The sequence below is a fragment of the Herbidospora sp. NBRC 101105 genome (assembly GCF_030269205.1).
In the GTDB taxonomy this organism is placed as follows: Bacteria; Actinomycetota; Actinomycetes; order Streptosporangiales; family Streptosporangiaceae; genus Herbidospora; species Herbidospora solisilvae.
On the sequence record NZ_BSSX01000006.1, the window covers coordinates 171325 to 622731 of the forward strand.

Consider the following 451407-nt stretch of genomic DNA (forward strand, 5'->3'; position numbering starts at 1 on the left):
AGCGGTACGACGCGAGCGCCGTCAACAGCAAGTGGTACCTGACCAGGCCGGTCCCCGGCGTGATGGGCTGCACCCAGGCCTCGCCGTGCAGCTTCGCCCTGCTGAAGGCCCAGCTGCCCGACGCGGCGATCTCCTTCGGCGTGGCCTTCAACAAGGGCAGCCAGGACGGCCCCTTCTTCGGCGCCGTCGACGGTCTCCAGATCAACGACGCGCTCTACGACTTCGAACCCCTCGGCGTTCGCAGGTACCAGCCCGTTCTCTGACACGTCAGGCGGCCAGCAGGGGCGCGAGGTCGGCCCGGTTGTTCACGCCCAGCTTCGTGTAGACCCGGCACAGGTGGTTGGCGACCGTACGCGGCGACAGCACCAGCCAGTCGGCGATCTCGCGGTTGGTCAGGTTCCAGGAGGCCAGCCGGGCCACCTCGGCCTCCCGGGCGCTCAGCCCTTCGACGCGGGGCGTGGCCCCGCCGAGCAGCGCCAGCCCGTCGCGCACGCCCAGCGTCGTGGCCCGCTCGCGCACGACGTGGGCGTGCAGCGGGCAGGCCAGCCGGACCCGCGGGGGAGAGGTGTCCCGCACCACGGCGACCAGGCCGCGGCGCTCCAGCCCGGCGACGGCGGCGTGGTCGGCCAGGTCGAGTAACACGTCCAGGTCGACCGGCTCGGTCAGGGCGACCAGTTCGATCGCCGTGGTCTCGGCCGGGGTCAGCCCGGCCAGCTCGGCCTCCAGGAGCCGGCGCAGCCGGGGCGGCATGGTCAGCTCGCCGTCCCACCGCCAGACGCCGCCCGTCAGGGTCATGCCGGTGCCCGGCAGCAGTTCGGTGATCAGGCGCGGGTTGCCGCCGGTGGTGTGGTGGAAGCGGCGGACCGTCGCGATGTCGGCGGTGCCGCCCAGCGCGGCGGCCAGCAGGCGGCCGGTCTCGCGGACCGTCAGCGGGTCGAGGTCGATCCGGGTCAGCGCGCCGTCGCGCCACAGGGCCGCGACCGGCTCCGGCAGCACCGCCCCGGCCCTGGCCGTGAGGACCGGCGTGGTTCCGTGGTGCTCGGCCAGGTGCGCGACCAGGGCGGCCGAGCCGGGGTCCAGCAGATGGGCGTCGTCGACCGCCAGCACCGGCGGGACCGCCCCGAGGGCCCCGGCCGCCCAGACCACCGGGTTGACCGGGGTGTGCCCCGGGCCGGGCAGCAGGTGGGCGAAGGCCCCGAACGGCACGTCGGCCGCGCGGGCCCGGACAAGAAGAAAGGAGAAGGGCGCCAGCGCCTCGGCGAGCAGCCGGCTCCGCCCCGACCCGGCCGGGCCCGCCACCAGCACCCCGCCCCCGTCGCGGGCCGCCGCCCTGATCTGATCACGTTCGGCCGTACGCCCCATGAATGGCCACATGCCTCCGACGGTAGGAAAAGGCCGGTCCGGGCGGATCAGAGTGAACCCCACGGTCCCCCAGGGGTAACCCGGGGGAGTGCCTAGGGGTCGCGCCCTCCTCAGGGAGGAGCCCACGTCGGAGACCCACGTGACAGGATGGAAATCAGGCCAAACCAAGCGAGCCGCGGACGGCCGAACACCGGCCGTGGCTCGCGCACCGAATCTGCCCGATCAAACACGAGACGCGGACGGCCGAAAACTGGCCGTGGCGCGCGCTCTGGATTTGCCCGATCAAGCACGAGACTGACGGCCGGAGGCCGGCCGTGGCTCGCACTGTGAACCCGAGGGGGCCGGCATGACTTTTGAGCAGATCGCGTGGTTGCCGCTGTGTGCGGGGCTGACCGCCGTGGGAGTGGTGCTCGCTTTTCTCGCGTTCCGGCGCCGGGGGGCGGCGGCGGGGCTGCGCGCCACCGCCTGGGCGCTGCTGCCGCTGGCGGCCTACCTGACGAACGCGCTGAAGACCCTCTGGAACATCGTCAGCTCGATCGTCGGATTCGTGACCGGGCTGGTGTTGTCGCCCACAGTGTGGGCGGGGGTTGCGCTGGCGGGGCTTTCGGTGGTCTTGTTCCTGGTGTCGGGGGTCATGCGGGGCCGCACCCTCCGGATGGGACGCAGGTCCCGGAACGAGAGGAAGGGCGCCGAGCCCACTCCGGCCGCTCAGCCGGGCCGGCCGGCGGACGTGACCAAGCCGATGGCCCGTCCGGTCGAGTCGAAGAACGATGACTTCTCCGACATCGAGGACATCTTGAAGAAGCGCGGCATCAGCTGAGCCCGACTCGGGAAATCTCGCATGGCGAGACTCAAGTTACCGGCCAGTGCAATGTCACAGATCCGCGACAGAACCGGAAAGGGACCGCGACATTCTCTTCAAGATCAACACGAATGAGTTTCGCGTGAATCACAGTTGGGCCACATAGCGCCTACTGGGTCTTGTTTACGCAGATCAGCACATAGATTCTGCCTCCGAGACCCGCTCACCATGTGGGTCTGGATCCACATGGGAGCGCTCCGGACGTGTCGTGCTCCCGTCGGCACAACGTCGTCTGGAACCCAGGGGGCCCAACGCATGACCGCACCACTTGACGTCTCCGGCGATGAGCTGAAAGCCACGCCGGAGGCCGTTGCCGAGGGAGCGGGCGCGAAGGCGATCCAGGGGCGGTCGCTCGGACAGATCGCCTGGATGCGCCTGAAGCGGGACAAGGTAGCCCTCACCGGTGCCGGTGTCATCGTCTTCCTGATCCTGGTCGCCGTCTTCGCGCCATTGATCGTGAGCTGGTTCGGCCATCCGCCCAACCAGTTCAACCAAGACCAGATCGACACGCTCACGATGATCCCCAAGGGCGGCTCCGGCATCAGCTGGGACTACCTGTTCGGGGTCGAACCCGTCAACGGCCGCGACCTGTTCAGCCGCGTCGTGTACGGCGCCCGGATCTCCCTGCTGATCGCCGGCCTCGCCACCCTCCTCTCGGTCCTCATCGGGACCGTCATGGGCATCATCGCCGGCTACTTCGGCGGCTGGGTCGACATGATCATCAGCCGGCTCATGGACATCTTCCTCGCCTTCCCCGTCCTGGTCTTCGCCATGGCGCTGGTGGGCGTGCTCGGCCAGTTCGAGACCCAGTTGCAAGTGAAGGGCGACACCCTCCGCATCCTGCTGCTGATCTTCGTCATCGGCTTCTTCAACTGGGGTTACATCGCCCGCATCATCCGCGGCCAGACGCTGTCACTGCGGGAACGCGAGTTCGTCGACGCGGCGCGGAGCCTGGGCGCGCGGGGGCCGTACATCCTGTTCAGGGAGATCCTGCCGAACCTGATCGCGCCGATCCTGATCTACGCCACGCTGCTCATCCCGACCAACGTGCTGTTCGAGGCGGCGCTGTCGTTCCTCGGGGTCGGCATCCAGCCGCCCACCGCGACCTGGGGCGGCATGCTCGCCGCGGCCACGAAGTACTACACCGTGCCGCACTTCATGTTCTTCCCCGGTATGGCGATCTTCATCACCGTGCTGGCCTTCAACCTCTTCGGCGACGGCCTGCGCGACGCGCTCGACCCCAAGTCGGGTCGCTGAGCTTCCACCCTGTCTCCCCGGCTCCTACCAACAAGGGGTTTACGAATGAAGAAGAAAGCACTGGTCGTCTCGGCCGCCGGTGCCGTTCTCGCCCTGGCCCTGTCGGCCTGTGGCGGCGGCGGCACGCCGGCGAACGAGGGCGGTGGCACCTCGGCGCCGGCCGCGTCGGCGGGTGGCGCGGCGGGCTTCAACGCCGGTCTTGAGAACGTGACCAACCCTTCCGACGCGAAGGGCGGCACCCTCAAGATGGCCGTCACCGAGGACTGGGACTCCATCGACCCCGGTGACACCTACTACGGCATGTCGTGGAACCTGCTGCGCATCTACGGCCGCCCGCTGGTGACCTACAACCCGGCGCCGGGCGCCAAGGGCCGCGAGCTCGTGCCCGACCTGGCCGAGAGCCTGGGTGAGAGCAGCGACGACGGCAAGACCTGGACCTACAAGCTGCGCGCCGGTGTGAAGTTCGAGGACGGCACCCCGATCACGTCCAAGGACGTGAAGTACGCGGTGCTCCGTCAGCTCGACAAGGAGACCTTCGTCAACGGCCCGACGTACTTCAACGACTGGCTGGACCTGCCGAAGGACTTCAAGTCGGTCTACAAGACGCCCGACGTCAACACCGACTCGGCGATCGAGACCCCCGACGACCAGACGATCGTCTTCCACCTGAACAAGCCCTACTCCGGCTTCGACAACTTCGCCGCGCTCCCGGCCACCGTGCCGGTCCCGCAGGCCAAGGACACCGGCATCAAGTACCGCGACCACGTCGTGGCCTCCGGTCCGTACATGTTCGAGACCGTCGAGCAGGGCAGCCGCTACGTGCTGGTCCGCAACCCCAACTGGGACCCGGCGACCGACCCGGTCCGCAAGGCGCTCCCGGACAAGTACGAGATCAGCCTCGGCGTCGAGGCCAACGACCTCGACAACCGGATCATCGCCGGCGACCTGCACGTCGACATCGCGGGCACCGGCGTCCAGCCGGCCGCCCTCGGCTCCATCCAGAGCGACCCGGCCCTGCGCGAGCGCGCCGACAACCCGGTCTCGGCCCGCACCTGGTACATCTCGATCCTCAACGACAACCCGCCGCTCGACAACATCGAGTGCCGCAAGGCGGTCATCTACGCCGCCGACCGCGTCGGCCTGCAGAACGCCTACGGCGGCCAGCTCGCGGGTGACATCGCCACCTCGCTGATGCCCTCCAACATCGGCGGCTGGAAGAAGCTCGACCTCTACCCGACCGCCAACGGCGACGAGGCCAAGGCCAAGGAGGCCCTCACGGCCTGCGGCCAGCCCAACGGCTTCGAGACCACGATGACCTTCCGCTCCGACCGTCCGAAGGAGCAGGCGGCCGCCGAGTCGATGCAGCAGGCGCTCGCCAAGGTCGGCATCAAGCTGACCCTGAAGGGCTTCCCGACCTCGGAGTACTTCACCGCCTACGCCGGCAAGCCCGAGTACACCAAGGCCAACGGCATCGGCCTGGCCACCAACGGCTGGGGCGCCGACTGGAACGACGGCTTCGGCTTCCTGTCCCAGATCGTCGACAGCCGCACCATCCGCGCGGCCGGCAACTACAACCTGTCGGTGAAGGACCCGGCCATCGACGCGCTCGTCGACAAGGCCTTCGCCACCGCCGACACGGCCGGCCGTGACGCGGTCTGGGGCGAGATCGACCAGAAGGTCATGGAGGGCGCCTACGTCCTCCCGGCCGTCTACGCCAAGGGTCTGCTGCTCCGGGGCAAGGGCGTGACGAACCAGTTCGTCACCGGCGCCTTCGACATGTACGACTACCTGGCGCTCGGCGTCCAGCAGTAGCAAACCGGCCTTAGGTTCGGCAGGCAGGGGGCCGGTCCCACCGGACCGGCCCCCTATCGCCGAGGGGGGACAGTGGTCACCTATATCATCAGGCGCCTGATCGGCGCCCTGGCCATGCTGTTCATCGTCAGCGCGGTCACATTCTCGATCTTCTTCGTGGTGCCCCGCCTGGCGGGGGTCACGCCCGACGACATCGCCAACCGCTATGTCGGCCGGGCCGCCACCGCCGAGACGGTCCAGGCCGTCGCGCAGAAGCTCGGGCTGCACGACCCCGTCGTCGTCCAGTACGGCCGATGGGTGAAGGGCGTCTTCGTCGGTTCCGAGTACGACTACGGCACCGGTGTCGAGCAGTGCCCCGCCCCCTGCCTCGGGTACTCCTTCGTCACCAAGCAACCGGTCTGGCCCGACCTGGTCGACCGGCTCCCCGTGACGCTCTCGCTCGCCGCGGGCGCCTCGGTCATCTGGCTGGTGATCGGAGTCTCCGTCGGTGTGCTGTCCGCGCTGAAGAGACGCTCCGTCTTCGACCGGGGAGCGATGATCATCGCCTTGGCGGGCGTGTCGCTGCCCCCGTTCTTCACGGGCCTGGTGGCGCTCTCGCTGCTCTCGTACGGTCTGGGCATCACCGCCCCAGGAGGCGCGTACACCCCGTTGACGGAGAATCCGGGGATGTGGGCGTACAACCTGATCCTGCCCTGGCTCACCCTGGCGTTCCTGAACGCCGCGGCCTACGCCCGCCTCACCCGGGCCGGCATGCTCGACACGATGGGTGAGGACTACATCCGCACCGCCAGAGCGAAGGGCCTCAAGGAGAGCAAGGTCATCGGCAAGCACGGCCTGCGCGCCGCGCTGACCCCGATCGTCACGATCTTCGGCCTCGACGTCGGCATCCTGGTCGGCGGCGCCATCCTGACCGAGAACGCCTTCTCCCTCCAGGGCCTCGGCAAGTACGCCACGACGGCCATCGCCGCCAACGACCTGCCCAAAATCATGGGCTTCACCATGCTGGCCGCGTTCTTCATCGTCGTGGCCAACCTGATCGTCGACCTGCTCTACGCGGTCGTGGACCCGAGGGTGCGGCTGTCATGACCTTCCTCCAGCTCAACGACCTGAAGGTCCACTTCCCGACCGACGACGGCCTGGTCAAATCGGTCGACGGCCTGTCGTTCCAGCTCGAACGCGGCAAGACGCTGGGCATCGTGGGCGAGTCGGGCTCCGGCAAGAGCGTCACCTCGCTCAGCATCCTGGGCCTGCACAAGGGCGGCCGGGCCAAGATCTCCGGCGAGATCTGGCTCGACGGCGAGGAGCTCGTCTCGGCCTCGCAGGAGCACGTGCGCTCGCTGCGCGGCAAGAAGATGGCGATGATCTTCCAGGACCCGCTGTCGGCGATGCACCCCTACTACACGGTGGGCGACCAGATCATCGAGGCCTACCGGATCCACAACGACGTGCCGAAGAAGGTCGCCAAGAAGCACGCGATCGACATGCTCGGCCGGGTCGGCATCCCGCAGCCCGACCGCCGCGTCGACAGCTACCCGCACGAGTTCTCCGGCGGCATGCGCCAGCGCGCGATGATCGCCATGGCCCTGTCGTGCGACCCCGAGCTGCTGATCGCCGACGAGCCGACCACCGCGCTCGACGTGACCGTGCAGGCGCAGATCCTCGACCTGATGCGCGACCTGCAGCGCGACTTCAACGCCGCGCTGATCATCATCACCCACGACCTGGGCGTGGTCGCCGAACTGTCCGACGACATCCTGGTGATGTACGGCGGCAAGTGCATCGAGTACGGCTCCGCCGACGACATCTTCGAACGGCCCGAGCACCCCTACACCTGGGGTCTACTGGGGTCCATGCCCCGCCTCGACCGCGAGGTGACCGAGCGGCTGCTGCCGATCAAGGGCAGCCCGCCCTCGCTCATCAACGTGCCGTCCGGCTGCGCCTTCCACCCCCGCTGCGCCTTCGAGCCGCGTACCGGCGGCAAGGGCGGCACGGTCGTGCCCGACCTGGTCGAGACCGAGGGAGGCCACCTGGTGCGCTGCCACCTCTCCCGTGAGGAGCGGCGGGACATCTGGGCCACCGAGATCAAGCCGAAGCTGGAGTCCTGATGACCGAAACCATCCTGTCCGTCGAGGGACTGGAGAAGCACTTCCCGGTCACCAAGGGCCTGTTCAAGAGCCAGGTCGGCGCGGTCAAGGCGGTCGACGGCATCAGCTTCGACGTGCGCAAGGGCGAGACGCTGGGCCTGGTGGGCGAGTCGGGCTGCGGCAAGACCACCACCGGCCGCCTGATCACCCGCCTGATCGAGCCGACCGGCGGCAAGATCACCTTCGAGGGTCACGACATCACGCACATGAAGCAGGGCAAGCTCCGCCCGCTCCGGCGTGACATGCAGATGATCTTCCAGGACCCGTACAGCAGCCTGAACCCCCGGCACACCGTCGGGGCCATCGTGGGCGCGCCGTTCCGGATCCAGGGCATCGAGACCGAGCAGGGCACGAAGAAGGCCGTCCAGGACATCCTGGAACTGGTCGGGCTGAACCCCGAACACTACAACCGCTACCCGCACGAGTTCTCCGGCGGCCAGCGGCAGCGCATCGGCATCGCCCGCACCCTCGCCCTGAAGCCCAAGCTGATCATCGCCGACGAGCCGGTCTCCGCGCTCGACGTGTCGATCCAGGCCCAGGTCGTCAACCTGCTGGAAGACCTGCAGAACGAGCTCGACCTGACCTACGTGGTGATCGCCCACGACCTGTCGGTCGTGCGGCACATCTCCGACCGGGTCGCGGTCATGTACCTCGGCAAGATCGTCGAGGTGGGCGAGCGGGCCGGCCTCTACGGCTCACCGATGCACCCCTACACCAACGCCCTGCTGTCGGCGGTCCCGATCCCCGACCCGAAGCAGCGCGAGGGCCGCGAGCGCATCCGCCTCACCGGCGACGTGCCCTCGCCGCTCAACCCCCCGCCGGCCTGCCGCTTCCACACGCGCTGCTGGAAGGCCCAGGAGATCTGCAAGACCCAGGAACCGCCCCTGGCGGAGCTCGCCCCGGGCCACGCGGTCGCCTGCCACTTCCCGGAGAACGCCCCGTCGAAGACGGAGACCCCGGCCACGGTGGCCTAGCCTCGTCCCCTCCGGGCCGCCCGCTCACCGAGTGGGCGGCCCGCGGCATGCACTCGGGCGATATGCGCGGATTTACCTTGAAGCAGGTCAAGGGCTCGCTATCGGACGAAAAGTCTGGAAACATCCGATCATCTAGCTTGGTAAGTGATCGGAAGTCGTAAATGAGTCGAATCGGGTTAAGGGCAGCACTCGAACTGGTGCGTGCCCCGGCCACCCTCTCCGTCCCCGGCGACACCATGGCGGGCGCCGCGCTCGCCGGGCGCAGCGGAACCCCCGGCCTGGCCGCCGCCTCGGTGCTGCTCTACTGGGCCGGGATGGCCCTGAACGACTGGGCCGACCGTGACATCGACGCGGTCGAGCGGCCCGAGCGGCCCATCCCCTCGGGGCGCATCTCGGCCAACCAGGCCCTCGGCATCGCCGCCGGGCTCACCGGGGCCGGGATCGCCGCGGCCACGCTCGCGGGCGGCAAGAAGGGCTTCGCCATCTCCGCGCTGCTGGCGGGGGCGGTGTGGGCGTACGACATGGGCCTGAAGCACACCCCGGCCGGTCCCGCCTCGATGGCGGCCTGCCGCACGCTCGACGTGATGCTGGGCGCCGGCCGCGCCACGCCCATGGCCTTCGCGGTCGGGGCGCACACCTACGGCATCAGCATCCTCGGCCGCGCGGAGGTGTCCGGGGCGAGCCCGGCCACCGTCCGCGGAGCCCTGGCCTGTACGGCCGCCGCCACCGGTCTCGCGGCCGTCTCGGTGGCCAGGGGCGCGGGCTCGGCGGCCGACAAGGCCACCGCGGCCGCCCTCATCGCCGGGTACGCCGCCAGCGGCGGCAGGGCGACGCTGGCGCTGCGCGGCAAGCCCGACCCCGAGCAGGTGCGCCAGGCGGTCCGGGCCTCGATCATGGGCTTCGTGCCGCTCCAGTCGGCCGCCGTGGCCGGGGGCGGCAAGACGCTCTCCGGGCTCGGCCTGCTGGCCGCGCTCCCGGTGGGGCGCTGGCTCTCGTCGAAGATGTCGACGGCATGAACTTCGGCTACTGCTCCAACGGGTTCCGCGACCACTCCCTCGACGACGCGCTCAGCGTGCTCGCCGATCTGGGCTACACCGGCGTCGCGCTCACCCTCGACCACGGCCACCTCGGCCCCGACCCCACGTTCGACGAGGTCAGCCGGGTGGCGACCAGACTCGGCCGCCTCGGGCTGAGCGTCGTCGTGGAGACCGGCGGCCGCTACACCCTCGACCGGTTCCGCAAGCACTACCCGACGCTGCTGCACGAGGACGCGCGGGCGCGGGTGGCGTACACGAAGAGGGCCATCGAGGTCGCCGCCGACCTCGGGGCGCCGGTCGTCCACCTCTGGAGCGGCATCCGCCCCGACGAGGTGCCCGACGACCTGGCGTGGGACCGGCTGACCGCGCACTGCGAGACCCTGCTGGCCGACGCCGAGGAGCACGACGTGGTGCTCGGGTTCGAACCCGAGCCCGGCATGCTCGTCGACGACCTGGCCTCCTACGAGCGGCTGCGCAAGCGGCTGGGGGAGCCCGACCGGTTCGGGCTGACCCTCGACATCGGGCACTGCCAGTGCCTGGAACCCTGGCCGGTCGCCGAGTGCGTCCGGCGGGCGTCGCCCTACCTGGTGCACGTCCAGATCGAGGACATGCGGCGAGATGTCCACGAACATCTGGAGTTCGGCGACGGAGAGATCGAGTTCGCGCCCGTCATGGCGGAGTTGCGCGGATTCGACGGGATGATCGCGGTCGAGCTGGCCCGGCACAGCCACGCCGCCCCGGCGGTCGCCCAGAGATCCATCGAATTCCTGCGACGTCATTCCTGAGGACATAACCATGCTCGTTATCAACGTGGTCGGGCTCACCCCGCGCCTGCTCGCCCACATGCCCAACGTGTCGAAACTGGGCAACGCCGCCGCGCTCACGCCGGTGCTGCCCGCGGTGACCTGCTCGGTGCAGGCCTCCATCGTGACCGGCGCGATGCCCCGCGACCACGGCATCGTCGGCAACGGATGGTACTTCCGCGACCTCGGCGAGGTCTTCCTGTGGCGCCAGCACAACGCCCTCATCCAGGGCGAGCAGATCTGGGACGTCACCCGGGACCTGAAGACCGCCAACGTCTGCTGGTGGTACGCCATGGGCACCAACTCCGACTTCGTGGTGACCCCGCGCCCGATCTACCACGCCGACGGCGCCAAGTCGCCCGACGCCTACGTGCGCCCCCCGGAGTGGCACGACAAACTGGTGAACGACCTGGGCGAGTTCCCCCTGTTCACCTACTGGGGCCCGAACGCCGGCATCACCTCGTCGAACTGGATCGTGGGCGCCACCCGCAAGATCATCAACGAGGAGAAGCCCGACCTCACGATGGTCTACATCCCGCACCTCGACTACGACCTCCAGCGCTTCGGCCCCGACTCCCAGCAGGCGATCGACGCCGCCAAGGCCGTCGACCAGGCGCTGGTGCCGCTGCTCGACCAGAACCCGGTCATCCTGTCGGAGTACGGCATCACCAACGCCTCCAAGGCCGTCGACATCAACCGCGCCCTGCGCCGGGAAGGCCTCCTGGAGGTCTACACCCAGGTCGGCATGGAGTATCTGGACCCGTGGACCAGCCGCGCCTTCGCGGTCTCCGACCACCAGATCTCGCACGTCTACGTGCGCGACTCCGCCGACATCCCGCGCGTCCGCGACCTGATCGCCGGCCTCGACGGCGTCGATGAGGTCCTCGACCAGGCCGGCAAGGAGAAGTACGGCCTCGACCACGAACGCGCCGGGGAACTGGTCGCCGTGGCCGAGCCCGACGCCTGGTTCACCTACTACTACTGGCTCGACGACGACCGCGCCCCCGACTTCGCCAAGCTGGTCGAGATCCACCGCAAGCCCGGCTACGACCCCGCCGAGCTGTTCATGACCAGCAAGGCCATCGCCGCCAAGGCGCTGCTGCGCAAGAAGATGGGCTTCCGTTACGAGATGTCGGTCGTGCCCCTCGACCCGAAGCAGGTGTCGGGCAGCCACGGTCGTCTCCCGGACTCCCCGGAGGACGGCCCGGTGCTGATCGGCCCGTGGGACGGCGACAAGTACCACGCGACCGAGGTGAAGGACCTGCTGCTCAAGGAACTGCGAAAGTCCTGACGGCCACCGCCGACGGGTCGCCGCGACCGCCTGCCCGGTCGCGCGGCCCGATTCGGGGAAACCCGGTCAGGGGTGCGCCCCGGGGGTGATCAGCCCCGTCTCGTAGGCCAGCACGACCGCCTGCACCCGGTCGCGCAGCCCCAGCTTCGTCAGCACGTTGCCCACGTGGGTCTTCACGGTCGTCTCGCTGACCACCAGCTCACGCGCGATCTCGGCGTTGGACAGGCCCTTGGCGATCAGCTTGAGGACCTCCAGCTCCCGCTCGGTCAGCCGGGCCAGCCGCGTCGGCGAGGCCTGCTGCTGCGCCGACGGCAGGCGGGTGGAGAACTTGTCGAGCAGCCGCCGCGTCACGCTGGGCGCCACGATCGCGTCGCCGCTGGCCACCACCCGGATCGCCTGCACCAGCTCGGCGGGCGGCACGTCCTTCAGCAGGAACCCGCTCGCCCCGGCCCGCAGCGCCTCCACGATGTACTCGTCGAGGTCGAAGGTGGTCAGCACCAGCACCCGGGGCACGTGGGCCGACGGCGCGGCGTCGCGGACGATCCGGCGGGTCGCCTCGATGCCGTCCATGCCGGGCATCCGGATGTCCATGAGGACCACGTCGGGCAGCAGCGCCCGTGACTGGTCCATCGCGGTCGACCCGTCGCCCGCCTCGCCGACCACGGTCACGTCGGTCTCGGCCTCCAGGATGAACCTGAACCCCGTGCGCAGCAGCGGCTGGTCGTCGACCAACAACACCCTGATCGGCATTTATCTGTCCTTGAGGGGAAAGCGGGCCCGGACCTCGAATCCGCCCCCCGGACGCGGGCCGATCCGCAGAACTCCACCATAGAGGGCAACTCGCTCCTTGATGCCCACCAGACCGTGCCCCTTGCCGCCGTTCTCGCGTTTGAGCACGAGCCCGCGGCCGTCGTCCTCGACGTGCACCATCAACTCACTCGGCTCGTGGCGGACGGTCACCCACGCGCGGGCGGCCGGCCCGGCGTGCCGCAGGCTGTTGGTCAGCGCCTCCTGGACCAGCCGGTAGGCGGCCAGGTCGACGCCCGGGGGCAGCTGCCGCGTCTCGCCCTCCAGCCACAGCTGCGTGGTCAGCCCCGCCTCGCGCATCTGGTCGACGAGGCCGGGCAGGTCGTCCATGCCGGGCTGCGGGCCGCGCTCGGCCGGCCCGTCGGTGCGCAGCACGCCGACGATGTTGCGCATCTCGGCCATCGCCGTGCGTCCCATCTCCTCGATGGAGACCAGCGCGTCGCGGGCCACCGCGGGGTCCTTCTCCAGCATCGTGCGCGCGGCGGCGGCCTGCACCGTCATCACCGACACGTGGTGGGCGACGACGTCGTGGAGCTCCCGGGCGATGCGCGACCGCTCCTCGGCGCGGGCCGCCCGGGTGTCGGCCTCACGGGCGCGTTCGAGCCGGTCGGCCCGGTCGACCAGCTCACCGAGATAGGCCCGCCGGAGCCGGATCGTGCGCCCGACCACCCATACCAGCGCGGTCACCACCACGACGACCGCGTGGTCGGCCCACCCGAGCTCGTGGGTGTCGGGCAGCGCCCCGGCGAGGTATCCGGCCATGACCACGACCGCCGCCAGCACGCTCAGCGCCAGCCCCCGCAGCGTCGCGACGGTGTAGAGCAGGATGACGGCCGCGAAGTCGGCCAGCCCGGGGTGGTAGCCCATCCCGTTGAGCACCAGCGCGGGCACGGTGGTCGCCAGCAGGATCAGGAACGGCCACCGCCGCCGGAACACCAGCGGCAGCGTGCACGAGACGACCAGCAGCAGACTGAACCAGTCGGCCGGCCGCGTCCCGAAGGCGGACGGCGGCTCCCAGCCGCCGCTGCCCGGCCCGGTCGACAGGACGAAGAGCAGCGAGGACGCGGTCACCACGACCGCGAGGACTGAGTCGCTGATCAGCTGCCGACGGGGGGAGGTGCGCACGCAATCAATTTAGGCGTCCTCCGGCCCGCGGACCTCATCCGTGAGGACGAGCCCGCCGCTCAGAGCTCGTCGGTCGCCGCGCGGGCCGTCAGCCGCCGCGTCGGCCGGGGCCTCTCCTCGGGTACGGGCGGGGGAGTGCCCCCGAACTCGGGGCAGAGCGCCTGGTGGTCGCACCAGCCGCACAACCGGGACGGCCGGTGGTGCCACTCGCGGGTCGTCAGCGACCGTTCGATCGCCTGCCACAACGCCTCGACCTTGCGCTCGGTCGCCCGCAGGTCGGCCTCGTCGGGCTGGTAACGCAGCACCTCGCCCTGGCCGCTCAGGTACATGAGCTGGAGCAGCCGGGGGATCTCACCGCGCTGCCGCCACAACACCAGGGCGTAGAACTTCATCTGGAACAGCGCCTTGGCCTCGAACTGCGGCCCGGGGGCGGCGCCGGTCTTGTAGTCGACCACCCGGATCTCCCCGGTCGGCGCGACGTCGAGCCGGTCGACGTAACCCCGCAGCATCAGGCCGCTGTCGAGCACCGCCTCGACGTAGAGCTCCCGCTCGGCCGGTTCGAGCACCGTCGGGTCTTCGAGCACGAAGTAGCGCTCGACCATGCCGCGCGCCTGCTCCAGCCACTCGTCGCGCTCGGCGTCGGTCGCGAACAGCCCCTCGTAGGCGGGCTCCTCCTCAAGCAGCCGCCGCCACTGCGGTTCGAGCAGGTCGCGGGCGGCCGCGACGGTGCGCGCCCCGGGCGGCAGGTCGTAGAGGCGTTCGAGCACGGCGTGGACGAGCGTGCCCCGCACGGCCGCCGCCGACGGTTTCTCGGGGAGCTGGTCGATCACCCTGAACCGGTAGAGCAACGGGCAGGTCATGAAGTCACCGGCACGGGAGGGGGACAACGCGCCGATGACGGCGCGCTCCTCGGTCAGGGTCATGCCCAGACGATAGGCCATGGCCCCGACACTTCCGGGCCCCGCGCGGCTTCCCGCCAGCCGCCGGGCCGGGGGACGGCGCGTAGGATCCATGCCAAGGAAGGGGAACCAGACCGTTATGAGCACACCGTCCCCAGGGCTGCGGATGGGCCGCCCGTTCGGGATCCCGGTCTACGTGTCACCGACGTGGCTGATCGTCGCCGCGTTCATCACGATCACGTACGAACCGGTGGCCGCCGGGCAACTGCCGGATTTCTCATCGTTCGTGCACTACTCAGTCGCCCTGCTCTTCGCGGTGCTGCTCTACATATCGGTGCTCGTCCACGAGCTGGCCCACTGCGTGGTCGCCAAAGCCTATGGTCTCCCGGTCAAGCGCATCACCCTCTACCTGCTGGGCGGGGTCTCCGAGATCGAGCAGGAGCCCGACACCCCCGGCAAGGAGTTCCTGATCTCCTTTGCCGGTCCCGTCGCCTCGCTCGGCCTCGCCGGCGTCTTCTACGGCGTCGAGCAGTTCCTCCAAGAGGGCACCATCCCCCACGTCCTGCTCTACATCCTGTGGATCTCGAACCTGATCGTGGGCGTCTTCAACCTGCTGCCCGGCCTGCCGCTCGACGGCGGCCGGATGCTCAGGGCCGGGGTGTGGCGGTTCACCCGCAACGCCAACTCCGGCACCGTCGCCGCCGCCTGGGTCGGCCGGGGCGTCGCCGTGATCGTGGTGCTCTACCAGCTCGTGCTGCCGCTGATGGCGGGCCAGGAGCCCGACTTCACCGCCATCGTGTGGTCGATGATCCTGGCGTCGTTCATCTGGATGGGCGCCACGCAGTCGCTGCGCGTCGCCAAGGTCCGCTCCCGGCTGCCTCAGGTCCGGGCCCGCGCGCTGGCCCGGCGGGCCCTTCCGGTCGCCTCCGACGTGCCGCTCGCCGAGGCCCTCCGGCGGGCCCGTGAGGGCGGCGCGGGGGCGCTGGTGATCGTCGACCACGAGGGCCGCCCGACCGGGATCGTGAACGAGGCCGCCGTCAACGCCACCCCCGAGCCGCGCCGCCCGTGGATCACCGTGGGGTCGCTGGCACGCTCCCTCGAACCGGCCCTGGTCCTGGGCGCCGACCTGGAGGGGGAGTCGTTGATCGACGCGATGCGCGACCACCCCGCGGGTGAATATCTGCTCGTCGAACGGGGCGGCGAAATCTACGGCGTGCTCGCCACCGCCGACGTCAACCGGGTCTTCACCGGCGTCTGACCAGATCGGGAGGGATCACCCCCACTCGTCATCTGGCGCGCGCACCACTAATGTTCTGGTCAAACGATCAGAAGTTAGGTATGGCCGGAGGAGAGTTCTGTGACGGAGCAGGGCGCGGGGGTGGTCCGTCCGCTTCCGGGTGACGGTGTGGTCGCTCACCTGAACGGGCTGGCGCTGGTGTGCGGGCCGGGCTCGGCGCAGGTGGAGGAGTTGCTCGACGCGGTGCGGGAGACCGCCGAGAACGGTGGCGACGGACGGACCCTGGTCCGCAAGGTCGCGCAGGTTCTGGCGCGCTCCATGAACGACGACCCGCCGACGATCGCGGTCGCCGGTCCCACCGGCGGCGGCGTGGCGGTGCTGGTGTCGGGCGCGGCCTCGGCCCACCTGTTCGGCGCCCCCGACGGCGACTTCGTGGTCTCGGGGCAGGACGCCCTCACCTGGGCCGACCGCCTGGTGGCGGGCCCCGTGGGCCGGGTCGAGCTGCGCCTGCCGGGCTCGGGCCCGTCCAGCCCCTACTCGCGCCTCGACGGCGGCGTGGTCGCGGGCGGCGGCGCCGAGATCGACTACACGGCGACCGGCCACACGATGCACCGGCCCCACCCGATCCCGCAGCCCTCCCCGCCGCCCCAGCCGGGTCACCCCTACGCCTCGCAGCCCTCGGGCCCGCAGCAGCCGATGATCCCCCACCAGCCGCCGCCCCCGCCGGGCGTGCCGCCGTACGGCCAGCCGTCCTACGACCCGCCGGCGCCCTACGACCCGCCGCCCGTGGGCGGCCCGATGCAGCCCCCGCCGCACCCCGGACCGGGCCCGTTCGGACCGCCGCCCGGCCTGCCGATGGGCCCGCCGCCGATGAGCGCCCCGCAGCCTCCGGTCGCCGAGCCGCTGCCGCCCCAGCACGACGAGCGCCGCCACGACAGCGGCCACTTCGAGCCCCAGCCCCAGCCCGAACCGCCCGCCGACGACCCGAGCGACTCCACCCAGATGGACGCCGCCCCGGAGCGCCTCGGCCCCATGGTCCACGGCGTCGACTGCAAGAACGACCACTTCAACGACCCGCGCGCGCCCTACTGCGCGGTCTGCGGCGTGCCCCTGTCGACCCGTGACCTCGTGCCCTACAAGGGCCCGCGTCCGGCGCTCGGCGTCCTGCTCCTCGACGACGGCATGGCGCTGACCCTCGACAGCGACTACATCCTCGGCCGCGACCCCGAGCGCGCCCCCGAGGTCCAGTCGGGCGACGCCCGCCCGGCCAGGGTCACCAGCCCCGACGGCTCGGTCTCCCGCCGCCACCTGAGGGTCACCCTGGAGAACTGGGACGTGAACCTGATCGACCTCGGCTCGGTCAACGGCACCCAGATCCAGCCCCCGGGCGACCCGAACTTCTACGACATCCCCCCGAACGAGTCGGTCACGATCATGCCCGGCACGACGGTCCGGGTGGGCGTCTCCCGCACGATGCGCTTCGAGCCCCACCGCAGCGCCTGAGAACACGACGGCCCTCGGCGCGAGGCATCCGCCCCGCGCCGAGGGCCGCTTCTTCCCTGCTGACCGACCGTCGTCGCCGGAGACCGGGACCTGTTCCCGCGCGGGATGCCCGGCCTTTCTAGGGCAGGCGGAGCCGGTCGAGTTCGGCGAGCATGATCTCCTCGATCCTCGACGCCCGGTCGGGGTAGAGGAGGCGGTGCAGGCTCAGCCCGTCCACGAGGGCGAGCAGGCGTTCCGCCGTGTCGTCGAGCCCCTCGCCGGCGATCTCCCCGGCGTCGGCCGCGCTCTGCAGCAGGGTCCGCAGCAGCAGATGGAGGTCGGCTGCCTCCTCGCGCTGCGTGCGCAGCAGCTCCGGCGAGGTCAGGCTGCGGGCCCAGAAGCCGATCTCCAGGCCGGTCTCCTGCACGCGCTCCTCGTCCATGGGCAGGTTGTCGAGGAGGAGTTCCCGCAGCGCCGCCAGGCCCGTCAGGCCGGTCAGCTTCTCGGCCAGGCGCTCGGTGATCCGGCGGTGGCTGGACCGCAGGGCCGACAGGAGGATCTCGTCCTTGTCGGCGAAGTAGTGGGTCAGGACGCCGTTGGAGTAGCCGGCCTCCTTCGCGATCGCGCGTGTGGTCGCGGCATCGATTCCCGCACGCAGGATGATGCGGCGGGCCGCGGCGACGACCTCTTCCCTGCGCTCGTCGTGGTTCACGATCTTCGGCATGTTGACATTTTAGTCGGGCGCCCGTCTATCATCCAGGCCATGTCGGTTGTCACGCTCGGCGTCCACATCGTGGACGTGCTCGCCCGGCCCGTCGAGTCGATCCCGGCCGGCCAGGACACCCATCTGGTCGAGCAGGTGCGCATCACCGCAGCCGGGGCCGCAGCCGGGACGGCGGTCGTGCTGGCGAGACTCGGTCTCCCCGTCACCTCGCTGGGGGCCGTCGGCGACGACGAGCTCGGCGACTTCCTCCTCATGGTCATGAACCGGCACGGCGTCGACGTCTCCAGGGTGACGCGCAAGCCGGGGGAGCAGACCGCCGCCTCGATCCTGCCGATCAGGCCCGACGGCGGGCGGCCCTCGTTCCACGTCCCGGGCGCCAACCTGGGGCTCTCACCGGCCGACGTCGACGTCGAGGCCATCAGGGGCGCGAAGGTCCTCCACCTGGGCGGCATGGACGCCACCTGGGGCCTCCACGACCCCGCCTTCCACGCCCTGCTCGACGAGGTGCGGGGCCGGGGCACGCAGGTCACCCTCGACCTGCTGTCGAACATGCCCGACCTGATGCCCGCCGCGAAGACCTTCCTGCCCCACGTCGACCACTTCCTGCCCAACGAGGAGCAGGCCCTCATGATGACCCGCGCCCCGACGGTCGAGGAGGCCGCCAAGAGCCTTCTCGGTGAGGGGCCACGAAGCGTGATCATCACGCTCGGCGGCGAGGGCAGCCTCGTCGCCACGGCCGACGGGCTCACCCGGGTGCCCGCCGAAGACGTCCAGGTGGTCGACACCACCGGTTGCGGCGACGCCTACTGCGCCGGGTTCGCCGCCGGGCTGCTCACCGGCCGTCCGGTGCTCGAATCGGCCCGTCTCGGCACCGCCGTCGCCGCCCGCGTGGCCGGCGGCCTGGGTTCCGACGCGAACCTCGACGGCGCCGCCGCCCTGCTGTCCTGAGAGGAAGATTCCCCCCATGTCCCTGGACGCCGATCTGCGCGCCCGAGCCGCCAAGGTCATCCCCGGCGGCATGTACGGTCACCTCAACGCCGCCCTCCACGGCGACACCTACCCCCAGTTCTTCGTCAGGGGCGAGGGCGCCCGCCAGTGGGACGCCGACGGGAGGGAGTACGTCGACCTGATGTGCTCCTGGGGCCCCATGATCGTCGGCCACCGCAACCCCCGGGTGGAGGAGGCCGCCGCCCGCCTGCAGGCCCAGGGCGACTGCCTCAACGGCCCCGGCCCGATCATGGTCGAGCTGGCCGAACTGCTCGTCGACCTCGTCCCGGCCGCCGACTGGGCCATGTTCTCCAAGAACGGCACCGACGCCACCACCCAGGCCCTCATGGTCGCCCGCGCCGCCACCGGCCGCACGAAGGTCCTGATCGCCCACGGCGCCTACCACGGCGCCGACCCGTGGTGCACCCCCGGCCTGTCGGGCGTCACGCCCAACCAGCGCGCCGACACCATCGAGTTCGCCTACAACGACCTCCAGGACGCCGAGCGCGCCGCCGCCGAGGCCGGCGACGACGTCGCGGCCATCCTGGTGACCCCCTTCAAGCACGACTCCTTCGAAGACCAGGCGCTCGCCGAGGCCGGCTTCGCCCGCGGGGTCAGGGCGCTGGCCGACCGCCTGGGCGCGGCCCTGGTGATCGACGAGGTCCGGGCCGGCTTCCGGCTCGACCTGCGGGGCACCTGGGAGCCCTTCGGTGTACGTCCCGACCTGTCGGCCTGGTCCAAGGCCATGGGCAACGGCCACGCGATCGCCGCCGTCACCGGCGCCGACGCGCTCAAGAACGCGGCCCAGACCCTCTACTCGACCGGTTCGTTCTGGTTCTCCTCGGCCGCCATGGGCGCGGCCAAGGCCACGATCGAGATCCTCCGGGAGTCCGACGGGCCGGCGCTGATCGAACGCGCGGGGGCGAGGCTGCGTACCGGACTGTATGAGCAGGCCAAGAGCCACGGCTTCACGATCAACCAGACGGGCCCGGTGCAGATCCCGTGGCTCTCGTTCGACGGCGACGCCACTCTGGAGCGGGGGGTCTTCTGGGCGGCCGCCTGCCTGGCCGAGGGCGTCTACGTGCACCCCTGGCACAACTGGTTCCTGTCGACCGCCCACACCGACGCCGAGATCGACCGCGCCCTGGAGGGCACCGACGCCGCGTTCGCCGCGACCGCCCGGCGCTTCAGCGGAGTCTGAGCCACTCCACGTTGTCGGTCCAGGTCCCGTCGGGGCCGGGCAGATACTCCTTCTGCGTCTGACCCCGGGTGAACCCGGCCCGTTCCAGCACCGCCTGGGAGGCCAGGTTCCCCGGGTCGGTGCCGGAGATCAGCCGCCGCAGGCCCGCCTGCGTGAACGCCCATTCGGCCAGCAGGTTCACCGCCCGGGTGACGAAGCCCCGGCCCCGGAAGTCGGGGTGCAGGCTGTAGCCGACCATGGCCTCCCGCATGGGCGGGGTCAGGTGCGAGAGCTGGATGTCCCCGGCGAAGGCGCCCGTCTCCGCGTCGCGGATGGCCATCTCGGCCTGGACGCCGGTCAGCCAGCGATATCCGGCCCCGGTGCACCGGTAGAGCGTCTCGGCGAACGGCGGCGCCTCCGGCGGCACGCGATACTTCACCACGTCGGGCAGCGACGCCAGCGCCTGGTAGGCCGGCGCGTCGGCGGTCGTCAGCATGGTGATCGTGACGACGCCGTCGGTCAGCCCGCCCTCGGGCAGGAACGGCAGGAACGGCCTGATCGGCTCTCCCGAGTCGCCGGGCAGCCGGCCGAACAGGGCCATGTCGGCCCTGCCTCCACCGGGCAGCGGCCCGCCGCCGCGCTGGAGCCCCTCGTGGCGGAACCCGGCCGCCAGCGCGACCTTCTGCGAGCCCACGTTCTCCATCTCGGCGACCAGGTGCACCCGGGGCACCCCCTGCTCGAAGGCCCACGTGGTGACGGCCCTCAGGGCCGCGGAGGCCACGCCCTTGTTGCGGGCCCACGGGGCCACCCAATAGCCCACCTCGACGTTGCCGAACCGGTCGGGCAGGTGCAGCCCGATCGCCCCGTTCAGCTCGCCGGTCTCGGCGTCGGTCACGGAGAACTCGGCGCCGCCCGTCCGCCACCGCTCCTCGGCGATCTCCATGAGCCAGTGGCGGGCGTCCGCCTCGGTGTACGGGCTGGGCAGGGTCGGGATGAAGCGCTGGGTCTGGGGGTCGGAGCAGGCGCGCGCGACGGCCGGGATGTCGGCCTCGACGGCCGGCCGAAGAATGATCGGTCCGGCTGAGATGGATTCGCGGGGGTACATGGCACCTTGCTACCAGTCGTCCGAGTCGGGGGACAATCGTTTTGCCATTAGCCTTGCCGCCATGGGTTTTCGCAGGCACGGCCCGTTCCAGGCCGGAGATCAGGTTCAGCTCACCGATCCGAAGAACAAGCGCCACACCGTGACGCTCAAAGAGGACGGTGTCTTCCACACCCACAAGGGGTGGATCGCCCACGCCGACCTGATCGGGCAGCCTGAGGGGTCCGTGGTGCGCTCGTCGGGCGGCATCCAGTATCTGGCGTTCCGCCACCTGCTGTCCGACTACACGCTGTCGATGCCGCGCGGCGCGGCGGTGATCTACCCGAAGGACTCGGCGCAGATCGTCGCCATGGCCGACGTCTTCCCCGGCGCCAAGGTCGTGGAGGCCGGCGTCGGCTCCGGTGCGCTGTCCTGCTTCCTGCTGCGCGCCGTCGGCACCGAGGGCTCCTTGACCTCGTACGAACGGCGTGCCGACTTCGCCGAGGTCGCGACCAAGAACGTGGAGAAGTTCTTCGGCGGCGAGCTCAAGCAGTGGCGTCTGGTGGTCGGCGACTTCAACGAGGCGCTCGACGAGACCGACGTCGACCGGATCATCCTCGACATGCTCGCCCCGTGGGAGTGCGTCGACGCCGCGAGCAGAGCCCTGACCCCCGGCGGCGTGATCTGCTGTTACGTGGCCACCACGACCCAGATGTCAAGAACCGTCGAGACACTTCGCGATCACGGGAGTTTCACGGAGCCCCACGCGTGGGAGACCCTGATTCGCGACTGGCATGTCGAAGGTCTCGCCGTCCGTCCCGATCACCGCATGGTCGGGCACACCGGCTTCCTCGTCACCGCCCGCCGCATGGCGGACGGCGTCACGCCGCCGCCCAGGCGCCGTCGCCCGGCAAAGGGGGCGTATGGGGAGGGTACGGAAGACCAGTGACGATTTAGCGGCGAAACGGGAAACTTGAGTGACAGCGGGAACAAACACCCTGTTCCATGTGCTCATCGAGATAAACCCTCCGAAAAGGCATCAACCATCAAACACTCCACGTAACTAGACGAACACCAGTGGGCTACGTTTTTCAAGGCCGTCAGATTGGTAGGGACTTGAGTAGTCTTTCCTCTACTGGGAAGGAGGTGACGGGGCGTGGCAGCTCGCGATGACGCAGAGGCTCGGGCCGCGCAGCGCGAACGGGAGGTCGCCGACCTCACAACACAGGTCTCCTTCCTTCAGGAGGAGATCACCGCGTTGCGCCGGAAGCTGGCGGAATCCCCCCGCCAGGCACGGGTGCTGGAGGAGCGTCTCCACGACGTTCAAGCTCAGGTGGTCGCCCTCACAGGCCAGAACGAACGGCTCGTGGCCACCCTCAAGGAGGCCAGAGACCAGATCGTCGCCCTCAAGGAGGAGGTCGACCGGCTGGCGCAACCGCCATCCGGCTTCGGCGTTTTCCTGGAGGCCAGAGAAGACGGCACGATCGAGGTGTTCACCGGCGGGCGCAAGCTCCGGGTGAACGTCAGCCCCGCCGTCGACGTCGACTCGTTGAAGCGCGGCCAGGAGGTCATGCTCAACGAGGCGTTGAACGTCGTCGAAGCCCTCGGCTTCGAAGACGTGGGCGAGATCGTGATGTTGAAGGAGCTGCTCGAAGACGGGCAGCGCGCGCTCGTGATATCGCACGCCGACGAAGAGCGCGTCGTGAAGCTCGCCGAGTCGCTGCTCAGCCAGCCGATAAGGTCGGGCGACTCACTCCTGCTCGAACCGCGTTCGGGTTACGTCTACGAGCGCATCCCCAAGTCGGAGGTCGAGGAGCTCGTCCTCGAAGAGGTGCCCGACATCTCTTACGACGAGATCGGCGGCCTGCGCGGCCAGATCGAGCAGATCAGGGACGCCATCGAGCTGCCCTACCTGCACGCCGACCTGTTCCGGGAGCACAAGCTCCGCCCGCCGAAGGGTGTGCTGCTCTACGGCCCTCCCGGTTGCGGCAAGACGCTCATCGCCAAGGCGGTCGCCAACTCCCTGGCCAAGCAGGTCGCGGAGAAGACCGGCCAGTCGGGCAAGAGCTTCTTCCTCAACATCAAGGGCCCGGAGCTCCTGAACAAGTACGTCGGCGAGACCGAGCGGCACATCCGCCTGGTCTTCCAGCGGGCGCGCGAGAAGGCGTCCGAGGGCACCCCGGTGATCGTGTTCTTCGACGAGATGGACTCGATCTTCCGCACACGTGGCTCGGGTGTGTCGTCCGACGTCGAGAACACCATCGTCCCTCAGCTGCTGTCGGAGATCGACGGCGTCGAGGGCCTGGAGAACGTCATCGTCATCGGCGCCTCCAACCGCGAAGACATGATCGACCCGGCGATCCTGCGGCCCGGCCGCCTCGACGTGAAGATCAAGATCGAGCGGCCCGACGCCGAGGCGGCGAAGGACATCTTCTCGAAGTACCTGATCTCCGACCTCCCGCTCCACCCCGACGACCTCGCGGAGCACGGCAGCAGCCGTGAGTCCACGATCGCCGAGATGATCCAGCGGGTCGTCGAGCGCATGTACAACGAGATCGAGGAGAACCGCTTCCTCGAGGTGACCTACGCCAACGGTGACAAGGAAGTCCTCTACTTCAAGGACTTCAACTCCGGCGCGATGATCCAGAACATCGTCGACCGGGGCAAGAAGATGGCGATCAAGCAGTTCCTGGAGACGGGCCAGAAGGGCCTGCGCATCCAGCACCTGATGGCCGCCTGCGTCGACGAGTTCCGGGAGAACGAAGACCTCCCGAACACCACCAACCCCGACGACTGGGCCCGCATCTCTGGCAAGAAGGGCGAGCGGATCGTCTACATCCGCACCCTCGTGCAGGGCAAGCAGGGCACGGAGGCCGGCAGGTCAATAGACACGGTGGCCAACACGGGGCAGTACCTGTAGGGAATTACGAAAACGGCACGTCCTCCCGTTACGGGAGACGTGCCGTTTTTCGTTTGTGCCGCCGTGATTGTCCGTGGGACGCTGTAGCGTTGCCCGTTGTGCGGTATTGGTGCGGAAATAAGCAGGGCGGACTGAAGTGACCGGCGGGGCGTGGAACGGGGACCAGCCCCGACGACCCGATCCGGGACCCGGCGGCGCGTGGCCGGGACACCCCCGGCAGCCGGGCGACGCCCGCGTATGGCCCCACGCGCCCGAACCGCCACAGAACGCCCCTGAGTGGCCTACGGGCGCACCTCAGGGAACGCAGACGCCTTCTTTGGACGGCTGGGGTGCGCCTCAGCCGGGACACGGGCTTGGCGGGCCTGGGCCGGGTGCGGCTCCCACCCAGGGGATGACGTGGCCGCACGGGCCCGAGGGCCCGGCCGTAGACGCCCGGGTGTGGCCCAACGGTTCCGGGGTGGGTGTGTCTCCGCCGGTCGATGGGCGGTCCGGGCCGGGAACGTGGGCCGGGGGCGCGGAGGCGCCGGTGACCGGGCAGTGGCTCGGGTTGGGGGCCGACTCTTCCGTGGCGGCGCCCGAGCGGGAGGCGCCCGCCGGGCGTGGTGGCCGGCGGGGCCGGGGTGCGCCGCCGCCCGCCGTGCCGGGGGCCGAACCGGCGACCGGGCTCGCGCCGCCCGTGCGGCAGCCTCGGCTGGTGGAGCTCGACCTGCTGCGGTTCATCGCCGCGTTCACGGTCATGGCGTTCCACTACATGGCGGCGTCGCGGTCGTTGTGGGACGAGTCGCCCGTCGTGCTGTTCGAGCCGGTCAAGTACGTCACGACGCTCGGCATCCTCGGGGTCGAGCTGTTCTTCCTCATCAGCGGGTTCGTCATCCTGATGAGCGCCTGGGGCCACAGCCTGCGCCGGTTCGCGGTGTCACGGTTCGCGCGGCTCTACCCCGCCTACTGGTTCACCGTGATCGCCCTGTACGTGCTCTACACGTACACGAGCGTCGAGTACTTCAGACCCAACCTGGACACCGTCGGCTACGTGATCAACCTCACGATGCTGCAGGAGGCGTTCGGCGTCATCCCGGCCGGGGGAGTGTTCTGGTCGCTCTGGGTGGAGCTGAAGTTCTACCTCCTGATCTCCATCGTGGTGATCATGGGCGTCAACCTGCGGCGGGCCATGGGGTTCATGTGGGTGTGGCTGGCCGCCGCGATCTTCGCCGAGTGGCTGCAGAACGACCTGGTCACCGAGATCGTCATGCCCCGGCAGGCGCCCTACTTCATCGCCGGCATGGCCTTCTACCTGATCTACCGCGAGGGCTCCACCGTCACCCGGTGGGGGTTCGTCCTGGTCGGCTACGCCTGCTCCCTGTACGTGGCCCTGGAGCGCATCCAGAGCCGGATCGACCTCGTGGGGATCAAGAACTTCCCGGCGCCGCCGCCGGCCGTCATCGCCTGGATCACGGTCATCTACGTGCTCATGGCGGCCGTCGCCCTCGGGTGGCTGCGCTGGGTGCGGTGGCGGGCGCTGACGACGGTGGGGGCCCTCACCTACCCGCTCTACCTGGTACATCAGAACGTCTCGGCGGTACTTATCCCGGGATTCCGGGAATCTATAAATCCGTGGGTGCTCGCCGGGGGCACGATGCTGGCATCGATTCTTCTGTCGTATGCTGTATACCGGCTTGTTGATCGCCCAGGTCAGCGGTTGCTGCGCCGTCTGATGGGCAGGAGCCCAATGGAACAACGCCAGGCATCGGTGCCGTAACTGTCTGGTGGCCGGGCATAGTGAAGGGGCTAGGCTCGGGATATAAACGGCGGAACGACAGGCCATGGGGTGCGCATGACAGTCCGGCGGGTGATGGGCATCGAGACCGAGTACGGAATTTCCGTGCCCGGTCAACCAGGTGCGAATGCGATGGTGACCTCGTCACAGGTCGTCAACGCATACCTGGCGGCCTCGGCCGCGCGCGCCCGCCGCGCCCGGTGGGACTTCGAGGAGGAGAACCCCCTCCGCGACGCCCGGGGTTTCGACCTCGCCCGTGAGGCGGCCGACTCCAGCCAGCTCACCGACGAGGACCTCGGCCTCGCCAACGTCATCCTCACCAACGGCGCCCGGCTCTACGTCGACCACGCCCACCCCGAATACTCCACGCCCGAGTGCACCAACCCCCGGGCCGCGGTCATCTGGGACAAGGCGGGCGAGCGGGTCATGCACGACGCGGCCGTCCGGGCCTCGGGCATGCCGGGCAACGCGCCCATCCAGCTCTACAAGAACAACACCGACTCCAAGGGCGCCAGCTACGGCTGCCACGAGAACTACCTGATGCGCCGGGCGACCCCGTTCGCCGACATCGTGCGCCACCTGACCCCGTTCTTCGTCTCCCGCCAGGTCTTCGCGGGGGCGGGCAAGGTCGGCATCGGGCAGGACTCGCGCGGCGACGGCTACCAGATCTCCCAGCGGGCCGACTTCTTCGAGGTCGAGGTCGGCCTTGAGACGACGCTCAAGCGGCCGATCATCAACACCCGCGACGAGCCCCACGCCGACCCGGAGAAGTACCGCCGGCTCCACGTGATCATCGGCGACGCGAACATGTCCGAGATCTCGACCTACCTGAAGCTCGGCACCACCTCGCTCGTCCTGGCGATGATCGAAGACGGCTTCCTGACGGTCGACCTGTCGGTCGAGTCGCCGGTCGCCGCGCTGCGCGCGATCTCCCACGACCCGTCCTGCAAGCACGTCGTGACGCTGCGGTCGGGCCGGAAGATGACGGCGGTGCAGCTCCAGATGGAATACCTAGAGCAGGCCCGCAAATACGTCGAAGACCGCTACGGCTCCAACGCCGACGAGATGACCAAAGACGTGCTCAACCGGTGGGAGTCGGTGCTGACCCGCCTGGCCGAAGACCCGATGCAGCTCTCGCGGGAGCTCGACTGGGTGGCCAAGCTGGAGCTCCTCGAGGGCTACCGCACCCGCGACAAGCTTCCCTGGTCCCACCCCCGGCTGCAGCTGGTCGACCTCCAGTACGCCGACATCCGGCCCGAGCGGGGGCTCTACAACCGGCTCGTCGAGCGCGGCCGGATGCAGCGCCTGGTTACGGAAGACGACGTGGAGCGTGCTATCGAAACGCCGCCCACCGACACCCGGGCCTACTTCCGGGGCCGCTGCCTGCGGCAGTACAGCGAGTCGGTGGCGGCCGCGTCGTGGGACTCGGTGATATTCGACATCCCTGGCCGCGAGTCGCTGCAGCGCGTTCCGACGCTGGAGCCGCTGCGCGGGACCAAGGCCCACGTGGGCGACCTGCTCGACCGCTGCCGCACGGCGGCCGAACTGGTCGCGGCCCTGACGGGCGACTCGTGAGCTGAGGTCACCTCCAGGCGACGGCGGCTGAGGCCGCGTCCACGCGACACCCACATTTCTGGAAAGCCCGGGGCCATTCGGCACCGGGCTTTCTCGCGTCCGGCTTGGCATGCGGGGGCTGGGGGTGCCTGGCTGTGCTGCGAGGGCTGGGGTGTGGCTGGGCTGCGAGGTTGGGGGTGCCGGGTGGCGGGGTGCGTGGCTGGTTGTCCCGCTTGGGCCGGGGCCTATGCGGGGCTGGCGTTCCGGTTGGGTCTGAGGGATTGGGCGTGCCGGGTGGCGACTCCGTACATCCGGGCTTAAATGCGTCGGCGGTAACCGTTGCCTGGCGGGTGGGGAGGTGGCCACAAGCGGCGCAGCTCTGGCTCGTGGCCGCTCGATGGGTCTCGTTGGAGGCCGGCCTCTGTCCTGTTAAGATGATCTACTTTGTAAAGGGGTCGGGATCATGCCGTCTTGACGGGTTTTGGCATATCGGGGTACGTTCGCCGGGAATTGTGGCGGCGTGAGGGAAACCGGTGAGAGTCCGGTACGGTCGCGCCACTGTGATCCATCGCCGATGGAGAGTCAGGTCACCACCCGCCACGTTGATCTACGACAGGGACGCGCAATCCCGGAGGAGGATCGTGGCGTGAGCCAGATGTCCAGCTCCCCAGTCATTCCCGTTCGCACCTTACTGCCCTGGTCGGCGGCGGTGCCCGTACTGCTGATCGTCGCCTATCTGGTGACGATGGACTCGGCGGGGCTGCTCGCGCAGACCGGTGACTTCCTGCATGAGCTCATGCACGACGGTCGTCACCTGCTCGGCGTGCCCTGCCACTGATGATCAAGGACTTCTTCCTCCGGGGCCTCGGCGCCGGAGCCGTCGCCGGGCTGCTCGCGGGACTCTTCGGGTTCCTCGTCGGGGAGCCCTCCATCGACCAGGCCATCGCGATCGAGGAGGCCGCCGCCGGTGCGGGGCACTCGCACGCCGACGAACTGGTCGGCCGCGGGGGGCAGGTCTTCGGGTTGTTCCTCGCCACCACCCTCTACGGGCTCGTCATCGGCGGGCTGTTCGCGCTCGCCTACGCCTTCGTCAGAGGCAGGTTCGGGCCCGCGAACGAGCAGGCGCTGGCCGTCACGCTGGCGGCCGGGGGGTTCCTGGCCGTCGTGCTCGTCCCGTTCCTCAAGTATCCGGGCAATCCGCCCGCCGTCGGCGACCCGGACACCATCGGGCAGCGGACCGTGCTCTACCTGGTCATGCTCGCCATCGGGCTGCTGGCCCTCGGCGCGGGGGCGGTGATCCACCGGCGGTTCGGGTGGGTCGCGGCCGTCCCGGCGTTCCTGGTGATCGTCGGGGTCGCGTACGCGGTGCTGCCGGGCGTCCAGGAGGTGCCGGCAGGGTTCCCGGCGGTGTTGTTGTGGAACTTCCGGGTGTCGTCGCTGGGCCTGCAGGTCGTGCTCTGGGGCGTGCTCGGATCGGTGTTCGCCCTGTTGTCCGCCCGGCAGCGGGTGCGGGTCTGACCGCGGGCGGGGACGGCGGCCACGCGACCGGCCGCCGCTCCCGCACCGGTTCCACCCTCGCCATGCACGGAGGCGGAGAACCAGAGCCGGTCGGCTCGTGGCGGCTACGGGAACGAGCGGTCATCCGGCGGGCAACCCCTCAGAAGGCCAAGCGGGCGAGTGGTCCAGCGCCACTGATCGAGCAGGAGGCGCTTCGTGAAGGCCGTGCGGGTGACGTTGGTGGCGCATCCCCTGACCGCGAGCCAGCGGGACGGGGCGTTTCCAGTGGCCGATGAGCCTGCCGAGGTCGTCTCGTTCAGCGCGCCGGCCGGGGCCACCCGCGTCGTGCGGGGGCCCGAGGCGCGGTGTGATCTGGTTCCCGGGGCCGAGGTCGTGCCCGAGTTGCGGGACCTCGACATGGGGAGCTGGGCCGGCGTGCGGCTGGCCGACGTCGATCCCTCAGAGCTGGCCCGGTGGGTCGGGGATCCCGGGGCCGTGCCGCACGGTGGCGAGTCGGTGAACGAACTGCTCGTCAGGGTGCGGGGGTGGCTGGGGCGGCTCGACGGCGGGGCGGTGCTGGCCCTCACCCATCCGGCCGTCGTCCGGGCCGCCGTGTCCGTGGCGACGGGGGCGGACCATCGGCGGGTCGACGTGCCGCCGCTCGGGCGGGCGTCGCTCACCGGCGCGGGTGGCCGGTGGAATCTGCGGTTGCAGTGAAAGGAAGTCGGGAGTGACCTATCCGTTCAGCGCGGTCGTCGGGATGGACGACCTCAAACTGGCGCTCGTCCTGAACGCCGTGTCGCCGCAGGTGGGCGGGGTGCTCGTGCGCGGGGAGAAGGGCACGGCGAAGTCGACGATCGTGCGGGCGCTGGCCGAGCTGCTCCCGGCCGTCGACGTCGTGCCGGGGTGCCGGTTCGCCTGTGACCCGGCGGCGCCGTACGGCCAATGCCCCGACGGACCCCACGACGGCGGGAGGGAGACGCGCCGGGCGCGGCTCGTCGAACTGCCCGTCGGGGCGTCGGAGGATCGCCTCGCCGGGTCGCTCGACCTGGAGAAGGCCCTCGCGCACGGGGTCGCGGCCTTCGAGCCGGGGCTGCTGGCCGCGGCGCATCGCGGGGTGCTCTACGTCGACGAGGTCAACCTGCTGCACGACCACCTGGTCGACCTGCTGCTCGACGCCGCCGCGCTCGGCACCTGCTACGTCGAGCGCGAGGGCGTGTCGGTGCGGCACGCCGCGCGTTTCCTGCTGGCCGGGACGATGAACCCCGAGGAGGGGGAGCTGCGGCCGCAGCTGCTCGACCGGTTCGGGCTGACGGTCGAGGTCCGGGCGTCGCGTGACCCGGGGGAGCGGGCCGAGGTGATCCGCCGCCGGATGGCCTACGAGCGCGACCCCGACGGGTTCGCCGCCGACTGGGCCGCCCGCGAGGGGGAACTCGCGGCGCGGATCGCCGAGGCGCGCGAGCGGGTGGAGTCGGTACGTCTGCCCGACGCCGCCCTCAAGCAGATCGCGACCGTGTGCGCGGGCTTCGAGGTCGACGGGATGCGCGCCGACCTGGTCACCGCCCACGCGGCGGTCGCACACGCCGCCTGGGCCGGCCGGGACAGGGTCACCACGCGGGACGTCCGGGAAGCGGCCCGCCTCGCCCTGCCCCACCGCCGGCGGCGCGACCCCTTCGACGCCCCCGGCCTGGACGAGAACAAGCTGGACGAACTCCTCGGCCAGTTCCCGGACGACCCCGACGACACGGACCCGCCCAACGGTCCACAGGGCGAACCTGAGGACAGCACGAACGAGGGCGACCAGCAGCCGCAGGGCGACACGACGGACCAGAGCCGAGCCGACCAGCCCGAGCCGAACCCGGCGGAACAGAGCCAAGCCCATCAAAGCAAGGCAGACCGAAACGCAGCCGATCAAGGCGAGACGCATCCGAGCCAGGCCGATCAGCGCCAGGCCCATCAGCGCCAAGACGATCACCGCCAAGACGAGCCAGGCCAAGCGCGACAGGACCAAACAGACCCGACTCAGGCCGACGCGTTCCAGGTCGCGGGCACCCCCTACAAGGCCCGCCTCTTCTCCGTCCCCGGCGTCGGCGGCGGCGCCCCCGGCCGTCGGTCCCGGGGCCGGTCCGCCAAGGGCCGCACCGTGGGCTCCCGCACCCCGAAGGCCAAGGTCACCCACGTCCACCTCATGGCCACCCTCCGCGCCGCCGCCCACCGCGGCTGGCGGCAGGGCCCCGTGCGCGCCGCCGACCTGCGGGAGGCCGTCAGGGAAGGCAGGGAGGGCAACCTCGTCCTGTTCGTCGTCGACGCCAGCGGCTCCATGGGCGCCCGCAGGCGCATGGGCGAGGTCAAGACCGCCGTCCTGAGCCTGCTGCTCGACGCCTACCAGCGCCGCGACAAGATCGGCCTGATCACCTTCCGGGGCGACTCCGCCGAACTGGTGCTCCCGCCCACGTCCTCCGTGGAGGCGGGCGCCGCCCGGATGCGCCTGCTGAAGACGGGGGGCCGCACCCCGATCGCCGCCGGTCTGGTGAAGGCCGCCGAGGTCCTGGCGGTGGAGCGGCTCAGGGACCCGGCGCGGCGGCCGCTCGTGGTCGTCGTCACCGACGGCCGGGCCACCTCCGGGGACGCCGACCGTGCCGCCGCCCTGCTCACCGACACCGCCTGCGTCGTCGTCGACTGCGAGTCGGGGCCGGTCCGCCTGGGGCTGGCCGCCCGGCTGGCGGTCCGGCTGGCCGCGCCGGTCGTGGACCTGTCCGATGTCGCCCACGTCATGAAAGCCGCGTGAGATGCCGCAAGGTCAGCCGGAGAACGTCCCGAACGACGGCCTCACCACCCGCCAGCGCCGGACCCGGCCGCTGGTCATCGTGCACACCGGGCCGGGCAAGGGGAAGTCGACCGCCGCCTTCGGCCTGGCGCTGCGCGCCTGGAACCAGGGGTGGCCGATCGGGGTCTTCCAGTTCGTCAAGTCCGCCAAGTGGCGGGTGGGCGAGGAGGCCGCGTTGAAGGCGCTGGGCGAGATCGGGCCGCCGGTCGCCTGGCACAAGATGGGCGACGGCTGGTCGTGGATCCGCAAGTCCGACGACGACCACGCCGCCAACGCCCGTGAGGGCTGGGCGCAGATCAAGCGGGATCTCGCCGCCGAGACGTACCGGCTGCTGGTGCTGGACGAGTTCACGTACCCCATCAAATGGGGGTGGATCCCCGTCGAGGACGTCATCGCGACCCTGCGCGACCGGCCGGGCTCGCAACACGTCGTCATCACCGGCCGGGACGCCCACCCCGACCTGGTCGCCTTCGCCGACCTCGTCACCGAGATGACCAAGGTCCGTCACCCGATGGACGCCGGGCAGAAGGGCCAGAGGGGCATCGAATGGTAGCCCGGCTGGTCGTCGCGGCGCCGTCGTCGGGAGCGGGCAAGACGACGATCGCGACCGGACTGATGGCCGCCCTGGTCCAGGCCGGCCTGACCGTCTCGCCGCACAAGGCGGGGCCCGACTACATCGACCCGGGCTACCACGCCCTGGCGACCGGACGGCCCGGCCGCAACCTCGACCCGTTCCTGACCAGCGAGGATCTGGTCGCGCCGCTCTTCCTCCACGGCGCGCGCGGCGCCGACATCGCGATCGTCGAAGGCGTCATGGGCCTGTTCGACGGGCTGCCCGACGGCTACGCCTCCACCGCCCACGTGGCGCGGCTGATCGACGCCCCGGTGGTCCTGGTCGTCGACGCCACCGGGCAGGGACAGTCGGTCGCCGCGCTGGTGCACGGCTTCGCCGGGTTCGACACGCGGGTGCGGATCGGCGGCGTGATCCTCAACCGGGTCGGCTCCGACCGCCACGAGGAGGTGTGCCGGGCCGCGCTCGACCACAGCGGCGTGCCGGTCCTCGGCGTCATCAGGCGCACGCCGGGCATCGAGACCCCGTCGCGCCACCTCGGGCTGATCCCGGTCGCCGAACGCCGCCGCGAGGCCGTGGAGGCGGTGGCCCGCCTGGGCGACCTGGTCACGGAGGGCTGCGACCTGAAGGCGCTGGTCCGGCTCGCCCACACCGCCCCCATGCCGGCCGGAGAAGCGTGGAGCCCCGAGGCGGCCCTTGCGGGCTGTTCGGGCGATGCCGCGCACCGTTCGGAGCGCCGCACGACGACGAAGGTCGCCGTCGCCGGAGGGCCCGCGTTCACCTTCGGCTACGCCGAGCAGACGGAACTCCTCCAAGCGGCGGGCGCCGAGGTCGTACCCTTCGACCCGCTGCGCGACGAACGACTGCCCGAGGGCGCCGGCGGCCTGATCCTCCCCGGCGGCTTCCCCGAGATGCACGTCCAGGATCTCGCCGCCAACGAGCCGCTCAAGCGGGAGATCGCCGCGTTCGGCGGCCCGATCCTGGCCGAGTGCGGCGGCCTGCTCTACCTGGCCCGCGAGCTCGACGGCCACCCCATGGTCGGCCGGATCGACGCAAAGTCGGAGATGTCGCCCAGGCTCACCCTCGGCTACCGCGACGCCGTCGTCACCCGCGACACGATCATCGGCCGGACCGGGGAACGCGTCCGGGGGCACGAGTTCCACCGGACCGTCACCGACCTGCCCGGTGAGCGGGTCTACCGCTGGCGCGGCGGCGCCGACGGGTACGCTGCCGGGCGGATCCTGGCGTCCTACCTGCACCTTCACTGGGCGGGCACGCCGGAGGCAGCGACCCGTTTCGTCAAGGAGTGCGGATGAGCTTCGAGGAGTTCTGGACCGAGCGGCACCTGTGCACGCTCACGACCCTGCGGGCCGACGGCACGCCCCACGTGGTGCCCGTCGGGGTGACCCTCGACGGCGACACCGCCCGGGTCATCACCAGCGCGACCTCGCAGAAGGTGCGCAACGTCAGGAACGGCGGGAACCACGTGGCGGTCTGCCAGGTCGACGGGGCCCGCTGGTCGACCCTGGAGGGCGTCGCGACCGTCAGCGACGACCCCGGGGCGGTCGCGCACGCGGTGCGGCTCTACACGGCCCGCTACCGCGCGCCGAGGCCCAATCCGCTGCGGGTCGTCATCGAGATCAAGATCACTCGTGAGCTGGGGAACGTGCGGCGTGACTGACGTGGTGGTCGTCGGCGTCGGGGCCGACGGCTGGGCGGGCCTGGGGGAACCGGCCCGGGAGGCCGTCGCGAAGGCGGAGGTCGTGGCCGGCTCGGCGCGCCAGCTCGCCCTGCTCCCGGAGGTGCCGGGGGAGCTGCGGCCCTGGCCCTCCCCGCTGCTGCCGGCCCTGCGGGAGCTGCTCGGCAGCGGCCGGCGGGTCTGCGTGCTGGCCAGCGGCGACCCCATGCACTTCGGCATCGGCGCGACCATCGCCCGCCTGGGCGTGCCCGGGGTGCGGGTGATCCCGCACCCGTCGTCGGTGTCGCTGGCGTGCGCGCGGCTCGGCTGGCCCGTCGAGTCGGTCACGGTCGTCAGCATGGTCGGCCGCCCGCTCGCCGCCGTCTTCGCGCCCGGCCGCCGCTTCATCGTGCTCAGTGAGGGAAGCGGCTCTCCCGCCGCCGTGGCCCGCGCCCTCGAAGCCGGGGGGTACGACCAGAGCGCGCTCACCGTCCTGGAACGACTCGGCGGGCCGGGGGAGCGGGTCGGTCCCCTCCGCGACGACGTCGACCCGCTGAACGTGGTGGCGGTGGAGTGCCGGTCGGCCGACCCCCTGCCGATCGTGCCCGGCCTGCCCGACGACGCCTACGACCACGACGGCCAGCTCACCAAACGCGAGGTCAGGGCCGTGGTCATGGCCTTCCTGCGGCCGAACGGCCTGTTGTGGGACGTCGGCGGCGGCGCGGGCAGCGTCGCGATCGAGTGGATGCGCGCCGACCGCGCCTGCCGCGCGGTGAGCGTCGAACGCGACCCCGTCAGGGCGGCCCGCATCGCGGGGAACGCCGCGCGGCTGGGCGTACCGGACCTGAAGGTCGTCACCGGGACGGCCCCGCACGCCCTCGCCGGGCTCGACCGGCCCGACGCCGTCTTCATCGGCGGCGGCCTGACCGCCGAGGGCGTCCCGGAGACGTGCTGGCGGGCGCTCGGGCCGGGCGGCCGCCTGGTGGCGACGGCTGTCACCGTGGAGTCGGAGGCCCTCCTGGCGGCCTGGCACCGCGAGCACGGCGGCGAGCTCACCCGCCTGTCGGTCAGCCGGGCCGCGCCGGTCGGCGGGTTCACCGGCTGGCGTCCGGCCATGCCGGTGACGATCTGGTCAGCGAGAAAGGACCTCACGTGATCCGCTTCGTCGGCGCCGGACCCGGCGCGGCCGACCTCATCACCGTGCGCGGGCAGCGGGTGATCGAGACCTCCCCGGTCTGCCTGTACGCCGGTTCGCTCGTCCCCGCCGAACTGCTGGACCGGTGCCCCGAGGGGGCCAGGATCGTGGACACGGCGAATCTGAACCTCGGGCAGATCCTGGCCGAGATGACCCGCGCCCACGAGCAGGGCCTCGACGTGGCCCGGCTGCACTCGGGCGACCCGTCGGTCTTCAGCGCCATGGCCGAGCAGATGCGGCGGCTCGACGCGGCCGGTGTGCCCTACGAGGTGGTGCCGGGAGTCCCGGCCTTCGCCGCCGCCGCGGCGTCGCTCAGACGCGAGCTGACGGTCCCCGGGGTGGCCCAGACGATCATCCTGACGCGGACCTCCGAGCGGGCCACCCCCATGCCGCCGGGGGAGGACCTGACCACGCTCGGCCGATCCGGGGCGACGATGGTGCTCCACCTGGCCGTCCAGCGCATCGAGCCGGTGACGGCCGAACTCGCCGGAAGCTACGGGAGCGACTGCCCGGTGGCGGTGGTGGCCTACGCCTCCCGCGCTGATGAAGTCATCATCAGGGGGACGCTGGGCGATATTTCGGGCATGGTGCGTGCGGCAGGCGTGAAGCGAACGGCGGTCATCATCGTCGGCCGGGTCCTGACGGCGGCTCAGTTCCCCGACAGCCACCTGTACTCGGTGGCACGCGCCCGTTAGTCCGCATCAAGGCCGCGCCGGGCGACATTTTCGAAATGTCGCCCTACGCCACTCCATCGACCCAGTCGGCCGCCTCGGCCACCGTCTCGACATAGGGCACCTCCGGGGGGACCGGCGGGCGGCGCACCATCACGACCGGGACGCCCAGTTCGCGGGCGGCCCGCAGTTTGGCGCGGGTCAGCTCGCCGCCGCTGTCCTTGGTCACCAGGGTGTCGATCCGGTGCTCGCGCATGAGGGCCAGCTCGCCGTCGAGGGTGTAGGGCCCCCGCGAGAGCACGACCTCCATCGACACCGGGTCGTCGGGCGGGTCGACCGACCGCGCCAGGAACCACACGCCGGGAACGCCGTCGAAGACCGGCAGGCTCCGGCGCCCGGTGGTCAGGAACACCCGCTTCCCGGGCAGCGACCGGGCCGCCTCCTCCAGCGAGGAGACCCACCGCCAGTCGTCGCCGGGCTCCTGCGTCCAGCCCGGCCGCCGCAGCCCCAGCAGCGGGATGCCGGTCATGCCCGCCGCCTCGGCCGCCGCCTCGGACATCCGCGCCGCGAACGGATGGGTCGCGTCGACGACCACGTCGACCGGATGCTCCCAGAGCCAGCGGGCCAGCCCGAGCGACCCGCCGAACCCCCCGATGACGACCGCCCCCACGGGCAGCCGGGGCGCCTTGACCCGGCCCGCCAGCGAGGTCACCACGACGTGTTCGGGGTGCAGCCGGGCCGCCAGTTCGCGGGCCTCGGCCGTGCCCCCGAGGATGAAGACGCGTTTCATGCCGGATAGCGGCGCGGCGTGAACACCACGTCGCCGGCCGCGCGCGTGGTCGAGGAACCGATGATGAGCAGGCAGCGCATGTCCACCTCCGCCGGGTCGAGGTCGCCGAGGGTCGTCACCACGATTCTCTCCTGAGGCGTGCCCACCGCGCGCCCGACGACGACGGGCGTGTGCGCCGGGCGGTGTTCGAGCAGCAGGTCGCGGGCCACCCCGACCTGCCAGGTGCGGGTCTTGGACGCCGGATTGTAGATCGCCAGGACCAGGTCGGCGGCGGCCGCGGCGGAGATCCGCCGGGCGACCACGTCCCACGGCTTGAGCTGGTCGGACAGGGAGATCACGCAGTAGTCGTGGCCGAGCGGCGCGCCGACCCGGGCGGCCACCGCGTGCGCGGCCGTCAGCCCCGGCACGACCCTGACCGGCACGCCCGCGAACCGCTCCTGCGTGGCCGCCTCCAGCACGGCCGAGGCCATCGCGAACACGCCCGGGTCGCCCGACGACACCACCGCGACCCGCGCTCCGGCCAGGGCCAGCGAGAGGGCGTGCTCGGCCCGTTCGGCCTCGACCCGGTTGTCGGTGGCGTGCCGCTTCTGGCGCGGGTTCGGCGGGACGCGGTCGAGGTAGGGGCCGTAGCCGACGAGTTCGTCGGCGGTGGCCAGGGCGTCCTGGGCCTCGGGGGTCAGCCAGGGGCGTCCGGCCGGGCCGAGGCCGACCACGGCCACCTCGCCGGGGCCCTCGTGTCGCGGGTGCTCGGGCAGCGGGAGCGGGGCGCCGACGGGGGAGGGCAGCAGCGCGAGGGAGAAGTAGGGCACCGAGTCGGGGTCGACGTCGCGCAGCGGCGCCAGGCGCTGGGCGCCGGTGGTGGCGCGTTCGACGTACCAGGCGTCGTCGAGGCGGCCCGCCTCCTCCAGGGCGGCGCGGACCTTGGTGAACGTCCTGCCCAGCTTCATGATCGCGACCGGGCCGCCGCCGATCCGGGCGGCCAGCTCCTCGGCCGGGAGGGTGCCGGGCAGCACCGTCAGCGTCTCGTCGCGCTCGACCAGGGGGCGGCCCAGCGCCGCCGCAGCGCCGCTGATCGAGGTCACGCCCGGGACGACCTCGGTCGGGTATCGGCCCGCCAGACGTTTGTGCATGTGCATGTACGACCCGTAGAACAGCGGGTCGCCCTCGCACAGCACCACCACGTCGCGGCCCGCGTCGAGGTGGACGGCCAGGCGGGCGGCGCAGGCGGCGTAGAACTCGTCGAGGGCGCCCTGGTAGCCGCCCGGGTGGTCGGTCGTCTCCGTGGTCACCGGGTAGACCAGGGCCTCCTCGATCTGGCCCTCGCGCAGGTAGGGGGCGGCGACCGAGCGGGCGATGCTGCGGCCGTGCCGGGCGCTGTGGTAGGCGATCACCCCCGCCTCGCCGAGCAGCCGGGCCGCCTTCACGGTCACCAGTTCGGGGTCGCCGGGGCCGAGGCCCACGCCATAGAGCGTTCCGGTCATCATTCCTCGTCACTGGCGAGGGCGTTCAGGGCCGCCGCCGTCATCGCGCTGCCGCCTCGGCGGCCGCGTACCACCAGAAACTCCAGGTCGGACGCCGCCAGGGCGTCCTTCGACTCGGCCGCGCCGATGAAGCCCACGGGGATGCCGACCACCGCCGCCGGTGCGGGCGCCCCCTCGGCCACCATCTCCAGCAGCCGGAACAGGGCCGTCGGCGCGTTGCCGACCGCGACCACCGCGCCGCCGAGACGCTCGCGCCAGAGCTCCAGCGCCGCCGCGCTGCGGGTGGTGCCCAGTTCCGCCGCCAGGGCGGGCACCCGCGGGTCGGCGAGGGTGCAGATCACCTCGTTCGCGGCCGGGAGCCGCCTGCGGGTGACCCCCGCCGCGACCATGTTCGCGTCGCAGAGGATGGGCGCGCCCGCCTCCAGCGCCGTGCGGGCCGCCGCGACGACCCCGCCGGACCAGGCCATGTCGCCCGGCAGGTCGACCATGCCGCAGGCGTGGATCATGCGGACCGCGACCCGCGCCACGTCGGGTGGGAGGGCCGACAGGTCGGCCTCGGCGCGGATGGTGGCGAAGGACCGGCGGTAGATCTCCGCCCCGTCCTTGATGTAGGTCACGGTGTGCTCCGCTGGTAGCCGGACGGGGTGGCGATCATGTCCACGACCTCGCCCCGGGGCCGGCCGCACCGCCGCGCGCAGCCGGACCAGTGGACGGGCACGCCGATGGGCGTGGCGTCGTGCTGGACGTCGCTCAGCGACTTCGCGCAGCCGGGTCTGCCGGTGCAGGCGGTGACGTGGAGCCGGGGATCGTGGGGGTCGGTGACCAGCCCGCCGGGCAACCGGGTGCCCTTGGGGACCAGGACGGTGCGCCACGGGGTGACCCGCAGCCATTCGGCCTCGGCCAGGACGTCCGCCTGCCGCGTGGTCAACCGGCCCAGGGGGACCAGCACGCCGGTCGTGTCGCCGAAGTCGCCGACGTATCCGCTGGTCCGGGGCGTGGGGAGGGTCGCGGGGACGCCGGGGAAGGCGCCGTCGGGGATGCGCCACGCGCCGTCGGAGACCTTCAGGAAGTTCTGTGCCACTTTGACCGCTTCGTGGACGGCCTCGGCGGGCGGGAGCCGTAACCGGAGATCGGTCGTCCCCGCGACGACGGCGAAGCGGTCGCCGCGGGACATCAGCAGCACGTCGGCGCCCAGCCCCGCCACGTCGCCCGAGCCGTCGTCGACCGCGAACAGGAACCGGCCCGACAAATCCGCCAGTTCCGGCGTCGCGCAGACCGCCTCGTCGAGCGCCCGGACCACCCCGCGGAAGGCGGCCGAACCGTTCAGCGGCGAGGCCACGATGTTGCGCACCCGCTCGTGCGACGGCGAGGGCAGCAGCCCCGCCGCCGCGACCGCCTCGGCGAAGGCCGTCGGGTCCCGCACGCCTCTGACCTGGATGTTCGCCCGCGACGTCAGCTCCAGCACGCCCCCTCCGGAGGCCGCGAGCACGCCGAGCTGGGCCCCCGTCAGGTCGCCCCCGGGCAGCCGGACCCGGGCCAGCGGCCCGTCGGCGGCGGGGTGGACCTGCAGCGCGCCGGGGCAGGCGTCGCGCGAGGATTGTCCGGTAATGGCCACGTCGAGGATGGTAAAGCCCACCGTGGGTCTTGCAAGCCGGGGGAGTCCCGTAGTCTCATCGGGCGACGGCACAAACGAGGAAGCCGGTGTGAATCCGGCGCGGTCCCGCCACTGTCACCGGGGAGCGAACCCCACCGACGGCCACTGTCACAGGGAAGGCCGGGGTGAGCCCTGATCCGGGAGCCAGGAGACTCGGCCGTCACCTGGACAGACGACCCGGGGCGCGGACCCCGAGGGAGGGCTTCGCCATGATCGTTTTGCTGTCGACCTCGGACACCGACCTGCTGAGCGCCCGCGCGAGCGGCGCCCCCTACCGTCTGGCGAACCCCTCCCGGACCCCCGACCCGGCCGCGTTGCTCGACGGCGCCGACGTTGTGGTGGTGCGCCTGCTGGGCGGCCGGCGGGCCTACGAAGAGGGCCTGGACGCCGTGCTGGCCAGCGGCAAGCCCGTCGTGGTGCTGGGCGGCGAGCAGGCCCCCGACGCCGAGCTGATGGAACTCTCCACCGTGCCCAGCGGGGTGTGCGCGGAGGCCCACGCCTACCTGGCCCACGGCGGCCCGTCGAACCTCGCCGAGCTGCACCACTTCCTCAGCGACACCCTGCTCCTGACCGGCAACGGCTTCGCCCCGCCGGCGGCCCTGCCCTCCTGGGGCCTCGGCGACGCCATCGACGGCGAGGGGCCGGTCGTGGGGATCCTCTACTACCGCGCCCACCACGTCGCCGGAAACACCGCCTTCATCCGGACCCTGTCCGAAGCCGTCCGGGACAAGGGCGGCCGCCCGCTCCCGGTCTTCTGCGCCTCCCTGCGCACCGCCGAGCCCGGCCTGATCGACACCCTGCGGCAGTGCGACGCCCTGATCGTCACCGTCCTGGCCGCGGGCGGCACCCGCCCCGCCACCGCGCAGGCGGGCGGCGAGGACGAGGCCTGGGACGTCGGCGCCCTCGCCGACCTCGACATCCCGATCCTCCAGGGCCTGTGCCTCACCACCGACCGGGCTGCCTGGGAGGCCGCCGACGACGGGCTGTCCCCGCTCGACGCCGCCTCGCAGATCGCCATCCCCGAGTTCGACGGCCGCATCATCACGGTCCCGTTCTCGTTCAAGGAGATCGACCCCGACGGGCTCACCGTCTACGCCGCCGACCCCGAGCGCGCCGCCCGGGTGGCCGGCGTGGCGGTCCGGCACGCCCGCCTGCGCCACATCCCCGTCGGCGAGCGCCGGGTGGCGATCATGTTGTCGGCCTACCCGACCAAGCACTCCCGCATCGGCAACGCCGTCGGCCTCGACACGCCGCGCAGCGTCGTCCGGCTGCTGAAGGCCATGGGCGAGGCCGGATACGCGATCGGCGACCTCCCGGGCGTGGCCGCCCAGGACGGCGACGCCCTCATCCACGCCCTGATCGCCGCCGGGGGACAGGACCCCGACTGGCTCACCGACGAGCAGCTCGCCGGCAACCCGGTCCGCATCCACAAGGACGACTACCGGGCCCACTTCGACACCCTCCCGGCCGACCTCCGCGAGGCGATGGAACACCACTGGGGCCCGCCCCCGGGCGAACTGTTCGTCGACGGCGACGACATCGTCCTGGCCGCCCTCCAGGACGGCAACCTCGTCGTCATGGTCCAGCCGCCGCGCGGCTTCGGCGAGAACCCCATCGCCATCTACCACGACCCCGACCTGCCGCCGAGCCACCACTTCCTGGCCGCCTACCACTGGCTCTCGTCCCGGTACGACGCCGTCGTGCACGTCGGCAAACACGGCAACCTCGAATGGCTGCCCGGGAAGTCGGCCGGCCTGTCGGCCGCCTGCGGCCCCGACGCCGCGCTGGGCGACCTCCCGCTGGTCTACCCCTTCCTCGTGAACGACCCGGGCGAGGGCACCCAGGCCAAACGCCGCGCCCACGCCACCCTGGTCGACCACCTGGTGCCGCCGATGGCCCGCGCCGACACCTACGGCGACATGGCCCGCCTGGAGCAGCTCCTCGACGAGCACGCCTCCATCGCCGCCATGGACCCGGCCAAGCTGCCCGCGATCCGCGCCCAGATCTGGACGCTCATCCAGGCCGCCCGCCTCGACCACGACCTCGGCCTCGACGACCGCCCCCACGACGCCGAGTTCGACGACTTCCTGCTGCACGTCGACGGCTGGTTGTGCGAGGTCAAGGACGTCCAGATCCGCGACGGCCTGCACGTCCTGGGCCAGGTCCCCTCCGGGGAAGCGAGGGTCGACCTGGTGCTGGCGATCCTGCGCGCCCGCCAGATGTGGGCCGGCGACCAGGCCCTCCCGGGCCTGCGCGAGGCCCTGGGCCTGACCGAGAACGGCGACGCCCGGACCGACGTCGACGTCGCCGAGGCCAAGGCCCGCGAGCTGGTCGTCGCGATGGAGGCGGCCGGCTGGGACCCCGCCGCGGTCACCGCCGAGGGCGCCGTCGGCGACATCCTGCGCTTCGCCGCGACCGAGATCGTCCCCCGCCTGAACGGCACCGCCGACGAGATCACCAACGTCCTGCACGCCCTGGACGGCGGCTACGTCCCCGCCGGTCCCAGCGGTTCGCCGCTGCGCGGCCTGGTCAACGTGCTGCCGACCGGCCGCAACTTCTACTCCGTCGACCCCAAGGCGGTGCCCAGCCGCCTGGCCTGGGAGACCGGCCAGGCGATGGCGGAGTCCCTCGTCGAGCGCTACCGGGCCGACACGGGGGAGTGGCCCCGCTCGGTCGGCCTGTCGATCTGGGGCACCAGCGCCATGCGCACCTCCGGTGACGACGTCGCCGAGGTCCTCGCCCTGCTGGGCGTGCGCCCGGTCTGGGACGACGCCTCCCGCCGCGTCACCGGCCTGGAGATCGTCCCGGCTGGGGAGCTGGGCCGCCCTCGCGTGGACGTCACCGTCCGCATCAGCGGCTTCTTCCGCGACGCCTTCCCCCACGTGGTCGCCCTGATGGACGACGCGGTCAAGCTGGTGGCCGACCTGGACGAGGCGGACAACTACGTCCGCGACCACGTCAGGGCCGACGGGTCGACGCTGCGCGTCTTCGGCTCGGCCCCCGGCGCCTACGGAGCCGGTCTGCTGCCGCTGATCGACAGCCGCACGTGGCGCGACGACCGCGACCTCGCCGAGGTCTACGCCGTGTGGGGCGGCTTCGCCTACGGCCGGGGGGTGGACGGCGTGCCGGCGCGGGAGGCGATGGAGGCGGCGTACAGGAGGATCAACGTCGCGGCCAAGAACGTCGACACCCGCGAGCACGACATCGCCGACTCCGACGACTACTTCCAGTACCACGGCGGCATGATCGCCACCGTCCGCGCCCTCACCGGACGCGACCCGAAGGCCTACATCGGCGACTCGACCCGGCCCGACGCGGTCCGCACCCGCAGCCTCACCGAGGAGACCAGCCGCGTCTTCCGCGCCCGGGTGGTCAACCCGCGCTGGCTGGCCGCCATGCGCCGCCACGGCTACAAGGGCGCCTTCGAACTGGCCGCCACCGTCGACTACCTGTTCGGCTACGACGCCACCACCGGCGTGGTCGCCGACTGGATGTACGACAAGATCGCCGCCACCTACGTCCTCGACGAGGAGAACCGCCGGTTCCTCAGCGAGTCGAACCCCTGGGCCCTGCACGGCATCGCCGAGCGCCTGCTGGAGGCGGCCGGACGCGGCATGTGGGCCGAGCCCGACCCCGAGATCATCGCCGCGCTCCGGCAGGCCTTCCTGGAGACCGAGGGCGACCTGGAAGCTACATCGTGAAGGCGTCGGGCGGCAGGTAGTCGGCCCGCCGCCCCGGCGTCGCCGCCGCGATGCCCTCACGGTGTAACAGGCCCGCCAGCAGCAACGACACGTCCTTGCCGGGCAGCCGGTCGCGGGCCCGCCGCCGCAGCAGCCCGTCGAGCACGGGCACGAGCGGCCCCGCCTTCGAGGGCGGGTCGGGGTCGCGCGTGGTGGCCAGGCCGAGCACCGACATGGCCGTGCCGAGGAAGGGCGGCCGCCCCTCGACGGCGGTGTAGATGGTCGCGCCCAGCGACCACAGGTCGGCCGCCGGGGTGGCCGGGCCGCCGCTCATGCGTTCGGGCGCGATGAAGTCGACCGTGCGGGTGACCGGGACGGTCGTCGGCGCCGCCGCCTCGTGTTCGAGGGCCGCGATGCCGAAGTCGGTCAGCACCACCCGGTCGCCGGTCAGCAGCACGTTGGCCGGCTTGATGTCGCCGTGGACGACCCCGGCGTCGTGGGCGTGCCGGACGCCGGCGAGGAGCTGGTAGCCGATCCACGCCGACCAGTGGACCGGCAGCGAGCCCAGGTGCTCGATGGTCTGCTGGAGGGTCAGCCCTTCGAGGAATTCGGTCACGATGTAGAGGCGGCCGTTCTCCTCCAGCAGGTCGTGGACCGTGATGATGGCCGGATGGCTGAGCCGGGCCGCCGACCGGGCCTCGTTGAGCGCCTTGCGGCGGGCCAGCTCCATGTCGGGACGGTCGGTGCGGTAGGGCGGCTGGACTTCCTTGATCGCGACGTCGCGCTTCAGCAGCAGGTCGTGGGCCTGCCACATGATGCCCGAGCCGTCACGGCGGATCGGGATGGTGAGCTGGTAGCGGCCACCCAGCAGCGTCTGCTTCGCGCGCTCGGGTTTCACCGGCGGACCCGGCGTGGCCGATGTGGAGCTCCCATGGTGAGCCTGCGCCGTGTGCTTACCGATCTGAACCAACCACCTGTCTGACCCGAATCCAAGCTCCCCATGCGCTCAATATTCTGGTGGGCCGACGGCGGTTTCGCTCCGTATCCGGGAGATCTAGAGCAACCCGATTCCCAAGATGATCGTACCGGCCGCCAGCGACGCCCCGCCCAGCCCGGTGAGCCAGATCAGGCGGTTGGGGCGGGTGTCCTTCGGCCGTACGACCGACAGGAAGAACCCCAGCGGCATCAGGACCGGCGCGGCCACGATGAGCCACTGCGCCAGCGACCGGAACCCGGGGGAGAGGTCGGCCTGGTCGAGGTAGATCAGGGCCACGAGCGAGAAGAGCACGAGCACCCCGGCGTGGGCATGTCCGGCACGCCACAGTCCCCGTCTGACTGGATTGTCCAGATAACCGGGTATACGTCCGAGTATATGAGCGAGCAGACTGGCCCCACCGAAGGCGACGCCGGACACGGTGATCAGGAGGATCCCGGCGGTGGTAAGGGTGGAGGGAGACATTCGAAGGCACCCCGATCTGATTGGATAGTCGTGCTGTCTGATAATTATTGGATAGCGGAACTATCTGGTCAACCCGTTTGAAGATCGCATGGCGATTCAGGCGAGTTGTCGGTCGGTTCGGGGAAGATATGAAGCAGACACGTCCCCCGAGTGGAGGTATCACCGATGGCGAGCAGGGACACCGGCGGTCAGAAGCAGACGGGCAGGCAGGAGACCGAGACCGAGCAGGTCGAGGAGCAGTCGGGAAGCGACGTCCAGGAGCGCCACGAGAAGCTCAGCGACGACGTCGACTCGATCCTCGACGAGATCGACGAGGTCCTCGAGGAGAACGCCGAGGAGTTCGTCCGGTCCTACGTGCAGAAGGGTGGCGAGTAAAGGGGCCAACGCCCACCTCGCCCACGTCCCTCGTCGCGGCCGCGGAACCCTCCGCCGGCCGCGACGAGTCGTTTGCGGGGAAAATTTCCGATCATGAACCCGGTTCGCGGTGAGCTGATCGGGAAGAGTGCAACCAGCGCTGTCACATGAGTAGGGTCGGCGTAAACAACACGACCTAGGAGGGAGTCGCGTGGCATCTCAGCAGGCCTGGATGAACAACCTCTTCACCAATACGGGTTCCTCGTCCTTCACCGAGTTCCTGCGTGGCTACGCCCCGGAGATGCTCCCGGGCAACCGCGACGCGCTGCCCGCCCCCGTCGGTGAGCAGATCCCCCACGCGACCACGATCGTGGCGGTCACCTGCGCCGGCGGCGTGGTGATGGCCGGCGACCGGCGCGCCACCTCGGGAAACATGATCTCCAACCGGGACATGGAGAAGGTCTTCCGGACCGACGAATACTCCTGCATGGGCATCGCCGGCACCGCCTCGACCGGCATCGAGATGGCCCGCCTCTACCAGGTCGAGCTGGAGCACTACGAGAAGCTCGAGGGCCGCTCCCTGTCGACCGAGGGCAAGGCCAACCGGCTGGCGACCTTCGTCCGGCAGAACCTGGGCGCCGCCATGCAGGGCCTCGTCGTGGTCCCGATCTTCGCGGCCTACGACGAGAAGATCGACGGCGGCCGCATCTTCGGCTACGACGTCGGCGGCGGCCCCTACGAGCACCACCTCTACCACTCGATCGGCTCCGGTTCGATCTTCGCCCGCGGCTCGCTGAAGAAGCTCTACCGCGAGAACGCCTCACCCGACGAGGTCGTCCTCACGGTCCTGCAGGCGCTCTACGACGCGGCCGACGACGACTCCGCGACGGGCGGTCCCGACGTCACCCGAAGGATCTGGCCGGTCGTGGCGGTCATCACCGCCGACGGCTACCGCCGCCTGCCCGAAGAGGAGGTCTCCGCCGCGGTCGAGACCATCCTGTCGGGCCGGATGATCGATCCCGACGGGCCGACCGCGCCGCTGCGCTAGAAAGGAACCCCACAGGTGTCCATGCCGTTCCCTTACGCGTCGCCTGAACAGATCATGCGCGACCGCGCGGAATACGCGCGGAAGGGCATCGCCCGAGGCCGCAGCGTGGTCGTGGTCCAGTACGCCGACGGCATCCTGCTGGTCGCCCCGAACCCGTCCAAGGCGCTCCACAAGATCAGCGAGATCTACGACCGCATCGGCTTCGCCGCCGTCGGCCGCTACAACGAGTTCGAGACCCTCCGCCAGGCCGGCATCCGCTACGCCGACGTCAACGGCTACAACTACAACCGCAACGACGTCACCGCCCGCGCGCTCGCCAACGTCTACGCCAGCCAGCTCGGCATGATCTTCACCGACTCGATCAAGGCCCTCGAGGTCGAGATCGTCGTCGCCGAGGTCGGCGAGACCTCCGACCAGGACCAGATCTACCGCCTCACCTTTGACGGCTCGGTCTTCGACGAGCAGGGCATGGCCGTCATCGGCGGCCAGTCCGACACGGTGGCGACCCGCCTGAAGGAGCGCTACCGTCCGGGCGCCCCCCTGGCCGACGCCCTCGACGCCGCCCTGAGCGCGCTGACCGAACCGGGCGGCGAACGCCCGTCGGCCGCCCAGCTCGAGGTCGCCGTCCTCGACCGCAACCGCGAACACCGCAAGTTCCTGCGCCTCAGCGGCCCCCGTCTGGAGCGCCTCATCACACCTCCCCCGCCCGAGACCCCGCCCACCCCGCCCGCCCCCGCGACCCCCGAAGGCGGCCCCAAGCCCCCGCCCACGGCCCCCGAGGGCGACATCGACACGGGCTCCGAACCGCCGCTGTAGTCCAACCGAAGACGCTTCAACGGGGCGGCCCCGCCGACGTCGGCGGGGCCGCCCCGTTTCCATCGCCCGCCCGCGGAAGACGAGGAGCTGTCCCGATGGAAGCGGCCGGACCGATGACCGACGAGGAACTCGCCGCGATCGAGGAGCTGGCCGACGCCGCGACCCCCGGGCCCTGGCACGTGCGCAACCTCGACGACACGTACGCGATGTGCCTGGTCGCCGTCGCCACCACCCCCGACACCGGGCGCGGTGAACGCTGGCCCGGCTTCGACCATCACGAGATCGTGGCCTGCACCCTCATTCAGGAGCCCCGCTACGCCGACGTCGCCGACGGGCGCTGGGACGAGAACGCCCGGTTCATCGCCGAGGCCCGGCAGCACGTGCCCCGGCTGATCGCCGAGGTCCGGCGGCTGCGCGGTCTCCTCGCCGAAGCACGTCACGGTCACGCGGAGCCCGCCGCATCACCGGTCGGCGGTCACACTGCCGCTCAGGTGAAGCCGGAGGTCTGATCATCGGGTGGCCCGACCCGGTCGGGTGGCCGGCCGGGCGGAGCCGTAACGGAAAGAGGCTCTTCACTACGGACGGCGGGGTCGATTTTTTCGGTTTCCCCCATACCTCTCAACTTGCACGGACTTAACACGGGTTTCGCTAGGCTGCTGCGCGCTATGACGATCACATTCCGGCGGGCCCTGCTGGCCCTGGCCGTCCTCCCGATTGCCGCCTGTTCCTCTCCGGCCGAGACGGCGGCCCCCGCTCCCACGGTCACCGCGACGGTGACCGAGACGGTGACGCCCCCCGCGCCGCAGCCGACGGAGACCGTCGCCGAGCCGACGGAGAGCGCCGCGCCGGCCCAGACGCCCCAGGTGAGCGCCGACGTCGACAAGGAGGACCCGATCTCGGCCCGGATCCCGAAGATCAAGTCGGCCAAGTTCCAGTACGACGAAGGGCACGACTTCAACCAGATGTCCCCGAGCGCCGACGGCGTGCTGCGCGGCCGGATCGTCTCCCTCGACGGCGACGAGGCCCGCTACGTCCCGGTCCGCTACGCGGGCGGGGACTTCGTCGGGCCTGAGGGCGGGATGACCTACGCCGCCCCGATCGCGTCTGACGTGGTGTTCCTCAGCGCGGTCGGCTGCAAGGGAGACGACCAGACGATCAACTCCGCCGCCCTCGGCACCGAGAAGTGCCCGCGCGAGCGTCTGCTGGAGCTCGCGGCCCAGGGTGAGCCCACGTCGCTGATCACCGTGAAGAGTGGCCAGATCGTGAAGGTCGTCGAGATCTATTACTGAGGCTCGCGGGGAATGTAGACGACCATGAGTTTCCTACCGCACACGACGGATCTGGGAATAGGGTGAGGTGATGGATCGTCGCATCTTCGGGCTGGAGAACGAGTACGGCGTCACCTGCACGTTCCGGGGTCAGCGCAGACTGTCCCCCGACGAGGTGGCCCGCTACCTGTTCCGGCGAGTGGTGTCCTGGGGCCGATCGAGCAACGTCTTCCTCCGCAACGGCGCCCGTCTCTACCTCGACGTCGGCAGCCATCCTGAGTACGCCACCCCTGAATGCGACAACGTCGTGGAGCTGGTCACCCATGACAAGGCGGGCGAGCGCATTCTCGAGGGCCTGCTCGTCGACGCCGAGAAGCGCCTCCGCGAGGAGGGCATCGCCGGCGACATCTACCTCTTCAAGAACAACACCGACTCGGCCGGCAACTCCTACGGCTGCCACGAGAACTACCTCGTCGGCCGCCACGGCGAGTTCGGCCGCCTGGCCGACGTCCTGATCCCCTACCTGGTCACCCGGCAGATCATCTGCGGGGCCGGCAAGGTGCTGCAGACCCCGCGCGGCGCCGTCTACTGCGTCTCCCAGCGCGCCGAGCACATCTGGGAGGGCGTGTCGTCGGCGACGACGCGGAGCCGTCCCATCATCAACACCCGCGACGAACCCCACGCAGACGCCGAGCGCTTCCGCCGGCTCCACGTCATCGTGGGCGACTCCAACATGAGCGAGACGACCATGCTGCTCAAGGTCGGCGCCACCGACCTGGTGCTGCGCATGATCGAGGCGGGCGTGGTGATGCGCGACCTGTCGCTGGAGAACCCGATCAGGGCGATCCGCGAGGTCTCCCACGACATGACCGGCCGCCGCCGGGTGCGGCTGGCCAACGGCCGCGAGGCCTCCTCGCTGGAGATCCAGCAGGAATACCTCGGCAAGGCGAAGGACTTCGTCGACCGCCGCGGCGGCGACGAGACCAGCAAGCGGGTCCTCGAACTCTGGGAGCGCACCCTGCGCGCCGTGGAGACCGGCGACCTCGACCTGGTCTCGCGGGAGATCGACTGGGTCACCAAATACCAGCTGATTGAACGTTACAGAAAGAAGTACGACCTCCCGCTCTCCTCGCCCCGGGTGGCCCAGCTCGATCTGGCCTACCACGACGTGCACCGCAAGCGCGGGCTGTTCTACCTGCTGCAGAAGCGGGGGTCGGTCGAGCGGGTCGCGTCCGACATCAAGATCTTCGAGGCGAAGTCGGTTCCGCCGCAGACCACGCGGGCCCGGCTGCGCGGCGAGTTCATCCGCAAGGCCCAGGAGAAGCGGCGCGACTTCACCGTCGACTGGGTGCACCTGAAGCTCAACGACCAGGCCCAGCGGACCGTCCTGTGCAAAGACCCATTCCGAAGTGTTGACGAACGGGTCGACAAGCTGATCGCCGGAATGTGATCTCCTTACGACGGGCTGACGGCGGGTTCGGGTAGTGTGACCCGGACCCGCTGTCATATTCCTGAGGACTTTCACATGCGCCGCCGCACGGCCATAACCGCCGCCGCACTTCCTTTGCTGCTGTCCGCCGTCGCGTGCGGCACCGCGCAGAAGACGGCCACCGGAGCCAGCCCTTCCGCCGCCGCCACGAGCGCCGCGCCCAGCGCCGCCGCCTCGTCCGGCGCCGCCGCGGCCGCCCCGGTCGGCCCCGCCGCCGACCCGAAGGACATCAAGGTCTCCGGCGCCCTGGGCAAGAAGCCCAGCGTCACCTTCCCGAAGGGGGGTCCGGCGCTGACCTCGTCCACCCGGGTCATCTCCGAGGGCAGCGGCACCGCCGCGGCCGAGGGTGACACGCTGGTCGCCAAGGTGAGCGTCTGGACGTGGGACGGCAAGGAGAACAAGGCCACCGGCTCCGCCTACGACACCGGCCAGGCCGAGTTCGTGCCGATCAGCCAGCAGCAGATGCCCAAGGCGCTCTACGACGGCCTGCTGGGCAGCAAGCCCGGCGGCCGCGTGCTCGTCGTGGTCGGCAAGGACTCGATCGACCCCGCCGTGGTCGAGCAGGCCAAGAGCCAGGGCACCGACTTCACCACCAGCTCGCAGGTGCTGGTCATCGACGTCGTGTCGGCGACCGCCAAGGCCGCCAAGGGCAAGGCCAGCGACCCCGGCATCGAGGGTGTCAAGCTTGTCAACCCGGGTGGCGACACGGCCCCGACGCTGACCACCACGACCACCGCGCAGCCGCCGAAGGACCTGACGGTCAAGACCGTCATCCAGGGCGACGGCCCGAAGGTGACCGAGAACCAGACGGTGATGGTCCACTACACCGGCAAGATCTGGGGCACCGACAAGCAGTTCGACAGCTCCTGGGAGCGCAAGCAGCCGACCTCGTTCGCGCTCAACCAGGTCGTGCCCGGCTGGAAGCAGGGCCTGACCGGCGTCAACGTCGGCAGCCGCGTCCTGATCACCATCCCGCCGGCCCTCGGCTACGGCGAGGCCGGCCAGCCCGACGCCGGCATCAAGGGCACCGACACCCTGGTGTTCGTCGTCGACGTGCTCGGCGCTCTGTAAAGCAGGCAGAAGATGGACGACCTCGCGGCGGTCGCGGCCCTCAACGATCCCGTTCGCCGTGAGCTCTACCGATACGTCACCTCGAAAGGCCGCCCGGTCGGGCGCAACGAGGCCGCGGAGGCGGCCGGCGTCGCGCGCCCCCTGGCGGCCTTTCATCTTGACAAGCTTGTCGAGGCGGGCCTGCTGGAGGCGGGTTTCGCCCGCCTGACCGACCGGACGGGTCCGGGCAGCGGCCGTCCCGCGAAGGTCTACCAGCGTGCGCCGGGGGAGCACGTCGTGAGCGTGCCGCCGCGCGACTACCGCACCCTGGCGCTCGTCCTGGCCGAGGTGGTCGACCTGCTGGGCGGCGACGAGGTGGCCGAGAAGGCCGCCCACCGCATCGGCGCCCGCCTCGGCGCCGAGAGCGCCGCCGCCTCGCTTCCCGGCCTCCTCGCCGAACGGGGCTACGAGCCCTACGACGACGGCGGCGTGCTGCGCCTGCGCAACTGCCCCTTCCACGTGCTCGCCCAGGAGCAGCCGCTGCTGGTGTGCTCGATGAACCTCTCCCTCTGCCAGGGCCTGCTCGAAGGCCGGGGCGAGCCCGGCGCCCCTCGGCTCGATCCCCGTCCAGGGGAGTGCTGCGTCGTCTTCCCTCAAGAGAACTCTAAAACAAATCAAAGTTGACATAGAAGACCCGGCACTGCGACGGTGAGGTCATGCATCTGGCCCAGTTCAACGTCGCCCACATGCGCGCGTCCGTCGACGACCCTCTCCTGGCCGAGTTCGTCGCCGCCCTCGAACCCGTGAACGCGCTGGCCGACCAGGCCCCCGGCTTCGTGTGGCGCGCCATCGCCAACGAGGACGACCCCGAAGAGACCATCACCCACGAGTTCGGCGACCATTTGCTGATCAACTACTCGATCTGGGAGTCCCGCGAGTCGTTGTGGAACTTCGTCTACCGCTCACCCCACCTGGCGGTCCTCCAGCGGCGGCGCGAGTGGTTCCACCGCGTGGCCGAGCCCTACACGGTGATGTGGTGGGTGGAGGAGGGCGAGATCCCCTCGCTCAAGGAGGCGTGGCACCGCCTGACCCTGCTGCGGGAGCAGGGCCCGACCCCCGACGCCTTCACCTTCAAGGAGTTCTACGACCCCGACGGCGACAGGGGATAGTTTCCGGCCGCCGGGTGTCTCTCGCGCCGTCCGGGATCTTTTCTCCCGCTCCGTTACGGCTCCGCCCGCCCGGCGCCGACCGCCGTCTCCGGCCCGCACCGTGACCGGCGCCGACCGGCCGCGCCCGGTCCGCCCCGCCACGGCACATGCGGGGACCATGAGTCGGGGAGCCGACGTGCCGGCGATCGGGAACAGGGGCCCTGATCGCCGGGGCCCCGGTCAGGCGGTCACTCGGCCAGGAGGGTGGCGGCGTGGCGGCCGGCCGCCGCCGAGGTCAGGAAGTAGGCCAGGTCCTCGTCGAGTTTGCGGCCCATGGTCGACAGACCGACGGGGGAGGCCTTGAGGGCGTCGTACAGGCCGTCGACCTGGACTTTCACCAGGTTGTGGCGCTCTCCCAAGGGTGCGGCCTGGCGCTCGACCCGGGCGCCGAACGCGCCGCCCAGTTCCGGCACGACGACGTCGGCGCGGGTCAGGGCGACGCGGCCGTAGGCGGTGAGGCTGTGGTGGGAGACGCCGATGTGGCGCTCGCGCAGGTCGCCCTCGCTGACGCGCAGGGCGGCCACCGGGCGGCCGTTCAGCACCCCGGCCGCGTTGACCGCCTCGCCCGACGAGACGCCCGAGAAGCCCCACTTCGTTCCGGTGCCGAGGTTCCCCGGGCCCTGGGCCACGACGGTCACGTCGGCGCCGAGGACGTGGCGGGCGGCCAGCAATCCCGTGTGGGTCGTCACCGCCTCCAGGTCGCCACCGAACGACTGGCCGACCGTGACAACGCCTGTCAACCAGCCGATCTCGCGCAACTTCGCGCACGCCATCGAGAACCACGCCGGGAGCGCGCCGCCGTCGAGCATCACGTAGGCCACCCGCGCCGCCGGGCGCTCCAGATAGAGGCCGCAGAGGATCGCGGGCAGCGCGGAGTGCAGGTCGGCGACCACGACGGGCATCCCGTCGAGGGAGTCGGCCTTCCGCAGAAGGTCGTGGTGCGGGGAGTCCTGCTCGTCGGCGCCCAGGACCGTGGCCTGCAAGGGGGTGTAGCGGGCCTTGACCAGATGCCCCGGCCCGGCGGGATCTTGTGGCAAACGGTCGGGAACCGCCACCACCATGGCGTAACCTCCCGTACCGAGGCCCATGGCGAGGGCGGTCGTGTTCAGCAGCACCGTGTCGCCGGGCTCGGGGCGGCCCACCAGTGGCGGATAGGCCAGCGCCCGGCATCGGGAGCCGTCGTCGACGGCGACCTCGATCTCGAGCGCGCCGGGCCATTCGCGCCTGATCTCACGGACCTCGCCCCTGCGCCATCTGATCACCGGAAAAGGGTAGCGTTCGAGTCAGGAAGGAGGGCCGATGTCGCGGCGGAAGACGGAACGGTTGCTGAATCTGGTGATCTGCCTGCTGTCGACCCGGCGTCCGCTGAGTGCGGAGCAGATCCGCTTCGCGGTGCCCGGGTACGACCCGGTCAACGACGAGGCCTTCCAGCGGATGTTCGAGCGGGACAAGAACGAGCTCCGCGAGATCGGCATCCCCATCGAGGTCCAGAAGGACCCGTGGGAAGACGACCCCGGCTATCGCATCGTCAAGCAGTCCTACGAACTGCCCGAGATCACCCTGGAGCCCGACGAGGCCGCCGTGCTCGGCCTGGCCGCGCAGGTCTGGCAGCGGGCCAGCCTCGCCGAGGCGGCCGGGGGCGCGATGCTCAAGCTGAAGGCCGGCGGTGTCGAGACCGACCTGGCGGAAGGCCCCCTGGAGCTGCGGGTCGACACCCGCGACGCGGCCTTCACGCCGCTGTGGGAGGCCGTCCGCGACCGCCGCGCCGTCACCTTCAACTACCGCTCGGCGGGCAGCGAGACGGTGCTGAAGCGTGTGGTCGAGCCGTGGGGCGTGCTCTCGCGCCGCGGCCGCTGGTACGTCGTCGGCCACGACCGCACCCGGAACGGCACCCGCGTCTTCCGGCTCAGCCGGATCGCCGGCGACGTCACGCCCACCGGGCGGCCGGGATCGGTCGAGGTGCCCGAGGGCGCCGACCTGCGGGCGCTGGTGGCGTACGCGGGCGACGACCCGGGCCCCGAGCGGACCGCCACGGTGCGCGTCCGCCCCGGCACCTGCCAGGGCCTGCGTCACCTGGCCCGCGAGGTGCGGCCCGGCGCCGACTGGGACGAGGCCGACATCGTCTTCACCGACCCCGAGAGGCTCGCGGGCTGGCTGGCCAGCCTCGGCCCCGACGCGGTGATCGACGGTCCGCCCGACGCCCGTGAGGCCGTGATCCGCCGTCTGAAGGGCGCCCTCCATTGAACGACCGGCTTCCGCGGCTGCTCGCCCTCGTGCCCTACCTGATGTCCCACCCGGGCGCCTCGGTGCCCGAGGTCGCCAAGGTCTTCGGGCTCAACGAGAAGCAGCTCATCGACGACCTCCAGCTCGTCTGGATGTGCGGCCTGCCCGGCCACACCCCCGGCGACCTGATCGACGTCTCCTGGGACGGCGGCGAGATCCTCATCGACAACGCCGACACCATCGCCCGGCCGCTGAAGCTCGGCGTCGACGAGGCCAGCGCGCTCCTGGTGGCGCTCCGCATGCTCGGCGAGCTGCCCGAGTTCGCCGGCGGCGAGGTCCTGGGCCGGGTCGTGGCCAAGCTGGAGCAGGCCGCCGGCGACGGCGCCGCCGCCGTCAGCACCCAGGTCACCGTCGAGGTCGAGGCGGCCCCGGGCGCGCTGGCGACCGTCACCGACGCCGCCCGGCGCAAGCGCCGCCTCTCGCTCGTCTACTACACCCCCGGCCGCGACGAGGTCACCCCCCGCGAGGTCGACCCGCTGCGGGTGGTGCTGGTCGACGGGCGCCACTACCTGGAGGGCTGGTGCTACCGGGCCGAGGCGATGCGGATGTTCCGCGTCGACCGGATCCAGGAGGTCGCCGTCCTCGACGTGGCCGCCGATCCGCCCGCCGAGGCCGAGCCGATGGACGTCACCCAGGGCGTCTTCCGCCCCTCCGACACCGACGAGCTGGTCGAGCTGGAGGTCACCCCGTCGGGGCGGTGGATCTCCGAGTACTACCCGGTCGAAGAGGTCGAGGAGCTCGGCGAGGGCCGCCAGCGGGTGGCCCTGCGCGCCCGCGACCAGGGCTGGCTGGTGCGCCTGGCCCTGCGGCTGGGCGACTCCGGCCGGGTCGTCCGCCCCGAGAGCCTGGCCGAACGGGTCGCCGAGACGGCCAAACGCACCCTGGCCAACTACGAGGGCAGCCTGTAGGCCGCTCATGGGGGTAGCCGGGACCGGGTCGGCGGTGAAGGAATCATGTCCGCCGGGTGACGCGGTTTTCGGCTGAAGAAGAGGGATGTTCGTGATCTGGTTATTCGTCGGCCTGGGCGCGGCAGGGCTGCTTCTGGTGGGGTTTCTGGCCGTCCGGGTCTTCGTTGCGGCCCGGGGACTGGGGGCCGAAATCGAGCGGGCCAAGAGCCGAATGGACCCGATTCGTCCCCCTGAAGGGTGATGAGCACTGCGATCGCAGCGTACGATCGGGCAAGGACGTGCATCACCCGCCCCTTAAGGACGTGTCATGGGAAGCCTGGGACCCACTGAGCTGATCATCATCGGGCTCATCGTCATTCTGCTGTTCGGCGCCAAGAAGCTCCCCGACACGGCTCGTGCCCTGGGCCAGTCGCTGCGCCTGTTCAAGAAGGAGACGCAGAAGCTCCGCGAAGACGACGACGACAAGGCCACCGTGGTGCAGGCCGAGACCGTGACGCCGCAGCCGGCCCCCGTGCCGCCGGCGCAGATCCCGCCCGCCACGCCGACGCCCTCGGTCGAAGACCGGCTCCGCCAGCTCGAAGAGGAGAACGCGAAGCTCCGCGCCACCTCGCAGCCGGCCGCGCAGCCGTCCGACAAGAAGAACTGACCCCCGCCGCACCTTCTTTCGAGACAGGATCATGGGATGGCCCTGTTGAAGAGGTCGTCGACGCCGAAGCCCTCGGCCGTGGCGGACGATCCCGATGGGCGCATGTCGCTCATGGACCACCTTCGCGAGCTGCGCAACCGCCTGTTCAAGATGATCATCGGCGTGGTGCTCGCGACGATCGTGGGTCTGGTCTTCTTCGACCCGATCTGGGATTTCATGACCGGGCCGTTCTGCCGGCTGCCCGACGCCTACCGGCTCGGCGGCGGCACCGAGTGCAGCCTCGTGGTCAACAGCGTCACCGGCGGCCTCTTCATCAACCTGAAGGTGGCCTTCATCTTCGGCGTCGTGGTGGCCTCGCCCCTGTGGATCTACCAGATCTGGGCGTTCGTGACGCCCGGTCTCTACCGGAACGAGAAGCGCTACAGCTACACCTTCCTCGGCCTGGCGCTGCCGCTGTTCCTGGCCGGCGCGACCCTGGCCTACCTGACGATGGACAAGGGCCTGTCGCTGCTGCTGGGGTTCGTGCCCGACAACTCCGTGCCGCTCATCGACGTGAACGACTACCTCACGTTCCTGATGATGATGCTGCTGATCTTCGGCGTGTCGTTCCTGCTGCCGCTGCTGCTGGTCTTCCTGAACCTGATCGGCGTGGTCCGCTACGAGGTCGTGGCCAAGCACCAGCGCATGGTGGTCTTCGGGTTCTTCGTCTTCTCGGCCGTCGCGACCCCGAGCCAAGACCCGTTCACGATGCTCGCGCTCGCGCTGCCGATGATCGCCCTGTTCTTCGTGGCCGAGGCGTTCATGTACTTCCACGACAAACGTGCCGACGCCGCCGCGGCCCTCAAGGCCCGGCAGATCGAAGAGGAGCTCGACGGAACCCCGGCCGAGTGAGCCGGCCCGTCGTCCTGGTGAACCCGGCCGCCCGTGGCGGCCGGGCGGCCCGCCGCCTCGGCCCGGTCCTGGCGCGGCTGCGCGACCCCGAGGTGATCACCGGCGCGTCGGCGGGCGACACGCTCGAACGGGCCCGCGCCGCCGTGCGGAGACGGCCGCCGGTCGTGGTCGCGTGCGGGGGCGACGGCCTGGTGCACCTGGCGGTGCAGGCGGTGGCCGGCACGGGCGTCCCGCTGGCGATCGTCCCCATGGGCACCGGCAACGACATAGCCGCCGACCTCGGCCTCCCGCGTGACCCGTTGGCCGCCGCCGACCTGGTCACCGGGGGAGTGCCCCGCGTCATCGACGCCGCCACCGTGGGCGACCGCTGGTTCGCCGGGGTGCTGGCCTGCGGGTTCGACTCCCGCGTCAACGAGCGCGCCAACGCGATGACCGGCCCGGCCCGCTACGTCACCGCCGTGCTCCGGGAGCTGCGGGAGTTCCGGCCGATCCCCTTCCGGGTCACCCTCGACCACCACCCCGCCGTGGAGGTCGACGCGATGCTGGTGGCCGTGGGGAACACCCGGTCGTACGGGAACGGGATGAAGATCTGCCCGACCGCCCGGCCCGACGACGGGCTGCTCGACGTGGTGATCCTCAAGGCGCTGCCGACGGCCGCCTTCCTGCGGGCCTTTCCCAAGGTCTTCCTGGGCACTCACGGCAGTCACCCGGCCGTGGAGATCCATCGTGCCGCTTCCGTGACCCTGGAGGCACCCGGCGTGATCGCCTACGCCGACGGGGAACGCGCCGGACCGACCCCGCTGACCTGCACGGCCCGTGCCGGTGCGCTGACGGTGATGACACGGCCGTAACAGGAATATCGGTAGGGTTGACGGCATGAGCACGCCTGCGGAACGCTACGCCGCCTTCCGTGACCAGCAGACCGAGTCGGGCCCGGCGCTCACCTCGTTCCGCGGGTTGTACGACTTCGAGCTCGACGAGTTCCAGCTCGACGCCTGCCAGGCGCTTGAGGCCGGAGACGGCGTGCTGGTGGCGGCCCCCACGGGGTCCGGAAAGACCGTGGTCGGCGAGTTCGCCGTCCACCTGGCCCTGGAGCAGGGCCGCAAGTGCTTCTACACGACGCCCATCAAGGCGCTGTCGAACCAGAAGTTCAACGACCTGGTGCGGCGCTACGGCGCCGCCAACGTGGGTCTGCTGACCGGCGACAACAGCGTCAACGGCGACGCCCCGATCGTCATCATGACGACCGAGGTGCTGCGCAACATGCTCTACGCGGGCTCCCAGACCCTCAGCGGGCTCGGCTACGTGGTCATGGACGAGGTCCACTACCTCGCCGACCGGTTCCGGGGCGCCGTCTGGGAAGAGGTGATCATCCACCTGCCCGAGTCGGTGCGCGTGGTCGCCCTGTCGGCCACGGTCTCCAACGCCGAGGAGTTCGGCGAGTGGCTGGGGGCGGTCCGGGGCGACACGACGGTGATCGTCGACGAGCACCGCCCGGTGCCGCTGTGGCAGCACATGCTGGTCGGCAACCGCCTCTACGACCTGTTCGCCAGCGAAGACGGCGCGACCCGCATCAACGCCAGCCTGATGCGCATCTCCCGCGACGAGCAGCGCCTCAACCAGGCGCGCGGCAAACGGGGCTACAACCGCCCCCGGCGCACCCCCCACGACCGCGCCCAGGTGATCGAGCGTCTCGACGCCGAGGGCCTGCTGCCGGCGATCACGTTCATCTTCTCCCGCGCGGGCTGCGACGCGGCCGTCAAGCAGTGCCTCTACGCCGGCCTGCGGCTCACCACCGACGAGGAGCGCCACGAGATCCGGCAGCTGGTCGACGAGCGCACCGCCCACCTGCCCGACGAAGACCTCGCGGTGCTGGGCTACCTCGACTTCCGCGACTGCCTGGAACGCGGCCTGGCCGCCCACCACGCGGGCATGCTCCCGGCCTTCAAGGAGGTCGTCGAGGAGCTGTTCACCAAGGGCCTGGTCAAGGCGGTCTTCGCGACCGAGACGCTGGCCCTGGGCATCAACATGCCGGCCCGCTCGGTCGTCATCGAGAAGCTCGACAAGTGGAACGGCGAGACCCACGCCGACCTGACCCCGGGCGAGTACACCCAGCTCACCGGCCGGGCCGGCCGCCGCGGCATCGACGTCGAGGGCCACGCGGTGGTCGTCTACCAGCCCGGCATGGACCCGATCGGCGTCGCGGGCCTGGCCAGCACCCGCACCTACCCGCTGCGGTCGAGCTTCCGGCCCTCCTACAACATGGCCGTGAACCTGGTCGGCCAGGTCGGCCGCGAGCGGGCGCGAGCCCTGCTGGAAGACTCCTTCGCCCAGTTCCAGGCCGACCGCGCGGTCGTCGGGCTGGCCCGCCAGCTGCGCAAGCACGAAGACGCGCTGCGGGGCTACAAGGAGGCGATGACCTGCCATCTGGGCGACTTCCCCGAATACGCCGCGCTGCGGCGCGCGCTGTCCGACCGTGAGGCCGAGTTGTCCAAGCAGCGCGGCGCGGCCCGGCGGGCGCAGGCGGTGCAGAGCCTGGAGGTGCTGAAGGTCGGCGACGTGATCCGCATCCCGGGCGGGCGCCGGGCCGGGCTGGCCGTCGTCCTCGACCCCGGGGTGAGCGTGCGCGGCGAGGGGCCGTCGCTGCTGGTGCTGACGGTCGGCAAGCAGGTCAAGAAGCTGACCCCGGCCGACTTCCCGGTGCCGGTCGAGCCGGTCGAGCGCATCCGGGTGCCGCGCAACTTCAACGCCCGCAGCCCCAAGGAGCGGGCCAACCTGGTCGCCACCATGCACGCCAAGCTGGGCGACGTCGACCTGGGCAAGCCGGTGCGCGCCCGCGACCACGCGGCCGAGGACGACGAGATCCTGCGGCTGCGCCGCGAGCTGCGCCAGCATCCCTGCCACGGCTGCGACGAACGCGAAGACCACGCCCGCTGGGCCGAGCGCTACTACAAGCTGCTGCGCGAGACCGAGGGCCTGCGCCGCCGCGTCGAGGGCCGCTCCCACGTCATCGCCCGCACCTTCGACCGGGTCTGCGGCATCCTCGACGAGCTCGGCTACCTCGACGGCGAGACCGTCACCGACGAGGGCCGCCGCCTCGCCAAGCTCTACACCGAGCTCGACCTGCTGACCGCCGAGTGCCTGCGCGGCGGCATCTGGGAGAAGCTCGACCCCGCCGAGCTGGCCGCCTGCGTCTCGTCCCTGGTCTACGAGTCACGCCAGACCGACGACAACCGCAGCCCCCGCGTCCCGGCCGGGGCCGCGAAAGAGGCCCTGGCGTCGATGGTGAAGTTGTGGGCCGACCTGGAGGCCGTCGAGCAGGACCACGACCTGTCGTTCACCCGCGAGCCCGACATGAGCTTCGCGTGGGCGGCCTGGCGCTGGGCCAAGGGGCACACCCTCGACGCGGTGCTGACCGACAACGACCTGGCGGCGGGTGACTTCGTCCGGTGGATCAAGCAGCTGCTCGACCTGCTGGGCCAGTTGCGCGACGCGGCGCCCAAGGGCAGCAAGGTGCGCGAGACCTCGGGGAAGGCGATCGACGCCATGCGGCGCGGGGTGGTGGCCTACTCGTCGCTGACGTGATCGGGCCGAACTGACCGCCCGGTCAGGCGCGGGTAGTGGTTCGTTCGCCCACCGTATCCCCATGGGGAGATTCCGGGTGTTACACGGCGGAAATCCGCTATGTAACACCCCACGCCCCTGGAGGTCCGGATGTTCGCTCTCCTCGCCGCTGTCCTGTTCCTCGTCGCCCTCGTCTTCGCGATCGGCGGCTACGCCGTCGGCGCGGTCCTGACCGTGACCACGCTGACCATCGCCGGCGCCGTGTTCCTGGCCCTGCACCTGGGCGGCTACGGCACCACGTGGAGCCTCAAGAAGTGACCTGACTTTGTAAAGGGCCGCTCCGTGATCGCGCGGGGCGGCCCTTCGCATATTCCCGGCGCATTTTCCGGCCGTGAACCGGACGCTGACGCATTCGGTTACAATCGCTTTGGCCGACGCCAATTGAGCACATTAGCGGTACGACATCTCCGGACGATTGAGGAGTGTAATCCCCGATGAGCGCAACGGCCCCATCCGCATTGCTGCGCGTGTCCGGTCTGCACAAATCCTATTCCCGCCTGCCGGTGCTGCACGACGTCGGCTTCTCGATCGGCTCCGGTGAGGCGGTGGCCGTGGTCGGGGCGAACGGGTCCGGGAAGACGACCCTGCTGCGGTGCGTCGCCGGGGTGGAGGACGCCGACGAGGGGCTGGTGGAGTTCGACGGCGTGCCGCTGCGCGAGTCCGACCCCGCGGTCCGGGCGGCGATGGCCTGCCTGCTCGACGACGTCGACTACTTCCCCGACATGTCGGTCGTCGACCACCTGGCCCTCTACGCCTGGGCCCACGGCGCCGACGACCCCGACGCCCTGGTGGCGGCCACGCTGCGCGACCTCGACCTCGAAGGGGCCGCCGACCAGCTGCCGATCACCCTGTCCAGCGGCCAGCGCCACCGGCTCGGGCTGGCCTCCTGCCTGGTCAGGCCGCGCCGGCTGCTGCTGCTCGACGAACCCGAGCAGCGGCTCGACGTGAAGGGGCGGGCCTGGCTCGCCGACCGGCTGCAGAAGGAGAAGGCGGCGGGTGTGGCCGTGTTGTTCACCTCCCACGACCGTGACCTGATCGACGCGGTCGCCGACCGCACGATCGAGGTGGCCGGATGACGGTCATCGGGGTCCGGGCGCTGCCGGGGGCCGCCGAGCTCCGCCACCGCCGGCGGGCCCGCCGCCCGCGCCGCCCCCTGGGCTTCCTGCTCTCGATGCTCATCGAGCGCCTCATCTACCTGGGCGTTCTGGGCGGGCTCGTGGTCGAGGTCACCCAGGCCGGGGTGGCGCGCATCGAGGCCGGCGGCGGCGTGCCCGACCTGGTGCGCACGTCCGTCACCCAGCTCACGGCGGCGGTCCTGGCCCTGGCCTGCCTGGTGCTGCTGGCCAAGGCGCTGCTGGCGTTCGGCCCGCTCTACGCCGGGTCGCCGGCCCGCACGTGGCTGCTCAGCACCCCCGTCGACCGGGGCGCCCTGCTGCGCGGGCATCTGGCGGCGGCGGTGACGGTGGGCGCGGCGGTGTGCGCGGTCGTCGGGTTCGTCTTCCTCGCGGTGACCCGGTTGTCGGTGCCGGTCGTCGCGTGGGTGGTGTGCTGGGCGGCGGCCGGAGTGGTGCTGACCTGCCTGTGCTTGCTGGCGCAGGCGGGGGAGCGGCCGGTCGCGGCCGTCCAGCGGTGGCTGAGCGGGGCGGCCTACACGCTGGTCGGGGTCGCGGTGGCGGTGCTCGCGCTGCGCCCCGACCTGACGCTGACCGGGCTGGAGTCGGCGGGGCCGGTTCCGTTCACCGTGGCGGCGGTGGTCGCGCTGGCGGCGGCGGTGGCCGCGGCCGAGTGGGCGCGGCGCAGCCTCGGGGCGATGACACGCGGGAAGGTGTCGTCCGGGGCCGAGCTGGCCACCGCGACGCACGTGTCGGTGCTCTCCCTCGACGTGACGATGTTCTGGTCCATCGTGCTCGAACGGCGGGCGCGGGCGGTGGCGCGGGTGCGTCCGGCGGCGATTCGCGGAAATCGATTCACCGCATTGGTGAAAAGCGATCTGGCCCGAATCCGGCGCATGCCGACGGGATTCTTCATGTGGGCGGCGCTGATTTCCGTTCCTTATGGCGCCCATGTCGTCGGGCTCGACGCATTTCTGCCCGCGCTGCACACCGTGACGGCATTCGCGGCGGTCGACAGATTGGCGGCCGGATTGCGCGTCGTTTCGCGTTCTCCGTCGATTCGGCGGGCGCTGGGCGGCTCCGATCTGATGCTGACGCTCACGTTCCTGACCGTCCCGGCCGCCGGGGCGGTGGTCTGGTCGGCCGTCACCTGGGCGCTGGTTCCGGGGTTGTCGCTGCTGACGGCGGCGGTGTCGGCGGCGGGCGCGCTGGCGGTGACCTACCGGGTGGCGACCCGGCCGCCGCTCGACTACTCCAGCCCTCTCGTGGACGTCGGGCTGTTCGGCCCGACGCCCCTCGGGCTGATCCTGCAACTGGTGCGCGGCCCGGCGCTGCTGGCGGGGCTGGCCCTCCTGCAGACCGTGATCGCCGGGTGACTAGCAACAGGCGTACGAGCACGAGAGCACTTCGGTGCACGTCGTGAACGTCAGCAGCACGATCGGCACGCCGCCGGCGCGTTTGCGCATGTTCTGGGCGAGCAGCACGAGCCGCTGGCGTTCGGTGGAGTAGCCGCCGATCTCGCCGTTGAAGAACGACATCATGCGGTCGACGGTCTTCTCCAGGTCGGGTTCCTCGCCCTTGACGAAGGCCGCGCCGGAGCCGACGAAGTCGTCGATGCCGGGCACCGTCGCCCACGACCGCTGGAGCTCCACGAGCAGGGCGGTCACGTCGTACGGCGGCTTCGGCTGTTCAGCGTCGTCCACGGAGGCCTCCTCGGGGGTGCGGCAGATGCAGGGGTGACACGATCGCGGGGTCGTCGCGGCGCAGGGCGGCCAGCGCGACCCCGGCGGCGCCGAGCATGAGGCCGTGGCCCCGGGGCCAGGCCAGGTCGTCGTGGTGGGCGGCCAGGGCGCGGCGGGTCATCTCGCGGGCGAGGCCGGCGTCGCCGTCCTCGGCGTGTTCGGCCGGGGCGAGGGAGAGGATCTCGGCGAGGCCGGCCGCGCCGTGGCACAGGCACATGTCGTAGACGAGGGCGGGGTGGCTCGTGGCGGCCCGGCGGGCGGCGGCGAACCCGATGCGGGCCTCGTGCGGGTCCAGCCGGCCCCGGGTGAGGGCGATGCCGGGCGCGCCGTAACACCAGTCGTAGCGGTTGATGTCGGGTTCGAGGGTCAGGTCGCCGCCGGGGCCGCGCTCGTGGGCGGTGCGGGCGTCGCGCCAGTTGCCGTCGTGGAACCACGTGCGTTCGTAGGCGACCGCCCGCTCGGCGGCCGCCAGGAAGGCGGCCTCGCCGGTCGCCTCGGCGAGTTCGGCCAGCGCGAGGGCGCATCCGGCCGCGCCGTGGGCGTACCCGACGAAGCCGGGTGTCCACGACAGGACGCCGCCGGTGTCCTCGCCCCTGCCGATCAGCGCGGCGCCCAGGTCGGCGGCGCGGCCGAGGCCGGTCGGGTTGCCGAGGTCGCGGGCGGTCAGGACGGCCAGCAGCGCCCCGGCCGTCCCGTCGATCACGTCGGCGGGGCCCTCGCCGGTCAGCGCGTCGCGGGCGGCGGCGTCCACGAGGGCGAAACCGCGCTCGACCAGTTCGGCGTCGCCGATGGCGCGTCCGGCCAGGGCCACCGCGAGGCCGGTGCCGGAGGTGCCGCTGTAGAGGCCGGGGCCGGGCAGGTCGGCGGCGGTGGCGAGGGCCTGCCGGGCCGCCTTCGCGGCGAGGCGGGTGAAGGCGGGGTCGCCGAGCTGGGAGAGGAACAGGGCCATCCCGGCGGTGCCGTCGTAGACGTCGGCGCTCATCGGGACCCATCCGGCCCGGCCGCCGATGTCGGGGTGGGGTTTGAGCCAGGTGCAGCGGTCGCCGTGGACCAGGGCGTCGGCGGCCATCCGCCGGGCGAGCCGTTCGGCCTCGCCGGTCAGGCCGCCGGGGGCGACCGGTCCGGGCGCGGGGGCGGCGCCGGTGAGCCCGTCGAGGAGGCGGGCGACCTCGGGGGTGGCGTGGGGGGTGGTCAGGGACCGTCCCGCCTTCTCGAACGCCTCGGCGACGTGGGCGAGCTGGACGTCCCGGTCGGCGGTGCCCTCGGCGTGCGCCCGCATGAGGCCTTCGGCGATGCGCTCGCAGACGAACATGCCGTAGCTCTCGCCGCCGCCCGGGTCCTCGGCGACGCCCAGCCCGAGCCCGGCCCGGTGGGTCAGCGCGGGGACGTACGGGCGCATCATCGGCAGCAGCCGCCGGTGGAGGTCGCGCAGGGCCGGCCAGACGCGGGCGAGGTCGTCGTGGCCGATGTAGAGCACGGCGCTGTCGGCCCGTTCGGGCCAGTCGGCGTCGGCGTGCACGACCTTGAAGTGGAAGGGCAGGTCGCCGACGATCCGGGTGAGGGGTTCGATCAGGGCGACGGCGCCGGTGGCGGCCAGGTTCCAGTAGAGGCGCACCAGCCGCTGTCCGTCGGCGGAGGGTTGCCCGTGGGGGCTGCGGAAGAGCACGAACCCCGGAGACTTGGTCACCGAGACGCCGGGGATGTGCACCTCGACGTGGTCGGCCGGGCCGGGGAGGCTGAGCCTGACCCGGACCCCTTCCAGGTCGACCAGCGGTTCGGCGTCGCCGGTGATCAGGGGCAGCCGTCTGCGGGCAGGGGCGACGTGGGCGCCGGCGTACACGGCGGCGTTGACGAACCGGGCCGACCGGGTCGAGGGGAGGCCCTCCATGATCGACTCGCGGAAGGCGGCCACCTCGCGGCGCGGGCGGCCGAACAGGTAGCAGCCCCGGTAGAGCAGGCGGCCGACGAAGGAGCCGGCCGCCTCCCGCATCATGGCGTCGTCGGGCAGGGGCCGGATCGTGTCGACGACCTCGCCGAACCAGGCCAGGTCGTAGGTCGCGGAGACGGTCACCGCGGCCAGCGCGGCGGCGACGGTCTCCCGGTTGTCATCGGTCGCCATCGTCGATCGCCAATCCGAAGAAGGTCCGGGCGGCCACGCCGGGGGTGGTGTGGAAGTTCGCCGCCATCTGCAGGAGTTGCCGGGAGGTCGCCAGCGGCACGCTGCGCTGGTGGGTCTGCTCGACGGCGAACTGCACCAGCCGCGCGCCGCACCAGCGCATCAGGTCGGTCAGGCCGGCCTTGGCGAGGTCGAGCTCGCCGGCGTAGGTGAGGACGTAGCTGCCGAGGAAGGCGTGCGCGAACCCGCGGATCTCGCGCAGCCCTTCGGCCGCCGCCGCGTTCGCGGTCACCTGCCCCTCCATGGGCACCCACGCGTCGGGGTCGGTGAGCCACCACACGATGCGTTCGGTGAGCAGCCCGGCGATGTCCCAGCGGCGGTCGCCGGGCCCGCCCATCTCCCAGTCGATGAAGACGGGCTCGCCCGAGGGCCGGATGAGGATGTTGTCGCCGCGCAGGTCGCCGTGTCCCATGGCGTCGGCGGTCCACTGGTCGTGTACGCCGTCCAGCAGCTCCGACAGCGCCGGGCTGGACTGGATGGTGCGGACCACCTCCAGCGAGGCGGGGCTGTGGAACTCGATGGAGTCGAGCGTGGGGTGCCCGCAGCGCAGGATGGGCGGCGGCTGCTGCGCCGGCAGGCCGCCGTCGCCGTCGACGGTGTGGAGACGGGCCAGGGCGGCGCCGATCCCGACCGCCGTCGCCGGCCGCCGGGCGGGGTCGGCGATGTGGGCGTCGCGGGGGGCCTGCCCGTCGACGAACTCGGTGACCAGCAGGCCGGTGCGGTCGTCGAAGGCGGAGAAACGCGGCAGGTAGGGCGCGAAGGAGGAGCCCCGCAGCACACGGTAGACCTCCGCCTCGCGGTCGAGCGTCTCCTGGGTCTCGGCCGAGGTGCCCTGTTTGACCACCCAGCCGGCCTCGGCGAGCCGCACGATCAGGCAGCGGCAGCGGCGTGACTCGTCCACGACCGTCAGCCGGGGGTCCAGCACCTGTTCCGGGCCCAGCACGCCGTGCGCGGCGAGGACGCGGACGGCGGTCACCTCGTCGAGCACGGGCCGGCCGGCGGTGAAGACCGACTTCTCGGCGGTGAGCCGGTCGGCCCGCACGACGACGTCGGGGGAATCGGCGTTCACAGGATCTCCGATCGGTCAGCAGCATCCCATCGAGCAACTGAACGCGGCCGTGCAGCCCGCGATGCTCACCGTGATCGTGATGAATCCGCACCGCTCCTCGGCGGTCTGCGCGAGTTCGATGATGCGCCTGCGGTGCTCGGCGTTGCCGTAGCCGTCGCCGTGCAGGACCCGTGTCATCGCCTCGATCGCGTCGTCGAGTTCGAGGTCGCCCTTGATGAATCCGAGCGCGGCGGCCCGGTAATCGGCGGCGCCGTCGATGCTCTTCAGTTCGAGATTGATCTGCTCAAGAATGTCGTAGCCCTCGGGCACCGAATTTCCTTCGACGTTTTCGGGCATGCTCGGGAATCCGCCCAGGAAATCCCAGGCGGATTCCGGCGTACCGATTGCTGTTTGAGCCTGTCATCTACGTTCACTCGCAGAATTGCGCCGCCGACACGAAAGGGCGGTCTTTCTTCTGTGCGACTCGCGGCGCCGGGCCGAGGAGAAGGGCCCGTGATCACGGTGGAAAGGCGGATCTCGCACAGGTGGAGCGGGTGGAGCGGGTGGAGCCGGTGGAGCGTCGGGTCAGCAGCAGAAGCCGGAGCAGCTGAAGGCGGCCGTGCAGGCGGTGAGCGTGGCCAGGACGGACGCCCAGCCGCACTTCGCCTCGATGGTCTGGCCGAGCTGGATCATGCGTTCGCGGTCGGCCTCGTCACGGCAGATCTCGCCGCGGAGGAACGGGGCCATCGCCTCGAGCGCCTGCTCGACGTCGATGTCGCCCTTGAGGAATCCGTTGGTCGCGGCGCTGAACTCCGCGAATCCCGAAATTCCCATCAGGGCGTCGTTGACGTCCTTCATGACCTGCGGATCGGCTGTCTTCTCCTCTACTGCGGGTAGCGTCGCTGTAACAGATGTCATACCTGACTCACCTTCCTATTAGGGGTGGGCTAGAGGCAGAACACCACATCTGTCCGGAACATGTCAACGAAGAAGTAAGTCCGTTTCTGCCAGTTTCTGTGTTATCAATATTGGGTCGGGGGCCACGGAGAACGCGAGATTACGGACGTACATATCGTCCGTCACGGCTGCCCGGAAACGATCGTCTCTCGACTCGCCGAGGTCGCCCGTGGAAACGCCCAACCTGACCAGAGACCAGGCCCGCCTGCGGGCCGAGCTGATCGCCGTGGAGTCCTACCACGTCGCCCTCGACCTGACCGGCGACGACGGCTTCACCTCGGTGACCACCGTGCGCTTCACCTGCCGGCGGCCGGGCGAGGCCACGTGGATCGACCTGGTGGCCCGGTCGGCCGACGAGGCGGTCCTCAACGGGCACCCGCTCGACCTGCGCCGGTACGACCCGTCGGAGGGCGTCGTGCTGCCCGATCCGGCCGCCCGCAACGAGCTGACCGTGCGGGCGCGCTGCGCCTACGGCAGCACCGGCCAGGGCCTGCACCGCTTCACCGACCCCGCCGACGGCGCGGTCTACCTGTACACCCACTTCCAGCCGGCCGACGCCAAACGGGTCTTCGCCTGCTTCGACCAGCCCGACCTCAAGGCGCCGTTCACGCTGACCGTGACCGCCCCCGCGTCGTGGACGGTCCGGACCAACAGCCCGGCGCGCCACGTCGAACCGGCCGGCGACGGGACGCGCCGCCATCACTTCGCCCCCACCCCGCCGCTGCCCACCTACCTTGTGGCGGTCGTGGCCGGGCCGTGGGCGCAGTGGCACGCCGACGAGGACGGCGAGATCCCGCTGGCCCTCTACTGCCGGGCCTCCCTGGCCTCCCACATGGACGCCGAGCGCCTGTTCGCCCAGACGCGGCGGGGGCTGGCCTACTACCGCGACACCTTCGGCGTCCCCTACCCCTTCGCCAAGTACGACCAGTGCTTCGTCCCGGAGTTCAACGCCGGGGCCATGGAGAACGCCGCCTGCGTCACCTACCAGGAGGACATGATCTTCCGCGGCCACGTCACCGCCCACGAGCTGCGGGCCCGTGAGGAGACCGTGCTCCACGAGATGGCCCACATGTGGTTCGGCGACCTCGTCACCATGAGGTGGTGGGACGACCTGTGGCTCAACGAGGCGTTCGCGACGTACATGAGCGTGCTGGCCCAGGCCGAGGCGACCGGGCACACCCAGGCCTGGACGACCTTCGCCAACATCCAGAAGGCGTGGGCCTACCAGCAGGACCAGCTCCCCACCACCCATCCGGTCGTGGCCGACGTCCAGGACGTCGAGATGGCGGGCGTGCACTTCGACGGCATCACCTACGCCAAGGGGGCGAGCCTGCTGCGGCAGCTGGCCGCCCACGTGGGCGCGGACGACTTCTTCACCGGCCTGCGGGGCTACTTCGCCGCCCACGCGTGGGGCAACGCGACGCTGCGCGACCTGCTGGCGGCGCTGGAGAAGGCGTCCGGACGCGACCTGTCCCGCTGGAGCGGCCAATGGCTGGAGACGACCGGCCTCGCCACCCTGCGCCCGGTCTGGTCGGCCGACGCCGACGGCCGGTTCACCGCCTTCGCCGTCGAGCAGTCGGCCGACCTGCTCCGTGACCAGCGCGTGGCGGTCGGCGTCTACGCCGACGACGGCCACGGGCGGCTGGTGCGCGTCCACCGGCAGGAGATCGACGTCAGCGGCGCGCGCACCGACGTGCCCGAGCTGATCGGCCGCCACCGGGGCGACCTCGTGCTGGTCAACGACGACGACCTCGGCTACTGCAAGATCCGCCTCGACCCCGCCTCACGGGCCGTCCTGTCGTGCCGCATCGGCGACCTGGCCGACCCGCTCGCGCGGGCGCTGGCCTGGTCGGCGGTCTGGGAGACGACGCGGGACGCCGAGTTCCGCGCCCGCGACTACGTGGCCCTGATCCACCGCGGCCTGGCCGCCGAGACCGACACCGGCGTGCTGCGGCGGCTGCTCCAGCAGGCGCACGCCGCGCTCGACACCTACGCCGACCCGGACTGGTCACCCGGCGGCTGGCGCGCGCACGCCACCTGGCTGATCGAGCAGGCGGAGGCCGCCGAACCGGGATCCGACCGCCACCACGTGCTGATCAACGCGCTTCTGGTCGGCGTCCTGGACGAGTCCCACCTGACGCGCGTCCGCCGCCTGCTGGAGGACCCCGTCGACCCGCTGACGCGCTGGCGCGTCGTTCAGGCGCTGGTCGCCCACGGCGTCGCCGGAGACGCCGAGATCGACGCCGAACTCGCCCGGGGCCCGGCCTTCCTCGGCCCCTCCCAGGCCGAACGGGCCCGCGCGCTGCGCCCCGGCCGCAAGGAGGAGGCGTGGCGGCGGGCGATGCACGACGAGAGCCTCCCGGCCGCCACCGTCGAGGCGGTGATCGGCGGTTTCGCCCATCCCGCGCAGAAGCACCTGCTGCGGCCGTACGCCGCCCGCTACCTGGAGGAGATCGGCGACGTGTGGCGGCGGCGGGGCGAACGCGCCCAGGGCCCGGCGATGGTGCTGTTCCCCTCGTGGGCCGTCGACCAGGCCACGGTCGACGCCGTCGGGGAGTGGCTCACCCGGACCGCCCCGCCCCCGGCCCTGGCCCGGCTGGTGGGCGAGGGGCGGGCCCGGCTGGCACGGGCGCTGGCCGCCCGTGCCTTCGACCGTTCGTCATGAGCCGCCGAGCCAGCGGCACGCGGCCTCCTCCAGCCCGGCCATGTCGTCGGGAGCGGTGCCCGCCCAGGCCACGTAGCCGTCGGGACGGACCAGCACCGGCGTGTCCGACTCCAGGTGGACCAGCCGCCCGGCCCGCGTCCCCACGGCCCCGGCCAGGTGGGCCGGGCCAGTGAGGACGGCCCGGCCGCTCCGCAGGGCCTCGGCGACGCGGCCGTCCGGGTCGGGCACGCTGCGGCCCACCAGCGGATGGTCGCCGGGCAGGTCGTACTTCTGGAGCACCCCCGACAACTTCTTCGCCATGTAGGTCGCGCCGCCCGGGGTGGCGACGAGATCGCCGACGATGCGGCGCAGCGACTCGGTGAGCGGGTCGAGCCGCATCAGCGCGATCTGCGCCCGCGTCCAGTCGAGCACCCACGCCCCGACCGGGTGCCGTTCCCGCGTGTAGGTGTCGAGCAGCCCGTCCGGAGCCCACCCCCGCACCGTGGCGGCGAGCTTCCAGCCCAGGTTCAGCGCGTCGCCGAGCCCCAGGTTGAGCCCCTGCCCGCCGAACGGGGAGTGGACGTGGGCGGCGTCGCCGGCGAGCACGACCCGGCCCCGCACGTAGGTGCTCGCCTGCCGCGCGTGGTCGGTGAACCGGGTCGCCGACCGCACCGAGGTGATCGTGACCTCGGTCTTCGACACCCGCCGGACGCTGTCCTGCAGCTCCGCGTGGGTGACGGGCGCGTGCCGGTCGGGCGGCGGGCCGTCCATCTCGACGGTGAGGATGCGGCCCGGCAGCGGCGTGTAGACGTAGATGCCGTTCTCGGTGCGGTTCCAGCCCGGGTTCAGCACCTCCGGGTCGGCGAACTCCACCACGGCCTGGTGCCCGGTGATCTCGGGGTCGGTGCCGGGGAAGTCGAACCCCGCGCCCCGCCGGACCGCGCTGCGCCCGCCGTCGGCGCCCACCAGCCACACGCACCGCAGCCGTTCGCCCGAATCGAGCTCGACGTCGACCCCCTCGCCGTCGTCGGCGAACTTCACCATCTCGGCGCCCTGCCGCAGCTCGGCCCCCAGCGCGACGGCCCGTTCGGCGAGGATCGCCTCCAGGGCCTGCTGGCTGACCGGCATCATGTCCCGCGACCACGCCGCGCCGAAGTCGGGATCGGCGTAGTCGACCAGAGCACGCGGGACGGTGATCCCGGCGAAGTGCCCCGCGATGTCGGACGACATGGGCACCCGGCCCAGGTCCATCCGCCGGGGAAGGGCGGCCAGCAGTTCGCTCGCCTGCCGCCGCTGCGCGTCGAGCAGCGCGGGCAGCAGCCCCCGCCGCTGGAAGGCCTCCACCGAGGGGATGTGCAGCCCGATCGCCTTGATGGTCGGATCGACGTCGGTACGCCGCTCGACCACCACCACCCGCACCCCGGCCAGCGCCAGCTCGCACGCGGTCATCAACCCCACGGGGCCGCCGCCGACCACCACGACGTCGTGGTCCACCGGCTCAGCCATGGAGTTCCAGCACGATCCGGGTGCCCGCCTGCTCGACCGCCGCCACCTTCAGCCCCGCCTCGGCCGCCAGCGCCGCGAGGTCGTCGGGGGAGCGGTCGGGGTTGTCCATGACGGCCTCGAACCACAACGTCATCCCGGTGTCGACGTGGCGCAGCCGCTCGGTCAGGCTCACCTCCGAGACCAGGATCCGGCCGGTGTCGCCCGCGGCGAGCGCGCAGTTGCGCAGCAGCCGGACCGCGGTCTCGTCGTCCCAGTCGGCCAGCACCGCCGACAGGACGTACACGTCGGCGCCCGCCGGAAGGGGCTGGAAGAAGTCCTGGGCGAGGGCGGCGGCCCGGCCGTCGAGCCCGGCGGCGGCGAACCGCTGCCCGGCGGCCCCGGCGAAACTCGGCAGGTCGATCAGGGTGGCCGACAGGTCCGGATGTCTGGTGAGCAGGGCCTCGACGAGGGCGCCGGTGTTCCCGCCGACGTCGACGACCGTCCGGGCCCGCGCGAGCACGGGGTGGTCGAGCAGGACGTCGATGTCGAACCCCGGCGGAAGCGCGAGCTGGGCCTTGAGGTCGTCGGGGGTGCCCGGCGCCCGGTCGACGTGGGTCCACAGGTCGGTGCCGTACATGCCGTGGTAGACCGACCGGCCGGTGCGCACCTTGTGGAGCAGGTGGACGGCCGACAACTCGGTCCGGCCGAGCACCGTGTCGAGGTCGAGCTGGTCGAACGGCCCCATCGGCGCCTCGCCCCGGCGTAACAGCCGGCCCAGGTCGGTCAGGCCGTACCGCCCCTCGGCGGCGCGCAGGAGGCCGAGGTGGACGAGGTGGTCGAGCAGCTTGCGGAGCGGCCGGGGGACGGCGCCGGTTCGGGCGGCGAGGTCGTCGGCGGTGAGGTCGCCCGCGTCCAGGTGGTCGGCGAGGCGGAGGGTGACCGCGGTCCGGACGCTCATCGGGGTGACCAGGTCGGCCAGTGTCATGATCCGGGCGTGACCTGCGAGATCAGGTGTCAATCGAGCCTCCCGTACTGTCAGTGGTACGCGATGCTTTCCTGACCCGAGACGATATCAGCCGACAAATCCGGGAGTAAGGATCTTCGTCCGGGTTCAGTCGGCCGCGGGCACCCACGCGAAGCGGATCTCCCGCGTCGCCGTGTCGGCCCGGAGCAGGCGGGCCGGGATCCGGTGGCCCAGCGGCAGGTCGGCCCCGTCGCAACGGGCGATCACGGCAGGGTCGGCGAGCTGGATCTGGCCGCTCCTGCCGTTCTCGGCCACGTCGACGACGACCGCCTCGAAGGTCTCGCCGATCCGGTCGCGGAGCAGGAACGCCTCGACCAGGTCGACGCAGGCCCGGTCGACCCCCGACGATCGGCGGGTGGCCACGGCCATCTCGCGCGGCAGCGCCGCCAGCGCCTCGCTGATCTCCTCGGGCACCGGTTCGCCGCTCGCCACGGCCAGGCAGACCTCGGTGGCGTAACGGTCGACCAGCCGCCGCAGGGGAGCGGTCACGTGGGCGTAGGGGGCGGCGACGGCGGCGTGCAGGGCGTCGGGCGGCGGCTCGCCGTCGAAGGCGACGTAGGCGGCGCCGCGCAGCAGGACCGTCGACTCGTGGAGGAAGGCGGCGTGGCCGGGGATCTTGGGGTCGAGGCCGTGGACGACCTCGCCGTACCCGGCCCCCTCGGGCCAGGGCACCCCGAGCGCCAGCGCCATCCGCCGCACCTTGCCGACGTCGGCCGGCCCGGCGGCGGGCAGCACCCGCAGCACGCCGACCTCGGCGTCGAGCATCAGCTGGGCCGCGCACATCCCGGTGAGCAGCGAGATCTGCGCGTTCCACTCCTCGCACGGCTGCGGCGAGCGGAACTCCACCCGGTAGCCGTCACCCGCCCGGACGACCTCCTGGTCGGGCGTCGGCAGCGTCACCCCGCCCCGGGCCCGCTCGATCTCCATGCGCAGCGGCCCGACCTCGGCCAGCAGCCGCAGCGTGCCGTCGGCGCGGCCGGTGTCGACGAGGGTCTGCACGTAGTCGTAGTCGAGCCGCTCCCGGCTGCGCACCAGCGCGGGCTGGACGTCGAACCCGACGACCTCGCCCTCGGCGTCGAGGTCGATGCACCACAGGGCGACCGGCCGGATCTCGCCGGGCAGCAGGCTGGCCGCGCCCTCCGACAACACCGGCGGGTGGAGGGGCACCCGCCCGTCGGGCAGGTAGACGGTCTCGCCCCGCCGCCGGGCCTCCAGGTCGATCGCGCCGCCGGGACGGACGAAGGAGCCCACGTCGGCGATGGCGTACCAGACGCGGTAGCCGCCGCCCTGGCGTTCCTCCAGGCAGAGGGCCTGGTCGAGGTCCATCGAGCCGGGCGGGTCGATGGTCAGGAACGGCAGGTCGGTGCGGTCGTCGCCGACGAAGCGCCGCGCGGCGGTGGCCGTGGCCTCTTCGAGGACCGCCGGGGGGAACTCGTCGGGCAGGTCGAACTCCCGGCGGACCCGGTCGAATCCCTCGCTCAGCCGCGGTGTCCCGGCCTCCGGTATCCGGATTTTTCGGTGTGGCACGCCCCTCAACGTAGCGGCTCAGCTCTTCCCGAGCACCGCGAGCAGCCGGTTGAGCGGGCTGTCGAGCCCGTAGCGGTCGGCCAGCGCGATGAGCGCCTCGGGGTCGTGGGGCTTGGCCGGGACCTCGAACGACCCCCGGGGGATCGGCACGTCGTGGGCCACCTTCACCACGGCGGGCGCGACCGCGAGGTAGTCGCGGGCGGCCTCCAGCTTGTTGCGGGCCCCGGCCGGGAATCCCTCGTCGCCGACGGCGGCGAGCAGCGCGTCGAGGGAGCCGAACCGGGTGATCAGCGAGGCGGCCGTCTTCTCGCCGATCCCGGCCACGCCGGGCAGCCCGTCGGAGGGGTCGCCCCGCAGCGTCGCGAAGTCGGCGTAGGCGCGGCCGGGGATGCCGTACTTGGCGGTGACCCAGGCCTCGTCGACCGTCTGCAGGTTCCGAATCCCCCTTACTGTGTAAAGGACCCGGCGCCCCTTCTCGTCGTCGACGAGCTGGAACAGGTCGCGGTCGCCGGTGACGATCTCGACCGGCTGCGTGGCGGCCGTCGCGAGGGTGCCGATGACGTCGTCGGCCTCGTACCCCTCGACGCCGAAGGAGGCGATGCCCACGGCGGCGAGCACCTTCTCGATGACCGGCACCTGCGGGGCCAGCGTGTCGGGGATCTCCTCCTCGTCGCCCGAGGCCACCCGGTGGGCCTTGTACGAGGGGATCGCCGCCACCCGGAACGCGGGCCGCCAGTCGGCGTCCATCGCCGCGACCAGATGCGTGGGGGAGTGGGTCTTCACCAGCGTGGCGATCATGTCGATCAGGCCCCGGACGGCGTTGACGGGCATGCCGTCAGGGGCGGTCATCGACTCCGGTACGCCGTAGAAGGCGCGGAAGTAGAGCGACGGGGTGTCGAGAAGCATCAGCACCCGTCTATGCTCCCAGCACCCCCACCGCGAGCAGGCACGTGTCGTCGCGCGGATTCGGCCCGCCGACGGTCTTCAGCATCGCGTCGACCCCGTCGGGCAGGTCGGCCACGGTCAGCGAACCGGCCGCCGCCAGCACCTGGGCCTGGCCCTCGTCGATGTCGCGGTCGCGCCGCTCGATCAGCCCGTCGGTGAACATCACCAGCACGTCGCCGGGCCGCAGCTGCACCTTGGCCACGCCGTAGGCGGGCTTGCGGGTGGCGCCGAGCAGCACGCCCGGCGGGGCGACCATCGGCCGGGCGATGCCGCCGCGCACCAGCACCGGCACCGGGTGGCCGGCGCCGGCCCAGGTGAACCGCAGCGTCTTGGGGTCGAACAGGCCGACCACGGCGGTGGCGGTGGTGTCGTCGAGCCGGGTCATGGTGAGCGTGTTGAGCCAGCCGAGCATCGCGCCGGGGCCCTGGCCGGTCATCGCCAGGGCGGCCAGGCCGTGGCGGAGCTGGGCCATGTGGGCGATCGCGGGGACGCCGTGGCCGGACACGTCGCCGACGGCGAGCAGAACGCGCCCGTCGGGCAGCCCGCTGGCCTCCCACCAGTCGCCGCCGAGCACGTTGAGCAGCTGCTCGGGCTCACCCGTGACCTGCCGGTGGTGGCTGCCGACCGGGCGTTCCTCCATCGGCACGCAGCGCACGGCGATCCGGGCGCTGGGCAGGACCAGGTCGGCGCCGGGATCGGGCATGATCGCGTCGCGCAGCAGGTAGGTGAGCTGCTGTTGTTCCGCGAGCCGCGCCTCGGTGCGGTCGAGCCGCTCTCGCATCGAGGCCACCATGTCGGCCGCGGTGTGGGCCCCGGCCAGGGACGGTTCCTCGACGGAGGGGTGGGGCGGCTGCTCGCCACCGGCGGTGCCGGTCATGGTGAGGCTCGCTCTCGGGAAACGCATGGTCCAAAGGGATGAGAAGGGACGGATGGGGGACGAGCCGTGAACGGCCCTGTGCGGAGCGTAGCATTGGTCTAGACAAGTCGCCGTGGTTTTTCGCCGATCCACGCCACTTCTAGTATGACGCTGTGACAACGGAGTCCCTTGACGTGTTTTCGGCCGACCGCCTCGACCTGGTGCGATCGGCGACCGCGGCCTCCGGGGTGGGCGCCCTGCTGCTGACCCCCGGCCCCGATCTGCGCTACGTGTCCGGTTACGACGCCCACGCGCTCGAACGGCTGACCTGCCTGGTCGTGCCGGGCGACGGCGGCGACCCCTTCATGATGGTGCCGCGCCTGGAGCTGCCCGCCGCGCAGAGCTCGCCGGCCGGCCGCCTGGGCGTGGAGTTCGTGCCGTGGGACGAGACCGACGACCCCTACGCGGTCGTCGCCCGCCGGCTGGGCGAGGTCGGCAGCGTCGCGCTGGCCGACCGCATGTGGGCGATGCAGTCGTTGCGGTTCCGCGACGCCCTGCCGGGGGCCGAGCAGCGGCTCGCCTCCTCGGTGCTGCGCGACCTGCGGATGCGCAAGTCGGCCGCCGAGGCGGCGGCGCTGGCCGAGGCCGGGGCGGCGATCGACGCGGTCCACGCGCTGGTGCCCTCGCTGCTGAAGGCCGGCCGCACCGAGCGCGAGGTCGGCCGCGACATCGCCGACGCGATCCTCAGTGCGGGCCACGTCACGATCGACTTCGTCATCGTCGCCTCGGGCCCCAACGGCGCCTCGCCCCACCACGACGTGTCCGACCGGGTGATCCGGGCCGGCGAGCCGGTGGTGGTCGACATCGGCGGCACGATGGCCAGCGGCTACTGCTCCGACTCCACCCGCAACTACTGCGTGGGCGAGCCCCCGGCCGACTACGCCCGCTACTTCGAGGTGCTGCGCGCGGCCCAGGACGCCGCCTGCGCGGCCGTCCGTCCCGGCGTGACCTGCGAGTCGATCGACGCGGCGGCCCGCGAGGTGATCGCGGAGGCCGGTTACGGCGACCTGTTCGTCCACCGGACCGGCCACGGCATCGGCCTGGAGTCCCACGAGGACCCCTACATCGTGGCGGGAAACGACGAGGTGCTCGCGCCCGGCATGGCGTTCTCGGTGGAACCCGGCATCTACCTGCCGGGCGCCCACGGCGCCCGCATCGAGGACATCGTCATCTGCACCGACGACGGGGTCTCCCGGCTGAACAACACGACGCGGGATCTGGTGATCGTCTGATTGCCGTACCGTTTGCGGGATGGAGGAGATCGACAGGCGGATTGTCGCGTTGCTGGCGGCCGACGGGCGGATGAGTTTCACCGATCTGGCCAAGGAGACCGGGCTCTCGGTGTCGGCGGTCCATCAACGGGTGCGACGGCTGGAGAAACGCGGCGTGATCAAGGGATACGCCGCGCTGGTCGACTTCGACGAGGTCGGGCTGCCGCTGACCGCCTTCGTGTCGATCAAGCCGATCGACCCGGCCGCCGCCGACGACGCGCCCGACCGGCTGCGCCATCTGGCCGCCATCGAGTCGTGCCACAGCGTGGCCGGTGACGAGAGCTACATCCTCAAGGTCCGGGTCGGCTCGCCGCTCGACCTCGAGGAGCTGCTCAACCAGATCCGGGCCGCCGCCAACGTGTCGACCCGGACCACGGTCGTGCTCTCCACCCCCTTCGACTACCGGCCTCCCGCCGTCTAGAACGCGGTCTAGAACGCCGTCTCGAAGGCCGTCCTGACCCGGTCGTAGGCCTCGGGGTCCGCGCCGAGGGCGTCCAGGCCCTTGAAGGCCGCGCCGACGATCGGGGGGACGTCGGCGACGACGAGCTTGGCGTGCGGGGCCTGGGCGGCGTACCGCTCCTCGACCAGCGTGGTCAGCAGCGGGTCGCGGGCGGTCAGCACGCCGCCGCCGAGCACCACCTCACACGGCACGTCGAGCAGGCCGATGCGGCGCATGGCGACCACGCCGAGCACGGCGACCTCGTCGGCCAGCCGGACCACCACCGAGCGGGCGACCGGGTCGCCGCCGCGCGCGGTCTCCAGCAGCGGGGCGACCAGGTCGTGCAGGCGCTCGTAGGGGAGTTCGCCGAAGTGCAGGGCGATCACCACCTCCTCGACCGTCGCGGCGCCGAAGACGCGGCAGACCGTCGCGGCCAGCTCGCTGGCGGGTCCCCGGCCGTCCTCGGCCCTGGCCGCGTGCCACAACGCCTCCTCGGCCAGGCCTCCGCCGCCGCCCCAGTCGCCGGAGATGCGGCCGAGCGCGGGGAAGCGGGCCACCCGGCCGTCGGGGGCGACCGCCACCGCGTTGATCCCGGCGCCGCACACCACCGCCGCGCCCCACGGGCCGCTCGCGCCCGCTCGGAGCAGGGCGAAGGTGTCGTTGCCGACGACGATCTGCGGGGCGAGGCCGCGGCGGGCCATCTCGTCGCGCAGCCGGACCTCCTCGATGGGCAGGTCGGCTCCGGCGACGTAGGCGAAGACGTGGTCGGCGCGCGGGCCGGGCCCGCCGAGGGCGTTCTCGATCACGTCGACCGCCGGGACGACGCCGCTGCTCTGCGGGGTGAACGGGCCGCCCCGCCAGGTGCCGAGCACGGCGCCGTCCTCGCCGACCAGCACGATGTCGGTCTTGCTGTTGCCGCCGTCGATCGCCAGGATGGTCCGCATCAAACGGCCCAGGGCAGGTGCGCGCGGTTGGCCGCGATGAGCCGGGTCGCCAGGCCCGTCGCCAGGTCGGCCTGGCCGACGAGCGGGTGGGCGAGCAGCGCGTCCCGCACGCGGCGTTCCCCGCCGTTCCTGGCCGCGTCCAGGGCCAGTTCCTCGTACGCCGACACGTTCGCGATCAGCCCCCGGTAGAGCGGCTCGACGGCGGGCACCGGCAGCGGCGCGGCGCCGGACGCGCCGATCACGGCGGGCACCTCGATGACCGCCTCGGGCGGCAGGAACGGCAGGGTGCCTCCGTTGCGGGCGTTCACCACCTGCACGTCGCCCCGGTCGCCGGCCAGCGAGGCGATCAGCGCGACCGCGGCCTCGGAGTAGTAGGCGCCGCCCCGCTTGCCGAGCAGTTCGGGCTTGGTGTCGCTGGCGGGGTCGGCGTAGATGCCGAGCAGGGTCTGCTCCATCGCGGCCACCTCGGCCGCCCGCGACGGTTTGACCCGCTGCTCCTCGACCACGTTGTCGTGCTCGTAGAAGTAGCGCAGGTAGTAGGACGGCACGACGCCCAGGTCGCGCAGGATCCACTCGGGCAGCCCGACCTCGGCCGCGATCGAGGAGGCGTGCTCCTCCAGCAGCGCGGGCAGCACCTCCCGCCCGTCGACGGTCACCGACCGTTCCCACGTCAGGTGGTTCAGCCCGACGTGGCCGAGCCCGATCGACTGCCACGGCACGTCGAGGAGCGCGGCGAAGCGGCGCTGCATGCCGATGGCCACGTTGCACAGGCCGATGGCCCGGTGGCCCTCGTCGAGCAGGGCCCGCGTCACGATGCCGACCGGGTTGGTGAAGTCGACGATCCACGCGCCGGGCGCGCGGCGGCGCACCTTCTCGGCGATCTCCAGCACCACCGGAACGGTCCGCAGCGCCTTGGCCAGGCCGCCCGCGCCGGTGGTCTCCTGGCCGACGCAGCCGCACTCCAACGGCAGCGTCTCGTCGACGTCGCGCGCCGCCTGGCCGCCCACGCGCAGCTGCAGGAGCACCGCGCCGGCCCCCTCGACGCCCGGCCCGACCGACGCGTGCTCGGTCACCGCGGCCGGGTGCCCGGCGCGGGCCAGCATGCGGCGGGCCATCCCGGCGACCAGGGACAACCGGTGGGCGTCCGGGTCGACCAGGGCGATCTCACTCAGCGGCAGCTCCTCGCGCAGCCGCGCGAAGCCGTCGATCAGCTCTGGTGTGTACGTCGAGCCGCCCCCGACAACGGCGAGTTTCACTCATCCTCCTTGTAGTTTCGATCCGAAGACCTCGTCCCGGACCACGTCGAGCCCCAGGTGCAGCGCCCCGGCCAGCACCGGGTTGCCCTCGACGGCCGACAGCCGCAGCGGCGGCCGGGGCAGCGTGAGGGCGTGCAGTTCGCGTTCGGTCAGCGCCCGCAGCGTCTCGCCGCCGGCCATCGGCATCCCGCCGGCCAGCACGATGACCTCGGGGTCGAGCACGCTGGTGATGGCGGCCAGCCCCGTGGCGAGCCGCCGGGCGATCTCCCGCAGCCCCTCGGCCGCCTCCCCGGCCCGCCTGCCGCCCTCCTCGGCGAGCCGTACGGCACGCTCCACCGCCTCGGCCGCGGACGTTCCACGGATCCCGCGCGCCCGCAGCAGCCGCAGCACCGCCTGGCCTCCGGCCAGCGCCTGGAAACCGTGGTCGACCCGCTTGCCGACGTCACGCGCGGTCGGCGCGCCGACGGCCGGCATGTAGCCCACCTCGCCCGCGCCGCCGGTGGCGCCCCGGTGCAGCCGGTCGCCCAGCACGATCGCCGAGCCGATGCCCGAGTCGACCCACAGCAGCACGAAGTCGCGGTGCCCGCCGTGAGCGCGTTCGGCCAGCGCGACGAGGTTGACGTCGTTCTCCACGTCGACGGGCGTGCCGACGCCGCCGGACAGGGTCGGGACGAGGTCGGGGATGTGCCAGCCCGGGATGTGGGCGGCGTACCCGAGGCGGCCCGTGGACGGGTCGACGGCGCCCTGGATGCCGATCACCACGCGGTTGACCGGGTGGGGCCAGGCCTCGGCCAGGGCGGTGCGCACCCGCTCCACCACGTCGCCCCCGGCCCGGCCGGGCGTCGGGAGCACGGACGTGCCGACGACCGTGCCGGTCAGGTCGGCCACGGCGACCTCGATCCGGTCGCGGGTCACGTCGAGGGCCGCGACGTGGGCCGCCCCGGCGTTGATGCGGTAGAGCTCGGCGGTCCGGCCCGGCAGGCCCTCGCGGATGCCGTCGAGCACGACCAGACCGGCCTCCTGGAGGCGCAGCAGCAGCTGGGAGGCGGTCGGCTTGGACAGGCCCGTCAGGGCGCCCAGTTCGGGCCGGGTCAGCGGACCCCGGTCGAGGAGGACCCGCAGCGCCGCGCGGTCGTTGATGGCCCGCAGCAGGCTGGGGGTTCCGGGAGTCGGCTGGCTCACTTTGGAGAAAGTAAAGAAACCTTCCAAACGAGTCAAGGGGCCGACACCGCATCGTGACCGGCAGGCTCGGGGGGACGCGTAGAATCTATCGGCCTATGCCACAGTCATCCGCGCCCGAGCTGACCCGTGAACGCGACTACGTCGCCGGCCTCTACGACCGGCTCGACCAGTTGCGGGTGCGCACCCGCGCGCAGCTCGACGGCGTGCTCGCCCAGGGCGCGTTCGGCACCCACCAGAACCGGTCGGAACGCGACAACTTCGCCGTCATGTACTCCCAGCGCCTGGCCCGGTTGTGGGCCGTCGAGCGCGGGCTCTGCTTCGGCCGGCTCGACCTGGCGCCCGGTGGTGAGGACGGGAGCGCCGAGGAGACCCGCTTCTACATCGGCCGCATCGGGCTGACCGACGACGAGCAGCACCGGCTGCTGATCGACTGGCGGGCCCCGGTCGCCCAGCCGTTCTACCGCGCCACCCCGGCCGCGCCGATGGGCGTGACCCGCCGCCGCCACCTGCACATCAAGGGCCGCGAGGTCGTCTCGGTCGACGACGACCTGCTCGACCTCGACGGCCTCAGCGCCGACGACCGCGCCACCCTCAACGGCGAGGCCGCCCTGCTGGCCGCGCTCTCGGAGACCCGGACCGGCCGCATGCGCGACATCGTGGCCACCATCCAGGCCGAACAGGACCGCATCATCCGGGGCGACCTGTCGGGCGTGCTGGTCGTGCAGGGCGGGCCCGGCACCGGCAAGACCGTGGTCGCGCTGCACCGGGCGGCCTACCTGCTCTACACGTACAGGGAGAGGCTCGAACGCCGCGGGGTGCTCATCGTCGGGCCGAACCTCACGTTCCTGCGCTACATCGAGCAGGTCCTGCCGTCGCTGGGCGAGACCGACGTGCTGCTGTCGACCGTGGGGGAGCTGTTCCCCGGGGTGACCGCCACCCGGCCCGAACCGGCGGCCGCGGCGGCGCTCAAGGGCGGGCTGCGGATGGCCGACGTGCTGGCCCGCGCCATCGCCGACCGCCAGCGCATGCCGGCCAAGCCGGTCGACATCCGGCTCGACCGCTACACGCTGCGGCTCGACCGGCAGAGCTTCGAGGCGGCCCGCAACCGGGCGGCCAAGTCGCGCCGCCCGCACAACCAGGCCCGCTCGGTGTTCGTGCGCCACCTGCTGAACACGCTGACCAAGCAGGCCGCCCGCCACCTGGGCCGCGGCGTGTTGTCCGACGAGGACTTCGCCGACCTGCGGGAGGATCTGCGCACCGAGGAGCCGGTGAAGGCAGCGCTCAACCGGCTGTGGCCCTACCTGACGCCCCAGCAGCTCCTCATCGGCCTGTTCACCTCGGCCGACCGCATGACCGCCGCCGGGTTCACCCCGGCCGAGGCCGCGCTGCTGCTGCGCGAGCCGCCGCGCAAGGGCGAGCGCTGGTGGAGCGAGGCCGACGTGCCGCTGCTCGACGAGGCCGCCGAACTGCTCGGCGACATCGACGAGGGCGTGCTGCGGGCCGCCCGCCGCGCCGAGGAGGAGCGCGAGCAGCAGCTCGCCTACGCCCGCGAGGTCCTGGAGATGACCGGCCTGGCCGACATCATGGACGCCGAGCGCTTCGCCGAGCGGCAGCAGGAAGAAGAGGGATATCTCACAACGGCCGAGCGCGCCGCCCGCGACCGCACCTGGGCCTTCGGCCACGTGATCGTCGACGAGGCCCAGGAGCTGTCGGCGATGGCCTGGCGCACGCTGATGCGCCGCTGCCCGTCGCGGTCGATGACGATTGTGGGCGACATCGCCCAGACCGGTTCGGCGGCCGGCGCGCCGAGCTGGAAGAGCGTGCTCGACCCCTACGTCCAGGGCCGCTGGCGCGAGTCGCGGCTGACCGTCAACTACCGCACCCCGGCCGAGCTGATGGCCGTCGCGGCCGACGTGCTCACCCTCGTCGACCCCTCGCTGAAGGCCCCCGAATCGGTCCGCGAGAGCGGCGAGAAGCCCACCGCGGTGCAGACCGACGACCTGGTCGGAGACCTGCCGGAGATCATCGAGCGGCAGAAGGTGGCCGACGGCCGGCTGGTCGTGATCGTCCCCGACGGCCTCGACGTCGGCCTGTCCCGGATGACCGGCCCCGAGGCGCTCGACGCCGAGGTGGCGGTGCTGTCGGTGACCGAGGCCAAGGGCCTGGAGTTCGACGCCGTCGTCGTGGTCGAGCCGGCCCGGATCCTGGCCGAGTCGCCGCGCGGCGCGAGCGACCTTTACGTGGCCCTGACCAGGGCGACCCGGCGGCTTTGCGTGGTCCACACCGGCCCGTTGCCCGAGGTGCTGGCCGGCCTCCGATAGCGGCGCTTGTACCATCCTGTCCCACCTGCGAAAACTTGGCGTTCCCGCTGCTGGGGAGCTGGTTGACATCTGCGCTCAGGTCGGTAGTTTGCTGCGGAGTCCAGCACGGGACTGACCGGTTGGCCGTCTTCAGACATCGTCGGATTCCGCGTCCGTGACGGAGCGTCGCCCCACATTCGGGACGCTCCGTAGCTCAGCCAGGCGCGGCGCCGGCGCTTTTGTCGGGCCGGGGCACCACAACCGGGTGGGGGGTTGGACCCGGGAGGGGTCCCGGCGCCCAGTAGACAACGGAACTCCGCGCCCGCCGCCGACGGGACGGAACCGGTCCGAAGGGCGCTCAGGGCTCCGAACCGTCTCGTGAGATGGGCCTGGGCACGTGGCACCCGTGCCCTGTGCGTAGCCGGATGGTCCTTGAGTTCTCCTGTGGCCACAGGAGAACTCAAGGACCATTGCTGTGAGTTCCCTGGGATCTTCAAGTGCCTGTTTTGGGGCCTGCCGTCCGGCGCGGTACCGTTCCGACCAGCCCTTCATTCGGTCTGGTCAAAGGAGACGCGTGCTCGCAACGGCGACCCCGCGGTCGACCGCCCCGGCGTTCGCCCCGCCCGTGTGGGCCCGCGCCGGTCTCGCCGTCGCCGGCGGCCTGCTGATCTTCCTGGCCTTCCCGCCGCTCGGCTGGTGGTTCTGCGCCCCCGTCGGCGTCGCCCCCGTGGTCCTCTCCGTGTACGGCGTCCGCCCCCGCCGCGCCCTGTGGCTCGGGTTCCTGGGCGGGCTGGCGTTCCTGTTCCCCGCCATGGCGTGGGTGCGGCCCATCGGCGACGACGCCTGGGTGGCCCTGGTCGCCATTGAGAGCGCTTTCTGGGCCGCCCAGGGCCTGCTGGTGGCCCTGGTGGTCCGGTTGCGCCTGTGGCCCCTCTGGGCGGCGTGCCTGTGGGTGCTCCAGGAGTGGGCCCGCAGCACCTTCCCGATGGGCGGCTTCCCGTGGGCCCGCCTGGTCTTCAGCCAGGGCACCGCGCCCTACCTGAAGTACGCCTCCCTCTTCGGCGCCCCGTTTGTAAGTTTCACCGTCGCCCTGACCGGTTGCCTGCTCGCCTACCTGGCCGTTCACCTGTTCACCCGCGACTACCGCGAGCGTGTGGTCGCGTGGACGGCGGCCGGGGTGGTAGCCCTACCGGTGGTGGGGATGCTCGTCCCCCTCCACGGCGACGAGGGCAAGACGGTGAACATCGGGGTGATCCAGGGCAGTGTGCCCCGCAGCGACAAGCTGGGGTTCCACGGAGGCGAGCCCGCCGTCGTGCTGAAGAACCACGCCGAGGAGACCCACCGGCTGGCCGAGGCCGTCCGGGCCGGGAAGTACCCCAGGCCCGACGTGGTGGTCTGGCCCGAGAACTCCACCGACATCGACCCCTTCCGCGACCCCGCCGCCTACGCGATCATCGACGCCGCGGTGAAGGACGTCGGCGTGCCGGTGCTCGTGGGGGCCGTGGTGATCCTCGGCGACGACGCCCGGGCCACCCGCAGCATCGTGTGGGACCCGGTCACCGGGCCGGGCGTCTACTACGACAAGCAGAAGCTGGTGCCGTTCGGGGAGTTCACCCCGTACAAGGACCTGGTCCTGGCCCTGTTCGAGCGGGCCGGCCTGGTCGGGCGGCAGTCCGTCCCCGGTGAGAAGCCGGGCGACCTGAAGGCCGGCCCTGTCACCCTCGGCGCGGTGAGCTGCTACGAGGTCGCCTTCGACACGATCGTCAACGGCACCGTCCGCGCGGGCGGCTCGCCCCTGGTGGTGCAGACCAACAACGCCACCTACGAGCAGTCGAACCTGCCGCCCCAGCAGCTCGCCATGTCGCGCGTCCGGGCGGTGGAGCACAACCGCGCGGTCATCCCGGTCGCGACGACCGGCGTCTCGGCCCACGTCGCCCCCGACGGGCGCATCCTGTGGGAGACACCCGAACTGGTGGCGGCGAGCGCCGTGGTGACCGCGCAGGTGCGCACGCGTGACACCCTGGCGACCCGGGTAGGTGTTCTGCCCGAGATCATTTTGATGGTGGCGGGATCGGGTGCGGCCGTCGTCGCGGCGGTCGCCGCGCGGCGGGCCCGGCGGGACTTCGAAGATCACTAGGAGGAGCCGATGGACCGGATGCTTGGGCGCGTGCTCGTGATCGTTCCCACCTACAACGAGCGTGACAACCTGCCGCGCATCGTCGAGCGGCTCCGCTCGGCGCTGCCCGACGTCGACCTGCTGGTCGCCGACGACAACAGCCCCGACGGCACCGGCAAGATCGCCGACGAGCTGGCCGAGCGCGACGACCACGTCCACGTCCTCCACCGGCCCGGCAAGCAGGGCCTGGGCGCCGCCTACATCGCCGGCTTCCAGTGGGGCCTCGAACGCGGCTACGACGTGCTCGTGGAGATCGACGCCGACGGGTCCCACCAGCCCGAGGAGCTGCACAAGCTGCTCGCCGCCGTGGAGGCCGGCGCCGACCTGGCGATCGGGTCGCGGTGGGTGCCGGGCGGGAAGGTCATCAACTGGCCGACCTCCCGGGAGTTCCTGTCGCGGGGCGCCAACACGTACACGCGGATCATGCTCGGCATGCCGGTCCGCGACGCGACCGCGGGCTTCCGCGCCTACCGGGCCACCACCCTGCGCAAGATCGGCATCGAGGGCGTGCAGTCCCAGGGCTACTGCTTCCAGGTCGACCTGACCCTGCGCACGGTCCGCGAAGGGCTGCGCATCACCGAGGTGCCGATCACCTTCGTCGACCGGGCCGTCGGGCAGAGCAAGATGAGCCGCGACGTCATGACCGAGGCGTTGTGGCGCATCAGCGTGTGGGGCGTGACCGGAATCCCCGAGCGGTTTCGCCGTCGGCGTTAACGGGAACCCGCCCCGCGCGCGCAGGCGTTCCAACCCTCGTAGGCTCGCGTGTGGAGGTGTGGCGGATGCTGCGAATCGGGCTGTTCCTGGCGTTTCTCGTGGTGCCGGTGCTGGAGATCTGGCTGCTGATCCAGATCGGTGAGGTCATCGGCGGCTGGACCACGGTCGCGCTGCTGATCGCCGACAGCCTGCTCGGCGGCTGGCTGGTGCGGCGGGAGGGCCGCCGGGCCTGGGCCGCGCTGCAGAAGGCGATCGAGTCGGGCCGCATGCCCGACAGGGAACTCGCCGACGGCGCCCTGATCGTGGCGGGCGGCGCGCTGCTGCTGACCCCCGGCTTCATCACCGACGTCTTCGGCTTCGCCATGATCCTGCCCTTCACCCGCCCGTTCGCCCGCCGGCTGGCGACCTGGTTCCTGGGCCGCCGGGTCAAGTCGATGGCCGCCCGGTCCCCCTACGCCCCCTTCATCTCCGCCATGCCCCGGCACGACTCCCACCACGACCAGCCCCGGCCGAAGGAGAACGTGGTGCGCGGCGAGGTCGTGGACGACTGAATGACCTGGCGTTCCCTGTACGAGTCCCTCCACGACTCGCCCGAGGTCCTGCGGCCGTGGCTCGCCGCGCACCCCGACCTGGTGGCCGAGATTCGGGAGCTCGGCCGGCCGGGCGCCCATCGGACCCGGCCGGGACACGATCCCCTGCAGCGGCTCTACGCCCTGGGACGCGTCCTCGACCTGCTCATCGCCGACCACCCCGAGGCCTATCCCGCGTTCTGCGCCGCCCTGGGCGCCGACCGCGTCGACCGCAAGGCCTTCCACCCGTTCTTCCACGAGGTCGCCGAGGTCCGGCAGGCCCATGACCCCGGCGAACCGCCGTCGATCGTCGCGGAACGCTGGCCCGGCTTCATGGTCGGGACGTTGCTGCTGGCCCGCGCCGGAGTGGTCGTCACCGCCGGGGAGCGGCACCTGGTCGCCGGGGTCGCCGACCGGTCGGCCGTCTACTGGACCCATCACCGCCGCCACCGGCCCGCCTGCGACCTCTCCCACGGCTGGGGACACAACTCGCAGTGGCGGACCGACGCGCGCCGCGACTACCTGGCCGACGGGCGGTTCCACTACAACGTCGACGGGACCGAACGACCCGCCGACCAGGCGGAGGTCGAGCTCGTCCGCCATCGGTGCGGCACCGTGACCGATCCGGGTGACGACCTGTTTCCCTACGACCTGCGGCACGTCGAACCGGCCATGCTGGAGACATGAAGATCGTCGTACTGTCCGACACGCACGCCCCCCGGTTCTGGAAGGCGTGCCCGCCGCGTGTGGCCGACCAGCTGCGGGGCGCCGACCTCATCCTGCACGCCGGTGACGTGTGCGTCGGCGGGGTCCTGGACGAGCTCGCCGCCTACGCGCCCGTCCACGCCGTCAAGGGCAACAACGACGGGCCCGACGTCCACGCCCCCGAGACGCTGGAGCTGGACCTCGGCGGCCTCCGTGTGGCGATGATCCACGACAGCGGGCCGGCCAAGGGGCGGCTGGCCCGGATGCGGGCCCGGTTCCCCGACGCCGACCTGGTCGTGTTCGGCCACTCCCACATTCCCCTGGACGAGTCCTCCGGCGGGTTCCGCATCTTCAACCCCGGCTCGCCCACCGACAAGCGCCGCCAGCCCCACGGCACCCTCGGGCTGCTGCGCGTCGAAGACGGAACCCTGGTGGAGGCGGCGATCGTCGCCGTGACCTGACCCGCTTCCGGTCCTCCGGCACCTACGATGTCGCAGGTGACCGCCTACGACGACGACCTGTTCGAGCACCTCGACACCTCGGCCCTGCCGCCGCGGCAGCAGCGGATCCTGGCCGTGATCCACGACTGGGTGGTCCGGCACGGATATCCGCCGAGCACCCGGGAGATCGGCGACGCGGTCGGCCTGCGTTCGGCGTCCGCCGTGTCGCGGCACCTGCGGAGCCTGGAGGAGCTGGGGTTCCTGCGCCGGGGCACCGCGATGAGCCGGCCGATGGACGTGCGGGCGTTCCTGCGCGGACCAGCGGCTCGACCGGCCGCCGACCTGGTCAGCGTGCCCGTCGTGGGTGACATCGCCGCGGGGGTGCCCATCCCGGCCGAGCAGTACGTCGACGACGCGCTGACCCTGCCGCGCGACCTGACCGGCCGGGGCACCGTCTTCGGGCTGCGCGTGCGGGGCGACTCGATGGTCGACGCGGCCATCTGCGACGGCGACATCGTCGTGGTGCGGCAGCAGCCCGAGGCCCATTCGGGGCAGATCGTCGCCGCGATGATCGACGGCGAGGCGACCGTCAAGGTGTTCCGGCGGCGCGGCGGGCACGTCGTGCTCGAACCGCGCAACCCCGCCTACGCCGACATCGACGGCGACGACGCGGTGGTGCTGGGCATCGTCGTGTCGGTGTTGCGGAGCGTCTGAGAAAAATCTCCGCGCCCGATGTCGAGAACGCGGCGGCGGCTCCGTCCCCGGTTCACCAGAGACGAAGGAGAACCACCGTGACGATCACACGCATGGACAACGTCGCCATCGTCGTCGAGGACCTGGAGGCCGCCGTCGCGTTCTTCGTGGAGCTCGGCATGGACGTGGAGGGGCGGGCGCGCATCGAAGGGGGGTTCGCCGACCGTACCGTCGGGCTTGAGGGTGTCCGCAGCGACATCGCGATGATGCGGACCCCCGACGGCCACGGCAGGCTGGAGCTGACGAAGTACCACGCCCCCGCGGCGGTCGGCCCCGATCCGGGCACCGTGCCGCCCAACACCCGGGGCCTGCACCGCGTCATGTTCGCCGTCGAGGGCATCGACGACGTCGTCGCCCGGCTGGGCGCGCACGGCGCCACGCTCGTCGGCGACGTGGTGCGCTACGAGGACAGTTACCGGCTCTGCTACCTCCGGGGGCCCGAGGGCATCATCGTCGCCCTGGCCGAGCGGCTCGGCTGACCGGGAAGGAGAGGAAAGATGGCCAAGTATCTGCTGCTGAAGCACTACCGGGGCGCGCCCGCGCCGGTCAACGACGTGCCGATGGACCAGTGGACGCCCGAGGAGGTCGCCGCCCACGTCCGTTACATGGCCGACTTCGCCGCCCGGCTGGAGGGCACCGGCGAGTTCGTCGACAGCCAGGGCATCGCACCCGAGGGGGCGTTCGTCCGCTACGACGGCGAGGGGCGGCCGCCGGTCGTCGACGGCCCGTTCGCCGAGACCAAAGACCTCATCGCCGGGTGGATGGTGATCGACGTCGAGTCGCGCGAACGCGCCTACGAACTGGCCGCCGAACTGTCCGCCGCCCCCGGCGCGGGCGGCCGGCCGATCCACGAGTGGCTGGAGGTGCGCCCGTTCCTCACCCTGCACTCCACGATGTTCGATTGAACGAGACGCTGCTGAGGGAGCTGGTGCCCGCGGTGATCGGCGTGCTCGTCCGCCGCGGGGCCGACTTCGCGGCGGCCGAGGACGCCGTCCAGGACGCCCTGGTCGAGGCCGTGCGCGCGCCGCAGGAGGTGCGCGACCCCAAGGGGTGGCTGATCACGGTGGCGTGGCGCAAGTTCCTCGACGCCGCCCGCGCCGAGACCTCCCGGCGCGACCGGGAGCTGCGCGCCGAGAGCGAACCGGAGCCCGGCCCGGCCGAGTCGGCCGACGACACGCTGCGCCTGTACTTCCTGTGCGCGCACCCCTCGCTGACCCCCGCGTCGGCCGTCGCGCTGACGCTGCGCGCGGTCGGCGGGCTGACCACCCGGCAGATCGCGCAGGCCTACCTCGTGCCCGAGTCGACCATGGCGCAGCGCATCAGCCGGGCCAAACGCACCGTGGCCGGCGTGCGGTTCACCCGGCCCGGCGACGTCGCCACGGTGCTGCGGGTGCTCTACCTGGTGTTCAACGAGGGCTACTCGGGCGACGTCGACCTGGCCGCCGAGGCGATCCGGCTCACCCGCCAGCTCGCCGCCATGACGAAGGACGAGGAGGTCGCCGGGCTGCTCGCGCTCATGCTGCTGCACCACGCCCGCCGCCCGGCCCGCACCACCCCCGACGGCCGGCTGGTGCCGCTGGCCGAGCAGGACCGCGGCCGGTGGGACACCCGCATGATCGCCGAAGGCGTCGACATCCTCCAGGCGGCCCTGGCCCGCGACCGGCTCGGCGAGTTCCAGGCCCAGGCCGCCATCGCCGCCCTGCACGCCGACGCCCCGACGGCCGCCGAGACCGACTGGGTGCAGATCGTCGAGTGGTACGACGAACTGGTGCGCCTCACCGGCAACCCGGTGGCCCGCCTCAACCGCGCCGTCGCGGTCGGCGAGGCCGACGGCGCGCGGGCCGGCCTGGCCGCCCTCGCCGAGCTCGACCCCGGCCTGCCCCGCCACACCGCCGCCGCGGCCTACCTGCACGAACGCGCCGGCGACCCCGCCACCGCCGCCCGCATGTACGCCGAAGCCGCCCGCAAGGCCCCCAGCCTCCCCGAACGCGACCACCTCACCCGCCAGGCCGCCCGCCTCAACGCCCGCCCGCGCGAATGATCAAGGAGTCCGGCGGCGTCGGTAGGGTGGGCACCGATCTCCCGGACGATTCGTGAGGAACCGCACCATGGAACTCTTCCGCCACGGCCCCGCCGGGTCCGAGCGCCCCGCCGTCCGCGAGGGGGGCCGCGCCTACGACCTGACGCCGCTCACCGCCGACATCGACGGCCCCTTCCTGGCCGACGACGGCATCGAGCGCACCGCCGCCGCGCTGGCCGCCGGAGAGCTGCCCGAGATCGACACCACCGGACGCCGGATCGGCCCGCCCGTCGCGCGCCCGCCGGCCGTGGTGTGCATCGGCATGAACTACGCCGCCCACGCGGCCGAGTCGGGCGCGGCGCCGCCGCCCTACCCGATCGTGTTCCTGAAGCACCCGGGCTGCGTCGTCGGCCCGGACGACGACGTGATCCTGCCGCCGAACTCGGCCAAGACCGACTGGGAGGTCGAGCTGGCCGTCGTCATGAAGGGCACCCCGCGCTACCTGAACGACCCCTCAGAGGCGCTCGGCTACGTCGCCGGGTACGCCCTGTCGAACGACCTGTCGGAGCGCGCCTTCCAGCTGGAGGAGTCGGGCGGCCAGTGGTCGAAGGGCAAGTGCGCCGAGACCTTCAACCCGCTCGGGCCGGTGCTGCGGCCCGCCTCCGAGATCGACCCGACCGCGCTGCGGTTGCGGTCGTGGGTCAACGGCGAGGTCCGGCAGGACTCCAGCACCGCCGACATGGTGTTCTCCGTCGCCGAGATCATCCACCACCTGAGCCACTACATGCTGCTGATGCCGGGCGACGTGATCAGCACCGGCACCCCCGAGGGCGTGGCGCTGTCGGGCCGCTTCCCCTATCTGAAGGTCGGCGACGTCGTCACGATGGAGATCGACGGCCTCGGACGCCAGGAGCAGGTGATCGTCGCCTACTGAGTCGCCTGCCGAGTCGGCGCGCCGGGCCGCCGACGACGGCGGCCCGGCGGGTGGCGGTCAGCACACGATGAAGACGCTCTTCCAGCCGACCGGCGTGATCTGCTCGGCGTTGCGGTTGCTGTCGAGCGTGAAGTGGGCCACGCCCTGGGCGTTCGGCAGGTTGTACATCCGGCCGCTCTGGCCGGTGCCGTACCACTTGTAGGAGCCGCCGAAGGGGATGTTGTTGATGCCGCACGCGCTGAGGGCGACGCTCCGGCCCGAGAAGCCGGGGCCCTCGTAGGCGACGTACACCGAGGCGTGGGCCATCCCGGCGGTGCCGGCGATGACGGCGGCGAGCGCGGAGGTGAGGAGGATCCTCTTCACGGGTGTCCTTCCGTTGAGTGACATTGCGTGATCATCGTGGAACGGTCCGCGTCCGTGATCGAGTGCGCCGCGCGTACGGTGACCACATCAAGATCGTCTTTTTGGACGGTGCGGGCGGTGCACGGCCGACTCCCTGAACTACGGTGCGGGGAGTACCGCACGACACCTCTCGGCGCCGATGAGCGGGGCCGGGGCCGGTCCGTAGAGTCCGGCCCCATGATCTCCTCATTCGCGCCGCCGGCGCTCGTGTTGTCCTTGGTCCTCGCGACGGGCGTGCCGGCGCAGACGCCCGCCCCCCGGCCCCACGACTACCTCGGCACCTGGAACTACGACCAGCCCGACCGCGCCACCATGCGCAACGTCGCCGTCATCGGGGCCACCCCGCCGATCCACGTCCCGCAGATCGGCGACATCGTCTTCACCCGCACCGGCGACGGGGTCACCGGCCGCACCGACCAGGGCTGCACCTGGACGTTCGCGGTCCGGCCCGCCTCGCTGGAGCTCGACCCGCCGACGCAGAACTGCTTCAACCGGGTCATCGGCTCGGCGTACACGATCACGAGGTGGTCGGTCACCGTGTCGGGCGACCGCGAGCGCGAGACCATCGAGGCCGTCAGCCACCAGCCCACCGGCGACTACTCCTTCCGCCTCGACGACGGCCGCCGGACCAGGGCGAGGGCGGGCGCGGCGGCGCGGTTCACAGGCGCGTGGCGGTACGACCCGGCCGACCCGGCGACCCGGGTGAACATCGTCACCACCCGCTACACCGCGCCGGACCGGGTGGTGCAGGCGCCGCGGCAGGGGGTTGTGACGTTCACCCGGCGGCGGGACGTCCTGACGGCCCGCACCGGCGACGGCTGCGCGTGGCGGCTGACCGCGCGCGGCAACACCGCCAAGCTCGACCCGGCCGGGCAGACCTGCGGCGGCACCACACTCTCGTTCTGGACGGTCGCGAGCGACGGCCGCCGCCAGGCGTCGGTCCAGGCGGGCACCGGCCCCGACGGCGGGGCGTTCCTGCTCAGCGTCGGCGCGCTGACCAGGGGGTGAGGGACGCGTAGCAGGATGGGGCCATGACCTCAGCCCGCGCCTTCTGGGAACAGCACACCTGCCTGCCCCTCACCCTCGACGCCGACGTGGCCGACCTGCTGCGCTACCGCCGCCCCGGCGGGGCCTACGTGTCGGTCAACGTCGGCTACGCGCCGCACTCCCGGGACGACGCGCTGTCCTACATCGGCCACTTCACCCGGGCGATCGAGGCCCACCCCGACCTGGAGCTGGCCACGACCGTCGGGGAGATCGACGCGGCGATGCCCGCCGACCGGATCGTGGTGGCCTTCGACCTGGAGGACTCCGCGCCGCTGGCCGGGGACCTCGACATGGTGGAGGTCTTCTACGGCCTGGGGGTGAAGTCGCTGCTGCCGAGCTACAACAACGGCAACGCCGCCGGGGGCGGCTGCCTCGACGCCGTCGACTCCGGGCTGACCGCCTACGGGCGCGACCTGGTGCGGCGGATGAACGAGGTCGGCATGCTGGTCGACGGGTCGCACTGCGGCACCCGTACCGGACTGGACCTGTCGGAGGTCTCCGAGCAGCCGATGATCTACTCCCATTCGGCCATGCGCGGGGTCTGGGACCACGCCCGCAACATCACCGACGAGCAGGCCCGCGCGTGCGCCGCGACCGGGGGCGTCATCGGCATCCCGGGCGTGGGCATCTTCCTCGGGCCCAACACCGCCACCCTCGACGCCTTCGTCGCCCACATCGACTACGCCGTCGAGCTGGTGGGGCCCGAGCACGTCGGCATCGGCAGCGACTACTCCTTCGACGCCGACACCATCATGGAGGACCTGGCGGCCAACCCCGAGCTGTTCCCCGAGGAGTACACCCGCTGGGGGACGATCCGGTTCGTCGAGCCGGAGACGACGCTGCTCATCGAGCGGGAGCTGGTCGGGCGCGGCTATCCGGAGGAGACGGTGCGCGGCATCCTGGGCGGCAACTTCCGGCGGGTGGCCGCCCAGGTCTGGAAATAACGTGTTGTCCGATCGCACAACCGACGACCGTTCGGGTTGTGCGATCGGCTGAGTACGGCGGCCGGTCGGCGATCTAGCCTCGGCACATGACGACGCCGGAACGCTGGCTGGACGAGCATCTCGCCCGGATCCTGGCCGAACGCGGAGTGCCGGGCGCCTCGGTCGCCGTGCTGACCGAGGGCCGGGTGGTCACCGCCGCCGCCGGGGTGCTGAGCACCGCCACCGGCGTCGAGGCGACCCCCGACGCGGTCTTCCAGATCGGGTCGATCACCAAGTTGTGGACGAGCGCGCTGGTGCTGCAGCTCGTCGACGACGGCCTGGTCGACCTGGACGCCCCGGTGCGCGGCTACCTGCCCGGGTTCCAGACGGGCGACCCGGCGATCACCGTCCGCCAGCTGCTCTGCCACGTCGCCGGGTTCGAGGGCGACGTCTTCACCGACACCGGGCGGGGCGACGACGCCGTCGAGCGCTACGTCGCCGCCATCCGGGACATCCCGCAGCTGTTCCCGCCCGGCGAGGTGTTCTCGTACAACAACGCCGGGTTCGTCGTCCTCGGCCGCCTGGTCGAGGTCATGCGCGGCGAGCCGTTCGACCGGGTGCTGGTCGACCGGCTCGCCGCGCCCCTCGGGCTCACCCACGTCGCGCCGAGCCCCTACGAGGCGATCCTGCACCGGGCCGCCGTCGGGCACCTGCCCGGCGAGGGCGGCGGCCCGGTGCCGACGCCGACGTGGGCGCTGGCCCGGTCGAACGCGCCCGCCGGGTCGATGCTCGCGATGACCGCCCGCGACCTGGTCGGCTTCGCCGCCATGCACCTGGACGGCGGCGCGGGCCTGCTCAAGCCCGGCACGGTGGCGGCCATGTGGCGGCCGCAGGTGACGCTGCCCCGGCTCGGCACCATGCCCGGCGCCTGGGGCCTCGGCTGGGAGCTGGAGGAGTGGGGCGGGCGGGCCGTGGTCGGCCATGACGGCGGGACCATCGGCCAGGCCGCCTTCCTGCGGATCGTGCCCGACCGGAACGTCGCGGTGGCGCTGCTGACCAACGGCGGCGACGTGCTGGGCGCGTACGCCGACGTCGTCGGGCACCTGCTGAAGGAGCTGGCCGGCGTCACCCTGCCGGACCGCCCGGCGCCCCCGGCCGAGCCGGAGCCGATCGACCCGGCGCCCTACCTGGGCCGCTACTCCGACACGATCTACGACATCACCGTCAGCCAGGACGCCGACGGCGTGATCTGGCTCGACCGGGTGCCCAAGGACGTCATCGCGGAGATCGGCGAGAAGCCCTTGCGGACCCGGCTGGTGCACCTGGAGGGCGACTCGCTGATCGCGGTGGAGCCGATCCGCGGCGTCCATCCCGTCTTCGCCTTCGTCGGACGCGACGAATCGGGGCTCGCGAAGCACATCCACTACGGCCGTGCCGTCTCGAGAAAAGGAACGCCATGACGCGCATGAGGGCACTCGCGGCACTCGCCCTGACGGGTTCGGTCACCCTGACCGCCTGCGGCGGTGGCGGCGGTGAGACACCCGGCCCCGCCGCCGCCCCCGCGAGCGGCAAGACCTTCACCCTGAACGTCGCCGCCGACCCGGGCGCCCTCGACCCGCAGGCGGCGGCGGGCAGCACCCTGTTCGCCCTGACCCAGTACGCCTACGACAACCTGGTCTCGGTCGCCGAGGACGGCACCATCCAGCCCCAGCTCGCCGGCGCGTGGACGGCCGAGGGCACCACCCTCACCTTCGACATCAAGAGCGGGATCACCTGCGCCGACGGCGCCCCGTTCACCGCCCAGACGGTGGCCGACAACATCGCCTGGGTGACCGACCCGGACAACAAGAGCCCGTTCCTGGGCCCGTTCGTGCCGGCCGGCACCACCGCCTCGGCGTCGGGCTCGAAGGTCACCGTCACGCTGCCCGCGCCCGCGCCGTTCGCGCTGAACGCGTTCTCGAACCTGCCGATGGTGTGCGACGCCGGGCTGAAGAACCGGGCGAGCCTCAAGTCCGCCACCAACGGCACCGGGCCCTACACGCTCACCGAGGCGGTGCCGTCCGACCACTACACCTACCAGCTCCGCGAGGGCTACACCTGGGGCCCCGGCGGCGCGACCACGGCCGAGCCGGGCATGCCGGCCACGGTCGTCGTCAAGATCGTCGCCAACGAGACCACCGCCGCCAACCAGCTGCTCGCCGGGACCGCCAACGCCGTCCAGATCACCGGGGCCGACGCCGCCCGGCTCACCGGGGCGGGCCTGAAGTCGGTCGGCACGCAGGCGCTGATCGGCGAGCAGTGGTACAACCACGCCGACGGGCACGTCACCGCCGACCCGGCCGTGCGGATGGCGCTCACCCGGGCGGTCGACTTCAACCAGCTCCAGGCGGCCATCACCGCCGGCAAGGGCGCCCCCGCCACCCAGCTCGCCGTGCTGGAACCGACCGGCTGCACCGGCGACGCCGTGACCGGCAGCGTGCCCTCCTTCGACGCCGCCGCCGCGGGGGCCGCCCTCGACGCGGCCGGATGGGTGAAGGGCGCCGACGGCGTCCGCGCCAAGGGCGGGGAGCGGCTGACGGTCACCCTGCTGTACGACGGCGCGCTCGGCAGCGCGGGCAGCGGCGCGGCCGAACTGGCCGTGGCGGCCTGGAAGGCGGTCGGCGTCGAGGCCAAGGCCGTCCAGCAGAACCAGACCCAGCTCACCGGCGCGGTCTTCGGCACCGGCGCCTGGGACGTCGCCTGGGTGCCGCTCAACGTCAGCACCCCCGACCAGGTCATGCCGTTCGTGTCCGGCCCGGCCGCGCCCAAGGGCACCAACTTCGCCGCCATCGACAACGCCGACTACCTCGCCGCCGCCACCCGCGCGATGGCCGCGACCGGCAGCGAGGGCTGCGCCGACTGGTTCGCCGCCGAGCAGGCGCTCTACAAGGCCGCCGACATGGTGCCCTTCGCCAACAACGTCGTCCCGACCTTCCTCAAGGGCGCGGAGCTCTCCATCGTGGGCAGCATCGTCCCGACCAGCATCCGGATGCTCGGCTGACCATGAAGAAGCCGGCAGCGGGAAGGTGGCCGCGCTTCGCGCTCCGGCGCGCGGCGCGGCTGCTGGTGTCGCTCTGGGTGCTGGTGACCGCCTCGTTCCTGATGATCCATCTGGTGCCCGGCGACCCGGTGCGCGCGGCGCTCGGCCCGACCGCGCCCGCCGACCTGGTGCTCGCCCACAAGGAGGAGCTCGGCCTGCTCGACCCGCTCTGGCAGCAGTACGCGAGCTTCCTCGGCCGCCTCGTCCAGGGCGACCTGGGCGTCTCGATCGCCAGCCGGCTCCCGGTCGGGGAGACGATCGCCCAGCAGCTGCCCGCCACGGCCGAGCTCGCCGTGCTGGCCTTCCTGCTGTCGGTGGCGGTCGCGGTGCCCGTCGGCGTGGGGATGGCGGTGCTCACCCGCCGGGGGCGCGGCCGGCGCGCGGAGCTGGCGTTCACCGGCACGAACGTCGTGGTGAGCGCGATCCCCGACTTCCTGCTCGGCGTCGGGCTGGTCTACCTGCTGGCCGTGCAGACGCACGTGTTCCCGGTGGCCGGACGCGCCGGGCCCGACTCCTACGTGCTGCCGGTGCTGGCCCTGGCGGTCGGCCCGGCGGCGGTGCTGTCGCGCATCGTCCGGGTGGAGATGCTCGCGGTCATGGAGGCCGACTACATCCGCACCGCGCGGGCCAAGAGGCTCACCCCGGTGCGGCTGCACCTCGTGCACGCGCTGCCGAACGCGGTGACCGCGACCCTGACGATCGGCGGGCTGGCGCTGAGCGCGCTCGTGGCCGGGACGGTGCTGGTGGAGAACGTGTTCGCCTGGCCGGGGCTCGGCTCCTCCATCGTCTCCTCGATCGTCGCGAAGGACTATCCGCTGGTCCAGGGCACGGTCCTGGTCTACGGCGTCGGCGTTCTGCTGATCAACACGCTCGTCGACGTGGTGCTCGCGCTGCTCGACCCCCGTTCGGCGATCGGAGAAGCCTGATGAGGGCGGCGCTGCGCAGGCCCGTCGGCCTGGCCGGGGTCGTGCTGCTGGTCCTCGTGCTCGCGGCCGCCGTGTTCGGGCCGGTGGTGTGGGGCGACCGGGCCACGGCCGTCGACACCGCCGACCTGCTGGCCGGGCCGTCGGCCGAGCACTGGATCGGCACCGACAACCTCGGCCGCGACCTGTTCGCCCGGGTGCTGGTGGCCGCGCGGCTGTCCATCCTGCTGGCGCTGGCCGCGACCGCGATCAGCATGGTGCTGGGCTTCCTCCTCGGGGCCGCGCCGATGCTGGCCGGGCGGCGGCTCGGCCGGTTGATCACCGCGGCCGTCAACGTCCTGGTCGCCTTCCCCGGGCTGCTGCTGGTGCTGTTCTTCGCCGTCGTCTTCGGCGTCGGCGCGCGCGGGGCCGCGCTCGCGGTCGGGCTGGCCGGGGCGCCCGCGTTCGCCCGGTTGTGCCACACGCTCATCGCCGGGATCTCCGAGCGCGACTACGTCGCCGCCGCCCGCATCGCCGGGGTCGGCCGGGTGCGGATGCTGCTGCGGCACGTGCTGCCGAACATCGCCGAACCGGTCATCGTGTACGCGACCATGGCCGCCGGCGGGGTGCTGCTCACCTTCGCCGGGTTGTCGTTCCTGGGCCTCGGCGTGCAGGCGCCGGACTACGACTGGGGCCGGCTCATGCAGGACGGGCTCAACGGGATCTACATCCACCCGCTGGCCGCTCTCGGCCCGGGGATCGCCGTCGTGCTCGCCGGGCTGGCCTTCAACCTCACGGGCGAGGCCTTCGCCTCGGCGCCGCGCCGCGCCCACGTCCTGCCGGAGGCCGGTCAGCCGGCGCCCGCCACCGCCCCCGCCGCCGGCTCCGTCCTGTCGGCCGACGACCTGCGGGTGACGATCCCCGGCCCCAACGGCCCGATCCACGCCGTGCGGGGCGTCACTTTCGCCGTCGGCGACGGCGAGGCCGTCGGGGTCGTCGGCGAGTCGGGGTCGGGCAAGTCCGTGACCGCGCTGGCGGTGGCCGGGCTCCTGGAGCCGCCGGTCCGGGTCGAGGCCGCCCACCTGGTGGTCGCGGGGGAGGACCTGCTGGCCCCCGGAGCCCACCGGCGGCTGGGCACCGCGCTGGCGGTCGTGTTCCAGGACCCCATGACCTCGTTCAACCCGGCCCACCGCGTCGGGCCGCAACTGGCCGAGGTGAGCCGCTTCCACCAGGGCATGGGCCGCAAGGCGGCCTTCGCGCGGGCGGTCGACCGGCTGAACGCGGTGCGGATCGGCGACCCGGCGCGGCGGGCCCGGCAGTACCCGTTCGAGTTCTCCGGCGGCATGCGGCAGCGGGCCATGATCGGCATGGGCCTCATGGGCGACCCCCGGCTCATCGTCGCCGACGAGCCGACCACCGCCCTCGACGTCACCGTGCAGCGGCAGGTGCTCGAACTGCTCGCCGACGTGCGCCGCGAGACCGGCGCGGCGCTCCTGCTGATCAGCCACGACGTGTCGGTCGTGACCGACGTGTGCGACCGCGTCCTGGTCATGTACGCCGGCCGCGTCGTCGAGGAACTGCCCGCCAAGGACCTGCGCACGCTGGCCCGGCACCCCTACACGCGGGCGCTGGTCGCGGCCGTGCCCGACATGGAGACCGACCTCGACCGGCCGCTCGCCGTGATCCCCGGGCTGCCCGTCGACCCCGTCGAGACGCCGGCCGGATGCGCCTTCGCGCCCCGCTGCCCGCTCGCCGACGACCACTGCCGCACCGTCGCGCCGCCGCTGCTGGACGGCGTGGCCTGCCACAAGGCCGGGGAGGCCCCGTGAGCACGCTCACCTTCCACGAGGTCTCCGTCCGCTACGGCGCGCACACCGTGCTGCACGAGGTCAGCCTGGAGGTCGGCGCGGGGCAGACCGTCGGCCTGGTCGGCGAGTCGGGCTGCGGCAAGTCGACCCTGGCCCGCGCCGCCGTCGGCCTCGCCCCGGTGACCTCCGGCACGATCCTGCTCGACGGCCGTCCGGTGCCCAGCCGGGGCCGCCGGCCGGTGCAGATGGTCTTCCAGGATCCGTACTCCTCCCTCGACCCCCGCATGACCGTGGGGGACAGCATCGCCGAGGCCATGCCCGGCCGGCCCGGCCGCACGGAGCGCCAGGCCGAGATCGCCCGGCTCCTCGGCCTCGTCCACCTCGACGCCGCCAGAGCCGGCGACCTGCCCGGCCAACTCTCCGGGGGGCAGCGGCAGCGGGTCGCGCTGGCCCGCGCGCTCGCCGCCCGGCCGAGGGTGATCCTCGCCGACGAGATCACCTCCGCGCTCGACGTGTCGGTGCAGGGCGCGGTGCTCAACCTCATCCGCGACATGCGCCGCGACCTCGGCCTGTCGATGTTGTTCATCTCGCACAACCTGGCCGTCGTGCGGTACGTCGCCGACCACGTGGCGGTGCTGCACGCCGGGCGGATCGTCGAACACGGCCCCACGGCGCGGGTGCTCGGCGACCCCCGCCACGACTACACCCGCCACCTCCTCGCCTCCGCCCACCCTTTGAAGGAGCACACGTGAACCAGGCCCACTGGCAGCACCGCCTCGACGAACTCGCCGCCAAGCACGGTGTGCCCGGCGCCCAGCTGGGCATCCTGCGCGGCGACGACCTGCTGACCCTCGCCACCGGCGTGCTGCACGCCGGGACCGGCCAGCCCGCCGCCACCGACTCCGTCTGGCAGATCGGCTCGATCTCCAAGGTGTGGACGGCCACCGTCATCATGCAGCTGATCGACGAGGGCCGGTTCACCCTGGAGACCCCGGTCGCGGAGGTGCTGCCGGAGTTCCGGCTGCGCGACCCCGAGACCACCGCCGCCGTCACCGTCTGGCACCTGCTCACCCACACCAGCGGCATCGACGGCGACCTGTTCACCGACACCGGCCGCGGCGACGACGCCCTGGAGAAGTACGTCGCCCTGCTGGCCGACTCGCCGCACAACCACCCGATCGGCGCGACCTGGTCGTACTGCAACGCGGGCTACTCGGTGCTCGGCCGGATCATCGAGGTCGCCACCGGGCAGACGTGGGACCAGGCGATCAAGGAGAAGCTCTTCACGCCGCTCGGCCTGACCCACACCACGACCCTGCCCGAGGACGCCATGGTCTTCGGCCACGCCATGGGCCACGTCAAGGGCGGCGACGAGCCCGTGGTCGCGCCCGTGTGGGGGCTGCCGCGCGCGGTCGGCCCGGCCGGGCTCATCACCGCGACCGTCGCCGACGTGCTCGCCTTCGCCCGCATGCACCTGCGGGGCGGGGTCGCCGCCGACGGCACCCGGGTGCTCTCGGAGGAGAGCACGGCGGCGATGTCGGCGTACCAGACCGACTGCCCCGAGAAGCGGCTGCTCGGCGACTCGTGGGGGCTCGGCTGGTTCCGCTGCGACTGGCACGGCCACCGCGCCTACGGCCACGACGGCAACACCATCGGCCAGGCGGCGTTCCTGCGCGTGCTGCCCGAGGCCGGGGTCGCCGTCGCGCTGCTCACCAACGGCGGCCACACCCACGACCTGTACGCCGACCTGTACGACGAGATCTTCACCGAGCTCACCGGCGTCCGGCTGCCCGAGCCGTTCGAACCCCCGGCCGAGCCGGCCGCCGCCGACCTCACCCCCTACGCCGGCACCTACGAGCGCGAGTCGGTCCGCATGGAGGTGTTCGACGACGACGGCAAGCCGACCCTGCGCACCACCGTCACGGGCCCGCTCGCCGGGCTGGAGGACGACCCCGTGCAGACGTACGAGATGACCCCGGTCGAGCCCGGCCTGTACGCGGTCCGCCCCGAAGGCATGGAGACGTGGGTGCCCGTGACCTTCTACTCCCTGCCCACCGGCGAGGAGTACGTCCACTACGGCGCCCGCGCGACCCCGAAGAAGCTCGGCTGACCGTGCTGCGCGACCACCTCGGGGCGGCCCGGGACGCGACCGACCGGGCCCGCAAGGCCGGCGTGGAGATCCGGGAACTCCACGACCTGCCCGAAACCCACGCCATGATCGACCTCCTCATGGAGATCTGGGGCCGCCCGCTGATCACCGTGGAGTTCCTCCGCGCCCTGACCCGCGCCGGCAACTACGCCGCGAGCGCCTACGACGGAGACCGCCTCGTCGGCGTCTGCATCGGCTTCCACGAGGAACCGGCGGCCCGCACCCTGCACAGCCACGTCGCCGGGGTCGCGCCGGGCCTGGCGGGCCGCGGCGTCGGCGCCGCGCTCAAGCTGCACCAGCGGGCCTGGGCCCTGGCCCGGGGCATCCCGACGATCGAGTGGACCTTCGACCCGCTGGTCAGCCGCAACGCCTACTTCAACATCGTCAAGCTGGGGGCGCTCCCGGTGGAGTACCTCCCGAACTTCTACGGCCCGATGCACGACGCGATCAACGGCGCCGACGACACCGACCGGCTGCTGGTGCGCTGGAACCTGCTGTCCCCGAGGGTCGTCGCGGCCTGCTCGGGCGAGCCGTTCGACCGCCCGGCGGGCGGCCCGTCGAGCCGCCGCGTCGCCACCCCCGACGACATCGAGGCGCTGCGCGCCGCCGACCCGGCCGCCGCCGTGGCGTGGCGGCGGCGGCTGCGCGACGAACTGGCGCCGCTGATGACCTCCGGTGGCCGCGTCGTCGACTTCGACCGCGACCTCGGCTATCTCGTCGACTTGGAGACCCCATGAAGCTGCGCGGAATCGAACTGCGCCGTGTCTCGATGCCGCTCGTGGCACCGTTCCGCACCTCGTTCGGCACCCAGACCGAACGCGACATCCTGCTGCTGAGGGCGGTGACCGACGACGCCGAGGGCTGGGGCGAGTGCGTCGCGCTGACCGACCCGCTCTACTCGCCCGAGTACGTCGACTCCCAGCAGGACGTGCTGCGCCGCTTCCTGCTGCCCCGGCTCGCCTCGCCCGAGGGGGCCGCCGCGCTCGGGCGGTCGGGCGCGGCCGCCGTCGCGGGGGCGCTGCACGCGTACAAGGGACACCGCATGGCCAAGGCCGCCGTGGAGATGGCGATCCTGGACGCCGAACTGCGCGCCCTCGGCCGCTCCTTCGGCCGCGAACTCGGCGCCGTCGCCGACCGTGTGCCCAGCGGCGTCTCGGTCGGCATCCACGACTCGATCCCGGCGCTGCTGTCGGCCGTCGAGGGCTACCTGGACGAGGGGTACGCCCGCATCAAGCTGAAGATCGAACCCGGCTGGGACGTGGCGCCGGTGGCCGCCGTCCGCGAGCGGTTCGGCGGCGACGTGCTCCTCCAGGTGGACGCCAACACCGCCTACACCCTCCGCGACGCCCGCCACCTGGCCAAACTCGACGCGTTCGACCTGCTGCTGATCGAACAGCCGCTGGAGGAGGAGGACGTTCTGGGTCACGCCGCGCTGGCCCGGCAGCTCGCCACGCCGATCTGCCTCGACGAGTCGGTCGTGTCGGCGCAGACCGCCGCCGCCGCGATCACGCTGGGGGCGTGCCAGATCATCAACATCAAGCCCGGCCGGGTCGGCGGCTACCTGGAGGCCAGGAAGATCCACGACCTGGCCGCCGCCCACGGGGTCGCGGTCTGGTGCGGCGGCATGGTGGAGACCGGCCTCGGCCGCGCCGCCAACATCGCCCTGGCCGCGCTGCCCGGCTTCACCCTGCCCGGCGACGTGTCGGCCTCCGGCCGCTTCTACCGGACCGACATCACCGAGCCGATCGTCCTCGTGGACGGCCACGTCGAGGTCCCGACCGGCCCCGGCCTGGGCGTCGCGCCGATCCCCGAGCTGCTGGAGCGGGTGACGACGTCGGTGGAGTGGATCCCGTTCTGAGGTGCGCGCCTATACTCCGGGCGTGAGTCAGCGACCGCGTGCGAGCCTCGGCCGCGTCCTCGACGACCTGGGCTCCACCCTCCTCGAACTCGTCGCGGGCGACGTCGACCACCCGGAGGGCATCAGCGCCCTGGTCATCTTCGACCCGCTCGACGAACCCGTGCTCGCGCCCCGATCGCTGGTGCTGGGCGTCGGTGTCGACCCCGCCGCCGGCGGGCTGCCCGCGCTGCTGCGCTCCCTCGGCGGCCACGACACGGTCGCCCTGGTGGTCCGGGCCCCGGTCGCGCTCACCCCGGAGGTGCGGGCGGCCGTCCAGGAGAGCGGCGTCGCCCTGATCGGCCTGCGCCGGGGCGCGACGTGGGCGCAGCTCACCGCCCTCATCCGCGCCATGCTCGCCGAGGGCGACATCGGCGTCACCGGCCACGAGTCGCTGGGCGGCCTGCCGTCGGGCGACCTGTTCGCCGTCGCCAACGCCGTGGCCGCCCTCCTCGACGCCCCCATCACCATCGAGGACCGCAGCTCCCGCGTGCTCGCCTTCTCCGGCCGCCAGGACGAGGCCGACCCCTCCCGCGTGGAGACCGTCATCGGCCGCCAGGTCCCGGAACGCTACGCCAACCGCCTCACCGAACTGGGCGTCTTCCGCGACCTCTACCGCTACCAGGCCCCCGTCGTCGTCAAACCCCAGGACCTCGGCTACGACGAGACGACCGTGCAGCGCGTCGCCATAGCCGTCCGCGCCGGCGACGAGGTCCTCGGCTCGATCTGGGCCGCCATGGACGGCGAGGTCGACCGCGAACGCACCCAGGCGCTCCTGGACGCCTCGAAACTGGTCGCCCTCCACCTGCTGCGCCTGCGCGCCGGCGCCGACGTCCAGCGCAGGCTGCGCACCGACCTGATCGGCACCGTCCTGGAAGGCGGCGCCGGAGCCCGCGACGCCCTCGGCCGCCTGGGCCTGTCGGCCCGCCGCCTGGTCATCGTGAGCGCCGGCCTGCTGCCCGGCCATCCCCAGACCGACCTCGAACGCCTGGCCGACGCCCTGTCGGTCCACCTGTCGGCCACGGTCCCGTCCTCGGCGGTCGCCGCCGTCGGCGGCACCGTCTACGGTCTGCTCCCGGTGGTCGTCACGACCGGCAGCCCCGAACAGCGCGCCGCCCGGCTGGCCGCCGACTTCGTCGACCGCGTCGACGGCAACCTGCACGCGATCGTCGCCGTCGCCCCCGCCGGCTCCGACATCAGCGGCATCGTGCACGGGAAGGCCCAGGCCGACCGGGTGCTGCGGGTCATGCGCGAAGGCCACACGGGCCTGCGCGTGGCCCAGCTCGACGACGTCCAGACCCTGGCCCTGGTCCTCGAACTGCGCGACCTGGCCGCCGCCCGCGACGAACGCCCGGGAGGCGCGATCGCCCGGCTGATGGAGTACGACGAACGCAACAACGCGGGCCTGGTCGAGACGCTGGAGGCGTGGCTCGACGCGCTGGGCGACGTGGGCAGGGCGGCCAACGCCCTGTTCATCCACCCGAACACGTTGCGCTATCGGCTCAAGCGGGTCACCGAGGTGGGCGAGATCGACCTCACGGACCCGGAACAGCGGTTCGCGGCGATGCTCCAGCTCCGCATCCTGGCCCCCCGCTGAGTCAGACGGTGTCCCAGTTGAGCAGCGCGATGCCCCGGAAGCCTTCTCTCGGGTTCTCGAACCGGGGGAGGGCGCCACGCTTCAGCAGCCCCAAAGCCTCGTGAGCTGCCTGAAGACGGTGTTGGAATCGGCGGGGATCGGTATAGGTCAACGCCTGCCACAGACTGATCGCCTCGCGTTGGGCATCGACGGCCTCTTCGGCGCGGCCCACTCTCGCCAAACTCGCGGCCAAATTGCCGAGGGCGATTCCGAGTGTCTTCTCGTAGACGTCGTCTTCATCGGCGAGCGATCGCGCGACGGCCACCATTTTCTCGTGGGCGTTCAGCGCCTCTTCATCGACTCCGCTCCGTACGGCGCAGGCCGCATATATCGCGAGGGAAACGGCCTGCTCATGCCGGAGAATCGTATGGTCGGCGGTGTTCTTCTTCAGTAGCTTCCGCCAGGTTCGACAACTCCGTCGGTGATGGTCCCACGCCGCCGGAAGGTCGTCGTCGCTGTTCGACAAGAGGATTCCGGTGAAGGTGTGCGCCCGGGCGAGGTGTGATCCGAAGCGTGCCGGATCCTCTCGCGCCAAACTCTTCCAGATGCGAACCGCCTCGACGTGGGTCAACGAAGCCAGCCGGAAGCGAAGGAGTTCGGCGTCGGCCAGCTGCAGGTACATGCCCATTGTTCGCAGTGAGGCGGACAATCTGCCCTTCGGCTCCCGGTGTCCTTCCACTACCAGACCATGCCAGAAGGCGATCGCGGCCTGGTGGCGTCGCCTGGCCCCGGCGATGTCGAACGTGGGCCAGACCGCATCTCCGAGGCCGATAAGTTCCGTCGCGAGAAAGTGCTGCGCGACGAGTGGATCGGCGGTCGTCCTGATCTCCATAATGGCCGTCCTCGCGTAGCCGTCTTTCCGGCCTCATTATCAATGTATGAACAGCTGGTTCGGCCTCTACTATCCGCATGTGCACGTCCGCGATGTCGGATGGCTGAAGACCGTTTCCCTGTATTTGGATGGCCTCTATCGCTTTGAAGACGCCTCGGCACTTGATTCGCTGCCAAGAATCGACCGTACCGAGCTCGCGCTGGTTCGTGAGGGGTTCCTCAAGTCGGTCAGACCGCCACGCGCCGCCGTGGAACAGGCGGCGAACCGGTTCGCGACGGCCCTGGCCGACATCGACCTGACCCGGTTCGAGGTACCACCCGAAATGGAACACCGAGCGGTGATCAGGCCTTGGGAGCTCGACCGCACGCTCGCGCGGTGGAAGATCGCGCCGTCGCTCACCGAGTTGCTCCTCGAGACGTCGACCGCCCGAGAGGCCGGAGAGGGGCGACTGACGATCGATCCCGTGCTGGCGCACGCTTACCTGCTCATCCTGGGCGCGGAGCTGGCCCCGCAGCTGGGCGCCGTCCCTCTCGCCGACGACGCTTTCGGGCAGGCGACGATCGGTATCAGCGCGAGAAGGCTCCTCGCCGGGCTGACCGGGCAGGCACCGCCGCCGGCCAGGGACGAGGAGGTGCGGACCTTGCTATTCGATCTCGCCATCACCGCCGCGTATCCGCGAGACCTGCGGGATCTGCCTGTTCACCGGATCATCGACTTCAGGGAGCGTTACGTCGGCGAGCGGGTGAGATTCCGGTTGGCGCTGGACAAACTGATCGAGGAATCGCGGCATCTCGACGGGATCTCCGAACCGGGGATTCTGGCCGACCACCTCAGGGCCTGTTACGAGACCCAGGTGGCGCCGGCCGTCAGAGAACTGGACAAGGCCATGCGAGGACTCCGGATCGACACCGTTCTCGGCACGATCAACGTCCAGGCGGCCGCGCCCGCCGCCGTCACCGGTTCGCTGGCGCTGATGGCGCTGCAGCCCTCCGCGACCGCGGCCGTCGTCCTCGGCGCGGGCGGGCTCGCCATCGGGGTGTGGGCCTCGGCGAGATCCGTTCGCAGGCAGCGCGGCGCCACCCTCGCGGCATCGCCCTACAGCTATCTCTTCCACCTGCACCACGACCTCGCGCCGAGCGCCGTCGTGAGGCTGGCCCATCGAAGTGCCGCCAGATTCTCCGACGGCGATTCGCGGCGGTGAGGTCGGCTGGAGGACGTGACAGATCCGCCCACCGCGCAGAGCACGGCCCTGGCCGCATCGAGACCCCGGTCGAGCCGTCCCGGATTCACGCCCTCTTCGTATTCGGCCGGCCACCACCAGGAGATCTCGGCGAGGAGCGGCCCGCGACGGGCGACGAGGAATACCCGTTCGGCGACTTCTGCCAGTGAGGTCGGGGTATCGGGGGAGGAAGCGGGGCCGCCGTCGACGTCCACTGGTAGTTCGCCGCGAGGAGCAGGACCGCCGGCAACGGGATCCACTTCAGCGATGCCGCGTGCACCATTGCACGTGCAGTTCCGCCAACGAAAGGCGGCGGTCGGTGTAGCGGAACCGGCCGACCCCGAGCTCGGCGCAGCAGTGGGCGCCGGGGTCCTCCGCGCGGTGTGCCGGGCACTCCTCGACCAGGCCGCGCAGCTGCTCCATCTCCAGTTCGAAGGCGCGGCGGCTGCCGGTCAGGAACAGGGTGTCCGCCGCGACGTCCGAGTGGAGATGGTCGCGGAAGCCGCGATGGCGCTGCCGGCCGTCGTCGCCGGGCGGCCGCCACGCCGTCGGCGGGAGCGCCACCCGATGCGGACGCCCCGCGCCCAGCCGGGCCCTGACCTGCTTCCAGCGTGAGGCCGGGAAGCCCAGCCGGTGGTGCAGCAGCACCAGATCGAGCAGCCGCTCCTCGTTGGCCGAACCGGCCGGGCGGGCCTTGCGGAGCGGCAGGTAGACCAGGGTGTTCGGCGACCGGGCGGCCAGCCCCCAGGCCATCGCGACCGTCAGGGCCGTCGCGCGGTCGACGTTCAGTTCCGCGCTCCAGGTGCGTTCGAAGAGCATCCCGTGCCGGGCGGGCCGCGCCGGCCGGATCACGCGGTAGGTGTCCCGGCCCAGGCGGACCTCGCTGATCAGTGTCGGCCAGGTCTGGTCGGCCAGTCGCATCCGCACCCCGTTCTCGTGTCCAGGAGAGCAGGGTAGAAGGCGGTGTGTCCGCGTGCCGACCGGTTTTTCCCCGTATGAGACGATGCCCCGGACAAGGCGACGGCGGACGAGGAAACCGGTGTGAATCCGGTGCGGTCCCGCCACTGTGATCGGTGAGCGACTCCCGAACGCGCCACCGCCCCCTGCGGGCGGGAAGGCCGGGACGAGCGTCGACCCGAGAGCCAGGAGACTCACGCGGTCGCCTCCTCACGAGCCGGGGCGGATCTCCCCGAGAGAGGACGGCGCCGGTGCGGGTCACCGTGTGCCGGGACTGCTGCTGCGGCAGCGCCCGGAAGGTTCCCCATCTCGACCACGACGAGCAGATCCGGCTGCTCGGCGAGGTCGCCGAGGTGCGGGTGACCGAGTGTCTCGACGTGTGCGACCAGGCCAACGTCATCGTCGTCCAGCCGACCCCCGAAGGGCGGGCCGCCGGGGGCCGGCCGGTGTGGCTCGCGTTCGTCAACGACGGCCACGCCACCGCCGACGTGGCCGACTGGATCCGCGCGGGTGGTCCGGGGCTGGCGCCGCTGCCGCCGATCCTCGAACTGCACCGCTTCAGCGGGCCGCGCCGCTGACGCGGGCCACGGCCGCCACGACCGGCGCCGCGCCGTCTTCGGCCGCCACCCCGGCCGCGAGGGACTGGGCGCGGCGCCGGTAGACGGGGTCGGTGACCGCGGTGGTGAGCGCGGCGGCCAGGCGTGCGGAGGTCAGGCGGCGGAAGGGGAGCGCGGCCGGGGCCACGCCGAGCGCCGTCAGGCGGGCGGCCCAGAAGGGCTGGTCGTGCTTGACCGGCACGGCCACCGCGGGGACCCCCGTCAGCAGCCCGATCCCGGTGGTGCCGGCGCCGCAGTGGTGGGCGACGGCGGCGACCTGGGGGAACAACCAGTCGTGCGGCACGTCGCCGACCGCCAGCACGTCGTCGGAGAGTTGCCCGTGCACGCCGGTCTGCAGCACGCCGCGCAGCCCGGCCGCTCGCAGCGCGCCGACGGCCAGTTCGGTGTACCGCTCCGCCCGGGTGCCGGCCAGGCTGCCGAAGCCGACGAAGACCGGCTTCGGGCCCGACGCCAGGAAGTCGCGCAACCGAGGATCGGGCCGCCACCCCGGCGGCCGGAACGGCCACCAGTATCCCGTCACCTCCAGTCCCGTCCGCCAGTCGGCCGGACGCGGCACCACCAGCGGGCTGAACCCGTGGAAGACCGGCCAGCGCGTGGTCTCCCGGCGCAGGTAGAGGGCGCGCGGGGGCATCGGGGGCAGCCCGAGACGGGCGCGGATGCTCGTGCTCAACCCGGCGACCAGCGGCCCGGCGGCCGGCACCTCGAACGCGAGCCGGGCCGCCCTGCGGTTCCCCCAGCGGCCGAGCGAGCGGTGCACGACGCTCATGACGGGCGGGAAGTCACCCGTGGGGTCGATCGGCTGCAGGTGCACCCCCATGCTCGGCACGCCCATGGCCTCGGCGACGTGACACGCCGGCGTGCCCGCGACACCGGTCAGGAGGAGGTCGGCCCGCTGTCCGGCGAGCCCGGCCAGGCCCTCGACGAGCTGCTCGCCGTAGTGCCTGAAAGCGCTGATGGAGAGCAGGGAGAGCGGGTCTCCCGGAAGCGGCAGGTAGTCGAGGCCCGCCTCGGTCACCAGGTCCCGGTACGGCTCGTGCGCGGCGATGGCCACCTCGTGCCCGGCCTCGCGTAACCGTGCCCCGAGCCCCGTGTACGGCGCCACGTCCCCGCGTGTGCCGACGCCGACGATCAGAATTCGCATGCGACCCTCCTCTTTTGTCATACAGTCGCATGACAAAACAGTTTTTACCATGCACTCGCATGAGAAAAATGGCGGGCAATGCCGAAGATCGTCGACCACCACGCCCGGCGGCGGCACATCGCCGACGCCGTGCACCGCATCGTCCACGACAAGGGGATGGAGAGCGTCAGCCTGAGAGAGGTCGCCGCCGAGGCCGGGATGTCGATGGGGGCGGTGCAGTACTACGTCACCACGAAGGAGCAGATGCTGCTGCTGGCGCTGGAGCGCATCGGCATGTGGATCGGGGAGCGCGTCGCGGCCGTGACCGCCCGCCAGCCGACGCCCCTCGACGTGCTCCGCACGACCGTGCTGGAGCTGCTGCCCCTCGACGAGGAGCGCCGCTTCCTCAACCGCGTCGGGCTGGCCTTCCAGGCGAGCTCGGTGGTGAACGAGAACCAGGCCGCCGCGATGCGGCTGGGATACGCGCACCTGCTGGCCTTCCTCGCCGAGCAGATCAGGGCCGCCCAGGCCGCCGGTCAGCTCGACGCCGGCCTGGACGCGGGCAAGGAGGCGAGCATCCTGTACGCCTTCGCCCAAGGCGTCGTGAACGCCGCCCTCGTCGGCCACTACACGCCGCAGGAGGTCACCGCGCTGCTCGACGAGCACCTGGGGCGTATGTCCGCAGGCCCGGTTCCTATGATTTGAACATGTTCAAAATCGTGATGCCCGGCGGAACCGGTCAGGTCGGCACGATCCTGCGGCGCGCCTTACGCGCGGCGGGGCATGACGTCGTCGTCCTCACCAGGCGGCCGTCGCGCGACGGCGAGGTCGGCTGGGACGGCGCGACGCCCGGCCCCTGGGTGCAGGAGATCGACGGCAGCGACGTCGTGGTGAACCTGGCCGGGCGCAGCGTCGACTGCCGGTACACCCCGGCCAACCTGCGGGCGATGATGGACTCCCGGGTGGACTCCACCCGGGCGGTCGGCGCGGCGATCGCGGCCGCCGCCCGGCCTCCCCGGGTCTGGTTGCAGATGAGCACCGCCACCGTCTACGCCCACCGCCTCGACGCGCCCAACGACGAGGCGACCGGCGTGATCGGCGGCGGCGAGCCCGGCGTCCCCCGCTACTGGGCTTACAGCGTCGAGATCGCCAAGGCGTGGGAGGCGGCGCAGGAGCGGGCCGAGACCCCCGGCACGCGCAAGGTCGCCCTGCGGTCGGCCATGGTGATGGGCCCCGATCGCGGCGGCGTCTTCGACGTCCTGTCGCGGCTGACGCGGATCGGTCTCGGCGGCCCGGTGGGCGGGGGTGCGCAGTACGTGTCGTGGATCCACGACGCCGACTTCGTCCGGGCCGTGGAGTTCCTCGTCGATCGCGACGACCTCACGGGGCCGGTCAACCTGGCCGCGCCCGGGCCGCTGCCGCAGCGGGCGTTCATGCGCGTCCTGCGGAGGGCGTGGGGCGTGCCGGTCGGGCTGCCGGCCACCCGGTGGATGGCGGAGGCCGGCGCGTTCGTGCTGCGTACCGACACCGAGTTGCTCTTGAAGAGCCGCCGGGTGGTGCCCGGCCGGCTGCTCGGCGCGGGCTTCACGTTCGAGTACCCCGACTGGGAGCACGCCGCCGGCGACCTCGTGCGGCGACGGCGGCTTACCTAAAGATCGCCGCCTTCTGAACATTCCGGGCGCCGGGGCCGGGCACGGCTGACAGCGTGAGAGTGGTCGTCGATCTGACCCGGTGCCAGGGCTACGGCCAGTGTGTCTTCCTCGCGCCCGAGGTGTTCGGCATGGGGGAGGAGGTCCTCCGGTACGACCTCGACCCGCCCGACGGCCAGCGCGACCACATCCTCCGGGCGGCGGCCGCCTGCCCCGTGCAGGCCATCCACCTCGACTGGACGGCCATGCGCGCCATGCCCGAGTCGAGGCCGTGCGGGATCCGGTTCGAGGGCCGGATCGTCATCGTCGGCGGCTCGCTGGCGGGGGCGCGGGCGGCCGCGGCGCTGCGGCGCGACGGGTTCACCGGCCCGCTGACCGTCGTCGGCGAGGAGGACGGCGAGCCCTACGACCGGCCGCCCCTGTCGAAGCAGGTGCTCACCGGGCACGTCGCGCCCGAGCACACCAAGCTGCCGAGGGTGCGCCCGGTCGAGGCCGAGTGGCTGACCGGCACCCCGGCCGCCGGTCTCGACGTGGCCGCGAAGAAGGTGCTCCTGGCCGACGGCCGCGAGGTCCCGTTCGACCGGGTCCTGCTGGCGACCGGCACTCGCGCCCGCCCGTGGCCCGACGCGGCCGAGGCCGCGCTGACCGGCGTGCACACGCTGCGCTCCGCGAAGGACGCCGCCGGGCTGCGCGCGGCGCTGGCGGCGGGGCCGCGGCGGGTGCTGATCCTGGGCGCGGGGTTCACCGGCAGCGAGATCGCCTCGGTCTGCCGGGAGCTCGGCCTGCCGGTGACCGTCGTGGAACGCGGGCCGGCCCCGCTGGTGAGCGCGCTGGGCGGCGTGATCGGCGACGTCGCGGCCGAGCTGCAGCGCGAGCACGGCGTCGACCTGCGCTGCGACACCACCGTCACCGCACTGGAGGGCGACGCCGGCGGCCGGTTCCGCCGGGCCCACCTGTCCGACGGCGGCACCGTCGAGGCCGACGTCGCCGTGGTGGCGCTCGGCTCGATCCGCAACGTCGAATGGCTGCGCGGATCGGGGCTGGCCGCCGGGGTGTGGGGCGTGGCCTGCGACGCGGGCTGCCGCGCCGTCGACCTCAACGGGCTGGTCCTGGACGACGTCTTCGTGGCCGGCGACATCGCGCGGTTCCCGCACCCGCTCTACCAGTACCAGTTCATGACGCTGGAGCACTGGGGGAACGCCGTCGCGCAGGCCGAGATCGCCGCCCACAACATGATCAGCGACCAGGCCCACCGCTGGCCGCACCTGGCCGTCCCGGTGTTCTGGTCGAGCCAGTTCGGGGTCAACATCAAGTCGGTCGGCGTGCCGACCTTCGCCGACCAGGTCGTCGTCACGCAGGGCTCGACGGCCGAGCGCCGGTTCGTCGCCGCCTACGGCTACCAGGGCCGGATGACCGCCGCGGTCACCTTCGACCAGGGCATGTGGCTGGAGTACTACCAGAGCCGGATCGAGCAGGCCGCGCCCCTCCCGCCCGGCGACGTGCAGTCCGCCCGGGTGCCCGAACGGCTGTCGCCCTCCGCCGAGGCGACCGTGGTGGTGACCGGCCACGACCCGGCCGAACGGCGGGTCTCGCTGCTGCACACACCCGGGGGTGTCACGTCGTGACCTGTCCGTTCCAGCGTGTCCTCGCCCCGTCGGGGCGCCCCGACCCCTATCCGCTGTACGCCGAACTGCGCGCGACCCCGGTGGCGCGCCAGGACGACGGCACCTACGTGGTCAGCACCTACCAGGAGATCGTCTCCCTGCTGCACGACCCCCGCGTCAGCTCCCGCCGCCGCGACCTCGACCGCACCCCGGCCTTCATCGGCCTCGACCCGCCCGAGCACGACCGGCTGCGCCGCCTGGCCATGCGCCACTTCGGCCCGCCCAGCTCGCCCGGCCGGATCGACGCGCTGCGCCCCGAGATGCAGGCCGTCACGACCGGACTGGTCGACGCCCTCGCCGGGAGGAACCGCGCCGACCTGGTCGAGGAGGTCGCCTACCCGCTGCCGGTCGCGATGATCTGCCGCCTGCTGGGAGTGCCCCGCGAGGACGAGGGACGGTTCCACGCGTGGGCCGACGAGCTGATCGACACGCTCGGGCCGGGCGAGGAGGACCGCGCCGAGCGCGAGCAGGCCCGCCGGGAGGTGACCGGCAGGTTCGACCGCTACCTCGGCGACCTGGTCGACGCCCGCCGCCACGAGCCCGGCGACGACATGCTCTCGGGGATGATCGCCGACGGCGAGATGACCCGCGACGAGATCGTCCGGACCGGCGTGCTGCTGCTGATCGCAGGGCACGAGACCACGATCAACCTGATCGCCAACGGCATGCTCACCTTTCTGCGGAACCCCGATGTGCTGGCCCGCGTCCAGGCCGACCCGGGCCTGATCGTTCCAGCGGTGGAGGAGCTGCTGCGCTTCGAGCCGCCGGTGCAGCTCATCTCCTCGCGGGTGGCGCTGGAGGACCTCACCGTCGGCGGGGTGACCATCCCGGCGGGGTCGCCGATCACGCTGGCCCTGGCGGCGGGCAGCCGCGACCCGGCGCACGTGCCGGACCCGGACCGGTTCTCGCTCGACCGGCCGCGCAACGAGCACCTGGGATTCGGCGGCGGCGTCCACTACTGCTTCGGGGCGCCGCTGGCCCGGCTGGAGGCGCAGATCGTGCTGACCGAGCTGGTCGGCCGCCTGCGCGGCCCCCGGCTGGTGGACGACCCGCCGCCCTACCGTCCGAGCCCGATCCTGCGCGGCCCGCGCCACCTCGTCGTCGACTACGACGGCGTGACCCCACGCTGAGGGTCAGGCGGTGAGGGCGCGCAGGGCGACGTCGACGGAGGCGTGGAGGTCCTCGCGGCTCGCGCCGGCCGCGGCGTGCACGGCGTGGCCCTCGCTGAGCGTCATCACGAACCGGGCCAGCGCCCGGACGTCCACACCGTCCGGAAGGTCTCCCTCGGCGGCCGCGCGGGACAACCGTTCTTCGAGGGCGGCCTCGGTGGCGGCCCGGCCCGCGGCCAGGATCTCGGAGATGCCGACGTTCTCCGGCGAGCAGGCCAGGCCGCCCTGGATGGACAGGCAGCCCGGGGGATGGTCTCCGGTGGTGAGGGCGTCGGCGCTGGAGCGCAGGAAGGCCTCGACGGCGGCGTGCGCGGTGGGCTGTTCGAGCGCGGTGCGGGCGGCGGCCACCTTGGTCTCGTGGTAGCGGGCGAAGGCACGCCGGAACAGCTGCTCCTTGCTGCCGAAGGCGGCGTACAGGCTCGGGCGGTTGATGCCCATCGCGCTGGTGAGGGCGCTCAGTGACGCGCCCTCGTAGCCGTGCCGCCAGAAGACCTCGGCGGCCCGGTCCAGGACCGCCTCCTCGTCGAAGGCCCGTGGACGGCCGATCGTGGGCACCTCAGAGCTCATGGACGTCACTCTACCGCTCGGTACAAAACCTGCTACGGTGAATCTCCAACCGATCGGTACAAAAAGAGGGACTGAGGCGCATGATCGTCACCCTGATCACCGGAGCGAACAAGGGCATCGGTTTCGAGACGGCCAGGCAGCTGCTCGACCTGGGCCACACCGTCTACATCGGCGCCCGCGACGTCGAGCGCGGCGAGAAGGCCGCGGCGGCGCTCGGCGCCCGGTTCGTGCGACTCGACGTGACCGACGACGCCTCGGTCACCGCCGCCCTGGCGGTCATCGACGCGGACGAGGGCCGCCTCGACGTCCTGGTGCACAACGCGGGCATCCTCGGCGACGGGCCCCTCGACGGCCCGACGGCCCTGCGCGTGTTCGACACCAACGCGGTGGGGATCGTCCGCGTCACCGAGGCGGCGCTGCCGCTGCTGCGGAGGTCCGCGAACCCCACGGTGGTCACCGTGTCGAGCAGCGCCGGGTCCTTCTGGGCGGTGAACAACCCCGACCGGCCGGAGTTCCATCTGCCGGTGGCGCTCTACTCGGCGTCCAAGGCGGCGGCCACCATGCTCACCGTCCAGTACGCCAAGGCCCACCCGGGCATCAGATTCAACGCGATCGAGCCCGGCCCCACCGCCACCGACATGACCGCCGCCTTCGGCATCGGCAGGCCACCGGCGGAGAGCGCCGCGACCGTCGTGCGCCTGGCCACCCTCGGCCCCGACGGCCCGACCGGCACCTTCCAGGACGAATCCGGCACGTTGCCGTGGTAACCGCCGGATGACCCACGAAGGGGAGAGCTCCGATGGAAGACTTCCGGTCGTGTCTCCCGCCAAGCACCGCCGTCCCTCACGAGGCGGCTGGAAGCTCACCGCCGAACAACTCTCGGTTCTCACCCTCGCCGGCGTCCTCGTCGCCACCGGCTCGTTCGTGACCGACGTGATCGGGGCCTTCGAACCGTCCGCCCCCGTCGTGGTGAGCCTGCCGGGACCGACCGTGACGGTGACGGAACCGGCCGGCGACGCGTCCTCCCCGGTGGGCGCCCCTTCCATCTGGGCGGCGCTGGCCAGTCCCGATCAGTACAGGGTCTCGGCCGACGACGGGTTCGGTTACTCGATCGCGGTGGGGGACATGCGGCTCCCGGTCGGGATCACCAGCATCGCCTGAGCGGGGCCGCCGCTCAGACGGCGTCGCAGGTCGTGTACGTGCGCACGGGCGAGACCACGTCGCCGTCGGTGAACGAGTTGGAGCAGTTCTCTAACTCGGCAGGAGCGGCGCGAACGGGTCGTCGTACCGCGCCCAGGCCGACGAGCCCGCCACCGTCTCCTCCGGCGTGAGCAGGCACGCGTCGAGCAGGGCGTGGATCCGGTCGCGCTCCAGGTCGGGGCCGACGAAGACCAGGTGCTGGACGCGGTCGCCGAGAGGGTCGGTCCAGTCGAGGGCGGCGGCCGCGCGGCGGGCGGGGGAGACCAGGTCCCAGGCGGCCTCGGGCAGCGCGGCCAGCCACGGCCCGGCGTCCTCGACCGCCATGCCGCCCGCCACGGCGTCCCAGCCGAGCAGGCGGTCGGGCCGGGTGGCCAGCCAGAACCGGCCGCGTGAGCGCACCGACTCGGTGACCAGGTCGTCGAGGGCCGTGAACAGGCGGCCGGGGTGCAGCGGGCGCAGGCGGTGCCACACGACGGTGGTGACCTCGCCGTCCCGCGCGTCGCAGGGCAGCACGGCGGTGGCCGGGTCGACGCGCTCGGCCAGCGTCGGGACGTGCAGCGCCGGGCCGGTCACCTCGGGCAGGCCGGACGCGAACACGGGGGTGGCGGGCGCGAGGTGGGCCAGGAGGGCCCGCGAGAGGTCGTGGTCCTCCTCGTCGCCGCCGTCCAGGACCAGAGCGGTGGCGTACTCCGCCTGCCGGGCCAGCACCTCGGCCAGGTGGCGCCGGTCGCCGGCCGTGCCGTGGGCGGTCTCCGACAACCGCTCGCCCCGGGCGATGTCGACCGGCAGGTGCGCGGCGTGCAGCGCGGTCGCCACGCAGGTCAGGCGCAGCACGTCGGCCGCCTCCTCGGTGTCGAGCGCCTCGGCGACCGCGCGTGGTTCGACCGCGTCCCACAGGTCCACGACCAGCAGCGGCGCGGTGGACGCGCGCCGGATCAGCTCGGGCAGCAGGTCCTCCCTGACCGTGCAGGTCACGCATCCGTGCGCCAGCCGCACCTCGGCCCGCTCCAGCACGCCGGAGACGTCGCGCACGGTGCGCTCGACCCGGCCGGAGGCGACCTCGCGCAGGTCGTGGTGGACGGCCACCGCGCCGGGGTGGGCGGCCAGCAGGCGATGGACGACGGCGACGCGGGCACTGCGGTGCAGGCCGGCGACCAGGACGACGGGGGTGGTCATGGCGGACCTCTCGGGTAGCGAGTGAAAACAATTATCATTATCATCGCACGGACACGCCTCAGGGAAGGAACCCCGGCCTTGGCCAGGAACGAACTGCGCCCGGTGATCAAACTCCGCTCCACGGCGGGCACCGGCTACACCTACGTGACCCGCAAGAACCGCCGCAACGACCCCGACCGGCTCACCCTCAGCAAGTACGACCCGATCGTGCGCCGGCACGTCGAGTTCCGGGAGGAACGATGAGCGCCCACTGTCAGCTCACCGGCGTGAAGCCGGTCTTCGGCAACACGGTCTCCCACTCCCACCGGCGCACCCGCCGCCGCTGGGATCCCAACATCCAGAGCCGCCGCTACTGGCTCCCCAGCGAGAACCGGTACGTCCGGCTCACGCTCAGCACCCGCGCGATCAAGACCGTGGACAAGATCGGCATCGAGGCGGCGGTGGCCCGCGTCCGCGCCCGAGGAGAGAGGATCTGATGGCCAAGAAGAGCAAGATCGCGGCCAACGACCGGCGCAGAGCCGTCGTCGCCCGCTACGCCGCCCGCCGCGCCGAGCTCAAGGAGCTCATCCGGGTGGGCACGCCGGGGGAGAAGGCCGCCGCCGCCCGTGAACTGGCCCGCCAGCCCCGCGACGCGAGCGCCACCCGCGTGCGCAACCGCGACTCCGTCGACGGCCGCCCGCGCGGGCACCTGAGCAGGTTCGGCCTGTCCCGGATCCGGTTCCGCGAGATGGCCCACCGGGGCGAGCTCCCGGGCGTCACGAAGGCGAGCTGGTGACGATGGCCGTGCCGAAACGGAGAACCTCCCGCAGCAACACCCGCCACCGCCGCGCCCAGTGGAAGGCGGCCGCCCCCGACCTGGTCCCGATCGTGGTCGACGGCGAACGCCTCCTGGTGCCCCGCCGGCTGGTGGCCGGCTACCGGCGCGGCCTCATCGCCGTGCGGTAGGCGACTCCGCCTGTTCGAGGAACTCCCGCAGGGAGCGCGGCGGGCGGCCCACGACGTCGGCGACGGTCGTCGTCGTGGTCGCCCAGCGGCCGTCGCCGACCTGGGCCATCAGCAGGGCCAGGTCACGGGCCGCCGGGGCGGGCAGGCCCCGCTTCTCGAAGTGTTCGGCGCCCTCTTCGACCGGCAGATCCACATAGCGCACCGGCCGCCCGAGCGCTCCGGCGAGTTCGGCGGCGATCTCGTCGTGCGTCGGCGCGCTCGGGCCGGTGAGCTCGTAGGTGGCGTCGTCGCCCACGGGACGGGTGAGCAGCGCGGCCGCGACCGCCGCGACGTCGCGCGCGTCGATGTAACCGACCGGGCCCGGGCCGTACGAGCCGAAGATCCGCCCTTCTTCGTCGACGTCGCCCGGGAGGTTCTGCATGAAGCCGACCGGCGCCAGGATCGACCACGGCACGCCCGACGCCCGGAGATGGTCGTCGACCTGCCCGTGCAGGCCGGACGCGAGCAGCCCGTCCGGCGTCGCGCCGCGCACCGACACCGTCACCACCTGCGCCGCGCCCCGGGCCGCCGCGTGGTCGATGACCGCCCGGTGGGCCGCCACGAAGCCGGGCCAGATCGAGCTGTTGAGGAACAGCCGGTCGCCCGGCTCGATCGGGACGCTCTCCGGGCGCTCCAGATCGCCGACCACATATGCGCAGCCCAGGTCCGCGCCCTGTTCCGGCCGCCGCACCACCGCCAGCGCCGCGCCGCCGAGTTCGGCGATCAGCGCCCGCCCGATGGTGCCCGTCGCGCCCGTCACCACGATCGTCATGACGCCTCCTCTACAGTAAGCGGAAGACAGTCGTCCACTTAGATCGAGGATCTCACATGCGCGCCGACGCCCGCCGCAATCGGGACAAGATCCTTGAGGCGGCCCGGGACGTGGTGGCCGAGCGCGGCACCGACGCGCCGATGGAGCTGATCGCCCGCCGGGCCGGTGTCGGGGTCGGCACCCTCTACCGCCGCTTCCCCGACCGCGCCGTGCTGCTCGCGGCGCTCGCCGAGCAGTACGTCCACGAGCTCATGGACGCCCTCGACCACGCCGCGTCGGCCGGTCCCGACGCGTGGACGGCCGTGCGCGCCTTCGTCGTGCACGCCGTCGAGGAGAGCCGGGGCGCCGTCGCGGCCGCGCTGGCCGGGACCTCCGCGCCCGAGGCGAGAGGGGCGCTGGTGGAACGGCTCGGTGTGCTGGTCGGTCAGGCGCAGGCCGACGGCGCGATGCGGCCCGACGCGGACACCGGCGACATCATGGACCTGCTCAACGTCTTCGCCTGCAACCCGGGCGTCATCCCGGAGCGGTTCCTGCCGCTCATGCTCGACGGTCTCGGCCGGCGTTCTCCTGGAAGGTGACGATCGCGTCGCCGTTCGCCCGCGCCCAGTCGGTCAGCACCTCGATCGGCTCGACGAGGGTCAGCCCCAGGTCGGTGAGGGCGTATTCGACGCGCGGGGGAGCCTCGGCGTAGGCGTGGCGTTCGACCAGGCCGTAGCCCTGGAGACGGCGCAGCGTCTGGGTGAGCACCTTGCGCGAGACGCCGCCGACGAGGTCGACGAGCTCGCCGTGCCGGTACGGCCCCCGGCTGAGCGCGAACAGCACGACGGCCGCCCACTTGTCGCTGATGATCTCGATGGCCAGCCGGGCGGGGCAGTCGGCGAGGAAGACGCCCCCCGCGGAATCACGCACGAGCCGAAGGTTACCAATCGGTACCCAACGGCTCACTAGCGTCCCTCCCATGAAGACCTTCCTGCTCATCCACGGGGCCTGGCACGACGGCCGCGTCTGGGACCGCGTCGTCCCCCTGCTGACCGAGGCCGGGCACCGCGTGCTCGCCCCCTCCCTGACCGGCCACGGCGACCGCGCCCACCTGCTCGGCCCCGACGTGGGCCTCGACACCCACATCGCCGACGTCCTGGCCGTGCTCACCGAAGAGGACCTGACCGACGTGATCCTGGTCGGGCACAGCTACGCCGGGATGATCGTCCCGGCGGTGGCCGGCCGCGCTCCGGACCGCGTCTCCGGGCTCGTGTACGTCGACGCGATGGTCCCCGCCGACGGCGAGAGCGTGCTCGACGTCATGCCCTTCACCCAGCACCTGATCGACGCCGCCGGAAGCTGGCGCATCCCGCCCATGGACGGCTTCTTCGGGGTGACCGACCCGGCCGACGTGGAATGGCTGCGCCCGATGCTCTCGGACGAGCCGGTCCGCTGCTTCCAGCAGCCCGTCCGGTTCGACGAGGCGGTGGTGGCCGCCATCCCGCAGACCCACGTCCACTGCGTCGGCGACGCGCCCGGCGCCGCCCGCCGCCCGGTCCCGCCGGGGGCGCGGGTCTGGGAGCTGCGCACCGGGCACGACTGCATGGTCACCGCGCCGGGGGAGCTCGCCGAACTGCTCCTGAAGGCCTCCTAGGCCCTGTGTCGAAAGTGGATCCCGGGCTTTGAATGATCATGGTTCACGGATCGGGGAGATCTCCCGGACGAGCAGTGGGCGGTGCTGGAGCCGTTGTTGGCTGTGATCAGCGCCTCCACAGGGGTCCTACGCGACCCTGACCACGTACTTGCCCTGGACGCCGCCCGCCTCCAGCGCCCGGTGTGCCGCTGCCGTCTCCTCGAGGGGGAAGACCGTGTCCACCGCGGGGCTCAGCTTGCCCTCGACCACATGGCGGGCGAGGTCGTCGAAGTCCGCCCGCGTGGGGTTGCCGCTGAAGAAGCGCACCCGGCCGCGTCCGTGGACCGTGCCGGCCGCGAGGTAGCCGAGCGACGCAGCGGGCCGTTTCAGGTCGAAGGCGATGGTGACCATGCGCCCGCCGGAGTTCAGTAGGCGCCGGAAGGCCCGCAGGTCGGTCCCCACGGTGTCCAGGACCACGTCGAAGCGGCCCAGCTCGGCCGGCCGCGCAGTCCGGTGGTCGACGGCCTCGTGCGCGCCGAGCCCGCGGACGAAGTCGAGGTTGGCTGCGCGGGCGAGGGCCGTGACCTCGGCGCCGTAGGCCCGTCCGAGCTGGACGGCGGCGTTGCCGACACCGCCCGCCGCGCCCCGGACGAGGAGTCGTTCGCCGGGGCGCAGCCCGGCTTTGTCCCGCAGCGCGGTGATGGCCGTGGTGGCCACCGGCAGCGCGGCGGCGTCCACCGGGTCAAGGCCGTCGGGGAGCCGGCCGACCCGCTCGGCGGGCACGGTCACGTACTCGGCGGCGCTGCCGAACCCGGAGGTGCGGCCCAGGACCCCCCATACGCGGTCGCCGGTCGCGAACCGGGTGACTCCGGCACCCAGCGCGGCGACCTCGCCGGTGAAGTCCAAGCCGACGCGCTTGGGGAATCTCCGGCCGGTCAGGAGGCGGAGACGGCCGGCACGGGCTGCCAGTTCGCCGCCGTTGACGCTGAACGCGCGCACCCGCACAAGGACCTCGCCGTGGGCCGGTTCGGGGCGTGGCACGCGGCCCGTGTAGAGCACATCGGGGCCACCGTAGCGGTCGTAGAGCACTGCCTTCATCATGCGGTCGTTCATCGTTCCGCCTTTGCCGCCGGGGGCCGTAGAGGGGTCTGGCATCGACCGTAAGCTGTTAAGTGGACGCAATCGTCCGTTTAGACCGGAAGCGAGAGACAGTGATGGCGGAATCCTCTCGGATCACAGCCCGGGACGGGGTGCGGGCGGACGCCCGGCGCAACCGGGAACGTATCCTCGTCGCCGCCCGTGCCGTCTTCGCTGAGCACGGGATCGACGCCCCGATGGCGACGGTGGCCCGTCGGTCCGGGGTCGGCGTGGCGACGCTGTACCGGCATTTCCCGACCCGGGACGCTCTGGTGCGGGGCGCGTTCGCGCAGCAGATGGAGACCTGCGCGCGGGCGCTCACCGAGGCCCTGGCCGCCCCTGACCCGTGGCAGGGCTTCCAGCAGCTGGTCGAGACGGTCTGCGCTCTGCAACGGGAGGAACGCGGGTTCCCGGCCGCGTTCGTCGCGGCCTTCCCGGAAAGCACGTCGAAACACGCGCAGTCCCGGCGACGAGCCGAGCGGGACTTCACGACCCTGGTACGCAGGGCCCAGGCGTCGGGCGCGCTGCGGGCCGATTTCCACCCTTCCGACCTCGCCGTGGTCCTGTTGGCACACTGCGGTCTGGTGACCGCCCTACCGGATGACGGTGCGGCGTCCCGGCGCCTGGTGGCCTATCTGCTCCAGTCGTTCCGGACCGACACGGCCAACGAACCGCTGCCTCCGCCGACTGCGCTGACACTGCGCAGCCTCCCGATCGCACCTGACGGTTCTCAGGGGCAGCGGCCCTCCAGAGCGTGACTGAAACGGTATCCGCCGCAGGGCACGTCCAGTCTTTCAGGCGTCGGCGACCTGGAGGAGGCGCAGGCTGTTAGCCCACAGCTGGTCGAGCTGGCCCGGGTCGTTGAAGAGCTTGGCGAACAGGACCGTGCCCTCGATCTGGGCGACGATCGACTTCGCCGCCCCCGGCGCGTCGATCACGCTCAGCTCGCCCTGCGCCTGCGCCTTCTCGATCGCCCGGCGGATCAGGTCGACCTGCTCGTCGAAGATGGTGCGCAGCCTCTGCCGCATCGGGTCGTCGCCGGTGCTCAGCTCCAGGCTGAGGTTGCCGAACAGGCAGCCGGAGACCACGCCGGCGTCGTTCAGCGACGCGGTCTGCACCTCCACCGTGAACGCGAACAGGTCTTTGAGCCGGTGGACGAGCGGGCCGTCGCCGTCGAGGATGGCCTGCCAGCGGCCGCGCTGCGAGTTCCACTGCAGGTCGATGATCTCCAGGGCAAGCGCCTGCTTCGACTCGAAGAAGTGGTAGAAACTGCCCTTCGGCGTGCCCGCCTGCGCACAGATCTCCGCGACGCCGATGGAGCCGTAGGAGCGGCGGGAGAACAGATCGGTGGCGGCGGCGAGGATCCGCTGGCGAGCGTCTGACGTTCGACCCATCTTGCAATTATACGACCGGTCGGCTAAAACGGAAATGTCAGTAGTAGACCGACCGTCTAGGAGCATGTCATGTCAGATCAGCGCGTCGCCATCATCACCGGGGCATCGCAGGGCATCGGGGAGGCCCTGGTGGCCGCGTACCGCGAGATCGGCTACGCGGTGGTGGCCACCTCCCGTTCCGTCCAGGGCGGCGACGACCCCGACGTCGTCGCGGTGCCCGGCGACATCGCCGAGCCCGCCACCGCCGAGACGGTCGTGAAGACGGCGCTGCACCGTTTCGGGCGCGTCGACACCCTGGTCAACAACGCGGGCGTCTTCGTCGCCAAGCCGTTCACCGACTACACGCACGACGACTACAGGAAGGTCATGGACATCAACGTCGGGGGCTTCTTCTTCCTGACCCAGCAGGTCATCGACCCCATGCTCCAGCAGGGCGGCGGCCACATCGTGAGCATCACCACCACGCTGGTCGAGCAGGCCAACTCGGCCGTCCCCTCGGTGCTGGCCTCGCTGAGCAAGGGCGGCGTCGCGTCGGCCACCAAGTCGCTGGCCATCGAGTACGCCGACCGCGGCATCCGGGTCAACGCCGTCTCGCCCGGCCTGATCGACACCCCGCTGCACAGCGGCGGCGACGCCGGGCAGCTCGCCCAGCTCCACCCGATGAAGAAGATCGGGCACATCTCCGACGTCGTCCACGGCGTGCTCTACCTGGAGCGGGCCCCGCTGGTGACCGGGGAGTTCCTGCACATCGACGGCGGACAGAGCGCGGGCCGATGAGCGAGCGCGTCTTCGAGGGCGTGCTGGCCGTCTGGAAGCACGGCATCGACGTCCACGACCCCGTCGAGGTCGGCACGGTGTTCGCCGAGGACACCCTGTTCCAGGGCGCCCACCCCGAACCCACAAGGGGCCGGGCCTCGGTCGTCGAGTACTACGACGGCCAGCCCGCGGGGCTGCGGGTCGACTACGAGATCATCGACGCCCGCCGGTCGGCGGACGACGTCATCACGGGCTACGCCGCCGCCGACTTCACCTACGCCGACGGCGAGGTCGCCCGCCGTCACGTGACGATGGTCCTCGAACGCCAGGGCGACCGGTGGCTCGTCGGCCACTATCACGTCTCCCTGAAGCCGGAGTGACCTGACCGTCACCGAAGCCTGTCACGATCCAGGACATGAAGGTCATCTTCCGCCGGGCGGCGGCCGGGGCGGCAGCCGGAGTGCTCGCTTATGGCCTGGTCGTGGTGGCGATCGTGCTGATCTTTCAGACCGGGCTCGTGACCCTGTACGGGCTGTTCATGATGATCTACGCCGCGGTGCCCGCGGGAGGGATCCTGGCCTGGCCCTTCCTCTGGGTGTTCCGGGTGCGGCCCGCCTGGACCGCCGCCGGGCTGGGGCTGCTCTTCGCGATGTCGGCGGCCTATCTGCTCACCAGCTTCTTCCAACCGGAACCGTGGGCGCCGGTCCTCGCCGTCGTGATCGTCTACGCCCTGGTGGCGACGGTCACCACTCCGGGCCTCGCCGAGCGGCTGGCCTGGTGGCGCACCGGCCCCGCCGTGGCGCGGGTGCCGCTGCTCGCGCCCGACCTGGCCGGCTACCGGATAGAGATGGTGGACGCCTCACCGGGCTTCCTGCACTATCGGCTGGTCCCGGCGACCGGCCCCGCGGTCGGGGTGACGATCTGGCCTCCGGGCTTCGGCGGACTGGCGGGCCGGGTGGTGGAACGCCGCGACGCCACCGTGGCGATCACCGCCGGTCCGGACGTCCAGCCGGAGCTGGTGGAGGTGATCGCCTGGACCCTGGCCCCCCGCCCCCATCTCTTCCAGGGCGTTCCTGTCGGAGGCGGCCGATAGGGTTCCGGCGTGAACGCGTGGGAGCAGGTCAGGAAGTGCGTGGAGGCCGGTGACGACGCCGGGCTGGCCGCCCACGTCGGCTCGCTCACCGGGGCCGACCGCAGGGCCGTCGCTGAGTGGTTGCCCCGTCATCTGGCCGGCCTGTCGCGCGGCGAGGCCGCCGGCCAGGCGTCCGGGTTGCGGGTCGCCGGGGCGGCGTGCTTCTCCGGCGCGGCGCAGGTCGCCGCGTGGCTCGACCGGCGCGACCTCCGGCTCCCCCAGTGGCCGAGGGACGACGCCGAGCGGGTCGCCGAGGTGCTCCGGGCCAGAGACGAGGCGTGGCGGCGCGACCTGGCCCACCGGCTCGTCACCGGCCTGCGGCCGGGCGACCGCAGGGGGTGGCAGAACGTCGACGGGCAGCCCGGCTACGACCTGGCCGCGCGGCTCGCGATCGAGACCGGCATCGAGCCGCCCGAGAACGACGCCTTCGTCGTGGGCTGGTTGTGGGACGTGTGCCACCGGTTCTGGCGGGGCGGCCGGCTCGACGTGCTCCGCGACGACCCGTTCCTCGACGTCCTGACGCCCCGGCTGTTCACCGCCGAGGGCGCCGCCGCGCCGCTGATCCACGACTGGAAGTGGAACCGCGCCCACAACGAGAACACCGCCATCGGCGCGCTGGCCGACCTCGCCGCCGAGGGGCGGCTCGACCGGCGGGCGCTGCTCGACGGGTGCGTGGCGCGGTTCCTGACCCACGGCCACGACCGCGACATCGAACCGTTCACCCTCCTGTGGGAGCGGCTGCGGCCCGAACCCGCCGAGGTCCCCGTGGTCGACCTGATCAGGGTGCTGCCGGTGGCCGCGAACCCGCTCGTGCTGCTGGCCGTCGGCGAACTGGGCCGGGTCCCACTCGACGCCGGCCTGTTCGGCGAGGCCGTCGGGGCGCTGGCGTTCCGGCCGGAGAAGAAACACGTCACGACCGCGCTTCAGTGGATCGCCCTCGCCCGGCCCGAAGAGGCCGACGGCGCGCTCGCGGCGCTGGCGGTCGTCTTCGCACAGGAGACGCCGTCGCTCCGCGACCGTGCGGTGCGGCTGGCGCTCAAGCTGGCCCCCCACGCGTCCCCGGAGGCGGTCGGCGCGATCCGCGCATCCGCCGCGGGGTTGCCCGCGGAACTCCGCGACCAGATCGCGGGCGCGTTCGGCGGGGTCGAGGCGGTCGAGGCGGAGCCGTCGGAGGTGCTGACGCCCGGCGAGTTGCGGGTGACCCTGGGGCTGCCCCCACTGCCGCCGGAGATCGGCTCCCCGGCCGAGCTCGCGGGCCGGGTGGGGTGGGGATGGCGGTCCTACGACCCCGTCGAGGTCGAGCAGATCATGGCCGCGCTGGTGGCGTTCACCCACGTCGACCGCGAGGCGACACTCGACGCCGTGCGGCCGTGGTGCGAAAAGGTCTGGGGGCGGGACCGCTACGTCGACCACTCCTCCCTGGCCCGTCACGTCGGCGTGCTGCTGACCCAGTGCGCGCTCGCGCTGGTGAACCCGGCCGAGAGCGCCGAGCTCTCCGGGCTGATCGACGAGGTCGTGGCCCGCGACCCCCGCCACGGCACGCCGTTCGACCGTTTCACCCGCGACCGGGTGCGCGAGGTGATCGCGCTGCTGGAGTCGGGCCGCACCGTCCCCGTCCTGCTGGCCACCCCGACCGAGCCCTCCGGGCACGTCGCCGCCGCGACGCTGGTCGACCGGGTGGCGCGGCTGGGCGACGCCGAGCCGCTGCCCCTCGACTTCTGGCAGGCGCTGCTCCGGCTGCCCCGGACCGCCGACCCCGAGGTGGTGGCCCGCGCCGGGCGGCTGACCTCGCCGGCGGGACGGCGGCTGGCCGCGTGGTTGCGCGACGGCGGCCTGGCCGACCCCGAGGTGAGCTGCGCGGTCGCGACCACGCCCGACCCCGACTCCTACGACGACCGGGAGACGTCGGCCGCGCACGCCGTCATGAGACCGGCCGTGCCCGGCCTGCCCGAGCCGATCGCCGCGTTGTGCACGCTGGAGCCCGAGGCCTGGAACCGCCACTCCGACGAGATCCGGTGGTGGCCGACGGTGCTGCCGTCGCACCGCGAGGTGGTCGCCGCCCACGTGCTCGAATGTTTCGTCGTGGGCGTTCCGGCGGGCCGCGCCCGGGTGTCGGTGTTGCGGGCGCTCGTCCAGGGAGGCGGACCGGTCGGGCGCGCGACGGCGAGCGCCGTCACGATGGCGCTCGGCCACAAGAACCCCGCGCAACGCGACCTCGCCGTCGAGGCGATCACGATCCTGGCCGTGCGCGGGGAGCTCGCCGCCGCTGATTTCGGGTGGGCCCTCGCACAGTCGGTCAGGTCGGGCGCCGTGACCCTGAAAAGGGCGACGCCTGCCCTGGAGGAACTCGTGTTCTCAGGAGCCCACCGCGAGACCTGGGCGATCCTGGCCGAGGCGCTGCCGCCGCTGCTGGGCCGTTCCGGCGGGCGTCCCGTCCACGGGATGGCCGACCTGCTCGGCGTGGCGGTCAAGGCGGCGGTGCTCGCCGGGGCACGGGGCGAGGTGCCCGGCCTGGCGGAGGCGGCGGCCCGCAAGGCCACCAGCCGGGTGACCGACATGGCCCGCGTTCTTCTTGACACGATCGGCGGGCCGGAATAGGCGAATTCCCGCTTTATCACGAGGGCATCGATTCGGGAAGCGCTCGAATACGAGGCCGGTTTCGCGCGGGGCGGCGGAAACCCCGGAAAGGGCGGGCCTTTCCGCTTGACCGACAAATTCCGGGTGGCCTTTTCCGCGTGAGAGTTTCACGGGCGACCTGCGCGTCCTCTGCGGGGGAGTGCGCTTCGCTGGCCTGCCGACCGGGAGCGGCGGAGCATCCGGGCATGAAACTGCGCATCGCCCTGATCGCCGGAGCCCTGCTCGCGATCGTCACCCCGCTCCCGGCCCTCGCGGCCGACACGACGCCGCCGTCCCGTCCCGGCGGCCTGATGTCCTGCCCGCCGCCGAGCTCGCAGGGAGGCATGGTCGGCATCTGCTGGACGCCGTCGACCGACGACAGCGGCTCGGTGGCCGGCTACGACGTGTACATGCTGACCTCGACGGGGTTCACGAAGACCTCCTCGCCCACGAGCAGCCCCACCATCGTCGGCGGTCTGGTGCGCGGACGGGCCTACTCCTTCTACCTCGTCGCCCGCGACCAGGCGGGCAACGTGAGCGCGCCCTCGTCGTTCATCACGCTCACGGCCACCACCGGCATGCAGCTGCCCTCGCCGTCGCCCGAGCCCGGCGACACGCAGCCGCCGAGCCAGCCGCAGAACGTGCGCGACGGCTGCCTGGCCGACGCCGAGGGCACCGCGTTCTGCTGGAACGCCTCGACCGACAACGTCGGCGTGACCGGCTACGACGTCTACCGTGAGACGGCCGGCGGCTGGATCAAGGTCGGCAGCGTCGGCACGACGTTCCCGATGTTCCACGAGGGCGGCCTGGTCATCGGCCAGTACTACACCTACTCCGTGGTGGCCAGGGACGCCGCCGGAAACGTCAGCCCGCCGTCCAGCCCCACCAGGGTGCTGGCCCGGCAGGGCCTCCCCGTGCCGCCGAGCCCGAGCCCGAGTCCCAGCCCGAGCCCGACGCCGACCACCGGCGCGTGCGAGGTCGGGTACGACGGCGTGACGTGGTCGACCGGCATGAGCGTCTGGATGACACTGAAGAACACCGGCACGTCCGCCGTGAACGTCTGGAGCCTGGAGTTCGACTTCCCCGACGCCGGCCAGCGGCTCACCTCGGCCCACAGCGCGGTGTGGTCGCAGACGGGGCGGCACGTGACGGCGCGCAACGCCGCCTGGAACGCCGTGATCGCGCCGGGCGCGACGGTCAACCTCGGCTTCAACGCCGCCCACACGGGGCAGAATCCGGAGCCGACCGCTTTCACGCTCAACGGCCTGGCCTGCACGGTCAAGGCCTGACCGCCGGGGTGCCGGGGGTCCACTCCGGCACCCCTCACACCGTGTGCCTCACACCGTGTGCCGCTGACGCAGCCGCCGGACGACGACGATCAGGTCGGCGATCGCGATCACCGCGAGGACGGCCATGATCACGCCCAGGAACACGATGCCGACCAGGAAGGCCAGCACGGCCACGGCGCCGCAGATCAGCACACCGAAGATCGCCAGCACCAGCCGGAGGCCGAGCGCGCTCTCCGGGCGCTCGGACGTCGGCGAGAAGGTCTCCCAGAACCTGTCGCCGAACCTCTTCGCACGTCCCCCGTCGATGGCCTTCTCCCTCCGGTGCCTCCCACGCTAACGGGGCGGGCCGGGCCTGTCGCCATGGCCGGGTAAGGTCCTGCCCCCACCTGCGCAAACGGCGACAGCCGTGGAAGCCCTACACGGTCGTCGACCACAACCTGCTGACCGGGCAGAACCCCGCGTCGGCCGCGGTGCTGGGCGAGCAGTTGCTCAAGGTGCTCAACCAGGCGCGGGCGCGTCGTCGTGGGCGATGTGCCTGAGCTGCCGCCACAGGACGACCAGGAACACCGCCGAACCGGCGAACGCGAACCAGAACGGGGCCGCGACCCCGAAGCGGGTGGCCAGGACGCCGCCGATCAGTGAGCCGACCACCAGGCCGGCGTACACGCAGACGGTGTTGACGCTGCCCACGCGGCCCTGCAGCTCGGCGGGGACCGCGCGCTGGCGGACGGTGAGCGAGGTGGTGCCCCAGATGAACGCGTGCGCGCCGAAGACCAGGAAGATCGCTCCCGCGACCCACGGGGAGTGGGTCAGGGCCAGGCCCAGGTGGGTGAGGGTCTCGATGACGAGCCCGATCCGCATCAGCGCGCCGAGGCTGACCTTTCGGGTGATGGCTCCGTAGAGGCCGGTGCCGATCAGGCCGCCGACGCCGCCGATGGTGGTCATCAGGCCGAAGCCCAGGGCGCCGAGGCCGAGCTGCTCCTGGGTGTAGAGGACGAGCACCGACCAGGCCGCGCCGAACGTGAAATTGAAGATCAGGATGGTCAGGACGAGCGTGCGGACGGCCGCGTGGCGGGCGGTCCAGCGGAAGCCCTCGACCAGCTCGCGCACGGCGTTCGGCTTCGCCCCGTCGGCCTGGCGGGGGTGCGGCGGCAGGGTGATCCGCGCGACCAGCACGATCGCCGCCGCCACCAGGAGGAGCTGGCCGGCGAACGGCCAGGCCAGGCCGAGGCCGAACAGCGCCGCGCCGACGGGCGGCCCGGCGAGCTGGTTGAGCGTGATGAACCCGGTGCCCAGGCGGGCGTTGGCGACGACGAGGTCGTCGCGGCCGACCATCATCGGCGTGAGCGTCGCGGTGGCGTTGTCGGCGAAGACCTCGGCGACGGCGCGCAGCGCGAGCAGCACCAGCGCCGACTCGACCGTCACCCGGCCGGTCGCCATCAGCACGACGAGCAGGACCAGCACCAGCGCCCGCGCCGCGTTCGCGGCCAGCACGATCCTGCGCCGGTCGTGCCGGTCGGACAACACGCCCGCGTACAGGCCGAACAGCAGGGGAGGCGCCCAGCTCACCAGCGCCGACAACGAGATCATCAGCGGGTCGCTCGTCAGCGACGCGACCAGCAGCGGCCCCGCCGCGGCGGCGATCCCGTCACCCAGGTTCGACAACCAGCTCGACGCCAGCAACCACCGGAAACCCCGCCCGAGGCGCGCGGGCAGCACTCGCTCCACAACTGTGACCACGGGCGCAAGACCATACGTCCCGGAGAAGAGGGCGGGCAACGCGTTTTCCGGCGATGCGGCGGGTTCCGGCGCGGCCGGTCGGCGCCGGTCGCGGCGGGTGCGGGGGGCGGCGGTCGGCGCCGGGCGGGCGGAGCCGTAACGGAGCATCTCAGTGTTCGTAGCGGGCGGCGAGCGCGGCGGCGCGGTCGCGCAGGGCGGTGCGCAACCACGGCGGCGCGAGGGCCTCCGCGCCCGCGCCCAGCCGCCACAACGCCCACACGGCGTGCCGGGAGTCCTGGAAGGTGACCTCCAGCCGCAGCCGGCCGTCGGGTTCCTCCTTTTCGGTCAGCACGGCCACGGCGGTGGTGACGAGTTCCTCCCGGCGCGCCGCGTCGATCAGGACCGGCACGGTGACCTGGTCGCCGCCCGCCCGGAACCGGGTGCCGCGCTCCTGCCAGGCCCGGTCGAGGTCGACCCGCTCGGGCCGCTCGGCCGGTTCGGCCAGCTCCTCGACCGCCGTGATGCGCGACAACCGGTAGGTGCGGTCGGCGCCTGAGCGCGTGGCCAGCAGGTATCCCCGGTCGCGCACGGTCACCAGGCCGATCGGGTCGACCGTGCGCCACTCCGGGTCCTGGTCGGCGGCGGCGTAGTGGATGCGCAGCTTGCGCCCGGCCAGCACCGCGCGCAGCACCCCGGCCACGACGGCGTCGGGCGTCTCGTCGTGCACCAGCCGCCGTGACAGCAGGTCGGTCTCCGGATCGATGAGCAGCCGCTCGGCCGCCCCCACAGCGGTGTCGCGATAACGGTCGGGCAGCGCGTCGACCACCTTGAGCATCGCCGACGCCAGCGCCGAACCGAGCCCGAACGCCTGCGCGCCGCGCCGCGACCCCGCGATCAGCAGGGCGAGGGCCTCGTCGGGGGTCAGCCCGGTCAGCTCGGTGCGGAACCCGGGCAGCAGCACGAACCCGCCGTGCCGGCCGCGTTCGGCGTAGACCGGCACACCCGCCGCCGACAGCGCCTCGATGTCGCGCAGGACGGTCCGGGCCGACACCTCCAGCTCCCGGGCCAGCGCCGGGGCGGACATCCGGCCGTGCCGGCGGAGCAGCAGGACGAGGGAGACCAGCCGGTCGGCACGCATGGGGAAACCCTAGAAGCAATACACGACAGAGGATGTCGTGATTCACCGGAAGGCTCCTGTCCCGTACGACGAACGCAGACGAAACGAACGGAGCCTCTCGTGGCGATGCGGCGAACGGCCGTCAACCCGGTGACGTGGTCGGCAGAACTCGGCTTCAACCAGGGCGAACTCGTGTCGGGACAGACCCGGACCCTCTACGTCTCGGGTCAGACCGCGACGAACGCCGAGGGCGGGCCGGAGCACCTCGGCGACATGGCGGGACAGGTGGCGCTGAGCCTGGGCAACCTGGAGGCGGTGCTCGCGGAGGCGGGCATGTCGCTGGAGAACCTGGTGCGGCTGAACGTCTACACGACCGACGTCGACCTGCTGCTCCGGCACTACGGCGGGCTGGCGGCGCGGCTGGGCGCGGCCGGGGTGGCGCCGGCCATGACGATGCTGGGGGTGACGCGGCTGGCCGTCCCGGGGCTGATGGTCGAACTGGAGGGCACCGCCGTGGCGTGAGGCAGGGGAATCATCGGTGAAACTCGTCCGTTGACCGTAATGCGACCCGATGACGGGATTCGCCCGGACGAGACGCGCCGTACCCGGACTGCCAAGACGACGCTCCGAAAGGAGCCGTCATGGCCTGGGTCCTCCTCATCGCCGCCGGTCTGTTCGAGGTCGCGATGGCCTACTCCCTCAAGCTGAGCGACGGGTTCTCCGTCCCGCTGCCCGCCGTCGCCTTCGTCGGCTTCGCCGTACTGAGCTTCGGCCTGCTGGCCGCCGCGCTCAAGAGCCTCGACGTCGGCACCGCCTACGCCGTATGGACCGGCATCGGCGCCGTGGGCACGGCCACGCTCGGCATGGTGGTGCTGGGCGACGAGGTGAGCGTGCTGAAGATCGTGTCGATCGTCCTCATCCTCGCGGGGGTGGTCGGCCTCAACCTGGCGGGCGCCGCCCACTAGCACGCGGGGGCGGGGCGAGGCCCCGCCCCCGCCACCTCTTACTGGGTCGAGGTGTACGACACGAACGACGCGCGGTCGGCCCGGGTCACCCCGGTCCAGCACTGCACGTTCCGCACCGTGGCGACGGCGCCCGAGGTGTTCCACAGGGTCTGCAGGTTGCAGTGGTCAGGGTTGTTCCCGTACGCCGTGACCTGCACGTGGTCGATCGGGAAGCCGACCCGGGGGAAGGTGACCATACGCAGGCCCACCCCCGACGACCGCACGGTGTTGACCACGCCCTGCGAGTTGTAGTTGACCCCCGCGGGCGCCGGCGCGTAGGGCCCGGGGTTGGCCGGCGTGTGGTCGAAGGTGTACGCGAACGCCTTCGGCGGCACCCAGCGCCCGTTGATGTTGCGCTCCCGCTGGTAGGTCAGGCTCCAGCCGGAGTTCATCGGGGTGTTCACCGCGTTGAAGCACCGCACCTCGATCTGCTGCACCGCCACCCCGGGGGCCCAGTTGACGACCTTGCACCTGGCCTGGGTCAGGTCGTTCTGCGCCGTCACCTGGATGTTCCCGGCCGGGGTCGCGAAGCCGAGGCCGTTCAGGTCGACCTTGTACCAGCCCACCCCCAGCACGCTGACGACGTTGGCGCCGCCCGCGGAGTTGAAGGAGGCGACGGTCCCGCCGTTGTAGTGCACGTATCCGAAGCCCTGCCCGGCGGGCCCGACCATCGGGGGTGTGCTCTCCGACCAGGTGACCGTGAACGGCGTGGTGACCGGCGCGCCGCCGAACTGGTGACACCTGACCACGACGATCTGGTCGGGGCCGACCGGTGTCCACTTGGCGACCTGGCAGATGTAGGGGGCGTTGGCCACCGCGGTGGCGTGGGCGACGCCGCCGGGGCCCGCGATCTGCGGGAACCGGACGATCGTCTCGCCGGGCACGCCCGGGGTCACGCTGACGTTGAAGCCGCCCGGCCAGCTTCCAGCCTGGTGGGCAAGGCTGGGGATTCCGGCGGGGACGTCGACGTAGGCGTAGCCCCAGCGGTTGGGGACGGCGGCCTGCGCGGGGCTCGCGGCGACCTGCACGAGCCCGAGGGCGATCGCGACCGCCATCAGGACCCTCGATAATCGCGTCACGTTTTTCCTTCCGGTGGGAAATGTCGTCACGCCGTTCATAAACCGGAAACGCGATTGTGAGAAGCGGGGATCCCGCTAAGTGAGACGGTTCACCGCGCGTCTGCTGAACCGTTCAATCCGCCGGCCATTTCCGCCTGTTGGGTGATGTCGTGGTCGGAAATCCACGTGCAGCCACTGGCCGGAAGTCCGGACATCACGATGACCGCGTCGAGACGGTCGCGGGTGCGGGTCAGCGCGGCGATCTGGGCGTCGATGCGGTCACGCTCGGCGGCCAGCCGGGCCCGTGACTCGGGGGTGCTGACCCTGGACTCGACACAGGGCAGCAACTCGGCGATGGTCCGGCTCGACAGGCCGGCCGCGTAGAGCATCTGGATCAGCTGGACCCGCTCGGCCGCCGACGCGGGATAGCGGCGCTGCCCCGAGCCGCTCCGGTCGGCCTCCAGCAGCCCCTGCTCCTCGTAGTAGCGCAGCGCCCGCACGCTGACGCCCGACTGTGCCGCCAACTCGCCGATACGCATCGTGACCTCCGTCACAAGACTTGCCTCTGACGTCAACGTCAGGTTTTAGCGTATCGGCATGCAGATCAACGGAGCACACGTGCTGGTCACCGGCGCCAACCGGGGCCTGGGCCGGCAGTTCGTCCTCTCCCTTCTCGACCGCGGGGCCGCCAAGGTGTACGCGACCGCCCGCCGCCCCGAGCTCGTCGACGTGCCGGGGGCCGTCCCGCTGCGGCTCGACGTCACCGACCGGGCGTCGATCGCCGACGCGGTGGCGGCGGCGCCCGACGTCGACATCCTCGTCAACAACGCGGGCATCTCGACCGGGGCGAATCTGGTCGGCGGGGACCGGGACCTGATCCGCCGCGAGATGGACACCCACTTCTTCGGCACGCTCGACGTGATCCGCGCCTTCGCGCCGCAGCTGGCCGACGGCGCGATCGTGAACGTGCTGTCCGCGATCTCGTGGCTCGCCTTCGACGGCGCGGGCGCCTACCACGCCGCCAAGGCCGCCGAATGGGCGCTCACCAACAGCGTCCGCCTGGAGCTGGCCGCCCAGCGCACCCTGGTGACGGGGGTGCACCTGGGCGCCGCCGACACCGACATGATGGCCTGGTACGAGGGTGACAAGGCCGCCCCCGAAGTGATCGTCGCGGCGGCCCTCGACGGCGTCGAGCAGCACCGGTCCGAGGTGCTCGCCGACGAGTGGAGCCGCCAGGTGAAGGCGTGGCTGGCGGAGGCCCCGGAGGTCATCTACCGCGAAGCGGCCGCCGCCCTCGCGGGCTGAAGGCGTCACAACCACAGGCGCCGGGTGAGGCCGGTCAGGATCCTGGTGGCGGGCTCGGCCGGGGCGTTGTGGTAGCCGGTGCCGGCCCAGAGGTTGATCCGCTCGGGGTCGCCCGCGGCGGCGGCCGCCTTGCGGATCGGGCTGGTCAGATGGTGGAGGGCCGGGTAGCCCGCCGGGGCATCGGCGGTGTACCGGTCGGTGAACGTGTTGCGCAGGCCGCGCGCCGGGCGGCCGGTGAACGCGCGGGTGACCACCGTGCACCTGCGGCGGGGGTCGGCGAGCGCCTCCCGGTGCGGGGCCGACGCGCCGCTCTCGTCGGAGCGCAGCAGCACGGTGCCGACGCTCACCGCGTCGGCGCCCGCGGCCAGCGCCGCGCCGACGGCGGTCGGGGTCGCGATGCCGCCCGCCGCGATCAGCGGCAGCCGCACGGCCGCCCCGACCTCGCCGAGCAGCTGGGGCAGGGGGACGTCCGGCGGGATCCGCTCCGGGGTGAGCGTGCCCGAGTGGCCTCCGGCGGCGGACGCCTGGACCGCCAGGACGTCGACGCCCCGGTCGGCGGCGGCCCGCGCCTCCTCGGCCGAGGTGACGGTCTGCACGACGAGGGAGCCCGCGGCCCGCAGCGCCGCGACGGTCGCGGCGTCGGGCAGGCCGAAGGTGAAGCTCACCACCGGGACCGGGTCGGCCAGCAGCAGGTCGATCTTGTCCGCCCAGTGGTCGTCGTCCTCGGTCGGCCCGATGCCGCCGACGTCGACGCCGAAGCGGTCGGCCTCGGCGCGCAGCAGGTCGGCGTACTGGCGGTAGCGCCGGGGGTCGACCGGCACGGGGTTGGGGGCGAAGAGGTTCACCCCGAAGGGCACACCCGCCGCGCGTACCCGGCCGATCTGCTCGGCCAGCGCGGCCGGGGTCTGGTATCCCGCGGGGACGAACCCGAGGCCGCCCGCCTCCGCCGCCGCGATCACCAGCGCCGGCGTGCTGCCCCCGCCGGCCATGGGAGCCGCCAGGACGGGGGAGGTCAGGCCCAGGCCGGTGAGCGAACTGTGCACGATCGGTCCTTTCGTCGACATCGGCGGACGAGGCACACCTCTTTCGACGCTAGGCCGACCTCAGGGGTGTCCGGAAATGCCTATTGTCGTGCATCTATGCTTGTTGGTCATGGATGTGGAGCTCCGGCACCTGAGGGCGTTCGCCACAGTGGCCCGGCTCGGCTCCTTCACCGGGGCGGCCGAGGAGCTGGCGATCACCCAGCCCGCGCTGAGCCGGACCGTCCGCCAGTTGGAGGACACGCTCCAGGTGCGGCTGCTCGACCGTACCTCCCGGCACGTCGAGCTCACGAACGAGGGCCGGGAGTTCCTGGACGACGTCGAGCGGGTGCTCGGCGACCTCGACCGCGCGGTGGCCGCGGCCCGGCGGCAGAGCCGCCTGCGGCTGGGGTTCAGCTGGCTGCTGCCCGATCCGTGGGCTCAGGACCTGGTCGGCAGGTTCGAGGCGGCGACCTCGAGCACGGTCGTGATGGTCCGCGCCGACGACACGATCGCGGCCCTGGAGCACGGCGCCGTCGACGTCGCGCTCGTGCGGGGCGAACCGAAGACGGCGGCGGGGGAGCTGCGGGTGGTGCACCTCTTCGACGAGACGCGGGTGGCCGTCTGCGCCCTGAACTCGCCCCTGGCCACGCGCGAGCACGTCGACTGGGCGGAGATCCCCGACTGGCCCCTGGTCGTCAACGTCCTGAGCGGGACGACCGGGCCGTGGTCGTGGCCCGACCGTCGGCCGTGCGCCGTCGTCGAGACCGGGAACTTCGACGAGTGGATCGAGTCGGTCGCGGCCGGGCGCGGCATCGGGGTGGTGCCGGAGGTCGCCCGGCGGCGCTCCGTCCATCCCGCGGTCACGTTCGTGCCGGTGCGGAACGCCCCGCCGATCCCCGTCTCGCTGGCCTTCGTGCCGGGCCGGCAGGAGCGGCTGGTACGCAGGTTCGTCGAGGCCGCGCTCCAGGCGTGACGGCTCACGGCACCAGGCCCGTCTCGTAGGCGATGATGACGAGCTGCACCCGGTCGCGGGCGGCCAGCTTCACCAGCAGGCGGGTCACGTGGGCCTTGACCGTCGCCGGGCTGATGAACAACTCCGCGGCGATCTCGGCGTTCGACCGGCCGCGCCCGATCAGCGTGAGGACCTCCCGCTCGCGATCGGTGATCCCGGTCAGTGCGCGCGGCTCCGGGCGGGTGTTCGGGCGGGGACCCGGCCGGGCGGCGAAGGCGGCGATCAACCGGCGGGTCACCCCGGGCGCGATCAGGGCGTCCCCGGCCGCGACCACCCGCACCGCGCTCAGGATGTCGTCGAGCGCCATGTCCTTCACCAGGAAGCCGGCGGCCCCGGCGCGGAGGGCGCCGTAGACGTTCTCGTCGTCGTCGAAGGTCGTCAGCACCACCACCCGTGTGCTCCCGCCCGCCTCGGTGATCCGCCGGGTCGCCTCGATGCCGTCCATGCCGGGCATGCGGATGTCCATCACGACCACGTCGGGGCCGAGCTCCCGGGTGAGGCGGACCGCTTCGGCGCCCGTGCCGGCCTCGCCGGCGACCTCCAGGCCCGGCGCGTCGGCGATCACCATGCGGAGCGCGGTCCGGATCAGCGGCTGGTCGTCGGCCAGCAGCACGCGCACGCTCACCGCGCCTCCACCGGCAGCCGGGCCGCCACCCGGAACCCGCCCCCGGGCGCGGGACCGGCGGCGAACTCGCCGCCCAGCAGCGCGGCCCGCTCCCGCATGCCGGCCAGCCCGAACCCCGGCGTGACCGGCCCCCGGCCGCCCCGCCCGCCGTCGACGATCTCGACGGCCACCTCGGTCTCCCGGTAGTCGATCGTCACCGTGCACGAGCCGGTCGCGGCGTGCCTGGCCACGTTGGTGACGGCCTCCTGGATGATCCGGTACGCCGCCGTGTCGACCTCCGGCGGCAGGTCCCGCCGCCCGCCGAGCTCCCGGATCTCCACGCTCAGCCCGGCCCCGCCGAGCCGCGACAGGTCGGCCAGCCCGCCGGCGGGGGCCGGGTCGCCGTCGCGCAGCGCGACCAGCATGCGGCGCAGCCCCGTGAGCACCTCCCGCCCGGCCGTCTCGATCTCGCCGAGCGCCCGGGCCGCCTCGTCGGGGCGGGTCCCGATCACCCGCCGCGCGGCCCCGGCCTGGAAGGCGATGACGCCGATGGAGTGGGCGACCGTGTCGTGGAGCTCGCGGGAGATGCGCAGGCGCTCGTCGGTGACGGCCTTGGCGGCGGTCCAGCTCACCCGGGCCGCGCCGTGCTCCCTGGCCTGCCCGACGGCCCGGCCGAGCAGCCACGCGATCACGGCGAACAGCACCAGCACGGAGTAGACGGGCGGGGCGGAGACCAGACAGAGGATCTCCACGGCGGCCGTGGCCGCCAGCGCGATCGAGGAGACGCGCGGGGTCGCGGTGGCGGCGATCCGGTAGAGGCCGAAGGCGACCACCGCGAACTGGGCGAACGGCAGGATCCCGATCGAGAGCCACCCACCGGCCGGAAGCGTGGCCAGCAGGAGGCCGAGCCCGGCCAGGGGCAGCCGGTCGAGCAGCGAGCCGCCCGCCACGACCAGCACGGTCGTGACCGCCATCACGGCCAGGTCGCGACCGCTCGGGGAGCCGCCCCGCGACAGGACCATGACGAGCACGCCGACCGCCCACGGCGGAACCGTCCACCACATGAGGCGATCGTAGGTTCGCCGACGGTGCGAGGGGATCGGACCGTGGTCGTACACCTTCGCTCCGATGTGTCCCTCCGCCGGGCTCCGGCATCGTCCCCGGCATGAGACGTGTGTTGTGGTCCCTCGTGCTCGCCGCGTCGGTCGCGGTGCCGGTCGCCGGCCAGGGCGTCGCCGCGCCGCCGGAGACCCCGGTCGCGTTCGGCCCGGCGCAGTACACCCTGACCAGGGAGGCGATCGGCCGCGCCGCCCGGCTCGCCGCCGAACGCGGGGACACGACCAGGGCCGCGTCGCTGCGCGCGATGGCCGAGCCGTCGCGCACCTTCCTGGCCTTCGACGGCCGTGACGGCGGCACGGCGGTCGAGGTCGTCGGCACGCTCCCCGCCCGGACCGTGGCGGTCGTCGTCCCGGGCGCGGGCACCACCCTCGACGCCTACGGCCGTCTCCGCGGCGGCACGACCCGCCTGCGGGCCGCGCTCGGGCCCGGTTCGGCGGTCGTCGCCTGGCTCGGCTACCCGGCCCCCCGCCTGCTCAGCCTCGCCTCGGTGACCACCGCTCGGGCCGACGCGGCGGCCCCGCGCCTGCGCGGCTTCGTCACCCGGCTCGCCGCGGCGTACCCGGGCGCGCGGATCTCCCTGCTCTGCCACTCCTACGGCGCCGTCGTGTGCGCCCGCGCCGCGCCGGGCCTACCGGTCGAGAATCTGGTCCTGTACGGCGCCGCGGGCGTCCCGGCCCCGTCGGCCGCCGCCCTGGGAGGCCGGGCCGTCTGGGCCGGCCGGGGGAGCGGCGACTGGATCGGCGACGTGCCGGCCGTGTTCGGCCCCGATCCCACGGCCCCCGGCTTCGGCGCGCGGCGGTTCGACGCCGGGGACGCCGGCCACGGCGACTACCTGTCGGGCCGGTCGCTGGCGAGCATCGCGCGGATCGTGGCCCATGCGTGACCGGGGCGTCGACGCGCTGCGTGCCCTCGCCGTCGCCGGGGTGGTCTGCGGCCACTGGCTCGTCACCGCGCTCGTCGCCGACAGCGGCACGATCAGGGTGACGAGCCCGCTGAAGCACCTGCCCGAGCTGGCCCCGGCGTCCTGGCTCCTCCAGACGATGGCGCTGTTCTTCCTGGTCGGCGGCATGGTCGCGGCCCGGAGCACGACCCCGCCGCGGCTGCGCCTGATCCGGCTGCTGCGCCCGCTGCCCGCGCTCGCCGGGGTGTGGGCCGTGGTGGTGGTCGTCCTGCTGGCGTGCGGCGCCGACCCCGCGACGGTCGCGGCACTGGCCAAGCTGGTGTGGTCGCCGCTCTGGTTCCTGCCCGTGTACGCCGCCCTGATCGCCGCGACGCCGCTGGTCGCCCGCCTGCACCCCGGCTGGCCGGTGGCCGTGGTCGCGGCCGTCGACCTGGCCCGGTTCGGCTTCGACGCGCCGGGATGGGTGGGCTGGATCAACGTGGGGGCGGCCTGGCTGGTGCCCTTCTGCGTGGGCTTGTCCTGGCGGCGGTTCGACGGGCGGACGTTGCTGGTGGCCGGGGCCGTCGCGACCGGCGTCCTGATCACGGTGGGGGGCTATCCGGCGGCCATGGTCGGCGTGCCGGGAGCGGCGGTGTCGAACCAGTCGCCGCCGACGCTGGCGGCGGTGACGTTCGGGCTCGCCCAGACGGGCGCGGCCCTGCTGCTGCTCGGCCCGCTGCGGAGGCTGATGCGCCGCCCGGCCCTGTGGGGAGTGGTGGCGGCGGTGAACGTGGCGGCGATGACCGTCTACGTGTGGCACCAGACGGCGCTCGTCGTGGTGACGGCGCTCGCGCTGCCCGCCGGGCCGCTGGCCGGGCTGCACACCGTGCCGGGGGATCCCGGCTGGGTGGCGGCCCGGCTGGGCTGGTTGCCGCTGTTCGCGCTCGCCCTCGTCGTGGGCTTGCGCCGCAGAAATCTACTTTGTAAAGGCGTCGGACCGTGACAGGCCCTCACCGAACCAGCGGGTCAGGTGGCCCTCCAGGTCCCGCTGGTCGTCGCCGATCCAGGCCACGTGGCCGTCCGGGCGCAGCAGCACGGCTGGGACGTCCAGCTCGGCCGTCGGGTCCGCCAGGTGGTCGACCCGGTCCGACCAGCCGCCGGTGGTCAGGCGTTCGGTGCGGTCGAGGAGCAGGCCCCGGCCGTGCCGCAGCAGGCCGTAGAGGTTGCCGTGCTTGACGGCGATGTCGGGCAGGCGGCGGCCGAGCAGGTCGGGGCCCGCGCCGAAGTCGTAGCGGATGTCGATGGCGGTGATCTTCTCGATGAGGCGGCGGTTGACCGCGTCGATGTCCATGAGTTCGGTGAGCAGCCTGCGCACGGCCCGGGGGCCGGGTTCGGCGGCGGAGAGTTCCATCTGGGCGCGGGTGTTGTCGAGGACGGCGGCGGCGACGGGGTGGCGTTCGGCGTGGTAGGTGTCGAGGAGGTCCGCGAGGGCCCGTCCGCGGATGTGGGCGGCGAGTTTCCAGCCGAGGTTGACGGCGTCCTGGACGCCGAGGTTGAGGCCCTGTCCGCCGATGGGCGGGTGGATGTGCGCGGCGTCGCCGGCGAGGAGGACGCGTCCGAGGCGGTAGTGGTCGGCGAGGCGGGTGGCGTCGCCGAAGCGGGAGAGCCAGCGGGGGGAGTGCACGCCGAAGTCGGTTCCGATGAGGGCGCGGAGCCGCCCCCGGACGTCGTCGATGGTGGGGGGCTGGCTGCGGTCGGCGACGTCGGCGGCGGGGACGACGACGGTGTAGAGGCCGGGGCCGGCGGGGCGGAGCCAGAGGCGTTGGTGGTGGTCGCCGAGCCGGGCCATGACGGCGGCGATCTCTTCGGGGGGTGTGCCGGTTTCGACCTCGGTCATGAGGGTGTCGTTGCGTGAGGGTTCGCCGGGGAAGGCGACGCCGAGGAGTTTGCGGACGGTGCTGTGGGCGCCGTCGCAGCCGACGAGGTAACGGGCGCGGAGTCGTTCTCCGTGGGCGAGTTCGACGGTGACGCCGTCGTCGTCCTGGCGGAGGCCGGTGACGGGGTGGCCGTGCCGGATGTCGGCGCCGTGTCCGGTGGCGTGGTCGGCGAGGATGCGGTTGATGACCGGCAGGGGGATGCCGACCATGTAGGCGTAGGGCGTGCCGAGGTCGTCCGGCGCGGGTTTGGGGATGGCGGCGAAGAACCCGGCGGCGGGGCGTCGTCTGCCGTGTTCGAGGACGCGGTCGAGGAGTCCGCGCATGGCCATGAGTTCGAGGGTGCGGATGTGGAGTCCGACGACGCGGGAGGCGGGCGCGGGCTCGGTGTCCTTGTCGAGGACGATGACGTGGATGTCGTGGAGGCGGAGTTCGGCGGCGAGCATGGCGCCGGTGGGTCCGCAGCCGGCGATGACGACGTCGGCGTCTGGGTGGGGCATTGGTGTCGCCTTTCGGGAGTGCCGTGGTGGCGGCGCTCCCGGCGGCGTTTCGTCAGCCGCCCGGCCGTGACGGGATGGGGAGCACCCATGGTGTTCTCGCGTTCATGGGTCTCACCTCCTGTGGTGGGGTCACGGTCGACGGCACGTTACAAGGGCGGGTTTCCGCTCGTCCACTCCTTTTAGGTCATGTGCGGGTCGCCGAGGTAGGGGAACCGGTCGAGGGTGTCGGTGTGCGGGCTGAGCCCGGTGGGCGGCGCCTCGTTCTTGGTGAGGAAGGCGACGCGGATGTCGATGACGTCCTCGGTGAAGGTCCGGCCGTTGGGATAGAAGGCGGGTTTGGCCGGGTCGAAGTGGAGGACGTCGGGCAGGATGCCGTGGTCGTCGAGCGCGGCGCGGGCCTCTTCGGGGCTGTAGCCGCCGGTGTGCCCGAGGAGGTGGACGAACTGGTCGGTCCAGCGGTCGCGGTCGTTGACGGGCTCGCCGGCGTTGTACTCCTCCTTGGTGTCGTCGGTGTTGAAGAAGCTGCTGACGGAAGGGTGTCCGGCGCGGTCGGCGTGGACGAGCCGGCCGTCGCGGCGGACGCTGCAGCGGCCCCAGATGCGGAGTGTGGGATTGGGTCGCAGGGCGGCGGTGGGCAGTTCGACGGCCATGGAGAAGACGTTGGCGGTGGTGTTGGAGTCGACGCCCGTCCATGGTGATCGGTCGCCGAGGTGGGGGGCGGTGAAGTTGCGGTTGCCGCTGGTGTCGAAGAGGTTCTTGATCCCGTCGAAGTCGAAGAAGAAGGCGTCGCTGCGGCTGCCCGCGGCGACGGTGTAGGCGCCGCTGTCGATGACGTTGGCGTGGGGGCCGAAGGAGACGGCGGCGTCGGTGACGATCTCGGTGCCGGCCGGTTCGGGGTCGCGGGCGTCGTCGCCGGTGGCCATGTAGAGGGTGTAGGTCTGGGAGCCGTCGGGTGCGGGCGGGCTGTAGACCCAGCTGAAGGCGATGTCGGTGAGCAGGTCGCCGTCGTTGTCGATGTTGATGCGGTAGACGGCGTCGGGGTGGAGCGCGTCGGCGTTGGGGTTGGCGTTGAGGATGACGACGGTGCGGCTCGGATCGTTGGGCGCGGTGAAGGCGTAGAGGTCGCAGAGGTCGAGGCGCTGGTCGCCGAGGGGCGGGCCGAGGCTGAGGCCGGTGAAGTGGTTGGACATGTTTCCGCAGGTTAAGCGGCAGATGGTCGGTTGGCGTGTCGCCTCGCGGTGTCTTGCCCAAGGCCGGGCGACGGCGTCGGGGAAGCATGACGGCGGCGCAGCCACGACCGTCGTCAGGGCGCTCCACGACCCCGGAAGAGCCCTGGTCAGGAACCGGAGCTGAGCCGGAACGCCGTCGGAGTCCGGCCCGTGTGCCGGCGGAAGAACTTCGTGAACACCGTCGCCTCGGGGAACCCCAGCCGCAACCCGATCACGCCGGCGGGCAGGTCGGTGTGGACGAGCAGGCGCTTGGCCTCCAGCAGCACGCGGTCGTCGATGTAGCCCTTGGCCCCGACGCCCGCCCCCGCCCGGCTGGCCCTGGTCAGGGTGCGCACGCTGTAGCCGAGCCCGGCGGCGTAGTCCTCCACGCGGTGGCTGCGGGTGAAGTCACGCTCGACGGCCGACCGGAAGCGCAGGAACGCCTCCCCTCCCGCGACCGGCCCGCCGTCGGCGCCGTGTACGTCCGCCAGACGCACCACGAGCGCGGCAAGCAGGTGCCGCAGCACCGCCACGTGGCCGTCCCGGCCGTCCCAGGCCGTGTACTCGTGTTCCAGCAGGTCGAGCAGCCGCCGCAGGCTGCCGCGCTCTGCGTCCGCCGGAACCGAGGCCGGCCGCCACACGCCGAGGTCCGCGCCGGCCCGCTCGGCCGTGGCCCGGTCGAGGAAACCGGGCAGGAACAGCACGATCCGCCCTTCGGCGTCCAGCGGGGAGTCGTACCGCTGGACCTGTCCCGGCCGCACCCACAACCAGTCGCCGGGGCCCAGCACGTGGTCGGCGAAGTCGAGCGAACACCGCAGCGTCCCCGACCGCAACGCGATCAGCACGTGGAAGCCGGGGCGCCTGAGCGAGTAGGGGTCGACGCCGTGCCCGTGCGCCCTGGCCAGCAGCCCGGGGAAGTCGAGCACCTCCACGCCCGGCGGCACGCCCACCCCGGCGCGGTAGGGCAGCGTGACGATCGGAGCGTGTCCGGTTCTGACCATCGGCTGTCTCCAACCCTCCAGCTACCAGGCGACGAACCACCCTAACGTCGACGACGGCAGACCGAAAATGGCGAGGAGTGGTGATCGTGCGGCTGATCGTCGGCATCACCGGGGCGACGGGCGCGGTGTTCGGCGGCCGCCTGCTCCGGATGGCGGCCGAGATGCCCTGGATCCCGCTCGACCTCGGCCCGGAAAGGGACCAGGATTCATGAACCGAACCTCGCTGGTGCTGGGAGGCGGCGGGCCGGTCGGCGCGTCGTGGACCGCGACGCTGCTGACCGAGCTGATCTCCGCCGGGGTGCCGCTGGCCGAAGCCCAGGTGGTGCTGGGCACCTCGGCCGGAGCGGTCGTGGGCTCCTGGTTGACGATGTCTCCCGGAGGGCTGACCGAGGTCCCCGGCAGGATGCGCGAACGGGCCGCCTGGCACGCCAGAGCCGCCCAGACCGGACAGGGCGACCGGACGCTGCTGCGGCGCATGGCCGCCACCCAGGACCCGCAGGCCGTCGGCCGGGCCGCGCTCGCCGCGCTGCCGCCGATCACTGCCGAGCAGGCGGAGAAGTCGTGGCAGTCCGCCCTGCCCGAGGGCCCGTGGCCCGGCCGCCTCGGCGTCGTCGCCGTCGACGCGAACACGGGAACCGCACGCCGCTGGACGGCCCACGACGGCATCCCGCTGCCCGTCGCGGTGGCGTGTTCCACCGCCGCCCCCGGCGTCGCGCCCCCGGTCGTGGTCGGCGGCTCCGTGTGGGTGGACGGGGGCGTCCGGTCGGGCACCAACGCCGACCTGCTCGCCGGTGACGCCCCCGGCCGGGTGCTGGTCGTGGCTCCCCTCAGGTCCCCGGCCCTCGCGCGTGAGGAGGCGATCCTCACCGGACACGGCCACGACGTCCGTCTCGTCGTCTCCGACCGCGTCATCACCAGACCCGCCGACGCGCTCGACCCGAACCTCATCGACGCCGCGCTCGCGGCGGGCACGAAGCAGGCGGCCGAACTCGCCGGTGAGCTGGCGCGGTGGTGGCGGAACTGACGCGTCAGCCGGAGTCCCGTCTCCAAGGCCGACAATCGACGTGCTCGGGATCGCGATGGGTGAGTCGCATCTGATGCGCCGAGCGGAATGCCTGGCGGCTCGCGGCGCGGGTCAAGCTACCACCACTTGTGTTCCTGCGCCTTGGCGGTGCCGTGGGTGCGGTCCAGGGCGTCGAGGCGGGCCATCGCCTCGTCGGACAGTTCGATGTCGAAGATGCGCAGGTTCTGCTCGATCCGCTCGCGGTGGACCGACTTCGGGATCACCGGGATGCGCTTCTGCACGGCCCAGCGGAGCAGGACCTGGGCGGGCGTCCATCCCGTCTCGTCGGCGATGGCCTTGACGGTTTCGTCGCCGAGGAGACGCCCCGTGCCCAGCGGGCTGTAGGCCTCCAGGACGACGCCGGCGCGCTCGCACGCCTCCCACAGCTCGCGCCGGAAGGTGACGGGGCTGAAGCTGACCTGGTTCACCGTGGGCGGCCGGTCGGCGATCGCGGTCACCTCGGCCAGCTCGGCCACGTCGAAGTTCGAAACCCCGATCGAGCGGGTGTAACCCAGCTCCGCCGCGCGTTCCATGCCCGGCCACGCCCGGGTGGGGCCGCCCTGCGGCCAGTGGACCAGGTAGAGGTCGACATAGTCGGTGCCAAGCCGGCGCAGGCTCTGCTCAGCGGCGCGCACCGGATCAGAGCCACCCGGATGGAACTTGGTCGTGATGAACACCTCCGCGCGGTCCAGTCCGCTCTCCCGCAGCGCTTTCCCGACGCTCGCCTCATTCCCGTACGCCTGAGCCGTGTCGATGTGGCGATAACCCGCATCGAGCGCCCATCGGACGGCGTCGACGCAGGCCCGCCCGTCGGGGACCTGCCACACCCCCAGCCCCACCAGCGGCAGGCTGCCGCCGTCCGCCAACGTCCTGGTCGTTCCGTCCTGCGGCCTCGCGTCATTCGTCATGCGGCCCAGCCTGGCACCCTTGCGCCGGCGACGCATCCACCGCCCCCGAGCGGCGGAGGTGAGCTCATGGCGCATCCGCGCCAGGAACGGACCGAGCCGCCGACAGGGCCCGGATCCGGCGGATCATCGGGACGCCTCTGCGGCAGGCCGAGCAGACGCAGACGGCCCGGATTCCAGCCGCGGTCGTCCTGCGGCTGCTCGCGCCGGACGAGGACGACGGTGCTCCGTTCGGCGCCGCCGAGAAGTCGGCGCCACAACGTGGTGCTCCGATTCATGAAGCCGGGTGAAGTGCAGCGGGCATTACGGTCCGACGCCTTCTCTGCCCTGAGATCGAGAGGTCACCCGCGCCTATCCCGGCTCAAGACCGGATCTCGTCGCTATCGGCCTTTCAGGACGGCCAGCCAGAGTTCTGCCTCCTCCCGGAGCCTGGAGTCCTTGAGGTGGGGCGAGACCGTGGGCAGGGCGGCCAGAACCCGTTCCGTGTCGGTGAGGTCCGAATAGGGTGAATCGCCGCGGAGGGGATACTTGCCCTCGCCTGGAGCGGGAGCGTTCGCATCGTCGTCGTCCTGGCGTCTCCGGATCTCGGCGAGGGTGGCCTGGCGAGACAGTGGCAGTCGTGCCAGCGCCCATTCGACCGCGCGGTCCGGTGTGAGGATGTCCGGCACGCCCACCGGCGGCGGCAGGTAGTCGCGGACGATGCTCGCGAAGCGGAGCAGCCAGTAGGCCCTTTCGGCAGGGGTGATGTCTCTGACCTTCACCCCTGGATCGACGACGGCCGCGGCACGCGCGAGAACCGCTCCCCTCTCCGTGGGGCTCAACCCGTAGAAGGGGATCGCCATCGTCTCCAGCGACTCCAGCACCCCCCACCAGGAATAGAGGGACATGCCTTTGGGATAACGGTCGGCCACCCAGCCGGAGATCTGGTCGACGGGAATCGTCTCCAGCTCGCGAGGGTCGGAATCCATGCTCATCCATGCCCCCCATAAGCCGTCGTATCCGCCACGACCTGCGCGATCACCGCTTTATGGCGAGAGGCGGCGCAGGCCGCGCGGGGCATCCTGCCCGGCAACGATTGTGCAGGCGGGTCGGACGGCACCGGTCCGCTGGGCGCGACCACGGCCACCCGGTCGCCCGGCCGCGGTTTCGGGGTCATGTCATGTGACATTATTCTCGAATCAGGCGTCTCACCTGGCGGAACGCCTCCTTTCCCGGCTCGTGTTTCCGGTTTATGAACGGCGTGACAACGCGTCGCACCGGAAGGAAGCACATGTCGCGATTATCGAGGATTCTGCTGTGCGTGGCCGTCGCCCTGGGCGTCGTCCAGGTCGCCGCGCCCGCCGCGCAGGCCGCCGTCCCCAACCGCTGGGGGTACGCCTACGTGAACGTCCCGTCCGGAGTCCCCAGCCTTGCCCACCAGGCTGGAAGCTGGACGGCGGGCTTCAACGTCAGCGTGACCCCGGGCGTGCCCGGGGAGACGATCGTCCGGTTCCCGCAGCTCGCCGGGCCCGGCGGGGTCGTGCACGTCACGGCCGTCCACGACGGGCCGGTCGTCTGCCAGGCCGCCAAGTGGATGCCGGTCGGGCCGGACATGATCGTGTTCGTGCGGTGCCACCAGTTCGGCGGCAGCCCGCTCACGGTGCCGTTCACGGTCACCTACTCCGAGAGCACCGGCGTCATGGGCGGCCCGGCCACGGCGGCGTTCGGGTACGTCCACTACAACTCCGGCATCGTCACCCAGTACAACTCGGCCGGCGCGGGCAACATCGTCGCCGTGCTCGGCGTCGGCTGGTACAAGGTCACGCTGCCGGGGCTCGGCTCTGCGGCCCCGGCGGGCAACCTGCAGGTGACGGCGGTGAACGACCTGGCGCCGGCCCGGTGCAAGGTGTCCATGTGGGCGCCGGGGGCCGGGGCGCAGCAGGCCGAGGTGCGCTGCTTCAACGCGGCCAACACGCCGCAGAACTCCGGTTTCTCGCTCACCTACCAGCGGGAGCGCAACATCAACGGGCGGTGGGTGCCGCCGAAGGCGTTCGCGTACACCTTCGACCACACCCCGTCGAACCCGGGTCCGTACGCGCCCACGCCGGTGGGGGTCAACTACAACTCGCAGGGCGCGGTCAACACCGTGCAGAGCTCCGGGGTGGGGCTGCGCATGATCACCTTCCCGAAGGTCGGATATCCGATCGACCACGTGCAGGTGACGGCGTTCGGCAACTCGCCGGAGTACTGCAACCTGCAGATGCCGTGGAACACCTTCGGCGGGATCGCCACGGTGCGCAACGTGGTCTGCTGGAACGCCACGACGAGGCTCGACCGGGCCTCGTTCGTGTCGTACACCTCGACGGCGTGACCTAGGGGGCGGGGCGAGCCGGGCTCGTCCCGCCCTCCGAACGCCGTCGACCCGTCGAGGTGGGCGGCCATGAGATCGGCGTCGGGGGCGTCCTCGCGCCGGGCGTGCGCGGCGAGGATCGCCAGGGCGCGCGCCGGATCGTCCAGGCCGCCACGCACCCGCGCAGCGCGGTGAGCAGGCCGGGCACGCGCCTGCGGGTGAGCGTGTCGCCCGGCCCGCAGGCGCTGGTCGGGGGAGGCGAGCAGGGCGAGGCGGACGGCGTCGCCGCCGGGTCCGTCCAGGCCGAGCAGCACGGTTCGGGCCACGTCGGCGGGGTCGTCGGCGGCGAAGGTGCTGTGCGGAAGCGCGACGGGCCCAGCGGCGAGCCCCGCGAGGATCGGAGCGGGGCCGATCGGGCGGCCGGGGAGCGCTTTGGCCAGGGCGAGCGCCGCGTACATCGCGTGGTGGACGTCGGCGCCGTCCGCCTGCTCGCGGAGGAAGAGCAGGGTCTCGGGCAGTACCGCCGCCGAGAGGCGCTTGGCGAGGTGGCCCAGGGCGAGCAGCGTGTCGGTCCGGACCGACACGTCGGGGTCGGGCCATTCGGCGAGCAGCGCGCGGGCTACCTCGTCGGGGTCGTCGACGTCGTCGCCGAGTGTCCGGATCGCCGCCGTGCGGACGGCCGGGTTCCCGTCGGCGAGCAGGGCGAGCAGGCCCGGGCGGGCCCGCGTCCAGGCCCGGGGCCACTCGAGGGCCAGCCAGCGGGGAGCGACCTCCGCCGCCGTGCCCGCCAGGAGCACGATGATCTCCAGCACCGCCGGACGGCAAACGACGCGCGGCGACCCCGCGGCCTCCACGAGGAACGGCAGGATCGCCGGGGCGGCCGTGCAGACGAAATCGCCCTGGTGGAAGAGCTCGTTGAGGAGCTCGTCGGCCGCGGCGAACGCCTCTTCTTCGACGAGCAGGGAGCGCACGAGGGCGGGCACGTCGCAGTCGCCTCTGTGGGCGTAGGTGAGCTCGCCCCACGGGATGTCGTCGAGGCCGTCGAAGATCACCTCAGGATGATATATTACGGATTGATTCTGGCAGATTTGCGCAATCTTGTTAGTGAATTGCATGTATATGCTGCCGACATGATGATCACACCTGTTCGAGGCCGCCGGCCCCGGAAGACCGCGTACCTGCTGTTACTCGGTCTGCTGGGCTGGACGGTCACGACCGGCCCGGCGGACGCCGAACCGGCCCCCTCGCCGAAGATCGCGGCCGAGGTCCGGGCGGAGGCGGCGGACGGAGGCGAGACCTCCTTCTGGGTCCGGTTCGCGCGAAAGGCCGATCTCAGCGCCGCGACCGGACCCGTGGACGTCATCGACGCCCGCAAGGCCGTCGCCACCTCCTCCCAGAAGGACGTCCTGGCGTTGGCGGAGGCCGCCGGCGCCGACCACACCGCGTTCTGGATCTCCAACACCGTCCTGGTCACGGGCGACCGGGCCCTCATCGACCGGATCGCCGCCCGCCCCGAGGTGACCGCGATCGAGCCCGACGAGCCGATCGAGCTGCACACCGCCGTCGCCCGGCGGGCCGGGGCCATGGCGGGCGTCGAGTGGAACGTCGAGAAGATCCGCGCCGACGACGTCTGGAGCGGCTACGGCACCAAGGGCGAGGGCATCGTCGTCGCCGGCATCGACACCGGCGTGCAGTGGAACCACCCCGCGCTGGTCGGCTCCTACCGGGGCGGCGCGGCCGGGAACCACGACTACAACTGGTACAACCCGGAGGGCGGCTGCCCGTCGGCCGCGCCGTGCGACGTCAACGGGCACGGCACCCACACGATGGGCACCATGGTCGGCGACGACGGCGTCAACCAGGTCGGCGTCGCGCCGGGCGTGAAGTGGATCGCCGCCAAGGCCTGCCCGTCGACCACCTGCACCGCCGCCTCGCTGCTGCTGGCCGGGCAGTGGATGCTCGCGCCGACCGACGCCTCGGGCGACAACCCCCGGCCCGACCTGGCGCCCGACGTGATCAACAACTCATGGGGCGGCATGGGCTACTCGGAGTGGTACTCCGACGTCGTCCACTCGTGGACGCAGGCCGGCATCTTCCCCGCGTTCTCCATCGGCAACGACGGCCCCGGGTGCGAGACCGGCAGTTCGCCCGGCGCCCAACTCGGCGCGTACGCGACCGGCGCGTTCGACGCGAACGACGTCATCGCGCCCTTCTCCAGCCGGGGGTCGGGCATGTCGTGGTTCAAGCCCGACCTCGCCGCGCCCGGCGTCGACGTGCGCTCCTCGGTGCCCGGCGGCGGCTACGGCGTGGCCAGCGGCACGTCGATGGCCTCCCCGCACACGGCGGCCACGGTCGCGCTCATCTGGTCGGAGGTGCCCAGGCTGCGCGGCATGGTCGACCTGACCCGGACCGTCCTGAACGACAGCGCGGTGCCGATGCCCGACACCTCGTGCGCCTCGGCCGGCGACGTGAACGCCGCCTGGGGCAACGGGAAGCTGGACGCGTACGCGGCGGTCCAGCTCGCGCTGGCAAATCCGGTCGCGCCGGGCACGGAGCTGCCGCTGGCCGTGGGCTACAACGTGGGCCTGCCCGGCACACCCGACCACTGGGGCTACATGACGGTCGACGGCGACCCGGCGACGTACTGGGAGGTGCCCTCCGACCGGGTGTTCGCCAACATCAACCTGGCCTTCACCGGCGGGCGGCGCACCTTCGACAAGGTGACCGTCACCCTCCCGGCGGGCGAACCGGCCCGCACGCTGCGGTTCGCGGTCCGCGCCGCCTACGAGGGGTTCAGCGACTACTCCACCGTCGTCCCCGAGGCGGACCACTCCTTCAACCCCGCCACTGGCAACAAGGTGACCGTCACCCTGCCGCCCGTCCACGGGTGCTGCGTGGCGCTCCAGTTCCCGGCCGGCCCGTGGTCGCCCACGCTCAAGATCGCCGAGATCGAGGCGTTCTCGGCCACCGGCAAGAACGCCGCCCAGGGCCGCCCGGTCACCGCCTCCCACGTGCAGGGCTACGTGCCCGGCAACGCCGTCGACGGCAACACCGCGACGTACTGGGAGAGCGGCAACAACGCCTTTCCGCAGACCTACACCGTCGACCTGGGCGCACCGGTCAAGATCCACCAGGCCGAGCTGACCCTGCCGCCGGGCTGGCCGGCCCGTACCCAGACGATCGCCGTCTCGGGCGGCAACGACGGGAGCACCTTCGTCCCGATCGTCGCCTCCCGCGCCTACACGTTCGGCGCGTCACCGGTGACGGTCGGGTTCAACATGACGAACGTCCGGTACGTGCGCCTGACGTTCACCGGCAACACGGCCTGGCCGGCCGCCCAGCTCTCCGAACTGCGCCTGCTCGCGTCCTGACTCCGGGGGCCCGCCCGTGCCGCGGCGGGCGGGCCTCAGGCGATCAGCTCGTCAGGGAGCGCCAGAAGCCGAGGTGGTGGGCGCGGGCGAAGTCGGTGCGCCCGACGCCCTCCGGCCCGGTGGCCAGGCGCTGCACGTGCCCCGCCCGGGTGTCGAACCGCGGCCAGGACGGCAGCCCGCGGCGGTTGGGGTCGCCGTCGTGCGCGAAGCTCGTCCAGTAGCCGACCATGGTGTCGGAGAGGTCCTCCTGCGCGGCCGTGGGAGGCTGCGCGTAGCCGACGTCGAACAGGTAGGGCAGCTCGGCCGTGTGGTAGGCCCCGGTCGCGAAGGTCACCCGGGCCGCCTCGGTGAAGAAGGGGGCGTCCCGGTCGGCGAACTCGTACATGTAGGTCGGGACGTACCGGCTGAGGGCGCGCGCCGTGTCCAGGATCGGCAGGGCGTACTGGACGTCGGTCATGGCGGCCGACAGCGCTTCGGACGGGGTGTCGTGGTCGTCCAGCGGGTAGCGGGCGAGGACCTTGCCGGCGTCCGCGCCGAAGGCGGCCCTGATCTGCTCCCGGTACTGGTCGGCGGTGAGAGCGCAGGGACGCTTGCGGCCGGGCGCGCACAGCATGTGGGTGCGCTCCATGCCCCACACGTGGGCGCGGTACTCGTCACGGGTGGCGCCGATGAGGACGGGCACCCGGTGGAACCGCCCCGTCGCCACCGCCTCGGCGGGGTCGACCGGGAGCACGGGGCCGCCGGCCACCGGCCCGGGTTCCCAGGCGGACTCGCCCGGGAAGCCGGCGGCCTCGATCAGCTTCCGGGCCGGCAGTTCGCGCATGCACGCGGCCACACCGGCCGGGTCCTCGTCACACCCGGTCCTTTCCACGAGGGCCTCGGCACCCGCCCCCGCTTCCTCGCGGGTGCGCAGAGTTGTGGCGCAGGAGTTGCTCTGCAGGACCGCTCGGTGGAACAGTCCCTTGGACCCCGGCGCCGCGAGATGGGCGCAGACGCTGGTCGCACCGGCCGACTGCCCGGCGAGCGTCACGTTGCCCGGGTCGCCGCCGAACGCCGCCGCGTTGGCCCGCACCCAGCGCAGCGCGGCCTGCTGGTCCTCGATGCCGAGGTTCCCGGGAGCGGCGGGTGACCGCTCCAGGCCGGGATGGGTCAGGAACCCCAGCGGGCCCAGGCGGTAGTTCACCGTGACCACCACGACGTCGCCCTCCACGGCCATCGTGCGGCCGCCCCAGGTGTCCCCCTGCCCGAGGAAGAAGTGCCCGCCGTGGAGCCACACCACCACCGGCTTCAGCGGCCCGTCCGGATGCCGCGCCGGGGTGGTGACGTTCAGGTAGAGGCAGTCCTCGGCGTCGCTGGGCCGGTCCATCGGCAGCCCCAGCGGCTGGGCACACCCGCGAGCGGGCTTTCTGGCGTCACGCACGCCCTGCCACGGTTCCATCGGCTGCGGTGACCGCCAGCGCAGCGTCCTGTCCACCGGTTCGGCGTAGGGAATGCCCCGGAAGGAGCGGTGGTCGGCGGCGACCGTGCCCCGCACCGCACCCTGGGCCGTGCGGACCACGGCCGGATCGCCGCCCCGGTCCGTCGTGCCCGCCGCCGCGCCCGAGGGGATGGACGCCAGCCCGGCCACGATCGCGCCGACACCCGCCCAGTACCGCTTCGTGTTGCCCATCCGTGCCTCCTGCGTCGTGTGAACCTGGTACGCGCTCGGCCGCCAGCTTGCTGGCCACATGAGAATGCGGCCAAGAAGGGCACTAGTGCACCGCACGCGGGTTAGGCTGCACGGCGTTCCGGTGCACTAGGACGGTCGGGAGATCTCGTGGTGAACGACGGCGGCGCGGTACGGGAGCACGCGGAGCCCGCGTCCGCGCGGATCACCGCGGAGCTGCGCCGCCGGATCATCACCGGCGTGCTCGCACCCGGCGACCGTGTCCCGTCCACCCGGCAGATCGTCCGGGAATGGGGCGTCGCGATGGCCACCGCCTCCAAGGTGCTCGCCGCGCTGCGGAACGAGGGCCTGGTCGAACCCGTGCCCGGCGTCGGCACGGTGGTCACGCCCGGTCGACCGCGCCGGACGGCCCGCCCGGAGGAGCGCCGGATCGCCGGACGGAGCGACGCCGACGTCTTCACCGAGCGCATCGTGCGCACCGCCACCACGATCGCCGACGCCGAAGGCCTGGCCGCCGCGACGATGCGTCGCATCGCCACCGGCCTCGACGTGGCGACGATGGCGCTCTATCGCCGCGTCCGCGGCAAGAACCATCTCGTGACGCTGATGGCCGACGCCGCGTTCGCCGAAGACCGGCTACCGGCCCGGCCGGGCGGCGACTGGCGCGCCCAGCTGGAACTGGTGTGCCGCGTCCAGTGGGCGATGTACCGGCGGCATCCGTGGCTGGCCCACGTGGTGTCGCTGACGCGGCCGCTGCTGGCGCCGAACGCGATCGCGCACACCGAATGGACGATGCGCGCGGTCTCCGATCAGGGACTCGACCCGCTCACGATGATCCACGTCGCCGCCACGGTGGCCGGATTCGTCCGGGGCACGGCCGTCAGCCTGGAGCGGGAGGCCGAGGCCGAGCAGGACACCGGCCTGACCGACGACGAGTGGCTGCGCACCCAGGGGAACGCGCTGGCCGTGGCCATGCGCGCCGGATCCTTCCCGTTCATGGCCGGGCTGCTGGCCCGGGACGACGTGGACCTGTCCCTCGACACCCTCTTCGAGTTCGGGCTCCAGCGCATGCTCGACGGCATCGCACCGCTCTGCTCCGGCAGGCGCCGATGAGGTGGTGCGTGCTCCACCACCAGTGGGCGGCGGGCAGGCCGGCCGCTCGCGCCACCTGGGCCGGCCACCCTCGGTGGCCTGCTGGTTCGCCTCTCTTGAGCAGGGCGGGGGAAGACCGGCCGGTCTTCCCCCGACGGGGTCAGTAGGGGTAGTGGACGGGCAGGTCGGTCGTGGTCAGCCAGCGCCGGGTGGTGAACTCCTCCAGGTTGTCGTCGCCGCCCGATCGGCCGCCCAGGCCCGACTGGCCGATCCCGCCGAACGGGACGCCCGCCTCGTCCTGCGGGGTGGCGTCGTTGACGTGGACCATGCCGCCGCGCAGCCGGCGGGCCACCGACAGGCCGCGCCGCAGGTCGGCCGTCACGACCGAGTTGACCAGGCCGTATTCGGTGTCGTTGACGACCCGGATCGCCTCCTCCTCGTCGGCCACGACCAGCACGGGCGCGACCGGGGCGAAGATCTCCTCGCGCCAGAGCCGCATGCCCGTGTCGACCGAGGTGACCACGGCGGGCCGGAAGAACGGGGGCTCGCCCGGCCCGCCGGTGAGCACCGACGCGCCGCCCGCCACGGCCTCCGACAGCATCTCCGCCGCGCGGGTGAACTGGCGCTCGTTGATCATCGGGCCGAGGCCGACCGCCTCGGTGAACGGGTCGCCGACCTTGATGGCCGCCGCCCGCCGCGTCAGCTCGGCGACGTAGGCCTCGGCGATGCCGGCCTGGACGATGTGGCGTCCGGCCGTGATGCAGGTCTGCCCCTGGTAGTGGAAGCTCGACCAGGCGCCGATCATCGCGGCCTGCTCCAGGTCGGCGTCGTCCAGCACGACCAGGGCGTTGTTGCCGCCCAGTTCCAGCGACACCTTCTTCAGCAGGCCGCCCGCCTGGGCGGCGATGGCACGGCCGACCGTGGTGGAGCCGGTGAAGTGCACCATCGCGGTGTCCGGGTGGGTGACCAGGCGTTCGCCCACCTCCGGGCCGCCCTGCACGATCTGGAGCACGTCGCCGTCGAACAGGTCGGCGAACAACGAGCCGCCGCTCAGCGGGGTCTCCGGCGACGGCTTGAGCACGACCGTGTTGCCCAGGGCGAGCGCCGGCGCGACCACCCGCATGCCCAGGACCAGCGGGAAGTTCCACGGCGTGATCGCGGCGACCACGCCGAGGGGGAGGCGTTCGGCCAGGCTGAAGCGGCCCGCGTGGTTGGAGGGCAGCACCTCGCCGACGGGCCGGGCGGCCAGCGCTGCGGCGGCGTGCAGCTCGCCGACGGCGGCGCCGATCTCGTAGTCGGCCTTGCCGGGGATGCACCCCGTCTCGCGCACGATCAGGTCGCGCACCTCCGCCGCCCTGGCCTCCAGCCGGGCGGCGGCCGTGCGCAGCGCGGCGGCGCGGTCGGTGTAGGGGAGCGCGGCCCAGGCGGGCTGGGCGGCGGCGGCGCGGCCGACCGCGGCGTCGACGTCGGAGACCGTCGACTCGGTCACCGCACCGAGCGTCTCGCCGGTCGATTTGTCCCTTGAATTCATGTCTGCTCCTCAGGTTGGAGACGCCGGGCGAGCGCGACCGCGCCGGTGACAGGGGGTTCGCTCAGCAGATGGACGGTCAGCTCCGGATGGTCCCGGGTGACCGCGTCGCGGAAGGCCGAGAACAGGTCGGGCTGGCCCGTCATGACCCCGCCCGCCGCGACGACGTCGGTGCCGCCCGCGCCCCGGGCGGCCAGCACGCCGACCAGGTGGGCCAGGCTCTCCGCGCCCGCCCGGATGACGGCGCGCGCGTCGGCCGAACCCCGGGCGGCGGCGGCGAAGACGGCCGGGGCCTTCGGCGCCCAGTGCTCGGCCGTCGGGACGTCGTTGACGCTGCGGGCCAGCCCGACCGCGTCGGGCACCCCGAACGCCTCGATCAGCAGCGCCAGCAGCACGTCGCCGCCGTCGCCGGTGTCGTTCCTGGTCAGCGCGGCCCGCACGGCCTCGCGGACGAGGGCGGGCGCGCTGCCCTCGTCGCCGATGACCCAGCCCCAGCCGCCGGCGAACATCAGCCCGCCGCCGGGCCGGACCGCCACGGCGATCGAGCCGGTGCCGGCGATGACGCCGATGCCCGAGGTCAGCCCGGCCGCCGGGACCAGCAGCGCGGCGTCGTTGGTGACCTCGGCCGGGACCCCGGCCGCCGCCGACAACGCGTGCGACAGTTCGGCGCAGTGGTGCTCGTCGTCGCACCCCTGCGCGCCCACGGCGACCGCCGCCAGCACGGTCCCCGCCGGGCGGTGCCGCTCGACCAGGCCGGCGATCCACCGGGCCGCCTGGTCGACGGGCGTGGCCGACCACGTGTCGGTCGGGTCGACCACGTCGGCCAGCACCCGGCCCCCGGGGGTCTCGAACCGCAGGTGGGTCTTGGTGCCGCCGATGTCCAGACCGGCCAGTACCGTCACAGCGCGGCTCCGACCTTCGTGTCGGCGTTGTCGAACACGAACTCCTCGATGTCGACGCCGGCGTCCTCGGCCGTCCGGGCGACGAGCGCCTGGAGCACGAACGCCTCCAGCACCGCCCGCTGGTTCGGCGACACGCCGGGCAGCCGGACCACCTGGAGCGAGGGTCCGGGCTCGACGTCGGCGGAGGTCACCAGGATCACCGGGTGGTTCGCGGCGGCCAGCGTGCGGGCCAGGCTCAGCTCGCGGTCGTCGCCGAACAGCACGTGCACGGTGTCGCCCGCCGACTCCATCGCGCCGTGCAGGTACTGGCGGGTGCTCATCGCGGCGGCCGGCAGCCGGACCGTCTCGCGGAACAGCAGCGCCCCGGCCTCGGCCGACCCGGCCGACGGCCCGCCGCCCACGAAGTCACCGGCCCGCGAGGCGGCGAACGGCGCCGCCAGCTCCCCGGCCCGTGCGGCCAGGCCGCTCTCCAGGGCGTCGAGGTGGCCGGGCAGCAGTGACCACGTCGGGTCGACGGTCCCGCCGTCCCACACTTCGGCGATCATTCCGAGGGCGACGACGGTCGCGGTGTAGCCGATCGTCGAGGCGTAGCTGTCGGGGATGCCGCCCAGCGACACGCCGCGCCCGGCCAGGTCGGCGATCGGCGAGGGGGCGGCGTTGGTGACCGCGTACCGCAGATCGGGGTCGACGGTGCCGAGCACGGCCAGCGTCTCGCTGCTGCGCCCGCTCTGCGACACCGCGACCAGCGGGTGCCCGCTGCGCGGGAACGGCAGCGGGTGGTCGCCCGCGCTCAGCCGCCAGGAGTGCACGCCCCGGCTGCGCAGCGTCCAGACCGGCGCGCAGGCGGCGGCGTGGCTGGCCCCGATGGCGACGAAGATCGGGCCGTCTCCCCGGAACCAGCCCTCGGCCTGCCGGACCGTGACGTCCCTGCTCAGCCGCTCGATCGCGGTCCGCAGCGCGGCGACCTGACCGGCCCGCGCGGACGCGAAGGAGATGTGGCCTTCTTTCGGCGTTGACATGCTTTCCCCAGATGTCGATGAGTCACGAATGGCAGTGCGTGGCGCCGCCGGACGCCGGGATGTCCAGCGTCGGGTTGCGGCCGAAGAAGCCGGATGGCTTGAGCTTGAAACCGGTGGTGTCCACCGGCATGACCGGCCAGTCCTCCGGGCGCGGGAAGTGCGTCATGCCGAAGGTGTGCCAGAGCACGATCGGCGCGCCGTCGATGTCGCGGTCGGCGGCGACCCAGGCGGGCATGCCCGCCCCGCCGGGATGCTGGTTGACCAGGTCACCGGCCGGATAGAGCTCGGCGGGGTCGTAGGCGGTGACCCACAGGTGGCCCGAGGCGAACACGGCCCGGCCGTACAGGTCCGACTCGGTGTCGGCGAGCAGGACCGGCATGCCCTCCGGGTGCAGCACGTAGGCGACGTCCTTGCCGAGGCGGTTGCGCACCTCGGGGTTGCCCACGCGCCAGACCCGGCCGCGCCGGCCGTCGGCCAGGCGGGGGGCGTCGCTCTCCCTGCGCAGGCGGGTGACCCGCTGGGTGATGCCGGTGCCGGTCGGGTTCTCCGGGCCGCGCGGCACCGCGACGGCGTCGATCTCCTCGACGTAGTTGGCGGGGCCGTCGACGGCCATCTCCAGGCGGGCGCTGAACAGGTGCTGGTGGTGCGGGGCGCCCAGGCCGGGGGCGACCTCGGTGGCGTAGGCGTAGTCGCCGCCGGGGTTCGGGTGGCCCGAGGTGAACACGACGCCGGTGGCCTTGACCTCCAGCTCGATCGTGCCGTCGAGGTAGAGGTACCAGTAGAAGCCGTAGTCGTAGTTGCCGACGGTGACGAAGAACGAGATCACCAGGCGGCGGTTGCGGCGCACCTCGCTGGAGTTGGTGAAGTGGCTGGTGTGCTTCCAGAGCACCCCGGCGTCCTCTTCGTGGATGCAGATCGCCTGGGGGATCACGCGCGGGTGGCCGGCGTTGTCGGCGACCACGGCGTCCAGGTAGGTGATCTCGCCGAGGCAGTCGCAGCCGAGCTTGAGGGAGTTGGCGAAGTTGCCGAGCAGGTACTCGCCGCCGTCGAAGAAGGTCTGGAACCAGCGCTGGGGGCTGGGGTCGGCGTACGGGACGACCATCTCGGCGATCGAGGCGCGGTCGACGACCCTGCGGTCGTCGATCGAGATGTCGCGCAGCACCAGGCCCTCGCGGGAGTCGAAGCAGACCTGGACCTTCCAGCCGAGCCAGTCGAGCACGTGGTCGTCGTCGATGGTGAAGCTGGGGCCGTGCGGCTGGGTGATCTCGATGGGCTTCAGGCCCTCGCGCGCCGGCCCGGTGAACGAGGGGAGGTGGAAGTTGCCGTCCTCCTGCGGGACGTCCAGGACGGTGTTGTCGAGCACCTCGACGACGGTCTTCTCGATGACGTCCACGTAGGCGACGACGCCGTCGACCGGATGGGCCCAGGGCAGGTCGTGCTCGTCCTTCTGCAGGAAGGTCAGGGTGCGCTGGAGGCGGCGGCCCTGCTCGTCCTCGGTCATCGCCCGGCCCGCCGACAACGGTTGCACGCGCAGCTTGGACAGGTCGGTCAGGCCACGGCGGCGCATGGCCGCGAGCCAGCGCTCGTCGGCGTGCACGATCGCCTCGACCATCGCGAACTCCAGCATGACGACCGGCACCTGGCCGTCGACGGCCGGGTCGAGCTCGGTCACCGACACCAGGGCGTCCTCCGACGGGCGGACCACCACGTCGTGGGAGCGGCCGTCGGCCATGTCGACGAGCATCGCCCGCAACTCGCGCGCCCCCGCCGGCCTGCGCTTGTCCTGCTCCTTCAGGCCCAGGTACGACACGTGGGTCGTCTCGTTCAGCAGGCCCTCGCGGACGAGGATCTCGCGCGCCGCCGATATCTCCTCGGCGCGGAGTGTGCTGTGTTCCCTCACGATGACTCCTCTCATGACCAGATTAGTACCAAAGTGTGTACCACGCCATACCAATAGAGGCGCAGAGGTACCGAATTGCTTGATTCGGGTGACCGTAACGGCAGACGGATCTGCCTGTTCATGCCGTTGGCTACAGGTTTGTCGGGATATCCGGCCGAGTTAAACCAGGACTCATCTGGTCTTCTGTGGTTTGCGTACCGGAGGGTGGTTCCGCGATAATGCGAGCGTGAACGCCCCGACGTCGCCGTCGATCCACGCCGATCACCCCGAGCCGCTGTGGATCCAGGCGGTGAACCTCATCAAGGAACAGCTGGGCACCGGCGTGCTCAAGCCCGGCGGCCGGCTGCCCCCCGAGCGCGAGTTGTGCGAACGGCTCGGCATCAGCCGGGTCACCCTGCGCAAGGCGCTGCGCACCCTGGTCGAAGAGGGCATCCTCAGCCCCTCCCACGGCCGGGGCTGGTACGTCGCGCCGAGCGCCGGAGCACCCGCCCGCGAGTGGCCCAACAGCCTGGAGTCGTTCACCGAGACCGCCCGCCAGATGGGCCTGACGCCCAGCTCGACCGTGCTGCGCCACGAGGTGGTGCCGGCCGACCTCGACGAGGCCGAGCAGCTGTCCATCGCGCCGGGCACCCCGCTGTTCGTGCTGGAGCGGGTGCGCCTGCTCAACGGCGTGCCGACCGCGCTCGACCTGACCCGCATCCCGGCCGGGCTGGTGCCCGGCTTCGCCGAGCTCGACTTCACCGCCGGCTCCCTCTACGAGCAGATCGCCTCCGTCGGCCTTCACCCGGCCCGCGCCAACGCCACCATCGAGGCCCGCGAGTCCGACGACCACCTCGCCGGTCACCTGCAGCTGGAGGTCGGCAAGCCGGTGCTGGTGATGCGCCAGCTCGTCTACGGCGCCAACGACACCCCGCTGTTCTCCTCGATGGTCTGCTACCGGGGCGACCGCTACCGGCTGCGCACCAGCTTCCAGCGCTGAGCTTTTCCCCACTGAGCCTTCCACCACGGGCCCGTTCACTTGCCGATGCCCGCGCTCAGACCCTGGATGAACTGCCGCGAGAAGACCACGAACAGCACGATCAGCGGCACCGCGCCCAGCGTGAGGGCGCCGAGCAGCGCCGGGTAGTCGTTGAGGAACTGCCCCACGAACTGCTGCACGCCGAGCGTCACCGTCTGGTTCTCCTTGCTCGGCGCGAGGATGAGCGGGAACCACAGGTCGTTCCAGATCGGCAACATCGTCACCGACGCCACCGCCGCCAGGCCCGGCCGCACCATCGGCAGCGTGATCGACAGGGTGCGCAGCTCACCCGCGCCGTCGATGCGCGCGGCCTCCTTCACCGCCGCCGGCACCGCCTTGAAATAGGTCATCAGCAGCGCGATCGCCAGCGGCAGGCTCATCGCCGTGTAGACCAGCACCAGTGCGACCAGCGTGTCCATGAGCTGCCAGGAGATCATCGTCTTGATGATCGGCACGGTGCCCAGGCGGATCGGCAACATGATGCCCAGCACGAAGAACCCGCCCACGAGCGGCGCGAACCGCACCTTGTACTCCGTCAGCGCGAAGGCCGCCAGCGTCGCCAGCACCAGCGTGGCCACCGTGGCCCCCACCGTGACGATGAGGCTGTTGCCGTAGTTGGTGACGAACTGCCCGCGCGTGAACACCCGCTCGTAGCCGCCGAGGCTGAAGGTCTCGGCGTTCGGCAGCGCGAACGGCTGGCCGAAGATGCCCGGCGTGGTCTTGAACGAGTTGACCACGATCACCAGGATGGGCGCGACCGCGAGCAGCGCGAAGAGGATCAGCAGCGCGTGCGTCACGAGCGACCCGGCGCGGTCTCGGTTGATTCTCACAGTTCGTAACTCCTGAGACGGCGGTGCAGCAGCCCGAAGTAGGCCGCGGTGACGACCAGGATGATCAGGAAGATCACGCTGGCCACGGTCGCGCCCAGGTCGAGGTCGGAGAGTTGCCCGCTCGATCCGAAGAAGGTGCGGTAGAACAGCGTGCCGAGGATGTCGGTGCTGTAGTTGGGCCCGGGGGCCGAGCCGTTCAGGGCGAAGACCAGGTCGAACCCGTTGAAGGTCCAGATGTACGTCAGGATCGCGATCAGCCCGAACTGCGGCGCGATCAGCGGGAACTTCACCCGCCAGAACGTCGACCAGGCCCCCGACCCCTCGACCCGGGCGGCCTCCAGCACGTCGTTCGGCACGGCCAGCAGGGCGGCGTACAGGAAGATCATGGGGATGCCGACGTACTGCCAGACCGACATCAGCGAGATGGTCGGCAGCGCGGTGCGCTCGTCGCCGAGCAGCGGGAAGTCGACCAGGCCCCACAGCGGGTTGATGATGAGCCGCCACACGAAGCCGACGATCACCACCGACAACGTGGTCGGGATGAACAGCAGCGTCCGGTAGAGGCCCGTCGACCGGCGCAGCCTGCCGGAGGTGAGCAGCGCGGCCAGCAGCAGGCCGAGCGGCACCTCCACGACCAGGTGGATGGCGAAGAACTCCAGGTTGTTGGTCAGCGCGTTCCAGAAGCGCTCGCTGGTCGTCGGGTTGGTGAACAGGTAGACGTAGTTCTCCAGGCCGACGAACCTGGCGACGCCCGAGTCGGTGTCGTACAGGCTGTACCAGATGGAGTTCACCAGGGGGAGCGCCGCGAACACCACGTAGACCGCGAGGGCGGGCAGGGTGAAGGCGAGGAAGTAGCGGTAGTGGGCCCGGTTCAAGACGTGCCTTTCGGATCGCAGAAGGGTGCCGGGCCCCGAGGGAGGGGGCCCGGCACGGGTCTCACTGCTGTGGCGTGTACCAGCTGGCCAGGCCCTTCTGGAGTTCCTCGGTCGCCTTCTGCGTGCTGAGGTCCTCGTTGAGCATGAGCTGGAGCACCCGCCACACCTCGTCGTCGAACGGGGGAGTGCCGGCGCTGAGCCGGTCGAGGCCGAGGCGCGGGGTGAGCTTGGCGCCGTTCTTCAGGTCGGCGAAGGCCTGCGCGAGCGGGTTGGTGTACGTCACGGGCTGCTTGGCCATCGAGAAGAAGCCGGGCAGCTTGTTGACGTACAGCTCCAGGAACTCGGGGGTGGCCGTCCAGGCCAGGAACTCCTCGGCGGCGGCCTTGTTCTTGCTGGCCGCGCTGATGCCGATGGCCATGTCGGGCATCTCCTGGAGGTAGCGGTCACCGCCGGGCACGTCGGTCGGCGGGCCGAAGACGCCGACGTTGAGCCCGTCGACGGCGACCTGGTTGATGTTCCAGGAGCCGTCGGGCAGGATCGCGGCCTTGCCGAGCGTGAACAGCTGCGTCATGTCCGGGTACTTCAGGCTCTCGAAGCCCTTGGGCAGGTAGGGCTTCCACGCGGCGAACGCGTCGAAGGCCTTCTGGAAGTCGGGGTCGGTGACCTTCTTGGTGCCCTTGATCAGGCCCTGCCGGCCCTCCTCGCCCTTCCAGTAGACCGGGCCGATGCTGTAGAGGCCGTTGTAGGCGAGCTGCCACGACTCCGACGAGCCGACCGCGAGCGGTGTGTACTTGCCGTTGTCCTTGATCTTCTTGAGCACGGCCAGGAACTCGTCCTGGGTGGTCGGCACCTGCAGGCCCAGCTCGGCGAAGATGTCCTTGTTGTAGTAGAAGCCGGCCAGCACGGCGGCGGTCGGCAGGCAGTAGCGGCTGCCCGCGTCGTCCGACCACGGGTCGAGAGCCAGCGGCTCGAACGCCTCCAGCATCGGCTTGCCGTCGAGCTTCTCGAAGTAGCCCTTCTTGATCCACGAGCGGTTCACGTCGTAGGGCCGGCAGGTGATGAGGTCGGGGCCGGTGCCGCCGTCCACCTGCGACTGGATCGCCGCGTTGTACTCGTTGGTGTTGGTGGCGGCGAACTTCACGTCGATGTTCGGGTGGGACTTCTCGAAGGCGGGGAGGATCTCGTCCTCCCACATCGCCAGGTCCTCGGTACGCCAGCTTCCCAGTGTCAGCACGGTCTTCTCGCCGGCGGCGGCCGGGGCGGAAGTGCCGCCGCCGGTGGTCACGGGTGTCGCCGACGGCGCGCACGCCGAGGTCAGGACGGCAGCTGCTGCCGCGACCAACGCAACGGATGCACGTATTGCATGCATGGGGTTGCCTCTCGCTTCGTTGTCATCGCTTGCTCCCCCGGAGGCCAGCGCCTGATGCGGCAGCGTACACAGACGACCTGCGTGGTAACAAGAGGTATTGCTTTGGTTTACGGTGATGCTACCTTTCGAACCACGGCGTGCCCTTTGCCGCCTGGAACCGCGTCCGGAGGACCAGATGATCGGTGTCGGCCTGCTCGGTGCAGGGTTTATCGGTGAGTGTTATGCCGACGCACTCGACGACGTGAAGGGTGCGGAGCTCGTCGCGCACTACTCCCGATCCCCCGAGAGGGCCGCCGCTTTCGCCGCCCGACCGGGACGCAACACGAGACCACACGAGACCATGAAGGCGCTGTGCGAGGACCCGGCCGTGGACCTCGTCGTCGTCGCCTTGCCGAACGAGGTGCATTTGGAGGCGGTGCGCCACGTGGCCGCCGCCGGCAAGGGCGTGGTGTGCACCAAGCCGCTCGCGCGCACCGGCCCCGAGGCCGAGGAGATCCTCAAGGTGGTGACCGACGCCGGCATCTGGCACGGCTACGCCGAGAGCTCGGTCTTCTCACCCAACATCGCCAAGGCCCACGAGATCGTCGAGGCCGGGGGCATCGGCGACGTGCTCTGGATGCGCGCCCGCGAGGGCCACTCCGGCCCGCACGCCCCCCACTTCTGGGACGCCGAGACGGCCGGCGGCGGCGCGCTGCTGGACATGGGCTGCCACACCGTCGAGTCGGCCCGGCACTTCTTCGGCAAGGACAACCCGGTCGTCGAGGTCTTCGCGTGGGGCGCGACGCTGGCCCACAAGGACAAGACCACCGGCGAGGACACCGCCATCGCGCTGCTGAAGTTCGCCGGCGGCCAGGTCGCCTCGATCGAGTCGTCGTGGGTGGAGAAGGGCGGCATGCAGCTGCGCCACGAGTTCGTCGGCAGCGCCGGCCGCCTGGTCACCGACACCGCCTCGACGCCCGTGTGGGGCTTCATCACCCAGCCCGTCGGCTACCTGGTGGAGAAGGCCGACGCGGACACCGGCTGGGTCTACCCGGTGCCGGAGGAGACCAGGGCCTACGGCTTCTCCCAGCAGATGCGGCACTTCGTCGACTGCTTCGCGGCGGGCCAGACGCCGCTGGAGACCTTCGACGACGGCGTGGTGGTCAACCGGATCATCGACGCCTGCTACCGGTCGATGAAGACGGGCCGCTGGGAGCCGGTTCAGCACAGGGCCTAAGGTTCGGTGCATGTCCGAAACGCCGTCACGGGTGGAGCTCTCCCCGTTCACCGTCGCCGACCAGGACGAGTTCTGCTCCCTCGTCGCGGCCAGCGCCGGCCTCCACACCCCGTGGATGCAGCTGCCCGCGACCCCCGAGGCGTTCCAGGACTGGATGCGCCGCTTCGACGGCGGCGCCAACCTGGGCTTCCTGATCCGGGTCAGGGAGACCGGCGCCGCCGCCGGCATGGTCAACATCAACTCGATCATCCGCGGGCGGTACCAGGGCGCGTCCCTCGGCTACGCGGCGTTCGCGCCGTCGGCGGGGCGGGGGTACATGACCGAGGGCCTCACCCTCGTCCTGCGGCACGCCTTCGAGGAGCTGAGACTGCACCGGCTGGAGGCCAACGTCCAGCCGGGCAACACGGCGTCGCTGGCGATGGTCCGGCGTCTGGGCTTCCGGTACGAGGGCCTGTCGCCCGACTACCTGTACATCGACGGCGCCTGGCGCGACCACGAACGCTGGGCCGTCACCGCGCCGTCCCCCTGGACCCCCGACCCTTCTCTCCCGGCCGTCTAAATGTTATATGGCCGGACCTCACAGCGCTTTCTGTGTGATGTTAACTCCCTTGTGCGACGGTCCGGAAATGGTATGTCAAAAAAAGTGGCGAGGGTAAATTGAAAGTGCGTCGACCGCGGCTCACACTCATGGTCAAGGAGGCCTGACCCCTCAATTTTGGAGCCGCAATGGACCGAGCCGTAATCGGAATCCACAAGCGCCGGAAAACGACGCTCCGCCGCGTCGCGTCCGTCACCGTCGCCCTGCTCTCCGTGGCGTTCCTGTGCGCCCCGCCCGCCACCGCCGTCGCGCTGCCGACGCCGAAGGACCTGACGGCGTACCTGGACCTGGAATGCTTCAAGACCAGCCAGTACCAGCCGCCGGCCACCACGCTCACGCTGCGGCACATCAACCCGGTGCTCGCCAACCTGCCGATCGAGACCGTCACGCTCGGCCCGCGCGAGCAGCTGTGCGTCCCGGTCGCCAAGAACAACCAGGCGCCGCCGTCGCCCGCGCTCGACTTCATCCGCTTCATCGATCTGGCGTGCTACCGGATCTCCGGCACCACCGTGAACACCGGGTTGGTCCTCAGCCACCTCAACCCGTTGTTCCAGGGCTTCCCGCGCACGCAGATCAGCATGAACTCCCCGCAGCAGCTCTGCGTGCCGGTCATCAAGAACAACGCGATCCCGCCGGACGACGTGCTGAAACTGGTCCGGCACATCGACCTGAAGTGCTACGGCATCCAGCCGAACGCCGCGCTCGGCACGCAGCTCGGCCTGCGCCAGCTCAACCCCGTCCTGGTTCCGGTGATCCCCAACCACGCCGCCCAGGTCACCTACGCCCGCCAGTTGTGCGTGCCGGTGCAGAAGGCCGGTGACAACATCCCCGCCGAGATCTTCAACATCGTGCGGTGGATCGACCTGGAGAAGTTCGACCTGAACGTCGCCGCCACGCCCCAGGTCGGCCTGACCCTGCGGCACATCAACCCCGTGCTCGCCAATCTCCCGCCGGAGCAGGCCGTGCTGACCGGCGCCAACCAGTTGGCCCTGCCGGTCGCCAAGAACGGCGCCTTCCCGCCGGGCTGACCATACAGATAAACGCGGAGCCCTTTTCCCGTGAAAGGGCTCCGCTGTTTCTCCGGCATTTGCGGGCGATGAATTACCGTGCCCGGGCGAGCAGCAGGAGAAGGAATCCGGCGACGGCCATCGCCGTGCGGACGAGATGGAGGTTCCACCATTCCGCCCGCGCCCGCGCCCAATCGACCGGCAGCAGGTCGGGATTCCACGAGTCGGCGAGCCGGTTCAGCGCGTCGAGGCGCGTCACCGTGAGCACGATCACCGCGACGACCAGCACCACCGCGCCCACGCTGAGCCAGAACCCCGGCCCGCCGCGGGAGTAAGCCATGACGCACGTCGCCACCATGAGCGCCAGGCACGTCAGCAGCAGCACCGGCATGGCCCGGCCGTAGTCGGCGTTCAAGGTCTGCCAGTAACGCACGTAGGCGGGGCCCGGCAGCGCGCGCAGCGACGGCGCGAGCGCGGTGAACACCAGGCCCCCGGCGAACACCCCGAGCAGGGCCGTCGCCCCGGTCCGGACGGCTTCGAACATCGGCACCCCCATAATCGACTGGAAGCGCACCATTTCATTTGAATCGATTAAAGTCAATGTGTGGGTGACCGTCATGAACCAGAAGCGCCGGTACGTCAGCGGCGTCCGCCAGGAGAACGCGCGCGCCACCCGCGAGCGCATCGCCGCGGCGGCCCGGACCCTCATGCTCGAACGCGGGTACGCCGCCACGACCATGGCCGACGTCGCGCGGGCGGCGGGCGTGGTGGTGCAGACGCTCTACACGTCCAGCCCCGGCGGCAAGCCCGGCCTGGCCAAGCTGGTCTGGGACGTCACCCTCGCCGGTGACGCCGAGCCCGTGCCCCAGAGCGAGCGTCCCCAGGTGCGGGCGATCATCGCCGAACCCGACCCGGAGAAGAAGCTCGCCGCCTACGCCGCCATGGCCGTCGAGATCTACGAGCGGGTCGGGCCCGTCCACCGCGTCCTGCGCGCGGCGGCGGCCACCGACGCCGGCCTGGCCGACCTGCTGGCCACCACCGAACGCCAGCGGCTGACCGGCGGCCACGGCCCGGCGGCCCATCTGAAGGAGGTCGGCGCGCTGCGCGACGGCCTGACCGTCGAGGAGGCCGCCGCCCACATCTACGCGGTGACCTCCCTGGAGGTGTTCGAGCACCTGACGGAGATCGCCGGCTGGACCCCGGAGCGGTGCCGCGACTGGTTGTCCCGCGTGCTCCGCGACACCCTCCTGGCCTGACGCCTAGACTGCGGCCGTGATCACGACTCCCACCGTCCGGCTGGCACACGGCGCCGACATGCCGCGGCTCGGCCTGGGCACCTGGCCCATGAACGACGCGCAGGCCGAACGCGCCGTCGCCACCGCGATCGAGGCCGGCTACCGGCTCATCGACACGGCCGAGGCCTACGGCAACGAGGCCGGCGTCGGCCGCGGCATCAAGGCCTCGGGCATCGCCCGCGAAGAGCTGTTCGTCACCACCAAGTTCGACCGCCACTGGCACGGCCGCGACCTGGTCCCGCAGGCCTACCAGGCCAGTCTCGACCGGCTCGGCCTCGACTACGCCGACCTGTTGCTCATCCACTGGCCCAACCCGGGCCACGACCGCTACGTCGCGGCCTTCGAGGGGCTGGTCGACCTGCTGCAGGACGGCCGCCTCCCGGCGATCGGCACCTCGAACTTCAAGCCGGCCCACCTCGACCGCGTCATCACCGAGACCGGCGTGGTGCCCGACGTCAACCAGATCCAGCTCAGCCCGGCGGTCACCCGCGACGAGGCGCGCGCCTACCACCAGTCCCGCGGCATCGTGACCGAGTCGTGGTCACCCCTGGGCGGCCAGGGCGCCGACGTGCTGAACCGGCCGGAGATCGCGGCCGTCGCCGAGGAGGTCGGCCGGACGCCCGCGCAGGTGATCCTCCGCTGGAACGTCGAGCTCGGCCTGGTGACCATCCCGAAGTCGTCGGACCCCGAGCGGCTCCGCGAGAACCTCGCGGTCTTCGACTTCAGCCTCACCCCGCAGCAGATCGCCGCGATCAGCGCCCTCGACCAGGGCGAGTCGGCGGCCGTCGACTCCGACGCGTTCGGCCACTGACCGCAGGCCGCTATCCCGCCGGCTGTTCCGTCGGCGGGAGGGCCGCGGCGACGCAGTCGAGGACCCGGCGCAGGCCGTGCCGGAACTGGTCGTCGCGGCTGAGGTGGGGCCGGCGCGCCTCCATCACGATCTTGGTGAAGATCGGGTGGTCCCCGCTCTTCACCAACCGGTCGACGTGCGCGTGGCCGCGCGCCATCCACTCCGCCTCGCTGAGCCCGCTGCGGCGCAGCTCCTCGGCCGCGCTGATCTCCTCGCGGACGGCGCCCTCGACGTAGCCGTTCAGCAGGGCCATGAGGCCGAGGTTCTCGTCGATGGGGACCAGCGGATCGAGCACCCCCATCAGGCGTTCGATCAGCAGCAGCTGGTTGGGGCCCAGGCCGGGGAGTGAGCGCTGCACGGCGGCGATCCACGGGTGCCGACGCCACATGGCCCGCAACCCGTCGGCGTAGCGGGTCAGGTCGGCCCGCCAGTCGCCCGAGGGCACACCCGTGAGGTCGATCTCGCCCGTCAGCCGGTCGGCCATGAGCTCGATCAGGTTGTCGCGGCTCGGGACGTACCGGTAGAGGGACATCGCGCCCGCGCCGATCTCGGCGGCGATGCGCCGCATGGTGGCGGCCTCCAGCCCTTCGGCGTCGGCGATCCGGATCGCGGCCTCGGTGATCTGGGCGCGGCTGTAGACGGGTTTCGGCCCCCGGGCGGGGCGCTCGGGCAGCGTCCAGATGTTCACGTACTCGGCGTCGGCCACCGTCTCCTCCTCGCCAATTGCGTACATGGTACCCAGTGACCTAGCCTGGCCCGCAATTGCGTACAACGTACTCAGTGGAGGGGTCATGACGGATGCGATCGTGGTCGCCGAAGGGCTGCGCAAGTCCTTCGGCGGGGTCGAGGCGCTGCGGGGCCTGGATCTGCGGGTCCGGAGGGGAACGGTCTGCGCGGTGCTCGGGCCCAACGGCGCCGGGAAGACGACCGCCGTGCGGGTCCTGGCGACGCTGTCCGCCCCCGACGCCGGGCACGCCCGCGTCGCCGGGCACGACGTCGTCCGGCAGGCGGGGGAGGTCCGCGCCCGGATCGGGCTGGCGGGCCAGTACGCCGCCGTGGACGAGAAGCTCACCGGCCGCGCCAACCTGCGCATGTTCGGGCGCCTGTCCCACCTGCCGCGGCGCGAGGCGCACCGGCGGGCCGACGAGCTGCTCGACCGCTTCGGCCTGACCGAGGCCGCCGACCGGCGGGTCGGCGGCTACTCCGGCGGCATGCGCCGCCGCCTCGATCTGATCGCCAGCCTCGTCCGGCGTCCCGAGGTGCTCTTCCTGGACGAACCCACCACCGGCCTCGACCCGCGCGGGCGGGGCGAGATCTGGGACGCGGTCCGCGAACTCGTGGCCGACGGCACCACGGTGCTGCTCACCACGCAGTACCTCGACGAGGCCGACCGGCTGGCCGACGACGTCGCCGTCGTCGACCACGGCCGGGTGATCGCCACGGGCACCCCCGACGAGCTGAAGGCCACGATCGGCGACCGCCTCGACGTCGTCGTCGAAGACCCCGCCGCCCTGCGCCCGGCGGCGGCCGTGCTCCGGGGCCTGGCCGGGACCGACCCCACCACCACCGGCGACGACCGGCTCAGCGTCGCCCTGCCCGGCGGTGGCCTCCGGCTGGCCGGCGTCGTGCGCGAACTCGACCGCGCCGGGGTGGCCGCCGCCGACGTGCGGCTGCGCCGTCCCACCCTCGACGAGGTGTTCCTGCGTCTCACCGAGGAGCCGGTCCGATGACCCGCCTGCGGTGGGCCTTGACCGCCGGGCTGACCCTGGTCGGCCGCGAGCTGGGGCGGCTGCGGCACGACCCCGGCGAGCTCGTCGCGGCGCTGATGTTCCCGGCCGTCATGGTGGTGCTGTTCGGGTACGTCTTCGGCAGCGCCATCCAGGTGCCGGGCGGCGGCGACTACCGCGAGTACCTGATGCCCGGCCTGTTCGCGATGGTGACCTTCTCCTCGGTGATGGGGGTCATGACGCGCACGGCCGCCGACGCCTCCCGCGGGGTGATGGACCGCTTCCGCTCCCTGCCGATGGCGCGTTCGGCGGTGCCGTTCGGGCAGACCGGCGCCGACCTGCTGGTCGGCCTGCTGATGCTGGCCGTCATGGTGGCCGCGGGCCTGCTGGTGGGGTGGCGGGCGCACCTCGGGCCCGGCCCGGCGGCCCAGGCGGTGCTGCTGATGGTCGTGCTGCGGTACGCGCTGGCGTGGGCGGGCGTCTACGCGGGCCTGGCGGTGCGCGACGACCGGGTCGCCGACGCGCTGGTGCCGCTGTTCCTGCCGTTCACGATGGTGTCGAACGCGTTCGTGCCGACCGGCGGCATGCCGGGCTGGTTGCGGTTCCTGGCCGACTGGAACCCGGTGAGCGCGCTCACCGCCGCCGCGCGGCAGCTGTTCGGCAACCCGGGCGCGCCGGCCGGAGACCCGGCGTGGCCGCTCGCGCATCCCGTGGCCGCCGTCCTGCTCTGGTCGGCCGCGCTGCTGGCGATCTTCGTGCCGCTGTCGCTGCGTGCCCACCGGCGCTGAGAGCGCTCTCGCCCTGACCTGCATCGGAGAGATTAACGTCTCGGTAATCGGTCAGAAACATTGACGGGCGGCGTTTCGGGCACTAGTTTCCGCGCAGAGAGCGCTCTCTGCGAGAAGCGGTCCCACAGACCTCACCCCCCAACGCACACCGCCAGGTCGTCCCCCACGGAGGAAGAATGCACCAGCCCATCGGGGCTCAGTCACCCGGCACCTCGCCGCCCGGCCGCCGCCCCGCGTCGCGGTCGCTCGTGGTCAGCGTCGTGCTGGCGATGATCGCGGCGACGCTCGCGTTCGTGGCCAGCACCCCCGCCGCCCAGGCGGGCACGGTCGGCGCCGGGTCGTACGCCGACACGCTGCCCGCCGGTCGCGCCCTGCCGTCCGGTTGCGGATCCTTGTCGACCAACCCGCGTCTCTACGTCACCGCCAACGCCCCGGCCGGCGCGGTCCCCACCAACGACTGGTGGTCGTCGCTGCTCTGGAAGCGGTTCGACTGCGCCTACAGCGAGCCGCTGCACGCCCACCCGACCTCCTACGACACCTTCGCCGGCGGCCTCGGCTTCTCCTACAACACCACCCCCACGATCACCGGCTCCGCGACCGGCGTGGGCGAGTTCCACTACCCGTACGTGCAGAACATCCTGGTCGGCGTCACCGGCCTGAACTCACCGGACACGAAGGTGGACGGCTGGACCGACTGGACGGTCTCCCCGTACTGGAGCGACGGCACCCGGACCCTTCGTGCCACCATCGGTCACGGCCTGCCCTTCGCCTACTTCACCAAGACCGGCGGCAACGCCCAGATCACCACGAGCGGCACGCCGACCGTGTGGTCCAACAGCGGCGGCACCATCGGGTTCACCGTCAACGGCAAGGACTACCTCGGCTTCGCCCCCAGCGGCTCGACCTGGACGGTCAGCGGCACCAGCATCACCTCGACGCTGAACGGCCAGAACTACTTCTCGGTCGCCGTCCTGCCGACCACGCCGTCGACCCCGGCCGCCACCCGCACCAGCCTGGCCGGCACCTACGCGCAGTACGCCCACGCGCACGTCACCGGCACCCGGGTGTCCTACTCGTACAACCCGGCCACCGCGAACGTCAGCACCACCTACACCTTCACCACGACGGCCCGTGAGGGAAGCGCGAGCGGCACCGTCATCGCGCTCTACCCGCACCAGTGGAACCACCTGACCGGTTCCACCCCGCTGGCCGAGACCTACGTGTCGGCGCGTGGCCAGATGAAGGTCGTCACCGGCACCTCGTTCAGCACCACGATGAAGTTCCAGGGTGTGCTGCCCGAGATCCCGGCCGTCGCCGACAACGCCGGCGGCGACCTGACCACCATCACGAACTACCTGAACGCGGAGCTGGGCGACCCCACGGCGGGCCTCGGCGACGACACCTACTGGACCGGCAAGGGCCTGGGCCGGGCGGCGCGCATCGCCGAGATCGCCGACCAGCTCAACCTGACCGCCGTCCGCGACTCGGCGCTCAACCGGATCAGGACCCGGCTCACCGACTGGTTCACCGCCACCCCGGGCAAGACCAGCCGGGTCTTCTACTACAACCAGCCCTGGGGCACCCTGCTCGGCTACCCGGCCTCCTACGGCTCCGACCAGGAGCTCAACGACCACCACTTCCACTACGGCTACTACATCGCCGCCGCGGCGACGCTGGCCAAGTTCGACCCGACCTGGGCGACCAACGCCCAGTACGGCGGCATGGTGGACCTGCTGATCCGGGACGCCAACAACTACGACCGCAACGACACCCGCTTCCCCTACCTGCGTGACTTCGACATCTACGCGGGCCACGACTGGGCGGCCGGGCACGGCGCGTTCGGCTCCGGCAACAACCAGGAGTCGTCGTCGGAGGGCATGAACTTCGCCAACGCCCTCATCCAGTGGGGTCAGGCGACCGGCAACACCGCCGTCCGCGACGCGGGCGTGTTCATCTACGCCACCCAGAGCGCGGCGATCCAGGAGTACTGGTTCGACGTGCGCAACCAGAACTTCCCGGCGGCCTTCGGCCACAACACGGTCGGCATGGTCTGGGGTTCCGGCGGCGCCTACGCCACCTGGTTCAGCGGCGAGCCCGAGATGATCCAGGGCATCAACATGCTGCCGATCACCGGCGGCCACTTCTACCTCGGCGAGTGGCCGGCCAACGTGCTGATCAACTACAACGAGCTGGTCACCAACAACGGCGGCCCGCCGACGGTCTGGCAGGACATCATCCAGGAGTTCCGGGCCCTCGCCGACGGACCGGCCGCGCTGGCGGCCTTCCAGGCCAACCCGAACTTCACCTCCGAGGAGGGCGAGAGCAAGGCGCACACCTTCCACTGGCTGCGCAACCTGGCCGCGCTCGGCACGGTGGACACCACGGTCACCGCCAGCCACCCGCTGGCGAAGGTGTTCGTCAAGAACGGCGTGCGCACCTACGTCGCGTCCAACATCACCGGCAGCCCGCTCACGGTGACCTTCTCCAACGGCACGACGCTGACCGCGCCGGCCGGCAAGACCGTCACCTCGGGCCTGTTCACCTGGAGCGGCGGCAACGCGTCCGGCGGCGGCACCTCCTCGCCCAGCCCGTCGCCGTCCCCGTCGCCTTCGCCGAGTCCGTGCGCGACCACGCTGCTGTCGCAGGGCCGCCCGGCCACCTCGTCGAGCGTCGAGGCCGCCTACACCGCCGGCCTGGCGGTCGACGGCAACGCGGCCACCCGGTGGGCCAGCGCGTTCAGCGACCCGCAGTGGATCCAGGTCGACCTGGGCTCGACGCAGACCATCTCGTCGGTGCAGCTGACCTGGGAGGCCGCGTACGGGCGGTCGTACCAGATCCAGACCTCGACCAACGGGACCACCTGGACCGACGTCTACAGCACCACCACCGGCGACGGCGGCACCGACAACCTGACGGTGTCCGGCTCGGGCCGCTACGTGCGGGTCTACGGCACGGCGCGCGGCACCGCGTGGGGCTACTCGTTGTGGGAGTTCAAGGTGTACGGCGGCGGCGCCGCGTGCCCCAGCTCCTCGCCCAGCCCCTCGCCCAGCCCTTCGCCCTCGCCCGGCGGCCCCTTCTCCGCCAACCGCTACCCGCAGTCGAACGGCACCCTGCCCGGGACGACGGGCTCGGCCGGCACGGTCACGCTGGCCGCGGCCAACGGCAACCGTGACGGCACCCCGACCAACGCCGCCGTCTACAACGCCACCGGCCTGACCGCGGCCTACAGCGGCGCGGCCACCACGTTCGACCTGTTCGTGGACGCCGGGACCAACGTCGGCAACGCCACCCAGGTCAGGGTCTCCTACGACCTGACCGGCAACGGCAGCTGGGACCGGGTGGAGACCTACACCTACTTCGCCACCGACCCGGTGGCCGGGTGGGAGCACTACACCCAGGCGGCCGGGGTGAAGTCGGCCACCGGCACGCTCGGCAACCTGGCGAACGGCTCGGTGCGGGTCGAGGTCTGGAGCGCGATCGGCTCCACCACGACCAACCTCGGGATCGGCAACCAGAGCGTCATCCGCCTGCCCTTCGCGTAATCGCCTGACGGCGGCGGTCCGCACGTGCGGACCGCCGCCGTCACTCTTGCCAGACTTGGTCTCGTCGGCTTATCTCTTAGGAAAGTTTCTTTTTATTTTCGGAGAGGAAGCCTCGTGAGAAGACGTGCTCTTCGGATGGGGATCGTCGCGCTCGGCCTGACCGCCGTCACCCTCACCGCCACCCCCGCCCACGCCGGCGTCGTCGGCTACTACCCCAGCAGCGTTTCGTGCGAGGCCGCCGGGCAGCGCGGCCTCGGCGCGGTCTGGCCCTGGTACAGCTGCTATCCGTCGGGCAGCGTCTGGGCCCTCTGGGCGCCCGGCTTCTGACGCCCGGAACCGGGGGCCGTCTCTCCGGGGGAGAGGCGGCCTTCGGGAACCTTTGCCTTCGGCACCGGGAAAGCGGACATTTCGGTGGGAATCTCTCTCCTCGTTCGGAGAAACCCACACCGGGAGACCGCTGATGCTGAGTAAGGCCCGTTTGCCGCTGGTTGTCCCGCTGGGTGTGGGAGTCGTCATGGTCGGCATCACGGCGCTCGGAGCGCTGAAACCGGGACGGGGCGGCGTGCCGGCCAGTGCCGTGATCAAGAACACCCAGGGCCAGACGGTCGGCTCGCTCCAGATCGAGGACGCCGGGAACGGCAAGTCCAAGGTCACGGTCAGCGTGACGAGCCTGCCGGCCGGCTACCACGGCTTCCACGTGCACGCCAAGGGCGTCTGCGACCCGCAGTCGAAGGACCCCGCCACGGGCAGCCCCTTCTTCAGCGCGGGCGGCCACTTCGACCTCGGCTCCCACTCCCACGACCACCACACCGGCGACCTGCCCAACCTGCTGGTCGGCGCGGACGGCACCGGCACCGCCTCGGCGGTGACCGACCGGTTCCAGGTGGCGCAGCTCTTCGACGACGACGGCAGCTCCATCATGATCCACGCGCTGGCCGACAACCACGCCAACATCCCCGACCGCTACCGGAACGAGGCGGGCCAGAAGGGCCCCGACGCGGAGACGCTGAAGGCCGGCGACTCCGGCGGGCGCATCGCCTGCGGCGTGATCACCCGAAGCTGATCAAGCGGGGCCCGGTCTTTTCGTTACGCGAAAAAAGCCCTTCCGAATGGCGTCGGAAGGGCTTTTTATGCGGACGGGTCAGACGCAGATGGCGTAGACCTTGAGCTTGACGGTCCTGTTGTTCTCGACCGCGACACGAACCGCCCAGCTGTTGCTGTTGCCGTTGACGGTCGGCTTGCTCATGGCCACGTACTTGACGTAGTCGCTGCCGGAGGTGATGTCGTAGCCGCCGCCGACGACCTTCTTGCCCGGGTCGCAGGTGGTCAGGGCGTAATCCGAGCTGCTGTTGACCGAGGTCTCGGTGCCGGTCTTGATGACCGGCGTGACGCCGCCGGCGGGGCCGGCCTCGCCCTTGGGGCCCTGCGGTCCGGCGGGGCCGGTCTCACCCTTCGGACCCTGGGGACCCGCGGGGCCGGCCTTGCCGTCCTCGCCGTTGGCGCCCTTCGGACCGGCGGGGCCGGCCTCGCCCTTGGGGCCCTGCGGTCCGGCGGGGCCGGCCTCGCCCTTCGGACCCTGGGGACCGGCGGGGCCGGTGTCGCCCTTCGCGCCCTGCGGGCCGGTGGCGCCGGTCTGACCCTTGGGACCCTGCGGACCGGTCTGGCCCTTCGGGCCCTGAGGGCCGGTGTTGCCGGTCATGCCCTGGAGGCCCATCGGGCCCTGCTCGCCCTGGCCGCCCCACGTGATCTTCGTCTCGGTGGCGCGGCACTTGGTGGTCGCGTTCACGATGCGTGCGTACCGGGTCTTCTTGTTGACACAGGCGTGGATGACGGTGTCAGCAGCCGAAGAAGCGGTCGCCATGCTTCCGACGGCGAAAATCGAACCCGCGAGCGCGCCGACGGTCAAAATCCCGATCGTGCGTCCGCCCGGCAACCTGATAGCCACTGAATTTCCTTCCGATGAAAACAGCGTGTCCTCTGTTGCTGAAGAGGATCCCGTGGTTGACGGTCCACGGGCGCACACGGTTCACCGGGCTCACATCACAACTCGATCTCGGTGCGCATTTATGTAGGTGTTCACTTACAAACGCCGAGACGAATTGTCAGTCAACGAATTAAGTAAACCTGGTTGGACGTTCCGTCCACATTGGACGTAGAGTCCAGCCATGGACGACGACCCCCGGGTGCGCACATGGGCGCCCGTCTGCCGGGCCGTGGCGGCGCTGCTCGGCCCCTACGCCGAGGTGGTCCTGCACGATCCCGGCACCGACCGGATCCTGGCCGTGTGGAACCCGATGAGCGCACGCGGGCCGGGAGACCCGTCGCTGCTGGGCGAGCTCGACGCCCTCGACCCCGCCGCCCCCGACGTCTTCGGGCCCTACGAGAAGCTGCTCGCCGACGGCCGGCGGTTGTCGTCGGTCAGCGCCATCCTGCGCGACGCCGACGGCAGGGCGTCGGTCGTGTTGTGCGTCAACCTCGACCGGACCCCGCTGGAGCAGGCCGCGGCCGTGCTGTCCGCCTTCGGCGCCGCGGCCGCCTCCCGGCCGGAGCCGCTGTTCGAGCACGACTGGAGCGACCGGGTGCAGCACGTCGTCGGCTCCTACGTGCGCGAGTGCGGCCGCCCGGTGGAGCGGCTGACCCGCGCCGACCGCCTCGCCGTCCTGGCCCGGCTGGAGGAGGCCAGGGTGTTCGCCGTGCGCCGTGCCACCCCGGTCGTCGCCCGCGCGCTGGGGGTCTCCCGATCCACCCTCTACGGCCTGCTGGCCGAGCTCAGAGCACCGAACACGAAGGACCACGCACGATGACCCGGCTGCCCGACTTCCGCCTCGAAACCTACTTCTCCCGGTGGGAGTTCACCGCGCGTCACCACCTGACCGCCTCCGACGCCCAGAGCATGTCGCTCGGCGAACTGCTGGCTCTGGCCGACGACGACGACCGGGCCGCGTTCGAGAACCTGTCCCTCGGCTACACCACCACCCACGGCGACCCGGCCCTGCGCGAGGCGATCGCCGCCACCTACGACCACCTGGACGCCGCCGACGTCCTCTGCTTCGCGGGCGCGGAGGAGGCCCTCTACCTGGCGATGAACGTGCTGCTCGACGCCGGGGACCACGCGGTCGTGGTGACGCCCAACTACCAGGCGGCCGAGACCGTGCCGCTGGCGTTGTGCGAGGTCACCGGCGTCGCCCTCGACCCCGGCGACGACTGGGCCCTCGACCTCGACCGGATCAGGGCCGCGATCAGGCCGAACACCCGGGTCGTGTCGGTCAACTTCCCCAACAACCCGACCGGCAAGGTCATCGGCGCCGCCGACTTCGCCGAACTGGCCCGGATCTGCGACGAGCACGACGTCCACCTGTTCAGCGACGAGGTCTACCGCGGCCTCGAACGCGACCCGGCCCGCACCCTGCCGCAGGCCGCCGACCTGTCCGAGCGCGCCCTGTCGCTGAACGTGACATCCAAGTCGCTGGGCCTGCCGGGCCTGCGGATCGGCTGGCTCGCCTGCCGCGACCGCGCCCTGCTGTCCCGGCTGGAGCGGGCCAAGCACTACACCACCATCTGCAACTCGGCCCCCAGCGAGGTGCTGGCCCGGATCGCGATCAAGGCCCGCACCACGATCCTGGCCCGCAACCGCGCCCTGATCGCCCGCAACGTGCCGGTCTTCGACGCCTTCTTCGGCGGCTTCCCCGACCTGTTCGAGTGGCGCGCGCCCGACGGCGGCTGCGTCGCCTACCCCCGCTACCTCGGCCCCGACGGCGTGGAGGACTTCTGCGCCCGCCTGGTCGAGGAGGCCGGCGTCCTGCTGCTGCCGGCGAGCATCTACCGGTCCGAACTGACGCCCACCCCCGCCGACCGGTTCCGCGTCGGCGTCGGCCGCGCCGACCCCGAAGAGGGCCTCGCGGCCTTCGGGGCCTGGCTCAGGCGAGGTCTTCGGCCAGCCGGTGGAGAGCCTCGGTGAGCTCGGTCCGGCAGGTGACGGTCCGGTCGCCCCGGGCGCCGTAGAGGCCGCGCCGCTCGGCGTCGTACAGCTCGGCCAGCTCCGCCGCCATCCGCGGCGGCAGGCCCCCGTCCACCAGCGCCCGGGTCCACCCGGGCCGGGGGATGGCGTCGGCCAGCGCCTCACGGGCCGCCTTCGCCCGCCCGTTCGCCGTCCTCGTGGGCGAGCCGCCGCTCACCTACCTGACCGGCTGGCGCATCGCCCTGGCCGCCGACCTGCTGCGCGCGTCCGACACGACGATCGACGCGGTGGCCCGCCGCGTCGGCTACGCCAACGCGTTCGCGCTGAGCGGCGCCTTCAAGCGGGTTCGGGGTGTGTCCCCGAGCGGCCACCGGGCCGGTGTGCGATCAGCGGCCGGTGCGCGTGGGTGAGTTCGGGCCCGTCCGGATCGGTGTGCACGGTGGCCGCGCCCAGCCGGGGCAGCCGGTGGATCAGCCGGTGCTCGACGTCGACGGCGACCTGGTGGGCCTCGACCACCGACATCTCCTGGTCCACCAGCACGTCGACCTCGGCGCGCAGGGTGTGCCCGATCCAGCGCAGCCGGATCGACCCGGCCCGTGACACCCCCGGCGTCGCGGCGATGATCTCCTCGGCCAGCGTCACCAGTGCGGGGTCGACCGCGTCCATGAGGCGGTGGTAGATCTCGCGGGCGGCGTCGCGCAGCACGAACAGGATCGCCACCGTGATGAGCAGGCCGATGATCGGATCGGCGAGGGGAAAGCCGAGGGCCACACCCCCGGCCCCGAGGAGCACGGCCAGCGAGGTGAACCCGTCGGCGCGCGCGTGCAGCCCGTCGGCCACCAGCGCGGCCGAGCCGATCCGCCGGCCGACGCGGATGCGATAACGCGCCACCCACTCGTTGCCCAGGAACCCGATCACCGCCGCGCCCGCCACCCACCCGAGGGCCCCGACCTCCTGCGGGTCGAACAGCCGCCGGACGGACTCGTACCCCGCGAACAGGGCGGACGCGGCGATGAGCAGCACGATGACGATCCCGGCCAGGTCTTCGGCCCGGCCGTACCCGTAGGTGAAGCGGCGCGTGGCGGCGCGGCGGCCGACCGAGAACGCGATGGCCAGCGGGACGGCGGTCAGGGCGTCGGCGAAGTTGTGCAGCGTGTCGCCGAGCAGCGCGACCGACCCGGAGAGGGCGACGACGACCGCCTGCGCCGACGCGGTGACCACCAGGATCACGAACGAGATGCCCAGCACCCGCAGCCCGAGCCTGCTGGACTCCAGCGCGGCGTCGGTCTTGTCGGCCGAGTCGTGGTTGTGCGGAGTGATCAGATGGCGGACGGCGGCCAGGAACCGCCGGCCCCTTCCCTGCTGGCCGTGTCCATGCCCATGGCCGTGCCCGTGTTCGATGTCGGAGCCCATGTCTGCCAGGATATGTAGTCATGTACGCACGCGACAACGAAGCAGGTGCGACACCGCCGCAGGAGCCACCCACGGGCGCCCAGGTGGAGACGGCCGTGGAGGCCTTCCGCATGCTCGGCGACGCCACCCGCCTCCGGCTGATGTGGCTGCTCTCGGCCGGCGAGTACGACGTGACCTCCCTCACCGAGGCGATCGCCGCCCCCCGACCGTCGGTCTCCCAGCACCTGGCGAAACTACGCCTGGCGGGCCTGGTCAGGACCCGCAGGGACGGCCGGCGGGTGCTCTACCGCGCCCGCGACGCCCACGTGCGAAGGATCATCAGCGAGGCGCTGTTCCACGCGGACCACGAGGTCTCCGGAATGCCCCGCCACGACGACTGAGCCCCTCAGCAGTTGAGGGAGACCGTGGTCTGAGGTCGCCCCGAAGCGGGGTGGAGGGCGATGGGGAAGGTCCGCCCGTCGCCCACCCGGATCTCGATCGAGTTCGGCCCCGTCCACGTGACCGAATGGAACCCGTCATCGGGGGCGTCGTCGTTGAAGCAGCCGAGATCCCACTTTCTGCCGAGCAACCCGTCACGGGCACAGAACGTGCCGGGTGGGGCCGGTGGCGGGGACCTCGTCAGGACAAAGTCTTCGGCGGCGTCTCGACGCTGGCGAACAGCTCGACCAGGGCGCGGACGGGGGCGTGGGCCTCGGTGTGGTGACGGAAGTGCTGGTCGAGGTTGAGCTGGTAGTGGTTGCGGCGCCCGACTCGGTCGCGGGTGAGGTAGCCGGCCTCGTGCAGGTCGGCCACGATGCCCTGGACGGCTCGCTCGGTGATGCCGATGACCTCGGCGACCTCGCGCAGCCGGACCTCGGGATTGCGTGCGATCTCCAGCAGCACCCGGGCGTGATGGGTCAGGAACGTCCAGGACGAGCGGTCTTTGGCAGTGGTCATCGGAGTCACGCCTTCGCCCTCGGATGGGTGTTCGCAAGGTCGCCGTCACCGGCTGTTCCAGCCTTGCACAGCGAACAGCCTTTCACGAAATCTTCTTCAGGTTTATGGTGGATGGACGACTCCCGCCGTTGGAGGCTCCATGCCCGCCCCTCTCCCGCGCAGCGGCGGCTCCTCCTCGAACGAAGGAGAAGGCCGCCGGTGGCGACTTCCGTGACGTTCACCGTGGATGAGCTGCCGGACTGTACCGTCGTCCATGCAGCCGGGGACATCGACGCCGGCAACCGCGATGAACTGGCCGAGGCGATCACCCGCGGCCGGCGGCGAGGTAAGCCGCTCATCCTGGACTTCAGCGCCGTGACCTTCCTGGACAGCAGTGGCCTGCACGTCCTGCTGAACGCCCACGCCCGTGCCGCGCGCGGTGAGCGTGACTTCCACCTGGCGGCACTCCATCCGCGTGTCGCCCGCCTTTTCCGGATCACCGGAGTTCTGCACCTCCTCCAGGTGCACGCCGGCGTCGAGCAGGCCCGTACGGCCGCGGTGACGAGTGGTCAGCACATGGTGGAGAGCTGAAGGGAAGCCCGTGGCTCATCGGCGCGACCGGCGGCGGAGGGCGTACACGATCGCCGATCCGGCGAAGAGGGCGCAGGAGATGAGCACCCACCGGAGGAGGTAGGGCTCGGTGCTCAGCCCGGTCGCCGCCCGGTAGTAGTACTCGGAGGAGCGCAGGATGAGCGGGAACCAGATGAGCAGGAGCAGCACCGACAGCGCGGCCGGCACCCGCACGTAGTTCACCGGCGGACGCCGTCGCAGTCCGCGCTGCAGCCTGGTGTCGGCCAGCGAGTAGAGCGGCAGGACGATGAAGTCGTGCAGGATCACGGCTCCGACGAACCACACCACGAACCCGAGCACGATGCCGGCGGAGATGATCCGGGTGAACACGTAAAGCGCCACCGCGTAGCAGACGATCAGCGCGGCCAGGTGCCAGGCGGGCGCGCCGTAGCGGTTCACGACGGCACCCGGAAGTCGAGCTCGCGGACCCATTTGGTGTTGTGCACGCCCGGCGCGTTCGGCACCATGATCCGGGCCGGGAAGCCGTGGTCCAGCGACAGGTCGGCGCCGTTGACCCGCAGGGCCAGCAGGGAACGGTGATCGGCGACCTGCCCGGCGCTCAGCGACACCTGGTTGAAGAACCCGGCCTGCTGCATGGAGCGGGCCTGAACGCCGCCGGGCTCCGTGACCCCGCACAACCGGGCCAGATCGGCCAGCCGCACGCCGGTCCACTCCTGTTCGGTCGACCACCCCTCCACGCAGGCGATCGGCAACCGGTAGGTGTGCAGCGGCAGGTCCAGCAGCTCCTGGCGTGTGAGCAGGACCTGGCGGGCTCCCAGCAGCGTCAACCGCCAGTCCGGGCCGGCCTGCGCGGCGGTGACGCCGACACTCGCCGCCGTCTTGTTCACCTGGAAGTCGTTGGGGCCGGGACCGTAGTCACGGCCGTGCGGGGCCAGCAGCGCCGTGGAGCGGATCGGGCCGTCCATGGTCTGTCCGACCGACAGGCCGAGCACGGTCAGCGACCCTCCGCCGACGAAGGCGAGCAGCCCGCGTCGCGACATCGACGCAGGCCCGGGCGCGGCGGCGACCAGGCCGTCGGGATCGGGCGGCTCCGGGCGCGTGTCACGCAGACCGGTACGCATCTCCCGGCGGAAGCCCCGCGACCGCAACGCGGTGACCAGCCGGGGAAGCTTGAGGGCGACGTGGACCACCAGCGCGGCCAGGAAGACCCAGGCGCCGTACAGATGCGCCGGATAGAACGAGAACGGGAAGACGTAGAAGAGCTGGATGTTGAGGATGCCGGTGACGAACTCGAACACCGCGCCGCCGACCAGCAGCACCAGGCTGACTCGCTCCAGCAGCTGGGCGGGGGAGCGGAACGGCGGCCACGCGAACAGCTTCGGGATCACCGACCACAACTTGGCCAGCAGAATCGGCACCAGGGTCAGCCCGAGGATGACATGCGTGCCCTGGGTGAGACGGTAGAGCCAGACCGGGCTGGTGGGCCAGTCGAACAGGTAGAACCCCAGCAGTCCCTTGCTCGGGGTCATGTCGTTGCCCGGCAGCCCGGGATTGTAGGCGGCGTACGACACCAGCCCGGTGAGGGCCACGATCGGCAGGCCCACCAGCAGCACCAGTCCGAACACGGAGGTCAGCCACGGCCCGCGCAGCGGGCTGCGCCAGAACTCGGGCCGGAACGGACCGGGCGGACGCCCCCGCCCGCTTAGCCATTCCCGTACGCCTGCCATCTGTGCCTTCCGGCGCGCGCGTGACGCGTCTGACACCGATCACCCCCGGTTTCCGTGCCCATACGGACGCTGTTCGCTGTTTGTCTTCACCGCGAACGCCGATCTCAAAGGCCGGTTGTCTCCGCATACGATGTCCCGCTGGCAAAGGTTTCGGGGAAAGCCTGGGTCGACCGGCGGTCCGGAACTTCTTGCGGTTGGAGCAGCCGATCGTTTCGTCGGCTTCCGGCCGGTCAGCGCACCCCACGTACGCGCAGCACGCCGAGTCCCCCAAGCAGGGTGAAGGCCGCACCGGTGGGAAACAGCAGGGCGTACGAGCCGGTCCCCACCACGATCGCTCCCGACATGGCGGGGTGAGGATCTGCGGGGCGATCGAGGCGATGTCGAGCACGCCGATGTCCTGGGCGTAGGAGCCGGATCGGGGCAGGACCTGGGTGATGAGCGCGGTGTCGACGGATTCGAAACAGCCGAAGGCCAGCGCGACGACGACGGTCATCACCAGGTAGCCCGCCAGGGTCGGCATGGCCGTCGCGGCGGCGCAGATGGCGCGGTCGGCCAGGCCGATGTGGTCGTCCAGCAGGTAGAGGCCATAACCCTGGATCACGAAGAAGCCGGTGTAGACGAGCATCCGGCTGCCCAGGACCCACCAGAAGTCGGGGTGTCGCCTGGGGGAGACGAGCCATGCCGCGCGGATGTCAGGTAGAGGATCGCGAGGGTGGTCGGCGATTGTGTCCAGCCCATCGCCCACAGGACCGGGGCGGCCAATACGCCGCCGCCCAGGATGCAGGGGGCGCGGCCGCCTCCCCGGGTGCGGGTCCGGTCGAACATTGGCCGGTGGATCAGCGCGGCCAGTCGATCCAGTCGGCCAGGCCCCCGCCCATGACCAGTTCGAGGTCGTGCCCTCTGAGCCAGGGCAGCTCCTCGGTGAACATGCGCACGCACTGTGCCCAGGTACAGCGCAGGCGGGTGATGTCGGTGCCCCAGAACATCCGGTGCGCGCCGTAGGCGTCGTACACCCGTCTCAGCAGTTCGTGCGTGCCGGCGAACGGGTAGTCGTCGGTGGCGAGGGCCGGCACGGCGGTCGCCTTGACGGCGATGTTGGGCCGGCGGGCGAGCGTGAGCAGGGCGTCGATGCGCGCGGACGCGTCCTGCTGGGTGTCGAAGGGGCTGATGGCCAGGTGGTCCATCAGCACTCGCATGCGCGGGTGGCGGGCGGCGATGTCGCCGATCAGGGGCAGGTGTTCGGGCAGGACCATGAGGCCGACGGGCATGTCGCGCTGGTGGGCGGCGTCCCACAACCAGTCGAGTGCGCCGGAGGCCAGGCGGTCGCCGATGCCCGGCTCCATCAGCACGAAGCGCAGGCCCAGCATCCCCGGCTTGGCGAGCCAGGTGTCGACGAGCGACTCGTCCGCTGACGCGTCGAGCGGAAACCAGCCCAGGGTGGCGAACCGGTCCGGGTGGCGCACGGCCGCCTCGACGGCGTAGTCGTTGGCCGCGGCGTCCCAGATGGCGGGGCAGTTGACGGCGCGGTCGACGCCTGCCTCGTCCATGTCCCGCAGGGCGGTTTCGACGGTGTAGGGCGCCCGCCAGTGGTGGGATGGCGCCCAGCCGCCGGCCCAGAGGTGGATCTGCGCGTCGATGATCCGCATGGGGTGCTTCCTTTCAGTGCAGGCGGGTGGTCAGCCAGTCGGCGATCAGGACGTCGCGGTCGTGCCGGTGGTTGTAGACGCAGTGCTGGCCGTCGGAGAAGACCACCATCTGCTTGTCGTCGGTGGGCGCCTGGTCCAACAGCATGTGCGCCAGGTCCGTCGACACCATCGGGTCGTGGCCGCCCTGCACGATCAGCAGCGGGTAGCCGGCGTTGGGGCCGTCGGCGGCCGGGGTGACGCTCGCCCAGGCCTTCATCGCCAGGCCGGCGTCGTCGGTGCCGCAGAAGGCGACCATCTTGGAGTAGAAGGTGCCGACGCTGGGCGGCACCATCCAGGGGGCGATGACGCCGCCGTTGTCGCAGCAGGCCCTGATCCGGGGATCGTCCACGGCCATGGCCATGGCGAAGCTGCCGCCCATGCTGTTGCCGACAACCCCGATCGGGCGGCCCGGCGCGCGCTCGTCGAGGAAGTCGACGGCACGGCTGTAGGCGTGCCGCCACGACGGCGACAGGTAGTGCCGGTGCCGGAACCGTGTCTCTCCCTGCCCCGGCCCGTCGAGCATCAGCGCGTCGACGCCCCGCCCGGCCAGTTCCCGCCCGATGCTGTCGAAGTCCATGGCCCAGCCCTCGACGCCACCGATCACGATGGCCGCGGGAGCCGCGGGCCGGCCTGAGGGGATGAGCCAGCCCGCCAGTCGTCCCGTGTCGGTGTCGATGGAGACGGGCTCGCGGTCGGCGCGCAGTTCGGCGGCCCGTGCGTACAGCGCGGCGGCCTCGGCGAAGATGTCCCGGCGTTCGTCGGTGTCGGTCAGCATCATCATCTGGCCCATGCGCAGCAGGGCCGAGGCCCGCCGCAGGTAGGCCACGCGGGTCAGGACGCCGGCGATCGCCGGAGCCTCCTCGACCCGGCGCAGGCACTCATGGGCGAGCGAGGTGGCGGCCGACCGCCAGTCCTGCCCGTCCAGGACGCGTGCGCGCATCTCGACGGCGTCGGCGTGGTCCAGGCCGTACCCGATCATCCGTTCCGGCGAGAACTGGCGCAGCCCGGCCCGCGACTCGGCGGGCAGACTCTCCACGAGGTCGTCGGTCTCGGCGCGGTGGCCGACGAACTGGCGAGTCACGATCATCTGGGCTCCTGTGGACGGAGAGGGCGCAGCGGTCATCGGGGCGCGGGCAGCATTGCCTGGGCGCCGTCGCGCAGGACGGCGTTCCAGTCGCGGTGGGCGATGGAGGCGATGTGGCCGTCGGGGCGGACCAGGATCTGAGCCGATCCCCGGATGCCGTAACCGCGGGTGAGTGCGGGGGTGGGTGAGGGGATCGCCACGGTCACCAGCGGTGCTCCGGCGTCGGGCCAGTCGATCTTCCTCAGGCCCTCGACGGCGGCGGCGCCCAGCGCGATCAGGGTGAAGTGGGGTCCCCGGAACACGTCGAAGAGCCGTCCAGCCCGGCCGTGAACATCGGTATAGGGGGCGTCGGCAGCGCGGTCGCCGACGGCACCGCCACTCTTCGCGGAGCCGCCGCCCTGGGCGGGGGCCAGCGGACCGCCGCGATAGGTGAGCGTGAGTTGCCGCTCCTCGTCGCCGCGCCTGGTGGCGGCGAGCGGCCGGCTGCTCATGCCCGCGTAGATCTCACTGGACAGTCCGAGCACCCGGGCGGCGACCGGCTGCCGTTCGGCCTCGTAGGTGTCGAGCAGCGCCTCGGGTGCTCCGGCCAGCACCTGGCCCAGCTTCCAGCCGAGGTTGTAGGCGTCCTGGACTCCGGTGTTGAGGCCCTGCGCGCCCGTGGGCGGGTGGACGTGGGCGGCGTCGCCCGCCACGAAGACGTGGCCCGACCGGTAACGCTCGGCCAGCCGGGTGTTGGGCCGCCACACCGACGCCCAGTGGACCTCCCGCACCCGGACCCCGGCCGCGAAGGTCCGCACGCTCCGGTCCACCGCCTCGCGGTCCAGGTCGGCGTCCTCGCCGGGACGGAGTTTGAGCATGAGCTGGAAGGTGTCTCCGCCGGGCAGCGGGCACAGGGCCATGAACCGGCCCTTCCCGCGTGGCCAGACGTGCCAGCGGTCACGGGACAGCCCGCTGACCGTCACGTCGGCGACGATCATCCGGTCGGATTCGTCCGTCGTCCCGGCGAAGCCGATTCCCGCGCCGGCCCGCACGGTGCTCCCGCCGCCGTCGGCGCCGACCAGGAACCGGGAGCGGACGCGTTCGGTGCCGCGTGGTCCTTCCACCGTGGCGGTGACGCCATCGGCGTCCTGCTCGAAGGAGACCAACCGGGTGCCGTCCTCCACGGTGCCGCCGAGCTCCCCGAGGCGCTGCCGGAGGATCGCGTCGGTCGCGTACTGCGGCACCAGCAGGGTGTTGGGATGTGGCACGTCTTCCGTCGGCCGGTGGCGCCGGTACATCACCCACGGGAGGGTCAGCGGTCCGGCGTGCAGGCCGAGCGGCGGGTAGGTCGTGGCGCGGGCCCGAAGGCCGGGCAGGACACCCAGGTCGTCGAAGACCTCCAGGCTTCTGGGCTGCACTCCCTTGGCGCGTGAACCCTCGAAGCCGTGCTCGGCCGCGTTGACGACGCGGTGGCGGACGCCGCGCCGCCGCAGGTCGCAGGCCAAGGTCAGGCCGGTCGGCCCGGCGCCCACCACCAGGACCTGCACGCGGTCGGTCATCTTCGCCACCCCATTTTCGGATACACTGTAGCTATAACATGGTCGGCACTCCCGCCGGCGACGTCCAATACCACTTGTGACTAGCCCCTATAGGTGCGGCCTATGGAGGGAGGCGCTATGCGGCTTCGCCAGATCGAATACTTCGTGGCCATCTGCCGGCACGGCTCCTTCAGCGCGGCGGCCGCCGCGCTCCTGGTCGCCCAGCCGTCCCTGTCCCAGCAGATCAAGGCGCTCGAACGAGAACTGAGCGCCGAACTCCTCGAACGCGGACGGCAGGGCGTCGCCCTCACCACCGCCGGGCGGGTGTTCCTGCCCAAGGCACAGGAGGTCCTCAGGGCGGTCGAATCGGCCCGCAAGTCGGTGGACGACCTGGTCAACGGCGAGCAGGGGGATCTGCACCTGCTGACCGTCCGGTCGGTGGCGTCCGGGGTGCTGCCCCCGGCCATGGCGCGCTGGCACGACCGGCATCCCGCGACGGTCCTGCACCTGCACGACTACTCCCACCGCAAGGACCTGGAGGCGGCGATGCGCGCGGGCGACGGCGATCTGGCGATCGGTCCCCGGCCCGCCGGCTGGGAGGGCGAGGTGACGTCGCTCGGCTTCGAGGGCATGGTGGTCGCCGGGCGCGGCCCGTACTCCACCGAGCGGGTGACGGCGGCCGAACTGGCCGCCGCGAAGTGGGTGCACTACGAACCCGAGCAGGGCATGGCGGAGATCCTCGACTGGACCGCCCGCTCGTTGTCCTTCACCCCGCGCGTGGTCGCCCGCGTGGGGCAGGTGGCCGCGGCGCTGCGGCTGGCCGTCGAGGGCGTGGGACTCGTGGTCATCCCCGCCAACGCCGTGCCGCACGGGTGGAGCCATCACGTACGGGTGGTCGACCCGCCGCTGTTCCGGGAGCTGACCGCCTACAGCCGGGGCCGCATGGTCCACCTGACCCGCCGCTTCGCCGAACTGCTGACCTCGGTGCGGTTGCCGCTGGCCGGCGCCCCGGAGTTGCCGCCGGACGCGCTGATCCGCTGACGGATCACCCCTGGCCGCGATGCGCCGACAGGGGATCCAGGCCGAAGTCGCCGACGGGATCGCGCCACACCGAGTGGGCGTCGGTGCCGGTGCCGGCGCGCATCGCCCGGGAGGTGCTGACCCGGCTGAGCCACCATGACGAGCGGGCGAGGCTGCCATGAGAGGTCACCGGCCTTGCAGGAGCCGCTCCAGCCCGCCGATGACCAGGTCGAGACCGAACTGGAACTCCGCGTCAAGCGTGATGGTGGTGAGCGCCTCGGCCGCCTGAAGGGTCGCCGGGTACCTCGCGGGGTCGAGACGCCGGTAGAACTCCAGCAACCGCCGGCTGTCTTCGGGCCCCGGCGATGTCGGACCGAGCTGCTGGACGGCGAAACCGACCACATAGTGGCCGACGGCGCCGAAGGCACGAGCGGCCAGGCCGACGGGGAAACCGCGCGCGAGAAGGAGACTCAGCACGCGTTCACGGTGAACCAGCGCGTTGGGTCCGACCGGCACCTGGGCGATCAGCAGCGGCAGCACCTGAGGATGGCGGCGCAGCGTCTCGTACAGGGCTCTCGCCATGGCGGTCAGCGCCTCCTGCCACCCCGGGGCGTCCTCCAGGCCGGTGGTCTCCACCTCGCCGAGAACCCGGTCGACGACATGGACCATGAGCTCGTCCTTGCCCGCGAAGTGCCGGTAGAGCGTCGCGGTCCCCGACCCCAGGGCGGTGGCGAGCATCCGCAGTGAGAACGCCTCGGCACCCACCTCGTCCACAAGCCGCAGCGCGACCGCGACGACGCGGTTCACATCCACAGGTGGACGCCCCCGCCGGGGGGCCGCCGGGGCTCCGCGAGCGGGGCCGTCCGATGACCCGGACAGGGCAGGGTTCATGGCGCCTCCTTTCAGAGTCACCGTATCCATAAATGGAGGGCTCTCTTTGGGCATGTGGGCGCCTGATCTCCATTGATCTCCGTCGCCCCGGCGGCCGGTGCCCAGGTTCTCCCGCGCCAGGGGGCTCCACCGAGAAACCGACCACGCGATGCCGGCTGGTCGGTTCGTTTTTCTGACCTTGCCTGCTAGGTTGGCCTCACATCCGTCTGTGCGATCAGGTGCGGCAGGAGCCTCAAGATGACCACGTTGCCCGATTTCGCGGATCTGGCCCGCCGGGAGCAGGGCCTTGGCGTGGTCTCGACGTTGCGCGCCGACCAGAGCATCCATTCTTCGGTGGTCAACGTCGCAGTGATGAGCCACCCGCTCACGGGTGCGGACGTCGTGGCGTTCGTGACGTACGGCAAGGTCAAGCTCGCCAACCTCAGGACGCGTCCGCGGCTCGCCGTGTCCGTGCGCTCCGGATGGCGATGGGCGACGCTGGAGGGGACGGCCGAGATCGTCGGCCCCGACGATCCACATCCGGCATTCGACGCCGACGGCACGCGCATGCTGCTTCGCGAGATCTACGTCGCGGCGGGCGGCACCCACGACGACTGGACCGAATACGACACCGTCATGGCCGCCGAGCGCCGTGCGGCCGTCCTGGTGCGGCCCGAACGCATCTACGGAAACACCTGAGCGCCACCGGCGGTGGGTGCCTGGACGTCGGCCTGAGCGTCCGCCTGGCAGGCGGGGGTCGCATGGCGCTCGCCCCACTCGCGCAGTGCGGCGAGGACGGGGAACAGGTCGCGGCCGGCGGCGGTGAGCAGGTACTCGTCCCGTGGCGGGCGGTCGCAGTACTGCCGGCGTTCGATGAGCCCGGCCTCTTCGAGCGTGCGTAGCCGCAGCGCGAGCGTCTCTCGCGGGGCGCCCGTGTTGACCCGGATGTCCTTGAACCGGTGGACGCCGAACCCCAGCTCCCGGACGACGAGCAGGCTCCAGCGCTCGCCGACGATCTCGAGCGCGTCGGCGATGGAGCAGACCCGGGGTGCGCCGAGATTGGTCGGTTCGTTTTTCTGACTCACGGTGCTAGTGTAACGCGCATCGGTCGGTTCGGAAATCGAACCGACCATGCGTGGCCGATGCCCCGCACCCGAACCCCCAGCCAGCAAGGAGCTGTAACAGCCATGGCTTCCATCCTGATCACCGGCGCTTCCAAGGGCCTCGGCCGCGCCACCGCCGTCGAGCTGGCCAAGCGCGGCCACCGCGTGGTCGCCACCGCGCGGGACCCGCGCACCCTGGACGGTCTGGACGTCGACCGGCGGCTGCGCCTGGACGTGACCGACCAGGCCGGCGTCGACACCGCCGTCGAGCAGGCCGGTGAGATCGACATCCTCATCTCCAACGCCGGCGTCATCTTCGCCGCGTCGGTCGAGGCCAGCCCGGCCGCCGAGATCGAACGCCTCTACGCCCAGAACACCGTCGGGGCGATCCGCGTCACCCAGGCACTCCTGCCTCAGATGCGCCGGCGCCGGAAGGGCCGGCTGCTGTTCGTCTCCAGCGTCGCCGGTCGGACCGTACTGCCGGGCAACGCCGCCTACGCGGCCACGAAATGGGCCCTGGAGTGCTTCGCCGAAACCCTGGCCGTCGAGCTCGGCGGCTTCGGCGTCGACGTCGGCATCGCCGAACCGGGCCCGATCAGCTCCGGCGCCCTGGACGACATGCTCACCTACACCCTCCCCGGCGACCCGTACGCGGCCCTGTTCGCAGGAGGCGGCATCCCCGCCGAGATGATGATCAGCCCCGAGCAGGCCGCCACGAGTCTCGCGGACCTCGCGGAGCAGCCCGCCATTCCGCTGCGTGTGCCGCTCGGACCCGTGGCCGAACACGTCATCGCCGCCCGCGACAGCGCCCCCTACGACCGGCCCTTCCTTCCCGCCTGAAGGACGCGACGCCACCAGGTCGCTTCGGCGCGTCTGACAACGTGGGGGTCACTTCTCGCTGTGTCGCCGGCGGTACGCCCTGACCTTGGCGCGGTTGCCGCATTCGGACATGCCGCACCACTGCCGGTTCTCGGCCCGCGAGGTGTCGACGTACAGGCGGGTGCACTCGGTGTTGGCGCAGCGCTTGACACGCGCCGGGGCGGCGAGCAGGTCGAGCAGGTCGGCGGCGAGGGTGGCCAGCAGTTCGCCGGTGCTGCCCGACCGGCGTGTGCTCCCGTCGGGCAGCAGGGTGGGGACGAGCCCCGGGCGGCTGGCGTGGTCGTTCAGGAGGGTCACGTCGCCCTGCTCGGGGCGACGGTCGTCGAGGCGGGCCGAGGCGGTGCGGTAGACGGCCTCGCGCAGGTCGATCGCGGCGCGGAGGTCGGACTCGCCGAACGCGGGCGCGGCGTCGAGCAGCCCGGCGGCCTCCACCCATGCGGACAGGTCGGCGGGGGAGAGCAGCTGCTCCTCCGGAGCGTCGCTGCGCCGCCACTTGCGGGTGCCGGCGAAATCGAGGGAGCGGCGGCCGCTCACGAACACGAACCCCATGTAACCATCTTGACAGGTTACGGAACCGGCGTGCAATGGTGTAACCATGCAAGACGGTTACATGGCGATCACCGGTGACGACTTCCTCTTCTTCGCCGAACGCGCGGTCGGCGGGATGAGCACGATCCTCGGCGAGCTCGGCGACGAACTGGCCAACACCCGGCCCGCCCTGCCCGGCGCCAACACCCCGTTCGCGCTGCTCACGCACTGTCTCGGCGTGATGGAGTACTGGGGCGGCCACCTCGTGGCCGGACGGCCCGTGCGGCGCGACCGGCAGGCCGAGTTCCACGCGTCCGGGCCGGTCGCGCCCCTGCGGGCCAGGGCCGAACGTGCGCTGGAGACGCTCCGCGCCGACGTCCGGGACTCCCGGCCGGGGGCGCCCCTGCACGACGAACCCGACCCCGAGGCGCTCGGCCCGCGCCGGGAGCTCACCCGCGACTCCGCGCTCCAGCACCTCTACGAGGAGCTGGCCCAGCACCACGGCCAGATGGAGATCATGCGCGACTGCCTGCTCGCGGCGCGCCGCCCGGTCGATCCGGTCGACGCGCCGATGGCCTGGTTGCGGGCGAAACAGGGGGTCAAGTGGCACCGTCCCGGGCCCGCGCTGCTGCCCGCCTGGGTGGCCGACATGGACTTCCCCCTCGCGCCGGTGATCGCCGAGGCCGTCGGCGCCGCCCTCGGCCGGGGCGATCTCGGTTACCCCGACTGGGACGGCCACCCGCTGGCCGGCGCGTTCGCCGACCGCATGCGCCGACGTCACGGCTGGCAGCCGGACCCCGCTCACGTCCGGGGCATCACCGACCTCATCCAGGGGCTCCAGCTGACCCTGACGCTGCTCACCGAACCCGGTGACGGCGTGGTGGCGTTCACGCCGAACTACCCGCCGTTCCTGCGCACCCTGGAGACGATGCGCCGTCCCCTGGTCGCCGCGCCCCTGGAGCCCGCTGAGGGTTGGACCTGGGACCACGACCTGCTGGAGCAGCGGGTACGCACCGGGAACGCCAGGGTCCTGCTGCTGGTCAACCCCCACAACCCCACCGGCAAGGTCTTCACCGCCGACGAGCTGCGGCGCGTCGCCGACCTGGCCGAACGTCACGACCTCATCGTGATCAGCGACGAGATCCACGCCGACCTCGTCCACGCCCCGCACCGCCACCTCCCCTTCGCCGCCCTCGACGCGGGCACGGCCGCCCGCACCGTGACCGTGACGTCGGCGTCCAAGGCGTTCAACATCGCGGGCCTGCGCACCGCGCTCGCCCACGTCGGCCCGGCCGTGCTGCGTGCCGCCTGGGACGCGCAGCCGCCCGACCTCTACGGCGCCGTCAACGTGCTCGGCGTGGAGGCCACCCGCGCGGCCTGGGCGCACGGCGACGCGTGGCTGGCCGCCGTCACCGCCCACCTGACCCGGCAGCGCGACCACCTCGCCCGGCGGATCGCCGTCATGCCGAGTGTCGGCCTGCTCACCCCCGAGGCCGGCTATCTGGCCTGGCTCGACTGCCGCGCCGCCGGGCTCGGCGAGGAGGCCGCCGACTGGTTCCGCCGGAACGCGGGCGTCGAGCTCAGCGCCGGAAGCGAGTTCGGCTCCGGCGTGGTGGGCTCCGTCGCGGAGTCGCGGGCCCGGTTGAACTTCGCCACCACCCGCGAGGTCCTCGACCTGATCCTCGACCGGATGGAGGACGCCTTGACCCGGGCCGAGAAAACCGGATTCCGACCCCCAGAAGCCCATCTTTCGGCCAGCGGGTGACCGCCAGCGGAAGGGTCGGTGAATTGGCGCGGCGCGTGTTGCCGGGCGTGGAACGACCGCTCCAAGGTTGGGAAACGACCGCCATCCCCCCATGACGGAAGTGCTCCCCGTGCGCCTGCCCGCCCTTCTCGCCGCCCTCGTCGTCACGTTCCTCGCCGCGGCTCCGGCGCAGGCGCACGTCCGCGCCACCTCGGTCGCGGTCGACCTGCGCGGGCAGGGCGACGACGTCACGGCCGTCGTCGACGTCGACTACGACGTCCTGGGCCGGCTGCTGAGCCTCGACGGGGTCGTGAGCCCGGACGCCGACGGCCGCGTCGAGGAGGTGCCCGCCGGGGTGCGGCGGCGTTCGCTCGACGCCCATGCAGGCGAGGTGGCCGCCTACGTCGGCGCGGGGCTGCGGCTCAGCCGCAGTTCGATCAGGTGCGACGCCCGGGACGGCGGACGCGTCGAGCTCACCGACTCCGCCGCGGTCCGGGTCGCGCTCGCCTACACGTGCGCGGCGTCCGGCGCGCTCACCGTGCGCAGTGACGTTTTCAACGCCACCGAGGGGCTCGTCGACGACGTGCGCACGACGGTCGCCTACGACGTCGACGGGCTGCGCGGTTCGGCCCTGCTCGACGCCGCCCGCACGAGCGTCACGGTCGGGCACACCGACCTGCTCGGCGAGATCCCGGGGTTCGTCCTGCTCGGCGCGGAGCACCTGCTCTTCGGGCTCGACCACGTGTTGTTCCTGCTGGCCCTGCTGCTGGGCGCCCGACGGCTGCGCGACGTCGTCGAGGTCGCCACGGCGTTCACGGTCGCCCACTCGGTGACCCTCGTGCTGGCCGCCGTCGGCTGGGTCAGCGTGCCCGGGTGGATCGTCGAACCGCTCATCGCGTTGTCGATCGCCTTCGTCGCCCTCGACAACCTGCTCTCGCCCCGCACGGGCCACCGCCTCCCCGTCGTCTTCGCCTTCGGGCTGCTGCACGGGCTCGGCTTCGCGGGCGCGCTCGGCGTGGACGGGGCGGCGTCGGTCTCCACGCTGGTCAATCTGGTCTCCTTCAACGTCGGCATCGAGCTCGCCCAGCTCGTGATCATCGCCGTCGCCTTCCCGGCGTTGTCGTTCCTGCGCCGCGCCGCGACCGGGCCGGTCGCCGCCCGCGCTCTCATGCTCGGCACCGTCGGGGCGGCCGTGGCCGTCGCGGGTGCCGGTCTCGTCTGGTTCGTCGAGCGTTCCCCGCTCCTCACCTGAAGGATCCTGAATTGTCCGCGTTAACCGGGGCACGCGCGCGCATGCGCGTCGTCCTGTACACCGTCACGCTGGGGCTCGCCGTCAGCGTCGTGGCGGGTCCGCTCACCACATATGCCGCCAACGCCATCGACCCGCCGGAGGCGGTCGTCCGGGGTGTCGTGTACGTCGACGCCAACGGCGACGGCCGCCGCGACGCCGGCGAGGCCGGGCTGGCCCGCGTGCGGGTCTCCGACGGCACGGTCTCCACCACGACCGCCGTCGACGGCTCCTACTCGCTGACCATCTCCACCGACCGCCGCAAGACCGACATCGTGTGGGCCACCCAGCCGCGCGGCTACCGGTTCGGCCTCGACCAGTACAAGGAGCCGAGGTTCTGGGCGAACCTCGGCGAGCTCGCCGACGACGCCACGCCGACCGCCGACTTCGCGCTCACGCGCGACGAGCTCTCCGACGGCGACACCTTCTCCTGGGCCAACATCGCCGACCCGCACGTCAACGCGCAGCTGCCCGACCAGATCCGCGAGATCAACTCCACCGGCACCGACCTGCGCTTCATCGCGGTCAGCGGCGACCTCACCAACGACGCCAGCCAGGGGCAGTTCGACACCTACCGCCGGGGTACCCAGCAGTCGGCCGTCGGCGTGTGGCCGGCCGTCGGCAACCACGAGTACGCCTCCGGTTCGGCGTACGCGGACCGGATCGACAACTACCGCAGGAACGTCGGTCCGGAGTGGTACTCGTTCACCTACGGCAACCGGCACTTCGTCGTGCTGGAGAACAACGGTTCGGCGCCGTTCGAGGAGGAGCTGAACTGGCTCAAGGACGACCTCGCCGCCAACGTGCACGACGGCGTCGAGGTGGTCGTGTTGACCCACCAGCCGATGAACGTGCCGTTCGGCTCGCCGTCGACCTACGACGCCTTCGGCGACGTGCTGGAGCAGTACAAGGCGCAGCTCATCCTGGTCGGCCACGAACACTCCAACCACGTCGAGAACACGTCGGCGTTCGCCTCGACCGCCAAGCACATCCAGACGGTGTCGAGCTCGTACACGATCGACAACGCGCCCCGCGGCTTCCGCTACATCCACATGGCCGGCCCGGGCTTCGAGAACCCCTTCCGCATGTACGGGGAGAACGAGCGCATCACGATCGTCAACCCCGCCCCCGGGTCGAGGGTCCCGGCCGCCGGGATGCCCGACGTGCAGATCAACGCCTACGACACCGGCGACGAGGTCGTCTCGGCGCGCTTCCAGATCGCGGGCGACAAGAACTGGCGCCCGCTCTACCGCAGCGGCGAGTTCACCTGGCACGGCAACCTGCCCAACAGCCGGCAGACGCCCGGCCCGCACCGCATCGACGTGCAGGTCACCGACGCCACGGGCAAGGTATGGACGAAGTCGGCCGACTTCACCCTCACCGACGAGCCCGAGCTCAAGACCGTCGCCGGTGACGACTGGACCCAGCACCACGGCGACCAGGGCCACACCGGCGTCGCCCCGGCGCAGGAACCGGGCCGCCGCCTGGCCTGGAGCTTCCGCACCGAGGGCACCTTCCTGACCGGCTCGCCGGTCATCCACGACGGCGTCGTGTACGCCGGCACCCGCGACGAGAACGGCGACGGCAACAGCCGCATCCACGCCATCCGGCTCAGGAACGGCCGCGAGTTGTGGAACGTCGAGGTGCCCCAGTCGATCCACGGCAGCCTCGCCTTCGGCGACGGCCTGGTCTTCGCGCCGACCCTCGGCTCGGAGCTGTACGCCGTCGACGCCGAGACCGGCGAGCTGCGCTGGAAGGCCGTGCCCGAGCAGGCCCCGGCCCCGAACAACCAGCGCACCTACGGCTACTACTCGCCGGCCGTGTCCGGCCACACGGTGCTCTGGCCCTACCAGACCCGCTTCGGCATCGGCAGCCAGGGCGTGCTGAAGGCGCTCGACACCCGTACCGGAAAGCAGATCTGGGCCTCACCGATGTCCGGCGCGACCATGAGCGACGGCACGCCCGCCGTCATGGACGGCACCGTGTTCGTCGGCAACGAGACCGCCGACCGCGTGCTCGCCTACGACCTCGCCACCGGCGCCCGCAAGTGGACCGGCGCCGAGGCGCTCGGCAGCTGGCAGGACGGCGTGCCGACCGCGGCCGAGGGCAAGGTGTTCATCGGCGCCAACAACGGCATGGTCGCGCGCGACGCCAAGACCGGCACGACGCTCTGGACCTACCAGAGCCCGCGCTCCTCCCTCGTCTCCAGCGGCTCCACCCCGAGCGCCGCGGCCGTGAAGGACGGCGTCGTCTACATGGGCTTCCCGAGCGGCGCGGTCGTCGCCCTCGACGCCCAGACCGGCAACGTCTTCTGGGAGCGGGTGCTGCCCGGCGACATCTACCACGGCGGCGTCATGTCCAGCCCGGTCGTCGCCGGTGACACCCTGTTCGTCGGCGCGAACAACGGCCGGTTCTACGCCCTGGCCACCGACACCGGCCAGATCCTGTGGAACCACGAGATCGGCACCTGGGTCGGCGCCGGCCCGGCCGTCAGCGGCAACACGGTCGTCGCGGGCGCCTGGGACGGCAACCTGTACGCCTACGTGCCGGGCGGCGAGTCCGCGCCGCGCTGGGCGACGGTGACCGGCACGGTGACCGACGAGGAGACCGGCGACCCGATCCCCGGCGCGAAGGTCACCGCCGTCGCCGCCGGTCAGGACACCGCCGTGACCAGCACCGACGCCAAGGGCCGCTACACGCTGGGCCTGGCGGCGGCGACCTGGAACGTCACCGCGGCCAAGCGCGGCCTCATCGCCGACGACCGCTCGGCCGTCAGCGTCACCGTCGGCACGACCGGTGAGCAGAAGGCCGACCTGAAGCTGATCAAGGTCACCCACCCGGTGGCCGGCCGGTCCACCTACCCGCCCGACTACGGCAACGGCAGCACCCGCACCGACTTCGTCGCGGGCAAGGAGTACTACTACCTGGCCAACGACAGGATCCGGGCGTCGATCACGCCGTACACCGCCGCCAACAACGGCGCGGGCGGCCTGGGCCAGGGCCACCTGTCGGACCTCATGCTCAACGACGCCAACGGCGCCGAGACCCTCGACTGGGGCGAGATGCTGCTGCGCCCGAGCCTCACCCCGCCCGACTCGTGGGACCGGCCGAACGACCTGATCGACCTGCCCGACCTCAAGGTCGACGGCGCGGCCGTGGTCGGCGACGGCCAGTACAGGGCCAACCCGGCGATCAAGGCCCAGGTCCGGTACGAGACCCTGCCGGACGCCCCGATCGTGAAGATGACGGTCAAGCTGACCAACACCGGCACGACCGGCTACCAGGGCTACTTCAACTACATGATCGACCCCGACAGCTCGGTCGACAACGGCCGCATCCCCGGCTTCGCCGGCACCAACCCCGGCCTGAAGACCACGGGCTGGACCGGCAGGTACGTCTACGTCGGCGCCGACGCGGCCACCACGAACGGCCAGGCGGCGCACGGTCTGGCGTGGGCGCTCGACACCCCGGCCGCCGTCGGCGCGTACGGCTACGTCGAGGGCCTCTACTACGACGCCACGCTGGCCCCCGGCGCGACGAGGCAGTTCAGCTTCTACCACCTGACCGACTACGCGACCAGCGGCGGCGACCCCGCCCGGAACATCGCGAAGTGGGCCGGCGAGATCGACCTGCACGACGACACGGTCCCGGACGCCGCCCGCGCGGCCGGCACGGTGACCTCGGGCGGCGACCCCGTCCCGGGCGCCCGCGTCACCCTGGAGAAGGCCGGCGCGGTGGTCGCCACCACCGCCACCGACGCCCAGGGCAGGTACCTCGTGGACGCCCCCGCCGGTCCGTACGACGTCCGGGTCGCCAAGCTCGGCTACCAGACCGCCGCCGCCACGGTCACCGTGCCGGCGGAGGGCAACGGCGTCGCCGACGTCACGCTGAGCCCGGTCACGGTCGAGGCCGGCTACGGCAAGCAGATCGGCTCCGGCCTGGTCGAGGCGGGCGCCGGCGACGTCGTGATCGAGAACGACAAGCTCTCGGTCGCCATCGCCGACGCCTACAACGACGCGCAGCTCTCCGGCGGCACGCGTGGCAAGCCGGTCGACATCGCCGTGCGCGGCATGGCCGACCAGTTCGACTGGATCAACCTGCCCTACGTCTCGGCGACCCAGCCGACCGGCGGCAGCGCGTGGGACATCCGGACGGTGGCGGCCACCGACGTCAAGATCGTCCAGGCGACCGGCGACAAGGCCGTCGTCCGGGTGTCCGGCCCGGTCACCGGCTTCGCGGGGCTGACGGCGACGACGACGTACACGCTGAAGCCGGGCGACGACTTCGCCACGGTCGCGACGGAGCTGACCAACTCCGGCGCGGCCCCGCTCAACGTGTGGACCGGCGACGCCATGGACCACGACGCGGCCGGCCAGGCCGGCGTCATCCCGGGCGCCGGCGTCGTGCCGCCGGGCACGGCGACGGTCTACACCCCGACCAGGCCGTACATCGGCATGACCGGCACCGACCCGCAGGTCTTCGGCCTCGTCTACGGCACCCCGGCGTCGGCCTTCGACGTCTTCGCCGCGGGCAACTGGGTGATGAGCCGGTTCAACGTCGAGGTTCCCGCGGGCGGGTCGTACACCCTCACCCGCAAGCTCGTCGTCACGCCGGGCACCGACGCGGTGGGCATCCTCGACGGGGTCGCCGCGCCGTAGTCCGGTTCACGAGGGCCGGTCCGGAATCCGTCCGGGCCGGCCCTCGATGATCTGCCCGGCCAGGGAGGGCAGGTCCGGCGCCACGAAGTCGGGCCGGGGCAGCGCGGCCACCGGCAGCGGCGCGTTGCCCCGCCGGGTGACCAGCCCCGCCGAGAAGCCGGCGCTCTGCGCGCCCACGCTGTCCCAGACGTGACAGGTGACCATGAGACACGCCGACGGCGGCACGCCGAGACCGTCGCTCACCAGGCGGTAGACCTGCGGGGCTGGCTTGTACGCGCGGGCGGCCTCGACCGTGAACCTCCGCTCGAAGTAGGACGCCAGCCCCGCGTTCTCCAGCGGGCTCGGCGCGCCGGGACCGGCCGGCGAGTTGGTCAGCGTGACCAGCCGGAAGCCCGCCTCCAGCAGCCTGGTCAGGCCGGGCTCGACGTCCGGGTGGGCGGGCATGGTCCGCATCGCCGCCTTGACGTCGGCGACGTCGTCCGGGGTGATCTCGACGCCGTGGACGTCGGCCAGCATCCCGAGCACCCCCTGGCCGAGGGTGAAGAAGTCCGTCCACCGGCCGGACAACGTGGCCGTCATCGAGTACGTGATCAGCTGCCCGAACCATTCGCGCACGACCCGGGCGTCGCCGAAGATCCGCTCGAAGAGCGGGTTCATCGACTCGATGTCGATCAGGGTCTCGTTGACGTCGAACACCAGCACACGGTTCATGCCCGGGACCTCCCCGCTAACCGGGCGGGCCAGACGTCTCCAGGGCCCGGCGCAGGGCGGCGGCGAGTTCGGCGTTCTGCCGCTGGGACACCTGGGCCGACAGGATCGCCTGCGACCCGTGGAAGGTGCCCGGCCACTGGTGCAGCTCGACCGAGACGCCCGACTGGAGGAGGCGCACCGCGTAGGCGATGCCCTCGTCCCGCAGCGGGTCGAACTCGGCGGTGGCGATGTAGGCGGGCGGCAGGTTCGACAGGTCGGTGGCACGGGCCGGGGCGGCGTACGGGGTGGCGGGGGTGGCGCCGAGGTTGGCTCCCCAGATGACGGCGAGGTTCTCGGCGTCCAGCCGCGGGGTGCGCGTGAAGGCGCGCGCCGACCACGTGTGCCGCCGGTCGTCGAGCATGGGCTGGTTGAGCAGCTGGCAGCGGATCGGCGGTCCGTCCTCGTCGCGGGCCCGCAGCGTCATGGCCGCCGCGAGGCCGCCGCCGGCGCTCATGCCGCCGACCGCGATCCTCCCCGGGTCGACGCCGAGTTCGTCGGCGCTGTCGGCGAGCCAGCACAGCACGGCGTAGGCGTCGTCGAGGGCGGCGGGGAACACGTGCTCGGGCGCGAGGCGGAAGCCGACCGAGACCACCATCGCGCCGGACGCCTCGGCGAGCCGCGCCGCCGAGGGGTGCTCGGTGTCGAGGTCGCCCACGATGCCGCCGCCGCCGTGCAACCAGACGATCGCGCCGCGCGCCTCCTGCGGCCGGTAGATCCGCACCGGCACGTCCGGGACGGCGGCCACCAGCCGATCGGTCACCCGCATCGCCGAGGTGTCGGGGGCGGGCAGGGAGGCGACCAGCCGGGCGGTCGTCGCACGTTCGGCGACCGGGTCGGCGTAGTCCGGGCGGGGGATCAGCGGGACGAACGGTTCGAGTTCGGGATCCATGGCGGCCATCCTCCCGGCCGCCGCTCCCGGGATCATCCGCCGTCCGTCGGGTCTCCGCGCCCGGATGAGCGCCGTCCTGCGGGCCGGGGCCGACCTATCCTCCTGTCATGGAGGCACTCGCCGTACGGCTGTCGCAGCTCGATTCGCAGGCCGAGGGGGCCATTCGGGTCGTCATGTTCTACGACACCCTGATGCGCCGGCGGGTGGACCTCCCGGCCCTGGCCCGCGCCTCGGCGGGCCTGGCCGAGTGCGTGGCCGGAATCCGGCTCCACGAGGCCGGCCAGGTGATCCGGTTCGCCCCCGACGGCGGCCGGGCGACCGCCCCGGCCCCTCCCGCGTCCACGGTCACGCCGATCTCGCTGGACGACGAGGAGATCGGCGAGGTGTGGCTGGAACGCCCCGGGCCTCCCGGTCCCCTCGACGAGCTCCTGCTCGACCGGCTCGCCATCGCCGCCGCGTCGGTCGTGGAACGCTACGGCCCGGCCCGCACCACCATGGCCGATCCCGCCCTCGTCGAACTCGTGATCAGCCAGGACGCCGAGGAGGCGGCCCGGGCCCGGGCGCTCCGCCTGCTGGGCTTCGCCCCCGGTTCGCCGGTCGCCGTGGCGGCGGTCGTCTCACCGGTTCCGCTCGACCGGGTCGCACGTCTCGTCTGCGCGGCGGGCCTGGTGAAGGCGGCGGCGCTCGGGGACGTGGGCGTGCTCCTGGCCGCCTCTGTCGACGTGGCCCGGTTCCCGGCCGGTTCGCGCGCGGGCGCCGGCCGATCCTGGCGGGAGGCCCGCACCGCCCTGCGCTTCACCACGACGGAGGAACCCGTCATCCGGTACGACGACCTCGGCGCGCTGGCGTTGCTGGCCGAGATACCACCGGAGACCGCCCGCGCCAACGCCGACGTGGCCGCACTCGCCCTGGTGGACCCCGACGACCTGAAGACACTGGACGCCTACTGCGCCACCGGCTCCCTGCGCGGGGCCGCCGACGTCCTCCACCTGCACCACAGCAGCGTCGCCCGCCGTCTTGCCCAGCTCGGCGGGGTGCTCGGCGTCGACCTGACCGAACCGGGGGGACGGACCAGGGTCAAGATCGCGCTGACGATGCGGCGGTTGCTCGACGACGAGCGCGGGCGAGCCTCACCCCGCGGGTCGGGTCACGGCCGGTGAGGTCTCCATGCGCCAGGCCAGCCGCACGATGACGGCCAGGCACACCAGTTCGACGGCGGCCAGAACCAGGTAGTGCGGCTTCACCGACCCGCCGCCGATGACGAACGCCGCCGTGAGCGGGGCCGCCACCAAGGTGACCCGCCGCATCACCGCCGGTTTCAGCACCCGCGACGACACCACCATCACGATCGGGATCTCGACCATCACCGCCGATCCCACCAGCAGCGCCGAGGTGACGGGAACGCCGCCGGCATGCCCCGCCATGAGCCCCCGCAGGAACTCGGCGTCCAGGAAACTGAGCACATCCGCGTAGAGCATGGTGAACAGGACGACGATCCACAGGGTGGAGAGTCTCGCTCGCATGTCGCCTTCGATGCCTTGCCGGTTACCGGTCATGGGGACAGGCTGGCGCGACGAGCAGACCCGTCGCGACGGCCGAAGGTCGGCGTCATGGGACCTACTTTGGTCGGATTCCGCCGGATCGAGGGCCGCCGTACCCTGTTGATCGTGACGACCCCAGGACGCACCAGGCGCGACCGGGCGGCCGACGCGGCGTTGTTCCTGCTGGCCATCGCCCTGACAACGCTTGGCGTGATCGACAATCTCGACCAGCGGCCCGCGCCGGTGCCGTTCACGGTCGATGCCGTCCTCGGCGCGACGAGCTGTCTCGGGGTGTGGCTGCGCCGGCGGCGGCCGGTCGGGTTCGCGGTGGTCACGGTGGCGTTGAGCGTCTATTCGATGTCGGCCGCCGGGGTCGCGCTGATCGCGTTGTGCACCGCCGCGGCCCACCGACGACCGAAAGTGGTCGGCCCGATCGTGGCCGGGGCGTTGCTGGTGCCGTTCCTGACGCCGTTGGTGCGGCCCGACGTCCAGGCGCCGCCCTGGTGGCAGGTTCTGCTCGGCTTCGCCTGCGTGGCCGCGGTCCTCGCCTGGGGCATGTTCATCAGGGCCAGGCGAGAGTCCCTGCGCGAACGGGCCCGGCGGGTCGAATCGGAGCGGGAACTGCATCTCGCCCAGGTCCGCCAGGCCGAACGCGACCAGATCGCCCGCGAGATGCACGACGTCCTCGCCCACCGGCTGTCCCTGCTCAGCCTCCACGCGGGGGCGCTGGAGCTCCGCCCCGACGCCGCGCCCGAGGAGGTCGCCCTGGCCGCCGGGGTGATCCGCGACGGCGCGCACCGGGCGCTGGAGGAGTTGCGCGAGGTCATCGGCATGCTCCGGGCCGGCCTCGACCGGTCCGGGGAGGGGCCGGAGCAGCCCCAGCCCACCCTTGCCGACCTCTCCGACCTGGTCGACCAGTCACGGCGCGCGGGCATGCGGGTGCTGCTCGACTGCCAGGTGGGGGAACCGGCCGCCGCGCCTGCGGCGATCGGGAGGGGCGCGTACCGGATCGTGCAGGAAGGGCTCACCAACGCACGCAAGCACGGCCGCGACGGCGAGGTGTCGGTGGCCGTCGGCGGGGCGGCGGGGGAGGGGCTGACGGTAGAGGTGCGCAACCCGGCCGGAGCCGCGGGGGCCGGGATCCCGGGCGGCGGTAGCGGGCTGATCGGCCTCGCCGAGCGGGCCGGTCTGGCCGGTGGACGGCTGGAGTACGGCCCGACCGCCACAGGTGAGTTCCGGCTGCGGGCGTGGTTGCCGTGGCCGAGGTGAACACCCCGATCCGGGTTCTCATCGTCGATGACGACCCGCTGGTCAGGGCGGGGCTGAAAATGATCATCGCGGCCGCACCCGAGCTGAGCGTGGTGGGCGAGGCGGCCTCCGGGGCCGAGGTGCCCGCCGCCGTGGACGAATGCGCCCCCGACGTCGTGCTGATGGACATCCGCATGCCCGTGCTCGACGGGCTGGCCGCCACCGAGCTGCTGCGGGCCCGGCCCGATCCGCCCGAGGTCGTCGTGCTGACGACCTTCGACGCCGACGAGTACGTGCTGCGTGCCCTGCGCGCCGGAGCGGGCGGGTTCCTGCTCAAGCACACGCCGCCCGCCGAGATCCTGCGTGCGATCGTCCGGGTGGCGGCGGGGGAGCCGATCCTGTCGCCGACGGTGACCCGTCAGCTGATCGCCCACGTCGCCGACTCCGGCGCGGCCGGCCGGCGGCAGCACGCCACGCGGGTGCTGAGCAGGCTCAGCGCACGGGAACGGGAGGTCGCCGTCGCGGTGGGCCGGGGCAGGTCCAACGCCGAGATCGGCGGCGAGTTGTTCATGAGCGTTGCGACCGTGAAGGCCCACATCTCACACATTCTCGACAAGCTCGACCTCAACAACCGCACCCAGATCGCCCTGCTGGCCCACGACGCGGGCCTGACCGGCTAAGACCCGATCGGGATGTCCAGCACCACCGCGTGGCCGCCTTCTTCGTCGAAAAGGTGCTCCTCCAGCGCGGGCCCGGCCACGTTCAGGCCGTGGCGGCCGATCCAGGTGAACAGGTCATGGCCCGCCCGCACCACGCCCTCGGGCGTGGGCAGCACCGCCCTGACCACCTCGCGGGCCGGAAGCACAAAAGGTTCGCCGCCCTCGTCGGCCACAGCCGCGGAGAAGGGGCCGCCGAGCCAGGTCAGCAGGGTTCCCGAACACTGTCCGGCCAGTTCGGAGGGGTGGGTGGCGGTCAGCCGGCGTATCTTCAGGCGGCGGGCCCCGGCGGTGGCGGTGCGCGGGACGACGGTCAGGGGTTCGGCGAGGTAGTGCTCCGCCTCGGCGGCCGTGGCCGTCAGGGCGGCGAGGTCGGCGCGGAGACGGGCGAGGGTCTCGGCGACGGCCCGGCGGGTCTCGCTCTCCGGGGCGTCGAGCAGGTCGGCGATGTCGCGCAGCGGCAGGCCCAGGCGTTGCAGGGCGCGGATGCGTTCGAGGCGGGACAGTTCGGCGACGCCGTACCAGCGGTAGCCGGTGAGGTGGTCGACGGCGGCGGGCCGCAGCAGACCGGTTCTGTCGTAGTGGCGCAGGGTGCGTTCCGACACCCCCGCCATGCGGGCCAGCCGTCCGATTCGCCACATGCTTGACCTTGTCCGTGCGTCAGGGTTCTACGGTCCCGGCATGACCGACCTGTCCAGGCTCGCCGGAGTCCTGCTGCTGTCCTCGTTCACCGCCATGGTCGCCGGAGTCGCGGTGGCGGTGCCATCGGGGTTGACCCTGAATCCGTCCGATCTCGACGCCACGCTGCGCGCCGTGCACGACCAGACCGGCCCGCACCTGCTCTCCCTGGGCCTCGACGTGGTCGGCTGGCTGGCGCTGACCGCCGCCGGGCTCGCGCTGGCCGGGCTGCCGGGCGGGCTGCTCGCGGCCGCCGGGCTGGCCGGGCTGCTGCACGACGCGGGCAACCTCGCGGTCACCCAGCTCACCGATGATCCCGGCGCGGCGCTGCCGGTGCTGCTCACCGCCAAGTGGGCGGTCAACCTGGCCGGGCTGGTGTGGACCGCCGCGACCGCCGCCGGAGCGGCCCTGCTGCCGCTGCCCCGGTGGCTTCGGCGGGCGGGCGGCCTCGCGGCCCTGTCGGGTCTGGCGGCCGTCGCGCTTCCCTGGCCGTCCGGTCTCGCGGGCCCGTCGGCGGCGCTGGAGCAGGCGGGCTACGCCCTGCACCTTCCCGTCATGATCTGGTACGTCGCCCTCGGCCTGCGCCTGGTGAAATAGTCGGATTGTCCAGCCCGACACACAATTCCACCATTCCAGCCACGCTCAGGGCACCCGTAGTTTCTTCCTCACCCGCGTTCATCTGTCTAGTGAGGCGGCCCGCCCCGACGGACGGCCCGCCGTTGACCTGGACTTATGCTCGGCCGTGGCCTGAGGCGAAGCAGCGATGGAGAAGGTGTGAGCGACGAGACGAATGGCACCCGCGCCCTGATCGGGATCACCGGCGAGGGCGTGCGGCTGACCGTGAGCCGCGATGCGGCGACGGTCGTGGACGGGGTCGCGCTCGGCTTCTCCCTCGGCGGCCTGCGGCTGGGCGTGGCCCCCGAACAGGTGAGCGTCACCGAGCGGGTGGTCCGCGACCGGTTCACCCTGCACTCGGGCAAGGCGGCCGGCCCGCACGACTACGAGCACCGCGAGACCGTGCACACCTTCCGCGAGGAGGGCGTGGTCTGGCAGGCGATCGTGCGCACCGGCCCGCACGGGGCCGCCGTGCGCTACGCGCTGCCCCTCCTGGACGGCACCGCCGAGATCACCGCCGACCACACCGCCGTGCCGCTGCCCGCCGGGTCGCGCAACTGGGTGCTCGACTACCAGACCTGGTACGAGACCCCGCGCTACGGCGTCGACACCGCCGACCTGGAAGAAGGCGCCTACGGCCTGCCCTTCCTCACCCGCCTCGACCCGGCCGTCCACCTGCTGATCACCGAGTCGGGCATCGACGGCCGGTTCGCCGGGGCGCACCTGCGCTGGGACGGCGCCCTGCGCTTCACCCTCGCCGACGCGGGCGTCGAGGTCACCCGGGGCGTCGTGACCCCGTGGCGGGTGCTGCTCGTCGGGAGCCTGGCCGAACTGGTCTCCTCGTTGTTCGTCGAGGAGCTGGCCCCGGCCGCCGCGCCCGAGCTGGAGGCGGCCGACTGGGTGCGGCCGGGCCGGGCGGCCTGGTCGTGGTGGTCGGACTTCTACTCCGGCGCCCAGCTCGGCAAGCAGAAGCACTTCGTGGACGTCGCCGCCGACCTCGGCTGGGAGCACCTGCTGATCGACTGCGGCTGGGAGGAGACCTGGGTCCCGGAGATCGTCGCGTACGCGAGCCTGCGGGGGATCCAGGTGCACCTCTGGACCATCTGGCGTGACCTCAACAGCCCCGAGGACCTGCGCAGGCTCGCGTTGTGGCGGTCGTGGGGGGTGGCCGGGATCAAGGTCGACTTCATGGAGTCGGAGTCGAAGGACCGCTACCGCTGGTACGACACGATCCTCACCGAGTCGGCCCGGCTCGGCCTCATGGTCAACTTCCACGGCTCGGTCGTCCCGCGCGGCTGGGCCCGCACCTTCCCCCAGGTCGTCGGCTACGAGGCCGTCAGGGGCGCCGAATACTACGTGTTCTTCGAGAACCAGGCGCTCACCGCCTCCCACAACGTCATCCAGCCGTTCACCCGCAACGTCGTCGGCGCGATGGACGCCACCCCGGTGGCCTTCGGGGCGGCCGGCCGGACCACCGGCGACGGCCACGAACTCGGCCTCGCGGTGGCCTTCGAGTGCGGCATCACCCACTTCGCCGACCACGTCGACGCCTACGCCTCCCGTCCCGCCGCCGCCCGGTTCCTGGCGGAGCTGGCCCCCGCCTGGGACGAGACCGTGCTGCTGGCGGGCGACCCCGACACCCACGCCGTCATCGCCCGCCGGTCCGGCGACCGCTGGTTCGTCGGCGGCATCGCCACCGGCGAGGCCCGCACGATCCACGTGCCCCTCGACGCCGTCGCCGGACCCGACGCGCAGGTGTGGATCGTCGGCGACGACCTCACCGAGACCAAGGCGACGGGGAGCTTCGACGTCCCGGTCGCCCGCGACGGCGGGTTCGCCGCCATCGTCGCCCCGGCGGGCACGGAGGTGTTCCGCGCCCGGTCCCGTCCGCGCCTGACGCCGCCGGAGGCCGTCCCGATCGCCGAACTGGACGCCGACGGCACCACGACGATCACCACCGGCCCCGCCGACCGGCTGCGCCCGCCCCCGGGCTGGACCGCCGAGCGGCGTACCGGCACCGAGTGGCTGGTCCGCGCCCGGGGCCTGCTCCCGGGACGGCTCGGCGTGGTCACCGTCGAACGCGACGGCGACGGCGTCGTCCCGGTCGTCGCCCACACCCGGGTGTTCCACCCGCTGACCGAGGGCGAGCACGCCCTCTCCGACCTGCCGATGACCGCCTTCGTCAACGCCGACGGCCCGGTCGAGCGCGACATGTCCAACGGCGGCGGCAACCCCCGCGACGGCGGCCCGCTGCGGGTGGCCGGGCGGGAGTTCGCCCGGGGCCTCGGCACCGCCCCGCCCTCGGAGGCGCACTTCCATCTCGGCGGCCGGGCCGCCCGCCTCACCGGCGCCGTCGGCGTCGACGACGAGTCGGCGGGCCGGGCCTCGGTCGCGGTGCTCGCCGACGGCCGGGAGCTCTTCACCGCCGACGTCGCCGCGGGTCAGCCCGTCATCCCCTTCGACCTGGACGTCTCGGGCGTCCGCACGCTCGTCCTGCGCGGTCTGGAAGGCGGCTCCGCGCACGTCGACTGGGTCGAGGCCATCGTCCACGTACACCAACCCCCCAGCACGAACTGAAGAGGTACGACATGAGACACACCTGGACGGCCGCCCTGGCCGTGGCGGCGACCCTTCTCACCGCCTGCTCCGGAGGCGAGTCCCCCGGCGCCGCGAACACGGCGGAGAAGGTCACGCTCACCTACGCCAACTGGAGCGAGGACCAGGCCCCCGCGATGGAGCAGATCGCCGCCGAGTTCCAGAAGCAGAACCCGAACATCACCGTCAAGGTGCAGACCCTGCCCTGGCCCGAGTACTGGTCGACCCTCCAGGTCGGCGCGGCGGGCGGCACCGCCCCGGACGCCTTCTGGATGCTGGCCGACCACTTCCGCGAGTACGCCAAGGGCGGCGCCCTGATCGACCTGTCCGACACGGTGAAGTCGGCCGGCATCGACATGACCGCCTATCCCAAGGCCGTGTCCGACTCCTACACGTACGAGGGCAAGATCTTCGCCCTGCCGAAGGACTTCGACACCAACGGCATCTGGTACAACAAGGCGCTGTTCGACGCGGCGGGCGTGAGCTACCCCGACGACACGTGGGGCTGGCAGCAGGTGCAGGACGCCGCCAAGAAGCTGACCGACCCGGCCAAGGGCGTGTGGGGCATCGCCGCCCCGATCGACGCGCAGGGCGGCTACTACAACACGATCCTCCAGGCCGGCGGCAGCATCATCAAGCCGGGCGGCACGGCCTCCGACTTCGCCGGGCCCGAGGCGGTCGCCGGGCTGAAGTTTTGGACCGACCTGCAGAAGGCCGGCTCGTCGCCGACGCTGAAGCAGCTCTCCGACACCGAGGCGGTGTCCATGTTCGAGAGCCAGAAGGTCGCCATGTACTTCTCCGGCGCCTACTGGGCGCTGCGTTTCCACAAGAACGCCGACCTGAAGGGCAAGGTCGACGTCGCCCCGCTGCCGCAGGGCGTCAAGCGCGCCACCGTGACCAGCGGCATCGGCAACGCCGGGTACGCCGGCACCAAGCACCCCGAGGAGCTGAAGAAGTTCCTCGCCTTCCTCGGCGGCGCCAAGGCGGCCGAGATCCAGGCGGCCACCGGCACCGTGCTCCCGGCCTACAAGGGCACCCAGCAGCCGTGGCTCGACTCGATGCCGGAGTTCAAGCTCCAGGTGTTCATCGACGCCGTCGACTACAGCGTGCCGCTGCCCGTCGCCGGCAACACCGCCGAGTGGCAGGGCCTGGCGGCGCAGTACCTGGCCCCGGCCTGGGACGGCGCCAAGCCCGTGGAGGAGGCGGCCGAGGAGTACCAGGCCGCCGTCGACGAGGTGCTCGCCGAACAATGACGTCCTCAGCCAGGTGGGCCCTGCTGTTCGTCGCGCCCGCGACCGTCGGCCTGGTCGCGCTCTACCTCTGGCCGTTCCTGTCGACGTTCGCCAAGAGCTTCCAGGACGTCCCGGCGTTCGGGCCCGCCACGTACACGGGCCTGGACAACTACGTCGAGCTCGCCGGCGACGGCGAGGTGTGGCAGGCGTTCGGGAACTCCGCGCTCTACACCGTGCTCGTGCTGCTCGGCATCCCGCTCGCGGTGGTGCTGGCCGCGCTGATCGAGCAGGTGAGCCGGGGGCGCACGGTCTACCGGGTGTTGTTCTTCCTGCCGGTCGTGACGCTGCCGGTGGCCGTCGGCATGGTCTGGCGCTTCATCTACAACGGCGACTTCGGGCTGCTCAACCACGTGCTCTCGTGGTTCGGGATCGACGGGCACTACTGGGTGGCCGACGCCCGCTTCACCATCTACGCCTTCGCCGCCGTGGGCATCTGGATGGGCCTGGGCATCAACCTGATCATCCTGGGCGCGGGGCTGCAGGCGATCCCGAAGGCCGTGTACGAGGCGTCGGCGCTCGACGGCGCGGGCCGGGTGAGGCAGTTCTTCCACATCACCGTGCCGCTGCTGAGCCCGAGCATCTTCTTCGTGACGATCCTCACCGTGATCGCCGCGCTCCAGATGTTCGACCTGATCTTCATCATGCTGCGCAGCGTGAACAACACCGCGCTGGCCGACTCCAAGACGATCGTCTACCTGTTCTACGAGAAGGCGTTCGTCCAGTTCCAGCAGGGATACGGCGCGGCGATCGCGATCGTGCTGCTGATCGTGATCATGATCGCGACGGCGCTGCAGTTCCGGCTCCAGAGATCGTGGGTCTTCTATGGGTGAGCGCCGCACGTGGCCGATCCACCTGCTGCTGGTGATCGCGTCCGTGATCATGGTGGTGCCGTTCGTCTGGCAGATCCTCACCGTCTTCAAGACGACGCCCGAGGTGGCCCGGATCCCGCCGACGCTGCTGCCGGAGGAGTTCAGCCTGCACTCCTTCGAGACGTTCTTCTCGACGGTGCCGTTCTGGTCGATGTTCGCGGTCTCCACCGGCTCGCTGGTGCTGCGCGTCGCCGGCCAGGTCGTGGTCGCCGCGCTGGCCGGATACGCCTTCGCGCGGCTGCCGTTCCCCGGCAGGAACGTGCTGTTCGGGCTGTTCCTCGCGATGCTGATGGTGCCCAGCCAGCTCTTCCTGATCGGCCAGTACGGCCTGGTCCGCGACTTCGGCCTGCTCGACACCCTGCCGGCCCTGGCGATCCCCGGCATGTTCTCGGCGTTCGGCACCTTCCTGATGCGCCAGGCCTTCATGAACCTGCCGCCGGACTTCGAGGAGGCGGCCCGGCTCGACGGGGCCAACCCTTTCCAGGTCTTCTGGCACGTCATGCTCCCGATGACCAAGCCGACCCTGGCCGCGCTGACCGTGCTGACCGGCCTCTACTCGTGGAACGACCTGCTCTGGCCGCTGATCGTCTCGCCCTCGGGCGAGAACCGGCCGCTGCCGGTCGGCCTGGCCGGGCTGCAGGGCCAGTTCGGCACCGACTACCCGACGCTGATGGCCGGCGCGCTCGTCTGCTCGATCCCGCTCGTGCTCGTCTTCCTGCTGCTGCAGCGCCAGTTCTTCCGGGGCATCGCCAGCAGCGGACTCAAAGGATAGGAATCATGCACCCGATCCACCTGCGCGCGGGCGGCACCAGCGTGGTCGTCGCCGTCGACGGCGGGCGGCTGCCGCGTGTCCTGCACTGGGGCCCCGACCTGGGCGACCTCGGGCCCGGCGCGCTGGCCGACCTCCAGCGGGCGGCGCTCCCGGCCGTCGGCGACAGCGCCGTCACCTACCCGCAACCCGTCCCGGTGCTGCCGCAGCTCCACGAGGGCTGGCTCGGCCGCCCGGGGCTCGTGGGAGACGACGACGGGCGGCGCTGGGCGCCGTACTTCCGCGACGCCGTGCACACGGTCGAGGGGACCGTGCTCCGGACGGCCGCCCGTGACCCCGAGTACGGGCTCTCCCTCGACGTCGAGATCGAGGTGCTGCCCGGCAGCGGGCTGGTGCGGCAGCGGGCCCGGGTGGTCAACGAGGCGGCGGAGCCGTACCGGATCGGCTCCTTCGAACTCGCGCTGCCGGTGCCGCCGGAGGCCACCGAGCTGCTCGACCTGACCGGTCGCTGGGCGCTGGAGCGGGTGCCGCAGCGGCGTCCGTTCCAGGTCGGCGAGTGGGTGCGCGCCTCGCGCGGCGGCAAGCCGGGGCTGGAGCACACCCTGCTGCTGGCGGCCGGGGAACGCGGCTTCGGCTTCCGGCGGGGGCTCGTGTGGGCCACCCACCTGGCGTGGAGCGGCAACCAGGTGCTCGCCGCCGAGCTGACCCCGGCGGGCACCCGCCACCTGGCGGCCGGCGAGGTGCTGCTGCCGGGCGAGGTCGTGCTGGGCCCGGGGGAGGCGTTCCAGAGCCGCTGGCAGTACGGGTCGTGGGGCGACGGCCTCGACGAACTGGCCGGGCGGTTCCACCGGCATCTCCGGTCCCGCCCCCGGCCGCCCAGGCCCGTGGTGCTGAACACGTGGGAGGCCGTCTACTTCCGGCACGACCTCGACACCCTGGTCGCGCTCGCCGAACGCGGCGCGGAGCTGGGCGCGGAACGGTTCGTGCTCGACGACGGCTGGTTCCTCGGCCGCCGCGACGACACCACCTCGCTGGGCGACTGGACGGTCGACCCCGGCGTGTGGCCCGCCGGGCTCGGACCGCTGGCCGAGCGGGTGCGCGAGCTGGGCATGGACTTCGGGCTCTGGTTCGAGCCCGAGATGGTCAACCTCGACTCCGACCTGGCCCGGCGGCACCCCGAGTGGGTCTTCCAGGCCGGGCACGGCCCCGGGTTGCCCTCCCGCCACCAGCACGTGCTGAACCTGGGGCACCCCGAGGCGTACGCGTACGTGTTCGAGCGCATGAGCTCGCTCGTGGCGGAGCTGGACATCGCGTACATCAAGTGGGACCACAACCGCTACCTGCTCGACGCGGGCGAGCGGCCCGGCGTGCGCCGGCAGGTCGAGCAGGTCTACCGGCTGATGGCCGGGCTCAAGGCGGCCCATCCCGGGCTGGAGATCGAGTCGTGCGCCAGCGGCGGCGGGCGGGTCGACCTCGGCGTGCTGGAGTTCGCCGACCGGATCTGGCCCAGCGACTGCAACGACCCGCACGAGCGGCTGGAGATCCAGCGCTGGACCGGGCTGCTGGTCCCGCCGGAGATGCAGGGCACCCACATCGGCGCGGCCGAGTCGCACACCACCCACCGCGTGCACCCCCTCGACTACCGCGCCGAGAAGGCGCTGTGGGGCCACCTCGGCGTCGAGGTCAACCTGCTGACCGCCGACGCGGAGACCCTCGCGGCGCTGGCCCGCTGGGTCGCCTTCCACAAGGAGCACCGCGACCTGCTGCACTCGGGCGACGTCGTGCACGCCGACCTCCCCGACCCCGCCTTCCGGCTGGAGGGCGTGGTGGCGGCCGACCGCTCCGAGGCCCTCTACGCCTTCAGCGTGGTCGAGCGCCCCGCCGTCTGGCCGCCGGGCCGCATCGCCTTCCCCGGCCTGGACGACGACCGCTCCTACCGGGTCGAGGCGGTCTATCCCGGCTCGCCGCCCGGGGGCGTGCTGCCGCCGTGGCAGCACACCGGGGTCACCCTGCCCGGCCGGGCGCTGCGGGTGGAGGCCCCGTCGCTGGACGCCGACCGTTCGGTGCTGTTCCGCGTCGTCGCCGTCTAGCCCTTGGCCCGGTTGCGGTATTCGGTCGGGCTGGCCTCGTGCAGGCGGCGGAAGTGGCGCGAGAAGTAGAACGGGTCGGTGTAGCCCACCTCGCGGGCGATGTCGGCCACGGTGGCGTCGGTGGTGTCGAGGAGGTTGCGGGCCTGGGCCATGCGCAGGGCGGTGTGGTGCGCGAGCACCCCGCCGCCCGTGGCCCGGCGGAACAGGGCCGACAGGTGGGACGGCGAGACGCCCACCAGCGCGGCCAGCTCGGCCACCCGGACGGTGGTGTCGAGGCGTTCGGCCAGGTAGGCCATCGCGCGCTGCAACGGATCGCCCGGCACCGGCATCACCCGGTCGAGCACGATCTGGGTGAGCAGCTTCCACGCGGCCCCGGCCGCGCCGGTCAGCGCGGCGGGGGAGTGGTCGCGTTCCATGATCGTGACGATCTCGTCGAGGAGGGCCACCGCCCGGTCGAGCCGCCGGATGGAGACCACCGGCCGGGACGGCCCCGCGCCGATCTCCTCCAGCAGCTCGGGGAGATCGGTGCCGCGCAGGTGGCACCACCAGATCGTCCAGGGTGCCTCCGCCGACGCGCCGTAGGCGTGCGGCACGCCGCGCGGGATCACCAGGGCCGCGTTCGACCCGATCCGGTAGGTCACGCCGTCGACGACGGCCCAGCCGAGGCCGCCCGCGCAGAGGATGAACACCGCCTCCTCGATGCCGCTCGGCCTTCTCATCAGGTGGTCTGCGGCCACGGGGTAGTAGCCGGTGTCGGTGACCATGAGCCGCCGGGTGACCGGCCGGGCGCTCGCCTCGGCCACCACCCGGCGCGGCACGACGGTCAGCCGCTGGTTGCGGAACCCCTCCTGGATCGGCATTCGCCCAGTATGGCGGATCGTCCAGGTCGTGACGTGAATCAGACATTCAATTTGAAAGGGAACACTTGTTGACTAAGGCCATGGGACGCGGATTGTTGTCGGAGAAGGTCGCCGTGGTGACCGGGGCGGCGTCGGGCATCGGCGCGGCGGTGGTGGAGCGGTTCCTGGCCGAGGACGCCCGCGTGATCGCGGTCGACGTGGCCGAGCAGCCCCCCGCCCGGCCGGGCCTGCTGACGGTCACCGGCGACGTGGCCGCGGCCGAAACCTGGCGGCGGGTCGCCGGCCTCGCCCGCGACGAGTTCGGCCGCCTCGACGTGGTGCACAGCAACGCCAGCACCTCGATCGGCGCCCCCGCCCACGAACTGGCCGAGGCCGACTGGGACCGCCAGCTCGCGGTCAACCTGAAGGCCGCCTACCTGGCCCTGCACACGTGCGCCGGCCTGCTGCGCGAGAGCGGGGGAGCCGTGGTGCTCACCTCCTCGGTGCACGCGCTGGTCGGCATGCCGGGCCACCCGGCCTACGCCGCCGCCAAGGGCGGCCTGGTCTCGCTCGGCCGCCAGCTCGCCGTCGAGTACGGCCCGGCGATCCGGGTCAACACCGTGCTGCCCGGCCCGATCCTCACCGCCGCGTGGGAGGGCATCGGCGAGGAGGACCGGCGGCGCAGCGCCGCCGCCACCGTCGCCGCCCGGTTCGGCCGCCCCGACGAGGTGGCCGCAGCGGTCACCTTCCTGGCCAGCGCGGAGAGCTCGTACATCACCGGGACCACCCTGGTCGTCGACGGCGGCTGGACCGCGGTGAAGGACTCGGCGTGAAGATCACCAGGATCGAGACCTTCCTCGTCCCGCCGCGCTGGTTGTTCTGCCGCGTCGAGACCGACGACGGCGTCGTCGGCTGGGGCGAGCCGGTCGTCGAGGGGCGGGCCGAGGCCGTGCGCGCGGCCGTCCACGTGCTGGCCGACTATCTGGCCGGCCGCGACCCGCTGCGGATCGAGGACCACTGGCAGGTCATGGCCACCGGCGGCTTCTACCGGGGCGGCCCGGTGCTGTCCAGCGCCCTGGCCGGCCTCGACCAGGCGTTGTGGGACATCGCGGGCAAGACCTACGGCGTGCCCGTGCACGCCCTGCTCGGCGGCCACGTCCGCGACCGCGCCCGCGTCTACGCCTGGACCGGCGGCGACGAGCCCGGCGAACTCGCCGACGGCATCGCCGCCCGGGTCGAGGCCGGGTTCACCGCCGTCAAGATCAACGCCTCCGGGCGCATGCCCGCGCTCGCCGGTCCGGCCGCCGTGGCGGGCGTCGTCGACCGGATCGCGCTGGCCCGGGAGGCGCTCGGCCCCGACCGCGACCTGGCGGTGGACTTCCACGGCCGGATCGGCGCGGCCGACGCCCGCCGCATCCTGCCGCTCATCGCCGAGTTCCACCCGCTGTTCGCCGAGGAGCCCGTACTGCCCGACCGCCCGCACCTGCTGCCCGGCGTGGTGGCCGCGTCGGGTGTCCCCGTCGCGGTCGGCGAGCGGCTCTACTCGCGCTGGGACTTCCGTCCCGTGCTGGAGGCCGGGGTCGCCGTGGTGCAGCCCGACCTGTCGCACGCGGGCGGCATCTCCGAGACCCGGCGCATCGCCGCGCTGGCCGAGGTGTGGGACGCCCGGCTGGCCCCGCACTGCCCGCTCGGCCCGCTCGCCCTGGCCGCGAGCCTCCAGGTGGCCTTCGCCGCCCCCAACTTCCTCATCCAGGAGCAGTCCGTCGGCATCCACTACAACGAGGGGGCCGACCTGCTCGACTACGTCACCGACCCCGAGGTGTTCCGCTTCACCGACGGCTACGTCGCCCGCCCCCTCGGCCCCGGCCTCGGCGTGGAGATCGACGAGGCGGAGGTCCGGCGGGTCGACAAGGTCGGCCACGCCTGGCGCAACCCGGTGTGGCGGCACGAGGACGGCGCGGTGGCGGAATGGTGATTCCACTGTCGGCCCGCGTCGACCTCGCCCGGGGCGGCCGGTGGACGTCGCTCGCCGGCGGCGGCCGGGAATGGTTGTGGTCCCGCCCCGACCCCGCGCGGGACGAGGTCTCCCCGGGTTCGGCGTTCGTGGACGCCGGGGGGCTGGAGGAGTGCGTGCCCACGGTCCGTGGGCGGCCCGACCACGGCGACGCCTGGAGCCGCCCCTGGACGGGCACCGCCGCCCACGCGACCGTGACCTGCGACGGTTTCGAGCTGACCCGCACGATCGGCGCGGAGGCCGGGGCGGTGGTGGCGACCTACCGGTTGTCGGCCGACCCGGGCTTCCGCTTCGTCTGGTCCGCCCACGCCCTGCTCGACCTGGGCGAGAAGGCCAGGCTCGTCGCGCCGCACGGCACGCCGCTGCGGATCTACCCCGAGGCCGCGCCCCTGCTCGACACGGCCTGGCCACCCGGCGCGCCCTACCTGGAGGGCCACTGGCCGGCCCCGTTCGGCCTGGAACTCGACCGGCTCGGCCCGGCCGACGGCTCGGCCGCCGGTGCGGTGCTGCGCTGCGCCTCGGTCCGCGTCGAGGACGGGAGCGACGTGCTCGACCTGCGCGTCGAAGCGCCGCCGGGTGTGCCGGTGGGCACCGCGTTGTGGCGCAACCTGGGCGGATTCCCCGACCACGCGCCCTATCGGAGCATCGGCGTCGAACCCATGCTGGGCACGGTCTTCGACGTGGCGGAAGCCGGTCCGGACGACGCCGCACAGGTGCCCGCGTCCGGGGAACTGACCTGGCGACTCGTCGTCGCCGCGGAACGGATGTGAAGATGACCGGTTTTCTCCCCGACCTGACCGAGCACCGCCTGCTGGCGATCGTGCGCGGACCCGACCGCGAGGCGGCGCTGAACACGGTGCTCACCCTCGCGGAGGAGGGCGTGCGGCTGACCGAGGTGTCGCTGGTCACCGCGGGGGCGCTGGAGGTGATCCGCGCCGCGCGGGCCGCGCTCGGGCCCGGCGCCCACCTCGGCGCGGGCACCGTCGTCACCGCCGACGACGCCCGGCGGGCGGCGGACGCGGGGGCGTCCTTCCTGGTCACCCCGGCCGTCAGCGAGGCGGTGGAAACGGGGGCCGCGCTGGGGCTGCCGGTGCTCGCGGGGGCGCTCACCCCGACCGAGGTCGTCGCCGCGTGTGCCGCCGGGGCCGCCGCGATCAAGTTGTTCCCGGCCTCGCTCGGCGGGGTGCGGCACCTGCGGGCGCTGCGGGACCCCTTCCCGGACATCCCGTTCGTCCCGGTCGGCGGGGTCGGACCGGCGGAGGCGGCCGACTACCTGGCGGCCGGGGCGGTCGCGGTCGGCGTCGGCTCCCCGCTCGTGGGCGACGCGGCGGCGGGCGGCGACCTCGAAGCGCTGAAGGCGCGGGTCCGCGGGTTCAGGGAGCTCCTGTGAGCGTGCTCACCTTCGGGGAGACGATGGCCGCCCTGCGGGCCGACGGCCCGATCCGGCTCGGCGGCGGCATGCGGTTGTCGGTCGCGGGGGCCGAGTCCAACGTCGCGATCGGCCTGGCCCGGCTGGGCCACCCCGTGCGCTGGGCCGGGCTGGTGGGCGACGACGAGACGGGCGAACTCGTGCTGCGCACCCTGCGGGCCGAGGGCGTCGACCTGACCCACGCCCGCGCCGACCGGCGCGGGCCCACCGGCCTGGTGCTGTTCGAGCGCAGGGTCGGCGAGCTGACCCGGGTCATCTACCACCGGGCGGGTTCGGCCGCGTCGTTCCTGTCACCGGCCGATGTGCTGCCCGCGCTCGACCCGCCCCCGGTGATCCTGCACGTCACCGGGGTCACCCCGGCCCTTGGCCCGAACCCGGCCGAAGCGGTCCGGGCGGCGGTCGCCTCCGGCGTGCCGGTCTGCCTGGACGTCAACTACCGCGCCCGCCTGTGGGACCGCGCCACGGCGGCCGCGACGCTCCGCCCCCTGGCGTCCTCGCTGGCGGTCGTCATCGCCTCCGACGACGAACTCGACCTCGTCGCGCCCGCCGCCGCCACCACCGAACGGGACCGGGTGGCCGCCCTGCTCGACGCCGGGGTGCGCGACGTCGTCGTCAAACGCGGCGCGGACGGCGCGACCGGCTGCACGGCGACGGAGACCGTGCACGCCCCGGCCCGGCCGGTGCGGGTCGCCGACGTGGTCGGCGCGGGTGACGCGTTCGTCGCGGGGTACCTGTCGGGGATGCTCGACGACCTCGACCTGCCCGGCCGCCTCGCACGGGCCGTCACCGTCGGCGCGTTCGCCGTCGCCTCCGCCGGCGACTGGGAGGGCCTGCCCGCCCGCTCCGAACTGCGCCTGCTCGACACCCTGCCCGGATCCGTCATCCGATGAGGAGAACCATGGACGTCTGGTGTGCGATCGACTGCGAGCTGGGCGAGGGCGCCCGCTGGGTGGACGGCCGGCTGGTCTTCGTCGACATCCTCGCGGGCAGGCTGCTCACCGTCTCGGCCGACGAGCCCGGCCCCGCCGAGGAGCTCTTCCGGCTGGACGTGCCCCTCGGGGCCGTCGCCCCGGTCCGCGACCGCCCCGGCCGGTGGCTGGCGGCCGCAGGCCGGGGTTTCGCCCTGCTCGACGAACGGGACGGCTCGGTCGAGTGGCTCGACCGCCCCGCGCCGCCGACCTCCCGGATGAACGACGCGGTCTGCGACCCGGCCGGCCGCATGTGGGCCGGCGCGATGCCCTACGACTCCACGCCCGGCGCGGGCGTGCTCTACCGGGTGGGGCAAGACTTGACGGTGACCGCCGTCCGCACCGGCCTGACCATCCCCAACGGCCCCGCCTTCACCGCCGACGGCCGCACGATGTACCTGGCCGACAGCGCCGAGGGCCGCGTCAACCGGCACGAGGTCGACCCGGCGACCGGCGACCTGGGCGCACCCGCCGTCTTCGCCGTGATCGACGAGGGCGGCCCCGACGGCATGACCGTCGACGCCGACGACCACCTGTGGGTCGCCGTCTGGGGCGGCTCCCAGGTGCGCCGCTACACCCCCGACGGACGGCTCGACCGGGTCGTGAAGGTGCCGACGCCCCAGCCCACGAGCGTCTGCCTCACCGACGGCCGCCTGTTCGTCACCTCCGCCGCCCTGGGCCTGACCTCGGGACCCCCGGCCGGAGCGCTCTTCGCGATCGACGGCATGCCCCTCGGACGTCCGGCGGCCCCGTTCGTGTGGGATCAGTAGACGCACTGCACGCCGACGTCGTCGAGGCGGAAGGCGGCGGGATCAGGACTGCCGGCGCGCGGTCGACGGCAGACCGCTGTCCGGGACCAGTGCGCGGGCTGCCTGTGCAGCGGGGACGAGAAGAACTCCGGACACGGCCATCAAGAAGCCGAGCAGCAGCCATCCGCCGAAGGAGAGGTGGAGCACGGCGAAACTCACGATGCTGGGGCCTGCCACCTTGACGACGATCTGCCCGAGCCCGAACAGGCTCAATTCGTCGGCGCGGCCTGATGGGCTGAGACCGAAGGACAACCCCCACGTCCCAGCGGATGTCCACAGCTCGCCGAGCGTGACGACGGCCGCGCCCGCAAGCACGAGTGCCGCTCCTGCGAGCCCCGCGCTGTACCCGGCCGCACCCAGCAGCACGGCGCCCAAGAACAGCACCGCCCCGGCGCGGCGACACAGCCGCGCCGCCGCGCCGATGTCGTCCGCGCCTCGTGCGGCCCGTACCTGGAAGGCCACCGTCATCAGCGCGTTGAGCAGAAAGGCAACTGCGACAGTCGACGCGGGCAGGGCATCGGCCCCGTCGACGAGCAGCGGCACACCGACCGCCAGCATGTCGGCCTGGACGTACAGCAGGCCAACCAGGGCAACGACGCCCCACCGGGCGGGACTGCCCCGAAGCGCACCCAGCCGCAGCCCCTGTACACGGGTGCTGGACTCCACCGGCGGCAGCGAGAGGGCGAGCGCGGCGGACAGCGCGAACGACACGGCGTCACCCAGCACCACGACGGTATACGCGGCCGGTGAGTCGATGGCAAGAGCGATACTCGCACCGACAGTGCCAACGGCGAAGCTGCCGTTGAAGAACGACCGGTTGACGGCACTGACCCGGACGCGCTCGCCCGCACCGAAGTACGCGGTGATCATCGCCTGCCGGATCGGGACTGTGGCCGCCCCCGCGCAGGTGGCGACCGCGACCGTGATGGCGAAGGACCACCACGCGTCCACGACCGTGTATGCGGCGACGGCCACGGCCTGAACGGCGTACATGCTCGCCAGCGAGCCACGCAGCCCGACCCGCTCCGCGAACCGGCTCACCAGCGGCAGACTCAGAGCGGCGAAGAGACCCGCCAGGCTCAGACCGACGGCGACCGACGTGCCGGAGAGCCCGGCCTCCTTCACGAAGTAGAGGACCTGCACGGGCACGAGCAGACCGTCGCCCGCGCCGTTGACGGTACTCAGCGCGGCAAGCCGTCGAATCGTCGCCGACTGAGGTCCCCGCAGCCTCACCGCCCCGCTCATCCGACACCCACCGAGCTCGCGACGAGCCCGCGGATCGCGTCCGCCAGGTTCGCCCCGGTCTGGAGGCCGTCCCTACCGCTCAACCCCCAACCGATCAACGCCGGCAACCCGATCACACCAGCCACGCCGGCCCACCAAGTCGGCGCGTACCGCATGAACCGCCCCGCCTCGCCATGACCAAATTCTGAGCTATCCAGTCACAGCGCTCCCGCGATGGAACGAACCGTGACCAACCCGCATCCCCAGCGTGCGCGGACGATTAGGACACAGTCGAATATGACACGGTGCCAGTCCACCGTCTGAGATTGCAGCCGAGGCGTATACGGCACTCATGCTGGGATGGGGTGATGAGAGTGTTCTTGCGTCCATTCGAATCTGCGGATGCTGTGATCGTCGCGAGCTGGGTGAAAGATCGCCGGTCGACGCGGCACAGCTGATCGATTACTACGCCGCCGGGCCTGATCGTCGCATCCTGATGGCGACGGCGAAGGACGGTGAGCCTGCCGGTCACCTCACCTTCAGGAGGCAACCCCACAGGGCTGCCCGCTTGGGCATGGTTCTGCTGTCGCCGGACAAGCGCGGCCAGGGGCTGGGCGCCGCCATGCTGGGGGCCGCGATCACCACGGCCTTCGAGGAGATGGACGTCCATCGAATCGAGTTAGGGGTCTACACCCACAACCACAGCGCCGGAAGCCGACGGAAGTCGTGGACGCGACGGCGTTCGATCCGATCCAAAGGGCGCTGCCCGGAGGGCTGTTGCGGCGGGAGATGTGTTCGCGGACTTCGGCGATCTCAAAAACTGCGCGGCACCCGCTGTTTGCATTACTCGCACACCCGGACAAGGCGGGCCTACATAACGGCTTTGAGCTCGTGTTATGAGCACGGTTCGGCGACGACCACCGCACCCGGACGGGTGGGCGGCTGGTGCCGTTTCCAGGATGTGAAAACGGCGGTGCCGCGCCCGTTTCGGAAGCGGGCGCGGCACCGGTTGACTTACAGGGATTCGTTGCGGGTGAAGTGGAACAGGGCGGTGTGTGAGGCCGCGGCCCCCTCTCCCAGGTCGACGTGCAGTTTCAGACACTGGTCGAGGTACGACTTGGGCGTCCGCCAGACCACCTGGTAGCTGCCGTTGCCCAGTATCTGCAGCTCCTCGGCGCCCTCGGCGGGCTGCGCCGGCTGGCCCGTGGGCAGGCCGGTCGTGCAGTCGAAGGCCGTGACGGTCAGGGCGGCCGTGGTCAGGCCGTTGACCGGTGCTCCGGCCGCGTCGGTCAGCCGCCATTTGACCTGGATGCCCTGGCCCGCCTTGGCCGTGTTGACCACGCCGTCGTTCTTCACCGGGGCGGCGAAGCCCGTGAAGACATAGGTCACGGAGTAGGTCGCCGTCACCGGCGGGGTGACATTGCCCGCGTTGTCCTCGGCTCCGGCGCAGGTGGCGGTGTAGACCCCCACCCCGGCGGGGGTGCCGCCGGCCAGGGTCAGCGTGGCCTGGGTGGCCACGCCCGAACCGCTGTCGGTGGTCACGCACTTGGGCGTGGGCACGCCGTGCAGGCGGTAGGTCGCGCCGTCGGCCACGCCCGTGATGCTGACCTGCGGTCCGGCCGCGTCAGGGCCGGTCCAGCGGACGTCGAGCGTCTGGGAGACGCCTTCGGCGATGGCGCGTCCGCCGTGGTCCTGGAGCAGGCCGTCGACCTCGACGTTCACCTCACCGGTGTGCTTCTCGCCGGTGAAGCGGAACGCCATGGCCAGCTTCTGGTCCGGGTACGGGTGGCCGACCGGGGGCGACTGCGGGGACACGGCCGTCCATTGGCCGCCCGCGCCGGTGACCTTCAGGGCGCCGCCGAGCGCCTGGGCCACCCGGGTCGGCTGGCTCATGGTGACCGTGAGGCCCTCGCCGTCGGCCTCGATCTTGGCGACCTCGGCGGGTTCGGCCTTGAAGAGGTTGACGTTGACGTCGGTGTGCGGGGGCAGCACCTTCAGTGCCTTCGACTCGGCGGGCAGGTAGCCGTTCTTGGTGTAGACCACCTTCCACCAGCCCTCGGGCACGTCCCAGCCGTAACGGCCCTCGGCGTCGGTGATCAGCGGGTTCTCGTCGCCGTAGACCGAGGCGTCGTACGTCTGCCACGGCCCTTCGGGGGCGGGGGCGCGCAACAGGGTCGCGGTGACGCCTTCCACGCGGCGGCCGTCCAGGCCCTCGTACACGTAGCCGGAGGGGTCGAAGCGGTAGTCGATGTCGGCGTCCGGCCGGGGCCGGCGCGGGTCGTAGTGGTTGTCCTTGTTGTTCCAGTCGCAGGTCGGGTCGCTGTTCATCTGGCGCTGGAGTGCGTCGATGTCGTTGCCGAGCGGGATCTCGATGGCCTTGCCGATACCCCAGGTGACCGCCCAGAGTGCGACGGTGCCGATGCCGAAGGTCGCGGGGGCGAGCACCAGGCCCGCCGCGGCCGACGTCCCGTTGTAGACGTCGAGTGCGATGGCCCGCGTCATCAGCCGGTCGAGCGCACCGCGGTAGAAGCTGCTCCGCCCCTCGTTCATGCAGTGGTTGGCCTGGTCCATCAGCTTGTTGAGGGAGGAGTACTTCTCGAAGCCGGAGCCCGCCGAGTAGAGGGAGTCGGCGCTGGTGATCCGGAAGAACTGGTCCTCGAAGATGAACCGGGCCGGGCCGTTCCAGAACCCGGCGAGGTGCAGCTTCTTGACCAGCGGCGAGTTCGGCGACTGCTCGGCCAGCTTGCCGATGTCGACGATCGCCGCCATCTCGCTGGTGTAACGGCCGGTCGTGCCGATCGCACCGAGGTCACTCCCCCGCACGACGGGCTCGTAGACGGGCACCCCGGAGGCGCGCGAGGCGGCGGCCTCGTCGGTGTCCGGCTCGTAGTCCGGCAGCGGCTCGACGGTCAGCTTGATCTGCGCCTGCGCCTGCGGACCCAGCTTCGGCACGGCGACGGTGAACGTCTGGCTGACAGCCTCGCCCTCGGTCACCGGGTCCTGGACGGTCACGGTTTCCGGGTCGAACAGGGCGCCGTCGGCGTCGGGCGCCGGGGGGACCGGCACCGGCGGCCGGTCGTGCTCGGGCGCGTAGGCGATCGTCAGGTCGCCGACCTCGGCGGCCTCCGGCCTGATGGCCACGCCGTAGACGTTGTCCTTGCCCGGTACGGGCGTCATCGGCAGGTCCAGCGCGCCGATCCGCGCCCTCGGGTCGCCGACCGGCCCGCTGAACTCGGCCCGGATGGTGACCTCGGCGCGTGGAACCCACAGCCAGGGGAAGCGCGCCACGCCGTCGGCCGGGTTGAAGGTCCTGGTGATCCCCGGCTGCGACATGGTCACCGTCTTCAGCCGATTGGCGTACGGGTCGACGACCACGCTCACCTGGTCGGAGGTTAGCTCCGTCGTGGCGAGGGCGACGACGGCCCGCAGGGTGTGCCGCTCCGCCTCGGCCCCGGTGCCGAGGTCGACGACGGCGTTCCAGCGCCCGCCCTGGCCGGCGACGGACTCCGCGACCACGGTGTCGCCGTCACGCACCGCCACGTTCGCACCGGCGGGAGCCAGTCCCGAGACGGTGAACCGCCCGGTGCCGCTGGACGGGGGCGCCAGCAGGGTGACCGTCCCCACCCGGACCCCGGCGGTGCCGAGGAGCTCGGTGAGCTCGCCGCCGGAGACCGACATGCCGAACGGCAACTCTCCACCGGCGGTCTGCGGCGTGCGGACGTACACGTCGACCGCGCGCCGCCTGGCGGCCGGGAGCGGAATCACGACGGTGTTCCCCTCACGGGTGAACGCCACGGGCCTGCCGTCGCGCAGCACCGCGTCGTCGGGGACCGTGACACCCGGGGGGACCGCCAGCGTGGCGCTTCCCGCCCGGGTGGTGTCCCGGAACGCGATGTCGGCGCGCAGGTGGGCCAGTTCGCCGGGGAGCACGGCGTCGGCGACCGCGCCGAAGCCACTGGCGCCGCCGTCAAGGAGCGTGGAGCTCGGGCCGAGCCGCAGGTCGCCGAGGTCGAGCTCCTGGCCCGCGCCGATCGTCACGAGCCGCTGCACCGAATCGCCGCTGTTGCAGGCGGTCACGCTGAGGGTGTACGTCCCCGCCGCGGGCACGGAGAGCCTCAGGTCGGCGCCGGAGACGTTCGCGAAGGCCCCCGTGTGGGCCGCGATGCCCCCGCCGCTGACCTTCGCACAGCTTCGGCCGGTCCGCGGGGTGCCGTCCGGTTCCAGGATGCGCCCGACGATCCGGGAGGCCTCGCGGATCTCCGCGCTCACCGCCACGTCGGGCGAGTCGCCCACGACGGCATCCGCGCACGCGGTGCTCAGCCCTTGCTGGGACCCGTCGGCGCAGAAGGTCACGGTCGTGCCGCGGGGCACGTCGACCGGGACCTCGGCGCTGTTGACGGAGTACATCCGGCCGCCGGCCAGGACCGTGAGCCTGAAGACGCCCACCGAGCTCGGGTCGATGGTCTGCTCGGTACGCTCGCCGTCCATCGAGACCGTGAACAGCTTCGGCCTGATGACGTAGCCCGACACCTCGGGCAGGACCAGGCCGACCGGGGTGTCCCCGGAGACCTCGACCTCATCGGTCGTACGGAAGGCGCGGGTGGCCGACACGAGGGTCTTGGTTCCGCCGCCGAACACCTGCGCCGACCAGGTGCCGTCGGCGGCCGACTGGACGCGCGTCGGCACGCCGACCCCGGCCACCGTCTGCCGCAGGAGCACGCTCGCCCCGAGCGGGCGGCCGGCGCCGTCCTTGACGGTGCCGTGCACGGTCACCGTGGGCAGGGCGCTCGCGGTCACCGTGAGCACGTTGTCCCCGGGGACGAGGGTCACCTTCTGGTCGGGCACGGCGGCCAGGCCGTACTTCACGAGTGTCCCCGCGGGGACGGTGATCTTCGCGGTCACGTCAGTGGCCGCGTCGAGCGCGCCGAAGGCCGCCTTCCCGTGCTCGTCGGTACGCTCCGCGCGCAGGCCGGTCCGCGTGGTGAGCACGACCGGGACGTCGGCCAGCGCCTCGTTGTCCGTGCGGCGCACCGTGAGGGTGAGCGAGGCCGGCGGGTGCGGCGCGATGACCAGGTCGACCGCCTGCCCTGAGGCAACCGCGAGCGTGCGAGGCGGGGTGCCGTCAAGGCCGTCGGAGCGGCGGGTGGTGATCTGGTGGTCGGTCGCGGGGGCTACTGGCACGGCGACCATGCCGTTGGCCTTGAGCTGGGTGACGTAGCCGGTGCCCGTAGTGGCGCTCCACACCTGGAGGCGCACTCCCTGAGGCTCTCCGCCCGGTACGGTGACGTCGATCTTGATCAGGCCCCCGACCGTGGCCGGCAGGCCGGTGACCGGGCGGGTGAGCGAGTGCCCGGCGCCGTCGGCGAGCCGCAGCGTACCGGAGACGATCTCGGTCACGCCCTCCGGCAGCGCCCACGCGCCCTTGTACTGCCCGGCCCGCTCCTCGGCGAGCGGCACCGTCACCGGCTTGGCCGGGTCGTCGGCGGTGCGCACGACCAGATCGGCGGTGGCGGTGAAGCCCGCCGCGCCGACCACCGCGAAGGTGGCCTCACGGCCGAGGGCGAGCACGGTCGACCCGGCGACCCTGGGCAGGCCCGCGGCCGCCTCGGTGACGGTCATCTTGTCGATGCGCACCTGCGCGTCCTTGGTGAGACGGATCTGCTCGGCGCCGTTCAGCACCGCGATCGAATAGGTGTACGCCGTGTCGGCGGCCACCTTCGTGTCGTCATAGGTGGTCACGCCGTCGGCCAGGTCGGCCAGTTTCACGCCGTCCCGCAGGACCCGGTAGCCGGTCGTGCCGGAGGCCTCCCACTGGAGACGCACCCGGGCGCCGGGCCCGGCCACGGCCGAGAGCGGGGCCTCCCCGGGGGGCACCTCGTCCCGCAGGGTGACGTTCTTGGTCAGCGGGGTGGAGGCGCGGCCGTCGGCGTCCTTGGCGACGACGCCGATCTCGACGGTCGATCCGGGGGTGAGCCCGGTCAGCACCGCCTGGGTGGCGGTCACGGTCGTGGCCTTGGCGCCGTTCACGCTGACGTCGTAGCCCTTGGTCGACGCGCTCGCGGCGGGCCAGGAGACGGTGACGCTGGTGGTGCCGGGTTCGGCGGTCAGCGCGGCGTTCTCCGGCCAGGCGGGCGCGGGGGCGTCGGCGGGGACGGCGCGGTAGAGGTGGGAGGGTTGCGGGGTGTCGGTGCGTGGCGCCACGAACGCGGTGCTCGCCGACAGGAAGGCCAGGGTAGAGGCGTCGGCGCTCATCGCGTAGGCGTACACCAGGTCGGGATAGTCGGCCGTCTCCGTGAGGATCGGGTCGGCGATGCGGCCGTCCAGGCCCGGGCTGGCCAGCATGGGAGCCTTACCGGCCTGGACCGGCTGGGTCCACAGCGCGCCCGCGCGCCGGAACGCGACGGTTGCACCGTCCGCGCTCAGCCGTGCGACCGAGGGGAAGTCCTCGTAGCCGAAGTCGTCGTCGCCGGAGACGAACGGGGCCTTCTCCGAGGCCGCCAGCGTCACGTCGGCCGACGGGCCGGAGACGAGGTCGGCGACGGTCACCCCGGCGGCCTCACCGGTGATGGCGGTCCGGCGGCCCGACTGGTCCAGGTTGGGCGTCCAGGCGGTGTACTGGCGCTGGGTCAGCTCGCGGTCGCCGGGCAGCCGGTCACCCGAGGCGGCGTCGAACCGCAGCAGCAGCTGCTTGCCGCCGCCGGTCAGGTTGACCGCGAGCATTGAGCCATCCCCGGACAGGGCGAAATTCCGCACGTCGGGCTTGGGGACCACGAGACTGTCCGGGCCGACGACGGCGGAGGTCGGGGCGCCGTTGGCCGGAAGGGTGAACAGCAGCACGCCCTCGGGGGCGGGGATGCCCTCGTACTTGGGCAGCGGCAGGGTCGAGCCCACGGCCAGCCGCCCGCCGTCGGCGCTCAGCGCCAGGGTGGAGAACCGGAAGTGCGAGGCCTGGACGCCGAGGTCGGGCACCTGCACCCATTGAGTGGTGTCGGTGAGCCGGTCGCGGACGAAGACGGCCTGCTTGATGTCGGGGTCGGCATCGGCCGGGAGGTGCAGGTCGGCCGCGTTGTCGCCGCCGGCCATGAAAGCGACCCTGCGGCCGTCGCCGCTCATCGCGGCGCTGGTCACCTGAGGCACCGGCTGGCCTTCGAGGTCGAGGCCGACGACCTCCTCGGTGCCGTCGGCCAGGTCGGTGGCCACCAGTACCGGTGGATCGTCTCCTCGTGGGGAAAGGTGTAAGGCCGTGGTGCCGTCGGCGGACATCGAGACCTGCCCGGGATACATCGTGAGGTCGGGCACCTCGGTCACGCTGTCGATCCGGTAGGACCTGGGCAACGGGTCGGCCGGCCCGGCCGCCATGGCGGCCTGCGGCACCATGCCGAGCTGAGTCACGATGCTGAGGACCAACGTCGTGACGAGAAGGGGCTTGCGCACGGGAATCTCCTGGTGATCGGCGATCACCCGGACGATGTCAACCGGCCCTTGGGCCGTGGTGGGACGCGGCTTGAGGATCAGCCCAAGCCGACAGGGCTCCCACTAGGAGCCTCTGGATCCCGGCTCCGAGTGGAGACACACGTATTGGTCGGCGTGAAGACCAATGATTCGCTCAGCAGAGACACCACGGGCAACATCGGAGTCTTCGCCCCCATCCGCTGGCGCCGCCCCGGTGACATGCGCGAGCCGACGTCATTCGATGAAAGTGATGTATGACCTGAGTCGGCTCGATGTAGTGCGCACACTCCTGGGCGCGCCTCAGCTCACCGCCTGCTTCACCAGCGCACTGATCCGCGCCTCCACTTCGGCCGTCATCTCGGTCAGGGCGAAACCGGTGGCCCACATCGTGCCGTCGTCCAGGTTCGCCTGGTCGCTGAACCCGAGCGTCGCGTAGCGTGTCTTGAACTTGGCCGCGCTCTGGAAGTGGCAGACGATTTTGCCGTCCAGCGCGTAGGCGGGCATCCCGTACCAGAGCTTCGGCGCGAGGGCCGGGGCGCTGGCGGTGATGACGGCATGGACGCGCTCGGCCAAGATCCGGTCCGATGCCTGCATTTCGGCGATCTTCGCGAGTACGTCACGCTGGTCCTGCGCCGCCTTGTCCGCGCGTGAGCTGCGGCGCGCTGCCTTCTTCTGTTCTTGGGCGTGGTCCTTCATCGCGGCCCGTTCCTCGGCCGTGAATCCCTGGTAGGTGCTGCTCATGACGGATTCTCTCCTTGAGGATCTTGGTGTTCGGGATCTTGAGAGGGGACCTTGTGGTCCTCTGTTCGGGAGCGGTGCCACCGGAGCGTGCAACCTCGGGCCGGCCGTCGCGCATCAGCTCGCGGTCGGGCGGTTGGTTCTCCTTGCGTCGAGCCTGGATGCGGCGCGAGGAGGGGCTAAACCAGCGGCGGCACGTTGAGTTCGCCGCAAGATCGCGGTCGCGAACGCCGTGCGGCTGCGCTGCCGGCCTCGGCCCCACCGGCTTGTCCCTGCGTGCTGATGCCGCCGAGGTCGTCTCGCCGTGTGCCTCAGACGGATGCGACCTCCCACACGAACCCGTCTGGGTCGGTGAAGGGCCCGGCATCGCTGCCGATCACGATCCGGTGCGATCCGATGCCCTCCTGGGAGACGCCGGTGTCCTTGGCGAGGGCGCGGCGCGGGTAGAGCGCCAGCGTGACGGCCGACGACGGGGTGTCGAACTCGACGTACTTGCCGCCGAAGCTCTTGGCCACGGCCAGGCCGCGGTCGACGTAGAACCGCTTGCTCGCCTTGACGTCCGCCACTCCCAACAGGAGCGCGACCTGGTCGATGTGCCGGGCGGCGGGGCCGGTGTCCTTCTTCTTCGAGGTCGCGATCTTGCAGATCGTCCCGTCCGGGGCACGTACGACGCCGCCGTAGCCCCAGAACCCCTTCGTGGCGGGCTTCAGCGTCGTGGCGCCGGCGTCGAGGGCGGCGTCGATGAGGGCGTCGACGTTGCCCGGCTGGGACACCACGAGTGACAGCGCGAACCCACGGAAGCCGGTCGTCGGCGCGTCCGAGGCGCGGACGTGCACGTAAGGGCCCAGACCGAAGGCGTTGTAGAAGGCGTCCGCGGCCGTGGCGTCGGGGACTTCCAGGGTGACGGATCGGAAGGAGGTCATGGCAGGTCCTTTGCGCAAGGCGGGTTCGTCGTCTTGTCGGCGGCCGCTACGCGGCGGACATGGCAGGGGCGGGCGGCGCTCAACGGTCCTGCAGGAGTCCCAGGACGTTGCCGTCGGGGTCGATGACGGTGGCCACCAGGCGGCCGCTGCCGACCTCGTGCGCGGCCTCCTGCACGACGGCCCCCGCGGCGATCACCTCGGCCAGCTTCGCCTCGATGTCCGGCACGTGCCAGTAGGCCACCGGTGAGGTCATGCCCTGCGGTCCACCGCCAGGCACCAGCCCGATGTGCTGGCCCTCGGCCTCGAAGCCGACGTAGTAGGACGAGTCGGTCTGCGGCGGGATACCGAGCAGGGCCGCGTACACCGCCTTGGCCTTGGCCAGGTCGGACACGGGGTGCAGCACGGTCTTGATTCCCTGGGTGAAAGAGCCGGTCATGGTCACTCCTGTGGTGGTGGGTCTCATCGACCCGCTGTCGTGCGTGTTCACAGCTTGGCTCCCGGCCTGGCCGGCCCACATCCGTGGTGAGCACGGAACCGCCCACGGATCGACGGCACGGAGAGCACGGAGGAATGCGGCAATATGTGACAGTGATTGCAGCAGCCGACATCTCGCCTCGGGAAGCCGAAGTGCTGGACCTGGTCGGGGCCCATCTCAGCAACGCCGAGATCGCGGCACGGCTGTGCATCTCGGTGCGTACCGTGGAGAGTCACGTCTCCTCGCTGCTGCGCAAGCTGGAGGTGCCGGATCGGCGGGCGCTCGCCGGCCGCGCGCCCGAGCCGGCCGGCGTCGGCCCGTCTCACCTGGCACCGGTTCTGCCGGCTCCGCTGACCTCGTTCGTCGGCCGGGTGAGCGAGCGGGCCGAGCTGGCCGAGATGATCAAGGCACACCGTCAGGTGACCGCGGTCGGTTCCGGCGGAGTGGGCAAGACCCGGCTGGCGTTGGCGGTGGCCGCGGAGGCAACCGGCGAGTACGCCGACGGGGTGTGGTTCGTCGACCTGGTTCCTGTCACCGATCCGGGCCTGATCGCCACGGCGGTCGCCGGGGCGCTCGGCCTCGGTGAGCAGCCCGGCCGCGACATGACCGAATCCGTGGTCGCCGCGCTGGCCGACCGCCATGCGCTGCTGGTGCTGGACAACTGCGAGCACGTGGTGGACGGGGTGGCGCTGTTCCTCGAGAGGCTGCTGACGACGTGCCCTCGGGTGACGGTGCTGGCGACCAGCCAGGCGCGGCTGATGGTGCCGTTCGAACGGGTGTATCCGGTCCCGCCGCTGTCGCTGTCCGTCGACGGTGAGTCCGACGCGGTCGCGTTGTTCAGGGAGCGGGCGGCGGCGGTGGGCCGGCCGCTGGATCCCGCACTGCGCGACCAGATCGCCGCGATCTGCGAGCGGCTGGACGGGATGGCGCTGGCGATCGAGCTGGCCGCCGCCCGGTGTTCCACGCTCGGGCTGGACGGCATCAACGCCGCCCTGTCCCACCCGCTGCGGATGCTGACCGGCGGCTCCCGTGCCGATGAGCGGCACCGTTCGGTGCGGGGGGCTCTGGACTGGAGCCATGCTCTGCTGGAACCGGCCGACCGGGCGCTGCTGCGCCAGGTGTCGGTGTTCGTGGCACCGTTCACCGCTGCCGCGGCGGCGGAGGCAACCGGTTCCGAGGAGGGCATCGTCGCCGAGGGACTGGCCCGGCTGGCCGAACAGAGCCTGCTGGTGGTGACGGCGTCCCCGGGCGGGACCGAGTACCGGGCGTTGGAGACCATCCGCCAGTACGGGACGGAGCGGCTGGCCGAGGCCGGTGAGCTGGTCGGCGCTCGATCCCGCCACGTTCGCTGGTGCCTGGCCAAGGCCGCCGAGCTGGCGGTGGTACGAGCGGACTGGCGGGCCCGGTTCGACGCGGTGGCGGACGATCTGCGCGCCGCCCTGGCGTGGGCGGCCGACCGGCCGGAACAGCGCACGGACGCGTACGACCTCGCCCGACGCCTGGCCGAGTTGACCTTCATCCGTAACCTGATCGGCGAGTCCCAGGGGCGCTATGAGCAGGCCGCCGCGCTCGCCGACGACCCCGCCGCCGGCGCGTCGATGCTCCGGCACGCCGCGGCCGTGGCCGGCTGCCGGATGAATGGTGATGATATGTACCGCCTGCACCGCGCGGCCGCGGACGCCGCCCGCCGGTCCGGCGACACCGCCGGCGCCGCCTGTGACCTGGCGACCGCCGCCGCCAACGCCTACCGGTTCTCCGGCAAGTTCGTCCGGAAGCCGCCACGGGAAGAGGCGATCGCGCTCATCACCGAGGCGCGGGAGCTGGGCGGGGACGACCCGGCCGCCCAGGCCGCGGTGGCGCTGGCCGAGGCTGGGCGGGCGCTCACCGAGCTCGGTGCCGCACCGGGCCTGAACGACGACGCTGTCCCCATGACGATCGCACGCGCCGGACGAGCGGTCGAACTCGCTCACCGCACGGGTGACCCGTTCGCCGAGTCCGCCGCGCTCGATACGCTGACCTGCGCCCAGAGCTGGGCCGGTGACACGTTCGCCGCCGCCGACACGGCCCGGCGCCGGATCACGCTGCTTGCATCCACACCGGATACCCCGGCCGCTGCCCACGAGCTGATCGAGGCGCTCGGTGAGGCCACCGAGGCCAGCCTCGGCACCGGCGACCTGCCGGGTGCCCGCCGGTGGGCACGGCGACTCGCGGATCATCCGCTGCTGGCGGAAGTCGGCCACCGTGCCACGGGCTGGCTCCTTGTGGCCGACGCGTTGGCGGGCGACGTCGAGGAGACACTGACCGGCAGCGTCCGGTTCCTCGACGCCTGGCAGCAGGCCGGCAGCCCCGCCAGGTCCGTCCTCGGTCCGCCGGCGGCCGCGGTGGCGATGATCCACGGCCTACGCGAGGACCAGGACGCCTGGCGCGAATGGAGCGCGGTGCTGAATCGGCTCGACCCCTCACCGGGGAACGCCCACGGCTACGGGGCGATCTTTGAGGCGGTGCTTCTGCTCCACCGTGGGCAGGCATCGGAGGCGCTGGAGCGCCTGGCGCCCGAGCCCGGCGAGGTGTGGCAATGGGTCACCTGGATCTGGCTGCACTGGTATGTGGCGCTGCGCGCCGAAGCTGCCGTGCTCGCCAGGAGCTCCGATGCCGGCGACCGTCTGGCCGAGGCTCGGACCGTCGTGGCCGGCAACCCGGTCGCCGGTGCCATCGTGGAGCGGGCCCGAGCGCTGCTCGACGACGACCGGGAGCGGTTGCTCGCCACGGCGGATACGTTCGACACCGCCGGCTGCCGCTATCAGTCGGCGCGGACCCTGGTGCTCGCCGGGGGCGATCACGCCGCCCGCGGGGCGGCCGTGCTGGCCGATCTCGGCTTCGCCCCGATGGCCCTGCCCCGACACCCATGACGACCTCGGACTGAAACGGCTTGACCACCTCCCGGACTGCCGCGACGCCCCTGCCCTGGCTCAGGCGGCGGTCATGCCGCCGTCGACGGCGAGGGCGGCTCCGGTGATGAAGGGGGCCTCGTCGCTCAGCAGGAAGGCCGTGAACGCGGCGATCTCCTCCGGCCGCCCGATCCGGCCGATCGGGTGCATCGCCCCGGCCGCCCGCAGCGCCTCGTCGGGGGTGGGGCCCATGCCCGACCGCAGCAGCGGGGTGTCGACGCCGCCGGTCACCAGGGCGTTGATCCGGATGCCGGCCGGGGCCGTCTCGAGCGCCGCCGATCGGGTGAGGCCGATCACGCCGTGCTTGGCGGCGCTGTAGGCGGCCGCGCCGGGCTGGCCGCCGACGCCGGTGACGGAGGCGTTGTTCACGATCGCGCCGCCGCCGCTCGCCTTCAGGGCCGGGATCTGGTGCTTGAGGCCGTAGAAGACGCTGCTGAGGTTGAGGGCCAGCTCGGCGTGCCAGGCGTCGGCGTCGAGGTCGGTGACCGGGCCGGGGGCCGTGGCGGCGCCGACGTTGTTGAAGACGCCGTCGAGGCGGCCGTACCGGCTCACCGCCTGCCGGACCAGCTCGGCCATCTCGCTCTCCACCGTCACGTCGGCGGGCACGAACGTGGCCTCCCCTCCGGTGGCGCGGATGGCGGCCGCCAGGGTGTCGCCGGCCTCCTTGCCGCGTGCGGCCAGGACGACCTTCGCGCCCTCGGCGGCGAGCCGTTCGGCGGTGGCGCGGCCCATGCCGGAGGTGGCGCCGGTGATCAGGATGACTTTGCCGGTGAAACGTGCGGACACGGTGACTCCTGTGTCGGATAGAGGGTGTTCAGAAGGTGAGCACGAGCCGGCCGCGCAGGCCGCCGGCTTCGAGCCGCCGGTGGGCGGTGGCCGCCTCGGCGGCGGGGAGGGTCGCGGCGACGCGCGGGGTGAGCACGCCCGACTCCACGAGCCCGCGGATGTGGTGGAGCTTGTCCGTGCGCCCGGCGTAGTCGGGGACGAACACCGTCCGCACCGCGACCCGGCCGTTCTCGCCGAAGTGGTGGCCGCCGGGCTCGTCGCCGGTGCGGAAGCGGGCGTACGCGCCGCCGTCGCGGACGGCGTCGAGCAGGCCCGGCCCGACCAGTGCGGTGTCGGCGACGGCGTCCACGCCGCCGGGACGCCGGGCCAGGATGCGGTCGGCGACGCCGGGCCCCCTGGCCACGATCTCGTCCGCGCCCAGGCCGCGGACCAGCCCCTCGTCGGCGGGCGCGGCGTCGGCGACCACGGTCAGGCCCGCGTGGGCGGCCAGTTCGACGAGGTAGCCGCCCAGGGTTCCGGCGGCCCCGACCACGGCGAGCACCGATCCGGGGGCGAGCGCCAGCAGGTCGAGCGCCAGCAGCGCGGTGAGCCCGTTCATCGGGAGCGTCGCGGCGGCCGCGTGGCCGGTGTTCTCCGGTGCCGGGACGACCCAGCCGGCCGGCAGCACCGCGTGTTCGGCGTAGCCGCCCTGCGGCGTCACCATCGCCATCACCCGCTGACCGATCGACAATCCGGTCTCGGTTCCCGGGCCGATCTCGTCGACCACTCCGGCGATGTCCAGGCCGGGCACGTACGGCCCCGGCACGCCGGCGAACGCCCACGCGCTGGCTCCCGAGCGCAGCAGGGTGTCGGCCGGGTTCACCGCCGCGGCGTGCACCCGCACCCGGACCTCGCCGGGGCCGGCGTGGGGGGCGGGCAGGTCGAGAACACGGAGCGCTTCGGGTCCTCCGAACTCGTGGACCCCGATTGCTTGCATCGTCCCAGCTCCCGAATGGTTCTTGATGTATACCAGGTCTGACATTGGTACCTTCCACCCGAGTGCGGCCCGGCCGCAAGAAGGCACTTCGTCATGACCAGGTATCGCAGGCGGAACCGCCCGGGGAGGAACCTGGTACTGGCCGTATACTGCGTCCATGTCGCAACCGGCCGAGCTGTGCGAGGAGGGCCGCCTCGCCCTGATCCGCGACGTGCTCGAACGGATCGGCGACAAGTGGTCGGTGGTGGTCATCTGCCAGCTCGACGACACCACCCGCAGGTTCAACGAGCTCAGCCGGATGAGCAGCCCCATCACCAAACGAATGCTCAGCGCGACCCTGCAGGGGCTGGAGCGCGACGGCCTGGTGACCAGGACCGTCTACGACACCAAGCCCCCGCGGGTCGACTACGCGCTGACCCCGCGCGGGATCAGCCTGCTCAAGGTGGTCCGGGAGCTGGCCGGCTGGGCCGAGGCCAACGCCGCCGGCATCCTCGAGTCGAGATCGGGCTACGACGCCCGCTGAGAGGTCAGATCGTGACCGCGCCGTCCGAGGCCGAGCCGACCGTGGCGACGTACTTCGCCAGCACGCCCCGCTCGACCGGGCGGTCCGGGCGGGTCCACGCCGCGGCGCGGGCCTCCAGTTCGGCCGCGTCCACCCGCAGGTCCAGCACCCGGGCGGCCGAGTCGATGACGACGGTGTCGCCGTCCCGGACCAGCGCCAGCGGGCCGCCCCGGTAGGCCTCCGGGGCCACGTGGCCGATGACCAGGCCGTGGGAGACGCCGGAGAACCGGCCGTCGGTCACCAGGGCGACGTTCAGGCCCTGGCCGACCAGCGCGCCGGTGATCGAGAGCATCTCCCGCATCCCCGGGCCGCCGGCCGGGCCCTCGTACCGGACGATCACCACCTCGCCGTCGACGATGCGGCGCTCCTGGATGGCGGCGAAGCAGGCCTCCTCGCCGTCGAACACCCGCGCCGGGCCGGTGAACACGAAGTCGGGCCTGCCGCCCAGCTTCAGCACGCAGCCGCCGGGGGCGAGCGAGCCCCGCAGGACGGCCAGCGCCCCCGGGCCCTTCACCGGGTAGGCCACCGTCTTCACGACCTGCTGGCCGGGGGCCTCCTGGGCCGACTCGGCCACCTCGGCGAGGGTGCGGCCGTCGACCAGGGTCACGTCCTCGCGCAGCAGGCCGGCGTCGAGCAGGCGGCGTACCACCAGCGACGTGCCGCCCGCGCGCCACAGGTCGGCGGCGCTGTGCGGACCGGCCGGCTTCACCCCGGCGACGATCGGGATCTGGTGGCAGATGCGGTCGATGTCGTCGATCTCCAGCGCGACCCCGGCCTCGCGGGCGATGGCCAGCAGGTGCAGGACCGCGTTGGTCGAGCCGCCCATCGCGGCGACCGAGACGATCGCGTTGTGCAGCGACGCCTCGGTGATCACCCGGGACGGCCGGGCGTCGCGGGCCAGGGCGTCCATGACGACCTCGCCGACCAGCACGGCGGCCTCGTTCTTCGACGGGGCCACGGCCGGGATGTCGCTCACGCCGAAGGGCGACAGGCCGAGGAAGTCGCAGATGGCGCCCATCGTGTTGGCCGTGTACTGCGCGGCGCAGGTGCCGGCCCCCGGGCAGGCGTGGCGGGCCAGGTCGTCGACGTCGTCCTGGCTGAGCTTGCCGACGCTGCGCTCGCCGAGCGCCTCCCACATGTCCTGGATCGTCACGTCGCGGTCACGCCAGCGGCCGGGCATCATGCTGCCGCTGTAGAGGATCACCGACGGCACGTCGAGGCGGCTCAGGGCCATGATCGCGGCAGGTGCGGTCTTGTCGCAGCCGACGATCGCCACGATCGCGTCGAACTGGTGGGCGCGGCCCATCAGCTCGATCGAGTCGGCGATGACCTCGCGGCTGACCAGCGAGGCCCGCATACCGGGGGTGCCCATCGTGAGGTTGTCGGAGACCGCGATGGTGTTGAACTCCATGGGGGTGCCGCCCGCCCGGCGCACCCCGTCGGCGACGTGGGCGGCGAGTTCGCGGTGGGTGAGGTTGCACGGCATGGTGCCGGTCCACGTGGAGGCGATGCCGACCTTGGGGCGGCGCATGTCCTCGTCGGTCCAGCCCATCGCGTACAGGTGGGAGCGCGCCGGGGCGCGGTCGGGGTCGGTCGCGATGCTCATGCGGTCTCCCTGGTTCTGGCGACGGGCAGGTCGAGGTTCAACAACCGCGCGGCGTTGCCCGCGAAGATCAGTTCACGGTCGCGGGGCGACAGGTTGAGTTCGTCGACGATCCTGACCTGCTCCTCCGCGTACTTCCTGATGTATCCCCACGGGAAGTCGCACGAGTCGGTGCCGAACAGGACGCGCTCGGGGCCGAAGGTCTCGTGGAACTTCCGGAACAGGGCCTTCTGGTCGAGGTCGTAGGGCACCCAGCGGGTCCACTCGTGGTTGCTGGAGCTGTCGACGTGGACGTTGGCGTTCGACCAGCCCAGGCGCAGCAGCTCGGCCGGGTAGCCGCAGCCGAAGTGGGCCACCACGAAGTTGACGGTGGGGAAGGCCTTGGCGACGTCGTGCAGCGCCAGCGGGTCCATGTTGGGGGCCCAGCCCAGCCCGCCGCCGCCGTTGACCGGGCCGAAGTGCAGCACGACGGGCAGCGCGTGCTCCTCGACGACCTCCCACACCGGCCAGAGCGACCGGTCGGCCAGCGGCACGGTCACCCAGGGCGCGATGACCTTGTAGCCGCGCAGCCCGATCTCCACGGCGCGGCGCAGTTCGGCGGCGGCTCCGGGGGAGCAGGGCTGGTGGTTGGCGAAGCCCACGAAGCGGTCGGGGTGGGCGGCGACCACCGAGGCGAGGCGGTCGTTGCCGCCGCCGGACATGAAGACCACCCGCTCCAGGCCGAAGTCGTCGGCCTCCTCCCGCCAGGCGGCGGCCAGCGCCTCGGTGGTGCGCGTCTCGGGCGCGGTGGGCGGGAGGCTGCGCGCCCTGCGGACGCGTTCGGCGTACTTCGCGGAGTTGGCGCGCAGCACCTCCAGCTTGGCCGGGCCGCAGACGTGCTCGTACTCGGCGTCGAGGCGGTCCTGGGTGGGCTCGTCGCCGGGGAAGTGGCAGTGGAAGTCGATGATCATTTGATCCGCACCGTGTTCCGCAGCAGGCCGACGCCCTCGACCTCGCACTCGACCACGTCGCCGTCCCTGAGCCAGAGCGGGGGCCTGCGGCCCATGCCGACGCCGTGCGGGGTGCCGGTGGCGATGACGTCGCCCGGGTTCAGGGTCATGTACGTCGAGAGATAGGCGATGATCTCGGGGATCTTGAAGATCATCTCGCCGGTGGTGCTGTCCTGGACGGTTTCCCCGTTGACCCTGGCGGAGATCGCCAGGTCGTGGGGGTCGGGGAGCTCGTCGGCGGTGACGATCCACGGTCCGAGCGGGCAGAACCCGTCGAAGTTCTTGCCCCGGAACCACTGCCCGTCGGCGAACTGGGCGTCGCGGGCGGAGACGTCGTCGGCGACGGTGTAGCCGAACACCCCGTCGGGGCCCATGACCACGGCCAGCTCGGACTCCCAGTCGAGCTGGTCGGTGGTCCCCGCCGGGACCACGACGTCCTGATACGGGCCGGTCAGGGTGTGGGCGGTCTTCACGAAGGCCAGCACCTTGGACGGGGTGTCCAGGCCGGTCTCCCGGATGTGGTCGGCGTAGTTCAGGCCGATGCAGATGATCTTCTCCGGGTGGGCCACCGGGCTGAGCAGCTCCACGTCGGCGAGCGGGACCGCCGGTCCGGCGGGGGTGAAGTCCCCGCCGGAGGCGATCAGGTCACGGACGGCGTCGGCCATGTAGGCCGTGGACTCCTCGGCCACGGGGGCGACGGCGTCCCCTTCGACGAGCCCGGCGAAGATCCGGCCGTCGGACGTGCGGTATCGGGCGATGCGCATAGGTGCAAACTCCAATCCCGAAATATCGGGATAAAACGGGCGAACGAAGAGCTGGGGGTGCCGAGCTGACGGCAGCCCCTACGGTCGGGTGCCGGAGAGGAGATCGGGCGATGTGCTCAGGCGAAGGCCGGTAGGAAGCGTTTCTGTTCGGCGATGAGGGCGTCGGTGAGCGTGGCGGCGGCTTCGGGGTCGGTCACCGCGCCGTCGGCGATCATCGCCTCCACCGCGAGGTCGCGTGAGCCCGTCATGGCCGCCTCGACCGCCAGGTAGACCGAGGTCAGGCGGCGGGCCAGGATCGCGGTCAGCGGGGCCGACAGGTCGGGGACCGACACCGGGCGCAGGCCCCGGGCGGTGGCCACGCCGGGGATCTCCAGCGCCGCGTCGTCGGGCAGGCCGGGGACCGCGCCGCGGTTCGGCACGTTGACCGAGAACATCTGTCTCTGGTCCAGCTCGATCGAGCGGATGATCGCGATGAGCTGCTCCTGCTCGCCCGTCGAGCGGTCGAAGACGGTCTCGTCGAGCGGGGCCTCGCCGAGCGCCTGGGCGCGCATGCCCTGGTAGCGGTTCTCGCCCCACTCCAGGATCTCCGGCACCGAGAAGGCGTCCACGCCGAGGGTCTTGCCGTAGTAGGAGCCGCCCGCCCAGCGCTCGGGGAAGAACTCCAGCACGTGGCGGTCGTTGGCGGCCGGGTAGGCGCCGTACCGCTGGAAGATCTCCCAGGAGAACGGGTTGTGCCAGGCCTTGCCGTTCTCCCAGATGGAGCCGATGTCCTGCGGCTCGGGCGCGACGGCCAGCTCGCGGGCCACCTTCTCCCGCACGCCGGGCCAGGCGTCGGCGCCGTTGTGGCGGAAGTCGTAGATGAACGTCAGGTGGTTGATGCCGGCGTACAGGGTGGAGGTCTCCTCGAAGGGGAGACCGGCGAAGGCGGCCAGTTCGCGCTGGACGTGGTGCATGCCGTGGCACAGGCCGACGACCTCGACCCCGGCGTGGCGGGTCATCGCGTACACGTTGGCGGTCATCGGGTTGCTGTAGTTGAAGAAGAACGCCCCGGGCGCGAGCGCCTTGACGTCACGGGCGATCTCGACCATGACCGGGACGGTGCGCAGCAGGCGGGAGATGCCGCCGGGCATCACCGAGTCGCCGACCGGCTGGTAGATCCCGTGCCGGATGCAGACGTCGTGGTCGGCCTGCCACGCGGGCCGGCCGCCGACGCCGACGCAGGTCACGACGTAGTCGGCGCCCGGCAGCATCTCCCGGCGGTCCGTGGAGGAGCGCACGGTGATGCGGTCGCCCGCGCCCCTGGCCTCGACCATCAGCCCGGCCAGCCGGGCGGCCACGCCGAGCGCCTCCTCGTTGACGTCCACGAGGCGGATCTCCCACGCCCCGAGGTCGTCGGCCGAGATCAGGTCGGCCAGCAGGCCCCTGGTGAAGACGGCCGAACCTGCTCCGATCAGGACCAGGACCTTCATGGTGCTCCTATCTCAGGTGGAAACGACGGTGACGCCCGCGCCTTCGAGCGCGGTCACCGCCTCGACCGGCGCGGCCGTGTCGGTCACGACCGTGTCGATGCGCGACAGCGGCGCGATGCGCACGGCGCTGCGCTGGGTGAACTTGCTGTGGTCGGCGAGCACGACGAGCCGGGTGGCCGCCGCGATCATGTTGCGGTCGGTCTCGGCCTCCGCCAGGTGGGCGCCGAGCATCCCGTACGCCGGATCGATGCCGTAGGCGCTGAAGAAGCCGACGTCGATGTGGACGTCGTTGAGCGCCTGGCTGGTCAGATGGCCGAGCAGCGACAACTCGGCGTTGCGCATCAGGCCGCCCAGCACGAGCACCTGCGTGGTCTCCGAGGCCATGCCGATCGCGTACGCGATGGCGACCGAGTTGGTCACCACGGTGACGTCCGGGACCGTGACCAGGTGGGGCACCATCTGGGCCGTGGTCGAGCCGCCGGTCAGCAACACCGCGCTGCCGGGCGTCACGAGCCGGGCCGCCGCGGCGGCGATGCGGCGTTTCTCGTCGAGGTTGCGGATCGAGCGTTCGACCATGGGCGTCTCGGCGACCTCCGGGCCGCCGTCCACGGCGACCGCGCCGCCGTGGACCCGGCGCAGCAGGCCGCGTTCGTCCATCTCGTCGAGGTCGCGGCGCACCGTGGAGACGCTCACGTTGAGCAGGGCCGCGAGGTCGTCCACGCTCACCGACCCTCGGCTGCGCACGTGGGAGAGCAGTTCGCTCCGGCGCCTCTCGCTCAGCATCAGTAGCCGGCCTTTCTGTCCACAAGATTCAGCAGGGGGCGGCCCTCGACCAGCCGCCGCAGATTCTCGGTGAACAGAACGCGGACATGATCGTGGTAGCCGGGCGCGAATCCTGCCACGTGCGGAGTGATCAGGACATTGCTTTCCGACCAGAAAGGACTGCTTTCCGGCAGCGGTTCCTCGGCGAACACGTCGGAGATGAGGTAGCCGACCTGCCCGCTTCTGAGGGCGGCCAGCAGCGCGTCCTCGTCGACGACGCCGCCCCGGGCGCCGTTGATGACCACGGCACCCGGCTTGAGCTGGGCGAACGCTTCGGCGTCCAGCAGATGGTGGGTCTCGTCGGTGTGCGGGACGGTCAGCACGAGGTAGTCGGAGCGGGCCAGCAGGCCGGGCAGGCCCTCGGGCCCGACGACCTCGGCGGGGGTCTCGTCGGCGACCTCGCTGAACCGTTCGCCCGCCCGGGTCCCGCCCCGGCGCATGCCGATGACGTTCATGCCGAAGGCGTGCGCGAGGCGGCCGATCTCCTGGCCGATGCGGCCGTAGCCGACGATGCCCACGGTGGAGCCGGGGATCATGCGCGGCATGAGCCGGTTCCACCGGTAGTCGAGATCGGGCCAGTGGCGGTCGCCGTTCAGGCCGATGATGTGCGGCAGGTGGTGGGCGTGCGCGAGGATCATCATCAGCACCCACTCGGCCAGCGGCTTCGGGGAGACGCCCCCGATGGTGGTGACGTCGACCTCCGACTCCCACAGGTCGGTGCCCTTGACGTGGTCGCAGCCGCTCGTGTCGAGCTGCACCCAGCGCAACCTCGGCGCGGCGCCATGAGGGGGAAAGGCGGTGTTGGTGTAGAGCACGTCGGTCTCGGCCAGCACCTCGGCCGGGATCTCCTCGGCGCTGCGGGCCAGGTGCCTGCGCACCCGCACGCCGGGCACGGTCACGGCGGCCAGCCAGTCGTCGTCGAAGTCGAGGGTCACCAGCACGTTGATCATCGGGGGAGTCCTCACTTGATGCCCGATCGGGCCATGCCTTCGACGAAGTGCCGCTGGAACAGGGCGAACACGATGATCATGGGGATCATCGACAGGAGCGACATCGCCATCAGCGAGCCGTAGTCCTGGCCGTACTGGTTCTTCAGGAACAGCAGGCCGACCTGGAGGGTGTAGCTCTCCGGGTCCTTCAGCACGATCAGCGGCCAGGCGAACTCGTTCCACCGCCACATGAACGTGAAGATGACCAGCACCGCGATCAGCGGACGGCACAGCGGCAGCACGACCGTGCGGAAGATGCGCCACTGGCTCGACCCGTCGCACTGCGCGGCCTCGATCAGCTCGTCGGGGATCGCCATCATGAACTGCCGGGCCATGAACAACCCGAACGCCTCGGCCAGCCGGGGCACGATGACGCCCCAGTCGCTGCCGATCAGCCCGAAGTCCACCACCAGGTGGAACTGCGGCACCATCACGACCTGCACCGGCACCATCAGCGTGCTGATGATGAGGATGAACAGCACGTTCCGGCCGGGGAAGCGCAACTTGGCGAAGGCGTAGCCGGCCATCAGGTTGATGACCACGGTGAGCACGACGGCGACGACGGCGATGAACACCGAGTTCACCGCCCACATGCCGTAGGGGAACTTGCTCAGCGGGTCGGTCAGGTTCTCCCACCGCACGCTCGTCGGCCACAGGTGCAGCCCGGGGCCGCGCATGTCGGCCGAGGAGGAGATCGCGGTGACGACCATCCAGTAGACGGGGAACAACATCGCGACCGCCCCGGTGATCGCGAACGCCAGGCGATAGCGCGTCATGCGACGTCCCTCCGCTTGTTCACACGCCACTGGACGATCGTCATGACCAGGACGATGAGGTAGAGCACGACGCCGATGGCCGAGGCGTAACCCTGCTGCCGCTGCTCGAACCCGGCGGAGTACGCGTAGGTGACGAGCATCGTGGTCGAGTTGCCGGGGCCGCCGCCGGTCATGACGTAGACGATGTCGAAGACCTGGAAGCTGTTGATGATGCCGATCACGATCAGGAAGAACGTGGTCGGGCCGAGCTGCGGGATCGTGATGCGGCGCAGCGTCGCCCACCGGGAGGCGCCGTCGCAGCGGGCCGCCTCGAACACCTCGCGCGGGATGCCCTGGAGCGCGGCGAGGTAGACGACCATGTTGAAGCCGAGGCCGATCCACAGGCTGATGGCCACCAGCGACAACAAGGCCGGCACGCCCTCGGACTGCCACGGCACCGGGCCGAGCCCGACGACGTCCAGGACGCGGTTGACCAGGCCGATGTCCTCGTTGAACAACCAGGCGCCGATGAGCGCGCTGCTCACGCCCGAGATGACGGCGGGCAGGTAGTAGACCGCCCGGATCAGCCCCCGGGCGGGCATGCGCTTGTTGAGCAGCAGCGCCGCCGCCAGGCCCGCGACCAGGCACAGCGGCACCGAGATCGCGGTGTAGAGGGCGGTGTTCCACAACGCCGTCCAGAAGATCTTGTCGCTGAGGATCTCCTGGTAGTTCTGCAGCCCCACCCATTTGGCGATGCCGAAACCGCGGGTCTGCTGGAGGCTGATCCAGAAGACCTGGATCAGCGGCCAGAACATGAAGACCGCGAAGACGGCCACCGCCGGTGCGGCGAACGCCAGGCCGGTCAGCGCCTCGCGCGCCCGCCGCGTCCGGACCGTTGCCATCGGGCCTCCTCTTAGGCGGACAGCGCCTTCTCGATCGCGGTGCCGATCGCGCCGACGGTGTCGTCGGCCGACTGGCCGCCGGTGAACCAGCCCTCCAGGTTCTGCACCAGCGCGTCGTTCACGCCGGAGAAACCGGGCAGGGTGACGAACTGGACCAGGTCGGCGGGCATGGTGGTGGCCTGCTGCTGGAAGACCGGCATCAGGTCGGGGGAGACGGCGTAGTCCAGCTTCGCGCCGGCCAGGTCCTTGCGGGCCGGGAGCACCGTCGTCTGCTCGCAGAACAGCTGCATGTTGGCCGGTTCGGCGAGGAACTTGGCGAACGCGGCGGCGGCCTCGGGCGCCTTGCTCTGCGTGGTCACCGCGACCGCGTTGCCGCCGAGGTCGGAGGCGGCGCCGGCGGGGCCCTTGGGCAGGAAGGTCGCGCCGATCTCGATGCCCTTGGCGGTCTTGCTGATGTCGGGCAGCAGGAAGTCGCCGACGAACGCCATGGAGATCTTGCCGGAGCCGAACACGAGGTCGGGGCTGTTGGCCGTCTTGACCATCATGTTCTTCGGCATCAGGCCCTTGTCGTAGAACGACTTGGTGAACTCCAGGGTCTGGCGGGCCTGCGGCGAGTCGAACACGACGCTCTTGCCGTCGGGGCCCAGGGCCTTGCCGCCCGCCTGCCAGAGCCAGTTGAACCAGCGGTAGGCGCCGTACTGCTGCCAGTTGACGCCGAAGGCGGCGGTCGCGCCGGTGCCGGCGGCGTTCAGCTTCTCGGCGACCTCCAGGAACTGCTCCCAGGTCCAGGCGGTGTCGAGGGTGGTCGGCACGTCGGTGATGCCGGCCTTCGCGAAGTGCGCCTTGTTGTAGAGGATCGCGCTCGTGTCGGTGTGGTGCGGGACGCCGTAGGGCTTGCCCTCGTACTGCACGCCGGCCCACAGGGCGTCGATGAACTGGGCCGAGTCCGCGCCGATCGTCGCCGACAGGTCGGCCAGCACGCCCTGGGAGCTGTAGATGCCGATGTCGTTGTAGGTGACGCGGAACAGGTCGGGGCCCTGGCCCGACTGCAGCCGGGCGTCGAGGGTGGTGCGCATCTGGTCGTACGGAAGCTGCTCGACCTTCACCTTCACGCCCGGGTTGGCCTTCTCGAAGGCGCGGGCGACGGTGTTGAAGGCGGCCATCTCGGCGTCCGAACCCCAGACGGAGAACGTGAGGTCGCCGGTGGCGGCGCCGGCGCTCGCGGCGTTGGCGGGCGCGCTGGGGGCGGCTCCGCCACCGCCGCAGGCGGCGAGGGCGCTCGTCGCGGCGGCGCCCGCGGCCGTCATGCCGGCCGCGCGGAGGAACTGGCGGCGGTTGAAATTCATGGGGGCCTCCCTTGGGCTCCGGCCTGGTGTGCAGTTCCTATCAACTTCACGCAGAAAACGTCAATACATCGCAAAATGGTCACTTGACAGTCACGACGGCCGTCTCTACGGTCCTGAAATGACAGATCTGCGCGTTTTTGAGAGTTTCGGGGGATCGGTGTGCGCGTTCAGGCGGGGCGGTCGCCCCAAGGGCGGGTCACGCCGAGCACCGCGGAGTCCCCGCTGAAGGCAAGCTCCAGGGCGGCGGCGGAGACCTCTTCCGGGGTGTGCCACCGGCCGGTCGGGTGCCAGCCCAGGATCAGCCGCGGCCGGTCCGGCAGCGGGGGCCGCGGCCCGTCGGGCGCGGCGTACGCGCTGGTCAGCACCTGGACGACCCGGTCGGCGCGGGCGTCGACGACGTCCCAGGCGGCCTGGTCGCCGAACGGGAGATACGCCAGCGCCAGGTCGAAGCGCCGGTCACCCAGGGCCGTCACGAAACTGGGCACATTTGTAACGTCTGCTAGCACTATGTCGCCAATGTCTGAAGTGCAATGTTTGTTGCGCGAAACGATAGAAACGACCATCCCTCTGGCGGCCAATCCCACCACGGCCGGAGCCAGGATCCCCGTACCTCCGATGACCAGGACGTGACCTGACATGGAATTCGACCTCCTCGTGGCAGGGGAGCTGAACGCGGACGTCGTCGTCGAGTGCGGCGACGTGCGGCCGACGTTCGGGCAGGTCGAGGAGATCGTGGAGGACGCCACGATCGTCCTCGGCAGCTCCGGCGCGATCACCGCCTGCGGGGCGGCCCGGCTCGGCGCCCGCGTCGCCATGGCCGGGGTGGTCGGCGACGACTGGCTCGGGGACTTCGTGCTCGACCGGCTGGCCGAGCGCGGGGTGGACACACGCTACTGCCTGCGCAGACCAGGCCGGCGCACCGGGATGACCGTCGTACTGGGGGCCCGCGGCGACCGTTCGATGCTGACCTTCCCCGGCGAGATCGGCCGGCTGGCCGCCGCCGACGTGCCCGCCGAGGCGCTCGCCGCCGCGCGGCACCTCCACGTCAGCTCCTACTTCCTCCAGTACGACCTGTGGGCCGGCCTGCCCGCCCTGGTGCAGGAGTTCGCCGGGACGACGTCGGTCGACCCCAACTGGGACCCGTCCCGCTCCTTCGACCACGGGCTGCCGGCGCTGCTGCCCCACCTCGACTACCTGCTGCCGAACGAGCAGGAGGCCGAGCACATCGCCCGCGCCAACGGCGGGCCGCTCACCTGCGGCCTGGTGGTGAAACGCGGCGGCGACGGCGCCACCCTGAACCTGCCCGACGGCACCGCCCTCAGCGTGGACGCCCCCGCGATCACCCCGGTCGAGACGACCGGCGCGGGCGACTCCTTCGACGCCGGTTTCCTGGCCACCCTCCTGCGCGGCGGCACCCACGCCGAAGCGCTGCGCGTCGCCTCCGCCTGCGGCGCCCTCTCGACCCAGGGGCTCGGCGGCACCGCCGCGCAGCCCACCCTCCCCGAGGCGCTCGAACTCGCGGGCACCCTCACCGTCCACGATCTCCAGGAGACCCAGAAGTGACCGCAACGACCGCCCCCGAGCTGGCCCGGCGCACGCAGGCCGAAGTGGAGTCCCAGCCGGACACCTGGCGTCGCGCCATCGACCTGGCCGCCGCGACCGGCGTGCTGCCCGCCGCCGGCGCGAACGTGCTCGGCGTCGGCTGCGGCACCTCCTACTACATCCTCGAAAGCTACGCCCGCCGCCGTCAGCAGCTCGGCCACGGCCGCACCCGCGCCGCCATCGCCACCGAACTCGACGACGACGACGCCTACGACGCGGCGATCCTGCTGTCCCGCTCCGGCACCACCAGCGACCTGGTCCGGGTCGCCCGCGACCTGTCGCGGCGCATCCGCACGATCGCGATCACCGGCACCCCCGGCTCGCCGATCACCGAGGCCGTGCACGAGACGATCGTGATGGACTTCGCCGACGAGCACTCGGTCGTGCAGACCCGCTACGCCACCTCCGCGCTGACCCTGCTGCGCGCCTCGATCGGCGACGACGTGGCGGGCCTGCCGGACCTCGCCCGCGCCGCGCTGGCCGGGCCGCTGGTCGCCGACCCGGCCGACTACGACCACGTCGTCTTCCTCGGCACGGGCTGGGCGCGCGGCCTGGCGGAGGAGGCCGCGCTCAAGCTGCGCGAGTCGGCCCGGTTGTGGACGGAGTCGTACGCGAGCCTCGAATACCGGCACGGCCCGATCGCCTGCGCCTCGCCGCGCAGCCTCGTGTGGGCGCTCGGCCCGCTGCCCGCCGACGTCGTCGAGGCCGTGAACGCGACCGGGGCCACGCTCCGCGTCGCGAGCGGCGACCCGCAGGCCGAGCTGGTCCGGGTGCACCGCCTGGCCGTCGCCTACGCCCGGTACCGGGGGCTGGAGTGCGACAGCCCCGAGCACCTGTCCCGTTCGGTCGTCGTGGAGTAACCGTGCCCTTCGTCCAGTACGCCACCACCGCCCCCGTCCCCGCCGACCTGTCCGCCCGGCTGGCTCGCACCGTCGCCGACGCCCTGGACCTGCCGCCCGGCGCGGTCGTCGCGCAGCGGCTGGCCGTCCTCGACGGCGCGGGCGTCACGGCGGTCGTCCGGGGCCGGCCGCGCGACCCCGGGCTGATGCGCGCGGCGGTGGACCGGGCCGCCGCGCTGCTGAGCGCCGAACTGGGCGTCGACCCCGGCTACGTCTTCGTCTCCTGGCCCGATCCGGGGGTCGTCGGGTGATCCTCACCGTCACGCTCAACCCCGCCTACGACGTCACCTACCGGGTCCCCGGCCTGCGGCTGGGCGCCACCAACCGGGTCGGCGAGGTGGCGGTGCGCGCGGGCGGCAAGGGCCTGAACGTGGCCCGGCTGCTGCGGGCGCTGGGTCACGAGGTCACCGCGCTGGGCCTGGCCGACCCCCGGTTCGGCGCGGCGGCCGGGCTGCCCAACGCCTTCACGCCGATCGGCGGGGAGACCCGCCGCACGATCGCGGTCGTCGCCGACGAGGTCACGATGCTGAACGAGCCCGGCCCGGCCGTCTCGGCCGCGGAGTGGGCCGCGTTCCTGGCCGATTTCCAGGCCTGGGCGCCGCGCGCCTCCGCCGTGGTGATGTCCGGCAGCCTGCCGCCGGGCGTGCCGCCCGACGCCTACGCCGTGCTCGCCGCGCTGGCCGGCGACGTGCCGACGATCGTGGACGCCGAGGGCGACGCCCTCGTCCACGCGCTGGCCGCCCGCCCCCACGTCGTGAAGCCCAACGCCGACGAGCTGAGCCGCACCTTCGGCGCGGCGACCTCCGTCCGCGACGGCGCGATGCGGCTGCGCGAGCTCGGCGCCCGCGCCGCCGTCGTCTCCGACGGGCCGCGCGGCCTGCACGCCGACACCTCCGACGGGGTGTGGCGGGCGGTGCCGCCGTTCGCCGAGGGCAACCCGACCGGCGCGGGCGACGCCGCCGTCGCGGCCATCGCCATGGGCGTGGTCGCCCGCTGGGACTGGGCCGAGACGCTCCAGCACGCCGCCGCCCTGTCGGCCGCCGCCGTCAGGGCACCCCTGGCCGGGCAGGCCGACCACGCCGCCTACCGGGCCAATCTCACCGTCGTCACCACGGAACCACTGGAGCGAGAGTGCTGACCCCCACCGCCGAGATCATCTCCGCCGCGTACGCCGCCGGCCGCGGCGTCGGCGCGTTCAACGTGATCCAGGTCGAGCACGCCCAGGGCATCGTGGCCGGGGCCGAGGAGGCCGGGCTGCCGGTGATCCTCCAGGTCAGCGAGAACACCGTCGACTACCACGGCGGCCTGGCCGCCATCGGCGCGGCCTGCCTGGCCGTCGCCCGCGAGGCGTCGGTGCCGGTCGCGGTCCACCTCGACCACGCCACCCGGGCCGACCTGGTCGAACAGGCGGTGGAGCTGGGCTTCGGGTCGGTGATGTTCGACGCGTCGGCGTCGCCGTACGAGGAGAACGTGGCCGCGACCGCCGAGGTGGTGCGCCGGACCGGCGTCTTCGTGGAGGCCGAGCTGGGCGAGGTGGGCGGCAAGGACGGCGTGCACGCGCCCGGGGCCCGCACCGACCCGGCCGAGGCCGCCGCCTACGTCGCCGCCACGGGCGTGCACGCCCTCGCGGTCGCCGTGGGCACCTCCCACGCGATGCTCACCCGCGACGCCGCGCTCGACTTCGGCCTGATCGCCGAGCTGCGCGCGGCGGTGCCGGTCCCGCTGGTGCTGCACGGCTCGTCGGGCGTCGCCGACGACGGGCTCACCGAGGCCGTCGCCGCGGGCATGACGAAGATCAACATCGCCACCCACCTGAACAAGGCGTTCACCGCCGAGGTCCGGCGGGTGCTGGCCGCCGACACCACCGTCGACCCGCGCAGGTACCTGAAGCCCGCCCGCACCGCGGTCGGCGCGCAGGTCGCCCATCTGCTGCGGGTCCTCCACTGAAGGAGCCGACCATGAGTCTCACCCCGCACCCCGACCCGGGCGCGATCCTCGCCGAGAACGAGCGGCGTGCCCTGGAGCGGGAGGGCATCCCGATGTTCCTCGCGCTGGAGGACCTGCGCGGCCCCTCGACGCCGGCCGCCGACCGCGCCGAGGGCCCGGCCCTGGCCGACCTGACCGGCCGGTACGCCTCGGTGGTCCGCCCCGATGCGGCCGACGACGACCTCGCGGCCCTGGCGTCGGTGGTCACCGTCGTGGCCCGCGTGCACTTCTTCCCGGATGAGGACTGACATGGGATTCGCCGACTACCGCACCGCCCTCGAAGAGGGCCGCCACCTGCGCGTCGTCAACTACCACAACACCCCGGAGTCGACCGCCGGCCAGCTCCGCGAAGAGCTCGCCGCCTACGCGAAGGCGTTCGCGAGCGTCACCGTGGCCGACCTCGACCACTTCTACGCCACCGGCGAGTGGCGCCTGGACCGGCCCGGTTTCATCCCGGTCTTCTACGAGGGCTACCGCAACAACCACACGGTGGCCGCCCCCGTCTGCGAGGAAATGGGCCTCACGGCGTGGTTCCCGATCATCACCAGGTTCGTCGACTGCCCGCCCGCCGAGCAGCGCGCCTTCGCCGAGGCCCACGACATCGACCTGGTGGAGGAGGAGCTCTCCTACGACCGTCTTGCCCTGACCTGGGACGAGGTCGCCGAGATCGGGCAGCGCCACGTCGTGGTCCCGCACACCGGCAGCCACACGCCGATCGGCGGCATCGTCACCGCCGCCGACGTGGAACGCGAGCTGGTCGAACCGCGCCGCCGCGTCCAGGAGGTGACCGGCCAGGAGGCCGCCGCCAACGTCTACCTGTACGGCACGCCGTTCGGCACCAGCGACTTCCAGGACCGGGCGGTGCTCGACGCCGGATACCGCTACCAGATCAGCAACACCATGATCCAGCGCATCGCCTGACCTACTCGGGCCAGGCCGAGCCCTCGATCACCTCGACGAAGTCGCCCCGGACGAACCCGGGCACGAAGTGGGCCAGCACGTCGGCCTTGACGTTGCCGAACGTCGTCTCGGGGCGGTCCTTGATCCCGTCGGTGAACGCGGCCAGGATGCGCTTCTTGAAGTCGGGCCGGGGATGGGCCTCGACCACGGCCGCCCGCTGCTCGCCGGAGACGGCGTCGTAGCCGATGCCCAGCACGTCGAGCTCCACCCCCCGGGTGACCAGCGCGATCTCCGGAGCCATGTGCAGCGGGATCTCCGGGGTGGTGTGGAGGGCGATGGCCGTCCACACCAGATCGGCCTCCCGGCCGGTGATCCCGTGGGCGTGCAGGAACCGCCGCGCCTCGTCGGCGCCGTCGATCTCGAACCGCTGACCGGTGCTGCGGAAACGCCCGGTCAGCCCGAGATCGTGGAACATCGCGCCGACGTACAGCAGCTCGGGGTCGAAGGAGAGGCCCTGGTCGCGCCCGCGCAGCGAACCCCAGAGGAACACCCGCCGCGAGTGGTCGAACAGCAGCGGTTCGGCCGCCTCCCTGACCAGTTCGGTGGCCTCCCGCGCGAGAGGGCTGTCGGGGATCCGCACGCCCGCGATCGTCTCGCTCATGATCTTCCTCCCTCTTTCTCGGTACGACTCCAGAATCTCCGGCCGCCTACACTGGGGGCCATGTCCTTTCTGACAGATGAACCACAGATTCAGACATGAACCACCGGGTCGGATTCGTGGTGTTCGACGGGGTGACCCTGCTGGACGTCAGCGGCCCCGCCGAGGTCCTGCACCAGGCCGGTCAGGCCGGGCACCCCTATGAGCTGGTCCTGGTCTCCGCCTCCGGCGGCCAGGTCACCACGTCGACCGGCCTGCCGCTGAGCGGGGTCGTGACGGCGGCCGAGGCCGGCTTGGTCGACACGGTGCTCGTGGCCGGCGGCGACCTGCTGGCCGAGCGGCCTCTGGACCCGGGCCTGCTGGCGACGGCCCGCACGCTGGCCGCCGGCGCCACCCGGGTCGCCTCGGTGTGCACCGGCGCGTTCGTGCTGGCCGAGCTCGGCCTGCTCGACGGCCGCCGCGCCACCACCCACTGGCGGCACGCGGGCGTGCTCGCCCGCCGTCACCCCCGGGTGCGCGTCGAGCCCGACGCGATCCACGTCAGGGACGGCCGGTTCGTCACCTCGGCCGGGATCAGCGCCGGGATCGACCTGACCCTGGCCCTCGTGGAGGACGACCACGGAGCCGAGGCGGCCCGCCGCATCGCCCGCGAGCTGGTCGTCTTCCTGCAGCGGCCCGGCGGGCAGTCGCAGTTCACCGAGGCCACCACGCCGCCCGGGGGCCACGACGTCCTGCGGGTGCTGATCGACTCCGTGCTGGCCGACCCGGCCGCCGACCACGGCCTGCCGGCCATGGCCGCAGCGGCGGCCGTCAGCACCCGCCACCTGACCCGGTTGTTCCACACCGAACTGGGCACCACCCCGGCCCGCTGGGTCGAGCGGGTGCGTCTCGAACACGCCCAGCGGCTGCTGCTCGAGGGGCACAGCGTCACGGCGGCGGCCCGCGACAGCGGGCTCGGCAGCGACGAGACCCTCCGCCGGGTCTTCGACCGCCATCTCGGCATCACGCCCACCGCCTACCGTCAGCGCTTCGCCACCACGACCACTCGAAGCGGATAATCCATCCATTTGTGCTACCGTCTTCCTGAGCGGATGGACTATCCGCTTTTTCTGGATGGAGGGGCACATGACGAAGACGGCTCTGGTCACGGCCGGCACGGGAGGCATCGGTCTGGAGACCGCGCTCGGGCTGGCCGCCGCCGGGTTCGCGGTCACCGTGGTCGGGCGCGACCCCGCCCGGGGAGCCCGCGCGGTCGACCGCATCGACGCCACCCGGCCGGCCCACCCCGCCCGGTTCCGGCGGGCCGACCTCGGCTCGCTCGACCAGGTCCGCGCCCTGGCCGACGACGTCACCGCGTCGGGGGAGCCGCTGACGGTGCTGGTCAACAACGTCGGGGCGATGTTCGCCGACCGCGCGGACCTCGACGGAGTCGAGGCGTCGTTCGTGGTCAACCACCTTTCGCCCTACCTGCTGACCGAACTGCTGCTGCCCGTGCTCACCGCCGGGGCGCCGAGCAGGATCGTGAACGTCACCTCGGGCGCGGTGCGCAGCGCCAGGAAGCGGTTCGACGCCGTCGAACCGCCGGGCGGCTACTACGGCTTCCACTGGTACGGCCGCGCCAAGCTCGCCAACCTCGCCTACACCCTCGACCTGGCGAAACGGCTCGACGGCACCGGCGTCTCGGTGTTCGCCGCCGATCCCGGAGGCGCGGCGACCGACATGACCGACGGCACCATGACCGACCCGAAGATCGTCTCGCCGCCCCTGCGGGTGTTGTGGCCGCTGGTCCGCCGCGTGTTCGCCCGCAGCACCTGGGGCCCGGCGTCGGAGGCGGCGAAGCCGTCGATCACCGCCGCCACCGACCCCGCGCTGACCGGCCGGACCGGTCTCGTCCTCGGGCCCCGGGCCCGCCCGGTCGCCCCGATCCGCGCCGCCACCGACCCGCGCGTCGCCGAGGCCGTCGCCCTGCTCAGCCGGGCCCACGCGCCCGTGGCACGGCGGTGAACCGGGATACTCTCCCCATGACGACCACACCGCTGCGCAAGGACGCCGCCCGCAACTGTGAGCGGATCGTCGCCACCGCCCGCGACCTGGTCGACCAGGGCACCCCGTTGCAGCTCAACGACGTCGCCCACCGGGCCGGCGTCGGGGTCGCCACGGTCTACCGCCACTTCGCCACCCCCGAGGCGCTGCTGGAGACCGTCGCCGCGCCCTGCCTGGAGGCCCTGGCCGGGCACGGCGAGCAGGCGCTGACCGACCCCGACCCCCGGCGCGCGCTGGAGGGCTTCCTGTCCCGCGTCGTCGAGGCGCAGGTCACCGACGCCGCCCTGCCGCCCGTCGCCGCCGCGGCCGTCGACGCCCTGCCGCGCACCACGGAACTGAAGGGGTCGCTCGCCTCGGCCGGCACCGCGCTCCTCGACCGCGCCCACGCCGCCGGGGCCGTGCGCGCCGAACTCACCGCGGCCGACCTCGTGCCGCTCATGTGCGGAATCGCCCACGCGGTGGCCGTCAGGGGCGGCGCCCCCGCCGATCAGATCGACACGGCCCGCCGCTACCTCGCCACCCTGCTCGACGGCGTGCGCCCCGCGCCGCCTCAGGCCTGAAGGTGCCGCAGGACCGCGAGGACACGGCGGTGGTCGTGGTCCGACGGCGGCAGGCCGAGTTTGGCGAAGATCTGGCTGACGTGCTTCTCCACCGAGCCGTAGGACAGGAACAGCGCACTCGCGATGGCGCTGTTCGACCGGCCCTCCGCCATCAGGGCCAGGACGTCGCGTTCCCTGGAGCTGAGGGTGGCCAGGGTCTCCACGCGGCGGCTCGCGCCCATGATCTGGGTGACGACCTCCGGGTCCAGCACGGTCTCCCCGTCGGCGATCCGGTCGAGCGCGGCCAGGAAGTCCGCGACGTCCGCGACGCGCTCCTTCAGCAGGTAGCCCACCCCGTGGGCGCCCTCGGCGAGCAACTGGGCGGCGTAGCGCGTCTCGACGTACTGGGAGAACACCAGCACGCCCACGCCGGGGTGGTCGCGGCGGATCCGGATCGCGGCCCGCAGGCCCTCGTCGGTGTGGGACGGCGGCATCCGCACGTCGACCACGGCGACGTCGGGCGCGTGTTCGGCCACGGCCTCCCGCAGGGCCTCGCCGTCGCCCACGGCGGCCACCACGTCGTGGCCCCGGGCGGTGAGCAGCATGCGGAGGCCGTCTCTGAGCATCACCGCGTCCTCGGCGATCACGATGCGCATGCGTCGTCCCTTCAGATGTGGAGGGGGAGGGCCACGGTGATCACCGTAGGGCCTCCGGCGGGGCTGCGGACGTCGACGGTTCCGTCCACCGCGCCGGTCCGGGCGGCCAGGCCGCGCAGCCCGGATCCGGCGCCCGTGACCGCGCCCCCGGCGCCGTCGTCGCGCACGACCAGGGTCAGCCGGCCGTCGCGGCCCCGCACGTCGACGGAGGCGTGCCGGGCGCCGCTGTGCCGGACGACGTTGGCGAGCAGTTCGGCGGCGCAGAAGTAGGCGACGGCCTCGATCGAGGGGTCGGGCCGCTCGGGCAGGTCGGCGTCGAGCCGGACGGGCATCGGGGTGCGGGCGGCGAGGGTGGCCAGGGCGGTCTCCAGCCCCTGGTCGAGCGCGGGCGGGAGCATGCCCCGGATCAGGTCGCGCAGTTCCGCCATGGTCTCCTTCGCGTCGCGGTGCGCGCCCTCGACCAGGGGGCGGGCGCGTTCGAGGTGGCCGAGGTCGAGCTCCTCGCGGGCCAGGCCCAGGGTCATGGCCAGGGTGACCAGGCGGGCCGACGTCCCGTCGTGCAGGTCGCGCTCGACCTGGCGGAGCCGGGCCACCGCGTCGTCGGCGGCGAACGCCCGCGCCCGCTCCAGCCTGCGGATCCTCGCCTCGTTCGCGGACATGCCGAGCAGCGTCCGGGCCAGCAGCCGTTCGGGTGCCAGGGCGAGCCGCAGTCCCCAGGGGGCCAGCAGGAGGAGCACGAGACCGGCCGGGCTCAGCAGCGCCGCGCCCGGCCAGCCCCGCCACAAAGGGGAGGCGAGCAGGACGAGGCCGCCTCCCCACAGGCCGGCGGCGGCGGCGAAGGCGAGCACTGCGGCGGGGAGCCGGAGCAGGGCGTGGGCGACCGCCCGCCATCCCGTCGCGTCGGTGAGCGCCGCGCCGATCCGCCGGAACAGTCCTTCGCCGGGGCGGAAGGGCGCGGGATCGGTGATCGGCGCCCCGAGGAGCACGCGGGCCAGCCTCCGGTTGACCGTGCCCAGACCCCGGGCGGCGACCAGGCTCAGGGCCAGCAGCGGCACCCCGATGAGGTTGACCGTCGTGAGGACGCCGAACAGCACCAGCACCAGATGGACCAGGCCGACCCCCACCGCCAGAGGCAGGATCAGCGTGTACGCGAGCTCGCGCCCCGCCGCGGACGACCATGGAGGACATCCGGAAAAGGTCCGGAGGACGTCCTCGTGTCGCCGTCTGATCCGCGCCCGCATAGTGACCACCATGATGACGAATCGACGGCGGCGACGACACGCCGCGCTGCTCATCGGCCTGACGCTGACGGCACTGACCGCGGCGACCCCGGCGGCGGCCCGGGAGCCGCTCTGGCGCGCGTGCGCGGGTCCGGACACACCGGCGGACCTGGAGTGCGCCGCGATCGAGGTGCCCGTCGACTGGGCCCGCCCCCACGGAGCGACGATCACCCTGGATCTGGCCCGATTACCCGCCACCGAACCGGCCCGGCGGATCGGCAGCGTGCTCGGCGTGCCCGGCGGCCCCGGGGCCAAGGGCGTCGAGGACCTGCGGCGGGCCGCCGCCGACCTCACCGGGTTGCGGCGCAGGTTCGACCTCGTCGCCTACAACCCGCGCACCAGCGTGTGGCTCGACCGGCTGCCCCCGGCCTGCGAACGACCCGCGACGACGCTGTCCGAACCGGCGAGCCGGAGTGAGTACCGCGCCCTGGCCGAGACGATGGCCAGGGGCTTCGAAGCCTGCCGGGAGGCCGACCCGACCGGACTGTTCGGCGCCATGGACTCGTTGTCGGTCGCCAGGGACATGGACGCCGTCCGCCGGGCCCTCGGCGAGGAACGGCTCAGCTTCATGGCCAACTCCTACGGAGGGGTGGCCGCCGTCGCGTACGCCCGGTTGTTCCCGCAGCGCATCCGGGCCATGTACGTCGACGGGACCCCCGACCACGTCGACGGCTGGCTCGACCAGACGCTCCGCACGCTGCCCGTCCGGGACGCGATCTTCACCCGGTTCGCCGCCTGGTGCGCGGCCACCCCCGCCTGCGTGCTGCACGGGCGCGACGTGAGGGCGACCTGGCGCGACCTCACCGAGGGCGCCGACCGCACGCCGATCCGGGGGACGTCGTCCCACTTCGGCGAGGTCGAGCTGACCGGATGGCACCTGCGGAGCTTCGGCTTCATGGCCGATCCCGGCCCCGAGAACACCCGATGGCCGGCTTTCGCCGACGCGATCGACAAGGCCGCCAGGGGCGACGGATCCGGCTTCGCCGACGGCGTCATCGGCACCGCGCGCATCTGGGCCACCCCCGGCATCCTGGCGATGACCTGCGGCGACGGCCGCAGCTACACCGGCTACGCCCAGTTGGAGGAGTTCCGCCGGCAGGCGCGGCGGATCTCGCCGGACTTCCAGGGAGCGGCGTTCGACACCCTGGGCTGCACCGGCTGGCCGCTGCCGGTCGCCAACCCGTCGCGGCCCCTGCCCACCCGCGGCCTGCCGCCGTTCCTGGGCGCGGGCAGCACGTGGGGCGACCTCGTGTGGACCGAGAGCCTGACCGGCCGGATCCCCGGATCGGCGACCGTCGCCTACGACGGCCCCGGTCACGCGCTGTACCTGTCGGGGAAGGCCTGCCCGATCCGGCACGCGACCACCTACCTCACCCGCCTGAGGCTGCCCCCTCCCGGCACCGTCTGCCCCGCCGAGTGATCGCGCCGCGATCCTAGAGTGGGCCGCATGGACCTGTTCGCGGGAATCCCCGTCACCGACTACCGGCGCGCCCTGGACTGGTACGAACGTCTCCTGGGCGCGCCCCCGGCGTTCTTCCCCAACGACGTCGAGGCCGTGTGGGAGCTGGCCGAACACCGCTATCTCTACGTCGAACTCCTGCCCGAACGCGCGGGCCGCGCCCTGCAGACCCTCTTCGTCGACGACTACGACGCCCGGGTGGCGGCGATCTCCGCGCGCGGCATCGACCCGGTCACACGGGAGACCTACGAGAACGGCGTCCGCAAGGCGACCTACCACGACCCCGACGGCAACGAGGTCGGGATCGGCGGCGGCCCCGCCTGAGAATTTCCCCGCGCCGTGTCGATCCGCGGACCGCCCGTTCGACAAGGGGGTGCGCGGGCCGGAATGCGGCCCCGCCCGACGAGGAGGACACGATGCCGAGATACATGCTGATCATGCGGGGCACCGACGAGAGCAACGCGGCCATGATGGCCTCGATCGACGAGGCGATGGCCGCGACCGGCCGGTTCATCGAGGACATGATGAAGGCCGGCGTGCTCCTCGCGGCCGAGGGCCTGGACGATCCGGCGCGCGGCGTCGTCGTCGACTTCGGCGGCGAGACCCCGGTGGTCACCGACGGGCCCTACGGCGAGACCAGGGAACTGTTCGGCGGCTACTTCCTCATCGAGGTCGCCACGCAGTGGGAGGCGGTCGAGTGGGCCACGCGGGTCCCGGCGGTCCGCGGCTCCAAGATCGAGGTGCGGCGGGTGGCCGAGGCCGACGAGGTGCCGCCCGGCAGCCGGGCCTGATGGACACCACCGATGTCGAGGCCGTCTGGCGCGTCGAGTCGGCCCGGATCGTCGCCGTGCTGACCCGGCTCACCGGCGACTTCGGGCTGGCCGAGGACGCCGCCCAGGAGGCGGTGGCCGAGGCGCTGACGTCGTGGCCGCGCGCCTCCCCGGTCAACCCGGCCGGCTGGCTGATGGCCGCGGCCCGGCGTCGGGCCATCGATGCGATCCGCCGCCGGGCCGCCCTCCACGACCGTTACGCCCTGCTCGCGGCCGGTGCGGAGACGGCCGGGCGGGAGGCCGACCCCGACGGGATCGGCGACGACGTCCTGGCGCTGATGTTCGTGAGCTGCCACCCGGTGCTCTCCCGCGAGGCCCGGGTGGCGCTGACCCTGCGTGTCGTCGGCGGCCTGTCCAGCGAGGAGATCGCCCGCGCGTTCCTGGTGCCCGTGCCGACGGTGCAGGCCCGCATCACCCGGGCCAAGAAGACGATCGCGGCGGCCGGGGTGCCGTTCGAACTCCCGCCCGCCCACGAGCGCCGCGACCGGCTCGGCGGCGTGCTCAGTGTCCTCTACGTGATCTTCACCGAGGGCTCGACGGCCACGTCGGGCGACCGGCTGCTGCGCCCCGACGTCGCGTACGAGGCGATCCGGCTGACCCGGACCCTGGCCGCGCTGCAGCCCGACGAGCCGGAGGTGCACGGCCTGCTGGCCCTGTGCGAACTGACGGCCGCGCGTTTCCCCGCCCGCACCGCGCCAGACGGCACTCCAATCCTGCTCGACGCCCAGGACCGCCGGTCGTGGGATCCCGCGGCGATCCACCGCGGCCTGACCGCCCTGGCCAGGGCCACGAAGCGAGGCCTCGGCCCCTACGCCCTCCAGGCCGCGATCGCCGCCGTCCACACCGCTGCCCCCTCGGCCGAGGCGACCGACTGGGACCGGATCGTGCTCCTCTACGAGGCCCTCGCCCGCGTCGCCCCCTCGCCGCTGGTCGACCTCAACCGCGCCGTCGCCGTCGCCATGGCCGGCGACCCGGCCCAGGCCCTGGTCATCGTGGACGCCCTGATCGCCGCCGGCCGCCTCCCGGGTTCGCACCTGGTCCCGACCGTACGCGGCGAACTCCTGACCCGCCTCGGCCGGCTGCCGGAGGCCCGCGCCGAACTGGAGACGGCCGCCCGGTTGTGCGCCAACGCCCGCGAACGCACGGTCCTGCTCCGCAAGGCGGCGGCGCTCGACTTCTCCGACAACTGTCGGAGAAGTGGTATCGTCGAGGCATGAACCGCAGCACCGACCCGCGGGCCGTTCGCACCAGGAACCGGCTCGCCCAGGCGTTCACCGCCGTCGCCGGGGAGGTGCCCGTGTCGGTCAGCGCCATCGTCGAGCGGGCCGGGCTCAACCGGTCGTCGTTCTACGCCCACTTCGACTCCACCAGCGAGCTCGCCCTCTACGTACTGGAGCAGGCACTCATCGAGATCTCCGTCGAGGACCTGCGGGCCCGCACCAGCGGGGCGGCCGAGGGCGTCGAAGCCTCGCGAGTCGTGGTGGGGCGCATCCTCGACCAGGTCGAAGGGCAGCGGGCCGACCTCGTGGCGGTCTTCGGTTCGACCGCAGGCGGCGACGCGCGGGTGCTCTTCGGGGAGCGGATCCGGGCCAACCTGACCGGCTACCTCGAAGTCGCCGCGCCGGAGCGACCCCGCGCCGAACGGGCCACGGCGGCCGTGATGGTCGGGTCGGGGCTGGCCTCGGCGGTGGTCGCGTGGCTGCTGGGGGAGATCGACTGCTCGCGCGACGACCTGCTTGACCTCCTCGTCGGGCTGGTGCCCGACTGGCTCAACGGATTACCCCGACCTCCCCGTTGAGACCAGGACACCAGAGGAGAAATAACCATGGATCTGCACCTGAAGGGCCGCCGGGCCCTCGTCACCGGATCGAGCTCGGGCCTCGGCGAGGCCATCGCCCGGCTGCTCGCGGCCGAGGGGGCCGAGGTCGTCGTCCACGGGCGGAACGCCGCCCGGACCGAGGCCGTCGCCGAGGCCATCCGCGAAGAGGGAGGCGCCGCTGTGACCGCCGTCGGCGATCTCGGCACGGACGAGGACGCCGACGCCGTCGCCGCGAGCGCCGGGCCGGTCGACATCCTCGTCAACAACGCCGGCGTCTACGACCGGCTCGGGTGGGACGAGCTGAGCTCCGGCGACTGGGCCGCCATCTACAACGTCAACGTCATCGCGGCGGCCCGCATGATCCGCCGCCTCGTGCCCGGCATGCGGGCACGCGGATGGGGGCGGGTGATCCAGATCGGCGGCGGTCTGGCCTCCCAGCCGATGGCCGACGCGCCCCACTACAACGCGACCCTCGCCGCCCGCCACAACCTCGCCACCTCGCTCGCGCGCGAGCTCAAGGGCACCGGCGTGACCTCCAACGTCGTGTCCCCGGGGGCCGTGCTCGTCGACCACGTGCGGGAGCTCGTCACCCAGATCGCGCCCGCGCGCGGCTGGTCGGGGGAGTGGGCGGACCTGGAACGGGCCGCCTCCGACGAGTGGGTGCCCAACGACGCCGACCGGTTCGGCCGCCCCGACGAGATCGCCGGGGCCGTCGCCTACCTGTGCGGCCCGTACGCCGACTACGTCAGCGGCGCGACCCTCCGCGTCGACGGCGGGACCGTGCGCAGCGCGTTCTAGGGTTTGACGGCCACGCCGCCGTAGGCCCACGCGTGCCCGCCGCCGGGGATGGGAGCCTGGTACTCGTCCTCGTCCGGCCGCCAGGTGACGACCTCGACGACGCCCGGAGGCACCAGCGTCCACCCGTCGAAGAAGCTCGTCACCTGCGCGTGGGTCCGGGGGACCATGGACGCCGGGCCCTTGTCGTAGGGCTTGGTGAACTGGTCCTCCTCCACCTGCGGCGCGAAGTCGAGCGTGATGTGCGACAGCAGCAGGTGGCTGCCCGACGGCACGACCGCCTTGTAGTGCTCGACGAGCTCGCCCGGCTTGTCGCCGTCGGTGACGAAGTGCAGCACCCCGGCCATGATGATCCCGACCGGCTGGGAGAAGTCGAGCACGTCGACCACCTCGCGGTGCGACAGGATGTGGTCGGGGTCGCGCAAGTCGGCCTCGATGACGGTGGTCCGGCCCTCGTCGCTGCTGGTCAGCAGCGCCCGCCCGTGCACCAGGACGATCGGGTCGTTGTCGACGTACACCACCCGGGAGGCGGGGTTGACCGCCTGGGCGATCTCGTGGGTGTTGCCCTGCGTCGGGATGCCGGTGCCGATGTCGAGGAACTGCCAGATGCCGGCCTCGGCGAGGTGGCGCACGGCCCGGCTGAGGAAGGCCCGGTGGGCGCGCACCCCCTCGCGGGTGCCCGGCGACAGCTTGATGAGCTGCTCGCCGGCCTCGCGGTCGGCGGCGAAGTGGTCCTTGCCGCCGAGGAGGTAGTCGTAGATGCGGGCGGGGTGAGGGATCGTCGGATCGATCCGGGTGAGCGGCGGAGCGTCACCGGCGGACTCGGCCCTGGGACCGTTGGGGAAACCGGCCATTACTTTCTCCCTCAGTCGTCTTTCTGTGTTAACGCTCACACCGTAGCTCGTCAGGTGGTGATATGACCTGATAGCAGATCAAATTATGGTTGCGATCGACGGTCTGAAATCGGTCGCCGGACTTTCTGTCGGACATTTCTGCTGCATTAGCGCGAATCCGACTGATGGCGGGGGCTCGTGCGGGAATGGAGGCGTCCATTCCCGCACGAGCCGGCCGTCAGGCGGTCGTACAGGAAGCGCCGTTGAGCGTGAACGACGCCGGCGCCGCGGTGTTGCCCGTGTGGGTGGCCTGGAAGCCGATGTCGAGCGTCGCGCCCGCCGCCAGGTTCGTGTTGTAGCCGACGTTGGTCGCGGTCACCGCCCCGCTCGCCGGGTTGTAGGCGGCGTTCCACCCGCCGGTGATGGCCTGCCCCGACGGCAGGGTGAAGCGCAGCGACCAGCCGTTCAACGCCGTCGGCCCGGTGTTGGTGATCCTGATCGCGGCCGTGAACCCGTTGTTCCAGGCGTTCATCGTGTACGACACCCGGCACGCCCCCGTGCCCGGACTCGGCGAAGGACTGGGAGACGGGCTCGGCGAAGGACTGGGCGAGGCCGACGGTGAGGGGCTCGGCGAGGGCGTGGGCGAGGTGAACTGCGTGAAGAAGCGCCACACCTCGGCCGGCACCCAGGTCCGGGACCCGCTGTCACCGGTCGCGCCGTCCTGCGGGGCGGCGATGTGGCCCTCGTCGAAGGCCGCCCAGGCGACCGGATAGCCGGCCTGGCATCCGGAGTAGGTGGTGACCCGGTGCGACAGGCTGCCCTGGGAGGGCTCCGGCGGGTTCTGCGCCGTGCAGCCGTTGTTGCGGACGAACCGGTCGCGCAGCGTCCGCCCCTGCGAGATCGCCAGCACGTTGTCGCGCAGCCCGTGGATGCCGAGGTAGGCGATCGGCTGGGTGCCGCCGCTGCACCCGCTCAGCTGCGCGCCCGACTGCACCGCGACCGCGCGGAAGACGTTGGGCCGCGCGCACGCCAGCGCGTTCGACATGGCGCCGCCGTAGCTGAAGCCGACCGCGAACCGCTGGGCGGTGTCGACGCACAGGTCGGACTCGATCTGGCCGATGATGGTGTCGACGAGCGTGACGTCCTCGCCGCCGGAGTTGGCCCACCCGTTGTTGAGCCCCTGGGGCGCGACGAAGATGGCGCTGTTGTTCGCCAGTCGCTGCAGGCCGTAGTAGGACCACACGTCCCGCTGGACGGTCTGCCCGGTGGCCACGTCGGTGGCGGTGCCGTTCAGCCAGTGGAACCCGAAGACCAGGCGGTAGGGCCGGGTGTTGTCGTAGTTGTCCGGCACCCGCAGGATGTACGACCGGCTCTTGCCGTTGTGCTGGAGCGAGTAGGTGCCGCTGCGCAGGGTGGGCGTCTTGCCGCAGCCCGCGGTCGCGGCCAGGACGGCCGCCCCGCCCGAGGGCGCGGCCGCGCTGTGGCCCGACGCGGCGGGACCCCAGGCCAGGATGACGAGCGCCGCGGCCCCGGCGGCGGCGAGGACCGATCGAGTTCGTGTGATCACGTGAGTTCCTTGGGGGTTGGGGGCCGGGAGACCGGGCTCCTTTCCGTCCCTTCCGCGCGGCGAATCCCCGCGCCGACGCGACTGGACGGATTGCCGGATTCTCCTGCCGGGAGACGGCCGGGTCACGGGATCGGCCCTGGAGGCAAGAGAAGCGAAACGGCATGCTGTTATCGCTAACATCCTGATTTCGCGGTCACCGTAGGCAGGCGTCGGAGGGGCTGTCAAGAATGGCGTTCGTGCCGTCGAGAGGCGAAATCGGCCGATTCACACGCGTGCCACCAGGGATGCGTTGAGCGCTGGACCAGGCGGAGGTGTAATTTTCAGCACGCCGTCGCGGCCGGAGCGCCCGGGAGGGGACAGGGACTTACTTCGCTGATCGCCGGCCCGCTCAGTGTGGCCGGTCCGCTGCTCGTGGCCGGTCCGGCATTCGTGGTCGGTCCGGCCTGCGTGGTCAGTCTGCCTTCGCGTGGTGGGTCGCCCTCGCGTGGTTGGTCTGCCAACGCGTGGTTGGTCTGTCGTGCGTGTTGGTCTGTCGTGCGTGGTCGGTCCGCTGTGCACGGCTGGTGCGCCCGCCGAGGTGCCGTCGTCGTTGAGGTCAGGTGTCGGCGGGGTCCTCGTCGGTGGTGAGGTTGTCGAGGACGGCCTCCGACAGTGCCGCCAGGCTGTCGAGCTGGCGCGGGGTGACGACGTCGAGGAAGACGCGGCGGACGTAGTCGATGTGCAGCGGGACGGCCTTGGTGATGGCCTCGTGGCCGGCCGGGGTGAGGGTGATCTGCTGGCCGCGTGGGTCGTCGGCGCAGGGGTTGCGCTCGACCTGTCCGCGCGTGACCATCCGCGAGATCTGGTGCGTGAGCCGGGTCTTCTCCCAGCGGAGCCGTTCGCGCAGTTCGAAGACGCGCAGGCTGTTGTCCGGCTGCATCCACAACGTGCTGAGGACGGCGTAGTCGGCCAGCGACAGGCCGGTGTCGTTGAGCAGTTGCCGGTTCATGTGGCGGCGCAGGTCCTCCTGCATGGTGAGGAAGGCGTACCAGGCACGCCGCTCGCGGTCGCTCAGCTCCCCGGGCTCGGTCACCCACCCAGGCTACCGAACGGATGACACGTCCCCCTTCGCCGAATCAGGGCCGCCCGGCAGAAATCCCGTCGAGGCAGGGTGATGACACATCACCCACGCTGCAGTGATCTGAGCGGAGATATCCCGACGTTTGCCATTTCGGAAAGGGTGATGCATCATCCTTCACAGGGTGATGCATCACCCATCGTCTGGAGAGAAGTGATCATGGAACGAATCTGGCTGGTCACGGGTGCCGCCTCCGGCCTCGGCCGCGAGATCGCACGGGTGGCCCTGGGGGCGGGGGCACGGCCGCGCTGACCGGCCGCCGCACCGACGGAGCCGCGGAGCTGGTCGCCACCCACCCCGGCCGGGCCTTCGCCGCCCGGATCCCCGGATACGACGAGACGGTCGGCGACCTGCGCGCCCACGTGGCCGAGGTCACCGGCCGCCGGCCCGGCGACCCCGCGAAGATCGCCGCCGCCGTCCTCACCACCCTGGACGCCCCCGGCACGCCCCTGCGCCCGGCGTTCGGCGACGACACCTTCGACCGCCTCGCCGCAGCGGCCGAACGCGCCGCCTGGGCGCCCCTGTCGCGCGGCACCGACTTCGACGACGAGTGAACGACATGGGAAAGGAGCCCACGATGGATCGTGTGGCGGGGAAGACGGCCATCGTCACCGGCGGGGCCATGGGCATGGGCGCGGCCACGGCACGCCGCCTGGCGGCGGAGGGCGCGAACGTCGTCGTCGCCGACGTCGACGAGGACGCGGCACGGAGCCTGGCGGCCGGCCTCGGCCCGCGCGTGGTCGCCGAACGGCTCGACGTGCGGTCGGAAGAGCAGTGGGCCGAGGTGGTCGCGCGTACCGAGGAGAGGTTCGGCTCGGTCGACGTCCTGGTCAACAACGCGGGCGTGGCCGACCCGGCGCCGCTGGAGGAGTGGGACGCCGCCCGGTTGCGGCGCACGCTCGACGTCAACCTGGTCGGCGTCTTCAACGGTGTCCAGGCCGTGGTCCCGGCGATGAGACGGGCCGGTGGCGGGTCGATCGTCAACATCGGCTCGGTCGGCGCACTCCAAGGAGTGCCGCGGATGTCCGGATATGTCGTCTCCAAATGGGCGGTACGCGGCCTCACCAAGACCGCCGCTCTGGAACTGGGCGTCTTCGGCATCCGGGTCAACGCCGTGCACCCGGGGCAGATCCGCACGCCGATGACCGAAGGCGTCGTCTTCGACACCCGGAACGTCGCACTCGGACGCGTCGGCGAGCCCGACGACATCGCGGCGATCGTGTTGTTCTTCGCGAGCGACGACTCCCGGTTCGTCACCGGCGCGGAGGTCGCCGGCGACGGGGGCCAGATCGCCGGGCCGGCCGACTACCAGGGACTGCCGCAGTAAGTAATGATCACTGCAAGTGATCTTCTAAGGCGGCGGGTGCTGCCCGGATTCCCCCTGGCCAGGCAGCGCAATTGAGGGATGACGATCAATCAGGGTGTCCGGCGGGTCGCGACGTGGGCCGCCACGCTGGCCGTGGTCCTGACGGCCGGCGCCGGCCTGACCGCCGCCCCCGCCGCCGCCGACATCTCGCCGCTGGGCGCCAACATCTGGACCTGTGAGCCGTCGCCGCTCCGCCCGCGCCCGGTGGTGCTGGTCCACGGCACGTTCGAGGACATGGCGGGCAACTGGGCGACCCTCTCGCCGAGGCTGAAGCTGGCGGGCCACTGCGTCTTCGCGCTCAACTACGGCCGGGTCCCGGCCACGGGGCCGCTGCACGGCGTGGGCGACATCGCCCGCTCGGCCCAGGAGTTGTCGGACTTCGTCGACAGGGTGCTCGCGGCGACCGGGGCGTCCGAGGTCGACGTCGTCGGCCATTCCCAGGGCGGGATGATGCCGCGCTACTACCTGAAGTTCCTGAACGGCGCGGCGAAGGTGCACCGGTTGATCGGCGTCACGCCGTCCAACCACGGCACCAGTTCCAGCGGCCTGGTCGACCTGGCCCGGTTGCTCGGGCTCAGCCCGGCCGTCGCCCTGGTGTGCCAGGCCTGTCAGCAGCAGATGGCCGGCTCCGACTTCATGAAGACGCTGAACGACGGGGGCGACACGGTTCCCGGAGTGGACTACACGGTGATCGCCACGAGGTTCGACCGGGTGGTCACGCCGTACACGTCGAGTTTCCTGACCGGCGACGCCGTCCGCAACATCCTGCTCCAGGACCGTGCCCCGCTCGACTTCAGCGGTCACGCGGCCGTCAACCACGACCCGGTGGTGCATCAGATCGTGCTCGACGAACTCGACGCCCCGGCGACCCCGCTTCCGTAAGTTACGAGCCGAACCGCTGTCTGGACGTGGCCGGATCGACGTAAGTTTCGCCGACGTGAACGTTTCAGCACCGAAGCGATCTTGTACGGTCCGGCCACGGGCCCGTAAGAGCAGAAAAAGGGCCTCGCCGGGGCGGACGGCGCGAAAGTACGCGCCAAGGGGCCGCCTTGACGCGAATCGATCCCCTCGTATTAGCTCCGCGCACCGTTTGTTAACGCTATCAGCCTCAGTTGACCGCGAACGACCACGCCCCCACAGACGAAGAACGAGGAGCACCCCCATGCGCCTGCCCTGGCGAACGCGGACACCGCGCCGATCGGCCGTGCGCCGCCGGTTCGCGATCATCAGCCTCCCGATCCTGCTGACGGCGGCCGGACTGGTGGCCACCCAGCCCGCCCAGGCCGCCGTCGCCTGCCGGGTCGACTACACCGTCACGTCGTCGTGGCCGGGCGGCTTCGGCGCCAACGTCACCATCAACAACCTGGGTGACGCGGTGAGCGGCTGGCAGCTGACCTGGACGTTCGGCTCCGGCCAGCAGATCAGCCAGATGTGGAACGCCACACCCTCCCAGTCGGGTTCGACGGTGACGGCGACCAACATGCCCTACAACGCCGCGATCCCCTCCGGCGGCAGCACCGGCTTCGGCTTCAACGGCTCCTCCAGCGGCAGCAACCCGTCGCCGACCGCGTTCTCCCTGAACGGCGTCCCCTGCACCGGCAACCCCGGCACGCCCACGCCGACCCCGACGCCCACGCCGAGCCCCACGCCGACGCCCAGTCCCACGCCGACCCCGAGCCCGAGCCCGACGCCGTCACCCACGCCCACGTGCAACCTGCCGTCGACCTACCGGTGGACCTCGACCGGCGCGCTGGCGCAGCCGCGTTCGGGCTGGGTGTCGCTGAAGGACTTCACCGTCGCCCCCTACAACGGGCAGCAGCTCGTCTACGCCACCACGCACGACTTCGGGTCGAGCTGGGGTTCGATGAACTTCTCCCTGTTCAGCAACTACTCGCAGATGGCCTCGGCCACCCAGAACCCGATGAACTCGGGCACGGTCGCGCCGTCGTTGTTCTACTTCGCGCCCAAGAGCATCTGGGTGCTGGCCTACCAGTGGGGCGGCCCGGCGTTCTCCTACCGGACCTCCTCCAACCCGACCAACGCCAACGGCTGGTCCTCGCCGCAGACGCTGTTCTCGGGCAGCATCTCCAACTCGGCCACCGGCCCGATCGACCAGGCGCTCATCGGCGACAGCCAGAACATGTACCTGTTCTTCGCCGGTGACAACGGCCGCATCTACCGGGCCAGCATGCCGATCGGCAACTTCCCGGGCAGCTTCGGCACCAGCTACCAGACCATCATGACCGACACCACGAACAACCTGTTCGAGGCGGTCCAGGTCTACAAGCTGGCCGGCCAGCAGCGTTACCTGATGATCGTCGAGGCGATCGGCTCGCAGGGCCGCTACTTCCGCTCCTTCACCGCCACCAGCCTGGGCGGCACGTGGACCCCGAACGCCACCACCGAGTCCAACCCGTTCGCGGGCAAGGCCAACAGCGGCGCGACCTGGACCAACGACATCAGCCACGGTGAGCTCCTGCGCACCAGCGCCGACCAGACCATGACGGTCGACCCCTGCAACCTGCAGCTGCTCTACCAGGGCCGCAACCCCAACTCCAACGGCGTCGACTACGGCCTGCTGCCCTACCGGCCGGGCCTGCTGACCCTCCAGCGCTGACCTCCTTCTCGTACGGCGGCGGGTCCGGCTGGGACGCTCCCACCACCGATACGAACCACGACGGCCGGCAGATCGCGCATCTGCCGGCCGTCAGGCTGCTCACGGAACACGCCCTGTCCGGCGCTGTCGACGCGATGCGATCGGCGGGAGAGGGTTCATCGAGATGATCGCCCGTGAGAAGGTGCCCACGGGCGAGGTCAGTCGTCCCTTGATCTACGACCCCAGACTCGCCGAACCACCCCGGGCAGTCAGTCTGGCGACGACCTGACGACCTGACCGCGTCCGTCCTCGTACAGCGAGTGCGGCTGACCCGCGTGCGATCGACGTTCCGGTCATCGTCGGCCTGACCTGACCCAGGATGGTCCACGTGATGAATGATTACGGGGCGAGCCGGTCCGGAGATTCCCTCGACGAGGACCTTCATGACGCGATCTTCGATGGCGATGCCGACGACGTGGAGGTTCTCCTCAAGCGCGGGGCGGACGCCGAGTCGCTCTTCCTGGACCATACGCCGCTCTGGCTGGCGGTACGGCGTGGAAACCGGGACATCGTCAGCGTGTTGCTGCGTGCCGGAGTCGATCCGTGGCGGCCGGTCATCGGGGGTCGCTCGGCGGGTTCGGTCGCGCTCACCGGGCCCCTGGCCGACCTGTTCGCCGATCTCCCCGGTGCGCCTCCCGTCGATCCCGCGTGGATGCGTCGCCAGCGGCCGGCCGATGAGGTGGTCGCGCATTACGCGACCTGGTCGAAATACCGGGAACAAGGCGAGAGCTACGCGTTCGTCGCCGGCGTCGACGAGGACACGGCCATCCGCCGATTGGGGCTCGACCCGGCGGACTGCCCGATCACCGACGGCGGTGGCTACCGCCGCGCGCTCCCCGGGGTCGGCTACGAGGCGTTCTGGCTGGGCACACCGCCCGGCGGCTCCGGCGTCGCGCTGCTCAACCTCGTCGGGACCTGGCCGGGTAGTGGGCACATGTGGGGGCCACTCAGCTCGCCCGGGCCGGTGGTGGCGGTCTCCACCAATGTGAACGTCGACACGTGCATCGAGATCTGGCGTGACGGCGGCAACACCCGGTTCTTCCAGTCTCTCCAGGACCCTGATGACGAGACCACGACCGAGGAGTGGTTGTGCCGCTTCTACGACAACTCTGACGACTCGGCGACCGGCGGAAGCAAGGGGCTGGCGCTCGGGACCCTGCTGACCGGGGTCCAGGTGGAGGAAGCCTGGCTGTTCGAAGCCCCGAAACGGCTTGTCGTCGTTCCCAGGGGAATTCTCTCGCCATGAGGGCGGCGGGCGTCCGAGGGCTGCGGCACGGCCGTGAAGGTCGGCGAGGGGCCGAATGCGGGCGGCAGTGGCGGGCCCGGCTGGCTGTCGGTGGTCTTGCCGAGGGGGCTGCGTGCCCCCGGGTCGCCGTCCGCCCGGCCCGATCCCGGGCGGACGGCGTCTCCCCGCCGGGAGGTCAGGCGCGGGAGCAGGTGCTCCCGTTGAGGGTGAAGGCGGAGGGGGTGGCCGTGTTGCCGGTGTGGGTGGCCTGGAAGCCGATGTCCACCGAGCCGCCGGCCGGGATGGAGCCGTTGTAGTTCAGGTTCCTGGCCGTCACCTGGCCGGTCGACGGCGAGTAGGTCGCGTTCCAGCCGCCGGTGATGGCCTGTCCGGACGGCAGGGTGAACACGAGCGACCACCCGTTGAGCGCGGCGGAGCCGGTGTTGGTGATGGTGATCGCCGCGGTGTAGCCGGTGTTCCACGCGTTGACCGCGTAGCTCACCCGGCAGGGCCCGCCAGGCGTCGGGGTCGGCGTCGGGGTCGGGGTGGGCGTGGGCGTCGGAGTCGGAGTCGGCGTGGGGGTCGGCGTGGGTGTCGGGCTCGGGGTGGGGGTCGCCGCGTTGAGGGCGTTGAGCACCGAGGTGTACGCGGCCTTCTTGTTGCCCGAGGAGTCGAACAGCAGCGGGTTCTCGCCGGTTCGCCAGGAGTCGCTGTCGCGGATGCCCCAAACCGTGATGCCGTTGCACCGCCGCACGTTCATGCACGCGCGGGTGACCGTCGCGAAGATGTTGGCCTGGTTGGACCCCTGCGCGACGTCCAGTTCGGTGATCTCCACGTCGACCCCCAGGTCGGCGAAGCGCTGGAGGTTGGCCTGGTAGTCACCGGAGATCGAGGTGCCCAGGTGGGACTGGAAGCCGACGCAGTCGATCGGGACGCCGCGCGCCTTGAAGTCGCGCACCATGTTGTAGATGCCGGTGCTCTTGGCGTTGATCCCGTCGGTGTTGTAGTCGTTGTAGCAGAGCTTGGCCCCGGGGTCGGCCGCCCGCGCGGCCCGGAAGGCCGCCTCGATCCAGTCGTTGCCGGTGCGCTGGAGGTTGGAGTCGCGGCGTCCGCCGCTGCCGCCGTCGGCGAAGGCCTCGTTGACGACGTCCCAGGAGTGGATCTTGCCCCGGTAGTAGGTGGCGACCCGCGTGACGTGGTTGATCATCGCGCTGCGCAGGTCGGAGCCCTCCATGCCGCGCGCCCAGGTCGGCTGCTGCTGGTGCCAGAGCAGGGCGTGGCCGCGGATCTTCATGCCGCGCGAGATCGCGTGGTTGGCGATCCGGTCGCCGTTGGCGAAGTTGAAGCTGTTGCGCGAGGGTTCGGTCGCGTCCCACTTCATCTCGTTCTCGGCGGTGACCTGGTTGAACTCCCGGTTCAGGATGTTCACGTAGGTCGTGTTGCTGAGCCGGCCCGCCGCGATGGCGGCGCCGAAGTAGCGGCCCGACTGGGCGGCGGCGGCCCCCAGGGTGTCGGCCGCGGCCGAGGCGGACGGGGGTGTGACCGCCAGGACGCCGGCCCCGAGGGCCGCGGCGACGGCGACGACGAGCGTTCGGCGGACTGACGGAGCGATGGTCAGGATCGCAGGTGGGAGCATGCCGCTTCCTTGAAGGGGGTTCGAAGGCGTGGCCACGGAGCCGTGTTATCGCAAACATTTCTCCGTGACGCCCTGGCGAGGTGCGTTGTCGCGCAGTACACCCCGGTGATCCGAACCCGGTCAACGAGGCGTCGCCGCCCTCGGGCCCGGCCATCGCCGGGGAGGTGGGCCCGGCCTGGGCAATCGACCCGGACGGAGATCGTCCGTGCAGGTGAAAATTTCACAGAAACCACCTGCTGACGACCGTTGCTTTCGGCGGGACCCAGGACTGTCTCCCGGCTCGTACCGTCCCCCGGCGCAGGAGAGTGTGCCTGGTCAGCGAAATGTTTCTGATCCAATTCGATAATTTTCAGAACATTGTTCCATCAACGGCCGCTCGCAGATGTCGCGCAGAGCCGGATATCAGCGGAAACGAAGGCATCAACGGCCGAAACACAACCCGTAAACTTTCCGGCATGACCTCGACCGAGCCCTCCACCGACGCTCTGACCCTCGCCGAGATCGCCGGGCTGGCCGGAGTCTCGGTGGCCACCGTCTCCAAGGTCGTCAACGGCCGTTCCGAGGTCGGTTCCCGGACCCGGGCCCTGGTCGAGGGGCTCATCCGGGAGCGGGGGCTGCGGCGGCAGCGGCGGCGCATCAAGCCGGCCGGCCTGCTGGAGGTCGTCTTCCACGAACTGGCCGGTGAATACCCGATGGAGATCGTCAAGGGCGTCAGGACGGCGGCGGAGCACCACGGCGTGAACGTGATCGTCTCCGAGCTGGGCGGACGGCACATCCCCGGTCAGCGGTGGATCAAGGAGGTGCTCGGCCGTCGTCCGGCCGGGATCATCACGGTGTTCTCCGGCCCGACCGAGGAGCAGCGGCTGCTGCTGGCCACGCGTGACATGCCCCTGGTCGTGCTCGATCCGGCGGGCGACCCGGGCCGGGGGGTGCCGTCGGTCGGGGCGACCAACTGGAGCGGCGGCCTGGAGGCCACCCGCCACCTGCTCGAACTCGGCCATCGCCGGATCGCGATGATCACCGGCCCCGAGTTCGCCTTCTCCAGCCGGGCCCGCCTCGACGGCTACCGCACCGCCCTCGACGCCGCCGGCATACCGGTCGATCCGGCCCTGATCCGCCAGGGGTCCTTCCACATCGAGGACGGGGTCGTGCACGCCCGCGCGCTGATGGAGCTGGCCGACCCGCCGACCGCGGTCTTCACGGCCAACGACGGCATGGCGATCGGCGTCTACCGGACCGCCCACGAACTCGGGCTGCGTGTCCCCGACGACCTCAGCGTGGTCGGATTCGACGACGTGGCCACGTGGAGGTGGGCCAATCCGCCGCTCACGACCGTCCGGCAGCCGCTGATGGAGATGGGGGCCACGGCCGCCGAGATGCTGGTCAAGCTGGCCACGGGGGAGCCGCTGCCGCAGCGGCGGGTGGAACTGGGCACCGAGCTGATGGTCCGGGGCAGCACGGCGGCGCCGAGAGGGTGAATTTTCGGTCGTCCACCTGCGCGTGCAGGTGAAATTTTCAGGACCCGCCGAAGATTCGCACAGCGTGGCGGCCGGTCGCTCGATGTCCGGTTTGACGCTTCTCGTCATCGGGCGTTCGTGTGTGCGGGAACACGACCCCCAGCACGACGCCGGAGACGAGATGATGGACGATCAGCACGACCCGGAGAGCAGCGGGCGGAGCCTGCTGAGCCGCAGAACCCTCCTGACCACGATGGGAACCCTGCCGGTGATCACGGCGGCGGCGACGGTCGTGGGGGCGTCGGAGGCGGCGGCCGCCACGGCGGTCATCGACCCCTCGACGCAGCGGCAGACGATCCGGGGCTTCGGCGGCATGGCCCACGCCGCCTGGATCGGTGACCTGACGGCCGCCCAGCGGGAGACGGCGTTCGGCACCGGCGAGGGCCGCCTGGGGTTCTCGGTGCTGCGCATCCCCGTCCCGGAGAGCTCGGCCGACTTCAGCCGCGACCTGGCCACCGCCCGGCGCGCGGCCGAACTGGGCGTGCTGGTCTTCGCCTCGCCGTGGAACCCGCCGGCCTCGATGATCGAGACCTTCACCCGGGGCAGCCAGACCAACGCCAAGCGCCTGCGGTACAACGCCTACGCCGCCTACGCCCAGCACCTGAACGACTTCACCACCCACATGCGCAACAACGGCGTGAACCTGTACGCCATCTCGGTGCAGAACGAGCCCGACTACGCCCACGACTGGACGTGGTGGACCTCGGCCGAGATGCTGCGCTTCCTGCGGGAGAACGCCGGCTCGATCTCCACCCGGGTCATCGCGCCCGAGTCGTTCCAGTACGTCAAGAGCATGTCCGACCCGATCCTGAACGACGCCGCCGCGCTCGCGAACGTGGACGTCATCGGCGCCCACCTCTACGGCACGTCCTACTCCAACTTCCCCTACCCGCTGTTCCAGCAGCGGGGCGCGGGCAAGGAGTTGTGGATGACCGAGGTCTACTACCCCAACAGCAGCGACTCGGCCGACCTGTGGCCGCAGGCCCTGGACGTGGGGGAGCACATCCACCGCGCCATGGTCGACGCGGAGTTCCAGATGTACGTCTGGTGGTACATCCGGCGTAGCTACGGCCCCATGCGCGAAGACGGCCAGATCAGCAAGCGCGGCGCGATGATGGCGCACTACGCCCGGTTCGTCCGCCCCGGCTACGTGCGCATCGGCGCCACGGCCACCCCCGCGTCGAACGTCTACGTGTCGGCGTACCGGAACGGGAGCACGGTCGTCATCGTGGCGATCAACAAGAACACCTCGGCGGTGAGCCAGCAGTTCACCATCGCGGGCAGCACCGCCACCAGCGCGTCGTCGTGGGTGACCGACGCGAGCCGGAACGTCGCGCCCCAGGGGGCGACGGCCATGACGAACGGCTCCCTCACGGTCACCCTGCCCGCCCGCAGCGTGACGACCTTCGTGACGAGCAGCGGCCCCCTGCCCTCGCCCACCCCCACGCCGACCCCCACGCCGACGCCGAGCCCCAGCGGCACCGGGCAGTTCCGGGTGGCGTACACGATGAACCCCTGGAACAACGGGTTCACCGCGAACATCAGCATCACCAACACGGGCTCGTCCACGGTCAACGGCTGGACGCTGGTCTTCACCCTGCCCTCCGGGCAGGCGATCACGTCAGGCTGGAACGCGACCTACTCGCCCTCCAGCGGCCAGGTCAGCGCGGTCAACGTCGGCCACAACGCCACCCTCGCCCCCGGCGCGACGATCGACGTCGGCTTCCAGGCCACCCACACCGGCAACACCGCCGAACCGGGCGCGTTCACCCTCAACGGCGTTCCCTGCACCGTGGTCTGACCTCCTCCAGGATCACCCGCGCGGCGGCGGCGATGGCCGTTCCCGCGTCCATCGCCCAGCCGCGGGTGTACGCCGAGGCGAACTCCTCTTCGCCCAGTGCGGCGCGGCCCCGGTCGGTGAGTTCGCGGACCCGGGGATCGGTGTGGTCGTGGGCGCCCCGCAGCCGGGCGGCGGCGCCCAGCAGCACGGCCGACTCGTGCCGCCGCCCGCGCGCCTCGGCGAGCGCGGCCGTGGTCACCACCACGAGCGACAGGACGGGCAGTTCACCGGTCGCCAGGGCCGCCGCCCGCGCCTCTCGCAGCGCCTCGGCCGCGCCGTCCGGGTCGCCCCGCACCAGGCGGAGGGCGGCCCGGGTGTTCTCGACGGACGTCCGGGCGTGGTCCGAGAGGAGGGCGGTGCCGCCGAGCAGGGCGTCCGCCCGGTCGAGGTCGCCGAGCCGGATCCGGAGGCCGGCCTCACACGCGTCGATCATGGCCAGCGGCTCCGTCGACGACGCGCGCTCCCTGGCGGCGCCGATCAGCGCCAGCGCCGCGTCGGCGTCGCCGCGCCGCAGGTGCAGGTCGATCCAGCGCAGGTCGCCGCGGATCCGGTCGCCGAGGCTGAGCGAGCCGAACTCGCCGGCCAGCCTCCCGGCCTCGCGCAGGTCGGCGAAGGCGCCGTCGAGGTCGTCGTAGCGGCGGAACCGGGCCCGCATCGGCAGGGTGGCGGCCTGGCCCCAGCGGTCGCCGGCCTGCCGGAAGCGGGCCAGGGCCGCCTCCACGTGGAGGCGTGCCCGGTCGAGCGCGCCCGCGTTCTCGGTGATCTCGGCCTGGAACATGTGGGCCAGCCCGGCCAGCCACACGTCGTCGCCGTCGGCCAGGCGCCGGAAGACCGGCAGCGCGGCCTCGGCGTCGTGCAGGAACAGCAGGACCGCGCCGAACACGCGGTGGTGGCCCGCCAGCCCGGCGTGCGCGAGCAGCCGGCCGGCCAGTTCCCGCGTCTCCGCCGGGTCGGCGGCCTCCTCGCCGGTGACCTCCGGAAGGACGTCGGCCCGGTTGAGCAGGTAGGCGGCGCGGGCGCAGTCGCGTTCGGGAGCCGGTCCGCCGCCGGGCACGGCCAGCGCCTCGCCCAGCCAGTGGGCGGCGTCGGAGTGGCGGGCGAACATCTGCCAGTACCAGACCAGGTTGAGGGCGAGGGCGATCGCGCCGGGAGAGTCGTGGGCGGCGCACCGGTGGCGCAGGGCGGCCAGGGCGTTGTCGTAGTCGGCGCCGATGACACGCATGGCAGTGAGCTGGCCGGGCCCGCGCAACAGGGGGTCGTGGCGGGCCGTCAGTTCGGTGAAGTGGGCGGCGGCCAGGTCACGGACGGTGTCGAGGTCGCCGGTGGCGGCCAGACGGTCGGCGCCGTACTCGCGGATGGTCTCGAGCATGCGGTGGCGGCCGGGGCCGGTGGCGAGCTGGAGCAGCGACCGGTCGACGAGGGCGGCGAGCAGGCCGGGGATCTCGGCGGGGGGCACGGCGGTGCCGGCGCAGACGGCGGTCGCCGAGGCGGCGGTGACACCGCCGGGCAGGACGGAGATCCGTTCGGCGACCGTGCGTTCGTGGTCGTCGAGGAGGTCCCAGCTCCAGGCGATGACCGCACGCAGCGTGCGGTGCCGGGGCGGCGCGGTGCGGCTGCCGGTGGTGAGCAGCCGGAACCGGTCGGTGAGCCCGTCGGCCAGGTCGGGCAGTGCCAGCGTCCGCAGCCGGGCGGCGGCCAGTTCGAGGGCCAGCGGCAGCCCGTCGAGGGCGCGCACCACGCGCACCACGTCGGGAAGCGTGGTCTCGTCGACGTCGAATCCGGGCCGCACGGCGGCCGCCCGCTCGGTGAACAGGCGCACCGAGGCCGTCTCCTTGGCCCGTCCGACGTCGTCTTCGGGGGCGGGCAGCGTGAGCTGGGCCAGCGGCAGGAGCGTCTCGCCGTCGACCGCGAGAGGTTCGCGGCTGGTGGCGAGCACCCGCAGGCGCGGGCAGCGCGACAGCAGCGCCACGACCAGGTGCGCCGCGGCGTCGATCACGTGCTCGCAGTTGTCGACCAGCAGCAGGCCTTCGCGGCGGCCGAGTTCGCCGGCGAGCACGTCCAGTTCGTCGCCCTCGACGCGCCTGCGCGCGTCGAACGTCGGGCCGCGCGGCCCGACGGCGGCCAGCACGGCCGCGGTGGTCTCCGCGGGTTCGGTGACGGACGCCAGGTCGACGAGCCAGCAGGGTTCTTCCCGGCGGCGGGCGGCCTCCAGCGCGAGCCGGGTCTTCCCGCTGCCTCCTGGCCCGACGACCGTGACCAGGCGCCCGCCACCGAAAAGGGCGTCGAGGCGGGCCAGGTCGTCGTCACGGCCGACGAAGCTGGTCAGGGGCGCGGGCAAGGTGGTCGCGGACGGCTTCGGAGCCGGCCGGCCGGGGCGCAGCAGCCGCAGGTGGCGCTCCCGCAGGGCGGTGCCGGGATCGGCGCCCAGGACGTCGGCCAGGGCCCGGCGGGTGCGCTCGTAGACGGTCAGCGCCTCGGCCTGCCGTCCCTGTGCGGCGAGCGCGTCCAGCAGCGACGCGGCCACCCGCTCGTGCACCGGCTGCTCGGCCAGCAGCGCGGTCAGCCGGGCGGCGGCCGGCTCGGGCCGCCCCAGTGAGGTCTCGGCGTCGGCGAGGTCGGCGACCGCCTCGATCGACACCTGGGCCAGCCGGGTCGCGACCGCGGGCGCAACCGAGGCGACGACGGCGGGTTCCGCGCCGGGACGCTCGCCCCACAACGCCACGGCCTCGGCGAGGGCGGCGCGGGCGGCCTGCGGCTCACCGGCCCACAACCTCTCCCGGCCGGTGGCGACGAGCCGCTCGAAGCGCACCACGTCGACGTCGTCGGGGTCGACCACCAGCCGGTAGCCGCCCGCCGCCCACACGACGACGTCGGCGGGACCGAGGGCGCGGCGCAGCCGGGAGACGAGCGTCTGCAGGGCGTGGGCGGGGGCGGCCGGCGGCTCCGCTCCCCAGACGGCGTCGACCAGGACGCCGGGCTCGACCGCGCGGCCCCCGGCGAGCGCCAGCCGGACGAACAGGCCCCGCAACCGCGCGCCCGGCACGGCCAGGACGGCCCCGCCGCGCGACACCCGCGGCGTGCCCAGCAGTGCGACACGAAGTCGCGCACCCTCGTCCATCGGCCCATCTTCGCGTGCTCTTCCGCGGGTCCCAAACCGGGCGGCGGCCGTACGAGCGCCGTGACAGCCCCGTGTGAGCGGCCGGCCCCAGTCTTCGCAGACCACTTCCGGACCTCAGGAGGAAACCGTGTCCGACGTACAGAGCCGCGCGGCCGGGGCGGCGCTCATGGCCAGTGCCGGCGTCTACTTCATCGCCGAGTTCGTCGCGGCGGCGGCGTGGAGCGACCCGCCCTACAGCTACACGCACCACTTCATCAGCAACCTCGGGGTGCACGGTCCCACGACGGCGTTCGGGCAGTACATGTACTCGCCGCTCGCCTGGGTGATGAACACCGGCTTCTTCCTGTTCGGCCTCGCCGCGCTGGCCGGTGTCGTCCTGCTGAGAGGGCTGCCCGGACGCCGCCGCCTGCCGATCGTCGCGATGGGGGTGCTGCTGGCGGCCGGGGGCGTCGTCCTGGCGTTCTTCCCCGGGTCGGGCGACACGACGAGCACCGCGACCGACTTCCACGGGCTGGGCGCCTTCTCGGCGTTCGTCGGCGGCAACGTCCTGGCCGTGCTCCTCGGCACGGCGCACCGGCTCCTCGGGCTGTCCCGCAGGCTCGGCCGGGTTCTGGTCGCGGCGGGGGTGATCGGCCTGGTCTCGCTGGCGGGCTACATGGCCCTGCTCGAATCGGGCGTGGGCCTCCTCATCGGACTGGTCGAACGCGGCGTCGTCTATCCGTTCCTGATCGGCCTCGCCCTGGTCGGGGCGGCGCTGCGGCGGCGCCCGGTCACGGGCTGATCGCCAGGATCACCGGGGGTCGGAGACCAGCCCGATCCGGTACGCCAGGACGACGGCCTGGACCCGATCGCGCAGGTCGAGCTTGGTCAGAATCCGGGACACATAGGTCTTCACGGTCTCCGGCGTGATGGACAACCGCATGGCGATCTCCGCGTTGGACAACCCGGCGGCGAGCTGCCTGAGCACCTCCAGCTCGCGACGCGTCAGGACGTCCACCACCTGCGCGCCGGGCGGGGAGGCGGGGCGCACCCGTTCGGCGTAGCGGCCGATGAGGGCGCGGGTGACGGCGGGGGCCAGCAGGGAGTCGCCCGCCGCGACCGTGCGCACGCCGTCGATCAGCGCGGCCGGGTGGGCGTCCTTCAGCAGGAAGCCGCTCGCCCCCGCGCGGAGGGCCTCGTAGACGTATTCGTCGACGTTGAAGGTGGTGACGACGAGGATCTTGGCCGGGTTCGCGGCGCCGGGGCCGGCCAGCCGCCGGGTGGCCTCGATGCCGTCCACGACCGGCATCCGGATGTCCATCACGATCACGTCCGGGTTCAGCCGCCGGGCGGCCTCCACGGCCGCGCGGCCGTCGGCCGCCTCGCCGACGACCTCCATGTCGGGTTGGGCGTCGAAGATGGTGACGTATCCGGCGCGCACCAGCGCCTGGTCCTCACACACGAGCAGCCGGATCACGTGTCACTCCTCGACGGGATGAGCGCGCGGACGGTGAACCCGCCTCCGGGGCGTGGCCCGGCGGCCAGTTCGCCGCCGAGTAGCCGCAGCCGCTCACGCAGCCCCGCCAGGCCGCGTCCACCGCCTTGGCCGCCCGACGCGACGGGGCCCTCCGTCGTGACCTCGATCTCGATGTGGGTGTCGCCGTGGCGGACCAGCACGGCGGTCAGGTGCCCGGCCGCGTGCTTGAGCGCGTTGGTGAGCGCCTCCTGGACGACCCGGTAGACGGCCAGCTCGACGTCCACACTCCGAGCGAGCGGGTGGCCGTGCTCGGTCCACTCGACGGGCTGGCCGGACAACCGGGCCCGTTCCACCAGGTCGCCCACCGTGCCCAGGGCCGGGGTGCGGTCGGCCGCTGGCTCGCCGGTGGCCTCCAGGACGCCGAGCAGGGCACGGAGCTCGGTCAGCGCGCGGCGGCCGGTGCCGCTGATCGCCGTGAGCGACTCGCCGGCCCGGTCGGGTGCGCCCGGCAGCAGGTACTGGGCGGCGTCGGCCTGGACCACCATCGCGGTCACGTGGTGGGTGACCACGTCGTGCAGTTCGCGGGCGATCCGGGTGCGTTCGGCGACCACGGCCGCCTCCGCCGACAGGCGCCGCCGTTCGGCCTCGTCGGCCCGCCGCCGGCGCACTTCCGCTCCGGCCGTCCAGGTCACCGCCAGCACCAGGGAGAACGCGACGAAGTCGGGGATCCGCTGCGGCGAGCCCAGCAGGTGGAGCAGCACCGCCAGGAGGACGTAGGCGGCGGTCGCCGCGATCGGCGTCGTCCGGCGCCGCCGCGCCTGGTGGGCCCCGGCGCTGTACAACGCCACGTAGAGGCCGACCGTGCCGAACGTCGAGGGGAGGGCCAGCGCCTGGTGCAGCGCGAACGCGCCGCCGACGACCACCAGGCAGGCGCCGGGCCATCGGGCGCGGACGGTCAGCGGGACGGTCAGCGCCAGGGTCACGGCCACGGACAGGGCGTCGGGCGGGCGCTTGGGCAGGTCGCCGATCTCGGCCCCGATGACCGACACGGTCGGCACGAACGCCAGCAGCGTGAGGAGCGCGGCGAGCAGTATGTCCCTTCTGGCCGGCATCCGACGAGCCTAGCGGCGGGCGCGGCGCAACATCGCCGCCGCGATCAGCAGGCTCACCACGACCGGGACGACGGAGGCCTCCAGCCCGAACCCGCCGCCGGTCAGCCACTCCGGTCCGGAGACGTGCGCGGTCAGCACTCCCTCGGACGGGTGCCCGGAGACGGGGATGCCCAGCAGTCCCTCGGCGGCGTTCCAGGCGAAGTGCAGCCCGGCGACGAACCAGATGGTGCGCCGCCACAGGAACGCGGCCCCCAGCAGCACCCCCGCCTCGACGGCGATCGCCACCGAACTCCACAACGTGGCGCCCGGGTTGGCCAGGTGCAGGCCGCCGAACAGGCACGCGGTGACCGCCAGCGCGACCCGGCTGCCGAACAGCGCCTCCAGCGCCTGCAGCGCGAGCCCCCGGAAGAGCAGCTCCTCGGTGACGGCCGCGCCGATCGCGACCGCGACCACCGGGACCAGCGCCGAAAATCCCCGGGACCAGGTGAACGAGTAGCCGCCGAACAGCGTGATCACCAGCACTGACACCAGGACGAACCCCAGGCCGATCGCCCCGCCGGTCAGCGCCTCCCGCCCCGCTCCCCGCCCGGCCAGCTCGGGCACCGGACGCCGCGCCACCCACCGCATCACCGCCCAGTAGACGGCCGTGGCCGCCACCGCGGCCACGACGGCGAGCACCGCACCGCCCCCGGCCGGCGCCGACACCGCGCCGACGGCCACCACCCCGACCGGGAGCCAGACGAGCGGGGAACGGGCGTGTTGTGTCGTGTCCATGGAACCTCCGGTGACCCGCGCCGCATCCGTACGGCGAGACGCCGGAAACGCTACGAATGCGGGCGCGGGTCACGAATCCCCGTGAGGTGAACACTTCGGGTAGCTCTCACGGGGGATGCGTCGTGCGGTCAGCTCACGGTGAAGTCCCGGAAAGCGAACTGGCCGGTCACGTTCGCCGCGTGGGAGGTGGCGATGAGCCCGGCGTCCTGCCGTTCGGCGATGCCGGGCAGGGTCACGGTCGGGCCGACCTTCGTCCAGGTCGTGCCGTTGCGGGAGTAGTAGCCGCTGACCTGGTCGCCGGTGCGGACCAGCCGGACCCACACGGGTGCGGTGACCCCCGAGGCCCCGCTGAAGGAGTCGAGGTAGCCGTTGCCGTTGGCGTCCCATTGGAAGGCCACGCCGTTGCCGGGGGTGGCGACCATGGCCGCGTAGCCCGGCGAGGCGGCCGAACCGGTGACGTCGTTGCGCAGCACGACGCCGGCCTTGGCCCACGCGTTGGTGTTGTCCATGCGGGTGACCTGCGCGGAGACGGTGGCGGTGGCACCGGCCACGTCGTCGCGGTAGATGGCCCCGTACTCGTCGAAGGCGCCGCCGGCGTCCTGCCAGATGTCGGCGCCCGAGGTCAGGATGACGAACTCCGATCCGGCCTCGGCGAACTGGCTGGGCACCGAGCCGTGCCCCTTCATCGAGGTGAGGGGGTTCAACGCGGTCAGGGTGGCCGATCGGGTCAGGCTGAAAGCGGCCTGGTCGGCGCGTCCGGTGACGGCCGCCTTGACCTCCGCCCGGCTGACCGGCGCCGGGACCGACGCGGGAGCGGTGACCCGCCACGTCTCGGCGTCGGACGTGCCGGAGTCGAGGCCGTACGGCACGGGCTTGCCGACACGTTCGGCCCGCCAGCCGTCGGGGACGGTGAGGGCGACGGCCAGCTCCGAGGCGCGGCGCGGGCTGAAGTTCCGCACGGTGACGGTGACCTCGGCCGACTCCCCGGCCCGCAGGACGGCCGGGTCGGCCGACAGGGCGGCGCCGACGGGAGGCCGCTGCGGGTCGGGCGCGCCGCGGTGGTCGCCGGTGGGACCGGCCTGGTAGATCACCCGGCTCGCCTCCAGGGGCAGGGTGGTCTCGGTGACGGTGAGGTTGCCCCGGGTGACGTTGCCGCGGTTGCCGTTCGTGATGCCGGTGATCGCCGGGTTGGTGGTGTGGTTGTCGATCAGGGTCAGGTCGCCGGTGCGGTTGCCGTTCTGGTTGTTGGCGTGCGCCCACTGCCCGGCGGTCCGCACGAACACGTTGCGGCTGGCGCTCAGGTAGCGGGAGCCCTCGTCGAAGTAGAGGCCGAGCTGTCCGCTGTTCTCGCAGTAGTTCTCGTCGATGACGCTGCGCGGCATGGCCGACAGGGTGTAGATGCAGCCCGCGTCGAACATGGTCCGCACGACGTTGCGGACGTGGTTGCCCACCACGCGCACATCGCTCAGGGTCGTCGGCGTGTCGTAGACGGGCTGGAAGTCGTACAGACCCCGGTTCAGGTACTCGGGGCTGCCGCCCGGGTCGTTGGCGCCCCAGCCGTAGCCGAGCCCGATGCCCGTGTACGGCATGTCGGAGACGTAGTTGTGCTCGATCGACAACCGGGTGACGTAGCTGGCGAAGATCGCGTCCTGGTCGAGGAACTCCAGGGCGGTCGAGTAGACGCGGTTGTCGCGGATCGAGATGTCGCTGTTGACCATGCGGGGGTCGGACGGGTGGTGCGCGTCGGGACGCACGCCGCCGACCATGATCCCGCCGCCGGCGCTCGCGGTGAACGTGCTGCCGACGACCGACACCCGGCGCGCGCCCAGGCCGACGCCGCTGGCGTGCGCGTTGGCGTCGTTGCCGATGCCGAGCGCCACGGAGCCGAGGTTGACGAAGGTGCTGCCGGTGAACGTGACGTCCTCGGCGGCCGAGACCTGGACGGCCGACGGCGACTGGGCCCAGCCGTTGCGCGAGCCCTCGAACCCCTTGCAGCCGAACGCGCAGGAGGTGAACGCGTCGGCGGGCCGGTGCGGCTGGACGCCGCTGATGAACACGCCGGTCTGCTGGTTGGCGTATCCGTCGGAGGTGCCGGGGTGCAGCCACGTGGTCCCGGTGAACGTCAGGTTCTCGAAGCGCAGGTTGCGCGCCGGGGCGTCGTAGGTGCCGCCGACCTGGAGCAACGACTCCAGGCGGGGCAGTTCCACCCGCGCCTTCGTGATGTCCTGGCCGGGCAGCGGCTTGTAGTAGAGGACGCCCGCGGTGGTGTCGAGATACCACTCGCCCGCCTCGTCGAGGAACCTCTTGGAGTTGAGCAGGGTGAAGGTGGGCGTGCGCAGCGGCGACTGGACGGTGTCGTAGCCGTAGGTGTTGTTGTCCCAGGCCGGCTGCTGCATGACGACCGTGGAGCCGGTGATGCTCTCGACGGGCGCGAACCGGTTGGTGAACGACAACATCGCCTGGAGCTCGATGCGCTTCTGGTCGGGCAGGCCGGACAGGTAGGCCAGCGCCGGGTTGTTGATCGTGAAGCCGGCCGCGTTCAGCGTGATGTCGCTCCGGGCGATCCGGAGCCGCGCCCGCTGGGCGGGCTTGCCGTCGACGTAGAGCTGGCGGGTGTCGAAGCCGGTGCCCACAGCGGCCTTGTAGACGCCGGTCGCGGCGTCGTCGAGCTCCCAGCCGGTGACGGGCGTCGCGCCGCTGATCACCGGGTGGGCGTCGCGGGCGGCCGTCCAGGTGACGGTGGTGCCCGCGCGCCGGAGTCGGCGGCGTCCAGGCGGAGCGGCGCGGTCAGCCGGTGGACGCCGTCGAGGAGTTCCACGGTGACGTTGACCTCGCCCTGGGCCAGGGCGGCGCGGACGCGGCGCTGCGCCTCGGCGAGCGTGGCGAGCGGCTCGTCGCGCCGGCCGTTCCCGTCGTCGTCGGCGTTGGCCGCGCCCGTGGCGGCGACCACGATGGTGTGGCTCGCGGGCGCGGCGTGGGCGGGCACGGACAACACGCCGGTGAGCAGCGCGGTGGTGAGGGCGGCCGCCAGGGCGGCCGCGGGACGTCTGCGCGTTTCAGGGGACGGACGCACAGTGTTCCTTTCTTCCGGTGAGGGCGCTTGATCCACCGGGGAACGTAATTCGTATGACGTCTGACGTCAATAACGAATCCTGCGATCCACCTCCGTCATGGCCGAGTTCCAGATCTCCGACGTGGGGTCGATCACCGCGAAGTGGTCGCCCGGTCCTTCGAGATACGTGAGGTCGTCGCCGGTCGCCTCGGCCCCGGCGGCGTAGCGGCGGTTGAAGTCGATCAGGTCGAGGTCGTCGTCGTGGCCGATGACGACGAGCTGCGGGACGCCGATGGGCAGGCGGCTCATCGGGTCGGCGGCGGCGTACACCTCCGGGATCTCGGCGGAGGAGCCGCCGAGCGCGTGCGGGACCGCGCCGGTGCCGACGCGGCGGCGTTCGCCCTCACTGAGGTCGAGCACCCCGGCCAGCGAGACGGCCAGGGCGATCCGGCCGTCGTCGGCGGCGGCGCGCAGGGCGAGCTGGCCGCCGGCCGAGTGGCCGAAGACCACGACCCGATCGAGGTCCAGGTCGAAGTCCAGGGAATCGATGCCGGTCAGGCGGTCGAGGCCGGCCGCGACGTCGGCGACGGTGGCCTGCCAGCCGTGCCGGTCGGGGCGGCGGTATTCGAGGTTCCAGGCGGCGTAGCCGCGTCCGGCCAGGTCGACGGCGAGGGCGTCCATCAGGTCGGCGGCCCAGATCGAGCGCCAGTAGCCGCCGTGGATCAGCACCGCGACCGGCAACCGGCCGCCGCTGTGGTGCGGCGGCAGGCGCAGCTCGCCCCACTGCTCGTCGCCGGGGCCGTAGGCGACGCGCTCGGCGGGGTGGCGCAGGCGGTGGTAGGCGTGCCGGATCGCCCAGGTCAGGCCCCAGAGGCCGCGGCCGTAGAGGTGGGCGGACCCGGGGGAGACCTCGGCCGGGCCGGTGTCGGCGGGGTCGTACCAGACCACCGGCGCGGGGTGCGGGACCGGTGCGCCCACCGCGACGACCGCCTCCGCCGTTTCGCCGAGGCCGGTCACCACGCGGCCGTCGATCCCCAGCCGCCGGAACTCCGTCTCGGCGACGTGCCGGACCAGATCGGGGTCGGCCGTCAGGCCGGGGGCGAGCGCCACCAGCATCATCGTGTCCTCCCGAGGAAACGCAGGGCGTTGCCGGACAGCAGCTTGTCCCGCTGCTCCGCGCTCAGGAACGCCGCGTCGCGCACGACCCTGCCGGCCGGGCGCTCGCCCAGCGGGTAGGGGTAGTCGCTGCCGACCATGACCCGGTCCTCGCCCAGCACGTCCACCAGCAGGCGCAGCGCCGCCGGGTCGAACACGACGCTGTCGACGGAGAACCGGCCGACGTAGTGGCTCGGCGGGTGGGCCGACCGGCCGCGCACCACGTCGCCGCGGCGGTGCCAGGCGTTGTCGGCCCGGCCGAGCCAGAACGGGAAGCTGCCGCCGCCGTGGGCGAAGCACAGGCGCAGCGTCTCCGGCACCTGGTCGAAGACGCCGCCGAGAACCAGCGCCAGCACCGACAGGTGGGTCTCGGCCGGCATGCCGGTCAGCCAGCGCGCCATCCAGCGGTCGAGCCGCGGGCCGCCGGGCATGTCCCACGGGTGGACGAAGACCGGCGCGCCGACCTCCGCGCAGTGCCGCAGGAACATCACGATGCCCGCGTCGTCGAGGTCGCGGTCGCCGACGTGGTTGCCGATCTCGACGCCTGCGTGGCCGTTGGCCAGGCAGCGGTCGAGCTCCTCGCACGCCGCCTCCGGGTCCTGGAGCGGCACCTGGCAGAACGGTACGAACCGGTCGCCGCCCCCGGTCATCTCCAGCGTGAGGTCGTTGAAGACGCGAGCCACCTTGACGGCCTGGTCGGCCGGGCGGTCGTAGGAGAAGAAGACCGGCGTGGGCGAGACGACCTGCACGTCGACGCCGTCGGCGTCCATGTCGGCCAGGCGGGTGCCCGGATCCCACGCCTCCGCGCCGATCGGGCGGAACTCGGTCTCGCCGACCATGATCATGGCGGCGCGTTCGGAGTCGACGCGCAGCCAGGGCCAGCCCGTGCCGCCGCATCGGGCGGCCAGGTCGGGCCACCCCTTCGGCACCAGGTGGGTGTGGACGTCGACGACGGGCCCGGCCATCAGCCCTTGCCCGGGTGGAGCGCGCCGCACTCGGTGCAGGTGCGGGCGGCCTCGTCGGCGTAGAAGGCCTGGAAGACCGGCGGCAGGTCGGTGACGATGTCGCGGACCTGGAGCTCGACCTCGTGGACGCGGTTGCCGCAGTCGGGGCAGTACCACTGGAACCTCTCCAGCGTGCCCTCCTCGCGCACCCGCTCGACCACCATGCCGATCGAGCCCGCCTCGGGCCGCTGCGGCGAATGGGGCACGTTCCCCGGCAGCATCCACATCTCGCCCTCGCGGATGTGCACGGTCCGCGGCCCTTCGGGTGTCATGAGGTTGACGTGCATGTTGCCCTTGACCTGGTAGAAGAACTCCTCGTACGGGTCGACGTGGAAGTCGGTGCGCTGGTTGGGGCCGCCCACGACCTGCACGATGAAGTCCGACCCGCCCGGGAACATCTCCTTGTTGCCGACCGGCGGCTTGAGCAGGTGCCTGTTGCCCTCGATCCAGCCGGGGAAGTTCACCGGCTCCGTGATGTCGGTCATTCGTCGACTCCTTCCGGGAGTAGCGCCACGGCCTGTATCTCGATCAGCAGATGGGGATGGGGAAGCTGGTGCACCGCCACGGTGGTGCGGGCGGGCCCGGTCTCGTCGAAGTACTCGGCGTAGACCTCGTTGTAGCCGCCGAAGTCGTTCATGTTGACCAGGTAGGTCGTCACCTGCACCAGGTCTGACAGGCCCGCCCCGGCGGCGGCCAAGATCTCGCCGATGTTCTCGATCACCGCCCGGGTCTGCGCCCGGATGTCGAGCGAGGTGGTGCCCATCGCGTCGGCGCTCGCGCCCGCGATGGTGTTGTCGGGACGACGGCTGGAGGTGCCCGAGACGAAGGCGAACCCACCGGCGATCTTCAGGTGCGGGAACCGGCCGCGTGGGGTGGCCTTCCCAGGAACGATCCTGCCCGCGCTCATGAAAGAGCCCCATGGCGGGTGACAGCCCCGGGCGCGGTCTCGCCCGTGCTCATGAGCCGGCCCTGAAGGACGCCGTGCCGAGCTTCTCGATGACCGCGCGGACGTGGTCGCCCGGCTTCAGGGCGACCGCCGCCGTGGCGGCCCCGGCCAGGACGATCCAGCCCTCCCGCAGTTCCACGCCGCGCCCGCCCGCCAGGCGGACCGCCGCGTCGAAGGCCCGGCGCGGGTCGCCGAGGATGGCGGCCGTCGAGCCGGTCTGCACGACGCGGCCGTTCACCTCCAGCAGCACGCCGAGGTTGTCCAGCCCGTCGGGCACCGGCCGCCACGGGCCGACGACGTAGCCGGCCGCCGAGGTGTTGTCGGCGATCACGTCCGGCAGCGAGAAGTCGAAGCCCTCGAAGCGCGAGTCGATCACCTCCAGCGCCGGAGCGACGGCCTCGACGGCCGAGTGGGAGACCAGGAACGCGATCTCCGGCTCGGCCCGGGGGTGGATGAGCCGCGTCAGGTCGACCCGGCCGCCGTCGTCGATCCGCATGCCGTCGGTGAGGTGGCCCCAGATGACCTCGTCCACGCCGACCTGCGCCATCTTGGCGCGGCTGGTCAGGCCCATCTTCACGCCGGTCAGCCGGTCGCCGCGCGCCAGCCGCCGTTCGACCAGCGCGCGCTGCACGTCGTAGGCCCCGGCAGGGTCCAGACCGGCCGCCGCCGCGAGGCGCGGGATGGCCGTGGCCGTCAGCGCCGCCCGGTCCAGCCGGTCGGCGAGTTCGCTGATCATGCTTTCCCTCCGAGGTCCAGCGCCACGTCGACGATCATGTCCTCCTGGCCGCCGACCATCCGGCGGCGGCCCAGTTCGACCAGGATGGCCCGCACGTCCACGCCGTAGCGGTCGGCGGCGCGTTCGGCGTGCCGCAGGAAGCTGGAGTAGACCCCGGCGTAGCCGAGCGAGAGCGTCTCGCGGTCGACCCGCACCGGCCGGTCCTGCAGCGGCCGGACCAGGTCGTCGGCGGCGTCCATCAGCGCGAACACGTCGCAGCCGTGCGGCCAGCCGTGCAGTTCGGCCACGGCGGCGAAGACCTCCAGCGGGGCGTTGCCCGCCCCCGCGCCCATCCCGGCCAGCGACGCGTCGACCCGGGTGGTGCCGTGCTCGACGGCGACGACGCTGTTGGCGACGCCGAGCGACAGGTTGTGGTGGGCGTGGATGCCGATCTCGGTGCCCTCGTCGAGCACCTGCCGGTAGGCGTCGACCCGTTCGGCGACGTCGCGCATGAGCAGCCGGCCGCCCGAGTCGGTGACGTAGACGCAGTGGGCGCCGTACGACTCCATGAGCTTCGCCTGTCCGGCCAGCGTGGCGGGGTCGGCCATGTGCGACATCATCAGGAAGCCCGCGACGTCCATGCCGTTGTCCCTGGCCCAGGCGATGTGCTGGGCGGCGATGTCGGCCTCGGTGCAGTGGGTGGCGATACGCACGCTGGTGACGCCGAGGTCGCGGGCGGCCTTCAGGTCGGCGATGGTGCCGATGCCCGGAAGGAGGAGCGTGGTGAGCCGGGCCCTGGTCATGACCGACGCGGCGGCCTCGATCCACTCGGCGTCCGCGGCCGCGCCGTGGCCGTAGTTGACGCTGGAGCCCGCCAGGCCGTCGCCGTGGGCGACCTCGATCGCGTCGACCCCGGCCGCGTCGAGCGCGGCGGCGATCTCGGCGACCTGGGCGGGGGTGTAGCGGTGGGCGATGGCGTGCATGCCGTCGCGCAGGGTGACGTCCTGGACGTAGAGGCGGTTCACCGGGTCACCATCCGTTCGGCCGTGCGCAGCGCCGCCGAGGTCATGATGTCGAGGTTCCCGGCGTATTCGGGCAGGTAGTGCCCGGCCCCGGAAACCTCCAGGAAGACCGACACCTGGAGGCCGGCGAACCGCCGGCCGAGCGCGGGGACGTGGGCGTCCACGGGATCGAACTGCACCTCCTGCTTGAGGCGGTAGCCGGGCACGTACTCCTGGACCGAGGCCACCATCTCGGTCACCGAGCGGGAGATCGCCGCACGGTCGGCGTCGGCGCAGAGGCAGTAGACGGTGTCCCGCATCAGCAGCGGGGGCTCCGCCGGGTTCAGCACGATGATCGCCTTGCCGCGTTCGGCGCCGCCGACCACCTCGATCGCCCGGGACGTCGTCTCGGTGAACTCGTCGATGTTGGCGCGGGTGCCCGGCCCGGCCGACCGGGAGGCGATGGAGGCGACGATCTCCCCGTACACGACCGGGGTGACCCTGCCGACGGCGGCCACGATCGGCACGGTGGCCTGGCCGCCGCAGGTGACCATGTTGACGTTGCGCTCGCCCAGGTGCTCGCCGAGGTTGACCGGCGGCACCACGTAGGGGCCGAGCGCGGCCGGGGTGAGGTCGACCACGATCTTGCCGTGAGCGCGCAGCACCTCGTCGTTGTGCCGGTGGGCCCCGGCGGAGGTCGCGTCGAAGACCACGTCGACGTCGGCGAACTCCGGCATCGCGACCAGGCCCTCGACGCCCTTGTCGGTGGTGGCCACGCCCATGCGCCGGGCTCGCGCGAGGCCGTCGGAGGCGGGGTCGATCCCGGCCATCGCGACCATGCGGAGCGTCGTCGACAGGCGCAGCACCTTGATCATCAGATCGGTGCCGATGTTGCCCGACCCGATCACCGCCACTCCGGCGCTCATTCCCCACCTCCGAAACAGGTCCTGACCGAGCCGAGGCCCGAGATGCGGGCCTCGTAGGCCGCGCCCGGCGTCACCGGGACCATCGGCCCGAGCGCGCCGGAGAGCACCACGTCGCCGGCCCGCAGCGGGCTGCCCGCCCGCGCGAGGGTCTCGGCGAGCCAGGCCACGGCGTGCGCCGGGTTGCCCAGGCAGGCCGCGCCCGCGCCGACCGAGACCGGTTCGCCGTCGTGTTCGAGCACCGCGCCGCAGAGCCGCAGGTCCACGTCGGCGACGCGGCGCGGGCTCGTGCCGAGCACGAACAGGCCGCTGGAGGCGTTGTCGGCGACGGTGTCGACGATGGAGATGTCCCAGTTCGCCACCCGCGAGCCGACGATCTCGATGGCCGGCAGCAGGTGGTCGGTCGCGCGGATCACGTCCACGACCGTCACCTGCTCGTGCGGCAGGTCGGCGCCGAGCACGAACGCGATCTCCGCCTCCACCCGCGGCTGGAGCACCCGGCCGGGGGCCACCTCCGCGCCGTCGGGCACCGCCATGTCGGCGAACAGCACCCCGAAGTCGGGCTGGAACACCCCGAGGGCCTTCTGGACGACGGGGTTGGTCAGCCCGATCTTCGCGCCGACCGGCCGCCGCCCTTCGGCGGTCCAGCGCTCCACCTGCGCCCGCTGGACGGCGTAGGCGGTGGCCACGTCCCCCTCGGGCAGCAGGTCCCCGCGCAGGGGCGGGCACGGCGTTCGGGTGTCGTAGGCGGCCCGCAGGACGTCGGCCGCGCGCTGGATGTCGGTCATGTGAGGTCCACGCAGACGTTGGTGAGCTCCGAATAGAAGCCGAGGGAGTGGACGCCGCCCTCGCGGCCGACCCCCGAGGCCTTGACCCCGCCGAACGGGGTGCGCAGGTCGCGCAGGAACCAGGTGTTGACCCAGACGATGCCGGCGTCGAGGCGGGCGCCGGCCCGGTGGGCGCGGCCGACGTCCCGGGTCCAGACGGTCGCGGCCAGGCCGTAGGCGCTGTCGTTGGCCAGCGCGAACGCCTCCTCCTCGGCGTCGAACGGGGCGACGTGGCAGACCGGGCCGAAGATCTCCTCCCGGTTGGTCCTGGCGTCCGGCCCGAGGCCGATGAGCACGGTCGGCCGCACGTACGCCCCGCCGTCCCGGGCGTCGCCGAAGACCGGCACCTCACCCCCCGCGAGCACGGTCGCGCCCTCGGCGCGGGCCAGGTCGTAGTGGCCGAGCACCTTGTCGCGGTGGCCGCGGGAGATCAGCGGCATCGTGCCGGTCGCCGGGTCGGACGGCCAGCCGAACCCCTGCTCGGCGGCCCGCCGGGCCAGGCGCTCGGTGAACTCCTCGAAGACCGGCCGCTGCACGTAGAGCCGTTCGGTGCACAGGCAGACCTGGCCGCCGTTGGTGAAGCTGGAGCGGACCGAGCCCTCCACGGCGGCGTCGAGGTCGGCGTCGGCGAAGACCAGCCCGGCGTTCTTGCCGCCCAGCTCGAACGAGACCGCCTTCACGCCGTCGGCGGCGGCCCGCATGATCGCGCTGCCGGTGGCCGACTCGCCGGTGAAGGTGATCGCGTCGACCTCCGGGTGCGTGGTGAGGAACTCGCCCGCCGAGCCGGGGCCGAAGCCGTGCACCAGGTTGAACACGCCGTCGGGCACGCCGACCGCCGCCATCACCTCGGCCAGCAGCGTCGCCGACGCCGGCGTCTCCTCCGACGGCTTCACGACGACCGCGTTCCCGCAGGCCAGCGCGGGCGCGACCTTCCAGGTCAGCAGCAGCAGCGGCAGGTTCCACGGCACGATGACCGCCACCACGCCGACGGGCTTGCGCACCGCGTAGTTGATCGCCCGGCCGCCGGTGACGAACGACTCGGTGGGGGCGGTCGCGGCGATCTCCGCGAAGGCCCGGAAGTTGGCCGCGCCGCGCGGGATGTCCAGCGTCCTGGCCTGCGAGATCGGTTTGCCGGTGTCGGCGACCTCGGCCGTGACCAGGTCGTCGAAGCGCCGGTCGAGCTCGTCGGCGACGGCGTTCAGGAGCTTCGCGCGTGCGCGCTCGTCCATGCGGCCCCACGGCCCGCGCAGCGCCCGGCGGGCGGCGCGCACCGCCGCGTCGACGGTGTCGGCCCCGGCCTCGGCGACCTCGAAGACGGTCTCCCCGGTGACCGGGCTGACCTTGGCGAACCTCTTCCCCTCCGGCACGAACCGGCCGTCGACGAAGTTGCGCAGCAGGCCCGGCTCGCCGGCCGGGCGTCCGGACATCAGGTCCGGCGTCCACAGTGTCATGCGTTCCGCCTCCCTCGCAGGATCGCGCCGCCGATGAGCAGCGCCCCCGCGCCGACGGCCGCGCCGAGCACCCGGTGCTGACGGCGCACCCGCCGCCAGACCTGCGCGTAGGGCACGGTCGAGAAGGACACCAGTTCGTAGCGGGAGACGTAACGGCCGGGCAGGGCCCGCTCCAGCGCGTGCTCCACCTTCTTCTGGAGCTGGAAGACGGGGGAGGCGACCTTGTCGCGCATCTCGACGAAGTTGGCCAGGGCCATCCGGGCGATGGCCTCGGTGTTGTCCCTGCGCCGCTCCTCGTAGAGGGGGAGCGCGCGGGTCCAGTCGCCGCCGGTCTCCTCCAGGCAGCGGTCGAGCTCGACGACGTCCTCGAAGGCGCAGTTGGCGCCCTGGCCGTAGAACGGCACGATCGCGTGCGCCGCGTCGCCGATCAGCGCGGCGGTGCCGCCGACGTGCCAGGGGGTGCAGCGCACGGTGCCGAGCGGGCCGACGGGGTTGTGCCGGTAGTCCTCGACGAGGGTGGGGGCCAGCTCGATCAGGTCGGGGTAGTGCTCGGCGAAGTGGCGCTCGATCGCCGCCCGGCTGCCGATCGAGGCGAAGCTGCTGGTGCCGCTGGTGGGCCAGAACAGGGTGCAGGTGAACGAGCGGTCGGGGTTGGGCAGCGCGATCATCATGGAGGTGCCGCGCGGCCAGATGTGCAGCGCGTCGGGGGACAGCGCGAACTCGCCGTCGCGGGGCGGGATGCGCAGCTCCTTGTAGCCGTAGTCGAGGAAGTCGAGGCTCTCGGTCAGCCCGGCGTGCGCGAGCAACTGGGCCCGCACCGCCGAACCGGCGCCGTCGGCGCCGAGCACCACGGCCGCCCTGGCCTTCGTGGTGCCGCCGGGGGTCTCGTAGGTCATCTCGCCCGTGCGCGGGTCGAGGGCGGTCAGCCGGTGGTCGAAGGCGATGCGCACGCCGGGCTGCCCGGCCGCCGCGGTGAGCAGGGCGTTGTTGAGGGCCGAGCGGCTGATCGAGTTGATCGCCCGCTGCCCGTCGTGGCTGTAGGGCTGGAAGTCGAGTTCGCCCTTCACGGGGTGGATGACACGGCCGCGCATCGGCAGCGCGTCGGCCATGACCTGCTCGTCCAGGCCGATGCGGCGCAGCGCGTCGAGGCCGCGCTCCGACAGGGCCAGGTTGATCGAGCGGCCCCGCTCGACCGCGCCGGTCCGGGGGTCGGGACGCCGTTCGTACAGGGCGACCCGCAGGCCGCGCCGGGCCAGGAAGCAGGCGAGCAGGCAGCCGGCCAGGCCGGCGCCGACCACCGCTATCTCGTCCGGGTCGCTCATCGGACCTCCTCGATGACGTGCGCGAGGGCGTCGGCCAGACGCCAGCAGTCGTGGTAGGTGCAGTACAGGGGCACCGGTGCGGCCCGGACGATGTCGGGCTCCCGGGCGTCGGTGATCACGCCGAACTCGAAACGCAGCCGTCTGGCCAGCTCGTGGGCGCTGCCGCCGCCGATGCGCAGGGAGAGCTGGCTGCCCCTCCGGGCGGGGTCGCGCGGGGTCACCACGGTGATCGGGAGCTCGTCGAGCAGCGTTTCCAGGTAGCCGGTGAGGCGGGTGCTCCGGGCGCGCAGGGCGGCCATGCCGACGCGGTCGAAGATCTCCAGGGAGGTGCGGACCGGGCCCATGGCGTAGATCGGCGGGTTGGAGATCTGCCACGCGTCGGCCGTCGCCGGGGGACGGGAGACCGGCGTCATCTCGAAGCGGGTGGCCGGTTCGGTGCTCCACCAGCCCTCGAACCGCCGCACGGCCGGGTCGCCGAGGTGCCGCTCGTGCACGAACACGCCGCCGAGCGCGCCCGGCCCCGCGTTCAGGTACTTGTAGGAGCACCAGGCCGCGAAGTCGGGCCCCCATTCGTGCAGCTCCAGCGGGACGTTCCCGGCGGCGTGCGCCAGGTCCCAGCCGACCAGCGCGCCGGCCTCGTGCCCCGCGCGGGTGATCGCCGGGATGTCCATGAGCTCGCCGGTGAGGTAGTTGACCCCGCCGAGCAGCACCAGGGCGACCTCGTGGCCCTCATGGGCGAGGTAGCTCAGCACGTCGGCGGGGTCGAGCCTGACCACCGTCGCGTCGGGGTCGAGGCCGTGGAAGCGGGCCTGACTGCGGACCGCGTAGCTGTCGGAGGGGAAGGCGGTGTCCTCGATGACGATCTTGGTCCGGGTGCCGGTGGGCCGGTAGAAGGACACCATCAGCAGGTGCAGGTTGACCGTCAGCGAGTTCATCACCACGGTCTCCTGCGGCAGCGCGCCCACTAGCCGGGCCGCGGTGCCGGTCAGGAACTCGTGGTAGGGCAACCACGGGCGGGCCGCGTCGAGATGGCCCTCGACGCCGAGGCGCGCCCAGGCGTCCAGGTCGTCGAGCAGGTCGCCTCGGGTCGCCCTGGGCTGCAACCCCAGAGAATTGCCGGCCAGGTAGGCGGTCTCGGCGTAGCGGCCGCCCTCGGCCGGGGGAACGTGGAAGAGCTCGCGGTGGCCGGGGTCGGCCAGGTCGCGTTCGAGGGCGTCGGCCTCGGTGAACATGCTTTCTCCGCTCGGACGAGGCTCAGACGAGGGTCCTGGCGGACCAGATCTCGGGGAAGACCACGCGGGCCATGCTGCGGCGCAGCCAGTTCGCCCCGGCCGAGCCGCCGCTGCCGACCTTCTCGCCCATGGTCCGCTGCACCGCCTTGAGGTGCTGCCAGCGCCAGTCGCCGAACCCGTCGGCCAGGTCGGTGAGCGCCTCGCCGAGCGACCAGAGGTGGTTGCCGGGGGTGTTCTCCCGGTAGATCTCGACCCAGGCGGCCTCGACGGCGGGATGACCTTCGTGCTCGACGGTCACGTCGCGTTCGAGCAGGTCGCGGGGGATGTCGAAGCCCTGGCGGGCGAGCGTGGCGATGACGTCGTCCCACAGGCTGGGGGCGCGCAGGGTGGCCTGGAGGGCGGCGTACACCTCGGGCTGGCGGTGGAAGGGCCGCAGCAGGGTCGCGCTGCGCAGGCCCAGCAGGAACTCCATATGGCGGTACATGGCGGACTGGAAGCCCGACGCCTCACCCAGCTGGTCGCGGAAGCGGTTGAAATCTGCCGGGGTCATCCAGTCGAGCCCGCGCCAGGCGGCGTTGAGGCCCTGGATGTCGAGGGCGGCCCGCTTCAGCGGGGCGAGCGCGGCCCACACGTCGTCGTCGCGCAGCAGCCGCTGGGCCTCGCGCAGTTCGAAGCAGGTCAGGCCGAAGTACAGCTCCATGATCTGGCTGACCATGAGGAAGGACATCTCGCCGGGGTCCTTGCTGATGGTCTGCTGGAGCGAGTGCAGGGTCTCGGCGTGCACGTACACGTCGTACGGCAGGCCGTCGGGGAACTCCAGGGTGGGGTTCCCGCCGTTGGCGGCGGCCCTGGCCGCGCGCGTGCTGTTGGTGCTCTCCACAAGACCTCATGCTCCACCAAACGGTCATATGGCGAGAAGGAGCACTTAAAGGTACGATGCGCCCTTGGCCTGTGGTTTCACGGCCAAACCGCTCAACCGCTTAACGAACCGAAGGTCGCCATGGACGATATGGATTGGGCGCTCCTGCGCGAGCTGCAGATCGACGCGCGACTGTCCTTCAGCGAGTTGTCCCGCCGGGTGCACCTGTCGCCGCCCGCCGTGGCCGAGCGGGTGCGGCGGCTGGAGGAGACCGGCGTCATCTCCGGCTACCACGCCCGGGTCGACCTCACCCGGACCGGCTGGCCGGTGATGGCGATCATCCGGATGTCCTGCTACGGGCCCCGCTGCATGTTGCGCGACCCGTCGGTGGCCGAGTGGCCGGAGGTGCTGGAGATCCACCGCATCACCGGCGACGCCTGCTGCATCCTCAAGGTGGCCGCCGAGACGATGGACGCCTTCGAGCACGTCATTGACCGCCTCGCGCCCTACGGCCAGCCGTCGAGCACGATGGTGCTCTCCACCCCGCTCCCGTGGCACTCGGTCACGCCGCCCCGGACCTCGTCCGCCTGAGGGCCGGCAGCACCGCCGAGCCCAGGAGCCCCACGCCGCGCCGGTCGCTCAGCCCGTGGGGGGTGCCGAACTCGACCCGGCGCACCCCCGCGTCGATGAGCGCCTGCGCCTGCTCGGCGACCTGGTCGGGGGTGCCCGCGAACGCGAACAGGTCGAGCAGGTCGCCGGGGATGAGCCGGCCCGCCTCCTCGTGCCGGCCCGCGTCGACCAGCTCCTTCACCCGGGCCACCAGGTCGGCCGGGATCTCCAGGGTGGGGTCGAGCTCGGCCACGACCGCGAGGTACATGGCCACCTCGGCCCGCGCCCGCGCCCGCGCCGCGTTGCCGTCGGTGTCGACGACGGTGACCGCGCCCAGCACGATCCCGACGTCGTCGGCGTCGCGCCCGGCGGCCTCCGCGCCCGGCCGCAGCCGCTCGCGGATCACCTTCACCATCGCCGGGTTGGCGCTGCCGCCCACCTTGATCTCGTCGGCGATGCGCCCGGCCAGCGCCGCGCCCTTGGCGCCCCACGCGCCGAGCAGCAGCGGCGGGTCGGGGCGGTGCACCGGGTAGCGCAGCGTGGTGCCCGGGGCCAGCCGGAACACCCGGCCCTCGTAGCCGCCGGCGTCGCCGCGCAGCAGCCGGTAGACGACCTGCGCCGACTCCTCCAGGGTGGTCAGCGGGCGTTGCTGGTCGATGCCGACCGCGCCCAGCCAGGTGCCCCGGGCCAGGCCCAGGTAGGCCCGGCCGCGCGAGGCCAGGTCGAGCGCGGCGATCTGCCCGGCGATCTCGTAGGGGGCCAGGGAGTAGGGGTTGAGGCAGGCCACGCCCAGGCGCACCCGCTCGGTGGCGGCGGCCATCTCCAGCAGCGGGAAGATCGGCGGCTGGTACATGAGGTCGCCGAAGACGGTCAGCACGTCGAAGCCGTGCGCCTCGGCGCTGCGGGCCAGGTCCGCGTAGTCGCCCGCGCCCTTGTCGCTCTGCAGGCCGAGCCCGATCTCCACGGTGGGCACGGTGCTCACGTCAGGTCCGCCGAGTTCATCCGGCGACGGCAGGTGCGGGAGACCTGCATGATCAGGCGCTCCTCGGGGTCGGGGCAGGCGAACTGCGTGTCCTGCGCCAGCCAGTCGCCGGCCGCCAGGTCGCGCTGCTTGGCCGCGAGGAAGGGGAGCACGGAGGCCAGGGCGTACACGCAGAAGTGCTGCCCGTCGGGCAGCTTCAGGTGGGCGCTGTTCGTCAGGTCGAAGTGGTCGCCGACGTTCATGCCGCAGACCGAGCGGCCCTCGATGCGTTCGACGGTGACGCGGAGGTCGTAGAGCTCCATGTCTGTTTCGTCCATCGGGCCGGCTCCTTTCAGGGGGTCGGGGGGTTTATGGCCAGAACGATCTCCGTCTCGGCGTCGGAGGTGTTCAGGTAGCGGTGCGGGCGGTTGGAGTCGAGGGTCAGGCTCTCGCCGGCGGTCACGGTGTAGGACGACCGCTCGACCTGGACGGTCAGCGTGCCGGACACGACGTACACGCACTCCAGCGACGGATGGCTCCACAACTCGTCGCTGGAGACCTCGCCGGGCGCCAGCACCGCGTGCAGCACCTCGAGCTGCCCGTTGCCGGGGGTGAGCCGCTCGTAGCGGATCTGGCCGTTGGGCGCGCCGAGGGTGGAGCGCTCACCGGGCCGGCTGATCCACACCGAGGGCGCGGCGGGGTCTTCGAACAGCGACGCGATGGACGCGCCGAACACCCCGGCCAGGCGGCGCAGGGTCGACAGGCTGGGCTCGGTGACGCCCCGCTCGATCTGGCTGAGCAACGTCGGGGAGACCCCGGCCTGCTCGGCGAGGGCGCGCAGGCTCATCCCCCGTTCGGTGCGCAGTTCGTGCAAGCGATCTCCGATCACCCGCGCCGTCCTTCCTACCATCGCACTGTCACGTGCAGGTTAACTACACGCGTGTGCAGCACCGTAGGGGTGTGCGCATTCGCCGTCAACAGACAGTCGTGGGCAGGTGATCAGCGGTGACGGGTCTTGACGGGGTCACTGCCGACGGCCTAGCGTGCCCGGTCAACGTGCAGTAAGGCTGCACGTCGGCTCGCGGACTCGTTCCGCCGCCGCACAGGAGAGTCATGACATCGCCCCATATGTCTGAGCGGGCCCCCGTAGCCCGGCCTTGGAGTCCCTCATGAAGATCCGCCGGTCTGCCGGTGCGCTCACCGCCGCAGTGGCGCTGAGCCTGCTCACCGCCTGCGGCGGTGGCAACGCCGCCGCCCCCTCCTCGCCCGGCGGGCAGGGCGGGAAGACCCTCGTCATCGACACCGCGTTCCAGCTCAAGACCACCGACCCGGCCCGCATGTTCGAGCCGACGGGCCTGCTGATCGACCAGGCGGTCTACGACACGCTGCTCACCTTCAAGGGCGGCGACGTGACCAAGCCGGTCCCGGCGCTCGCGGAGTCGTTCACCGCCTCCGACGACGCCAAGACCTTCACGTTCAAGCTGCGCCCCGACGCGAAGTTCTCCGACGGCACCCCGGTCACCTCGGCCGACGTCGCGTTCTCGCTCAACCGCGTGAAGAACGTGAAGGGCAACCCGTCGTTCCTGATGGCCGGCCTCACGGTCACCGCGCCCGACCCCGCCACCGTCGTGGTCGCCAGCGAGGAGCCGAACACCGCCATCCCGTTCATCCTGCCCAACCCCGCGCTGGGCATCGTCAACTCGGCCGTGGCCAAGAAGAACGGCGCCAGCGACGCCGAGGGCGCCGACAAGAGCGACACCGCCGAGGCGTTCCTCAACAAGCAGTCGCAGGGCAGCGGCCCGTACGTCCTGGAGAGCTACAGCACCACCTCGCAGGTCGTGCTGAAGGTGAACGAGAAGTACTGGGGCCCCAAGCCCGCCTACTCCAGGGTCGTCGTGCGCAACACGCAGGCCAACGTGCAGCGGCTCAACGTCCAAAAGGGCGAGTCGCAGATCGCGGTGGACCTGTCGCCCGAGCAGGCCAAGGGCATGGGCGACCTCCAGGTCGTCAACGGCGCCTCGCCGAACGTGTTCTTCCTGTTCACCAACGACAACCCGGAGATCTCCAAGATCTCCTCGAACCCGAAGTTCCAGGAGGCGGTGCGCTACGGCATCGACTACCAGGGACTCGTCGACCTGGCCGGTGAGGGGGCCGTGCAGGCGCCCGGCATCGTGCCCTCGGTCTTCCTCGGCGCGCTCCCGGCCGCCGACGGGATCAAGCGCGACGTCGCCAAGGCCAAGGCCGCGCTGGCGGAGTCGGGCCTGCAGAACCCGACCGTCAAGCTGAACTACCCGAGCGACGTGCAGGTCAACGGGCTCAACTTCGGCGACCTCGCCGCCCGCGTGCAGGCCAACCTCAAGGAGGTCGGCATCAACGTCGAACTGGCCCCCGCGTCGGTGCAGACCGCGCTGGAGTCCTACCGGGGCGGCACCGAGGAACTGGGCCTGTGGCAGTGGGGCCCCGACTTCCCCGACCCCAGCAACTACCTCAACTTCCTGCCGGGCCAGCTCGTCGGCCTGCGCGCCGGATGGGCCGAGGGCGCCGCCCCCGAGCTGGAGGAGCTGGGCGCCAAGGCCCGCACCACCGTCGACGACACCGCCCGCTCGGCGCTGTACGTCGACATCCAGCACAAGATGAACGAGGGCGGCCCGATCATGCCGCTGATCCAGCCGGCGCAGATCCTGGTCGCCGCCAAGTCGGTGACCAACCTGCAGTCGAACGCCCTCTGGCTGGTCAACGTCCGTGAGCTCGGCTAAGCCGAAGAGCGGTGCCCCCGGGACGGGTCGCAGGGCGGCCCGTCCCGGCGGGGTGCTGCTGCGGTTCCTGGCCCGGCGGCTGGCGGCCGCCCTGTTGTTGTGCGTCGGCATCACCCTCGTGGCCTTCACCCTGACCCAGTTGGTCCCGGGCGATCCCGCCGCCGCCAACCTGGGGCAGCAGGCGATCGGCGACCCGGCGGCGGTGGCCGCGTTCCGCGCCAAGTACGGGCTCGACCAGCCCCTCCCGGTGCAGTACCTGACGTACATCGGCAACGTGTTCCAGGGAAACCTGGGCATGTCGCAGCAGAGCCACCGCCCGGTGGCCGAGGACCTGGCCGAGTTCGTGCCCGCCACGATCGAGCTGGCGCTGTTCGCGATCGTGGTGTCGCTGCTGGTCGGCGTCGCCCTCGGCGTCGTGGCGGCGGTCAACCGCGACCGCTGGCCCGACCAGGTGCTGCGGGTGGTGAGCCTGGGCGGGGTGTCCATGCCCACCTTCTGGGTCGCGCTCGTCGCGTTCTACCTGCTGTCGTTCAAGTTCGACCTGCTGCCGGGCACCGGGCGCCTCGATCCGGTGCTGAGCCCGCCGCCGTACACGACCGGCTTCTACTCCGTGGACGCCGCCCTGGCCGGACAGTGGGACGTGATGTGGTCGGCGCTCGGGCACCTGGTGCTGCCGTCGCTCGTGCTGGCCGTCTACACGGTCGGCATGCTGATGCGCTTCAGCCGGGCGTCGGTGCTGGAGATCCTCGGCAACGACTACGTGCGCGCGGCCAGGGCCAAGGGCCTGCCCGAGCGGGTGGTCATCGTGCGGCACGTGCTGCGCCCCGCGATGGTCGCGATCATCACCGTGGCCGGCGTCGCCTTCGGCAGCCTGCTGTCGGGCGCCGTGCTGGTGGAGAAGATCTTCTCCTGGCCCGGCGTCGGCCAGTACGCCTACCGCAGCGCGGTCAACCTCGACCTGCCCGGCATCATGGGCGTCAGCATCGTCGTGGCCGCCGTGTACATCCTCATCAACCTGCTCGTCGACCTGCTGTACGGGGTCATCGACCCGAGGATCAGGCTGACATGACGACTGGATCCCGCACCCCGTGGCGGCAGCCCCTCGCCCTGGTCGGCGCCGCCTTCGTCGTGTCGTGGGTGCTGGTGGCGGTGCTCGCCCCCGTGCTCGCGCCCTACGGCCCGCTCGACCAGATCGCCGACAAGCTGCTCGAACCCTCGGCGCAGCACCTGTTCGGCACCGACCAGCTCGGCCGCGACGTGCTCAGCCGCGTCGTCTACGGCGCGCAGGTCTCGCTGCCGCTGGCGTTCCTGCTCGTCGCCCTCTCGGCGGTGATCGGGTCGGTCGTCGGCGCGGTGGCCGGGTTCTTCGGCGGCTGGGTCGACGGCACCCTCATGCGGCTGGCCGACCTGGTGTTCGCCTTCCCCGGCATCATCCTGGCCATGGCGGTCGCCGCCGCGCTCGGCCCCGAGCTGCGCAACGCCGTGCTGGCGGTCGTCGTGGTGTCGTGGCCGTCGTACGCGCGGCTGGTGCGCGGCCTGGTCATGTCGGCCCGCAACTCCGAATACGTGGCGGCCGGGCGGCTGCTCGGCTCCTCGTCGGTCCGCACGATGATCGTGGACCTGCGGCCGAACGTCGCCGGGCCGGTGCTGGTCATGGCGGCGCTCGACGTGGGCAACGCCGTGCTGCTGCTGTCGGGCCTGTCGTTCCTGGGGCTCGGCGCGCAGCCGCCCATGGCCGAATGGGGCTCCATGGTGGTGTCCGGCATGGACTACTTCGACCTGTGGTGGTTGTGGCTGTATCCGGGCCTGTCCATCCTGACCGTCGTGCTCGCCTTCAACTTCGTCGGAGACACGCTGCGGGACGCCCTCGATCCGCGCACCGCGCGTGCACTAAGGGGGTGACCGTGGGAACGCTACTGGAGGTCGAGGACCTCACCGTGTGGCTCGCCACCAGGAACGGCCCCCGCAAGGCCGTCGACGGCCTGACGTTCCGGGTCGACTCCGGCGAGGTCTTCGGCATCGCGGGGGAGAGCGGCAGCGGCAAGACGATGACCGCGATGGCGCTGCTCGGCCTGCTCCCGCACGCCGCCCGCACCGGCGGCCGGGCCGTCTTCGAGGGCCGCGACCTGCTGGCCATGAAGCCGCGCGAGCTGCGCGACGTGCGCGGGCGCAGCATCGCGATGGTGTCGCAGGACCCGTCGACGAGCCTGCACCCGATGCTCAGCATCGAGACCCAGGTGACCGAGCACATGCGCCACCACCTGGGCGTCGGGAAGTCCGAGGCGCGCGGCCGGGCGGTCGAGCTGCTGTCGACCGTGCGCATCCCCGATCCTGAGCGGGCGCTGAAGGCGCATCCGGCGCAGTTCTCCGGCGGCATGCGCCAGCGCATCGCCATCGCGGTGGCGCTGGCCTGCGAGCCCCGCCTGCTGCTGGCCGACGAGCCGACGACCGCGCTCGACGTCACCGTGCAGGCGGGCATCCTGCGGCTGCTGAACCGGCTGCGGCAGGAGCGCGACCTGGCCGTCGTGGTGATCACCCACGACCTGGGCGTGATGTCGGCCGTGGCCGACCGCATCTGCGTCATCTACGGCGGCCGCACCGCCGAGATCGGCCCGCGCGAGACCGTGCTGACCCACCCGCGCCACCCCTACACCCGCGGCCTGCTCGACGCGCTGCCGCACCCCGAGGGCGGGGCGGCGGCGCTGCGGCCGATCCCGGGCAGTCCGCCGTCGCTCGGCGCGGTGCCCGAAGGGTGCCCGTTCCACCCGCGGTGCGCGTTCGCCGTCGCCTCCTGCCGGGAGGAACGGCCGGAGCCGGTGCCCGTCGGATCCGACCACCGGGTGGCCTGCCCGCCCGACCCGCTGGGAGGCGAGGCGTGAGCGTGTTGCTGGAGGCGACCGGGGTCGCCGTCGAATACCACCGGACGGGCGCGCCGCCGCTGCGCGCCGTCGACCACGCCGACCTGACCCTGTCGCGGGGCGAGATCCTCGGGCTGGTCGGCGAGTCCGGCTGCGGCAAGTCGACGCTGGGCCGCGCGGTCGTCGGGCTCCAGCGCACCGCCGCCGGGGAGATCCGCTTCGACGGCCGCCCGGTCGCGCCGCTGGGGCTGCGCCGCCGCCCGGCCGCCCTGCGCGGGCTGCAGATGGTCTTCCAGGACCCGTACGCCTCCCTCAACCCCCGCCGCCTGGTCGGCGACCAGGTCGGCGACGGGTACCTGCTCGGCGGCACGAGCAGGGCGGAGGCCCGCCGCCGGGCCGGGGAGCTGCTCGAACGCGTCGGCCTCCCGGCGGACGCGGTCAGGCGCTACCCGCACGAGTTCAGCGGCGGGCAGCGGCAGCGCATCGCGATCGCCCGGACCCTCGCCGCCGAGCCGAGCTGCATCATCGCCGACGAGCCGATCAGCGCGCTCGACGCCTCGGCGCAGGCGTCGGTCGCCAACCTGCTGGTGGAGCTGGTCCGCGAGCTCGACATGGGCATGGTGTTCATCTCGCACGACCTGTCGGTGGTGCGGCAGATCGCCGACCGCACGGCGGTCATGTACCTGGGTCGGGTCGTCGAGGCCGGCCCGACCCGGCAGGTGTGGTCGGAGCCCGCCCATCCGTACACGAAGGCGCTCATCTCGGCGGTGCCCCGGGCCGACGGCGCGGGCGTGCTGCCGGTCGAGCTGCCGGGCGACGTGCCCGACCCCTCGCGGCCCCCCGGCGGGTGCCGGTTCCATCCGCGGTGTCCGGTGGCCCTGTCGTCGTGCGCGCAGGACGACCCGCCGCTCACGATCCTGCGGGACGGCCGGTCGGCCGCCTGCGTCCTGGCGAAGTGACCAATGAAGGGACATCCCGTGCTCGCGGAGCTGACCGAGCGGTTCTGGGCCTGGCGGCTGGCCACCACCCCGCGTAGCCGCGACGACATCCCCCGGGTGGTCCGGCCCTCGGGGTGGCGTCCGGAGTGGGACGCCCTCACCGTCGAGGAGGACCTGCGCTTCCTGGCCGGGATCGAGAGCGCCCTGGCGGAGATCGCGCCCTCGGCGGACCCGGCGGTCGAGGTGCCGCGCCGGCTGCTCGGCTCGGCGACCGCGCGGGTGCGCTGGGAGCTGGAGGTCGTGCGGAGCTGGCGGCGCGACCCCTGGTTCTACCTCGACCAGACCGTCGGCCACGTCTACGACGCGCTGCTCCCGCCGGGCCCCTTCGACGCGGCCCGCAGCGCCGACCTGGTCGAACGGCTGCGCTGGATCCCCGGCACCCTCGGCACCGCCAGGGACAACCTCGACGGCACCGCCACCCGCGAGTTCGCCGAGCTCGCCCTGGCCGACAGCGCCGACGTGTGCGACCAGCTCACGACCGCCGTCGAGCTGCTGCTGCCGCACCTGGACCCGGCCGCGCGCGACGCCGCCGCCACGGCCGCGGCGGAGGCGGCCGACGCGCTCGCCGCCTGGCGGGCCTGGCTGACCGAGCGGCTGCCCGGCTTCGCCCCGCACCGGCCGGTGGGCCCGGAGGCGTTCGGCTTCTTCCTGCACCGGGTCGCCCTGCTGCCCTGGTCGACCGCCGAGATCCTCGCCCTGGCCGCCCAGGAACGCGACCGCGCCGAGGCGTTCGAGCTGTTCGAGCGGGCCCGTTCTGGCCCGCCCGAGTGGCCGCCGCCCCCGGCGAGCGCGGCGGAGCAGAGCGCGGCCGAACGCGCCGCCGAGCTGGAGGTGCGCGCCTTCTACGAGGCGCGCGGCCTGCTGTCGCAACCGCCGGAGCTGCGGCACTACCGCAACCTGCCCCGGCCCGACTACCTGGAGCCGCTGCGCTGGCTCGGCGTCAGCGACGACCTCACCGACGAACACCGGCTCGACCAGGACGGCGTCAGCTACGTCCCGGTCCCGGGCCCGGACCTGCCCTACTTCTACCGGGCCAACGCCGCCGACCCCCGCGCCGGGATCATCCACGAGGGCGTGCACTACCAGCAGCTCGCCCTGACGTGGCGGCACCCCAACCCGGCCCACCGGCGGTTCTACGACTCCGTGCCCAACGAGGGCATCGCCTTCTACAACGAGGAGATGATGCTCCAGGCCGGCCTTTTCGAGGACGCGCCGCTCACCCGGGCCATCGTCTACAACTTCATGCGGCTGCGCGCGATCCGGGTCGAGGTGGACGTGCGCCTGGCGCTCGGCGAGATCGACATCGACGGCGCGGCCCGCATGCTGCACGAACTCGTGCCGGTCGACCTGGACACCGCCAGGGAGGAGGCGGCCTTCTTCGCGGCCACCCCGGGCCAGGGCCTGTCGTACCAGGTCGGGAAGGTACAGGTGACGCGCCTGCTGGCCGACGCCGCCCGGCGCGACCGCGACGGCTTCGACCTGCGCGCCTTCCACGACGCGCTCTGGTCCGACGGCAACATCCCGCTGTCGGTGCAGCGCCTGCAGCTGCTCGGCGACCCCACGGAGCTGGAGCGGGCCGACGCCCTGGCGGGCGACATGCGTGCCTTCGCGGCCGAGCTGCTCGACGCCATCACCTCCGGCGACGTCGCCCGCCTCGACCGCCTGTACGCCGACGACATCCGCGTCTGGCACAACTACGACGGCATCGACCGGGACAAGGCCGAGAGCCTCGACGCGATCCGCCTCATCGACGCGGGCATCGAGGGCTTCCACGCCACCGACGTGCGCGTCGACCCGGTGCCCGGCGGCTACGTGCAGCGCTGCGTCTACCGGGGCCGCGACCGCGACGAGGGCGCCGAGATGGCGGTCGACGCGATGATGCGCGTCGAGGTGCGCGACGGCCGGGTCACCCGGATCGAGGAGTACACCGACCCGGCCCAGGGCTCGGTCCCGTCGGTGAGCCGGTTCAAGGACGGCTCGGGCTGGGAGGAGCAGGCCGGCTACTCCCGCGCGGCCCGCGAGGGCGACCTCATCGCCGTGAGCGGCACCACGGCCGACGGCCCCGACGCCTACGCCCAGACCCTTGAGGCGCTGCGCCGGGGGGTGGCGGCCGTGGAGGCCCTGGGCGGGTCGCGCACCACCGTGTTCCGCACCCGGCTGCTGCTCACCCCCGACGCCGACTGGGAGCAGGCCGCGCGGGCCCACGCCGAGGTGTTCGGCGACGTGGCCCCCGCCAACAGCACGTACGTCGTCGGCGCCCTCATCGGCGACGGTTTCCTGGTCGAGGTCGAGATCGACGCGAAGGCGGCCGGCGCATGACGTACTCCCTGCGGGTCAACAACGACCTCGACATCCCGACCCTGGTCGACCTGGCGCAGCGGGCCGAACGGCACGGCTTCGACCAGCTCTGGGTCTCCAACGACCTGTTCCTGCGCTCGGCCCCGGTGCTGCTCGGCGTCCTGGCCGCCAGGACCGAGCGCATCACGCTCGGCGTCGGCATCATGAACCCCTACTCCGTGCACGTGTCGGAGATCGCCATGATGGCGGCCACGATGCGCGAGGCGACCGGCGGCCGGTTCCTGCTCGGGGTCGCCGCCGGGTCGGCCGAGTTCCTCGGCTGGGCCGGGATCGAGCGCCCGCGCCCGCTGTCCAGAACCGCCGAGGCGGTCACCGTGCTGCGGGCCCTGCTCGGCGCCGAGGAGGTCAGGGGCGAGCTGCCCGCGTGGTTCGGCCCGCTGTCGGAGCTGCGCCTGCCGCCGGGCGACCCGGTGCCGGTGTACGTCGGCGCGATGAGCCCCAAGATGCTCCAGATGGCCGGGCGGCTCGCCGACGGGGTGCTGCCGCTGCTCTACCCGCCGGAACACTTCACCACCGCGAGGGCCGAGGTGGCGAAGGGGGCCGCGGAGGCCGGACGGCCGGTCGAGGAGCTCGACATCCCGGCCTGCTTCTGGGTGTCGACCGGGGACGACGACGAACGGGCCCGGCTCGCCATGGCCGCCAAGATCGCCTATTACGGGCCGTCGTTCGCGCCGTACCTGCTCGGCCGGGCCGGGCTCGCGGTCGAGGACTTCGCCCCGATCACGGCCGTGCTGGAGCGCGACGGACTGGACGCCGCCGCGCGGCTCGTCGACGAGCGCATGTTGTCGCTCGGCATCACCGGCAGCACGGCCGACGTGGTCGCCCGCTGCCGGGCGCTGCGGGCGGCGGGCGCCACCCACCTGTCGTTCGGGCCGCCGCTCGGCCCGGACCTGCGGGAGGCCGTGGAGAAGCTCGGCAGCGAGGTCCTGCCCGCCATTTCGCTTTAACTGAACAACGGTGAACATGCTTCCGCAGGTCAGCGATGACATGTTTACCCAGATGAAACAGCTTTCCCTCTTGTTCACCGAAGTTTCGCCTTGGTAGAACGGTGGCAGTGCGGGCGATACCCGGCCCGCACACCCCCGTTCGTGGAAGGCGAGCCATGGCTGGTTCACCCGCTTTCTCTCGTCGGTCGGTGCTCCAGCTCGGCGGCGGCGTCGCCCTGCTGCTGGCCACCGGCTGCGCCGCCGGCTCCAAGCCCCAGGGCGCGAACGCCCCTTCCGGCACCGCCCCCGCCGCCGCGTCGTCCCTGCGGATCGCCGTCTCCAGCTACCTCAGCAGCTGGGACCAGGACTTCGTCGGTTTCGACCTCACCGCGCTCATGCTCTACAAGAACGTCTACCCCTACCTGATCGACTACGGCGTGACCGACGTGAACGGGGCGCAGATCCTCGACACCACGAACATCACGCCGACCTTCGCCGAGTCCTTCACCCCGAGCGCCGACCAGAAGGTCTGGACCCTCAAGCTCCGCAAGGGCGTGAGGTTCGCCAGCGGCAACGAGATGAAGGCCGCCGACGTCAAGTGGTCGAAGGACCGCGCCTTCGCCGCCCAGGCCAACGTGGCCGGCGTCTACCGCGTCATCGGGCTGACCGAGCCCGACCAGGTCAAGGTCGTCGACGACTACACCGTCGAGTTCACCCAGGCCTTCCCGAGCGCGCTCACCCCGCAGATCCAGGCCATCTCCCTGTACGTCTTCGACTCCGTCGAAGCCAAGAAGCACGCCACCGACGCCGACCCGTGGGCCAAGGAGTGGTTCGCCAAGAACCCGCCCACCGGCGGCTACTTCAACGTCGAGAAGGCCGTCCAGGGCCAGGAGATCGTGCTGGCCGCCAACACCGGCTACCCCGGTCCCGACCCGGCCAAGACCCCGACGATCCGGATCTCGGTCGTGCCCGCCGCCTCCAACCAGCGGCTCCAGCTCCAGAACGGCGACATCGACATCGCCCTCGGCGTGAGCAAGCGCGACGTCGCCGACCTGAAGAAGGCCCCCGGCGTCAAGGTCATCTCCGCGCCCAGCAACCAGCAGGTCACCCTCCAGATGTCGGTGACCACCGCCCCGTTCGACGACGTGAACGTCCGTAAGGCGCTGGCGTACGCGGTGCCGTACGAGCAGATCATCGCCAACATCTACGGCGGCGACGCGCGCCCGGCCAAGAGCCCGGTGCCGCTCGACATGCCCGGCTACGACGAGCGCGGCTACCCCTACGCCTACGACCTGGACAAGGCCAAGGCGGCGCTGGCCGCCGCGGGCAAGCCCTCGGTCAGCTCCGAGCTGGTCTTCGAGGCCGACAACGAGGAGCAGCAGCAGCTCGCCGTGCTCGTCCAGAGCGAGGCCCGCAAGGCCGGCATCGAGCTCACGCTCGCCCCGCTCGACCCGGCCACGCTCGCCGAACGCCGCCAGAAGCGCAGCGTGCCGCTCCAGATCACCTCGGGCCAGCTCTGGGTCAACGACGTCGAGTACATGCTCGCCACCAGCCTGGTGAAGGGCGCGAACCTCAACTACTCGAACTACTCCAACCCGGAGATCGAGAAGATCTACGAGGAGTCGCACACCACGGTCGACGCCGCCGCGCGCGGCGAGTTGTGGGCGAAGGTGCAGGAGATCCTCGCCGACGACGTGCCGTGGGTGGTCGTCTGCCAGCCCAACTTCAACCTGCCCGTACGGGAGAACGTGGCCGGGTGGGTGCAGCCCATGGACGGCCTGGCCCGTTTGCGGTTCCTGGGGTGACATGAGGATCGTCCGCTTCCTCGTCAGGCGGCTGCTCCAGCTCGTCCCGGTGCTGCTCGGAGTGGTCGTCCTGACCTTCCTGCTGGTCCGGGTGCTGCCCGGTGACCCGATCCGGACCATCCTCGGCCCGAACGCCACCCCCGAGGACGCCGCCGCCGCGCGGGCCCGCTACGGCCTCGACCAGCCCGTCGTGCAACAGTTCCTCGACTACCTCGGCGGGCTGGTCACCGGCGACCTCGGCACCTCCATCCAGAGCGGCACCTCGGTCGGCGCGGAGATCGGGCTGCGCGTCGGCCCCACCTTCGAGCTGGTCGTGCTGGCGCTCGCCGTCGCGCTGGTGGTCGCGGTGCTGCTCGGCGTCTGGTCGGCGCGGCACGCCGACCGGGCCGGCGACCACGGGGTGCGGCTGCTGGCCCTGGTCGGCAACTCGATGCCGGAGTTCTGGCTCGGGCTGGTGCTGATCCTGGTCGGCTACAGCGTGCTCGGCTGGTTCCCCGCGCCCAGCGGCCGGGTCGACCCCGACACGAACCTGACCCCGCTCACCGGGGCCGACCTGCTCGACGCCGCCCTGACCCTCAACGGCCCGGCGTTCGGGTCGGCGCTGGCGCACCTGATCCTGCCGGTGGCGACGTTGTCGATCGTGGTCGTCGCGCCGTTGCTGCGCAGCGTGCGGGCCTCGGCGCTGGAGGTGCTGCACTCCGAGCCCTACGTCGCGGCCACCGCCCACGGCCTGAGCGGGCGCACGCTGCTGCGCGGCTACCTGCTGCGGGCCACGCTGGCCCGGCTGCCGTCCCTGGCCGCGCTGGTCTTCGGCACCTCGATCGGCTCGACCGTGCTCGTCGAGTACGTGTTCTCGTGGCAGGGCTTCGGCCAGTGGGCGCTGCGCGGGCTGCTCTACCGGGACTACCCGGTCGTCCAGGCGTCGGTGCTGGTGATCGCGTTCTGCTACGTCGTGGTGTTCCTCGTCGCCGACGTGGTGCAGGCCGTCCTCGACCCGCGCGTGCAGATCTAGGAGCCGCGTCATGTCAGAAACCGTCGTCGTCGGCACGGCCCGCGCGGGCCGCTTCGCCACCGTCCTCATCGTCACCGGCTCGGTGATCCTGGCCGTCGTCGCGCTGGCCGCAATTTTCGCGCCGCTGCTCACCGGCTGGGGGCCGACCGAGATCGATCCCCTCGGCACGCTCGTGCCGCCCGGCCCCGGCCATCCGCTCGGCACCGACGCCAACGGCATGGACGTGTGGAGCAGGCTCCTGCACGCCGGCCGCCTCGACCTCGGTATCGCGGTCGCCGGGGTGGCCGTGGCCGTCGTCGCGGGCACCGCGCTCGGCCTGGTGGCCGGCTATCTCGGCGGCTGGGTCGACGACGTGCTGATGCGCGTGGTCGACGTCTTCCAGGCCTTCCCCACGTTCATCCTCGCCCTGGCGGTGGCCGCGCTGGTCGGCAACGGCACCGGCAACCTGATCGCGGTGATCGCGGCGGTGAACGCGCCCGCGTACGCCCGGCTGGTCCGGGCCGAGGTGCGCACGGTGCGCGAGTCGTCGTTCGTGGCCGCGTCGGTCACCTCGGGCGCGTCCACGTTCGGGGTGCTCCGGCGGCACGTGCTGCCCAACAGCCTGACCCCGGTCCGGGTGATCGCGCCCCTGAACGCCGGGTGGGCGATGCTCACGCTCGCCGGGCTCTCGTTCCTCGGGCTGGGCGTGACCGTCCCGGCCGCCGAATGGGGCGCGATGATCAGCCTCGGCAGCCCCGACGTGGTGGCCGGACGCTGGTGGACCTCGGTCCCGCCCGGCCTTGTCCTGCTCATTTGCGTGCTCGGCTTCAGCCTTCTCGGCGAGGGCCTCCAGGAGCGCGCCGAAGCGAAGCGGAGGTGAGCCCCGTGGACCCCGACCTGCTCTCGATCGAGGACCTGTCGGTCGTCATCCGGCGTCCCGGCCGCGAGGTGGCCGCGCTCAGCGGCGTCACGCTGCGGGTCGGCCGCGGCGAGGTGGTCGGCCTGGTGGGGGAGAGCGGCGGCGGAAAGAGCATGGTCGCCCGCTCGATCGTCGGGCTGCTCCCCGGCGGGTCCCTCGCCGGTGGCGCGGTCCGCTTCGAGGGCGACGACGTGCTGCGCATGGACGACGACGCGCTGCGCCGCCATCGGGGGCACGGCGCGGCCATCTGCTTCCAGAACCCGCGCGGCGCGCTGAGCCCGACCAGGACCGTGGGCCGCCAGCTCACCGACCGGCTGACCACCCACCAGCGGCTCACCGGGGCGGAGGCCAGGAAGGCCGCCGAGGAGCAGTTCGCGGCCGTCGGCATCCGCTCGCCCCGGCGCCGGCTGGACGCCTACCCGCACGAGTTGTCGGGCGGCATGGCGCAGCGGGTGATGATCTCGCTGGCCACCGGCTGCGCCCCCGGCCTGCTCATCGCCGACGAGCCGACCACCGGCCTCGACGTGACGCTGACCAGGGAGATCCTGCGCCGGTTCCGGCTCGCCGCCGACACCGACGGCCGGGGCGTGCTGCTCATCTCGCACGACCTCGCCTCGATCGCCGGCGTGTGCGACCGCGTCGTGGTGCTCTACGCGGGCACCGTGGTGGAGAGCGGCCCGGCCGCGCGGGTGCTGGGGCGGCCCGCCCACCCGTACACGCGGGCGTTGTTGCGGTCGGTCCCCGACGTCGACGGCCGCGCGGTCGTCGCCACGCCCGGCGCGATGCCCCTGCTCAAGTCAGCCCCGCGCGACTGCCCGTTCGCGCCGCGCTGCGCGCACGCCACCGCCGTGTGCACGTCGGAGCGCCCGCCCGTCTCCCGGGTGCCCGGCGCGACCGGCGACTGGACGCTGGCCTGCTTCCACCCCCGAACCGACGAGCTCGCCCGCGACGAACCGGCCGCCGAGGCCTCCGGACGGGGCGGCGCGGCGGCGGAGCCGGTGCTGGAGGTCGACGACGCCCACGTGGTCTACCGCAGCCGGTTCGGCACGGGCGGCCACGCCGCGCTGCGCGGGGTCAGCCTGCGGGTGGCGGCGGGCGAGACGCTCGGCGTGGTGGGGGAGAGCGGCTGCGGCAAGAGCACCCTCGCCAAGCTGCTGCTCGGCCTGGTGCCGGCGGCGCGCGGCGACGTGCGGGTGGCCGGTTCGCGCATGTCCGCCCTGCGCGGACGTGAGCTGCGCCGGCTGCGCACCCGCGTCCAGATGGTGTTCCAGGACCCGATCGGCTCGCTCAGCCCGCGCCGCACCGTCGCCGACGCCATCGCCGAACCGCTCCGGGCCCTCGGCCTCTCCGCGGCGCGGCGGGCCGAGCGGGTCGAGGCCCTGGCCGACCGGCTGAAGCTCGACCGCTCGATGCTGGCCCGCCACCCCCACGAACTGTCCGGCGGGCAGGCGCAGCGGGTCTGCATCGCCCGCGCGCTCGCCGGCGAACCCGACGTGCTGGTTTTCGACGAGCCCACCTCGGCGCTCGACGTCACCGTGCAGGCGCAGATCCTCGAAGTGATCGCCGACGTGGTGCGCGACCCCGGCCGGGGTTCGGTCTTCATCTCGCACGACCTGGCCACCGTGCGCGGCTTCGCCGACCGGGTGATCGTGCTCTACCTCGGCCGGATCGTCGAGGAGGGCCCGGTCGAGGAGGTCTTCGGCAACCCCCGCCACCCCTACACCCGGGCGTTGTTGTCGAGCGCGCCCAGCCTCGGCGACGGCTTCTCCGGCCCGAAGGTCACGCTGACCGAGGACCTGGACGACACCGAGGCCGCCGGCCCGGGGTGCCCGCTGGCCGCGCGCTGCCCGTTCGCGGAGGACCGCTGCCGTACCGAGGAGCAGGAGCTCCGGCCCTACGGGAACACCGGGGCGGCCTGCCGGCGGGTGCCCGAGATCCCCGATCTGCTGAAAGGTAGTGACATCCGTGTCTGAACGCACCATCCGGCTGGCCGTCGACATCGGGGGCACCTTCGTCGACGCGATGGAGCTGGACTCGCGCACCAACCGGGTCCGGTTCCGCAAGGCCTCCACGACGCCGGCCCGGCCGTGGGAGGGCGTGCTCAACGCGATCGAGGCGCTGGGCACCGACCTGTCCCGGGTGGAGCTGTTCATCCACGGCACCACCCTCGGCCTGAACGCCGTGCTGGAGCGCCGGGGCGGGCCGACCGGCATCATCACCAACGAGGGCTTCCGCGACGTCTTCCTCATCGGCCGGGGCAACGTGCCGCCCGACCACATGTACGACTTCCAGTACGAACGCCCCGAGAGCCTGGTCCGCCGCCGCCACACGGCGGGCGTCAGGGGGCGGCTCGACTATCGGGGCCGCGTGGTGGAGGAGCTCGACCCCGACAGCGTGCGCGCGGCGGCCCGCACCCTCGTCGAGGAGCACGGCGTGCACGGCATCGCCGTCTGCTTCCTGCACTCCTACCTCAACCCCGCCCACGAGCGGGAGGCGGCGGCGATCATCCGTGAGGCGTATCCGCAGGTCAGCTTGTCGCTGTCGACCGACATCGTGCGCGAGTACCGCGAGTACGAACGCACCAGCACGACCGTGCTGGAGGCCTACATCCGGCCCATCTTCGAGAGCTACGTCGACGAGCTGGAGGCCGGGCTGGCGGCGCGCGGCTTCGGCGGCCGGTTCCTGATCATGCGCTCGGGCGGCGGCTCGATGACCTCCTCGGTGGCCAAGACCTCGCCCACCCACACGGTGTTGTCCGGCCCGGCCGGGGGCATCGTCGGCGCGGCCTACCTGGCCGACGCCCTCAAGCGCGACCACCTGCTCACCTTCGACATCGGCGGCACCTCGCTGGACGCCTGCGTCATCGAGCGCGGCTCGGCGGTGGCCGCCTACGAGGCCCAGCTCGAACACTTCCCGCTGCTCATCCCGACGTACGACATCCGCACCATCGGCGCGGGCGGCGGCTCGATCGCCTGGCTGGACCGGGGCCTGCTCAAGGTCGGCCCGGAGAGCGCCGGGGCCGACCCGGGCCCGGTCTCCTACGGCCGGGGCGGCGCCCGCCCCACGGTCACCGACGCCGCCGTCGTCCTCGGCTACGTCGACCCCGACCGGTTCCTCGGCGGCGAGATGGGCCTGCACGCCGAGGCCGCCCGCGCCGCGCTGGAGGAGCAGATCGCCGGGCCGCTCGGGCTGCCGGTGGAGTCGGCCGCGGCCGGGGTGTTCGACGTGCTGCTGGCCAAGACGGTCGGCGCGGTCCGGCAGATCACGGTGGAGCGCGGCCACGACCCCCGGGTGTTCTCGCTGCTCGCCTTCGGCGGGGCCGGGCCGCTGCTGGCCCCGCTGCTGGCCCGGGAGATGGGCATCCGCGAGGTGGTCGTGCCGTTCGCGCCCTCGGGCTTCTCGGCCTGGGGCATGTTGTCGGCCGACATCGTCGGCGACTTCTCCCGGACCGTCATGGCGACCCTCGACGACATCGACCTCGCCGGCCTGGACGAACGGTTCGCCGAGGTGGAGGCCGAGGCGGTGGCCTCGCTGAAGGCGCAGGGCGTGCCCGCGGACCTGGCGGTCCTGGAGCGGCAGCTCGAACTGCGCTACCTGGGCCAGGAGCACACGCTGACCGTCCCGGTCGGCCGCGACCTCGACGCCGAGACCGTCCGGGTCACCTTCGAGGAGCTGCACCGCGCCCGCTACGGCCACGCCATGGGCAACCCGCTCCAGATCCTCAACCTGCGCGTGCGCGGCATCGGCCGGGCCGACCGGCCGGAACTGGCGCGCCCGCCCCGCCGCGAGAAGGACCTCGCGCCCCGGCGTCGCCGGGCCTACGACTTCGGCGTGCGCGCGCTGACCGACTTCGTGGTCTACGACCGGGACGACCTCGCCCCCGGCGACGCCTTCGCCGGTCCCGCCCTGGTCGACGAGGGCACCTCCACCACCGTGGTGCCCAGCGGCCAGCGCGTCGAGGTCGACGAATTCGGCCACCTGCTGGTGACCCTCGACGAGGAGGCGTGATGACCGAGCTCGACGGCGCGACCGTGGAGGTCGTGCGCAGCTACCTGCTGTCGGCGGCCGAGGAGATGCGCGCCACGCTGGTGCGCACCTCGTTCAACCCCGTCATCTACGAGGTGCACGACTTCGGCATGTCGATGTACGACGCCGGGATGCGCCTGATCGCCGAGGCCACCGGCCTGACCTTCTTCCTCGGGGCCAACGACTTCGCCCTGCGCAAGGGCGTGGAGTACGTCGGCCGCGAGAACCTGCACCCCGGCGACGTGGTGCTGATGAACTATCCGTACTGGAACTCCGCCCACGCCTACGACGCGACCCTGTTCGCGCCGGTCTTCGAGGGCGCCGACCTGGTGGGCTTCCTGTGCGTGCGGGCGCACTGGATGGACCTGGGGGCGAAGGACCCCGGCTACGTGCTCGACTCGACCGACATGCACCAGGAAGGCCTCATCTTCCCCGGCACGAAGGTCGTCTCCCGGGGCGAGCCCGTCAGGGAGATCCACGAGCTGATCCGGTTCAACTCGCGCATGCCCGACGAGGTGCTCGGCGACCTGCACGCCCAGATCGCCGCCCTGCGCACGGGGGAGCGCCGCCTCCTGGAGATCCTCGCCAAGTTCGGCCGCCCCACCGTCGAGGCCGCCGTCGAGCGCATCATCGCCGATGGCGAGGCGCGCACCCGCGCGGCGCTGGCCGCGCTGCCGCAGGGCTCGTGGACGGCGGTCGACTGGGTCGACGACGACGGCATCACCGACGACCCGGTGAAGATGCAGGTCACGGTCACGATCGCCGACGGCGTGTTCACCGTCGACTTCGCCGGTTCCGCCCCGGCGACGGCCGGGCCGATCAACATGCCCTACGGCGCGACCGAGGCGATCTGCAAGGTCGTGCTCAAGTCGCTCACCTCGGCCGACCAGCCCTCCAACGAGGGCACCGTCGCGCCGCTGGTGGTGAAGGCCGAGCCGGGCACGCTGTTCCACGCCGTCTACCCGCAGCCCACCTTCACCCTCTGGACCGGCATCGTCGCCGTGGAGCTGATCCTCAAGGCGCTGGCCCAGGGCATGCCCGACCGGCTGCCCGCCTCGTCGGGCGGCGACGTGCCGGGCTTCATGATGGTCGGCGTCCACCCCGACACCGGCAAGTTGTTCGCGGTCAGCAACAACGACCCGGTCGGCTGGGGCGCGACCCCGCACCACGACGGCATGCACGCCGCCACCCACGTCTCCGGCAGTACCGGCCGCACCACCCCGATCGAGGTGCTGGAGGCCAAGACCGGCATGTTCTTCGAGCGCGTCGAGATCCGCACCGACTCCGGCGGCGCGGGACGGCACCGGGGCGGCGCGGGCCTGCGGCGCGACATCCGGTTCGTCACCGGGGGTGAGTTCCTGTCGGTGATCAAGAAGACCCGGTCCCGCCCGTGGGCCCTCGACGGCGGCCACGAGCCCGAGGCCAACCAGGTGATCGTGTTCCCGGGCACCGACCGGGAGGAGCGGGTCAGCACCCGCCGCACCGCCGTCGCGCCGGGCGACCGCGTCACCCTGCTCACCGCGGGCGGCGGCGGCCACGGCGACCCCCGCGACCGCGACCCGGCGGCCGTCCGCGACGACGTCGCCGAGGGCTACGTCTCCCCGCAGGCGGCCCGCGACCTCTACGGAGTGGACGTCGATGACTGACGGCACCACCGTCGAGGTCGTGCGCAGCCACCTGGTCTCGGTGGCCGAGGAGATGCGGGCCACGCTGGTGCGCACCTCGTTCAACCCGGTCGTCTACGAGGTGCACGACTTCGGCATCTCGGTCTACGACCCCCGGCTGCGCCTGGTCGCCGAGTCGACCGGCCTGAGCCGGTTCCTGGGCGCCAACGACTACTCCATCCGCAAGGGCGTGGAGTACGTCGGCCGCGAGAACCTGCACCCGGGCGACGTGGTCCTGCTGAACTATCCGTACTGGAACGCCGCCCACTCCTACGACGCGACCCTGTTCGCCCCCGTCTTCGACGACGAGCTGATCGGCTTCGTCTGCGTGCGGGCCCACTGGATGGACCTGGGCGCGAAGGACCCCGGGTACGTGCTCGACTCGACCGACATGCACCAGGAAGGCGTCATCTTCCCCGGCACGAAGGTCGTCTCCCGGGGCGAGCCGGTGCACGCGATCCACGAGCTGATCCGCTTCAACTCGCGCATGCCCGACGAGGTGCTCGGCGACCTGCACGCCCAGATCGCCGCCCTGCGCACGGGCGAACGCCGCCTGGTCGAACTGAACAGGCGGTACGGCCGCGACACCGTCGCCGAGGTGATCGACACCGTGATCGCGGTGGCCGAGGCGTCCACCGCCGACGCCCTGGCGGCGCTGCCGCAGGGGTCGTGGACGGCCGAGGACTGGCTCGACGACGACGGCGTCACCGACGACCCCGTGCGGATGCGGGTCACCGTCACCGTCGCCGACGGGAGCTGCGTCGTCGACTTCGCCGGTTCCTCACCCGCCGTGGCCGGGCCGGTGAACCTGCCCCTCGGGGCGACCATCGCGACCGCGCGGGTCGCGTTCAAGGCGATCACCACGCCCGGCGAGGCCGCCAACGCCGGGCACTTCACCGCCCTGACCGTCCGGGCCGAGCCCGGCACGCTCTTCCACGCGGTCTACCCGGCGGCGACCTTCACCCAGTGGACCGGCACGGTGGCGCTCGAACTCATCTACAAGGCGCTCGCGCAGGGCATGCCCGACCGGCTGCCCGCCTCGTCCGGAGGCGACGTGCCGGGCTTCATGATGGTCGGCGTCCACCCCGACACCGGGAAGTTGTTCGCGGTCAGCAACAACGAGCCGGTCGGCTGGGGCGGCACCCCGCACCACGACGGCATCGGCCCGGCCAACCACCTGGCCCAGACCCAGGCCCGCACCACCCCGATCGAGGTGCTGGAGGCCAGGACCGGGATGTTCGTCGAGCGGCTGGAGATCCGCACCGACTCGGGCGGCGCGGGCAGGCATCGCGGCGGCCCCGGCCTGCGGCGGGACATCCGCTTCGTCACCGAAGGTGAGTTCCTGTCGGTCGTCAAGAAGACCCGCTCCCGCCCCTGGGCCCTCGACGGCGGCCACGAACCCGACCCCACCCAGGTGATCGTCTTCCCCGGCACCGACCGCGAACACCGGGTCAGCACCCGCCGCACCGCCGTCGCGCCCGGCGACCGCGTCACCCTGCTCACGGCCGGAGGCGGCGGCCACGGCGACCCCCGCGACCGCGACCCGGCGGCCGTCCGCGACGACCTCGCCGAGGGCTACGTCTCCGCCGAGGCGGCCCTAGACCTGTACGAAAGGAAGAACCCTTCATGAACTCGACCGTGCTGACCGGCTGCACGGTGGTCGACGCCCGCGTCCTCGACGGCGTCGCCCCCTTGCGCGACGCGGCGGTGTGGGTGCGCGGCGACCGCATCGCCGCCGTCGGCCCCGCCCGCGACGTCCTGGCCGAGGCCGGGCGAGACCACCGGCGCGTCGACCTGGCCGGCGCGTTCCTGACGCCCGGTCTGGCCAACATGCACACCCACCTGTCCCTGTCGCTGCCCGGCCAGGGCGGCGACACCGTCAAGGGCCTCAGCCCGCACGACCTGGCCTTCTACATGGCCGACGGCGCCCGCCGCACCCTGCTCTGCGGGGTCACCACCGTGCGCTGCGTCGCCGAGAAGGACCACGCCGACTTCGCGCTGCGCCGCGCCATCGCCTCCGGCCGCACGACCGGCCCGCGCGTCTTCACGGCGGGCCGCGCGCTGGTCTCCACCGGCGGCCACGGCCACGAGGGCACCGACACCCTGGAGTGCGACGGCGCCGACGGCTTCCGCCAGGGGGTGCGCAGCCAGGTCAAGGCCGGCGCCGACCTGATCAAGGTGATGATCTCCGGCGGCATCGCGGGCGAACACGAGGACATCGACACCCGTCAGCTCTTCACCGACGAGCTGACCGCCGTCATCGAGACCGCGCACGCCTGGGGCCGCAAGGTCACCGCCCATGCGGGCCCCGCCCCGGTCATCGCCGAGGCCGTCGGACTGGGTCTCGACTGCGTCGAGCACGGCTACCAGCTGACCGCCGAGGTGGTCGCCGCGATGGCCGCCCGGGGCACCGCGCTGGTGCCGACCCTGCTGGTCACCCGCTGCAAGGCGTTCTTCGACGAACTCGGCGTGCCCGAGTGGATGCAGCGGCGCTCGCTGGGCGCGGGCCCCCGCCACCTGGAGAGTTACGCCCTCGCGCTGGAGGCGGGCGTGGAGGTGCTGCTCGGCAGCGACATGCCCCCGTTCTGGGACTTCGAGGGCACCAACGCCACCGTCCGCGAACTGGAGCACATGGCGGACGCCGGCCTCGGCCCCGCCCGCGCCCTCTACGCCGGCACCCTCGGCCCGATCCGCTGGCTCGGCGCGGAGGCCGACCTCGGCACCGTCGAGCCCGGCAAGTACGCCGACCTCATCGCTATGGACGCCGACCCGCTGGAGTCGGCCTCGGCGTTCCGGGGCGTGCGCTGGGTGATGTCGGGCGGCCGGGTCGTGCGCGACGACCGGAACGGCCGGGCCGCCCTGTGACCGCCTTCGACCTCACGCGCGGCACCGCCGCCGCCGACGTGGCGGCCGCCATCGACGACATGTACGACGCCTTCCTCGCGGGCGACCGCACCCGGTTCGACAGCCACCTCCACCCCGAGGTGACCACCTGGGAGACCCACCTGCCGGGCCCGCTGCGCACCCGCGCCGAACTCGACGCCTACCGCGCCCGGCGCGACGCCGCCGGGGCCCGCCCGTCGCTCGACTCGCTGAGCGCCCGCGAGATGCGCGTGGACGTGTGGGGCGACACCGCCGTTGCGCGTTACGTGCTCGTCGCGGTCGCGCCGGGCGGCGAGCCGGAGCACACCCGGGTCACCGACGTGCTGCGCCGCTCGGCGACGGGCTGGGCGATCGTGCACCATCACGCGGAGCTCGTCCGCGATGTTACGTAGGAGTGAACAGAGCCGCGTCAGAACAACCGGGGAGTGACCACGGACACCACCGTGGTCACTTCGTCGGTGTCGTTGTAGAGCCGGTGCGGCACACTCGACCGCAGGTGCACGCTGTCGCCCGGCAGCAGCCGGTGTTCCACCCCGTCGACCTCGTAGAGCAGCTCGCCGTGCACGACGTAGGCGAACTCCTCGCCCCGGTGGCCGTAGGACTCCTCCCGCCTCCCGCCCGGCGCGATGTGCACCAGCATCGGCTCCAGCACCAGGTCAGGCCCCCGGTCGGAGAGCATGCGGTAGGTGGTCTGGCCTGAGACGTACTGCGTCGCGCCGTCGTCGCGGCGGGTCAGGGTGAAGTGGAGGGGCGCGGCGGCCGGCTCGGAGCGCGGCTCGGGCTCGTCGGCGCTGAAGAACTCCGGCACCGGCCGGTCGAGCGCCTTGGCGAGACTGTTGAGCGCGGTCAGCCCGATCGACGAGACACCCCGCTCGACCTGGGACAGGAACCCGATCGAGAGCCCCGACTGGGCCGACAGCCCGCGCAGGGTCAGCCCCCGCTCGGTGCGGAACTGCCGCACCCGGGCGCCGACCAGCACCTGCTGGTTGTCGCCGTCGCCGGCACGCCGGTCGTTCCTGGCCACCTGATCTCCCCATGGCTCACGCGGATTTGTTCGATGGTATCGAACACTTGCGGGGCGTGGTGCACGTGATCATGCCGTGATCTGGCAAGGGCGGGCACGGGAGCGTCACCCAGGAGATCGGCGTGATCCAGTTCGGCGCGAAGGGGGCGGTCGCGTCGGACCTCACCAAGAAGGTGCGCTACGACAAGGGCTTCTTCGACGACTCGAAGAAGGACGAGCGCGAGATGCGGAAGAGCCTGGAGGCCCCCGGCAGGGTGATCTCGTTGCCGAAGGCGGCGTACATGCAGGGCCGCTGGGCGGGTGAGGGGCTGCCGGAGGGCAAGTCCTGGGTGCGCAAGCGGCCGATCCCCGCCGAGCCCGAGGGCATCATCATCAGCGTGTTCGAGCCCAGCACGGTCAAGGCCCTGATCGCGAGAGCCGACTCGGTCCGCGGGGGCGTGGTGAAGGGGTCCACCACGAGCGCGAAGATGGCCGCGCTGTCACCGGTGTTCCGCAAGCAGTACGGCCCCGGCGGCAAGAGCGAGAGCGGGCAGATCTCCAAGATCACCTACGCGTTCTCCCTCAGCAAGGAGGGTCTGGTCACCCGCCTCCGCGTCACGATGCGGATGCCCGTCCCGGGCGGCGGCATCGTCGACCACGTCTCCGACACCCGTCTCTACAACTGGGGCGCCAAGGTCTCCGTCGCGGCGCCCCGGGCCGACCAGGTGATCGACGAGAAGGACCTCAAGCGCTGACCGCTGGCGATCACTTCGGGTAGGTGAAGACGGCGTCGGAGAAGCCGTCGGCCGAGGTCCAGACGAGCTTCGCCCGGACGTGGGTGGCGTTGCGGACGAAGGTGACCTTCCGGCCGTCGTCGGTGACGGTGGCCCGCGCCCAGCCGTCGAACTTCCTGGTCAGGTGGTGGTCCCACGCGTCGAGGTTCCCCACGGCCACCGGCGATCGACTCGGTGGGCGGCTCGCCGTCCGCGCAGTAGCGGCCGAAGTTCGCGATGGCCGTGACCGTGCCGCCCTTGGCCTGGAGTCTGATGCTCTGGCAGGGGTCGGTCTTCGTGCCGTAGATCAGGCGCGGATGGGACCACGTCCCGGCGCCCGGGTCGTAGTGCTGCTCGAAGAGTCCCCGGCCGGCCTTGTACTGCATCGCCACCCGGCGGCCGTCGGCGAGTGTCAGTTCGTCCTGGAACCGGTCGGTCTCCTCGGTGATCCGCGGCGACGGGGCCGGCGTGGCCGTCGGGCGCGCGACGGCCGGTTGCCGCCCGCAGGCCACGACGGTCGCGAGCAGTGCCAGGCAGGTCAGGGTTCGCATCACGTCTCCAGTCCGGGTGAGGCCGGCAGGCTGAATCTTTCACACCGGACGGCCGCCCGGTCCAGGTCATCGTGAACCCGAGATCCGCCACGCTGGCCGGGGGCACGCGCGGGTGCGACTCTCGCGCCATGCGCAAACTCATGGTCTCCGCACTGCTCGCATTCGGCTTCGTGCTGTCCGTGGGCGCCGCGCCCGCGCAGGCGGCCACTCTCCGCAACGTCTACTACTACGACTGGGACTGCCACCGGGTGGGCAACCTCGGCATCACCGAGGGCTGGTGGACGTCCTACCAGTGCGTGCCCCAGCACGGCTACTGGTTCCTCTACGCGTAACCCGGACGAGTCGGGCCGCGCATCGGCGATGCGTGGCCCCGGCCACGCCGGCACGGTATTTTGTGGATCTTCGTCCCCTCCGAAGGTGCACATGTACCCCTCAACACAACTCTGGCCGGTCCGCGGCCTGGCCAAGGCGACCGTCGTGTTCCTCGTCGCCCACCTGCTGGCCGAGACGCTGGCCGCGGTCGCGCACTACCAGCGCATCACCCTGATCGACGCCGCGTTCGACGTCGCCCTCGACGACCTGTCCGATCTGGAGGACATCGACTTCGAGGCGATCGCCGACAACGAGCTCCTGGTCATGCTCGCCGACCTCGGCGTGAACGCGACGTTCGTGCTGGCGGGCATCATGTTCGTGGTCTGGCTCTACCGCGTGCGGGACAACGCCGAGCAGATGTCCACGCTCCCGCAGCGGCGCGCCACGCCCTGGTTGTTCTTCGGCTGGTTCGTGCCGATCGTGTCGTTCTGGTTCCCCAAGCAGATCGTGGACGACATCTGGCGGGCCTCCGACCCCCGGGGGAAGCGGCCCGGCGTGCTGATGATGATCTGGTGGATCCTCTGGCTGGTGACGGTCTTCCTCGGCAACGCCTCCGCGCGGGTGGCGTACTCCGACGAGGAGAACGCGATGGCGATCCGCGTGGGTTCGCTGCTCGACGTGGCGACGTATCCGCTGGTGGTGGTGTGCGGCGTGCTGGCCGTCGTGATCGTGCGCCGGATCAGCGCACTCCAGGAGGCGGGCGCGGCCCTGCCGGCCGAGGCGCCCGCCGACGTGTAGGACTCACCCCTGGGCGGCGGCGAGACGTTCGAACGGGCCCGGACCGTCGTGGGCCTTCGGCGGGGCGCCGAGATGCCGGACCCGCAGCTCGTCCATGAGCTCCTCGACGAACGCCGGGCCCTGATCGCGGATGAATTGTTGCCGGGCCCGCGGTTCGCCGCCGCCCGGACGCCAGTCGAGGCCCCAGTCGCCCAGGGCGCAGATGATCGGAAGGGTCCGGATGCCGGCTTCGGTCAGGCTGTAGCGGGCACGCTGGCCCCGCGCGGCGGTGCCCCGCGTGAGGAGCCCGGCCTCGACGAGCCGCACGAGGCGGTCGGCGAGGATGTTCGAGGCGATGCCCTCGGCCGACTCGGTGAGCAGCGCGCGGAAGTGGCGCCGATCGCCGAAGACGACGTCGCGCAGCACCAGCAACGACCACCGGTCTCCGAGCACCTCGACGGCGGCGTTGACCGGACAGCCCGACCGTGAATCCACGATTCCCTCCTTGACAGGCGTTTTGCCCTCCCGATAGTAGTTGCAAAATGCAATCACTTGGGAAGGGGAGCTGATGGGCCGCTTCGTCTACGCGATGCAGGTGTCCCTCGACCTGCGGATCGAGCAGGTCCCGGGGGACGACGGCGCCGGCGAGTGGCTGCGCCTCCACGAGGAACTGCACCGCGCGTGCAACACGCTGACGCGGGAGCTCGCGCTCCTGGTCCACGGCCGCGTCTACTACGAGGTCATGGAGGAGTACTGGCCGCAGGCGCCGCAGGACCCGTCACTGCCCGATTACATGCGGGAATACGGCGAGATCTGGACGGCCAAGCCCAAGGTGCTGGTCTCCCGCACCAGGAACAGCGCAGGACACAACACCCGGATCTTCGGCGGCGACGACGCGATCGAGCGGCTCGCCGCCCTGCGGGCCGAGACCGACGGCGGCATCGGCGTGGGCGGGGCGGCGCTGGCGACCCAGCTCCTCCGGGCCGGGCTCCTCGACGAGCTGGTGCTCTTCACCCATCCCACGATCCTCGGCTTCGGCAGGCCCCTGTTCGACGACTACGACCACCCGATCGACCTCGCCCTGCTCGAACGGCGGTCGTTCGAGCAGGGCGTCACCATGCACCACTACGCCATCGTGGACGGGAAGGAGGCGGGCCCGTGCTGAGGCAGGTCGCCGAAGGTGTGCTGGTCCACGAGAGCGTGTTCGTGCAGACCAACGCGGTCGTGGTGGAGGGCCGGGCCGGGGTGCTGCTCGTCGACCCCGGGGTGACGGCCGCCGAGCTCGACTGCCTGGTGAGCGACCTGTCGGAGCTGGGGCACACGGTCGTGGCGGGATTCTCGACGCATCCCCACTGGGACCATCTGCTCTGGCACGCCGGGTTCGGCGACGTGCCCCGGCACGGCACGGCGGCCTGCGCCGCCGCCGCCCGCGAGGAGCTGTCCGACCCCGACGCCAAGGCCCGCATCGCCGACCACCTGCTTGAGACCGAGATCGCCGGGCAGGTGCCGCTCGACCTCCTCGGCCTCGTCACCGGCCTGCCCGCCGGCGCCGCGCGCGTCCCCTGGGACGGCCCCGAGATCCGCGTCATCGAGCATCGGGCACACGCCCCCGGCCACGCGGCGCTGCTGATCGGGGAACGCGGCGTCCTGATCGCCGGGGACATGCTCTCCGACGTCCTGGTCCCGATGCTCGAACACGACACCGCCGACCCGGTCGACGACTATCTCGCCGCGTTGCGGCTGCTCGAAAGCGCGGCGGGCGACGCCGACGTCGTCATCCCGGGTCACGGTTCCGTCGGCGGACCCGGCCAGGCGCGGGCCCGGATCGACCTGGACCGGGCGTACGTGCACGGCCTGCGGAACGGGCACGTCCCCGACGACCCCCGGATCGGCCCATCGGCCAAGCCGGGGTGGGAGTGGGTGAGCGACGTACACGAGGGACAACTCCGGTACCTGTCGCGCTGAGCGATTCACCGGTTGAGCGCCGGCACGTCCCGCAGGGCGACCTCGTCCTCGGTCTGGTGGACGTTGGCCGCGAACACCACGACGGCCGCCACCGCGGCCACCGCCGCCACCCACCGGCGGCGGCGCGGAGCGTGTCCCGGCACCGGCATCGGCACGGGCACCGGCGCCGGCCTCGGTTCCGGCTGGGGTGGCAGGCCCATGTCCAGTCGTGTGCGGGCCGTGTTCCACGCCGCGGCCGTCTGTTCGTCGAGACCGCAACCGAGGACGAACGCCGTGACCGTCTCGGGCCGGGGCAGCGTCTCGCGTTTGAGCATCCCGGCCGCGGTCGAGTACGGCAGATGGCGGCCGGCCCGCTGCGCGTGGCGCTGGATGTCGCGGTAACTGCGTCCGGACCACGCCTTGAGCCGTCGCAGCAGGTCCACGAATTCGACCTCGGTGCGTGCGGCGGCCGGGTCGGGGGGGCTGATGGTCATAACCTGGCAGTACAACGGAGCCGCACAGACCCGCACAAGCCGGAACGGCACATTCGTTGCCCACGGGCCGGGGGAGCGGCCAGCGTCGATCCCATGATCTCCACCTGGTTCCACGCCGCTCTGGCCGGCGTCCTGTTGTCCACCGCTCAGGTCCATCCGCGGATCGAGGCGTTCCTCGATCGCACGCTTCCCCCCGGCCCCGGGGGCACCGTGGCGGTGGCCCGCCACGGCGAGTTCGTCCACTGCGCCGGATTCGGCCTGGCCGATCGGGAGAACCGGACGCCGGCCGGCTGCGACACGGCCTACGACGTCATGTCGATCACCAAGCAGTTCACCGCGGCCGGGATCATGAAGCTGCAGATGACGGGCAGGCTGCGCACCACCGACCGGATCGCCGTCCACCTCGGTGCGGTGCCGGCCGACAAACGCCGGATCACCGTGCGCCACCTGCTGACGCACACCTCCGGGCTGGGCGACGTCGGCGACGACTACGACCCCGTCTCCCGCGACACCATGACACGGCGCGCGCTGGCGTCGCCGCTGCGGTCGGCGCCGGGAGCCGAGTTCCACTACTCCAACGTGGGCTACAGCCTGCTGGCCGCCATAATCGAGCGCGTGTCGGGCATGTCGTACGAACGTTTCCTGGCCGAGCACCTGTTCGCGCCCGCCGGCATGACGAGCACCGGATACGTGCTGCCCCGCTGGAAGGCGGACCAGATCGCGATCGAGTACGACCGGCGGGGCACGAGGCGGGGGCGGCCCACCGAGCATCCCTGGGCGGCGGACGGCCCCCACTGGTACCTGAGGGGCAACGGCGGCATGCTCTCCACCGCCCGGGACATGTACCGCTGGCACCGGGCGCTGGAGGGGAACCGCATTTTGTCCCGCCGGGCCAAGGCGGAGATGTTCGCCCCACGGGTGGTCGTCGACCGGAAGGCGAAGCTGCACTACGGCTACGGCTGGGGCGTGTTCCCGCGCACCGAGTTCGGCCGGGTGGTCGAACACGACGGCGGCAACGACTGGTCGTACGGTCAGTTCGCCCGGTTTCCCGACAAGGGCGTGATGGTGTTCTGGATCACCAACCACGCGTACCAGGAGGGGCAGTGGGACCTGGAGGAGCTCAACGGCACGCTCACGCCGGGTCTCGTCCGCGCCCTGTGACGCTCACCCGACGCGCCTTTCCGCGGTGAACCGGCCGGCGGCGTCGCCTTCGAGGTGACCGGGCGGCAGCCGCCGTCCGCAGACCACGAGCAGCAGGTCCTGGGCGCGGCCGGTGACCGGCGATCCGGCGCCGAGGGACCAGTCGAGGTCGGTGGCCCGCAGCTCGACGCCGGTGAGGTCCGTGCCGAAGAAGGCGATGCTCCTGGGCGACATCGCGGCGAAGACCGTCGCGATCCGGTCCGGCGGCACGACCCTGTCCAGCCCGAGGGCGACCGTGATGTCCAGGCCGTGGATGACGTCGTGCGACAACGCGCCGGCCACTCCGCCGCCCGGCGGCCGCCACGGATGGTCGAGGTTGGCGCGCAGCACGGCCAGCAGCTCCGCCCCGCTCATCCGGGCCGCGTCGCGGCGGGCGAGCCGGTCGGCCGCCCGGTTGAAGTTCCCCCCGGCCTTCACGAGTTCCACGAGCACCCGCCCGGCCGACCGCCGGAACGGCATCGTCGTGTGGGCCACGACCTCCCGGACCCGCCAGCCCTCGCACAACGTCGGGGCGTCCCACTGGCCGGGGGTGAGCCCGGCGAGCAGGTCGGCCAGCTCGCCGCGCTCCGCGATCACTTCTTCGAACGTCACGTCGCCTCCATCAGGTAGGGGTCTGCCACCACATACGGACCGGAGGGCGAGAACTCATCGGCCGGCCGTAAGGTCGACGCATGGTGGGACGCATGGTGGGACGCATGGTGGATCGTCTGGAACGGCACCGGACCGAGCTCACCGGCTACTGCTACCGGATGCTCGGTTCCGGCTTCGAGGCCGAGGACGCGGCGCAGGAGACGCTGATCCGGGCCTGGCGGGCCTACGACCGTTACGACGAACGGCGCGGCACCCTGCGCGTGTGGCTCTACCGCATCGCCACCAACGTCTGCCTCGACATGCTGCGCAGCGCCCAGCGCCGGGCCCTCGCCGTCGACCTCGGCCCGGCGTCGCAGGCCGGCGCCCCGCTGGGACCCCCGATCGCGGACGAACGGTGGATCCACCCGATCTCCGACGCCCGCGCCCTTCCCGAGGACGTGGCCGTGCGGCGCGAGACGATCCGGCTGGCGTTCGTCGCCGCCCTCCAGCACCTGCCGCCCCGCCAGCGGGCGGCGCTGATCCTCTGCGACGTCCTGTGCTGGACGGCCAGGGAGACCGCCGACCTGCTCGACACCACCGTGGCCTCGGTGAACAGCGCCCTGCAGCGGGCCAGGGCGACGATGCGGGCCGCCGCGCCCACCCTCGATGCGGACCGGCGGCCCGACGACGCGGCCCGGCGCGACCTGCTCGACCGCTACTGCGCGGCGTTCGAACGCCACGACGTCGACACCCTGGTGTCGCTCCTGCACGAGGACGTCACGATGTCGATGCCGCCGTTCGCCTGGTGGCTGCGCGGTCGCGACCAGATCCGCCTGGCCATGTCCGACCCCGCGGCGGCGTGCGCGGGGGCACGGTTGCGGCCGGTCGCGGCGAACGGGTCACCGGCCTTCTGGCAGACCCGCCCGGACGCCGACGGCGCCCACCGTCCGTTCGCCCTGGTCGTGCTCGACGTGGCCGACGGCGCGATCACCGACATCGTCACCTTCCTCGGCGCCGAGCGGCTGGCCCCCCTCTTCCCGGCCTGAGCGCAGGGAAGGCTGACCCGCCGGTCAGGTGTGCCCGCCTGGCTGAAGGTCAGGGGAGCGGCCATGGTCATCGTCAGGCGAGAGCTCACCACCACACCCACGGTCCTGCTCGCGGGGGTCGCGCTGCTCTACTTCACCGCGCAGCTCCTCATCCCCACCCTCGGCATGGGCATCGGCTGGGACGAGGCCGTCTACGCCTCCCAGTACGCCGCCCACGCCCCGCCCGCCGTCTACTCCGCCCCGCGCGCCCAGGGGGTGCCGCTCCTCGTCGCGCCCATCGTGGCGATCACCGACGAGGTGGTCGTCCTGCGGCTCTGGCTGTCCGTGGTCTCCTCCGCCGCCCTCTTCGGCGCGTTCGCCGTCTGGTTGCGGGTCAGGAACCACCGGGTCGTGCCGCTGGCCGCCCTGCTGCTGGCCGGATGCTGGTTGTCGGTCTTCTACGGCAACCAGGCGATGCCCAACCTCTACGTCGCGCTGGGCGCGGTCGCCGCCACCGGCTTCCTGCTGATCGGCAACCCGCTGGGCCTGGGCGCCTCCATGGTGCTCGTCTCGCTCATGCGGCCGACCGACGCGCTGGTGCTGGCGGTGCCGCTGGCCGCCTACGCCCTGTGGCAGCGGGACTTCCGCGACCTGGCGGCGCTGGGGGCAGGGCTGGCGATCGGCTGGGGCCAGTGGGCCGTCGAGGCCGTCACCCGGTTCGGCGGGGTCGCCGAACGTCTCGGGGCGGCCGGGGAGCACAACGACACCGGGCTGACCAGCACCCTGGGCGAGCACGCCCGCGCCCTCGACGGCCCGGTGTTGTGCCGCTTCGGGGTCGAGTGCGGCGGCGTGCCGCCCGCCCTGCTGATCTGGTGGATCGCGATCCCGCTGGCGGCGGGCGCGGGCCTGTGGGCGGTCCGGCGCACCCCGTGGTTCCGCCCGCTCGCGCTGGCGACGGCGACGGCCGTGGCGATGGCGCTGCCGTACTTCTTCTACGTCGACTACGCCGCCCCGCGCTTCCTGCATCCGGTGTACGCCCTGCTCGCCCTCCCCGTCGCGACCGCCGCCCTGCGCTCGCTCAGACCGGCCCTGGTCGGGGTGGCGGCCCACCTGATCCTCCAGGGCGCCGTGGCCGTCGCCATGTCGTCGGGCACCCGCGCCGACCGCGACGTCATGAACGCCGCCGCCGAGGAGCTCAGGGCCCGGATCGACGGGCCGTGCGTGATCTACGGTCAGGGCGGCGCCCAGCTCGGCTACCTGCTGGGCTGCGAGTCCCAGGCCATCGCCCAGCGGTTCGACGACACCATGCCCGCGCGCGTCCGGGGATTCCGGGACCGCCGCCACGACGTCATCGTGACCCACCGGGGCGTCGAGCCTTCGGCCTACACCGACGACTGGCGACGGCTGGACCTGCCCGGCCCGTGGCGGGCCCGGCTCGGCTGAGCCGGTCACCACCAGATCGTCGCGAGCCAGATCCCGGCCGCCGCCAGCACGATCAGGGTGACGTTCAGCCCGGTCTCCCTGACCTCGCCCCGTGACAGGTGCAGCCCCGTGGCCAGCACCTGGAGCACCGCGAACCCGACGGCGGCGGCCAGCGCCAGGCCGGGCAGGATCCCGGTGAGCGGCGGGAGCACCAGCCCGGCCGCCCCCAGCACCTCCAGGACGCCGATCAGCCGGACCATCGGCATCGGGACGGTGTCGACCCAGCCCATCATGGGCCGGAGCCGCTCCTTGCTCTGGACGACCTTCTTGCCGCCGGCGTAGAGGTAGAACAGGCCCAGCAGTCCGGCGATGATCCAATAGGCGACGGTCATGGCGTTCCTCCCAATGGTTGCGCCCGCCCATGATGGGGGACCGTCGAATGCCGTACAAAAGGAACATCAGTGTGCGTGGGTGACGGGAGTGGCCGTGTCACAGAACGAGAAGACCTGTCTGATCAGGGGAGACTCCGGCAGGACGGTCCGCGCCATCCTCGACCGCATCGGCAACAAGTGGACCCTGCTGATCATCGCGACCCTCCACGGGAGCCGGATGCGCTTCACCGAACTCCAGCAGCACATCCCCGGCATCTCGCAGCGCATGTTGTCGCTGAGCCTGCGCCACCTGGAACGCGACGGGCTCATCTCCCGCACGGCCCACGCCGAGGTGCCGCCCCGCGTGGAGTATGAGCTCACGCCGATGGGCCAGACCCTCATCGTCCCGGCGATCACCCTCGCCGAGTGGGCGGTGGAGCACAACCCCGACATCGAACGCAGCCAGACGGCGTACGACACCCGGCCCCGCTGACCGGCTCGTTTCGGCGACGGGCCGGCGGGCAGGCGTGACGGATGCCGATTCGACGCTTTCCCCTCGTGGACCACACGCTCGACATGCTGGCCGGGGGCTACGCCTGGCTGCCGGGCCTGCTCCGCCGCGCGGACGGCGCGCCGGCCCGTACCCGGGTGATGGGGCGGCCCGCCGTCGCCCTGCGCGGCCCGGAGGCCGCCCGGTTCTTCTACGACGAACGCCACGTCACGCGGGCCGGCGCCCTCCCGGAGCCGATCCGGGCCACGCTGACCGGCAAGGGCACCGTGCACGGCCTCGACGGTCCCGCCCACCGCGCCCGCAAGGCGATGTTCCTGGCGCTGCTGGCCGATCCCGGCCACGTCGCCGACCTGGTGCGTGAGGTGGGCGAGAGCTGGGACGAACGGGCCGCCGGCTGGCCGTCCCGGCCGAGGGTCGTGCTGTTCGACGAGGCGAGCCGCGCCATCACCGCAGGCGTGTGCCGCTGGGCCGGAGTGCCCGTGGACGACCTCGACGCCCTCGCGGCCGACATGGTGGCCCTGGTCGACGGGTTCGGCTCCGTCGGCGCCCGTCACTGGCGGGGCCGCCGGGCGCGGCTGCGCCGGGAGGCGTGGCTGGCCGACCTCCTCGCCCACGACGACGGCGCGTCGGCCGGGCTGCTGGCCCGGCACGTCACCCGCCACCGCGACGCCGACGGCGAGCCCCTGAACCCCAGGCTCGCCGCGGTCGAGATGCTCAACGTCATCCGCCCGACCGTCGCGGTCGCCTGGTACGTCACCTTCGCCGCCCACGCGCTGCACCGGTGGCCGGAGCACCGGCCCCGGCTCCGCGACGGCGACCCGGCCTTCGCCGAGGCGTTCGCGCAGGAGGTGCGGCGCTTCTACCCGTTCGCGCCCTACGTGGGCGGCCGGGCCGTCCAGGACCTGACCTGGCGCGGAGAACCCGTCCCCGAGGGCACGATGATCCTCCTGGACGTGTACGGCCAGCATCACGACGAGGCCCGCTGGAAGCGCCCCTACTCCTTCCGCCCCGAGCGTTTCCTCGACGCCGGCGTCGGCCGCGACGACCTGATCCCCCAGGGAGGCGGCGACCCCCACACCGGCCACCGCTGCCCCGGCGAGGCGGTCACCGTCGGCCTGCTCCGCGAGTTGTCCGTCCGGCTGGCGCGGCTGCGTTACTCCGTGCCGCCGCAGGACCTGCGCATCCCGCTGCGCCGCATCCCGACCCTGCCGCGCAGCGGCTTCGTGATGGCCGTCGCCCGTCAGAGCGGCGGATAGGCGTTCTGGACGAGGGTCGCGAAGTAGGACGGCCAGAAGACCCCGTAGCCCGGCGCGCCCGGTGTCGCGCCCGACGGCCGGTACGACCCCATCGGAGGAGCGAAGGTCGGATCGCACCAGCGGTTGGGGCCGTCGCTCGCGCCGTCCGACTCGCCCGGCGGCCGGGCCCAGATGTAGGCGTCGACCCCCGGCCTCGGGGCGGCGGCGGGACGTTCGCCGATGCCCGCGTTGAGCTGGTTGCACCAGTTGTAGCGGTTGACGCGCCGGTCCAGCCTCGACTGGTCGACGTAGGTGTTGACGTCGGTGGAGACGCTGACGGCGGTCGGCCTGGCGGGCCCGCCCCAGCCGTTGCGCGAGGTGTCGATCAGCATGCCGATGTCCTCGGGGAACCCGGCCTCGATGAGGGCGGCGCGCAGGAACCGGGTGTAGTCGTCCTCGTCGATGTAGGGGTTCCAGTCGATCCACCGGCTCAGGTACAGCGGCGAGCCGTAGTGGATCTTGGCGGCGTCCGGGAGGAACACCTCCTCCACCGGGACGTAGTTGGCGACGTTGGTGACGAACCCGTGCACGCCGGGCGTGCCCTCGACGACCTCCGCCAGCACGTCGACCAACGACCCGGAGACCTCGGTCCAGCCGGCGACCGAGGACCGGGCCGCGTCGAGGTAGACGTAGACGTTGGGAACCGCTCCGAGGGCCGCGACGGCGTGCCTGAGTCCCTGGACGTACACCCCTGACGTGCGCGCTTCCACGCACGGAGGGTCCTGGGGCCAGGAGACCATGCTGCCCAGCGTCTCGGGCTCGACGAGGGTGACGATCCTGAGCCGGGCGTAGCGGGGGTCGGCCAGGATCGCCGCGATGGGCTCCACGAACTGGTTCCGGTACGCCGCCACCCCCTCGGCCGTCACGGGGAACTCCGTCGTGGAATACCACGACGAGCAGTCCTTGCCCGGCAGGTCGTTCAGCACGAGCGTCACCACGACGGGATCGGTGTTCCCCTGCGACGACGCCTGCACGAGGGCCCGTTCCAGATGCTGCCGCAGCCCCATGCCGCCCCGGATGGACCCGATCGCCGCCACGGAGTCCAGCCACAGGCCGGTCGGCTGGAACGCGACCTTCCGCATCGCCGTCCCGACCTCGCCCCCCGCCGCGGTGGCGGCGGCGTTGACGTGCGCGACGTATTCGGGGTTCAGGTATCCCCGCGCCCCGAGGTAGGGGTTGTCGACCCGCTCAGGCGACGGCGACGGCGAGGGGGACGGGGATGGCGACGGCGACGGGCTCGGGGAGGGCTGGCCGCCGCAGGTGGTGCCGTTCAGGGTGAAGCCGGCGGGGGAGGGGTTGCCGCCGGTCCAGCGGCCGTTGAAGCCGATGGTCACCGTCGCGCCCGGCGCGAGCACCCGGTTGTACGGCTCGTTCACCGCCTGGACCCGGGCGCCGGACTGGCTCCACCGCGCCGACCAGCCATGGGTGACCGTCTGCCCGGCGGTGAAGTCGAACCGCAACGTCCAGCCGTCGACCCGGTCCCCGGTGTTCTTGATGGTGACCGCCGCGGTGAACCCACCCGGCCACGAATCCGCGCCGTACGTCACCACACATCCCGGAGCGGCCCAGGCCACCCCGGGGAGGGCGACGAACACGAGCACGATCCCGACAAGCACGCGCAGGAGCTTCATGGCACCCCCAGGACGCGACGACCGACCCCCGATCGTCACCTCACGAGACCCGCCCCCGGCAACCCGGCCCGGCGAACCCCCAGGTCAGCCATGAACCTTTCACCCGGCCGCGGACGTCAGCGCCGGCCCAGGCGCTTTTCCAGCAGGGCCTGCTGGGCGGGGTTGGCGGTCAGCCCCAGCGCCCGCTCGTCACACTCCCGGGCCTCCGCGTCCCGGCCCAGCACACGCAGGAGGTCGGCCCGGGTGGCGTGGAGCAGCGGATGGTTCTCCAGCGTCCGGTGGAGGTGTTCCAGTTCGTCCAGCGCCGCCTCCGGGCCGACGGCGTACCGGAGCGCGACGGCCCGGTGCAGACGGGTGATCGGCGAGGGCGCCAGGTGCAGCAGCATGTCGTACAGGACGACGATCTGCGGCCAGTCGGTGCTCTCGAAGCTCTCGGCCTCGGCATGGCAGGCCGCGATCGCCGCCTGGAGCTGGTAGGGACCCGGCCGCCGGTGGGCGCGGGCGGCGCGTACCAGCGAGGCCGTCGCCGCGCCGATCGCCTCGTGGTCCCACCGGCCGCGATCCTGGTCGGCCAGCAGGACGAGCTGCTCCCGGTCGTCGAACCGGGCGGCGCCCCTCGCGCGGTGCAGCCGGATCAGCGCCAGCAGCCCCGCCACCTCGGGTTCGGCCGGCATGAGCCCGGCCAGCAGGCTCGCCAGCCACTCGGCGTCGTCGACCAGGTCGCGGGCGTGCGCCCGGGTCCCGCCGCTGGACAGATAGCCCTCGTTGAACAGCAGGTAGATGACCGCGAGCACGCCTTGGAGCCGTTCGGGCAGCTCGTCGGCGGCGGGGATCCGGTAGGGGATGCCCGCTTCGCTGATCTTCCGTTTGGCGCGCGTCAGCCGCTGGGCCACGGTCGTCTCCGGGACGAGGAACGCGGCCGCGATCTGCGCGGTGCTCAACCCGCACACCACCCGGAGCGTCAGCGCGATCCGGGCCTCCGGAGACAACGCGGGATGGCAGCAGGTGAAGACCAGCCGCAGCCGATCGTCCTTCGCGCCCGGCTCGACCCACGTGAGCTGCGCGAGCTTGGCGCGGTAGTTGCCCTCCCGGCGCAGCACGTCGAGCCCGCGCCTGCGGGCGACGGTGAACAACCACGCGTCCGGGCGGTCGGGCACCCCTTCCACCGGCCAGCGCCGCAGTGCGGTCTCGACCGCGTCCTGGACGAGATCCTCGGCCGCCGAGAAGTCGCCGAGCAGCGAGACGAGCGAGGCGGCGAGCCGGCCCGCGTGGTCACGCACCAACCGGGCCAGCACCTCCTGACTCACTCGCTCGGAACCGGGACCGGTCATGAGACGGGACGGATCTCCACGATCGGGCACGCGGGCCACGACCTGGCGATCTTCAACGCCTCGTCGAGATCGGCCACCTCCACCTCCGCGAACCCGGTCACCACCTCCTTCCCCTCCACGAACGGCCCGTCGGTCACCACGGGCTCGTCGCCCCGCCGCAGCCGCATGGTGGTCGCGGTGTGCGCCGGAGTCAGATACGTGTGGTGGGTGATCTCGCCGGCGTGTTGGGCGAACCAGCGGCCGACCGCCGCGTAGGCGTCCTCGCGCTCCAGGTCGCCCATCGCCTCCAGTTCCTCGGCGAACTCCTCGGTCTCCACGAACATCAGGACGTACTTCACCTTCGGCCTCCTTCGTAACGACGCCTCAACGGAAAGACGATCGGGAACCTGCCCACCACGACGACGTCATCGACTTGTAAGGGTCGCCGCTCGCCGAGCCGATCTACGGTGACGGTCATGAAGTCGCTCACTTCGTTACTCACGGCGGCGGCGCTCGTCCTGACGGCCTGCGGAGGCCCCTCCGGTGATCCGGTCGCCTCGGCGCCGTCGGCCTCCGCCGAGGCGCTGCTCGGCTTCACGGCGACCGAGCTCGACGGGACGGCCTTCGACGGCAGGAGCCTGGCGGGCAAGCCGGCGGTGTTGTGGTTCTGGGCGCCGTGGTGTCCCAAATGCCAGGCCGAAGGGCCGGCGGTCGCCAAGGCCGCGCAGAAGTACGGAGGCAGGGTCGTCTTCGTGGGTGTGGCCGGTCTCGACGACGACAAGGCGGCGATGGAGAGGTTCGTCGCCCGCACCGGGACCTCGGGCATCGTCCACCTCGACGACCGCACGGGCGCGCTGTACCGGAACTTCGAGGTCACCTCGCAGTCGTCCTACCTGATCCTCAACGCCCGGGGCGGCGCCCACTCCGCGGTCGGCCCGCTGGACGAGGCGGAGTTGTCCGCGCTCGTCGACGAGCACGCCCTGTAGATGGACGGCGTCGCGCTCGCGCTGGCCGCCGGGCTGGTGGCGGCGTTCAACCCGTGCGGCTTCGCCATGCTGCCCTCCTTCCTCGCCCTGCTGGTGTCCGGGCCGGGCGGGACGGTGCGGGCGCTGCGGTTGTCGGCCGCGATGACGGCGGGGTTCGTCACCGTCTTCGGCGTCTTCGGCTTCGTGATCAGCGTGGCGACCGCGCCGATCCACGGGCAGCTGCCGTGGGTCACCGTCGTGACCGGTGGGGTGCTGCTGATCCTGGGCGGCTGGCTGGCGTCCGGCCGGGAGTTGTCGTTGCGGATCCCGCGGCTCAACGTGGGCGGTCCGTCCGGCTCGTTCCTGGCGCTGTACGGGTACGGCGCCTCCTACGCGGTCGCCTCGTTGTCGTGCACCGTCGCGCCGTTCCTGGCCGTCACGGGGCTGGTGTCGGGCGCGGGTGACGTGGTGGGCGGGCTGGTGGCGTTCATCGCCTACGGCGTCGGCATGGGACTGGTCGTCGGGCTGCTGGCGCTGCTGGTCGCCCTCGCCCGGGAGGCGGCCGTCCGCAGGACCCGCGCGATCCTGCCCCACGTCTCGCGGGCGAGCGGGGTCCTCCTGCTGCTCGCGGGCCTGTACGTCGCCTATTACGGCTGGTACGAGCTGCGCGTGAACGCGGGCGGGACGGCCGCCGACCCGGTCGTCGGCGCGGTCACCGAGGTCCAGGGGCAGGTCACCGCCTGGCTCGGCGCGGTCGGCGTCTGGCCGATCGCGGTGGCCTTCACGCTGACGGCCTTCCTGGCGGTCGTCGTGCGCACCATCTCTCGTAGGCCGCCACGGCGGTGGGCAGTGTGGGGAACAGGTGGTCTTCGCCGATCGACGTGGTCAGGCCGTAGGCGTCCAGGGAGTCGCGGAGGTCCTGTTTGACCCGGGCGAGGCCGAAGACGATCCCGCGTCCGGCGAGTTCGGCGCGCAGCGTCTCGACGGCGTCTAGGGCGGTGATGTCGACCTCGACGTTGGCCTCGACGTTGAGCACGAACCAGCGGACCGGCCCGTCGTGGTCGTCGACCGAGGCCAGCGCGCGGCGGCGGAAGTTCTCGGCGTTGGCGAAGAACAGCGGCGAGTCGTACCGGTAGATCACCAGCCCGGGGACGGTGCGGGCCTGCGGGTAGTCGTCGACGTCGTGCATGCCGGCCAGGCCGGGGACCACGCCCAGGACGGCGTCGTGCGGGCGGGCCACCCGGGCCAGCATCTCGGCGACCGACAGGGCGACGGCGAGCAGCACCCCGTACAGGATGTCGAGGAGCAGCACGCTCAGGCAGGTGGCCACGGCGAGGACCAGCTCGCTGCGGCGGAAGCTCAGCAGGCGGCGGAACTCGCCGACGTCGATCAGGCGGGTCGCGGCGAACACGACGATCGCGCCGAGGGCCGCCGCCGGGAAGCCGGCGGCCGGAGTCGTCGGCGTACGGGCGGGCACCCGTGCGGCGACGCCGACCACGCCCTGGTCCACGATGATCGGCAGCGTGGACGGGTCGAGACCGGTCACCGCCCGGACCACCTCGGCGACCTCGCGCCGAACCTCCTCGGACAACGTGTCGAAGACCCGCATCACCTCGGGCTGCGGCACGACGCCCACGAACCTCCCGTCGGCCGGGTCGACCACGGGCAGCTGCCGGATCTGGTGGCAGTACATGAGACGGCCGGCGGCGGCTATGGCGAGCGGGTACTGGAGGCGGGCACGGCGACCCCGCGCACCAGCCGCCGTGTCAGGCCCGGTGACGCTTCAGCAGCGGCAGGCGCAGGACGAAGCACGCGCCTCGCGTTGAGTCATCGATTTCCAGGGTCCCGTGGTGGGCTGTGGCGATCGCCCGGCTGATGGCGAGGCCCAAGCCGGTGCCTGTGGGATCCTTGCGGCTTCCTTCTTCCAAGCGGACAAAGGGCTGGAACACGCGGTCACGGTCCTCGGGGGCGATGCCGTCCCCGTCATCGCTCACCGTCACCACCGCCTGGCCGTCCTCGCGGTCGGCGCTGACCTCGACGCTGGTTATGGCATGCCGCTGGGCGTTGACCACAAGGTTGTTCAACACCCCGATCAACTGCATATGGTTGCCGAGAACCGTCACCTCGCCCTTTACACAGGTGCGCACCGGCACGTCCCGAGTCGTGGTGACCAGCTCATCGTGCACCAGCGCGCCGAGATCGACCGGCTCTGGTGGCTCGGGAGCGGCCGTGCGGATCCGGGCGAACACCATAGTGTCATCGATCAGCGCTCGTAGCCGTTCCGTCGTCGCCAGCCCCGCTTTGATCGTCTCGCTGAGGTCGACGTCGTCCGGATACAGCACCGCTTCCTCGAGTTGGGTCTGGAGACCGGCCACGGGGGTCTTGAGCTCGTGGGAGACAATCGACGCGAAGTGCCGCTGCTGGTGCACTGCCGTCTCCAGCTGGGCCAGGGTCTGGTTGGCGATGCGTGCCAACTGCCCGATCTCATCACTGCCGGGTGGTTCCGGCACCCGAAGGCTCAGATCGGTGACGCTGATCTCCGACATCCTCTCGCGGATCGCTGCCACCGGACGTAGTGCCCGCCCAACCACAGTCCAGGTGATCCATGTGGCGAACCCGGTCGCCAGCAGGGCTGCAGCCAGGGTGCTGAACTCGATGATGTTGGTGGAAAGGGCGGGAGGCTCCATTGTTCCGGCGTAGACGACATGGGGCTCTCCCCTCCAGAGGAGCGATGCCTCCTGGGGTGAGACACGGACGGCCGTGAGCACGAAGCATCCACTGTGGAGGCACTCTGTGAGGTGGATGATCCGGTCGTCCTGGAGCGGCCGGACGGCGCTCAGCGGGGGCATGCCCGCAGCTGCGGGGCTGGCGGCCACTACCCGACCGCGGGAGTCGACGAGTTGCAGGAGGTTGACAGCGGTATTGGGAGTCGGACTCGGGATGGGGCCGGGCTTCATGGACGCGATCCAGTCGGTCGCCACTCGCTGCGTGTCACCGAATAGCCGGTCCCGGACCTCGTTGCGGATCATAAGGCTGAGACCAATGGCGATCAGCGTGAAGAAGATCAGGGACAGCGCCGCCGTAGTTGCTGTGAAACGTGTTTGGATTGAGCGACGACGAAAAAAAAGGGCCATCCATGCACCTCCTCACCCTCCCGGCACCCACCGATCTCATCTACTGCACCAGTACGTGTTGAGAGTCATATGTTGCGATATGGGACGAGTCTGGCGTCATTTGGCATTTCGCGGCAGGAGTAGCGCCACTGCCTGCGATAACAGTGCCCGCGCAAGCGCGCCGTCGGTCTTCTGTAAGGTTACGCACCGGATGTACTTCGGTGGCCCTCGGCCCCGTGAGGGCTTGGCCGTCCAGGCTCTCGGTATGCCTTTTGCGCAGGGCTGGACGGGCTCGGCTCCAACAGAACCCTAGGCCGGAGCAATACCAAAATTTTGCGTTTTTTGCCGGTTCGCCAAGAGCTCCTAACAGAAGCTGCTGTGGTGCGTTTTGATCTCTCGCTGGAGCGATGGCGGGAGGTCAAGCGTGGCGCGGTTGAAGCCGTGGGAGGTCAGCGACGAGTTGTGGCAGGTCATCGAGCCGCTGCTGCCCGAGCGTCGACGCCGGGCACGGCACCCCGGGCGCAGGCGGCCAGACGCCCGGTGGCCGCGGTAACCTCCTCGCCGGTCTCGACCTCGACGCCGAGGTGGTCCATGACCGTCTCCTGGCCCGGCTCGCCTTCGAGCAGGACCAGCGTGAGCGGAGGCCGGGGGACGAACCGCCTGTCCGGCCTGCTCCAGGCCCCCGCGGAACGGCTTCCAGCCGGTGAGCGTTCCGCCGCTCATGAGCACTCCCGTCCCACCCGCCGTTCCGTCGGTGCTCTTCGGCTGCGTGCACAACGCGGGCCGCTCCCAGATTGCCGCCGCGTTCCTCACCCACCTGGCCGGCGATCGGGTCCAGGTCCGCCGCCACGCCCTGCCTACAGGTGGTTCCTGGCCAGGCCCGCGGGGGTGTCGCGGGCGCCCGTGACCGCTCCGGCCGGGACGGCCTCGTCCAGGGCCTTCAGTTCGGCGGTGGTGAGCGTGATGTCCATCGCCGCCGCGTTCTCCTCCAGGTAACGCCGCCGCTTGGTGCCGGGGATGGCGACCGCGCCTTGGGCGGCGACCCAGGCCAGCGAGATCTGCGCGGGGGTCGCGCCCCGTCCGGCCGCCACGGCGGTGACGCGGTCGACCAGGTGCTGGTTGGCGGCCATGTTCTCCGGGGTGAACCAGGGAAGGGTGCGGCGGGCGTCGTCGGCGTCCAGGTCGTCCACCTTGCGGATCCCGCCGCCCAGCAGGCCCCGGCCGATGGGGGAGAAGGCGACCAGGCCGATGCCCAGCTCGTCGGTGACGTCCTTCACGCCGTTGTGGAGCAGGTCGGGGACGAACAGCGACAACTCCGACTGCACCGCCGCGATCGGATGGGTCGCATGGGCGCGGCGGATGGTGGCCGGAGCGGCCTCCGACAGGCCCAGGTGGCGCACCTTCCCGGCGGTGACCAGCTCCGCCATCGCGCCGACGGTCTCCTCGATGGGCACGTCGGGGTCGACCCGGTGCAGGTAGTAGAGGTCGATCACGTCGACCTCCAGGTGGCGCAGGGAACGTTCCACCGCGCGGCGCACATGGGCGGGGCTGCCGTCCATCACCGCGCCGTTCTCGAAGTCGAGGGCGAACTTGGTGGCGATGGTGATCTCGTCGCGGCGCGCCCCCAGCGCCTTGGCGATCAGCTTCTCGTTCTCGTAGGGACCGTAGGCCTCGGCGGTGTCGATGTGGGTGACCCCGAGGTCGACGGCCCGGTTGAGGGTGGCGATGGCCTCGGCCTCGTCGCGGGTGCCGTAGAAGGCGCTCATGCCCATGGCGCCGAGGCCCTGGGGGGAGACGCGGAGTGCTCCGAGACTGACGTCGTTCATGTGCTGGATGCCTCGTATTTGGTGATCTTCGCTTCGATGGCGCGCAGGTGGCGCTGGGTGCGCCGGACCTCGGCGAGCACGCGTTCCCGGTGCCGGGTCAGCAGCTCCAGGCGCTCCTTCTCGGTGCCCTCGCGGCGGCACAGGTCGGCCATGCGCCGCATGTCGGCGATCGACATGCCGGTCTCGCGGAGCATGACCAGGCCGCAGATCCAGGCCAGGTCGCCCTCGTGATAGCGCCTGCGGCCCCCGCCGTCGCGCGGCGTGGGGTCCAGGAGCAGCCCCTCGCGCTCGTAGTAGCGCAGGGCCTCGACCCCGACCCCGGTCAACCGGGACACCTCGGTGATCGACAGACCCTCGGGCGGCACCTCCACGGTGACCTCGGGAAGCAGAACCTCGCTCATGCGTCCACAGTGCCACCTGTAGCGCACTACAGGTCAAACCTGGACAGGGGTGAGGAACAGGCCGAGAAGATGCGTGGGGGCCGAGGTGCTCACCGGCAACCGCGCCAGCACCTCCGTCAGCTCCCGTTGCAGGACCTTCGCCTGGTGCGCGTCCAGCGCCAGGGGCGCCCAGTTGAACAGCACCGCCGGGGCGGCCTCGTTCAGCAGCGTCGTCGGGTTCCAGTCGCCGTCCGACGGCGTCATGTCGAGACGCACCTGGTCGCCCTCGCGGCGGCAGCGCACCACCCAGTCGAGCAGCCCGGCCCGCCCGGCCTGGCGGGCCAGCGCGGCCAGGAACGCGGTGCGGGCGCCCTCGTCGACCAGGTCGAACAGGTGGTGGACGTCGGCCTGCGGCAGCAGGCTGAGCGGGGCCCGGATCTCGGCCGCCGCGCGGTAGACGACGATCGCCCGGCCCTTGCGGGGCTGCTCGCCCACGGCCTCCAGCAGGCCCTTCGCCGACAGGGCGCGTACCCGGTAGGCCATCTGCTCGACCGTCACGCCAAGTTCGCGGGCCGCTTCGGCGGTGCCGCGCTCGCGGCCCATGAAGGGCACGAGGAAACGGCGTTCGTCGGGCCGCAGCAGAATCTGGGCGGCCGCGGCGGTGGTCAGGGTCTGCCGGGAGCTACTCGAGGGCCCAGGTTCCATTTCGAGGAGGTTAGCAGCGAAGGTCCGCCCATGACCCGATTCCGCCTCCCCGTGGCGATCTTCCTGCACCTGTTCCCCGGTGTCCTGCTCCTCGCCTTCGCCGCCCTGGCCGGCCCGCTGCTCGACCGCCCCGTGCACGCCCTACTGGTCGGCGTGCTGCTGATCGTGGTGCCCGTGGAGCTGGGTCTGGTCCGGTACGCCTTCCGCCACGGCCTCCCCCGCATCCGCGTGCCCCGGCGCGCCGGCCGGATCTTCGTGATCTCACTGGCGGCCTCGCTCCTCGGAGGCGCGGCGGTGTCCTGGCTGGAGCCGCTCCTGCGCGACGCGGGCGCCGGATGGCCGATGATCCCCACGGCCCCCGGCGACCTCGACGCCGTCACGGTGGCGTTGTGGATCGCCGGGCCGGTGCTGGCCGGGCCGATCGCCGAGGAGATCTACTTTCGCGGCTGGTTGCAGCCTCGCACGCCGGGCGGGCCGGTCGTGTCGTGCGTGTTGTTCGCGGTGTACCACCTCTGGCAGCCGTACGCGTGGCTGACCGTGTTCGTGGTGGCGCTGCCGCTCGCGTGGGCCCGGACCAGGGGCGGGGTCGTGGTGCCGATCCTCGTCCACTACACGATGAACGCCCTCACCTTCGCCGCGCTCGTATGGGGAGCACTCCAGAGGTGATGATTCATACCTAAATGTCCGTTTTCCGGCCCATAAATCGGTAAGGACCAACCACATGAGCTGGTGGCATCGCAGCTCGATCCGCTTCCGCCTGGCCGTGGTGGCGACCGCCGTCATGGCGTTGTTGTGCACGGCCATGGCCGTGTTCATCGTGGTGATGGTCCGGCAGACGGCCATCGACCAGCGGACCGAACAGCTCTTCGCCAACGCCATGAGCATCGGCGCCCAGCTCCGCCAGAACGTCCCCGACCTGAGCGAGAGCAATCCCGGGCAGGTGGTCCAGGTGTTCGACCCCACCGGGACCATGGTGGCGGCCACCCCCGAGATGGCCGACAGCCCGCCGATGACGGGCCTGCGGCCGGAGCCCGGCACCTACGAGACCACCACCACCTGCGACGCGCAGGTGTTCCCCGGCGGGTGCATGATCGTGCTGGCCTACCCGGTCCACCGGGACGACGGGGTCTGGCGGCTCAACGTGGCGGTCCCCGCCCTTCCCTGGTACGTCAGCCCCCAGCTGATCGTCCCGCTCACCGTCACCTGGGTCCTGATGGTCGGCGCGGCCGGGGTCGGCAGCTACCGGATCGTGGGCAAGACCCTGCAGCCGGTGGGCGGCATCACCGGCACCCTCCGCCGGATCACCTCCAGCGACCTGCGGCACCGGGTGCCGGTGCCGAAGTACCACGACGAGCTGCGGGACCTGGCCGAGACCGCGAACCGGACCCTCGACCGCACCGAGAGGGCGGTGGAGAAGCAGCTCCGCTTCGCGTCCGACGCCTCCCACGACCTGCGCAGCCCGCTGACCGCCATCCGGACCCGGCTGGAAGAGGCCATGATGGACCCGGAGGACGCCGACTGGCCCCGGACCGGCGAGGCCCTGCTCGACAGCGTCGACCGCATGCAGGCGTTGGTCGACGACCTGCTGCAGGTCGCCCGCCTGGACGCCGGAGTCTGCTGCCGCAAGGCGCCGATCGACCTGACCGAGCTGGTGAGCGGCGAACTGAAGCACCGCCGGACCAGGACCGAGCTGCGCCAGTGCCTCGCGCCCGGCGTGATGGTGGAGGGCTCGCGGATCGAGCTGACCCGACTGCTGAACAACCTGCTCGACAACGCCGAACGGCACGCGGTGTCCCAGATCACCGTCTCGCTGACGCGGAACGCCGGCCAGGTGGTGCTGGAGGTCGGGGACGACGGCGAGGGCATCGCCCCCGACCAGCGGGAGGCCGTCTTCCAGCGCTTCACCCGCCTGGAGGCCTCCCGCGTCAGGGATCCCGGCGGCACCGGCCTCGGGCTCTCGATCGCCCGGCAGCTCGCCCAGGCCCACGGCGGCACGCTGAGCGCCGAGGACAGCGACCGCGGGGCCCGGCTCGTCCTGTCCCTGCCCGCCCTGGTGGAGAAGCAGGACTAGCTCCTGGCCCCGCGCCGTCCGGGGCTCGTCCCACCCGCCATCGCCCGGCGCGGGTCGCGGATGACGATCGCCGTCGCGCGGCCCAGGCGGCCGACCAGGGTCGGCCTTCCGGCGGGGCGCTCGGCCGTGTCGTCGGCGGCCTGGCGGGGCCGGGCGGGGGCGGCCGCCGAGGTGCTCCCGCGGTGGGGGAGCCGGAGCACGAACCGCGCGCCCCGGTCGCTGTCCTCCACGGCCAGGGTGCCGCCGTGCGCGTTGGCGATCTCCCTGGCGATGGCCAGTCCCAGCCCGGTGCCGCCGGCGTCGCGGTCCCGTCCCGCCTCCAGGCGGGTGAACCGTTCGAAGACGCGTTCGCGGTCTTCGACGGCGATGCCCGCGCCGTCGTCCAGGACCTCCAGGACGGCGGTCCCCTCCTCGGCCCGGACGGTGACGGTGATCTGGGACGCCGCGTGCCGTTCGGCGTTGTCGAGCAGGTTGACCAGGACCCGGGAGATGCGAAGCCGGTCGCAGTCGACGCAGACGCCGGGCTGGAGGCGCCGGACGATCTTCGTGCGGTGAGGGCGCTGGTCGAGCTCGTCCCCGGCCAGGCGGCCCAGGTCGGTCGGCTCGCCGCTGAGGGGCGCGCCCGCGTCCAGCCGGGCCAGGGCCAGCAGGTCGGTCACGATGGCGTGGAGCCGGTCGACGCCCGTCAGCACGGTGGTGGCGACCGTCGGCCAGTCGGCGTCGTCGGGGTAGGTCAGCGCCTCGTCCAGTTGCAGGCGCATGGCGGTGATCGGGCTGCGCAGGTCGTGGGAGGCGTCGGAGGTGAAGCGGCGCAGCCGTTCGTAGGCCCCCTCAAGGCGGTCGAGGGTGCCGTTGACGGTCTCGGCCAGGACCGTGACCTCTTCGTAGGTGTCGTACGTGCCGGGCACCGGGACCCGGCGTTCGAGCTGGGCGGCGGTGATGTCGGCCAGTTGCCGCTGGATCGCGGCGACCGGCTTCACGGCCTTGGTGATGTCGCGGAACACCCAGGCGGTGACGGCCGTCGTCACCAGCAGGGACGTGCCGATCGCCAGGAGCACGGCGGTGGTGTTGCCGTACCAGGGGACCGTGGGGGTCGCCACGTAGATCGACCAGATCCCGTCCGGCTGGTAGACGTTGATCGACGTCACGGTCCGGCATCCCTCCAGCCCGGCGGGCGGGCACAGGACCCGGGTGGTGCTGAGTTTGTCGCCGGTGGAGTGGAAGGTGGCCATCGCCGGTTGGCCGGCCAGCTGACTGCTCGAGGCGACCACCTTGTCGTGGGCGTCCACGACCTGGACCACCTCGTCCTCGGCGTGGGGCAGCTCGGACGGCAACCGCCCCTGGGGGATCAGGGGCTCGACGTTGTTCCAGGCCGACAGGCCCTGCTGCAGCGCCTTGTCGCCTTCCTTGCCGCCGACGTACATGAGGAAAAGAAGACTCAGCCCCAGGCACATGAGCACCATGAGGACACCGGTGGCGATTGTTCTTCGGGTGCGGAACGACGGTCGCTGCCTGCCCATGGAGCCTCCTTTCGCCGGGCTGTCGCCTCTATGGCCAAGGAACCCCGATGACCAGCCAAAACTTCCCGCGATTAGGCAAAGTTCCCGACCGGCGGATAAAGCGCGCGAGTCCGTTGGTTCAAAAGGCCGCAGAACTGGGACCAATGCCACATCAAACCGGATTACCGGCGACCGCCCGGGTAGGACCAGCTCATGAGTCGGCAACCGGTGATCGTGATCGGCGCGGGGCTGGCGGGGCTGGCCTGCGCGGTGCGGCTGCGCCGGTCGGGGGTGCCCGTCACGGTGCTGGAGGCCTCCGACGGGGTGGGCGGCCGGATGCGCACCGACGTGGTCGACGGTTTCCGGCTCGACCGCGGCTTCCAGGTGCTGAACACCGGATATCCCGAGGTGCCCCGCCTGCTGGACGTCGAGGCGCTGCGGCTGCGCGCCTTCAACTCCGGCATGCTGGTCTTCCGGACCGACGGCGGCAAGGAGAGGGTCATGCTGCCGTGGAGACATCCCCGGCACGCCCTCAGCGGCCTGACCGCCGATCTCGGCACCCCGGTCGACAAGGCGGTCCTGGCCGCCATGACCGCCCGCGACATGGCCTTTCCCGCCGGGATGGTGCGGGCGGGCGCCGAGCGCACCGTCCTCGACGAGCTCCGCCACTGGGGCATGTCACCGGTCATGGTCGAGCGGCTGATCCGGCCGTTCCTGGCCGGTGTGCTGCTGGAACGGGAGCTGGAGACCTCCAGCAGGGTCTTCCACCTGATCTGGCGGTCGTTCGCGCGCGGCACCATCGGCGTGCCGGCGCTGGGCATGGGCGAGGTCCCGGCGCAGCTGGCGAGCCGGCTGCCCCCGGAGGCCGTGCGGCTGCGCCGCCGGGTGCGCGAGGTCGCCGGCACGGGGGTGGTCCTGGACGACGGCGCGGAGCTGCCCGCCGCCGCCGTGGTGGTGGCCGCCGACCCGAGCGCCGCCGCGGCGTTGCTGCCCGGCCTGCGCGCCCCCGCCATGCGGGCGGTGACCACCTTCTACCACGCCGCGCCCCGCTCTCCGCTCGGAGAGGCCACCCAGGTGATCGACGGAGACGGCGTCATCGCCGACACGCTGGTCATGACCGACGCCGCGCCGGAGTACAGCGCCACCGACGAGGCGCTGATCTCCACGTCGGTGCTGGGCGCGGCCGGCGACGACGACGAGCCGGGCGTGCGCGACCGCCTGGAGGAGATCTACGGTCCGCAGGCCCGGAAGTGGCGGCACCTCGCGACCTACACGATCGCCGAGGCGCTGCCGTCGATGCCGCCGCCCATGCCCCTGCGCCGCCGCGTCCGCCTGGGGGAGGGGCTCTACGTCTGCGGCGACCACCGGGACACCGGGTCGATCCAGGGGGCGCTGGTGTCGGGGCGGCGCGCGGCCGACGCGAGTCATGAAGGACCTGTGTTGATCATCTCCCCGCCGGCAGCACGCTGATCAGCTCGTAGAGGGCGTGCGCGGCGGCGATGCCGGTGAGTTCCGCGTGGTCGTAGGCGGGGCTGACCTCGACCAGGTCGGCTCCCACCACGTGGAGGCCGTCGAGGCCGCGCAGGACCTCAAGGAGCTCCCGGCTGCTCATGCCGCCCGCCTCCGGCGTGCCGGTGCCGGGCGCGAACGCCGGGTCCAGGACGTCGATGTCGAGCGAGACGTAGACCGGGCGGTCGCGCAGCCTGTCCCGGACCCGCTCGATGATCTCGTCCAGGGACCGGCGGGCGAAGTCGCGGGCGTGCACGGCGGCGAAGCCGAGCCGCTTGCTCTCGTCGAGGTCCAGGCGGGAGTACAGCGGGCCGCGCAGGCCCACGTGCATCGAATGGGCGTGGTCGATCAACCCCTCCTCGGCGGCCCGCCGGAAGGGGGTGCCGTGGGTGTACGGCGAGCCGAAATAGGTGTCCCAGGTGTCGAGGTGGGCGTCGAAGTGCAGGACGGCGATCGGGCCGTACCGGGCGTGGTGGACCCGCAGCAGCGGCAGGGCGATCGTGTGGTCCCCGCCCAGGGTGATCAGCTTGCGGCCGGGGGCGGCGAGTTCCCCGGCGGCCCGCTGGATCGTCTCCAGGGCGCTGCCGATGTCGAAGGGGTTGACCCCGACGTCCCCGGCGTCGGCGATGAGCCGGGTGGCGAACGGCGCGGTGTCGAGCGCCGGGTTGTAGGGGCGCAGCAGCCGCGACGACTGCCGGATGTGCGCGGGGCCGAACCGCGCCCCCGGCCGGTAGCTGACCCCGGTGTCGAAGGGGACGCCCCAGACGACGGTGTCGGCGGCGGGCTGATCCTGCAGCCGCGGCAGCCGGGCGAAGGTGTTCTCGCCCGCGTAGCGCGGCACGATCGTCGCGTCGACGGGGCCTCCCGGCGCGGAGCGCGGCTGGGCCAGCGCCGACGTGTCCGGGCTCACGCGCCTCCTCCCAGCCGGTCCAGCACCGTGCGGGTGACGTGCTCGACGAACCAGTCGCGGTGGATCAGGCCGGCCACCCATTCGGAGGTGCCGGAGTTGAAGACGGTGCCCTCGCCCCGGGTGAAGGTGGCCATCATGGCCGAGCCGTAGGACGGCCGCCGGGTGCCGTCGTCGCGCTCGACCCAGTGGGTGCCGCGGTACTCCTCCAGCGCCGCCGTCCCGGGGTCGCCGAGCGGCACCGTGCCCGCGAAGTGGTCTTCCTCGTAGCGGACCGCGGGGCCCATCGCGATGATCTCCAGGTTGCCGGGGGCGCCGTCGGCGCCGGTGGGGAAGGGCAGGCCGTCCCGTACGACATGGGCGCAGCCGTCGACCTCGAAGGTGGCGATCCGGGCGGGGTGCCCGCCGAGGAGGTCGCCGTAGTAGAGGTCGGTGCCGGCCAGCGTCCAGTGCTCAGGCCGGTAGACCTGCAGGCCGCCGTGCCCGCGCGGGGCGGAGGCGCCGTAGCCGGCGTACACCCCGGCGAAGCCGGTCAGGCCCAGGGTGGCGGCGGCGGGGCGGCCGATGAGGGGGTGGTCCCAGTGCAGGGTGACCAGGTGCTGGTCGGGGGTGCCGAAGACGGGGTCGTCCTCGGGCACGTACTTGTGGCAGATCTGGGTGGTGCCCTCGATGCGGACCTGCCAGGCGAAGTTGGCGCCGAAGCGGGCGACGTTGCCCCCCCGGTCGACCAGGGCGTCGATCGCGTCGCGCATCCGCCACGACCAGTACTCGTCGTGGCCGACGAGGATCGCGCACCGGTACCCGTCGAGGGCGGTGGGGTCGCGGTCCAGGTCGTCCTGGGTGAGGTAGTCGAGGACGTAGCCCTGCTGCTCGGCCCAGACGGCGAAGGGCCGTTCGTAGGTGGCCCAGAACGCGTCGGCGTGGTGGCGGCCGTAGTCGCGCAGCCGCGCCCATTCGTACACGGGATAACGCGGTTCCCAGAACGGGGGCACGTGCTCCTCGTAGCGGTTGCGCGGCGCCCCCGGCGGTTTGCGCAGGAAGCCGCGCGACAGCGGGCGCAGCATCGAGAGCCGGGGCGAGGCGACGTCCACGGCCGGGTCGTCGCCGAGGCCCCGGTAGGCGTTGGCGCCGCCCCAGTCGTTGTACGACATCAGCGTGCTGGTGGTCAGGACGAGCGCATAGGGGGTGCGCCGGCCGGGTTCGGCGGAACGGACCACGAAGAAGTGCTCGTTCTCCACCACCTGGCCGTCCGCCTCGGCCCGGATGACCAGCAGGTACATGCCCGACGGCCAGTCGCCGGGGACGGCCACGCGGGCGGTGACCGGCCAGCCGCACCCTTCGGCGTAGGCGTCGGCGGGGGTGTCCGGCGCGGTGCCGGGCAGGCCGGCCTGCCGGTGCACGACCTCGGGGCGGGCGCCGTCGCGGATCACGGTCAGCGAGTAGCGGTCGGCCGTGGTGTAGGCGGAGATCTCCACCGTCTCACCCGGACGGTAGGAGAAGCGGTCGGTGTAGCACCACGCCTCCAGGCCCACCCCGGTCGGTCGCGGGGACGGCCAGCCGGGCGGCGACCACGCCGAACGCGGCACGGGGTAGCCGCTCACGCCGCACCTCCGGGGATGCCGACGAAGATCTTCTCGGTGTCCTCAAGGGTGTGCCACCAGCCGTCGAACCCGGCGGGGACCAGGAAGGACTCCCCGGCCGTGAACTCACGGCGGCGGCCCTGGGCGTCCTCGATCGCCACCCGCCCGCGCAGCAGGACGCAGACCTCGTGATAGGGCCAGTGCGGGATGCGCACCGACCCGGGGGTGCCCTCCCAGGCCCCGGCCAGCGCGCCGGGGACCTCCAGGCGGGCCCGGTGCTCGACCTCCCGCCAGCCCGGGGAGACCTCGGCGTAGTCGGTCGGGGGCGGGACCACGGTCACGCCCTCGCCCTTGGCGATCATCTGGACGTCGAGAACCGTCATAGCGGACGTCCCTCCTCGGCCGCGGTCAGCGCCGGGCCGTCCATGCGCGGCGTGGCCGCGACCAGCGATCGGGTGTACTCGTGCCGCGGGGTGCGCAGCACGGCGTCGGGCAGGCCGCGTTCGACGATCCGGCCGCGGTGCATGACCGCGAGCTCGTCGGAGACGTAACGCGTCACCGCCAGGTCGTGCGAGATGAAGAGCATGGTCAGGCCGAGCCGGGAGCCCAGGTCGCGCAGGGTGTTGAGCACGGCCGCCTGGACGGAGACGTCCAGGGCCGAGACGGCCTCGTCGGCGATGAGCACCTCGGGTTCGACGGCGAGCGCGCGGGCGATGCCCACCCGCTGGCGCTGGCCGCCGGAGAGCCCGCGCGGGCGGGCGTCCAGGACGGCCGCGCCCAGGCCGACCAGCTCCAGCAGCTCCACGGCCCGGTCGGTGGCGGCGCGCCGGTCGGGGGCCCTGCGGTGCACCAGCAGCAGCTCGGTCAGGGTGCGCCGGACGGTGTACATCGGGTTGAGCGCCGAGCCGGGGTCCTGGAAGACCATCTGGATCCGGGTGGCGTCGGCCCGGCCGCGCGGGGTGGGCAGCACCGCGCCGCCGAGGCGCACGGCCCCCTCCGAAGGCACGGCCAGCCCGGCGACGACGCGGGCCAGGCTGGACTTGCCGCAGCCCGACTGGCCGACCAGGCCGAGGGTGCGGCCGCGCGGGATGTCGAGGCTGACGTGGTCGACGGCCGGCGACCCGCGCCGGTGGGAGTAGTCCACCACGACGTCGTCCACCTGGAGCAGCGGTGCGGCGCTCATACGATCAGGGCCTTTCTGTCCAGCGGCGGCCCGCCGAGGTCGGCCACCCGCAGGCAGGCGCTCCGCGACGGCGAGCCGGGCACCTCGGCCAGGGTGTGCGCCAGCCCGGCGCAGGCGGGCACGGCGTATGCGCATCGGGGAGCGAACCGGCAGCCCTCCGGCCGGTCGCCCGCCGGGGGCTGGCCGCCGGGGATGGCCGCGAGCGGGCGGTCCCTGGGGGTGTCGGGCGTCGGCATCGAGCGCAGCAGGCCGGCGCTGTAGGGGTGCGTCGGCCGGGTGAAGACCTCGTCCACCCGGCCGGTCTCGACGACCTGGCCGGCGTACATCACCGCGACCCGGTCGCACAGCCGCCGGACGACCCCCAGGTCGTGGGTGACGAACACGATCGACAACCCGCGCTCGGTGCGGATGCGGTGCAGCAGCCGCAGGATCTGGTCCTGGACGGCGACGTCCAGCGCGGTCGTCGGCTCGTCGCACAGCAGCACCGACGGCTCGGTGGCCAGCGCCATCGCGATCATGACGCGCTGGCGGAGCCCGCCGGAGAGTTGGTGCGGCCACATCCGGGCCTGCGCCTCCGGGTCGGGCATGCCGACCTCGGCGAGCAGGTCCACCGCGCGTCTCCGGGCGGCGCGGCGGCTCCAGCCGTAGCGGGCGCGGGGCCCGGCGGTGACCAGGTCGCCGATCCGCATGGTGGGGTTGAGGGCGGTCATCGGCTCCTGGAAGACCATGCCGACGCCCCGGCCGCGTGCCTCGGCGAAGCGGTAGGGCCGCAGCGTGCCGTCGCGCTCCAGCTCAAGGGTGCCGCCGACCTGCCGCACGCCTTCGGGCAGCAGGCCCGTCACGGCGCGCAGGGTCAGGCTCTTGCCCGAACCCGACTCGCCGACCAGCCCGAACGCCTCGCCGTGGGCGACCTCGAAGCCGACGTGGGACACCGGGCGCAGCGGGGCCGAGGAGGGCCCGCTCTCCAGCACGAGGTCGGTGATCCGCAACAGGGGGCTCATCGCTGCAGCCTCCGCTCCAGGCCGCCGGCGATGAGCCGTACGGCGACGCCGACGAGGATGATCGCCAGGCCGGGCATGACCGACACCCACCACTGGTTGCGCAGGAAGGGCTGCCCCTCGGCGATCATCTGGCCCCACTCGATGCCGGGCGCCTGGATGCCCAGGCCGAGGTAGGACAGGGCCGCGAGGTAGCTCAGCGCGAGCACGATGTCGGAGGCCGCGTACACCACGGCCTGCGGCAGGGCGTTGGGCAGGACGTGCCGCAGCAGCACGCGGGTGTGCCCGAGCCCGGCGGCCTGGGCCGCCCGCACGTAGTCGAGCTCCCGCAGCCGCAGCACCACCCCCCGCACCAGCCGGGCGTAGGTCACCCAGGCGCCGACCGCGGCCCCCACCAGGAACGAGCCGGCGCCCGGCCCGAGCAGGAACACCAGGACGATCAGCAGGATGTAGGACGGGAACGCCTGGATCAGGTCGGCGAGCCGCATGACGGCCGTGCCGAGCCAGCCCCGGGCGTATCCGGCGAGCGCGCCGAGCACGATCCCGATCACGGCCGGCACGGCCGCGCCGAGCAGGGCCAGCGGCAGGTCGGTGCCGGCCGCCACGAGGACCCGGGTGAAGACGTCGCGGCCGAGCTGGTCGGTGCCGAACCAGTGCTCGGCGGTGGGCGGGCGGAACCGGGCGGTCAGGTCGGTCAGCGCCGGGTCGTGGCCGGTCAGCGCGCCTGCGGCGAAGCTCGCGGCCAGCAGCAGGGCCAGCAGCGCCGCGCCGGTCAGCAGCGCGGCCGACCCGGAGCCGCGCGCGGCCCGGCGGCGGCCCAGGACCTGGACGAGGGCCATCACACCTCCACTCGCGGGTCGAGGAGGGCGACCAGGACGTCGCCGACCAGGTTGACCGCCACGACGGCCAGGGAGAAGACGAGGGTCAGCCCCTGGATGACGTTGAAGTCCCGGTTCTGCGCGGCCTGGGTCAGGCTCAGCCCGAGCCCCGGCAGCCCGAAGGTCGACTCCACGACGACGGCCCCGGACAGCAGCAGCGTCGTGAGGGCGGCCAGCAGCGACACCGGCGGCACGGCGGCGTTGCGCAGCACGAACCTGCGGGTCAGCGTCCACCCCCGCAGGCCGGCGGCCTGGGCGGCGGCGTGGTACTCCGAGCGCCGGGCCTCCACGATGCCGCTGCGCAGGCTGGCCATCAGGACCGGCGCGACCGAGACGCTGAGGGCGAGGGCGGGCAGCACCGCGGCGCGCAGGATCGTCGCGGGGGTGTCGCCCCAGCCGCCGATCGGGAACGCTCCAGTGGGCAGCGCCACCCCGGCCAGCAGCACGATGCCCAGCCAGAAGGTCGGCACGCCGACGCCGAACGCGGCCACCACGTTGATGAGCCGGTCGGCCAGGCCGTCGGGCCGGCGGGCGGCGAGCAGGGCCGTCGCGCCGGCGATGAGCACGGTGAAGACGGTGCTGACGGCGAGCAGCACCAGCGTCACCGGCGTGCCGGCGGCGATCAGCGTGCTGACCTTCGTCGAGCCCGTCGCGGTGGTGCCGAGGTCGCCGGTCGCCACCCGGCCCAGGTAGTGCACGAACTGGAGCCACACCGGCTGGTCGAGGCCCAGGTGGACCCGGATCGCCTGGAGCGTCGCGGCGCTCGCCCTCGGGCCGGCCACCTGGAGGGCCGGGTCGCCCGGGACCACCTTGAGCATGGCGAAGACGAGGAGCAGCAGCACCAGGGTCAGCGGGATCGCCTGCAGCAACCGCCTGCCGACGAACCAGAACCGTCCGCGGCCGCTCACCGGGTCACGACCCGGTCCGGATCGTGACCGTGGCGGCGTCCCAGGACAGGAACGGGGTGGCGGTGAAGCCCTCGACGTAGTCGGCCACCGCGAAGGCCGTCGACATGTTGACCATGCCGATCACCGTCGACTGCGCCTGGGCGTCGTCCTGGATGGCCCGCACGGCGGCGTCCTTGACGGCGTCCTCGGTGGTGGAGGTGCCCTCGGTGAACTTGTCCTTGAGCAGGGCGGAGTCGGCGCCGGTCCAGGGCGACCAGGCGGCCAGCACGAAGCTGATCGGGTCGAACACCGTGGGCGAGATCGCCGACAGGTCGCTGATGAGCAGGTCGAAGTCGCCGCTGCTGCCCTGGGAGTAGACCGTGGCGCTGTCGCTGGGCTTGAGCGTCACCTCGACGCCGATCTTGGCGAGCTGGTCGCGGAGCAGCTGGGCCATGGTCGAGAGCGTCGAGCTGCTGCCCTCGAAGCCGAGGGTGAGGGCGACCGGCTTGGGGTCGGCCCGCTTGGCCATGAACGCCTTGGCCGCCGCCAGGTCATAGGTGTACGGCGTGGTGGGAGGCACCGAGTTGGGCACGTTGGTCGGCAACATGCCGGTGGCGGGCACCACGTACCCCTGCTGCACGCTGGCCAGCGCCTGGCGGTCGATCGCGGCGGAGATGGCCTTACGCAGGTTGACGTCGGCCAGCGCCGGGCGCTTGGCGTTGAGCATCAGGTCTCTGGCCTGGCTCGGCTTGGGGATGCGGGCCTGCTCGGGGGCGAGCTGGTTGCCCTCGTCGGCGGTGAGGCCCTCGATCAGGTCGAGCTGGCCGCCCTGGAAGGCGAGCATCTGCTGGGCGGCGTCGGCCGAGGTCTTGACGACCACCTTGTCGACGTGGGGCTCGCCCTTGGCGGCGCCGTAGTAGTGGGGGTTCTTCTTCAGTGTGATCGTCTCGGACGGGCCGGGGTTCTGCCAGGAGACGAACGCGAACGGGCCCGCGCCGACGGGGGCGGCGAAGAACTTCTCCGGGGTCTTCCCGGCGTAGTCGTCGGGATAGACCGTCGAGGTGCACCAGGTCAGCAGCGCCGGGAGGAAGGTGTCGGGCCGGGTGAGGTGCACGACGACCGTGTGCTCGCCGGTCGCCTCGGCGCTCTTGACCATGTCGTAGTAGGAGCCGCTGGTCTTGCCGTCGCGCCACTGCTCGAAGGAGAAGGCGACGTCGGCGGCGGTGACGGGGGAGCCGTCGCTGAAGCCCGCGTCCTCGCGGATCTGGAAGGTGTAGGTGCGGGCGGCGGCGTCGTAGTCGTAGGAGGCGGCGATGCCGGGCTGCACGCCCGAGCCGTCCGGCTTGTTGGTGAGCAGGTTGCCGTAGATCATCGGCATCGTCGAGATCGACCCCGCGCCGTAGCAGGAGTCCCCGGACATGCCGTCGACGGCCACGGTCCGGCCGATGACGAGGTCGTTGTCCGCCTTGACGGCGGCGGAGCCGGAGCCGCCGGTGCCGGTTCCCGAGCCGCAGCCGGCGGCCAGCACGACGGCGGCTACGGCGGCGGCCGGCTTGGTCCATTTGTTCATCGCAGCCTCCAAGACATGCGCGGCCTCGTACGGAGGAGACCCGGGCTGACTTCCGGCGCAAAGCTATCGACCGATAGGCTAGAGACACAAGCCCTTTCGGTGTTAACCGAATATTAATTTCGGATCACCCAAAAACCCTGGTTAAGCTACCTGACGCCACCCCCTCCGGAGGACCGCCATGATGCTCACATGACCCGTGGTGGAGGAGTCACCAGAGACCGGATCCTCGTGGAGGCCTCGCGACTGTTCGCCGAGCGCGGCTACCACGGCACGTCCACCCGCGACATCGCCGACAAGGTCGGCATGCGCCAGCCGTCGATCTACAGTCACTTCGCGACCAAGCACCTCATCCTGGCCGCGCTGCTCGACGCCGACCTGGTGCCCGCGCGGGCCCGCATCCGCGCCGCCCTCGACCTGCCCGGCCCGGTGGCGGCCCGGCTGCACGCCTATCTCCAGGTGGACGTCGCCGCGATCCTGTCGCTGCCCTACGACGTCCGGGGCCTGTACAACGACGACGTGCTGCGCGCCCCCGAGTTGTCCGAACAGGCGCAGCGGCGGGCCGAGATCCACGACCTGACCCGCGAACTCATCGAGGCGGGCATCCACGACGGCGAACTGGTCGCCTTCGACACCGGCTTCGTCCAGCACGCGATCACCGGCCTCCTGCTGGAGGTGGTGCGCGAGCGCGGCGCCGCCCCCTCCGCCGCGCCGGCCGCCCGCGCCCTGGACGTGGCCGACTTCGTCCTGCGGGCCGTGCTCTCCGAGGCCGGGACACTCGACGACGTCCGCGCGAAGGCCGGCGCCCTGGTCCCTGACATCACCGCCCTGGCGGGATAAGCCCGCTCATCCTTGCGGCGGGCCGCGTGACTCCTCGATCCAGCCGCGTGAGTCAGATTCAGCTGCTCGCTTCACAGCCTGATGAGTATGAAACTTTCACCGTGACCCGTCAGGGCCGTTCTGGCCCGCGTGCGCCTCACCGCGCCGACCAGCCGTGATCATCGCGGCCCGTCCGCGTCACGGCGGGCGCGAGGGCGGGCTCCTTGACAGGGCGGAACCGGCTTCTAGCGTGAGGTCCCGTCACAACCGCTCTGCGGCCCACGCGGTCGGAACGGAAGGAAGTCACGTGAGACGCATGAGCCGAGCGGTGCTGGCGGCCCTCGTTCTGTGCCTGACCTCAGCCGGAACCCTTTTCGGCTTGTCGTCGGCCTCCGCCGCGGCGCTGACCCAGGTGACGAACTTCGGCGCCAACCCCACGAACCTGCGGATGTACATCTACGTGCCCGACACCGTCGCGCCGCAGCCCGCCCTCCTGGTGCTGACCCACTACTGCGGCGGGTCGGCCGGGGCGATCTTCAACGGCAACGGGCGCGACTACGTCACCGCGGCCGACCGGTACGGATACGTCATCGTGATCCCGGAGGTCACGCGTACGGAGAAGTGCTTCGACGTGTCCACCCCCGCCGCGCTGCGGCGGGACGGCGGCGGCGACTCCACCGGGGTCATGGCGATGGTCGCCTGGGCACGGCAGCGCCACAACGTCGATCCGGCGCGGATCGTGGTCAGCGGGTTCTCCTCGGGGGCGATGATGACCAACGTGCTGGCCGCCCAGTACCCCGACGTGTTCGCCGCCGGCTCGGCGTTCTCCGGGGTGCCCGCGGGATGCTTCGCGACCACCAACGGGTCGCTCTGGAACAGCCAGTGCTCGGGCGGGCAGCTCATCAAGACGGCCCAGCAGTGGGGCGACCAGGCCAGGGCGATGTACCCCGGCTACACCGGCCGCCGCCCCCGCATGCAGCTCTGGCACGGCACCACCGACACGACGCTCCACTACAACAACTTCGGCGAGGAGATCAAGCAGTGGACCAACCTCCACGGCCTGAGCCAGACCCCCGCCTTCACCGACCAGCCCCAGTCGAACTGGACCCGGACCAGGTACGGCGCCACCTCGGCGCAGGCGACGGTGGAGGGCATCAGCATCAGCGGCGTCGGCCACCAGCTGCCCATGAGCGGCCAGCTCGCCTACGCCATCACCTTCCTCGGCCTCGACGGCGGCGGCACCCCCTCGCCGTCCCCGTCGCCGTCCGCGTCGCCTTCTCCGTCGACCGGCACGGGTGGCGCCCTGAAGGGCGTCGGATCGGGACGCTGCCTCGACGTGAGCGGCAACTCGCAGGCCAACGGCGCGCCGATTCAGATCTGGGACTGCAACGGCCGCGCGAACCAGCAGTGGACCTCCACCGCCGCGGGTGAGCTGCGGGTCTACGGCGGCAAGTGCCTGGACGTGACCGGCGCGGGCACCGCCGACGGCACCGCGGTGACCATCTGGGACTGCAACGGCCAGAACAACCAGAAGTGGCGCCTGAACGCCGACGGCAGCATCACCGCGATCGGCGCGAACAAGTGCCTCGACGTGGTGGGGTACGGCACCGCCAACGGCTCCCGGGTGCACATCTGGTCCTGTCACGGGGGCACCAACCAGAAGTGGACCCGGGCCTAGACGGATTCGTCCCAGGCGATGCGGTGGTCGTACATCCAGGACAGGGAGCCCCGTTTCGCCACCTGCCGCAGCACCACCGGCAGGAAGAGGTCGCGGAGGTAGGCGCCGACCGGCCCCGGCGCCTTCCCGTCGCCGTTGCGTTTGCCCTGCGCGACGATCCGCTCCACCCGCGCCCGGCGCAGCCGCTCGTAGACGGCGAAGGCGTCGTGCACGTCGTGGTCGCGCAGGCACCTGGCCAGCACGACCGCGTCCTCGATCGCCATCGACGCGCCCTGCCCCGATGACGGCGAGGTCGCGTGGGCGGCGTCGCCGACGATGACCATGCGGGAGTTCGACCAGTTCGGGACGGTCGGCAGGTCGTAGGTGTTCCAGGCCGGCATGACGTGGGGCGTCGCCGCGATGATGTCGCGCATCGGCCCGGCGTCGTCGCGGAAGAGCTCCATCAGCGCCGACGGGGTGACGGCGGCCAGGTCGGCGGCCGTGGGCTCCTTCGGGCTGGCCGGGTTGGCGAACCACCAGACCCCGCCGTCGGGGTGGACGAGATAGCCGAAGAAGCAGCGCCGGCCGAAGACGAAGTGGCTGACGCCGGGCCGCCCTGGCACCCGCACCCCCTCGGCGAACCCGCCCGTGTTGAGCAGCCCCAGGTGCCGGGGCCGGGGCGCGGCGGGGTCGATGATCGTCCGCGTCCGCGACCACAGGCCGTCCGCGCCGATGAGCAGCGCGCCGTCCGCCGTGGTCCCGTCTTCGAACCGGGCCTGTACGCCCCCGCCGACGGAGGCCGCGTCGGTCAGCCGTTTGCCGTATTCGACGCTCACCCCCCGCCGGACGGCCTCGTCGCGCAGCGCCCGGTAGAGGTCGCCCCGCCGGAGCGTCCGGCTCGGTTGCGGGATGACGGCCAGCTCGCGCCCCTTGGCGTTGACCATCACCCCCTCGGGGGTGTCCATGCCGAGATGGGCCACGAGGTCGTGCAGGTCGAGGACCTTCAGCGCCTCCAGCCCGTTGCGCGCCAGGGTCAGGAACGCCCCGACGCCGTCGGAGCCCCGGTCGTACGCCTCGAAGAGCCGGACCCCGAGCCCGGCCTTCCGCAGTGCCATGGCCGTGACCGGCCCGGCGATCCCGCCGCCGATGATCAAAGCATCCTTGGTCATACTATGACTATACATAATATGACTAACAAATACGATGGCCGTCATGACACCCCGGCGATCTCCTCTGGCGATGGCGGTGCTCTCACTGGTCGTGGAGACGCCGATGCACGCGTACCGCATGCAGCAACTGATCAAGGAGCGCCACAAGGACGACGTCGTCAACGTCGCGCAGCGCAACAGCGTCTACCAGACGATCGACCGCCTGCTCCGCGACGGCCTGATCGCCGTGCAGACGACGGCCCGCGACGAGAACCGCCCCGAACGCACCGTCTACGAACCCACGGCGGCCGGCCGCGACACGCTGAAAGAGTGGATGCGCACCATGCTCGCCGCCCCCCGGCGCGAGTTCCCCGAGTTCCCCGCGGCCCTCGCCTTCCTGCCGGTGCTGACCATGCCCGAGGCCGCCGAGGCGCTGACCGAACGGCTCACCACCCTGGAGACCCGCGTGGCGGCCCTCGACGCCGAACTCGCCGACGGGGCGACCTTCCTGCCCCGGGTCTTCCTCGTGGAGACGGAGTATCAGCGGGCGGTGGTGGCCGCCGAGGCGGAATACGTGCGGCGGCTGCTCGACGACCTGGGAAACGGCGAGGTCGCCTGGTGATGACCCGGGGCTTCGCAGGGGCTGACCCATATGTTCGGGATCAGCCCGGCCCACCGCCCGCTCCGAGGACGTCACCCCAAGGGCGCGGGCGCCGCCGGGAGAGGGCCCACGTCGCGGATGATCCCGGCCAGGGCCCGGCACTATCGAAAGGTCATCGATGATGAAGCACGATGCCGATGTGATCATCGTGGGGGCCGGTCCGACCGGTCTCATGCTGGCCGCCGAACTGCGCCTGGCCGGGGTGCGGCCGCTGGTGCTGGAACGGCAGCCGCGGCCCCGCGACACCCCCAAGGCCGGCGGTCTGGGCGGCCAGATCCTGGAGCTGCTGCACCACCGAGGCCTGCTGCGACGCTTCCAAGCCGCCTGCCCCGGCCCGATGCCCGCTCCCCGGTTCCCGTTCGGCGGGGTGCATCTGGACTTCACCCGGATGCAGGATCCCCCGATGCACGCCCTGCCGCTGCCGCAGCAACTGCTGGAGCGGCTGCTCGGCGAACGCGCCGGCGAACTCGGCGTGGACCTCCGCCGCGGGCACGAAGTGACGGGGGTGAACCAGGACGGCGACGCGGTCACCGTCGACGTGCGCGGCCCGGAAGGCCCCTATCAGGTGAGCGCCCGCTACCTCGTGGGATGCGACGGCGCGCGCAGCCGGGTCCGTGACTGGGCCGGGATCCCGTTCCCCGGCATCACCTATCCCGAGGTCAACCGGCTGGGCCAGGTCACCCTGCCCGGCACGGTCACCGTTCTCGGCAACGGCGATCTCGACGTCCCTGGCTTCGGCGCCGTCCGTGCCGGATTCACCCGCACCGACCGGGGCCTGCTCGGCGTCGGCTCATCGCCCGGCACGCCGTCCGTCTCCCTCTACACCGTCGAGGACGAGACCACCGAATACGACGACGACGTCCCGATGACCCTCACCGAACTGCAGGACAGCGTCCACCGCGTGCTCGGCGCCCACCTGCCCCTGGCCGGATCGACCCGGCTGTCGCGCTTCACCTTCAAGGCCCGCCAGGCCGAACGCTACCGCGAGGGGCGGATCCTGCTGGCCGGTGACGCGGCGCACCTGTTCCCGGCCACCGGAGTGGCCATCAACGCCGGCATGCTGGACGCGGTCAACCTGGCCTGGAAGCTGGCCGCCGACGTCCACGGCACGGCCCCGGCGGGCCTGCTGGACACCTACCACACCGAACGCCATCTGGCCGGCGCCCGCACTCTGCTGCACACGCGAGCGCAGGTGGCTCTGCGGCGCGGGCACGACGCGGCCGCCGAAGCGCTGCGGGAGGTCTTCACCGAACTGCTCGCCGACGAGCAGCCGCTGCGCCGCATGGGAGCCCTCGTCGCCGGCGCCGACATCCGCTATCCGATGCCCGGCGCCGGACCTCACCCCCTGGCCGGCGCCTTCGCTCCCGACCTCACCCTGCACACCGGCCAGGGCATCACCGGCCTCGCCGAACTCATGCACGCCGCCCGGCCCGTCCTGCTCGACCTGGCCGACCGCCCCGAGCTCCGCCGGACCTGCCGGGACTGGCAGCATCGACTGGACGTCCACACCGCCAAGACCGAGGACCGACCGGCCGACGCCCTGCTGATCCGCCCGGACGGCCACGTCGCCTGGGCCGCCGGCCTCGACGAGACGGCGGACAGCGCCACGGCCTCGCTGCGTGAGGCGCTCTCCGCATGGCTTGGAACGCCGTCGAACACCAGGAAGAGACATGACGAGTAGATTCACCGAGCTGACCATCGACTGCCACGATCCGGAGAGACTCGCCGCCTTCTGGTGCGAGGTCCTGGACTTCAAAGTGATCGACCGCGGCGAAGGCAAGGTCGAGATCGGCTCCTGGGAGCCGACCGTCGAGCGGGTGCTGGCGCGTCAGATGCCACCCACGCTGCAGTTCATCCAGGTGCCCGAGGGCAAGACCGTGAAGAACCGGCTCCACCTCGACGTGAGCCCGATCGACGGCAGCACCGACGACGAGGTGACCAGACTGCTCGGCCTCGGCGCCGTCAGAAGAGATCTGGGCCAAGGCCCGGACCGGAGCTGGGTGGTCATGGCCGACCCCGAGGGCAACGAGTTCTGCGTCCTGCGCACCCTGGCGGTGGTTCCCACCGAGGAATCGCGCTGACGAAGACCGGCATCGCGGTATTCGATCACCGCGATTGGCGCGAGAAGTCAATGCCCTGGCACGCAGGGACAACAAGAAACCCTTGACGCTTGCGAACATGGGTCCACGGGAGAAACAGGCGAACGCATATTGTTCGCCGAACGGGGATTCGGGGGTTTCGGGGGTGATTCGTGTTTTCCGCATGTCCGGCGTACCGGTCGTGGCGACGGCATTCCTGTTGTTCCTGAGCGCCTGCACGACGGCGGAACCGGAACCGCCACTCGACCCGGCTCTCCGCCTCGACGGGCGGCCGCTGGTCCTGCCGCTCGACGCCTACCAGGTGTCGCCGGAGGACCAGCTCGTCGTGGCGCGGGCCCGCACCGAACTGTTCCGGGGCTGCATGGCCCGGTCGGGCTTCACGGTCCCCGTGCGGGACGCGGCGCCCGCCGTCCCCCTCAACCACGAGCGCTACCTCCTGGAAGACGAGAACGCGGCCCAGACACGCGGATACCACCCGTCCGAGGCGCAACAAGCCATCAGCGGGCCGCCCACCCGCCACCCCGGGGCCGGTGACTGCGAGGAAGAGGCGGTCACCGGGCTCGCTCCCACGAAGGACGCGGCCGCGGCCATGCGGCTGGTCGACGACCTGAAGAGCCGGAGCTGGGAGCAGTCCGTGCGCGACAGCCGGGTCGCCGCCGTCTTCGCGGCGTGGTCGTCGTGCATGGCCGGCTTCGGTCATCACTATCCGAATCCGCGCGCGGCCAACAACGACACCGCTTTCCAGACCGAAGAACCGACCCCTAGGGAAATCACCACCGCGGTCTCCGACGTCCGGTGCAAACGGCAGACGAAAGTCGTCGATACCTGGGCGCTCGTCGAGGCGGCTTATCAGAAACGCGCGATATTCGAGAACCGCGCCGAACTGGAAGAGGGGAGAAGTGCGATCGCTTCCCTCGTCTCCGCCGCCCGGACCGTCGTTTCCGCGAAATGACTTCATTAGTCACCGGATCGGAGTCCTCCGGTCCGGTTCACTCCAGAGAAAGGCACCGAACCGAATGAACCGTGTCACACGCTCACTCGCGGCCGTGGCCGTCCTCGCCGCCGCCACCGTCGTGACGAACGTCTCGCCGGCCTCGGCCTTCGCCTGCACCGACGCCGTGTGCGTATACAAGAACAGCAACGGAACGGGCACCGTCGCCGGCTTCACCACGGCCGACAACAACTTCTCCAACAACCGCTACCTCGACGGCACCAGCGTCAACGACAGCATCTCCTCGATCAGCGTGATCGCCAGCCGCAACGCGGCGATGTTCTACACCGACTCCTACTGGCGCGGCCACGCGCACCGGATCGAGAACCTGGGCCACAGCCGCCCGCAGAACGCGGTCTACAACGACCAGTACAGCTCGTTCCGCTACGTCGTCATCGACTAGACCCCTGAGATTCCCGTGACAGACAATTGAGTGGTCTGTGTTCTGCGTAGGTTCGTCGTGTTGGCGGCGATCTCGGCGGTTACAAGTGACCTCCGGCGCCGGTCAGTTCGCGGTGCTGTGAGCGAAGTCGTGGATGATCCGCCAGACGTCGGCGGGTTGTTCCTCCTGGGCGAAGTGGCCGGCGTCTGGCACCGTCGCGGTGGTCAGGTTCTTCACCCCGGCGTCGCGGAAGCCCCGGGCGTAGGCGTCGATGTCGCCGCCTTCACGGTCGCCTCGCACGTACAGCAGCGGGATGTCGACGGCACCGGCTTCGGCGAAGGCGGCATTGTCCGAGGCGTCCTGCGGGAACGCCCGGTAGAGGTCGAATCCCGCGGTGAGCGCGGCATCATCGCCGTACGCGGCGGCGTGGGCCGCTCGTGAGGCGGCGGAGATCCGGCCGGGATCCGCCGACAGCACGTCGTAGAAGTAGTCGAAGTACTCGGCCTGGCGTCCCCGGACGAGGGTCTCCGGCAGGTCCGGGACGGCGTGCAGGCCGAAATGCCAGATGTAGGGGTTGCGCAGGACCTCGTTCCACGGATCGATGCCGGGAATGACGGTGTTCATGATGACGACGCGTTCGACGTCGTCGAATCGACGTAGATAAGCGTAGGCGGCCATCCCGCCCGCGTCGTGGCCGACCAGCGTGAGGCCGGTGAGGTCCAGGTACCGCACCAGGGCGTGGACCGTCTCGGCCAGCCGGAGTTTCGACCCGCGCCCGGCCACGCCGGTGGATTCGCCGATGCCGGGCAGGTCGATGGCGATGATCCGCGCCTCGGGTGGCCCGGCGTCCGCGGCCTCCATCACGCCCAGCCACGTCCGCCACGACTCCGGCCAGCCGTGCAGGAACAGGAAGGGGCGTCCCCCGGGCGGCCCGGACTCGACTACGTGCAGCGCGAGATCGTCGATCGTCACCGTGGAGTTTCGCTGGTTGATAGACATGTGGCATGTCTATCAAACGACATGCGACATGTCTATTGGGTAGGCTGGCGTCCATGAGCGGTGACAACGAACGGGCCGCCTACGAACGCGGTACCGGCTTCCTGCTGGCACGCCTGGGCTCGCTCACGGCGCGTTCCTGGACGGCGTTCCTGGCCGAGCATCGGCTGACCCAGGCGCAGTACACCGTGCTGGTCGCGCTCTACCAGCACGGACCGGTGGGCCAGCGGCGCCTGGCTGAGCTCGTCGCGATGGACGCGCGCAACATCGTGCTCGTTCTGGACACACTGGCCGCGGGATGCCTCATTGAACGGCGTCCAGAGGACACCGATCGCCGACGCCGCACCGTCACCCTCACCGGCAAGGGAAACGCCCTACTCGCGACCGTCGCCGACGCGGCGGCCACCGAACAAGACCGATTCCTCCACGCCTTGAACGCCACCGACCGCGAGCGACTCAACCACTTGTTGCAGCGCCTCTACGACTCCCACATACCACCAGGTGATCTGACCGGGTGAGCGCCCGCCGCCCGCATGACTGGGAAACCGGCCACGGGTGAACGGGCGCGGCTGGTCGCCGGACCGGCCAAGACCGGCCTGCCGCTGAACGGTGGGGTAGCCCCGTCCGGTCACGCAGCTGGTCGCGGTCCTCACCGGGGAGGATCGCGACCAGCGATGAAGCGACTGACCTAGCCGAGATGCTCGCTGGAGGACTCCACCGTCTGCTTGAAGATGTTCAGGCCGTGGTCCATTCCGGCGCCCATCGGGATGGTGAGGTCGTCCGGTCGCACGTCGTGGATCCATACGAACCGGCTGCGGCCGTCCCCGTGCGGGACGACTTGCATCGACGCGTTGTCGTGTGCGGGCTGCATGGTGCCGCCGATGACCGAGAAGACGAGCCGGCGCGGCTCATCGTCGAGCGCGATGAGCCGCTCCCGTAGCACGGTTCCGTCGGCGAACGTGACGACCCTGACGTCCGGTTCGTCGAGCCGGCTGTCGGTAACGAAGCCCGGCGCCATCCGGACGGGCCCGTCGGTGAAGTCTCTGATGATCGCCCACACGGCCGCGGGGTCGGCATCGATAATGATCTCTTTTTGCACGGAGGCCATGTCTGTCCCTTCTGTAGTGGCGGGAACCGGTGTCGCGCGTTGGCGAGTGTGTCTATGCGGCGACGACGCAGAACTGGTTTCCCTCGGGGTCGGCCAGCACGACCCAACTGTCGAAGCGCCGCACTTCGCTCGCGCCCAGGGCCTGAATCCGGTCGGCCTCGCCTGCCAGGTCATCAGTGAACAGGTCCAGGTGCAGGCGGTTCTTGCCCTCCCGGCCTTCGGGCACGGCCTGCAGGGACAGACCGACGCCACTCTTGTTCGCGTCCTCCAGGTAGGTGGTGCCTTCGTCCGAGGACGCGACCTGGTACCCCGTGACCGCTTGCCAGAAGGCGGTGCTGCCGCCCAGGTCGTTGGTGTCGATGCAGATGTTGCCGATGCTGATGCTCACCAGCGATCCCTCCTGATCTAACTGACGTATCACTTACGCCGGTTATGTAACCTATCATCGCCGATAGCCGGGTAGGCTGCGGGACGTGATGGATGAGCATGTGCCGGACAACCTCGCGACCGGGACGGCGCCGATGCCGCTGCGCGTGATCGAGGAGTTCATCAACACCCGCCGCCGGGACGGCGACGAGATCGCAACCCCGCAACAGCTGGCGACGTGGTTGCACGCCCGCGGCCTCCTGCCGGTCGACACGGTGGTGAACGCCGAGCAGCGCGACCGTGCCGAATGGATCCGCGAGGGACTACGCGCGCTGATCGCCGAGAACAACACCGAGCCGATCTCGAGTCCGCGTCCGGACGGCCTCAACCCCGCCGCCCGCGCCGAACTCGCCGAACTCACCCGCGACTTCCCGCTGATGCTCGACGTGACCGTTTCCCCGCCCCGGCTGGCGGCCCGCGCCCGGACGCCAGTGGAGGCGGCGCTGGCCGGGCTCCTCGCCGTCGTGGCCGAGGCCGTGGCGGAAGGCACCTGGACCCGGCTGAAGGCCTGCCGCGAGCCGAGCTGCCGATGGGCCTACTACGACCACTCCCGCAATCGGCGCCGGACCTGGTGCTCCATGGACATCTGCGGGAACCGCGCCAAAGCCCGCGCCTCTCACCACCGCAGGTCCACCGCGCCCTTGACCACGGGCCAGTCGACAAACCGTTGACCGCGCGCCGTCGCCAGGCCGGTCTCGCGCTCCGTCCGGATCCGCTCAAGATCCGAGCGCAGCTCGTCGCAGCAGAAGGCGCAGCGCGGTGTGCCGGGACAGGGCGACGGCCGGCGCGGATAAGACGCGCACGCCGGCTCGTCCGGCCAGTTCACGGACCACCGCACCGATCTGCGAGGTCAGACGTGGTGTACGCCGCTGGTAACGCTCCAGCACCCCAGGCAGTTGTTCACGGAAGGTCCGACGGCAGCCACGCGTCGGGCAGACCAGACGGCGGATCCGCACCACCACCTTCTAACGGGTGGTCGTGGTCTTGGTGGTGACGGTCTCCTGGATCCTTCCGTCCTTGACGACCTCTTGGCGATCTTCGGTGCGGGTCGGATTGTTGTTCCTGTCGAACTGTTCGACGTGCGTGGATTTGAGGCCGTCCGGTGCGCGCGAGACATCCGTTTTGGTGGTTCCGTTTCGGTCCCAGTGCTCCGTATGGACGGTGGTCGTGCCGTCCGGCTTCGTGGTCTGCCACTTCATGTCGGTCGAGGTCAGCTTGTCGTCCTTGTCGTAGTGTTTGGTGAACTCGACCGGACCTTCCTTGGTCGACCAGCCGTGGGTGAACGTCCTCTCCCCGTTCACGTCCCTGTGGTCGGAGAAGGTGTCGGTCCTTCCGTCGGCCCCATGCTCCTGCCACCTTTCCGTGCTCCCGGCGAACTTCCCCTTGTCGTCGTAGTTGTCGATGCGGCTGTGTTCGTTTCCGTTCTCGTCCCGCCACCGGTCGTTGCCGTAGAGCTTGTTGTCGTGGGCGTCGCGCGTGATCGAACGCTCGTGCTGCGTTCCGTCGGCTCCCTTCTCCTTCCAGCTCTCCGTCGAACGGTCCCTGACCCCGTTCTCGAAGTGGTCCGTCTTCACGTGCGTGTTGCCGTTCCGGTCCTGCCAGGTCTCCGAATGCGCGACCGTCTTGTTTCCGACCGTTTCCTTCGTGTGGTCGTGAAAGGTTCCGTCGCTCGCCTTCTCCCTCCAGGTTTCGGTGCTCCCTGTCTTCTCGCCCTTGGAGTTGTGGTGGTCGGTGACGGTGTGCTTGTTTGCGTCCTTCTGCGTGGCGGCGTGGTGATCGGAGGTGGACGCCGAATCCTTCGACGGGGCGTGGTCCCGGTGCACGGTGTCGATGTCGCTTCGGGTGTTCGGCGATCCGCCGTCCGTGCGGTGGTCCTGCGTGTTCGGCAGCGAGGGCCGATCCTGACCGTCGCGGGTGGAGCCGCTCGCCTGGTCGTTCCGCTGGTTCCGCTCCTGACGGTCGTCCGAAGTCAGGCTTGGGCGTTCTGAACTCTTGGCGTTGTCGGTCTCTCCGGACTTCTCCGTCGGTTGTCTCGTCTGCTCCACGTCACGCTCGCCCATGGCGCTCCGTCCCAATCGGTTGCCGGGTTCCTATGAAGGAAGGCGGGTTCCGCCTTTCAGCCAGTCGGCGGGCACGGAAGTGGAGGAGCCGGTGCCGCCGCGGAGAGTGGTCTGCTGTTCGAGTCGGGAGTCCGGGGTCTCCTTCTGGTCGCCGGAGGACTCGTGCCTGCCTCCTGAGTCCTTCTGCTCGGGGAAGCCGCCTCCGAGGCTGATGCCCGAGCCGAATTTCGTCTGCTCCGTTCCCTTGCCCAGCATGTCGTTGCCCAGGGACTTGGTCGCGGAGAGGTCGGCCCGGCCCCCCGTACCGATGCCGATCTCCAGAGCCTGGGAACCGCGCGAGGAGGACGACTGCGCCTCGGCCAGTTGTGCGCCGGCCGAATCGTAGGCGCGCCTCAACGCGGCGGCGCATTCGGAGGCCCCGGTGATGTTGGACCTCTCCATGTTCTCCGCCGCCAGCAGCGCCATCGCACGGCTGGATTCCTCGAACCGGTCCAGGGCGTCGCGCCCATCCGTGCCGCCGCCCAGGAGCTTCGCCATCACAGACCCGCCTCGCCCATCACCCGGGCCAGGATGCGCCGGATCGTGCGGGGCGCCTTGCGGTCGTCGTCGGCGAGCATCTGCTGCTCGAAGCACAGGCACACCCGCCGCGCCGCGACGTCGAGAGCGGCCCGGCTCTCCTCCGGCATGTCCTCCGCGGGGAATTCGATCATCTCGTACGCGGCGTCCTGGCACACCTCCCAGGTCTGGCGTCGCCGTTTGTCCTCGGAGGAGGCGTCCGCGTGGTCGGCCTCCAGCCATCCCGTCCGGTACCGGCGTCCCGCCACCAGATCGGCCACCGCCGAGCGGTAGAGGCACAGGGGCGGATCCTGCGTACACACCAGATGGCACGCCGGATACGGCTCGAACCGGCGGGCGGACAGGCGATGGACCGTCTGGCGCAACACGTCGATCAGGGCCGCCGTGTTCCGGCCGGCGGCGTCGAGCCTGTCGAGGAGCAGGGCGCGGAGCCGGTCGCGGAACTCGGCGGTGTCGGCGTAGGTCCAGGCGCCCTGGATCCCTCGCCGGGTGGCCAGCCAGTCGGCGCCGTGTCCCGCGAAGGCGCGCAGCAGCGCCTCGTCGGGGACGGCGGACGGACGCCGGGCGCGCACGGCGGCCGTCAGGTCGTCCCACAACCGGTCGAACGCCCCGGGATCGTCGATGGCGGAGGTCACCAGCCGCGACAGGACACGCTGCGCGTAGGTGTCGGCGGCCAGGGCCCTGGCCGCGTCGCAGACGGGCGGCGCGGCGCACGTCTCGCCACAGAAGGGACGGCTCAGGAAGAGCGGCGCGAAGGAGCCCTCCTCGCGCCAGCGTGCCATGTGCTCCCGCACCTGGGCGTCGGGCGGCGGTTGCGGCGCGAGGGCGTCCTTGACCGGCGGGACCCGGACCATCAGGGGCGCGTCCTCGCCGCCGCTGAAGACGACGGCCTGGCCGGTCCGCAGGGTGGTCAGGGCCTTGGCCTGCGGTTCGTCCATGGCCATCGCTCCGGCCAGCGCGACGCGGTCGTCGGCGGAGATGATCCGGTGCGCGATCTTCAGGTTGGTGTTCTTGATGACGTCGGGCGCGAGCCGTACCGGGATCTGGTCGGCGATGATCACACCCTGGCCGTACGCGCGGATCTCGGACAGCAGATTGGAGAAGGTCTCCACGGCCTGGCCGCGTGGATTCGCCGACTCCTCGGACGACTGGGCGGGCACGTTCGCCAGCAGGCGGTGCGCCTCCTCGACGACCAGCAGATGCGTCAGGTCCTGCGACTGCCCTCGCGCGCGGCGGTGCTCGACCAGGCGGATCAGCAGCAACCCGGCGAAGAACGCCTTGTCGCCCTCGTCGCCGAGAGCGTCGAGTTCGACCACGGTCGGCCGTTCGAACAGCACCTGCGGCGGCAGTGACCTGGCCACGTCCAGCATCGAGCCCTTCGCGCCGCGGCGCAGCGACTCCAGCCGGGTCAGCAGGGACGCCCGCATGTCGCCCGCGATGCGGTCGTCGTAGCCGAGGGCGGGGATGACCTCGCCGACCTTGGCCACCAGGTCGGACAGGGTGGGGAACACGTCGGACGTCGCGTCGGGCCCGGGTTCGTCCAGCCGGGTGTTCTCGTTCGTGCGCAGATCCCAGCCGCGGTCGAGGTAGATCTCGTGCAGGCAGCGTTCGAGGATCTGGGGCAGGGGCGTCCACATGCCGAACGAGGCCATGAAGACGGCCCGCAACAGGTCGAGGTGCTCCCCGACGGTCGTGCCGGGCGGCACCTCGAACGGGTTGAGCACGAAGGGCGCCACCATGGCCTTGCCGGCGGTGAAGACCTGCATCCCGCGGCCCAGGACGGGATGGCCGATCAGCGCGCGGTACTCGGTCTTGGCCGGCTCGATCACCATGAAGGGCACGTCGTGCGAGGCGGCCTCCAGCAGCAGCCCCATGATGGTGTTCGTCTTGCCCGCGCCGGTGGTGCCCGGGACGAAGACGTGACGGGTGAGCGAGCGCAGCGGGGCCCGGTAGGCGCCGCCCGTGGCCCGCAGGTGCTGCATCACCTCCCCGACGACCAGGTGCGGCGACCGGTCGTCGACCGAGGGGACGACCGTGTCGAACCGTGGTGCCGGGCTGATCGCGAAGCCCGGGGTCTCCACGTTGGGCAGGTGCACGTAAGCCGCGAGCTGGGCCGAGCTCAGCAGGGTCTGCGCGCCGTAGGGATGCCGGTAGAGGTTCGGGCCCGGCTGCTCGCCGACGTCGGGCAGCGCCCAGCCCGTGCCCAGTTCGGCGGCGAGCGGGTGTGCGATCGTGCGTACCGGTTCCGGAAGGGACTTCACACCGGAGTGCACCGCCCGCCACGCGGCGCTCAACGCCGCCAGGTCGCCGGCCCGCTCCCCGAACAGGTAGACGGCCGTACGCCAGCCGCCTCGGGCCTGCGCGTCGGCGAGCGCCTCCAGCCTGGCCTTCAGCATGGCGAGATAGTGCTCGGCCAGCGGGCTGGCGACGCCGCCTGCCTCCACGGCCGAGGCCACCGACCGCATCTCGTTGAGCACGAGGTTCCGGTCGGCGCCGAGCGTGTCGCCGTCGGCGGGCGTCGCGAGCACGAGCGCGGCCCAGCGCAGGCCGTTCATCGAGCGCACCAGCCGGTCGACCGGCAAGGCGCCGTCCCGGGGATCGATCGCCGGAGGGCTGGGCACGCCCAGACCGAGCGCCCCGTACGGCAGCCGCGACGCCGCCACCCCCGCCGCGGCCAGGCTCAGGGCGGGGTAACACCCGTCGAGCACGGCGAGCAACGTCGCCTGCCGCGCGTCGAGTCCGGCCTCGTCCACACCGTCCCGCGCCCACGTGCCGAGCCGTACCGACACGTTCTGGTCGTGGCCGTCCAGGAGGAAGGCCACCGGCGCACGCGCTCCGGCCAGGCCGACGAGCAGCGGCAGAATCGGGAGTTCCGGGTTCGAGCCGGCCCGTCCGCCGTCCTCCGAGGCGGCGGACGAGACCGCCGGCGCGCGCAGGGGTTCCCCGGCCCCCGCGACCCGGACGACCCGCCGGACGTCGAACGGCGTCGTGCCGCCCGGAACTCCGGACAGGGGCGGCACGAGCCGGGCGCGCTGGAGGTAGTCGACGGCGGCGGTGCTCACGGGATCGGCGGTCATGGCATCTCCGGCGGCCAGGGGGCCGAGCACATGGAGACGGCGACGCTCAGGATGATGGTGACGACGACCACGAAACCGACGAGAACGGCGATCATCAAGGCCGTGCGCGCGACGCGGTAGTCCTTCGCCCGGACATACGCGTTGGTCGTGAGGTTGGTGAGCTCCTGGACGCGGAGCGTGCCGTCACGCCAGACGCCCCGCACGCTGACCTCGTCGCCGTTGCTCAGCGCCCCGACGAAGGTCAGGCCCTTCATCTCCACCGGCACGGGGGCCAGCCGGTTGCCGCTCGCGTCATGGCGTTCGATCCGGAAGTGCCACGACTCCATCTCCATGTCGCCGCTCGTCATCGAACGCTCACGGCGTGGCTGGAAATCGCGCACGACCCCCCTGACACAGGAGTCCTGCCAGGCTTGCTGCACGTATGCCGTCCGCATGGGCGGAGGAGGCGTCCACACCGGCGGCTGCGGCGCCGTGCCGACGGACCGGGCGACAGGCGGCGGACGTCCGGCGGCGTCCGCCGGTACGCCGCAGGCCGGGCAGCGGCCCGACCCCGAAGGCACCGGTTCCCCACAGCCGGGGCACGGCCGGGTGAGCCCCGCCCGGCACTGTTCGCAGTAGCCGTAGCCTGCCGAATTCACATATCCACAGGATTGGCAGCGCATAGTTCCCCCAGGTCACCAGGCTAGCCGCTGCCCAATCGCCGGGACCTGCCCCCGAACGGCCACCCCCTCCGACGCGCTGAACCCCGTATCCGTCTGAATGTTCGGCCGATGACGTCGCCTGTCCGGAGGCGCCCGGCACCCGGCTTCGGCAAAGGCGCCGGGGAACACTCCGGCGGGCGATCTGGGGTTCCTTGCCGGTCCGATGGAGACAAACACGATCCTGGACTCTCATCGCACCGGCGATCTAGCCGATCGTGAACAAGCGGTCGCCCGGCGACTATTCATTGAATGTATAGTCTCCGCCATGACAACTGGTCATGTGCTACTTGGTTTTCTCGTCGAGCGCCCGAAACACGGCTACGAGCTCAAGAAGGAGCACGATCACCGGCTCGCCGGCGCCAAGCCGCTGGCGTACGGACAGGTCTACGCCACACTGCAGCGCCTGGAACGCGACGGCCTGGCGGAGGTGGCCGAGACCCAGCAGGAGGGCGGCCCCGAACGCACCCTCTACGCGATCACCGAGAACGGCAGGGCCGAGCTGGAGCGGTGGCTGAACGCCGTCGAGCCGTCGGCGCCGTATGTCGCCAGCCCCTTGTTCGCCCGGGTCGCCGTCGCGGGGAAGGCCGTCGACGGCTACCTCGTGCGGCAGCGCGAGGCCCACCTGGCCCGCATGCGTGAGCTGACCGCCGAGAAGGCGACCGGCGCGCCCGCCCAGGTGCTGGCGGCCGACTACGCGCTTCAGCACCTTGACGCCGACCTGCGCTGGATCGAGACCGCTCTCGCGCGGATGAAGGAGCACAACCATGCTTGAGGCCCGGAACCTGGGCAAGTCGTTCGGCCGGACCACGGCGCTGACCGACGTCTCACTGACCGTCGCCGCGGGCGAGATCGTCGCCGTCACGGGCCCGAGCGGCGCGGGCAAGTCGACGGTGCTGCACTGCCTGGCCGGGGTCGTCCGGCCGGAGTCCGGCGAGGTCGTCCTGGACGGCAGGCGGATCGACACCCTGCCGGAGGCGGAGCTGACCAGGCTGCGGCGCGAGAGCTTCGGTGTCGTCTTCCAGTCCGGCGAACTGGTGCCCGAGCTGACCGCGGCCGAGAACGTCGCGCTGCCGATGTTGTTCAACCGGCACGGCAGGCCGGAGGCCATGACCGCCGCCGCGCAGTGGCTGGACCGGCTGGAGGTCTCCGACTGCGCCGGCCGGCGCACGGGCGAGCTGTCCGGGGGGCAGCGCCAGCGGGTGGCCGTCGCGCGGGCGCTGGTGACCGGTCCGCGCGTGGTCTTCGCCGACGAGCCCACCGGCGCACTCGACACGATCGGCGGCGAGCAGGTCATGAACGCGCTGATCGGCACGGCCCGCGCCGGACGTACCGCAGTCGTCCTGGTCACGCACGACAACCGGGTGGCCGCCTACGCCGATCGCGAGATCGTGCTCCGCGACGGAGCGGTGCTGGCGGGGGTGCCGCGATGATCACCGTGCTGCGGATGCTGAACAGGGGACGCTCGGGCGCCGAACGGGTGCGCGCCCGGCTGGTGGCCGCGGGCGCGGCGCTGGCGACCTTCCTGGTCTGCACGGCCGTCAGCCTGGCGGACTACCAGGATGAAGGCGGTTCGCTGACCGGGCTCGGACTGGCCCTGCTGGCCGTGCCGGTCGCCGGGCTGGTTCACCAGGCCAACCGGCTGGCCTCGGCCACCAGGGAGCGGCGGCTGGCCGCCCTGCGCCTGGCGGGGGCGACGCCGGGCGACGTGCGGTGGCTGGGCGCCCTGGAAGGAGGCGCGCTGGCACTGGGCGGGTCGCTGGGCGGCGGCGTGCTCTACGTGCTCACCCATCTCTCCGGGCCGCTGCCTCAGGTGCCCCTGGTCATGGCCGTGGTGACGCTGGGCGGCGTCCTGTCGGGGGCACGCGCCGGTCGGCACGTCGTCGCCTCCCCGCTGGGAGTGACCCGCCGTGCGCGCGTGCGGGGGCCGCGCGTGCGCGACCTGCTCCTGGTCGCGGCGGGCCTCGGCCTCTTCGTCCTCGGAGTCGTGGTGAAGGGCCGGTTTCCGCTCGTCGGCAAGTACGGGTCCGCGGTGGCCGTGGCGGCCGGTCTGGTGCTGCTGCTGTTCGGCGTGACCCTGGCCGCGACCTGGCTGATCAGGGCGTACGCCCGCCGGGCCGGCCGTCGCGCCCGCACGGCGGAGGCGCTGCTGGCCGCGCGCCTGGTCGAGGCGGACCCGCGCGCGTGGGCCAGGGCCCTGTCCGTGGTGAGCCTGACGGTGTTCTTCGGCGCCGGGATCGGAGCCCAGCAGGCCGCGGTCGGCTACCTCCAGGCCCACACGCTGATGGACGTCGCGCTCCTGGTGGCCCTGGTGACCTCGGCGGTCGCTCTGGTGGTGCACCAGGCGGAGGAACTGATCGACCTTCGCCGCTCGTTCGCGGCCCTCGCCGCCTCCGGGGTGCCGGAGCGGTCGCTCGGCAGGGTCCTCGTGCGGCAGGCGGTCATGGCCGGGTTGCCCGTCTGCGTGGTGGCGGCCCTCTCAGGGGTCGCGGTGGTGGTCGTGAGCCTTCTGGACGTCTATCGCGTCGAGTGGCTCGGCTGGGCCGTCGCCAGGGCCACGGCCATGGCCGGCATCGGAGTGCTCGCCGCGGCGCTCGTCGCCCTGGCGGCCCGCCCGCTGCTGCGCGGCGCACTCCGCTTCGAGACGCGGACCTGACGCCGGTCCACCGATGACCCTCGGGCGGGCCGGACGGCCCACCCGAGGGGGACGGACTACGGGGCCGGGTAGTCGGTGATGTACACCGGCGAACCGACCCGCGTCAGGTCGGCCGGGCCGCCCACGCCGTTGACGACGTGGTCGATGATGCCGGCGCTGAGGTTGACGGTCATGATGTGGTGCAGCTTGATGCCCGGACGGTCCGGCACCTCGAAGCCGTTCTCGGTGTGGATCGACGGGTTGTTCTGGTTGAAGACGTAGACGCCGCCGCCGTAGAGCTGGTGCTTCTGGACGCCGTTGCCGACCTTGTAGCCGGCGTAGCCCTCGACGTCGCCGTTCATCCAGTCGGCCTGGGTCGGCGGGTCGTAGGGCAGCTCGTTCTGGTAGAGGATCGTGGTGCCGTTCTCACCGTTCCAGATCGTGTTGTAGCGCTGGAAGTGCTCGACGAACAGGCCGGTCGCGGTCACGTTGTCGCCGTTGATGATGGCGCCGTTGCGGCCGTCGTTGGTGTTCCACCGCTCGGTGTCGGTGAAGCCCTCGACACCGTGGTCGGCCCGCCACACCCAGGTGTGGTCGATGAGCACGTTGTCGGTGTTGACCTCGAGCGCGGTGTTGGTCCTGCCGACGTGCGGGCCGCCGACGCGGAAGTACACGTCGGACAGGGTCGTCGGGTTGTCGGCCGGGTTGTTGCTCCGCTTGTCCTTCTTGCCGACCTTCAGCAGCACCTGGGACTTCTTGAGACCCGCGTCGATGGTCACGCCGGCGAAGATCACACTGGGCACGTCGGAGATCTCGACCGGGGTCGCGCCGTTGACGGCGGTGAGCGTGGCGTGCCCGATGCCCAGGACGACCGTGCCGGCGCGCTTGATGTCGATGGTGCGCTCGACGTCGTACACGCCGGGGGTGAGCAGCAGGTGCTTGCCGTCCTGCAGCGCCTTGTTGATGTCCTTCACCGAGTCCGACGGCGTGGCGACGAAGAAGTCGCTGAGCGGCAGGGTGTAACCCGGGGTCAGGCCATTGGCCCACGTGATGCCGCGGGAGTTCTTCTGGACCGCGGGCACCCGGACCTGGTACTCGCCCTCGGCGTCCACGAACAGGTAGGGCTTCTCCCGGCTGACGGGGTTGGTGTCGAGCGTGGTGTAGGGCGGGCTCGGGAACGTGGCGTCGTCGGGGGCGCCGACGGTGCCCGCGAACACCTGGTTCCACACGGCGTTGGACCAGCTGGCGACCTCGCTGTCGCGGGTCAGCCACTGCTGCTGCGAGCCGTTGACGACGGCCGGCAGCTTGGAGTCGGCGATGAAGCCGCCGCTGGCGTACTGCGGCCCGGCGGTGCAGTAGTCCATCAGCGACAGGGTGCCGCCGGTGACGTTGAGCCGGCGCATGGACACCGCCTGGGAGACGGCCCAGAAGTTCGTTCCGGTACGGCAGCCCTCCGAACCCTTGCCGGTGATGTTGATCGACAGGTTCGAGATGGTGCGCCAGAAGTTGGTCAGCGCGATGCAGTTGGTCGGGGTCAGGCAGCGGTTGTAGACCTCGACCTTGCCGTTGATGACGACGTCGGTGGGCGAGGCGCCCAGACCCGCGATCTCGGTGTAGTAGCCGACCTTGAAGTGCAGCGGCTGCTCGGCGGTGCCGTAGGTGCCCGGCTTGAAGAAGTAGGCGTGCCGGGTGGTGCCCATCTCGTTGTCCACCTGGGCGGCGTGCGCCGCGTCCAGGGTCGCCTGGATCGTGCCCAGCGGCATGCTCGGGTCGAAGACGGTGACGTTCGGGCCGAGGTCGGTCGTCGGGGCCGCCGCGGTGGCGGCGGGGCCCGTCGCCACGACGGAGGTCGCCAGTAACAGCCCCAACGCGAACAGCCTGCCGAGGGACGGCCGGCGGGTGGTCCTCATGGTTCGTTCCTTCCTTGGGGGGAGCACCACCGATCTTTGAGAGCGCTCTCTTAAAGGTCAATACCTAGCGGGAAACTAACGTCACGTCTTTTTTCATCGTCTGTGAAAACGGGCGGGCGGCGCGGTGCTGGAGCGCACCTCCAGCCGGGTCGCCAGCTCCACCCGGTCCTCGCCCGGGGCCGCGCCGGAGGCCAGGGCCAGCACCATCCGCGCGGCGGCCGCGCCCATCTTCTGCAACGGCTGCCGCACGGTGGTCATCGGCGGGTCGGCCCACTGCGCCAGCGGCAGATCGTCGAACCCGACGACGCTCAGGTCCTCGGGCACCCGCAGCCCCGCCCGGTGGGCCGCCTGGTAGACCCCCAGCGCCTGCAGGTCGTTGGCGGCGAAGACGGCGGTCGGCGGCTCGGGCAGCTCCAGCAGCGCCGTGCCCTGCATCCGGCCGCCCTCCACGTACAGCGGGGCGGTGCGCACCAGGCCGGGATCGGCGGGCACGCCGGCCGCGTCCAGAGCGGCACGGTAGCCGTCGAGACGGGCCCGGCAGCACATCAGCGTGCCGGGGCCGTTGACCATGGCGATGCGGCGGTGGCCCAGCTCCAGCAGGTGGCGGGTGGCCGAGAGGCCGCCGTTCCAGTTCGTCGCCCCCACGGAGGGCACGCCGTGCTCGGGCTCGCCGCGCGGATCCAGCGCGATCAGCGGGATGTTGCGGCTGGCCAGGCGGTCGCGATGGCGTTCGGCGATGTCGGCCGAGACCGCGATGACGCCGAGCGGCCGGCGGGCGAGCACCTGGTCGATCCAGCCCGCGTGCGGGGAGCGCCGCCCGCGCATGTCGGTCAGCCCCAGCACCATCCCGTACGCCTGCGTGACCTCGTCCATGCCCCGGATCAGTTCCAGCGCCCACAGGCTGTCGAGCGACTCGAAGACCACCTCGACGACCGCGCTCGACTCGCCGGTGTCCGGACGGCGACGCCAGCCGTGCTCCCTGACCAGGTCCTCGATCCGGCGGCGGGTGCTGCTGGCCACCCCGGGATGGCCGTTGATCACCTTGGAGACGGTCGGGGCGGACACGCCGGCCAGCTTGGCGATGTGCGCGAGCGTGACCTCCTGGCGGGGATGCGGGTCGCGGGGGATAGCGGTCACGCGGAGATTCTACGAATCGGCCGGAAAGTGTCGTGAAAGTTGCAGAATCATTCGCCGTGGAAAGGCCGCTGAGCTGCACGAAACGCTTTCTCTCCGCAGGACGCCTGTCGTCCGGGGCCGGTGCGGTCGCAAGATGCGAGTCCCATGCTCACGGGTTGAGAGGACGCCACGTGAACACCTCAGGCCGGATGCGGCTATCGGCGGCGGCACTGGCCGTCGCCCTCGCCGCCGCCTCGATCACCGCGCTGACCGCCGCGGGAACCGCGCACGCCGTCGCCCGCCCGGCGCTCGGCCAGAACATCAAGGTCAACCAGGTCGCGTACGCGCCCGGCGCAGCCAAACACGCCACCGTCGTCAGCGGTTCGGGCTCGCCGCTGAGCTGGAGCCTGCTGAACGGCTCGGACCAGGTGGTGGCCACCGGCACCACGGCCGTCTTCGGCGCCGACTCGGCCTCGGGAGACACCGTCCACAAGATCGACTTCTCGTCGTACACGGGAACCGGCACGAACTTCGTGCTCACCGTGAACAACGAGTCCAGCCACCCCTTCGACATCGGCACGACCGCCTGGAAGAAGCTGCCCTACGACGCGCTGGCGTTCTTCTACCACCAGCGCAGCGGCATCGCGATCACCGCCCAGTACGCCGGCGGCGCCCAGTACGCCCGCGCCGCCGGCCACCTGAACGTCGCCCCCAACCAGGGCGACGCCAACGTGCCCTGCCGCACCGACTGCGGCTACCGGCTGGACGTGCGCGGCGGCTGGTACGACGCCGGCGACCACGGCAAGTACGTCGTCAACGGTGGCATGTCCGCCTGGCAGCTCGTCAACACCTACGAGCGGGCCAGGAACGTCCCCGGCGCCGACCCCGCGGCCTTCGGCGACGGCACCATGTCCATCCCCGAGCGCGGCAACGGGGTGCCCGACATCCTCGACGAGGCCCGCTGGGAGATCGACTTCCTGCTGAAGATGCAGGTCCCGGACGGCCGGTCGCTGGCCGGCATGGCCCACCACAAGATGCACGACACCAACTGGACCGGCCTGCCCCTGCTGCCCGCCCAGGACCCCCAGCCCCGCGTGCTGTCGGCGCCCAGCACCGCCGCCACCCTGAACCTGGCCGCCGCGGCCGCCCAGTGCGCCCGCGTGTGGGCCTCGATCGACTCGGCCTTCTCCACCCGCTGCCTGACCGCCGCCGAGAAGGCCTACGCCGCGGCCAAGGCCAACCCGTCCCGCTTCGCCCCCACCTCCGACGACGTGGGCGGCGGCTCCTACGTCGACAACAAGGTGACCGACGAGTTCTACTGGGCCGCCGCCGAGCTCTACACCACGACCGGCAAGCAGACCTACCGCAACGACCTGACCGCCTCCCCGCTGTACTACGGCCGCAGCTTCACCAACGAGGGCGCGCAGTGGTCGGAGGTCGGCAGCCTGGGAGACATCACCCTGGCGCTGGTCCCCAACGGGCTGACCTCCGCCATCGGCTCGCAGCTGCGCGCCTCCTTCGTCTCGGCGGCCGACGGCCTGCTGAACGTGATGCGCGGCCAGGGCTACCCGGTGCCCTTCCAGCCCGGGGGAGGCGGCTACATCTGGGGGTCCAACAACCTGATCCTCAACAACGCCGTGCTCCTGGCCCTGGCCCACGACTTCACCGGCGCCGAGCGCTTCCGTACGGGGGTGTTCGAGACGATGGCGTACGAGTTCGGCCGCAACCCGATGGGCTACTCCTACGTCACCGGCTACGGCGACAAGCCCTCACGCAACGTCCACCATCGCTTCTGGGCCAACCAGCTCGACGCGTCCCTGCCGATCGCACCGCCCGGTTCCCTGGCCGGCGGCCCCAACAGCGGCCTCCAGGACCCCGTCGCGCAACAACGCCTCAGCGGGTGTCGGCCGCAGAAGTGCTACGTGGACGACATCGACGCCTGGTCGGTGAACGAGGTCGCCATCAACTGGAACGCGGTTTTGGCCTGGGTGGGAGCGTGGACGGCAGAGAAGTCCGGCCCCAACGGTCCTTCGCCGTCCCCGTCGCCGTCCCCGTCGCCGTCCCCGTCGCCGTCCCCGTCGCCGTCCCCGTCGCCGTCCCCGTCCCCTTCACCTTCGCCCTCCCCGTCACCCTCGCCTTCTCCTTCTCCGAGCCCGAGCCCCAGCCCGTCGCCGTCTCCCAGTGCCGGGCGAGCCTGCTCCGCGACCTACACCGTCGTCAACCAGTGGCCCACCGGCTTCGGAGCCTCCGTCGAGGTGAAGAACACCGGCACCATCGCGCTGACCGGCTGGACCGTCGCCTGGACGTTCCCGAACGGCCAGACCATCACGCAGCTGTGGGGCGGCACGCACACCACCAGCGGCTCGGCCGTCACCGTGACGAACCTGTCCTGGAACGGCGCGCTGGCTCCCAACGGGACGACCTCCTTCGGGTTCAACGGAGGTTGGAACGGCGCCAACACGACCCCGACCGCGGTGACCTGCACCGCTCGGTAGGCACGCGGTAGACGATGCGCCGGTGCGGCCCGGGACCGAGTCCAGCCGCACCGGCGCCGACACGATCCGGTGAACCTGGCGGCACTCGTCGCGTGGTCACCCACCGGCTGAGCGTTGCCGCTGAGGCTCCCCGCCCGAGGAAGAAGCCGGTTGTGGCGTCGAGCGTCTCCCCATGGGTGAGGGCATGAAACGAGTCGGGTCCAGGCTGGTTCGCCTGGACCCGACGTCTGTGATCGGCCGCTAGGAGATCAGGCCCGGGTCCATCGCTGGGTGGCCTGGCCGTTGCACGATGCCACGGTCACGGTGGCGGAGTTGCCGGTGCCGGTGACGTTGAGGCACAGGTTGTTGGCGTTGCTCGTGACGGTGCCGTTGGAGTTGAACGTCCACTGCTGGTTGCTGTTGGTGTGGCAGTCCCACAACTGCACGCGCGTGCCCGAACCGGCGTTCGTGGGGGAGTCGAGGCACTTGCCGAGAGTCTGCAGTCTGCCCGAGCCGTAGGTGAAGATCTGGTTCGGGTTGGTGTGGCAGTCGTAGATCTGCAGCAGGGTGCCGTTCGCGCTGGCGCTGTTGGGCGAGTCGAGGCAGCGCCCGGCCGCCTCGTTGCGCAGGCGGAAGCTGGTCGAGGGGCTCGGCGACGGGCTGGGCGACGGGCTGGCGCTCGGCGACGGCGACGGGCTGGGCGACGGGTTGGGGCCGGAGGTGCTCTGGAACTGGGAGAAGAACTTCCAGACCTCGTTCTTGGTCCAGGTCTGCGCGCCGTTCTCGGTGTACGTCCCGTCCACCGGCGCGGGCGTGTGACCGTTGTCGTACGCGGCCCAGACCACCGGATATCCGGCCTGGCAGCCCGAGTAGGCGGTGACGACGTGGGTCCGGCTGCCGGAACCCGGCTCGGGCGGGTTCTGCGCGGTGCAGCCGTTGTTGCGGACGAACCGGTCGCGCAGCGACCGTCCCTGCGAGATGTTCAGCACGTTGTCGGTGATGCCGTGCAGCCCCATGTAGGCGATGGGCTGGTTGCCGCCGCTGCACCCGCTGAGCTGTGCGCCGGCGAACACCGCGACCGCGCGGAAGACGTTCGCCCGGCTGCACGCGAGGGAGTAGCTCATGCCGCCGCCGTAGCTGAAGCCCATGGCGAACCGCAACGACGGGTCGACGCAGAGGTCGGCCTCGACGCGCTGCATGATGTCGTCGAAGAGGGTGACGTCCTCGCCGTTGGAGTTGGCCCAGCCGTTGTTGAGGCCCTGCGGCGAGATGAAGATCGCGGTGTTGTTCGCGAGCTGCCGCTGCCCGTAGTAGGACCAGGACGCCCCGCTGCTGCCGCCGGAGTCGACGTCGTTCATGGTGCCGTTCAGCCAGTGGATGCCGAACATCAGCCGGTAGGGCGTGTTGTTGTTGTAGTTCGCCGGGATCCGCAGAATGAACTGGCGGTTCTTCCCGCTCGACTGGATGGTGTGCGTTCCGCTGGTCAGCGTCGGGGTCTTCCCGCATCCGGACGTACCGGCCGCGGCGGCGCTGCCGCTGTTCATCGCCAGGTGCGCCGCGAGCAGGACGAGCGAAGCGACGACCGCCATCGCCCCGCGAATGAACCTAGGCTTCGACATTCGCGATTCCCTCCGGCTGTGGCGGCCGGGCCGACGATAAAGACATGTTCTGCGTTCCTCTCCATCAGGGGCACCGGAAACGAGGTGGGAGCGCTGAGATTGCAGCGGAGCACATACGACCTGGTCGCTGATGTCAAGCAGCTTGATACGCGGGACACGCTGGCCAGGGAAGGTACGGGCCGGTGGCGTGAAACTTTCGTGCTGAACAGGGCGATCACGAGGGGTCGACGGTGGTGGGTGTCGACCGCTGAACCGCCTCCATGTGGGACTCTTCGCGCCGTAATTTTCGGAACTGTACCGATAATTTCGTCCGCATCGGATCGACGTGCGGCGACGGTCGACTCGAAGGGATCATGAAGTCGTGGTGATCGGGCGGGAACGAGATGGTCGTCCACGAACGCGACCGGGCCGTGGAGGCCGGCCGCGCGCCATCTCCCGACCAGTCACCATCAGGCGCCGCCGGCCGCCGAACCTCACGGCAATCCTTTTCCCGGTCAGGAGCCGGTGCACGTGGCGGTGGGGGTGGCCGCGGTGCCGTTCGCGGTGAACCGGAAGGCCGCGGAGCCGCCGGCGGAGAGGGAGCCGTTGTAGGGGGCGTTGACCACGGTGACGGTGGAACCGGACACGCTCTGGCGGCCGTTCCACAGCCTGCTGACGGTCTGGCCGCTGGGCCACGTCCACCGGACGGTCCACCCGCTGATCGCCGCGCCGCCCGCCCGGACGGTCACGACCGAGCGGAAGCCTCCCGGCCACCTGGTCGTCGTCGTCATCGTCGCCGTGCACCCGCCCGGGACCGGGCTGGGAGTCGGGGACGGCGAGACCGCGTTCAGGGCGCCGAGGACCGCGTCGTAGGCCGGCTTCTTGTCGGCGCCGCTGAACAGCAGCGGGCTGTCACCCGACCGCCAGGAGTCCTGATCGCGCACCCCCCACACGGTGATGCCGGTGCAACGGGCCACCGCGAGGCAGTCGTTCACCACGGCGGCGTAGGTCTGCGGGGGAGCGCCCTGGATGTCCAGCTCGGTGATCTGCACGTCGACGCCGAGGGCGGCGAAGCTGGAGATCGTGGTGCGGAGGTTGGCGTCGTAAGGGCTGCCACTGGTGAAGTGGGCCTGGAGGCCGACGCAGTCGATCGGCACGCCACGCTGCTTGAAGTCGCGCACCATGGCGTAGACGCCCTGCGTCTTCGTCCACGTCCAGTTCTCGATGTTGTAGTCGTTGTAGCAGAGCTTGGCGGCCGGATCGGCGGCCCGCGCGGCGCGGAAGGCCGCCTCGATCCAGTCGTCACCGGTCCGCTGGAAGTTGGAGTTGCGCCGCCCGCCGGAATCGCCGTCGGCATAGGCCTCGTTGACGACGTCCCAGGCATAGATCTTGCCTCGGTAGTGGCCCACGACACCGTCGATGTGGTCGATCATCGCCTGCCGCAGGGCACTGCCGGAGAGCGCCTGCAACCAGCTCGGCTGCCCGGCGTGCCAGAGCAGCGTGTGGCCGCGCACCCGCTTCCCGTTCTGCACGGCCCAGTTGTGGATCCGGTCGCCGGCGGTGAAGTCGAACTGGCCGCGGACGGGCTGGGTGGCGTCGAGTTTCATCTCGTTCTCGGGGGTGACCATGGTGAACTCCCGGTTCGCGATGGTCGTGTACTGCTCGTCGCCGAGCCGGGCCGCGCTGATGGCGGCGCCGAAATACCGGCCGCTCTGCGCGGCGGCCGCCCCGAGCGTGCCCGCCGCCGCATCGGCCGGCATCGCGGAGAGCACGCTGAGGAAGCCGACGGCTGCCAACAGAACCCGTGAACATCTCAGACGTGTGGATGTACTGCCCATGGCTGGTCGCTCCAGAAGGAATCACGTGAAAGCGGACATGCGGGGTCACCCCCGCGATCGACGCCGCGTCCCGTGAGCGGGGAACGCACACCACTTGGGCGTCACGGCCATCCTCGCCACGCACCACACATGACCATGAGGAAGCCGTCTCGGACAGTCAGTTTGAAAATGTCGTCGAAAGGTGTCAAGTGCCGAGTGAAACGTTCACAGTGTCGGCGGTTCTTCTTTCTGGACGATGCCAACCGGGCGCTGACCGCAGAACAGCGACCATCTCGGCGGGCCTCAGCCGTGTCGTCCGACCAGCGCGGTGCCGATGGAGAACAGGTGGTCCCGCACCCCCGGAGGGCGGTCACCTCAAGCCATTCGACCAGCCCGGCAAGCTCGCCGGCCGGCGCGTACGCGTCGTGGCCGCGGATCACCGCGTTCTGGAGCTCGTCGAGTATGGACCCGGGTCTCTTCGGCCTGCACCCGGAAAGGCTCCGGCAGGGCCTGGACGAGCTTGCCCAGAGCCGCCTCCACGGCCGGCATCGCAGCCGAGGCCGGTCCGGCGACCAGGAACAGCGCGCGGACCCCACTCTCCGTCAACCCGGACAGATCCGTCCGGGCACCGCCCACGAGACGCCAACCGCGGCCTCGTCCCTGGTGGAGTAGACGGGCACCCCGGCCATGGCCAGGGCGCCGAGGTCGCGGCGCTCTCGGAGATCTCCAGCCCTCGGGAGAACACTGCCGCCGTTGCAGCAGGAGCTGGATGGCCACCAGCCGGTCGGTTCGCACGTCGCCAACGTTCCACTCAAACCGGTCATGAGGTGACCGTTTCGGCCGGCAGGATGGCGACCGCCCCGAAAGGGACCGCCCCGGCGGCGACACAGCGAGATCAACGAATGGCTCCAACCGGCTTTCATGCAGGCTCTGGATCTCACCGTGTCCGCTTGCGCCACGCTGGACGGGGTTCAGGAGTCGAGGACGGCGGCGACGGCTTCGATCTCAACGAGCTGGTGGTCGTAACCGAGCACGGTGACTCCCAGCAAGGTACTCGGTACGTCATGGTCACCGAAGGAGTCCCGGACCACTTTCCAGGCGGTCCCCAGGTCCTCCCGCCGGGAGGACGCGACGAGAACCCTTGTGCTGATGACGTCCTGCAACGATGCGCCGGAGGCGGCGAGGGCCTTCCGCATGTTCTCGACGGCCTTCGCCGCCTGGCCCGCGTAGTCGCCGATCGCCGCCGTCGAGCCGTCTTCGTTCAGGGGGCACGCTCCGGCGAGGAAGATGAGTCGTGACTCGGCAGGCGCCGTGGCTGCGTAGGCGTACTGAGCCACGTCGGACAGAGAAGCGCATCGGATCAGAGTGATGGTGCTGGGCATGGCCACTCAGGTCCTTTGACGTCGGGAGCGAAGCGACCATGCTGACATGGGCAGGTGACCACCGCCTCCCATTTTCGTCGGCCAAGCCGTCTGGACCTCGCGGAGTTGATCGCCGGCGCGACGAAGCCGCGGTTGTCACCGCGATCCTGCCTCGCCTGAGGCGGCCTCGGCCTCTCACCGCCCTGACACGCAGCCACCCCGGCGGCGGTTCCGGTTGTGCTGTGCGCGAAGAGGCCGCGACGACGGCAGGGTGCCTGTTTATGGTGAGGCATGGCCTCCTCTGTTACGCCGCTGCGGCGGGTGAGCGATCGAAGCGAGCAAGAGCCCGCAGGTGAGCCGCTGTGGCGGGAGGCGCTCGGCGAGTGCCTGCGGGAGATCCGCCACGAGCGTGGTGAGAAGCTGGCCGAGACGGCCCGCCGCGCCGGGGTCTCGCCGCAGTACCTCTCCGAGATGGAACGGGGCGTCAAGGAGCCGTCGAGCGAGATGATCGCCGCGGTCGCCGGGGCGCTCGGGGTCGCTTTGGTCGATCTGACCTCCGCCGTGACCGAGAACCTGCGGGCGGCGCGGAGTGGCACGTCGGCGGGGGCCACGCTGCTGGCCGCTTAGCGTGGCCCGACGACCCCGGACGTCGCAGCGAGCGTCCGGCGGTCAGCCGCGCGAGTGCTCGTCGATGATCTGGTCGAGCAGCCCGTATTCCATCGCCGCCGTCGCGGTGAACACCCGGTCGCGGTCGGTGTCGGCGCGCAGCGTCTCGACGGTCTGGCCCGTGTGGCGCGACAGGATGCGCTCGATGTCGGCCCGGACCCGCACGACCTCGTCGGCCTGCAGGATGAGGTCGGGGATCGCGCCGCGCCCCTGGGCGGCCGGCTGATGCAGAACCACGCGTGCGTGGGGCAGGGCGGCCCGTTTGCCCTCGGCTCCCGCCGCGAGGAGCACCGCGCCCACCGCGATGGCCTGGCCGATGCAGGTCGTGGCGACCTTCGGGCGGATGTAGCGCATCGTGTCGTAGATCGCGAGCATCGCGCTCGGGTCGCCGCCCTCGCAGTTGATGTAGAACTGGATTTCGGCGTCGGGGTTGTCGGACTCCAGGAAAATCAACTGCGCGATGAGCGCGTTCGCGACGCCCGCGTCGATCGCCGTGCCCAGATAGACGATTCGCTCGGTGAGCAGATGAGAATAAACGTCGAGAATGCGCTCGCCGCGCGAATTGCGGGCGATGACGTTGGGGATCGTGTATGTGCTCATCGGGCCGCTCCTTCGGTGACGCCGAAACCGAGCCGGTGGTGGGCGAGCGGCGCGATCTCGCCGAAATCGCTGACGATCGAATCGATGAAGCCGTAGTCGAGCGCCTCCTGCGCCGTGTACCAGCGGTCGTGCAGGGAGTCGTCGAAGATGCGCTCCACGGGCTGGCCGGTGTCTTCGGCGATGAGGCCGAGCACCGTGTCGCGGGTGTGGCGCAGGTCGCTGGCCTGCAGTTCGATGTCGACGGCGGTACCGCCGATCCCGGCCGACCCCTGGTGCATCAGCACCCGCGCGTGGGGGAGAGCGCGGCGTTTGCCCCGGGCGCCCGAGGACAGCAGGAACTGTCCGGCGCTGTAGGCGATGCCCAGGACCAGCGTCGACACGTCACACGGAATCAGCCGCATGACGTCACGAATAGCCAGCATCGACGGAACGGAACCGCCCGGAGAATGGATCCACAATGCGATGTCGGCCGAGGGGTCCTGCGAGGCGAGGGTTATCAGCTGCGTGGTGAGAAGGGTGCCGTTGTCGTCGTCGAGAGGACCGTCGAGAACGAGGGTTCGCTGTTCGTATAGCCGACGCCGCAAATGCATGTCGAACAAAGGCGCTTTCGATTCTTCGCTCATGCGTCCATCATGTGAGGCCGCCCACTGCGATATCGACCCGATCCGCCTGCGGCAGATCCGCTCAGAGCAGCGCGGCCTGTCTCCCACCGGTGGGGGTGGACGTGGGACCGCGCCTTGACGGAGATCGGAAACGGGTTCGATCGCAGCATGGACACCCGCGAGAGAAGGGGGCGGACTGGCGACCAGGGAGTGTGACCCGCCTGTCACGTAGGCACCGGCCTGCTGTGTCATCGCCCGTTGCCTCGCCGGCGGCCTCGAACGCGACGCCCCGGCGTACGGTCGGTGAACATCCGGGGACGCGGGATTGGCGGCATCCCCCCGGGTCAGGTGGCCGTCATGGACGCGGACACCCTGCTGCTCGCGGTGGTCGTCGCCACTGCGCTGACCTTCGATTTCACCAACGGATTCCATGACACGGCCAACGCGATGGCGACGTCCATCGCCACCGGCGCCCTGAAGCCGAAGGCGGCCGTGACGTTGTCGGCCGTTCTGAACTTCGCCGGCGCCTTCCTGTCCCTGGAGGTGGCGGCCACGATCGCGACCGGAATCGTCGAGACCGGCGCCATCACTCTCACCGTCGTCTTCGCCGGGCTCGTCGGCGGACTGGCCTGGAACCTGGTGACCTGGTACTTCGGCATCCCGTCGAGTTCGTCGCACGCGCTGATCGGCGGCGTGGTCGGGGCGACGCTCATCGCGGCCGGGATGTCGGCGGTCAAGGCCGGTGAGATCGTCGGCCGGGTGCTGCTGCCCGCCGTGCTCGCGCCGCTGACCGCGATCGCGGTGGCGGCTCTGGGGACCTGGCTGGTCTACCGGATCACCCGGTCGGTGCCGGAGCGCATGCGCGAGCGCGGTTTCCGGTTCGGGCAGATCGGGTCGGCCTCGCTGGTGTCGCTGGCGCACGGCACGAACGACGCCCAGAAGACCATGGGCGTCATCACCCTGGCCATGATCGCCGCCGGGACGCTCACCGAGGACGCCGGGACCCCGCTGTGGGTGATCGTGTCCAGTGCCCTGGCGATCGCGCTCGGCACGTACGTGGGCGGCTGGCGGGTGATCCGCACCCTGGGCAAGGGACTGACCGACATCGAGACACCACAGGGTTTCGCCGCCGAGAGTTCGTCGGCGGCGGTCATCTTCGTCTCGTCCCACTTCGGTTTCCCGCTGTCGACCACGCACGTGTGCACCGGCTCGGTCGTCGGCGCGGGCGTCGGCAGGCGGACCGCCCGGGTGCGCTGGGGCCTGGCCGGTCGGATGGCCCTGGCCTGGCTGATCACCCTGCCCGCCGCCGGCGTCGTGGGCGCCCTGGCCTGGGCCGCCGCCGACCTCATCGGCGGCGCCGCCGGCGTCGGCGTGGTCTTCGCCGCGATGCTGCTGCTGTCGGGTCTGCTCTTTCTCGCCGCACGGCGGCGTCCCGTCCACGCGGGCAACGTCAACGACGAGTGGACCGGCGGCCTGGCGCCCGCCCGACCCTGACTTCCTCGACGTGGACGCCCTCTGGAAGATCCTCGTGGCGTCGCTGCCGGCCGGATCGGCGCGGGCGCGTGCCTGGTGCTGGTCGCCGCCGGGATCGGCCTCGGCCCGTACACCATGCTCGCCACCTGACGGCGACGGCGGGAAAGCCGTAGGCCGGCCCGTGAAGAGGTGTACCTCTCCACGGGCCGTCGTTCAGGCAGGCGTCACGGACAGCGGTTGGCGACGCAGAGCGGAAGCTGCCAGTCGGGCGGGAGCGGGAAGGGGGGCGGAGGGTTGTCCGGGGTGCCGGGGTAGCGGGTGTTGAACCAGGCGCCGATCTGGCCCAGCGGGCCGATCCCGAGGTAGTCGACCTTCCGGTCGCCGTTGACGTCGTGGAGCCGCACGTTGTTCCGGTCGACGCCGACGTCGCCGATGAGCTGGCCCTGCCAGATCCATCCTCTGTCGCCGAGGTCGTTGAGCCAGGCGCGGACCTGTCCGTTGTCCTGGACGATCAGATAGTCGACCTTCCGGTCACCGTTGACGTCCTCCAGGCGCACCCAGTCACGCGGATAGCCGTAGCCCGGGTTGATCTCGCCCTTCCACGTCCAGCCCTGGCCCGGGCCGTTGTTGATCCAGGCGCGGAGCTCACCCTCGTCCTGGAGGACCAGGTAGTCGTCGAGGCCGTCGCCGTTGACGTCCTCCAGGCGCACCCAGTCGCGGGGGTAGCCGTAGCCGGGGTTGAGCTCGCCCTTCCACGTCCACCTGGTGCCGTCGCCGTCGTTCTGCCAGGCCCTCAACTGGCCCAGGTCCTGGAGGACGACGTAGTCGTCCCGGTTGTCGCCGTTCATGTCGGCCAGGCGCACCCAGTCGCGGGGGTAGCCGTAACCGGGGTTGAGCTCGCCCTTCCACGTCCAGCCCTGGCCGGTGCCGTCGTTCTGCCAGCCGCGGAGCTGCCCCAGGTCCTGGAGGATCAGATAGTCGTCCCGGTCGTCGCCGTCCATGTCGGCGAAGCGCACCCAGTCACGCGGATAGCCGTAGCCCGCGGTGATCTGGACGACGTGGTTCCAGCCCTCGCCGGGACTGGCGGGCGGGGGGCCGGGGTCGACCGGCGCCGGATTGCCGGGGGTGGGGCCACCGGGGTAGCGGTCGTTGAACCAGGCGCCGATCTGGCCCAGCGGGCCGATCCCGAGGTAGTCGGTCTTCCGGTCGCCGTTGACGTCGGCGAGTCGCACGTTGTTCCGGTCGACGCCGACGTCGCCGATGAGCTGGCCCTGCCAGATCCACCCCTTGCCGCCGAGGTCGTTGAGCCAGGCGCGGACCTGCCCGAGGTCCTGGACGACGAGGTAGTCGACCTTCCGGTCGCCGTTGACGTCCTCCAGGCGGACCCAGTCACGGGGATAGCCGTAACCCGGGTTGATCTCGCCCTGCCACGTGAAGTCCTTGCCCGGGCCGTTGTTGATCCAGGCCCGGAGCTCGCCGTGGTCCTGGATGACCACGTAGTCGTCGAGGCCGTCGCCGTTGACGTCCTCCAGGCGCACCCAGTCGCGCGGGTAGCCGTAACCCGCGAGTTCGCCCTTCCACGTCCAGCTCTGGCCGACGCCGTTGTTCAGCCAGGCCCGGACCTGCCCAAGGTCCTGGAGGATCACGTAGTCGTCCCGGTTGTCGCCGTCCATGTCGGCGAAGCGAACCCAGTCACGGGGGTAGCCGTAACCGGCGTTGAGCTCACCCCGCCACGTCCAGCTCCGGCCGTCGCCGCCGTTCAGCCAGCCCCGGACCTGCCCAAGGTCCTGGACGATCAGATAGTCGTCCCGGTCGTCGCCGTCCATGTCGGCGAACCGCACCCAGTCACGCGGGTAGCCGTAGCCTGCGGAGATCTGCTCGACGGCGTTCCAGCCCTCCGCGGGGTTGGCGGGCTGCGGCATCTGGCACGCCGACGGGTTGCCGGCGACCGGGCCGGCGATGACGTGCTCGCGGAGCGCCGCGATGATCGCGGTGTTGAAGGTCTTCCCCATCTTGTCGTAGCCGCCCTGGCCGGGATGGAGCTTGTCCCTCAGGTCGGCCTCGGTGACGGCGCCCATGCTGAGGGCCCGCACGCGCCGGCCCTCGGCGGCGAGGGTCCTGGCCATGTCCGGGATCCGGGAGTTGTACGCCGCGATCCGCGCGTTGATCGCATCGTCCTGCGACGGCACGAGCCCGCTGACCAGCACCGTGGTCTCCGGAGCGGCATTGGTGATCTTGCGGATCAGGGCGGCGAGCCGATGGTGGGCGTTCCCGACGTCGAAGTTCCGGTTCATGTCGTTGGTGCCGATGTGCAGCAGGACGACGTTGGGCCGGTAGCGGCGGATGGCGCATTCGGCGAGGTCGTCGATGTGGTCGATGCGCCGGCCGCCGTGGCCCTCGTGGTCGGTGTCGGGGATGGAGCCCGCGCCCGAGTCCTGGGAACCGACGAAGTCCACCGAGTGACCGGCCGCCTGGAGCCGGCTGAGCAGTTCGCGCCGGTAACCGACGTATTCCTCGGTGCTGTCGCCGATCCCTCCGTAGCCCACGGTGATCGAGTCGCCCATCGGCATCACCCGCAGATTCGACGGGTGGTACCGGCCGAGTTCGACGGCGGCGTCCTGGATGCCCCTGCCGAGCGCACCCATCTGACTTGAGATCCAGGCGCCGGCGTCCGTCATCGCCGTCGCGAGTGAGGACCACCAGCCCCGGATCGCCGTCGCGGCCGAGTCGAGCACCGCCTTGATGTCGGCGCCGAACTGACCCAGGGTGCGGGCGTTCACGTAGTCGCCGATTCCGGCTTCCCACGCCGCCGCGGCGATCGCGGCGGCCGCCGCCAGGCAGGCGGCTCTCCTCCATCTGTCCTTGTCGCCCAGTGCCCCGTCCCGGTACATCCAGATCGCCTGCATGAAGAAGGTGCCCAGGGCGGCGGCGAGCCCGGCGCAGGCCGGTTTGGAGATGGCCAGCCCGACGCCCGTGCTGTTCATGGCCAACATGCACCCGGACCGGATCACCAACGCGGCGGCGAGCGCGGCCAGCGCGATGAGGGCGTCCGACCACCATGAGCCGTTGGTGCGCACCTGGTCGGATTCGATCGTCAGGGAGATCCCCGTGCCCGTCACGGTCAGTCGACCATCGAAGTCACCCCAGTTCCGATTCGGCGCGCCCTCCAGCGGGTGACGGGTGAGCTCCTGTCTGATCGTGTCGCTGAGCAGGTCGTTGCGGCCATTGAGCTCCGCCACGTAGGCCTGGGTGTCGGCCCGATCGAAGCCGGAGGGCAGCGCGATGGTGAAAGTGACCTCGGTGGTCGCGGCGTTGGCCAGCGGCTCCAGGCCGGGCCTCATGACCAGAGTCAGGATGACGAGCAGGGCGATCACGACCCTGCCCGATCTTCGGATCTTTCCGCCGGTGACGGGCACTGTCCCTCCAGCTGTACGGGTGAGAAGCCCACCGACGGTCCGCCGTGAGCCGTGTCGATGGCCTCGGGCCGCCCCAGCGGGCCGAGGAAAAGGGGAAATAGTCACGAAAGTCGCAGCTCCGGGATGCGCCGCCAGGTCCGGGCAGATGAGCTGGGCCGCGATGCGCCCAGTGGACCGCTCGGGGAAAGCCTGTTTAGGTACCGGCGGGATGCGGTCACCGATGGAATCGGGACATCGGCTGCCTGAACCGGCGGAGGATGATGCCGGGATGGGGCGAGGAACGGCGGTGACCACGCGGCCGGTTCCAGCCGGTCGTCATGGGGCCTTTGGAGACGCAGGCGATCCAGTGGCCGACGAGGCCACAGTCATCACGTCTTCGTGCCGCGCGACTCCGCTCGTCTCACGTGAGATCTACGCCGGTATGTGCCCCCGCGCCGGAGTTCCACCGCGATGGCGGCCGCCGCTCCACGATGCGCGTAGGCGGGGCCGTGACGGTTACTGCCGACGGCGTAACGGGTCGACCGCGTCGGGCCCTTCCTGGGGGCGTTCAAGCCGGCGACCGCGGCCACACTGGGGGCGAGCACCTCAGTCGAACCCGTGGCGGACCGATTCCGGCACACTCGCGGGCCGCGCCGAGGCTCATGCCGAATCCGGCTCATGCGCCTGAAGGCCGAACTTCCAGCGCTGCCGGTTGCCGTAGTCGGAGTGGACGGCCATCCTTTCAGGTGGGCCGCCACGGCGAGGACGACACTGCTCCAGCTGGAGCCGACTGCGTAGAAGGTGTTCGCCGAGTCCCAGGTGGGGTCGTCGTCGCGCTGGATGGACGTCTCGATCTTGCCCGACCGGTAGTAGGCCAAGCAGCGGCCCGTGGCCGCGTTCTTGAGCGTCACGTCGTCGTGTCCGCCGATCTGTCCCCGGAGAAGCGCTCCCAGAACTGATTGGGGTTGCACGGCGAGGTGTCACCCGGCCATGGAAGCAGCTGTCCAGTCAGCGCCCGGTCCGGATGTCCCGCAGCACGTTGACGCCGACGTAGCCCGCCGCCTCGGCGGGTTCGGTCCGCACCGGGCCCCGGGACAGCGCCACGACGGCGATACGCTCCCTGCTCCGTCGCCCCGTTGCTGCCAGTAGAAGGCATTCTTCCTCGCTCCCGCGCGGGACGCTCATATGGCGTCTCTTCTAATCGCGCATACAATCGCCACCAGAATGCGATGCGGTGTACGGCAGGTGAACGATTCGCCGTGGCGAGATGACGAGAAAGGCGAATGGTGAAGAGCGGCCGCCCGAGCGCATCCGGTAATGGCTCTTCAAGCGTGAGTCAACGTGAGATATATCTCGGCGGCGCCATGAGAACGCGCCCGTGCTACTCGACCGGCCTCCAGATGTCAACGCGGAAGGCCTTACCGCTTCCTTACGCGTTCCTCATGTTCTGCCTTCTGTTGGGTCGTTGCGGTACGACGGAACCGTACCGGTGAGGCCGCACATCGAAAACCTCGAATCGGCGGTCGCCCACCACCTTCGATGAGACAGCGCAAATCGGCTCGCATATTCCGTTCGTCTTCGTCACGAGAAATCGGCGGGGGATGAACAATGTGGGTCCTGGGTATCGGGCCCCGTGAAAAATGTGGTCGTGGAGGGCGACTGACCCCAGAATCCCTTCGTCCGCCCATGAGCCAGCAGGCACACCGGAACCGATCCTGATCGACGGTCGGGACATAGCGGTGGTGGTGCAGATCTCCTGGGATGCTGATCCTCGTTCGGCCTCAACCGGCGGGGCCTCGGGAAGACTCTGACTACCGAGTTTGGCGGCCTCCTCCAGATCGGCGTCGTTGTCGGGGTCCAGCCGCATTCATGAGAGTGACCGCTCAGCCAGATCGATTGGTTCATTGTCTCTGAATATGAACGGAACGGCTACGCGGTATGCCGGTCGGCCGGTGACTTGAAATTCCGCTCCATGTCCGGAGCTTTTATGAATCCCGTGCTGGCGGGAATGGAGAATCGCTGCGGGCGGCTCCGTCAGTTCTCGAATATTGACAATGGGGAAACAGTCGAGTCTCGGTGAGCTACGTTGACGCATTGCTGAAAGCATCTCTACTGTCATTCGACTTTATCGTCATCTCGTGGATTCATCCGCCGTACACCACATGGCGCTCCGACCCGGTTTGTATGCGCCTTCAGGAAAGCCGAGACGCCCGCAGAGGGCGTCCTTTCTGAACCGACAGCGAGGGAACATGTCTGGTAACGGCATCAACCGTGTCCGAAGGATCGCCGCGGCCGCGGCGGCGCTGACTGTAGGGGCGACGCTGCCCGCGCCCGCCGACTACGTCGGCGAGAGGATCCTGAGAAGCAGGCTGACCAACGAATGCCTGGACAGCAATTACGCCGGCGAGGTGTACACGCTGCCCTGCAGCGCCCGTGACACCAACGCCCACCGCCGCTCCTCCAGTTGCCCAACCGCCCTACCTACGACATCGTCGCCCTTCAGAACAAGGCGACGAAAAGGTGCCTCGCGTTCGTCTACTCCGGCAACAAGTCAGGACGACCTCCGGGTGCGACAGCGCCACCACCGCGCTCGATCCCGAGTGGTACGCGCAGGGCACGGGCTGGAGCACCGTCGTCTTCTACCGGTGGCGCGGCAACCCCAGCAGAAGGTGGGCTCTGTTCACCGACGTGACCCACGCCGTATTACCCGGCGGTCTCCGACGAGCACTGGAAATCCGGCTGGTAGACACCCGTACCCATCGGTCGTCCTTGCCGGCACCATGGCTCCGGCGCTCCACCGCGAAGCCGTGTCCGTTCGCCTCCTGCCCCGAGTAGGGGTGCCGGTAAGAAGCGCGTCATGATCTCGAACGGCGTTGGCTTTGTCGTAACTCACCTGGTCAACGCTGGGCCGTCATTGCAGCACGGCCCCCTGTAGGGGCGGGGAGGCCAGGACCTGGCCGGTGATCATGCCGTCGGTGCCGAGGTGGACAGGCTGATAGGTCAGTTGATCGCGGCAGGTTGATGTCCGCGACGGGCTCGACGCGACCGCCCCTGATGATGGAGTGGACGATGACTGAGCCCTGTCCTCTCCCGACGCCGGGGCCGAGTGCGTTCATGGGTCAGGTCTGTGCGAGGAGCGCCGGGAGCTCGCGCATGTCGTGGAAGACCGTGGTGTTCGGCCCTTGGAGCCACTGGGCGGGCGTGAGTCCGCCGGCGTAGCCAAGAGCGCGCATGCCGGCCGCGCGCGCTGCCTGGATTCCGTATTTGCTGTCTTCGACGACCACGCAGGCGGAGGGGTCGACGCCCATCCGCTCGGCGGCGTGCAGGAACAGGTCGGGGGCCGGTTTGCCGTTGGTGACTTCGCTCGCGCTGAAAATCCGGCCTTCGAAGTAGGGGTGGATTCCGGTGCGCCCCAGGGTGCGGCGCATCGTGTCGTGGCTGCCGCCAGAGGCGACGCAGCTGGGAATCGTGAGGGTGTCGAGGACTTCGAGGATGCCGTCGACGGGGGTGAGTTCGGCATCGACGGCCGCGCGATGCAGTCGCTCGAATTTCTCCTGCCAGAGCGCGGCCACGGCTCGGCCTGCTCGCGCGGCGATCTGTTCTCCGTTGAAGAGAGGAGACCGGCCGATGAACTTGTCGATCACCTCGGCTTCGGTCAGCGGCCAGCCGAGATCGGCGCCCACGGCGACGTGGAGGCGCACGGCCAAGCGTTCGCTGTCGACGAGCACGCCGTCGCAGTCGAAGATGACCAGTTCGATCGGAGTGATCATCCGGAAACCCTAATACGATCACGGCGGTTCGCGGCGAGGCCGAAGCCAGCCAGCCCATCAGAATGTGATCACGCCTCGTGGCGAGGCATGCCACGTTTGATCATCCAAGCGGGCTGCCGATTCCTCAGGCCGGCGGCGGAGCTCTGGTTGCCGGAGCGGGGGCAAGGAGTGGCTCCTGGGGGAGGGCTCGCGTGCCCGGCCGACTCCTCGCGATGGGTTGGCAGCGTGTCACAGCGGGCCTGCTCGACGGTGGCGGCGCTCTGGTTGCCGGGCCGTGGGAAGGAGTGGCTCCTGGGGGAGGGCTCGCGTGCCCGGCCGACTCCTCGCGATGGGTTGGCAGCGTGTCACAGCGGGCCTGCTCGACGGTGGCGGCGCTCTGGTTGCCGGGCCGTGGGAAGGAGCTGCTCCTGGCGGAGGGCTCGCGTGCACCGCCGGCTCCCCGCGATGGGTTGGCGGCGGCCGTGCGGGCCTGCTCGACGGTGGCGTGCGCCGGGAGGCGATGGAAAACTGCGGTGATCTCACGGGTGACACGAGGATGGAGTGCCGCAAGGTGAGAAGTTGCGCTCGCCGTGCGCGGCATCGAGTGCCGTAACCCGAGCGACCGCAGCGTCACGGCCTCAGGATAACCCACTTTTCATACAGGGAATATAGGTTGCCTGAAATCGCCTCTCTTACGGCATTCCGATCGAGAAGAATGCGTCGGACCGTAATATCGGCGTCACCGACGCGCACCCGCTCTCGCACGCGGATTCCGCCGAACCCTCAGGCGCATTTCACAGGCCGATTCGGCCGCCCGGCCAATCCGGTCGCCAGGGCGGACCGGGCGCCAGGCCGGCGTGTCGTTCTCCGGTCACGAAAATCCTCCAGGCCGTCTCGCGGACGACATTTGTGACACCCGCCCTCATAGCGCGAGAAGACCGAAACAACTACGTCTATTGACAGCGCCAAACTCGGTCAGTCTAATACGAAAGCGGGCAATTGAGCTCCAGCTACGCCTTGCCCGCAGCAGGTAGATCAACCCCAGTGACGTGGCCTCTACCAGCCTGAACGTTGAAATTTAATCTTCGGTATGGCATGGAAAGCAATCAGTCGACTTCGGGGGAAGACCTTGCTCAAGAGACCTGTCGCGGCCTGCCGGTCCGCTGTCACGGGCCTCCCGGACCCCAAGGGGCAGACCTTTCCGACGAAGATTGAATGCACCGAAGAACCTCAGTGCATTCCTCCCCGCTTCATATCCTTCATTGCGCGAACATGAGCACGATCGGGCCTTGAAGAGCAACGTATGCGGTATTCCACAAATTGTCGGCGGGTTCATGCACGCCGTATTGACTGCAACATTTACTAAGAGTGGTGATTCATGTGTCGAGCGTGGCCGTGGTAACCGGCGCGAGCAGTGGCATCGGCGCGGCGACCGTCCGCCGCCTGGTGAAAGACGGGTTCGACGTCGTCGGAGTCGCCAGGCGGGCCGACCGGCTGGCGGCCCTCGAAGAAGAGACCGGAGCGCGGGTTCGCCCGCTGGACGTCACCGACGAGAACGACGTCCTCCGCTTCGCGGCCGAACTGGAGACCTGCGACGTGCTGGTCAACGTCGCCGGCGGCGCCCTCGGCGCGGAGCCGGTGGCCCTCGCCCGCGCGGGCGACTGGCGGCACATGTACGAGGTCAACGTGCTGGGCACCCTGCACGTCACCCAGGCGCTGCTGCCGCTGCTGCGCGCAGGGGCGGGCGGCACGGTCGTCACCGTCACCTCCACCGCCGCGTTCGTCAACTACGAGGGCGGCGGCGGGTACAGCGCGGCCAAGCACGCCGAACACGCGCTCGTCGAGACGCTGCGCCTCGAACTGGGCGGCGAGCCGGTGCGCGTCGTCGAGGTGGCGCCGGGGATGGTGCGGACCGACGAGTTCGCGCTCAACCGGCTCCGGGGTGACGCGGCGAAGGCCGCGGCCGTGTACGAGGGCGTCGACCGGCCGCTGAGCGCCGACGACGTGGCCGAGTGCGTGTCCCTGGTCGTCGGGCTCCCGCTCCACGTCAACGTCGACCGGCTCGTCGTGCGTCCCCTGGCCCAGGCCGCCCAGCACAAGGTCCATCGCGGCCCTCTGTTCCCGTCCTGACCGGCACCCGAGAAACCGAGGAGTGTGCATCCAGTGAAGCTCCACCGCGAGGCCCTGACCCCGCAGATGCGGGAGTACGACAGGTTCTTCGACCCCGCGGACCTCAACTACCAGCCGTACCTGATGTACTTCCACCACCCGCACTTCACCTCGCCGATCATCAACACCGACCGTTGCGGGTTCCGCGTATCGGTCGGCCCGGACGGCGAGCAGGCCTCGGCCGGCGGGCCCGTGGGGCCCGGCCCGGTCCGGGTGATCACGGGCGGCTCCACCGCGCTCGGCATCGGCGCGACCGGCGACCAGAACACGCTGGCGTCCCTGTTGTGGAGCCGGTACGCGCCGTCCCGCCCCTGGCTCAACTTCAGCGGCCGCTGCTACAACTCGACCCAGGAAGTGCTGCTCTTCACGCTCTACCGCCACCTGCTGCCGGAGATCGACGAGGTCGTCCTGTTCAGCGGGCTCAACGACCTCACGGTCGGCCGGCTGCCCGAGTGGCAGCAGGGCGACCACGGCGCCTTCTTCTTCTGCGGCGAGTACTTCGAGGCCATGGACGACCTCAAGGAACGCAACCGCAAGCACTCCAAGGTCTTCGGCAGGCGGGCCGAGCGGAAGTCGCGCGTCGCCACCTTCGACGACGTCCGCCATGACATCGGCCAGGTCATCGACTCGGCGGCCGAGCTCACGCTGCGCCATCTCGACACGTGGCGCCGGGTGGCCGGGCCCGGCACCCGGATCTCCTACGTCCTGCAGCCGATGTTCCTCTGGATGGGCAAGACCTGGTCGCCGGAGGAGAAGCTGCTGTTCGAGGAGATCGACCGCATCTCCAAGCTCGGCACCTGGGAGGAGCTCTACGGCGACATCTCCACGCCGCAGGTCGCCCGGGACTTCGCCGAGGCGATCCGCGTCGGCTGCGAGAAGCGCGACGTGCGGTTCTACGACCTCAACCCCGTCGTCGCCGACGCCGTGGGCGCCGACGACTGGATGTTCGTCGACCGGGCGCACTACACCGACAAGGGCCACGACGTGGTCGCCGGCCTGCTCGCCAAGACGCTCGGGCTCTCCTGAACCATTCCGACCCCCGCAGTTCCCCCATTCGAGGAGTCATTCGGCATGTCCTTCCTGCGCAAGATCGTCGACAGGGTGTTCCGCCGCAAGAAGCGCGCCAAGAAGAAGAACGACGCGTCCATCTACCCCATGTTCTGAGACCGGAGGAGAGCTTCGTGCGATCCAGATCCGGTCCGGGAGGTGAGGGAGACGATGGAGATCAACACGACGACCACGGCGACCGCCGACGTGGCCACCCGGTGGCTGTACGCCTGCGCCGCCGACCCTGAGGCGTCCGTCCCCGCCGGCGAGCTCCTCGAAGAGGTCCGCGCCGAACTGCGCGGGAACGTTCCCGTCGCCCCGGCGTCACTCGACGACCTGCTGCGGCGGGCGGCCGACTGGGCCTCCGCCGAGCGGGTGAGGTTCCGGGAGCTGGGCGACCGGACACAGGACGACGAGAGCCGCCGCGTGCTGGTCCGCCGGGCCGCGCTCGGGTGCGCGCCGCTGGCCCTCGCCTCGGGCGCGTGGCTGCAGTGGCTGAGCGCCCCGGGCAACGCCGACGACGACCTGGTGCTGCGTGTCCTCGCGCTGTACGCGTCGGACGTGGGCGTCGGGCACCCCGGCGCCTCGCGGGGCGACGCCTATCTCGACCTGCTCCGGCGGTTACGGCTGTCCGAGAACGCCGTGCCGCTCGCGCGGCTGGCGGGTGACCCGCGCATCGCCGACGGCGCGTTCACCCTCCCGTCCCTGCTGCTGGTGATGAGCAGACGGCCCGACGACTTCCGGGGCGAGCTGCTGGGCGCCGACCTGTGCCTGCGCACGGTCGGGCTGCCGCCGCCGCTCGCCCTGGTCGAGCGGGCGCTGCCGGTGGCTGCGGACTGGCCGGTCATCGACCCGTCGGCGGCCCGGCGGCCGGAGGATCCCCCGCCCGCCGAGGAGTGCCGCGCGGTGGTGGCGGACCTGGTCGCGCGGGAGGGCCGCGCCGCGGAGGCGGCCGTGCTGCTCGGCCTCTCCTGGACGCTGGCCGCGTTGCGGGAGCACACCGACGCGCTCCACGCGGAGCTGACGGCGGCGGCCGACCCCGCCTACGACATGGCCGAGCTGATGAGGCTGCGCGCGAGAGAGGGCGCGGTCTACCACCACGAGTTCGAGCTGGAGGGCCGGTCGCTGGCGGCCTGGCTGACCGACGCCCGGACCGACCCGTCGGGCCTGCTGGCCGCCCTGGCCCGCAGCAGGCTGGTCAAACCGGGGCGTTCCTCGGCGAGTGCGCTGGTCAGAGGGCTCGTCGGCGAGCGCGGGCCGATGTTCCGGGTCTTCTCGCCGGACGACCTCACGGTCATCCGGCGCTGGATCGACTCCCTCCCGGCCGACTCTTCCGAGGCGGCCCCGCCGAAGGCCCCTGACGGGGACGCCGCCGCCCGGCCCCCGGGGACGGCGGTCGCCCGGGCGCTCAGGGCCGGGCCGTGGTCCGAGGGCAGGGCGCCGGCCGACCTGCGGGAGGCGTACCACCTGCTGATGGTCCGCACCGACACCCCGGCGCTGCGCTCCTGGTGCCTGGAGTACGTGCACGGCTGGCTGGCCCGCTCCCGCTACGGCATGGACGGCGGCGCGATGCCGCTGCCGGCGAGCTGGGGAAGCGCGGGCCTGCGTCCGTGGCTGCAGACCCAGCACGACCGCCACGGCGCGGAGTTCGAGCGGAACGCCGAGGTCCCGCTGCCCTCGCGTGAGGACGTCATCGACGACACCGTGCAGACCGCGCCGCTGACCCTGATCGACGGCAGCTGGCTGCAGGGTTTCACCGACCACGAGCTGGCCTCCTCGGACATCGGCCACGCGCTCTTCCAGACCTACTGGGACGAGCTCGGCAACGGCCTGGCCAAGCTGAACCACCCGCTCATCTACCGCGCCGTGCTCAAGGAGATGGCGATCGACCTGCCGCCCACCGCGTCGCCCGAGTTCGCGCGCTGGCCGGGCTTCCGGGACGAGTCGTTCGAGCTGCCGGTCTACTGGCTCTGCGTCGGGCGCTTCCCCCGCACGTTCCTGCCCGAGGTGCTCGGCCTCAACCTGGCGATGGAGCTGTCGGGGGTGGGCGGCACCTACCGCAGGGCCCGGCTGGCCCTGAAGCGGTACGGCTTCAACACCCGGTTCGTGGACATCCACAACACCATCGACAACGTCGCCACCGGCCACTCCGCGTGGGCGGCCGACGCCGTCGACATCCTCCTCGCCGGCCTGCCCGAGGCCCCCGGGCCGGGCTCCCGGGCCGAGACCTGGGAGCGCGTCCGCACGGGCTACCGGTCGCTCAATCCGCCCAGCGGCCTCGGCGCGCGCAGAGCCGCACGCCGCGCCACCCGCCGCGGCAGGATCGCGCCGCTCTTCCCGTTCGCCGGCCGTCGGTGACGCGCGTCCCGCCCTCGAACCCACGTACGGAGAGGAGCAGCACCATGTCCGATCTCGTCCTCGGCATCTCGGCCTTCTACCACGACAGCGCCGCCGCCCTGGTGGCCGACGGCGTGCCCGTCGCGGCGGCGCAGGAGGAGCGTTTCACCAGGCGGCGGCACGACGCCGCGTTCCCGTCCCGGGCAGTGGAGTACTGCCTGGAGGAGGCGGGCGTGAGTTTCGACGACGTCTCCGCGGTCGCCTACTACGAGGACCCGCGGCTGAAGTTCCGCCGGGTGATGGCCACCTTCGCGGGCGCGGCCCCCACGGCGTTCCCGTTCTTCCGCGACGCCTTCCCCTCCTGGTTGTCGCGGCACGGGAAGCGGCACACCGACCGGACCGTCCGCCGGGAGCTCCAGAGGCTCGGACGGGGGCGGGTCCCCGAGGTCTCGGTCCGCCGCCATCACGAATCGCACGCCGCCTCGGCGTTCTTCCCCAGCCCGTACGCGTCGGCCGCCGTGTTGTGCGTCGACGGGGTGGGGGAGTGGGCGACCACCACCCTGTGGCACGGCCGCGGCACCGACCTGACGGCCCTGGCGGAGCTCCGCTTCCCCCACTCGCTGGGCATGCTCTACTCCGCGTTCACCTACTTCTGCGGGTTCAAGGTCGACTCGGGCGAGTACAAGCTGATGGGCCTGGCCCCGTACGGCAGACCGCGCTACGCCGACCTGATCCGCGACACCCTCATCGACATCAAGCCCGACGGCACCTTCCGCCTGGACGTGCGCCGGTTCGAGTACCTGCGCGGCCAGACCATGACCGGGAGCGCCTTCGAGAAGCTCTTCGGCGGGCCGCGACGCCACCCCGAGGGCGAGCTGACCGAGCGCGAGTTCGACCTCGCGGCCTCCGTGCAACAGGTCACCGAGGAGGTGATGCTCCGGCTGGCCCGCACGGCGCGCGACCGGACCGGGGAGTCCACGCTCTGCCTGGCGGGCGGGGTGGCGCTCAACTGCGTCGCCAACGGCAAGATCATCGACGCGGGGATCTTCGACGAGGTCTGGGTCCAGCCGGCCGCGGGCGACGCGGGCGGCGCGCTGGGCGCGGCGCAGGCGGTCGCCATGGAACGCGGGGCCGCACGCGCCCACGTCGGCACCGGTCAGGACGCGATGTCCGGCTCGCTGCTGGGCCCGGCCTACGACGACGACACGATCGGCGCCTACCTGACGGCCAACGGCATCCCGCACCGGCGGTTGTCCGACGACGAACTCGTCGCGCAGGTGGCGGAGGGGCTGGCCGAGGGGAAGATCGTCGGCTGGTTCCAGGGGCGCATGGAGTTCGGTCCGCGTGCGCTCGGGGCCCGCTCGATCCTGGGCGATCCGCGTGACCCCCGGATGCAGTCGGCGATGAACCTGAAGATCAAGTTCCGGGAGTCGTTCCGGCCCTTCGCGCCCGCCGTGCTGGCCGAGGACGCCAAGGACTACTTCGACCTCCGCCAGGAGAGCCCGTACATGCTGGTGGTGGCGCGGGTGGCGGCGGCGCAGCAGCTGGAGACCCCCGAGTCGGGCGTCACCGGCCTGGACCTGCTCCGGGTGCGGCGTTCGACCATCCCGGCGGTCACCCATGTCGACCAGTCGGCGCGGGTGCAGACCGTCGACGGGCGCAGCAACCCCCCGTACCACCGCCTGCTCACCGCGTTCAAGGCGCGGACCGGGTGCCCGGTCCTGGTCAACACCTCGTTCAACGTCCGCGGCGAACCGATCGTGCGGACCCCCGAGGAGGCCTACGTCTGCTTCATGCGGACCGACATCGACATGCTCGCGATCGGCCGGTTCCTGCTGGAGAAGAGCGAGCAACCGGCCTGGTCGGAGCAGTCCGACTGGCGTACGGAAATCCCCCTGGACTGATCGGAACGCCATGCGAACCTTCCTGCTCTTCCTGCTCTACCACCTGGTGGTCACGCCGGCCGGGCTGATCGCCCGGGTGGTGCGCGACCCCCTGTCCCGCCGCGCGGACGCGGACACGACGACCTACTGGATCCCTTCTGACGGGAGGCACCGATGACCAACTTCCGGCGGATTCTCCGCTACCAGATCGAGGACGGGACGCGGGACATCCTCGGCAAGGAGATCGCCGAGCGGGTCTCCAAGAGCTCCCTCGACTCCGACATCGACGACACCATCCTGGCGGGCATCGGCGCCCACGCTCTGCGCCGCTACCTGCCCGGCGAGGTCCTGCACGGGATCGACCTGTTCACCGACTCGGGCAGCCACGCCCTGGTGGTCGCCAACCTGCCCCGGCAGGAGAACCTGCCCGCCACCCCGGTGCACGGGTTCGGCGACGAGCGCGAACTCGCGGTGACCAACGCCCTGCACCTGGGGCTGATCAGATTGATGCGCACCACGCCGTTCGCGGTCGACTTCGAGAACGACGGCCGTCTCATCCGCAACGTGGTGCCCAACCCGGCCGCGGCGGGGCTGACCAGTTCCTGGGGCGCCGACTCGGAGTTCTTCTGGCACTCCGACAACCCGCACCAGCCCTTCGGCATCCCGGGCTCCGACCCGCGCCCCTTCATCCCGCAGTACCTGACCTTCATGGCGATGCGCAACGAGGAGCGGGTGCCGACGGAGCTCACGGCGGTCGAGGACGTGGTCATCCGGCTCGACCAGGAGACCGTCGACCGGCTGACCGCGCCGGAGTTCGAGGTCAGGGCGCCCGCCTCCAACGACGGGGAGCGCACGCAGCCGCTGCGCAACACCTCCGTGCTGAGCTTCGACGCCGGCGGCGGCTACCGGGTGCGCTACGACCGCGGCTCGACCACCGGCCTCACCGCGAACGCGGTCGAGGCGCTCGACCGCTGGTGCGAGGTGCTCCAGACCATTCCGGCCGAGGAGCTGGTGCTGGAGTCGGGGGTCTTCATGGCGTTCGACAACTACCGGGTGCTGCACCGCAGGCGCAAGTTCGTGCCGGGGCCCGCTTCGGCGGCCCGCTGGCTGCGCCGCTGCTACGTCGCCTGACAACCCATCGACCACGAACCTGAGGAGACAGAGATGCCGGGAACGTACCGGGTGGCCGTCATCGGCGGAAGGCCGGCTCCCGTGGCGGGCGCCAAGGAGCTGGGCATCGACGTGGTGCTCTTCCACGAGAAGGGCGCGTACGAGGAATCGGTCCTGCGGCACTGCGAGCAGGTGGTGCACGTGCCCATCACCGACGGGCAGGCCATCCTCGACGTGCTGAAGCCGCTGCACGAGGAGCGCCCCTTCGACCGGGTGCTCACCACCACCGAACCCGCGGGCGAGTCGACCGGATTCGTCGTGGACGCGCTGGGCCTGCCCGGAGTGAGCGAGGCGACGGCCCGCGCCCTGAAGAACAAGGTGCTCACCCGGGAGCTGCTCGACCGCCACGGCCTGAGCCCGGTCCGCTACCGGCACGTCACCGGCGTCGAGGACGTCGTGCGCTTCCAGGCCGAGATCGGCGACCGTGTCATCGTCAAGCCGGCCGACGGGGTGGCCAGCCTGCACATCCACCCGGTGGCCGGCCGGGAGGACGCCGAACGGGCGTGGCGGGCGCTCCAGGAGGCCGGGGTCACCCTGGTGATCGCCGAAGAGTACCTGGAGGGCCCGGTCGTCAGCGTGGACTCCTTCTCGTACGGCGGGCGGCACCTGCCGATCGGCTACTCCGAGTACCGGATGAACGACCGGTACGTCGAATGGGAGGTGAGCACCCCCAGCAGGGTCGCCGCCCCCCACCGGGAGGAGCTGTTCGAGCTGACCCGCAGGCTGCTGGACGCGGTCGGGCTGACCGAGGGGCCCTCGCACAGCGAGTTCGTGCTGACCCCGAAGGGCCCGCGGGTGCTGGAGTCGCACGCGCGGCTGGCCGGGAGCGGCGCTCCCGAGCTGGTCCGCCGCGCCTTCGGGCTCGACCTGAACCGCATGTTCCTCACCGTCCCGCTCGGCATCGACCCGCTGCCGGAGACCTCGCCGGAACCGCTCGGCGGCGCCGCCGTCCGTTTCTTCACCCCGGAGCCCGGCACGATCACGGCCGTCGAGGCGGACCAGGACGCGGCCGACGTGATCAGGACGGTGCCCCCCGGCGAGGTCCCGCTGGTCTTCCTGCCCTACCTGGACGAGTTCACCGACGTCGAGGTGGCCGCGGTGATCGGCAAGAACCCCGGCGACTCCGTGCCGCCGCTGCTGACCGTCGCCGACTGCGTCTCCGGCTACGTCATCGCGTCGGGCGCCGACGCCGCGGACGCCGTGGCCCGGTGCGACCGGGCCAACGACAAGATCCGGTTCAGGACGAGCTGATCCGGCTCCCCGGGCTGGACCGCCCGGCCCGGGGGGCAGCCCTCACGAAAGGAACGCCCGTGACCATGATCAGTTCCGCCGACATGGCCGACTCCGTCACTCAGCTGCGGACCGCCCGCCGGCTCGTCGCCGAACGCTCCACCGCCGACCAGCCGCTCACCCAGGCGGCCCTGCACCTGATCGACTGCGCCGCCGACGTGGTCAGCCGGTTGCCGGCCGGGGACCTGGAGTCGGCCCGCGAGGCACTCGGATCGGCACGGGCGGCCGTGGTCTCCGCCACCTATGCCGTCCGGCGCATCCACGACCTGTCCAGGACGGAGGACGCATGAGCGAGCACATCCTGATCATCCACCGATGGCGCGACCGGCAGGCGCTCTACCAGGACTACATCGACCACGACGCGCACCGGGTCAGCTACGTCACCACGCAGCTCGGCGTCACCTCCGTCCCGGCCGGCGCCGCCGCGGTCCAGGTCGTCCCGGCCACCGACCAGGTGCCCGACGTGCTGGGCGCGGTCGGCGAGCTGACCGCCCTGTACGGGCCCCCGACCCGGATCGTCGCCCTCAACGAGGGGGACCTGGACATCGCCGCGCTGCTCAGGGAACGGCTGGGCTGCGGCGGGCAGGACACCCGGCGGCTGGCCCGGTTCCGCGACAAACTGGTGATGGCCGAGGTGATCTCGGCGGCCGGCATCCCGGCGCCCGCCTGGGCGGACGCGCCCGACGAGGCCGCCGTCCTGGCCTTCGCCGAGGAGCACGGCTGGCCGCTGATCGTCAAACCCCGGAAGGGCACGGCCAGCAGGGACGTGGTCCGCCTCGGCTCGGCGGCCGACCTGCCCGCGCTGCGGCGGCTGCCCGCCGAACCCCGGCTGGTCCAGGAGTTCTGCGGCGACCCCGTCTACCACGTCGACGGGTTGTGGACCGGCGAGCGCCTGGGGCCCTGGCGGGCCTCCCGGTACGTCAACACCTGCGTCGGCTTCACCAAGGGCGACGCGCTCGGCTCCGTCGAGGTCGACGACACGGCCCTGCTGGCGGCGCTGGGCGAGTTCACGGCCGCCGTGGCGGGCGCGCTCAGCGACGAGCCGTGGGTCTTCCACCACGAGGTGTTCGTCGGCACCACCCCCGGGGGCGTTCCCCGGCTGACGTTCCTGGAGTCCGGTTACCGGGTCGGCGGCGCGGAGATCCCGTTCCTGTGGCGGGAGGTGCACGGCATCGACCTGATGCGCGCCGCCGTGGAGATCCAGCTCGGGCGGCGGCCGGACCTGCCGGTCCCGGCCGAGTGGCGGACCGGCGGATGGTTGCTGGTGCCGACCCCGGTGCCCGCTCCGTGCCGGGTGCTCGACTGGGACCTGCCCGAACCGCCCACACCGGGCGAGGGGCCGTACGCCCAGGTGATCGCGCCGGTGGGCGACGTCATCCCCCGGGTCGGCGGCTACGAGCACGTCGGGGCCCGCTTCCGGTTCTGCGGCGACTCCAGCGGGGAGGTCGAGCGGGCCGTGGTCGGCACGGCCGAACGGTTCCGCCTGGAGTGCGCGTCGCTGACCACGGCCGCCGTCCGCTACCGGGCGTGCGTACGGTGACGGCGGCCGTGCTCGTGCTGGAGGACGGCCGGATGTTCCGGGGCCGCGCGTTCGGGGCCGTGGGGGAGACCTTCGGCGAGGCGGTCTTCTCGACGGGCATGACCGGCTACCAGGAGGTCCTCACCGACCCCTCCTACCATCGCCAGATCGTGGTGATGACGGCGCCGCACGTCGGCAACACCGGGATGAACGACGAGGACCCCGAGTCGAGCCGGATCTGGGTGGCCGGGTACGTCGTGCGCGACCCGGCGCGGACGCCGTCGAGCTGGCGTGCCACCCGAGGGCTGGAGGACGACCTGACCGCCCACGGGGTCGTCGGCGTCAGCGGCGTCGACACCCGGGCGCTCACCCGCCACCTGCGTGAGCGCGGCGCGATGCGGGCGGGCGTCTTCTCCGGTCCGGCGATCACGACCGAGGCCGCGATGCTCGGCCGGGTCCGCGCCACGCCGGAGATGACCGGCGCCGACCTGGCCCGCGAGGTCTCGACCGGCGAACCCTATGTCGTCCCCGCGCTCGGCCACCCTCGGCTCCGGGTGGCCGCCGTCGACCTGGGCGTCAAGTCGATGACGCCGCACCGGATGGCCCAGCGCGGGGTCGAGGTGCACGTGCTGCCGTCGGCGGCGACCGTGGAGGACGTCTACGCGCTGGAACCGGACGGCGTCTTCCTGTCCAACGGGCCGGGTGACCCCGACACCGCCGACCTGGCCGTGGTGCACGAGGCGCTGCGACGGGGCACGCCGCTGTTCGGCATCTGCTTCGGCCACGAACTGCTGGGCCGCGCGCTCGGCTTCCCCACGTACAAGCTCAAGTATGGGCATCGCGGGATCAACCAGCCCGTACAGGACCGGATCACCCGCAAGGTCGAGATCACCGCCCACAACCACGGCTTCGCCGTGGACGCCCCGATCGAGGGCGCGACGGTCACGCCCTACGGCCGGGTCGAGGTCTCCCACGTCTGCCTCAACGACGGGGTCGTCGAGGGACTCGTGCTGCTCGACCGGCCGGCGCTGAGCGTCCAGTACCACCCCGAGGCGGCGGCCGGCCCGCATGACGCGGGTCACCTGTTCGACCACTTCGTCGCGATGATGGAGAGACAGCGTGCCTAAACGCACCGACATCCGCTCGGTCCTGGTCGTCGGCTCCGGGCCGATCGTCATCGGCCAGGCCGCAGAGTTCGACTATTCGGGTACGCAGGCCTGCCGGGTCCTCAAGGCCGAAGGGCTGCGGGTGATCCTGGTCAACTCCAACCCGGCCACGATCATGACCGACCCCGAGATGGCCGACGCCACGTACGTGGAACCGGCGACCCCCGAGTTCGTCGAGAAGATCATCGCCAGGGAGCGCCCCGACGCCCTGCTGCCCACCATGGGCGGCCAGACGGGGCTGAACACCGCCATCACCCTGCACGAGACGGGCGTCCTGGAGAAGTACGGCGTCGAACTGATCGGCGCCGACGCCGAGGCCATCCGCAGGGGCGAGAACCGCGAGCGGTTCAAGGCGGTCGTCGACGCCGTCCGCGCCAGGACCGGCCACGGCGAGTCGGCCCGTTCGGTGATCTGCCACTCCATGGCCGAGGTCCTGGCGGGCGCCGACCGGCTCGGCGGATACCCGGTCGTGGTCCGCCCGTCGTTCACCATGGGGGGCGCGGGTTCGGGCATCGCGTACGACGAGGCGGACCTGCGGCGCATCGCCGACGTCGCGCTGACCCTCTCGCCCACCACCGAGGTGCTGCTGGAGGAGTCGATCATCGGCTGGAAGGAGTACGAACTGGAGCTGATGCGCGACCGCAAGGACAACGTGGTCGTCGTCTGCTCGATCGAGAACCTCGACCCGATGGGCGTGCACACCGGCGACTCCATCACCGTGGCGCCCGCGATGACGCTGACCGACCGCGAGTACCAGATCCTGCGCGACATCGGGATCGCCGTCATCCGCGAGGTCGGGGTCGACACCGGCGGCTGCAACATCCAGTTCGCGGTCGACCCCCGCACCGGCCGGATCATCGTCATCGAGATGAACCCCCGCGTCTCCCGGTCCAGCGCGCTGGCCTCCAAGGCCACCGGCTTCCCGATCGCCAAGATCGCGGCCCGGCTGGCGATCGGCTACACCCTGGACGAGATCCCCAACGACATCACCGGGCAGACCCCCGCGTCGTTCGAACCGGCCCTCGACTACGTCGTGGTCAAGGTGCCCCGGTTCGCCTTCGAGAAGTTCCCCGAGGCCGACCCCGTCCTCACCACGACGATGAAGTCGGTCGGCGAGGCCATGGCGATCGGGCGCAACTTCCCCGAGGCGCTCCAGAAGGCGCTGCGCTCGCTGGAGAAGAAGGGCGGCCAGTTCGCCTTCGCCGCCGAGACCGGGAAGGACGAGCTGGTCGAGGCCGTGCGGCGGCCCACCGAGGGCCGGATCACCACGCTCATGCGGGCCGTCCGCGCCGGCGCCACGCGGGCGGAGCTCGCCGAGGCCACCGGGATCGACCCCTGGTTCGTCGACCAGCTCTTCCTCATCGACGAGATCGCCGGCGAACTGGCGGCCGCGCCCGTCCTCGACCGGGACCTGCTCCTCCACGCCAAACGGCACGGGTTCTCCGACGCGCAGATCGCCGCCGTGCGCGGCCTGGACGAACACGAGGTCCGGCGCCTCCGGCACGACCTCGGCGTCCGGCCCGTCTACAAGACCGTCGACACCTGCGCCGCCGAGTTCGCCGCCCGGACCCCGTACTTCTACTCCTCCTACGACGAGGAGACCGAGGTGGCGCCGCGCAGCCGGCCGGCGGTCGTCATCCTCGGGTCGGGCCCCAACCGCATCGGCCAGGGCGTCGAGTTCGACTACTCCTGCGTGCACGCCTCCTTCGCGCTGCACGACGCCGGCTACGAGACCGTGATGATCAACTGCAACCCCGAGACGGTCTCGACCGACTACGACACCTCCGACCGGCTCTACTTCGAGCCGCTCACGCTGGAGGACGTGCTGGAGGTCGTGCACGCGGAGGAGCGGGCCGGGCCGGTCGCGGGCGTCCTGGTGCAGCTCGGCGGACAGACGCCGCTGGGCCTCGCGCAGGCGCTGAAGGACAACGGCGTGCCGGTCGTCGGCACCCCGCCGGAGGCGATCCACCTCGCCGAGGACCGCGGCGCGTTCGGGCGGGTGCTGGCCCGCGCCGGGCTGCCCGGCACCGAGCACGGCACCGCCACCTCCTTCCCGCAGGCCAAGGCGATCGCCGACGAGGTCGGCTACCCGATCCTGGTCCGCCCCTCCTATGTGCTCGGCGGGCGCGGCATGGAGATCGTGTACGACGAGACGCGGCTCGCCGCCTACATCGCCGGCTCCACCGAGATCGGCCCCGACCGCCCGGTCCTGGTCGACCGCTTCCTCGACGACGCCATCGAGGTCGACGTGGACGCCCTCTACGACGGCGCGGAGCTCTACCTCGGCGGCGTGATGGAGCACATCGAGGAGGCCGGGATCCATTCCGGCGACTCCGCGTGCGTCCTGCCGCCGATGACCATCAGCGGCGAGATCGAACGGCTCCGCGCCTCGACCGAGGCCATCGCCCGCGAGATCGGCGTACGCGGACTGATCAACATCCAGTTCGCCCTGGCCGGTTCCGTCCTGTACGTCCTGGAGGCCAACCCCCGGGCGTCGCGCACGGTGCCGTTCGTCTCCAAGGCGACCGCCGTGCCCCTGGCCAAGGCCGCCGCGCGCATCTCGCTCGGCGCGACCATCGCCGACCTGCGCCGCGAGGGCCTGCTGCGCCCCCACGGCGACGGCGGCGACCTGCCGCCGACGGCGCCGATCTCGGTCAAGGAGGCCGTGCTGCCCTGGACCCGGTTCCGCGACGCCTCGGGGCGGGGCACCGACACGGCGCTCGGTCCCGAGATGCGCTCCACCGGCGAGGTGATGGGCATCGACCCGGTCTTCGGCGTCGCCTACGCCAAGTCGCAGAACGCCGCCTACGGCGCGCTGCCCACCAAGGGACGGGTCTTCATCTCGGTCGCCGACCGCTACAAACGGGCCATGGTCTTCCTGGCCGGCGCCCTGGCCGGGCACGGCTTCACCCTGCTCGCCACCGCCGGCACGGCCGAGGTGCTGCGCCGCAACGGGGTCGAGGCGACCGTCGTGCGCAAACACCACGACGGCGCAGGGCCCGACGGCGAGCCGACCGTCGTCCAGCTCATTTACCAGGGCGAGGTCGACCTGGTGGTGAACACCCCCTACGGCGCGGACGGCCGCATGGACGGCTACGAGATCCGCACCGCCGCCGTCGCGCGAGGGGTGCCCTGCCTGACCACCGTCCAGGCCCTGGCGGCCGCCATCCAGGGCGTCGACGCGCTCATCTGCGGAGACATGGGGGTGCTCCCGTTGCAGGAGCACGCCCGCCTGCTCAGGTCACTCGGCGAGGAGGTCCTCGGGTGAGGAGGCGGCCAGCCCGGCCAGGGTGGTGAGGGCGCGCTCCAGCGTCTCGGCCGGGGGAGAGGCGAGGCCGAGGCGGACGGCGTTGGGGGCCCGGTAGTTGCCGACGGCGAAGGCCGCCGCCGGGGTGACGGCGATGCCGTGCCGCGCGGCGGCGGCCACGAACGTGTCGGCCCGCCACGGCGGCGGCAGCTCCCACCAGCAGTAGTACGACCGAGGGTCACTGCGGAGGGTGAACCCGCCCAGTCGGCGGGCGACGATCTCCTGCCGGGCCACGGCCTCCCGCCGTTTGCCGCGGGTCACCGCCCGCACGACGCCGTCGGTCATCCACTTGGTCGCCGCCTCCAGCGCGAACCTCATCGGCGTCCAGCCGCCGGAGTGGAGCGCCGCCGTGACCCCGGCGACGGCGGCCTCGGGGACGACGGCGAAGCCGATGGTCAGGCCGGGCGCCAGGCGCTTGGAGAGGCTGTCGATGACGATCACGTGCTCGGGCGCGAGCGCGGCGAGCGGCGGCAGGTCGTCGCTGAGGAACGACCAGATGGTGTCCTCGATCGCCCGCAGGCCCAGCCGCCCGAGCAGCTCGGCGAGCTCGGCCCGGCGCCCGGCGGGCATGCTGACCGACAACGGGTTGTGCAGCGTCGGCTGGAGATAGACCGCCTTCAGCGGGGCCCTGCGGGCGGCCTCCGCGACGGCCTCGGGGACCAGCCCGTTCTGGTCGACGGCCAGCGGGACGAGGGTGACGCCGAGTCGGCCGGCGATCGTCTTGAGCACGGGATAGGTGAGCTCCTCGACCCCGAGCCGCCCGCCCGGCGGGACCAGCGCGGCGACGGCGGCCGCGATCGCCTGGCGGCCGTTGCCCGCGAAGAGCACCCGCGCCGGATCGGGCCGCCACTCCCTGTGGGCCAGCAACTCCGCGACGGCGTCGCGGGCCTGCGGGGTGCCGGCCGCGCCCACCGGCCGCATCGAGGAGAGCAGGACGTCGGGGCGCAGCAGCGACCTGATGCCGTCGGCCAGCAGCCGGGGCTGCTCGGGCACGACGGGATAGTTGAGTTCGAGGTCGACCCGGGAGTCGCCGGGCTCGGTGAAGGCGGGCCCGGAATGACGGACGGAGGCCCGGACGAACGTGCCGCGGCCGACCTCGCCGACCGTCAGGCCGCGGCGGTTCAGCTCCGCGTAGACCCGGGCGACGGTGGAGTTGGCGATGCCGCGCTGCCGCGCGAAGTCCCGCTGCGGCGGCAGCCGGTCTCCCGGCCGCAACCGCCCGGCCGCGATCTCCGCGGTCACCTCGTCGGCCACCCTGCGGTAGCTCTCCATCTCCTTCTCCTCTCCAGGGCCTCCCCATAGGCCGTGCACGGCAAATTAAGCCGCTAGATAATACAAACACAGAATTGCACCGAGTGCAATATTGGTTATTGCACTCGGAATGAGGTCGTGGATACGCTGAGAAAGCCCTCCGGGTCTGGCGCCGATCGCGATTCTCCTACACAAGAAGGCGGCGACGATGGTCGAACAGAGCGCGGTGCTGGGCGTCGTCACCATCGCCCTCGGCATGGTGCTGTCCCCAGGGCCGAACATGATGTACCTGGTGTCGCGGAGCATCAGCCAGGGACGCCGGGCCGGCGTCATCTCCCTGGCCGGAGTGGTGACCGGATTCCTCGTCTACCTGGTCGGCACCAACCTGGGCCTGGCGGTGCTCTTCGCCGCGGTCCCTGAGATCCTCACCGTGATCCGCCTGGCCGGGGCCGCCTACCTGCTCTGGCTGGCCTGGAAGACCATCAGGCCCGGCGGCGTGTCGGTGTTCACCGTGCAGGAGGTGCCGCACGACCCCCCGCGCCGGCTCTTCGCGATGGGCCTGATGACCAATCTGCTCAATCCGAAGATCGCCATTCTTTACATTTCCGTCATTCCGCAATTCATCGACCTGGAGAAGGGCAATGTTCTCCTTCAAGGGCTTGTCCTCGGAGCATTCCAGATCGTGGTGGCCACCTCCGTGAACCTGTCGATCGTCCTGGTCGCTGGCGGGGTCGCGGGCTTCCTGGCCCGCCGCCCGTTCTGGCTGCAGGCCCAGAGGGTCGTCATGGGGAGCATGCTCGGCGTCCTGGCCGTCATGCTCGCCTTCGACCACAGCGCGAGCGCCCCACCGGAGGCGGTGTCTGAAAAGTTCATCCAATCCATCAACTGACCTGCGAGAACACCCGACCCGGCCGCCGGCCGTTGTCCGGGTCATCCATCGGCACGGAGCATCCTGGTCATGAAGGCCCGACTGGCGCTGATCGCTGGAGCCCTGCTCGCGATCACCGGCTCGCTCCCCGCGTACGCCGCGGACACCACCCCACCGACGCGCCCGACGGGACTCATCCCGTGTCCGCCGCCCAGCGCACCCGGCCAGCAGTACGGCTACGCCAGCATCTGCTGGCAGCCCGCCACCGACGACGCGGGCCCCATCGCCAAGTACGAGCTGTACGTCCTGGAGGCCACGGGCTTCCGGCTGGCCACCACGACGACGGGCACCATCGCCGGCACGACGGGCGTCAGGGGCCGCGGCTACACCTTGTACGTCATGGCCGTCGACCTGTCCGGCAACCGCAGCGCGCCGTCGGACTTCATCACGGTCACCGCGAGCACGGGCATGCAACCCTCGCCCACCCCCACGCCCTCGCCCATCCCCACGCCGTCACCCTCGCCGATCGTGGACGAGACGCCGCCGTCGCAACCGGCGAACGTGCGCGACAACTGCGTGTTCGACTTCCCCGGCGCCGGTTTCTGCTGGAACGCCTCCACCGACGACGTCGGCGTGACCGCCTACGACGTCTACCGGGAATCCCCGCTGTACGGATGGGTCAAGGCCGGGACCACCACCCAGACCTTCTTCATCGAGACCGGCCTGGTGACCGGCCAGTACTACAACTACACGGTCGTGGCCAGAGACGCCGCCGGCAACGTCAGCAGGCCGTCGGCGGTGACCCCGGTCCTGGCCCGGCCCGGCTTCCCGACCCCGACCCCCACACCGCCGACGACGTGCGAGGTCACGTACAACACGAGCGGCTGGGGCGCCGGCATGAGCTCGTGGATGACCCTGAAGAACACCGGCACCACCCCCGTCGCCGCCTGGACGCTGCGCTTCACCTTCCCCGACGCGGGCCAGGAGGTGACCCAGGGGTACAGCGCGACCTGGAGCCAGGCCGGCCCGGCGGTCACGGCGGCGAACCTGCCGTGGAACGCGGAGATCCGGCCGGGTGCGGTCGTCCACCTCGGCTTCACCGGAGCACACGCGGGGGCGAACCCCAAACCGTCCGCCTTCACGCTCAACGGGAGCGAATGCGCCGTCGGCTAGGGGGGTTGCCCGGCGCGCTCACGGTGTTACGTTCCGTGGGGAGGTTGTGATGACCGCAGAGCTCCGCCCGGGTCCGCTGGGCACCCCGTCCCCCGACTACGCCCGCCGCCGCGAGCACGACCCGATGGGCGCCGCTCCGATGCCGAGCGGCGACCACGTGCCGGTGGCCGTGCGTTACGAGGACGTCCGCATGCTGCTGGCCTCGCCCGCGTCCAGCCGCAACCTGCGGTTGCCGGGGCTGCCGAGGTTCGTCGCCGGCATCGGCATCGACGACGACCCCGACGCCCTGGTCAACCAGGACGCGCCCGGGCACACCCGCTACCGGCGCATCATGCAGGGCGCCTTCACGCCCCGCCAGACCGAACGGTGGCGGCCGAGGGTCGCCGACATCGCGAATGAGCTGATCGACGAGACCGGCGACGAGTTCGACCTCGTGAGCGCGTTCGCGGTGCGGATCCCGGGCCGGGTGATCTGCGAGCTGCTCGGCGTGCCCCTGGAGAGGTACGACCAGTTCCTCGCCTGGACCGACATGTTCCTCACCACGTCCACGGCCGACGAGACGGTGCGCTACCGGGGCTACACCGAGTTCATGGCGTACTGCGCCGAACTGGTCGCCGAGCACCGCGCCAACCCGGGCCACGACCTGATCGACCTGCTGGTGGCCGCCCGCGACGAAGACGACCGGCTGACCGAGGGCGAGCTGGTCAACACGGTCTTCTCCCTCATCACCGCCGGGCACGAGACGACCGCCTCGATGATCACCAAGGGGGTGCTGCGGCTGCTGCTGCACCCCCGGGCCTGGGCCGAGCTGGCCGCCGACCCGGATCTGGCACCCACCGCGATCGAAGAGGTGCTGCGCTACGACGGCCCCCCGGCCAGCGCGTTCATGCGACGGATCACGCGGGACCTCGACCTGCCGAGCGGCTGCCCGGTCGCGGCCGGCACCGTGGTCCTACCGGACCTGCTGGCGGCCAACCACGACCCCGCGGCGTTCCCCGATCCGGGGAACTTCGACATCCACCGATTCGCCGTGCACCCGCCCAACCCCCACGTCGCCTTCGGGTACGGCCCGCACCGCTGCCTGGCCGCCGCCCTGGCCCGGGTCGAGCTGACCGAGGCGATCCGCGCGCTGGCGACCCGGCTGCCCGGCCTGCGCCTGGCCGTGCCCCCGGAGCAGATCCCCTGGACCAGCGGACTGGTGCACCGGCCGGGCCGCCTGATGGTCAGAGTCTCCTAACCGCCGACGGGGCGGTAATCGAGGACGATGGCGCCGGAGCTGAAGGTGGCGGTGCCGGCCAGTTTCCACTTGGTGCTCTCGACGCCGTCGGCGAACAGCCGCCTGCCGGTGCCGACCACGACGGGGTGCAGGTGCCCGATCAGATGGTTCAGCAGCTCGATGCTGCCGTAGATCAGCAGGCCTCCGCCTTCCTCGGCCCGGAGCTTGGCGACCTCCTCGGCGACGTCTCCCTCGATCACGGTGGCGTTCCACCCGGGATCACGCAGGGTGGTCGAGGCGACGTATCCGGGGAGGCCGTTCATCTCCGCGGCGCCGGGCGCAGATCCCGGTTCCACCAGGCAGACGCGTGGCGGTGATCCGGCCGAGCCGGTCGACGGGCAGCGGAAGAACGGCGGCCGGGAACTGGGACATTTACTCCACCGTCCTGATCCGGGCGAGCAGAAGGCCCGGCCGCGACCTGCGACCGGGCCTTGACCTGCGACGTCCCGCTAACTGACCCAGCCGCCGCACGTCCAGGAGCTGGGCGGGGTCGACTGGTAGCCGACGCCCCAGCAGGCGTGGAAGCGCTCGCTGCCGTCGGAGGGGCGCGACGGAACGGTTCCGGTGTTGTGCGTGCCGAAGTTGCCGAACTCCACCCGCTTGGACTGGGTGTGCGTGGTCAGCCAGCCGTAGCTGCCCCACAGCTGCCGCTCGATCTTCACCCACCACGGATTGCAGCACTGGTCGCTGGTGTCCCAGACGAAGCGTCCATACCGGGTGGAGCAGTTGGTGCCGACCACGTGCGTGCTCCAGGTGCCGTTCCAGCCCCAGTAGCTGCTGCCGCTGTTCACGGTCCCGCAGGCCGCGTTGGCGGGCTGGCTGACGGCCAGCGGGATGGCGAGGCCGATGCAGAGGGCGATCGCCGTCGAGATCATTGATCGTGTGAGTCGCATAGCCGTAAGAGTCGATCAGCGCGCCACCGGGGAGAAGGCCTTTGCGGGACAACGCAAAGGCCTTCGCCGCCTCCTACCAGCCGGTGTAGTTCACCTCTGAACTGCGCAGGTGGTTGCCGAACACGGTCGCGTACTCCTGCGCCCCTCTCTTCGTCGGGTGGAACGAGCTGCGGCTCGCGCAGCGGACGCTGTCGCCGAGACAGCCGGTCCAGACGTCGGTGAAGTCACCCGGGCCGGTCTTGCTGAACATCAGGCCGTTCACCCACCGGTCGGTGCCGCACGTGCCGTGGCCCTGGAACGCGGGCAGGGGGTCGGCGAAGGAGACCTCGAACCCGTTGTTCTTCAGTCCCTCCACCGTCTTGCGCGCCTCGGCGGCGAAGAACGCGCTGGCCCGGCCGAGCACGCCCACCGCGTCGACGCCGAACTGCCCGCACAACGTCAGGGGCGGGGACGTGCCGGCGATGTCCGGATAGCCCATGAGGACGATCTTCGCCTTCTTGCCCCTGGAGGGACTCTTGTTGTCCGCGTCGTTCTCGATCTCCTTGAGGATGTTCGCGACGTTCGCCTGTTCCCCCAGCGTCACCCGGGTGTTGAGCGTCTCCAGGATGTTGGCCCGCAGGTCGTCCTCGAAGTCGCCCGGACGACATCGGATGCCGAGGAGGCAGTCCAGGATGACGCCGTCCCAGTCCGCGTCGTTGGCGCCCAGCGTGAGGGCGACCAGGGTCGTGTTCTTCGTCAGGACGTCGCCGTTCAGCTGCGCCGCCTCCCGGAACCGGCCCTCCGCGCCGTCCCGGTAGTCCGACCAGGAGCCGATCGGGTTCTGCATGTACGCGTACTGCCCCACGGTCAGGTCCCGGGTGGCGGCCCCGGAGCAGGCGACGAAGGAGAAGTCGAGCCTCGGATCCCAGGAGTCGGCCAGCTGGCCGATGGTCTGGGTCTCGCCCGGCAGGACCGTCTGGCGGATCCAGGCGTCCCTGCTGCGGCGGCAGGCGTTCCAGCGGGGCGTCTTGTACTCGAAGTCGGTCTCCGGGTAGTAGTTCCCGACGCCCTCACCCGAGGTGACGGAGTCGCCCATGGCGACCACGAAGTGCTTGGGCCGTTTCGCGAGCACCTGGAAGGCGATCGCGTCCCACGAGACGGCCGCCGAGCCGTCGCCTTCGTTGTTCCGGTTGGTGAGCGACACCTTCGGTCTCTGCGGCCCCTTGAACTCGAAGACGCCCAGGTTGTACCACTCGTTCACCTCCCGGCTCTGGTTCAGGGTGCGGTACTCCGCGGAGCCGTCCCCGATGTGGACGGTGTAGGGGGCCTGCTGGGTCTCCGCCCGTCGTTTCGGGATGTGGACGAGCACCCGGGCCCACCCGTTGATGTGCTGGTCGAGCTCCCAGGTGCCGGTCACCTTCATCACGTCGCCGTTGTGCGCGGCCATCCGCGAGTACGCGAACCACTCGTGGCCGCCGAACCCGTTGCCGAGCTGCTGGAAGTCGGCCCTGGCGGGCACCCGCCCGGCCGAGTCCTGGGCGAACTCGAAGCTCAGCGTGCCGTGGTTGTCCCACCCGTTGTTGTTGCAGTTGCTCCGGATCGCGTACTGCTTGCCGTCGTCGACGATCAGCACCTTCGTCGTGTCGCCGCTGATGTACGGCAGCCCGGGTGTGTGACAGGGCGTCAGGTGGTCCTGCGGTTCGGCGCGCTCGGTCGAGGCCCAGGTGGAGTCGTACCGCAACGACGCCTCATGGCCGCAGGCCGACGAGCAGTCCTTCCACTCCGTGGGGAGGTGCCACCAGCACTTGAAGTCGGACCGCTGGCAGGTGCCGCGCCCGTTCCCCGTGGACGGCGGCAGGCATTCGCTGCCCGGAGCGCAGAAGGCGTTGTTGTCGACGATCCCCGTGTTGGAGATCGTCGGCACGATCATGGTGCGGTAGCCCTCGTTCGTCCACCAGGCATAGTTGTAGCCGCCTTCGGCGACGGTCTTGTTCTGGGCCGCGTCCCAGTAGGTCTTGGTGATCGGCCACGCCGCCCAGCCCAGCACCTTCTCCTGGTAGGGCCAGTCCTGCGGGTGCGCCGCGTCGGAGTAGTTGTTGTTGTCGAGGAACGGGCGGCGGTCCGGCCGGTAGGTCGAGTTGGCGGGGTTGTTCGTCCAGCCCACCCCCCACGCGCCGTTGTTCGGGGTGCCGTTGTTGTCGATCTTCCAGGCGTCGGCCTTGGCGTGCCAGCCGGAGTTGTACGCCCAGACGGCGAGATACCAGTTCTCGATCTTCGACGGGTCGCCGTCGTGGACCTTCGCCTGGCCGTCGGTGTCGGTCCAGATCTGGTTCCACTTCTGGGCCAGGGTCGACATGCCCGCCGCGATGTTGGTGACGTAGTCGAGCGCCACCCGCTTCTGCGTGTTGGGGCTCCACTGGGACACGTCGCCGCGCATGTTGTCGGTCTGCTGGGAGATGCCGTAGCCGCAGTCGGCCTTGGTGAAGTCGACGTCCCAGTCGTTGGCGGCGTTGTCGTCGTAGATGTTGACGCCGTAGAAGTTGCCGACCAGCGGGTTGCCGGTCTCGCCCTCCAGCACGCTGCGCTGCGCCTGCCACAGGTTCGACTCCTGCGCCAGGATGCCGAACATGATCGACACCGGGATGCGGCCGCCGCCCTGGAGGTCGGGCACGGGGAACTCCGTCTGCGGGTTCCACGCGGGCAGGCCCGAACCCTTCCAGCCGGTCGGGCGGGTCACGTTCAGCCGGTTCTTGAAGACGAGCTGGTCGACGGCCCACTCCACCTGCCGCCAGTGCGGCTGGTAGACCTGGATCGCCGGGTCGTTACGCGGGACGGCGCACCGGTAGCCGGTGTCGACGGTCCCGGTGACGGCCGTGGTCACGGCGGGCCCCACCGGCCGGAGGGCCGGCGCCAGCCTGGGGTTGGTGACGCGCCCGGAGGCCGCCGCCGGGAGCAGGTCCTCGCCCGGTTGCACCACGAAGCCGACGTCGGTCTTGGTCGTGACGACCTGGGCGGTGATGTCGACGGGCTCGGCGTCGGGCACGTCGGGGCTGGCGCCGGGTCTGTCGTCGCCCAGGGTGGAGGCGTCCGGCGGTCCCGTGGGCGGGGCGCCGGGGCCGCCGCGCAGCCCTCGCATCACCGCGCCGGTGACCGCCAGGCCGCCGTCGGAGGAGACGTCGGCCGCCGCCGGGGCCTCCAGGAGCGACACGCCCTGCGGGAGGGCGGCCTGCCGATCGGCCCGTCCGACGAGGAAGACGCGGCCGTTCGTGCCGGACTGAACCGTCAGCTCGCCCAGGCGGCCGGACGCCAGTTCGCGGGTCTGCCCGCGCAGGTACTGCCGGACCTTGACCGACGCGCCGTCGCGGGTGGCGAAGGCCACGCCGCCGTCGGCGGTCGCGCGCAGGTCGAAGGGCACCGATTCGGTCGCGGCGAGCTGCGTGAGCGCCCCGCCCGCCCGCACCTCGACGAGCCGCGCCCCGTCGGCCGCCACCAGGGTGTCGCCCACGGGGACGGCCGAGGTGAGCTGGCCGGCGGTCACGACGGCCCTGGTCACCCGCTTGGCGGCGGTGTCGACCGTGAGGATGCGGGTGGTGCGGCGCCGTTCGCTGACGCCCTGCGTGAGCGCGACCGTGTCACCGGCGCCGCAGCCCGGGTTGAAATAGGCGAGGGTGACCTGGTCGCGGAGCTTGGTGACGGCGCCGGTCCTGGCGTCGATGATCGCGGCGAACGCGCCCCGGCTGAACAGCCAGTCGCGGTTGGTGAAGTAGCGCGGCGCGTAGACCGCCACGATCGTGCCGCCCGATCCGGTGAGGCAGGCGTTGCCGATCCACTGGTCGGTGTCCATGCCCGGCTCGGTGAGGGTGGCGACGGTCCGCCACTGGTAGCCCGAGGCGGCCGTCGCCGTGAACACGTGGAACCCGGTCGCGTCACCGGCCGTGGTGACGGCGAGGTCGGCGGACTTCTGCCAGTTCGCGCCCAGCACGCGGTCACGCTGCTCGGGCTGGACGGACGACGGTTCGAACTGCTGCGGCGACGGGGCGGGGGAGGGCGCGGGCGGCTCGGCCAGCGCGGGGGTCGCGGGGGTCAACAGGGTGGCCAGACTGGCGGCGATCGTGGCACCGATGAGGAGCAGCCGCCGGGGGTGTCTCATACCCGGGAGCATCGGCAGGCCGCCTTGACACGACCTTGCCACTCAGGGCCGCAGCGTCGCGGTGGCGATCTCCAGGAAGTCGCGCAGCAGTTTCTCGCGCCGGTCCGCGAGGACGGCCAGGCACGTCTCGATCTCGGGGGCGTCCGTGACGGGGAGGTGGACGAGGTCGGGGCGGGAGTAGGAGCGCGCGATGCTCAGCGGGACGAGCCCGATGCCGTGCCCGGAGGCGATGAGCTCGAACTTCTCCTCAAGGGAGGACGTCCGCCGCGTCGGCGTGTCGAGGAGCCGCTCGCCGGCGACGTCCGCGGAGGTGAGCTCGTCACGGCCCGCCAGCGGGTGCGCCGCGGGCATGCAGGCGACCCGGGGCTCGTGTCCGATCGAGATGGTGCGCAACCCCGAATCGTCGAACGGCCGCCGCAGGAACCCGACCTGGGCCCGGCCGTCCCGGAGCGGCGCGTCCTGCTCCCACCAGCGCGTCGGTACGACGTCGGTCTCGACGTCCGGATGGCGCGAGGTGAACGCCCGGATCGCGTCCGAGACGTGCAGCCCGGGGGAGAAGGCGACAGTGAGCCGCTGGACGCCCCGATCGGCGTCGTGGACCCGCCGCACCGCCGTGGCGACGGCCGCGAGGATGCCCTGCGCCTCCTCGTAGAGCTGCTTCCCGGCGGCGGTCAGCTCCACGCTGCGGGTGGTCCGGACGAGCAGCGTGCACCCCAGCTCCTGCTCGAAGGCCCTGATCTGACGGCTGAGCACCGGCTGGGCGATGTAGAGCTGTTCCGCCGCCCGGCCGAAGTTCCGGCGCTCGGCCACCGCGACGAAATAGCGGAGCTTGCGGAGATCGAGATCCATGCCGTCAGGGTATCAATGGCCAGAGAAGGGTATTGGACGCCACAAATCGGACACCGCGACACTCTCCATATGATCGTCATCACCACCCCCACCGGCCAGATCGGTAGCCGGCTCCTGGACGTCCTGCTCAACGAGACCGGTGGCGAGGAGTTGCGCGTCATCGTGCGCGACCCCGCGAGACTGCCCGACCGGGCCCGCGCCCGCGTCGACGTCGTCACCGGCTCCCACGACGACGCCGGGGTCGTCGACCGCGCCTTCGCCGGTGCCGACGCCGTCTTCTGGCTGGTCCCGCCGAACCCGCGGGCGCCGAGCCTGGACGCCGCCTACTCCGGCTTCAGCCACGCCGCCGCGAAGGCGTTCACCACCCACGGAGTGGGGCACGTCGTCGGCGTCTCGGCGCTCGGCCGCGACACACCCGTCGCCGACCGCGCCGGACTGGTCACGGCGTCGCTGGCCATGGACGACCTCATCGCGAGCACCGGCGTGGCCTACCGGGCGCTCGCTAACCCGAGCTTCATGGACAACCTGCTCCGGCAGGCGGCGTCGATCCGCGCCGACGGCGTGTTCACCGGCACCGCCGCCCCCGACCACAGAACACCCGTGGCCGCCACCCGGGACATCGCCGCCGCCGCCGCCCGCCTGCTGCTCGACCGTTTGTGGACAGGCACGGGCGAGGTCCCGGTGCTGGGCCCCGAGTCCCTCTCACCGAACGACATGGCGCACATCATGACCGAGGTGCTCGGCCGCCCGGTCCGCTACGAGCGGCAGTCGCTCGCCGACTTCCGCGCCGCACTCACCGGACGCGGCTTCGGGGACGCCTTCGTCGACGGCTATGTCGACATGATGCGCGCCAAGAACGAGGGCCTCGACGACGGCGTGCGGCGCACCCCTCGGACGGCGAGCCCGACGACCTTCCGCGAATGGTGTGAAGAGGTCCTGAAGTCAGAGGTGGAGATTTTGTAGGGAAAATGAGGAGTTCCCGATCATCACGGACGGACCCGCTACTCTCCGGTGCCATGATCACGAGATTGGCCGGGGCCGCCGTGGCGGCGCTCGTCCTGTTCAGCGGCCCCGCCCACGCCGCCCCCATCAAGGGCCAGCCCACCCTGACGAACAATGCGATCTACAAGAAGCCCGCGCTCGAGAAGGTTTCCTGCAAGGCGGTCAAGGGCACCACCAAGTCCTCGACCGAGAAGTACGTCAAGAAGGTCGTCTCCTGCCTGAACACCGCCTGGAAGGGCACGATCGACGGCTTCCGGCCCGTCCCGGTCAGGTTCAAGACCGACAAGCAGGCCTGTCAGAGCGGGAACGACATCGCCGGTTCCTACTCCGAGATCTGCGGCCAGACCATCGAGGTGCGGCTGGCCGACGACTGGATCAAGGCCAAGAGCGACCTCAAGGCCTTCGCGTCCCTCGTCCACACGTGGAGCGGCGTGGTCCACGGCATGACGGGCATCGGCGCGGCCTACCATCGGATGCCCAACGACCGGACCGGCGAGGACATGGCCGAGCAGATGCACCGCTACTCCCTGCAGGACGACTGCTTCGCGGCGGTGTCCGCCAGGAGCCTCGGCCGTAAGATCACCGACTTCAAGCAGGTGATCTCGGGGATGGAGCCGCCGGAGTACTCCTACCTCAAGCACAACGGCAAGCTCGCCAACCGCGTGTACTGGATGAAGAAGGGCTACCAGTCCGGCAGGCCCGGCGCCTGCAACACCTGGACGGCGCCCGCGGCGAAGGTCGCCTGAGAAACTCCGGCGGCGGGCATGTCGAGAACCGGTGATCGGCTCCGTCCTCCTCATGAGACGAACTCATGCGACGAAGGGGAAGGACATGAGCCGACACGACGTCGCCGAGGTGCTCGCCCAGCCGATCTCGCGGGAGCTGCTGGGATCGTCGATCCCCGCGCGATCCCCATCGGGTTCTGGTGGGACGGCGAGCACCTCGTGATGGCCGCCGTGCCCGCCTACGACCGGATGGTCCTCATCACCGTCGTGCCCGAGTGGGCCAAGCTCCTCGACTTCGAGACCACCCTGCCCAAGGCCGTCGAAGACCTGCTCCTGGCCCGAGCCTGACCTGGGCCTCGGGCCCGGCCCGTCAACAGGGACGTCGGGTGTCGCGGCCGGCCAGTTCGGTCAGGATCCGGTCGAGCTCGCCGGTGTCGGCGCCGGCCCAGCCCACGTAGCCGTCCGGGCGGACGAGCAGCGAGGGACCGCCGGTCGCCAGAGGCGCCGCCACGCGGACCCGGTCGTGCCACCCGGGGATGTCGGCGTCGCCGATGAGAACGAAGTGCCCGCCGCGCAGCGCCTCGTACAGCCGGCCGCCGTCGGCGAGGGCGACGTCCGGGGCCCGGGTGCCGACCAGCGGGTGGGCGCCGCGGGGCGCGGGGTAGGTGTAGCCGACGCCGCTGATCTGCCCGGTGGCCCTCGTGCGGATCCTGGGGACGGACAACGCGCGGCGTAGCGCGAAGCCGCGGATCGCGCGGGTGACCGGCGACTTGAGCATGGCGGCCCTGATGATGGCGCCGCTGCTGCGCAGCACCGAACGGCCGACCGGGTGGCGTTCGGTCTGGTAGGTGTCGAGCAGGCGGTCGGGTGCGCCGCGCAGCACCGCCGCCAGCTTCCAGCTCAGGTTGGCGGCGTCCTGCAGGCCGGTGTTCATGCCCTGGCCGCCGGCGGGGGAGTGGGCGTGCGCGGCGTCCCCGGCCAGGAAGACGCGGCCCACGCGGTAGTCCGGCACCTGGCGTTCGTCGCTGTGGAAACGCGACAACCAGCGGGGGTCGTGCATGCCGAAGTCGGTGCCCAGCGCGCGTCGGGTGACCTCCCGGACCTCGTCCAGGGTGAGCGGCTCGTCGTCGGGCACGGCGCGGCGCCGGTCCCAGGCGAAGACCCGGTAGTAGCCGTCACCGAAGGGCGCGAGGAACGCGAACGCGTCGCCGACCCCGTTGACGGTCAGCATCTCCGCGGGCCGCTCGGCCACCTTCACGTCGGCGAGCATGATCGACTTCAACACCGACCGGCCGGGGAAGGGCTGGCCGACGGCCCGCCGCACCGCGCTGCGGAAGCCGTCGGCGCCCACGACGTAGGCGGCGCGGTAGGTCTGCGCGGTGGTGGTGACGGTGACCTCGGTGTCGTCCTGCCGCACGTCCACGACCTCGGCGGCGTGCACGATCTCGGCGCCCGCCGCGAGCGCCCGCTCCAGGAGCAGGTTCTCCACGTTGTACTGCGGGGTGATCAGCAGGTAGGGGAAGCGGCTGGGCAGGCGGCCGAGGTCGACGGTCACCCGGTCGAACAACCTCACCTCGCCGAGCGTGGCGCCGGTGGACACGAGGCGGTCGGCCAGTCCGCGTGCGTCGAGCTGCTCCAGCGTCCGGGCGTGCACGCCGAAGGCGCGGGAGAGGTTGGAGATCGTGCCGTCGCGGCGTTCCAGGATCGTGACGGCGACCCCGGCCTCGGCCAGGTCGCCCGCCAGCAGGAGTCCGGTGGGTCCCGCGCCGACCACGATGACGTCGGTCATGACGTGCTCCCTTGGTAAGTCAACGTTTGTTGGCATCAGTAGAACCCGCCGCCGTCCGACATGTCAACAGGTGTTGGCCTACACTTGTTGACATGTCGACGATCAAGGGGCGGCGCTCGGACGCCACCAAGGAGGCGATCCTCGCCGCCGCGCGCGAACTGTTCGCCAGCGACGGATACGAACGCGCCACCATCCGGGCCATCGCCGCGAGCGCGGGCATCGACCCCGCCATGGTCATGCGCTACTTCGAGAACAAGGAGAAGCTCTTCGCCGCCGCCGCCGAGTTCGACCTGCGCATCCCCGATCTGGCGGGCACCCCCCTCGACCAGATCGGCGTGCGCATCGCCGGGCACGTGCTCGACCGCTGGGACGGCGACGAGACCCTCATGGCGCTGCTGCGCGCCGCCGTCACCCACCAGGCCGCCGCCGACCGCATGCTGGAGATCTTCGCCACCCAGCTCGGCCCGGCGGTCGTGGCGATCGCGCCCGACGACGCCCCCACCCGCGCCGGTCTGATCGCCACCCAGGTCCTCGGCCTCGCCCTGACGCGTTACGTGCTGCGCCTGCCCCCGGTCACGGCCATGGACCGGGACACGGTCGTCGCCTGGCTCGGCCCCACCCTGCAGAACTACCTGACCGGCCCCCGGCCGGGCGCCGACTGAGTGTGCCTCCCGATCGTGGGGAGGCACACCGCGATGGTCAGTACTGTTCCGCCAGGTTCGAGTTGATCTCCGTGAGGATCAGCGTCGAGTCGGTGTAGCGGACGAGGTTCCCCAGGGCCGGCGGCTGGGCCAGCGTGCCCTGGACGTACCGGACGGCGTCGCCCACCGTCTGCAGCCCCAGCCGCTGGAGGGTGACGGTGTGCACGCCAGTGCCCGCGTTGATTTTGCGGGTCGCCAGGTTGAGGACGGTGGCCAGCAGCTCCGCCCGCAGCGTGCGCGGCTGGGTCACCGGCAGGAAGAACGCGGCCGAGGCCTCCGGCTGGGACAACACGCCGTCGGCGGGGGAGTCGTCCCCGCCGTCGAAGCGCGTGTCGGTGGCCTGGACGCGGGCCAGCGCCTCCGGAGTGCGCAGGTCGGGGCTCAGCGCCCACACCGTGGTGAGGAGCGGATGACGGCTGGGCTCGACCTCGGTGATCGTGGTCTGGGCGGTGCGGGTCACCGGGGTGAACGTGCACCCGTTCGTCCCGCCGTAGGTCACGGTGGCGGAGCCGGTCACCGTGTCGCCCGCCTCCATGAGCAGGCTCGGCCGTGCGGTGAAGACGACGGTTCCCGTCCCGGCGGTGGCGACCGTGCCGAGGTGCCAGGTCAGCGTCGTGGTGCCGTCGGGGTTCCTGGTCACGGCCGCCGGGGCCGGGCCCGCGCCGGTGTCGAGAGCGGTGCTGTAGTAGACGTCCGCCGGCAGGGTGTGCCTCAGCGTGGCCCCCGTGGCGGCGGCGCTGCCGTCGTTGCGGTGGGTCACCGTGTAGGTGATCTTCTCACCGGCGTTCACGGCCGAGGTCGCGGCGGCGGTGGCCGCCATGACCGGGACGTGCGCCACAGTGGCGGCCGTGGCCGTGTTGTCGGCCAGCAGCTCCGCGGGCTCCGCGACGCCCTGCGTGTTCCTGCCGGCCACCGTCGCGGTCGCGGTCAGCGTGGCGCCGTCGGCGACCGTGCACGGCACCGTGTACGTGAACGTCTCGGTCCGAGAGCCGGTGGTGCCGAGGTCGGCGACCGGACGGGTGACCGGAGCGCCCGCCGGAGGGGTGAAGGTGACCGAGCCGGAGGTCGAGGTGCTGCCGCCCTTGTTGCCGATGGTGACGGTCGCGGTCACGGTGTCGCCGCCGGCCGCGTCGGCCTTGTCGAGGCTCATCTCCACCGTCAGGTCGGCCGAGACGGCCCTGAGCACCGACTCGCCGGACAGTTCCTCGGGCATGTCGCCGTGGTTGCCGTCCGCCGCGTGCGGGCTGTTGGTGAAGCCGTACTGGAGACGGTCCCAGTCCGATTCGCTGATCAGCGTCTCGGTGCTGGACGTGCTGGCGCACCCTCCGTCGATGCCCGGCAGGTGGTTGATGTTGGCCTGCGCGGCGGACGAGAACGGCGCACCCGTGCCGGTCCAGTCGATCGCCAGGTTGCCGTCGGCCAGCCAGGTGGCGCCGCCCACTCCGTAGATGACCGGACGGGTAACCCCGGACAGGCCCGGTACGGCGGTCTCGTCGAGGTTGTTCTCCACCAGGGTCGCCTTGCCGAAGCGCTGGTAGGTGAGCGGGCGGCCCGGGTCGATGTTCGGCACCTGCCAGGCGTAGTTCATGACGCTCTGGTAGTTGGGCTTGCAGTTGGTCTCGTCCAGGCTGCCGTCGTCACGACGGCCGCCGTGTTCGAGGCCGAGGGTGTGCCCGAGTTCGTGCATCAGGGTGCCTTCCTCGGCCGCCTTCAGCCCGCCCGCCGCGGCGATCATGGCGGGGGTCCACATGCCGAGGGAGACCAGGAAGTCGTCGCCGCCGCGCTCGTGCGTCTCGGCGCGGCCCGACCCCCTGCCCGCACCGGCCAGGCCGTTGACGAACAGGCCGTACCGGAACCGCTGGCGCTTGTAGGCGAGGATGTCCGCGCAGACCGGGCTGGTCCGGTCGGCGGCGTAGCCGAAATGGCCGGTGCCGGAGGTGCCGCACGGCTTCTCCGGGCTGCCCAGCTTGATGACGTCGAAGTCGTCGGCGGGGGCGCCGGGCGGCACGGTGACGAAGGAGGTGGTGGTGGCGAACGGGATCTCCTCGTCCAGCAGCAAATGCAGGGCGAGACCGCTTGCCCCGGTGTGCGCGTTGGTGATGGTGGCGGCGTTGAAGGCTCCCTCGACCGCCGCCAGCACCCCGTTCTGCGGCCCCCGGTTCCGCATGTAGTCGATCTCGACGTAGATGTCCTGGCGTTGCGGATCGGCGTTCGGCAGGGTCACGTCGACGACGTCGTCGTCGTTGAAGTCGCGGCCCCGGTACTCCTCGAAGTCGGTGAACCCGTCGCCGTCGGTGTCGGTGACGGGGGTCGGGGTGATCTCGAAGCAGACCTCCACGGCGGGCTTCGGGTCGGCTCCGAAGATGCCGCCGCCCGGCTCGCCGTTGCCGTGCACGCAGCCGGTGGAGGACGTCAGGTCACCGGTGACCTCTCCGTCGATCATGTTCACCTGGACGTGCGTGTACGCGTCGCCCGCGCGTGGTGTGGTGTCGGCCAGGTCGTTTCCACCGGTCGAGTCGTGGTCCCAGATCCCGATGGCGATGTCCTGGTGGACGACGCTGGCCGGGATGTCCCGCTTGAGCGTCCAGAACGGAGCGTACTGCGACCGGTCGTCAGGCGCCCTGGGGGTGATGTGGGCGGGGAACCCGGCGAAGATGATCTCGCCGTAGAAGTCGGGGGTGCCTTCTCCGGCCGCTTCGAGCCCGTGTTCGTTGCAGGCGTCGACGCAGTTGATCAGGAGGATGCGCACGGTGAGCGGCTGGTCTCCGGCCGCTCTCGCTGGTGCGGGAAGGATGGTGAGGCTCGCGATGACCATGAGGACCGCGAGCGCTGCCCGTAATGGACTGGTCATCATGGTTGCCAAGGATCCGGCGGGCGCGGGCGGCTGTACAGAGATTCCGTAATCGGTGAAATACAATCCGTAAACAGTTTTATCCGCTGACGACCCGGTGCCGGTACCGGCCGGGCGCCACCCCGAACTCGCGCTTGAACGCGTTGCCGAAGGCGAACTCCGACCCGTATCCCACCCGCCCGGCCACCTCCGCCACCGACGCGTCGGACTCGCGCAGAATGCGGGCCGCGCTCACCAGGCGCCACCAGGTCAGGTAGGCCAGCGGCGACTGCCCGACCAGCCCCGTGAACCGGCGTGCGAATCCGGCCCGCGACATGCCCGCCTGCACGCCCAGCGACTCGACCGTCCAGCGGTGGGCGGGGGTGCGGTGGATGGCGTCGAGCGCGCGGCCGATGGCGGGATCGGCGAGGGCGGCGGCCCATCCGGACAGCGTGCAGGGTTCGTCCTGGGTCTCGAAGTAGGCCCGCAGGACGTACAGCTGCAGCATGTCGAGCAGGGACGTCACGACGGTGTCGGTGCCGGGCCGCGGGCTCTCGATCTCGGCGGCCAGCAGCTCGACCGCGGCCCGGAGTTCGGGATGGCTGCCGAGCGTCGCGGGGAGGTGGATCACGTCGGGCAGCGCGTCGAGGATCGGGTGGGTGCGGTCGGCGTCGATCCGGTAGGTGCACGACAGCGTCACCGTCTCGGCGCCGGAGCCGGTGGACGCGGCCGAGGCGAACAACTCCGAGTGCGGTTCGCAGTCCGACTCGACCAGCGCTCTCGCGGGGTCGTCGGCCAGGCCGAAGGGGCCGCTGTGCGGCAGGAACACCACGTCGCCCACGCTCAGCGGAACGGGCCCGCCCTCCGAGGGGAGGAGCCAGCAGGAACCTCGCAGCACCACGTGGAAACCCGCCGACCCGGGCGCCACCCGGAACGACACCCCCCAGGGCGCCTTCCAGGAGACGCGGACGGAGGCGGGCCGCCCGCACCGCATGAAGGCCACCACGTCACTGAGCAGGTCCATGCGTGAAGTCTAGGGCCTGAGACGATCGCGTATGAATATTGGACAGCGGCGCATTCACCATCTCACCCGGCCTCCCTACGGTGGTTTCCGTAACCGATTGAGGAGGCATTCCGCATGCTGAAGGTGGGCATCATCCTGGGCAGCACCCGTCCCGGCCGCAACGGCGAGGCGGTGGCGCAGTGGGTCCGCGACCTGGCGGTCAAGCGAGGCGACGCCGAATACGAACTCGTCGACCTGAAGGACTACGACCTGGGCAACCTCGACGAACCCGAACACCCCGCCACGGGCCGCTACGTGCACGAGCACACCAAGCGCTGGTCGGCCACGATCTCGCCCCTGGACGCGTTCGTGATCGTGACCCCCGAGTACAACAACTCCTATCCCGGCGCGCTCAAGAACGCGCTCGACTTCCTGTACGCGGAATGGAGCAACAAGGCGGCCGGTTTCGTCGGCTACGGCGTGGACGGCGCGCCCCGCGCGATCGCGCACCTGCGCCACGTTCTGGGCCTGCTCAGCGTGGCCACCGTGTCGAACCAGGTGGGGCTGTCGATCCACACCGACTTCGCCGACGGCTTCACGCCGTCCGCCGCCCACGAGGACCGGCTGAACGTCGTGCTCGACCAGGTCCTGGCCTGGGGCTCGGCCCTGCGGGCACTCAGGAGCTGAGCCGCCGGGCCAGGATGCCGTTCGGGCTATGCGAGCCGGTCGCCGGGAAAGCTGCGGACCGGATGCAGGGCGAAGGTGAAGACGCCCGCTTCCACGCCCGGGTCCTCGGACATGATCCGGTGGGCGGTCTCGAGGTCGGTGTCCAGGATGCCGACGCCGCAGGTCGTGCTGTCGTCGGTGACCGGGCAGACGATGTTGAGGACGCCCTCGGCCCGCAGGGCGAAGTTGCGGCGGCCGTGTTCCCACACCAGCGCGGGCGCCTCGGCGCTGCCGTATTCAGGGCCCGCGGAGAGGATGACCAGGGTGTAGGCCTTGGTGCCGGCCAGGGCCCGCCGCATGTCGTCGTCGGTGACGGGGTCGGTCATGTCGTGCTCCTGAGGTGCGGCGATGTCGTCATCGCTTGCGTCTCCACCTCGTGGGAGGTTCACACTTCCGCGGACCCGGGTGAGAAAGGTCCGGGCGCCCCGGGGAGGGACGCCCAGACCGGTCCGGTTCGTCAGACGCCCGCGCGCGACCACTGCTGGTTGGCGCCGGTGTTGCACGGATACTGCTTGAGGATCACGCCGTCGGCCGTCGAGGAGGCCGGCACGTCCACGCACTTGCCGCTGTGCCGGGCCCGGAGCTGGAAGTAGCCGCCGTTGGCGACCATCTGGAACTGCTGGTTGTTGCCGGTGCCGCAGGTGTACTGGATGAGCTCGGCGCCGTCGGCGGTCGAGGCGCCCACCACGTCGAGGCACTTGCCGCTGTGGCGGCTGACGAGACGCCAGTAGCCGCTGCCGGCGTCCTGGAACTGCCACTGCTGCCAGGCGTTGCCGCCGTAGGTGTACTGGCCGACGCGCGCTCCGTTGGCGGTGTTCGGTTGCTGGACGTCCATGGCCTTGCCGCTGTGCCGCGCCTCGACCCGGTACGCCGACGGAGGGGGCGAGTCGTTGACGGCGTCGCCCCAGGCGTACCGGACCCGGTTGGCGCCGTAGCCGTTGCGGGTGGACAGGTTGAGGGTGGTGCCGCTGCCGCCGAGGGCGAACATCGAGTAGTGGTCGTAGCCGAGACCCGCCGTCACCTTGCCGCCGAGGGCGGGCCAGTAGGTGCCGCCCATCTGGTTGTCCCGCATGACCTGGGCCATGGCGCGGAGGTAGCGCACGAAGTTGTCGGTGCTGTTCGGATCGCCGTAGTTGAGGCCGGTGGCCATCGGCGCGCCGAACTCGGTCGCGACCGCCCGGGAGGCGCAGTTGCCCAGACGCGTCTGGATGTGGCTCCGGAATTCGTCGTAGGTCATCGCGCTGTAGAAGAAGGTGTAGTAGTGGAAGGACAGCAGCGTCGCGTTGAAGCGGCTGTCGTTGCAGATGTCCCGTAGGTCCTGGCTGAAGCCGGTGCCGCCGATCAGCACCCGGCCGGGCACCGCCGAGGTGTGATAGGTAAGCCAGTTGGCCGCGACGTTGCGCCACTCGGCCGAACTGTAGCCGTGCGGCTCGTTCATCGGCTCGAAGTAGACGTTGCTGTTGCCCCCGTACGTGTTGGTCACGCTGGACCACATCGTGTTCCAGGCGGCCAGGTTGGTGATCCGGCCGCCGGAGGCGGCGCCGTCCTCCCAGTAGGCCAGGATGACCTTGAAGCCGCGCTCGGTGGCGGCGTCGATGGCGCCGCGGTAGGAGTTCCACCAGGTCGTGTTGGCCACGGTGTGGGTGTTGATGGGCAGCCGGACGGTGTTGACCCCCATCAGGTATTCCATGCTGTCGTAGATCGAGTTGGCCTTGGCACGAACCGTCGCGTTGTTGTCGGACTGACTCAGGCCCTGCACGACGAGCGTGCCGGTGCTGAAGTTGTCACCCAGCACCGCCCAGTTCATGCCCCGGAACTGACTGGTCGCGGCATGGGCCGACGGGGTGGAGACGACGAGGCTCGCCGCCGCGGTGAGCGCCGTCACCACGGCGGCGACCAGTAACCGGCGGAGCGGCCGGGTCGTTCTCAGTGCCATGAAACTTCCAATCACTAGACCTGCATCACTGGGGGAGTCCTCGGTCGGCGTGACGACCGGGTGGTTCGGTTCACGACGGCTGGAGTTCACCGGCTGCATGACGGTGTAGGGCGACCCTTGGCCTGCGGAGGAGCGACGTCGTGACTACGCTGGGCGGACCCGCCTGGCTGTTAGCGTTAACACGTGTGCGTATCCCTCGTGGCTGGGGGTTTTGGCAATGGGGCAGTGATTCCCGACGAGCAAGCGGCGATCGGGTTGCATTCATGTGTCTGACGTATTTCCGAAGAGTGTTAACGCTCGCATGCGAGGGTGTCAACATCTCGCTACACGCCAGTCATCTCCGTCCAGTCAACGAAGGTCTTACTTTGTAAAGGGGGTCGCTCGTGACAAACCCACGGAAACGGTTCAGGGGCCGAGACTCCAGGCGCGGAGTGTGCGGTCCTCGGCCGCTCCCACGACGACGGATCGGCCGGTGAGCTCGGCCAGGGCCACGGTGGCGGTGGGGCCTGGGCCGAGTTCGCCGATGATCTCGCCGTTGTCGAGGTTCCAGATCCGTACGGTGATCTCGTCGCCGGCCGGGTGGTGGGCGACCACCGCGATGGGCACGTCGCCGCGTCGTCCGGCGGCCAGGGCGGCGGCGCCGCGGTCGTCGGGGCTGCGGTCGCTGAACGACCACTTCTTCCGGCGTTTGCCGGTGGCCAGGTCGTGGACGCGCAGGGTGGCGTCCAGGTGGGTGGAGACCAGGATGGGCCGGCCGCCGGACTCGCCGCAGGCGAGCCGTTCGATGCCGCCGACGTCCCCGGTGCGGAAGGAGTGCGTGAGTTCTCCGGTCGCGAGGCTCCAGACCCGGATGCGTTCCTCGCCGTCACCGGTGACGAGCACGTCGTCGTGGCCCAGCCTGCCGAACGCCAGGCCGCTGATGCCCTGGAAGTGGTCGGTGATCGTGGCGCCGATCTGCTCGCCGGTGGCGATGTCGGTGAGGCGGACGACACTGTGCAGGTCGCGCAGGCTGTCGTACTTCTGGGAGACGGCCACCGCCCGCTGACCGGCCGAGACGGCGATGACGGGGTCGCGGGCAAGGTGTGCGGCGAGCTCCGCGCCCCTCAGGCTCCACAACCGCATCCTGCCGTCGGTGTGCCCGGTGGCCACGACCGGTGTGCCGCCGCTGGTGCCGATCGCCGCCGAGGTGACCGCGGCGGCGCGGTCGCCGAGCCGGGTGAGCGTGGTGGTGCCGGTGTCCCACACGAGCGTGACGCCCTCGGACGTGCCGCAGACGACCGTGGCCCCGGCGGCGGTGATGGACGTCGGATCACCGTCTCCTTCGGCCAGGGGAACGGGCCCCTTGACCGCCGCGCCGAAGGGCTCGGGCGAGGCGACCTCAGGGGTGGCCGATGGTGTAGTGGCCGATGGTGCAGTGGAGCGTTGGACCTGTTCGCCGACGTTCGGTGTGGGGTCTCCGTCTCTGTTCCGGAGGATCGCGAGAGCGGAGATCACCCCCGCGCCCACTGCGGCGGCGCCGCCGATCAGCACCCGGCGGCTCATCTTCCCGTCCGGACGGGGCTGCGTCTCCGCGTCGGTGAACGGCACCCGCGCAGGCTCGGTGCTCTCTGGAGACGGGACCGGCCCTGCCGGCCTGATCAGCCGGACCAGCAGATCGGCCGCCGACGGCCGGAGCGCGGGGTCCTTGGCGAAGCACGGCCTGAGGGAATCGACCAGGTGCGCGGGCACTCCGGAGAGGTCGGGCTCCGCGCCGAGGACGGCGTTCACGATGGCGGGCACGGTCCGCCCCGCGAACGGCTGGCGGCCGGTCGCGGCGAACACCATCGTGCCCGCCCAGCTGAAGACGTCGGACGCGGGGGTCACGCGCTCGCCTCGGAACTGCTCGGGCGACATGTAGGCGGGGGTGCCGATCGGGCCCGACGCCAGTGTGGTCGAGTCGAGCGCCTTCGCGATGCCGAAGTCGATCACGATGGGCCCCTCGGGCCCGACCAGCACGTTGCCCGGCTTGAAGTCGCGGTGCACGATCCCGGCTTCGTGGATGGCGGCCAGAGCGGTCAAAGTGGAGATCGCGAGCCGGTCCAGCGCGCCTCCGGTCCGGGGACCGGAGGCACGGACGAGCGCCTGCAGGGTGTCCCCGGCGATGTACTCGCTCACGATGTACGGCTGCTGGTCCAGGAGCCCGACGTCGAGCACGGCAGCCGTGCAGAACGCGGCCACCCGTCGTGCCGCCTCCACCTCGCGGAGGAAACCCCTGGCGGCGTGTTTGTCGTGGCTGAGGTGAGGGTGCAGCAGCTTGACGGCGACCTGGTGCCCGGCCTCGTCGACCCCCTGGTAGACCACTCCCTGGCCCCCGGAGCCGAGCACGCCGAGCAGGCGGTAGGCGCCGATGCGCTGGGGGTCTCCGGGGCGGAGCGGGTGAACGTCCGGCATCCCGCTCCTTCTTCGGACCACTCGGGCGGTCTCCACCCTATGAGAGGAACCCCGCGCCCCTGGACGGGGCGGCGGGGTTCCCGGGTTCAGCGGATCTCGTAGGCCCTGGTGACGGTCTCGGCGAAGGTGTTGCCGCCGGTGTCGGCGACCTTCACGCGCAGGGAGGCGAAGCGCCCGCGTGTGGTGGCCGGGTGGTCGGTCTCGGCGGCCCAGGCGTTCTTGCCCGCGGCGTGCACCTTCGCCGGCTGCCAGGTGCGGCCGTCGTCATAGGAGATGTCGACGGTCGGCGTGTGCACCTTGAGGCCGGGGGAGGCGTCCTGGCGCTGGAGCGTCAGCGGGATGCGCATCCGGCCGACGGGGGCGCGGTTGCGGTCGTCCAACTCCGGGCTGATCTTGACGGCCAGCAGCGGCAGCACCTGGCGGGTGCCCGGCGCGGGGGTCGCGGAGCGGAACGTCCACTCGGCGTCGACCCGGGTGGAGAACCGGGTCATGGCCGCGGCGCGGTCGGCCGTCATGGTGATGCGGTACCGGCTCTCCTTGGCGTCCGTAGGCACCTCGACGGTGCCCGGCAGGTAGGAGTCGGTGGTGAAGATCTCCTTGCCGTCGCGGTAGAGGGTGGCGCGGGGGTTCTGGTAGTCGCCGTAGGAGTAGCGTCCGGGGACGGCGTCCTCGAACTGGCCGGTGGCGAACTGGATGAGGTCGTCCTCACGCCAGGAGTGGTTCCCGGGGTTCAGCGAGGCGGCGAAGACGCCGGTGTTCCAGCGGTCGGTGCTCTTCTGGCCGGCTCGGAAGGTCGTCGTCTGCCCGAAGAAGAACTGGTCGATGTTGTCCCAGGCGTCCAGTGACTTGTACTGGATGAACGAGGGGTACCAGCCGGTCTCGCCGGGCGTGTAGTACTCGGTGCGGCGGAACGGCAGCGGGAACGTGGACAACGAGCCGTAGGGCATCCACGCCAGTTCCTCGCCGTACAGGACCGGAAGGGCGAAGCGTTCGCCGTGCTTGCCGTCCTGCTGGGTGGCGTAGGTCGAGGTGACCTCGGCGAGGTCCTGGCGGCGCGGGCGGTACCCGGGGTCGGCGGGGATGCCGGGCTCGGCCTTCATCAGGTGGTACCAGTACGGGCTGGCGTCGTAGCCGTCGCCGTTCGGCTTGGCCCACTGGGTCCACCGGTAGTAGGCGAACTTCTTGCTCGCCGTGCGTCCCGACGGGATGGCCTTGACGCCCTCGACGCGGTCGGCGTCGCGGGCGAGGTCGACGTCCACGCCGAAGGGCTGTTTGCCCTCGACGAGCTGGAGCATGCCGAGCATGCCCATGGCCAGGCGGGCCGTCGGCTCCTGGGTCCGGACGTCCACCGGCCGGGCCGCGCGGGCGTCGGCGGTGATGACGCGGTCGGCGTCGAGGGTGAACTCGGGGTCGGCGGCCATCACGAGTGTGCCGTCGTGGTCGAGCATGAGCGTGACGACCGTGTAGCGGTGGCCCTTCTGCAGTTTGAGGTCCAGGGTGCCGCCGGAGACGTCGTAGTTGGTCTGCTCCCGGGCGTCGATGTCGATCACGCCGGCGAACGCGGCGGCGGCGGGCTTGCGGTCCGAGCCGGTGAAGGTCAGCTTGACCCGCCGCTTCTCCGGTTCGACCCGCATGCCGATGCCGGTACGCACCGACACGCCGTCGCCGGTGGCGATGACGGTGCCGCTGTAGCGGCCGATCGCGGACGCCTCGGAGGTCACCTCGACCTGCGCGGTGCCGTGCGCGGGCACCTCCACCGTGGTGGCGCCCAGCGTGAACGGGGTCACCGTGGCGCCCTGCCCGTCCTTGGCGACGACGCTCAGGTTCAGCCGCACGGCGGCGTCGCCGTCGTTGCGGTAGGTGAGGGTGCGCTTGGCGGGTGAGGCGGGCAGTTCGAAGTCGCCCATGGTCAGCGCGGTGGGGTCGGAGGTGACCTGCTGGATCACGGCGCGGGCGACGTCCACCCGGCCCGAGCCCTGGACGTAGGCGCCCAGTTCCTCGCCGGGCGCGGTGGAGGCCATGAGGGCGGCCTTGATGCGGTCGGCCTTCCAGTCGGGGTGCAGCCCGGCCAGGATGGCCGCCGCGCCCGTGACGTGCGGGGTGGCCATGGACGTGCCGTTCATCGCGGTGTAGGAGTCGCTCCCGGCCAGGGCCGCCACGATGCCCACGCCGGGGGCGACGAGGTCGGGCTTGACCGCGCCGTCGTCGACGCGGGGGCCCGTGCTGCTGAAGTCGGCGACGACGTCGGCGTCGCGGTAGGAGGCGCCGACCGACAGGGCGCGGTCGGCGCTGCTGGGCGAGCCGAGCGACTGCGGGCCGGAGTTGCCGGAGGCGACGACGAAGAGCGTGCCGTACGTGTCCGTCAGCTTGTCGACGGCCTGCTCCAGCGGGTCGTCGCCGGGGGCGTCGGGGCTGCCGAGGCTGAGGTTGGCGACGCGGGCGCCGTTCTCGGCCGCCCAGGTCATGGCCTCGATGATGCCGGAGTCGGGGCAGTCGCCGCTCTGCTCGCAGACCTTGCCGATCATCAGTTTCGCGCCGGGGGCGACGCCCTTGTGGGTGCCGCCCGAGGCGGCGCCGGAGCCCGCGATGGTGGAGGCGACGTGGGTGCCGTGCCCGTTCAGGTCGCGGACGTCGGGCTCGGAGGTGAAGTTGGCGGTTTTCACGACCAGGCCCTTGAGGTCGGGGTGGTCGGGGTCGTAGCCGCTGTCGAGCACGGCCACGCTGACGTCCTTGCCGGTGTGCCCGGCCGCCCACGCCTGGGGCGCGCCGATGTGCGGGACGCTGACGTCCAGCGACAGCTTGGCCTTGCCGTCCAGCCAGATCTTCTCGGGGGCGGCGGCGGTTCTGGCCTGGGCGGTCAGCGACTTCCAGAGGGTGCCCGCCGTGGCGCGGGACTCGTGCTGGGCCATCGCGTTGATCGCGGTCAGCGGGCGTCCGCCGGCGACGCGCAGGCGGGAGACGTCGCCGCCGTAGGTGACGATCAGGGGAAGGGCGGGGCTGGCGGCGTCGTCGTAGCCGAACGCGGCGAGCTGGGTGACGTTGAACAGCCGGGGGTCGAGCCGGCCTTCGGCCAGCAGGGGCATCGCGTCGGCCGGGACGACGCTGAGGCCGTCCTGGCCGCGCCGGTGCACGAAGGTGATCTTCTCCCGGCCGGGGCCGGGCGTGACGTCCAGCTGGGTCTGCTTGTCGGGGAGCGGGCGGAGGGTGACCGTGTCCCCGGTGATGAGGGTGATCGTCTTCGGGGGGACCCGTCCGGGTTCGGGGGAGGCCGGGCCTGCGGCGGGGGTCGCCTGGACAGGGGCGGCGGCCGCTACCAGCGCTGATATCAGAACGCCGGTGAGGATGGTTCGCTGTAGCACGACCAGATTTCTAACTGTCCGTTAACTCTGATGCCAATGGTGCTCCTGTGGCCGATTGCGGCAGCCGCCGGAAATGGCCATGATCTCCCTATGCTTGAAGTGCTGGGCATCAGCGCGTTCGACGAACGGATCTACCGGGCGGTGCTGGCCTCTCCCGGCATCACGGTGCAGGAGCTCGTCGCCAGGAGCGGTGAGAGCTCGGGCCGCATCCAGTCCTCGCTGACGAGACTCCAGGCCAAGGGCCTGATCAACCGGTTGTGGGGCCGCTCGCCCCGGTGGACGGCGACCAGCCCGGGGGCCGCGATACGTACTCTCGTCCGGGGTCTGCAGGGCGAACTGGACCGGATCACCGACACGGCCGACGAGCTGGAGACCGCCTTCCGCGCCGTCGGCCAGGATCCGGACGACATCGGCCAGTTCGAGGTGCTGGCCGGGCCCGAGGTGCTCGCCCGGTGGTACCGCCAGGTGCAGCAGGAGGCCAAGGACGAGGTGCTCACCTTCGACCGCCCGCCGTACGTGCTGGACTACCGCAACCCCGTCCAGAGCGACCGCCTGCGCGACGGCGTCCGCTACCGGACCATCTACGCGCCGGAGGCCTTCCAGCACGAGGGCGCGCTCGACCAGCTCGACACCATGCTCCAGGTGGGCGAGGAGGCGCGGGTGCTGCCCGGCCTGCCGTTCAAGATGCTGCTCGCCGACCAGCGGGTGGCGATCATGCCGCTGCACCTCCACCTGCACCAGCCGGTGAGCCGCAGCGTGCTGATCAGGGGATCCACCATGGTGGTCGCCCTGGTCGAGCTGTTCGAGCGGATGTGGCGCGAGGCGGTGCCGATGTACCCGCAGGCCGCCCCGCCCGCGACCCCGCGCGCATCTGGGCCCGAGCCGGTCGGCGACCTCGCGCCGGAGGAGGACGGGGAGCGTATGGACCTCGAGCTGGAGGACCGCCGTCTGCTGGCGCTGCTGGCGGCCGGGCTCAAGGACGACGCCATCGCCCGCCAGTTCGGCACCAGCCCGCGCAGCCTGCGCCGCCGGCTGCGCCACCTCTTCGACGAGCTCAACGCCGAGACCCGGTTCCAGGCCGGCGTCCAGGCCCGCCGGCGGGGCCTGGTCTAGGGAAGCAGGCCGTGGTCGCGGGCGTAGACCGCCGCCTGGGTGCGGTCGCGCAGGCCGAGCCGCTGGAGGATGCGCGAGATGTGGTTCTTCACCGTGCCCTCGCTGAGGTAGAGCCGGTCGGCGATCTCCCGGTTCGACGCCCCGGCGGCCACCAGCCGCAGGACGTCGAGCTCCCGCGCCGTCAGCGGCACTTGTGCCCGCGGGGCACGGGCGCCGCCGGTCGCCACCAGGCGGGCGGCGACCCCCGGGTCGAGCTGGGCGACCCCGGCGTGCGCGAGCCGCACGGCCGCCGCCAGTTCCCGCGCCGGGAGGTCTTTCAGCAGGTAGCCGGTGGCCCCCGCGCGCAGGGCCTCGAGCACGTACTCCTCGTCGTCGAACGTCGTCAGCATGACCACCCGGACCTCCGGCGCGCGGTCGCGGAGCGCGGCGACCGCGCGCACGCCGTCCATGCGCGGCATCCGGACGTCCATCAGCACGATGTCGGGCCGCATGGCGACCGCCTGCTCGACCGCCTCATTGCCGTCGGCCGCCGTGCCGACCACGGTGACGCCGGGCTGCACGCCGAGCAGCGAGGCGATGGCCTCCCTGATCAGCCCCTGGTCGTCGACGACCAGCACCCGCACCGGCTCGTCGCTCACGGCGCGCTCCTGCGGGGGATGGTGACGGTCAGCCGGGTGCCGCCGCCGGGCGGGCCGCCGATGTCGACCCGGCCGCCGGCGAGCTCGACCCGTTCGCGCATGCCGAGCAGCCCGTACCCCTCGCTCCCGGGCACGAAGCCCCGCCCGTCGTCGCTGACCACCAACTCCGCGCCCCGCGAATCCAGCGACGCGGCGACCGACACACGCGTGGCGCGGGCGTGCCGCCGCGCGTTCGTGATGCCCTCCTGCGCCGCCCGGTAGAGGGCCCGCAACGCCGCCGGATCATGCCCGTCCTCCTCGCCGGAGAACTCCAGCACCACATCCGTCTGCCCGTCGACCAGGGCGGACAGGGCCTCTTCGAGGCTGAAGGACTCGCGCAGCGTGCGCACCGAGCGCCGCACGTCCTCCAGCGCCCGCCGCGCCGAGCCGTGCGCGTCGGCGACCGCCCGGTCGGCCGCCTCGGCGTCGAGGTCACGGAACGCGGCGGCCTTCTCCAGCAGCACCACGATCGCGGTCAGGTGGTGCCCGAGATCGTCGTGGATGTCCCTGGCCACCCGGTTGCGCTCGGCCGTGGCCGACAGTTCGGCGACCGCCGCCGCCGAAGCGGCCAGCTCCATCCGCGCCCGGCGCTCCTCGGCCGCCACCGCCGCCATGGTCACCGCCAGGACCAGCCCCACGCAGAACATCAGCAGGTCGGAGACCTGCCCGGCGTCGGCGAGCCAGTGCGGGTCGCCGACCAGCCCGGCCGCCACCATGACGACCACGCACCCCACGGCGAGCGCCCCGGCGACCGTCCGCCCGAACGTGAAGTAGGCCGTGAACGGCACCAGCACGAACAACACCCGCGACAACCCGGCCCCGTCGGCGGACGCGACCAGCGTGAACAACCCCACCCGCAGGGCCAGCAGCACCACCGGGCCGATTCGGTGCTCCCACCGGTCGAGGACGGCCAGCGCCGCCAGCCCCGCCACGAACGGCACCGGCCGGGTGTCGCCCACCCCGGCCAGCCAGGCGTACAGACCCGCGAGGAGGACCGCGCCGTAGAGCACCGGCGACACCCACGGCACCGGACGGGACAGGGCCATGCCGGAAAGACTACGGTCGGTCCGCATACCGCCGCACCGATAGTGACAACCAGATGAGCGTCACGGCGACCAGGACGTGCAGCAGACTCGTCAGCACGCCGTCCGGCAACGACGCGCCGACCGCAAGCGCGGTCAGCGTGACGCCGTACCCGGCGGCGGGCACCCGGGGGAAGACGCCCGCGCGCAACATCGCCGCCGAGAACAGGAGCGTGCCGACCACGAACACCGCCGTCCCGCCGAGCAGGACGACCTTCGTGGGCCCCTGGAGCAGCTCCCGCGTCACCGCGCCGTCGAGGAAGAAGACGACCAGGTTGAGCGCGAAGGCGATGCCGGCGAAGAGGGTGAGCCCGATCATGTTGACGGCGTAGGCGACCGCGCCGAACCGGCCGGCGACCTCGCTCTGCCGCAGATGGAAGGCGGTGAGCGCGGGCGGCCCGAAGGCGACCCCGAGACCGATGACGAGGCTGGTGACCGTCGTCTCGCCGGTGAACGCCTCGACGGCGCCGGGGACGCCGACGGACAGCGCCATGACGACGCCGCAGACGGCGCCGAACCGGAGCAGGGGAGAGGGCATGAGGAGGACTCCTTGACCGAGGGGATTCCGACGGTAGGAGAGGCGGCTTCTGCGGATAAGTGCCGCGGGTCATGGTGACGTCACGGTTTCGGCGACCGTGGTCATGTGCCGTCATGCGTGGTGTGGCAGCCTGCCGCGCGATGTTCGGCCTGCTGCCGGTCCTGGCCGAACCACCACGCGAGCTGATGGTGGCCGACACGCCGGACGGCGTGGCCTCGGCCCGCGCCCGGGTCGGCGGACGCCGGCCCAGGCGCCGCGCTCGACGGGTTGTCGGACCGTCATGACGTCCGTCCGCTCAGCCGGGGTCGGCGCAGAGTTGAGAGGTCAAGGCGGTGCGGGCCCACTCTTCCCACGTGTCGGGTGACCAGCCGCGGTCGCGGACGAAGATCAGGTAGAGCTGCGGGCTGAGCAGGCCGAACAGCAGGTCCGCCGCCATCTCGACGGAGAGGCCGGGACGGGTGTCGGGCTTGCGGACCAGGGCTTCGGCCGCTGCGTGGTGCACGGTGTAACGCGGGTCGGGGCCGTCCGGCCACTGCGCGGCGATCTCGGGGTCGGTGGCCGCGGCGGCCGCGATCAGCGGCATGATCGGGGCGACCCGGCCCAGGATCTCGCGGGTGCCGTGGACGTGCGCGCGCAGTTGCCCGGCTGCGGTGGGCTCGGCGCACGCGGTGCGGAACCACTCACGGTCCATGGTGGCGACCGGCTCGGTGTCCCCGGCGATGGACGTGTCGACGACGTCCTTGAACAGTGTGCGCTTGTTGCGGAAGACGAAGTAGACCGTCTGGACGGCCACGCCCGCCCGGTCCGCGACCTCCTGCAGGCTCGTCGCCCCGTAACCCTGCGCGAGGAACAGCTTGCGGGCCGCCTCGACCACCTTTTCCCGCGTGCGGCGTGAGCGCTCGGCCCGCTTGTCCGGTCGCTTGACATCGTCCATGTTGCGAGTCTAACTCTAAAGTACGTCACTAAAGTTTGACTCTAAATTCTTGGAGGAGACGATGGATCAGCGAGACCCGGAGGAGGAGGCCGTCCGCCGCGCGCTGGAGGGCTACTACCGCGCCGGCAAGGCGCCGTGGGACACCGGCGTGACGCCGCCCGAGCTGGTCGCCCTGGTAGAGGGGGGTGGCGCGCTGCCGCCCGGCCGCGCCCTCGAACTCGGCTCCGGCACGGGGACCAACGCCGTCTACCTCGCACAACACGGCTGGGAGGTGGCGGCCGTCGACCTGATCGACCGTGCCCTCGACCAGGCCAGGCAGAAGGCCGCGGAGACAGGAGTCGCGGTCCGGCTGCTGCACGGAGACGCCACCCGCCTCGACGAACTGGATGTGCCGGGCCCCTTCGACCTCTTCTTCGACCTGAGCTGCTACTGCGGGATCCCGCTGCACCGCCGCGACGCCTACGCCGCCGGGCTCACCCACCGCGCCGCTCCCGGAGCACGGTTGCTGATGTTCGGGTACGGCCCCGAGCCGCTCGGCAGCTCGGCCACCGAGATCGCGTCGTGGGCGGCGGGCGTCACGGCCGACGAGCTCCGCGCCCGTTTCCCCGGCTGGGAACTCCTCGACGTCACACCGGGCACCAACTCGGTCCCGACCTTCTGGTTCACGCTGCGCCGCGACGCCTAACGATCTCCGGTCACGAACCGGCGAGAGAACTCGCTTCGAGCTCGAGGAACCGCAGCGTCAGATCGAAGCCGAGCCGCGTCGCCCCGGACTTGTCGTCGACGATGACAAGCGTGCCGCCATTCTCGACCGCCACCGTCGCGGGGAATCCATCCGCACCATCGCCGCCGGGGTGAAGGTCTCCGTCGGCGTCGTCCACAAGACGATCGCCGAAGCCCGAGCCGCCGCGGACCACAGCTCATAGCCGCGGCTCACCCGCATACGAACGGCCGGCCATCCCGCAGCCCGTCAGTCGCGGAAGGCGCCCACGACGGGCCAGTCGGTGACCACACCGGTGATGGTCCACATGAGGCGGTCGAGCTCATCGAACATCTCGCCGGGGCGGGACCCGTCGCGTCCGTTGGCCAGCAGGGCCCAGCTCTGCCCGCCCGGGGTGCTGACGATGATCGTCTGCGTACCCGCGAAGTCGCCCCGGTGCCAGCGGTTGCCCGTCGGCGGGTGGATGAACCAGCCCTTGGCGTAGATGGACGGCTCGCCGCTGGTCTGGACGGCCGCGCCGGGCGTGAACATCGTGGAGAGCGACGTGGGGGACAGGAGATCGGGCTGGTAGGGCGATCCGTCGAGCCGGGCCGTGAAGCGCATGAGGTCGGTGGCCGTGGCGAGCCAGCCGCCATGGGAGTCCATGCGGGAGACGTGCATGGCGTAGGGGTCGAAAGCCGTGCCCGTCTCGGTGTAGACGACCTCCTCCGGCAGGCGGTCGGCGAGCGTGTCCCCGGCGATGCGCATGCCGGTGATGCCGCAAGGCAGCAGGACGAGGTCGCGGACGGCGGTGTCGTAGGGGAGGCCGGTGACGGTCTCGATGACCCGGCCGAGCAGGCAGTAGCCGAAGTTCGAGTACTCGAACACCGTGCCCGGACGGTGGGCCAGCGGGGCGTTCGGCTGCCCGTCCGAGCGGCGTCCCAGCACCCAGTCGATCAGCCGGCCCCGGTCGAGGTCGTAGTGGGCGAACATCGGGTCCGGGTTCGTGGGCCAGCCGCCGGTGTGTTCCAGCAGGTGCCGCACGGTGATGTCGAGCAGCGGGGCGTCGTAGGGCGGGGCGCCGTGGGTCTCGCCGAGCAGGGCGCCCGGGCCGAGCACTCGGTCGTCCAGGCTGAGCCGGTGCAGGTCGGCCAGCCGCAGCACCGCGGTGGACGTGATCGGCTTCGCGATGCTGGCGACGCGGAAGAGCATGGTGTCGGTGACCGGGACGGCGCTGCCCGGGGCGATGACCCCGAAGGAGCGGGCGTAGCTCAACCGGCCCCGATCCGTGCGCGCCACCTGCATGCCGGGCACCTTGTACTTCGTCATGAAGGTCTTGATGACGGACTCGACGAAGACGTTCTCGGCATCGGTGAGCGACGGCTTCGTCCAGACGGCGGAGAACCGGTGGTCGTCGTTCTGGCTGGTCCGGCCCCGCAGGCGCGCGGTCCGGTATCCCCTCTGCCGGAAGAAGGCGTCGTCGTGCTCGAACTCGCCGGTGGACAGGTCAGGGCTCACCCGCGTGGCGACCGGCACCCTCGCCCAGACCGCGGCGTAGAACGGCGTGCCGAACACCTCGTAGCAGCTCAGCGCCCACAACACGAAGCCCTCGCCGTCCCGGCGGGTCATCTCGTCGGCCAGGGCGACCGTCGTCAGGCCGAACCGGGTCACCCAGTCGGCGGGCGGGAGCCGCCGCCAGAGCGCGGTGAACGCGACCGGGCCGTTGTCGGAGTACCCGCAGACGTCGTAGGGGACGAATCCCTGCGGCTCCAGCGCCGTGAGCCTGGCCTGGAACTCCTCGCCCGTCATGTCGCGCAGCGCGATGACCTCGGGAGCGGCGGCTCCGGGGAACGACTGCCACAGAGAGGTGAACCGCGACCCCGCGAGGGTGCGGTATCCGCTCACCGTGACCGGCCGGTATCCCTGGCCGGGGAGCGTCGCGAACAGCTGGTCGTGCTCGTCGCCGGGCAGTCCGCAGCGCACGAGCCAGGGCACGACCAGGCCGGGCGCCGTCTTCTCCCAGATGGAGGCGACGCGTTCCGTGCCGAAGGCCGGATACCCACTGACGTGCACGGGCTGGAAGCCCGCGGCCGTCAGGTCGGCGAACACCCCTTGGTGCTCGCTGAGCAGCAGTTCGCTGAACACCCGAAGCTCAGTGCCCATCCAGCCACTGTACGTGATGGCTCGGACACGGACCGGAGCGCCCCGCTCGGCTGCCGAGGTCGTGCGGGCTGATGGGCTCGCGGAGTCGACCTCGATCTCCCATTCGCGACGCATGCGACACCCCTTCTCGACAGAGCGCCCGCGGCTGGGTGGTGAGCTCGATGACGAACGAGCAGGAAGAGCAACCGTTTCCAGAGGGCTCGGAGGACGTGGGGATACTTCATCAGCTGCGCGAACACCAATGACCCCCGGCGTGATCTGTCTCAGACCGACAGCTCTTGACAACGTTCTGAAACCGTTTCCTGACTGATGCGCAGGCGAAGCCGCCAGGTCCGCGTGTGGAAGAATCGGGTGGTGGTCGTGACAATCAAAGACGTGGCGAGGCTGGCCGGGGTCTCGGTTTCGTCGGTCTCCCGGACCTTGGCGGCGCCCGAGAGTGTGCGGCCCGGAACCCGTGAGCGGGTGCTGCGGGCCGCGGCCGAGGTCGGATACTCGCCGAACGCCGCCGCGCGGGCGCTGACCACCGGCCGGACCTACAACGTCGGTCTTGTCGTCCCCGACCTGGCCAACCCCTTCTTCCCGACCGTCGTCAAGGCCATCCAGTCCCGGGCCCGCGAGTTCGACTACTCCGTCCTCCTGGTCGACACCGACGAAGACCCGACGGCCGAGGTCGAGCTGATCCGCAAGCTGGTCAAGCAGGTCGACGGGTTCCTGTTGTGCGGTCCCCGGGCGGCCGACGACGACCTGCGGTCGTTCGTCGGCGAGACGCCCGTCGTCACGGTGAACCGGCGGGTCGGGCCGATTCCGTCGGTGATCTGCGACCACACCGACGGGGTGCGCCAGGCCGTGGGCCACCTGGCGGCGCTGGGGCATCGCGCGATCGCCTACCTCGGCGGGCCCCGGGCCTCGACGGTGAACCGCGAGCGGGTGCGGGGGCTGCGGTCGTTGTGCGCGTCGATGGGCCTCGAACTGGTCGATCTCGGGAACGCGACGCCCAACTTCGACGGTGGCGCGGCCGCCGCCGACCTGGTGCTGGCCGCGCCCGTCACCGCCGTCCTCGCCTACAACGACCTGCAGGCGCTCGGGCTGGTGAGCCGGTTCAAGGAACGCGGGGCCTCCGTGCCGGAGCAGATCAGCGTGGTCGGGTTCGACGACATCCCGCTCGCCGGTCAGGTCAGCCCGCGCCTGACCACCATCGCCCAGCGGGGCGACCTGCTGGGGCGTGCCGCGGTCGACCTGCTGCTCGACCTGTTGCAGGACCGGGTGGGAGCGGCGGGCTCGCGCCGGGTCATGCCGACACAGCTGATCGTGCGAGGCTCGACCGGACCGGTTGTCACATCCCCGCCAGGGTCGCGGCCGCCCCGCGACGGGTGAGCGTGGTGAGCCAGCCGACGATCAGCTTCCGCAGCGTGGTGTCGTGCGCGAACTCGGACGGGAAAACCGCGCGCAGGTCGAGCAGGGCCGCGACGACGCCGGCGGGGCCGGGTCCGGCGGTGGCGAGCGCGGAACGGATCCGGTCGGCGAGCGGGTCGTCCAGCGGCAAGGGCCGGCCGTCGTCGGCCGTGCCCTGGACGAACCGCATCCACGCGGCGACCACGAGCGCGGCCCACGGCGTGGGCGCACCCTGCGCGCGCCGGTCGAGAACGGTCCGCACGATGCGCGCGGGCAGTTTGTGGCTGCCGTCGGTGGCGATCTGCAGCGTCCGGTGATGGATCGCCGGGTTGGCGAACCGGTCGAGGACACTCCGGCCGTAGGCGGCCGGGTCGATGCCCTCCGGCGGGGTGAGCGTGGGCAGGATCTCCTCGGCGAGCAGGAGTTCGGCGAACACCCGGGCCTGGGGGAGGGCCAGCGTTTCGGCGATCGTGGCGCGGCCGGCGAGCGCGCCGAGATAGGCGAGCGAGGAGTGCAGGCCGTTGAGGGTGCGGAGTTTGAGCTCGTCGTAGGGGCCGGTGTCGGCGGTGAGAACGGCGCCGGCGCGGTCCCAGGCCGGGCGGCCGTGCGGGAAGGCGTCCTCGATGATCCATTGCCGGTACGGCTCGGCCCGCACGGCGGCCAGATCCGTCACGCCGAGTCGTTCCCGCACCAGATCCAGCGTGCCCGGGGTGACGGCCGGGACGATGCGGTCGACCGTCGTGCCGGGGAAGGTGACGTTGCCGGCGATCCACTCCTGTGCCCTGGTGTCGGCGCGGACGGTCCGGCCGATCAGCTCGCGGAGCCGGGCGCCGTTGCCGGGCAGGTTGTCGCAGCTGACCACGGCCAGCGGCCCGGCGTCGGCGCGGGCCCGGGCGAGCAGCCCCCGGGTGAGCAGCCCGGTGATCACGGCCGTTTCGCCGGCCGGGACGTACGCCTTCTCGGTCAACGTCAGCGTCACCACCCGGATGCGCGGGTCGGCGAGCAGGGCGACGACCCCGTCCGGGTCCCCGGCGGCGTGCACGACCCCGGTGAGCGCCGCCACCACCCGCACGTCGGTGCGCCGCGCGGCCGTGGAGGCCACCGCGAACATCAGGTCCTGCGCCCGCAGCGCGTCGTGGACGGCGCGCGAACGCGGCGCGACGGCGACGATCCCCCAGTCGCCGCCGGCCGAGGCCATCGCCTCCTCGGTGTAGATGGCCTGGTGCGCCCGGAAGAAGGCGCCGAGCCCGAGGTGGACGACGCCCGGCCCGGCCGCGCCCGGCTCGATCAGCGGCCGGCACTCGGCGGGCAGCCCGGCCAGGGCGGTTCGCCCCAGTAGCGCCCGCGGTCCCGTCATCACCACGGCAGCACCGCGGCGGGTTGTCCGAGCCGGAAGACCCGCTTGGGCAACCGGTAGGCCAGGTCGACGACGGTCTCGGCGGCCTCGTCCATCGGCAGGCGGTGCTCGGCCACCAGCTGGGCCAGGACGCCGGCGTCGATCCGGCGGGCCATCTCGTGGCGCACCGGGATGGAGCAGAAGGCGCGGGTGTCGTCGACGAAGCCGGCGGTGTTGTAGAAGCCGGCGATCTCGGTGACGGTCTTGCGGAAGCGGCGCAGCACGTCGGGGGAGTCGAGGAACCACCACGGCGCGCCGAGGTACATCGCCGCGTAGCCGCCGGCCATCGGGGCCAGTTCGCGGGTGAAGGCGTCCTCGTCCAGCGTGTACACCACCAGGCGCAGCCGTGGGTCGTTGCCGTGCGCCGCCAGCAGCGGGGCCAGGCCGTGGACGTAGTCGGTCGCCTGCGGGATGTCGCCGCCCACGTCGCGGCCGTACGAGCGGTGCAGCCATCGGTTGTGGTCGCGCACGGCGCCGGGATGCAACTGCATCACCAGGCCGTCGTCGATGGACATCCGGGCGAACTCGACGAGCATGTGCGCCCGGAAGGCCTCGGCGCCGTCCGGGTCGATCCGGCCGCGAAGCGCCGCGGTGAACAGCGCCGCCGCCTCGTCCTCGTCGAGCACGAGGGTGCGGGCGGTCGGGTGGCCGTGGTCGGTGGACGTGGCGCCCGCGGCGGCGAACGCCTCCCGGCGTGCGCGCAGCGCGGCGAGGTAGCCGCGGTAGGCGCCGGTGTCCTCGCCGGTCATCTCCCCGAGCCTGGCCACGTTGCCCGCCCAGTTCTCGAACTCGGGGTCGACGACGTCGTCCGGCCGGAACGTGGTGATGACCCGGCCGCCCGGCCCGCCCCAGCCGTCGGCGGCGAGCCGGGCGTGGTCGCTCAGGTCGTCGAGGGGGGACTCGGTGGTGGCCAGCACCTCGATGTTGAAGCGCTCGAACAGCGCGCGCGGGCGGAACTCCGGCTCGGCCAGGCGGGCGGCGATCTGGTCGTACACCTCGTCCGCCGTGGCCGGGCCGAGGGTGGTGGTGACGCCGAACACGTTCTGCAGCACCCGCTCGGTCCACAACCGGGTCGGGGTGCCCCGGAACAGGTGCCAGTGCCCGGCGACCAGCCGCCAGATCTCCCGTCCGTCGGTCTGCGCCGGTCCGGCCTCCGGCGCGTCCGGGCGCGGGGGCACCCCCAGCAGCGCGGGCGGCACGCCCTGGCTCAGCAGCATCCGGGTCAGGTAGTGATCGGGCACGACTAGGAGCCGCGCCGGGTCCGGGAAGGGCAGGTCGTCGGCGAGCAGGGCCGGATCCACGTGTCCGTGCGGGGAGATGATCGGCTGGTCGTCGACGAGGGCGTACAACTCCTGGGCGATGGCCCGGGTGTACGGATCGGGCGGGAACAGCAGATGGGGGGAGGACACGGAACTCCTTCGGTGACCCGACCGGGATTTTCACCCTGAGCCATCCGTTTCCAGTTTGTCAATCCCACCTGCTTTGCTGGTCACACCCGTGCTGTGCGAGCCGTCGGCAACCTGAACGTCACCTCGTTGACAGATTCCGGAAACGGTTCCAGACTGACCGCACGGTTACCGGGTCCACGTCGAGAGATCGGGAGGGCCCCGTCGTGACGGTGACGATCAAGGACGTGGCCCGGCTGGCCGGCGTGTCCCCGTCCTCTCGTCAAGGCGGTCCAGACCCGGGCCCGCAGAGCCGACTACACCGTGTTCCCGGCGCTGGAAGCGCACTGATCCGGACGCCGGTCGGCGGCTTCCTGCTCTGCTCGCCGCGCTCCGCCGACGAGGAGCTGCGTTCCTCCGCCGGTCAGACGCCCCTTGTCGTGCTCAACCGGCGCGTCGGCCGGCGGACCGGCTCCCGTGTTCTCGCCACCCGACTGCTGGTCCGCGCCTCCACCGGACCGGCACCCCACCCCTGAGCCCACGCACCCCCCGTGCCGGCGACAAGGAGAGCAGCGTCATGCGAACGTACAGACACCCGTTCCTCGCGGTGATGGCCATCGCGGCCCTGCTGACGGCCGCGTGCGGAGCGCCGGACGGCGGCGCCGCACTGGCCGGGACCGGCGGCCCGGTGCCGGAGAAGCCGGCGTCCCCGGTGAACCTCAACATCCTCGACGTCGCCGGCAACCTCCAGCTCACCCAGGGGATGATCGAGGAGTTCGCGGAGCGGAACAAGGACGTCGTCTCCCGGGTGACCTTCACCAAGGCCACCTCTCCCGAGCTGGTCGGCAAGATCAAGGCCCAGCAGGGCGCCAACCGCGTCGACATCGACCTGGTCCTGACCGGCGTCGACGGCCTGGCCGCCGGCATCGAGCAGGGGTTGTGGACGCCGCTGCTGCCTGCCCATGCCGACCGGCTGAGCGGCATGGGCGACTATCTGCCGGGCGCGGCGGAGATGCAGAAGCTCGCCGGCGACCACGGCGTGACCGTCACCTACTACCCATCGGGACCGCTGATCGAGTACCTGCCGGCGAACGTCCCCAACCCGCCGGCCAACGCACAGGAACTGCTCGACTACGCCAAGGCCAACCCGGGGGCGGTCCAGTACGCCCGCCCGTCCAACTCCGGACCCGGCCGCACGTTCCTGATGGGCCTGCCCTACCTGCTCGGCGACACCGATCCGAAGGACCCGGTCAACGGCTGGGACAAGACCTGGGCCTACCTGAAGGAACTGAACAAGCACATCACCCTCTATCCGTCGACCACCAGCGAGACGATGAAGAACCTGGCCAACGGCTC

At 71.8% G+C, this 451407-nt stretch carries 419 protein-coding genes, 6 pseudogenes and 4 riboswitches (2 of these 429 cut by a window edge); of the genes and pseudogenes, 239 read left to right on the plus strand and 186 right to left on the minus strand.

The features are described from left to right. Positions 1-263, plus strand: the 3' portion of a protein-coding gene (locus tag QSK34_RS24520; RefSeq protein ID WP_285587050.1) for a hypothetical protein. It extends 502 nt beyond the left edge of the window; the window shows 263 of its 765 coding nt (coding positions 503-765); its start codon lies off the left edge, out of view; its stop codon occupies positions 261-263. Between the two features lie 4 nt (positions 264-267). Here the strand turns inward: QSK34_RS24520 and QSK34_RS24525 are convergent, their stop codons facing one another. Further along, the gene (locus QSK34_RS24525; protein ID WP_285587051.1) at positions 268-1374 is read right to left on the minus strand and encodes a helix-turn-helix transcriptional regulator; all 1107 of its coding nucleotides are present in this window, start codon (positions 1372-1374) and stop codon (positions 268-270) included. A gap of 334 nt (positions 1375-1708) precedes the next feature. Here QSK34_RS24525 and QSK34_RS24530 point away from each other — a divergent pair, with 334 nt between their 5' ends. From QSK34_RS24530 to QSK34_RS24570, 9 genes are all read left to right on the plus strand, one after another. Beyond that, on the plus strand, positions 1709-2182 hold the full coding sequence (locus QSK34_RS24530) for a cellulose synthase (protein ID WP_285587052.1): 474 nt from the start codon (positions 1709-1711) through the stop codon (positions 2180-2182). A gap of 297 nt (positions 2183-2479) precedes the next feature. Then, positions 2480-3481: an ABC transporter permease gene (locus QSK34_RS24535; RefSeq protein ID WP_285587053.1), complete on the plus strand. Its 1002-nt coding sequence runs from the start codon at positions 2480-2482 to the stop codon at positions 3479-3481. A gap of 45 nt (positions 3482-3526) precedes the next feature. Beyond that, positions 3527-5293 carry an ABC transporter substrate-binding protein gene (locus QSK34_RS24540; protein WP_285587056.1) on the plus strand — a complete coding sequence of 589 codons (1767 nt, stop codon included), beginning with the start codon at positions 3527-3529 and terminating at the stop codon, positions 5291-5293. Positions 5294-5365: 72 nt separating this feature from the next. Continuing rightward, positions 5366-6379, plus strand: coding sequence for an ABC transporter permease (locus tag QSK34_RS24545; RefSeq protein WP_161483201.1), 1014 nt, complete (start codon positions 5366-5368; stop codon positions 6377-6379). Beyond that, positions 6376-7398 carry an ABC transporter ATP-binding protein gene (locus QSK34_RS24550; protein ID WP_285587060.1) on the plus strand — a complete coding sequence of 341 codons (1023 nt, stop codon included), beginning with the start codon at positions 6376-6378 and terminating at the stop codon, positions 7396-7398. The genes QSK34_RS24545 and QSK34_RS24550 overlap by 4 nt, the downstream gene beginning before the upstream one ends. Beyond that, positions 7398-8411 (plus strand): ABC transporter ATP-binding protein, encoded by a 1014-nt coding sequence (locus QSK34_RS24555; RefSeq protein ID WP_161483203.1) that lies wholly within the window; start codon positions 7398-7400, stop codon positions 8409-8411. Before QSK34_RS24550 ends, QSK34_RS24555 begins: the two co-directional genes overlap by 1 nt. A 161-nt stretch (positions 8412-8572) precedes the next feature. After that, positions 8573-9427 carry an SCO3242 family prenyltransferase gene (locus tag QSK34_RS24560; RefSeq protein WP_285587065.1) on the plus strand — a complete coding sequence of 285 codons (855 nt, stop codon included), beginning with the start codon at positions 8573-8575 and terminating at the stop codon, positions 9425-9427. Then, positions 9424-10233, plus strand: a complete 810-nt coding sequence (locus tag QSK34_RS24565) for a sugar phosphate isomerase/epimerase family protein (RefSeq protein WP_161483205.1) — start codon at positions 9424-9426, stop codon at positions 10231-10233. Before QSK34_RS24560 ends, QSK34_RS24565 begins: the two co-directional genes overlap by 4 nt. A gap of 10 nt (positions 10234-10243) precedes the next feature. After that, positions 10244-11542, plus strand: coding sequence for an alkaline phosphatase family protein (locus QSK34_RS24570; RefSeq protein ID WP_285587068.1), 1299 nt, complete (start codon positions 10244-10246; stop codon positions 11540-11542). Positions 11543-11608: 66 nt separating this feature from the next. On the opposite strand, the gene QSK34_RS24575 is transcribed toward QSK34_RS24570, so the two are convergent. Genes QSK34_RS24575 through QSK34_RS24585 form a run of 3 tightly spaced genes read right to left on the minus strand, consistent with a single transcriptional unit; the run spans position 11609 to position 14397 of the window. Next, positions 11609-12292, minus strand: coding sequence for a response regulator (locus QSK34_RS24575; RefSeq protein ID WP_030452369.1), 684 nt, complete (start codon positions 12290-12292; stop codon positions 11609-11611). After that, entirely contained in the window at positions 12293-13474 is a 1182-nt protein-coding gene (locus tag QSK34_RS24580; RefSeq protein ID WP_285587071.1) for a sensor histidine kinase, read from the minus strand. A gap of 59 nt (positions 13475-13533) precedes the next feature. Then, the gene (locus QSK34_RS24585; protein WP_285587073.1) at positions 13534-14397 is read right to left on the minus strand and encodes a RecB family exonuclease; all 864 of its coding nucleotides are present in this window, start codon (positions 14395-14397) and stop codon (positions 13534-13536) included. A 115-nt stretch (positions 14398-14512) separates the two neighbouring features. Between QSK34_RS24585 and QSK34_RS24590 the strand changes: the two genes are divergently transcribed. Together QSK34_RS24590 and QSK34_RS24595 are read left to right on the plus strand one after the other, a co-directional pair. After that, positions 14513-15631, plus strand: a complete 1119-nt coding sequence (locus QSK34_RS24590) for a site-2 protease family protein (protein ID WP_161483208.1) — start codon at positions 14513-14515, stop codon at positions 15629-15631. 99 nt (positions 15632-15730) lie between these two features. After that, complete coding sequence (locus QSK34_RS24595) at positions 15731-17113, plus strand: FHA domain-containing protein (RefSeq protein ID WP_285587078.1); 1383 nt, start codon at positions 15731-15733, stop codon at positions 17111-17113. A 118-nt stretch (positions 17114-17231) separates the two neighbouring features. Here QSK34_RS24595 and QSK34_RS24600 read toward each other — a convergent pair whose 3' ends face one another. Continuing rightward, positions 17232-17816, minus strand: coding sequence for a TetR/AcrR family transcriptional regulator (locus QSK34_RS24600; RefSeq protein ID WP_285587081.1), 585 nt, complete (start codon positions 17814-17816; stop codon positions 17232-17234). A 39-nt stretch (positions 17817-17855) separates the two neighbouring features. Between QSK34_RS24600 and QSK34_RS24605 the strand changes: the two genes are divergently transcribed. Beyond that, entirely contained in the window at positions 17856-18764 is a 909-nt protein-coding gene (locus QSK34_RS24605) for a carbohydrate kinase family protein (protein ID WP_285587083.1), read from the plus strand. A 16-nt stretch (positions 18765-18780) separates the two neighbouring features. Then, positions 18781-20004, plus strand: a complete 1224-nt coding sequence (locus QSK34_RS24610) for an aminotransferase class III-fold pyridoxal phosphate-dependent enzyme (protein WP_285587085.1) — start codon at positions 18781-18783, stop codon at positions 20002-20004. Here QSK34_RS24610 and QSK34_RS24615 read toward each other — a convergent pair. Next, on the minus strand, positions 19991-21088 hold the full coding sequence (locus tag QSK34_RS24615) for a GNAT family N-acetyltransferase (RefSeq protein WP_285587087.1): 1098 nt from the start codon (positions 21086-21088) through the stop codon (positions 19991-19993). The two genes, QSK34_RS24610 and QSK34_RS24615, sit on opposite strands and share 14 nt — an antisense overlap. A 61-nt stretch (positions 21089-21149) precedes the next feature. Here QSK34_RS24615 and QSK34_RS24620 point away from each other — a divergent pair, with 61 nt between their 5' ends. The 13 genes from QSK34_RS24620 to cobM all read left to right on the plus strand — a co-directional run bounded on the left by QSK34_RS24620 (position 21150) and on the right by cobM (position 35775). Next, the gene (locus tag QSK34_RS24620) at positions 21150-22013 is read left to right on the plus strand and encodes a tRNA (adenine-N1)-methyltransferase (RefSeq protein WP_285587088.1); all 864 of its coding nucleotides are present in this window, start codon (positions 21150-21152) and stop codon (positions 22011-22013) included. 207 nt (positions 22014-22220) lie between these two features. Further along, positions 22221-23984: a proteasome ATPase gene (arc, locus tag QSK34_RS24625; protein WP_030452379.1), complete on the plus strand. Its 1764-nt coding sequence runs from the start codon at positions 22221-22223 to the stop codon at positions 23982-23984. 526 nt (positions 23985-24510) lie between these two features. Further along, positions 24511-25740 (plus strand): acyltransferase family protein, encoded by a 1230-nt coding sequence (locus QSK34_RS24630; protein ID WP_285587089.1) that lies wholly within the window; start codon positions 24511-24513, stop codon positions 25738-25740. Between the two features lie 75 nt (positions 25741-25815). Next, complete coding sequence (gene dop, locus QSK34_RS24635) at positions 25816-27333, plus strand: depupylase/deamidase Dop (RefSeq protein ID WP_161483216.1); 1518 nt, start codon at positions 25816-25818, stop codon at positions 27331-27333. Between the two features lie 477 nt (positions 27334-27810). Next, a riboswitch (adenosylcobalamin (AdoCbl) riboswitch) is annotated at positions 27811-27953 on the plus strand. A gap of 68 nt (positions 27954-28021) precedes the next feature. Further along, positions 28022-28150 (plus strand): CbtB domain-containing protein, encoded by a 129-nt coding sequence (locus QSK34_RS24640; RefSeq protein ID WP_353051426.1) that lies wholly within the window; start codon positions 28022-28024, stop codon positions 28148-28150. After that, positions 28150-28830, plus strand: a complete 681-nt coding sequence (locus QSK34_RS24645) for a CbtA family protein (RefSeq protein WP_285587092.1) — start codon at positions 28150-28152, stop codon at positions 28828-28830. Before QSK34_RS24640 ends, QSK34_RS24645 begins: the two co-directional genes overlap by 1 nt. 264 nt (positions 28831-29094) lie before the next feature. Beyond that, a complete protein-coding gene (locus tag QSK34_RS24650; protein ID WP_285587094.1) occupies positions 29095-29526 on the plus strand; it encodes a histidine phosphatase family protein in 432 nt (143 codons plus the stop codon). A 43-nt stretch (positions 29527-29569) separates the two neighbouring features. Then, complete coding sequence (locus QSK34_RS24655) at positions 29570-31597, plus strand: VWA domain-containing protein (RefSeq protein ID WP_285587792.1); 2028 nt, start codon at positions 29570-29572, stop codon at positions 31595-31597. A gap of 1 nt (position 31598) precedes the next feature. Beyond that, entirely contained in the window at positions 31599-32189 is a 591-nt protein-coding gene (gene cobO / locus QSK34_RS24660; RefSeq protein WP_285587096.1) for a cob(I)yrinic acid a,c-diamide adenosyltransferase, read from the plus strand. Next, positions 32183-33523, plus strand: a complete 1341-nt coding sequence (locus tag QSK34_RS24665; RefSeq protein WP_285587098.1) for a cobyrinic acid a,c-diamide synthase CobB — start codon at positions 32183-32185, stop codon at positions 33521-33523. Before cobO ends, QSK34_RS24665 begins: the two co-directional genes overlap by 7 nt. Next, the gene (locus tag QSK34_RS24670) at positions 33520-33888 is read left to right on the plus strand and encodes a PPOX class F420-dependent oxidoreductase (RefSeq protein WP_285587100.1); all 369 of its coding nucleotides are present in this window, start codon (positions 33520-33522) and stop codon (positions 33886-33888) included. Before QSK34_RS24665 ends, QSK34_RS24670 begins: the two co-directional genes overlap by 4 nt. Continuing rightward, a complete protein-coding gene (gene cbiE / locus QSK34_RS24675; RefSeq protein ID WP_285587102.1) occupies positions 33881-35041 on the plus strand; it encodes a precorrin-6y C5,15-methyltransferase (decarboxylating) subunit CbiE in 1161 nt (386 codons plus the stop codon). The genes QSK34_RS24670 and cbiE overlap by 8 nt, the downstream gene beginning before the upstream one ends. Further along, entirely contained in the window at positions 35038-35775 is a 738-nt protein-coding gene (gene cobM / locus QSK34_RS24680) for a precorrin-4 C(11)-methyltransferase (RefSeq protein WP_285587103.1), read from the plus strand. Before cbiE ends, cobM begins: the two co-directional genes overlap by 4 nt. Positions 35776-35818: 43 nt before the next feature. Here cobM and QSK34_RS24685 read toward each other — a convergent pair whose 3' ends face one another. From QSK34_RS24685 to QSK34_RS24700, 4 genes are read right to left on the minus strand one after another with little or no spacing between them, the layout of a single operon-like run. After that, positions 35819-36541 carry a cobalt-precorrin-6A reductase gene (locus tag QSK34_RS24685; protein ID WP_161483223.1) on the minus strand — a complete coding sequence of 241 codons (723 nt, stop codon included), beginning with the start codon at positions 36539-36541 and terminating at the stop codon, positions 35819-35821. Then, on the minus strand, positions 36538-38022 hold the full coding sequence (locus tag QSK34_RS24690) for a precorrin-2 C(20)-methyltransferase (protein WP_285587106.1): 1485 nt from the start codon (positions 38020-38022) through the stop codon (positions 36538-36540). Before QSK34_RS24690 ends, QSK34_RS24685 begins: the two co-directional genes overlap by 4 nt. Next, a complete protein-coding gene (locus QSK34_RS24695) occupies positions 38022-38639 on the minus strand; it encodes a precorrin-8X methylmutase (RefSeq protein WP_285587109.1) in 618 nt (205 codons plus the stop codon). The genes QSK34_RS24690 and QSK34_RS24695 overlap by 1 nt, the downstream gene beginning before the upstream one ends. Then, positions 38636-39637 carry a ferredoxin-like domain-containing protein gene (locus QSK34_RS24700; protein ID WP_285587110.1) on the minus strand — a complete coding sequence of 334 codons (1002 nt, stop codon included), beginning with the start codon at positions 39635-39637 and terminating at the stop codon, positions 38636-38638. Before QSK34_RS24700 ends, QSK34_RS24695 begins: the two co-directional genes overlap by 4 nt. Positions 39638-39686: 49 nt before the next feature. Then, positions 39687-39852: riboswitch (cobalamin riboswitch) on the plus strand. Between the two features lie 33 nt (positions 39853-39885). Here QSK34_RS24700 and cobN point away from each other — a divergent pair. Next, positions 39886-43377 carry a cobaltochelatase subunit CobN gene (cobN, locus tag QSK34_RS24705; RefSeq protein WP_285587112.1) on the plus strand — a complete coding sequence of 1164 codons (3492 nt, stop codon included), beginning with the start codon at positions 39886-39888 and terminating at the stop codon, positions 43375-43377. On the opposite strand, the gene QSK34_RS24710 is transcribed toward cobN, so the two are convergent. Together QSK34_RS24710 and QSK34_RS24715 are read right to left on the minus strand one after the other, a co-directional pair. Then, positions 43367-44254 (minus strand): serine/threonine-protein kinase, encoded by an 888-nt coding sequence (locus QSK34_RS24710; RefSeq protein WP_285587115.1) that lies wholly within the window; start codon positions 44252-44254, stop codon positions 43367-43369. The two genes, cobN and QSK34_RS24710, sit on opposite strands and share 11 nt — an antisense overlap. Before the next feature lie 156 nt (positions 44255-44410). Next, a complete protein-coding gene (locus QSK34_RS24715; RefSeq protein WP_285587117.1) occupies positions 44411-44650 on the minus strand; it encodes a hypothetical protein in 240 nt (79 codons plus the stop codon). A gap of 330 nt (positions 44651-44980) precedes the next feature. Here QSK34_RS24715 and QSK34_RS24720 point away from each other — a divergent pair, with 330 nt between their 5' ends. The 9 genes from QSK34_RS24720 to QSK34_RS24760 all read left to right on the plus strand — a co-directional run bounded on the left by QSK34_RS24720 (position 44981) and on the right by QSK34_RS24760 (position 52009). Further along, a complete protein-coding gene (locus QSK34_RS24720) occupies positions 44981-45190 on the plus strand; it encodes a ubiquitin-like protein Pup (protein ID WP_030452398.1) in 210 nt (69 codons plus the stop codon). 211 nt (positions 45191-45401) lie between these two features. Continuing rightward, the gene (gene prcB, locus QSK34_RS24725; RefSeq protein WP_161483422.1) at positions 45402-46217 is read left to right on the plus strand and encodes a proteasome subunit beta; all 816 of its coding nucleotides are present in this window, start codon (positions 45402-45404) and stop codon (positions 46215-46217) included. 21 nt (positions 46218-46238) lie between these two features. Continuing rightward, a complete protein-coding gene (gene prcA / locus QSK34_RS24730) occupies positions 46239-47033 on the plus strand; it encodes a proteasome subunit alpha (protein WP_285587119.1) in 795 nt (264 codons plus the stop codon). Between the two features lie 95 nt (positions 47034-47128). After that, the gene (locus QSK34_RS24735; protein WP_285587121.1) at positions 47129-47542 is read left to right on the plus strand and encodes a hypothetical protein; all 414 of its coding nucleotides are present in this window, start codon (positions 47129-47131) and stop codon (positions 47540-47542) included. A 156-nt stretch (positions 47543-47698) separates the two neighbouring features. Continuing rightward, positions 47699-48322: a hypothetical protein gene (locus tag QSK34_RS24740; protein WP_285587123.1), complete on the plus strand. Its 624-nt coding sequence runs from the start codon at positions 47699-47701 to the stop codon at positions 48320-48322. Between the two features lie 70 nt (positions 48323-48392). After that, entirely contained in the window at positions 48393-49751 is a 1359-nt protein-coding gene (pafA, locus tag QSK34_RS24745; RefSeq protein WP_030452402.1) for a Pup--protein ligase, read from the plus strand. Positions 49752-49826: 75 nt separating this feature from the next. Beyond that, entirely contained in the window at positions 49827-50861 is a 1035-nt protein-coding gene (locus QSK34_RS24750) for an FKBP-type peptidyl-prolyl cis-trans isomerase (RefSeq protein ID WP_285587124.1), read from the plus strand. Positions 50862-50873: 12 nt separating this feature from the next. Further along, positions 50874-51524, plus strand: coding sequence for a helix-turn-helix transcriptional regulator (locus QSK34_RS24755; protein ID WP_285587125.1), 651 nt, complete (start codon positions 50874-50876; stop codon positions 51522-51524). Positions 51525-51556: 32 nt separating this feature from the next. After that, complete coding sequence (locus QSK34_RS24760; protein ID WP_285587126.1) at positions 51557-52009, plus strand: DUF3291 domain-containing protein; 453 nt, start codon at positions 51557-51559, stop codon at positions 52007-52009. A 227-nt stretch (positions 52010-52236) separates the two neighbouring features. Here the strand turns inward: QSK34_RS24760 and QSK34_RS24765 are convergent, their stop codons facing one another. Further along, entirely contained in the window at positions 52237-53310 is a 1074-nt protein-coding gene (locus tag QSK34_RS24765; RefSeq protein ID WP_285587128.1) for a DUF3866 family protein, read from the minus strand. Positions 53311-53347: 37 nt separating this feature from the next. Here QSK34_RS24765 and QSK34_RS24770 point away from each other — a divergent pair, with 37 nt between their 5' ends. The 10 genes from QSK34_RS24770 to QSK34_RS24815 all read left to right on the plus strand — a co-directional run bounded on the left by QSK34_RS24770 (position 53348) and on the right by QSK34_RS24815 (position 62888). Next, positions 53348-54292, plus strand: coding sequence for a helix-turn-helix transcriptional regulator (locus QSK34_RS24770; protein WP_285587129.1), 945 nt, complete (start codon positions 53348-53350; stop codon positions 54290-54292). After that, complete coding sequence (locus QSK34_RS24775; protein WP_328794616.1) at positions 54289-55239, plus strand: helix-turn-helix transcriptional regulator; 951 nt, start codon at positions 54289-54291, stop codon at positions 55237-55239. Before QSK34_RS24770 ends, QSK34_RS24775 begins: the two co-directional genes overlap by 4 nt. Positions 55240-55324: 85 nt before the next feature. Continuing rightward, on the plus strand, positions 55325-55480 hold the full coding sequence (locus QSK34_RS24780) for a hypothetical protein (protein WP_285587130.1): 156 nt from the start codon (positions 55325-55327) through the stop codon (positions 55478-55480). Positions 55481-55546: 66 nt separating this feature from the next. Next, positions 55547-55885 (plus strand): Sec-independent protein translocase subunit TatA, encoded by a 339-nt coding sequence (gene tatA / locus QSK34_RS24785; RefSeq protein WP_285587131.1) that lies wholly within the window; start codon positions 55547-55549, stop codon positions 55883-55885. A 36-nt stretch (positions 55886-55921) separates the two neighbouring features. After that, complete coding sequence (tatC, locus tag QSK34_RS24790) at positions 55922-56776, plus strand: twin-arginine translocase subunit TatC (protein ID WP_285587132.1); 855 nt, start codon at positions 55922-55924, stop codon at positions 56774-56776. Beyond that, entirely contained in the window at positions 56773-57627 is an 855-nt protein-coding gene (locus tag QSK34_RS24795) for a diacylglycerol/lipid kinase family protein (RefSeq protein WP_285587133.1), read from the plus strand. The genes tatC and QSK34_RS24795 overlap by 4 nt, the downstream gene beginning before the upstream one ends. A 25-nt stretch (positions 57628-57652) precedes the next feature. Next, positions 57653-60361, plus strand: a complete 2709-nt coding sequence (locus tag QSK34_RS24800; protein ID WP_285587134.1) for a DEAD/DEAH box helicase — start codon at positions 57653-57655, stop codon at positions 60359-60361. 129 nt (positions 60362-60490) lie between these two features. Next, positions 60491-60658 carry a hypothetical protein gene (locus QSK34_RS24805; protein ID WP_202610723.1) on the plus strand — a complete coding sequence of 56 codons (168 nt, stop codon included), beginning with the start codon at positions 60491-60493 and terminating at the stop codon, positions 60656-60658. 176 nt (positions 60659-60834) lie between these two features. Further along, positions 60835-61476: an ABC transporter ATP-binding protein gene (locus QSK34_RS24810; protein WP_161483238.1), complete on the plus strand. Its 642-nt coding sequence runs from the start codon at positions 60835-60837 to the stop codon at positions 61474-61476. Beyond that, on the plus strand, positions 61473-62888 hold the full coding sequence (locus QSK34_RS24815) for a DUF6297 family protein (protein ID WP_285587135.1): 1416 nt from the start codon (positions 61473-61475) through the stop codon (positions 62886-62888). Before QSK34_RS24810 ends, QSK34_RS24815 begins: the two co-directional genes overlap by 4 nt. Here the strand turns inward: QSK34_RS24815 and QSK34_RS24820 are convergent, their stop codons facing one another. The 5 genes from QSK34_RS24820 to QSK34_RS24840 all read right to left on the minus strand — a co-directional run bounded on the left by QSK34_RS24820 (position 62889) and on the right by QSK34_RS24840 (position 67336). Then, positions 62889-63215, minus strand: coding sequence for a hypothetical protein (locus tag QSK34_RS24820; RefSeq protein WP_030452415.1), 327 nt, complete (start codon positions 63213-63215; stop codon positions 62889-62891). Continuing rightward, positions 63202-65373: a lanthionine synthetase LanC family protein gene (locus tag QSK34_RS24825; protein WP_285587138.1), complete on the minus strand. Its 2172-nt coding sequence runs from the start codon at positions 65371-65373 to the stop codon at positions 63202-63204. Before QSK34_RS24825 ends, QSK34_RS24820 begins: the two co-directional genes overlap by 14 nt. Continuing rightward, positions 65360-66499: a phosphotransferase family protein gene (locus QSK34_RS24830; RefSeq protein ID WP_285587139.1), complete on the minus strand. Its 1140-nt coding sequence runs from the start codon at positions 66497-66499 to the stop codon at positions 65360-65362. The genes QSK34_RS24825 and QSK34_RS24830 overlap by 14 nt, the downstream gene beginning before the upstream one ends. Positions 66500-66514: 15 nt before the next feature. Next, on the minus strand, positions 66515-66835 hold the full coding sequence (locus QSK34_RS24835) for a hypothetical protein (RefSeq protein ID WP_156045476.1): 321 nt from the start codon (positions 66833-66835) through the stop codon (positions 66515-66517). Positions 66836-67063: 228 nt separating this feature from the next. Beyond that, a complete protein-coding gene (locus QSK34_RS24840) occupies positions 67064-67336 on the minus strand; it encodes a hypothetical protein (protein ID WP_062348674.1) in 273 nt (90 codons plus the stop codon). Positions 67337-67604: 268 nt separating this feature from the next. On the opposite strand from QSK34_RS24840, the gene pepN reads away from it, so the two are divergent. Further along, positions 67605-70100 (plus strand): aminopeptidase N, encoded by a 2496-nt coding sequence (gene pepN, locus QSK34_RS24845; RefSeq protein WP_285587140.1) that lies wholly within the window; start codon positions 67605-67607, stop codon positions 70098-70100. Here the strand turns inward: pepN and QSK34_RS24850 are convergent. The 5 genes from QSK34_RS24850 to QSK34_RS24870 form a co-directional block, all read right to left on the minus strand. Continuing rightward, complete coding sequence (locus QSK34_RS24850) at positions 70095-71585, minus strand: FAD-dependent oxidoreductase (RefSeq protein WP_285587141.1); 1491 nt, start codon at positions 71583-71585, stop codon at positions 70095-70097. The genes pepN and QSK34_RS24850 overlap by 6 nt on opposite strands. Then, entirely contained in the window at positions 71578-72582 is a 1005-nt protein-coding gene (locus QSK34_RS24855) for a methyltransferase (protein ID WP_285587142.1), read from the minus strand. Before QSK34_RS24855 ends, QSK34_RS24850 begins: the two co-directional genes overlap by 8 nt. Before the next feature lie 93 nt (positions 72583-72675). Then, positions 72676-74115: an RNB domain-containing ribonuclease gene (locus QSK34_RS24860; protein ID WP_285587143.1), complete on the minus strand. Its 1440-nt coding sequence runs from the start codon at positions 74113-74115 to the stop codon at positions 72676-72678. A gap of 18 nt (positions 74116-74133) precedes the next feature. Further along, positions 74134-75021, minus strand: a complete 888-nt coding sequence (locus QSK34_RS24865; RefSeq protein ID WP_285587795.1) for a 5'-3' exonuclease — start codon at positions 75019-75021, stop codon at positions 74134-74136. A 10-nt stretch (positions 75022-75031) separates the two neighbouring features. Continuing rightward, positions 75032-75964 carry a PP2C family protein-serine/threonine phosphatase gene (locus QSK34_RS24870; RefSeq protein ID WP_285587146.1) on the minus strand — a complete coding sequence of 311 codons (933 nt, stop codon included), beginning with the start codon at positions 75962-75964 and terminating at the stop codon, positions 75032-75034. Positions 75965-76110: 146 nt separating this feature from the next. Here QSK34_RS24870 and QSK34_RS24875 point away from each other — a divergent pair, with 146 nt between their 5' ends. Both QSK34_RS24875 and QSK34_RS24880 read left to right on the plus strand, forming a co-directional pair. After that, positions 76111-77208 carry a M24 family metallopeptidase gene (locus tag QSK34_RS24875; RefSeq protein WP_285587149.1) on the plus strand — a complete coding sequence of 366 codons (1098 nt, stop codon included), beginning with the start codon at positions 76111-76113 and terminating at the stop codon, positions 77206-77208. Positions 77209-77227: 19 nt separating this feature from the next. Beyond that, positions 77228-77668, plus strand: a complete 441-nt coding sequence (locus QSK34_RS24880) for an Lrp/AsnC family transcriptional regulator (protein ID WP_161483247.1) — start codon at positions 77228-77230, stop codon at positions 77666-77668. An 8-nt stretch (positions 77669-77676) separates the two neighbouring features. Here the strand turns inward: QSK34_RS24880 and QSK34_RS24885 are convergent, their stop codons facing one another. From QSK34_RS24885 to QSK34_RS24895, 3 genes are read right to left on the minus strand one after another with little or no spacing between them, the layout of a single operon-like run. After that, positions 77677-78630 carry an N-acetylglucosamine kinase gene (locus QSK34_RS24885; protein WP_285587152.1) on the minus strand — a complete coding sequence of 318 codons (954 nt, stop codon included), beginning with the start codon at positions 78628-78630 and terminating at the stop codon, positions 77677-77679. Continuing rightward, positions 78630-79886: a 6-phospho-beta-glucosidase gene (locus tag QSK34_RS24890; protein WP_285587154.1), complete on the minus strand. Its 1257-nt coding sequence runs from the start codon at positions 79884-79886 to the stop codon at positions 78630-78632. The genes QSK34_RS24885 and QSK34_RS24890 overlap by 1 nt, the downstream gene beginning before the upstream one ends. Continuing rightward, positions 79887-81068, minus strand: a complete 1182-nt coding sequence (locus QSK34_RS24895) for an ROK family transcriptional regulator (protein WP_285587157.1) — start codon at positions 81066-81068, stop codon at positions 79887-79889. A 95-nt stretch (positions 81069-81163) separates the two neighbouring features. Here QSK34_RS24895 and QSK34_RS24900 point away from each other — a divergent pair, with 95 nt between their 5' ends. From QSK34_RS24900 to QSK34_RS24950, 11 genes are all read left to right on the plus strand, one after another. After that, entirely contained in the window at positions 81164-83389 is a 2226-nt protein-coding gene (locus tag QSK34_RS24900; protein WP_285587159.1) for a HelD family protein, read from the plus strand. A gap of 553 nt (positions 83390-83942) precedes the next feature. Then, on the plus strand, positions 83943-85505 hold the full coding sequence (gene lnt, locus QSK34_RS24905; RefSeq protein WP_285587161.1) for an apolipoprotein N-acyltransferase: 1563 nt from the start codon (positions 83943-83945) through the stop codon (positions 85503-85505). Between the two features lie 9 nt (positions 85506-85514). Then, complete coding sequence (locus QSK34_RS24910; RefSeq protein ID WP_161483252.1) at positions 85515-86258, plus strand: polyprenol monophosphomannose synthase; 744 nt, start codon at positions 85515-85517, stop codon at positions 86256-86258. 65 nt (positions 86259-86323) lie between these two features. Beyond that, entirely contained in the window at positions 86324-86809 is a 486-nt protein-coding gene (locus tag QSK34_RS24915) for an FxsA family protein (protein WP_285587163.1), read from the plus strand. Further along, positions 86810-87514 (plus strand): hypothetical protein, encoded by a 705-nt coding sequence (locus QSK34_RS24920; protein WP_285587165.1) that lies wholly within the window; start codon positions 86810-86812, stop codon positions 87512-87514. Further along, positions 87511-87993, plus strand: a complete 483-nt coding sequence (locus QSK34_RS24925; protein WP_285587168.1) for a metallophosphoesterase family protein — start codon at positions 87511-87513, stop codon at positions 87991-87993. Before QSK34_RS24920 ends, QSK34_RS24925 begins: the two co-directional genes overlap by 4 nt. 27 nt (positions 87994-88020) lie before the next feature. Next, the gene (gene lexA, locus QSK34_RS24930; RefSeq protein ID WP_285587170.1) at positions 88021-88686 is read left to right on the plus strand and encodes a transcriptional repressor LexA; all 666 of its coding nucleotides are present in this window, start codon (positions 88021-88023) and stop codon (positions 88684-88686) included. A gap of 92 nt (positions 88687-88778) precedes the next feature. After that, positions 88779-89204, plus strand: a complete 426-nt coding sequence (locus tag QSK34_RS24935) for a VOC family protein (RefSeq protein ID WP_285587797.1) — start codon at positions 88779-88781, stop codon at positions 89202-89204. 18 nt (positions 89205-89222) lie between these two features. Continuing rightward, on the plus strand, positions 89223-89630 hold the full coding sequence (locus tag QSK34_RS24940) for a YciI family protein (protein WP_285587172.1): 408 nt from the start codon (positions 89223-89225) through the stop codon (positions 89628-89630). Beyond that, positions 89627-90766, plus strand: a complete 1140-nt coding sequence (locus tag QSK34_RS24945; protein WP_285587174.1) for an RNA polymerase sigma factor — start codon at positions 89627-89629, stop codon at positions 90764-90766. The genes QSK34_RS24940 and QSK34_RS24945 overlap by 4 nt, the downstream gene beginning before the upstream one ends. 67 nt (positions 90767-90833) lie before the next feature. Next, positions 90834-91679, plus strand: a complete 846-nt coding sequence (locus QSK34_RS24950) for a fumarylacetoacetate hydrolase family protein (RefSeq protein WP_285587176.1) — start codon at positions 90834-90836, stop codon at positions 91677-91679. A 57-nt stretch (positions 91680-91736) separates the two neighbouring features. Here QSK34_RS24950 and QSK34_RS24955 read toward each other — a convergent pair whose 3' ends face one another. Next, positions 91737-92042, minus strand: coding sequence for a MiAMP1 family antimicrobial peptide (locus QSK34_RS24955; RefSeq protein WP_030452440.1), 306 nt, complete (start codon positions 92040-92042; stop codon positions 91737-91739). Between the two features lie 216 nt (positions 92043-92258). On the opposite strand from QSK34_RS24955, the gene QSK34_RS24960 reads away from it, so the two are divergent. The 11 genes from QSK34_RS24960 to QSK34_RS25010 all read left to right on the plus strand — a co-directional run bounded on the left by QSK34_RS24960 (position 92259) and on the right by QSK34_RS25010 (position 105480). Then, positions 92259-93089, plus strand: coding sequence for a hypothetical protein (locus tag QSK34_RS24960; protein ID WP_285587179.1), 831 nt, complete (start codon positions 92259-92261; stop codon positions 93087-93089). Positions 93090-93112: 23 nt separating this feature from the next. Next, positions 93113-94072, plus strand: coding sequence for a dipeptidase (locus QSK34_RS24965; protein ID WP_285587181.1), 960 nt, complete (start codon positions 93113-93115; stop codon positions 94070-94072). A gap of 86 nt (positions 94073-94158) precedes the next feature. Next, positions 94159-95511, plus strand: a complete 1353-nt coding sequence (locus QSK34_RS24970; protein ID WP_285587184.1) for a serine hydrolase domain-containing protein — start codon at positions 94159-94161, stop codon at positions 95509-95511. Next, on the plus strand, positions 95508-97091 hold the full coding sequence (locus QSK34_RS24975) for an ABC transporter substrate-binding protein (protein ID WP_285587186.1): 1584 nt from the start codon (positions 95508-95510) through the stop codon (positions 97089-97091). Before QSK34_RS24970 ends, QSK34_RS24975 begins: the two co-directional genes overlap by 4 nt. Positions 97092-97093: 2 nt before the next feature. Further along, complete coding sequence (locus QSK34_RS24980; protein ID WP_285587189.1) at positions 97094-98056, plus strand: ABC transporter permease; 963 nt, start codon at positions 97094-97096, stop codon at positions 98054-98056. After that, complete coding sequence (locus QSK34_RS24985; protein ID WP_285587191.1) at positions 98056-99861, plus strand: dipeptide/oligopeptide/nickel ABC transporter permease/ATP-binding protein; 1806 nt, start codon at positions 98056-98058, stop codon at positions 99859-99861. Before QSK34_RS24980 ends, QSK34_RS24985 begins: the two co-directional genes overlap by 1 nt. Beyond that, complete coding sequence (locus tag QSK34_RS24990) at positions 99858-100592, plus strand: ABC transporter ATP-binding protein (protein WP_285587193.1); 735 nt, start codon at positions 99858-99860, stop codon at positions 100590-100592. Before QSK34_RS24985 ends, QSK34_RS24990 begins: the two co-directional genes overlap by 4 nt. Further along, positions 100589-101950 carry a serine hydrolase domain-containing protein gene (locus QSK34_RS24995; protein WP_285587195.1) on the plus strand — a complete coding sequence of 454 codons (1362 nt, stop codon included), beginning with the start codon at positions 100589-100591 and terminating at the stop codon, positions 101948-101950. Before QSK34_RS24990 ends, QSK34_RS24995 begins: the two co-directional genes overlap by 4 nt. A gap of 2 nt (positions 101951-101952) precedes the next feature. Next, positions 101953-102726 carry a GNAT family N-acetyltransferase gene (locus QSK34_RS25000; RefSeq protein WP_285587197.1) on the plus strand — a complete coding sequence of 258 codons (774 nt, stop codon included), beginning with the start codon at positions 101953-101955 and terminating at the stop codon, positions 102724-102726. Beyond that, positions 102723-103847, plus strand: coding sequence for an o-succinylbenzoate synthase (gene menC / locus QSK34_RS25005; protein ID WP_285587198.1), 1125 nt, complete (start codon positions 102723-102725; stop codon positions 103845-103847). The genes QSK34_RS25000 and menC overlap by 4 nt, the downstream gene beginning before the upstream one ends. A gap of 22 nt (positions 103848-103869) precedes the next feature. After that, on the plus strand, positions 103870-105480 hold the full coding sequence (locus QSK34_RS25010) for a PucR family transcriptional regulator (protein WP_285587202.1): 1611 nt from the start codon (positions 103870-103872) through the stop codon (positions 105478-105480). Position 105481: 1 nt separating this feature from the next. Here the strand turns inward: QSK34_RS25010 and QSK34_RS25015 are convergent, their stop codons facing one another. Continuing rightward, the gene (locus tag QSK34_RS25015) at positions 105482-106351 is read right to left on the minus strand and encodes a hypothetical protein (RefSeq protein WP_285587204.1); all 870 of its coding nucleotides are present in this window, start codon (positions 106349-106351) and stop codon (positions 105482-105484) included. Positions 106352-106397: 46 nt separating this feature from the next. Between QSK34_RS25015 and QSK34_RS25020 the strand changes: the two genes are divergently transcribed. Further along, complete coding sequence (locus tag QSK34_RS25020) at positions 106398-107552, plus strand: DUF6236 family protein (RefSeq protein ID WP_285587206.1); 1155 nt, start codon at positions 106398-106400, stop codon at positions 107550-107552. A gap of 279 nt (positions 107553-107831) precedes the next feature. Here the strand turns inward: QSK34_RS25020 and QSK34_RS25025 are convergent, their stop codons facing one another. After that, positions 107832-108497, minus strand: a complete 666-nt coding sequence (locus tag QSK34_RS25025) for a hypothetical protein (protein WP_285587208.1) — start codon at positions 108495-108497, stop codon at positions 107832-107834. A gap of 59 nt (positions 108498-108556) precedes the next feature. After that, positions 108557-108743, plus strand: a riboswitch (cobalamin riboswitch). Between the two features lie 35 nt (positions 108744-108778). Here QSK34_RS25025 and QSK34_RS25030 point away from each other — a divergent pair. Beyond that, positions 108779-109105 carry a (2Fe-2S) ferredoxin domain-containing protein gene (locus tag QSK34_RS25030; protein ID WP_285587210.1) on the plus strand — a complete coding sequence of 109 codons (327 nt, stop codon included), beginning with the start codon at positions 108779-108781 and terminating at the stop codon, positions 109103-109105. Here the strand turns inward: QSK34_RS25030 and QSK34_RS25035 are convergent. Next, complete coding sequence (locus QSK34_RS25035; protein WP_285587211.1) at positions 109086-110285, minus strand: glycosyltransferase; 1200 nt, start codon at positions 110283-110285, stop codon at positions 109086-109088. The genes QSK34_RS25030 and QSK34_RS25035 overlap by 20 nt on opposite strands. A 78-nt stretch (positions 110286-110363) precedes the next feature. Between QSK34_RS25035 and QSK34_RS25040 the strand changes: the two genes are divergently transcribed. Genes QSK34_RS25040 through QSK34_RS25055 form a run of 4 tightly spaced genes read left to right on the plus strand, consistent with a single transcriptional unit; the run spans position 110364 to position 114707 of the window. Next, positions 110364-110969: a TetR/AcrR family transcriptional regulator gene (locus QSK34_RS25040; protein WP_285587214.1), complete on the plus strand. Its 606-nt coding sequence runs from the start codon at positions 110364-110366 to the stop codon at positions 110967-110969. 2 nt (positions 110970-110971) lie between these two features. Further along, positions 110972-111916: a TIGR01777 family oxidoreductase gene (locus tag QSK34_RS25045; protein ID WP_285587216.1), complete on the plus strand. Its 945-nt coding sequence runs from the start codon at positions 110972-110974 to the stop codon at positions 111914-111916. Between the two features lie 53 nt (positions 111917-111969). Next, entirely contained in the window at positions 111970-113538 is a 1569-nt protein-coding gene (locus QSK34_RS25050; protein WP_285587218.1) for an FAD-dependent oxidoreductase, read from the plus strand. Next, positions 113535-114707: a cytochrome P450 gene (locus tag QSK34_RS25055; protein WP_285587221.1), complete on the plus strand. Its 1173-nt coding sequence runs from the start codon at positions 113535-113537 to the stop codon at positions 114705-114707. The genes QSK34_RS25050 and QSK34_RS25055 overlap by 4 nt, the downstream gene beginning before the upstream one ends. A 3-nt stretch (positions 114708-114710) precedes the next feature. On the opposite strand, the gene QSK34_RS25060 is transcribed toward QSK34_RS25055, so the two are convergent. After that, on the minus strand, positions 114711-115313 hold the full coding sequence (locus tag QSK34_RS25060) for a TetR/AcrR family transcriptional regulator (protein ID WP_285587224.1): 603 nt from the start codon (positions 115311-115313) through the stop codon (positions 114711-114713). 80 nt (positions 115314-115393) lie between these two features. On the opposite strand from QSK34_RS25060, the gene QSK34_RS25065 reads away from it, so the two are divergent. Further along, entirely contained in the window at positions 115394-116080 is a 687-nt protein-coding gene (locus QSK34_RS25065) for an SDR family NAD(P)-dependent oxidoreductase (protein ID WP_285587227.1), read from the plus strand. Positions 116081-116129: 49 nt separating this feature from the next. Further along, entirely contained in the window at positions 116130-116474 is a 345-nt protein-coding gene (locus tag QSK34_RS25070) for a hypothetical protein (protein ID WP_285587230.1), read from the plus strand. Between the two features lie 90 nt (positions 116475-116564). On the opposite strand, the gene QSK34_RS25075 is transcribed toward QSK34_RS25070, so the two are convergent. Beyond that, positions 116565-117689 (minus strand): CobW family GTP-binding protein, encoded by a 1125-nt coding sequence (locus QSK34_RS25075; protein ID WP_285587232.1) that lies wholly within the window; start codon positions 117687-117689, stop codon positions 116565-116567. Positions 117690-117767: 78 nt separating this feature from the next. Between QSK34_RS25075 and rpmG the strand changes: the two genes are divergently transcribed. From rpmG to rpmF, 4 genes are read left to right on the plus strand one after another with little or no spacing between them, the layout of a single operon-like run. Beyond that, entirely contained in the window at positions 117768-117932 is a 165-nt protein-coding gene (gene rpmG, locus QSK34_RS25080) for a 50S ribosomal protein L33 (RefSeq protein ID WP_062437287.1), read from the plus strand. After that, positions 117929-118165 carry a 50S ribosomal protein L28 gene (gene rpmB / locus QSK34_RS25085; protein ID WP_285587238.1) on the plus strand — a complete coding sequence of 79 codons (237 nt, stop codon included), beginning with the start codon at positions 117929-117931 and terminating at the stop codon, positions 118163-118165. Before rpmG ends, rpmB begins: the two co-directional genes overlap by 4 nt. Continuing rightward, positions 118165-118464 (plus strand): 30S ribosomal protein S14, encoded by a 300-nt coding sequence (gene rpsN / locus QSK34_RS25090; protein ID WP_285587241.1) that lies wholly within the window; start codon positions 118165-118167, stop codon positions 118462-118464. Before rpmB ends, rpsN begins: the two co-directional genes overlap by 1 nt. Before the next feature lie 2 nt (positions 118465-118466). Continuing rightward, entirely contained in the window at positions 118467-118634 is a 168-nt protein-coding gene (rpmF, locus tag QSK34_RS25095) for a 50S ribosomal protein L32 (RefSeq protein ID WP_285587799.1), read from the plus strand. Here rpmF and QSK34_RS25100 read toward each other — a convergent pair. Beyond that, positions 118618-119445 carry an NAD(P)H-binding protein gene (locus QSK34_RS25100; protein ID WP_285587242.1) on the minus strand — a complete coding sequence of 276 codons (828 nt, stop codon included), beginning with the start codon at positions 119443-119445 and terminating at the stop codon, positions 118618-118620. The genes rpmF and QSK34_RS25100 overlap by 17 nt on opposite strands. 56 nt (positions 119446-119501) lie before the next feature. Between QSK34_RS25100 and QSK34_RS25105 the strand changes: the two genes are divergently transcribed. Next, the gene (locus tag QSK34_RS25105; protein WP_285587245.1) at positions 119502-120023 is read left to right on the plus strand and encodes a TetR/AcrR family transcriptional regulator; all 522 of its coding nucleotides are present in this window, start codon (positions 119502-119504) and stop codon (positions 120021-120023) included. Here QSK34_RS25105 and QSK34_RS25110 read toward each other — a convergent pair. Further along, positions 119983-120354, minus strand: coding sequence for a winged helix-turn-helix transcriptional regulator (locus tag QSK34_RS25110; protein WP_285587247.1), 372 nt, complete (start codon positions 120352-120354; stop codon positions 119983-119985). The two genes, QSK34_RS25105 and QSK34_RS25110, sit on opposite strands and share 41 nt — an antisense overlap. 49 nt (positions 120355-120403) lie before the next feature. Between QSK34_RS25110 and QSK34_RS25115 the strand changes: the two genes are divergently transcribed. Continuing rightward, positions 120404-121078, plus strand: a complete 675-nt coding sequence (locus QSK34_RS25115; protein ID WP_285587248.1) for an alpha/beta fold hydrolase — start codon at positions 120404-120406, stop codon at positions 121076-121078. A gap of 126 nt (positions 121079-121204) precedes the next feature. Here QSK34_RS25115 and QSK34_RS25120 read toward each other — a convergent pair whose 3' ends face one another. Then, positions 121205-122170, minus strand: coding sequence for an NAD(P)-dependent alcohol dehydrogenase (locus QSK34_RS25120; protein ID WP_285587250.1), 966 nt, complete (start codon positions 122168-122170; stop codon positions 121205-121207). Between the two features lie 59 nt (positions 122171-122229). On the opposite strand from QSK34_RS25120, the gene QSK34_RS25125 reads away from it, so the two are divergent. After that, positions 122230-122952 carry a TetR/AcrR family transcriptional regulator gene (locus QSK34_RS25125; RefSeq protein ID WP_285587252.1) on the plus strand — a complete coding sequence of 241 codons (723 nt, stop codon included), beginning with the start codon at positions 122230-122232 and terminating at the stop codon, positions 122950-122952. A gap of 36 nt (positions 122953-122988) precedes the next feature. On the opposite strand, the gene QSK34_RS25130 is transcribed toward QSK34_RS25125, so the two are convergent. Beyond that, positions 122989-123588, minus strand: coding sequence for a TetR/AcrR family transcriptional regulator (locus QSK34_RS25130; RefSeq protein ID WP_285587254.1), 600 nt, complete (start codon positions 123586-123588; stop codon positions 122989-122991). Positions 123589-123657: 69 nt separating this feature from the next. Here QSK34_RS25130 and QSK34_RS25135 point away from each other — a divergent pair, with 69 nt between their 5' ends. The 5 genes from QSK34_RS25135 to QSK34_RS25155 all read left to right on the plus strand — a co-directional run bounded on the left by QSK34_RS25135 (position 123658) and on the right by QSK34_RS25155 (position 129381). Next, a complete protein-coding gene (locus tag QSK34_RS25135; protein ID WP_285587256.1) occupies positions 123658-124365 on the plus strand; it encodes an SDR family NAD(P)-dependent oxidoreductase in 708 nt (235 codons plus the stop codon). After that, complete coding sequence (locus QSK34_RS25140) at positions 124362-124724, plus strand: SgcJ/EcaC family oxidoreductase (RefSeq protein WP_161483289.1); 363 nt, start codon at positions 124362-124364, stop codon at positions 124722-124724. Before QSK34_RS25135 ends, QSK34_RS25140 begins: the two co-directional genes overlap by 4 nt. A gap of 35 nt (positions 124725-124759) precedes the next feature. Next, positions 124760-125437 (plus strand): hypothetical protein, encoded by a 678-nt coding sequence (locus QSK34_RS25145; RefSeq protein ID WP_285587259.1) that lies wholly within the window; start codon positions 124760-124762, stop codon positions 125435-125437. Positions 125438-125446: 9 nt separating this feature from the next. After that, on the plus strand, positions 125447-128074 hold the full coding sequence (locus tag QSK34_RS25150; protein ID WP_285587260.1) for a DUF6493 family protein: 2628 nt from the start codon (positions 125447-125449) through the stop codon (positions 128072-128074). 224 nt (positions 128075-128298) lie between these two features. Then, entirely contained in the window at positions 128299-129381 is a 1083-nt protein-coding gene (locus tag QSK34_RS25155) for a cellulose binding domain-containing protein (protein ID WP_285587261.1), read from the plus strand. A gap of 48 nt (positions 129382-129429) precedes the next feature. Here QSK34_RS25155 and QSK34_RS25160 read toward each other — a convergent pair whose 3' ends face one another. The 3 genes from QSK34_RS25160 to QSK34_RS25170 all read right to left on the minus strand — a co-directional run bounded on the left by QSK34_RS25160 (position 129430) and on the right by QSK34_RS25170 (position 132238). Beyond that, positions 129430-129687 carry a DUF6343 family protein gene (locus QSK34_RS25160; protein WP_285587800.1) on the minus strand — a complete coding sequence of 86 codons (258 nt, stop codon included), beginning with the start codon at positions 129685-129687 and terminating at the stop codon, positions 129430-129432. A 192-nt stretch (positions 129688-129879) separates the two neighbouring features. Beyond that, on the minus strand, positions 129880-131121 hold the full coding sequence (locus QSK34_RS25165) for an MFS transporter (protein ID WP_285587262.1): 1242 nt from the start codon (positions 131119-131121) through the stop codon (positions 129880-129882). A gap of 148 nt (positions 131122-131269) precedes the next feature. After that, entirely contained in the window at positions 131270-132238 is a 969-nt protein-coding gene (locus QSK34_RS25170) for a helix-turn-helix transcriptional regulator (protein ID WP_285587263.1), read from the minus strand. Positions 132239-132343: 105 nt separating this feature from the next. Between QSK34_RS25170 and QSK34_RS25175 the strand changes: the two genes are divergently transcribed. Together QSK34_RS25175 and QSK34_RS25180 are read left to right on the plus strand one after the other, a co-directional pair. Continuing rightward, positions 132344-132739, plus strand: coding sequence for a RidA family protein (locus tag QSK34_RS25175; RefSeq protein WP_285587802.1), 396 nt, complete (start codon positions 132344-132346; stop codon positions 132737-132739). 38 nt (positions 132740-132777) lie between these two features. Next, positions 132778-132845, plus strand: a riboswitch (guanidine-III (ykkC-III) riboswitch). Between the two features lie 13 nt (positions 132846-132858). Beyond that, on the plus strand, positions 132859-133182 hold the full coding sequence (locus tag QSK34_RS25180; RefSeq protein WP_285587264.1) for a DMT family transporter: 324 nt from the start codon (positions 132859-132861) through the stop codon (positions 133180-133182). Between the two features lie 38 nt (positions 133183-133220). Here QSK34_RS25180 and QSK34_RS25185 read toward each other — a convergent pair whose 3' ends face one another. Then, positions 133221-134300, minus strand: a complete 1080-nt coding sequence (locus QSK34_RS25185; protein ID WP_285587265.1) for a hypothetical protein — start codon at positions 134298-134300, stop codon at positions 133221-133223. An 89-nt stretch (positions 134301-134389) separates the two neighbouring features. Then, positions 134390-134818: a MerR family transcriptional regulator gene (locus tag QSK34_RS25190; protein WP_285587266.1), complete on the minus strand. Its 429-nt coding sequence runs from the start codon at positions 134816-134818 to the stop codon at positions 134390-134392. 58 nt (positions 134819-134876) lie between these two features. Here QSK34_RS25190 and QSK34_RS25195 point away from each other — a divergent pair, with 58 nt between their 5' ends. Further along, positions 134877-135584: an SDR family oxidoreductase gene (locus tag QSK34_RS25195; protein WP_285587267.1), complete on the plus strand. Its 708-nt coding sequence runs from the start codon at positions 134877-134879 to the stop codon at positions 135582-135584. 5 nt (positions 135585-135589) lie between these two features. Here the strand turns inward: QSK34_RS25195 and QSK34_RS25200 are convergent, their stop codons facing one another. Further along, the gene (locus QSK34_RS25200; protein ID WP_285587268.1) at positions 135590-136627 is read right to left on the minus strand and encodes a nitronate monooxygenase; all 1038 of its coding nucleotides are present in this window, start codon (positions 136625-136627) and stop codon (positions 135590-135592) included. Between the two features lie 109 nt (positions 136628-136736). On the opposite strand from QSK34_RS25200, the gene QSK34_RS25205 reads away from it, so the two are divergent. Beyond that, on the plus strand, positions 136737-137579 hold the full coding sequence (locus QSK34_RS25205) for a LysR family transcriptional regulator (protein ID WP_285587269.1): 843 nt from the start codon (positions 136737-136739) through the stop codon (positions 137577-137579). A 4-nt stretch (positions 137580-137583) separates the two neighbouring features. On the opposite strand, the gene QSK34_RS25210 is transcribed toward QSK34_RS25205, so the two are convergent. Then, a complete protein-coding gene (locus QSK34_RS25210) occupies positions 137584-138243 on the minus strand; it encodes a response regulator (RefSeq protein ID WP_285587270.1) in 660 nt (219 codons plus the stop codon). Continuing rightward, positions 138240-139286: a sensor histidine kinase gene (locus QSK34_RS25215; RefSeq protein ID WP_285587271.1), complete on the minus strand. Its 1047-nt coding sequence runs from the start codon at positions 139284-139286 to the stop codon at positions 138240-138242. Before QSK34_RS25215 ends, QSK34_RS25210 begins: the two co-directional genes overlap by 4 nt. Positions 139287-139387: 101 nt before the next feature. Between QSK34_RS25215 and QSK34_RS25220 the strand changes: the two genes are divergently transcribed. Beyond that, positions 139388-140224: an alpha/beta hydrolase gene (locus tag QSK34_RS25220; protein WP_285587272.1), complete on the plus strand. Its 837-nt coding sequence runs from the start codon at positions 139388-139390 to the stop codon at positions 140222-140224. Next, on the plus strand, positions 140217-141224 hold the full coding sequence (locus QSK34_RS25225; RefSeq protein WP_285587273.1) for an acyltransferase family protein: 1008 nt from the start codon (positions 140217-140219) through the stop codon (positions 141222-141224). Before QSK34_RS25220 ends, QSK34_RS25225 begins: the two co-directional genes overlap by 8 nt. On the opposite strand, the gene QSK34_RS25230 is transcribed toward QSK34_RS25225, so the two are convergent. The 3 genes from QSK34_RS25230 to QSK34_RS25240 form a co-directional block, all read right to left on the minus strand. Beyond that, positions 141198-142655, minus strand: coding sequence for an FAD-dependent oxidoreductase (locus tag QSK34_RS25230; protein ID WP_285587274.1), 1458 nt, complete (start codon positions 142653-142655; stop codon positions 141198-141200). The genes QSK34_RS25225 and QSK34_RS25230 overlap by 27 nt on opposite strands. Positions 142656-142834: 179 nt before the next feature. After that, entirely contained in the window at positions 142835-143845 is a 1011-nt protein-coding gene (locus QSK34_RS25235; protein ID WP_285587275.1) for a DUF4331 family protein, read from the minus strand. A 146-nt stretch (positions 143846-143991) separates the two neighbouring features. Next, positions 143992-144864, minus strand: a complete 873-nt coding sequence (locus tag QSK34_RS25240) for a helix-turn-helix transcriptional regulator (protein WP_285587276.1) — start codon at positions 144862-144864, stop codon at positions 143992-143994. Between the two features lie 86 nt (positions 144865-144950). Between QSK34_RS25240 and QSK34_RS25245 the strand changes: the two genes are divergently transcribed. Continuing rightward, positions 144951-145076 (plus strand): hypothetical protein, encoded by a 126-nt coding sequence (locus QSK34_RS25245; RefSeq protein WP_285587277.1) that lies wholly within the window; start codon positions 144951-144953, stop codon positions 145074-145076. Next, positions 145073-145888, plus strand: a complete 816-nt coding sequence (locus QSK34_RS25250) for a patatin-like phospholipase family protein (protein ID WP_285587279.1) — start codon at positions 145073-145075, stop codon at positions 145886-145888. Before QSK34_RS25245 ends, QSK34_RS25250 begins: the two co-directional genes overlap by 4 nt. 116 nt (positions 145889-146004) lie before the next feature. Here the strand turns inward: QSK34_RS25250 and QSK34_RS25255 are convergent, their stop codons facing one another. The 3 genes from QSK34_RS25255 to QSK34_RS25265 all read right to left on the minus strand — a co-directional run bounded on the left by QSK34_RS25255 (position 146005) and on the right by QSK34_RS25265 (position 150213). Further along, a complete protein-coding gene (locus QSK34_RS25255; RefSeq protein ID WP_285587280.1) occupies positions 146005-146835 on the minus strand; it encodes an aldo/keto reductase in 831 nt (276 codons plus the stop codon). A 377-nt stretch (positions 146836-147212) separates the two neighbouring features. Further along, the gene (locus QSK34_RS25260) at positions 147213-147806 is read right to left on the minus strand and encodes a hypothetical protein (protein WP_285587282.1); all 594 of its coding nucleotides are present in this window, start codon (positions 147804-147806) and stop codon (positions 147213-147215) included. Between the two features lie 1123 nt (positions 147807-148929). Further along, a complete protein-coding gene (locus QSK34_RS25265; protein ID WP_285587283.1) occupies positions 148930-150213 on the minus strand; it encodes a HEAT repeat domain-containing protein in 1284 nt (427 codons plus the stop codon). 78 nt (positions 150214-150291) lie between these two features. On the opposite strand from QSK34_RS25265, the gene QSK34_RS25270 reads away from it, so the two are divergent. Next, positions 150292-152532 carry a S8 family serine peptidase gene (locus QSK34_RS25270; protein WP_285587284.1) on the plus strand — a complete coding sequence of 747 codons (2241 nt, stop codon included), beginning with the start codon at positions 150292-150294 and terminating at the stop codon, positions 152530-152532. Between the two features lie 43 nt (positions 152533-152575). Here QSK34_RS25270 and QSK34_RS25275 read toward each other — a convergent pair whose 3' ends face one another. Beyond that, entirely contained in the window at positions 152576-154201 is a 1626-nt protein-coding gene (locus QSK34_RS25275) for a carboxylesterase/lipase family protein (RefSeq protein ID WP_285587285.1), read from the minus strand. 147 nt (positions 154202-154348) lie between these two features. Between QSK34_RS25275 and QSK34_RS25280 the strand changes: the two genes are divergently transcribed. After that, on the plus strand, positions 154349-155311 hold the full coding sequence (locus tag QSK34_RS25280) for a TetR/AcrR family transcriptional regulator C-terminal domain-containing protein (protein ID WP_285587286.1): 963 nt from the start codon (positions 154349-154351) through the stop codon (positions 155309-155311). Positions 155312-155450: 139 nt separating this feature from the next. Here the strand turns inward: QSK34_RS25280 and QSK34_RS25285 are convergent, their stop codons facing one another. From QSK34_RS25285 to QSK34_RS25300, 4 genes are read right to left on the minus strand one after another with little or no spacing between them, the layout of a single operon-like run. Then, on the minus strand, positions 155451-156821 hold the full coding sequence (locus tag QSK34_RS25285) for an aldehyde dehydrogenase family protein (RefSeq protein WP_285587287.1): 1371 nt from the start codon (positions 156819-156821) through the stop codon (positions 155451-155453). After that, a complete protein-coding gene (locus tag QSK34_RS25290; protein WP_285587288.1) occupies positions 156818-157720 on the minus strand; it encodes a BadF/BadG/BcrA/BcrD ATPase family protein in 903 nt (300 codons plus the stop codon). Before QSK34_RS25290 ends, QSK34_RS25285 begins: the two co-directional genes overlap by 4 nt. Continuing rightward, positions 157717-158739 carry an SIS domain-containing protein gene (locus QSK34_RS25295; RefSeq protein WP_285587289.1) on the minus strand — a complete coding sequence of 341 codons (1023 nt, stop codon included), beginning with the start codon at positions 158737-158739 and terminating at the stop codon, positions 157717-157719. Before QSK34_RS25295 ends, QSK34_RS25290 begins: the two co-directional genes overlap by 4 nt. A gap of 22 nt (positions 158740-158761) precedes the next feature. Next, positions 158762-160639 (minus strand): primary-amine oxidase, encoded by a 1878-nt coding sequence (locus tag QSK34_RS25300; protein WP_285587290.1) that lies wholly within the window; start codon positions 160637-160639, stop codon positions 158762-158764. Positions 160640-160865: 226 nt separating this feature from the next. Here QSK34_RS25300 and QSK34_RS25305 point away from each other — a divergent pair, with 226 nt between their 5' ends. Next, positions 160866-161618 carry a GntR family transcriptional regulator gene (locus QSK34_RS25305; RefSeq protein WP_161483320.1) on the plus strand — a complete coding sequence of 251 codons (753 nt, stop codon included), beginning with the start codon at positions 160866-160868 and terminating at the stop codon, positions 161616-161618. Between the two features lie 35 nt (positions 161619-161653). Here the strand turns inward: QSK34_RS25305 and QSK34_RS25310 are convergent, their stop codons facing one another. From QSK34_RS25310 to QSK34_RS25320, 3 genes are all read right to left on the minus strand, one after another. Then, entirely contained in the window at positions 161654-162487 is an 834-nt protein-coding gene (locus tag QSK34_RS25310; RefSeq protein WP_285587291.1) for a carbohydrate ABC transporter permease, read from the minus strand. Beyond that, positions 162484-163362: a carbohydrate ABC transporter permease gene (locus QSK34_RS25315; protein ID WP_285587292.1), complete on the minus strand. Its 879-nt coding sequence runs from the start codon at positions 163360-163362 to the stop codon at positions 162484-162486. Before QSK34_RS25315 ends, QSK34_RS25310 begins: the two co-directional genes overlap by 4 nt. A gap of 61 nt (positions 163363-163423) precedes the next feature. After that, entirely contained in the window at positions 163424-164647 is a 1224-nt protein-coding gene (locus QSK34_RS25320) for an ABC transporter substrate-binding protein (protein WP_285587293.1), read from the minus strand. Between the two features lie 259 nt (positions 164648-164906). Here QSK34_RS25320 and QSK34_RS25325 point away from each other — a divergent pair, with 259 nt between their 5' ends. From QSK34_RS25325 to QSK34_RS25335, 3 genes are all read left to right on the plus strand, one after another. After that, complete coding sequence (locus QSK34_RS25325; RefSeq protein WP_285587294.1) at positions 164907-165947, plus strand: Gfo/Idh/MocA family protein; 1041 nt, start codon at positions 164907-164909, stop codon at positions 165945-165947. Between the two features lie 10 nt (positions 165948-165957). Further along, a complete protein-coding gene (locus QSK34_RS25330; RefSeq protein WP_285587295.1) occupies positions 165958-166506 on the plus strand; it encodes a GNAT family N-acetyltransferase in 549 nt (182 codons plus the stop codon). Positions 166507-166673: 167 nt separating this feature from the next. Further along, positions 166674-167573, plus strand: a complete 900-nt coding sequence (locus QSK34_RS25335; protein WP_285587296.1) for a hypothetical protein — start codon at positions 166674-166676, stop codon at positions 167571-167573. Positions 167574-167646: 73 nt separating this feature from the next. Here the strand turns inward: QSK34_RS25335 and QSK34_RS25340 are convergent, their stop codons facing one another. Further along, the gene (locus tag QSK34_RS25340) at positions 167647-168096 is read right to left on the minus strand and encodes an anthrone oxygenase family protein (protein WP_285587298.1); all 450 of its coding nucleotides are present in this window, start codon (positions 168094-168096) and stop codon (positions 167647-167649) included. A gap of 73 nt (positions 168097-168169) precedes the next feature. On the opposite strand from QSK34_RS25340, the gene QSK34_RS25345 reads away from it, so the two are divergent. After that, positions 168170-168808 carry a TetR/AcrR family transcriptional regulator gene (locus tag QSK34_RS25345; protein ID WP_285587300.1) on the plus strand — a complete coding sequence of 213 codons (639 nt, stop codon included), beginning with the start codon at positions 168170-168172 and terminating at the stop codon, positions 168806-168808. Between the two features lie 16 nt (positions 168809-168824). Next, positions 168825-169658 (plus strand): aldo/keto reductase, encoded by an 834-nt coding sequence (locus QSK34_RS25350; protein ID WP_285587302.1) that lies wholly within the window; start codon positions 168825-168827, stop codon positions 169656-169658. A gap of 10 nt (positions 169659-169668) precedes the next feature. On the opposite strand, the gene QSK34_RS25355 is transcribed toward QSK34_RS25350, so the two are convergent. Beyond that, on the minus strand, positions 169669-170430 hold the full coding sequence (locus QSK34_RS25355) for a TetR/AcrR family transcriptional regulator (protein ID WP_285587304.1): 762 nt from the start codon (positions 170428-170430) through the stop codon (positions 169669-169671). Between the two features lie 58 nt (positions 170431-170488). On the opposite strand from QSK34_RS25355, the gene QSK34_RS25360 reads away from it, so the two are divergent. The 5 genes from QSK34_RS25360 (at position 170489) to QSK34_RS25380 (ending at position 176817) form a co-directional block, all read left to right on the plus strand. After that, positions 170489-171427: an ATP-binding cassette domain-containing protein gene (locus tag QSK34_RS25360; RefSeq protein WP_285587307.1), complete on the plus strand. Its 939-nt coding sequence runs from the start codon at positions 170489-170491 to the stop codon at positions 171425-171427. Next, entirely contained in the window at positions 171424-172212 is a 789-nt protein-coding gene (locus QSK34_RS25365; RefSeq protein WP_285587309.1) for an ABC transporter permease, read from the plus strand. The genes QSK34_RS25360 and QSK34_RS25365 overlap by 4 nt, the downstream gene beginning before the upstream one ends. 176 nt (positions 172213-172388) lie before the next feature. Beyond that, a complete protein-coding gene (locus QSK34_RS25370) occupies positions 172389-175754 on the plus strand; it encodes a glycosyl hydrolase (RefSeq protein ID WP_285587311.1) in 3366 nt (1121 codons plus the stop codon). 114 nt (positions 175755-175868) lie between these two features. Then, positions 175869-176081 (plus strand): hypothetical protein, encoded by a 213-nt coding sequence (locus QSK34_RS25375; protein WP_285587314.1) that lies wholly within the window; start codon positions 175869-175871, stop codon positions 176079-176081. Positions 176082-176268: 187 nt separating this feature from the next. Next, entirely contained in the window at positions 176269-176817 is a 549-nt protein-coding gene (locus QSK34_RS25380; RefSeq protein ID WP_285587316.1) for a superoxide dismutase family protein, read from the plus strand. A 78-nt stretch (positions 176818-176895) separates the two neighbouring features. Here the strand turns inward: QSK34_RS25380 and QSK34_RS25385 are convergent, their stop codons facing one another. Further along, complete coding sequence (locus QSK34_RS25385; protein WP_285587318.1) at positions 176896-177540, minus strand: collagen-like domain-containing protein; 645 nt, start codon at positions 177538-177540, stop codon at positions 176896-176898. Between the two features lie 379 nt (positions 177541-177919). Here QSK34_RS25385 and QSK34_RS25390 point away from each other — a divergent pair, with 379 nt between their 5' ends. Together QSK34_RS25390 and QSK34_RS25395 are read left to right on the plus strand one after the other, a co-directional pair. Further along, positions 177920-178558, plus strand: coding sequence for a helix-turn-helix transcriptional regulator (locus tag QSK34_RS25390; RefSeq protein WP_285587320.1), 639 nt, complete (start codon positions 177920-177922; stop codon positions 178556-178558). Then, entirely contained in the window at positions 178555-179712 is a 1158-nt protein-coding gene (locus tag QSK34_RS25395; protein WP_285587322.1) for an aminotransferase class I/II-fold pyridoxal phosphate-dependent enzyme, read from the plus strand. Before QSK34_RS25390 ends, QSK34_RS25395 begins: the two co-directional genes overlap by 4 nt. Here the strand turns inward: QSK34_RS25395 and QSK34_RS25400 are convergent. Then, complete coding sequence (locus QSK34_RS25400) at positions 179672-179929, minus strand: hypothetical protein (RefSeq protein WP_285587814.1); 258 nt, start codon at positions 179927-179929, stop codon at positions 179672-179674. The genes QSK34_RS25395 and QSK34_RS25400 overlap by 41 nt on opposite strands. On the opposite strand from QSK34_RS25400, the pseudogene QSK34_RS25405 reads away from it, so the two are divergent. Continuing rightward, positions 179859-180122 (plus strand): annotated as a pseudogene (locus QSK34_RS25405) (helix-turn-helix domain-containing protein); the annotation flags it as partial. The gene QSK34_RS25400 and the pseudogene QSK34_RS25405 sit on opposite strands and share 71 nt — an antisense overlap. Here QSK34_RS25405 and QSK34_RS25410 read toward each other — a convergent pair. Next, positions 180049-181125 (minus strand): cation diffusion facilitator family transporter, encoded by a 1077-nt coding sequence (locus QSK34_RS25410; protein WP_285587324.1) that lies wholly within the window; start codon positions 181123-181125, stop codon positions 180049-180051. The pseudogene QSK34_RS25405 and the gene QSK34_RS25410 overlap by 74 nt on opposite strands. Before the next feature lie 20 nt (positions 181126-181145). Here QSK34_RS25410 and QSK34_RS25415 point away from each other — a divergent pair, with 20 nt between their 5' ends. Next, positions 181146-181505, plus strand: a complete 360-nt coding sequence (locus tag QSK34_RS25415; protein WP_285587326.1) for an ArsR/SmtB family transcription factor — start codon at positions 181146-181148, stop codon at positions 181503-181505. Between the two features lie 5 nt (positions 181506-181510). On the opposite strand, the gene QSK34_RS25420 is transcribed toward QSK34_RS25415, so the two are convergent. Together QSK34_RS25420 and QSK34_RS25425 are read right to left on the minus strand one after the other, a co-directional pair. Next, positions 181511-181693: a hypothetical protein gene (locus QSK34_RS25420; RefSeq protein WP_285587328.1), complete on the minus strand. Its 183-nt coding sequence runs from the start codon at positions 181691-181693 to the stop codon at positions 181511-181513. Positions 181694-181743: 50 nt separating this feature from the next. Next, positions 181744-182061, minus strand: a complete 318-nt coding sequence (locus QSK34_RS25425) for a helix-turn-helix transcriptional regulator (RefSeq protein WP_285587330.1) — start codon at positions 182059-182061, stop codon at positions 181744-181746. Positions 182062-182259: 198 nt separating this feature from the next. On the opposite strand from QSK34_RS25425, the gene QSK34_RS25430 reads away from it, so the two are divergent. Then, the gene (locus QSK34_RS25430) at positions 182260-182631 is read left to right on the plus strand and encodes an STAS domain-containing protein (RefSeq protein ID WP_285587331.1); all 372 of its coding nucleotides are present in this window, start codon (positions 182260-182262) and stop codon (positions 182629-182631) included. Between the two features lie 15 nt (positions 182632-182646). Here QSK34_RS25430 and QSK34_RS25435 read toward each other — a convergent pair whose 3' ends face one another. The 5 genes from QSK34_RS25435 to QSK34_RS25455 form a co-directional block, all read right to left on the minus strand. After that, positions 182647-183069: a hypothetical protein gene (locus QSK34_RS25435; protein ID WP_285587332.1), complete on the minus strand. Its 423-nt coding sequence runs from the start codon at positions 183067-183069 to the stop codon at positions 182647-182649. Beyond that, positions 183066-184358: a molybdopterin-dependent oxidoreductase gene (locus QSK34_RS25440; RefSeq protein ID WP_285587334.1), complete on the minus strand. Its 1293-nt coding sequence runs from the start codon at positions 184356-184358 to the stop codon at positions 183066-183068. The genes QSK34_RS25435 and QSK34_RS25440 overlap by 4 nt, the downstream gene beginning before the upstream one ends. An 836-nt stretch (positions 184359-185194) precedes the next feature. Then, positions 185195-186004: an amidohydrolase family protein gene (locus tag QSK34_RS25445; protein ID WP_285587336.1), complete on the minus strand. Its 810-nt coding sequence runs from the start codon at positions 186002-186004 to the stop codon at positions 185195-185197. A 13-nt stretch (positions 186005-186017) separates the two neighbouring features. Further along, the gene (locus tag QSK34_RS25450) at positions 186018-187130 is read right to left on the minus strand and encodes an alpha/beta hydrolase (protein ID WP_285587338.1); all 1113 of its coding nucleotides are present in this window, start codon (positions 187128-187130) and stop codon (positions 186018-186020) included. A gap of 32 nt (positions 187131-187162) precedes the next feature. Beyond that, positions 187163-188665, minus strand: a complete 1503-nt coding sequence (locus QSK34_RS25455; RefSeq protein ID WP_285587340.1) for an FAD-dependent monooxygenase — start codon at positions 188663-188665, stop codon at positions 187163-187165. Between the two features lie 117 nt (positions 188666-188782). Here QSK34_RS25455 and QSK34_RS25460 point away from each other — a divergent pair, with 117 nt between their 5' ends. After that, a complete protein-coding gene (locus QSK34_RS25460) occupies positions 188783-189685 on the plus strand; it encodes a LysR family transcriptional regulator (RefSeq protein WP_285587343.1) in 903 nt (300 codons plus the stop codon). 4 nt (positions 189686-189689) lie between these two features. Here the strand turns inward: QSK34_RS25460 and QSK34_RS25465 are convergent, their stop codons facing one another. Further along, positions 189690-189854, minus strand: coding sequence for a hypothetical protein (locus QSK34_RS25465; RefSeq protein WP_285587345.1), 165 nt, complete (start codon positions 189852-189854; stop codon positions 189690-189692). Continuing rightward, positions 189851-190471, minus strand: a complete 621-nt coding sequence (locus QSK34_RS25470) for a TetR/AcrR family transcriptional regulator (protein WP_285587347.1) — start codon at positions 190469-190471, stop codon at positions 189851-189853. Before QSK34_RS25470 ends, QSK34_RS25465 begins: the two co-directional genes overlap by 4 nt. A 321-nt stretch (positions 190472-190792) precedes the next feature. Here QSK34_RS25470 and QSK34_RS25475 point away from each other — a divergent pair, with 321 nt between their 5' ends. After that, positions 190793-191233 (plus strand): TIGR03618 family F420-dependent PPOX class oxidoreductase, encoded by a 441-nt coding sequence (locus tag QSK34_RS25475; RefSeq protein ID WP_285587349.1) that lies wholly within the window; start codon positions 190793-190795, stop codon positions 191231-191233. On the opposite strand, the gene QSK34_RS25480 is transcribed toward QSK34_RS25475, so the two are convergent. Beyond that, positions 191218-191619, minus strand: coding sequence for a winged helix-turn-helix transcriptional regulator (locus QSK34_RS25480; protein WP_285587351.1), 402 nt, complete (start codon positions 191617-191619; stop codon positions 191218-191220). The genes QSK34_RS25475 and QSK34_RS25480 overlap by 16 nt on opposite strands. A 102-nt stretch (positions 191620-191721) precedes the next feature. Between QSK34_RS25480 and QSK34_RS25485 the strand changes: the two genes are divergently transcribed. Further along, positions 191722-192477, plus strand: coding sequence for an SDR family oxidoreductase (locus tag QSK34_RS25485; RefSeq protein ID WP_285587353.1), 756 nt, complete (start codon positions 191722-191724; stop codon positions 192475-192477). 48 nt (positions 192478-192525) lie between these two features. Here QSK34_RS25485 and QSK34_RS25490 read toward each other — a convergent pair whose 3' ends face one another. After that, a complete protein-coding gene (locus QSK34_RS25490; protein WP_285587355.1) occupies positions 192526-193065 on the minus strand; it encodes a CGNR zinc finger domain-containing protein in 540 nt (179 codons plus the stop codon). A 46-nt stretch (positions 193066-193111) separates the two neighbouring features. Here QSK34_RS25490 and QSK34_RS25495 point away from each other — a divergent pair, with 46 nt between their 5' ends. From QSK34_RS25495 to QSK34_RS25505, 3 genes are all read left to right on the plus strand, one after another. Then, on the plus strand, positions 193112-194809 hold the full coding sequence (locus tag QSK34_RS25495) for an aminotransferase class I/II-fold pyridoxal phosphate-dependent enzyme (RefSeq protein ID WP_285587357.1): 1698 nt from the start codon (positions 193112-193114) through the stop codon (positions 194807-194809). 91 nt (positions 194810-194900) lie between these two features. Beyond that, positions 194901-196040 (plus strand): HupE/UreJ family protein, encoded by a 1140-nt coding sequence (locus tag QSK34_RS25500; protein ID WP_285587360.1) that lies wholly within the window; start codon positions 194901-194903, stop codon positions 196038-196040. 11 nt (positions 196041-196051) lie between these two features. Further along, positions 196052-200734 carry an outer membrane protein assembly factor BamB family protein gene (locus tag QSK34_RS25505; protein WP_285587362.1) on the plus strand — a complete coding sequence of 1561 codons (4683 nt, stop codon included), beginning with the start codon at positions 196052-196054 and terminating at the stop codon, positions 200732-200734. A 6-nt stretch (positions 200735-200740) separates the two neighbouring features. Here the strand turns inward: QSK34_RS25505 and QSK34_RS25510 are convergent, their stop codons facing one another. Together QSK34_RS25510 and QSK34_RS25515 are read right to left on the minus strand one after the other, a co-directional pair. Continuing rightward, positions 200741-201445 carry a haloacid dehalogenase type II gene (locus tag QSK34_RS25510; protein ID WP_285587364.1) on the minus strand — a complete coding sequence of 235 codons (705 nt, stop codon included), beginning with the start codon at positions 201443-201445 and terminating at the stop codon, positions 200741-200743. A 16-nt stretch (positions 201446-201461) separates the two neighbouring features. Beyond that, entirely contained in the window at positions 201462-202373 is a 912-nt protein-coding gene (locus QSK34_RS25515; protein ID WP_285587366.1) for an alpha/beta hydrolase, read from the minus strand. Positions 202374-202480: 107 nt separating this feature from the next. On the opposite strand from QSK34_RS25515, the gene QSK34_RS25520 reads away from it, so the two are divergent. Further along, positions 202481-203533 (plus strand): helix-turn-helix domain-containing protein, encoded by a 1053-nt coding sequence (locus QSK34_RS25520; RefSeq protein ID WP_285587369.1) that lies wholly within the window; start codon positions 202481-202483, stop codon positions 203531-203533. Here the strand turns inward: QSK34_RS25520 and QSK34_RS25525 are convergent. Beyond that, positions 203504-203896, minus strand: a complete 393-nt coding sequence (locus QSK34_RS25525) for a DUF6326 family protein (protein WP_285587371.1) — start codon at positions 203894-203896, stop codon at positions 203504-203506. The genes QSK34_RS25520 and QSK34_RS25525 overlap by 30 nt on opposite strands. Positions 203897-204040: 144 nt before the next feature. Here QSK34_RS25525 and QSK34_RS25530 point away from each other — a divergent pair, with 144 nt between their 5' ends. Then, on the plus strand, positions 204041-205183 hold the full coding sequence (locus tag QSK34_RS25530; RefSeq protein WP_285587373.1) for a sensor histidine kinase: 1143 nt from the start codon (positions 204041-204043) through the stop codon (positions 205181-205183). Next, positions 205180-205842, plus strand: coding sequence for a response regulator (locus QSK34_RS25535; protein ID WP_285587375.1), 663 nt, complete (start codon positions 205180-205182; stop codon positions 205840-205842). The genes QSK34_RS25530 and QSK34_RS25535 overlap by 4 nt, the downstream gene beginning before the upstream one ends. Here the strand turns inward: QSK34_RS25535 and QSK34_RS25540 are convergent. Continuing rightward, positions 205839-206519, minus strand: coding sequence for a MerR family transcriptional regulator (locus QSK34_RS25540; protein ID WP_285587377.1), 681 nt, complete (start codon positions 206517-206519; stop codon positions 205839-205841). The genes QSK34_RS25535 and QSK34_RS25540 overlap by 4 nt on opposite strands. A gap of 40 nt (positions 206520-206559) precedes the next feature. Between QSK34_RS25540 and QSK34_RS25545 the strand changes: the two genes are divergently transcribed. The 6 genes from QSK34_RS25545 (at position 206560) to QSK34_RS25570 (ending at position 214786) form a co-directional block, all read left to right on the plus strand. Further along, positions 206560-207153: a hypothetical protein gene (locus QSK34_RS25545; protein ID WP_285587378.1), complete on the plus strand. Its 594-nt coding sequence runs from the start codon at positions 206560-206562 to the stop codon at positions 207151-207153. A 177-nt stretch (positions 207154-207330) separates the two neighbouring features. After that, positions 207331-209748 (plus strand): NPCBM/NEW2 domain-containing protein, encoded by a 2418-nt coding sequence (locus QSK34_RS25550; protein WP_285587379.1) that lies wholly within the window; start codon positions 207331-207333, stop codon positions 209746-209748. Between the two features lie 11 nt (positions 209749-209759). Next, positions 209760-211019 carry an ABC transporter substrate-binding protein gene (locus QSK34_RS25555; protein ID WP_285587380.1) on the plus strand — a complete coding sequence of 420 codons (1260 nt, stop codon included), beginning with the start codon at positions 209760-209762 and terminating at the stop codon, positions 211017-211019. Then, positions 211016-211888, plus strand: a complete 873-nt coding sequence (locus QSK34_RS25560) for a carbohydrate ABC transporter permease (protein WP_285587382.1) — start codon at positions 211016-211018, stop codon at positions 211886-211888. The genes QSK34_RS25555 and QSK34_RS25560 overlap by 4 nt, the downstream gene beginning before the upstream one ends. Beyond that, on the plus strand, positions 211881-212699 hold the full coding sequence (locus QSK34_RS25565; RefSeq protein ID WP_285587385.1) for a carbohydrate ABC transporter permease: 819 nt from the start codon (positions 211881-211883) through the stop codon (positions 212697-212699). Before QSK34_RS25560 ends, QSK34_RS25565 begins: the two co-directional genes overlap by 8 nt. Positions 212700-212704: 5 nt before the next feature. Continuing rightward, positions 212705-214786, plus strand: coding sequence for an alpha-galactosidase (locus QSK34_RS25570; RefSeq protein WP_285587388.1), 2082 nt, complete (start codon positions 212705-212707; stop codon positions 214784-214786). On the opposite strand, the gene QSK34_RS25575 is transcribed toward QSK34_RS25570, so the two are convergent. Then, positions 214783-215646, minus strand: a complete 864-nt coding sequence (locus QSK34_RS25575; protein WP_285587391.1) for an AraC family transcriptional regulator — start codon at positions 215644-215646, stop codon at positions 214783-214785. The genes QSK34_RS25570 and QSK34_RS25575 overlap by 4 nt on opposite strands. Positions 215647-215726: 80 nt before the next feature. Between QSK34_RS25575 and QSK34_RS25580 the strand changes: the two genes are divergently transcribed. From QSK34_RS25580 to QSK34_RS25605, 6 genes are read left to right on the plus strand one after another with little or no spacing between them, the layout of a single operon-like run. Further along, the gene (locus tag QSK34_RS25580; RefSeq protein ID WP_285587395.1) at positions 215727-216458 is read left to right on the plus strand and encodes an SDR family NAD(P)-dependent oxidoreductase; all 732 of its coding nucleotides are present in this window, start codon (positions 215727-215729) and stop codon (positions 216456-216458) included. Then, positions 216455-217600: a galactonate dehydratase gene (gene dgoD / locus QSK34_RS25585; RefSeq protein WP_285587398.1), complete on the plus strand. Its 1146-nt coding sequence runs from the start codon at positions 216455-216457 to the stop codon at positions 217598-217600. Before QSK34_RS25580 ends, dgoD begins: the two co-directional genes overlap by 4 nt. Next, positions 217594-218409 carry a hypothetical protein gene (locus tag QSK34_RS25590; protein ID WP_285587400.1) on the plus strand — a complete coding sequence of 272 codons (816 nt, stop codon included), beginning with the start codon at positions 217594-217596 and terminating at the stop codon, positions 218407-218409. The genes dgoD and QSK34_RS25590 overlap by 7 nt, the downstream gene beginning before the upstream one ends. Before the next feature lie 2 nt (positions 218410-218411). Continuing rightward, complete coding sequence (locus tag QSK34_RS25595; protein ID WP_285587401.1) at positions 218412-219029, plus strand: bifunctional 4-hydroxy-2-oxoglutarate aldolase/2-dehydro-3-deoxy-phosphogluconate aldolase; 618 nt, start codon at positions 218412-218414, stop codon at positions 219027-219029. Beyond that, complete coding sequence (locus QSK34_RS25600) at positions 219026-219958, plus strand: sugar kinase (protein ID WP_285587403.1); 933 nt, start codon at positions 219026-219028, stop codon at positions 219956-219958. Before QSK34_RS25595 ends, QSK34_RS25600 begins: the two co-directional genes overlap by 4 nt. An 8-nt stretch (positions 219959-219966) precedes the next feature. Continuing rightward, positions 219967-220806, plus strand: a complete 840-nt coding sequence (locus tag QSK34_RS25605; protein WP_285587406.1) for an SMP-30/gluconolactonase/LRE family protein — start codon at positions 219967-219969, stop codon at positions 220804-220806. Between the two features lie 42 nt (positions 220807-220848). On the opposite strand, the gene QSK34_RS25610 is transcribed toward QSK34_RS25605, so the two are convergent. Then, complete coding sequence (locus QSK34_RS25610; protein ID WP_285587408.1) at positions 220849-222090, minus strand: MFS transporter; 1242 nt, start codon at positions 222088-222090, stop codon at positions 220849-220851. A 331-nt stretch (positions 222091-222421) separates the two neighbouring features. Between QSK34_RS25610 and QSK34_RS37830 the strand changes: the two are divergent. Beyond that, a pseudogene (locus tag QSK34_RS37830) lies at positions 222422-222766 on the plus strand (GNAT family N-acetyltransferase); the annotation flags it as partial. 317 nt (positions 222767-223083) lie between these two features. Here QSK34_RS37830 and QSK34_RS25615 read toward each other — a convergent pair. The 4 genes from QSK34_RS25615 to QSK34_RS25630 form a co-directional block, all read right to left on the minus strand. After that, entirely contained in the window at positions 223084-229503 is a 6420-nt protein-coding gene (locus tag QSK34_RS25615) for a PxKF domain-containing protein (protein WP_285587411.1), read from the minus strand. Between the two features lie 318 nt (positions 229504-229821). Continuing rightward, positions 229822-230262 carry an iron chaperone gene (locus tag QSK34_RS25620; RefSeq protein ID WP_285587412.1) on the minus strand — a complete coding sequence of 147 codons (441 nt, stop codon included), beginning with the start codon at positions 230260-230262 and terminating at the stop codon, positions 229822-229824. A gap of 308 nt (positions 230263-230570) precedes the next feature. Beyond that, positions 230571-231182: a VOC family protein gene (locus tag QSK34_RS25625; protein ID WP_285587415.1), complete on the minus strand. Its 612-nt coding sequence runs from the start codon at positions 231180-231182 to the stop codon at positions 230571-230573. Between the two features lie 79 nt (positions 231183-231261). After that, positions 231262-231618: a VOC family protein gene (locus QSK34_RS25630; protein WP_285587417.1), complete on the minus strand. Its 357-nt coding sequence runs from the start codon at positions 231616-231618 to the stop codon at positions 231262-231264. Between the two features lie 134 nt (positions 231619-231752). Here QSK34_RS25630 and QSK34_RS25635 point away from each other — a divergent pair, with 134 nt between their 5' ends. Further along, complete coding sequence (locus tag QSK34_RS25635) at positions 231753-234566, plus strand: ATP-binding protein (protein ID WP_285587419.1); 2814 nt, start codon at positions 231753-231755, stop codon at positions 234564-234566. Between the two features lie 60 nt (positions 234567-234626). Here QSK34_RS25635 and QSK34_RS25640 read toward each other — a convergent pair whose 3' ends face one another. Next, positions 234627-235391, minus strand: a complete 765-nt coding sequence (locus QSK34_RS25640) for an SDR family NAD(P)-dependent oxidoreductase (RefSeq protein WP_285587421.1) — start codon at positions 235389-235391, stop codon at positions 234627-234629. Between the two features lie 28 nt (positions 235392-235419). After that, entirely contained in the window at positions 235420-236367 is a 948-nt protein-coding gene (locus QSK34_RS25645) for an NADP-dependent oxidoreductase (protein ID WP_285587424.1), read from the minus strand. 157 nt (positions 236368-236524) lie between these two features. Between QSK34_RS25645 and QSK34_RS25650 the strand changes: the two genes are divergently transcribed. After that, the gene (locus tag QSK34_RS25650; RefSeq protein ID WP_161483371.1) at positions 236525-236890 is read left to right on the plus strand and encodes a winged helix-turn-helix transcriptional regulator; all 366 of its coding nucleotides are present in this window, start codon (positions 236525-236527) and stop codon (positions 236888-236890) included. 4 nt (positions 236891-236894) lie between these two features. Here the strand turns inward: QSK34_RS25650 and ilvD are convergent, their stop codons facing one another. The 10 genes from ilvD to QSK34_RS25700 all read right to left on the minus strand — a co-directional run bounded on the left by ilvD (position 236895) and on the right by QSK34_RS25700 (position 247053). Next, the gene (gene ilvD, locus QSK34_RS25655; protein ID WP_285587427.1) at positions 236895-238535 is read right to left on the minus strand and encodes a dihydroxy-acid dehydratase; all 1641 of its coding nucleotides are present in this window, start codon (positions 238533-238535) and stop codon (positions 236895-236897) included. Continuing rightward, a complete protein-coding gene (locus QSK34_RS25660) occupies positions 238532-239482 on the minus strand; it encodes an amidohydrolase family protein (protein WP_285587430.1) in 951 nt (316 codons plus the stop codon). The genes ilvD and QSK34_RS25660 overlap by 4 nt, the downstream gene beginning before the upstream one ends. Beyond that, on the minus strand, positions 239479-240285 hold the full coding sequence (locus QSK34_RS25665) for a fumarylacetoacetate hydrolase family protein (protein WP_285587432.1): 807 nt from the start codon (positions 240283-240285) through the stop codon (positions 239479-239481). Before QSK34_RS25665 ends, QSK34_RS25660 begins: the two co-directional genes overlap by 4 nt. Before the next feature lie 116 nt (positions 240286-240401). After that, positions 240402-241754, minus strand: a complete 1353-nt coding sequence (locus QSK34_RS25670; protein WP_285587435.1) for a family 4 glycosyl hydrolase — start codon at positions 241752-241754, stop codon at positions 240402-240404. A 12-nt stretch (positions 241755-241766) separates the two neighbouring features. Beyond that, positions 241767-242537, minus strand: coding sequence for a DeoR/GlpR family DNA-binding transcription regulator (locus QSK34_RS25675; protein ID WP_161483376.1), 771 nt, complete (start codon positions 242535-242537; stop codon positions 241767-241769). After that, complete coding sequence (locus QSK34_RS25680) at positions 242537-243526, minus strand: D-2-hydroxyacid dehydrogenase (protein ID WP_285587439.1); 990 nt, start codon at positions 243524-243526, stop codon at positions 242537-242539. The genes QSK34_RS25675 and QSK34_RS25680 overlap by 1 nt, the downstream gene beginning before the upstream one ends. An 11-nt stretch (positions 243527-243537) precedes the next feature. Further along, positions 243538-244341, minus strand: a complete 804-nt coding sequence (locus QSK34_RS25685; protein ID WP_030452561.1) for a carbohydrate ABC transporter permease — start codon at positions 244339-244341, stop codon at positions 243538-243540. Beyond that, positions 244338-245222 (minus strand): carbohydrate ABC transporter permease, encoded by an 885-nt coding sequence (locus tag QSK34_RS25690; RefSeq protein ID WP_285587442.1) that lies wholly within the window; start codon positions 245220-245222, stop codon positions 244338-244340. Before QSK34_RS25690 ends, QSK34_RS25685 begins: the two co-directional genes overlap by 4 nt. A gap of 11 nt (positions 245223-245233) precedes the next feature. Further along, positions 245234-246568, minus strand: coding sequence for an ABC transporter substrate-binding protein (locus tag QSK34_RS25695; protein ID WP_285587444.1), 1335 nt, complete (start codon positions 246566-246568; stop codon positions 245234-245236). Positions 246569-246735: 167 nt separating this feature from the next. Then, complete coding sequence (locus QSK34_RS25700; RefSeq protein ID WP_285587446.1) at positions 246736-247053, minus strand: hypothetical protein; 318 nt, start codon at positions 247051-247053, stop codon at positions 246736-246738. Positions 247054-247204: 151 nt separating this feature from the next. Between QSK34_RS25700 and QSK34_RS25705 the strand changes: the two genes are divergently transcribed. The 7 genes from QSK34_RS25705 to QSK34_RS25735 are packed head-to-tail and all read left to right on the plus strand — an operon-like array spanning position 247205 to position 251976. Then, positions 247205-248131, plus strand: a complete 927-nt coding sequence (locus QSK34_RS25705; RefSeq protein ID WP_161483381.1) for a carbohydrate kinase family protein — start codon at positions 247205-247207, stop codon at positions 248129-248131. Then, complete coding sequence (locus QSK34_RS25710) at positions 248128-249030, plus strand: SIS domain-containing protein (protein ID WP_285587448.1); 903 nt, start codon at positions 248128-248130, stop codon at positions 249028-249030. The genes QSK34_RS25705 and QSK34_RS25710 overlap by 4 nt, the downstream gene beginning before the upstream one ends. Positions 249031-249032: 2 nt before the next feature. Beyond that, positions 249033-249320 carry a hypothetical protein gene (locus tag QSK34_RS25715; protein WP_285587450.1) on the plus strand — a complete coding sequence of 96 codons (288 nt, stop codon included), beginning with the start codon at positions 249033-249035 and terminating at the stop codon, positions 249318-249320. Continuing rightward, positions 249317-250207 (plus strand): 1-phosphofructokinase family hexose kinase, encoded by an 891-nt coding sequence (locus tag QSK34_RS25720; protein ID WP_285587453.1) that lies wholly within the window; start codon positions 249317-249319, stop codon positions 250205-250207. The genes QSK34_RS25715 and QSK34_RS25720 overlap by 4 nt, the downstream gene beginning before the upstream one ends. Next, the gene (locus QSK34_RS25725) at positions 250201-251016 is read left to right on the plus strand and encodes a class II fructose-bisphosphate aldolase (protein WP_285587454.1); all 816 of its coding nucleotides are present in this window, start codon (positions 250201-250203) and stop codon (positions 251014-251016) included. The genes QSK34_RS25720 and QSK34_RS25725 overlap by 7 nt, the downstream gene beginning before the upstream one ends. Before the next feature lie 11 nt (positions 251017-251027). Beyond that, on the plus strand, positions 251028-251303 hold the full coding sequence (locus QSK34_RS25730; RefSeq protein ID WP_161483385.1) for a hypothetical protein: 276 nt from the start codon (positions 251028-251030) through the stop codon (positions 251301-251303). Between the two features lies 1 nt (position 251304). Further along, positions 251305-251976: a polysaccharide deacetylase family protein gene (locus QSK34_RS25735; RefSeq protein WP_285587458.1), complete on the plus strand. Its 672-nt coding sequence runs from the start codon at positions 251305-251307 to the stop codon at positions 251974-251976. A gap of 1 nt (position 251977) precedes the next feature. Here QSK34_RS25735 and QSK34_RS25740 read toward each other — a convergent pair whose 3' ends face one another. Then, positions 251978-252616 (minus strand): HD domain-containing protein, encoded by a 639-nt coding sequence (locus tag QSK34_RS25740; protein ID WP_285587460.1) that lies wholly within the window; start codon positions 252614-252616, stop codon positions 251978-251980. Between the two features lie 95 nt (positions 252617-252711). Here QSK34_RS25740 and QSK34_RS25745 point away from each other — a divergent pair, with 95 nt between their 5' ends. The 3 genes from QSK34_RS25745 to QSK34_RS25755 all read left to right on the plus strand — a co-directional run bounded on the left by QSK34_RS25745 (position 252712) and on the right by QSK34_RS25755 (position 255216). Next, positions 252712-253671, plus strand: a complete 960-nt coding sequence (locus QSK34_RS25745) for a GlxA family transcriptional regulator (RefSeq protein ID WP_285587462.1) — start codon at positions 252712-252714, stop codon at positions 253669-253671. Between the two features lie 67 nt (positions 253672-253738). Then, positions 253739-254617 carry an SDR family NAD(P)-dependent oxidoreductase gene (locus tag QSK34_RS25750; protein WP_285587464.1) on the plus strand — a complete coding sequence of 293 codons (879 nt, stop codon included), beginning with the start codon at positions 253739-253741 and terminating at the stop codon, positions 254615-254617. A 17-nt stretch (positions 254618-254634) separates the two neighbouring features. Next, positions 254635-255216 (plus strand): TetR/AcrR family transcriptional regulator, encoded by a 582-nt coding sequence (locus tag QSK34_RS25755; protein ID WP_285587466.1) that lies wholly within the window; start codon positions 254635-254637, stop codon positions 255214-255216. Here QSK34_RS25755 and QSK34_RS25760 read toward each other — a convergent pair. After that, complete coding sequence (locus tag QSK34_RS25760; RefSeq protein ID WP_285587468.1) at positions 255207-255851, minus strand: response regulator transcription factor; 645 nt, start codon at positions 255849-255851, stop codon at positions 255207-255209. The genes QSK34_RS25755 and QSK34_RS25760 overlap by 10 nt on opposite strands. A gap of 11 nt (positions 255852-255862) precedes the next feature. Then, positions 255863-256975: a sensor histidine kinase gene (locus QSK34_RS25765; protein WP_285587470.1), complete on the minus strand. Its 1113-nt coding sequence runs from the start codon at positions 256973-256975 to the stop codon at positions 255863-255865. A gap of 127 nt (positions 256976-257102) precedes the next feature. On the opposite strand from QSK34_RS25765, the gene QSK34_RS25770 reads away from it, so the two are divergent. The 6 genes from QSK34_RS25770 to QSK34_RS25795 all read left to right on the plus strand — a co-directional run bounded on the left by QSK34_RS25770 (position 257103) and on the right by QSK34_RS25795 (position 262037). Beyond that, a complete protein-coding gene (locus QSK34_RS25770; protein ID WP_285587472.1) occupies positions 257103-258551 on the plus strand; it encodes an alpha/beta fold hydrolase in 1449 nt (482 codons plus the stop codon). Positions 258552-258578: 27 nt separating this feature from the next. Then, positions 258579-258914, plus strand: coding sequence for a VOC family protein (locus QSK34_RS25775; protein WP_285587474.1), 336 nt, complete (start codon positions 258579-258581; stop codon positions 258912-258914). 92 nt (positions 258915-259006) lie between these two features. Beyond that, a complete protein-coding gene (locus tag QSK34_RS25780; protein ID WP_285587476.1) occupies positions 259007-259381 on the plus strand; it encodes a YciI family protein in 375 nt (124 codons plus the stop codon). Continuing rightward, positions 259381-260637 (plus strand): RNA polymerase sigma factor, encoded by a 1257-nt coding sequence (locus QSK34_RS25785; RefSeq protein ID WP_285587477.1) that lies wholly within the window; start codon positions 259381-259383, stop codon positions 260635-260637. The genes QSK34_RS25780 and QSK34_RS25785 overlap by 1 nt, the downstream gene beginning before the upstream one ends. Next, entirely contained in the window at positions 260634-261218 is a 585-nt protein-coding gene (locus tag QSK34_RS25790) for a TetR family transcriptional regulator (RefSeq protein WP_285587478.1), read from the plus strand. The genes QSK34_RS25785 and QSK34_RS25790 overlap by 4 nt, the downstream gene beginning before the upstream one ends. Positions 261219-261245: 27 nt before the next feature. Next, positions 261246-262037 (plus strand): SDR family NAD(P)-dependent oxidoreductase, encoded by a 792-nt coding sequence (locus tag QSK34_RS25795; protein WP_285587480.1) that lies wholly within the window; start codon positions 261246-261248, stop codon positions 262035-262037. Here the strand turns inward: QSK34_RS25795 and QSK34_RS25800 are convergent. The 3 genes from QSK34_RS25800 to QSK34_RS25810 form a co-directional block, all read right to left on the minus strand. After that, a complete protein-coding gene (locus QSK34_RS25800) occupies positions 262034-262888 on the minus strand; it encodes an SAM-dependent methyltransferase (RefSeq protein WP_285587481.1) in 855 nt (284 codons plus the stop codon). The two genes, QSK34_RS25795 and QSK34_RS25800, sit on opposite strands and share 4 nt — an antisense overlap. Before the next feature lie 217 nt (positions 262889-263105). Beyond that, a complete protein-coding gene (locus QSK34_RS25805; protein ID WP_285587483.1) occupies positions 263106-264434 on the minus strand; it encodes a CE1 family esterase in 1329 nt (442 codons plus the stop codon). Positions 264435-265029: 595 nt separating this feature from the next. Further along, positions 265030-265506 carry a MarR family winged helix-turn-helix transcriptional regulator gene (locus tag QSK34_RS25810; protein WP_161483400.1) on the minus strand — a complete coding sequence of 159 codons (477 nt, stop codon included), beginning with the start codon at positions 265504-265506 and terminating at the stop codon, positions 265030-265032. 407 nt (positions 265507-265913) lie between these two features. On the opposite strand from QSK34_RS25810, the gene QSK34_RS25815 reads away from it, so the two are divergent. From QSK34_RS25815 to QSK34_RS25835, 5 genes are all read left to right on the plus strand, one after another. After that, positions 265914-266105, plus strand: a complete 192-nt coding sequence (locus QSK34_RS25815; protein ID WP_285587484.1) for a Rossmann-fold NAD(P)-binding domain-containing protein — start codon at positions 265914-265916, stop codon at positions 266103-266105. A gap of 23 nt (positions 266106-266128) precedes the next feature. Continuing rightward, positions 266129-266878, plus strand: a complete 750-nt coding sequence (locus QSK34_RS25820) for an SDR family NAD(P)-dependent oxidoreductase (RefSeq protein WP_285587485.1) — start codon at positions 266129-266131, stop codon at positions 266876-266878. 78 nt (positions 266879-266956) lie between these two features. Beyond that, positions 266957-267799 (plus strand): esterase/lipase family protein, encoded by an 843-nt coding sequence (locus tag QSK34_RS25825; RefSeq protein ID WP_285587487.1) that lies wholly within the window; start codon positions 266957-266959, stop codon positions 267797-267799. A gap of 280 nt (positions 267800-268079) precedes the next feature. Then, the gene (locus tag QSK34_RS25830; protein ID WP_285587489.1) at positions 268080-269534 is read left to right on the plus strand and encodes a non-reducing end alpha-L-arabinofuranosidase family hydrolase; all 1455 of its coding nucleotides are present in this window, start codon (positions 268080-268082) and stop codon (positions 269532-269534) included. Between the two features lie 370 nt (positions 269535-269904). Further along, positions 269905-270819, plus strand: coding sequence for an ankyrin repeat domain-containing protein (locus QSK34_RS25835; RefSeq protein WP_285587492.1), 915 nt, complete (start codon positions 269905-269907; stop codon positions 270817-270819). A gap of 175 nt (positions 270820-270994) precedes the next feature. Here the strand turns inward: QSK34_RS25835 and QSK34_RS25840 are convergent, their stop codons facing one another. Beyond that, complete coding sequence (locus QSK34_RS25840; protein ID WP_285587494.1) at positions 270995-272434, minus strand: glycoside hydrolase family 10 protein; 1440 nt, start codon at positions 272432-272434, stop codon at positions 270995-270997. 455 nt (positions 272435-272889) lie between these two features. On the opposite strand from QSK34_RS25840, the gene QSK34_RS25845 reads away from it, so the two are divergent. After that, a complete protein-coding gene (locus tag QSK34_RS25845; protein WP_285587496.1) occupies positions 272890-273912 on the plus strand; it encodes a LacI family DNA-binding transcriptional regulator in 1023 nt (340 codons plus the stop codon). Between the two features lie 91 nt (positions 273913-274003). Further along, the gene (gene xynC, locus QSK34_RS25850; RefSeq protein ID WP_285587498.1) at positions 274004-275752 is read left to right on the plus strand and encodes a glucuronoarabinoxylan endo-1,4-beta-xylanase XynC; all 1749 of its coding nucleotides are present in this window, start codon (positions 274004-274006) and stop codon (positions 275750-275752) included. On the opposite strand, the gene QSK34_RS25855 is transcribed toward xynC, so the two are convergent. Beyond that, positions 275724-278909 carry an ATP-binding protein gene (locus QSK34_RS25855; protein WP_285587500.1) on the minus strand — a complete coding sequence of 1062 codons (3186 nt, stop codon included), beginning with the start codon at positions 278907-278909 and terminating at the stop codon, positions 275724-275726. The two genes, xynC and QSK34_RS25855, sit on opposite strands and share 29 nt — an antisense overlap. Before the next feature lie 127 nt (positions 278910-279036). Between QSK34_RS25855 and QSK34_RS25860 the strand changes: the two genes are divergently transcribed. After that, positions 279037-279690 carry a DUF998 domain-containing protein gene (locus QSK34_RS25860; protein ID WP_285587502.1) on the plus strand — a complete coding sequence of 218 codons (654 nt, stop codon included), beginning with the start codon at positions 279037-279039 and terminating at the stop codon, positions 279688-279690. Positions 279691-279699: 9 nt separating this feature from the next. On the opposite strand, the gene QSK34_RS25865 is transcribed toward QSK34_RS25860, so the two are convergent. The 17 genes from QSK34_RS25865 to QSK34_RS25945 form a co-directional block, all read right to left on the minus strand. After that, positions 279700-280365, minus strand: a complete 666-nt coding sequence (locus QSK34_RS25865) for a response regulator (protein ID WP_285587503.1) — start codon at positions 280363-280365, stop codon at positions 279700-279702. Beyond that, a complete protein-coding gene (locus QSK34_RS25870) occupies positions 280362-281477 on the minus strand; it encodes a sensor histidine kinase (RefSeq protein WP_285587505.1) in 1116 nt (371 codons plus the stop codon). The genes QSK34_RS25865 and QSK34_RS25870 overlap by 4 nt, the downstream gene beginning before the upstream one ends. Positions 281478-281486: 9 nt before the next feature. Beyond that, the gene (locus QSK34_RS25875; protein ID WP_285587507.1) at positions 281487-282251 is read right to left on the minus strand and encodes a CPBP family intramembrane glutamic endopeptidase; all 765 of its coding nucleotides are present in this window, start codon (positions 282249-282251) and stop codon (positions 281487-281489) included. 128 nt (positions 282252-282379) lie between these two features. Further along, positions 282380-284956 (minus strand): NEW3 domain-containing protein, encoded by a 2577-nt coding sequence (locus QSK34_RS25880; protein WP_285587509.1) that lies wholly within the window; start codon positions 284954-284956, stop codon positions 282380-282382. Beyond that, positions 284953-285324, minus strand: coding sequence for a hypothetical protein (locus tag QSK34_RS25885; protein ID WP_285587512.1), 372 nt, complete (start codon positions 285322-285324; stop codon positions 284953-284955). Before QSK34_RS25885 ends, QSK34_RS25880 begins: the two co-directional genes overlap by 4 nt. A gap of 66 nt (positions 285325-285390) precedes the next feature. After that, positions 285391-286422: an alpha/beta hydrolase family protein gene (locus QSK34_RS25890; RefSeq protein WP_285587513.1), complete on the minus strand. Its 1032-nt coding sequence runs from the start codon at positions 286420-286422 to the stop codon at positions 285391-285393. Beyond that, entirely contained in the window at positions 286419-287423 is a 1005-nt protein-coding gene (locus QSK34_RS25895; protein ID WP_285587515.1) for an amidohydrolase family protein, read from the minus strand. The genes QSK34_RS25890 and QSK34_RS25895 overlap by 4 nt, the downstream gene beginning before the upstream one ends. Further along, on the minus strand, positions 287423-287947 hold the full coding sequence (locus QSK34_RS25900) for a 3-hydroxyanthranilate 3,4-dioxygenase (RefSeq protein ID WP_285587517.1): 525 nt from the start codon (positions 287945-287947) through the stop codon (positions 287423-287425). Before QSK34_RS25900 ends, QSK34_RS25895 begins: the two co-directional genes overlap by 1 nt. Next, positions 287944-288369: a RidA family protein gene (locus tag QSK34_RS25905; protein ID WP_285587519.1), complete on the minus strand. Its 426-nt coding sequence runs from the start codon at positions 288367-288369 to the stop codon at positions 287944-287946. Before QSK34_RS25905 ends, QSK34_RS25900 begins: the two co-directional genes overlap by 4 nt. A gap of 49 nt (positions 288370-288418) precedes the next feature. After that, positions 288419-289144, minus strand: a complete 726-nt coding sequence (locus QSK34_RS25910; RefSeq protein ID WP_285587520.1) for a 2-keto-4-pentenoate hydratase — start codon at positions 289142-289144, stop codon at positions 288419-288421. Then, entirely contained in the window at positions 289141-290148 is a 1008-nt protein-coding gene (gene dmpG / locus QSK34_RS25915) for a 4-hydroxy-2-oxovalerate aldolase (RefSeq protein ID WP_285587522.1), read from the minus strand. The genes QSK34_RS25910 and dmpG overlap by 4 nt, the downstream gene beginning before the upstream one ends. Next, positions 290145-291050 carry an acetaldehyde dehydrogenase (acetylating) gene (locus tag QSK34_RS25920; RefSeq protein ID WP_285587524.1) on the minus strand — a complete coding sequence of 302 codons (906 nt, stop codon included), beginning with the start codon at positions 291048-291050 and terminating at the stop codon, positions 290145-290147. Before QSK34_RS25920 ends, dmpG begins: the two co-directional genes overlap by 4 nt. Then, entirely contained in the window at positions 291047-291835 is a 789-nt protein-coding gene (locus QSK34_RS25925) for a 2-keto-4-pentenoate hydratase (protein ID WP_285587526.1), read from the minus strand. Before QSK34_RS25925 ends, QSK34_RS25920 begins: the two co-directional genes overlap by 4 nt. Next, on the minus strand, positions 291832-293325 hold the full coding sequence (locus QSK34_RS25930; RefSeq protein WP_285587529.1) for a 2-hydroxymuconic semialdehyde dehydrogenase: 1494 nt from the start codon (positions 293323-293325) through the stop codon (positions 291832-291834). Before QSK34_RS25930 ends, QSK34_RS25925 begins: the two co-directional genes overlap by 4 nt. Then, on the minus strand, positions 293322-294647 hold the full coding sequence (locus QSK34_RS25935; RefSeq protein ID WP_285587531.1) for an FAD-dependent oxidoreductase: 1326 nt from the start codon (positions 294645-294647) through the stop codon (positions 293322-293324). Before QSK34_RS25935 ends, QSK34_RS25930 begins: the two co-directional genes overlap by 4 nt. Then, a complete protein-coding gene (gene kynU, locus QSK34_RS25940; RefSeq protein ID WP_285587532.1) occupies positions 294644-295879 on the minus strand; it encodes a kynureninase in 1236 nt (411 codons plus the stop codon). The genes QSK34_RS25935 and kynU overlap by 4 nt, the downstream gene beginning before the upstream one ends. A 22-nt stretch (positions 295880-295901) precedes the next feature. Then, positions 295902-296759 (minus strand): tryptophan 2,3-dioxygenase, encoded by an 858-nt coding sequence (locus QSK34_RS25945; protein WP_285587534.1) that lies wholly within the window; start codon positions 296757-296759, stop codon positions 295902-295904. 120 nt (positions 296760-296879) lie between these two features. Between QSK34_RS25945 and QSK34_RS25950 the strand changes: the two genes are divergently transcribed. After that, positions 296880-297329 (plus strand): Lrp/AsnC family transcriptional regulator, encoded by a 450-nt coding sequence (locus tag QSK34_RS25950; RefSeq protein ID WP_161482707.1) that lies wholly within the window; start codon positions 296880-296882, stop codon positions 297327-297329. Here QSK34_RS25950 and QSK34_RS25955 read toward each other — a convergent pair. Genes QSK34_RS25955 through QSK34_RS25965 form a run of 3 tightly spaced genes read right to left on the minus strand, consistent with a single transcriptional unit; the run spans position 297301 to position 299197 of the window. Then, positions 297301-298329 carry an LLM class flavin-dependent oxidoreductase gene (locus QSK34_RS25955; RefSeq protein WP_285587537.1) on the minus strand — a complete coding sequence of 343 codons (1029 nt, stop codon included), beginning with the start codon at positions 298327-298329 and terminating at the stop codon, positions 297301-297303. The two genes, QSK34_RS25950 and QSK34_RS25955, sit on opposite strands and share 29 nt — an antisense overlap. Then, a complete protein-coding gene (locus QSK34_RS25960) occupies positions 298326-298646 on the minus strand; it encodes a TIGR04076 family protein (protein ID WP_161482708.1) in 321 nt (106 codons plus the stop codon). The genes QSK34_RS25955 and QSK34_RS25960 overlap by 4 nt, the downstream gene beginning before the upstream one ends. A 14-nt stretch (positions 298647-298660) precedes the next feature. Then, positions 298661-299197, minus strand: coding sequence for a helix-turn-helix domain-containing protein (locus QSK34_RS25965; protein WP_161482709.1), 537 nt, complete (start codon positions 299195-299197; stop codon positions 298661-298663). A gap of 280 nt (positions 299198-299477) precedes the next feature. Here QSK34_RS25965 and QSK34_RS25970 point away from each other — a divergent pair, with 280 nt between their 5' ends. The 16 genes from QSK34_RS25970 (at position 299478) to QSK34_RS26045 (ending at position 320884) form a co-directional block, all read left to right on the plus strand. Beyond that, positions 299478-301064 carry an ABC transporter substrate-binding protein gene (locus QSK34_RS25970; RefSeq protein WP_285587539.1) on the plus strand — a complete coding sequence of 529 codons (1587 nt, stop codon included), beginning with the start codon at positions 299478-299480 and terminating at the stop codon, positions 301062-301064. Then, positions 301051-302133: an ABC transporter permease gene (locus tag QSK34_RS25975; RefSeq protein ID WP_285587542.1), complete on the plus strand. Its 1083-nt coding sequence runs from the start codon at positions 301051-301053 to the stop codon at positions 302131-302133. Before QSK34_RS25970 ends, QSK34_RS25975 begins: the two co-directional genes overlap by 14 nt. Continuing rightward, complete coding sequence (locus tag QSK34_RS25980) at positions 302130-302966, plus strand: ABC transporter permease (RefSeq protein ID WP_285587545.1); 837 nt, start codon at positions 302130-302132, stop codon at positions 302964-302966. Before QSK34_RS25975 ends, QSK34_RS25980 begins: the two co-directional genes overlap by 4 nt. A gap of 2 nt (positions 302967-302968) precedes the next feature. Further along, complete coding sequence (locus QSK34_RS25985) at positions 302969-303943, plus strand: ABC transporter ATP-binding protein (protein ID WP_285587547.1); 975 nt, start codon at positions 302969-302971, stop codon at positions 303941-303943. Further along, complete coding sequence (locus QSK34_RS25990; protein WP_285587549.1) at positions 303940-304881, plus strand: ABC transporter ATP-binding protein; 942 nt, start codon at positions 303940-303942, stop codon at positions 304879-304881. The genes QSK34_RS25985 and QSK34_RS25990 overlap by 4 nt, the downstream gene beginning before the upstream one ends. Positions 304882-304884: 3 nt before the next feature. Continuing rightward, complete coding sequence (locus tag QSK34_RS25995) at positions 304885-307239, plus strand: DUF885 family protein (protein ID WP_285587550.1); 2355 nt, start codon at positions 304885-304887, stop codon at positions 307237-307239. After that, on the plus strand, positions 307236-308225 hold the full coding sequence (locus tag QSK34_RS26000; protein ID WP_285587552.1) for an LLM class flavin-dependent oxidoreductase: 990 nt from the start codon (positions 307236-307238) through the stop codon (positions 308223-308225). Before QSK34_RS25995 ends, QSK34_RS26000 begins: the two co-directional genes overlap by 4 nt. Positions 308226-308413: 188 nt before the next feature. After that, positions 308414-310009 (plus strand): ABC transporter substrate-binding protein, encoded by a 1596-nt coding sequence (locus tag QSK34_RS26005; RefSeq protein WP_285587556.1) that lies wholly within the window; start codon positions 308414-308416, stop codon positions 310007-310009. Position 310010: 1 nt separating this feature from the next. Further along, positions 310011-311021, plus strand: coding sequence for an ABC transporter permease (locus tag QSK34_RS26010; RefSeq protein WP_285587559.1), 1011 nt, complete (start codon positions 310011-310013; stop codon positions 311019-311021). A gap of 10 nt (positions 311022-311031) precedes the next feature. Then, positions 311032-311880: an ABC transporter permease gene (locus tag QSK34_RS26015; protein WP_285587561.1), complete on the plus strand. Its 849-nt coding sequence runs from the start codon at positions 311032-311034 to the stop codon at positions 311878-311880. Positions 311881-311885: 5 nt separating this feature from the next. After that, positions 311886-313892, plus strand: coding sequence for a dipeptide ABC transporter ATP-binding protein (locus tag QSK34_RS26020; protein WP_285587563.1), 2007 nt, complete (start codon positions 311886-311888; stop codon positions 313890-313892). Next, positions 313885-315927 (plus strand): hydantoinase/oxoprolinase family protein, encoded by a 2043-nt coding sequence (locus QSK34_RS26025; RefSeq protein ID WP_285587565.1) that lies wholly within the window; start codon positions 313885-313887, stop codon positions 315925-315927. The genes QSK34_RS26020 and QSK34_RS26025 overlap by 8 nt, the downstream gene beginning before the upstream one ends. Then, entirely contained in the window at positions 315927-317591 is a 1665-nt protein-coding gene (locus tag QSK34_RS26030; RefSeq protein ID WP_285587567.1) for a hydantoinase B/oxoprolinase family protein, read from the plus strand. The genes QSK34_RS26025 and QSK34_RS26030 overlap by 1 nt, the downstream gene beginning before the upstream one ends. Beyond that, positions 317584-319239 carry a hydantoinase B/oxoprolinase family protein gene (locus QSK34_RS26035; RefSeq protein ID WP_285587569.1) on the plus strand — a complete coding sequence of 552 codons (1656 nt, stop codon included), beginning with the start codon at positions 317584-317586 and terminating at the stop codon, positions 319237-319239. The genes QSK34_RS26030 and QSK34_RS26035 overlap by 8 nt, the downstream gene beginning before the upstream one ends. Next, complete coding sequence (locus QSK34_RS26040; protein ID WP_285587571.1) at positions 319236-320474, plus strand: amidohydrolase family protein; 1239 nt, start codon at positions 319236-319238, stop codon at positions 320472-320474. Before QSK34_RS26035 ends, QSK34_RS26040 begins: the two co-directional genes overlap by 4 nt. Beyond that, on the plus strand, positions 320471-320884 hold the full coding sequence (locus QSK34_RS26045; protein WP_202610641.1) for a nuclear transport factor 2 family protein: 414 nt from the start codon (positions 320471-320473) through the stop codon (positions 320882-320884). The genes QSK34_RS26040 and QSK34_RS26045 overlap by 4 nt, the downstream gene beginning before the upstream one ends. 17 nt (positions 320885-320901) lie before the next feature. Here QSK34_RS26045 and QSK34_RS26050 read toward each other — a convergent pair whose 3' ends face one another. Then, a complete protein-coding gene (locus QSK34_RS26050) occupies positions 320902-321516 on the minus strand; it encodes a helix-turn-helix domain-containing protein (protein ID WP_285587580.1) in 615 nt (204 codons plus the stop codon). Positions 321517-321638: 122 nt separating this feature from the next. Between QSK34_RS26050 and QSK34_RS26055 the strand changes: the two genes are divergently transcribed. Next, positions 321639-322250 carry a hypothetical protein gene (locus tag QSK34_RS26055; RefSeq protein ID WP_285587582.1) on the plus strand — a complete coding sequence of 204 codons (612 nt, stop codon included), beginning with the start codon at positions 321639-321641 and terminating at the stop codon, positions 322248-322250. A gap of 10 nt (positions 322251-322260) precedes the next feature. Here QSK34_RS26055 and QSK34_RS26060 read toward each other — a convergent pair whose 3' ends face one another. Next, positions 322261-322449, minus strand: coding sequence for a hypothetical protein (locus QSK34_RS26060; protein WP_285587584.1), 189 nt, complete (start codon positions 322447-322449; stop codon positions 322261-322263). Between the two features lie 498 nt (positions 322450-322947). Here QSK34_RS26060 and QSK34_RS26065 point away from each other — a divergent pair, with 498 nt between their 5' ends. Then, positions 322948-323151 carry a hypothetical protein gene (locus QSK34_RS26065; RefSeq protein WP_030455758.1) on the plus strand — a complete coding sequence of 68 codons (204 nt, stop codon included), beginning with the start codon at positions 322948-322950 and terminating at the stop codon, positions 323149-323151. 91 nt (positions 323152-323242) lie between these two features. After that, a complete protein-coding gene (locus tag QSK34_RS26070) occupies positions 323243-323929 on the plus strand; it encodes a DUF4328 domain-containing protein (RefSeq protein ID WP_285587585.1) in 687 nt (228 codons plus the stop codon). Positions 323930-323932: 3 nt separating this feature from the next. Here QSK34_RS26070 and QSK34_RS26075 read toward each other — a convergent pair whose 3' ends face one another. Then, positions 323933-324403 carry a winged helix-turn-helix transcriptional regulator gene (locus QSK34_RS26075; RefSeq protein WP_285587587.1) on the minus strand — a complete coding sequence of 157 codons (471 nt, stop codon included), beginning with the start codon at positions 324401-324403 and terminating at the stop codon, positions 323933-323935. 73 nt (positions 324404-324476) lie between these two features. On the opposite strand from QSK34_RS26075, the gene QSK34_RS26080 reads away from it, so the two are divergent. Together QSK34_RS26080 and QSK34_RS26085 are read left to right on the plus strand one after the other, a co-directional pair. Continuing rightward, positions 324477-325073, plus strand: a complete 597-nt coding sequence (locus tag QSK34_RS26080) for a dihydrofolate reductase family protein (protein WP_285587589.1) — start codon at positions 324477-324479, stop codon at positions 325071-325073. Then, complete coding sequence (locus tag QSK34_RS26085) at positions 325067-325873, plus strand: MBL fold metallo-hydrolase (protein ID WP_285587591.1); 807 nt, start codon at positions 325067-325069, stop codon at positions 325871-325873. Before QSK34_RS26080 ends, QSK34_RS26085 begins: the two co-directional genes overlap by 7 nt. A 5-nt stretch (positions 325874-325878) precedes the next feature. Here QSK34_RS26085 and QSK34_RS26090 read toward each other — a convergent pair whose 3' ends face one another. After that, complete coding sequence (locus QSK34_RS26090) at positions 325879-326346, minus strand: hypothetical protein (RefSeq protein WP_285587593.1); 468 nt, start codon at positions 326344-326346, stop codon at positions 325879-325881. Between the two features lie 93 nt (positions 326347-326439). Between QSK34_RS26090 and QSK34_RS26095 the strand changes: the two genes are divergently transcribed. Next, positions 326440-327507 carry a serine hydrolase domain-containing protein gene (locus QSK34_RS26095; RefSeq protein ID WP_285587595.1) on the plus strand — a complete coding sequence of 356 codons (1068 nt, stop codon included), beginning with the start codon at positions 326440-326442 and terminating at the stop codon, positions 327505-327507. Positions 327508-327510: 3 nt separating this feature from the next. Here the strand turns inward: QSK34_RS26095 and QSK34_RS26100 are convergent, their stop codons facing one another. Beyond that, on the minus strand, positions 327511-328137 hold the full coding sequence (locus tag QSK34_RS26100; protein ID WP_285587597.1) for a maleylpyruvate isomerase family mycothiol-dependent enzyme: 627 nt from the start codon (positions 328135-328137) through the stop codon (positions 327511-327513). Between the two features lie 104 nt (positions 328138-328241). Here QSK34_RS26100 and QSK34_RS26105 point away from each other — a divergent pair, with 104 nt between their 5' ends. Continuing rightward, positions 328242-329162, plus strand: coding sequence for an RNA polymerase subunit sigma-70 (locus QSK34_RS26105; RefSeq protein WP_285587599.1), 921 nt, complete (start codon positions 328242-328244; stop codon positions 329160-329162). Between the two features lie 63 nt (positions 329163-329225). Next, positions 329226-330584 carry a glycosyltransferase family protein gene (locus tag QSK34_RS26110; protein ID WP_285587603.1) on the plus strand — a complete coding sequence of 453 codons (1359 nt, stop codon included), beginning with the start codon at positions 329226-329228 and terminating at the stop codon, positions 330582-330584. 5 nt (positions 330585-330589) lie between these two features. Here QSK34_RS26110 and QSK34_RS26115 read toward each other — a convergent pair whose 3' ends face one another. Beyond that, positions 330590-330955, minus strand: coding sequence for a DoxX family protein (locus tag QSK34_RS26115; protein WP_285587605.1), 366 nt, complete (start codon positions 330953-330955; stop codon positions 330590-330592). Between the two features lie 94 nt (positions 330956-331049). Here QSK34_RS26115 and QSK34_RS26120 point away from each other — a divergent pair, with 94 nt between their 5' ends. Then, positions 331050-331427, plus strand: coding sequence for a winged helix-turn-helix transcriptional regulator (locus QSK34_RS26120; protein WP_161482735.1), 378 nt, complete (start codon positions 331050-331052; stop codon positions 331425-331427). Positions 331428-331492: 65 nt separating this feature from the next. Continuing rightward, positions 331493-332701 carry a cytochrome P450 gene (locus QSK34_RS26125; RefSeq protein ID WP_285587607.1) on the plus strand — a complete coding sequence of 403 codons (1209 nt, stop codon included), beginning with the start codon at positions 331493-331495 and terminating at the stop codon, positions 332699-332701. Here the strand turns inward: QSK34_RS26125 and QSK34_RS26130 are convergent. The 3 genes from QSK34_RS26130 to QSK34_RS26140 all read right to left on the minus strand — a co-directional run bounded on the left by QSK34_RS26130 (position 332686) and on the right by QSK34_RS26140 (position 336040). After that, complete coding sequence (locus QSK34_RS26130) at positions 332686-334371, minus strand: glycoside hydrolase family 6 protein (protein WP_285587609.1); 1686 nt, start codon at positions 334369-334371, stop codon at positions 332686-332688. The genes QSK34_RS26125 and QSK34_RS26130 overlap by 16 nt on opposite strands. 116 nt (positions 334372-334487) lie before the next feature. Further along, on the minus strand, positions 334488-335651 hold the full coding sequence (locus QSK34_RS26135; RefSeq protein WP_285587610.1) for an RNA polymerase sigma factor: 1164 nt from the start codon (positions 335649-335651) through the stop codon (positions 334488-334490). 47 nt (positions 335652-335698) lie between these two features. After that, entirely contained in the window at positions 335699-336040 is a 342-nt protein-coding gene (locus QSK34_RS26140; protein WP_285587611.1) for a YciI family protein, read from the minus strand. A gap of 117 nt (positions 336041-336157) precedes the next feature. Here QSK34_RS26140 and QSK34_RS26145 point away from each other — a divergent pair, with 117 nt between their 5' ends. Together QSK34_RS26145 and QSK34_RS26150 are read left to right on the plus strand one after the other, a co-directional pair. Next, positions 336158-336667, plus strand: coding sequence for a TlpA family protein disulfide reductase (locus QSK34_RS26145; RefSeq protein WP_285587613.1), 510 nt, complete (start codon positions 336158-336160; stop codon positions 336665-336667). Further along, positions 336668-337573, plus strand: coding sequence for a cytochrome c biogenesis CcdA family protein (locus QSK34_RS26150; protein ID WP_502875544.1), 906 nt, complete (start codon positions 336668-336670; stop codon positions 337571-337573). Here the strand turns inward: QSK34_RS26150 and QSK34_RS26155 are convergent. Together QSK34_RS26155 and QSK34_RS26160 are read right to left on the minus strand one after the other, a co-directional pair. Beyond that, a pseudogene (locus QSK34_RS26155) lies at positions 337545-338339 on the minus strand (STAS domain-containing protein); the annotation flags it as partial. The gene QSK34_RS26150 and the pseudogene QSK34_RS26155 overlap by 29 nt on opposite strands. 73 nt (positions 338340-338412) lie before the next feature. Next, positions 338413-339780, minus strand: a complete 1368-nt coding sequence (locus QSK34_RS26160; protein ID WP_285587616.1) for a sensor histidine kinase — start codon at positions 339778-339780, stop codon at positions 338413-338415. 700 nt (positions 339781-340480) lie between these two features. Between QSK34_RS26160 and QSK34_RS26175 the strand changes: the two are divergent. Next, positions 340481-340603, plus strand: a pseudogene (locus tag QSK34_RS26175) (phosphotyrosine protein phosphatase); the annotation flags it as partial. 13 nt (positions 340604-340616) lie between these two features. Here the strand turns inward: QSK34_RS26175 and QSK34_RS26180 are convergent. From QSK34_RS26180 to QSK34_RS26190, 3 genes are read right to left on the minus strand one after another with little or no spacing between them, the layout of a single operon-like run. Beyond that, positions 340617-341585, minus strand: coding sequence for an aldo/keto reductase (locus QSK34_RS26180; protein WP_285587618.1), 969 nt, complete (start codon positions 341583-341585; stop codon positions 340617-340619). Then, a complete protein-coding gene (locus tag QSK34_RS26185) occupies positions 341582-341986 on the minus strand; it encodes a MerR family transcriptional regulator (RefSeq protein ID WP_285587620.1) in 405 nt (134 codons plus the stop codon). The genes QSK34_RS26180 and QSK34_RS26185 overlap by 4 nt, the downstream gene beginning before the upstream one ends. Before the next feature lie 33 nt (positions 341987-342019). Further along, positions 342020-342670 (minus strand): hypothetical protein, encoded by a 651-nt coding sequence (locus QSK34_RS26190; RefSeq protein WP_285587622.1) that lies wholly within the window; start codon positions 342668-342670, stop codon positions 342020-342022. A gap of 30 nt (positions 342671-342700) precedes the next feature. Between QSK34_RS26190 and QSK34_RS26195 the strand changes: the two genes are divergently transcribed. Together QSK34_RS26195 and QSK34_RS26200 are read left to right on the plus strand one after the other, a co-directional pair. After that, complete coding sequence (locus tag QSK34_RS26195; protein WP_285587624.1) at positions 342701-343336, plus strand: CPBP family intramembrane glutamic endopeptidase; 636 nt, start codon at positions 342701-342703, stop codon at positions 343334-343336. Between the two features lie 55 nt (positions 343337-343391). After that, entirely contained in the window at positions 343392-344741 is a 1350-nt protein-coding gene (locus QSK34_RS26200) for a sensor histidine kinase (RefSeq protein ID WP_285587626.1), read from the plus strand. On the opposite strand, the gene QSK34_RS26205 is transcribed toward QSK34_RS26200, so the two are convergent. After that, positions 344738-346261: a sensor histidine kinase gene (locus tag QSK34_RS26205; protein ID WP_285587628.1), complete on the minus strand. Its 1524-nt coding sequence runs from the start codon at positions 346259-346261 to the stop codon at positions 344738-344740. The two genes, QSK34_RS26200 and QSK34_RS26205, sit on opposite strands and share 4 nt — an antisense overlap. A 192-nt stretch (positions 346262-346453) precedes the next feature. Here QSK34_RS26205 and QSK34_RS26210 point away from each other — a divergent pair, with 192 nt between their 5' ends. Beyond that, complete coding sequence (locus QSK34_RS26210) at positions 346454-347710, plus strand: FAD-dependent oxidoreductase (RefSeq protein WP_285587629.1); 1257 nt, start codon at positions 346454-346456, stop codon at positions 347708-347710. Here the strand turns inward: QSK34_RS26210 and speB are convergent. From speB to QSK34_RS26250, 8 genes are read right to left on the minus strand one after another with little or no spacing between them, the layout of a single operon-like run. Beyond that, positions 347685-348659 carry an agmatinase gene (gene speB / locus QSK34_RS26215; RefSeq protein WP_285587630.1) on the minus strand — a complete coding sequence of 325 codons (975 nt, stop codon included), beginning with the start codon at positions 348657-348659 and terminating at the stop codon, positions 347685-347687. The genes QSK34_RS26210 and speB overlap by 26 nt on opposite strands. Beyond that, positions 348656-350257, minus strand: a complete 1602-nt coding sequence (locus QSK34_RS26220; RefSeq protein WP_285587631.1) for a N,N-dimethylformamidase beta subunit family domain-containing protein — start codon at positions 350255-350257, stop codon at positions 348656-348658. Before QSK34_RS26220 ends, speB begins: the two co-directional genes overlap by 4 nt. Then, positions 350254-350619, minus strand: a complete 366-nt coding sequence (locus tag QSK34_RS26225) for a cupin domain-containing protein (RefSeq protein WP_030455791.1) — start codon at positions 350617-350619, stop codon at positions 350254-350256. Before QSK34_RS26225 ends, QSK34_RS26220 begins: the two co-directional genes overlap by 4 nt. Further along, positions 350616-351419: an ABC transporter ATP-binding protein gene (locus QSK34_RS26230; protein ID WP_285587634.1), complete on the minus strand. Its 804-nt coding sequence runs from the start codon at positions 351417-351419 to the stop codon at positions 350616-350618. The genes QSK34_RS26225 and QSK34_RS26230 overlap by 4 nt, the downstream gene beginning before the upstream one ends. Further along, entirely contained in the window at positions 351416-352420 is a 1005-nt protein-coding gene (locus QSK34_RS26235; RefSeq protein ID WP_285587635.1) for an ABC transporter ATP-binding protein, read from the minus strand. Before QSK34_RS26235 ends, QSK34_RS26230 begins: the two co-directional genes overlap by 4 nt. Further along, positions 352417-353256 carry an ABC transporter permease gene (locus tag QSK34_RS26240; RefSeq protein ID WP_285587636.1) on the minus strand — a complete coding sequence of 280 codons (840 nt, stop codon included), beginning with the start codon at positions 353254-353256 and terminating at the stop codon, positions 352417-352419. Before QSK34_RS26240 ends, QSK34_RS26235 begins: the two co-directional genes overlap by 4 nt. After that, positions 353256-354203 carry an ABC transporter permease gene (locus QSK34_RS26245; RefSeq protein WP_285587637.1) on the minus strand — a complete coding sequence of 316 codons (948 nt, stop codon included), beginning with the start codon at positions 354201-354203 and terminating at the stop codon, positions 353256-353258. The genes QSK34_RS26240 and QSK34_RS26245 overlap by 1 nt, the downstream gene beginning before the upstream one ends. A gap of 4 nt (positions 354204-354207) precedes the next feature. Continuing rightward, positions 354208-355752 carry an ABC transporter substrate-binding protein gene (locus tag QSK34_RS26250; protein WP_285587638.1) on the minus strand — a complete coding sequence of 515 codons (1545 nt, stop codon included), beginning with the start codon at positions 355750-355752 and terminating at the stop codon, positions 354208-354210. 189 nt (positions 355753-355941) lie between these two features. On the opposite strand from QSK34_RS26250, the gene QSK34_RS26255 reads away from it, so the two are divergent. Continuing rightward, on the plus strand, positions 355942-356589 hold the full coding sequence (locus QSK34_RS26255; RefSeq protein WP_285587639.1) for a TetR/AcrR family transcriptional regulator: 648 nt from the start codon (positions 355942-355944) through the stop codon (positions 356587-356589). A 295-nt stretch (positions 356590-356884) separates the two neighbouring features. Beyond that, positions 356885-358246 (plus strand): extracellular catalytic domain type 1 short-chain-length polyhydroxyalkanoate depolymerase, encoded by a 1362-nt coding sequence (locus QSK34_RS26260; protein WP_285587804.1) that lies wholly within the window; start codon positions 356885-356887, stop codon positions 358244-358246. Here the strand turns inward: QSK34_RS26260 and QSK34_RS26265 are convergent. Then, positions 358243-359394, minus strand: a complete 1152-nt coding sequence (locus tag QSK34_RS26265; RefSeq protein WP_285587640.1) for an FAD-dependent oxidoreductase — start codon at positions 359392-359394, stop codon at positions 358243-358245. The two genes, QSK34_RS26260 and QSK34_RS26265, sit on opposite strands and share 4 nt — an antisense overlap. A 43-nt stretch (positions 359395-359437) precedes the next feature. Here QSK34_RS26265 and QSK34_RS26270 point away from each other — a divergent pair, with 43 nt between their 5' ends. The 5 genes from QSK34_RS26270 to QSK34_RS26290 all read left to right on the plus strand — a co-directional run bounded on the left by QSK34_RS26270 (position 359438) and on the right by QSK34_RS26290 (position 363527). Then, positions 359438-359995: a PadR family transcriptional regulator gene (locus QSK34_RS26270; protein WP_285587641.1), complete on the plus strand. Its 558-nt coding sequence runs from the start codon at positions 359438-359440 to the stop codon at positions 359993-359995. Between the two features lie 157 nt (positions 359996-360152). Beyond that, positions 360153-361715 (plus strand): FAD-dependent monooxygenase, encoded by a 1563-nt coding sequence (locus QSK34_RS26275; RefSeq protein WP_285587642.1) that lies wholly within the window; start codon positions 360153-360155, stop codon positions 361713-361715. Then, complete coding sequence (locus tag QSK34_RS26280) at positions 361705-362115, plus strand: VOC family protein (protein ID WP_285587643.1); 411 nt, start codon at positions 361705-361707, stop codon at positions 362113-362115. Before QSK34_RS26275 ends, QSK34_RS26280 begins: the two co-directional genes overlap by 11 nt. Before the next feature lie 181 nt (positions 362116-362296). Beyond that, positions 362297-363085 carry a hypothetical protein gene (locus QSK34_RS26285; protein WP_285587644.1) on the plus strand — a complete coding sequence of 263 codons (789 nt, stop codon included), beginning with the start codon at positions 362297-362299 and terminating at the stop codon, positions 363083-363085. Between the two features lie 64 nt (positions 363086-363149). After that, positions 363150-363527, plus strand: coding sequence for a peptidase inhibitor family I36 protein (locus tag QSK34_RS26290; RefSeq protein ID WP_161482764.1), 378 nt, complete (start codon positions 363150-363152; stop codon positions 363525-363527). 102 nt (positions 363528-363629) lie between these two features. On the opposite strand, the gene QSK34_RS26295 is transcribed toward QSK34_RS26290, so the two are convergent. Then, positions 363630-364505, minus strand: coding sequence for an alpha/beta fold hydrolase (locus QSK34_RS26295; RefSeq protein ID WP_285587646.1), 876 nt, complete (start codon positions 364503-364505; stop codon positions 363630-363632). 53 nt (positions 364506-364558) lie between these two features. On the opposite strand from QSK34_RS26295, the gene QSK34_RS26300 reads away from it, so the two are divergent. Next, entirely contained in the window at positions 364559-365020 is a 462-nt protein-coding gene (locus tag QSK34_RS26300) for a MarR family winged helix-turn-helix transcriptional regulator (RefSeq protein ID WP_161482766.1), read from the plus strand. Between the two features lie 170 nt (positions 365021-365190). On the opposite strand, the gene QSK34_RS26305 is transcribed toward QSK34_RS26300, so the two are convergent. After that, entirely contained in the window at positions 365191-365610 is a 420-nt protein-coding gene (locus QSK34_RS26305) for an SRPBCC family protein (protein ID WP_161482767.1), read from the minus strand. Positions 365611-365662: 52 nt separating this feature from the next. Next, on the minus strand, positions 365663-365998 hold the full coding sequence (locus QSK34_RS26310) for a VOC family protein (protein ID WP_285587647.1): 336 nt from the start codon (positions 365996-365998) through the stop codon (positions 365663-365665). An 88-nt stretch (positions 365999-366086) separates the two neighbouring features. Here QSK34_RS26310 and QSK34_RS26315 point away from each other — a divergent pair, with 88 nt between their 5' ends. Next, entirely contained in the window at positions 366087-366707 is a 621-nt protein-coding gene (locus tag QSK34_RS26315) for a CGNR zinc finger domain-containing protein (RefSeq protein WP_285587806.1), read from the plus strand. Positions 366708-366767: 60 nt separating this feature from the next. Here the strand turns inward: QSK34_RS26315 and QSK34_RS26320 are convergent. From QSK34_RS26320 to QSK34_RS37835, 6 genes and pseudogenes are all read right to left on the minus strand, one after another. Next, positions 366768-366998, minus strand: a pseudogene (locus QSK34_RS26320) (ISL3 family transposase); the annotation flags it as partial. A gap of 3 nt (positions 366999-367001) precedes the next feature. After that, on the minus strand, positions 367002-368096 hold the full coding sequence (locus tag QSK34_RS26325) for a hypothetical protein (protein WP_285587648.1): 1095 nt from the start codon (positions 368094-368096) through the stop codon (positions 367002-367004). 30 nt (positions 368097-368126) lie between these two features. Further along, the gene (locus QSK34_RS26330) at positions 368127-368633 is read right to left on the minus strand and encodes a hypothetical protein (protein ID WP_285587649.1); all 507 of its coding nucleotides are present in this window, start codon (positions 368631-368633) and stop codon (positions 368127-368129) included. Then, positions 368633-371749 (minus strand): ATP-binding protein, encoded by a 3117-nt coding sequence (locus QSK34_RS26335; RefSeq protein WP_285587651.1) that lies wholly within the window; start codon positions 371747-371749, stop codon positions 368633-368635. The genes QSK34_RS26330 and QSK34_RS26335 overlap by 1 nt, the downstream gene beginning before the upstream one ends. After that, complete coding sequence (locus tag QSK34_RS26340) at positions 371746-372096, minus strand: hypothetical protein (protein WP_157521636.1); 351 nt, start codon at positions 372094-372096, stop codon at positions 371746-371748. The genes QSK34_RS26335 and QSK34_RS26340 overlap by 4 nt, the downstream gene beginning before the upstream one ends. Before the next feature lie 189 nt (positions 372097-372285). Continuing rightward, positions 372286-372411 (minus strand): annotated as a pseudogene (locus QSK34_RS37835) (double zinc ribbon domain-containing protein); the annotation flags it as partial. Positions 372412-372715: 304 nt separating this feature from the next. Here QSK34_RS37835 and QSK34_RS26345 point away from each other — a divergent pair. From QSK34_RS26345 to QSK34_RS26355, 3 genes are read left to right on the plus strand one after another with little or no spacing between them, the layout of a single operon-like run. After that, a complete protein-coding gene (locus QSK34_RS26345) occupies positions 372716-373222 on the plus strand; it encodes a PadR family transcriptional regulator (protein WP_285587653.1) in 507 nt (168 codons plus the stop codon). Continuing rightward, positions 373215-373880 (plus strand): ABC transporter ATP-binding protein, encoded by a 666-nt coding sequence (locus tag QSK34_RS26350; RefSeq protein ID WP_285587655.1) that lies wholly within the window; start codon positions 373215-373217, stop codon positions 373878-373880. Before QSK34_RS26345 ends, QSK34_RS26350 begins: the two co-directional genes overlap by 8 nt. Beyond that, positions 373877-375103 carry a hypothetical protein gene (locus tag QSK34_RS26355; RefSeq protein WP_285587657.1) on the plus strand — a complete coding sequence of 409 codons (1227 nt, stop codon included), beginning with the start codon at positions 373877-373879 and terminating at the stop codon, positions 375101-375103. The genes QSK34_RS26350 and QSK34_RS26355 overlap by 4 nt, the downstream gene beginning before the upstream one ends. A gap of 56 nt (positions 375104-375159) precedes the next feature. On the opposite strand, the gene QSK34_RS26360 is transcribed toward QSK34_RS26355, so the two are convergent. Beyond that, on the minus strand, positions 375160-376992 hold the full coding sequence (locus tag QSK34_RS26360) for a pectate lyase-like domain-containing protein (protein WP_161482775.1): 1833 nt from the start codon (positions 376990-376992) through the stop codon (positions 375160-375162). A 93-nt stretch (positions 376993-377085) separates the two neighbouring features. Further along, positions 377086-378129 (minus strand): LacI family DNA-binding transcriptional regulator, encoded by a 1044-nt coding sequence (locus tag QSK34_RS26365; protein ID WP_285587660.1) that lies wholly within the window; start codon positions 378127-378129, stop codon positions 377086-377088. 170 nt (positions 378130-378299) lie between these two features. Between QSK34_RS26365 and QSK34_RS26370 the strand changes: the two genes are divergently transcribed. After that, on the plus strand, positions 378300-380603 hold the full coding sequence (locus tag QSK34_RS26370) for a glycoside hydrolase family 9 protein (protein ID WP_285587662.1): 2304 nt from the start codon (positions 378300-378302) through the stop codon (positions 380601-380603). Between the two features lie 248 nt (positions 380604-380851). Here QSK34_RS26370 and QSK34_RS26375 read toward each other — a convergent pair whose 3' ends face one another. The 3 genes from QSK34_RS26375 to QSK34_RS26385 form a co-directional block, all read right to left on the minus strand. Then, positions 380852-382201: a ricin-type beta-trefoil lectin domain protein gene (locus tag QSK34_RS26375; RefSeq protein WP_285587664.1), complete on the minus strand. Its 1350-nt coding sequence runs from the start codon at positions 382199-382201 to the stop codon at positions 380852-380854. Between the two features lie 494 nt (positions 382202-382695). Continuing rightward, on the minus strand, positions 382696-383976 hold the full coding sequence (locus tag QSK34_RS26380; protein ID WP_285587666.1) for a glycoside hydrolase family 10 protein: 1281 nt from the start codon (positions 383974-383976) through the stop codon (positions 382696-382698). A gap of 992 nt (positions 383977-384968) precedes the next feature. Then, entirely contained in the window at positions 384969-385379 is a 411-nt protein-coding gene (locus QSK34_RS26385; RefSeq protein ID WP_285587668.1) for a RidA family protein, read from the minus strand. A gap of 270 nt (positions 385380-385649) precedes the next feature. Between QSK34_RS26385 and QSK34_RS26390 the strand changes: the two genes are divergently transcribed. Then, complete coding sequence (locus QSK34_RS26390) at positions 385650-385985, plus strand: helix-turn-helix domain-containing protein (protein WP_161482779.1); 336 nt, start codon at positions 385650-385652, stop codon at positions 385983-385985. 42 nt (positions 385986-386027) lie between these two features. Here QSK34_RS26390 and QSK34_RS26395 read toward each other — a convergent pair whose 3' ends face one another. Together QSK34_RS26395 and QSK34_RS37840 are read right to left on the minus strand one after the other, a co-directional pair. After that, a complete protein-coding gene (locus QSK34_RS26395) occupies positions 386028-386624 on the minus strand; it encodes a ClpP family protease (protein WP_161482780.1) in 597 nt (198 codons plus the stop codon). Then, positions 386621-387658, minus strand: a complete 1038-nt coding sequence (locus QSK34_RS37840) for a ClpP family protease (protein ID WP_353051429.1) — start codon at positions 387656-387658, stop codon at positions 386621-386623. Before QSK34_RS37840 ends, QSK34_RS26395 begins: the two co-directional genes overlap by 4 nt. Between QSK34_RS37840 and QSK34_RS26405 the strand changes: the two genes are divergently transcribed. Then, the gene (locus tag QSK34_RS26405; RefSeq protein ID WP_285587672.1) at positions 387584-388720 is read left to right on the plus strand and encodes an inorganic phosphate transporter; all 1137 of its coding nucleotides are present in this window, start codon (positions 387584-387586) and stop codon (positions 388718-388720) included. The genes QSK34_RS37840 and QSK34_RS26405 overlap by 75 nt on opposite strands. Before the next feature lie 203 nt (positions 388721-388923). Here the strand turns inward: QSK34_RS26405 and QSK34_RS26410 are convergent, their stop codons facing one another. Together QSK34_RS26410 and QSK34_RS26415 are read right to left on the minus strand one after the other, a co-directional pair. Beyond that, on the minus strand, positions 388924-392073 hold the full coding sequence (locus tag QSK34_RS26410; RefSeq protein ID WP_285587675.1) for an FG-GAP-like repeat-containing protein: 3150 nt from the start codon (positions 392071-392073) through the stop codon (positions 388924-388926). Positions 392074-395213: 3140 nt separating this feature from the next. Further along, the gene (locus tag QSK34_RS26415; RefSeq protein WP_285587677.1) at positions 395214-395864 is read right to left on the minus strand and encodes an HAD family hydrolase; all 651 of its coding nucleotides are present in this window, start codon (positions 395862-395864) and stop codon (positions 395214-395216) included. Positions 395865-397223: 1359 nt separating this feature from the next. Between QSK34_RS26415 and QSK34_RS26420 the strand changes: the two genes are divergently transcribed. From QSK34_RS26420 to carB, 11 genes are all read left to right on the plus strand, one after another. Next, positions 397224-397973 (plus strand): SDR family oxidoreductase, encoded by a 750-nt coding sequence (locus QSK34_RS26420; protein ID WP_285587810.1) that lies wholly within the window; start codon positions 397224-397226, stop codon positions 397971-397973. Between the two features lie 33 nt (positions 397974-398006). After that, positions 398007-399038 (plus strand): SGNH/GDSL hydrolase family protein, encoded by a 1032-nt coding sequence (locus QSK34_RS26425; RefSeq protein ID WP_285587679.1) that lies wholly within the window; start codon positions 398007-398009, stop codon positions 399036-399038. Positions 399039-399218: 180 nt separating this feature from the next. Then, positions 399219-401417 carry an iron-containing redox enzyme family protein gene (locus QSK34_RS26430; RefSeq protein ID WP_285587681.1) on the plus strand — a complete coding sequence of 733 codons (2199 nt, stop codon included), beginning with the start codon at positions 399219-399221 and terminating at the stop codon, positions 401415-401417. A 44-nt stretch (positions 401418-401461) separates the two neighbouring features. Continuing rightward, complete coding sequence (locus QSK34_RS26435; RefSeq protein ID WP_285587683.1) at positions 401462-403300, plus strand: carbamoyltransferase family protein; 1839 nt, start codon at positions 401462-401464, stop codon at positions 403298-403300. Positions 403301-403310: 10 nt separating this feature from the next. Beyond that, the gene (locus QSK34_RS26440; protein WP_285587685.1) at positions 403311-403457 is read left to right on the plus strand and encodes a hypothetical protein; all 147 of its coding nucleotides are present in this window, start codon (positions 403311-403313) and stop codon (positions 403455-403457) included. Further along, positions 403454-404410 carry a Fe(II)-2OG oxygenase family protein gene (locus tag QSK34_RS26445; protein WP_285587687.1) on the plus strand — a complete coding sequence of 319 codons (957 nt, stop codon included), beginning with the start codon at positions 403454-403456 and terminating at the stop codon, positions 404408-404410. The genes QSK34_RS26440 and QSK34_RS26445 overlap by 4 nt, the downstream gene beginning before the upstream one ends. A gap of 33 nt (positions 404411-404443) precedes the next feature. Continuing rightward, a complete protein-coding gene (locus QSK34_RS26450) occupies positions 404444-405700 on the plus strand; it encodes an ATP-grasp domain-containing protein (RefSeq protein WP_285587690.1) in 1257 nt (418 codons plus the stop codon). A gap of 59 nt (positions 405701-405759) precedes the next feature. Next, entirely contained in the window at positions 405760-406029 is a 270-nt protein-coding gene (locus QSK34_RS26455; protein WP_202610653.1) for a hypothetical protein, read from the plus strand. Further along, positions 406026-407279, plus strand: coding sequence for an ATP-grasp domain-containing protein (locus QSK34_RS26460; RefSeq protein ID WP_285587693.1), 1254 nt, complete (start codon positions 406026-406028; stop codon positions 407277-407279). Before QSK34_RS26455 ends, QSK34_RS26460 begins: the two co-directional genes overlap by 4 nt. A 32-nt stretch (positions 407280-407311) precedes the next feature. Next, the gene (gene carA, locus QSK34_RS26465; RefSeq protein WP_285587812.1) at positions 407312-408385 is read left to right on the plus strand and encodes a glutamine-hydrolyzing carbamoyl-phosphate synthase small subunit; all 1074 of its coding nucleotides are present in this window, start codon (positions 407312-407314) and stop codon (positions 408383-408385) included. Further along, a complete protein-coding gene (gene carB, locus QSK34_RS26470; RefSeq protein ID WP_285587694.1) occupies positions 408378-411692 on the plus strand; it encodes a carbamoyl-phosphate synthase large subunit in 3315 nt (1104 codons plus the stop codon). Before carA ends, carB begins: the two co-directional genes overlap by 8 nt. Here carB and QSK34_RS26475 read toward each other — a convergent pair. Continuing rightward, positions 411666-413003 (minus strand): aminotransferase-like domain-containing protein, encoded by a 1338-nt coding sequence (locus QSK34_RS26475; RefSeq protein WP_285587696.1) that lies wholly within the window; start codon positions 413001-413003, stop codon positions 411666-411668. The two genes, carB and QSK34_RS26475, sit on opposite strands and share 27 nt — an antisense overlap. A gap of 187 nt (positions 413004-413190) precedes the next feature. Here QSK34_RS26475 and QSK34_RS26480 point away from each other — a divergent pair, with 187 nt between their 5' ends. The 3 genes from QSK34_RS26480 (at position 413191) to QSK34_RS26490 (ending at position 416260) form a co-directional block, all read left to right on the plus strand. Then, the gene (locus QSK34_RS26480) at positions 413191-413871 is read left to right on the plus strand and encodes a LysE family translocator (protein ID WP_285587698.1); all 681 of its coding nucleotides are present in this window, start codon (positions 413191-413193) and stop codon (positions 413869-413871) included. 69 nt (positions 413872-413940) lie between these two features. Further along, the gene (locus tag QSK34_RS26485) at positions 413941-415023 is read left to right on the plus strand and encodes a cellulose binding domain-containing protein (protein WP_285587700.1); all 1083 of its coding nucleotides are present in this window, start codon (positions 413941-413943) and stop codon (positions 415021-415023) included. A 49-nt stretch (positions 415024-415072) separates the two neighbouring features. Next, positions 415073-416260, plus strand: a complete 1188-nt coding sequence (locus QSK34_RS26490; protein WP_285587702.1) for a cytochrome P450 — start codon at positions 415073-415075, stop codon at positions 416258-416260. On the opposite strand, the gene QSK34_RS26495 is transcribed toward QSK34_RS26490, so the two are convergent. The 4 genes from QSK34_RS26495 to QSK34_RS26510 form a co-directional block, all read right to left on the minus strand. Continuing rightward, on the minus strand, positions 416257-416562 hold the full coding sequence (locus tag QSK34_RS26495) for a dihydrofolate reductase family protein (protein WP_285587704.1): 306 nt from the start codon (positions 416560-416562) through the stop codon (positions 416257-416259). The two genes, QSK34_RS26490 and QSK34_RS26495, sit on opposite strands and share 4 nt — an antisense overlap. 186 nt (positions 416563-416748) lie before the next feature. Then, positions 416749-417192, minus strand: coding sequence for a hypothetical protein (locus QSK34_RS26500; RefSeq protein WP_285587706.1), 444 nt, complete (start codon positions 417190-417192; stop codon positions 416749-416751). A 73-nt stretch (positions 417193-417265) separates the two neighbouring features. Then, positions 417266-421321, minus strand: coding sequence for a golvesin C-terminal-like domain-containing protein (locus tag QSK34_RS26505; RefSeq protein ID WP_285587707.1), 4056 nt, complete (start codon positions 421319-421321; stop codon positions 417266-417268). Between the two features lie 42 nt (positions 421322-421363). Then, positions 421364-422170 carry a LysR family transcriptional regulator gene (locus QSK34_RS26510; RefSeq protein ID WP_285587709.1) on the minus strand — a complete coding sequence of 269 codons (807 nt, stop codon included), beginning with the start codon at positions 422168-422170 and terminating at the stop codon, positions 421364-421366. A 69-nt stretch (positions 422171-422239) separates the two neighbouring features. Here QSK34_RS26510 and QSK34_RS26515 point away from each other — a divergent pair, with 69 nt between their 5' ends. The 3 genes from QSK34_RS26515 (at position 422240) to QSK34_RS26525 (ending at position 424245) form a co-directional block, all read left to right on the plus strand. Continuing rightward, positions 422240-423133 (plus strand): NAD(P)H-binding protein, encoded by an 894-nt coding sequence (locus QSK34_RS26515; protein ID WP_285587711.1) that lies wholly within the window; start codon positions 422240-422242, stop codon positions 423131-423133. 53 nt (positions 423134-423186) lie between these two features. Continuing rightward, a complete protein-coding gene (locus tag QSK34_RS26520; protein ID WP_285587713.1) occupies positions 423187-423918 on the plus strand; it encodes a hypothetical protein in 732 nt (243 codons plus the stop codon). A gap of 201 nt (positions 423919-424119) precedes the next feature. Next, complete coding sequence (locus QSK34_RS26525) at positions 424120-424245, plus strand: hypothetical protein (protein WP_285587714.1); 126 nt, start codon at positions 424120-424122, stop codon at positions 424243-424245. Between the two features lie 22 nt (positions 424246-424267). Here the strand turns inward: QSK34_RS26525 and QSK34_RS26530 are convergent, their stop codons facing one another. Further along, positions 424268-425686 (minus strand): FAD-dependent monooxygenase, encoded by a 1419-nt coding sequence (locus QSK34_RS26530; RefSeq protein WP_285587717.1) that lies wholly within the window; start codon positions 425684-425686, stop codon positions 424268-424270. Between the two features lie 92 nt (positions 425687-425778). Between QSK34_RS26530 and QSK34_RS26535 the strand changes: the two genes are divergently transcribed. Next, complete coding sequence (locus QSK34_RS26535; RefSeq protein WP_285587720.1) at positions 425779-426348, plus strand: TetR/AcrR family transcriptional regulator; 570 nt, start codon at positions 425779-425781, stop codon at positions 426346-426348. A gap of 37 nt (positions 426349-426385) precedes the next feature. Here the strand turns inward: QSK34_RS26535 and QSK34_RS26540 are convergent, their stop codons facing one another. Both QSK34_RS26540 and QSK34_RS26545 read right to left on the minus strand, forming a co-directional pair. Continuing rightward, on the minus strand, positions 426386-429241 hold the full coding sequence (locus QSK34_RS26540; RefSeq protein WP_285587723.1) for a CARDB domain-containing protein: 2856 nt from the start codon (positions 429239-429241) through the stop codon (positions 426386-426388). A 76-nt stretch (positions 429242-429317) separates the two neighbouring features. Continuing rightward, a complete protein-coding gene (locus QSK34_RS26545; RefSeq protein WP_285587726.1) occupies positions 429318-430241 on the minus strand; it encodes an AraC family transcriptional regulator in 924 nt (307 codons plus the stop codon). Positions 430242-430355: 114 nt separating this feature from the next. Here QSK34_RS26545 and QSK34_RS26550 point away from each other — a divergent pair, with 114 nt between their 5' ends. Continuing rightward, positions 430356-430907 (plus strand): NADPH-dependent FMN reductase, encoded by a 552-nt coding sequence (locus QSK34_RS26550; RefSeq protein WP_161482813.1) that lies wholly within the window; start codon positions 430356-430358, stop codon positions 430905-430907. A 26-nt stretch (positions 430908-430933) separates the two neighbouring features. On the opposite strand, the gene QSK34_RS26555 is transcribed toward QSK34_RS26550, so the two are convergent. The 4 genes from QSK34_RS26555 to QSK34_RS26570 form a co-directional block, all read right to left on the minus strand. Beyond that, the gene (locus tag QSK34_RS26555) at positions 430934-431272 is read right to left on the minus strand and encodes a hypothetical protein (RefSeq protein WP_285587730.1); all 339 of its coding nucleotides are present in this window, start codon (positions 431270-431272) and stop codon (positions 430934-430936) included. Positions 431273-431403: 131 nt separating this feature from the next. Then, positions 431404-432882 carry an RICIN domain-containing protein gene (locus QSK34_RS26560; RefSeq protein WP_285587732.1) on the minus strand — a complete coding sequence of 493 codons (1479 nt, stop codon included), beginning with the start codon at positions 432880-432882 and terminating at the stop codon, positions 431404-431406. Positions 432883-433287: 405 nt separating this feature from the next. Then, complete coding sequence (locus QSK34_RS26565; protein WP_285587733.1) at positions 433288-435312, minus strand: WD40 repeat domain-containing serine/threonine protein kinase; 2025 nt, start codon at positions 435310-435312, stop codon at positions 433288-433290. An 86-nt stretch (positions 435313-435398) separates the two neighbouring features. Then, a complete protein-coding gene (locus QSK34_RS26570; protein WP_285587735.1) occupies positions 435399-438671 on the minus strand; it encodes a S8 family peptidase in 3273 nt (1090 codons plus the stop codon). 90 nt (positions 438672-438761) lie between these two features. Between QSK34_RS26570 and QSK34_RS26575 the strand changes: the two genes are divergently transcribed. Next, positions 438762-439784, plus strand: a complete 1023-nt coding sequence (locus QSK34_RS26575) for a TrmB family transcriptional regulator (RefSeq protein WP_285587737.1) — start codon at positions 438762-438764, stop codon at positions 439782-439784. Here the strand turns inward: QSK34_RS26575 and QSK34_RS26580 are convergent. From QSK34_RS26580 to QSK34_RS26590, 3 genes are read right to left on the minus strand one after another with little or no spacing between them, the layout of a single operon-like run. Further along, on the minus strand, positions 439781-440422 hold the full coding sequence (locus tag QSK34_RS26580) for a response regulator (RefSeq protein ID WP_285587739.1): 642 nt from the start codon (positions 440420-440422) through the stop codon (positions 439781-439783). The genes QSK34_RS26575 and QSK34_RS26580 overlap by 4 nt on opposite strands. Continuing rightward, a complete protein-coding gene (locus QSK34_RS26585; RefSeq protein ID WP_285587742.1) occupies positions 440419-441507 on the minus strand; it encodes a sensor histidine kinase in 1089 nt (362 codons plus the stop codon). The genes QSK34_RS26580 and QSK34_RS26585 overlap by 4 nt, the downstream gene beginning before the upstream one ends. Before the next feature lie 10 nt (positions 441508-441517). Then, positions 441518-442081 carry a hypothetical protein gene (locus tag QSK34_RS26590; protein ID WP_285587743.1) on the minus strand — a complete coding sequence of 188 codons (564 nt, stop codon included), beginning with the start codon at positions 442079-442081 and terminating at the stop codon, positions 441518-441520. Positions 442082-442194: 113 nt separating this feature from the next. On the opposite strand from QSK34_RS26590, the gene QSK34_RS26595 reads away from it, so the two are divergent. Then, complete coding sequence (locus tag QSK34_RS26595) at positions 442195-442365, plus strand: hypothetical protein (RefSeq protein ID WP_285587745.1); 171 nt, start codon at positions 442195-442197, stop codon at positions 442363-442365. An 11-nt stretch (positions 442366-442376) separates the two neighbouring features. On the opposite strand, the gene QSK34_RS26600 is transcribed toward QSK34_RS26595, so the two are convergent. Then, complete coding sequence (locus tag QSK34_RS26600; protein ID WP_285587747.1) at positions 442377-443015, minus strand: TetR/AcrR family transcriptional regulator; 639 nt, start codon at positions 443013-443015, stop codon at positions 442377-442379. A 61-nt stretch (positions 443016-443076) separates the two neighbouring features. Between QSK34_RS26600 and QSK34_RS26605 the strand changes: the two genes are divergently transcribed. Further along, positions 443077-443700, plus strand: coding sequence for a class I SAM-dependent methyltransferase (locus QSK34_RS26605; RefSeq protein WP_285587749.1), 624 nt, complete (start codon positions 443077-443079; stop codon positions 443698-443700). A 10-nt stretch (positions 443701-443710) separates the two neighbouring features. On the opposite strand, the gene QSK34_RS26610 is transcribed toward QSK34_RS26605, so the two are convergent. Together QSK34_RS26610 and QSK34_RS26615 are read right to left on the minus strand one after the other, a co-directional pair. Beyond that, the gene (locus QSK34_RS26610; protein WP_285587751.1) at positions 443711-443896 is read right to left on the minus strand and encodes a hypothetical protein; all 186 of its coding nucleotides are present in this window, start codon (positions 443894-443896) and stop codon (positions 443711-443713) included. An 89-nt stretch (positions 443897-443985) separates the two neighbouring features. Then, a complete protein-coding gene (locus QSK34_RS26615; protein WP_285587753.1) occupies positions 443986-445878 on the minus strand; it encodes a serine hydrolase in 1893 nt (630 codons plus the stop codon). 360 nt (positions 445879-446238) lie between these two features. On the opposite strand from QSK34_RS26615, the gene QSK34_RS26620 reads away from it, so the two are divergent. Next, positions 446239-447252 carry a LacI family DNA-binding transcriptional regulator gene (locus QSK34_RS26620; RefSeq protein WP_285587754.1) on the plus strand — a complete coding sequence of 338 codons (1014 nt, stop codon included), beginning with the start codon at positions 446239-446241 and terminating at the stop codon, positions 447250-447252. On the opposite strand, the gene QSK34_RS26625 is transcribed toward QSK34_RS26620, so the two are convergent. Continuing rightward, positions 447212-448627, minus strand: a complete 1416-nt coding sequence (locus QSK34_RS26625; RefSeq protein WP_285587756.1) for a mannitol dehydrogenase family protein — start codon at positions 448625-448627, stop codon at positions 447212-447214. The genes QSK34_RS26620 and QSK34_RS26625 overlap by 41 nt on opposite strands. Beyond that, positions 448627-450075 carry a glucuronate isomerase gene (gene uxaC, locus QSK34_RS26630; protein WP_285587758.1) on the minus strand — a complete coding sequence of 483 codons (1449 nt, stop codon included), beginning with the start codon at positions 450073-450075 and terminating at the stop codon, positions 448627-448629. The genes QSK34_RS26625 and uxaC overlap by 1 nt, the downstream gene beginning before the upstream one ends. A gap of 203 nt (positions 450076-450278) precedes the next feature. Here uxaC and QSK34_RS26635 point away from each other — a divergent pair, with 203 nt between their 5' ends. After that, on the plus strand, positions 450279-450587 hold the full coding sequence (locus QSK34_RS26635; RefSeq protein ID WP_285587761.1) for a hypothetical protein: 309 nt from the start codon (positions 450279-450281) through the stop codon (positions 450585-450587). A gap of 41 nt (positions 450588-450628) precedes the next feature. Next, positions 450629-451407, plus strand: partial view of an ABC transporter substrate-binding protein gene (locus tag QSK34_RS26640; RefSeq protein ID WP_285587763.1) — the 5' portion only. It continues 433 nt past the right edge of the window; 779 of the gene's 1212 nt are visible here — the first part of the coding sequence; its start codon is at positions 450629-450631; its stop codon lies beyond the right edge, outside the window.

What these genes read in the sequence shown, in the direction of transcription:
- QSK34_RS26230 (WP_285587634.1), bottom strand. Translation starts at nt 351,419, where the DNA reads ATGAGCGCCGCACCGCTGCTCCAGGTGGACGACGTCGTGGTGGACTAC.
- QSK34_RS25680 (WP_285587439.1), bottom strand. Translation starts at nt 243,526, where the DNA reads ATGATCAACGTGCTGGTGACCCTCGACTTCGACGACGACTGGCTGGCC.
- QSK34_RS26450 (WP_285587690.1), top strand. Translation starts at nt 404,444, where the DNA reads ATGCCGGGAACGTACCGGGTGGCCGTCATCGGCGGAAGGCCGGCTCCC.
- QSK34_RS24685 (WP_161483223.1), bottom strand. Translation starts at nt 36,541, where the DNA reads ATGAAACGCGTCTTCATCCTCGGGGGCACGGCCGAGGCCCGCGAACTG.
- QSK34_RS25935 (WP_285587531.1), bottom strand. Translation starts at nt 294,647, where the DNA reads ATGAGCGACCCGGACGAGATAGCGGTGGTCGGCGCCGGCCTGGCCGGC.
- QSK34_RS25020 (WP_285587206.1), top strand. Translation starts at nt 106,398, where the DNA reads ATGAACAGCTGGTTCGGCCTCTACTATCCGCATGTGCACGTCCGCGAT.
- QSK34_RS25930 (WP_285587529.1), bottom strand. Translation starts at nt 293,325, where the DNA reads ATGACACTGTGGACGCCGGACCTGATGTCCGGACGCCCGGCCGGCGAG.
- QSK34_RS25740 (WP_285587460.1), bottom strand. Translation starts at nt 252,616, where the DNA reads ATGAGCGAGACGATCGCGGGCGTGCGGATCCCCGACAGCCCTCTCGCG.
- QSK34_RS25510 (WP_285587364.1), bottom strand. Translation starts at nt 201,445, where the DNA reads ATGAACCGTGTGCTGGTGTTCGACGTCAACGAGACCCTGATCGACATC.
- QSK34_RS25045 (WP_285587216.1), top strand. Translation starts at nt 110,972, where the DNA reads ATGTTCAAAATCGTGATGCCCGGCGGAACCGGTCAGGTCGGCACGATC.
- QSK34_RS26435 (WP_285587683.1), top strand. Translation starts at nt 401,462, where the DNA reads ATGTCCGATCTCGTCCTCGGCATCTCGGCCTTCTACCACGACAGCGCC.
- QSK34_RS26255 (WP_285587639.1), top strand. Translation starts at nt 355,942, where the DNA reads ATGACCCGTGGTGGAGGAGTCACCAGAGACCGGATCCTCGTGGAGGCC.
- QSK34_RS25380 (WP_285587316.1), top strand. Translation starts at nt 176,269, where the DNA reads ATGGTCGGCATCACGGCGCTCGGAGCGCTGAAACCGGGACGGGGCGGC.
- QSK34_RS24550 (WP_285587060.1), top strand. Translation starts at nt 6,376, where the DNA reads ATGACCTTCCTCCAGCTCAACGACCTGAAGGTCCACTTCCCGACCGAC.
- QSK34_RS25425 (WP_285587330.1), bottom strand. Translation starts at nt 182,061, where the DNA reads ATGACCACTGCCAAAGACCGCTCGTCCTGGACGTTCCTGACCCATCAC.
- QSK34_RS26385 (WP_285587668.1), bottom strand. Translation starts at nt 385,379, where the DNA reads ATGCCCAGCACCATCACTCTGATCCGATGCGCTTCTCTGTCCGACGTG.
- QSK34_RS26390 (WP_161482779.1), top strand. Translation starts at nt 385,650, where the DNA reads ATGGCCTCCTCTGTTACGCCGCTGCGGCGGGTGAGCGATCGAAGCGAG.
- QSK34_RS26485 (WP_285587700.1), top strand. Translation starts at nt 413,941, where the DNA reads ATGAAGGCCCGACTGGCGCTGATCGCTGGAGCCCTGCTCGCGATCACC.
- QSK34_RS26095 (WP_285587595.1), top strand. Translation starts at nt 326,440, where the DNA reads ATGATCTCCACCTGGTTCCACGCCGCTCTGGCCGGCGTCCTGTTGTCC.
- QSK34_RS25100 (WP_285587242.1), bottom strand. Translation starts at nt 119,445, where the DNA reads ATGACGATCGTGGTGACGGGCGCGACGGGCACCATCGGGCGGGCGCTG.
- QSK34_RS24835 (WP_156045476.1), bottom strand. Translation starts at nt 66,835, where the DNA reads ATGCCCGAAAACGTCGAAGGAAATTCGGTGCCCGAGGGCTACGACATT.
- QSK34_RS25450 (WP_285587338.1), bottom strand. Translation starts at nt 187,130, where the DNA reads ATGATCGTGACTCGCCAGTTCGTCGGCCACCGCGCCGAGACCGACGAC.
- QSK34_RS26375 (WP_285587664.1), bottom strand. Translation starts at nt 382,201, where the DNA reads ATGTCGAAGCCTAGGTTCATTCGCGGGGCGATGGCGGTCGTCGCTTCG.
- QSK34_RS26475 (WP_285587696.1), bottom strand. Translation starts at nt 413,003, where the DNA reads ATGGAGAGCTACCGCAGGGTGGCCGACGAGGTGACCGCGGAGATCGCG.
- QSK34_RS26335 (WP_285587651.1), bottom strand. Translation starts at nt 371,749, where the DNA reads ATGACCGCCGATCCCGTGAGCACCGCCGCCGTCGACTACCTCCAGCGC.
- QSK34_RS24670 (WP_285587100.1), top strand. Translation starts at nt 33,520, where the DNA reads ATGAGCTTCGAGGAGTTCTGGACCGAGCGGCACCTGTGCACGCTCACG.
- QSK34_RS24780 (WP_285587130.1), top strand. Translation starts at nt 55,325, where the DNA reads ATGTTCGTGATCTGGTTATTCGTCGGCCTGGGCGCGGCAGGGCTGCTT.
- rpsN (WP_285587241.1), top strand. Translation starts at nt 118,165, where the DNA reads ATGGCCAAGAAGAGCAAGATCGCGGCCAACGACCGGCGCAGAGCCGTC.
- QSK34_RS25365 (WP_285587309.1), top strand. Translation starts at nt 171,424, where the DNA reads ATGACCCGCCTGCGGTGGGCCTTGACCGCCGGGCTGACCCTGGTCGGC.
- QSK34_RS25870 (WP_285587505.1), bottom strand. Translation starts at nt 281,477, where the DNA reads ATGCCGGCCAGAAGGGACATACTGCTCGCCGCGCTCCTCACGCTGCTG.
- QSK34_RS25225 (WP_285587273.1), top strand. Translation starts at nt 140,217, where the DNA reads ATGCGTGACCGGGGCGTCGACGCGCTGCGTGCCCTCGCCGTCGCCGGG.
- QSK34_RS25820 (WP_285587485.1), top strand. Translation starts at nt 266,129, where the DNA reads ATGGATCGTGTGGCGGGGAAGACGGCCATCGTCACCGGCGGGGCCATG.
- QSK34_RS25255 (WP_285587280.1), bottom strand. Translation starts at nt 146,835, where the DNA reads ATGACGAATGACGCGAGGCCGCAGGACGGAACGACCAGGACGTTGGCG.
- QSK34_RS25410 (WP_285587324.1), bottom strand. Translation starts at nt 181,125, where the DNA reads ATGGGCTCCGACATCGAACACGGGCACGGCCATGGGCATGGACACGGC.
- QSK34_RS25335 (WP_285587296.1), top strand. Translation starts at nt 166,674, where the DNA reads ATGGACCGAGCCGTAATCGGAATCCACAAGCGCCGGAAAACGACGCTC.
- QSK34_RS25275 (WP_285587285.1), bottom strand. Translation starts at nt 154,201, where the DNA reads ATGGGCAACACGAAGCGGTACTGGGCGGGTGTCGGCGCGATCGTGGCC.
- cobO (WP_285587096.1), top strand. Translation starts at nt 31,599, where the DNA reads ATGCCGCAAGGTCAGCCGGAGAACGTCCCGAACGACGGCCTCACCACC.
- QSK34_RS25605 (WP_285587406.1), top strand. Translation starts at nt 219,967, where the DNA reads ATGGACGTCTGGTGTGCGATCGACTGCGAGCTGGGCGAGGGCGCCCGC.
- QSK34_RS25215 (WP_285587271.1), bottom strand. Translation starts at nt 139,286, where the DNA reads ATGTGGTGGACGGTTCCGCCGTGGGCGGTCGGCGTGCTCGTCATGGTC.
- QSK34_RS24755 (WP_285587125.1), top strand. Translation starts at nt 50,874, where the DNA reads ATGGACGACCTCGCGGCGGTCGCGGCCCTCAACGATCCCGTTCGCCGT.
- QSK34_RS25065 (WP_285587227.1), top strand. Translation starts at nt 115,394, where the DNA reads ATGATCGTCACCCTGATCACCGGAGCGAACAAGGGCATCGGTTTCGAG.
- QSK34_RS26070 (WP_285587585.1), top strand. Translation starts at nt 323,243, where the DNA reads ATGTACCCCTCAACACAACTCTGGCCGGTCCGCGGCCTGGCCAAGGCG.
- QSK34_RS24975 (WP_285587186.1), top strand. Translation starts at nt 95,508, where the DNA reads ATGACGCGCATGAGGGCACTCGCGGCACTCGCCCTGACGGGTTCGGTC.
- QSK34_RS26030 (WP_285587567.1), top strand. Translation starts at nt 315,927, where the DNA reads ATGACCGAGCTCGACGGCGCGACCGTGGAGGTCGTGCGCAGCTACCTG.
- prcA (WP_285587119.1), top strand. Translation starts at nt 46,239, where the DNA reads ATGCCGTTCCCTTACGCGTCGCCTGAACAGATCATGCGCGACCGCGCG.
- QSK34_RS25825 (WP_285587487.1), top strand. Translation starts at nt 266,957, where the DNA reads ATGACGATCAATCAGGGTGTCCGGCGGGTCGCGACGTGGGCCGCCACG.
- QSK34_RS25285 (WP_285587287.1), bottom strand. Translation starts at nt 156,821, where the DNA reads ATGAATTCAAGGGACAAATCGACCGGCGAGACGCTCGGTGCGGTGACC.
- QSK34_RS25665 (WP_285587432.1), bottom strand. Translation starts at nt 240,285, where the DNA reads ATGCGCATCGCCCGATACCGCACGTCCGACGGCCGGATCTTCGCCGGG.
- QSK34_RS25295 (WP_285587289.1), bottom strand. Translation starts at nt 158,739, where the DNA reads ATGTCAACGCCGAAAGAAGGCCACATCTCCTTCGCGTCCGCGCGGGCC.
- QSK34_RS26210 (WP_285587629.1), top strand. Translation starts at nt 346,454, where the DNA reads ATGAGTCGGCAACCGGTGATCGTGATCGGCGCGGGGCTGGCGGGGCTG.
- QSK34_RS26345 (WP_285587653.1), top strand. Translation starts at nt 372,716, where the DNA reads ATGACAACTGGTCATGTGCTACTTGGTTTTCTCGTCGAGCGCCCGAAA.
- QSK34_RS24540 (WP_285587056.1), top strand. Translation starts at nt 3,527, where the DNA reads ATGAAGAAGAAAGCACTGGTCGTCTCGGCCGCCGGTGCCGTTCTCGCC.
- QSK34_RS26500 (WP_285587706.1), bottom strand. Translation starts at nt 417,192, where the DNA reads ATGCGACTCACACGATCAATGATCTCGACGGCGATCGCCCTCTGCATC.
- QSK34_RS24865 (WP_285587795.1), bottom strand. Translation starts at nt 75,021, where the DNA reads ATGCTTCTCGACACCCCGTCGCTCTACTTCCGCGCCTTCTACGGCGTA.
- QSK34_RS26440 (WP_285587685.1), top strand. Translation starts at nt 403,311, where the DNA reads ATGCGAACCTTCCTGCTCTTCCTGCTCTACCACCTGGTGGTCACGCCG.
- QSK34_RS24555 (WP_161483203.1), top strand. Translation starts at nt 7,398, where the DNA reads ATGACCGAAACCATCCTGTCCGTCGAGGGACTGGAGAAGCACTTCCCG.
- QSK34_RS26150 (WP_502875544.1), top strand. Translation starts at nt 336,668, where the DNA reads ATGGACGGCGTCGCGCTCGCGCTGGCCGCCGGGCTGGTGGCGGCGTTC.
- QSK34_RS25625 (WP_285587415.1), bottom strand. Translation starts at nt 231,182, where the DNA reads ATGACCTCCTTCCGATCCGTCACCCTGGAAGTCCCCGACGCCACGGCC.
- QSK34_RS25685 (WP_030452561.1), bottom strand. Translation starts at nt 244,341, where the DNA reads ATGACGCGCTATCGCCTGGCGTTCGCGATCACCGGGGCGGTCGCGATG.
- cobN (WP_285587112.1), top strand. Translation starts at nt 39,886, where the DNA reads ATGATCGTTTTGCTGTCGACCTCGGACACCGACCTGCTGAGCGCCCGC.
- QSK34_RS26145 (WP_285587613.1), top strand. Translation starts at nt 336,158, where the DNA reads ATGAAGTCGCTCACTTCGTTACTCACGGCGGCGGCGCTCGTCCTGACG.
- QSK34_RS26265 (WP_285587640.1), bottom strand. Translation starts at nt 359,394, where the DNA reads ATGACCAAGGATGCTTTGATCATCGGCGGCGGGATCGCCGGGCCGGTC.
- QSK34_RS25760 (WP_285587468.1), bottom strand. Translation starts at nt 255,851, where the DNA reads ATGCGCATCGTGATCGCCGAGGACGCGGTGATGCTCAGAGACGGCCTC.
- QSK34_RS26360 (WP_161482775.1), bottom strand. Translation starts at nt 376,992, where the DNA reads ATGAGGACCACCCGCCGGCCGTCCCTCGGCAGGCTGTTCGCGTTGGGG.
- QSK34_RS26595 (WP_285587745.1), top strand. Translation starts at nt 442,195, where the DNA reads ATGCGTGGTGTGGCAGCCTGCCGCGCGATGTTCGGCCTGCTGCCGGTC.
- QSK34_RS25650 (WP_161483371.1), top strand. Translation starts at nt 236,525, where the DNA reads ATGTCGCAACCGGCCGAGCTGTGCGAGGAGGGCCGCCTCGCCCTGATC.
- QSK34_RS26205 (WP_285587628.1), bottom strand. Translation starts at nt 346,261, where the DNA reads ATGGGCAGGCAGCGACCGTCGTTCCGCACCCGAAGAACAATCGCCACC.
- menC (WP_285587198.1), top strand. Translation starts at nt 102,723, where the DNA reads ATGAAGCTGCGCGGAATCGAACTGCGCCGTGTCTCGATGCCGCTCGTG.
- QSK34_RS26540 (WP_285587723.1), bottom strand. Translation starts at nt 429,241, where the DNA reads ATGATGACCAGTCCATTACGGGCAGCGCTCGCGGTCCTCATGGTCATC.
- QSK34_RS24585 (WP_285587073.1), bottom strand. Translation starts at nt 14,397, where the DNA reads ATGACCCTGACCGAGGAGCGCGCCGTCATCGGCGCGTTGTCCCCCTCC.
- QSK34_RS26350 (WP_285587655.1), top strand. Translation starts at nt 373,215, where the DNA reads ATGCTTGAGGCCCGGAACCTGGGCAAGTCGTTCGGCCGGACCACGGCG.
- QSK34_RS24910 (WP_161483252.1), top strand. Translation starts at nt 85,515, where the DNA reads ATGGACCGGATGCTTGGGCGCGTGCTCGTGATCGTTCCCACCTACAAC.
- QSK34_RS24740 (WP_285587123.1), top strand. Translation starts at nt 47,699, where the DNA reads ATGACGATCACATTCCGGCGGGCCCTGCTGGCCCTGGCCGTCCTCCCG.
- QSK34_RS25525 (WP_285587371.1), bottom strand. Translation starts at nt 203,896, where the DNA reads ATGCGAGCGAGACTCTCCACCCTGTGGATCGTCGTCCTGTTCACCATG.
- QSK34_RS25750 (WP_285587464.1), top strand. Translation starts at nt 253,739, where the DNA reads ATGACGAAGACGGCTCTGGTCACGGCCGGCACGGGAGGCATCGGTCTG.
- QSK34_RS24985 (WP_285587191.1), top strand. Translation starts at nt 98,056, where the DNA reads ATGAGGGCGGCGCTGCGCAGGCCCGTCGGCCTGGCCGGGGTCGTGCTG.
- QSK34_RS24610 (WP_285587085.1), top strand. Translation starts at nt 18,781, where the DNA reads ATGTCCCTGGACGCCGATCTGCGCGCCCGAGCCGCCAAGGTCATCCCC.
- QSK34_RS26605 (WP_285587749.1), top strand. Translation starts at nt 443,077, where the DNA reads ATGGATCAGCGAGACCCGGAGGAGGAGGCCGTCCGCCGCGCGCTGGAG.
- QSK34_RS26480 (WP_285587698.1), top strand. Translation starts at nt 413,191, where the DNA reads ATGGTCGAACAGAGCGCGGTGCTGGGCGTCGTCACCATCGCCCTCGGC.
- QSK34_RS24665 (WP_285587098.1), top strand. Translation starts at nt 32,183, where the DNA reads ATGGTAGCCCGGCTGGTCGTCGCGGCGCCGTCGTCGGGAGCGGGCAAG.
- QSK34_RS25590 (WP_285587400.1), top strand. Translation starts at nt 217,594, where the DNA reads ATGGTGATTCCACTGTCGGCCCGCGTCGACCTCGCCCGGGGCGGCCGG.
- QSK34_RS25790 (WP_285587478.1), top strand. Translation starts at nt 260,634, where the DNA reads ATGAACCGCAGCACCGACCCGCGGGCCGTTCGCACCAGGAACCGGCTC.
- QSK34_RS25890 (WP_285587513.1), bottom strand. Translation starts at nt 286,422, where the DNA reads ATGATGCTGGTGGCGCTCGCCCCCGGCCTGACGGCCGACCCCGATCTG.
- QSK34_RS25555 (WP_285587380.1), top strand. Translation starts at nt 209,760, where the DNA reads ATGAGACACACCTGGACGGCCGCCCTGGCCGTGGCGGCGACCCTTCTC.
- QSK34_RS26010 (WP_285587559.1), top strand. Translation starts at nt 310,011, where the DNA reads ATGAGGATCGTCCGCTTCCTCGTCAGGCGGCTGCTCCAGCTCGTCCCG.
- QSK34_RS25355 (WP_285587304.1), bottom strand. Translation starts at nt 170,430, where the DNA reads ATGTACGCAATTGGCGAGGAGGAGACGGTGGCCGACGCCGAGTACGTG.
- QSK34_RS24575 (WP_030452369.1), bottom strand. Translation starts at nt 12,292, where the DNA reads ATGCCGATCAGGGTGTTGTTGGTCGACGACCAGCCGCTGCTGCGCACG.
- QSK34_RS24570 (WP_285587068.1), top strand. Translation starts at nt 10,244, where the DNA reads ATGCTCGTTATCAACGTGGTCGGGCTCACCCCGCGCCTGCTCGCCCAC.
- QSK34_RS26235 (WP_285587635.1), bottom strand. Translation starts at nt 352,420, where the DNA reads ATGAGCCCCCTGTTGCGGATCACCGACCTCGTGCTGGAGAGCGGGCCC.
- QSK34_RS26585 (WP_285587742.1), bottom strand. Translation starts at nt 441,507, where the DNA reads ATGGCCCTGTCCCGTCCGGTGCCGTGGGTGTCGCCGGTGCTCTACGGC.
- QSK34_RS25250 (WP_285587279.1), top strand. Translation starts at nt 145,073, where the DNA reads ATGAACCGAACCTCGCTGGTGCTGGGAGGCGGCGGGCCGGTCGGCGCG.
- QSK34_RS24915 (WP_285587163.1), top strand. Translation starts at nt 86,324, where the DNA reads ATGCTGCGAATCGGGCTGTTCCTGGCGTTTCTCGTGGTGCCGGTGCTG.
- QSK34_RS26305 (WP_161482767.1), bottom strand. Translation starts at nt 365,610, where the DNA reads ATGGCCTCCGTGCAAAAAGAGATCATTATCGATGCCGACCCCGCGGCC.
- QSK34_RS25105 (WP_285587245.1), top strand. Translation starts at nt 119,502, where the DNA reads ATGCGCGCCGACGCCCGCCGCAATCGGGACAAGATCCTTGAGGCGGCC.
- QSK34_RS25905 (WP_285587519.1), bottom strand. Translation starts at nt 288,369, where the DNA reads ATGAGCGCGGGCAGGATCGTTCCTGGGAAGGCCACCCCACGCGGCCGG.
- QSK34_RS24590 (WP_161483208.1), top strand. Translation starts at nt 14,513, where the DNA reads ATGAGCACACCGTCCCCAGGGCTGCGGATGGGCCGCCCGTTCGGGATC.
- QSK34_RS24605 (WP_285587083.1), top strand. Translation starts at nt 17,856, where the DNA reads ATGTCGGTTGTCACGCTCGGCGTCCACATCGTGGACGTGCTCGCCCGG.
- QSK34_RS24920 (WP_285587165.1), top strand. Translation starts at nt 86,810, where the DNA reads ATGACCTGGCGTTCCCTGTACGAGTCCCTCCACGACTCGCCCGAGGTC.
- QSK34_RS24935 (WP_285587797.1), top strand. Translation starts at nt 88,779, where the DNA reads ATGGACAACGTCGCCATCGTCGTCGAGGACCTGGAGGCCGCCGTCGCG.
- QSK34_RS25205 (WP_285587269.1), top strand. Translation starts at nt 136,737, where the DNA reads ATGGATGTGGAGCTCCGGCACCTGAGGGCGTTCGCCACAGTGGCCCGG.
- QSK34_RS24770 (WP_285587129.1), top strand. Translation starts at nt 53,348, where the DNA reads ATGTCGCGGCGGAAGACGGAACGGTTGCTGAATCTGGTGATCTGCCTG.
- QSK34_RS26240 (WP_285587636.1), bottom strand. Translation starts at nt 353,256, where the DNA reads ATGGCCCTCGTCCAGGTCCTGGGCCGCCGCCGGGCCGCGCGCGGCTCC.
- QSK34_RS25155 (WP_285587261.1), top strand. Translation starts at nt 128,299, where the DNA reads ATGAAACTGCGCATCGCCCTGATCGCCGGAGCCCTGCTCGCGATCGTC.
- QSK34_RS24720 (WP_030452398.1), top strand. Translation starts at nt 44,981, where the DNA reads ATGGCGAGCAGGGACACCGGCGGTCAGAAGCAGACGGGCAGGCAGGAG.
- QSK34_RS24735 (WP_285587121.1), top strand. Translation starts at nt 47,129, where the DNA reads ATGGAAGCGGCCGGACCGATGACCGACGAGGAACTCGCCGCGATCGAG.
- QSK34_RS24870 (WP_285587146.1), bottom strand. Translation starts at nt 75,964, where the DNA reads ATGCGTTTCCCGAGAGCGAGCCTCACCATGACCGGCACCGCCGGTGGC.
- QSK34_RS24810 (WP_161483238.1), top strand. Translation starts at nt 60,835, where the DNA reads ATGAGCGCAACGGCCCCATCCGCATTGCTGCGCGTGTCCGGTCTGCAC.
- QSK34_RS26565 (WP_285587733.1), bottom strand. Translation starts at nt 435,312, where the DNA reads ATGCCGGACGTTCACCCGCTCCGCCCCGGAGACCCCCAGCGCATCGGC.
- QSK34_RS25015 (WP_285587204.1), bottom strand. Translation starts at nt 106,351, where the DNA reads ATGGAGATCAGGACGACCGCCGATCCACTCGTCGCGCAGCACTTTCTC.
- QSK34_RS24900 (WP_285587159.1), top strand. Translation starts at nt 81,164, where the DNA reads ATGCCACAGTCATCCGCGCCCGAGCTGACCCGTGAACGCGACTACGTC.
- QSK34_RS37840 (WP_353051429.1), bottom strand. Translation starts at nt 387,658, where the DNA reads ATGGAATCCGTTGGTGAAATCGAAGGTCAGCGCAGTGGCGACGACCAC.
- QSK34_RS25775 (WP_285587474.1), top strand. Translation starts at nt 258,579, where the DNA reads ATGGACCTGTTCGCGGGAATCCCCGTCACCGACTACCGGCGCGCCCTG.
- QSK34_RS25260 (WP_285587282.1), bottom strand. Translation starts at nt 147,806, where the DNA reads ATGAGCATGGATTCCGACCCTCGCGAGCTGGAGACGATTCCCGTCGAC.
- tatC (WP_285587132.1), top strand. Translation starts at nt 55,922, where the DNA reads ATGGCCCTGTTGAAGAGGTCGTCGACGCCGAAGCCCTCGGCCGTGGCG.
- QSK34_RS24950 (WP_285587176.1), top strand. Translation starts at nt 90,834, where the DNA reads ATGGAACTCTTCCGCCACGGCCCCGCCGGGTCCGAGCGCCCCGCCGTC.
- QSK34_RS25620 (WP_285587412.1), bottom strand. Translation starts at nt 230,262, where the DNA reads ATGAGCAGCACCTACCAGGGATTCACGGCCGAGGAACGGGCCGCGATG.
- QSK34_RS26495 (WP_285587704.1), bottom strand. Translation starts at nt 416,562, where the DNA reads ATGAACGGCCTCCCCGGATACGTCGCCTCGACCACCCTGCGTGATCCC.
- QSK34_RS25830 (WP_285587489.1), top strand. Translation starts at nt 268,080, where the DNA reads ATGCGCCTGCCCTGGCGAACGCGGACACCGCGCCGATCGGCCGTGCGC.
- QSK34_RS24825 (WP_285587138.1), bottom strand. Translation starts at nt 65,373, where the DNA reads ATGGCGACCGATGACAACCGGGAGACCGTCGCCGCCGCGCTGGCCGCG.
- QSK34_RS26035 (WP_285587569.1), top strand. Translation starts at nt 317,584, where the DNA reads ATGACTGACGGCACCACCGTCGAGGTCGTGCGCAGCCACCTGGTCTCG.
- QSK34_RS26315 (WP_285587806.1), top strand. Translation starts at nt 366,087, where the DNA reads ATGGATGAGCATGTGCCGGACAACCTCGCGACCGGGACGGCGCCGATG.
- QSK34_RS25770 (WP_285587472.1), top strand. Translation starts at nt 257,103, where the DNA reads ATGATGACGAATCGACGGCGGCGACGACACGCCGCGCTGCTCATCGGC.
- QSK34_RS25340 (WP_285587298.1), bottom strand. Translation starts at nt 168,096, where the DNA reads ATGTTCGAAGCCGTCCGGACCGGGGCGACGGCCCTGCTCGGGGTGTTC.
- QSK34_RS26590 (WP_285587743.1), bottom strand. Translation starts at nt 442,081, where the DNA reads ATGCCCTCTCCCCTGCTCCGGTTCGGCGCCGTCTGCGGCGTCGTCATG.
- QSK34_RS25075 (WP_285587232.1), bottom strand. Translation starts at nt 117,689, where the DNA reads ATGACCACCCCCGTCGTCCTGGTCGCCGGCCTGCACCGCAGTGCCCGC.
- QSK34_RS26080 (WP_285587589.1), top strand. Translation starts at nt 324,477, where the DNA reads ATGGGCCGCTTCGTCTACGCGATGCAGGTGTCCCTCGACCTGCGGATC.
- QSK34_RS25495 (WP_285587357.1), top strand. Translation starts at nt 193,112, where the DNA reads ATGCAAGACGGTTACATGGCGATCACCGGTGACGACTTCCTCTTCTTC.
- QSK34_RS24615 (WP_285587087.1), bottom strand. Translation starts at nt 21,088, where the DNA reads ATGTACCCCCGCGAATCCATCTCAGCCGGACCGATCATTCTTCGGCCG.
- QSK34_RS25610 (WP_285587408.1), bottom strand. Translation starts at nt 222,090, where the DNA reads ATGAGCGGGGCGGTGAGGCTGCGGGGACCTCAGTCGGCGACGATTCGA.
- QSK34_RS24970 (WP_285587184.1), top strand. Translation starts at nt 94,159, where the DNA reads ATGACGACGCCGGAACGCTGGCTGGACGAGCATCTCGCCCGGATCCTG.
- QSK34_RS25950 (WP_161482707.1), top strand. Translation starts at nt 296,880, where the DNA reads ATGGACGATATGGATTGGGCGCTCCTGCGCGAGCTGCAGATCGACGCG.
- QSK34_RS24535 (WP_285587053.1), top strand. Translation starts at nt 2,480, where the DNA reads ATGACCGCACCACTTGACGTCTCCGGCGATGAGCTGAAAGCCACGCCG.
- QSK34_RS26555 (WP_285587730.1), bottom strand. Translation starts at nt 431,272, where the DNA reads ATGACCGACCCCGTCACCGACGACGACATGCGGCGGGCCCTGGCCGGC.
- QSK34_RS24560 (WP_285587065.1), top strand. Translation starts at nt 8,573, where the DNA reads ATGAGTCGAATCGGGTTAAGGGCAGCACTCGAACTGGTGCGTGCCCCG.
- QSK34_RS25795 (WP_285587480.1), top strand. Translation starts at nt 261,246, where the DNA reads ATGGATCTGCACCTGAAGGGCCGCCGGGCCCTCGTCACCGGATCGAGC.
- QSK34_RS26300 (WP_161482766.1), top strand. Translation starts at nt 364,559, where the DNA reads ATGAGCGGTGACAACGAACGGGCCGCCTACGAACGCGGTACCGGCTTC.
- QSK34_RS24980 (WP_285587189.1), top strand. Translation starts at nt 97,094, where the DNA reads ATGAAGAAGCCGGCAGCGGGAAGGTGGCCGCGCTTCGCGCTCCGGCGC.
- QSK34_RS26065 (WP_030455758.1), top strand. Translation starts at nt 322,948, where the DNA reads ATGCGCAAACTCATGGTCTCCGCACTGCTCGCATTCGGCTTCGTGCTG.
- QSK34_RS26180 (WP_285587618.1), bottom strand. Translation starts at nt 341,585, where the DNA reads ATGAACGACGTCAGTCTCGGAGCACTCCGCGTCTCCCCCCAGGGCCTC.
- QSK34_RS25670 (WP_285587435.1), bottom strand. Translation starts at nt 241,754, where the DNA reads ATGAAGGTCCTGGTCCTGATCGGAGCAGGTTCGGCCGTCTTCACCAGG.
- QSK34_RS25835 (WP_285587492.1), top strand. Translation starts at nt 269,905, where the DNA reads ATGAATGATTACGGGGCGAGCCGGTCCGGAGATTCCCTCGACGAGGAC.
- QSK34_RS26405 (WP_285587672.1), top strand. Translation starts at nt 387,584, where the DNA reads ATGGACGCGGACACCCTGCTGCTCGCGGTGGTCGTCGCCACTGCGCTG.
- QSK34_RS26200 (WP_285587626.1), top strand. Translation starts at nt 343,392, where the DNA reads ATGAGCTGGTGGCATCGCAGCTCGATCCGCTTCCGCCTGGCCGTGGTG.
- QSK34_RS24840 (WP_062348674.1), bottom strand. Translation starts at nt 67,336, where the DNA reads ATGAAGGACGTCAACGACGCCCTGATGGGAATTTCGGGATTCGCGGAG.
- QSK34_RS24600 (WP_285587081.1), bottom strand. Translation starts at nt 17,816, where the DNA reads ATGCCGAAGATCGTGAACCACGACGAGCGCAGGGAAGAGGTCGTCGCC.
- QSK34_RS24525 (WP_285587051.1), bottom strand. Translation starts at nt 1,374, where the DNA reads ATGTGGCCATTCATGGGGCGTACGGCCGAACGTGATCAGATCAGGGCG.
- QSK34_RS24565 (WP_161483205.1), top strand. Translation starts at nt 9,424, where the DNA reads ATGAACTTCGGCTACTGCTCCAACGGGTTCCGCGACCACTCCCTCGAC.
- QSK34_RS24965 (WP_285587181.1), top strand. Translation starts at nt 93,113, where the DNA reads ATGACCTCAGCCCGCGCCTTCTGGGAACAGCACACCTGCCTGCCCCTC.
- QSK34_RS26340 (WP_157521636.1), bottom strand. Translation starts at nt 372,096, where the DNA reads ATGACGAGCGGCGACATGGAGATGGAGTCGTGGCACTTCCGGATCGAA.
- QSK34_RS25235 (WP_285587275.1), bottom strand. Translation starts at nt 143,845, where the DNA reads ATGTCCAACCACTTCACCGGCCTCAGCCTCGGCCCGCCCCTCGGCGAC.
- QSK34_RS25570 (WP_285587388.1), top strand. Translation starts at nt 212,705, where the DNA reads ATGCACCCGATCCACCTGCGCGCGGGCGGCACCAGCGTGGTCGTCGCC.
- QSK34_RS26625 (WP_285587756.1), bottom strand. Translation starts at nt 448,627, where the DNA reads ATGACGGGACCGCGGGCGCTACTGGGGCGAACCGCCCTGGCCGGGCTG.
- QSK34_RS26550 (WP_161482813.1), top strand. Translation starts at nt 430,356, where the DNA reads ATGCTGAAGGTGGGCATCATCCTGGGCAGCACCCGTCCCGGCCGCAAC.
- QSK34_RS25130 (WP_285587254.1), bottom strand. Translation starts at nt 123,588, where the DNA reads ATGGGTCGAACGTCAGACGCTCGCCAGCGGATCCTCGCCGCCGCCACC.
- QSK34_RS25485 (WP_285587353.1), top strand. Translation starts at nt 191,722, where the DNA reads ATGGCTTCCATCCTGATCACCGGCGCTTCCAAGGGCCTCGGCCGCGCC.
- QSK34_RS24960 (WP_285587179.1), top strand. Translation starts at nt 92,259, where the DNA reads ATGATCTCCTCATTCGCGCCGCCGGCGCTCGTGTTGTCCTTGGTCCTC.
- QSK34_RS25120 (WP_285587250.1), bottom strand. Translation starts at nt 122,170, where the DNA reads ATGAACGACCGCATGATGAAGGCAGTGCTCTACGACCGCTACGGTGGC.
- QSK34_RS25970 (WP_285587539.1), top strand. Translation starts at nt 299,478, where the DNA reads ATGAAGATCCGCCGGTCTGCCGGTGCGCTCACCGCCGCAGTGGCGCTG.
- QSK34_RS25170 (WP_285587263.1), bottom strand. Translation starts at nt 132,238, where the DNA reads ATGCGTGCCGACCGGCTGGTCTCCCTCGTCCTGCTGCTCCGCCGGCAC.
- QSK34_RS25705 (WP_161483381.1), top strand. Translation starts at nt 247,205, where the DNA reads ATGGAATTCGACCTCCTCGTGGCAGGGGAGCTGAACGCGGACGTCGTC.
- QSK34_RS24760 (WP_285587126.1), top strand. Translation starts at nt 51,557, where the DNA reads ATGCATCTGGCCCAGTTCAACGTCGCCCACATGCGCGCGTCCGTCGAC.
- QSK34_RS25900 (WP_285587517.1), bottom strand. Translation starts at nt 287,947, where the DNA reads ATGACCGACATCACGGAGCCGGTGAACTTCCCCGGCTGGATCGAGGGC.
- QSK34_RS25730 (WP_161483385.1), top strand. Translation starts at nt 251,028, where the DNA reads ATGAGTCTCACCCCGCACCCCGACCCGGGCGCGATCCTCGCCGAGAAC.
- QSK34_RS25515 (WP_285587366.1), bottom strand. Translation starts at nt 202,373, where the DNA reads ATGGATCCCGAACTCGAACCGTTCGTCCCGCTGATCCCCCGCCCGGAC.
- QSK34_RS26415 (WP_285587677.1), bottom strand. Translation starts at nt 395,864, where the DNA reads ATGATCACTCCGATCGAACTGGTCATCTTCGACTGCGACGGCGTGCTC.
- QSK34_RS26270 (WP_285587641.1), top strand. Translation starts at nt 359,438, where the DNA reads ATGACACCCCGGCGATCTCCTCTGGCGATGGCGGTGCTCTCACTGGTC.
- QSK34_RS25635 (WP_285587419.1), top strand. Translation starts at nt 231,753, where the DNA reads ATGCGGCAATATGTGACAGTGATTGCAGCAGCCGACATCTCGCCTCGG.
- QSK34_RS26460 (WP_285587693.1), top strand. Translation starts at nt 406,026, where the DNA reads ATGAGCGAGCACATCCTGATCATCCACCGATGGCGCGACCGGCAGGCG.
- QSK34_RS25675 (WP_161483376.1), bottom strand. Translation starts at nt 242,537, where the DNA reads ATGCTGAGCGAGAGGCGCCGGAGCGAACTGCTCTCCCACGTGCGCAGC.
- QSK34_RS24805 (WP_202610723.1), top strand. Translation starts at nt 60,491, where the DNA reads ATGTTCGCTCTCCTCGCCGCTGTCCTGTTCCTCGTCGCCCTCGTCTTC.
- rpmF (WP_285587799.1), top strand. Translation starts at nt 118,467, where the DNA reads ATGGCCGTGCCGAAACGGAGAACCTCCCGCAGCAACACCCGCCACCGC.
- QSK34_RS26290 (WP_161482764.1), top strand. Translation starts at nt 363,150, where the DNA reads ATGAACCGTGTCACACGCTCACTCGCGGCCGTGGCCGTCCTCGCCGCC.
- QSK34_RS25135 (WP_285587256.1), top strand. Translation starts at nt 123,658, where the DNA reads ATGTCAGATCAGCGCGTCGCCATCATCACCGGGGCATCGCAGGGCATC.
- QSK34_RS25035 (WP_285587211.1), bottom strand. Translation starts at nt 110,285, where the DNA reads ATGCGAATTCTGATCGTCGGCGTCGGCACACGCGGGGACGTGGCGCCG.
- QSK34_RS24880 (WP_161483247.1), top strand. Translation starts at nt 77,228, where the DNA reads ATGGAGGAGATCGACAGGCGGATTGTCGCGTTGCTGGCGGCCGACGGG.
- QSK34_RS25500 (WP_285587360.1), top strand. Translation starts at nt 194,901, where the DNA reads ATGACGGAAGTGCTCCCCGTGCGCCTGCCCGCCCTTCTCGCCGCCCTC.
- QSK34_RS24850 (WP_285587141.1), bottom strand. Translation starts at nt 71,585, where the DNA reads ATGGCTGAGCCGGTGGACCACGACGTCGTGGTGGTCGGCGGCGGCCCC.
- QSK34_RS25845 (WP_285587496.1), top strand. Translation starts at nt 272,890, where the DNA reads ATGACCTCGACCGAGCCCTCCACCGACGCTCTGACCCTCGCCGAGATC.
- QSK34_RS26015 (WP_285587561.1), top strand. Translation starts at nt 311,032, where the DNA reads ATGTCAGAAACCGTCGTCGTCGGCACGGCCCGCGCGGGCCGCTTCGCC.
- QSK34_RS25895 (WP_285587515.1), bottom strand. Translation starts at nt 287,423, where the DNA reads ATGGCCGGGCCCGTCGTCGACGTCCACACCCACCTGGTGCCGAAGGGG.
- QSK34_RS24655 (WP_285587792.1), top strand. Translation starts at nt 29,570, where the DNA reads ATGGACGACCTCAAACTGGCGCTCGTCCTGAACGCCGTGTCGCCGCAG.
- QSK34_RS26090 (WP_285587593.1), bottom strand. Translation starts at nt 326,346, where the DNA reads ATGACCATCAGCCCCCCCGACCCGGCCGCCGCACGCACCGAGGTCGAA.
- QSK34_RS25980 (WP_285587545.1), top strand. Translation starts at nt 302,130, where the DNA reads ATGACGACTGGATCCCGCACCCCGTGGCGGCAGCCCCTCGCCCTGGTC.
- QSK34_RS26225 (WP_030455791.1), bottom strand. Translation starts at nt 350,619, where the DNA reads ATGACGGTTCTCGACGTCCAGATGATCGCCAAGGGCGAGGGCGTGACC.
- QSK34_RS26250 (WP_285587638.1), bottom strand. Translation starts at nt 355,752, where the DNA reads ATGAACAAATGGACCAAGCCGGCCGCCGCCGTAGCCGCCGTCGTGCTG.
- QSK34_RS26395 (WP_161482780.1), bottom strand. Translation starts at nt 386,624, where the DNA reads ATGAGCACATACACGATCCCCAACGTCATCGCCCGCAATTCGCGCGGC.
- carA (WP_285587812.1), top strand. Translation starts at nt 407,312, where the DNA reads ATGTTCCGGGGCCGCGCGTTCGGGGCCGTGGGGGAGACCTTCGGCGAG.
- QSK34_RS25475 (WP_285587349.1), top strand. Translation starts at nt 190,793, where the DNA reads ATGACCACGTTGCCCGATTTCGCGGATCTGGCCCGCCGGGAGCAGGGC.
- QSK34_RS25440 (WP_285587334.1), bottom strand. Translation starts at nt 184,358, where the DNA reads ATGGCAGGCGTACGGGAATGGCTAAGCGGGCGGGGGCGTCCGCCCGGT.
- QSK34_RS25595 (WP_285587401.1), top strand. Translation starts at nt 218,412, where the DNA reads ATGACCGGTTTTCTCCCCGACCTGACCGAGCACCGCCTGCTGGCGATC.
- QSK34_RS26040 (WP_285587571.1), top strand. Translation starts at nt 319,236, where the DNA reads ATGAACTCGACCGTGCTGACCGGCTGCACGGTGGTCGACGCCCGCGTC.
- QSK34_RS25195 (WP_285587267.1), top strand. Translation starts at nt 134,877, where the DNA reads ATGCAGATCAACGGAGCACACGTGCTGGTCACCGGCGCCAACCGGGGC.
- QSK34_RS26575 (WP_285587737.1), top strand. Translation starts at nt 438,762, where the DNA reads ATGCTTGAAGTGCTGGGCATCAGCGCGTTCGACGAACGGATCTACCGG.
- QSK34_RS24940 (WP_285587172.1), top strand. Translation starts at nt 89,223, where the DNA reads ATGGCCAAGTATCTGCTGCTGAAGCACTACCGGGGCGCGCCCGCGCCG.
- QSK34_RS25040 (WP_285587214.1), top strand. Translation starts at nt 110,364, where the DNA reads ATGCCGAAGATCGTCGACCACCACGCCCGGCGGCGGCACATCGCCGAC.
- QSK34_RS25390 (WP_285587320.1), top strand. Translation starts at nt 177,920, where the DNA reads ATGGACGACGACCCCCGGGTGCGCACATGGGCGCCCGTCTGCCGGGCC.
- QSK34_RS25925 (WP_285587526.1), bottom strand. Translation starts at nt 291,835, where the DNA reads ATGACCGACATCCAGCGCGCGGCCGACGTCCTGCGGGCCGCCTACGAC.
- QSK34_RS26115 (WP_285587605.1), bottom strand. Translation starts at nt 330,955, where the DNA reads ATGACCGTCGCCTATTGGATCATCGCCGGACTGCTGGGCCTGTTCTAC.
- QSK34_RS26445 (WP_285587687.1), top strand. Translation starts at nt 403,454, where the DNA reads ATGACCAACTTCCGGCGGATTCTCCGCTACCAGATCGAGGACGGGACG.
- QSK34_RS25565 (WP_285587385.1), top strand. Translation starts at nt 211,881, where the DNA reads ATGGGTGAGCGCCGCACGTGGCCGATCCACCTGCTGCTGGTGATCGCG.
- QSK34_RS24815 (WP_285587135.1), top strand. Translation starts at nt 61,473, where the DNA reads ATGACGGTCATCGGGGTCCGGGCGCTGCCGGGGGCCGCCGAGCTCCGC.
- QSK34_RS26490 (WP_285587702.1), top strand. Translation starts at nt 415,073, where the DNA reads ATGACCGCAGAGCTCCGCCCGGGTCCGCTGGGCACCCCGTCCCCCGAC.
- QSK34_RS26280 (WP_285587643.1), top strand. Translation starts at nt 361,705, where the DNA reads ATGACGAGTAGATTCACCGAGCTGACCATCGACTGCCACGATCCGGAG.
- QSK34_RS25545 (WP_285587378.1), top strand. Translation starts at nt 206,560, where the DNA reads ATGACCGACCTGTCCAGGCTCGCCGGAGTCCTGCTGCTGTCCTCGTTC.
- QSK34_RS25560 (WP_285587382.1), top strand. Translation starts at nt 211,016, where the DNA reads ATGACGTCCTCAGCCAGGTGGGCCCTGCTGTTCGTCGCGCCCGCGACC.
- QSK34_RS25745 (WP_285587462.1), top strand. Translation starts at nt 252,712, where the DNA reads ATGAACCACCGGGTCGGATTCGTGGTGTTCGACGGGGTGACCCTGCTG.
- QSK34_RS25875 (WP_285587507.1), bottom strand. Translation starts at nt 282,251, where the DNA reads ATGGACACGACACAACACGCCCGTTCCCCGCTCGTCTGGCTCCCGGTC.
- QSK34_RS25690 (WP_285587442.1), bottom strand. Translation starts at nt 245,222, where the DNA reads ATGGCAACGGTCCGGACGCGGCGGGCGCGCGAGGCGCTGACCGGCCTG.
- QSK34_RS24750 (WP_285587124.1), top strand. Translation starts at nt 49,827, where the DNA reads ATGCGCCGCCGCACGGCCATAACCGCCGCCGCACTTCCTTTGCTGCTG.
- QSK34_RS25325 (WP_285587294.1), top strand. Translation starts at nt 164,907, where the DNA reads ATGATCGGTGTCGGCCTGCTCGGTGCAGGGTTTATCGGTGAGTGTTAT.
- QSK34_RS24800 (WP_285587134.1), top strand. Translation starts at nt 57,653, where the DNA reads ATGAGCACGCCTGCGGAACGCTACGCCGCCTTCCGTGACCAGCAGACC.
- QSK34_RS26545 (WP_285587726.1), bottom strand. Translation starts at nt 430,241, where the DNA reads ATGGACCTGCTCAGTGACGTGGTGGCCTTCATGCGGTGCGGGCGGCCC.
- QSK34_RS26295 (WP_285587646.1), bottom strand. Translation starts at nt 364,505, where the DNA reads ATGTCTATCAACCAGCGAAACTCCACGGTGACGATCGACGATCTCGCG.
- QSK34_RS26510 (WP_285587709.1), bottom strand. Translation starts at nt 422,170, where the DNA reads ATGGATCTCGATCTCCGCAAGCTCCGCTATTTCGTCGCGGTGGCCGAG.
- QSK34_RS25580 (WP_285587395.1), top strand. Translation starts at nt 215,727, where the DNA reads ATGGGACGCGGATTGTTGTCGGAGAAGGTCGCCGTGGTGACCGGGGCG.
- QSK34_RS25630 (WP_285587417.1), bottom strand. Translation starts at nt 231,618, where the DNA reads ATGACCGGCTCTTTCACCCAGGGAATCAAGACCGTGCTGCACCCCGTG.
- QSK34_RS25645 (WP_285587424.1), bottom strand. Translation starts at nt 236,367, where the DNA reads ATGCAAGCAATCGGGGTCCACGAGTTCGGAGGACCCGAAGCGCTCCGT.
- QSK34_RS26355 (WP_285587657.1), top strand. Translation starts at nt 373,877, where the DNA reads ATGATCACCGTGCTGCGGATGCTGAACAGGGGACGCTCGGGCGCCGAA.
- QSK34_RS25780 (WP_285587476.1), top strand. Translation starts at nt 259,007, where the DNA reads ATGCCGAGATACATGCTGATCATGCGGGGCACCGACGAGAGCAACGCG.
- QSK34_RS26535 (WP_285587720.1), top strand. Translation starts at nt 425,779, where the DNA reads ATGTCGACGATCAAGGGGCGGCGCTCGGACGCCACCAAGGAGGCGATC.
- dop (WP_161483216.1), top strand. Translation starts at nt 25,816, where the DNA reads ATGACAGTCCGGCGGGTGATGGGCATCGAGACCGAGTACGGAATTTCC.
- QSK34_RS25370 (WP_285587311.1), top strand. Translation starts at nt 172,389, where the DNA reads ATGCACCAGCCCATCGGGGCTCAGTCACCCGGCACCTCGCCGCCCGGC.
- QSK34_RS25840 (WP_285587494.1), bottom strand. Translation starts at nt 272,434, where the DNA reads ATGCTCCCACCTGCGATCCTGACCATCGCTCCGTCAGTCCGCCGAACG.
- QSK34_RS25360 (WP_285587307.1), top strand. Translation starts at nt 170,489, where the DNA reads ATGACGGATGCGATCGTGGTCGCCGAAGGGCTGCGCAAGTCCTTCGGC.
- QSK34_RS25855 (WP_285587500.1), bottom strand. Translation starts at nt 278,909, where the DNA reads ATGGACGAGGGTGCGCGACTTCGTGTCGCACTGCTGGGCACGCCGCGG.
- QSK34_RS25330 (WP_285587295.1), top strand. Translation starts at nt 165,958, where the DNA reads ATGTCCGAAACGCCGTCACGGGTGGAGCTCTCCCCGTTCACCGTCGCC.
- tatA (WP_285587131.1), top strand. Translation starts at nt 55,547, where the DNA reads ATGGGAAGCCTGGGACCCACTGAGCTGATCATCATCGGGCTCATCGTC.
- QSK34_RS25455 (WP_285587340.1), bottom strand. Translation starts at nt 188,665, where the DNA reads ATGACCGACCGCGTGCAGGTCCTGGTGGTGGGCGCCGGGCCGACCGGC.
- rpmB (WP_285587238.1), top strand. Translation starts at nt 117,929, where the DNA reads ATGAGCGCCCACTGTCAGCTCACCGGCGTGAAGCCGGTCTTCGGCAAC.
- lexA (WP_285587170.1), top strand. Translation starts at nt 88,021, where the DNA reads ATGTCGCAGGTGACCGCCTACGACGACGACCTGTTCGAGCACCTCGAC.
- QSK34_RS25460 (WP_285587343.1), top strand. Translation starts at nt 188,783, where the DNA reads ATGCGGCTTCGCCAGATCGAATACTTCGTGGCCATCTGCCGGCACGGC.
- QSK34_RS25755 (WP_285587466.1), top strand. Translation starts at nt 254,635, where the DNA reads ATGACGACCACACCGCTGCGCAAGGACGCCGCCCGCAACTGTGAGCGG.
- QSK34_RS24620 (WP_285587088.1), top strand. Translation starts at nt 21,150, where the DNA reads ATGGGTTTTCGCAGGCACGGCCCGTTCCAGGCCGGAGATCAGGTTCAG.
- QSK34_RS26285 (WP_285587644.1), top strand. Translation starts at nt 362,297, where the DNA reads ATGTCCGGCGTACCGGTCGTGGCGACGGCATTCCTGTTGTTCCTGAGC.
- QSK34_RS25240 (WP_285587276.1), bottom strand. Translation starts at nt 144,864, where the DNA reads ATGGTCAGAACCGGACACGCTCCGATCGTCACGCTGCCCTACCGCGCC.
- QSK34_RS25695 (WP_285587444.1), bottom strand. Translation starts at nt 246,568, where the DNA reads ATGAATTTCAACCGCCGCCAGTTCCTCCGCGCGGCCGGCATGACGGCC.
- QSK34_RS25800 (WP_285587481.1), bottom strand. Translation starts at nt 262,888, where the DNA reads ATGGCCGGTTTCCCCAACGGTCCCAGGGCCGAGTCCGCCGGTGACGCT.
- QSK34_RS26615 (WP_285587753.1), bottom strand. Translation starts at nt 445,878, where the DNA reads ATGGGCACTGAGCTTCGGGTGTTCAGCGAACTGCTGCTCAGCGAGCAC.
- QSK34_RS26190 (WP_285587622.1), bottom strand. Translation starts at nt 342,670, where the DNA reads ATGGAACCTGGGCCCTCGAGTAGCTCCCGGCAGACCCTGACCACCGCC.
- QSK34_RS25145 (WP_285587259.1), top strand. Translation starts at nt 124,760, where the DNA reads ATGAAGGTCATCTTCCGCCGGGCGGCGGCCGGGGCGGCAGCCGGAGTG.
- QSK34_RS25395 (WP_285587322.1), top strand. Translation starts at nt 178,555, where the DNA reads ATGACCCGGCTGCCCGACTTCCGCCTCGAAACCTACTTCTCCCGGTGG.
- QSK34_RS25540 (WP_285587377.1), bottom strand. Translation starts at nt 206,519, where the DNA reads ATGTGGCGAATCGGACGGCTGGCCCGCATGGCGGGGGTGTCGGAACGC.
- QSK34_RS25735 (WP_285587458.1), top strand. Translation starts at nt 251,305, where the DNA reads ATGGGATTCGCCGACTACCGCACCGCCCTCGAAGAGGGCCGCCACCTG.
- QSK34_RS25230 (WP_285587274.1), bottom strand. Translation starts at nt 142,655, where the DNA reads ATGCCCCACCCAGACGCCGACGTCGTCATCGCCGGCTGCGGACCCACC.
- QSK34_RS26600 (WP_285587747.1), bottom strand. Translation starts at nt 443,015, where the DNA reads ATGGACGATGTCAAGCGACCGGACAAGCGGGCCGAGCGCTCACGCCGC.
- QSK34_RS24530 (WP_285587052.1), top strand. Translation starts at nt 1,709, where the DNA reads ATGACTTTTGAGCAGATCGCGTGGTTGCCGCTGTGTGCGGGGCTGACC.
- QSK34_RS25115 (WP_285587248.1), top strand. Translation starts at nt 120,404, where the DNA reads ATGAAGACCTTCCTGCTCATCCACGGGGCCTGGCACGACGGCCGCGTC.
- QSK34_RS25785 (WP_285587477.1), top strand. Translation starts at nt 259,381, where the DNA reads ATGGACACCACCGATGTCGAGGCCGTCTGGCGCGTCGAGTCGGCCCGG.
- QSK34_RS26130 (WP_285587609.1), bottom strand. Translation starts at nt 334,371, where the DNA reads ATGAAGCTCCTGCGCGTGCTTGTCGGGATCGTGCTCGTGTTCGTCGCC.
- QSK34_RS24645 (WP_285587092.1), top strand. Translation starts at nt 28,150, where the DNA reads ATGATCAAGGACTTCTTCCTCCGGGGCCTCGGCGCCGGAGCCGTCGCC.
- QSK34_RS26330 (WP_285587649.1), bottom strand. Translation starts at nt 368,633, where the DNA reads ATGGCGAAGCTCCTGGGCGGCGGCACGGATGGGCGCGACGCCCTGGAC.
- QSK34_RS26505 (WP_285587707.1), bottom strand. Translation starts at nt 421,321, where the DNA reads ATGAGACACCCCCGGCGGCTGCTCCTCATCGGTGCCACGATCGCCGCC.
- QSK34_RS25060 (WP_285587224.1), bottom strand. Translation starts at nt 115,313, where the DNA reads ATGAGCTCTGAGGTGCCCACGATCGGCCGTCCACGGGCCTTCGACGAG.
- QSK34_RS26260 (WP_285587804.1), top strand. Translation starts at nt 356,885, where the DNA reads ATGAGCCGAGCGGTGCTGGCGGCCCTCGTTCTGTGCCTGACCTCAGCC.
- QSK34_RS25995 (WP_285587550.1), top strand. Translation starts at nt 304,885, where the DNA reads ATGAAGGGACATCCCGTGCTCGCGGAGCTGACCGAGCGGTTCTGGGCC.
- QSK34_RS26515 (WP_285587711.1), top strand. Translation starts at nt 422,240, where the DNA reads ATGATCGTCATCACCACCCCCACCGGCCAGATCGGTAGCCGGCTCCTG.
- QSK34_RS26275 (WP_285587642.1), top strand. Translation starts at nt 360,153, where the DNA reads ATGATGAAGCACGATGCCGATGTGATCATCGTGGGGGCCGGTCCGACC.
- QSK34_RS26160 (WP_285587616.1), bottom strand. Translation starts at nt 339,780, where the DNA reads ATGGCCCTTTTTTTTCGTCGTCGCTCAATCCAAACACGTTTCACAGCA.
- QSK34_RS25415 (WP_285587326.1), top strand. Translation starts at nt 181,146, where the DNA reads ATGTACGCACGCGACAACGAAGCAGGTGCGACACCGCCGCAGGAGCCA.
- QSK34_RS24885 (WP_285587152.1), bottom strand. Translation starts at nt 78,630, where the DNA reads ATGCGGACCATCCTGGCGATCGACGGCGGCAACAGCAAGACCGACATC.
- QSK34_RS24925 (WP_285587168.1), top strand. Translation starts at nt 87,511, where the DNA reads ATGAAGATCGTCGTACTGTCCGACACGCACGCCCCCCGGTTCTGGAAG.
- QSK34_RS26110 (WP_285587603.1), top strand. Translation starts at nt 329,226, where the DNA reads ATGGTCATCGTCAGGCGAGAGCTCACCACCACACCCACGGTCCTGCTC.
- QSK34_RS25910 (WP_285587520.1), bottom strand. Translation starts at nt 289,144, where the DNA reads ATGATCAGCGAACTCGCCGACCGGCTGGACCGGGCGGCGCTGACGGCC.
- QSK34_RS26000 (WP_285587552.1), top strand. Translation starts at nt 307,236, where the DNA reads ATGACGTACTCCCTGCGGGTCAACAACGACCTCGACATCCCGACCCTG.
- prcB (WP_161483422.1), top strand. Translation starts at nt 45,402, where the DNA reads ATGAACAACCTCTTCACCAATACGGGTTCCTCGTCCTTCACCGAGTTC.
- QSK34_RS25575 (WP_285587391.1), bottom strand. Translation starts at nt 215,646, where the DNA reads ATGCCGATCCAGGAGGGGTTCCGCAACCAGCGGCTGACCGTCGTGCCG.
- QSK34_RS25445 (WP_285587336.1), bottom strand. Translation starts at nt 186,004, where the DNA reads ATGCGGATCATCGACGCGCAGATCCACCTCTGGGCCGGCGGCTGGGCG.
- QSK34_RS26520 (WP_285587713.1), top strand. Translation starts at nt 423,187, where the DNA reads ATGATCACGAGATTGGCCGGGGCCGCCGTGGCGGCGCTCGTCCTGTTC.
- QSK34_RS25175 (WP_285587802.1), top strand. Translation starts at nt 132,344, where the DNA reads ATGCGGCGAACGGCCGTCAACCCGGTGACGTGGTCGGCAGAACTCGGC.
- QSK34_RS25220 (WP_285587272.1), top strand. Translation starts at nt 139,388, where the DNA reads ATGAGACGTGTGTTGTGGTCCCTCGTGCTCGCCGCGTCGGTCGCGGTG.
- QSK34_RS25960 (WP_161482708.1), bottom strand. Translation starts at nt 298,646, where the DNA reads ATGGACGAAACAGACATGGAGCTCTACGACCTCCGCGTCACCGTCGAA.
- QSK34_RS26525 (WP_285587714.1), top strand. Translation starts at nt 424,120, where the DNA reads ATGGCCGCCGTGCCCGCCTACGACCGGATGGTCCTCATCACCGTCGTG.
- QSK34_RS25490 (WP_285587355.1), bottom strand. Translation starts at nt 193,065, where the DNA reads ATGGGGTTCGTGTTCGTGAGCGGCCGCCGCTCCCTCGATTTCGCCGGC.
- QSK34_RS25180 (WP_285587264.1), top strand. Translation starts at nt 132,859, where the DNA reads ATGGCCTGGGTCCTCCTCATCGCCGCCGGTCTGTTCGAGGTCGCGATG.
- QSK34_RS26560 (WP_285587732.1), bottom strand. Translation starts at nt 432,882, where the DNA reads ATGGCACTGAGAACGACCCGGCCGCTCCGCCGGTTACTGGTCGCCGCC.
- QSK34_RS25270 (WP_285587284.1), top strand. Translation starts at nt 150,292, where the DNA reads ATGATGATCACACCTGTTCGAGGCCGCCGGCCCCGGAAGACCGCGTAC.
- QSK34_RS25660 (WP_285587430.1), bottom strand. Translation starts at nt 239,482, where the DNA reads ATGATCATCGACTTCCACTGCCACTTCCCCGGCGACGAGCCCACCCAG.
- kynU (WP_285587532.1), bottom strand. Translation starts at nt 295,879, where the DNA reads ATGTTCACCGAGGCCGACGCCCTCGAACGCGACCTGGCCGACCCCGGC.
- QSK34_RS26105 (WP_285587599.1), top strand. Translation starts at nt 328,242, where the DNA reads ATGGTGGATCGTCTGGAACGGCACCGGACCGAGCTCACCGGCTACTGC.
- QSK34_RS26195 (WP_285587624.1), top strand. Translation starts at nt 342,701, where the DNA reads ATGACCCGATTCCGCCTCCCCGTGGCGATCTTCCTGCACCTGTTCCCC.
- pafA (WP_030452402.1), top strand. Translation starts at nt 48,393, where the DNA reads ATGGATCGTCGCATCTTCGGGCTGGAGAACGAGTACGGCGTCACCTGC.
- ilvD (WP_285587427.1), bottom strand. Translation starts at nt 238,535, where the DNA reads ATGAGCATCGCGACCGACCCCGACCGCGCCCCGGCGCGCTCCCACCTG.
- QSK34_RS25345 (WP_285587300.1), top strand. Translation starts at nt 168,170, where the DNA reads ATGAACCAGAAGCGCCGGTACGTCAGCGGCGTCCGCCAGGAGAACGCG.
- QSK34_RS25520 (WP_285587369.1), top strand. Translation starts at nt 202,481, where the DNA reads ATGGAGGCACTCGCCGTACGGCTGTCGCAGCTCGATTCGCAGGCCGAG.
- QSK34_RS25190 (WP_285587266.1), bottom strand. Translation starts at nt 134,818, where the DNA reads ATGCGTATCGGCGAGTTGGCGGCACAGTCGGGCGTCAGCGTGCGGGCG.
- QSK34_RS26185 (WP_285587620.1), bottom strand. Translation starts at nt 341,986, where the DNA reads ATGAGCGAGGTTCTGCTTCCCGAGGTCACCGTGGAGGTGCCGCCCGAG.
- QSK34_RS25920 (WP_285587524.1), bottom strand. Translation starts at nt 291,050, where the DNA reads ATGAGCGCCGGAGTGGCGGTGATCGGGTCGGGCAACATCGGCACCGAT.
- QSK34_RS25140 (WP_161483289.1), top strand. Translation starts at nt 124,362, where the DNA reads ATGAGCGAGCGCGTCTTCGAGGGCGTGCTGGCCGTCTGGAAGCACGGC.
- QSK34_RS24690 (WP_285587106.1), bottom strand. Translation starts at nt 38,022, where the DNA reads ATGACCGGAACGCTCTATGGCGTGGGCCTCGGCCCCGGCGACCCCGAA.
- QSK34_RS26325 (WP_285587648.1), bottom strand. Translation starts at nt 368,096, where the DNA reads ATGGGCGAGCGTGACGTGGAGCAGACGAGACAACCGACGGAGAAGTCC.
- QSK34_RS26530 (WP_285587717.1), bottom strand. Translation starts at nt 425,686, where the DNA reads ATGACCGACGTCATCGTGGTCGGCGCGGGACCCACCGGACTCCTGCTG.